Annotated in this window: 391 protein-coding genes, 15 tRNA genes, 3 rRNA genes, 1 other RNA gene and 7 pseudogenes (2 of these 417 running past the window's edge); 186 read left to right on the top strand and 231 right to left on the bottom strand. The window is 47.9% G+C overall.

Annotated features, from left to right (window positions below; all coding sequences use genetic code 11):
- Positions 1-548, bottom strand: the start of a protein-coding gene (locus ACFPK9_RS04625; RefSeq protein WP_377093561.1) for an MFS transporter. It extends 961 nt beyond the left edge of the window; only the first 548 of its 1,509 coding nucleotides appear in the window; it begins with the start codon at positions 546-548; the stop codon falls past the left edge of the window.
- A gap of 250 nt (positions 549-798) precedes the next feature.
- Between ACFPK9_RS04625 and hrpB the strand changes: the two genes are divergently transcribed.
- Positions 799-3,339, top strand: a complete 2,541-nt coding sequence (hrpB, locus tag ACFPK9_RS04620; protein ID WP_377093560.1) for an ATP-dependent helicase HrpB — start codon at positions 799-801, stop codon at positions 3,337-3,339.
- Between the two features lie 13 nt (positions 3,340-3,352).
- Here the strand turns inward: hrpB and ACFPK9_RS04615 are convergent, their stop codons facing one another.
- The 5 genes from ACFPK9_RS04615 to ACFPK9_RS04595 form a co-directional block, all read right to left on the bottom strand.
- Positions 3,353-3,574: a hypothetical protein gene (locus tag ACFPK9_RS04615; protein ID WP_377093558.1), complete on the bottom strand. Its 222-nt coding sequence runs from the start codon at positions 3,572-3,574 to the stop codon at positions 3,353-3,355.
- Between the two features lie 208 nt (positions 3,575-3,782).
- A complete protein-coding gene (locus tag ACFPK9_RS04610; protein WP_377093557.1) occupies positions 3,783-4,133 on the bottom strand; it encodes a hypothetical protein in 351 nt (116 codons plus the stop codon).
- A 91-nt stretch (positions 4,134-4,224) separates the two neighbouring features.
- Positions 4,225-4,890: a L,D-transpeptidase gene (locus ACFPK9_RS04605; protein ID WP_377093556.1), complete on the bottom strand. Its 666-nt coding sequence runs from the start codon at positions 4,888-4,890 to the stop codon at positions 4,225-4,227.
- 71 nt (positions 4,891-4,961) lie between these two features.
- Positions 4,962-5,558: a guanylate kinase gene (gene gmk / locus ACFPK9_RS04600; RefSeq protein ID WP_377093554.1), complete on the bottom strand. Its 597-nt coding sequence runs from the start codon at positions 5,556-5,558 to the stop codon at positions 4,962-4,964.
- A 53-nt stretch (positions 5,559-5,611) separates the two neighbouring features.
- Entirely contained in the window at positions 5,612-6,397 is a 786-nt protein-coding gene (locus ACFPK9_RS04595) for a DUF3108 domain-containing protein (RefSeq protein WP_377093552.1), read from the bottom strand.
- A gap of 200 nt (positions 6,398-6,597) precedes the next feature.
- On the opposite strand from ACFPK9_RS04595, the gene ACFPK9_RS04590 reads away from it, so the two are divergent.
- Positions 6,598-7,212: a TetR/AcrR family transcriptional regulator gene (locus tag ACFPK9_RS04590; protein ID WP_377093550.1), complete on the top strand. Its 615-nt coding sequence runs from the start codon at positions 6,598-6,600 to the stop codon at positions 7,210-7,212.
- A gap of 367 nt (positions 7,213-7,579) precedes the next feature.
- On the opposite strand, the gene ACFPK9_RS04585 is transcribed toward ACFPK9_RS04590, so the two are convergent.
- Both ACFPK9_RS04585 and ACFPK9_RS04580 read right to left on the bottom strand, forming a co-directional pair.
- Complete coding sequence (locus ACFPK9_RS04585; RefSeq protein ID WP_377093548.1) at positions 7,580-9,133, bottom strand: glucose-6-phosphate isomerase; 1,554 nt, start codon at positions 9,131-9,133, stop codon at positions 7,580-7,582.
- A gap of 14 nt (positions 9,134-9,147) precedes the next feature.
- Complete coding sequence (locus ACFPK9_RS04580) at positions 9,148-9,666, bottom strand: adenine phosphoribosyltransferase (RefSeq protein WP_377093546.1); 519 nt, start codon at positions 9,664-9,666, stop codon at positions 9,148-9,150.
- A 176-nt stretch (positions 9,667-9,842) separates the two neighbouring features.
- Here ACFPK9_RS04580 and ccsA point away from each other — a divergent pair, with 176 nt between their 5' ends.
- From ccsA to cobA, 4 genes are read left to right on the top strand one after another with little or no spacing between them, the layout of a single operon-like run.
- Positions 9,843-10,607 (top strand): cytochrome c biogenesis protein CcsA, encoded by a 765-nt coding sequence (ccsA, locus tag ACFPK9_RS04575; RefSeq protein WP_377093544.1) that lies wholly within the window; start codon positions 9,843-9,845, stop codon positions 10,605-10,607.
- Between the two features lie 4 nt (positions 10,608-10,611).
- Positions 10,612-11,637 (top strand): glutamyl-tRNA reductase, encoded by a 1,026-nt coding sequence (hemA, locus tag ACFPK9_RS04570; RefSeq protein ID WP_377093542.1) that lies wholly within the window; start codon positions 10,612-10,614, stop codon positions 11,635-11,637.
- Positions 11,621-12,568, top strand: coding sequence for a hydroxymethylbilane synthase (hemC, locus tag ACFPK9_RS04565; protein ID WP_377093540.1), 948 nt, complete (start codon positions 11,621-11,623; stop codon positions 12,566-12,568). Before hemA ends, hemC begins: the two co-directional genes overlap by 17 nt.
- On the top strand, positions 12,565-14,079 hold the full coding sequence (gene cobA, locus ACFPK9_RS04560; protein ID WP_377093538.1) for a uroporphyrinogen-III C-methyltransferase: 1,515 nt from the start codon (positions 12,565-12,567) through the stop codon (positions 14,077-14,079). Before hemC ends, cobA begins: the two co-directional genes overlap by 4 nt.
- Positions 14,080-14,152: 73 nt before the next feature.
- Here cobA and ACFPK9_RS04555 read toward each other — a convergent pair whose 3' ends face one another.
- Positions 14,153-15,379: a saccharopine dehydrogenase family protein gene (locus tag ACFPK9_RS04555; protein WP_377093536.1), complete on the bottom strand. Its 1,227-nt coding sequence runs from the start codon at positions 15,377-15,379 to the stop codon at positions 14,153-14,155.
- A 174-nt stretch (positions 15,380-15,553) separates the two neighbouring features.
- On the opposite strand from ACFPK9_RS04555, the gene ACFPK9_RS04550 reads away from it, so the two are divergent.
- From ACFPK9_RS04550 to ACFPK9_RS04530, 5 genes are all read left to right on the top strand, one after another.
- Positions 15,554-16,957, top strand: coding sequence for a tetratricopeptide repeat protein (locus ACFPK9_RS04550; RefSeq protein ID WP_377093535.1), 1,404 nt, complete (start codon positions 15,554-15,556; stop codon positions 16,955-16,957).
- A gap of 180 nt (positions 16,958-17,137) precedes the next feature.
- The gene (gene infA, locus ACFPK9_RS04545; protein ID WP_377096546.1) at positions 17,138-17,452 is read left to right on the top strand and encodes a translation initiation factor IF-1; all 315 of its coding nucleotides are present in this window, start codon (positions 17,138-17,140) and stop codon (positions 17,450-17,452) included.
- Between the two features lie 35 nt (positions 17,453-17,487).
- Positions 17,488-17,847, top strand: a complete 360-nt coding sequence (locus ACFPK9_RS04540) for an arsenate reductase family protein (RefSeq protein WP_377093533.1) — start codon at positions 17,488-17,490, stop codon at positions 17,845-17,847.
- A 46-nt stretch (positions 17,848-17,893) separates the two neighbouring features.
- Positions 17,894-19,735 (top strand): SLC13 family permease, encoded by a 1,842-nt coding sequence (locus ACFPK9_RS04535; protein WP_377093531.1) that lies wholly within the window; start codon positions 17,894-17,896, stop codon positions 19,733-19,735.
- Between the two features lie 265 nt (positions 19,736-20,000).
- Positions 20,001-21,353, top strand: coding sequence for an IS5 family transposase (locus ACFPK9_RS04530; RefSeq protein ID WP_377096543.1), 1,353 nt, complete (start codon positions 20,001-20,003; stop codon positions 21,351-21,353).
- Between the two features lie 23 nt (positions 21,354-21,376).
- On the opposite strand, the gene ppk1 is transcribed toward ACFPK9_RS04530, so the two are convergent.
- Positions 21,377-23,485, bottom strand: coding sequence for a polyphosphate kinase 1 (gene ppk1, locus ACFPK9_RS04525; protein ID WP_377093530.1), 2,109 nt, complete (start codon positions 23,483-23,485; stop codon positions 21,377-21,379).
- Positions 23,486-23,490: 5 nt separating this feature from the next.
- Complete coding sequence (locus ACFPK9_RS04520; RefSeq protein WP_377093529.1) at positions 23,491-25,053, bottom strand: Ppx/GppA phosphatase family protein; 1,563 nt, start codon at positions 25,051-25,053, stop codon at positions 23,491-23,493.
- A gap of 172 nt (positions 25,054-25,225) precedes the next feature.
- Here ACFPK9_RS04520 and ACFPK9_RS04515 point away from each other — a divergent pair, with 172 nt between their 5' ends.
- The 8 genes from ACFPK9_RS04515 to ACFPK9_RS04480 all read left to right on the top strand — a co-directional run bounded on the left by ACFPK9_RS04515 (position 25,226) and on the right by ACFPK9_RS04480 (position 32,941).
- Positions 25,226-25,645 carry a secondary thiamine-phosphate synthase enzyme YjbQ gene (locus ACFPK9_RS04515; protein WP_377093528.1) on the top strand — a complete coding sequence of 140 codons (420 nt, stop codon included), beginning with the start codon at positions 25,226-25,228 and terminating at the stop codon, positions 25,643-25,645.
- A 7-nt stretch (positions 25,646-25,652) separates the two neighbouring features.
- A complete protein-coding gene (locus ACFPK9_RS04510; protein WP_377093526.1) occupies positions 25,653-26,411 on the top strand; it encodes an RluA family pseudouridine synthase in 759 nt (252 codons plus the stop codon).
- A gap of 28 nt (positions 26,412-26,439) precedes the next feature.
- Complete coding sequence (locus ACFPK9_RS04505) at positions 26,440-27,198, top strand: Nif3-like dinuclear metal center hexameric protein (RefSeq protein ID WP_377093525.1); 759 nt, start codon at positions 26,440-26,442, stop codon at positions 27,196-27,198.
- Positions 27,199-27,399: 201 nt separating this feature from the next.
- Complete coding sequence (locus tag ACFPK9_RS04500; RefSeq protein WP_377093523.1) at positions 27,400-28,047, top strand: hypothetical protein; 648 nt, start codon at positions 27,400-27,402, stop codon at positions 28,045-28,047.
- Between the two features lie 31 nt (positions 28,048-28,078).
- The gene (locus tag ACFPK9_RS04495) at positions 28,079-29,275 is read left to right on the top strand and encodes an outer membrane beta-barrel protein (protein WP_377093522.1); all 1,197 of its coding nucleotides are present in this window, start codon (positions 28,079-28,081) and stop codon (positions 29,273-29,275) included.
- A gap of 133 nt (positions 29,276-29,408) precedes the next feature.
- Complete coding sequence (locus ACFPK9_RS04490; protein ID WP_377093520.1) at positions 29,409-31,550, top strand: GumC family protein; 2,142 nt, start codon at positions 29,409-29,411, stop codon at positions 31,548-31,550.
- A 26-nt stretch (positions 31,551-31,576) separates the two neighbouring features.
- Positions 31,577-32,164: a polysaccharide biosynthesis/export family protein gene (locus tag ACFPK9_RS04485; protein ID WP_377093518.1), complete on the top strand. Its 588-nt coding sequence runs from the start codon at positions 31,577-31,579 to the stop codon at positions 32,162-32,164.
- A 99-nt stretch (positions 32,165-32,263) separates the two neighbouring features.
- Entirely contained in the window at positions 32,264-32,941 is a 678-nt protein-coding gene (locus tag ACFPK9_RS04480) for a PDZ domain-containing protein (protein WP_377093517.1), read from the top strand.
- 8 nt (positions 32,942-32,949) lie between these two features.
- Here the strand turns inward: ACFPK9_RS04480 and ACFPK9_RS04475 are convergent, their stop codons facing one another.
- Positions 32,950-34,197: an OmpP1/FadL family transporter gene (locus tag ACFPK9_RS04475; protein WP_377093515.1), complete on the bottom strand. Its 1,248-nt coding sequence runs from the start codon at positions 34,195-34,197 to the stop codon at positions 32,950-32,952.
- Between the two features lie 128 nt (positions 34,198-34,325).
- Between ACFPK9_RS04475 and ACFPK9_RS04470 the strand changes: the two genes are divergently transcribed.
- On the top strand, positions 34,326-35,168 hold the full coding sequence (locus tag ACFPK9_RS04470; protein ID WP_377093514.1) for an ion transporter: 843 nt from the start codon (positions 34,326-34,328) through the stop codon (positions 35,166-35,168).
- 4 nt (positions 35,169-35,172) lie between these two features.
- Here the strand turns inward: ACFPK9_RS04470 and ACFPK9_RS04465 are convergent, their stop codons facing one another.
- Genes ACFPK9_RS04465 through argC form a run of 3 tightly spaced genes read right to left on the bottom strand, consistent with a single transcriptional unit; the run spans position 35,173 to position 38,050 of the window.
- Positions 35,173-35,676, bottom strand: coding sequence for a LysM peptidoglycan-binding domain-containing protein (locus tag ACFPK9_RS04465; RefSeq protein WP_377093513.1), 504 nt, complete (start codon positions 35,674-35,676; stop codon positions 35,173-35,175).
- A gap of 43 nt (positions 35,677-35,719) precedes the next feature.
- Positions 35,720-36,982: a bifunctional glutamate N-acetyltransferase/amino-acid acetyltransferase ArgJ gene (gene argJ / locus ACFPK9_RS04460; protein WP_377093512.1), complete on the bottom strand. Its 1,263-nt coding sequence runs from the start codon at positions 36,980-36,982 to the stop codon at positions 35,720-35,722.
- 24 nt (positions 36,983-37,006) lie between these two features.
- Positions 37,007-38,050 (bottom strand): N-acetyl-gamma-glutamyl-phosphate reductase, encoded by a 1,044-nt coding sequence (argC, locus tag ACFPK9_RS04455; protein ID WP_377093510.1) that lies wholly within the window; start codon positions 38,048-38,050, stop codon positions 37,007-37,009.
- 67 nt (positions 38,051-38,117) lie between these two features.
- Between argC and ACFPK9_RS04450 the strand changes: the two genes are divergently transcribed.
- The 4 genes from ACFPK9_RS04450 (at position 38,118) to ACFPK9_RS04435 (ending at position 43,462) form a co-directional block, all read left to right on the top strand.
- Positions 38,118-38,194: transfer RNA gene (locus ACFPK9_RS04450), tRNA-Pro, on the top strand.
- Between the two features lie 256 nt (positions 38,195-38,450).
- Positions 38,451-39,188: a glutaredoxin family protein gene (locus ACFPK9_RS04445; RefSeq protein ID WP_377093509.1), complete on the top strand. Its 738-nt coding sequence runs from the start codon at positions 38,451-38,453 to the stop codon at positions 39,186-39,188.
- Between the two features lie 281 nt (positions 39,189-39,469).
- Positions 39,470-43,003 (top strand): bifunctional proline dehydrogenase/L-glutamate gamma-semialdehyde dehydrogenase, encoded by a 3,534-nt coding sequence (locus tag ACFPK9_RS04440; RefSeq protein WP_377093507.1) that lies wholly within the window; start codon positions 39,470-39,472, stop codon positions 43,001-43,003.
- A gap of 231 nt (positions 43,004-43,234) precedes the next feature.
- Positions 43,235-43,462: a hypothetical protein gene (locus ACFPK9_RS04435; RefSeq protein WP_377093506.1), complete on the top strand. Its 228-nt coding sequence runs from the start codon at positions 43,235-43,237 to the stop codon at positions 43,460-43,462.
- Positions 43,463-43,538: 76 nt separating this feature from the next.
- On the opposite strand, the gene thiD is transcribed toward ACFPK9_RS04435, so the two are convergent.
- The 6 genes from thiD to ACFPK9_RS04405 form a co-directional block, all read right to left on the bottom strand.
- Positions 43,539-44,354, bottom strand: coding sequence for a bifunctional hydroxymethylpyrimidine kinase/phosphomethylpyrimidine kinase (thiD, locus tag ACFPK9_RS04430; protein WP_377093505.1), 816 nt, complete (start codon positions 44,352-44,354; stop codon positions 43,539-43,541).
- Complete coding sequence (locus ACFPK9_RS04425; RefSeq protein ID WP_377093503.1) at positions 44,347-45,045, bottom strand: alpha/beta fold hydrolase; 699 nt, start codon at positions 45,043-45,045, stop codon at positions 44,347-44,349. Before ACFPK9_RS04425 ends, thiD begins: the two co-directional genes overlap by 8 nt.
- A gap of 110 nt (positions 45,046-45,155) precedes the next feature.
- On the bottom strand, positions 45,156-46,127 hold the full coding sequence (locus ACFPK9_RS04420) for an ABC transporter ATP-binding protein (protein WP_377093502.1): 972 nt from the start codon (positions 46,125-46,127) through the stop codon (positions 45,156-45,158).
- Between the two features lie 176 nt (positions 46,128-46,303).
- Positions 46,304-47,782 (bottom strand): arylsulfatase, encoded by a 1,479-nt coding sequence (locus ACFPK9_RS04415; protein WP_377093501.1) that lies wholly within the window; start codon positions 47,780-47,782, stop codon positions 46,304-46,306.
- A 112-nt stretch (positions 47,783-47,894) separates the two neighbouring features.
- Positions 47,895-49,238, bottom strand: a complete 1,344-nt coding sequence (locus ACFPK9_RS04410) for a sulfatase family protein (protein WP_377093499.1) — start codon at positions 49,236-49,238, stop codon at positions 47,895-47,897.
- Between the two features lie 436 nt (positions 49,239-49,674).
- A tRNA-Lys gene (locus ACFPK9_RS04405) sits at positions 49,675-49,747 on the bottom strand.
- A gap of 324 nt (positions 49,748-50,071) precedes the next feature.
- On the opposite strand from ACFPK9_RS04405, the gene nusA reads away from it, so the two are divergent.
- The 12 genes from nusA to ACFPK9_RS04345 all read left to right on the top strand — a co-directional run bounded on the left by nusA (position 50,072) and on the right by ACFPK9_RS04345 (position 57,756).
- Positions 50,072-51,337, top strand: a complete 1,266-nt coding sequence (gene nusA / locus ACFPK9_RS04400) for a transcription termination factor NusA (protein ID WP_377093498.1) — start codon at positions 50,072-50,074, stop codon at positions 51,335-51,337.
- Positions 51,338-51,406: 69 nt separating this feature from the next.
- On the top strand, positions 51,407-53,521 hold the full coding sequence (gene infB / locus ACFPK9_RS04395; RefSeq protein ID WP_377093497.1) for a translation initiation factor IF-2: 2,115 nt from the start codon (positions 51,407-51,409) through the stop codon (positions 53,519-53,521).
- 111 nt (positions 53,522-53,632) lie between these two features.
- Positions 53,633-53,998 (top strand): 30S ribosome-binding factor RbfA, encoded by a 366-nt coding sequence (gene rbfA / locus ACFPK9_RS04390; RefSeq protein ID WP_377093496.1) that lies wholly within the window; start codon positions 53,633-53,635, stop codon positions 53,996-53,998.
- 101 nt (positions 53,999-54,099) lie between these two features.
- Positions 54,100-54,498 (top strand): DUF3592 domain-containing protein, encoded by a 399-nt coding sequence (locus tag ACFPK9_RS04385; protein WP_465269272.1) that lies wholly within the window; start codon positions 54,100-54,102, stop codon positions 54,496-54,498.
- Positions 54,499-54,552: 54 nt separating this feature from the next.
- Positions 54,553-54,783: an AbrB/MazE/SpoVT family DNA-binding domain-containing protein gene (locus ACFPK9_RS04380; protein WP_377093493.1), complete on the top strand. Its 231-nt coding sequence runs from the start codon at positions 54,553-54,555 to the stop codon at positions 54,781-54,783.
- Positions 54,784-55,173 carry a type II toxin-antitoxin system death-on-curing family toxin gene (locus ACFPK9_RS04375; RefSeq protein ID WP_377093492.1) on the top strand — a complete coding sequence of 130 codons (390 nt, stop codon included), beginning with the start codon at positions 54,784-54,786 and terminating at the stop codon, positions 55,171-55,173.
- A complete protein-coding gene (locus tag ACFPK9_RS04370; RefSeq protein WP_377093491.1) occupies positions 55,170-55,802 on the top strand; it encodes a phosphatase PAP2 family protein in 633 nt (210 codons plus the stop codon). Before ACFPK9_RS04375 ends, ACFPK9_RS04370 begins: the two co-directional genes overlap by 4 nt.
- 21 nt (positions 55,803-55,823) lie before the next feature.
- A complete protein-coding gene (locus tag ACFPK9_RS04365) occupies positions 55,824-56,570 on the top strand; it encodes a pyridoxine 5'-phosphate synthase (protein ID WP_377093489.1) in 747 nt (248 codons plus the stop codon).
- 3 nt (positions 56,571-56,573) lie between these two features.
- Complete coding sequence (gene acpS, locus ACFPK9_RS04360) at positions 56,574-56,960, top strand: holo-ACP synthase (RefSeq protein WP_377093487.1); 387 nt, start codon at positions 56,574-56,576, stop codon at positions 56,958-56,960.
- A gap of 95 nt (positions 56,961-57,055) precedes the next feature.
- Positions 57,056-57,130, top strand: a tRNA-Asn gene (locus ACFPK9_RS04355).
- Positions 57,131-57,237: 107 nt separating this feature from the next.
- Positions 57,238-57,603 carry a SpoIIAA family protein gene (locus ACFPK9_RS04350; RefSeq protein ID WP_377093486.1) on the top strand — a complete coding sequence of 122 codons (366 nt, stop codon included), beginning with the start codon at positions 57,238-57,240 and terminating at the stop codon, positions 57,601-57,603.
- A 78-nt stretch (positions 57,604-57,681) separates the two neighbouring features.
- Positions 57,682-57,756 (top strand) — tRNA-Asn (locus tag ACFPK9_RS04345).
- Positions 57,757-57,842: 86 nt separating this feature from the next.
- Here the strand turns inward: ACFPK9_RS04345 and ACFPK9_RS04340 are convergent.
- Positions 57,843-58,283, bottom strand: coding sequence for an RrF2 family transcriptional regulator (locus ACFPK9_RS04340; protein WP_377093484.1), 441 nt, complete (start codon positions 58,281-58,283; stop codon positions 57,843-57,845).
- A 71-nt stretch (positions 58,284-58,354) separates the two neighbouring features.
- Between ACFPK9_RS04340 and hmpA the strand changes: the two genes are divergently transcribed.
- Both hmpA and ACFPK9_RS04330 read left to right on the top strand, forming a co-directional pair.
- Positions 58,355-59,566, top strand: coding sequence for an NO-inducible flavohemoprotein (gene hmpA, locus ACFPK9_RS04335; RefSeq protein WP_377093483.1), 1,212 nt, complete (start codon positions 58,355-58,357; stop codon positions 59,564-59,566).
- 171 nt (positions 59,567-59,737) lie between these two features.
- A complete protein-coding gene (locus ACFPK9_RS04330; RefSeq protein ID WP_377093481.1) occupies positions 59,738-60,118 on the top strand; it encodes a hypothetical protein in 381 nt (126 codons plus the stop codon).
- A gap of 4 nt (positions 60,119-60,122) precedes the next feature.
- On the opposite strand, the gene ACFPK9_RS04325 is transcribed toward ACFPK9_RS04330, so the two are convergent.
- The 7 genes from ACFPK9_RS04325 to ACFPK9_RS04295 all read right to left on the bottom strand — a co-directional run bounded on the left by ACFPK9_RS04325 (position 60,123) and on the right by ACFPK9_RS04295 (position 68,810).
- Positions 60,123-60,395, bottom strand: a complete 273-nt coding sequence (locus ACFPK9_RS04325) for a Precorrin-3B methylase (protein WP_377093480.1) — start codon at positions 60,393-60,395, stop codon at positions 60,123-60,125.
- A gap of 89 nt (positions 60,396-60,484) precedes the next feature.
- On the bottom strand, positions 60,485-61,615 hold the full coding sequence (locus ACFPK9_RS04320; protein WP_377093479.1) for a TlpA family protein disulfide reductase: 1,131 nt from the start codon (positions 61,613-61,615) through the stop codon (positions 60,485-60,487).
- A gap of 67 nt (positions 61,616-61,682) precedes the next feature.
- Complete coding sequence (yihA, locus tag ACFPK9_RS04315) at positions 61,683-62,285, bottom strand: ribosome biogenesis GTP-binding protein YihA/YsxC (RefSeq protein ID WP_377093477.1); 603 nt, start codon at positions 62,283-62,285, stop codon at positions 61,683-61,685.
- A 135-nt stretch (positions 62,286-62,420) separates the two neighbouring features.
- Positions 62,421-63,842 (bottom strand): PepSY-associated TM helix domain-containing protein, encoded by a 1,422-nt coding sequence (locus tag ACFPK9_RS04310; protein WP_377093476.1) that lies wholly within the window; start codon positions 63,840-63,842, stop codon positions 62,421-62,423.
- Between the two features lie 72 nt (positions 63,843-63,914).
- The gene (locus ACFPK9_RS04305; protein ID WP_377093475.1) at positions 63,915-65,942 is read right to left on the bottom strand and encodes a TonB-dependent receptor family protein; all 2,028 of its coding nucleotides are present in this window, start codon (positions 65,940-65,942) and stop codon (positions 63,915-63,917) included.
- A 120-nt stretch (positions 65,943-66,062) separates the two neighbouring features.
- A complete protein-coding gene (locus ACFPK9_RS04300) occupies positions 66,063-68,114 on the bottom strand; it encodes a TonB-dependent receptor family protein (protein WP_377093474.1) in 2,052 nt (683 codons plus the stop codon).
- Between the two features lie 261 nt (positions 68,115-68,375).
- Complete coding sequence (locus ACFPK9_RS04295) at positions 68,376-68,810, bottom strand: hypothetical protein (RefSeq protein WP_377093473.1); 435 nt, start codon at positions 68,808-68,810, stop codon at positions 68,376-68,378.
- A 109-nt stretch (positions 68,811-68,919) separates the two neighbouring features.
- On the opposite strand from ACFPK9_RS04295, the gene xseA reads away from it, so the two are divergent.
- Positions 68,920-70,257 (top strand): exodeoxyribonuclease VII large subunit, encoded by a 1,338-nt coding sequence (gene xseA / locus ACFPK9_RS04290; RefSeq protein ID WP_377093472.1) that lies wholly within the window; start codon positions 68,920-68,922, stop codon positions 70,255-70,257.
- Between the two features lie 342 nt (positions 70,258-70,599).
- Complete coding sequence (locus tag ACFPK9_RS04285) at positions 70,600-72,132, top strand: PhoH family protein (RefSeq protein WP_377093471.1); 1,533 nt, start codon at positions 70,600-70,602, stop codon at positions 72,130-72,132.
- Here ACFPK9_RS04285 and ACFPK9_RS04280 read toward each other — a convergent pair whose 3' ends face one another.
- The 6 genes from ACFPK9_RS04280 to tsaD all read right to left on the bottom strand — a co-directional run bounded on the left by ACFPK9_RS04280 (position 72,133) and on the right by tsaD (position 77,580).
- On the bottom strand, positions 72,133-72,927 hold the full coding sequence (locus ACFPK9_RS04280; RefSeq protein WP_377093470.1) for a TatD family hydrolase: 795 nt from the start codon (positions 72,925-72,927) through the stop codon (positions 72,133-72,135).
- Positions 72,924-73,967: a tRNA 2-selenouridine(34) synthase MnmH gene (gene mnmH / locus ACFPK9_RS04275; protein ID WP_377093468.1), complete on the bottom strand. Its 1,044-nt coding sequence runs from the start codon at positions 73,965-73,967 to the stop codon at positions 72,924-72,926. Before mnmH ends, ACFPK9_RS04280 begins: the two co-directional genes overlap by 4 nt.
- 108 nt (positions 73,968-74,075) lie before the next feature.
- Positions 74,076-74,270 carry a hypothetical protein gene (locus ACFPK9_RS04270; RefSeq protein WP_377093467.1) on the bottom strand — a complete coding sequence of 65 codons (195 nt, stop codon included), beginning with the start codon at positions 74,268-74,270 and terminating at the stop codon, positions 74,076-74,078.
- Between the two features lie 50 nt (positions 74,271-74,320).
- Complete coding sequence (locus ACFPK9_RS04265; RefSeq protein WP_377093466.1) at positions 74,321-75,211, bottom strand: TonB-dependent receptor; 891 nt, start codon at positions 75,209-75,211, stop codon at positions 74,321-74,323.
- A gap of 23 nt (positions 75,212-75,234) precedes the next feature.
- Positions 75,235-76,446 carry an OmpA family protein gene (locus ACFPK9_RS04260; protein ID WP_377093465.1) on the bottom strand — a complete coding sequence of 404 codons (1,212 nt, stop codon included), beginning with the start codon at positions 76,444-76,446 and terminating at the stop codon, positions 75,235-75,237.
- 78 nt (positions 76,447-76,524) lie between these two features.
- Entirely contained in the window at positions 76,525-77,580 is a 1,056-nt protein-coding gene (gene tsaD, locus ACFPK9_RS04255; RefSeq protein ID WP_377093464.1) for a tRNA (adenosine(37)-N6)-threonylcarbamoyltransferase complex transferase subunit TsaD, read from the bottom strand.
- A gap of 279 nt (positions 77,581-77,859) precedes the next feature.
- On the opposite strand from tsaD, the gene ACFPK9_RS04250 reads away from it, so the two are divergent.
- From ACFPK9_RS04250 to ACFPK9_RS04205, 10 genes are all read left to right on the top strand, one after another.
- Positions 77,860-77,936, top strand: a tRNA-Asp gene (locus ACFPK9_RS04250).
- 32 nt (positions 77,937-77,968) lie between these two features.
- Positions 77,969-78,045 (top strand) — tRNA-Asp (locus tag ACFPK9_RS04245).
- A gap of 145 nt (positions 78,046-78,190) precedes the next feature.
- Complete coding sequence (locus tag ACFPK9_RS04240) at positions 78,191-80,266, top strand: TonB-dependent siderophore receptor (RefSeq protein ID WP_377093462.1); 2,076 nt, start codon at positions 78,191-78,193, stop codon at positions 80,264-80,266.
- A gap of 98 nt (positions 80,267-80,364) precedes the next feature.
- A complete protein-coding gene (locus tag ACFPK9_RS04235; protein WP_377093460.1) occupies positions 80,365-81,456 on the top strand; it encodes a PepSY-associated TM helix domain-containing protein in 1,092 nt (363 codons plus the stop codon).
- Between the two features lie 165 nt (positions 81,457-81,621).
- Complete coding sequence (locus ACFPK9_RS04230; RefSeq protein ID WP_377093459.1) at positions 81,622-82,485, top strand: hypothetical protein; 864 nt, start codon at positions 81,622-81,624, stop codon at positions 82,483-82,485.
- Between the two features lie 398 nt (positions 82,486-82,883).
- The gene (locus ACFPK9_RS04225) at positions 82,884-83,729 is read left to right on the top strand and encodes an SMP-30/gluconolactonase/LRE family protein (protein WP_377093458.1); all 846 of its coding nucleotides are present in this window, start codon (positions 82,884-82,886) and stop codon (positions 83,727-83,729) included.
- Positions 83,730-83,794: 65 nt separating this feature from the next.
- Positions 83,795-84,583 carry a thiazole synthase gene (locus ACFPK9_RS04220; protein ID WP_377093456.1) on the top strand — a complete coding sequence of 263 codons (789 nt, stop codon included), beginning with the start codon at positions 83,795-83,797 and terminating at the stop codon, positions 84,581-84,583.
- Between the two features lie 87 nt (positions 84,584-84,670).
- Positions 84,671-85,462, top strand: coding sequence for a hypothetical protein (locus ACFPK9_RS04215; protein WP_377093455.1), 792 nt, complete (start codon positions 84,671-84,673; stop codon positions 85,460-85,462).
- A gap of 105 nt (positions 85,463-85,567) precedes the next feature.
- Positions 85,568-86,428 carry an alpha/beta hydrolase gene (locus tag ACFPK9_RS04210; protein ID WP_377093454.1) on the top strand — a complete coding sequence of 287 codons (861 nt, stop codon included), beginning with the start codon at positions 85,568-85,570 and terminating at the stop codon, positions 86,426-86,428.
- Positions 86,429-86,593: 165 nt separating this feature from the next.
- On the top strand, positions 86,594-87,088 hold the full coding sequence (locus ACFPK9_RS04205; RefSeq protein WP_377093452.1) for a YlbF/YmcA family competence regulator: 495 nt from the start codon (positions 86,594-86,596) through the stop codon (positions 87,086-87,088).
- 89 nt (positions 87,089-87,177) lie between these two features.
- Here ACFPK9_RS04205 and ACFPK9_RS04200 read toward each other — a convergent pair whose 3' ends face one another.
- The 3 genes from ACFPK9_RS04200 to ACFPK9_RS04190 are packed head-to-tail and all read right to left on the bottom strand — an operon-like array spanning position 87,178 to position 89,097.
- Positions 87,178-87,708, bottom strand: a complete 531-nt coding sequence (locus ACFPK9_RS04200; RefSeq protein ID WP_377093451.1) for a hypothetical protein — start codon at positions 87,706-87,708, stop codon at positions 87,178-87,180.
- A 13-nt stretch (positions 87,709-87,721) separates the two neighbouring features.
- Positions 87,722-88,525: a tRNA threonylcarbamoyladenosine dehydratase gene (locus tag ACFPK9_RS04195; RefSeq protein ID WP_377093450.1), complete on the bottom strand. Its 804-nt coding sequence runs from the start codon at positions 88,523-88,525 to the stop codon at positions 87,722-87,724.
- Positions 88,526-88,566: 41 nt separating this feature from the next.
- Positions 88,567-89,097 (bottom strand): NUDIX hydrolase, encoded by a 531-nt coding sequence (locus ACFPK9_RS04190; protein ID WP_377093448.1) that lies wholly within the window; start codon positions 89,095-89,097, stop codon positions 88,567-88,569.
- 150 nt (positions 89,098-89,247) lie between these two features.
- Between ACFPK9_RS04190 and ACFPK9_RS04185 the strand changes: the two genes are divergently transcribed.
- Both ACFPK9_RS04185 and ACFPK9_RS04180 read left to right on the top strand, forming a co-directional pair.
- Positions 89,248-91,338 (top strand): leucine-rich repeat domain-containing protein, encoded by a 2,091-nt coding sequence (locus tag ACFPK9_RS04185; protein WP_377093446.1) that lies wholly within the window; start codon positions 89,248-89,250, stop codon positions 91,336-91,338.
- A 1-nt stretch (position 91,339) separates the two neighbouring features.
- Positions 91,340-91,558 (top strand): annotated as a pseudogene (locus ACFPK9_RS04180) (transposase); the annotation flags it as partial.
- A gap of 44 nt (positions 91,559-91,602) precedes the next feature.
- Here the strand turns inward: ACFPK9_RS04180 and ACFPK9_RS04175 are convergent.
- Positions 91,603-92,331 (bottom strand): L,D-transpeptidase family protein, encoded by a 729-nt coding sequence (locus ACFPK9_RS04175; protein ID WP_377093445.1) that lies wholly within the window; start codon positions 92,329-92,331, stop codon positions 91,603-91,605.
- Between the two features lie 100 nt (positions 92,332-92,431).
- Here ACFPK9_RS04175 and trpB point away from each other — a divergent pair, with 100 nt between their 5' ends.
- Complete coding sequence (gene trpB, locus ACFPK9_RS04170; RefSeq protein ID WP_377093443.1) at positions 92,432-93,625, top strand: tryptophan synthase subunit beta; 1,194 nt, start codon at positions 92,432-92,434, stop codon at positions 93,623-93,625.
- 56 nt (positions 93,626-93,681) lie between these two features.
- Here trpB and ACFPK9_RS04165 read toward each other — a convergent pair whose 3' ends face one another.
- From ACFPK9_RS04165 to ACFPK9_RS04105, 13 genes are all read right to left on the bottom strand, one after another.
- The gene (locus ACFPK9_RS04165) at positions 93,682-95,070 is read right to left on the bottom strand and encodes an aldehyde dehydrogenase family protein (protein WP_377093441.1); all 1,389 of its coding nucleotides are present in this window, start codon (positions 95,068-95,070) and stop codon (positions 93,682-93,684) included.
- Between the two features lie 73 nt (positions 95,071-95,143).
- On the bottom strand, positions 95,144-96,706 hold the full coding sequence (locus ACFPK9_RS04160) for an AMP-binding protein (RefSeq protein ID WP_377093440.1): 1,563 nt from the start codon (positions 96,704-96,706) through the stop codon (positions 95,144-95,146).
- Between the two features lie 8 nt (positions 96,707-96,714).
- Positions 96,715-97,656: a hypothetical protein gene (locus ACFPK9_RS04155; RefSeq protein WP_377093438.1), complete on the bottom strand. Its 942-nt coding sequence runs from the start codon at positions 97,654-97,656 to the stop codon at positions 96,715-96,717.
- Positions 97,653-98,960 carry a diacylglycerol/polyprenol kinase family protein gene (locus ACFPK9_RS04150; RefSeq protein WP_377093436.1) on the bottom strand — a complete coding sequence of 436 codons (1,308 nt, stop codon included), beginning with the start codon at positions 98,958-98,960 and terminating at the stop codon, positions 97,653-97,655. Before ACFPK9_RS04150 ends, ACFPK9_RS04155 begins: the two co-directional genes overlap by 4 nt.
- Before the next feature lies 1 nt (position 98,961).
- Complete coding sequence (locus ACFPK9_RS04145) at positions 98,962-100,059, bottom strand: BtaA family protein (RefSeq protein ID WP_377093434.1); 1,098 nt, start codon at positions 100,057-100,059, stop codon at positions 98,962-98,964.
- On the bottom strand, positions 100,049-102,559 hold the full coding sequence (locus tag ACFPK9_RS04140; protein WP_377093433.1) for a PEP/pyruvate-binding domain-containing protein: 2,511 nt from the start codon (positions 102,557-102,559) through the stop codon (positions 100,049-100,051). Before ACFPK9_RS04140 ends, ACFPK9_RS04145 begins: the two co-directional genes overlap by 11 nt.
- Complete coding sequence (locus ACFPK9_RS04135) at positions 102,556-103,440, bottom strand: UbiA family prenyltransferase (RefSeq protein ID WP_377093432.1); 885 nt, start codon at positions 103,438-103,440, stop codon at positions 102,556-102,558. Before ACFPK9_RS04135 ends, ACFPK9_RS04140 begins: the two co-directional genes overlap by 4 nt.
- A 73-nt stretch (positions 103,441-103,513) precedes the next feature.
- The gene (locus tag ACFPK9_RS04130) at positions 103,514-104,770 is read right to left on the bottom strand and encodes a hydroxymethylglutaryl-CoA reductase (RefSeq protein ID WP_377093430.1); all 1,257 of its coding nucleotides are present in this window, start codon (positions 104,768-104,770) and stop codon (positions 103,514-103,516) included.
- Between the two features lie 111 nt (positions 104,771-104,881).
- Positions 104,882-106,657 (bottom strand): arylsulfatase, encoded by a 1,776-nt coding sequence (locus ACFPK9_RS04125; RefSeq protein WP_377093429.1) that lies wholly within the window; start codon positions 106,655-106,657, stop codon positions 104,882-104,884.
- 143 nt (positions 106,658-106,800) lie between these two features.
- A complete protein-coding gene (locus ACFPK9_RS04120; protein ID WP_377093427.1) occupies positions 106,801-107,256 on the bottom strand; it encodes a RidA family protein in 456 nt (151 codons plus the stop codon).
- Positions 107,257-107,281: 25 nt separating this feature from the next.
- Positions 107,282-108,895 (bottom strand): CTP synthase, encoded by a 1,614-nt coding sequence (locus tag ACFPK9_RS04115; protein ID WP_377093425.1) that lies wholly within the window; start codon positions 108,893-108,895, stop codon positions 107,282-107,284.
- Between the two features lie 26 nt (positions 108,896-108,921).
- Complete coding sequence (gene kdsB, locus ACFPK9_RS04110; RefSeq protein WP_377093423.1) at positions 108,922-109,674, bottom strand: 3-deoxy-manno-octulosonate cytidylyltransferase; 753 nt, start codon at positions 109,672-109,674, stop codon at positions 108,922-108,924.
- A 116-nt stretch (positions 109,675-109,790) separates the two neighbouring features.
- On the bottom strand, positions 109,791-110,033 hold the full coding sequence (locus ACFPK9_RS04105; RefSeq protein ID WP_377093421.1) for a hypothetical protein: 243 nt from the start codon (positions 110,031-110,033) through the stop codon (positions 109,791-109,793).
- Positions 110,034-110,117: 84 nt separating this feature from the next.
- Between ACFPK9_RS04105 and ACFPK9_RS04100 the strand changes: the two genes are divergently transcribed.
- From ACFPK9_RS04100 to ACFPK9_RS04085, 4 genes are all read left to right on the top strand, one after another.
- Positions 110,118-111,713: a sodium:solute symporter family transporter gene (locus ACFPK9_RS04100; RefSeq protein ID WP_377093419.1), complete on the top strand. Its 1,596-nt coding sequence runs from the start codon at positions 110,118-110,120 to the stop codon at positions 111,711-111,713.
- A gap of 420 nt (positions 111,714-112,133) precedes the next feature.
- On the top strand, positions 112,134-113,558 hold the full coding sequence (dnaA, locus tag ACFPK9_RS04095) for a chromosomal replication initiator protein DnaA (RefSeq protein ID WP_377093417.1): 1,425 nt from the start codon (positions 112,134-112,136) through the stop codon (positions 113,556-113,558).
- A 253-nt stretch (positions 113,559-113,811) separates the two neighbouring features.
- The gene (gene dnaN / locus ACFPK9_RS04090) at positions 113,812-114,909 is read left to right on the top strand and encodes a DNA polymerase III subunit beta (RefSeq protein ID WP_377093415.1); all 1,098 of its coding nucleotides are present in this window, start codon (positions 113,812-113,814) and stop codon (positions 114,907-114,909) included.
- Between the two features lie 81 nt (positions 114,910-114,990).
- Positions 114,991-115,455, top strand: coding sequence for a SixA phosphatase family protein (locus ACFPK9_RS04085; protein ID WP_377093413.1), 465 nt, complete (start codon positions 114,991-114,993; stop codon positions 115,453-115,455).
- On the opposite strand, the gene ACFPK9_RS04080 is transcribed toward ACFPK9_RS04085, so the two are convergent.
- Together ACFPK9_RS04080 and ACFPK9_RS04075 are read right to left on the bottom strand one after the other, a co-directional pair.
- Positions 115,452-117,116 carry a transglycosylase domain-containing protein gene (locus ACFPK9_RS04080; RefSeq protein ID WP_377093412.1) on the bottom strand — a complete coding sequence of 555 codons (1,665 nt, stop codon included), beginning with the start codon at positions 117,114-117,116 and terminating at the stop codon, positions 115,452-115,454. The genes ACFPK9_RS04085 and ACFPK9_RS04080 overlap by 4 nt on opposite strands.
- A gap of 21 nt (positions 117,117-117,137) precedes the next feature.
- On the bottom strand, positions 117,138-119,381 hold the full coding sequence (locus tag ACFPK9_RS04075; RefSeq protein ID WP_377093410.1) for a transglycosylase domain-containing protein: 2,244 nt from the start codon (positions 119,379-119,381) through the stop codon (positions 117,138-117,140).
- 130 nt (positions 119,382-119,511) lie between these two features.
- Here ACFPK9_RS04075 and ACFPK9_RS04070 point away from each other — a divergent pair, with 130 nt between their 5' ends.
- Together ACFPK9_RS04070 and ACFPK9_RS04065 are read left to right on the top strand one after the other, a co-directional pair.
- Positions 119,512-120,513 (top strand): S1C family serine protease, encoded by a 1,002-nt coding sequence (locus ACFPK9_RS04070; protein ID WP_377093409.1) that lies wholly within the window; start codon positions 119,512-119,514, stop codon positions 120,511-120,513.
- A 22-nt stretch (positions 120,514-120,535) separates the two neighbouring features.
- Positions 120,536-121,723 (top strand): PDZ domain-containing protein, encoded by a 1,188-nt coding sequence (locus ACFPK9_RS04065; RefSeq protein ID WP_377093408.1) that lies wholly within the window; start codon positions 120,536-120,538, stop codon positions 121,721-121,723.
- On the opposite strand, the gene ACFPK9_RS04060 is transcribed toward ACFPK9_RS04065, so the two are convergent.
- Positions 121,724-122,395, bottom strand: a complete 672-nt coding sequence (locus ACFPK9_RS04060; RefSeq protein ID WP_377093406.1) for a metallophosphoesterase family protein — start codon at positions 122,393-122,395, stop codon at positions 121,724-121,726.
- 141 nt (positions 122,396-122,536) lie between these two features.
- Between ACFPK9_RS04060 and ACFPK9_RS04055 the strand changes: the two genes are divergently transcribed.
- Positions 122,537-122,977 (top strand): rhodanese-like domain-containing protein, encoded by a 441-nt coding sequence (locus ACFPK9_RS04055; RefSeq protein WP_377093405.1) that lies wholly within the window; start codon positions 122,537-122,539, stop codon positions 122,975-122,977.
- A gap of 98 nt (positions 122,978-123,075) precedes the next feature.
- Here the strand turns inward: ACFPK9_RS04055 and ACFPK9_RS04050 are convergent, their stop codons facing one another.
- Positions 123,076-123,822 (bottom strand): NYN domain-containing protein, encoded by a 747-nt coding sequence (locus tag ACFPK9_RS04050; RefSeq protein WP_377093404.1) that lies wholly within the window; start codon positions 123,820-123,822, stop codon positions 123,076-123,078.
- 131 nt (positions 123,823-123,953) lie between these two features.
- Between ACFPK9_RS04050 and ACFPK9_RS04045 the strand changes: the two genes are divergently transcribed.
- Together ACFPK9_RS04045 and ACFPK9_RS04040 are read left to right on the top strand one after the other, a co-directional pair.
- Positions 123,954-124,235, top strand: a complete 282-nt coding sequence (locus ACFPK9_RS04045; RefSeq protein WP_377093403.1) for a hypothetical protein — start codon at positions 123,954-123,956, stop codon at positions 124,233-124,235.
- Positions 124,236-124,481: 246 nt separating this feature from the next.
- Positions 124,482-124,763, top strand: coding sequence for a DUF6172 family protein (locus tag ACFPK9_RS04040; protein ID WP_377093402.1), 282 nt, complete (start codon positions 124,482-124,484; stop codon positions 124,761-124,763).
- A gap of 256 nt (positions 124,764-125,019) precedes the next feature.
- Here ACFPK9_RS04040 and rlmN read toward each other — a convergent pair whose 3' ends face one another.
- From rlmN to ACFPK9_RS04010, 6 genes are all read right to left on the bottom strand, one after another.
- Positions 125,020-126,105: a dual-specificity RNA methyltransferase RlmN gene (gene rlmN / locus ACFPK9_RS04035; RefSeq protein WP_377093401.1), complete on the bottom strand. Its 1,086-nt coding sequence runs from the start codon at positions 126,103-126,105 to the stop codon at positions 125,020-125,022.
- Between the two features lie 170 nt (positions 126,106-126,275).
- Entirely contained in the window at positions 126,276-126,956 is a 681-nt protein-coding gene (locus tag ACFPK9_RS04030; RefSeq protein ID WP_377093399.1) for a 2OG-Fe(II) oxygenase, read from the bottom strand.
- Positions 126,957-127,311: 355 nt separating this feature from the next.
- The gene (locus ACFPK9_RS04025) at positions 127,312-128,007 is read right to left on the bottom strand and encodes a nuclease-related domain-containing protein (RefSeq protein ID WP_377093397.1); all 696 of its coding nucleotides are present in this window, start codon (positions 128,005-128,007) and stop codon (positions 127,312-127,314) included.
- Positions 128,008-128,013: 6 nt separating this feature from the next.
- The gene (locus ACFPK9_RS04020) at positions 128,014-128,487 is read right to left on the bottom strand and encodes a DNA/RNA helicase domain-containing protein (protein ID WP_377093395.1); all 474 of its coding nucleotides are present in this window, start codon (positions 128,485-128,487) and stop codon (positions 128,014-128,016) included.
- Between the two features lie 29 nt (positions 128,488-128,516).
- A complete protein-coding gene (locus ACFPK9_RS04015) occupies positions 128,517-129,980 on the bottom strand; it encodes a DNA/RNA helicase domain-containing protein (RefSeq protein WP_377093393.1) in 1,464 nt (487 codons plus the stop codon).
- Positions 129,973-130,209, bottom strand: coding sequence for a helix-turn-helix domain-containing protein (locus ACFPK9_RS04010; RefSeq protein ID WP_377093392.1), 237 nt, complete (start codon positions 130,207-130,209; stop codon positions 129,973-129,975). The genes ACFPK9_RS04015 and ACFPK9_RS04010 overlap by 8 nt, the downstream gene beginning before the upstream one ends.
- A 102-nt stretch (positions 130,210-130,311) precedes the next feature.
- Here ACFPK9_RS04010 and ACFPK9_RS04005 point away from each other — a divergent pair, with 102 nt between their 5' ends.
- The gene (locus ACFPK9_RS04005; RefSeq protein WP_377093391.1) at positions 130,312-130,791 is read left to right on the top strand and encodes a hypothetical protein; all 480 of its coding nucleotides are present in this window, start codon (positions 130,312-130,314) and stop codon (positions 130,789-130,791) included.
- A gap of 270 nt (positions 130,792-131,061) precedes the next feature.
- Here the strand turns inward: ACFPK9_RS04005 and ACFPK9_RS04000 are convergent, their stop codons facing one another.
- Complete coding sequence (locus tag ACFPK9_RS04000) at positions 131,062-131,562, bottom strand: methylated-DNA--[protein]-cysteine S-methyltransferase (protein WP_377093389.1); 501 nt, start codon at positions 131,560-131,562, stop codon at positions 131,062-131,064.
- 356 nt (positions 131,563-131,918) lie between these two features.
- Positions 131,919-134,789 carry an aconitate hydratase gene (gene acnA / locus ACFPK9_RS03995; RefSeq protein ID WP_377093388.1) on the bottom strand — a complete coding sequence of 957 codons (2,871 nt, stop codon included), beginning with the start codon at positions 134,787-134,789 and terminating at the stop codon, positions 131,919-131,921.
- A 248-nt stretch (positions 134,790-135,037) separates the two neighbouring features.
- Here acnA and ACFPK9_RS03990 point away from each other — a divergent pair, with 248 nt between their 5' ends.
- The 10 genes from ACFPK9_RS03990 (at position 135,038) to ACFPK9_RS03945 (ending at position 143,608) form a co-directional block, all read left to right on the top strand.
- On the top strand, positions 135,038-137,809 hold the full coding sequence (locus tag ACFPK9_RS03990) for a bifunctional aconitate hydratase 2/2-methylisocitrate dehydratase (RefSeq protein ID WP_377093387.1): 2,772 nt from the start codon (positions 135,038-135,040) through the stop codon (positions 137,807-137,809).
- Positions 137,810-138,134: 325 nt separating this feature from the next.
- Positions 138,135-138,656 carry a GbsR/MarR family transcriptional regulator gene (locus ACFPK9_RS03985; RefSeq protein ID WP_377093385.1) on the top strand — a complete coding sequence of 174 codons (522 nt, stop codon included), beginning with the start codon at positions 138,135-138,137 and terminating at the stop codon, positions 138,654-138,656.
- Between the two features lie 73 nt (positions 138,657-138,729).
- Positions 138,730-139,110, top strand: coding sequence for a hypothetical protein (locus tag ACFPK9_RS03980; RefSeq protein WP_377093384.1), 381 nt, complete (start codon positions 138,730-138,732; stop codon positions 139,108-139,110).
- Between the two features lie 47 nt (positions 139,111-139,157).
- Positions 139,158-139,646, top strand: a complete 489-nt coding sequence (locus ACFPK9_RS03975) for a thiol-disulfide oxidoreductase DCC family protein (protein ID WP_377093382.1) — start codon at positions 139,158-139,160, stop codon at positions 139,644-139,646.
- A complete protein-coding gene (locus tag ACFPK9_RS03970; protein WP_377093381.1) occupies positions 139,639-140,055 on the top strand; it encodes a hypothetical protein in 417 nt (138 codons plus the stop codon). The genes ACFPK9_RS03975 and ACFPK9_RS03970 overlap by 8 nt, the downstream gene beginning before the upstream one ends.
- Positions 140,052-140,939 carry a wax synthase family protein gene (locus tag ACFPK9_RS03965; RefSeq protein WP_377093380.1) on the top strand — a complete coding sequence of 296 codons (888 nt, stop codon included), beginning with the start codon at positions 140,052-140,054 and terminating at the stop codon, positions 140,937-140,939. Before ACFPK9_RS03970 ends, ACFPK9_RS03965 begins: the two co-directional genes overlap by 4 nt.
- Before the next feature lie 12 nt (positions 140,940-140,951).
- Positions 140,952-141,869 carry a TIGR01777 family oxidoreductase gene (locus ACFPK9_RS03960; protein ID WP_377093379.1) on the top strand — a complete coding sequence of 306 codons (918 nt, stop codon included), beginning with the start codon at positions 140,952-140,954 and terminating at the stop codon, positions 141,867-141,869.
- Positions 141,870-142,011: 142 nt separating this feature from the next.
- Entirely contained in the window at positions 142,012-142,287 is a 276-nt protein-coding gene (locus ACFPK9_RS03955) for a hypothetical protein (protein ID WP_377093378.1), read from the top strand.
- On the top strand, positions 142,280-142,753 hold the full coding sequence (locus ACFPK9_RS03950; protein WP_377093376.1) for an SRPBCC family protein: 474 nt from the start codon (positions 142,280-142,282) through the stop codon (positions 142,751-142,753). Before ACFPK9_RS03955 ends, ACFPK9_RS03950 begins: the two co-directional genes overlap by 8 nt.
- Before the next feature lie 198 nt (positions 142,754-142,951).
- Positions 142,952-143,608, top strand: coding sequence for a methyltransferase domain-containing protein (locus ACFPK9_RS03945; RefSeq protein WP_377093375.1), 657 nt, complete (start codon positions 142,952-142,954; stop codon positions 143,606-143,608).
- 16 nt (positions 143,609-143,624) lie between these two features.
- On the opposite strand, the gene ACFPK9_RS03940 is transcribed toward ACFPK9_RS03945, so the two are convergent.
- Positions 143,625-144,725: a permease gene (locus tag ACFPK9_RS03940; protein WP_377093373.1), complete on the bottom strand. Its 1,101-nt coding sequence runs from the start codon at positions 144,723-144,725 to the stop codon at positions 143,625-143,627.
- Between the two features lie 220 nt (positions 144,726-144,945).
- Entirely contained in the window at positions 144,946-146,418 is a 1,473-nt protein-coding gene (gene lysS / locus ACFPK9_RS03935) for a lysine--tRNA ligase (RefSeq protein WP_377093372.1), read from the bottom strand.
- Positions 146,419-146,632: 214 nt separating this feature from the next.
- On the opposite strand from lysS, the gene ACFPK9_RS03930 reads away from it, so the two are divergent.
- The 6 genes from ACFPK9_RS03930 (at position 146,633) to ACFPK9_RS03905 (ending at position 159,131) form a co-directional block, all read left to right on the top strand.
- The gene (locus tag ACFPK9_RS03930; protein WP_377093371.1) at positions 146,633-147,967 is read left to right on the top strand and encodes a dipeptidase; all 1,335 of its coding nucleotides are present in this window, start codon (positions 146,633-146,635) and stop codon (positions 147,965-147,967) included.
- Positions 147,968-148,210: 243 nt separating this feature from the next.
- Positions 148,211-152,773, top strand: coding sequence for an Ig-like domain-containing protein (locus ACFPK9_RS03925; RefSeq protein ID WP_377093369.1), 4,563 nt, complete (start codon positions 148,211-148,213; stop codon positions 152,771-152,773).
- Between the two features lie 17 nt (positions 152,774-152,790).
- Entirely contained in the window at positions 152,791-154,956 is a 2,166-nt protein-coding gene (locus tag ACFPK9_RS03920) for a right-handed parallel beta-helix repeat-containing protein (RefSeq protein ID WP_377093367.1), read from the top strand.
- Positions 154,957-154,987: 31 nt separating this feature from the next.
- Entirely contained in the window at positions 154,988-155,809 is an 822-nt protein-coding gene (locus tag ACFPK9_RS03915) for a 3-keto-disaccharide hydrolase (RefSeq protein WP_377093366.1), read from the top strand.
- A gap of 45 nt (positions 155,810-155,854) precedes the next feature.
- Positions 155,855-157,123: an alpha/beta hydrolase family protein gene (locus ACFPK9_RS03910; RefSeq protein WP_377093365.1), complete on the top strand. Its 1,269-nt coding sequence runs from the start codon at positions 155,855-155,857 to the stop codon at positions 157,121-157,123.
- Between the two features lie 925 nt (positions 157,124-158,048).
- A complete protein-coding gene (locus ACFPK9_RS03905; protein ID WP_377093364.1) occupies positions 158,049-159,131 on the top strand; it encodes an IS630 family transposase in 1,083 nt (360 codons plus the stop codon).
- Positions 159,132-159,655: 524 nt separating this feature from the next.
- Here the strand turns inward: ACFPK9_RS03905 and ssrA are convergent.
- Positions 159,656-160,014, bottom strand: a transfer-messenger RNA (tmRNA) gene (ssrA, locus tag ACFPK9_RS03900).
- A gap of 191 nt (positions 160,015-160,205) precedes the next feature.
- Here ssrA and ACFPK9_RS03895 point away from each other — a divergent pair.
- Positions 160,206-161,015 (top strand): 3-keto-disaccharide hydrolase, encoded by an 810-nt coding sequence (locus tag ACFPK9_RS03895; RefSeq protein ID WP_377093363.1) that lies wholly within the window; start codon positions 160,206-160,208, stop codon positions 161,013-161,015.
- Between the two features lie 14 nt (positions 161,016-161,029).
- Here the strand turns inward: ACFPK9_RS03895 and purT are convergent, their stop codons facing one another.
- A complete protein-coding gene (gene purT, locus ACFPK9_RS03890; RefSeq protein ID WP_377096540.1) occupies positions 161,030-162,211 on the bottom strand; it encodes a formate-dependent phosphoribosylglycinamide formyltransferase in 1,182 nt (393 codons plus the stop codon).
- 150 nt (positions 162,212-162,361) lie between these two features.
- Here purT and ACFPK9_RS03885 point away from each other — a divergent pair, with 150 nt between their 5' ends.
- The gene (locus ACFPK9_RS03885; RefSeq protein ID WP_377093361.1) at positions 162,362-163,417 is read left to right on the top strand and encodes a hypothetical protein; all 1,056 of its coding nucleotides are present in this window, start codon (positions 162,362-162,364) and stop codon (positions 163,415-163,417) included.
- Between the two features lie 60 nt (positions 163,418-163,477).
- On the opposite strand, the gene ACFPK9_RS03880 is transcribed toward ACFPK9_RS03885, so the two are convergent.
- Positions 163,478-163,951, bottom strand: coding sequence for a Minf_1886 family protein (locus ACFPK9_RS03880; protein WP_377093360.1), 474 nt, complete (start codon positions 163,949-163,951; stop codon positions 163,478-163,480).
- A gap of 494 nt (positions 163,952-164,445) precedes the next feature.
- On the opposite strand from ACFPK9_RS03880, the gene ACFPK9_RS03875 reads away from it, so the two are divergent.
- The 5 genes from ACFPK9_RS03875 (at position 164,446) to ACFPK9_RS03855 (ending at position 170,882) form a co-directional block, all read left to right on the top strand.
- On the top strand, positions 164,446-165,516 hold the full coding sequence (locus ACFPK9_RS03875; protein WP_377093359.1) for a 6-phosphofructokinase: 1,071 nt from the start codon (positions 164,446-164,448) through the stop codon (positions 165,514-165,516).
- A 261-nt stretch (positions 165,517-165,777) separates the two neighbouring features.
- The gene (locus tag ACFPK9_RS03870; RefSeq protein ID WP_377093357.1) at positions 165,778-167,463 is read left to right on the top strand and encodes a 30S ribosomal protein S1; all 1,686 of its coding nucleotides are present in this window, start codon (positions 165,778-165,780) and stop codon (positions 167,461-167,463) included.
- Positions 167,464-167,598: 135 nt separating this feature from the next.
- On the top strand, positions 167,599-168,552 hold the full coding sequence (gene tilS / locus ACFPK9_RS03865; RefSeq protein WP_377093356.1) for a tRNA lysidine(34) synthetase TilS: 954 nt from the start codon (positions 167,599-167,601) through the stop codon (positions 168,550-168,552).
- Positions 168,553-168,644: 92 nt separating this feature from the next.
- Complete coding sequence (locus ACFPK9_RS03860; RefSeq protein ID WP_377093355.1) at positions 168,645-169,355, top strand: YebC/PmpR family DNA-binding transcriptional regulator; 711 nt, start codon at positions 168,645-168,647, stop codon at positions 169,353-169,355.
- Positions 169,356-169,541: 186 nt separating this feature from the next.
- Entirely contained in the window at positions 169,542-170,882 is a 1,341-nt protein-coding gene (locus ACFPK9_RS03855; RefSeq protein ID WP_377093354.1) for an AI-2E family transporter, read from the top strand.
- A 56-nt stretch (positions 170,883-170,938) separates the two neighbouring features.
- On the opposite strand, the gene ACFPK9_RS03850 is transcribed toward ACFPK9_RS03855, so the two are convergent.
- A complete protein-coding gene (locus tag ACFPK9_RS03850) occupies positions 170,939-171,619 on the bottom strand; it encodes a phospholipase D-like domain-containing protein (protein WP_377093353.1) in 681 nt (226 codons plus the stop codon).
- A gap of 37 nt (positions 171,620-171,656) precedes the next feature.
- Entirely contained in the window at positions 171,657-173,453 is a 1,797-nt protein-coding gene (gene lepA, locus ACFPK9_RS03845; RefSeq protein WP_377093352.1) for a translation elongation factor 4, read from the bottom strand.
- Positions 173,454-173,647: 194 nt separating this feature from the next.
- Between lepA and ACFPK9_RS03840 the strand changes: the two genes are divergently transcribed.
- Positions 173,648-174,265: a hypothetical protein gene (locus ACFPK9_RS03840; RefSeq protein ID WP_377093351.1), complete on the top strand. Its 618-nt coding sequence runs from the start codon at positions 173,648-173,650 to the stop codon at positions 174,263-174,265.
- A 79-nt stretch (positions 174,266-174,344) separates the two neighbouring features.
- Here ACFPK9_RS03840 and ACFPK9_RS03835 read toward each other — a convergent pair whose 3' ends face one another.
- The gene (locus ACFPK9_RS03835) at positions 174,345-175,232 is read right to left on the bottom strand and encodes a phosphatidylserine decarboxylase (protein ID WP_377093349.1); all 888 of its coding nucleotides are present in this window, start codon (positions 175,230-175,232) and stop codon (positions 174,345-174,347) included.
- Here ACFPK9_RS03835 and ACFPK9_RS03830 point away from each other — a divergent pair.
- The 3 genes from ACFPK9_RS03830 to ACFPK9_RS03820 are packed head-to-tail and all read left to right on the top strand — an operon-like array spanning position 175,222 to position 179,072.
- Positions 175,222-175,881, top strand: coding sequence for a hypothetical protein (locus ACFPK9_RS03830; RefSeq protein ID WP_377093347.1), 660 nt, complete (start codon positions 175,222-175,224; stop codon positions 175,879-175,881). The genes ACFPK9_RS03835 and ACFPK9_RS03830 overlap by 11 nt on opposite strands.
- Positions 175,882-175,885: 4 nt before the next feature.
- Positions 175,886-177,091, top strand: a complete 1,206-nt coding sequence (locus tag ACFPK9_RS03825) for a cytochrome c biogenesis ResB family protein (protein ID WP_377093346.1) — start codon at positions 175,886-175,888, stop codon at positions 177,089-177,091.
- Positions 177,078-179,072 carry a cytochrome c biogenesis protein gene (locus ACFPK9_RS03820; RefSeq protein ID WP_377093345.1) on the top strand — a complete coding sequence of 665 codons (1,995 nt, stop codon included), beginning with the start codon at positions 177,078-177,080 and terminating at the stop codon, positions 179,070-179,072. Before ACFPK9_RS03825 ends, ACFPK9_RS03820 begins: the two co-directional genes overlap by 14 nt.
- A gap of 225 nt (positions 179,073-179,297) precedes the next feature.
- Here ACFPK9_RS03820 and ACFPK9_RS03815 read toward each other — a convergent pair whose 3' ends face one another.
- From ACFPK9_RS03815 to ACFPK9_RS03805, 3 genes are read right to left on the bottom strand one after another with little or no spacing between them, the layout of a single operon-like run.
- Positions 179,298-180,659, bottom strand: coding sequence for a DUF2851 family protein (locus tag ACFPK9_RS03815; protein ID WP_377093343.1), 1,362 nt, complete (start codon positions 180,657-180,659; stop codon positions 179,298-179,300).
- A 24-nt stretch (positions 180,660-180,683) separates the two neighbouring features.
- Positions 180,684-182,261 carry a TIGR03790 family protein gene (locus ACFPK9_RS03810; RefSeq protein ID WP_377093341.1) on the bottom strand — a complete coding sequence of 526 codons (1,578 nt, stop codon included), beginning with the start codon at positions 182,259-182,261 and terminating at the stop codon, positions 180,684-180,686.
- Between the two features lie 14 nt (positions 182,262-182,275).
- Positions 182,276-183,046, bottom strand: a complete 771-nt coding sequence (locus ACFPK9_RS03805; protein ID WP_377093340.1) for an MBL fold metallo-hydrolase — start codon at positions 183,044-183,046, stop codon at positions 182,276-182,278.
- A 113-nt stretch (positions 183,047-183,159) separates the two neighbouring features.
- On the opposite strand from ACFPK9_RS03805, the gene recN reads away from it, so the two are divergent.
- A complete protein-coding gene (gene recN, locus ACFPK9_RS03800) occupies positions 183,160-184,803 on the top strand; it encodes a DNA repair protein RecN (RefSeq protein ID WP_377093338.1) in 1,644 nt (547 codons plus the stop codon).
- A 34-nt stretch (positions 184,804-184,837) separates the two neighbouring features.
- Here recN and ACFPK9_RS03795 read toward each other — a convergent pair whose 3' ends face one another.
- The 8 genes from ACFPK9_RS03795 to ACFPK9_RS03760 all read right to left on the bottom strand — a co-directional run bounded on the left by ACFPK9_RS03795 (position 184,838) and on the right by ACFPK9_RS03760 (position 192,842).
- The gene (locus tag ACFPK9_RS03795; protein WP_377093337.1) at positions 184,838-185,104 is read right to left on the bottom strand and encodes a DUF167 domain-containing protein; all 267 of its coding nucleotides are present in this window, start codon (positions 185,102-185,104) and stop codon (positions 184,838-184,840) included.
- Positions 185,105-185,243: 139 nt separating this feature from the next.
- On the bottom strand, positions 185,244-185,810 hold the full coding sequence (locus ACFPK9_RS03790) for a hypothetical protein (RefSeq protein WP_377093336.1): 567 nt from the start codon (positions 185,808-185,810) through the stop codon (positions 185,244-185,246).
- Between the two features lie 62 nt (positions 185,811-185,872).
- Complete coding sequence (gatB, locus tag ACFPK9_RS03785; RefSeq protein ID WP_377093335.1) at positions 185,873-187,336, bottom strand: Asp-tRNA(Asn)/Glu-tRNA(Gln) amidotransferase subunit GatB; 1,464 nt, start codon at positions 187,334-187,336, stop codon at positions 185,873-185,875.
- A gap of 66 nt (positions 187,337-187,402) precedes the next feature.
- Complete coding sequence (locus tag ACFPK9_RS03780) at positions 187,403-188,209, bottom strand: hypothetical protein (protein WP_377093334.1); 807 nt, start codon at positions 188,207-188,209, stop codon at positions 187,403-187,405.
- Positions 188,210-188,379: 170 nt separating this feature from the next.
- Complete coding sequence (gene aroC, locus ACFPK9_RS03775) at positions 188,380-189,468, bottom strand: chorismate synthase (protein ID WP_377093332.1); 1,089 nt, start codon at positions 189,466-189,468, stop codon at positions 188,380-188,382.
- 62 nt (positions 189,469-189,530) lie between these two features.
- On the bottom strand, positions 189,531-191,354 hold the full coding sequence (locus ACFPK9_RS03770; protein ID WP_377093331.1) for a serine/threonine-protein kinase: 1,824 nt from the start codon (positions 191,352-191,354) through the stop codon (positions 189,531-189,533).
- Positions 191,355-191,356: 2 nt separating this feature from the next.
- Complete coding sequence (locus ACFPK9_RS03765) at positions 191,357-191,944, bottom strand: RNA polymerase sigma factor (protein ID WP_377093330.1); 588 nt, start codon at positions 191,942-191,944, stop codon at positions 191,357-191,359.
- A gap of 100 nt (positions 191,945-192,044) precedes the next feature.
- Positions 192,045-192,842: a 3-keto-disaccharide hydrolase gene (locus tag ACFPK9_RS03760; protein WP_377093328.1), complete on the bottom strand. Its 798-nt coding sequence runs from the start codon at positions 192,840-192,842 to the stop codon at positions 192,045-192,047.
- Between the two features lie 257 nt (positions 192,843-193,099).
- Here ACFPK9_RS03760 and ACFPK9_RS03755 point away from each other — a divergent pair, with 257 nt between their 5' ends.
- Together ACFPK9_RS03755 and fabG are read left to right on the top strand one after the other, a co-directional pair.
- Entirely contained in the window at positions 193,100-195,103 is a 2,004-nt protein-coding gene (locus ACFPK9_RS03755) for a glycosyltransferase (protein WP_377093326.1), read from the top strand.
- 60 nt (positions 195,104-195,163) lie between these two features.
- Positions 195,164-195,910, top strand: a complete 747-nt coding sequence (gene fabG / locus ACFPK9_RS03750; RefSeq protein ID WP_377093324.1) for a 3-oxoacyl-[acyl-carrier-protein] reductase — start codon at positions 195,164-195,166, stop codon at positions 195,908-195,910.
- Between the two features lie 37 nt (positions 195,911-195,947).
- On the opposite strand, the gene ACFPK9_RS03745 is transcribed toward fabG, so the two are convergent.
- From ACFPK9_RS03745 to ACFPK9_RS03720, 6 genes are all read right to left on the bottom strand, one after another.
- Positions 195,948-197,300 carry an IS5 family transposase gene (locus ACFPK9_RS03745; protein WP_377096537.1) on the bottom strand — a complete coding sequence of 451 codons (1,353 nt, stop codon included), beginning with the start codon at positions 197,298-197,300 and terminating at the stop codon, positions 195,948-195,950.
- A gap of 168 nt (positions 197,301-197,468) precedes the next feature.
- Positions 197,469-199,274, bottom strand: coding sequence for a PhnE/PtxC family ABC transporter permease (locus ACFPK9_RS03740; RefSeq protein WP_377093323.1), 1,806 nt, complete (start codon positions 199,272-199,274; stop codon positions 197,469-197,471).
- Complete coding sequence (locus ACFPK9_RS03735) at positions 199,267-200,013, bottom strand: phosphonate ABC transporter ATP-binding protein (RefSeq protein ID WP_377093321.1); 747 nt, start codon at positions 200,011-200,013, stop codon at positions 199,267-199,269. Before ACFPK9_RS03735 ends, ACFPK9_RS03740 begins: the two co-directional genes overlap by 8 nt.
- A 53-nt stretch (positions 200,014-200,066) precedes the next feature.
- Positions 200,067-200,969: a putative selenate ABC transporter substrate-binding protein gene (locus tag ACFPK9_RS03730; RefSeq protein WP_377093320.1), complete on the bottom strand. Its 903-nt coding sequence runs from the start codon at positions 200,967-200,969 to the stop codon at positions 200,067-200,069.
- Between the two features lie 190 nt (positions 200,970-201,159).
- Entirely contained in the window at positions 201,160-201,591 is a 432-nt protein-coding gene (locus ACFPK9_RS03725; RefSeq protein WP_377093319.1) for an exosortase system-associated protein, TIGR04073 family, read from the bottom strand.
- Between the two features lie 91 nt (positions 201,592-201,682).
- Positions 201,683-203,923 (bottom strand): serine/threonine protein kinase, encoded by a 2,241-nt coding sequence (locus tag ACFPK9_RS03720; protein ID WP_377093318.1) that lies wholly within the window; start codon positions 203,921-203,923, stop codon positions 201,683-201,685.
- Positions 203,924-204,343: 420 nt separating this feature from the next.
- Here ACFPK9_RS03720 and ACFPK9_RS03715 point away from each other — a divergent pair.
- The 6 genes and pseudogenes from ACFPK9_RS03715 to ACFPK9_RS03690 form a co-directional block, all read left to right on the top strand.
- Positions 204,344-205,024 (top strand): annotated as a pseudogene (locus ACFPK9_RS03715) (IS5 family transposase); the annotation flags it as partial.
- Between the two features lie 190 nt (positions 205,025-205,214).
- Complete coding sequence (locus tag ACFPK9_RS03710; RefSeq protein WP_377092544.1) at positions 205,215-206,273, top strand: IS4 family transposase; 1,059 nt, start codon at positions 205,215-205,217, stop codon at positions 206,271-206,273.
- A gap of 134 nt (positions 206,274-206,407) precedes the next feature.
- Positions 206,408-206,484: transfer RNA gene (locus ACFPK9_RS03705), tRNA-Pro, on the top strand.
- 280 nt (positions 206,485-206,764) lie between these two features.
- On the top strand, positions 206,765-207,601 hold the full coding sequence (locus tag ACFPK9_RS03700; RefSeq protein ID WP_377093316.1) for a 50S ribosomal protein L11 methyltransferase: 837 nt from the start codon (positions 206,765-206,767) through the stop codon (positions 207,599-207,601).
- A 250-nt stretch (positions 207,602-207,851) separates the two neighbouring features.
- Complete coding sequence (locus ACFPK9_RS03695; protein ID WP_377093315.1) at positions 207,852-209,018, top strand: pyridoxal phosphate-dependent aminotransferase; 1,167 nt, start codon at positions 207,852-207,854, stop codon at positions 209,016-209,018.
- Between the two features lie 100 nt (positions 209,019-209,118).
- Entirely contained in the window at positions 209,119-210,042 is a 924-nt protein-coding gene (locus tag ACFPK9_RS03690) for a ThuA domain-containing protein (RefSeq protein WP_377093314.1), read from the top strand.
- Here the strand turns inward: ACFPK9_RS03690 and queG are convergent.
- A complete protein-coding gene (queG, locus tag ACFPK9_RS03685; protein WP_377093313.1) occupies positions 210,039-211,100 on the bottom strand; it encodes a tRNA epoxyqueuosine(34) reductase QueG in 1,062 nt (353 codons plus the stop codon). The genes ACFPK9_RS03690 and queG overlap by 4 nt on opposite strands.
- A gap of 149 nt (positions 211,101-211,249) precedes the next feature.
- On the opposite strand from queG, the gene ACFPK9_RS03680 reads away from it, so the two are divergent.
- A tRNA-Tyr gene (locus ACFPK9_RS03680) sits at positions 211,250-211,335 on the top strand.
- Between the two features lie 123 nt (positions 211,336-211,458).
- On the opposite strand, the pseudogene ACFPK9_RS03675 reads toward ACFPK9_RS03680, so the two are convergent.
- Together ACFPK9_RS03675 and ACFPK9_RS03670 are read right to left on the bottom strand one after the other, a co-directional pair.
- A pseudogene (locus ACFPK9_RS03675) lies at positions 211,459-211,778 on the bottom strand (transposase).
- A 66-nt stretch (positions 211,779-211,844) separates the two neighbouring features.
- Entirely contained in the window at positions 211,845-212,210 is a 366-nt protein-coding gene (locus ACFPK9_RS03670; protein WP_377093312.1) for a transposase, read from the bottom strand.
- Positions 212,211-212,398: 188 nt separating this feature from the next.
- Between ACFPK9_RS03670 and ACFPK9_RS03665 the strand changes: the two genes are divergently transcribed.
- A tRNA-Pro gene (locus ACFPK9_RS03665) sits at positions 212,399-212,475 on the top strand.
- A 506-nt stretch (positions 212,476-212,981) separates the two neighbouring features.
- Here ACFPK9_RS03665 and gatA read toward each other — a convergent pair.
- The 10 genes from gatA to ACFPK9_RS03615 form a co-directional block, all read right to left on the bottom strand.
- The gene (gene gatA, locus ACFPK9_RS03660) at positions 212,982-214,403 is read right to left on the bottom strand and encodes an Asp-tRNA(Asn)/Glu-tRNA(Gln) amidotransferase subunit GatA (RefSeq protein WP_377093311.1); all 1,422 of its coding nucleotides are present in this window, start codon (positions 214,401-214,403) and stop codon (positions 212,982-212,984) included.
- Positions 214,404-214,459: 56 nt separating this feature from the next.
- Positions 214,460-214,747: an Asp-tRNA(Asn)/Glu-tRNA(Gln) amidotransferase subunit GatC gene (gene gatC, locus ACFPK9_RS03655; protein WP_377093310.1), complete on the bottom strand. Its 288-nt coding sequence runs from the start codon at positions 214,745-214,747 to the stop codon at positions 214,460-214,462.
- Between the two features lie 117 nt (positions 214,748-214,864).
- A complete protein-coding gene (locus ACFPK9_RS03650; RefSeq protein WP_377093309.1) occupies positions 214,865-216,016 on the bottom strand; it encodes a prenyltransferase/squalene oxidase repeat-containing protein in 1,152 nt (383 codons plus the stop codon).
- A gap of 5 nt (positions 216,017-216,021) precedes the next feature.
- Positions 216,022-216,717 (bottom strand): YdjY domain-containing protein, encoded by a 696-nt coding sequence (locus ACFPK9_RS03645; protein ID WP_377093307.1) that lies wholly within the window; start codon positions 216,715-216,717, stop codon positions 216,022-216,024.
- A 41-nt stretch (positions 216,718-216,758) separates the two neighbouring features.
- A complete protein-coding gene (locus ACFPK9_RS03640; protein ID WP_377093305.1) occupies positions 216,759-217,220 on the bottom strand; it encodes a low molecular weight protein-tyrosine-phosphatase in 462 nt (153 codons plus the stop codon).
- Positions 217,221-217,290: 70 nt separating this feature from the next.
- Positions 217,291-222,213: a ThuA domain-containing protein gene (locus ACFPK9_RS03635; protein WP_377093303.1), complete on the bottom strand. Its 4,923-nt coding sequence runs from the start codon at positions 222,211-222,213 to the stop codon at positions 217,291-217,293.
- 63 nt (positions 222,214-222,276) lie between these two features.
- On the bottom strand, positions 222,277-222,930 hold the full coding sequence (locus ACFPK9_RS03630) for a CHRD domain-containing protein (protein ID WP_377093302.1): 654 nt from the start codon (positions 222,928-222,930) through the stop codon (positions 222,277-222,279).
- A gap of 227 nt (positions 222,931-223,157) precedes the next feature.
- The gene (locus tag ACFPK9_RS03625) at positions 223,158-223,820 is read right to left on the bottom strand and encodes an HAD family hydrolase (RefSeq protein WP_377093300.1); all 663 of its coding nucleotides are present in this window, start codon (positions 223,818-223,820) and stop codon (positions 223,158-223,160) included.
- A 54-nt stretch (positions 223,821-223,874) separates the two neighbouring features.
- Positions 223,875-224,426 (bottom strand): hypothetical protein, encoded by a 552-nt coding sequence (locus tag ACFPK9_RS03620; protein ID WP_377093298.1) that lies wholly within the window; start codon positions 224,424-224,426, stop codon positions 223,875-223,877.
- Positions 224,427-224,442: 16 nt separating this feature from the next.
- A complete protein-coding gene (locus tag ACFPK9_RS03615) occupies positions 224,443-225,690 on the bottom strand; it encodes a class I SAM-dependent RNA methyltransferase (RefSeq protein WP_377093297.1) in 1,248 nt (415 codons plus the stop codon).
- Positions 225,691-225,739: 49 nt separating this feature from the next.
- On the opposite strand from ACFPK9_RS03615, the gene ACFPK9_RS03610 reads away from it, so the two are divergent.
- The gene (locus ACFPK9_RS03610) at positions 225,740-226,108 is read left to right on the top strand and encodes a hypothetical protein (RefSeq protein WP_377093295.1); all 369 of its coding nucleotides are present in this window, start codon (positions 225,740-225,742) and stop codon (positions 226,106-226,108) included.
- Between the two features lie 11 nt (positions 226,109-226,119).
- On the opposite strand, the gene ACFPK9_RS03605 is transcribed toward ACFPK9_RS03610, so the two are convergent.
- Together ACFPK9_RS03605 and ACFPK9_RS03600 are read right to left on the bottom strand one after the other, a co-directional pair.
- A complete protein-coding gene (locus ACFPK9_RS03605) occupies positions 226,120-226,470 on the bottom strand; it encodes a hypothetical protein (RefSeq protein WP_377093294.1) in 351 nt (116 codons plus the stop codon).
- A 16-nt stretch (positions 226,471-226,486) separates the two neighbouring features.
- The gene (locus ACFPK9_RS03600) at positions 226,487-227,371 is read right to left on the bottom strand and encodes an alpha/beta fold hydrolase (protein ID WP_377093293.1); all 885 of its coding nucleotides are present in this window, start codon (positions 227,369-227,371) and stop codon (positions 226,487-226,489) included.
- A gap of 103 nt (positions 227,372-227,474) precedes the next feature.
- Between ACFPK9_RS03600 and ACFPK9_RS03595 the strand changes: the two genes are divergently transcribed.
- On the top strand, positions 227,475-229,151 hold the full coding sequence (locus ACFPK9_RS03595) for a glutamine--tRNA ligase/YqeY domain fusion protein (protein WP_377093292.1): 1,677 nt from the start codon (positions 227,475-227,477) through the stop codon (positions 229,149-229,151).
- Between the two features lie 99 nt (positions 229,152-229,250).
- Positions 229,251-229,607: a SpoIIAA family protein gene (locus ACFPK9_RS03590; RefSeq protein WP_377093291.1), complete on the top strand. Its 357-nt coding sequence runs from the start codon at positions 229,251-229,253 to the stop codon at positions 229,605-229,607.
- Here ACFPK9_RS03590 and ACFPK9_RS03585 read toward each other — a convergent pair.
- On the bottom strand, positions 229,604-230,179 hold the full coding sequence (locus ACFPK9_RS03585; protein WP_377093290.1) for a hypothetical protein: 576 nt from the start codon (positions 230,177-230,179) through the stop codon (positions 229,604-229,606). The genes ACFPK9_RS03590 and ACFPK9_RS03585 overlap by 4 nt on opposite strands.
- A gap of 80 nt (positions 230,180-230,259) precedes the next feature.
- Positions 230,260-231,087, bottom strand: a complete 828-nt coding sequence (locus ACFPK9_RS03580; protein ID WP_377093289.1) for a hypothetical protein — start codon at positions 231,085-231,087, stop codon at positions 230,260-230,262.
- 72 nt (positions 231,088-231,159) lie between these two features.
- On the opposite strand from ACFPK9_RS03580, the gene ACFPK9_RS03575 reads away from it, so the two are divergent.
- Positions 231,160-231,519 carry a DUF3147 family protein gene (locus ACFPK9_RS03575; protein ID WP_377093288.1) on the top strand — a complete coding sequence of 120 codons (360 nt, stop codon included), beginning with the start codon at positions 231,160-231,162 and terminating at the stop codon, positions 231,517-231,519.
- Positions 231,520-231,658: 139 nt separating this feature from the next.
- Here ACFPK9_RS03575 and ACFPK9_RS03570 read toward each other — a convergent pair whose 3' ends face one another.
- The 11 genes from ACFPK9_RS03570 to ACFPK9_RS03520 all read right to left on the bottom strand — a co-directional run bounded on the left by ACFPK9_RS03570 (position 231,659) and on the right by ACFPK9_RS03520 (position 242,524).
- Complete coding sequence (locus ACFPK9_RS03570) at positions 231,659-232,951, bottom strand: type II toxin-antitoxin system HipA family toxin (protein ID WP_377093286.1); 1,293 nt, start codon at positions 232,949-232,951, stop codon at positions 231,659-231,661.
- Positions 232,952-232,964: 13 nt separating this feature from the next.
- A complete protein-coding gene (locus ACFPK9_RS03565) occupies positions 232,965-233,306 on the bottom strand; it encodes a helix-turn-helix domain-containing protein (protein ID WP_377093285.1) in 342 nt (113 codons plus the stop codon).
- Positions 233,307-233,727: 421 nt separating this feature from the next.
- A complete protein-coding gene (locus ACFPK9_RS03560) occupies positions 233,728-234,465 on the bottom strand; it encodes a dienelactone hydrolase family protein (RefSeq protein WP_377093283.1) in 738 nt (245 codons plus the stop codon).
- Between the two features lie 23 nt (positions 234,466-234,488).
- Positions 234,489-235,637 carry a carboxynorspermidine decarboxylase gene (gene nspC, locus ACFPK9_RS03555; RefSeq protein WP_377093282.1) on the bottom strand — a complete coding sequence of 383 codons (1,149 nt, stop codon included), beginning with the start codon at positions 235,635-235,637 and terminating at the stop codon, positions 234,489-234,491.
- 61 nt (positions 235,638-235,698) lie between these two features.
- On the bottom strand, positions 235,699-237,654 hold the full coding sequence (gene acs / locus ACFPK9_RS03550; RefSeq protein WP_377093280.1) for an acetate--CoA ligase: 1,956 nt from the start codon (positions 237,652-237,654) through the stop codon (positions 235,699-235,701).
- A gap of 188 nt (positions 237,655-237,842) precedes the next feature.
- On the bottom strand, positions 237,843-238,685 hold the full coding sequence (locus tag ACFPK9_RS03545) for a pseudouridine synthase (protein WP_377093279.1): 843 nt from the start codon (positions 238,683-238,685) through the stop codon (positions 237,843-237,845).
- Between the two features lie 212 nt (positions 238,686-238,897).
- A complete protein-coding gene (locus ACFPK9_RS03540) occupies positions 238,898-239,053 on the bottom strand; it encodes a small basic protein (protein ID WP_377093278.1) in 156 nt (51 codons plus the stop codon).
- A 109-nt stretch (positions 239,054-239,162) separates the two neighbouring features.
- Positions 239,163-240,110, bottom strand: coding sequence for a UbiA family prenyltransferase (locus ACFPK9_RS03535; RefSeq protein ID WP_377093276.1), 948 nt, complete (start codon positions 240,108-240,110; stop codon positions 239,163-239,165).
- A 72-nt stretch (positions 240,111-240,182) separates the two neighbouring features.
- Positions 240,183-241,355: a metabolite traffic protein EboE gene (eboE, locus tag ACFPK9_RS03530; protein ID WP_377093275.1), complete on the bottom strand. Its 1,173-nt coding sequence runs from the start codon at positions 241,353-241,355 to the stop codon at positions 240,183-240,185.
- A 71-nt stretch (positions 241,356-241,426) separates the two neighbouring features.
- A complete protein-coding gene (locus ACFPK9_RS03525) occupies positions 241,427-242,227 on the bottom strand; it encodes a TatD family hydrolase (protein ID WP_377093273.1) in 801 nt (266 codons plus the stop codon).
- 15 nt (positions 242,228-242,242) lie between these two features.
- Positions 242,243-242,524: a hypothetical protein gene (locus ACFPK9_RS03520; RefSeq protein WP_377093271.1), complete on the bottom strand. Its 282-nt coding sequence runs from the start codon at positions 242,522-242,524 to the stop codon at positions 242,243-242,245.
- 145 nt (positions 242,525-242,669) lie between these two features.
- Between ACFPK9_RS03520 and ACFPK9_RS03515 the strand changes: the two genes are divergently transcribed.
- Complete coding sequence (locus ACFPK9_RS03515) at positions 242,670-242,999, top strand: hypothetical protein (protein ID WP_377093270.1); 330 nt, start codon at positions 242,670-242,672, stop codon at positions 242,997-242,999.
- A 6-nt stretch (positions 243,000-243,005) separates the two neighbouring features.
- Complete coding sequence (locus ACFPK9_RS03510) at positions 243,006-244,043, top strand: NAD(P)/FAD-dependent oxidoreductase (RefSeq protein WP_377093269.1); 1,038 nt, start codon at positions 243,006-243,008, stop codon at positions 244,041-244,043.
- Here the strand turns inward: ACFPK9_RS03510 and ACFPK9_RS03505 are convergent.
- The 7 genes from ACFPK9_RS03505 to ACFPK9_RS03475 form a co-directional block, all read right to left on the bottom strand.
- Positions 244,040-246,409, bottom strand: coding sequence for a BatD family protein (locus ACFPK9_RS03505; RefSeq protein WP_377093268.1), 2,370 nt, complete (start codon positions 246,407-246,409; stop codon positions 244,040-244,042). The genes ACFPK9_RS03510 and ACFPK9_RS03505 overlap by 4 nt on opposite strands.
- Before the next feature lie 4 nt (positions 246,410-246,413).
- A complete protein-coding gene (locus tag ACFPK9_RS03500; protein WP_377093267.1) occupies positions 246,414-248,687 on the bottom strand; it encodes a VWA domain-containing protein in 2,274 nt (757 codons plus the stop codon).
- Positions 248,688-248,691: 4 nt separating this feature from the next.
- Positions 248,692-249,627 (bottom strand): VWA domain-containing protein, encoded by a 936-nt coding sequence (locus ACFPK9_RS03495; protein ID WP_377093265.1) that lies wholly within the window; start codon positions 249,625-249,627, stop codon positions 248,692-248,694.
- Between the two features lie 83 nt (positions 249,628-249,710).
- Entirely contained in the window at positions 249,711-250,214 is a 504-nt protein-coding gene (locus ACFPK9_RS03490; RefSeq protein WP_377093264.1) for a hypothetical protein, read from the bottom strand.
- Positions 250,215-250,223: 9 nt separating this feature from the next.
- Positions 250,224-251,129, bottom strand: a complete 906-nt coding sequence (locus tag ACFPK9_RS03485; protein WP_377093263.1) for a DUF58 domain-containing protein — start codon at positions 251,127-251,129, stop codon at positions 250,224-250,226.
- Positions 251,130-251,170: 41 nt separating this feature from the next.
- A complete protein-coding gene (locus tag ACFPK9_RS03480; RefSeq protein WP_377093262.1) occupies positions 251,171-252,223 on the bottom strand; it encodes an Mrp/NBP35 family ATP-binding protein in 1,053 nt (350 codons plus the stop codon).
- 92 nt (positions 252,224-252,315) lie between these two features.
- Positions 252,316-253,911 carry a S8 family peptidase gene (locus tag ACFPK9_RS03475; RefSeq protein ID WP_377093260.1) on the bottom strand — a complete coding sequence of 532 codons (1,596 nt, stop codon included), beginning with the start codon at positions 253,909-253,911 and terminating at the stop codon, positions 252,316-252,318.
- Positions 253,912-254,509: 598 nt separating this feature from the next.
- Here ACFPK9_RS03475 and ACFPK9_RS03470 point away from each other — a divergent pair.
- From ACFPK9_RS03470 to ACFPK9_RS03400, 15 genes are all read left to right on the top strand, one after another.
- Positions 254,510-256,040 (top strand): 16S ribosomal RNA (locus ACFPK9_RS03470).
- 221 nt (positions 256,041-256,261) lie between these two features.
- Positions 256,262-256,337 (top strand) — tRNA-Ala (locus ACFPK9_RS03465).
- Between the two features lie 13 nt (positions 256,338-256,350).
- Positions 256,351-256,427: transfer RNA gene (locus tag ACFPK9_RS03460), tRNA-Ile, on the top strand.
- Between the two features lie 374 nt (positions 256,428-256,801).
- Positions 256,802-259,599, top strand: a 23S ribosomal RNA gene (locus ACFPK9_RS03455).
- Positions 259,600-259,889: 290 nt separating this feature from the next.
- Positions 259,890-260,005: ribosomal RNA gene (gene rrf / locus ACFPK9_RS03450) — 5S ribosomal RNA — on the top strand.
- Together the 16S, 23S and 5S rRNA genes with 2 tRNA genes alongside form the textbook arrangement of a ribosomal RNA operon.
- 411 nt (positions 260,006-260,416) lie before the next feature.
- Positions 260,417-262,261 (top strand): sulfatase, encoded by a 1,845-nt coding sequence (locus tag ACFPK9_RS03445; protein WP_377093259.1) that lies wholly within the window; start codon positions 260,417-260,419, stop codon positions 262,259-262,261.
- A gap of 219 nt (positions 262,262-262,480) precedes the next feature.
- Positions 262,481-263,662, top strand: coding sequence for a 3-dehydroquinate synthase (locus tag ACFPK9_RS03440; RefSeq protein ID WP_377093258.1), 1,182 nt, complete (start codon positions 262,481-262,483; stop codon positions 263,660-263,662).
- 67 nt (positions 263,663-263,729) lie between these two features.
- On the top strand, positions 263,730-265,106 hold the full coding sequence (locus ACFPK9_RS03435) for an alkaline phosphatase family protein (protein WP_377093256.1): 1,377 nt from the start codon (positions 263,730-263,732) through the stop codon (positions 265,104-265,106).
- Positions 265,107-265,188: 82 nt separating this feature from the next.
- Complete coding sequence (locus tag ACFPK9_RS03430; RefSeq protein ID WP_377093255.1) at positions 265,189-266,469, top strand: OmpA family protein; 1,281 nt, start codon at positions 265,189-265,191, stop codon at positions 266,467-266,469.
- 61 nt (positions 266,470-266,530) lie between these two features.
- Entirely contained in the window at positions 266,531-267,016 is a 486-nt protein-coding gene (locus tag ACFPK9_RS03425; protein WP_377093254.1) for a UvrB/UvrC motif-containing protein, read from the top strand.
- 4 nt (positions 267,017-267,020) lie between these two features.
- Positions 267,021-268,157, top strand: coding sequence for a protein arginine kinase (locus ACFPK9_RS03420; protein ID WP_377093253.1), 1,137 nt, complete (start codon positions 267,021-267,023; stop codon positions 268,155-268,157).
- The gene (locus ACFPK9_RS03415; protein WP_377093252.1) at positions 268,150-270,669 is read left to right on the top strand and encodes an ATP-dependent Clp protease ATP-binding subunit; all 2,520 of its coding nucleotides are present in this window, start codon (positions 268,150-268,152) and stop codon (positions 270,667-270,669) included. Before ACFPK9_RS03420 ends, ACFPK9_RS03415 begins: the two co-directional genes overlap by 8 nt.
- Positions 270,670-270,940: 271 nt before the next feature.
- On the top strand, positions 270,941-272,455 hold the full coding sequence (locus ACFPK9_RS03410) for a sulfatase family protein (protein WP_377093250.1): 1,515 nt from the start codon (positions 270,941-270,943) through the stop codon (positions 272,453-272,455).
- 331 nt (positions 272,456-272,786) lie between these two features.
- Positions 272,787-273,488 carry a PEP-CTERM sorting domain-containing protein gene (locus ACFPK9_RS03405; RefSeq protein ID WP_377093248.1) on the top strand — a complete coding sequence of 234 codons (702 nt, stop codon included), beginning with the start codon at positions 272,787-272,789 and terminating at the stop codon, positions 273,486-273,488.
- 107 nt (positions 273,489-273,595) lie between these two features.
- A complete protein-coding gene (locus tag ACFPK9_RS03400; RefSeq protein WP_377093246.1) occupies positions 273,596-274,378 on the top strand; it encodes a histidine phosphatase family protein in 783 nt (260 codons plus the stop codon).
- Positions 274,379-274,601: 223 nt separating this feature from the next.
- Here the strand turns inward: ACFPK9_RS03400 and ACFPK9_RS16135 are convergent.
- The 4 genes and pseudogenes from ACFPK9_RS16135 to ACFPK9_RS03385 form a co-directional block, all read right to left on the bottom strand.
- Positions 274,602-274,757, bottom strand: a pseudogene (locus ACFPK9_RS16135) (hypothetical protein); the annotation flags it as partial.
- A 209-nt stretch (positions 274,758-274,966) separates the two neighbouring features.
- Positions 274,967-275,431 carry a hypothetical protein gene (locus ACFPK9_RS03395; RefSeq protein WP_377093245.1) on the bottom strand — a complete coding sequence of 155 codons (465 nt, stop codon included), beginning with the start codon at positions 275,429-275,431 and terminating at the stop codon, positions 274,967-274,969.
- Positions 275,432-275,582: 151 nt separating this feature from the next.
- Positions 275,583-277,553 (bottom strand): fumarate reductase/succinate dehydrogenase flavoprotein subunit, encoded by a 1,971-nt coding sequence (locus tag ACFPK9_RS03390; protein WP_377093243.1) that lies wholly within the window; start codon positions 277,551-277,553, stop codon positions 275,583-275,585.
- A gap of 38 nt (positions 277,554-277,591) precedes the next feature.
- Positions 277,592-278,275: a succinate dehydrogenase cytochrome b subunit gene (locus tag ACFPK9_RS03385; RefSeq protein ID WP_377093242.1), complete on the bottom strand. Its 684-nt coding sequence runs from the start codon at positions 278,273-278,275 to the stop codon at positions 277,592-277,594.
- 188 nt (positions 278,276-278,463) lie between these two features.
- Between ACFPK9_RS03385 and ACFPK9_RS03380 the strand changes: the two genes are divergently transcribed.
- Together ACFPK9_RS03380 and ACFPK9_RS03375 are read left to right on the top strand one after the other, a co-directional pair.
- Positions 278,464-278,871 carry a hypothetical protein gene (locus ACFPK9_RS03380; protein WP_377093241.1) on the top strand — a complete coding sequence of 136 codons (408 nt, stop codon included), beginning with the start codon at positions 278,464-278,466 and terminating at the stop codon, positions 278,869-278,871.
- 170 nt (positions 278,872-279,041) lie between these two features.
- Complete coding sequence (locus ACFPK9_RS03375; protein ID WP_377093239.1) at positions 279,042-280,943, top strand: protein kinase domain-containing protein; 1,902 nt, start codon at positions 279,042-279,044, stop codon at positions 280,941-280,943.
- A gap of 16 nt (positions 280,944-280,959) precedes the next feature.
- Here ACFPK9_RS03375 and ACFPK9_RS03370 read toward each other — a convergent pair whose 3' ends face one another.
- From ACFPK9_RS03370 to ACFPK9_RS03240, 27 genes are all read right to left on the bottom strand, one after another.
- Positions 280,960-282,387, bottom strand: coding sequence for an NADH-quinone oxidoreductase subunit N (locus ACFPK9_RS03370; protein WP_377093238.1), 1,428 nt, complete (start codon positions 282,385-282,387; stop codon positions 280,960-280,962).
- Between the two features lie 34 nt (positions 282,388-282,421).
- Complete coding sequence (locus tag ACFPK9_RS03365; protein WP_377093237.1) at positions 282,422-283,873, bottom strand: complex I subunit 4 family protein; 1,452 nt, start codon at positions 283,871-283,873, stop codon at positions 282,422-282,424.
- Positions 283,874-283,888: 15 nt separating this feature from the next.
- Positions 283,889-285,703: an NADH-quinone oxidoreductase subunit L gene (nuoL, locus tag ACFPK9_RS03360; protein ID WP_377093236.1), complete on the bottom strand. Its 1,815-nt coding sequence runs from the start codon at positions 285,701-285,703 to the stop codon at positions 283,889-283,891.
- A 7-nt stretch (positions 285,704-285,710) separates the two neighbouring features.
- The gene (gene nuoK, locus ACFPK9_RS03355; protein ID WP_377093234.1) at positions 285,711-286,034 is read right to left on the bottom strand and encodes an NADH-quinone oxidoreductase subunit NuoK; all 324 of its coding nucleotides are present in this window, start codon (positions 286,032-286,034) and stop codon (positions 285,711-285,713) included.
- Between the two features lie 6 nt (positions 286,035-286,040).
- Positions 286,041-286,637 (bottom strand): NADH-quinone oxidoreductase subunit J family protein, encoded by a 597-nt coding sequence (locus ACFPK9_RS03350; protein ID WP_377093232.1) that lies wholly within the window; start codon positions 286,635-286,637, stop codon positions 286,041-286,043.
- A gap of 8 nt (positions 286,638-286,645) precedes the next feature.
- Entirely contained in the window at positions 286,646-287,215 is a 570-nt protein-coding gene (locus ACFPK9_RS03345; protein ID WP_377093231.1) for a NuoI/complex I 23 kDa subunit family protein, read from the bottom strand.
- A gap of 36 nt (positions 287,216-287,251) precedes the next feature.
- Entirely contained in the window at positions 287,252-288,505 is a 1,254-nt protein-coding gene (locus ACFPK9_RS03340; RefSeq protein WP_377093229.1) for a complex I subunit 1/NuoH family protein, read from the bottom strand.
- Between the two features lie 15 nt (positions 288,506-288,520).
- On the bottom strand, positions 288,521-290,266 hold the full coding sequence (locus tag ACFPK9_RS03335; RefSeq protein ID WP_377093227.1) for an NADH-quinone oxidoreductase subunit G: 1,746 nt from the start codon (positions 290,264-290,266) through the stop codon (positions 288,521-288,523).
- Between the two features lie 28 nt (positions 290,267-290,294).
- Positions 290,295-291,689, bottom strand: coding sequence for an NADH-quinone oxidoreductase subunit NuoF (nuoF, locus tag ACFPK9_RS03330; RefSeq protein WP_377093225.1), 1,395 nt, complete (start codon positions 291,687-291,689; stop codon positions 290,295-290,297).
- Positions 291,690-291,733: 44 nt separating this feature from the next.
- Positions 291,734-292,300, bottom strand: a complete 567-nt coding sequence (locus ACFPK9_RS03325) for an NADH-quinone oxidoreductase subunit NuoE family protein (protein WP_377093224.1) — start codon at positions 292,298-292,300, stop codon at positions 291,734-291,736.
- 29 nt (positions 292,301-292,329) lie between these two features.
- Positions 292,330-293,592, bottom strand: coding sequence for an NADH dehydrogenase (quinone) subunit D (gene nuoD / locus ACFPK9_RS03320; RefSeq protein WP_377093223.1), 1,263 nt, complete (start codon positions 293,590-293,592; stop codon positions 292,330-292,332).
- 233 nt (positions 293,593-293,825) lie between these two features.
- Entirely contained in the window at positions 293,826-294,125 is a 300-nt protein-coding gene (locus ACFPK9_RS03315; RefSeq protein WP_377093222.1) for a hypothetical protein, read from the bottom strand.
- Positions 294,126-294,331: 206 nt separating this feature from the next.
- Positions 294,332-294,916: a ribosome hibernation-promoting factor, HPF/YfiA family gene (hpf, locus tag ACFPK9_RS03310; protein ID WP_377093221.1), complete on the bottom strand. Its 585-nt coding sequence runs from the start codon at positions 294,914-294,916 to the stop codon at positions 294,332-294,334.
- A gap of 75 nt (positions 294,917-294,991) precedes the next feature.
- Positions 294,992-295,795, bottom strand: a complete 804-nt coding sequence (gene lptB, locus ACFPK9_RS03305; RefSeq protein ID WP_377093219.1) for an LPS export ABC transporter ATP-binding protein — start codon at positions 295,793-295,795, stop codon at positions 294,992-294,994.
- Between the two features lie 20 nt (positions 295,796-295,815).
- The gene (locus tag ACFPK9_RS03300; protein ID WP_377093218.1) at positions 295,816-297,039 is read right to left on the bottom strand and encodes an LptA/OstA family protein; all 1,224 of its coding nucleotides are present in this window, start codon (positions 297,037-297,039) and stop codon (positions 295,816-295,818) included.
- A 42-nt stretch (positions 297,040-297,081) separates the two neighbouring features.
- Positions 297,082-297,861, bottom strand: coding sequence for a 3-deoxy-8-phosphooctulonate synthase (kdsA, locus tag ACFPK9_RS03295; RefSeq protein ID WP_377093217.1), 780 nt, complete (start codon positions 297,859-297,861; stop codon positions 297,082-297,084).
- Between the two features lie 45 nt (positions 297,862-297,906).
- The gene (locus ACFPK9_RS03290; protein ID WP_377093215.1) at positions 297,907-298,173 is read right to left on the bottom strand and encodes a DUF1844 domain-containing protein; all 267 of its coding nucleotides are present in this window, start codon (positions 298,171-298,173) and stop codon (positions 297,907-297,909) included.
- 102 nt (positions 298,174-298,275) lie between these two features.
- Complete coding sequence (locus ACFPK9_RS03285) at positions 298,276-298,602, bottom strand: DUF3817 domain-containing protein (protein ID WP_377093214.1); 327 nt, start codon at positions 298,600-298,602, stop codon at positions 298,276-298,278.
- Positions 298,603-298,611: 9 nt separating this feature from the next.
- Positions 298,612-299,361, bottom strand: a complete 750-nt coding sequence (locus tag ACFPK9_RS03280) for an inositol monophosphatase family protein (RefSeq protein ID WP_377093213.1) — start codon at positions 299,359-299,361, stop codon at positions 298,612-298,614.
- A 22-nt stretch (positions 299,362-299,383) separates the two neighbouring features.
- On the bottom strand, positions 299,384-300,961 hold the full coding sequence (metG, locus tag ACFPK9_RS03275) for a methionine--tRNA ligase (RefSeq protein ID WP_377093212.1): 1,578 nt from the start codon (positions 300,959-300,961) through the stop codon (positions 299,384-299,386).
- A 46-nt stretch (positions 300,962-301,007) separates the two neighbouring features.
- Positions 301,008-301,349: a tetratricopeptide repeat protein gene (locus ACFPK9_RS03270; RefSeq protein ID WP_377093210.1), complete on the bottom strand. Its 342-nt coding sequence runs from the start codon at positions 301,347-301,349 to the stop codon at positions 301,008-301,010.
- A 72-nt stretch (positions 301,350-301,421) separates the two neighbouring features.
- Entirely contained in the window at positions 301,422-303,167 is a 1,746-nt protein-coding gene (locus ACFPK9_RS03265) for a SurA N-terminal domain-containing protein (RefSeq protein ID WP_377093208.1), read from the bottom strand.
- A gap of 50 nt (positions 303,168-303,217) precedes the next feature.
- Entirely contained in the window at positions 303,218-304,462 is a 1,245-nt protein-coding gene (rsmB, locus tag ACFPK9_RS03260) for a 16S rRNA (cytosine(967)-C(5))-methyltransferase RsmB (protein ID WP_377093207.1), read from the bottom strand.
- A gap of 31 nt (positions 304,463-304,493) precedes the next feature.
- On the bottom strand, positions 304,494-304,694 hold the full coding sequence (gene thiS, locus ACFPK9_RS03255) for a sulfur carrier protein ThiS (RefSeq protein ID WP_377093205.1): 201 nt from the start codon (positions 304,692-304,694) through the stop codon (positions 304,494-304,496).
- Positions 304,695-304,704: 10 nt separating this feature from the next.
- Positions 304,705-305,838 (bottom strand): 2-iminoacetate synthase ThiH, encoded by a 1,134-nt coding sequence (gene thiH / locus ACFPK9_RS03250; protein ID WP_377093204.1) that lies wholly within the window; start codon positions 305,836-305,838, stop codon positions 304,705-304,707.
- Between the two features lie 44 nt (positions 305,839-305,882).
- Positions 305,883-306,671 carry an indole-3-glycerol phosphate synthase TrpC gene (gene trpC / locus ACFPK9_RS03245; RefSeq protein ID WP_377093202.1) on the bottom strand — a complete coding sequence of 263 codons (789 nt, stop codon included), beginning with the start codon at positions 306,669-306,671 and terminating at the stop codon, positions 305,883-305,885.
- A gap of 112 nt (positions 306,672-306,783) precedes the next feature.
- Complete coding sequence (locus tag ACFPK9_RS03240) at positions 306,784-308,037, bottom strand: M48 family metallopeptidase (RefSeq protein WP_377093201.1); 1,254 nt, start codon at positions 308,035-308,037, stop codon at positions 306,784-306,786.
- A gap of 73 nt (positions 308,038-308,110) precedes the next feature.
- Here ACFPK9_RS03240 and ACFPK9_RS03235 point away from each other — a divergent pair, with 73 nt between their 5' ends.
- Complete coding sequence (locus ACFPK9_RS03235) at positions 308,111-308,779, top strand: hypothetical protein (RefSeq protein WP_377093200.1); 669 nt, start codon at positions 308,111-308,113, stop codon at positions 308,777-308,779.
- On the opposite strand, the gene ACFPK9_RS03230 is transcribed toward ACFPK9_RS03235, so the two are convergent.
- The gene (locus tag ACFPK9_RS03230) at positions 308,776-309,189 is read right to left on the bottom strand and encodes an RrF2 family transcriptional regulator (RefSeq protein ID WP_377093199.1); all 414 of its coding nucleotides are present in this window, start codon (positions 309,187-309,189) and stop codon (positions 308,776-308,778) included. The two genes, ACFPK9_RS03235 and ACFPK9_RS03230, sit on opposite strands and share 4 nt — an antisense overlap.
- A 20-nt stretch (positions 309,190-309,209) precedes the next feature.
- Here ACFPK9_RS03230 and cysE point away from each other — a divergent pair, with 20 nt between their 5' ends.
- The gene (gene cysE / locus ACFPK9_RS03225) at positions 309,210-310,043 is read left to right on the top strand and encodes a serine O-acetyltransferase (protein WP_377093198.1); all 834 of its coding nucleotides are present in this window, start codon (positions 309,210-309,212) and stop codon (positions 310,041-310,043) included.
- Positions 310,044-310,085: 42 nt separating this feature from the next.
- Here cysE and gluQRS read toward each other — a convergent pair whose 3' ends face one another.
- The 4 genes from gluQRS to ACFPK9_RS03205 all read right to left on the bottom strand — a co-directional run bounded on the left by gluQRS (position 310,086) and on the right by ACFPK9_RS03205 (position 314,328).
- The gene (gene gluQRS, locus ACFPK9_RS03220; protein ID WP_377093197.1) at positions 310,086-310,940 is read right to left on the bottom strand and encodes a tRNA glutamyl-Q(34) synthetase GluQRS; all 855 of its coding nucleotides are present in this window, start codon (positions 310,938-310,940) and stop codon (positions 310,086-310,088) included.
- Positions 310,941-311,015: 75 nt separating this feature from the next.
- Positions 311,016-312,740 carry a transcription termination factor Rho gene (gene rho / locus ACFPK9_RS03215; RefSeq protein WP_377093195.1) on the bottom strand — a complete coding sequence of 575 codons (1,725 nt, stop codon included), beginning with the start codon at positions 312,738-312,740 and terminating at the stop codon, positions 311,016-311,018.
- A gap of 386 nt (positions 312,741-313,126) precedes the next feature.
- Positions 313,127-313,801 carry a L,D-transpeptidase gene (locus ACFPK9_RS03210; RefSeq protein WP_377093194.1) on the bottom strand — a complete coding sequence of 225 codons (675 nt, stop codon included), beginning with the start codon at positions 313,799-313,801 and terminating at the stop codon, positions 313,127-313,129.
- 83 nt (positions 313,802-313,884) lie between these two features.
- Complete coding sequence (locus ACFPK9_RS03205) at positions 313,885-314,328, bottom strand: hypothetical protein (protein ID WP_377093192.1); 444 nt, start codon at positions 314,326-314,328, stop codon at positions 313,885-313,887.
- A 216-nt stretch (positions 314,329-314,544) separates the two neighbouring features.
- Between ACFPK9_RS03205 and ACFPK9_RS03200 the strand changes: the two genes are divergently transcribed.
- The gene (locus ACFPK9_RS03200) at positions 314,545-315,126 is read left to right on the top strand and encodes a hypothetical protein (RefSeq protein WP_377093191.1); all 582 of its coding nucleotides are present in this window, start codon (positions 314,545-314,547) and stop codon (positions 315,124-315,126) included.
- Between the two features lie 13 nt (positions 315,127-315,139).
- On the opposite strand, the gene ACFPK9_RS03195 is transcribed toward ACFPK9_RS03200, so the two are convergent.
- Positions 315,140-315,637 carry a GNAT family N-acetyltransferase gene (locus ACFPK9_RS03195; protein WP_377093190.1) on the bottom strand — a complete coding sequence of 166 codons (498 nt, stop codon included), beginning with the start codon at positions 315,635-315,637 and terminating at the stop codon, positions 315,140-315,142.
- Between the two features lie 194 nt (positions 315,638-315,831).
- Here ACFPK9_RS03195 and rpmH point away from each other — a divergent pair, with 194 nt between their 5' ends.
- The 6 genes from rpmH to ACFPK9_RS03165 all read left to right on the top strand — a co-directional run bounded on the left by rpmH (position 315,832) and on the right by ACFPK9_RS03165 (position 321,575).
- Entirely contained in the window at positions 315,832-316,014 is a 183-nt protein-coding gene (gene rpmH / locus ACFPK9_RS03190; RefSeq protein ID WP_377093189.1) for a 50S ribosomal protein L34, read from the top strand.
- 73 nt (positions 316,015-316,087) lie between these two features.
- Positions 316,088-316,441, top strand: a complete 354-nt coding sequence (gene rnpA / locus ACFPK9_RS03185; protein WP_377093188.1) for a ribonuclease P protein component — start codon at positions 316,088-316,090, stop codon at positions 316,439-316,441.
- Complete coding sequence (gene yidD, locus ACFPK9_RS03180; protein ID WP_377093187.1) at positions 316,393-316,689, top strand: membrane protein insertion efficiency factor YidD; 297 nt, start codon at positions 316,393-316,395, stop codon at positions 316,687-316,689. The genes rnpA and yidD overlap by 49 nt, the downstream gene beginning before the upstream one ends.
- Positions 316,690-316,713: 24 nt before the next feature.
- Positions 316,714-318,588 carry a membrane protein insertase YidC gene (gene yidC, locus ACFPK9_RS03175; RefSeq protein WP_377093186.1) on the top strand — a complete coding sequence of 625 codons (1,875 nt, stop codon included), beginning with the start codon at positions 316,714-316,716 and terminating at the stop codon, positions 318,586-318,588.
- A gap of 175 nt (positions 318,589-318,763) precedes the next feature.
- Positions 318,764-319,834 (top strand): vWA domain-containing protein, encoded by a 1,071-nt coding sequence (locus ACFPK9_RS03170; RefSeq protein ID WP_377093185.1) that lies wholly within the window; start codon positions 318,764-318,766, stop codon positions 319,832-319,834.
- A 268-nt stretch (positions 319,835-320,102) separates the two neighbouring features.
- Positions 320,103-321,575 carry an alkaline phosphatase D family protein gene (locus tag ACFPK9_RS03165; protein ID WP_377093183.1) on the top strand — a complete coding sequence of 491 codons (1,473 nt, stop codon included), beginning with the start codon at positions 320,103-320,105 and terminating at the stop codon, positions 321,573-321,575.
- Between the two features lie 130 nt (positions 321,576-321,705).
- Here ACFPK9_RS03165 and ACFPK9_RS03160 read toward each other — a convergent pair whose 3' ends face one another.
- Positions 321,706-325,455: a phosphoribosylformylglycinamidine synthase gene (locus tag ACFPK9_RS03160; protein WP_377093182.1), complete on the bottom strand. Its 3,750-nt coding sequence runs from the start codon at positions 325,453-325,455 to the stop codon at positions 321,706-321,708.
- A gap of 180 nt (positions 325,456-325,635) precedes the next feature.
- Between ACFPK9_RS03160 and ACFPK9_RS03155 the strand changes: the two genes are divergently transcribed.
- Positions 325,636-326,070 (top strand): hypothetical protein, encoded by a 435-nt coding sequence (locus ACFPK9_RS03155; protein WP_377093181.1) that lies wholly within the window; start codon positions 325,636-325,638, stop codon positions 326,068-326,070.
- A gap of 9 nt (positions 326,071-326,079) precedes the next feature.
- Here the strand turns inward: ACFPK9_RS03155 and ACFPK9_RS03150 are convergent, their stop codons facing one another.
- The 4 genes from ACFPK9_RS03150 to ACFPK9_RS03135 form a co-directional block, all read right to left on the bottom strand.
- Positions 326,080-326,724, bottom strand: a complete 645-nt coding sequence (locus ACFPK9_RS03150; RefSeq protein WP_377093180.1) for a hypothetical protein — start codon at positions 326,722-326,724, stop codon at positions 326,080-326,082.
- A gap of 80 nt (positions 326,725-326,804) precedes the next feature.
- A complete protein-coding gene (locus ACFPK9_RS03145; RefSeq protein ID WP_377093179.1) occupies positions 326,805-327,518 on the bottom strand; it encodes a Bax inhibitor-1/YccA family protein in 714 nt (237 codons plus the stop codon).
- 138 nt (positions 327,519-327,656) lie between these two features.
- Entirely contained in the window at positions 327,657-328,637 is a 981-nt protein-coding gene (locus ACFPK9_RS03140; protein ID WP_377093177.1) for an N-acetylmuramoyl-L-alanine amidase family protein, read from the bottom strand.
- Between the two features lie 84 nt (positions 328,638-328,721).
- Positions 328,722-332,516: a DUF3857 domain-containing protein gene (locus ACFPK9_RS03135; protein ID WP_377093176.1), complete on the bottom strand. Its 3,795-nt coding sequence runs from the start codon at positions 332,514-332,516 to the stop codon at positions 328,722-328,724.
- 346 nt (positions 332,517-332,862) lie between these two features.
- Here ACFPK9_RS03135 and ACFPK9_RS03130 point away from each other — a divergent pair, with 346 nt between their 5' ends.
- From ACFPK9_RS03130 to ACFPK9_RS03120, 3 genes are read left to right on the top strand one after another with little or no spacing between them, the layout of a single operon-like run.
- Positions 332,863-333,522 carry a sigma-70 family RNA polymerase sigma factor gene (locus tag ACFPK9_RS03130; RefSeq protein WP_377093174.1) on the top strand — a complete coding sequence of 220 codons (660 nt, stop codon included), beginning with the start codon at positions 332,863-332,865 and terminating at the stop codon, positions 333,520-333,522.
- Positions 333,512-336,097 (top strand): SUMF1/EgtB/PvdO family nonheme iron enzyme, encoded by a 2,586-nt coding sequence (locus ACFPK9_RS03125; RefSeq protein ID WP_377093172.1) that lies wholly within the window; start codon positions 333,512-333,514, stop codon positions 336,095-336,097. Before ACFPK9_RS03130 ends, ACFPK9_RS03125 begins: the two co-directional genes overlap by 11 nt.
- 5 nt (positions 336,098-336,102) lie before the next feature.
- Positions 336,103-336,510, top strand: coding sequence for an OsmC family protein (locus ACFPK9_RS03120; RefSeq protein ID WP_377093171.1), 408 nt, complete (start codon positions 336,103-336,105; stop codon positions 336,508-336,510).
- Between the two features lie 4 nt (positions 336,511-336,514).
- On the opposite strand, the gene ACFPK9_RS03115 is transcribed toward ACFPK9_RS03120, so the two are convergent.
- From ACFPK9_RS03115 to ACFPK9_RS03105, 3 genes are all read right to left on the bottom strand, one after another.
- Positions 336,515-338,671: a protein-disulfide reductase DsbD family protein gene (locus ACFPK9_RS03115; RefSeq protein WP_377093169.1), complete on the bottom strand. Its 2,157-nt coding sequence runs from the start codon at positions 338,669-338,671 to the stop codon at positions 336,515-336,517.
- A 152-nt stretch (positions 338,672-338,823) separates the two neighbouring features.
- Positions 338,824-339,060 (bottom strand): glycine zipper domain-containing protein, encoded by a 237-nt coding sequence (locus ACFPK9_RS03110; RefSeq protein WP_377093168.1) that lies wholly within the window; start codon positions 339,058-339,060, stop codon positions 338,824-338,826.
- 43 nt (positions 339,061-339,103) lie between these two features.
- On the bottom strand, positions 339,104-340,138 hold the full coding sequence (locus tag ACFPK9_RS03105) for a quinone-dependent dihydroorotate dehydrogenase (RefSeq protein WP_377096534.1): 1,035 nt from the start codon (positions 340,136-340,138) through the stop codon (positions 339,104-339,106).
- Between the two features lie 140 nt (positions 340,139-340,278).
- Here ACFPK9_RS03105 and ACFPK9_RS03100 point away from each other — a divergent pair, with 140 nt between their 5' ends.
- From ACFPK9_RS03100 to ACFPK9_RS03085, 4 genes are all read left to right on the top strand, one after another.
- A complete protein-coding gene (locus tag ACFPK9_RS03100) occupies positions 340,279-342,945 on the top strand; it encodes a valine--tRNA ligase (protein WP_377093167.1) in 2,667 nt (888 codons plus the stop codon).
- A gap of 125 nt (positions 342,946-343,070) precedes the next feature.
- The gene (locus ACFPK9_RS03095; protein ID WP_377093166.1) at positions 343,071-344,054 is read left to right on the top strand and encodes a hypothetical protein; all 984 of its coding nucleotides are present in this window, start codon (positions 343,071-343,073) and stop codon (positions 344,052-344,054) included.
- Positions 344,055-344,168: 114 nt separating this feature from the next.
- Positions 344,169-344,774, top strand: a complete 606-nt coding sequence (locus ACFPK9_RS03090) for a hypothetical protein (RefSeq protein WP_377093164.1) — start codon at positions 344,169-344,171, stop codon at positions 344,772-344,774.
- Positions 344,771-346,135 carry a hypothetical protein gene (locus ACFPK9_RS03085; RefSeq protein WP_377093163.1) on the top strand — a complete coding sequence of 455 codons (1,365 nt, stop codon included), beginning with the start codon at positions 344,771-344,773 and terminating at the stop codon, positions 346,133-346,135. Before ACFPK9_RS03090 ends, ACFPK9_RS03085 begins: the two co-directional genes overlap by 4 nt.
- 25 nt (positions 346,136-346,160) lie before the next feature.
- Here the strand turns inward: ACFPK9_RS03085 and ppk2 are convergent, their stop codons facing one another.
- Together ppk2 and ACFPK9_RS03075 are read right to left on the bottom strand one after the other, a co-directional pair.
- Positions 346,161-346,958 carry a polyphosphate kinase 2 gene (gene ppk2, locus ACFPK9_RS03080; protein ID WP_377093162.1) on the bottom strand — a complete coding sequence of 266 codons (798 nt, stop codon included), beginning with the start codon at positions 346,956-346,958 and terminating at the stop codon, positions 346,161-346,163.
- Positions 346,959-347,024: 66 nt separating this feature from the next.
- Positions 347,025-348,191, bottom strand: coding sequence for a KamA family radical SAM protein (locus ACFPK9_RS03075; protein ID WP_377093161.1), 1,167 nt, complete (start codon positions 348,189-348,191; stop codon positions 347,025-347,027).
- Positions 348,192-348,387: 196 nt separating this feature from the next.
- On the opposite strand from ACFPK9_RS03075, the gene ACFPK9_RS03070 reads away from it, so the two are divergent.
- Entirely contained in the window at positions 348,388-348,990 is a 603-nt protein-coding gene (locus ACFPK9_RS03070) for a helix-turn-helix transcriptional regulator (RefSeq protein WP_377093160.1), read from the top strand.
- Here ACFPK9_RS03070 and ACFPK9_RS03065 read toward each other — a convergent pair.
- The 5 genes from ACFPK9_RS03065 to coaD all read right to left on the bottom strand — a co-directional run bounded on the left by ACFPK9_RS03065 (position 348,987) and on the right by coaD (position 354,156).
- A complete protein-coding gene (locus ACFPK9_RS03065) occupies positions 348,987-349,814 on the bottom strand; it encodes a phytoene/squalene synthase family protein (protein WP_377093158.1) in 828 nt (275 codons plus the stop codon). The genes ACFPK9_RS03070 and ACFPK9_RS03065 overlap by 4 nt on opposite strands.
- A gap of 97 nt (positions 349,815-349,911) precedes the next feature.
- Positions 349,912-351,117 carry a signal peptidase I gene (gene lepB, locus ACFPK9_RS03060; RefSeq protein ID WP_377093157.1) on the bottom strand — a complete coding sequence of 402 codons (1,206 nt, stop codon included), beginning with the start codon at positions 351,115-351,117 and terminating at the stop codon, positions 349,912-349,914.
- Positions 351,118-351,184: 67 nt separating this feature from the next.
- Positions 351,185-352,603, bottom strand: a complete 1,419-nt coding sequence (locus tag ACFPK9_RS03055) for an efflux transporter outer membrane subunit (protein WP_377093155.1) — start codon at positions 352,601-352,603, stop codon at positions 351,185-351,187.
- Positions 352,603-353,586 carry an AAA family ATPase gene (locus ACFPK9_RS03050; RefSeq protein ID WP_377093154.1) on the bottom strand — a complete coding sequence of 328 codons (984 nt, stop codon included), beginning with the start codon at positions 353,584-353,586 and terminating at the stop codon, positions 352,603-352,605. Before ACFPK9_RS03050 ends, ACFPK9_RS03055 begins: the two co-directional genes overlap by 1 nt.
- Positions 353,587-353,664: 78 nt before the next feature.
- Positions 353,665-354,156: a pantetheine-phosphate adenylyltransferase gene (coaD, locus tag ACFPK9_RS03045; protein WP_377093153.1), complete on the bottom strand. Its 492-nt coding sequence runs from the start codon at positions 354,154-354,156 to the stop codon at positions 353,665-353,667.
- 100 nt (positions 354,157-354,256) lie between these two features.
- Here coaD and ACFPK9_RS03040 point away from each other — a divergent pair, with 100 nt between their 5' ends.
- Positions 354,257-354,646, top strand: coding sequence for an ApaG domain-containing protein (locus tag ACFPK9_RS03040; protein WP_377093152.1), 390 nt, complete (start codon positions 354,257-354,259; stop codon positions 354,644-354,646).
- A gap of 4 nt (positions 354,647-354,650) precedes the next feature.
- Here ACFPK9_RS03040 and ACFPK9_RS03035 read toward each other — a convergent pair whose 3' ends face one another.
- The 6 genes from ACFPK9_RS03035 to mutM all read right to left on the bottom strand — a co-directional run bounded on the left by ACFPK9_RS03035 (position 354,651) and on the right by mutM (position 360,251).
- A complete protein-coding gene (locus ACFPK9_RS03035) occupies positions 354,651-355,874 on the bottom strand; it encodes a M16 family metallopeptidase (RefSeq protein WP_377093151.1) in 1,224 nt (407 codons plus the stop codon).
- A gap of 50 nt (positions 355,875-355,924) precedes the next feature.
- Positions 355,925-356,584, bottom strand: a complete 660-nt coding sequence (gene ispD, locus ACFPK9_RS03030) for a 2-C-methyl-D-erythritol 4-phosphate cytidylyltransferase (RefSeq protein ID WP_377093150.1) — start codon at positions 356,582-356,584, stop codon at positions 355,925-355,927.
- 23 nt (positions 356,585-356,607) lie between these two features.
- Positions 356,608-357,054 (bottom strand): GatB/YqeY domain-containing protein, encoded by a 447-nt coding sequence (locus ACFPK9_RS03025; protein ID WP_377093148.1) that lies wholly within the window; start codon positions 357,052-357,054, stop codon positions 356,608-356,610.
- 54 nt (positions 357,055-357,108) lie between these two features.
- Positions 357,109-358,635 (bottom strand): hypothetical protein, encoded by a 1,527-nt coding sequence (locus tag ACFPK9_RS03020; RefSeq protein WP_377093146.1) that lies wholly within the window; start codon positions 358,633-358,635, stop codon positions 357,109-357,111.
- A 149-nt stretch (positions 358,636-358,784) separates the two neighbouring features.
- Positions 358,785-359,252, bottom strand: coding sequence for a 50S ribosomal protein L9 (gene rplI, locus ACFPK9_RS03015; protein ID WP_377093145.1), 468 nt, complete (start codon positions 359,250-359,252; stop codon positions 358,785-358,787).
- 183 nt (positions 359,253-359,435) lie between these two features.
- Entirely contained in the window at positions 359,436-360,251 is an 816-nt protein-coding gene (gene mutM, locus ACFPK9_RS03010; protein WP_377093143.1) for a bifunctional DNA-formamidopyrimidine glycosylase/DNA-(apurinic or apyrimidinic site) lyase, read from the bottom strand.
- Positions 360,252-360,525: 274 nt separating this feature from the next.
- On the opposite strand from mutM, the gene ACFPK9_RS03005 reads away from it, so the two are divergent.
- Positions 360,526-361,233 (top strand): PEP-CTERM sorting domain-containing protein, encoded by a 708-nt coding sequence (locus tag ACFPK9_RS03005; RefSeq protein ID WP_377093141.1) that lies wholly within the window; start codon positions 360,526-360,528, stop codon positions 361,231-361,233.
- Positions 361,234-361,618: 385 nt separating this feature from the next.
- Positions 361,619-363,817 (top strand): hypothetical protein, encoded by a 2,199-nt coding sequence (locus tag ACFPK9_RS03000; protein WP_377093140.1) that lies wholly within the window; start codon positions 361,619-361,621, stop codon positions 363,815-363,817.
- 452 nt (positions 363,818-364,269) lie between these two features.
- Here ACFPK9_RS03000 and ffh read toward each other — a convergent pair whose 3' ends face one another.
- From ffh to ACFPK9_RS02985, 3 genes are all read right to left on the bottom strand, one after another.
- A complete protein-coding gene (gene ffh, locus ACFPK9_RS02995) occupies positions 364,270-365,709 on the bottom strand; it encodes a signal recognition particle protein (RefSeq protein ID WP_377093139.1) in 1,440 nt (479 codons plus the stop codon).
- Positions 365,710-365,779: 70 nt separating this feature from the next.
- The gene (locus ACFPK9_RS02990; protein WP_377093137.1) at positions 365,780-367,012 is read right to left on the bottom strand and encodes a polysaccharide deacetylase family protein; all 1,233 of its coding nucleotides are present in this window, start codon (positions 367,010-367,012) and stop codon (positions 365,780-365,782) included.
- A 60-nt stretch (positions 367,013-367,072) separates the two neighbouring features.
- Positions 367,073-367,492, bottom strand: coding sequence for a hypothetical protein (locus ACFPK9_RS02985; RefSeq protein ID WP_377093136.1), 420 nt, complete (start codon positions 367,490-367,492; stop codon positions 367,073-367,075).
- 39 nt (positions 367,493-367,531) lie between these two features.
- On the opposite strand from ACFPK9_RS02985, the gene ACFPK9_RS02980 reads away from it, so the two are divergent.
- On the top strand, positions 367,532-368,794 hold the full coding sequence (locus ACFPK9_RS02980) for an FtsW/RodA/SpoVE family cell cycle protein (RefSeq protein WP_377093134.1): 1,263 nt from the start codon (positions 367,532-367,534) through the stop codon (positions 368,792-368,794).
- Between the two features lie 62 nt (positions 368,795-368,856).
- Positions 368,857-369,552: a pseudouridine synthase gene (locus tag ACFPK9_RS02975; RefSeq protein ID WP_377093133.1), complete on the top strand. Its 696-nt coding sequence runs from the start codon at positions 368,857-368,859 to the stop codon at positions 369,550-369,552.
- A 71-nt stretch (positions 369,553-369,623) separates the two neighbouring features.
- Here ACFPK9_RS02975 and argF read toward each other — a convergent pair whose 3' ends face one another.
- Both argF and hemW read right to left on the bottom strand, forming a co-directional pair.
- Positions 369,624-370,520, bottom strand: a complete 897-nt coding sequence (gene argF / locus ACFPK9_RS02970) for an ornithine carbamoyltransferase (protein WP_377093132.1) — start codon at positions 370,518-370,520, stop codon at positions 369,624-369,626.
- 143 nt (positions 370,521-370,663) lie between these two features.
- Complete coding sequence (gene hemW / locus ACFPK9_RS02965; RefSeq protein ID WP_377093131.1) at positions 370,664-371,761, bottom strand: radical SAM family heme chaperone HemW; 1,098 nt, start codon at positions 371,759-371,761, stop codon at positions 370,664-370,666.
- 113 nt (positions 371,762-371,874) lie between these two features.
- Between hemW and ACFPK9_RS02960 the strand changes: the two genes are divergently transcribed.
- From ACFPK9_RS02960 to ACFPK9_RS02950, 3 genes are all read left to right on the top strand, one after another.
- Positions 371,875-372,792, top strand: coding sequence for a phytoene/squalene synthase family protein (locus ACFPK9_RS02960; protein WP_377093129.1), 918 nt, complete (start codon positions 371,875-371,877; stop codon positions 372,790-372,792).
- 129 nt (positions 372,793-372,921) lie between these two features.
- A complete protein-coding gene (gene gnd, locus ACFPK9_RS02955) occupies positions 372,922-374,355 on the top strand; it encodes a decarboxylating NADP(+)-dependent phosphogluconate dehydrogenase (RefSeq protein WP_377093128.1) in 1,434 nt (477 codons plus the stop codon).
- 112 nt (positions 374,356-374,467) lie between these two features.
- The gene (locus ACFPK9_RS02950; protein WP_377093126.1) at positions 374,468-375,142 is read left to right on the top strand and encodes a SprT-like domain-containing protein; all 675 of its coding nucleotides are present in this window, start codon (positions 374,468-374,470) and stop codon (positions 375,140-375,142) included.
- Positions 375,143-375,288: 146 nt separating this feature from the next.
- Here ACFPK9_RS02950 and rpoD read toward each other — a convergent pair whose 3' ends face one another.
- From rpoD to ACFPK9_RS02905, 9 genes are all read right to left on the bottom strand, one after another.
- Positions 375,289-377,202 carry an RNA polymerase sigma factor RpoD gene (rpoD, locus tag ACFPK9_RS02945; protein WP_377093125.1) on the bottom strand — a complete coding sequence of 638 codons (1,914 nt, stop codon included), beginning with the start codon at positions 377,200-377,202 and terminating at the stop codon, positions 375,289-375,291.
- Between the two features lie 255 nt (positions 377,203-377,457).
- Positions 377,458-378,732, bottom strand: coding sequence for a UDP-N-acetylglucosamine 1-carboxyvinyltransferase (murA, locus tag ACFPK9_RS02940; protein WP_377093124.1), 1,275 nt, complete (start codon positions 378,730-378,732; stop codon positions 377,458-377,460).
- Positions 378,733-378,756: 24 nt separating this feature from the next.
- Positions 378,757-379,608: a peptide chain release factor N(5)-glutamine methyltransferase gene (prmC, locus tag ACFPK9_RS02935; protein ID WP_377093122.1), complete on the bottom strand. Its 852-nt coding sequence runs from the start codon at positions 379,606-379,608 to the stop codon at positions 378,757-378,759.
- 22 nt (positions 379,609-379,630) lie between these two features.
- On the bottom strand, positions 379,631-380,707 hold the full coding sequence (gene prfA / locus ACFPK9_RS02930; protein ID WP_377093120.1) for a peptide chain release factor 1: 1,077 nt from the start codon (positions 380,705-380,707) through the stop codon (positions 379,631-379,633).
- Positions 380,708-380,913: 206 nt separating this feature from the next.
- Entirely contained in the window at positions 380,914-381,477 is a 564-nt protein-coding gene (locus ACFPK9_RS02925; protein WP_377093119.1) for a hypothetical protein, read from the bottom strand.
- 39 nt (positions 381,478-381,516) lie between these two features.
- A complete protein-coding gene (locus ACFPK9_RS02920) occupies positions 381,517-383,067 on the bottom strand; it encodes a DUF1501 domain-containing protein (RefSeq protein ID WP_377093118.1) in 1,551 nt (516 codons plus the stop codon).
- Positions 383,068-383,075: 8 nt separating this feature from the next.
- The gene (locus tag ACFPK9_RS02915) at positions 383,076-388,622 is read right to left on the bottom strand and encodes a DUF1800 family protein (RefSeq protein WP_377093116.1); all 5,547 of its coding nucleotides are present in this window, start codon (positions 388,620-388,622) and stop codon (positions 383,076-383,078) included.
- Between the two features lie 149 nt (positions 388,623-388,771).
- Entirely contained in the window at positions 388,772-389,347 is a 576-nt protein-coding gene (locus tag ACFPK9_RS02910) for a hypothetical protein (protein WP_377093115.1), read from the bottom strand.
- Positions 389,348-389,433: 86 nt separating this feature from the next.
- Positions 389,434-390,324 (bottom strand): LysR family transcriptional regulator, encoded by an 891-nt coding sequence (locus ACFPK9_RS02905; protein WP_377093113.1) that lies wholly within the window; start codon positions 390,322-390,324, stop codon positions 389,434-389,436.
- Positions 390,325-390,415: 91 nt separating this feature from the next.
- Here ACFPK9_RS02905 and ACFPK9_RS02900 point away from each other — a divergent pair, with 91 nt between their 5' ends.
- From ACFPK9_RS02900 to ACFPK9_RS02890, 3 genes are all read left to right on the top strand, one after another.
- The gene (locus ACFPK9_RS02900; RefSeq protein WP_377093112.1) at positions 390,416-391,441 is read left to right on the top strand and encodes a DUF1852 domain-containing protein; all 1,026 of its coding nucleotides are present in this window, start codon (positions 390,416-390,418) and stop codon (positions 391,439-391,441) included.
- 23 nt (positions 391,442-391,464) lie between these two features.
- Positions 391,465-392,505, top strand: a complete 1,041-nt coding sequence (locus ACFPK9_RS02895; RefSeq protein ID WP_377093111.1) for a methionine synthase — start codon at positions 391,465-391,467, stop codon at positions 392,503-392,505.
- A gap of 260 nt (positions 392,506-392,765) precedes the next feature.
- Positions 392,766-393,596, top strand: a complete 831-nt coding sequence (locus ACFPK9_RS02890) for a sulfite exporter TauE/SafE family protein (RefSeq protein WP_377093109.1) — start codon at positions 392,766-392,768, stop codon at positions 393,594-393,596.
- Positions 393,597-393,790: 194 nt separating this feature from the next.
- On the opposite strand, the gene gapS4b is transcribed toward ACFPK9_RS02890, so the two are convergent.
- From gapS4b to ACFPK9_RS02875, 3 genes and pseudogenes are all read right to left on the bottom strand, one after another.
- A complete protein-coding gene (gapS4b, locus tag ACFPK9_RS02885) occupies positions 393,791-394,906 on the bottom strand; it encodes a GapS4b family protein (RefSeq protein WP_377093108.1) in 1,116 nt (371 codons plus the stop codon).
- A gap of 251 nt (positions 394,907-395,157) precedes the next feature.
- A pseudogene (locus ACFPK9_RS02880) lies at positions 395,158-395,838 on the bottom strand (IS5 family transposase); the annotation flags it as partial.
- A 132-nt stretch (positions 395,839-395,970) separates the two neighbouring features.
- Positions 395,971-396,678, bottom strand: a complete 708-nt coding sequence (locus ACFPK9_RS02875; RefSeq protein WP_377093107.1) for a PD-(D/E)XK nuclease domain-containing protein — start codon at positions 396,676-396,678, stop codon at positions 395,971-395,973.
- A gap of 532 nt (positions 396,679-397,210) precedes the next feature.
- On the opposite strand from ACFPK9_RS02875, the gene ACFPK9_RS02870 reads away from it, so the two are divergent.
- Positions 397,211-397,615, top strand: a complete 405-nt coding sequence (locus tag ACFPK9_RS02870) for a hypothetical protein (protein ID WP_377093106.1) — start codon at positions 397,211-397,213, stop codon at positions 397,613-397,615.
- Positions 397,616-397,619: 4 nt separating this feature from the next.
- Positions 397,620-397,793, top strand: coding sequence for a hypothetical protein (locus tag ACFPK9_RS02865; RefSeq protein WP_377093104.1), 174 nt, complete (start codon positions 397,620-397,622; stop codon positions 397,791-397,793).
- Between the two features lie 102 nt (positions 397,794-397,895).
- Here the strand turns inward: ACFPK9_RS02865 and ACFPK9_RS02860 are convergent, their stop codons facing one another.
- The 3 genes from ACFPK9_RS02860 to ACFPK9_RS02850 form a co-directional block, all read right to left on the bottom strand.
- Complete coding sequence (locus tag ACFPK9_RS02860; RefSeq protein WP_377093102.1) at positions 397,896-398,285, bottom strand: VOC family protein; 390 nt, start codon at positions 398,283-398,285, stop codon at positions 397,896-397,898.
- A gap of 97 nt (positions 398,286-398,382) precedes the next feature.
- Complete coding sequence (locus ACFPK9_RS02855) at positions 398,383-399,330, bottom strand: helix-turn-helix transcriptional regulator (protein ID WP_377093101.1); 948 nt, start codon at positions 399,328-399,330, stop codon at positions 398,383-398,385.
- A gap of 703 nt (positions 399,331-400,033) precedes the next feature.
- Positions 400,034-401,098 (bottom strand): IS110 family RNA-guided transposase, encoded by a 1,065-nt coding sequence (locus ACFPK9_RS02850; RefSeq protein WP_377093099.1) that lies wholly within the window; start codon positions 401,096-401,098, stop codon positions 400,034-400,036.
- A 126-nt stretch (positions 401,099-401,224) separates the two neighbouring features.
- Between ACFPK9_RS02850 and ACFPK9_RS02845 the strand changes: the two genes are divergently transcribed.
- The 7 genes and pseudogenes from ACFPK9_RS02845 to ACFPK9_RS02815 form a co-directional block, all read left to right on the top strand.
- Positions 401,225-402,193: a Fic family protein gene (locus tag ACFPK9_RS02845; RefSeq protein ID WP_377093097.1), complete on the top strand. Its 969-nt coding sequence runs from the start codon at positions 401,225-401,227 to the stop codon at positions 402,191-402,193.
- 316 nt (positions 402,194-402,509) lie between these two features.
- Positions 402,510-403,712, top strand: a complete 1,203-nt coding sequence (locus ACFPK9_RS02840) for a rep family protein (RefSeq protein ID WP_377093095.1) — start codon at positions 402,510-402,512, stop codon at positions 403,710-403,712.
- A gap of 95 nt (positions 403,713-403,807) precedes the next feature.
- The gene (locus ACFPK9_RS02835; protein ID WP_377093094.1) at positions 403,808-404,839 is read left to right on the top strand and encodes a DUF262 domain-containing protein; all 1,032 of its coding nucleotides are present in this window, start codon (positions 403,808-403,810) and stop codon (positions 404,837-404,839) included.
- On the top strand, positions 404,836-405,537 hold the full coding sequence (locus tag ACFPK9_RS02830; RefSeq protein WP_377093092.1) for an MAE_28990/MAE_18760 family HEPN-like nuclease: 702 nt from the start codon (positions 404,836-404,838) through the stop codon (positions 405,535-405,537). The genes ACFPK9_RS02835 and ACFPK9_RS02830 overlap by 4 nt, the downstream gene beginning before the upstream one ends.
- A gap of 455 nt (positions 405,538-405,992) precedes the next feature.
- Positions 405,993-406,526: a hypothetical protein gene (locus tag ACFPK9_RS02825; RefSeq protein ID WP_377093091.1), complete on the top strand. Its 534-nt coding sequence runs from the start codon at positions 405,993-405,995 to the stop codon at positions 406,524-406,526.
- A complete protein-coding gene (locus ACFPK9_RS02820; RefSeq protein ID WP_377093089.1) occupies positions 406,519-406,701 on the top strand; it encodes an excisionase family DNA-binding protein in 183 nt (60 codons plus the stop codon). Before ACFPK9_RS02825 ends, ACFPK9_RS02820 begins: the two co-directional genes overlap by 8 nt.
- Positions 406,702-407,727, top strand: a pseudogene (locus ACFPK9_RS02815) (tyrosine-type recombinase/integrase); the annotation flags it as partial.
- A 233-nt stretch (positions 407,728-407,960) separates the two neighbouring features.
- On the opposite strand, the gene ACFPK9_RS02810 reads toward ACFPK9_RS02815, so the two are convergent.
- Positions 407,961-408,034: transfer RNA gene (locus tag ACFPK9_RS02810), tRNA-Gln, on the bottom strand.
- Positions 408,035-408,345: 311 nt separating this feature from the next.
- Positions 408,346-409,410 (bottom strand): 3-deoxy-7-phosphoheptulonate synthase, encoded by a 1,065-nt coding sequence (locus ACFPK9_RS02805; protein WP_377093088.1) that lies wholly within the window; start codon positions 409,408-409,410, stop codon positions 408,346-408,348.
- 53 nt (positions 409,411-409,463) lie between these two features.
- On the opposite strand from ACFPK9_RS02805, the gene ACFPK9_RS02800 reads away from it, so the two are divergent.
- Positions 409,464-410,195: a lipoate--protein ligase family protein gene (locus ACFPK9_RS02800; RefSeq protein ID WP_377093087.1), complete on the top strand. Its 732-nt coding sequence runs from the start codon at positions 409,464-409,466 to the stop codon at positions 410,193-410,195.
- On the opposite strand, the gene ACFPK9_RS02795 is transcribed toward ACFPK9_RS02800, so the two are convergent.
- The 5 genes from ACFPK9_RS02795 to ACFPK9_RS02775 form a co-directional block, all read right to left on the bottom strand.
- Positions 410,192-411,238 carry an FHA domain-containing protein gene (locus ACFPK9_RS02795; protein WP_377093086.1) on the bottom strand — a complete coding sequence of 349 codons (1,047 nt, stop codon included), beginning with the start codon at positions 411,236-411,238 and terminating at the stop codon, positions 410,192-410,194. The genes ACFPK9_RS02800 and ACFPK9_RS02795 overlap by 4 nt on opposite strands.
- A 744-nt stretch (positions 411,239-411,982) precedes the next feature.
- Positions 411,983-413,047 carry an IS110 family RNA-guided transposase gene (locus ACFPK9_RS02790; RefSeq protein WP_377092807.1) on the bottom strand — a complete coding sequence of 355 codons (1,065 nt, stop codon included), beginning with the start codon at positions 413,045-413,047 and terminating at the stop codon, positions 411,983-411,985.
- 78 nt (positions 413,048-413,125) lie between these two features.
- Entirely contained in the window at positions 413,126-414,493 is a 1,368-nt protein-coding gene (locus ACFPK9_RS02785; protein ID WP_377093084.1) for a DUF1552 domain-containing protein, read from the bottom strand.
- 19 nt (positions 414,494-414,512) lie between these two features.
- Positions 414,513-416,993 carry a DUF1592 domain-containing protein gene (locus tag ACFPK9_RS02780; RefSeq protein WP_377093083.1) on the bottom strand — a complete coding sequence of 827 codons (2,481 nt, stop codon included), beginning with the start codon at positions 416,991-416,993 and terminating at the stop codon, positions 414,513-414,515.
- A gap of 224 nt (positions 416,994-417,217) precedes the next feature.
- Entirely contained in the window at positions 417,218-417,724 is a 507-nt protein-coding gene (locus ACFPK9_RS02775; protein ID WP_377093082.1) for a hypothetical protein, read from the bottom strand.
- 54 nt (positions 417,725-417,778) lie between these two features.
- On the opposite strand from ACFPK9_RS02775, the gene ACFPK9_RS02770 reads away from it, so the two are divergent.
- Complete coding sequence (locus ACFPK9_RS02770) at positions 417,779-419,917, top strand: transglutaminase-like domain-containing protein (protein WP_377093080.1); 2,139 nt, start codon at positions 417,779-417,781, stop codon at positions 419,915-419,917.
- Here the strand turns inward: ACFPK9_RS02770 and ACFPK9_RS02765 are convergent.
- Both ACFPK9_RS02765 and ACFPK9_RS02760 read right to left on the bottom strand, forming a co-directional pair.
- The gene (locus tag ACFPK9_RS02765; RefSeq protein ID WP_377093079.1) at positions 419,892-420,632 is read right to left on the bottom strand and encodes a class I SAM-dependent methyltransferase; all 741 of its coding nucleotides are present in this window, start codon (positions 420,630-420,632) and stop codon (positions 419,892-419,894) included. The genes ACFPK9_RS02770 and ACFPK9_RS02765 overlap by 26 nt on opposite strands.
- On the bottom strand, positions 420,632-422,482 hold the full coding sequence (locus ACFPK9_RS02760; RefSeq protein WP_377093078.1) for a cation:proton antiporter: 1,851 nt from the start codon (positions 422,480-422,482) through the stop codon (positions 420,632-420,634). The genes ACFPK9_RS02765 and ACFPK9_RS02760 overlap by 1 nt, the downstream gene beginning before the upstream one ends.
- A 280-nt stretch (positions 422,483-422,762) precedes the next feature.
- Between ACFPK9_RS02760 and ACFPK9_RS02755 the strand changes: the two genes are divergently transcribed.
- The 6 genes from ACFPK9_RS02755 to ACFPK9_RS02730 all read left to right on the top strand — a co-directional run bounded on the left by ACFPK9_RS02755 (position 422,763) and on the right by ACFPK9_RS02730 (position 429,522).
- The gene (locus tag ACFPK9_RS02755; protein ID WP_377093077.1) at positions 422,763-424,418 is read left to right on the top strand and encodes a GspE/PulE family protein; all 1,656 of its coding nucleotides are present in this window, start codon (positions 422,763-422,765) and stop codon (positions 424,416-424,418) included.
- Between the two features lie 34 nt (positions 424,419-424,452).
- Positions 424,453-426,123, top strand: coding sequence for a GspE/PulE family protein (locus ACFPK9_RS02750; protein ID WP_377093076.1), 1,671 nt, complete (start codon positions 424,453-424,455; stop codon positions 426,121-426,123).
- A gap of 89 nt (positions 426,124-426,212) precedes the next feature.
- On the top strand, positions 426,213-427,508 hold the full coding sequence (locus ACFPK9_RS02745) for a type II secretion system F family protein (protein ID WP_377093075.1): 1,296 nt from the start codon (positions 426,213-426,215) through the stop codon (positions 427,506-427,508).
- Between the two features lie 72 nt (positions 427,509-427,580).
- Positions 427,581-428,153, top strand: coding sequence for a prepilin-type N-terminal cleavage/methylation domain-containing protein (locus ACFPK9_RS02740; protein ID WP_377093074.1), 573 nt, complete (start codon positions 427,581-427,583; stop codon positions 428,151-428,153).
- A 274-nt stretch (positions 428,154-428,427) separates the two neighbouring features.
- Positions 428,428-429,201 (top strand): hypothetical protein, encoded by a 774-nt coding sequence (locus tag ACFPK9_RS02735; protein WP_377093072.1) that lies wholly within the window; start codon positions 428,428-428,430, stop codon positions 429,199-429,201.
- A 226-nt stretch (positions 429,202-429,427) separates the two neighbouring features.
- Positions 429,428-429,522, top strand: a tRNA-Sec gene (locus ACFPK9_RS02730).
- 19 nt (positions 429,523-429,541) lie between these two features.
- Here ACFPK9_RS02730 and ACFPK9_RS02725 read toward each other — a convergent pair.
- Both ACFPK9_RS02725 and selD read right to left on the bottom strand, forming a co-directional pair.
- Positions 429,542-429,784, bottom strand: coding sequence for a YkvA family protein (locus ACFPK9_RS02725; RefSeq protein WP_377093071.1), 243 nt, complete (start codon positions 429,782-429,784; stop codon positions 429,542-429,544).
- A 26-nt stretch (positions 429,785-429,810) separates the two neighbouring features.
- Positions 429,811-430,809, bottom strand: a pseudogene (gene selD, locus ACFPK9_RS02720) (selenide, water dikinase SelD); the annotation flags it as partial.
- A gap of 176 nt (positions 430,810-430,985) precedes the next feature.
- Between selD and ACFPK9_RS02715 the strand changes: the two are divergent.
- From ACFPK9_RS02715 to ACFPK9_RS02680, 8 genes are all read left to right on the top strand, one after another.
- Positions 430,986-431,852, top strand: coding sequence for a hypothetical protein (locus ACFPK9_RS02715; protein WP_377093070.1), 867 nt, complete (start codon positions 430,986-430,988; stop codon positions 431,850-431,852).
- A 76-nt stretch (positions 431,853-431,928) separates the two neighbouring features.
- Entirely contained in the window at positions 431,929-432,165 is a 237-nt protein-coding gene (acpP, locus tag ACFPK9_RS02710; RefSeq protein ID WP_377090132.1) for an acyl carrier protein, read from the top strand.
- Positions 432,166-432,323: 158 nt separating this feature from the next.
- Complete coding sequence (locus ACFPK9_RS02705) at positions 432,324-432,851, top strand: hypothetical protein (protein ID WP_377093069.1); 528 nt, start codon at positions 432,324-432,326, stop codon at positions 432,849-432,851.
- Between the two features lie 18 nt (positions 432,852-432,869).
- Positions 432,870-433,769 (top strand): LysM peptidoglycan-binding domain-containing protein, encoded by a 900-nt coding sequence (locus ACFPK9_RS02700; protein ID WP_377093068.1) that lies wholly within the window; start codon positions 432,870-432,872, stop codon positions 433,767-433,769.
- A 42-nt stretch (positions 433,770-433,811) separates the two neighbouring features.
- Entirely contained in the window at positions 433,812-434,771 is a 960-nt protein-coding gene (locus ACFPK9_RS02695; RefSeq protein WP_377093066.1) for an acetyl-CoA carboxylase carboxyltransferase subunit alpha, read from the top strand.
- A gap of 148 nt (positions 434,772-434,919) precedes the next feature.
- On the top strand, positions 434,920-435,801 hold the full coding sequence (locus ACFPK9_RS02690; RefSeq protein WP_377093065.1) for an HAD family hydrolase: 882 nt from the start codon (positions 434,920-434,922) through the stop codon (positions 435,799-435,801).
- A 16-nt stretch (positions 435,802-435,817) separates the two neighbouring features.
- Positions 435,818-437,218 carry a UDP-N-acetylmuramate:L-alanyl-gamma-D-glutamyl-meso-diaminopimelate ligase gene (gene mpl, locus ACFPK9_RS02685; protein WP_377093064.1) on the top strand — a complete coding sequence of 467 codons (1,401 nt, stop codon included), beginning with the start codon at positions 435,818-435,820 and terminating at the stop codon, positions 437,216-437,218.
- A gap of 4 nt (positions 437,219-437,222) precedes the next feature.
- On the top strand, positions 437,223-438,107 hold the full coding sequence (locus ACFPK9_RS02680) for a tyrosine recombinase (RefSeq protein ID WP_377093063.1): 885 nt from the start codon (positions 437,223-437,225) through the stop codon (positions 438,105-438,107).
- 69 nt (positions 438,108-438,176) lie between these two features.
- Here ACFPK9_RS02680 and ACFPK9_RS02675 read toward each other — a convergent pair whose 3' ends face one another.
- Positions 438,177-439,250, bottom strand: a complete 1,074-nt coding sequence (locus ACFPK9_RS02675; RefSeq protein WP_377093061.1) for a mannose-1-phosphate guanylyltransferase — start codon at positions 439,248-439,250, stop codon at positions 438,177-438,179.
- Positions 439,251-439,343: 93 nt separating this feature from the next.
- Between ACFPK9_RS02675 and ACFPK9_RS02670 the strand changes: the two genes are divergently transcribed.
- From ACFPK9_RS02670 to ACFPK9_RS02655, 4 genes are all read left to right on the top strand, one after another.
- The gene (locus ACFPK9_RS02670) at positions 439,344-439,655 is read left to right on the top strand and encodes a hypothetical protein (protein ID WP_377093060.1); all 312 of its coding nucleotides are present in this window, start codon (positions 439,344-439,346) and stop codon (positions 439,653-439,655) included.
- 304 nt (positions 439,656-439,959) lie between these two features.
- A complete protein-coding gene (locus ACFPK9_RS02665; RefSeq protein ID WP_377093058.1) occupies positions 439,960-440,532 on the top strand; it encodes an SH3 domain-containing protein in 573 nt (190 codons plus the stop codon).
- Positions 440,533-440,611: 79 nt separating this feature from the next.
- The gene (locus ACFPK9_RS02660; protein WP_377093057.1) at positions 440,612-441,910 is read left to right on the top strand and encodes a valine--pyruvate transaminase; all 1,299 of its coding nucleotides are present in this window, start codon (positions 440,612-440,614) and stop codon (positions 441,908-441,910) included.
- A 66-nt stretch (positions 441,911-441,976) separates the two neighbouring features.
- Positions 441,977-443,317 carry a MipA/OmpV family protein gene (locus tag ACFPK9_RS02655; RefSeq protein ID WP_377093055.1) on the top strand — a complete coding sequence of 447 codons (1,341 nt, stop codon included), beginning with the start codon at positions 441,977-441,979 and terminating at the stop codon, positions 443,315-443,317.
- Here the strand turns inward: ACFPK9_RS02655 and ACFPK9_RS02650 are convergent.
- The 7 genes from ACFPK9_RS02650 to ACFPK9_RS02620 form a co-directional block, all read right to left on the bottom strand.
- A complete protein-coding gene (locus ACFPK9_RS02650; RefSeq protein ID WP_377093054.1) occupies positions 443,314-444,120 on the bottom strand; it encodes a hypothetical protein in 807 nt (268 codons plus the stop codon). The genes ACFPK9_RS02655 and ACFPK9_RS02650 overlap by 4 nt on opposite strands.
- A 259-nt stretch (positions 444,121-444,379) precedes the next feature.
- Positions 444,380-445,381 (bottom strand): beta-ketoacyl-ACP synthase III, encoded by a 1,002-nt coding sequence (locus ACFPK9_RS02645; RefSeq protein ID WP_377093053.1) that lies wholly within the window; start codon positions 445,379-445,381, stop codon positions 444,380-444,382.
- A gap of 77 nt (positions 445,382-445,458) precedes the next feature.
- Positions 445,459-446,469: an NAD(P)H-dependent glycerol-3-phosphate dehydrogenase gene (locus ACFPK9_RS02640; protein ID WP_377093052.1), complete on the bottom strand. Its 1,011-nt coding sequence runs from the start codon at positions 446,467-446,469 to the stop codon at positions 445,459-445,461.
- 2 nt (positions 446,470-446,471) lie between these two features.
- Entirely contained in the window at positions 446,472-447,176 is a 705-nt protein-coding gene (plsY, locus tag ACFPK9_RS02635) for a glycerol-3-phosphate 1-O-acyltransferase PlsY (protein WP_377093050.1), read from the bottom strand.
- 200 nt (positions 447,177-447,376) lie between these two features.
- A complete protein-coding gene (locus ACFPK9_RS02630; RefSeq protein WP_377093048.1) occupies positions 447,377-449,074 on the bottom strand; it encodes a sulfite reductase subunit alpha in 1,698 nt (565 codons plus the stop codon).
- 15 nt (positions 449,075-449,089) lie between these two features.
- Complete coding sequence (locus ACFPK9_RS02625; protein WP_377093046.1) at positions 449,090-450,808, bottom strand: NirA family protein; 1,719 nt, start codon at positions 450,806-450,808, stop codon at positions 449,090-449,092.
- Positions 450,809-450,980: 172 nt separating this feature from the next.
- On the bottom strand, positions 450,981-451,616 hold the full coding sequence (locus ACFPK9_RS02620; RefSeq protein WP_377093045.1) for a peptidylprolyl isomerase: 636 nt from the start codon (positions 451,614-451,616) through the stop codon (positions 450,981-450,983).
- A gap of 44 nt (positions 451,617-451,660) precedes the next feature.
- Between ACFPK9_RS02620 and dinB the strand changes: the two genes are divergently transcribed.
- The gene (gene dinB / locus ACFPK9_RS02615; protein WP_465269267.1) at positions 451,661-452,716 is read left to right on the top strand and encodes a DNA polymerase IV; all 1,056 of its coding nucleotides are present in this window, start codon (positions 451,661-451,663) and stop codon (positions 452,714-452,716) included.
- 22 nt (positions 452,717-452,738) lie between these two features.
- Here the strand turns inward: dinB and ACFPK9_RS02610 are convergent, their stop codons facing one another.
- Positions 452,739-453,257: a hypothetical protein gene (locus ACFPK9_RS02610; protein ID WP_377093043.1), complete on the bottom strand. Its 519-nt coding sequence runs from the start codon at positions 453,255-453,257 to the stop codon at positions 452,739-452,741.
- A gap of 105 nt (positions 453,258-453,362) precedes the next feature.
- On the opposite strand from ACFPK9_RS02610, the gene ACFPK9_RS02605 reads away from it, so the two are divergent.
- Positions 453,363-453,824: an RNA pyrophosphohydrolase gene (locus tag ACFPK9_RS02605; protein WP_377093041.1), complete on the top strand. Its 462-nt coding sequence runs from the start codon at positions 453,363-453,365 to the stop codon at positions 453,822-453,824.
- On the opposite strand, the gene ACFPK9_RS02600 is transcribed toward ACFPK9_RS02605, so the two are convergent.
- The 9 genes from ACFPK9_RS02600 to ACFPK9_RS02560 all read right to left on the bottom strand — a co-directional run bounded on the left by ACFPK9_RS02600 (position 453,821) and on the right by ACFPK9_RS02560 (position 460,081).
- Positions 453,821-454,642: an alpha/beta hydrolase gene (locus tag ACFPK9_RS02600; protein WP_377093040.1), complete on the bottom strand. Its 822-nt coding sequence runs from the start codon at positions 454,640-454,642 to the stop codon at positions 453,821-453,823. The two genes, ACFPK9_RS02605 and ACFPK9_RS02600, sit on opposite strands and share 4 nt — an antisense overlap.
- A 6-nt stretch (positions 454,643-454,648) precedes the next feature.
- Positions 454,649-455,521, bottom strand: a complete 873-nt coding sequence (locus ACFPK9_RS02595; RefSeq protein ID WP_377093039.1) for a sugar phosphate isomerase/epimerase family protein — start codon at positions 455,519-455,521, stop codon at positions 454,649-454,651.
- A gap of 71 nt (positions 455,522-455,592) precedes the next feature.
- Positions 455,593-456,258, bottom strand: coding sequence for a 16S rRNA (cytidine(1402)-2'-O)-methyltransferase (rsmI, locus tag ACFPK9_RS02590; RefSeq protein ID WP_377093038.1), 666 nt, complete (start codon positions 456,256-456,258; stop codon positions 455,593-455,595).
- A 2-nt stretch (positions 456,259-456,260) separates the two neighbouring features.
- Entirely contained in the window at positions 456,261-456,767 is a 507-nt protein-coding gene (gene lptE / locus ACFPK9_RS02585) for an LPS assembly lipoprotein LptE (RefSeq protein ID WP_377093036.1), read from the bottom strand.
- Between the two features lie 4 nt (positions 456,768-456,771).
- Positions 456,772-457,719, bottom strand: a complete 948-nt coding sequence (locus ACFPK9_RS02580; protein ID WP_377093034.1) for a tetratricopeptide repeat protein — start codon at positions 457,717-457,719, stop codon at positions 456,772-456,774.
- 130 nt (positions 457,720-457,849) lie between these two features.
- Positions 457,850-457,925 (bottom strand) — tRNA-Phe (locus ACFPK9_RS02575).
- A 19-nt stretch (positions 457,926-457,944) separates the two neighbouring features.
- Positions 457,945-458,020, bottom strand: a tRNA-Phe gene (locus ACFPK9_RS02570).
- 127 nt (positions 458,021-458,147) lie between these two features.
- Positions 458,148-459,134, bottom strand: coding sequence for a M28 family peptidase (locus ACFPK9_RS02565; protein ID WP_377093033.1), 987 nt, complete (start codon positions 459,132-459,134; stop codon positions 458,148-458,150).
- 17 nt (positions 459,135-459,151) lie between these two features.
- A complete protein-coding gene (locus ACFPK9_RS02560) occupies positions 459,152-460,081 on the bottom strand; it encodes a ParB/RepB/Spo0J family partition protein (RefSeq protein WP_377093032.1) in 930 nt (309 codons plus the stop codon).
- Positions 460,082-460,239: 158 nt separating this feature from the next.
- Here ACFPK9_RS02560 and ACFPK9_RS02555 point away from each other — a divergent pair, with 158 nt between their 5' ends.
- A complete protein-coding gene (locus ACFPK9_RS02555) occupies positions 460,240-460,854 on the top strand; it encodes a hypothetical protein (protein WP_377093031.1) in 615 nt (204 codons plus the stop codon).
- Positions 460,855-460,869: 15 nt separating this feature from the next.
- Positions 460,870-461,373, top strand: the 5' portion of a protein-coding gene (locus tag ACFPK9_RS02550; RefSeq protein WP_377093029.1) for an SET domain-containing protein. Its footprint extends 78 nt past the window's final position; 504 of the gene's 582 nt are visible here — the first part of the coding sequence; the start codon lies at positions 460,870-460,872; its stop codon lies beyond the right edge, outside the window.

The following is a 461,373-nucleotide window of genomic DNA, read 5'->3' as shown; positions in this document are numbered from 1 at the left end:
TTGATGAACATGATGCCGTAAGCGAGCACAGGAACAAGAATCCAAAGTGCATTGAGCTGCCACGAGATATCTTTACAGAGAATCATGACAGTACCACCAGCAACGAGACCAGCAGGCCAAGAGGCGTGGAGGATGTTAAGCATTTTTGATTTTTGGGTGGTGTAGAGAGTCGCACAGACTGGGTTAATCACTGCTTCAATGATACCATGACCGAGGCCAGCACAGAGAGCTGCCCAGTATAGTTCTGTTGGAGACTTAGCTAGGCAAGTGAGAACAGCTGAAGTTGCTTGGAAGAAGAACGCAAGATACATGGAGCGTTTGTAACCAACGAAGTCAACAACAAGGCTGAAGAGGATCATCATTACGGCAATTGGCCATAGTGATGCACCGAAGATGCGGCCCATTTCACCACCCGTAAGGTTGAATTCTGTTCCCCAGTCACCAAGTACCATTACTCGGTAAGCGAAGCCGACACCCGCTGCCATGAGCGAAAGGAAGCAGGCCCAGAAAAGTTGTTTTTTCTGAGCATCTGATAGTTGTTGTTCCATAGTATATTCTAATAGTAGTGTTGTTCGAACGAAGGAATGACATGGGTCATTTAATCGAGCGTATGAAGCTCATAGATGTTTCCGTACGAGCTGTCGAGCAATAGTTAAGTATTGTTAGTCATAACAGAAACGTCGATGAGAGTGTGCCAGCACTATAAGGTAGCGAGGTTGGAGATCTTTCAGAAAAATGTAAAGTTGTTGGGCAAATTTACTGAGTGCGATTATGTAAGCAGCAAGAACGGAGTGCGGAATGAGAGATTTACCAGTTTACCAAGTTGAAAAAAAGTTAGTGGAAAGCGTTCACGCGCGGGAAGCTGCGCGCATTTTACTTAAGGCGCCTACGGGGTCGGGGAAATCGACAGCTGTTCCGCAAATGATTTTAGACGAGGTGAAGGGACTTATTGTAGTGGTGCAGCCGAGGAGAATTGCAGCTAGGATGTTAGCGCGTCGAGTTGCACAGATGCGTGGAGGTAAAGTCGGTGGTGAGGTAGGGCACGTGGTGCGCTTCGACAGACAGATGGGGACGGAGACGCGGATTGTTTACGTGACTGATGGGGTGTTAGAGTCGTGGTTAGAGCGCGGGCAGATGGATGGAGTGGGTGCTGTGGTGTTTGATGAATTCCATGAACGTCGGCTAGCAAGTGATCTGTCACTGGCACTGTGTCTCCAATTACAGGAGCAAAAGATGAAGGATCTCAAGGTGGTGGTGATGTCTGCGACACTGGAGATGGGGGGCTTGTATGAATATTTAGGTGAGCAATGTGTACAGATCGAAGCGAGTGGTCGGAGTTATCCTGTGGAGGTGGCCTATCAAGCGTTGCCTGTACAGAGCCGTGGAGCAAAGAGGGAGGTTGCATTGTGGGAGCGTTGCGCTGCTGCTGCGAAAGATGTGCTAGCGCAGCAGAGCGAGGGACATTTACTCATTTTTCTGCCAGGGGTGTATGAGATCCGTCGGACAGTGGAGTTGTTAGAAAGTGCTTCATGGACGAGAGGGTTTCTGGTGTGTCCCTTATATAGTGCGTTATCACCCGAGGCGCAGGATTTGGCGGTGTCAGGGGCTGCCGAGAAACGCAGGATTATTGTTTCTACCAATGTCGCGGAAACCTCGCTGACGATTGATGGAGTGCGCGGTGTGATCGACACTGGTTTGGCCCGCATTTCCCAGTACGACCCCTTGCGGGCGATTGACACCTTGATGGTGAAAAAGATTTCTAGAGCTGCAGCTGAACAACGGGCTGGGCGAGCAGGGAGGACAGGGCCGGGTTATTGTCTAAGATTATGGAGTGAGGCTGATCACGCGAGAAGGCTAACATATGAGTTACCGGAAGTGCACCGCGCAGATCTCACCGAGACTATGCTTCAACTCAAGAAGCGTGGTTGTCTGGATGTGCGGAAATTTCCTTGGCTAGAGTGTCCGCGTGATCCATTGATCGAGCATGCTGAAGAGTTGTTAGGGGAATTGGCTGCGATCGATAGCAATGGCGAGCTGACAGAAATGGGAGAGCGGATGGGTGTGCTGCAAATGCACCCGCGCTATTCGAGGTTGTTGTTAGCAGCGCAGGAGGAAGGTTGCTTGGCCGAGGCGGTGTTTATTGCGGCGAGTGTGCAGGGTGAAGGAGTGTTTTTACGCAAAGGTGAAGGGAGAAAGCATTTTTCTTATGATGATGACTTGACTGACTTCGCTAGCGAATGGCGGGGTTTTCAGTCGGCTCAGCAAATGCAGTTTGACCCAAGGAGGTGTTCAGCGATTGGGGTGTTGGCGAGAGGAGCTCGAGAAGTGGAGAAATCGGTGGTTCAGGTGAAGAAGCTTTGCGAGCGACAGGGGATGCCGCTCGAGAAGGTTGATTTTGATAGCAATGCTGAAGCGGTGAGTCGTGCGATGCTTGCGGCGTTTAGCGATCAACTGGCAGTGAGAGTAGGTAAAGGGAACTTTGCTTGTCGCTTAGTAGGCGGGCGCAAGGGGGTGTTAGATGAGCTCAGTGTTGTCAAAAAAGCTGAGGTATTTATCGCAACTGAGTTGACTGAGGTTGGGGCGAAAGAAGTGAAGCTTTACTTGAACCGATGCGTTCAGGTACGAGTGGAAGAGATTCAGAAAATGTTTCCCGAGTCGTTTTCTGACGGTGAGAGCGCATATTATGATGAAACGATTCGGCGGGTAGTGAATCGTAAGGAAACTCGTTTTCGAGATCTCGTTTTAGCAAGCAAAGACAGCGGGACTCCTGACGCGGCAATGGCAGCGCAGCTATTGGCTGAGCGGGTGGCCAATGGTGAGTTGAAGTTAAAGAAGTGGGATCAGGTAGTTGAGCAATGGATCGCGCGTTTACTTTGCTTGAGGGAGTGGATGCCTGAGTTGGAATTACCGGGTTTTGATGAAGAAGATCGAGCAATCGCTTTTGAGCAAATCTGTGAAGGTGCTTTTGGCTATAAAGATATTAAAGACCGCGAAGTGATGCCAGCGCTCGCAAGTTGGCTTTCAGCCGGTCAGAAAGCAGCGCTGGATCACTATGCTCCAACTCGTATTAAGTTAGAGAATGGCAGGGAGGTGAAAGTGAAATATGAGATTGGGAAACAGCCAACGATCGCACTTCAGGTACAAAGACTGTTTGGGGTTAGGGAGACACCTACGATTGCGGAGGGTAAGGTGAAGTTGTTAGTTCAGGTGTGTGCTCCGAACCAGCGTCCGTGGCAAATGACTCAAGACCTCTCGAATTTCTGGGAATCGGGATTTGAGCAAATGCGGAAAGATTTGGCGGGGCGCTATCCGAAGCACAAGTGGGAGTTGGATCGATAGAGGTATTAGTGAACTATCTAGATTTATTGGGGAGAAAGCTGCCTGCGTTGTAGTCGCGGGCTGCCTGCGCGCAGGCGTTAAGGGCATTGTTGGGGTTGTTTGAATTTTCGATGCATATTTTTTCCCCATAAAGATGTAATCCTTCAGCTTTGAATAAGTTTTTTGCTGTTTCGGTGACTTTGAATCTCCAGCCATGAACAAGATCAGTGATAGAATAATCAGGGGCAGTTTGCATTGATGTGTTTTTGTTAGTTAAAGTTTAGGGGGGTAAACTGGAATTAGCATTGAGCGTGCCAAAGTGTTTTTTGAAATCACTTTTTCATGTGAGTTTTGTGTATGAATCTAAGTGTTTAATAGGGGTGAATGACATTCATTTATGGCTTGAAGTAGACACAAAAAAACGCGCTCAAGTGAGCGCGTCCGAGGGAGGGTGATGTGGCATACTATTTTTTACCGTACTTACGGAGCCTTCGGGGTATCTGGGTGAGTTGTTTCCGTTGGTATTCTTTTTCAGCGACAAGGAATTTTGGGTAGAGCTCTTTTTCGATCCAGTCGAAGCCAGCTTGTAAGCCGTCGGCTGCGTAGATGCGTCCGATTTGTGCTTCCACAGATGTTGGGTTGCCAGCGCATCGCAGAAAATCGTTAGAAGTAAAACGGACAAACATTTCGCCATCCATTTTGCCGAATTCACGGAGGATCCATTCACGGACGTAGAGGGCGAGAACTGCATCACCGGTCCACGCTTCGGCGCGTTCTTTTGCGATTGCTGGATCTTGTTTCTTTGGTGCTGCCATGGTTGCTGGGCTTATTTCGTGGGAGACGAGACGTTGCTTAGGGGCAATCTAGGTGCGTGTAAATACTTGGAAGGGAAGATCAGAAAGAAGATTAGCGGACGACAACTGGAGTTCCTTTATCGACTTTCGAATATACTGTGGAGACAGCTTTGTAGTAGGTTCGGATGCAACCATGAGATGCTGGGTAGCGTGGGACGCGACCTTGGTGCATACCAACACCTGTCCAAGTGATACGCATCCAATACGGCATAGATGCTCCTACAAATTTCCCGCCTTCTGGAATAGTATCAGAAGTAGAGTCGGCGTCACTGTTTACGACATTTCCTTCAGCATCGTAGATTTTCCCGTAGAGGTTTGAACGTTTCCCATCACGCTTTTTTTCAAGGATAGTGAAGCTTCCGCTTGGTGTTGGGAATGCACCTTTACCGGTGGAGACGGGGTAGTCCATGGCGACTTTTCCGTTGTTAAGGAGAAGTCCACGCTGTAGGTCGCGGTCAATGATGACCTCTGAATTACTCGGAGATGTGGCAGCTAGGAGAGCTTCGTCACGGTAGATCGAATAGGTTTTTGGATAGTTAGCGCTGGCTTTGAAGTGTGCATAGGTTCCCGGAGGGTAAGGATTTACGTGGACAGCTTCATAGGCACCCGTTTGATTTGGGTTAGCTTTTGGCGGACCACTGGCGCAGTTTGCAAAAAAGAGAGAGCAGAGGGCTAGGCTCACGAGGCGCATCGCGCGCAGATTCAATTGAGGATTCATAGTGTAGGCTGACGGATTGTCACATAATAAAGATCTAGTTGTCAAAGATCAAGATTGGATAGGAGAGAACTCTAGAGATGGCGGTTGATGCGGAGACGCTCGCCAAGTAGGAGAGATTTGAAGTGGGTGTAGTCTTCCTCGTGAGTGCGAGAGAGTAGGCGGAAGGTGTATTTTGGCCAGTGCTCCATTTCTTCTAGGGAGTTTTTCATGCGTGTCGCGATGACTTCAGTACTGTCTGTACCGCGTCCAGAGAGGCGCTTATGGAGTTCTTCCTTGCTGGGCGGCATGATGAAGATGTCAACGAGGGCGTTTTTCACAGTGGGGTTCGTGGTGTCTCTGACTTGAGCTGCGCCTTGGACATCGATGTCTAACACAACATCGGTTCCTTGTTCTAGCTTGTTGATAACTTCGGAGGTGAGGGTGCCGTAGAAATTGCCGTGAACTTCGGCGAATTCGAGGAACTCACCGTTGGCTATTTTTTCTTTAAATTCGGGGATGCTGAGAAAGAAGTAGTCTTTTCCGTGGGTTTCACCTGGTCGTGGCTGGCGGGTGGTGCAGGAAATGGCGTAGCTCGCTTCTCCTTCTTCGGAGAGCCTACGGCAGAGAGTTGTTTTGCCTGACCCTGATGGGCCAGAAACTAAAAATAGAATGCCAGATCGCTGAGACATGAGTTGAGATCAATAGATGTGGAAGAAATCTGCAAGTGCGGATTGTGACTAAATTACAAAGGAGTTTGTTTCACGAGCGTGGCACGGACGTCGCCGATGAAGACTTTAGAGCGTAGTTCGATGGGGATACGCTGGCTATCATCGCTGATCCACATGGTGGCTTTTTTGAGTTTTTTGTAGTCTTTGAGCTTCGCTGTTTTTTTATCAATTTTGCGAATTTGGATATCGAGTTTGATGCAGTCGCGATCGAGGTGTTTTTCACGTCCTAAAACTTTTATGGAGATAAGGTATGGACTGGCGAATGGATGGCAACAGAGCTGTTCGGTGTCGCCATTGTGAAGGGGTTGTTTGCGAATGGCGAGCATGGCAGTTATGGGGTCGTGTACGGCTCGCGCGGCGAAGTTGTGATCCTTGATGTGGACTTGTTGGTCTTTGGTTTCGACAGTTTTTGAATAGTGGTGGATCCCAGGAGGTTTGTAGGAGTTTTTAGTATCGATAGTCTCTTTCCGGTCTTTTTCATTGGCGACGAAAATGAGGGGGCGGTGCGTGTGTAGCTGAGCAAATGAGGTGAATGTGAAGGTATATGGGAAGAGGGCGTAGGCGGCACCAGTGGAGCGGCCGTAACTATGCGTGAGGAATACATCGGGGTAACGCCGGTCGTGCTTGCCAAGTTCCAAGGTGAGCTTTCCAGAGTTGATCGCTCCATTCCAGCTGAGAATGTAATCGAGTTTTGTGGGGGGGAAGGGGGTGTGTTTACCGGACGAATAAGGCAAGATCGATTCGGCCCATCCACCGTAGACAGAAATCATAGAGAGAAGGACGAGGAAGACAATTTTCATGATTTCAATTGGGTGTAAATGGCTCGGATGAGTTAGCAGAAAAAATGGAGTGCCACGAGTTTTGATTTGAGTTGGGAGGTGGAGAAAGTCTTCGCAATGTAGTGGAAGACAAGAGCTCTCTAACATTTTCGATAAATATTGTTAAGCGTTTGTTTATGGGTTGCAAAAGTAGGGTATTGTCTTAGTCTGCTTTAAGACAAATGAGTACAAGAGATCAAATTCTAGCAGCTGCTTGGAAACTTTTCAGTGAGAGAGGTTTTGAAGACGTTTCGGTTCGCGATGTGACTAATGAAGCTGGGGTGAATCTGGCTTCTGTGAGTTATCATTTTGGTAGTAAAGATGGACTGATTCAAGAGGTTGTTAAGAAGGTTCTCAATCCAGCGAACCAGCATCGTATGGATTTGTTAGAAGCTGCGATTGCTGAAGCGGGTGGTACTGAGAATCTCACACTTCAAAGTATTTTGGAAAGTTATGCGCGACCTATCATGTTCCCAGAGGAGCATGGGAGCAATCAGGATATCTTGGCTCGCTTGGCAGCGCGTTATATGATTGAGCGTGATTATGATGTGCCCAATTCTGTTTTGGCTCTCTATACTGAGGTCTTTCAGAAGTATGTGACCATAATTTCGACGAAGGTGACGCACTTGACGCCGCAAGAGATTCTTCAGCGCTTACTCTTTTCGATCGGAGCGGCTCTGCAATATGAAACATTTGCTTCGTTAGCGAGGAAGACGGTGGGCGAGACAGGTCCTGTGGATAAAGATAAAGATTTTGACGAGTTTGTGAAGTTTGTGCTCTCTGGCTTTTCAGCCTAGCGAGTGTGACAGTTTAGCATGTAAAGGCACTCTTGAGGGGTGTCTTTTTTTGTGTAGTCATTAATGGGTTAGAAGGTGGAAAATAGCCGTAACTCAGGGAGAGCTACGGCTATAAAGGAACTGGGTGTTATTGTTAAAATGGAACCCAGTATTGGTCTAAAGATAGTTTAGTCCGTGTGGGTAAATTACTCCACCATACGACAGTGTTGTCTTTGACGTTGAAATTGGCTGGTTAGATACGTTTGTAAAAAGCCTTGAGGCTCATTTAGAACTTAGCCGTGTTGGTAAAGAGTTAATTCCTCCTTCACCGCCTTGCTATGATCAAAATGAGCTCTCACCGTGCAGTAAATTAATTTTTCAAGACGGCCTAGATCTTGAATTTATCTTCGGCTGGAGTCGCGCCTTCGCTCTGTGTTGCTTCGCCATTTGCAGCGAGGTGTACGAGTGCGTGATAGACGTCTTCAGGGTTGTTGTCTGTGGCTTCAGCGATATCGCCAGCAGTTTTATCCCATCCAGTGAGAGCCCCGCGCACTTGATTGAGTAGTTCGAGGAAGGTTGTTGCGGCTTTTTTACCCGCCTCAACGCCTGGTTGGTGGTAGGCGTTGATGTTGACGAGTGATGCGTAGAATGAGACTGCGCGTTCGTAGAGGGCGATGATCATGCCGACAGTGAATGGGGTCACTTCATTGATGGAGATAGTGATGGAGTTACGACCGGATTCGTAAAGCGCTTTACGCGTTCCACGGAGGAAGCCTTGGAGGTAGTCGGCAGTGGTGATGGACGGATCGACTTCGATGCTTTCACCGTCGCGACCTTTGCGGACTTCGATGAAGGTCGCGAAGAAGTTTTTGACACCATCGCGGAGTTGTTGGACGTAGGCGTGTTGGTCGGTAGATCCTTTGTTGCCATAGACTGCGATACCTTGGTTGACGACGTTACCGTCGAGGTCGTGCTCTTTACCAAGAGACTCCATGACGAGCTGTTGGAGGTATTTTGAGAAGAGGCCGAGTGAATCTTTGTATGGGAGAATGACCATGTCTTTTTCCCCTTTGCCATTTCCGGCTGCATACCAACCGAGTGCGAGTCTGAGAGCAGCGTTGTCAGCAAGGTTCTGAGAGCGAGTCTTTTTATCCATGGCGGCGGCGCCAGCTAGGAAGGAATCGATATCAATGCCTTGGAGGGCAGCAGGAACGAGGCCGACAGTGGACATCACGGAGGTGCGGCCGCCGACCCAATCTTCCATTGGGAAGGTAGTGAGCCAGTTGTGTTCTGTGGCGTAATTGAAGAGTTTGGAGCCTTCTCCAGTGATAGCGACGGCGTGTTTGGCGAAGTCGAGTTTCTCGGATTCGAAAAATTCCTGAGCTTCGAGCATGCCATTGCGAGTTTCAGGAGTGCCCCCTGATTTGGAAACTACGAGGACAAGGGTTTTATTGAGTCCGCCGCCGATGGCACGAAGTGTGCGGTCGAGTCCAGTGGGGTCGGTGTTGTCAAAGAAGTAGGTGTCGAGTTTAGAATCTTCACCGAGGGCGTCGTAAATGAATTGAGGTCCGAGTGCTGAGCCGCCAATGCCGACGATGAGAAGGTTTTCAAAGCGACCGCCGTTTGGAGGAGCGATTTCTCCGGTAAGCACTTTTTCTGAAAATTCTTTAAGCGCTGCGAGAGGCTCGGTGATTTGCGACTTGATCGTGTCATTGGGAGCGAGGTTGGCGTCGCGTAGCCAGTAGTGACCAACCATGCGTCCTTCATCTGGGTTTGCAACTTCACCAGCTTCGAGTGCGACCATGTCTTTGATGGCGCGATCGACCTTAGGCTCCATCTCTTTGAGGAAATCATTTGTGAGATCCATGAGGGAGAGGTCGAGGGTGAATCCGAGGTCGGAATAGCGTGTAAGATTGGAGTTGTAAGATTGCCAGTTAGACATGGTTGTTCGTTTTTCTAATAGTTAAGAATGGAATGAATGTTATCGCAGTCGATGTTTTTTCGACCGTCGAGAAAGTCGAGTTCGACGAGGAAGATCACGCAGGAGACTTCGGCGCCGAGTTCTTTTAGGAGTTTTACAGTAGCACTGGCAGTTCCGCCAGTGGCAAGTAAGTCATCAATGACCATGACGCGGTCGCCTGGGGAGACTGCGTCTTGATGGATTTCGAGGATGTTCTCACCATATTCTAAAGCGTAGGAGATGGAATTTGTTTTCCAAGGAAGTTTTCCTTGCTTTCTGACAGGAACGAAGCCTGCATTTTTCGCGAGTGCAACGGATGGTCCGAAAAGGAAACCGCGAGCATCGATGCCGACAACTTTATCGATAGCGAAGTCGCTGGCGGATTCAGTCATTTTATCGATACTGAGCTGGAGAAGTACTGGGTCAGCTAAGACGGGAGTGATGTCCTTAAAAAGGATGCCCGGCTTCGGAAAGTCGGGTACGTCTCTAATGGCATCTCTCAGTCGCTGGGGCATGGCTTGATCAAAAAGCACTCTAGCAAAAATGCACGCAAAATTTCAGATAGTCCTATAGCTTTTCGCAAAATTAGCGCATTAGCGGAGAAAAGTGAAGGATTGCGTAGTGAGGAGATAGAGAAGTTCTACTTGAATCAATGGGCGTGCTATAGCATGGGTGGGGGGTGACGCCTTCCATGATTTATTTATTAATAGCCGCTATCCTAGCTGGGATGGCGGGGTATTTGGGTATGCGTTCGGTGCAACATGGCCGGCGGAGCAGCTGGACAGTGGTGTGGATGCTGTTGTCTTTTGTTGCCCAATGTGCGGTTTTAGGAGTGCGTGGAGAGCTGCGCGGGCAATGTCCATTGGGCGATATCGGTGAGATTCTGGTTTTTTTGGCGTGGTCGATGACGATATTTTATTTGTTGATTGGGTCGACGTATCGATTGTCCTTGTTAGGGGTGTTTTCGGCGCCGGTGGTGAGTTTGATGCTCTTTATAGCGGCGATTCCTGGAATGATGGAAGTGAGTCCTGAGAAGGCATTTGATGTGGAACCTTGGCATGAAACACATGCGGCCCTTTCGGTATTAGCGTATGGAGCACTTGGTTTAGCTGCGATTGCCGGGGTGATGTTTATGGTGTTGAATAACAAGTTGAAGCATCACGAGATGAAGTCTGGCTTGTTCATGAAATTGCCGCCATTGAGTTCGATTACTGCATCGATGGTACGTTTGACTGGTGTCGGGACTTTGGTTTTAAGTGGTGGAGTGTTTTGTGGATTGTTAATGCCCGATAAGACATCGGGTGGTTGGGCGCATTTGTGGGCTGCGGTGGCTGTCTGGTTTAGCTATACGCTTCTCTTGACAATTTGGCAGGTGCGAGGGATGACCCCGGTTCGGATGGCGATGAGCGTAGTGACGCTGTTTGCCGTATCACTCGTAGTATTCGCAGTTCTCTAGAAGCATGAATTTACTTTGTCTGGGGTTGAATCATCAGACCGCGCCTGTTGACGTGCGCGAGCGTTTCGCCGTGTCTGCGGAGCGGTTAGGTGAGGCGAGCAAGGAGCTGACGGCGAGAGATGGTGTGAGTGAAGTGGTAGTGCTTTCTACCTGCAATCGCATGGAAGTCTATGCCGTGGCTGAAGAGGTCGATTCAGCGGAAGAAAGCATTAAGGAATATTTAGCTGGTGGCACTGTTTTTACGGAAGATGACTCTAAGCATTTTTATAAAAAGGTTGAAGATGACGCCGCTCGTCATTTGTGCCGAGTCGTGAGTGGTTTGGACTCGATGGTGCTGGGGGAGACGGAGATTTTTGGTCAGGTGAAGCAGGCTTATAGCAAAGCTTTACATGCGGCGGCGACAGGCGGTGTCCTCAATAAGCTTTTTCAAAAGTCGTTTACAGTAGGGAAAAAGGTGAGGACTCAGACGACGATCCAAGGAGGGCAGACTTCTGTGGGGAGTGTGGCGGTGGATCTCGCGGAGAAAATTTTTGGTCACCTTAAGTATAGTGAGGTTATGGTGATCGGAGCGGGCGAGATGAGTTATATCACGGCGCAACGGATGATGGAGCGTGGCGCGAAGAAAATTTACGTAGTGAACCGTTCGCTAGCGAATGCCCAAAAACTTGCTGAAGAGATGGGCGGAGAAGCAGTGGCGTTCGATGATTGGGAACGCGTGCTGGCTAAGGTGGATGTAGTGGTGTCATCGACAGGTGCATCAGAGCCAGTGGTCTTGCCTGCGCATGTGGAAAACGTGCGTGCAAAGCGCAAATACCGACCATTATTTATGATCGACATTGCGATGCCGCGAGACATTGATCCTGATGTAGGGAAAATAGAAGAAGTCTATCTTTACGATCTCGATACACTTCAGGAGCAAGCGGAAGAAAATCGAAGTAAACGTCAGGAGCAGGTCCGAGTTTGCGAACAAATTATCGAGGAAGAAGTCGAAAAACTTTCTATCAATCAAAGAAATGAGTACACCCAATAAACTGGTAGTAGGCACCCGCGGCAGTGCGCTTGCCTTAGTGCAGGCTGAAATGACTGAAGGTCTGCTGCGTGAAGCTTTCCCTGAAGCTGAAATTATCCGGAAGGTTATCACAACCACTGGCGATAGACGCACAGATGTGTCACTGGCAGATGTGGCGAAGGAGGAGGGGGTGTTTGATAAAGGAGTTTTTATCAAAGAGCTTGAGGTGGCACTAGAGCAGGGAGAGATCGATATCGCAGTGCACAGTCTGAAGGATGTTCCGACGGTGTTAGAGGATCAATTTGAAATTGTTTCTGTGCTAGAGCGCGCGCCGGTATCGGACATTTTGATCACGAAGGGTGAAGGTGGGCTGGATGCGCTTCCGCAAGGAGCGAAGGTCGCTAGCTCTTCATGTCGACGTCAGAAGATGTTACGTCATTTGCGTCCAGATGTAGAAATGGTGGATATTCGAGGCAATGTCCCAACACGTTTGCGCAAGCTTGCTGAAGATCCAGAACTAGATGGTATTTTGCTTGCGGAAGCTGGCCTTGTGAGACTTGGCTATAATGCAACGGGCGAGATGTCTACCGAAGCTGGGCCAGTTTATGGTGCTACGTTGGATGCTGAGACATTTTTACCAGCGGCAGGTCAAGGTGCGGTGGCAATTGAAATTCGTAAGGGTGATAGTAAAGCTGCTGAATTTGCAAAGGCGATTAATCACGCTCCAACGATGACTCGGATTCAAGCGGAGCGCGAGTTTTTGCGCTTGCTTGATGGTGGCTGCCATACTCCCGTGGGTGTTTCTACGCAGTTCTTCGGAGATTCCCTTTTGATGGAAGGCATTGTTTTCCCAGAAGGTGAGGCGATTGGTGATCCGTTAGAGGCAGAAGTTTCAGGTCCAGCATCTGAACCATTGAAAGTGGCTGGGAATCTGTTTAGATCTTTATCATGAAAGCTGGTGTTTGTTATCTCGTCGGAGCAGGTCCGGGAGATATTGGCCTTGTGACTCTCAAGGCGAAAGAGTGCATCGAGAAGGCTGATGTGTTAGTTTATGATGCCTTGATCGCCGATGAATTCTTGCGCTGGTCGAAAGCTGACTGCGAGTTGATTTATGTGGGGAAGCGTGCGGATAATCATGCGCTCTCTCAACAAGAGACTAATGAGCTCTTAGTAGAGAAAGCGATGGAGGGAAAAGTGGTTGTGCGTCTTAAAGGAGGCGATCCGACGATTTTTGGGCGCGGTGGTGAAGAAGCAAAGCGGCTCGCTGATGCGGGGGTGCGTTTTGAGATTGTTCCAGGGATTTCCTCGGCGATCGCGGGACCTGCCTACGCGGGGATTCCGGTGACACATCGTGAGCATTGTTCTCAGTTAACTTTATTTACTGGGCATGAAGATCCGACGAAGGGTGAGAGCCGTTTGGATTACGAGCAGCTGGCCCAAAGCGGTGGAACTAAGGTTTTTCTGATGGGAGTGCAGAGGCTGAGGCTTATTTGTGACGAATTTTTAAAGTTCGGGGCTGAGCCAGAGACGCCGATAGCTCTTGTGAGATGGGCGACAACAGGAAATCAGAAGACGATTCAGGGCACACTCAGCACGATTGCTGACATTGTAGAAGAACAAAATTTTAAAGCGCCAGCAGTGGCGATCATTGGAGACGTTGTGAAACAAAGAGAAGATATTAATTGGTTCGAAGGCCGTCCGTTACACGGAAAAAAGATTGTGGTGACACGTACGCGTTCGCAGGCGAGTGAGTTGAATAAGCAACTGACAGAACTCGGCGCTGAGGTGTTAGAGATTCCAACGATTAAGATCGAGCATCCTGACGATAAGCAGGAGTTCGTGGAAGGAGTGGGCCAAGTGCACACTTACGATTGGCTTGTGTTTAGTAGTCCAAATGGTGTGGAACGATTCTTCGACGCCTTTTTCAGTGTGTACGATGATGCTCGCAGCATTGGTGGTGTGAAGATAGCGGCGGTCGGGCCAGGTACTGCGAAGAAGGTGAATGACTACCGATTAGCGGTGGATCTGATTCCAGACACTTTTGTGGCAGAAGGCTTAGTGAAAGCGTTTGCTGATAATGAGCACATCGAAAACCAAACGATTCTGTGGGTGCGTGGTGCTGAAGCGCGCGATACGATTCAGACTGGATTGTCTGCGCTTGGTGCGATTGTTGACGAATGTATCGCCTACAAGACGGTTCCTGAATTTGAAGACCCGAATGGTGCGAAAGGTCGTTTTGAGCAAGAGGGTGCTGATGTTGTGACATTTGTGAGCTCATCGGCTGCGAAGCATTTCTTTGCGCTCAACATGCCATTCCCTGACACATGTAAAGTGGCGTCGATTGGGCCTGTAACGAGTGCGACTCTTGAAGTGATTGGTAAGAAGCCAGATGTTCAGGCCGAAAAACACAATATTGAAGGCCTGGTCGAGGCGGTGGTTAAGTTGTGTTCGGACTCTGAATAGGACGCTATTTTTTGATCTGAAAAAAGGGACGGCCGAGTGATCAGCCGTCCCTTTGTATTGGAAATGTAAAGTCTTAGATGACGCTGAGGTTTTTTGCCTGCTCGGTAGTGAGTTCGACAAGTTTCCACGGGAGGCCGTATTTGTTGAGGTCTTCCATGAATGGATCTGGATCATTTTGTTCCATGTTCCAGACGCCAGCTTCGGTAGTCCATTTTCCTTCTAACATGAGCTTTGCGCCAATCATGGCAGGGACGCCGGTGGTGTAGGAAACTCCTTGGGAACCAACTTCCGCGAAGCATTCTTCGTGGTCGCAAATGTTATAGATATAGATCGCTTTTTCTTCTCCGTCTTTGATTCCACGAATGATGCAACCGATGCAGGTTCTGCCGGTGGTTGTTTTTCCGAGGTCGCCTGGATCGGGGAGAACGGCTTTGAGGAACTGGAGAGGAATTACTTTCTGGCCATTATATTCGACTTCATCAATGCGGGTCATGCCAATGTTTTGAAGGACTTCGAGGTGCTTGATGTAGTTTTCTGAGAAGGACATCCAGAATTGTGCTTTCTTGATGGTAGGAATGTGTTTGGTGAGCGATTCCATTTCCTCGTGGTACATGCGGTAAATGGAGTAGCTACCGACTCCTTCTGGGCAGTCAAATTTTTGGCTGACGGACATGGCTTCGGTTTCGCGAAATGCTCCATCTTCCCAGTGGCGGCAGGGGGCGGTGACTTCACGGATGTTGATTTCCGGGTTGAAGTTGGTCGCGAATGCTTGGCCGTGATCGCCGCCATTGACGTCGACGATATCGAGGTAGTGGATTTCATCAAAATGATGTTTGAGAGCCCAAGCGGTGAAGACATTAGTGACACCAGGGTCAAAGCCAGAACCGAGTAGTGCTTTGAGACCAGCGCTCTTAAATTTGTCTTGGTAGGCCCATTGCCAGTGGTATTCGAACTTGGCCTCATTGGGCGGTTCGTAGTTGGCTGTATCTAGGTAGTGAATTCCAGCTTCTAGGCAGGCATCCATCAGAGGCAGGTCTTGGTAGGGGAGGGCTACGTTGATGAGCAGCGAAGGTTTGAGCTGTTTGAGGAGAGCGACTGTGGCTGCCACGTCATCAGCGTCAATGGCAGCGGTCTTGATTTGAACGCCGTAGCGTTGCTTTACTGATTCGGCAATGGCATCGCATTTACTTTTAGTTCGTGAGGCCAAGGTGATGTCTGTGAAGGTTTGGGAAAGCTCAGCACATTTGTGAGCCACAACGGAACCGACGCCGCCGGCGCCGATGATGAGTATTTTTGCCATAGTGTTAGAAATAGTCTTGAGCCTTTTTTAGTCTAAAAATGTAAAATGTCAGAGATTTTCTTAGTTAAATTTTAGCGTTAGCTTGCCATAAGAGATGATTTGGTCATGATACCGCCAATCTATCCCCTAGCCGACGCTAGTTAGATCTACATTTAACCCAAATTACCTACATTAATGAGCAGTCAATTCGTAGAAATCACGGAGGCAGATTTGCCACAAAACCTAAAAGTTCTCTGGTTAAAAGCACTCTCTGCAGAGGAGCTACAAAACTATTCTTACGCCATTAGTTTGGCGAACGCAGTCTTAAAGGAAGAACCAGGTTTTCTAAAAGGGCGGAGGCTGGCGCGAAAGTGTGCAGCTAAAATGACCGCAGGCCAGAAAAAGAAAGTGAGTGCTTTGACTGGCTTGCTATCTGGTGGCGTGAATACGATGAAGCTTTCGAATGCAGCGAAGAAAGATCCTGCTGCAGCATTGATTCTTATTGAGAAAGAGTTAGAAAAAAATCCTTATGATGCGGGAGTCAATGAGGTTTTATTCGAGACAGCTCTGATGATGGGAATGTCAGAGACTGCAGCATTTGCCCTTGAGACGGTGCGTGAAGGCGCTCCAGAAAATACGAAGATGTTGCATAAACTCGCTGAGTATTATGTAGGTATTGATCGTCCAGATTTGGCGACTGAGGTTTACAATGACATCGTTAAGCAAGCGCCTGGAGACATTAATGCAGTTAAAGGGGCGAAAGATTGTTCCGCGAAAGCTTCCATGAAGAAGCAACGTTGGGGTGAAGGCGCAAGCATGGATGAGCTGAAGAAGGATGCTGCTGGAGCTAAAAAATTGGAAGAAGCTGATCGTGCAGCGATGACTCGCGACCAGATGAAAGAAAAGTTGGCTGGTTTGATTGGCCAATACGAGCAGGACCAAAATGATCTCAATGTGGTTAAGCAAATTGCAAAACTGTACGAAGATTTAGAAAAGTGGGAGTCAGCGCATGCATTCTATGACTGGGCGTTTCAGATCAGCAATGGTGATGCGGCCTTGAGGAAAAAGTCTGAGCAACTTGGTGATAGAGTTGCGAAGGAGAAACTTGCAGCACTAGAAGCTCAGCTTGAGACTGATCCTAACAATGAAGAATTACGAGCTCAGCTTGATGAGGCGCGGAAGGCGCATGCTATGAGTACTGTGGCTGAGGCTTCAAAACGTGTTGAGCAAAACCCGACAGATCCGCAACTGCGTTTTGAGTTAGGTTCCGCTCTGTATAATGCTGGCAATTATAGTGATGCGATTCCGCATCTTCAGCAAGCGACGCGCAATCCGCATATTCGAACTAAAGTATTACTGACTTTGGCTCGTGCCTTTGATGGTAAAGGAATGCATGACTTGGCGATCAAGCAGCTCGCAGATGCTTTGGCTGATTTACAGGGGATGGATGATACCAAGAAAGAAGTTCTTTATGAAAAAGGGCTGATCCATTCAAAAATGGGCGTCAAAGAAGATGCGCTTGCTTGTTTTAAGGAAATTTACGAAGTGGATTATGGCTACAGAGATGTTGCTCAACGAGTTGAGTCGTCCTACAGTTAGGGTTCACTGAATACTTTTAAAACCTCACTCAGGAGCTGGGTGAGGTTTTTTTTGACTAAAATTTCGCAGATTGAAGCAAATAAGTATTGCGAAGATGCTATAAATAATGAAGATGCGCGCCCGAGCGACAGTTTCGTCTAAAGAGATGTCGCGCAAAAATCATTAAGCAACAAAGGAGACATTATCGCAGGAAAACCAAGAAGAGGTGGCGGACGCCGCCGCCCGAACAGGAACTCAAAAGGTGCTGGTCGTCGTTTCAAAAAGAAACCAGAAGATGATCGCGAAGATAAGGCTGTAGAGATCGAAGGCACTATCAAGACTGTACTTGCGGGAACTATGTTCAAGGTGGAACTCCCTGGTGGACATGAAGTCTTGGCGCACATTTCTGGAAAGATGCGCAAGCGCTTCATTCGCCTTGTGGTCGGTGACCGCGTGCGGATGGAAATGTCTCCTTACGATACGACTAAAGCGCGTATCACATTCCGAATTGGGTAATTCCAGTTCGGAGTACAGATTTTGCGGAAAACCCCATGACGCGTTATTACAGCTATAAAGGCTGCGGAACTTGCCGTAAGGCAATGAAGTGGCTCAACGAGCATTCAATCGAGGTGAAGGAGATTCCTATTCGGGAGATTCCACCTAGTGTTGAGGAGTTTCGATTGGCGTTGGCGCAAGGCTATGCCTTAAAGGCTTTATTTAATAGTTCCGGTGGAGATTACCGTGAGCTAGGAATGAAAGACAAACTCCTGATGATGTCTGAGGATGAGGCTCTGGAGCTTCTTCAGTCTAGAGGGAATTTGGTGAAGCGACCATTTGTCGTAGCTGAGCAAGGAGTCTTAGTTGGCTTTAAGCAGGCTGAGTGGGAAGCATTCTTCAGCGTTGCTTCTTGAGTTTCTCGTAGGAGAAATGTGTTGGATCTGATAGCGTAAGAGCTCGATGGATTTTTTTGAAAATTGGCAGCAAGTGTATCTCACGGTCTTAATGGTCGTGGTATTCTTGGCATTTGTCAAAGAATGGCTTCCTGCTGAATTGGTAGCCATTGGGGGGCTCTTAGCCTGCGTTTTTTCAGGGGTACTTTCTGTGACCCCTGGAGCTGAGAATAATGCACTAGCAGTGTTTGCGCATCCAGCTCCTATTACGGTGGCTTGTATGTTCATTCTGAGTGCGGCTTTAGATCGTACTGGGGTGATTGAGTCACTAGGTGGCTGGTTTGAAAATGTGGCTGCTAGCAGTCCTCTAAGAATGTTGGTGGTGATGATGGTGTTAGTGGGCTGTTTATCTGGCTTTGTGAATAACACACCAGTGGTGGTAGTGTTCATGCCGATTGTTCTCGGTATTTGTCGACGAAAGAATTACATGGCCTCGCGTTTTCTTATTCCGCTGTCTTATGCGGCGGTTGCGGGTGGAACGGTGACTATTATTGGTACATCGACGAATTTGGTGGCAGCAGGTATTGCCAATAAGGTGATGGAGCCGTTCACGATGTTCGAAATTACTCCGTTAGGGGTCGCTTTCGTGGTGGTTACTTTCTTGTATATGGTGACGATTGGGAGGAAGTTATTACCTGATCGTACTACGCTGGCGGCATTAATTGATAATGAGACGAGTAGGGAATTTATCACCCATGCTTTCGTAAAGGATGAATCACCTTTAGCAGGTAAGTTTTTTCCAGACACTGAGTTAGCTGGAGTACGGAAAGCTCGAGTCATTGAGGTGCGGCGCAATGGGCATCGCTTAAGAGAGCCCTTATCGAAATTATGTTTCGAAGCTGGAGACGAGATTGTTTTTAAAGGGAGTATTGAGGCTTTAATGGGAATCCGGGAGAATTCAGATGTGGACGTACGGGGTGAGGAGGCGCTTGGTTTGGAAGATATTAGAACTGAGTCAGCTGTATTGATGGAGGGTATTCTGGGACCAGAGTCTTCATTGATTGGTAAGAACTTGAAGGAGCTGAATTTCCGGCAACGTTTTGGTGTATTGATATTAGCTGTGCATCGGAAAGGGCAGAATCTCCGCGAACGTTTTGAGGACGAGCGCTTGGTATTTGGTGATACTTTATTGGTGCAAGGTCCGGCTGAGAAGATGCGTCAGTTGTTTCAGCAGAAAGATTTTATTAACTTGTCTGAGCCGAAGCATCGGGTGAATCGAGTGCAAAAAGCTCCCTACGTGCTTATTGCATTGGCTGCTTTTATCTTGCTTGGAGCACTTGGTGGCAATTTTGGTATTCCGAATTTGCCGACGGTATTGATCGCTCTAGCTTGTGCCTTTGGGGTATTAGTGACGCGCTGCCTTGACCCGAGCGAGGCCTTTCAGGCGATTGAGTGGAAAGTGGTGTTTATGATTTGTGGGATGCTCGGATTGGGCATGGCGATGTCTCAGAGTGGGCTTGCAGAGAATACGGCGAAAGCAGTGGTAGGCATGGTAGATGGGTTAAGTTTTGTTGATGCTGGGCTGAAGCCTTTCATCATGTTGGCAGCATTTTATCTTCTCTCCAATGTACTGACTGAGATGATTTCTAACAATGCTGTAGCAGCGCTTTTGACTCCCTTGGCCATCTTTGTAGGGATTCAGATGGGTGTAGACGCTCGGCCGTTTGTAGTGGCAGTGATGTTTGGTGCATCTGCGAGTTTTTCGACACCGATTGGGTATCAGACTAATACATTTGTATACGGGGCTGGTGGCTATAAATTTGGAGACTTTTTTAAAGTAGGCTTCCCTCTTAATATCATTCTTTGGTTGGTGGCTAGTATGTTGATTCCAGTAATTTGGCCATTTTAGAGAGATCATTTTATGAAGCTCAAGATCTAAAGGGAATGGTTTTGAAGGTTTCGCGATTGAACTCTACCTGGGGGCTTACGATGCACAAAAAAACAGCTAGGTTTGTGGCCTAGCTGTTCAATGGAAAGTTGGAGCTTGTGTTACTTTGTCCCCCGTTAAAATCATTCAATCCTAAGCGTGCTCTTATCCAGCACGCTTTTTTCTTTAAATGATCTACAAGAAATCGCCTTCTCAGCGCGTAAACCTTGTAGATTTTTCTAACAGTATGCGCCCACCAAAGCATTCCAATCAACCTGAAACCGCCCACCTGTTCCAACCTCTGCTCATCGATATTCTTGACCCGTCCCACGAGCTCGTCGTCTTAGCAGCGAAAATCGACTGGGACTGGCTCGACGGACAACTCTGCGAATTGTACTCGACCACGGGGCGCGCCGCCATTCCCACCCGACTCATGGTTGGCCTGCATCTACTCAAACATGCCAAGGCTCTTTCCGACGAAGAAGTCTGCCGACAGTGGAAAGAGAATCCCTACTTCCAACTCTTTTGTGGTGAAAAATATTTCCAGCACCGCTTCCCGATCGAGCGCAGCTCCATGACCCATTGGCGCAAACGCATCGGTGATAAGAAACTCGAAACCCTCATCAGTGAACTGCTACGAGTTGCGCATCAAACAGGAGCCCTGGACATTGAAAGCCTGAGCAAGGTCATCGTCGACACCACCGTCCAGCCCAAGAACGTCACTCATCCCACCGATGCCAAGCTCGCTTTGCGCGGACTCACAGAGCTTGTCAAAATGGCAAAACTCCACGGCATCAAACTGCGCCAATCTTACGCGAAGGAGGCCAAGCGACTCGCCATCATGGCTGGTCGCTACGCCCATGCCAAACAGTTCAAACGCATGCGTAAGACTCTCAAAAAACTCAAGGGACGTCTTGGCCGCGTGGAGCGCGACATCGCCCGCAAAATCAATGGCAACGCGGGCCTTGAAGAGACCTTTCGCCTACCATTTTACAAAGCCTTCCTCATCCGCACGCAGAAGCCGCGCGACAAGGTGAAGATCTACAGCTGGCACGCCCCGGAGGTTGAATGCATCGCCAAAGGCAAGGCGCACAAACCCTACGAATTTGGCATCAAAGTTTCGGTGATCACACCGATGGAACGCTCTGCAGGCGGGCTGTTCGTCCTGCACAGCGAAGCCATCGAAGGCCGGCCTTACGACGGCCATACCCTTAATCGGGTCATTCAGGCAACCCGAGCCATCAGCGGCATCAAACCCGAACGCATCTACGTGGATAAAGGCTATGTCGGTCACGACTACCCAGACAAGCGCGCAGTTTTTCGCAGCGGACAAATCCGTGGCGTGACCCCCGAGATCAAAAGAGAGCTTCGGCGACGCTCCGCGGTCGAACCAGTCATCGGACACATGAAAACCGACGGTCACCTAGGACGCAATTACCTCCACGGCAAGGATGGAGATAAGATCAATGCAGTTCTGTGTGGCGCAGGCCACAATATGCGCCTTCTGCTCAAGTGGTTCGCCACTTTTTTGCTCAAAATCCTCAGTACAATCTTTTCGCAAAAAAGCTCCGGCCACAGACCGGAGCTTCAATGCGCTTGAAAAATGCTATTTTTAACGTGGGACTACTTTGGAGTGTGCGGCTCGAAAGTCGTTGTGCGCTGGTATGCTTTGGCTTTTGATGCTTTGGCGGCTTTCTTTTGTAAGTCTTCTTGCATACGGAAACTTGGCTTGTCGTCTTGAATGATGCGCTCTGAGCTGCCGTCTGGAAGAATACGGTGGGCTTGCTGGTTATCCTTGAATGCCGCTTCGAGAATCTCGTTAAGCTGCTGTTTGATTTTTTGATCAACTACAGGGACCATGAGTTCCACGCGTTTTTCTAAGTTGCGAGTCATCCAGTCTGCGGATGAAATAAACAGGAGTTCTTCACCTCCTTGGTGGAATTGGAAGACTCGGGCGTGTTCCAGATAGTAATCAATGACGGAGACGACTTCGATGTTCTTGGCTTCCTTGCGTGGGCCTGTTTTAAGGCAGCAAATACCACGGATGTTAAGTCGGATTTTCACTCCAGCTTTCGAGGCTTTATATAGAGCATCGATAATATCTTTGTCTTGGAGTGAGTTGACTTTTGCGGTGATGGCAGCCTTTTCTCCTGATTTCGCTCTGGAAGCTTCGCTTGCAATGAGCTCTAGCAGGCGCTTTTTCATGTGCGTAGGTGCAGGAAATAGACGTTTTGTGTTGAGCAGTTTTGATCTTCCTGTGACTGCATTGAAAATGAGTGAGGCATCAGCGCCAAAGTCATTTCTTGCTGTTAGGATGGAAGCGTCTGTATAGAGACGTGCAGTTGACTCGTTATAGTTGCCGGTGCCGTAGTGGCAGTAGCGTTTGATTCTCCCTGCTTCCTTGCGGATGACGAGGGTGATCTTAGCATGCGTTTTTAGGCCTTTTACTCCGTAGACGATCTGTACGCCAGCGCGTTGGAGTTCTTCGGCACGGTGGAGGTTCCTCGCTTCGTCAAAGCGTGCTTTGATTTCGACGAGGACTGTGACTTGCTTGCCATTTTCTGCAGCGCGGATAAGGGCATCGATTACGCGCGAGTGCTTGGCCGTGCGATAGAGGACTTGCTTAATTGCTAGTACGTCTGGGTCGCTAGCTGCTTCTTCGATGAGGCGGATGACAGGATCGAAGCTGTGGTAAGGGTGATAGAGGAGGATGTCCTTTTTCGCAATTTCTTCAAAAATAGAGTTTTGGTAGTCGATGTCGGCTGAGGATTGCGGTTCCCACGATGGGGCTTTCAGGTCATCAAAACCAGAGATGAAGGCGATCTGCATGAAGTCATTGAGGCAGAGAGGTCCGTCTAGTCGGTAGATCTGTTCAGGTGCGGCTTTTGTGATTTCTCTGACTGCATTTTCTAACAACCTAGACCCTCCGCTACGTAATTCAACTCGGACAGTATTGCTAGTTTTTCGAGCTGAAAGAACTTCTTCCATTTCACCAGCTAAGTCGATGGCGTCTTCCTCTTGGACGGCAATGTCGCCATTTCTGGTGATTCTGAAAACGCTGTGTGAATGAACGTTTTCGCCAGGGAATAACTGATTAGCATACTGTGCGATTGCGTCTTCGATAGGGATGATGTAATGCTCGCCGTGGTCTTCGACTTGAATAAAGCGCTCGATGCCTTCGGTAACTGGAATGAAGACTACACGTTTTGATTTATTTTTAGATTGGATTGCACAAGCGACAATGAGGGTCATCGCAGGAAGGGTCAGAGAAGGGCTGTGGTCATCAGCTTCGTCTTCTTTCGGGTCAAAACTTAGTGGCGTGAGTAAGGGGAAGACTGCTTCTTGAAATCTATTTTGTACAAGATTTTCGATGTGGGGAGGAAGCTTCTTTGGGTTAGAGATGTTGATGTGGTTTTCCTTGAGGAGGGGGAGGAGTTCAGAATTATAGAGCGCGTATTGTTCTTTAATTTGGAGAGCAATTCTTTTTCGAATGGCGCCTAGTTGCTGTGTGGGGGTGAGGCCGGCGATATCTTTTTTTCTGGAACCAGTGCTACGAAGAAGTGTGAGCCCGCCGACGCGAACTTGGAAGAATTCGTCCATGTTAGAAGCTGAAATAGCGAGGAACTTCAAGCGCTCCAGTAGAGCTTTCTCCTGGCGCTGAGCTTCACTGAGGACGCGCTGGTTGAACTCGATCCATGAGAGTTCACGATTTATGTATGAGGAGGATGGCATGATTATTAGCTAAGTTTGTCTTCTACTAGGTTGATTTGGAGGCCGAAGATGTTCTCAAAAAGATCTCCTTTACTGCGCATGGCGAGTCGCTCGGTGTGGGCGTCTGCAACTTGTTGGAGGTAGATATGGAGCCTGCGGCGGCTAGTTCGGATTTCTATCGATTTTACTTTATCAGAATGTGATCTATCGAGGGCGTCTGCGATTCGAAGGAATGAGGCGAGTTTAGAGACGCGCATTCGATTAGTAGTATCGAGATCCTTATAGATGGAGTGAGAGGGTTTGGGTACTGAGTTCCTGTGGTAACGAGTGATGAGAGCTATCAATTCGACATCAGCTCTTGGCAGACCGAAGATCTCGCTATTGAGGATGATGTATTGAGAGTGTTTGTGGTGTGCTCGGTTATTGATGAAGCCTCCGACTTCATGAAGAATAGCAGCAATGTGGAGCAAGAGAGCATCGTGCTGGCTGAGTCTGTGGAGTTCGCCAAGTTGTTCGAAGATAGCGAGAGAAAGCTTGGCAACTTGTCTGGCGTGACCCATGTGGACTTGATATTTTTCTGCAATTTTCTCGGCAGAGCGCACGACTTCATCAATAAAATCACCTGAGAGAGAGGGGATGATATTGAGGTCGTGAAGCAGTCCTTCTTCATAATCACTTTCAGGGATGTGGAGGCGCTTGGGACTAAAGGCTTCGCTTACGGCTAAATTAATCTCGAGTGCGGGGAGGATGGCCTCAGCGGTTTGGTAGTCGACTTGGAAACTACGGACAATCTCATCGACACTCATTTGGGAAGCGTCATCACAGAGTGATTTAAGAGAGGCGATCGAGCTTGATTTATCCTTGTAATGCTTGATATGAGGGCGAAGAAACTGGATTTCATAGCCGATGAGGACGATGTGCTCGATGTCTTCTGAGCGGAATTCGTCGATTAGGGAATCGAGCGGTCCTTGGATTTGAGAGCGGACCGACTTACGGTAATTGTTAGGGCGGCCAGCCGGGAAAGACATTTTTTCGCCTGTTCGATGCACGCCCAATCGATAGCTGCTGTAGGAGGTGATTTTTCCGTCTTTGAGAAGGATGACACGCGTGTTCCCTGGGCCAACGTGGAGTACTAAAGTAGTACGCGATTTCATCGATGGCGTGTCGCTGAGTCGGCGTCGGGTTTTGAGATAAATGAGGCGTGTCATTTCGCCGTCATCTAGAATTTCGACGTCGAGATCACAGCCGATATGGATACGATTGAGCACGACCTCAATGTTAGTGGCTTCTGAGAGGATGTTAGTGGCGACGACCCGGATTTTATTGATTGCCGAAGCAGGAATGAACTCGGTGAGTGTTTTTTTGTATCCTTGTAGGATGTTGACACACCTTTCAATAGTTGAACGGGTGATTTTGCCACGGCTAAAGACATCGTGGGCAATGGGAGCTGACTGCTCGAGGTAGTCGATTTGTTCTGAGCTTCCGTCTTGGTGTGCGATGAAGATGAGAAGTGAAATGGAACTTGCTCCTAGGTGGATAGTGGCACTTACGTTTGATGTTACTGGGCGTGTAAGTGTGTCTGAACTCATGCTTGAGAATATGCGATTGTTAGTGTGTTGGTGCAATCCATAATGTTGTTTTTCAATGTGACGAAATTGTTGTTTTTACCCTTATTTCTCACTAATTAATGAACTGATAATGAGTTGAATTGTAGATTGATGGAGGATAAGCATGTTCTGCAATAAAGAGATGTAAGTGACGATGGCGGTATATCAGAAAGAGTTAGAGTTCGAAACGAGAGGAAAGGGGACGTATGAAATTTCTCATGAGGTGGAAGCCTTAGTGCGTGAGTCGGGGCTTCTGGTGGGCACGGTGACTGTGTTTGTAAAGCACACGAGTGCGAGCTTAGTGTTGATGGAGAATGCTGACCCGAGCGCTCGCAGAGATCTCGAAATGTATTTTGACCACCTAGTTCCAGAGGATACGGATTATTTTATTCACACTTATGAAGGACCTGACGATATGCCCTCGCATATTCGCATGGCTTTGACAAGAAGTAGCGAAGTGATTCCGATACAAGAAGGGCAGATGATGTTAGGTACGTGGCAGGGGATATTTCTGTTTGAGCATCGTCGAGCTTCTCACAGGAGGCGTGTTGTGGTCACGATAATAGGAGAATGATAAGTGGATGGGCGAAGGGCCGATAGATCTGAATGCCTCGTTTGAGGTTGTTGACGAGTCTGAGCAATGGATTGTAGTGAATAAATCCGCCCCTCTCGTGGTGCATCCGACAAGTGGTAAAAGTGAAGCGACGCTGCTTGGTGGAGTAGAAGAGTTGTTGCGATATGAGCTAGTGAATGGCGCGCGGCTGTCTATTATTAATCGGTTAGACAGGGAAACGAGTGGGGTAGTGTTGATTGCTAAGGCGAAATCGGCAGCTCGTTTATTTGGTCGTGCCATGGAGCGTCGACAGATTCAGAAAGAATATTTGGCAATTGTCCACGGGTGGCCAGAGTGGCATGAGCATGAGTTGAATGCTCCCATTATTCGCAAAGGTGAGGTAGAGGAGTCTCTGATCTGGGTGAAGCAGATGGTCCACGAGGAGGGAAGAGAATGTGTGACTGTTTGTAGAGTGGTGCGAAAATTTGAAAAGAACGGGCAAGCATTTTCATTGATGAGAATCTTTCCTAAGACTGGACGAATGCATCAAATTCGCGTGCACTTAGCTTATTTAGGCTTCCCTATCGTCGGTGATAAAATTTATGGTGATGATGAAAGCTGTTATTTAGAATTTATCGAAGGAGGGTGGTCAGAGCGTCTACGCAGTCAACTATTACTCGGAAGACACGCGCTACATGCAGAGCGAATGGTGGTAAGTACCGAGCAGGGAGTGTTAGATTGGAGAGCTCCATTGGCCGGGGATCTCAGGTGTTTTTTAGAGTGTTGAATGGCGGTGCTCGTGTTAGTGTTTTCTCATGGCTGATCTGAAAGAAATTGTTAGTTTTCTAGAGAAAGAATTAGATACAGAGAATATCCCTGATTATTCAGTGGCGAATAATGGACTTCAATTAGCGAACAAGGGCGAGGTAACGAAGGTGGTGTCCGCTGTAGACGCTTCCTTACCCGTGATTCGAAAAGCGATTAATGCTGGTGCTGACCTTTTGATCGTGCATCACGGTTTATTCTGGCAAGGTACTCAAAATATTGTAGGTGCTCAGTACGAAAAATTAAGCGAAGCAATTCACGCTGATTTGGCAATTTATAGCAGCCATATTCCTTTGGATGTTCATTCTGTTTATGGAAATAATGCGCTTTTAGCGAAAGCTATAGGGATGGATAAGACTGAGGAGTACCACTCGTGGAAAGGGATTTTGTTGGGCTTAAAGCAAGAAATGGATCTTGAATTTGAGCCTTTCATTCATGCGGTGGAGAGTGCTGTGGGCGAGTCCATTCATTTTTGCCGTGGACGAATTGAACCCAGCGTCGGAACCGTGGGGGTTATCACCGGTGGTGCTGGGTCTGAAATAGCTGCAATGGCAAAGCAGGGAATTGATACATTTGTTACTGGGGAGGGGCCACACTGGAGTTACTCACTTGCTGAAGAGTTAGGAGTTAATCTGATTTATGCTGGTCACTATGCCACAGAGACCTTTGGAGTGAAGGTTTTGGCTGAAATTATTTCCGAGAAGTTTAATGTCTCAGCTGAGTTTGTAGATCACCCTACTGGTTTATAGGGATCGCGTCTTTATGCATCGGAAATGATGTGCGGCTGCTTCGCCCTTAAGTTCCTTAAAAAGAGCTTGCAAACAAGGGTTTAAATTTCGTAGTGTATCCTACGAGTCACTTGATAGTTAGTTGTATGTATCTTGCTTGGGAACTGCATGCGCTATGGCTAACTAATATTCTGTTACTCTAACCCCCCATCCCCCCCGACCATGAAAACCAAAGCAAAGTATGCACTTAGCTGTGCACTATTGATGACCTCTACTATATCCATATTCGCAAATGATGAACAAACGAGCCCAGTAAGCATTGACTGCTCTGAGGTGAATTCTACGCTTGTGGAGTCGCTAAAAGCCTCTCCACATAAAGTTTTAGAGCTTGTGGCAGAATTTGTTGCTCAGCATGAATCATGTGCTGGAGAGATTGTGAAGATCGCGATTCAAACCATGGTGGCAGATAAAGAGCTTGTTGCGCAAATTGTCGAAACTGCTATTTCGGCGGCACCAAAACAAATTGGTGAAGTTGCAATGTTTGCTATAGCCACGGCGCCCATCGCGAATTCTGAGATTATGGCAGTGATTCGAAAATATAATGCAGAACATGGAACTGCTCAGGCTCTTGGATATGATCCAAGTCTAGTAGATCCCAAGAGCAGTGACTTGACATTGATCGACCCAAAAGCGGGGATTGATGCACCTGCTCAGTCACAGGGAATTAACCCTTTGGATTTTCCAGGTGGACAGACTCAATTTTTTGTAGATCCTAAGTCTGGAGCTGCAGCACCAGGTGTCGGAGCACCGGGAACTCCTGTTCCTTTGTTTGTGGTTAACGATAACACAGCACCGCCCGTAACCCAATAGGGCATAAAAATTACTCAAAATAACATACTACATGAAACTAATAAAAACTGGAGCAGCACTCGCTCTAACAGCTGGGACGCTATCAGCGCAGGGGGTATTTGAAGTATCACCCAATGATGGTGTTACTGAGTCCATACCATTGGAATTTTCAGTGTTTGCCAACGTAGGTTGGGATGACAATGTGACGCCTACTACGATTTATGAAGGTGATGAGTCGATGTATACCAACTTTGGGGTTGGAGCTAATTACGTGAATATCACTCCACAAACTACGGTTGATGTGAACCTAAAGTTGGGGATGATTTATTACTTTGATGCTCCTGAGGATCCGAGCGCGGACGACACGTATTACTCTGTTCGATTACCGTTTAGCATCGTCCACCGCGTGAGTGAGCGTCTTCGTTTTGCGACACGCAACTATGTTTTCTATGGTCTTGAGCCAGACTACAATTACGGAGCTGTTAATGACCGTTCGAATGAGGAATACTTCTATATCTCAACTGATAACTCCATTGGTTATAAATGGACTGAGAGATTAGGTACCTATACTGGTTTCCAGTGGAATACTCTTGATTATGATGGTGACGATTCGAGAAATGATCGTGATAATTTTGTGCTCTATAATCAGTTCCGTTATGTCATCAGCCAGCAAACCATTGGTACACTGGATTATCGTTACCGAATGACTGATGTGACTGATGGGCGTGATTCCGATAACCAAAAGTTACTTTTGGGTGTGGAGCACCGCTTTAGTGAAACAGCTGTATTGATCGCTCGTGCCGGTGTTCAATATCGTGAGGTTGATGGCCGCGACAGCCAGACTGATCCAACATTTGAATTGGAATATCGTAATGCTGTAAATGAATCATTCCGCGTTCGTGCAAGTGCCGCTTACGAAATCAATGATTATGGGACATCTCTGTTTGGTGGTGCGTCATTTGAAAATAATCAAGTACTTCGCTTCAACCTTGCAGGTGATTACTATGTTTCACCCGATCTTTATCTCACTGGTGGTGTGAACTACATTAACAACGATTACTACGGTGGTGGTGTGCCTGAGGATACTGTGGATGTATTCAATATGTACATTGGTGCAACTTATGAGATCACACACAACCTCAGTGGTAACATTAATTATAATTTCACCACATCTAATGATGACACAGGTGCGTTGAATCGTGATTACGACCGCAACCGTGTTCAAGGTGGTTTAACCTATACATTCTAATAGGCTTATAACTATTTATAGCTAATTATTTTAAAAGCCTTCTTTGCAATGCTTGCAAAGGGGGCTTTTTTCTTTGATCTACCCAGATCAAGTGTGTAGTCCTATCTACTCAATTTGACGTTGAATTTCTACGATGCAAAAAAACTCTTCACTGAATACATCTGACGCAGCTCTGCACGCTGTCGATTATTGGCAAATTTTAAAGAATCGATACGGGATCATTCTGCTGACGTTCATTTTGGTTGTCCTTACGGCTGCTGTCATAACTTACGTCATGCCTAAGAAGTATGAGGCTACCACAGTGATTCAGGTAAATCCCCTAGGATCTAAAAACCAAGTGATGGGCAATACATCCTCACCTTTAATGACTCGTCAGTTTTTTGGAACCCAATTTAAGATTATTGAGTCCGAGGAGAATTTGAAGCGTGCGGCAGAACGCTGTCAATTACCTGAAAAAATGGGAGTCACGATTGATGAAGCTGCGCTTGTATTGAAGAACGGTTTGAGTACGCGCCAGGAGCGTGGGACTGACATGATTGAGATTGCGTTACGCATGACTAAAGAGAACCGTGAGTACGTTAAACCACTTACTGAGGCGATTGCTGTGGCCTACAGTGAGTTGCGTACCAATCAAGAGGTGAAGCGCCGTGAGCAAACTCGATACGAATTAGAGAAAAAGATTCAGAAGCAAGAGGATATTGTTGAAGACTATCGCAATCGTCTACTCCAATTCTCCACGGAGACTGGGATCATTTATTTTGATCGTAACAATAGCGGCGGAACGACCGATACGGTGCGACGTGGGCTTGTTGTTCAAGAGCAACTGTATGATGAAGCGATCAAAGAACGTGATGAGTTGGAGCTTCAAGTGAAGAACATCATTGGTCTAGATGACGACTCTCTCATTTCTCACGTGGCTGGTTTGAATCGCCCGGAGAGTGCAATCGTGCAAAGAACTTGGGAGCAATACTTGGAAGAAAAACGTGAACGCTCTGGGATGCTCGCACAGGGGCTGGGTGAGAACCACCCTCAGATTAAGTTGCTGGATGCGCGAATTAAAATCCTCCGTGAAGATTTAGATACGAAGGTTGTCAAGATCCGTTCCTTACTTAAAACTCTTTTAAATGAGGCTCAGGCGAAAGTGGAGCGACTTAAAGAGTCTTCTGAAAGTTCGCAAGACGAAGCTCGTGCAACGGCTGCGGACTATACCAAGTTCCAGACTTATGTAAAAGAGTACGAGGATGAACTCGATGCTCTGAAGACAATGAAGACTGGTGAAGTGATTGAGAATCTTCAAGAGGGGCTTTCGATTGATCCGATTGCTTTTTACGATTATCCAGAAGAACCAGAAGTGGCAGATTACGTGTCACCGAATTGGATCTTGAATATGGCGCTCGGGAGTGTGGCTGGTCTGATTTTTGGTGTGGGTATAGCGTTCGCACTTGAGCTGATGGACACCTCCGTAAAATCGCTTGAAGATGTGGAGCGCTACTTAGAAGTGCCTGTGCTGGCAGTGATTCCGAAAGATGTCGCTGTTCTCCACAAGCAGAGTACTTCTAGTCCCGATGCAGAAGCGTATAGAATCTTACGGACGAATATTGAATTCAATCGCAAGAACCCTGATGACAATGCAATCACAGTCGTTTCAGGTGGAGCTGGTGAAGGTAAGTCGACAACTTTGGTGAACTTGGCGTATATCTGTGCGCAGGGTGGTTATTCTACATTAATGATCGATGCTGACCTTCGTCGACCTCGCTTGCATACGATGTTTGATATCGCGAACTCGGTGGGGCTTACGAATTATTTGACTACTGACTTACAATTGGAGGATGTAATTTTACAGACTTCAACTGAGAACCTCTACTTTATGCCGTCTGGAATTCTTCCGGCCGATGCTGCTGGTATTTTGAATTCACGCCGCATGTCTGAGTTGATCCAGGACGTGAAAGGACGTTTCGATCTCGTATTAATTGATTCACCGCCGATCCTCGGAGTGAGTGATGCTTCAGTGCTCGCGAGTGAAGTGGATCTTACCATGATTGTGGTACAACACCGCAAATTACCTCGTAACATGCTGATGCGTGTGAAGCAGGCGGTAGAAAATGTGGGAGGAACCGTACTCGGTGTGGTGCTTAACAACGTCGATGTGCGCAGCGATAGTCAATATCAGTACTACACTAGCTATTACACCTATTACTCCCCAAGCGAGCAAGCTGCGGCAACAAAGGGGCAATCAGGTGATGCAAAACCTTCTGATTCAGAGGGACTTTACTAAATTTAAAACTGTTGTTATCTTATATTATGAAAAAATTCTTTATACTCTTCTGTCTGTTGTTTGGACTGAGTCAGGTCATGTTATCAGCAGGCTACGTCACTACTGGTGAAAAAGTAACGATCACTATCAAGGGCGTGCCTCAAACTGAGCAAGCCGCCATTAACGGCGAATATGTCGTTAGCGACGGAGGCTTATTGTACATGCCGATGCTGAGTAACGGAATTAAAGCGTCAGGTAGTTCCAGTTCAAGCGTAGCTCGGCGTATAGAGGCAGCGTATAAAAGTGCTAAAATATACGCTAATCCTCGGATTACGATCATCACAGTCAAAGATGAGATTGCGCTTGAGAAGACGATGAAGAAGAACAATGAGTTCGTCACCGTCGCTGGGCATGTGAAACGCCCTGGTCCTGTGCAGTACAACCAAGGGATGTCGATTTACGACGCTGTTGCTACAGCGGGTGATGCCACTGCTTTCGGTGCGATGAATCGTGTGCAATTACTTCGAAATGGTAAACGGAGTTTATACAATTTAAAAAAGGATTCTCACCGTACTTATAAAGTAAAGCCGGGTGATACGATTACTGTGCCCGAGAAAAACTTCTTGGGCCAATAAGTCTCGAGGAATTTTAACCTGTGAATTTAGTAAGGCCTATTCTGATTGCAGAATGGGTCTTTTTATTCCATTTGTAAGTTAGTGAATAGGTATCACAAAATGAAGGTAGCCTTGTGCGCAATGATGGCATGCACACAGCTGTTTTGTGTTGCCGCTGAGCAAAAGCAATTAATTGAACAATTGGGGGCGGAAAGCTTTGAAGTGCGTCAGCGTGCTTACGACGAACTCAAAGCTTGGGCGCTCAACAACGAGAAGCATTCTATGTCACTTCTCTATGACGCTTTGCAGCAGCCATTGACTCCTGAAGTGAATATGCGGCTCGATCAAATATTGCGAGAGATTGTGCTAGTTGAGCAGTTTGGGAGACCCCAAGGTTTTATCGGAATCGAGCTAGGTTCTTTGCTCATCGCGATCGATGGCGAACAAGTCCCTGCCGTGATGGTGAATCGAGTCATTCCAGAGTCAGCAGCAGCGAAAGAGGGATTGAAGGCTGGCGATATTATTTCTTCGTTAGAGGGCAAGAGAATGACGGAGCATGAATTGCGCAATGCCCGAATGACTGCAGAAGCTATGTTTATTAGCCGTGTCGGCAAAAAGTTCAAAGGGGATCAACTGCGCTTGGGAATATTCAGAGACGGTAAAGAGCAGGAAATGGTACTCACTCTTGGCGAGCGGCCAGATTACTTACCAAGCTCTAATCCTCAACCAAGTGAAGAGATGAAAGAGGAGTATTTTGAAAAATGGCTTAGGGAGCAAAAATCTGCGAAGGCCGAATAAAAAACGGCTCAGAAGCTTCCATTAATTGATAGACCAATAATGTGAACATTGCCGCTCACTTCGCCACGGAAAGTTCCAGTGGAGTCAGTTTCTTGGATATCTACTGTGTCGGCAAGAATGAAACTATAGCCAAAGTCTGCAGAATAGCTTGAGTCAATTTGATAGCTAGCTCCGGCACTGAGCCAATACCGATCTGAGTCTGGAATTCTGAGAGTTCTAAACTCCTTGCTTCTAATCGGGCTCTCATCGAAGGCTAATCCTGCGCGCAGAGTCCATTTATCATCATAGGAGTAGGTAGACCCGAGCGCTATACGAAAGGTGTCTTTCCAATTTTCTCGCTTGGCGAAGTCTTGAGCGGCCGATTGAATAGTGAGTTCTTCAAAGACGCTCCAGTTCGTCCAGGTTATGCTGCTGAGAATCGTCCATTGATCGTTTATTTGATGATGTCCACTGAGTTCGATAGACTGTGGAAGTTCTTGTTCTACCAATGCCTCGATCTGGCTTGTTGAGATTGGGAGCACGTCTGTTGTGAGGTGACCATCGAGTGCTAAGTCGACCTTGGAGTAGTAGGCTAGGCCGAAGCGTGTTGACGTATTGATTTGATAGAGCGTTCCAAGGTTGAAGCCATAGGTCCAGCAGTCGCCTTCAACATCGACAATACTTGCGCCGGCAGCAGGGGAGACTGAGCTCATAGATGTACTGAGTCTTCCTTCGGCAAAAATGGCATCAAAGCCAGCACCGAGACTCCATTGTTCATTGAGTCTATATGCTATTTTTGGGCTGATGTAGTAAGTGACGATTTCACTCAGATTCGCTTGGCTAGTTGCTAAAAAATCATCTGAGTAATCTGTACTTAAGCCGAAACGAGAATGAAGGGCCAGCCCAAGCGCGAGGTCATCAGAGAGTTTGTTAGAAAAGTAGGCGTAGGGAATCAGCGCTGCTTGCGCCGCTTTATTGTCAGAAGTATGAAGTTCTTTACTTGAGCCTGTTGGAATGAATGTCCCTGAAATGTCGATGTTGGGAGCGATGTATGATAAGCCCGCTGAAGCACTCCACTTATCTAAAAGTAACATGCTGGCTGCATTTGTGGCTATTGATGATGCGTCTTCCGCAATGGAAGCTTCCCCTGCGAATGCTCTGCCAAGGCCTGATGTTGAGCGCTCTTGAAGCTGAAATCCGGCTGAGAGGCAGAGGCTACTAGTTGAAGCGAATGAGCTTAAAAATATCAGTGAACTGCGCTGTGGGGTATTGAGCATCTCGATAAATATAGCAATCAAACGTATGTTGGGTCAAGGATCATTCTAGTTCATCTATTCCATAATAGAAGAGTTTTACACGGGAAGTGTGTTGACAGTGAGATTGTTAGACGTGGATACTTAGATAGATGTTAACTGAGGATAAGAATCAAACAGAGAGCTTAAGAGAGCGATTACGTCTTATTATTTTTGAGGCAGAAACTCCTAGAGGGAAGGCGTTTGATGTCGTACTCCTCTGGTGTATAGGGCTCAGCATTTTGGTGGTAATGCTAGAGACTGTAAAGGGGCTGGATGCTGAATATTCTAGGATACTACTAATCTTGGAGTGGATTTTTACTGGGATTTTTACGATCGAATATCTCTTAAGGATTTGGTGTAGCAGGAAGCCTTTAAAATATATAACTAGTTTTTATGGGGTAGTTGATTTACTGTCCTGTTTGCCGGCATATGTGGTTTTGTTCTTTGGTGCATCTTCCGCATTTGGAGTAGTTCGTGCTCTGCGCTTGTTGCGGATGTTCCGCGTTCTTAAGATGGTTAATCACGTCAAAGGTGCAGAAGTGATTCTTCACGGTTTGGTGCGATCTAAGGAGAAAATCACGGTGTTCTTTTTTGCGATCCTTTTATTGGCGGTCATAGCAGGCACCTTAATGTACTATATTGAAGGGAGGCAGCCTGATACGAGTTTTACGAGTATTCCGAAGAGCGTCTATTATGCTATAGTGTCTATTACCACGGTCGGATATGGCGATATGGTGGCGCAGACAGAACTAGGGCGCTTCATTACTACTTTAATGATACTGACGGGTTACGCAGTGATTGCTGTGCCGACGGGGATAGTAACAAGTGAAATGATTCGGATGCAAGAGACTGATAAGACCTCTGATGCTTGCCCCAGTTGTGGCGTTCATGGGCATTTACCTGACGCGAAATTTTGTCGTCGCTGCGGTAGTAGTATGGATGAGAGGCGATAAAGACCTATCGTGGAATCACTAGTCGTTGGCCGAGTCCAATAGTGGTGCCGCGGAGGTTATTGGCCCGTTGGATCGAGCTCACAGAGGTGCCGTATTTTCTGGAAAGGCCGTAGAGTGTGTCACCTCGTTTAACTGTGTGGCTGAGTGGTGGTTTGGTCTTAGGCTTTACAGTGACAGAGGGAGTCTTCTTAGGGGGAGGCGGAGTGTTAGATATGGGAGCTGAGGTGGGAGGAGGAGTTGGAGTCGTAGCAGCGTATTGCTGCGGTTTTTGAGCTGGCGGGTTTGATTTTTGCTTACTCCGAGAAATGTATTTTCTTTTTGGTGGGTTATCTGCCCAATTATCAATGTAATTACCGTTGCTATCAAATGGGCCAAAGTTTGGTTGATAGCCTGCAGTTTCATAAACTTCGATGGTGCCACCAGGTTGATGGCCACAGCTACTGAGGAATAAGCTCAGAGTCGCTGTACTGGAGCATAAAATAAGAGCTAGTGGATTGAAACTTGGCATAAAAGTAAATACGGATAGATTTTCTTAGGTCTATCTCAGAGGCTTATTGTTTCGTAAGTCCATCTTTTCGGGCTTGTTTCCAATAGGCGTATTCTGATCTGTTAAAGTCGATGTACTCTGGTGAGATGTCGCTAGTGTAGACTTCGTATTCAGCATCTCCAAGATGGAGGTCGATAGTGATCGTGAATTTATCCTTAGCTACTGTTTTACGAAGTTCGTCCATGGGAGTTTGCGCCTCTAGTCCACCAATGCAAGCTGGCTTAGAACCGATGTGGATGTCGATGAGTTCTTCTCGGATCATAGCACGTGAATAACCAATAGCGTGGATGATACGTCCCCAGTTAGGGTCATTGCCATTCCATGAACTTTTTACGAGAGCTGAGTTCGCCACGGCTTCAGCAACTTTTTTAGCATCGTTGTAGGTGCGAGCTCCATTGACTTTGACAGTGACAAATTTAGTCACTCGCTCGCCATCTTTGACGAGAGATTTCGCCATTTCGAGCATGATGAATTCGAGGCTTTCTCTAAATAAACGATAGCTTTTCGAGTTCCGCTGAATGCGCGGCATACCGCTTTCTCCGTTGGCAAGAACTACAACGGAGTCGTTGGTGCTCATGTCTCCGTCGATGGTGATACGGTTAAAAGAATGCTCTACGGCTTCGTGAACAGCTTTGTCGAGATTGGTGCGGCCAATGTTTGCATCTGTGGTTATGAAACAGAGCATGGTCGCCATGCTGGGGCAGATCATTCCAGCGCCCTTTGCGCAGGCTCCGATTTTGACCTTGTGTCCATCGAGCTCCATAGAAATGGCGATTTCCTTGTGTCGAGTGTCACTGGTCATGATAGCTTTCGCCACGTCCGTCCCCTTTTTGCGATCGAGCCCTTCGACGAGCGATGGGAATTGAGGTTCAATGCGCATCATCGGCATTGGTAAACCAATGACGCCGGTGGAACAAACCGCGACTTGTCCTTGGCGCAGACCTAGGGACCTTGCGACAGTCTTCGCAGATTTGCGAGCATCTTGGATTCCTGTGACTCCGGTACAAGCATTGGCGTTGCCGCTGTTAGCGATGATGGCTTGTACGTCGCGGTCTCTGAGATGTGCTTGTGAGACTCGCACGGGTGCAGCTTTGACTCGGTTCGTTGTAAATGTGCCTGCAGCAACACAAGGAGCTTCGCTGTATATGAGAGCGAGATCCAGTCGTTCGACATCTGGAGATTTGATGCCAGCCGAGACAGCATTGGCTAGAAAGCCTTTGGGTGCGCATACACCACCAGAGATTTTACGGAAAGGAGTCGCCGACATAGTGTTAGTAAGAGTTACAGGAAATTAGACGTTTTGAAGACCAGACTGAGGAGCCAAGCCTGCAATCAGATTGAAACTCTGAATTGCTTGGCCGGCAGCGCCTTTGCCTAAATTATCTTCAGAACTGAAGAGTAGAACTCTTCCTGTACGTTCGTCAACCGCCCAACCAATATCAATGAAATTTGTCCGAGTGACATTCTTCGTGTCAGCTGCGTTTCCTTTACCTAAAAGGCGCACAAATGTTTGAGAGTTGTAGGCTTCATGTAAAGCCTGAGTAACTTCGGAGGGGGAGCCTTTGAGCATGGCACTAGTCGTAGTGCAAATTCCGTTGTGAGCTGGTACGAGATGAGGGGTGAAAGACATCGTAACCTTCTCTCCAGCTGCAATGCTAAGCTCTTGCTCAATCTCGGAGAGATGACGATGTTTGGGTACACTGTAGGCTCTGACGCTTTCATTTGCCTCACAATAAGAGAATAGCGTGTTGCTGGTTTTTCCTGCACCACTAACACCACTCATGGAACAGGTGACGATAGATTGTGGGTCGATTAAGCCTTTTTCTAACAATGGTACTAGCGGTAGAATAATGCTGGTAGGATAACAACCAGGGGAGGCGACGAGGCGCGCATCTGCGATCTCTTTAGATCTGCCCTGAAGTTCTGGCATTCCGTAGACAGCTTCTGTGAGAAGTTCCGTCGCAGGGTGCGGTGTACCATAAAATTCTTCGTAGACAGCTGGATCGTTAAGACGGAAGTCTGCTGAGAGGTCGATGACTTTCAAACCTAATTCTAACAATGCGCTTGCATATTCAGCTGCGACGCCGTGTGGCAGTGCAAGAAAAGCGATTTCGGCACCACTCTCTTTGATTGTTTGTGCGTCTGGCGCGGTGAATTGGAGATCGCTGCCGGGCATTTGCGCGAAGCGTGGGAAGATCGCGTCTAATGCTTGTCCAGCATACTGACGTGAGGTGACACAGTTGAGCTCGGCATAAGGATGCATTAACAAAAGTCTCAGTAGCTCCATCCCTGTGTAACCACTTGCTCCTACCACTGCTGTCTTGATCTTCTGCATGCAACGAAAATGCAGGAAATTTCTAGCTTGCCAACCCCGAATTGCTACTTATCTTCTCGAGCGTGTTCGGGACTTAGCGCAGCTTGGTAGCGCGCCTCGCTGGGGGTGAGGAGGTCGCAGGTTCGAATCCTGTAGTCCCGACCATTTGCTTTCCTAATTTGAGTGGTGTGAGCTTTGCTACGATTAACATCTTTGTTAAGACTTTCAGCAGGTTGATCAGCTCCATATTCTATGATTTATTCTTTCTATGTAAGGTGATTTGAGAAAGTTTTTTTGATCGAGTGGTTCTTGATTCGGCTTCTCTTGTTTGTGGGTGCTTTGTTTGTTAATAGTGTAGGTAGATGTCTTTTTATACGCATTGTAAGGAATGCATTGTGCTGATGAGGAGAGATTAAATGTTATGGATAAGAAAGCTACAATCTATCGGATGGTTACTCCTGATCACCTTTGCCCGTGGGGGATAAAGGGATTAGATTTGTTAAAGCGCCATGGTTTTGAGGTCGAGGACCATCACTTGTCATCTGAAGCTGAGAACGAGGCTTATAAAAAGGAGCATGAATATGATGAAACACCGCAGGTGTTTGTGAATGGCGAGCATTTGGGCGGGTATGATGACCTGAGGAACCATCTAGGTTTGGGACCCGATCCAAAGGAAGGTGAGACTTATCAGCCAGTGATGGCGGTGTTCGCGGTGACAAGTTTGATGGCTATAGCGACGTTATTGTCGGTGGAAAATGGATTTTTTGTTGTGCGTTTTGTTGAGCTGTTTATTGCTTTTAGCATGTGTGTGTTAGGCATGCTGAAGTTGCAGGATTTGTTGTCCTTCGCGACTGGGTTTGTACAGTATGATCTGTTTGCTCAACGTTATGTTCCTTATTCGTACGTTTACCCATTTGTAGAAGCTGGGGCAGGGGTGTGTATGATTATGGGCATTGCTGTGTGGGTGGTGGCTCCCATCACGTTGTTAGTGAGTACGATTGGGGCTATTTCTGTCTTCAAGGCAGTGTATGTTGAAAAGCGGAGCTTGAGTTGTGCGTGTGTCGGTGGAGGGAGCAGCGTGCCGCTAGGTTTTATTTCCTTAACTGAAAACCTAATGATGATGGCAATGGCTATTTGGATGGTGATAAAGCACCTTTGATAGATTATGTTAGTCTGTATGGACAAAATTGCTTCATCGCACGACAGGATTGTATTTGATGTGAGATTAGCGGCCTAAATAGGTTGATAAAAAGATTAGAGGCGCATTTCAATTTTAGCCTCGTTGGCAAAGGAGTTATTGATGTCTATCAACTACTCCTTCACCGCCTTTGTATAATTGAAATGAGTTCTCATAGTACAGCAAATCAATCTGTCTACAGGATCTAGAAAAGTTTGAAGACTATGTTGGGCATTTTTACAAAGCTGTACTAGTGTGGTGGTATGGCTAAGTTTGAATCATTTATTGATGCATCGAAATTAAAGGGAGCAAGTAATGGGGAGTTAGCTCAGCAGGCGGTGACGCTGGCAGAGCGGATTCTCAAGAAAGCTAACGATCAACAAAAACTTAGCGAAAGATATCAGGCGTGGAAGATGTCTCGGATGATGGAGGATCCCGCGGGCAAGGCCTTGACCTTGGCAATGGCGGATCAAGTATTTCGACCGGTCAATAATACACGTTCGGCAGATCAATTTCGTTATCTGGTGAAAGAATACGGTGTGCCACATTACCTGCCAGTGCATGAACGAGTGGCTATGGAAGTGGGGGCGATGGCTTCAGCTATTGCACCTGAGATTGTGATGCCTGCTGTGACTCAGAAAATGCGCTCCGAGAGTGATCAGGTAATCTTGCCAAGCGAGGATTCTCAGCTGAAACCTCATTTAGCGAAACGCAAACGGCAGGGTACGCGGATGAATATCAATCAGCTGGGGGAAGCCATTTTGGGAGAAGGTGAGGCGGAACATAGAATGCAGCAGGTGATTGACCGTTTGGAGAGTCCTGACTGCGAATACGTGTCAGTGAAGGTTTCTTCGATTTTTTCACAAATCAACTTAGTGGCTTATGAGCAGTCGTTAGAACTGATCAAGGAAAGGATTAGGAGACTTTATCGATGTGCCAAGGAGAATAGTTACGTGACTAAAGCGGGAGAGAGGCACCCGAAGTTTGTGAATCTCGACATGGAGGAGTATAGGGATTTACGACTTACCTGTGACGCGTTCATGGAAGTGTTAGATGAAGATGAATTTCTCGAGCACAGGGCAGGTATTGTATTACAAGCGTATCTGCCTGATTCTTTTAAGCATCAAATTGAGCTGACGGAGTGGGCTCAAGAGCGCGCAGCTAAAGGCGGAGTTCCCATTAAAATCCGTATTGTGAAGGGAGCAAACTTGGCGATGGAGACTGTGGAAGCGAGTCTTCACGATTGGCCACAGGCTCCGTATACGACAAAGTTGGAAGTAGATGCGAACTTCAAACGGATGGTGCATTATGGTTGTCTCCCAGCCCATGCAAAACATGTTCATCTAGGGGTCGCTTCTCATAACCTGTTTGAGATCTCATATGCTTTACTTGCCCGTGCCCGCGAAGGTGTGGAGGAATTCGTCGAGTTAGAGATGTTAGAAGGTATGGCAAACCATCAGGCGCGAGCTGTGCAAGAGGTTGCTGGTGGGCTTTTAAGATATGCGCCAGTGGTGAAAAAGGAAGATTTCCACACTGCCATTTCCTATCTTGTTAGGCGATTAGATGAGAATACGCATGAAGAGAATTTCCTACATGATATTTTCGGTATGAAACCCGGCTGTCCGAAGTGGGATAAGCAGAAGAAGATGTTTTTTGATGCTTGTGAGATTGTCGATGCGATAAAGGATTCACCGAATCGTGTGCAGGATCGAGCGAGTGAAAAGTTGGAAGTGGACTACTCGAAACCGTTTGAAAATGCACCGGATACTGACTGGAGCTTACGGAAAAATGCGTTTTGGATTATCCAAAAAATCGAGCAAGAAAAGTCTCAAGAGATAGAGCAAATTCCGCTGCAGGTGGGAGGAGATTTGATTTTGACTGAAGATCTTGGTCAAGGTGTTGATCCGTCTAAAAATATGCCATTGTATCAATATTCATTAGCGAATCTTGAGCTCGTAGAAAAAGCTCTGGATGTGGCTGAAGCTGCGCAGTCGGGCTGGGCAGCTAGAACGATTGAAGAGCGTGCTCGAGTTTTAAAGGATGTGGCTGTCGAGATTGAGAGGAAGCGTGGTGAATCGATCGCGGTGATGGTGAGAGAGGCTGGAAAAGCGGTGGTAGAGGCTGATGCTGAAGTGAGTGAAGCAATTGATTTTGCGAATTACTATGCCGAGAGCCTTAGTTGGGAGGGGATGTTAGATGGTGTGGAGTATACCCCGCTAGGAGTTGTGGTGATTACACCTCCTTGGAATTTTCCTTTTGCGATCCCTTGTGGAGGGGTTTTAGCGGCTTTGATGGCAGGCAATACGGTTATCATGAAACCGGCGCCGGAGTCGGTGTATACTGCATGGGTGATGACGCAGCAGCTATGGGATGCCGGGGTGCCGCGTGATACTCTGCAGTTTGTTCCTTGTCCTGATAATGAAGTAGGGCGCAGTTTGGTGGCGAGTAAACGAGTGGGGGCGGTGGTATTGACAGGGGCGTTTGAGACTGGAATCATGTTTCAGAGTTGGAAACCTGATATGCGTCTGTTTGCTGAAACCTCAGGGAAGAATTCATTGATCATTACAAATGCTGCAGATCCTGATCAGGCCATTAAGGATCTCGTGAAAGGATCTTTTGGGCATGCTGGGCAAAAATGTTCGGCATCTTCGTTAGCCATTTTGGAAGCTGATGTTTATGATAATGCCGCATTTATGAGACAGTTGAAAGATGCTGTGGAAAGTCTCGCGGTGGGACAATCTTGGGACCTTTCTTCAGTGATGACTCCATTGATGGTAGAGCCTGAGAGTAATCTAGAGCGAGCACTAACTACGTTGGATGAAGGCGAAGAATGGCTGATAGAACCTAAAATGCTAGAAGGCAATCCTAGGCTTTGGTCGCCTGGGGTGAAGCTCGGGGTAAAGAAGGGGAGTTGGTATCACAAGGCAGAATGTTTCGGCCCAGTGCTGGGGGTGATGCGCGCGGAGAATGTGGAGGAAGCGATGCGGATTCAGAACGATTCGGACTTTGGGTTGACTGGTGGCATTCATACGCTCGATGATCGAGAAGTTGCCGTGTGGCGCGAACAGGTGGAAGTGGGCAATGCCTATATTAATCGGCCTATCACTGGTGCCATCGTGCGCCGTCAACCTTTTGGTGGCTGGAAGAAGTCCTGTTTTGGTCCTGGAGCTAAAGCCGGTGGGCCGAATTATGTTTCGATTTTTGCCAGTTGGAAGCAAGTCGATGCTCCGAAGTATCAAGCTAAACCTAGTGATGAAGTCGCTGCATTGTTAGAGCATTTTAAACGGGAATTTGGGCAGGGAGCTAGGCTGGAAGCTGCAGCTGGAAGTCAGGCGTATTGGATGGCCAAAGAATTTGGAATCGAGCATGACCCTTCCCAATTACATGGAGAGACAAACCATTTCCGCTATGTGCCATTGAATAAGCTATTGTTGCGAGCAGATGGAATGGAAATCTCGGATTTAGCTGTTGCTCTACTTGCAGCAAAAACAGCTGGGGTGGAAGTGGAGGTGTCTTCTGAAAAAGAGTTAGAGATAGCTGATCTTCCTGTAAAAGTGGAGTCTGAATTGTCATTGGCAAAGCGCTTGTTGATGAGTGCTGGCAAGTATTCTTGTATGAGGGCATTAAACCCAAGTGAGAGCATACGTAGAGCAACGAATGAGGTGTGTCTTCAGTTGATTGATTGGGAGGTGCTTAGTAATGGACGCCTAGAGTTACTCCACTATTTTCGTGAGCAATCGATTTCAGAATGCACGCATCGATACGGAAACACGATTCCCAAACCACATAGTTTTTAATCCACTTTAGTAAACTGTTTGGTTGCTAGACTAGGTATTTAGACGAACTTGGTTCACCAGGCTGTTCTATGGGTGCTTTTTATTGGATGAAAGTGCCTTATGAGCAGCTTTTTCAGTTCTGCAATGTTTTGAAAAAAGGCTTGTTATCTCATGTCGCTTCTCTAGAAGGAGGGCAGATGTCCACAGGGTAGACATGTTAGAGGCATAAATTAACCTGTAGAAACCAAATCAATGTTACTGAAGAATACTAAGTTGGCCCTTCGTGTAAACGACGGGAACCTCAATCACCATTTATGGAATAATCGTGGAGTTTGGTGGTGTCACCTCACTGTTCACAAATCCGACGCCACTGCTGAGCGTCTTCGTTTTTCTCTGAAAACTCGCGATGTGGAAGAAGCGCGCAAACGCAGAGATAATATATTCAATGATATTTCTAAGCACTACTCGATTGCAGCGTAGTACTTAGATAGTTTTTTTATTTCGAAACCCGCATTACCTCGCCTCGAGTTTTGCGGGTTTTTCTTTGTTTAGAATTCTAGAGTTTTAGCGAACCTGGGCTGAGTTGATTGAGTGCTTGAACTTGTTCTCCATCGGGTGAACTGAATTTGAAAGATTCTGAAATAGCGGAGTGCACCCAGTACTTGGATGTTTGGATCGCTTCTGGAATAGAAAGGCCGCGGCCGATGTTTGCAGTGATAGCTGCAGAAAGGGTGCAACCAGTGCCGTGAGTGCTGTCAATTTCTATGGTAGGTGCGCTAAAGTGGTGAATTTCACCCTCGTGCCAGAGCACATCGAGTCGCTCATTTCCGACGGGTAAATGGCCTCCTTTGATAAGACAGGATGTGTTGTAAATCGTGCCAATTTCTTGGGCGGCTGCGTCCATTTGATCAACTTGCTCAATATCTTGTCCGAGCAGAACAGATGCTTCTGCTAGGTTTGGCGTGACGAGTTGGGAAATGGGGAGCAGGCGGCTGACGTAGGATTCTACGGCATCGTCTTTTAAAAGGTGTGCTCCAGATGAGGCAACCATGACGGGGTCGACAATCACCGGGATGGGTTGCTGTTGGAGTAACTCAGTGATGGCAACGATGTGCTGTTTGGAGTAGAGCATGCCTGTTTTGATTGCCTTGATCTGGTAGGTTTCTAGCAATATACGTATTTGATCTTGGAGGACTGCCGGCGGGATGGGGTGGATTGAGATTACTTCATTAGGAGTTTCTGCTACCACGCAAGTGACTGCGGTGAGACCGTGGGTTCCGAAATAGGAAAATGCTTTGAGGTCGGCCTGGATTCCAGCTCCTGAAGAGCAATCGGATCCAGCGATAGAGAGGACAACGGGTGGTTTATGCATAATGAGCGATCTGTTGTGTCGAAAATTCTTTAATCAATATAGCACATTCTCTGGGGTGAGTTTGCAGTATGAGGTGAGGAGCATCTAGCCAATGTGTGGTGGCATGTTCGTATTGCATACGCAACTGATTTTGCGCTTCCCAGTGAATCATTGTGTCATTTTGGGCCTGAAGAATTTGGATCGGTAGATTTTCAAGTTTTGGGCATTGATTTTCTTCCAGACTTAAAATGGCGCGGATGCGTTGGCTAAGAATTTTCGCAGGAATGGAGCGGACAGTATTCCTGAGTTCTTCTACCTCTTGCTCGCTAGCTTCTTCACCAATGAGAAAATGGCGCAATGCTCCTTTAGTAGGACGAAGGAGCATGAGCGGGCGGAGTGGGAGTAGCGCGAGACTTGGATTTGTGGGCGAGGCGCAAAAGCTTGCTGCTAGAGTGAGTGCACGGACGGAGTGTGATTGTAGTTCGGCGATTCGAAGAGCGAGCGGACCAGAGAAGCTTTCAGCAACAAGTGATCTCGGGATAGTCCAATCAATATTCTTTGAGGTCCAATCGAGCAGGGAGTCGTAGGATTGTGAAATGTCAGTTGGGTAATTGATAAGCTCAATGGGAACATCACCTAAAGCTTCTACGAGAGGGGTAAATAGAGCTGAGGTGCCGTGCAGGCCTGGAAAAAATGTGTAGGTAAGCTGCATGTTCGCTAAGTGGTACGTAGAAGAAATCGACTAGATTACACTTTGCCAGAAAATATAAGGTGCTGGCAAGTACTTCAGTTTGATAGGGCATTCTACTGCGCCTTGCCGATTTAGGCGAGGCAGCCGGGGCAGTTTTGCACCCAATGATCTGGAGCACGTTCGATCAGTTTCGGAGGGTGATCGGTAACACAGAGTTTAGGGTTTCCGAGTGTGTTACGCTCATGGAAAGTACAGCCATTTGGTGGAGCTGTTAGGAGTGGCGGAAGTCCTGGGATCGTATAGAGACGTTCACCTTTGGTGTGTGTGGCGGGGATTGATTTGAGCAATGCACGAGTGTATGCGTGCATTGGATTTTTAAAAAGTTCGCGTGTGCTAGAGCTTTCTACAAGGCGACCAGAGTACATGACATTGACGTTATCACAAACTTGAGAAACGACGCCTAGGTCGTGAGTTACGAGAATGACTGCGGTGCCTAACTTCTCTTGGCGGTCTTTGATGAGGTCGAGGACTTGCTTTTGGACGGTGACGTCGAGGGCTGTGGTCGGCTCGTCACAGATTAAGAGATCAGGGCGTGTGATCAGAGCCATAGCGATCATGACGCGTTGGCGCATCCCTCCTGAAAACTCGTGCGGGTAGGCGTTAATCCGTTTTTCAGGTTCAGGAATTCCAACTTCTGCTAGGGCGTCGATCGCTTTAGTGAGAGCGGCTTTGCCTTTGATGCCCTCGTGGATTTCCAACGGCTCGGTGAGCTGAGTGCGAATGCTTAAGAACGGATTGAGCGATGTCATGGGATCTTGGAAGATCATTGAAATGCGCTTGCCGCGGATGGCTCTCAGTTGTTTTTGCGAAGCTTGAAGTAGGTCGATCTCGTTGTTGAAGATCGCGGTGCCTGAATGAATTTTTCCTGGAGGCTGAGGGATGAGGCCAAGCAATGAATAGCAAGAGACTGATTTTCCTGATCCAGATTCGCCCACGATTCCCAGCGTTTCGCCTTTTTCCACAGAGAAGGAAACGTCCTCTACCGCGTGGACTATACCATTGCGTGTGTGAAACCGAGTGGAGAGGTTCGAAACTTTTAGCATGCTGCTAGTAGTAGCGCGTAGCACCTGCTCTCTAGCAAGTCGAAAGTGTATGAAATACCCTCAGGATGTATACAAAAATGGCCATCCATGACTGGACGACCATTGTGATAGATGAGTTCTTTTATTGAGTTTTCACTCATGGAAAGAAGAACTTTTCGGTCTGTTGAGAAGAAAACTTAGAATGCTTTTGGTTCCCAGAGTGGAGGTTCGCCGTTTTCTTTGAGTTGCTTCACTTGGAGTCTTTGGAGGTAGTAGTTTCCTTTTTTAGGTGTCTCTAGGCCCTCATTGATTGCGAGGGGGGCTTGGACGGCTTTCCACCAAGCTTCGTATTTTTTCTGCAGTTCTTTGACGACTTCTGGGTTCTGAGCTGCGAGGTCGTTTTCTTGCATTAGATCATTGGTGATGTCGTAGAGGAACTTGTTGTGAACTAGGCGCCATTTTTGGGTACGAACTGCACAAGCATATTTCGCTTGTTCTTTGGTGAGACCTTTACTGCCCCAGCGTCCTTTGTTGAAGAAGAGCGTACGGTTAGGCCAAGCCTTGGACCCATCATCAGGGTTTTCGAGAAGAGGTAGGAGCGAACGGCCACCCGGTGGGAGTTTACTTTCAGGGATTGCTGCACCAGTGAGTGCGCAGAATGTTTTATAGATGTCTAGGTCAGCAGCGAGTGCAGGGATGTCGGAGCCTTCCTTTGTTTTTCCTTTCAAATACCAGAAGGAAGGAACGCGGGTACCACCTTCCCAGAGGGAGTTCTTGGTGCCTTTCATATTAGCGTTGAAAGGTGTGCGACGTTCGCCATTGATTTTGTAACTGCCCATGGACATGCCATTGTCTGTCATGAATATGACGAGGGTGTTTTCAAGCTGGTTCCACTCTTCGAGCTTTTGCATTAAGAGTCCGAAGTTTGTGTCGATATTTTCGATCATGCCGTAACGAGCAGCCGCTTTACCGTCCATGCCCATGTCTTTAAAGCGTTTGATATTTTCTTCCGGGGCATAGAATGGTCCGTGAGGGGCGTTGAGAGCTATGTATGAAAAGTAAGGCTGCTTGGCCTCGATTTGCTCTTTCATCCAGCCGAGAGCGGCTTGGAAAAAGACGTCGGTGCAGAAGCCTTTGGTTTTTACTACGGTGTCGTTGTGGAGGATAAGATTGTCGAAGTATTTGGCATTTGCGTTACCCATAAGGTCACCGAACTGCTCTTGGCCGAGGCCTCCTGCGCCGTGTATGAAGACTTCGTCAAAGCCTCGGTTGTTAGGGATGTATTCTTCACCTTCATCGCCGAGGTGCCATTTACCGAAAATGCCATTTTTGTAGCCCGCTGTTTGGAGTGCTTGTGGCATGGTGACGACGTCAAGGGCAAGGCGTTCGCGTGACAGGATAGTGTGTGAGACGCCAACGGCAAAAGGTTCACGACCACTCATGATGGCGGCGCGGGTGGGGGTACAAGTGGGATTGACTTGGAAGTATGTGAAACGGGACGACTTTTCATAAAAGGCGTCGATGTTGGGTGTTTTTAAGATAGGGTTGCCCATGCAGGATAGGTCGCCCATGCCTTGGTCGTCAGTAAGGACAAATACTATGTTGGGTCTTGATTTTTCGAGTGAAGCGGCCTGTAGGCCAATGGTTAGAGAGAGGAGGATGCTAAGTATTTTCATGTGATTGGGTATAGTGTGGTGATGTGGATGGTTCAAGTGTTGCTCAGGAAACTCGTGGAAAGAGTGTAAGCTGGTGATGCTACTCTTGAGAATCAGATTCGATTATGAAGGTTTAGCGAAGTTCTGAAAAAACGTCACCTGTTGGTTCTTTTGGAAGTGTTTTTTTCCAGTCTTTGATGCTTTGAAGTAGTTTGGCTGCAACTTCTGGTTGGTCTTTTGATAGGTCATTTTCTTCTTTGAAGTCTTTAGCAATATCGTAAAGCTGGATTTCGCTTAAGTCTTTTGTTGCTAGAAGCTTCCACTGACCTTGGACAGTTGCCCAGTTTTCTTTCTTCATACCAATACCCTCCCAGAAAATGGGCTTTTCGCGAGATGGCATTTTTTCACCCTTAAGAACTTTTATAATATTCACACCGTCAGGTTTGAAACCTTCGGGTAAGGGTGCTTCAGCTAGTGCACAGAATGTCGGAAGTAAGTCGACTGCGGTGATGAGTGACTCGGAGTCTATGTTGCCAGCTGGGATTTGTTTTGGCCATCGAGCCAGAAACGGAACGCCAATGCCGCCTTCTTTAAGGCTGCGCTTACGGCCGTCTCTGCCACCTGTGGTTCCGACTGATGCAGCTGTGCCCCAGCCAGCTCCTGTAGCTGGATCATATTTCAGTTGAGCTGTTCCTTTGTCTCTTCCGCCACCAGCGGGACCATTGTCCGAACTAAAAATCACGAGTGTATTTTCAGTAAGTTGAAGATGATCGAGAGTGTCGAGAATTTCTCCCACACGGTCATCTGCGTGTGATAGAACTGAAGCGTAAATCTGGTGGTTTCTTTCTAGATCACGGAATCTCCATTCATATTTAGGGATAGTGTGAAAAGGAGTGTGGGGTTCATGCATCCATACATTAATGAAGAAGGGCTTTTTCATTTTAGCACTTTCTTTGATGAACTTACAGGCTCTTGCTGAGTCTTGATACCAGGGCATTTGTTCGCCAGAGCAGTTGAAGGCGCCGTAGTCATCATAACCGTATTCTCCAGGACTAGGAGAATCTGTTATCATTTCATTGGAAAGGTGCCATTTACCGTAATGGGCAGTACGGTAGCCTGCCTGCTGCAGGATTTCAGCCAAGTATGGAGCATCTAGGCTCAGCCAATCAGGCATTCCACGTTCTTGATTACTTTTTGGAGTGGCGAAATGTGCAGGAATATTATTTCTAGATGGAAATTGGCCGGTCATGACGGCGGCACGACTTGGTGAACAAACACCACTTGCCACTGTGAACCGATGAAAGTCTGTGCCCTCCTTAGCCAAGCGGTCAATATTGGGCGTTTTAATATAGGGGTGGCCATGGCAGCTCAGGTCTCCCCAGCCCCAGTCATCGGTGAAAATAAATACAATGTTCGGCCTAGTTTCAGCCAATACTGCTGAGACCAACATAAAGAGTATAGCGATCGTTTTTTTCATAGCTAGAGTAGGAATTAATTGCGATGATTCTACGGCTGGTTGATTGGTATGCCAAGAGTTCAGCATATACGCTAACATTATGTTGAACTTACAGAATCCCCCATTTTTTTGCGGGTAGTTCGGCAACTTATACGCTGATAGAATATGGAATAGAGATAAAGTTGTCGTGAGTAAGCTGTTTCTCCTCGTCTTTGTTGTAAGAATAGAAAAAATCTTCTAAATTATCTAGGTGATTGAGTATCAACTACTTTAGGAGGTTCGCGGACTGGGGGTGGCTATTGCCTCTGCGGGGTGAGCTTGCTGGTTGATTGAAACGCATGGTTCGTTTCATTCACTATGGTTGCAGTCGAATTGCGTTTTGATCAAAGTCTAAATTTTAGGGCACAAAAAAGCCTCAAGGCTGGTTTGGCGCTTGAGGCGATTTTTACTATAAAAGTACGCAGACTGGGATTCGAACCCAGGACCAATTGGTTAAAAGCCAACTGCTCTACCAACTGAGCTATCTGCGCGTTTGTTGGTTAATTGTGGTGCTCCTTGCGGTGCGGGCAGAGAGGTAGTGGCTAGAGCGAAGGATGACAAGAATGTTTTTTAGCTTTTTTGATTTTTTTGAAAATGACTGTAAATCTGAATTTCCTAATTGAATAAAGCAGAGAGATTCACGTGAAAAATGGGCGCTAGTGAGAGCTGAGATTAGTCTTGCATGTAAGATCGGCTCTGCTAAGTAGAGCGCATACAACTCTGGCCGGAAGGAAGGGGTGGGTGTCTAGCCCACTCTTTTTTGTATCAGGATATCTTCTGTGATCGGCCGCTAAATCAGATACAATTTACTAACCATGACAAACGATATCGTCGCTCTCATTGACTATTATGAGAAGGAAAAAGGCATCGACCGTGATAAGGTTCTTGCTGCGCTTCAGTACGCATTTCTCTCAGCCTACCGCAAGATGGTGCCTGGTTCCGACAACATTGAGGAGCTTCGTGCAGCTATTGATACGAAAAAGGGTGACGCGACGATTTTTGCGACTCTCCAAGTGGTCGAAGATGGTGAGCAGATGGATCAGTGGAACGAAGTTGTTGTTTCTACAGCACGTAAGATTAAGTCTGACGTAGAAGCTGGTGGCCAAGTTGAGCTCAACGTGACTCCTAAGAATTTCGGTCGGATTGCGGTGCAGACTGCAAAGCAAACAATGATGCAGCGTCTTCGTCAGGCCGAGAAAGAAATGATCTATGACGAGTTCAAGGATCGAGCAGGCGACATCGTCAGCGGAACTGTGCGTCGTTTTGAGAAGAGCGATGTGTGGATTGATCTTGGTAAGTTCGAAGGTAAGATGTCTTCCCGTGAGCGTGTTTCTACTGAGGAATACAACATAGGTGATCGTATTCGAGCTTATGTAGTAGCTGTTGAAAATGAGCAACGCGGACCTGAGATTATTCTCTCCCGTAGCCATCCGAATTTTGTCCGTCGCCTCTTCGAAGCTGAAGTGAGCGAGATTTCCGATCGCACTGTTGAACTCCGTGGTATTGCTCGTGAAGCGGGTTATCGTACTAAGGTTGCTGTTTCTAGTGCTGACGAAAACGTGGATCCTGTGGGAGCCTGTGTAGGCCTCCGTGGAGCACGTGTAAAAAACATCGTACGTGAACTCAATAATGAGAAGGTAGACATCATTCGCTGGAGTGATGACCCTGAAGAGTTCGTGCACGAGGCGCTTAAGCCTGCGACACTTCGTTCAGTTTCTCTGGATGAAGAGAAAAAAGTGGTAAACGTTACCGTCGATGAAGAAGAGCTATCTAAAGCGATTGGTCGTCGTGGCCAAAATGCACGACTCACTTCCCGTCTGTTGGGATGGGATGTGCAGGTGCGCAAGGACGAGAGCCAACAAGAGCAATTTGAAGCACGTATCTCCGATGCTTCTCACAGCATTGCTGACCAACTAGGTATCGATGACGAGACCGCAGATAAACTGTTCCGCGCTGGCGGAGCGACTCTGGAGCTTGTGACTCAAATGCCTGCAGAATACATTGCACAGGCGCTTGAAGTGACCGATGAAAAGGCTCAAGAAATTCTCAAAAAAGCAGAAGCAGCACAAGCAAGTGCCTAATCCAGCCCAGAGCAGCGCAGCATAAAGGCGAGCGACTGCCAATTAAACTAAACACCGAAAGAACAGCTAATGGCTGATCAGAAAGATAATAAAAACGAAAAGAAGAAAGTTCTCGACCTACTCGACGATAGTAAGCCGAAGAAGCCATCCCGCCGCGAACGTCAGCGTGATGAAGCTTCTAAAGTAAAAACTCTCGACGATAAAAAGGCTGAGGCTCTCGACATCTTTGACGAAGGTGGCAAGAAGAAGACCTCTGTGGTTACGAAGGGTAAGGGAAACGCAAAGCTTCCAAGCATTTCTAAGCTCAATGAGCCCAAAGAAGATGTTGAATTAGTTAAGACTGAGGCTCCTGTAGAGGAAGCTGATGTCCCGACTGTAGAAGCTGCTTCTGTGGACGGTGAAAAAATTATTCATCTCAAACCTCCAATCGTGGTGAGTGAACTCGCTGATGCGATGGATCTCAAGCCATTCCAATTGATGGCTGATCTCATCAAACTTCAGGTATTTGTTGCGCCACACCAGGCAATCGAACCAGAAGTAGCCGAAAAGCTCTGTGATCAACACGGTTTCAAATTCGAGCGCGAAAAGCGTGAGAAGGGTGGCGGAGTTCACAAAGTAGAAGAAGTTTTCGAAGAACCAGAACCAGAAGAAGACATCCCAGAGGATCAGCTCGAATTACGAGCACCGATCATCACATTCATGGGACATGTCGATCATGGTAAGACTTCATTGCTCGACTACGTGCGTAATTCACGTGTAGCAGCGGGTGAAGCTGGTGGGATTACTCAGCATATTGGAGCATACCGTGTGAATGATGACCAAGGTCGTCCGATCACTTTGCTTGATACTCCGGGTCACGCCATTTTCTCAAAAATGCGTGCTCGCGGTGCTGATATCACTGACATTGTTGTGCTCGTGGTTGCTGCGGATGATGGCATCATGCCTCAGACAAAAGAGGCTATCGATCACGCAAAAGCGGCGGAGAAAACCATCATTGTTGCAGTTAACAAATGTGACGTTGCTGGAGCTGATCCAACACGCGTACGTACCCAGCTAATGGAGCACGGCCTCACGCCAGTTGACTTCGGCGGCGACATCGAATGTGTAGACGTTTCCGCAAAAACTGGTGACGGTATGGAAGATCTTCTCGAACTTCTTGCTCTTCAAGCTGAGGTTCTGGAACTCACCGCGAATCCAAAAGCGAATGGTCGCGCATCTGTGATCGAAGCTCGAGTCCAAGCGGGTAAAGGCCCAACAGCGACTGTGATTGTCGAGAGTGGAACACTCAAGGTGGGAATGCCGTTCATTTGTGGCCCATTCAGTGGTAAGATCAAATCGATGCTCGATGACAATGGCAAGCCACTCAAAGAAGCTGGGCCAGCAATGCCTGTAGAAGTACTTGGTTTTGCTGAACTACCAAACGTAGGTGATCAAGTCGTTGAAATGGAATCTGAGCGTGCGGCGAAGAAACTCTCCGCTGAGCGTCAGGGTGAAAAGCGTAGTGAACGTCTCGGTGGTGCTCAGAAGAGCCGCCTCGACGACTTTATGGCCATTTCAAAAGGTGGCCCACAGAAGGCTCGCCTCCAGCTCATCCTTAAAACTGATGTGCAAGGTTCTGTCGGAGCGATCACTGGTGCAATCGGTGAGATTGAATCCGACAAAGTGGAAGCTCGCTTCATTCACTCAGCAGCTGGTTCCATCACTGAATCTGACATCCTCCTCGCGAGTTCTGCAAATGCAGTCGTGATTGGGTTCAACACCAAGGTGGAAGGTAAAGCTGTCCAAGCAGCCAAGCGCGAAGGTGTGGAGATCAAACTCTACTCCATCGTCTATGAATTAATCGACACTGTACGTGATGCAATGCTCGGTCTTCTTGAACCTGAAACACGTGAGACCATCATCGGTCATGCAGAAGTGAAGCAGGTATTCAAGGTGAACAAAGGCAAGGCAGCTGGCTGTATCATCAAGGACGGTAAGGTCACTCGTGTGGCGCACGCTCGTGTGCTTCGCGGAGGAACACCAGTCTTCGATGGTAAGATGTCGACACTGCGTCGCTTCCAAGACGAAGTTAAAGAAGTCAAGCAAGGTATCGAATGTGGTATCAAACTTGGTGACTTCAACGATTACGAGGAGGGAGACCTTATTCAATGTTACAACTTGGAAAAAGTCGCCCAAACACTCTAAGCTAATTTTAATCAGCCTCGGGTTTCGGCCCGGGGCTTTTTTAGCATCGAGAATTCAGAATTGAGGATCGGCCGATCTCCAATTTTTTAATGATCACTTTAAAATAAAGAAATGTCTCAACGACTCGATAAAATAAACGAACTCTTAAAGCGCGAAATTAGCAGCTTTGTACAGAAAGAATTCGAATTCAAGAATGCACTGGTAACTATCAGTGATGTTCAAATCACCGATGACCTGCGCGAAGGGAAAGTCTTCGTAAGTGTGCTCGGTGGTAATACGGATAGTGTCCTTGAGAAGCTGACGCAGCAGAAGGGAGCTATCCAAAGATTCATCAACAAGCGCACGAACTTACGCTGTACTCCAGTGCTGATGTTCCGTGAAGACACGTCTGCGGAACGCGGTGTTGATATGGTGAATTTACTCGATGAGGTGGCACAGCTTCCGACAGCTCCTCCTGAAGAGGAAGATGAAAAGTAAATTAAGATTTTTCTATGGGGAGATCTAGTAAGGCAGGAGCCGTTTACCTTTTTGGGATTGGGCTATTTTTGTTTTTTCTAGGAGCTGGCTTTTGTTGGCTCATGGCGAAAAGTTTTCGCAATGCTAGTGACACGCGTCAGTGGGTGGAGACTTCTTGTCTGATTATTCGTTCTGAGCTCGGCAAGCGTGCTGATGTAAACATTGCTCCAGAATATCGTTGGGAAGTGTCTTATAAGTATCAGTACGAGGGGGGTGACTATGTGAGTGATCTGTATAAGCCTCGTGGCCAGAAGTGGCAGAAATCGATAGAGAAGGTGAAGAAGTTGATTGCTGAGTATCCGCTTGATACTCGTGCCGTCTGCTACGTGAATCCTGACGAGCCTAGTATCGCGATTTTGGAGCATGATACCAAGGCTGCAGGTTATTCTATTTGGTTTCCCGCGATTTTCTCAGTGGGTGGTATTGGGATGATGGTCGGGGCTGTGCGTGGTGGTAAATGACTGGTGTAAAGTGATTTATTGACAAATTGATCTATGTAATACATTGTTTTACACATGGTCAAAACGATTAAGAAAATAGGCAACTCCAAGGGTATTATTTTCGATGCCGCCTTGCTTGATTTGGCTGGTCTTAAAGAAGGGGATAAGCTGAATGTAACAGTGCATGAGGGCGGTACAATTACCCTTGTGCCAGATGTAGAGACAATTTCATCTGAAGATGCTGGTAAAGCGGCAGAAGAAATAATTGCTGCCAATTCTGAGTTATTTAGAAGGCTTTCTCTCTAAATGTTGAAGCATTTAACAACTTCAGCTGTTCTAGCTATTCACGAAAAAGTTATAGAAGCTAATGGGAGTGGCTCTTGCCTTTGGCATAAGGCTTTATTGGAAAGTGCGGTTGCAGCTCCTCAAGCTACCTTTGGGGGTGAACCGGTTATTGCTGATCCCGTTGAGACAGCTGCTGCGTATTTATTTTACCTTCGCAAAAACCATCCATTTGTTGATGGGAACAAGAGGACCGCTTTGGCGAGTTGTTTGGTGTTCTTGAATAGGAATGAACTACTTGAAGTTTCTACATTAGATGTGGATAAGTGGGAGGCTTTTGTCCTAGAGGTAGCAGCTTCCAAAATGGATCGCGGTCAAGTGACTATCGTGTTACGTGAGCTATTAAAATCATGAACAAATCTCTCAAAGACCTGCTGCGGCGCGTGTATTCTGGGATCGTTTTAGTGATCTGGATCATGGCGCCTTATTTGCTGCTGCAGCGCTTTGCGATTCGCGAAATCTACTGGCTGGAGCCTACGGGGTTTGACCAGTCGATCCCTGTGAATTTTCACGGGCTGTGGTTTTATTACACGTATTATCTTCTACTGGCAGTCGTGGCCTTGAGTGTGAGGAAGACTGTTTATTTACGCTTTGTGCTGAGTGTCGGGTGGGCGGTGTTAGTAGCACATATGGTGTATTTATTTTTCCCGAATGGGGTTTCTCGGGAGGAAATCCCTTTGGAGAAAGCGCCACTTTTTTACGAATTTATTTTGTTTTACGATGAGCCGCGGAATGCATTTCCGTCGCTTCACGCGGCCTTGGCGGTGATTGCCGGGCTAGCTGCTAGTCGTTGTTGCAGGTATCATCCGCTGGCGCGTGTGTTGATCTGGTTTTGGGTGCTGGGGATTTTCTGGTCGACGATTGCTTTGCGCCAGCATGTGACTGTGGACTTGGTCGGTGGAACGGTGGTAGCCGTGGGAGCTTGGTTGTTTGTGGGCTGGTTTCATCGCGATGAAATCGAGCAAATGCGTGACAAATCGTGAGCTCTGAGGCATACCGATGGCATGAGCTTACTTCTCGGAGTTAACATTGATCACGTTGCGACTTTGCGCCAGGCGCGCTACGCACTCCTTCCTGATTCCCCGAATGCTGAACCATCACCAGTTGGAGTGGTCGAGGACGCAAAAGCCGGTGGAGCTGATTCGATCACTATTCACGTGCGCGTCGACCGTCGTCACATGCAGGACGCCGATGCCTTTGCAGTGAAAGAGCAATGCGATCTTCCTTTGAATCTAGAAATGGGCAACACGGCTGAGATACTGGAACTCGCTCTGAAGATTCAACCTGATTTCGTTTGTCTTGTCCCTGAGACGCGTGAGGAAGTGACTACTGAAGGGGGGCTCGATGTCGCAGGATTGTTTGATAAGCTCAAACCGACTGTCGAGGCCTTACAGGCGGCAGGGGTCAAGATTAGCATGTTTATCGACCCGGATGTGGAGCAAGTGGAAGCGTCTGCGCGAATTGGAGCTGAGATGGTTGAGCTGCACACTGGTTGCTTTGCCAATGCTTTTGATGAGCAACGAAAAAAAGAAATTGATCGTCTGACAAAAGCTGCGGTGAAAGGTAAGGAGCTTGGTGTGCAGGTCAATGCTGGTCACGGCATCAACTACACCAACATCGTTGATCTCTACGATGTGCCGCATTTTGTAGAATTTAATATCGGTCACTCGATTGTAGCTCGTTCCGTAAAAGTCGGATTTCAGCAAGCTGTCGCTGAAATGGTTGAGCTGATGAAAGGCTATCGCGGCTAGAAGATGCATATTTTTGGCATAGGCATTGATGTGGTCGAGATCGAACGCATCGAGGAATCGATCGAGAAGTTTGGTGACAAGTTTCTTGATCGAATCTTTACGCCTGCCGAGCGCGAGTATTGCGATGCCCAAAAGAGTCCTCATGTGAACTATGCGGCACGTTTTGCAGTTAAAGAAGCGGTGGCGAAATCCTTTGGAACAGGGATCGGCAAAGAGCTTTCTTGGCTAGATATGACTATTGTGCGAGCTGCAAGTGGAGAGCCGAGTGTGGAACTGAGTGGCGCGGGAAGAAATTTCGCTGAGAAGAATCATATCGCTCAGGTGAAGATAAGCCTCACACATGCAAAGCTCTACGCAGCGGCAAATGCGGTGGCATTGGCAGTCTCCTAAAAAAAGTCGAAAAAGCATCTAGTTTTTTCTTGCACCAAACTTGGGAATCATGCAGTTTCCCGCCGTCGCAAGTCGCAAGGCTTCTGACAAAATGTTCCGGCATAGCTCAGCGGTAGAGCGGGTGACTGTTAATCACTAGGTCCTTGGTTCGATCCCAAGTGCCGGAGCCATTTAATAAGCCTCAGTTGTGAAAGCAACTGGGGCTTTCCTCTTTCTAAGAGAAAGCGAATTGATAAAAAAGCATCGTTCTATGCACTGAGAGTGGTATGTTAGGCGAATGATTACTCTCACGAAGATTAATGATAAGCGTCTGAATTTGGAGGTGACGGGGACACTGGTTCCTGAGGATATGTCGAGGGCATTGGAGGATTTTGAAGCAAAGACGAAGGGTATGAAAGATGGAGTTTTGTTGTACCAATTACATGATTTTGAAATGCCGTGTTCAGCGACAATGGCGGTTAAACTTGCCGATCTTCCACGTTGGTTTCAATTGATGCATTCGATCAAAAAAGTGGCATTGATTGCAGATAAACTCTGGATTCGGAGGATGGCTGAGTTTGAGAGCTTGTTACTTCCTGGTATCACGATCAAAAGTTTTGAAGCGAATAAGGGTGCAGCAGCAGAAGCGTGGCTCGCTGAATAAAATTAATAATTACTGCATTCTTTTTCTTGCATCCTGCGGCGACTTCGTGCAATTTCCCGCCCGTCGCAAGACACAAGTTCCGGCATAGCTCAGCGGTAGAGCGGGTGACTGTTAATCACTAGGTCCTTGGTTCGATCCCAAGTGCCGGAGCCATTTAATAAGCCTCATTTCCCATAAGGATATGAGGCTTTCCTTTTTTACTTTGTTGTGTGCTGCCTGCTGTTGTTCGAGAGATTGTATTATTTTTCGAAGATCTTATTGAGTGAGGCGGCGAGCTGAGGCTGAGCGGCAATGTCGTAAAGGCTGTGTTGGTCGAGGACTTGGTAGAATGCGCTACGCGCTTGGGCGAAAATTCCTTTGAGAGTGCAGGCGGGTAGGATGATGCAGGGGCCGGCTAGACCATTCTTGCAATCGATGAGTGTAGGGGAAGGTTCGCTGACGCGGAGAATGTCGCCAAGGCTGATGTCTTTTGGGTCTTTTGCTAGTGTGATCCCTCCACCTCGGCCGCGTTGGCCATCTAGGATGCCGTGTTTGATGTAGAGTTTACTAATTTTTGCGAGATGGTTGTGAGAGAGCTGGTAGGCGTCTGCGATCTCCTTCACGGTCACCAATCGGTCTGGATGGGTGGTCACGTATATCAACATGCGGTAGGCAAAGTCAGAGCTGGCAGTGAGTTTCATAATAGAGGTTTTATAAATACCCCTTTTCAGTGTTGACGTAAAGAGGTGTAAAATTTACCTCTTTTGTCAATATGAGTACATTATGTGAAAAAACGATAGAAACGGTGAAGGCCTCGGTTCCTTTTTTAAGTGAGAATGCCTTGAAGTTGACCTGCCATTTTTATCAGCGGATGTTTAAGGAAAACCCAGAGGTGAAAGTGTTTTTTAATCCTGCGCACCAAGTGTCTGGGAGTCAGCAGGCGGCATTGGCTGGGGCGGTGTGTTCTTTTGCAGAGAATATCGAGACGCCTGAGAAATTAGCTGCGGCGGTAGAATTGATAGGCAACAAGCATGCATCATTGGGTGTGAAGGCTGAGCATTATCCAGTGGTGGGGAAACATTTGTTAGGAGCGATTGATGATTTGTTGGATCCAGCACCTCCAGAGATTCTTGAGGCATGGGGTGAGGCGTATGGATTTTTGGCAGATGTCTTGATTGGCCGTGAGAAAGAACTTTATAAGGAAATGGCATGGGAGGGCTTTAAGGAATTTGAAGTGGCTCAGATTGTGGAAGAATCTGAAGTGATTCGTTCCTTTTATTTGAAAGCAGCGGATGGAGCTGAAGCGCCTGCTTCTAAACCTGGTCAGTATGTAACGCTGCGATTACCTGATGGAAATGGATCGACAACGATGCGTAATTATTCCTTGTCGAGCCACGGCTGCAGTGAGCTACTACGGATCAGTGTGAAGCGTGAATCTCCACAGCATGCCGACCAACCGCAGGGCTATGCGTCGAATTATTTGCATGACAGCGTGAAAGCGGGAGATCGCTTGGAGCTCGGAGCTCCGTGTGGTGAATTTTACTTGGATGTAGAAGCGCATGAAAAATCAGGAATTCCAGTCTTACTCTTGTCCGGAGGTGTTGGAGTGACACCGATGTTAGCGATGCTACAGGCCTCTGCGGGTAGAACGTTTCCAGTGACGTTTGTGCAAGGCGCAATGAATGCAGCTCAGCATGCTTTTAGTGAGGAGGTAGCGAAGCTGGCAGATGCTAATGCCAATGTGATCAAACATGTACGCTATTCAGCGCCTGCGGAAGGCGATATGCCGGACAGCGAGGGTCTGTTTGATGAAGCGTTTCTGAGCGAGTTTATCACAACTGAGACAGAGGTGTATTTCTGTGGACCTAAACCGATGATGGCGCATGTGTTAGGAGCTTTGGAGTCTATGGGTCATCCACAAGAGAAGGTGCATTATGAGTTTTTTGGCCCAGCCGAAGAACTGAAAAAGTGTCCGATGCACTGAGTTGGTCTGATCCGGTGATTTCTTGATTGGGGGGGGAGGTATTTAGTCACTACTGGGGCTTTCTTTTTATAGGGAGCCACAGTAGTTTTGTGAATGCTGCATTGTCGTCATTGTGGATTTCCACTGGAGAATCAGAGTGCTTGTCCGAAATGTCAGACAAGCCGTGAGGATATGGGACGGAATGCGCTGTATGAGGTGGATGTGGCGCATTCAGGTGAGACTTGGGATGTGGCTAAACAGAAGATTGCTCAGGCGCTCGATCAGGCCGTGTATGGGCATTTTAAGGGGCTGAAAGTGATTCACGGTTATGGATCGGTTTCAGGTCAATCGGTGATCGCGCCCCGGGCGATTTCGCTGATGAGGCATTTGGCTGAAGAATACGGCGGAAGATTTGCCAAAGATCAAAAGAATCCGGGTGCGAGCCTGATTTGGCTGAACAAAGCTGGCGGAACTGGAATGGTCGATGAGAAACCGTTTTATAGTGCGGTGAGTAAGAAGGCGCAAGCGGGGGACAATTGGTTTGATCAGGCGCTGAAACGCAATCAGGAATAAGAAGTTATTTAGGCGGCTGACCTTTTGGTTTGGTACGGTGGGAGCCGAAGTATTTTTCGCTGCGGTAGCGGAGCCAAACTCGGAGGACTTGAGGGACTTGTTCTCTTTGTTCTTTGGTGAGTGTTTGATAGAGCTCGAGTGCTCTGGAGCGTTCACGACGGCAGGCTTTGTTGTTGTGGGCGTCCCATTGGGTGCGTGCTAGGCGGATGCGTCGGTTGACCTCTTTGACGAGCGCGTTTCCGACGAGTGGTTTGTTGAGTTTTTTCTTAGCGGGCACAGACTGAGTGTACCTGAGTCTTGTAATGAAAAAAGCTCTCAATGCGCGCGGGCAGAGAGAGCTTTAAAAATGATTTAGCAGCTTGGAGGCTATTGGCCTTGCAAAAGCTCTTGGAGACTAGGAAATTTGTCCTCGGCGAGAGATTTTTCGATCGCTGGCAGGATCTGATCGATTTGTGTTTTGAACTGTTGGTTTGAGACTTTCTCGGCGAGTTCTTTTGTCTGAGCAATGGTTTGTTTTGCGCTGGCGGAATCACCAGAGAGGAACTGCAAACGTGCTTTTGCGATGGTGGCTGGAATTTGCTGCTCTGTTTGCCCTTCGATCGCAGGCATTTTCTTGAGTGCTAGGGTGGCGTATTCCTTGGAACCATCACCAGCAGGCATGTTGAGAGCAGCTTCTTTGTCGATGGCGCTGGCGTCAATCGGGCTTTCGGCATTGTCAGAAGTAGTGGCGCGAAGTTCAGAGAGTTTTTTCCAATCAGCTTTTTGGATGACAGCAGTCAACATGAGCTGCACCTTTGTAGGATCACTATCTTCAAGACTTTCGGCGACTTCAATGATGCCGTCCCAATCTTTAGATTGGAACAATGGTGCTAACTTTTCGCGTAGCGCATTTTGAGCCGCTTCTTTTCCCGCAGCTTCCTGGGCAAACTTTTCGGCGTCGAAATCATCGCTTAACATGGATTCAATAGTGGAGTCGTTAAGTGATCCTGGATGGCCTTTAAAGATGATTTTACCGTCTTTAATCAGGAGGGCGTGTGGAATGGACTGGATACCAGCAGGGATTAACCAATTGGTCTCGAACTTGCTTCCTTTGCCACCGGAGAAGGCAACGCGGTAGGACATGTTGTCGCCTTGTGATTTTACAAATTCTTTGACTGTATCTATTTTGTCTTCGAAGACGTTCATGCCGACAATTTCTAGGCCCTTACTTTGGTACTTCTGATGCCAGTCGTTGACATGTGGAATGATTTGAATACATGGACCACACCAAGTTGCCCAGAGTTCGAGCATGTAGACTTTGCCTTTTTCGTCGAGTGATTTGATTGGTTCACCTTGGATCCAAGTGATGCCTTCGAGAGCTGGAGCGGTGGAACCGACCCCGAGTTTTTTGAGTTCAGCGGTAGCTTCTTGAGCTTGGACAGGCGTGAGTGTGAGGGCGGATGTGGTTAGTGTAGTGACTACGATTGCTCGTAGTAAATTTTTTGGAGTAAATGTCATTTAGTTGTTAGTCTATTGTTAAAAGTCAGAGTTCGGAAGGATAGAATTATTCCATAAAGCTTGAGGTCTACCCTTGGGCATCGATCGCAGCTTGAATGAAAGTGAGGATGTCTTTTCGCCCTAGGCCGTTGTCAGCGGAGGTGATGATGGTGCGCGGGAGGCCTTCGCAAAATTCCCCCATGGCGAGGTGGTAGGCTTCTGCATGACGGTTGACGGCGCCCATTTTCATTTTGTCTGACTTGGTGAATGCGAGCACGAAGGGGATGCCAGCTTCCATTAACCATTGGGAAAATTGGAGATCGAGTTTTTGAGGCGTATGGCGTGAGTCAATGAGTTGGAAGACGCACACGAGGTTTTCACGGTTGAGTAAATAGTCGGAGACGAACTCGTTGAACTTGTCTTTCTTTTTGCCAGAGACTTTGGCGTAACCGTAGCCAGGAAGATCAACGAGGTGCCACTTGTTGTTGATTCTAAAGAAATTGATCATCTGTGTGCGGCCGGGAGTTTTAGACACGTCGGCAAGTGGCTTGCGCTGGTTAGTGATGGCGTTAATGAGTGAAGATTTCCCCACATTGGATCGGCCGATGAATGCGAATTCTGGGAGTTCTGGCGCCGGGCATGAATCTAGATCAGGGGCGCTGATGTCAAAATGGGCTGTATGAATTTGCATGTGCCGAGATTGGCAAGTTCTGCTTTGGGATGATAGTTTAATTTGCCTGCTGACAATGAAAAAGCTCACTCAGCGGTGCCAAGTGAGCTGGGGATATGAATTGATATTGCTCAGTCGAGGAGTATGGGAGGGAGTTTATGATTTGCGACGTTTACGCAAGAGGATGAGTCCGAGGATTGAGACAAGTGCGATGGAAGCCGCTGCGATGGCGGTGACATAGTCACGTAGTTCCTTGCTGATTGGGTCGAGGAAGTGGAACTTGTGGAGGTTGATGAAACTGATCGTTTCGACAAGGTCGCTCGGCTTGGTACGCATGGCCATGTGGGCATTGATGGTGTCGACAGTATAGTGCCAGTAGGCTTGTTGGTCGAAGCGGACGCGAACGACAGGGAGTCGTTTGAAGATGAATCCATAATCGCGCTGGAAGCTGGTGATGGGTTCCACTTTTGAAACGTGCTCTGGACTGTAGCCTGAGAATTCGCAGGCGAGCTGGGTGGCAAAGATGGTTTCGCCATTTTCGAGTGGGCTTAGATTTTTTGCTGAGAGGTAAATATTAGCTCCGCGATTTTTACGATCCATTAGCGCGAGTCGATAATGAGCTTGATCACCGATCATAGCTAGGCTGATGGCGTGGACTGGCTGTTTGACTTCGGACAGGATTTCTCGTGGGCTGTGGACGAGTTGGTCGAGAGGCACAGAGTGCTCGCTGATCCATTGGCTGGAGTCGTCATAGTCATATTTAGCGGCGACGTGGTAGATGCCACTGATGCTGAACATGAGGAAGAAGAGTGCACTGCCGGCGCCAAGAATTCGGTGAAACTTGCGACTGGGTTTGAGAGTTCTCTTTTTGCCGCCTTTTCGTTTCACGCGGAAGGTGACGAGGTTGACGATGCCAGTGATTGCCATTGTTAGACTGAGAAGGCTCATGATGAGCACGACGCTGATACGCAACATACTGTCTCTGTTGCCAAGAAATGACCAAGTGTGTCCCCATGAGAAGAGCTTGGCAAATAGACGTTTGAATGGGGAATCAAAGGTCGCGAGTTTGCCTGTGCGCAGGTCGACCACGACTTCCATGCCGTCAGCTCGGTCGAGCTTGACTCGCTGGACGGGAAGTAAGCGGTTAATATAGCTGTAGTTTGCTCCAAATTCGGTGATTTCGGAAATAGAAATGAGCGGAGAGTCTGGGTCGTCTAGGTAAGCACGGGCGAGTTGCTCGGCATATTTTTCTGCTGCATTTGCGAGTGGTTCCCCTGTTTGTGCATCGTAGAACACAAGTGACCCATTGGCGAGGGCACCTCGGTATACAGGAGTGTTGTCAATGCTGATGAGGTTAAGCTGGTGGACGTTTTCTAATTTTTCGGATAGCGCTTCAGCTGGGCTCAAGATTGCTGGGTCACTCGGGACGGGTTTGGGGACTAAAAAGAAGTTGGCGATGCTCGGACGCAGCCAGTTTGCCATGATCGGGTGCAGTACCCCTGTGACAGCCCAAAGGATGACCGGGATGGCGATCCAAGGCGCGAGCCGCTTGTGCAGGTGAAAGAATTTCTTTTTCATAGGAATGAAGAGTGGCCCATCACTGATAGATGTTAGTGATAGGCCACAAGGTTATGATTTTTTATAGATTGCCTACCACTTGAGAGTCGCTCCTAGGTAAGCAGCACGGCCGTCACCAGGGCTTAGATATGCATCAGAACTAGGGTTCACTGTGACGCTGGAAACGTAAGCTTCATCGAAGATGTTATCGACACCACCGTAGAGGGTGAGGTGTTGATTTACGTTCAATTCGAGTGACCATTTCCAGATGTTGTAGCCATCGGACTCGATGGTGTTTTTGTTGTCGGCAACGATTCCACTCGGTAGCCAATCGACTGTGATCGCGGTGTTCCATTTTGCATCTGGAGCGGTGAGTTGGAGAGTACCAGCGTAGACGTGCTTGGCGACAACGGGGATTTCATTGCCATCGTATTGGCCCCCATCGAAGCTGAAGTCATTGAGCTGATAGCTCTGGACGAAGTCGAGTTGGTAGTCTGAGTTCCAGTTAAACGCATCGTTGAGATCGAGCGCGAGGTAGGCCTCTAAGCCAGCGTGGATGGTATCTTCGTTGGTTGTCTGGTAGACGTCTGGCGCGACTTCGACGTCGATGAATTCATCATTCACTTGGCTGTAGTATGCGCTGATTTGGCCAGAAGCAAAACCATGCTGGAAGCGAGAGCCCGCTTCGATGCTTTGTGCTGTTTGCGGTGAAACTTCTGCTACGACTTCTGAGAAGGGAGCTGCTTCGAAGCTTTGACTGAGGTTGATGAAAAGTTGGTTAGACTCATTGAGATCCTTGAGGTAACCGACTCTCCAAACTGCGTCGCCTTGGTTTTCATCGAAATCGGTTTGGTTGTCATTTTCAGGTTCGACGCGGCGTTTACGTTTCGCTTCCACATATCCTGCACCTAGGAAAATGTGATCAGTTTCGGTGAACTGTGTTTCATTTTCGAGGTAGAGATTAAAGTTTGCGGCGACGTCATCTCGAGCATTGCTGCCCACTGGAGCTCCAGGGAAGGGGACGAAGCCACTGTAGCCGCCGACTTCGTTGCGTCCGTAGTTATAGGTGACATTACTGCGGAGGATTTGTTTGGTGGAAGCGAGTTGCCATTCATTTTCAGATTGGAAACCGATGCCAACTTCGTCGGTGTCGTAGTCGACGAGGTTATTGAATGCGCCTACGCCGATACCCGTGAGGTGGTCGAAGTCGAGGTATTGGTAGTAGGTGTAGAAGGCGTAGTTTGCTTTATCTGTGCCCCAAGTGGTACGTTGGGACAGCTTGATAGTGGAGAGGTCTCGGTCGGTGCGAGGGTCTTGGCCTGGCGCGGACTGGGTGGGGTCGTCGTGGAATTCATCTTCGGTGAGCGAGCCAGCTAGTTGTGCGTCTGAGTCACTGTAGAGGAAGTAGAAGCGAGTTTGGGCTTGGTCGCTCCAGAGGTAACCGAGGTTGGCTGTGAAGTGGTGGCTGTGCCAGTTTTGCATATCGCGATAGCCATCAGATTCTTGGTAGCTGTAGCTTGAGAAGAAGTCCCAATTGCCTTGTTCGACGCCGTATTGGACGGAACAGCGGAAGGTCTCGAAGCTGCCGTATTCGAGTGTCATTTCAGCACCGGGATCACTGACGCCATTTTTCTGGACGATGTTGATGGCTCCACCGAGTTGGCTACCACCGTAGAGAAGGCCATTGGCGCCTGGGTAGACGTTGATGTGGTCAATGCTGAGTGGGTTAATGACACGGAAATAGAAGGAGCCGTCGGCATCGTTTGCTGGTATTCCGTCCACTAGGAGAGAGACCCCTCGGCTGCCGTAGCGCCGCTGGAGACCTGAACCACGGACGGAGAGTCTGGAATCGACTGAGGTGCCCGAGGACTGGGCGTAGACTTGAGGGTTAAACTCAAAGAGGTCTTGGGGTTTGATGACGCGTCCAGTGAGGTCATCTATTTGAACAATACTGCCAGTTCCTGGTAGGTGGCGGATTTGTTCTTCTGTGAGGGCGATGCTGTCGAGAAGGTCGGGAGACTGTGCGGTGATGGTGGTAGTTTCTAAGTTTTCGTTAGAATCTGCTAGCAGAAGTGAAGGTGTGAGGCTTACAAACAAGAAGCCAGCTTTTGTAAATTTCATAAAAAAGGTAGTGAAAATAGGGCTGAAAAATTCAGCCAATTAATTCCATTGTTAGATGGATGAATTGAATTGGTGAGACGGGTGACTAGTCACCTGTACTAGGAATATTGAGTAGATTGTTTACCAGCTGTAGGTCGCGCCGATATATGCAGCGCGTCCGCTGCCTGGGCTAATGTAGGCAGGGTCTGTGGCAGAATTTTGAGCTGTTATGACTGTGGCGGCGTAGTCTTCGTCGAAGAGGTTATCGACGCCTGCGTAGACAGTGAGCTTATCTGTGAAGCTATACTCTCCGTATAAGTCGAAGATAGCGTAGCCATCAGCAGCGAGTTTGTTGTCATTACTAGCGTAGATGTCGTTTGGTATCCAATCGACTGATAGGGATGTCCTCCAGTTTTGATCTTGCCCAGCGAGAGTAAGCATGGAGGAAATAACATTTTCAGGGACTGTTGGCATGTGATTACCATCGGCAGGGCCCTCATTGAAGGTGAAGTCATTGAGCTGGTATGCGAGATCCCAGGTGATGGCTTGTTGGAGGTTGAGGCCGAATGCTTGTCTGACGTCAACTTGCGCAGCGAACTCAATACCTTGGTGTATGGTGTCAGCATTGGTAAGCTTATCGTATACACCACTTCCTGGGACGGATTCTTCGTAGATGAATTCATCTTGGATATCTGCTAGATAGAATGTGAGTTCACCTTGAAACCATTTGTGGCCAAAGCGGGATCCGATTTCATAGGTCGTTGCCAGCTGAGGATTTGAGATTCCATCAGCAGTGACTTCACTGAAGGGTGCAGCTTCGAATGAGCGACTAATATTCGCGTAGACTTGTGTTCTTTCAGATTGTTCAAAGAGATAGCCTGCACGCCAAGTAACACCATTTTGCGTATCTTGGTATGGATTTGGCACTGGTGTGGTATCATTGGCGCGGAATTCGCTTTCTCGATAGGAATCCGCATAGCCCACACCGTAGATGATGCTGTGTGCATCGTAGAGCATGGTTTGGTTTTCAAGGTAAAGGTTGACGTTGCGAGCGGTTTCTAGTCGATCATTGACGATGCCGGCAAAGCCATTGCTCCCGCTGATCTCACTTTCTCCGTAGACGAAATCAAGATTGGTGCGAACAATGTGGTCGAGCCCGAAGAGGGTGTAGTTCTCGTGACCACGGAGGTTGACCGAAAATTGGTCTGAATCGAAATCTGAATGGTTATCGATGCTTGGGAATCCTGGGAAGATGGAGCCAGCGAGTACGTTCAAGTGGTCGAAATCTACATATTGGTAGTTTGCGGAAAAGTTCCATCGGCCATTTTGCGTTAACCAGCTGGTATTTTGACCAAATCGGTAGGTGGATACATCGTAATCTTCAGCTCCGAATTTGACTTGCTGTCTTGGATCATCTTCAAACTGTTGTTTCGTGAGTGGGCCTGATAAATCTGCATCAGTGTCATTGAAGTTAAAGTAGAATCGCGTTTGTGCGATGTCTGACCATGTGTAGCCGAGGTTAGCGGAGATGTAGTGAGCTTGGTTTCCTGAATGAGGGATATAGCCATCGGTTTCGTTGTAGCTGTAGCTGGCGAACCAATCCCAATCACCTTCAGAACCTCCGTATTGGAGAGCTGCGGAGTAGGAGTCAAACGAGCCGTATTGAAGGGTGAGGTTTGTTCCTGGGGCGGAGATGCCGGTTTTTTGAATCACGTCGATCGCTCCACCGAGCTGCGCTCCGCCATAGGGAAGGCCATTTGCTCCGCGGTAGACCTCGATGTAGTCAATGCTGAGTGGATCGACCAAACGGAAATCGAACGAGCCATCTGCATTGTTGGCAGGCATTCCATTGATCAACATGGAAATGCCTCGAGCGCCGTAGACACGTTGTAGGCCTGAACCTCGGATAGAGATTCTGGAGTCGTGGGTGTTCACAGAGCTTCGCGCGTAGACACCTGGCTCAAATTGAAAGATTTCTTCGTAATTTACAAAGGGGTCGGTCCAGTTTTCGGAGGTTACTATTGAGGCTCCACCTGGTGTGAGGGAGATCCGTCGAATTGCCTCTTCCTTATTGGATACAATATTTTGAGAAGTGGCGGTGATAGTTGTTGTTTCTAGAGTTTCGTTAGAATCTGCTAGGAGTAATGAAGGTGTGAGGCTTATGCAGAGTAAGCCAGCTGTCATGGATTTCATGAGTATAATAATGAATTAATTGTGTGTGAACCATCACTTGTTGTGGATGGAGATCACGATGAGTTAAGGTGCTCAGACTTAGGTGCACTGGTGTGCGTGGATTAGAGCATGGTGCCGATGTTTCGATTGAGACACGGCTGTTAGAATGCTTGAGAATGAATCTTTATTAGATTCTTACTCAAACATGAGTAGGTATGGAGGTACACGTCACAAGACGCACTTCTGTTAGAGTGCGTGTGAGAAAGCCTCAGACTACATAATTTAACTCAATTGCTGTGGAGGGGGAGTATCTGGATGATGCCCGAAGGAACGCTGGGCGAGATCATCGGTGAGGGATGGGAAAGCCGATTTTGGCTTAGAGAAAAGTTTGAGTGGTGCGATTGCTAGTGCAATGACTGGTTGCTTTTCTTTGACTTGCTCTTTTGGGGCCGGAGCTTCGGGTGCTGGTTGCTGCTCTGCCTCGCGTTTGGCGGCGGCAATTTCACACATCGAACAGGCGTGTTTACCGTCAAAGGTGTTTTCGACAGCTTGGCTGACTGATCCAGTTTTTGCGAGTTGTGTAGGAAGCATAGTTGCCCAGCCTAGTACCTGGATGACGACAGAGCCGACACCTAGGGAAAGAATCAATAAGACGATCATCAGCACGCGTAATTGGCTGATGATAAGTCGTTTTAGAGTTTGATTCTTGATGAACACAGCGGGTGAAGAAAAGATAAGCAGCTGCTAAATAGGTGGATGTGAGAAAAGCGTCAAGCGAATCAGAGAGTATTCTTGAAACTGCGGAACATGTGACAATGATAGTGGCATGCCCGATGCCAAAACGATCAGCGTAACTCGCCTAGTTAGAAAAATGCGTAATCTGTTAGAGATTGAGTTAGGTGAAGTGTGGGTTGAGGGTGAAGTTTCAAACATGCGGCGTCAGGCAAGCGGGCATTTGTATTTTACCTTGAAGGATGATGGAGCACAGATGAGCTGTGTGATGTTTCGAGGGAATGCGAGCCGAGCAAAAGTTCAGCCAGATAATGGCATGCAAGTGAAGCTTTTTGGGGAAGTTTCCGTGTATGAAGCGCGTGGTTCAGTGCAATTGATTGTGCGGCAAGTAGAATCAGCTGGTGAGGGGGAACTACAGGCAAAGTTTGAGGCTTTAAAGAAGAAGCTCGATGCTGAAGGCCTTTTTTCTAATGAGTTGAAGAAGCCGATTCCGAGTTTTCCTAGAAAGGTGGGATTGATCACATCTGGGACAGGTGCGGCGCTGCAGGATATGCTGAATGTACTAGGACGTCGCGCTCCTTGGGTGCAGCCTGTGTTGTATCCAGTGCAAGTTCAGGGAGTAGGTGCTGAGCAAGGAATAGCACATGCAATTGATCAATGGAGCCAGTGGCAGGAAAATAATTTGCCGGAGGTGGATGTGTTGATTGTGGGGCGTGGTGGTGGCTCGTTAGAAGATTTGTGGAACTTCAATGAAGAGGTGGTGGCACGTGCTATAGCGGCGTGTAGTATTCCTGTGGTCTCGGCGGTCGGTCATGAAATTGATTTTACGATTGCGGATTTTGTGGCGGATATGCGTGCACCGACTCCTAGTGCTGCTGCTGAATTAGTGGTTCCCGACGGTGAAGATTTATTAAGGAAACTGCAGCGTTACGGGGCGGGCATGTCGCGGGTTGTGGAGAGTGAAGTGCGGCGTTATGAAACTCAGCTGAGTGGGATGAGGCGTGGAGCCTTGTCGATGTCGGTGGAGCGTGTTTTGCGCGAACCGATGTTACGCTTACTGCAGGCTGGGAAAGATATCGACGACGCGATGGTTCAGCAATTGACCGAGCGAGTGCAGAAATTGCAGTTGATGAAACAACGCTATGCTACACTGCACCCTGAAAATCTCATTGATGGAAGGCTAGAGAAGGTGGCGCATAAGAAGCAGCTTTTAAATAATGTGATGGCTAACAAACTAGAGCGTATTGAGAGACAGCTGCAGAGACAGAAATCGTTGCTACGAGCTTTAGGGCCAGACAGTGCGTTTGAGCGAGGTTTTTCAGTCAGTATGACGAAGAATGGCGAGTTAGTGCGCTCAGCAGATCAGTTAGCGAAAGGAGAGGTCTTGGTGACGAAACTACGCGACGGCGAGATCGAGTCTGAAGTCTGTTAGATCTTGCTGAACTAAAGCGGGAAGAAGCGTTTTAGGAATGCGCAATGATCAGTTTTGCAGAAAATTAAGCATGCTGGCAATGCGAAATATTTTTTTTGGTGGGGCAAAAACGAGGTAGGCTAGGTGGGTTGTAGCAATGGCGGCTTGAAATTTTTTGTGCGTCGATTGGGCGGCAAGAAACGTGTTTACATCTGGGCTTCTGAGGGCAATAGTTTAGGTAACTTGATAAAGTTTTTCCATGAATCACATAATGTTGTGGTTGTGCGGGACCTCAGTAGGTGGAGGATCTCGTTGAAGCGTAACCGCCTACACCAAACCCAAAGTGTAACAACGAATTAAATCATGAGTTCAACCACCCCATCTTCCACGGTCAGTAAGAAAGGCGCTAGAGTCACAAAAGCTAAAAAAGCATCAGTAAAGGGGACAACGAAGCGTTTACAAGAGTTTGGGATAAAGGCTCCGAATCAGACTGCGAAGAATTTTGTGTTGGATACGAATGTGCTGCTTCACGATCCAGGCTGCTTGGGCCGGTTTGCGGATAACCATGTGTGCATCCCATCAGATGTGCTTTCAGAGCTAGATAAGTTCAAAAACGAACAATCGGAACGAGGTGCGAATGCGCGCAGAGTGCACCGTAGATTGACTGAGATTTTTGGGACATCGATGGAGGTGACTCAGGGGGTAGAAACCGAAGGTGGCGGGACTGTGAGAATGGTCATTTACGATCCTTCATTTTGTATGGAAAATTCAGAAATGCTGGCTCAGTTTTTGCGAGTATTTCCTGATAAGGAGCTTGTAGACCACCGTATTCTTGCGGCGACAGTATTATTGTCTGAGCACAACAGTTCGCCCGTGGTGTTGGTGACTAAGGATCTCAACATGCAGCTGAAAGCTCGTGCTGTGAATATCAACTGCCAAGATTACTTGAATGATAAAGTAGATGCGAGTGAGGTGTCTAATTACGACATGCGTTGTGTCGAAGTGGATGCTGCTGAGCTTCAGCGTTTCGCTAGTGCGGGACATTTAGAGATTGAGCATGAACGTCGTGTGGATGTGGTGTTGAACCAGTACGTTTTATTGCAGGCTGGTGAGAAACAAACGATGCCAGCGAGGTTGGATGCTGAGGGTGTGTTTGTGAGGTTACAAATTCCAGAAGTACTACGCATCCCAGATGGGCACCATTTGAAACCGCTTAACTTAGGACAGAAATGCTTGATCGATGCTTTGCTAAATCCAGATATTTCCTTGGTTACTTGTTATGGTCAGGCTGGTACAGGGAAAACATTAGTCGCAGTGGCAGCGGGATTAAGTGAAATGTTTAATCGAGAGTACAATGGAGTGACTATTTCGCGTCCCGTAGTGGCTATGGGAGACTCGATAGGTTTTTTGCCAGGTGATTTAGAAGATAAGATGCGCCCCTGGTTACAGCCAATTTATGATGCGCTTGAGTTACTCATGTCCCCACCAGCGAATCCTCATCAAGGCCCGCGTAGGAAGCAAGCGAAGAAGGAGGCTGCGAATAAGCAAACGACTTCATCTAAACCATGGGAGGCGTTGGTCGAGCAGGGAATGATCGAGATCGAGGCCTTGTGCTATATTCGCGGGCGTTCTATTCCCAATCGTTTCTTTGTGTTAGATGAAGCTCAGCAGCTTACTCCACTTGAGGCTAAAACGATTGTTACGCGGATGTCGCGTGGTTCGAAGCTGATTATGGTGGGTGACCCAGCGCAGATTGATAATCCCTATGTGGATAGTCGCAGTAATGGATTAGTCTACACTCGCAACCGCCTGAAAGGTCAGCCATTCACGGCTCATGTATCACTTTCTAGAGGTGAGCGCAGTCCTCTCGCAGAAGCCGGCGCTCAGCTTATGTAATTATTCAGTAAGAAAGAAGCGGGTGAAATTCGCTTCGAGTTGATTGCTGAGTTCAGCGAAATCCATAGCTAATAGTGAAGCCAGCCCCCTCGCAGTAGCCACAAGGTTAGCGGGGTGGTTGGTCTTCTCTGTTAGTGGGTGGGTGATCCATTGTTCTGGTGCGCACATGTCTGGTGCGTCGGTTTCGATTAAGATCCGGTCTAGTGGAATGTAACGGAAAGCTTCTTGGACATTTTGCTTACGCTGTTGGAGAAAATAGCCAGAGAAGGAAAAGTAGGCGCCGAGTTTGACTAGTTGTCGGGCTGTTTCTTTCGACCCGCCGTAACCATGGAGCATGAAGCCTCGTTGTGGGATTTTATGAGAATTTAGCGAGTCTAGCAATGGAGCCCAAGCTTTTAGTACATGTATGGAAATGGGGCGATTGTAGCGTTCTGCAAGTCCTAATTGAAAATGAAACGCATCGCATTGAGCGTTGATGTTAGGATTGTGCATCCATTTATCGAGTCCACATTCGCCAATACATGCTTTTGGATTTTCATTGATGAGCTGAGTTAGTTGTTCTTTCCATGCATTCAGGTGGAATGGGGTTTTCCACGGATGGAGTCCGTAGCTGGGAATGATGAGCTGGGGATAGGTTTCGCTTAGTTCCGTGACTGCGTTCCAGTCCTCCGGCGAAGTTCCGTTGACGACGAGGGCGTTGATGCTCTGTGCTTTTACTTCGGCGATGATGCCTGTTAGATCATGAGTGAGTCGAGGATCTTGTAGGTGGAGGTGGGCATCTTGATAGGAGGTCATAATTCGAGTGCGATGATTTCTTTTGCAGCTTTTTGGTAGGAGTCGGTACTGAATTCTGGAATCTGAATGTTCGCTTGAGGAGAGGAATAGATCGATTTTTCATCACCTGGCTGGCGATAGCTGAGATCGTAATGGTCTTGTAAAATTGAGGTGAGAAAGCTGTCCCAGTCGTGTTGTTGGAGTTGTTGGTGCCATGCATCAACCAGTTTGTTGCCTCGTAGCCTGCGGAGAACATTAAGTAATTCTGTGAGTGATGCTGGGTCTTTGCAGAAGTGTGGGTATTCATCACGTAGAAGCTTCGTGCGCTCGTGCAATGGAAGTTCAATTTCGATGACGTGGGACTCGCTGAGCTTTTTCCAGAGTGAAGGTGGACAGTGGATGTTGCCGATTTTATTACTCTCGGCTTCCGTGTAGATTGGCTTGTTAGGGGTGAAATTATTGAGTGTGTGCCAGAGTGAACTCTCGAAGAATTTTTGGCTTGGCTGTTGTCCCTCGTGTGGAGTTCCAAGGAGAGAGCCTTTGTGGTTTGCTAGACCTTCGAGGTCCAGAACTTGGGCACCTTGCTGGGCTAAGGTGTGGAGTAGGAGGGTCTTTCCAACACCGGTTAGACCTGAGAGAACGACGAGTTTGCGGTTAAGGTTTGTGAGCTGGTTTTCGGTGTCTGCGATCATCCATTTTCGGAATGCGCGATAGCCACCGTTGAGTACTTGGGCTTTCCAGCCAATGGAGGCGAGAATGTGAGTTAATGAGCGGGAACGCATCCCTCCTCTCCAACAGTATAGTAGAGGGATGTATCCGTGATCTTTTTTTGAAAAGTGCTGAGCTAAATGTGTGGCAGCGTTGGCAGAGACTAGAGCGGCTCCTAGCTTGCGTGCCTCGAAGGGAGATTGTTTATAGAGTGTGCCAACTGTGACCCGTTCTTCGTCGCTCAGCACTGGGAGGTTGAGGGCGCCAGGAATGTGGTCGATGGCAAATTCGGCTGGTGTGCGTACGTCGATGATCTCAGAAAAGGTAGAGAGATCAGTGGGGAGGGTGGCCATTTCGAAGTAATGCACAGTACAGTTTGATTAGAAGTGGTATTGGAAGATAAAAAAAGCGCCGAGGAATCCAAGGCGCTTTCATGATAAAAAAGTGAGAGGCAATGTAAATTAACGGATGCCCATGGCCTCTTCATTTTGTTGAATTTGTTCTCTCGTTTTTTCAGGTGATTGCCAAGGTGTCCCGGAAACGGTTTTTTCGTAAATTACGTTACCACTAGAGTCTGTAACCTTTTGTTCCATGCAAGAGTTTAGGCCTAAGAAGGCGCCGCTGATGAGGAGTAATTGGAGGCTAGTTAGTTTCATAGTACCTATTTTAGTGGATCGGTAGCAAATTTGCTAGATTGAAATGGAGTTTAGAAGCTGTAGCCCAAGTTAATACCAACAAATGGGGACGGGTCGTAATCTTTGCGGGAAATACGGTCGCCGTTAGAATCGTCTAGCACGAGATCATTGGCGAAGCCGACACCGGCGATGAAGGAGGTTTGTAGATGCTCCGTAGCTTGCCAGGTGAGAATCCCGAATACGGGAATGCTATTATCTTCACCGATGCCTTGCTTTGCTGAACTACTCGAGTCATCGAGACGGAAACGAATACGTTCACTGCGAGCACCAAAGGTAAAGCGAAGGTGTTCTTGGATGTCCCATCTGACGGCAAGCCCAGGGCCGAGTGATGCTCCAACCACGGGGCCAGTAGTGATGCTCCATTGTTCGGCAAATTGCCAATCGATGAGAAGGATTGGGAAGATGCTGGCGCTATCTTCGATTTGGCCTACATAGCCGATACCCGGGCCAATAGTTAGAGTGTCACTAAATTTGTAGGATGCTCCTGCTAGAGCACTCCCTGTGAGGGTGTCACTGAAATTGGCACCACTCTCTCCTGAGGTTCGAATGCTAGGGAGAGCAAAGAGTTCCCAGTTATCTGCGAATCCCCAGCGGATAAATGCTCCAAGGTTACCGATATGCACATCGTTCCACGGATTCAATCCGGTGAAGCTACCGCTGCCAGAAAAATCATAGGAATGGAGTTGATAAGATGCAGTAAGAGCGAGGAAGAGATCGTCGTTATTACTATAAAGCGGGGCTCCACCAGAGGCGTGGAAAAAATGTTTAGAAATTTCGCCACCAGCATCGACGTCTGCGGGCAGGTCATAGATGTAGCCGGTTTGCAGAGGAGCTATTTCGAGCGCGCTGGCTGCGGAGCAAAGAGTGAGGCCGAGCGTGCAGCTAAGTGTGATTGATTTCATATATGTGGGTTTTGTGAGGCTGCTTATTTACGCAACTCCCAGATCTCGCAGATTTGGTTTTCGAGTGGTTGGTTAGTCGCAAAGCGGTCGGTTTGACCGAGGTAGACAGCACGCGTTCCAGTTCCACCTTTAAGGTGTTTAACGATAGAAGCGATGGTGACCGAACGTTTAGCTGAGAGGATTTTGTTGTTGTCTGCGTTGCCTGTTTTGGACGCGTAACCAACGACGAGGAAGAAGGAATCTTTCTTAGCGGTAGTGATTGTGTCTTTAATGCTAGAAAGGACATTCCAGCTGACGTCAGATGAACCCGTTTTGAAACGTACAGAGCGGATCATGTGAGCATTGTGCTCCATGCTAATTTTCATATAAGCGGCTTCAAGTTGATCAGGAGTGAGGCCTTCGAGCTTTTCGAGGTCAGCGTAAAGTCGCGCGGCTTCAGGACGGAGCTCTTCCGCAGATTTTGCATAGAGGCTGTCGTAGTCGTTATCGGCACGCAGCTTTTGGAGCTCGAGGCGGAGTTGCTCATTTTCAGGGATGAGCTCGTTTATTTGAGCTCGGAGGCTTTCAGCTTCTGTCGAGCTGAGTGCGTTAGCTGCTTGAGCTTCGAGCTCGGCGATGCGCTTGTTAAGCTGCTCGTTCGTTAGCATTGTTTCATTGAGGGACGCGCGGAACTGGTCGACGGTATCGGAGTTAGGGCGCTTATTGAGTTCTTCAATTTGTTTGTCGCGTTGAGCGATTTGGAGTTTGAGGGATTCAACTTCTTCGCGAAGAATCGAGATATTAGCTTGTTGGCCTTCGAGAGCGATGAGCTGTGACCGCATTTTCGCAGCTTCGTTGTTAGTGTTATCGAAAGTGCGCTTGAGAGCGGCGAGGTCGGCCTTAGCTTTCATCAAAGCACTTTCTTTAGAACTGAGAGCTTGTTGGATATTTTCGACGTTATCGCGCAGGGACATGGCGTCTTTGCTGATGCGCTGGCTGAGTTCGTTGATAGAACTTGTGTCAGCGGGGATTGCGATCCCTTGAGCTTTCAGTTCGAGCTCTTTGGCTTCGATACTTTTGCGAAGAGCGAGGAGGCGTTCTTGGTCGGAGCTAGAGCTCACAGGAGAACCGCTGTTGCCTTTCTGCATGTTGAAAAACATCATCAGGGCAATGACGCCGAGCATGGCGATTACGATTACGATGAGAACATTTTGGTTGTTCGCTGGAGCAGACGACTTTGTTGGGTTTTCACTCATGAATAATGGCAGATAATTAGGTGTGGCTAGTGTGTAGGGAAATATCGAAGAGGTGGCAAGGCTAGGTTTGACGGGCGCCTATTTCCTCAGAATGAGGGTGTTGAGTGGGAGATTGGGGTCGATATCGCAGGAAAGGTCTGAGTATTGATTTCTGAGAAATTTGTGAAGGCCAACGTAGGCGATCATCGCGGCATTGTCGGTGCTGAGGTGTTTGCTACAGATTTCGAGTTGCATGCTATGGCGATTGCAGGCATCGGCCATGGCATCGCGCAGTGCTCCATTGCAGGATACGCCACCGGACATGGTAATACGGTCGGCGCTGACAGATTGGGCGCTGCGGATGGTTTTCTTGACGAGGACTTCGATGACAGCGGCTTGGAAGCTGGCGCAAATATCGGGAAGTTGTTCAGCTTTGGCTTGGCCGGTTTCAGGGTTAAGTTCTGAAATGGTATAGAGTACGGCGGTTTTTAGACCAGAGAATGAGAAGTCGAGGTTGCCTCGTTTGAGCATGGAACGGGGGAAGGCATAGGCTTCCGGGTTTCCACCGCGTGCTGTTTTTTCAATTTCAGGACCACCAGGGTAGGGGAGTCCGAGCATTTTGGCGACTTTGTCGTAAGCTTCGCCGGCAGCATCGTCCATGCTTTTGCCGAGTAAGATGTATTCGCCAAACTGTTTGGTGTGGAGAATCATAGTGTGACCGCCTGAGACGACGAGGGAGATGTTTGGCTGAATACCTGTTTTTCCTGCGATAAATGGGGAGAGCAGGTGGCCTTCCATGTGATTGATCGAGAGGAAGGGCTTTTTGCTGGCGACAGCCATGGCTTTGGCCGCGGTGTGGCCAACGAGGAGAGATGAGGCTAGGCCTGGGCCAGCGGTGGCGGCAAAGGCGTCAATTTGATTGAATTGGAGACCCGCATTTTTGAGAGCTGAATCGATCAATGGGCGCAGAGCTAAGGAATGGTTGCGCGATGCGAGCTCGGGCACGACACCTCCGTATTGGCGATGGATGTCGATTTGTGAAGAAATTTCGGAGCTGAGAATATCTACTTGGTTGAGATCTCCACGGAGAATGGCAACTGCGGTTTCATCGCAGCTTGATTCGATGGCGAGGATGGTTGCTGAGGTAGCTGGCACGTTCCGAGTAATTGCCGATTGGTACTTTCTTGCAAGTGGATTTAGTGAAGGGATGAGAAAAATGCTTGTTTGGAAGGTATTTGTTAATGTGTGAGGAGAATGTCTACAGGGTGATTATGAATAATAGGTCAACATCCTAGTGTGTTGATAGTAAGAGCGCTAAGTTATTAGTAGATTGTGTACTTTTAATAATCTGTGTTTTTTAGGAAAAAAGGTCTTGCACCGATCGGCGAATTGGGTAGGTTCCTGCCCGCCGCAAGGCACGCACCGAAAGGAAATGGAGCGGTAGCTCAATTGGTTAGAGCACCGGCCTGTCACGCCGGAGGTTGCGGGTTCGATTCCCGTCCGCTTCGCCATTTCCTTTCAATGCAACACATATCGACTGAGTGGAGCGGTAGCTCAATTGGTTAGAGCACCGGCCTGTCACGCCGGAGGTTGCGGGTTCGATTCCCGTCCGCTTCGCCACTCGTTGATAAAAAAAGCACATCTTAACTGGTGTGCTTTTTTTGTTGGTGGGAGGGAGTTAAATCACAATAAGGCAAGCTGTCGCTAAAACATGGCAAGCTGTCGATAGCGTGAACTCTCTGGTCATTCTATGACCGGCTCATACATGAGACACATTTACCTACCCATCGCCATGATCGCTGTCTGTCAGACAGCTCTAGCTGAAGAATCAGCCCAGACAGGGCAGGTCGACACCAATGCTCAGGATCTGACAACAACTACATTCACTGCTGAATCGTCAAAAGTTTCCCCAGATGTCAGCGCAAATTCTAAGCTCTTAGCATCACCTTACGAGACGCCACGTGCTATTGATATTATCACTAAGGAACAATTTACGGAACGCGGTGCTCAGTCTATCCAAGACGCCATCGGCTACACCTCGGGTGTTCTTGCTGGGCCGTTTGGCTTTGATTCTAGATTGGATTCCGCTCGTGTTCGGGGTCTAAGCCCGCTGTCTTTCCACGATGGGTTTCAGCAGCATTTTGGTTATTACAATAACACGCGTGCAGACATTTATATGCTAGAGCAAGTTGAGGTAATCAAGGGACCGGCTTCGGTTCTTTATGGTCGCGGAGCCGTCGGTGGTATTATCAATTCCGTGTCTAAGCTACCTAATGCATCTGAGCATAAGGAGGTCAACCTGCAGTATGGTACATACGATCGTCGTCAGATTGGTGTGGATTTCACTGGCGCATTGAACGAGGAGGGCACGCTTCTTTATCGTTTAGTCGGTTTGTATCGTCGTTCTGGTACGCAAGTGGATTGGGTTCGTGATGACGCAGCCATTTTTATGCCGTCGATTACTTGGCAACCAAGCGACGACACGTCCCTGACATTTTTAATGAATTTCCAGGATAACGATGGTGGTCAAACGTTGCAATTCTTGCCGAATGAAGGGACTCTCTTACCAGGCAAAGACATCGGCTCCGAGACATTCATCGGTGAACCAGGTTGGGATCGCTATGACACGAACCAGAATGCCTACAGCGTGATGTTTGATCATCGCTTTAACGACACCTTCTCTCTTAGCGCCAATGCGCGTTACATGGATTCTAAATCAAAGTACTATTCTCATTGGGTAGCTTATGGTCCATCGCCAACCATCCAGCCGGATGGCACTGTGGGGCGTACCCTATATGCGAGCCACGCGAAGTCGGAAACCTGGTCTGCTAATACGACATTGCACGGGAATTTCGAGTATGGTGCTGTGCAGCACAAAATGCGTTTTGGAGCTGATTTTGTGGACAACACCTTGGATAATGACACCGCTTATGGTTTGGGAACTACGATTGCCACTGGTGGAGCGATTAATATTTACAACCCAGTTTACGGCAACCTCAGCGCTTACGGTCCGTTAACGGACAACCCTGAGACATCACAGCAGCAAGTTGGGATCTTTTTACACAACCATTTCACCTTCGATAAGTGGATCGTTTCCTTGGGCGCACGTCACGATGATCTGAAAAGCGATGATGGTTCTATGACTACGAAAGAGAATGAGTGGACATTTGATGCTGGGCTGATGTACCAGTTTGATAATGGTATCGCGCCATATTATTCGTACGCAGAATCCTTCGAGCCACTCGGTTTTGACACCACGTCTAATCAGCAGCTTAAGCCTAAATATGGCGAGCAGCATGAGGTGGGGGTGAAATATAGACCTGCATTTGCCGACGCTTTGTTCACAGCTTCTGTGTTTGACATTAAGGAGAAGAACCGTCCAGTCGGTTCAGGGCCAACTCTCACGCAGAGTGGTGAAGTAAGCATCCAGGGTGCCGAGTTAGAGCTCAAAACGCGCTACGATGATTTCTACTTTCAGACTGCATACACATATCTAGATACTGCGGATGAGTCACTTCCAGGTGAACCACGTCTCGCGACAGTTCCAGAGAATCAAGCATCAGCATGGGTGACTTATGATCCAGCTGCAGGGAAACTCGAAGATTTCCGTACGGGTTTCGGTGTGCGCTACGTCGGTAAAAACTGGGATGGAAGCGATAGTCTCCACGCGGATGATTATACTCTTTTCGACGCAATGATTGGTTATACGTGGGGAGATGTCGATATCCAGCTTAACATCAATAACTTGTTCGATAAGGAATTTGTTGCTACGACTCAGGGTGGGCGCTCATACTACGGTGCACGACGTACTGTAAATCTCTCGGCATCTTATAATTTTTAATCAGTCTAGCTGCACAAGCTCTACTTCATAAAACCTCGCTCGCGATAACACGGGCGAGGTTTTATAGCTCTCTAGTCTCAATATTTACCAGACAGACCATGAAGGTTAAAACCATTTGGAAAATTCACTCCGTCCTCGGACTGCTCGCGGGCATCCCTCTACTGCTCATAGCGATCACAGGCTCTATCCTTGTATTTAAAACAGAGATCGACGCTCTGTGGGACCCTGCGAAGAATAAGCTCGAGGTGCCAGCCTCAGCGGAACGTCTATCCTACGACGAACTCACCACGATCGCCAGAGAATCTTATTCAGATCAGATCGTTGCGGGTTGGGCTCTCCCTAGAGCTTACGACTGCTCAGATTATATTTTTCTAATGGATCCTCACGACGAGGAGCACTGGACGGTGGGGAGGATAGATCCTTACTCAGGCGATGTGCTTAGTGCGTCTACCGAGTTTGATGCGAGCTTTACGGGCTGGATTTTAGAGTTTCACTACACTTTTTTGGCGGGGCACACTGGGCTCATTGTTGTTGGTGTTGTCGGTGTTATCCTTTGTTTGTTAGGAGTCAGTGGGTTCTTCATCTATCGCAAGTTTTGGAAGAGCTTTTTTAAAATGAAATGGAAGACCTCGTTGCGATTGTTCTCGGGGAATCTCCACAAGCGTATTGGCATCGTAACCACGCCATTTTTTCTAGTTTTAGGTTTCACCGGTGCATTCTGGAACTTCCAGCACATCGTTGGTCACCTAAATGAGGAGAACGAGGAAGAGCATGCGCATTTGGAGAGAACACCAGTGTTAGAGGTTTCACTCGACGAGATGATCAACAAGAGCAAAGAAGAGATCGAAGGATTTCAGGAAATGTATATTTCACTGCCGCATCATCCAGGGAATGACCCAATCTATTTTTATGGATATTCGGAGACTCGTTCACCGATACATTCTGACTATTCTTGTGTGACTGTATTTGATTCTCAGACTGGCGAGTTACAGAGCGCGACAGATATTCGAGATTCGGCGATCCATCTTCAAGCATATGATGCATTTCGCCCGTTACACTATGGAAATTTCGGGGGTATACCAATCAAGGTATTATGGTGTATACTTGGACTATCACCTGCCATTCTTGCACTGTCTGGTACCTATATAGGCATCAGTCGACTAAGGCAGAAGAAATCAAAAAAGGGTTAGTCGGACGATTACTAACTTCTTGCCAAGTGATTGATGATTGGTTAATAGCGTAAATACTCACTTCGGACACGAGCCTCCAAAGGCAAGAAACGACTCATTCCCCCCAGGCATTTTTGATGCTTGGGGTTTTTATTTTTAGAGTGAGGTCAGTAGGAAGCACACACAATGAAAACATTTCTTCAACATTTAAAAACCGGTAGATTGACTCCGCATGAGGGGAGTCTCTATGCGCATGCGCCGTGGTTGTGGATGACGATTCTGCAGCTAGCCACTTGTTTGGTGTTTGCGACACAAGGTTGGCTTTTGTTACGCGGAGAGGTGCATTGTTGTTCTCAGCTTTTTGCTGTGGATTCAACTGAAGCGTGGGTGACTTCATTATTTCCGTACATGGAGCAAGCGCTTGGTTATGGATTATTGGGGGGGGCGTTTTTGACTCTGCTGGTTAGGATTCCTTACTTCGCGGTATTGCGGTGGGTTTTGTTGTTTATTTGTATGGTGTCGCTCGGGGTAATTGCCGCGCAAATGATGGGTGGTGTTAAGAATACGCTGTTAGAGTATGTGGGGATGATTTTGATTCCTTTGATGCTGTTTTGGATGCTTAGCGTTCCTCGTGCGTTGAAACAGCTTGGTTGGGTGTTTTGTGCTGTGCTCGCGACCGCATTATGTCTGAACGGAGTTTGGCTGTTAGAAGCATCGTCAACAAATGGGCAGGTGCTAACAGCAGAAAATGGACTTGGCATAGTGAGCCTCGCACTTGGTGTGGCTCTGATGGTGCCCTTTGTTAGGAGGACAGCATTGTATGGGATTTTATTGATTTACGCCGTGAAGGTTTACCTATCTTTCAATGTCGGGGACGGTGAGATGTTTCTCATCTCTCTCTTAAGCTTGGCTACTCAAGGGGTGTTGTCCTTGTTGCTTTTGATGCTCTTACAGACCTGGAACCCTAATGGTCGTATGACTTTGAGGATGATGGAAATTAGCTCGCAGACACGCAGAATTCTTTCGAGAGCTCCTATTCTTCACAAGTAATAGGAACTATCCTTTTACTTTTTGACACATGATTAGCGAGATTAGAAATAGCACTCCGTTAAAAATAGCAAAGGCGCAGAGCAGATAGAAAGTGTTCATCTCGGCGTTGCGAATGGAGTGTATTTGTTCCATGAAGAAGGCATTGTCGCGAGCTGCATGGGGAATGTCTGGCTGCGGGGCGATAGTGTAATAACGAAGCCCTGCTAGGCTTGCACCGAGTATAGTAAAATAAGCAGAAAATCGACGAATTCTGATCCAAGGAGATGGCTTGGGGGAACGTGGCTTTCTGAAGAACATGACGGGCATGAGTTTAGGCATATAAGCGTTTCTAACAATAGCAAAGGTTGGGATAGTGATCCCTCTGGACAAAATTAGTGAGCCGACTTATTGCTAACGGCATGACGATTGAACCAATTGGAAAGTACCGTTCGACATGGGGCGAGGGCCCGATCTGGTGGCAGGGTAAATTGATTTATGTTGATATCGAGCAACACAAGGTGATCAGCTTTGATCCTGAGAGTGGTGAGGAAAAGCAATTTCCGGTAGGTGAGCGTGTGGGAACTGTGGTACCACGCGAGACTGGCGGTTATGTGATCGCTGGTGACAATGGTCTGTATTTTATGAATGAAGTAGGCGAGTTGACAGCCATCGCTGATCCAGAGCCGGACAAAGAAAATAATCGCTTCAATGATGGGAAGTGTTCACCCGATGGGCATTTTTTTGCAGGTACCATTTCTCTTGTGAAAAAGGAAGGTGACGCGCGTCTTTATAAGCTCGATAAAAATGGCGAGCTAACTGAGGCATTTGGGCCAGTAACGAACTCGAATGGGCTCGCGTGGTCGCTCGATGGTAGCAAGCTTTACTACATCGATACACCGCGGCGCGAAATCCTCAGCTTCGACTATGCTGATGGTAAAATTTCTAACATGCAGAGTGCTGCTGACACGGGGCACATTGATTCATCGCCAGACGGGATGACTATCGATGCAGAGGGGAATCTCTGGGTGGCCTTCTGTCACGGAGCGTGTGTTGCGTGTTTCAATCCAGAAACTGGTGAAGAAGTTCGTCGAGTGGAAATTCCGTGTCTGGAAACGACTGCTTGTGCTTTTGGTGGCGAGAATCTCGATGAGCTTTACATTACTACTGGAGTACATAAGACGGAGAAAGAAGAACACGCTGGGATGCTTTTTCGCGTGACTGGACTTGGGGTAAAAGGTGTTCCAGCCTTCGCTTTCCAGGGCTAGCCTTTGAAAATATTTATCAATTGGCAATTGCGGCTCGCGTGGTTGCCAATTAGTTTTCAGCCGCCATGAAGAACCAGTCATTAGTTATTGCAGATCGCAGCTTTGAATCACGTCTCATGACAGGAACCGGAAAGTTCCCGTCGAATGAGTCGATGCGTGATGCGTTAGAGGCTTCAGGCTGCCAGATCGTGACAGTGGCGTTGCGCCGTGCGGATCTTTCTGGTGGAAATGATCCATACGCGAACATTCTAGAATACATTGATCCTGAGAAGTATTTGCTTTTGCCAAATACCAGTGGGGCCATGGATGCTGAGGAAGCGGTGCGTTTGGCGCGTCTAGCTGCGGCAGCGGGCTTGCCAAAATGGGTGAAACTCGAGATTCATCCAGACCCGACTTATTTACTTCCCGATCCAATCGAGACTCTGAAGGCGGCTGAGGTACTGGTAAAAGAAGGATTCACCGTTTTGCCTTACATCAATGCTGATCCAGTTCTCGCTAAGCGATTACAAGAAGTGGGGACCGCCGCGGTGATGCCGTTAGGAGCGCCGATAGGTTCTAATAAGGGCGTGGTGACGCGCGATCAGATTCGCATCATTGTCGAGCAGGCAACGGTGCCGGTGGTGGTCGATGCAGGTCTCGGTGCACCATCGCATGCAGCTGAAGCGATGGAGCTAGGGGCAGATGCCGTGTTGGTGAATACGGCCATCGCAATCGCCAGTGATCCTGTGCGTATGGGCTTAGCATTCAAGGTTGCAGTAGAAGCTGGCCGTGCTGCCTATGAAATGGGAATTCCTGAGGTGATTGAGGGAGCTTCTGCAACATCACCACTTACAGGATTCTTGGAAGGTGTTTAGCCTAGTTTAGTTGTACTCTTAATGGGAGGGAGTAGGTGTGCGATTTTGTGCGATTGCATTCTGTATTACAGGATGATAAGTAAGGCTATGAAAAAGTTTATTCTACCCACGGCACTAGCACTCTATTCCGTTCTTCAGGCAAGCGCGTCCTCTTTTGGTGATACTGCTAGCAAGACTGGATTTGTTGGCTATCTCTATGATCTGAAAGCAGATGAGAAGGGCGAACCTACGGATGTAGTGGAGAGTGGTAGTAGTCTAACGGGGTTTTACGATGCCTTTGGTAGCCTGATTCGAAAGAAGTTTTCTGATAAGGCTTTGAGCAAATATGCATCGGCTGATGAGGCCAACAGCTTAAAGTATTTTATCGTACCGCACACAAAGGCTGAAGAGGCTCCCGCTGAATTTGGTTCACCCTACATTAAGCCGAATCAAATCATTATGGTGTACAAGGGTGTCATTGAGGAAGCACCTAAGGAAGAATTTCGATTTGCTGGAGTTTTCGACGATGCCATGTGCGTCTTAGTGAATGGCAAATTGGTATTTTATGTTTCACGCCATGAGGATGAACTGCGCTACAAGCCAGACGAAGTGAGTAACCGTCGTAAAAAAGACGGTGTGAGCTATGTGGGGTACGGCGAATATCTTGAACTGGAAAAAGGAGATGAAGTTACTTTGGTAGCGGCAGAAGTTCCAGGCGGAGGAATGTCTGGCAAGTTGCTGGTACAGTTAAAGGACTACGAGTATAAAAAAGACTCTCACGAGGATCCAATTTTACATCCATTCGTGTGTGCTGAACTGGATGCTGAAGATGAATCTGTGCTCAAGTCAAGCGGGGTCACAATGACTGGTATTCCTCAGTTCAAGTTCAAGGTAGAGTAGCCTTAAGAAACTTTGTAACATCATTTGTATTATAGCGTATTCTGAGAAGAAGATGCTTAATCACGTTGATATCCATGCCAGAAGCCATGAACTGAACACGATTCTATGAGAGCCGAGTTGCTAGTTTCTATTCTGTTGAGCCTCGTTATTTATTCAATGGGGAGAGCTCAGGAGCATGAGGTAATAGATTTGTGGCCAAGCGAGGTTCCAGGACAAAGTGAATCTAAGGCTCCCGTTGTTTTTTCTGAGGATACGCGAGGGAACGTCACGCGTATTGCGAAAGTGACAAAGCCCGTCCTCGTCGTGTACGAACCCGCCTCAGCGCTGAAGAACGGGGCGGCGGTGATTATCTGTCCGGGCGGGGGTTATAACATTTTAGCCATAGATCTGGAGGGCTATGAAGTCGCAGAATGGTTGAGCGGGTTAGGCTACACCGCTTTTGTTCTGCAGTATCGTGTGCCTCAGAATAGAGCTGGAGCTCTGCAGGACGCGCAACGTGCAATCAGATATGTCAGAGGAATCAGCGAAGAGCGCGGCATTGATCCTAACAAGGTCGGGATTTTGGGGTTTTCTGCTGGGGGAAGTTTGAGTGCACGAGCGAGTACGCGATACTTGGAAGATAGTTATGCCGCAGTTGATGCTTTGGATAAGCTCTCCGCTAGACCTGACTTCACGGCCTTAATTTATCCGGCATATCTCGATCAAGGGCCTGATCGTAGCCTGAGCCCTGAGCTCAGGCTCAGCGATGAGACAGCTCCAATGTTTCTGTTTGTGGCTGCGGATGACAGATTCGCCAATAGCTGCCTGGTGATGAGCTCTGCTTTACAATTGCAGAAAGTGCCGTTTGAATTACACGTGTTAGCGCATGGAGGGCATGGATTTGGAATGAGGTCGGGGAATCATGCCGCGGAAACTTGGCCGAAGTTGTGTGAAGAATGGCTGAATGTGACTGTATTGAAAAAATGACACTAAATGAAGAGTGAATACTTACTGCTGCGATACTCTATATGCGTCGAATAGTGAGCTCTTGATGTAGCTGACTAAGTATCTGTTATATATCAAGTTAAGGTGAGAAGTCAGATCTCGCTCATGACTCTTAGTCTGAGAAATACAGCGTTAAAAATACTGAGTTTGAAATTTCCTAAAACCCGCTATTGCCAAGTGAGTGATGCGGGTTTATCGATGCGCATGAGCTTAATTGCAGACGATTCCGCCCTCATGGCAACTACGAAGTCCCTCTGTGAGACAATTGTGTCCCAAGAGGAATTCAAATCACTTCACAATAGCGTGGAGTCTTTTCTTTCTAATGATGAAGCACGCCTCCAGTACCAAAATGTACATGAAATGGGCGATGCACTTAACAATAAGCAACGCTCTGGTGTAGAGCTCAGCGATGCTGAAATTACTGAATTTGAACAAGCGCGCGAGCAGCTTCTGCAGAACAGCACTGTGACAAACTTCATGGACGCTCAGAACGAGCTTCAGATGGTTCAGAAGGCTATCGGCCAGTATGTCGGGATGACTCTTGAGCTTGGTCGCGTGCCAACTAAAGAAGACTTTGCAGCTGCAGGTAACGACGGTGGCGGCTGCTGCGGTGGTGGCGGCGGCGGTGGCTGCGGCTGCTAAAATACCTCTCGCAGCGATGCGAGAGTACTAGAATCTTTAAGGCTTCCGATACTGTCAATGTGTCGGGAGCCTTTTTGTTTTCAACCTTTTTAAAAGAGAGCGCCGTAGCGTTGTTGCAGCTGGGCTTGCCATTTTTCGAGAAAGGCAAGGTTGCGTGCGGTTTGCGATAATTGTTCGCTTGGAATCTGTGTAGCGAAACTGGTGGTGATGGTTGCTTGTTTTTGCTCGATTTGTGCAATCAAGTCACTGAGCTTATCTTGCAGCTCCATCGATTCGCTTTCGAGTAGGGCCTTGGCGAGGGCGCTAGCGGCAGCAGATTTCTTACGAATGAAGAGGTCAGCTTCTTGAACTAGACTGCCTACTTGCATGAAAAGGTCCATGAGGTCGTTACTCACCGCTCCGCGAGAGTCGAACTTAATTCCTTTGATTTCCATGAATGCTTTGAGCCGTTTGGCGGGAGACTGGAGAGTGGCGTAATCTTGATTGATCTTTTCAAATGTAGCTTTATCGCCACCGCTGTCGGGGTGTTTCTCAGCTGCTAGATTCTGATAGAGCAGTTTCAGCTGATCGGGATCGATTGTTAGACTAGGATCGATTGAGAATGTTTCGAAGGCGTTCATTAAATGGAAAAAGTTAAATAAGCTTCGCGAGAGCGCGCTCGGCGGCGAAGAGCCCAACTGTAGCTGTCATGTGGGTGATGGAGCCGTAGCCGCTGGCGCAGTTGAGTCGCATGTCGCGGCCGTCGGCGTCTTTTGGTTTTTCAGTAGAGACTGAACCATCGCATTGAGGATACATTGCTTGTTCCGTAGAAAAAATGGCTTCTATGCCAAACTTTTTAGGCTTGTTCTTTTTCTTTGAATCGCCTTTCGGAAAACCGTATTGGCTACGGAGTTTGGTGCGCACTTGGGCGAGTAGGGCATCGTTAGTGACGCGTGTTAGATCGTCGATTTGAATTTTCGATGGATCGCGTAAACCACCAGCTCCGCCACAGCAAATGACGGGAAGTTGGCGCTTGTTACACTCGGCGAGCAGGTGGGTTTTTTCTTTTACGCGATCGATGGCATCGACTACGACGTTAAAATCATTGTCAAAAAATACATCAGCCGAGCGCTCGCTATAGAAGCCATGGGTGTTGTTGATTTCACAATCGGGGTTGATCGCCTTGATGCGCGCTTCCATGGCATCGGTTTTCTGTTGGCCAATATTGCCGTCCATGGCGTGGAGTTGGCGATTAATGTTGGTCACGCAAATTTCATCGAGATCAAGCAGGGTGATTTGACCTACACCAGAGCGGGCAAGTGCCTCGACTGTCCAAGAGCCAACACCACCAATACCGACGACGGCGACGTGAGCGTTGGTAAACTTTTCGAGGGCATCCACTCCGTAGAGGCGTGCGATGCCACCAAAGCGGGCGATAGTATTTTCTGAGAGATTCATGGTGCGTGCTAGACGGTGCTGACCAAATGAAATGAATGCGTTTAAAGCAAGCCGAGTTCTTGCGCCTTGTAGAGACTAGCGTGGATCTTGAAGTCGATGTCGTAGCCTTCACTGTGTTTTTGAGCGAGAAAATGATCTAGTTCTGAGCTGGGCACAACATGCACCGTGATATTCTCACCCTCTACACCTCCACCTGCGTGTACCTTGTTCAGATCAGTGGCGGCAAACATATGGGTGATTTCTGGAGTCATTCCCGCGGATGTAGGGCTAGCGATGAGTTCCGTGATCTTGCCTGCACAATAACCTGTTTCTTCGAGCAGTTCACGTGCGGCACATTCAGCGAGTGTTTCACCAGTGTATTCTGGTTCGTCACCAACCAACCCAGCCGGTATTTCAATTACTCGGCTCTGAGTAGGAATCCGAAATTGTTCGACCAGCACCACTTCTCCTGTATCGGTGATTGGGAGAATCGTCACACAGGCAGATGCATTCGGACGTAGCGCATATTCCCAATGGCCATTTTTATAGAGTCCTAAGTAGGTTCCTTCGTAGAGAACTTCGATCTCACTCATGGCTTTATTCAATCGATGAATCATGGGGGGGTAAACCCTTTTTGGGTTATTACGATATTTTGTACAATGTAGGAACGGTTAAGATAGAATTTGTGGATAAAAAATACTTGTTTCAGAGCTCTTAAACTGATGATTTCAAATTGTATTTTTATGACAGTTTTAGGTTTTAGTATGTTCTTTCGGATGGTGTTTTGCGCTGTTTTTATTTACCCAATATTAGCGGTTAGTGCGGAATTTGGTGGTTTTTCATATTCGATTGAAAATGAAATGGTTACGATAACTGGATTCAATCGAGATGTTGAGGGTGAAATTGTTGTGCCCAGTACTATTGAGGGGAAATCTGTTACTATTATTGGTGATAATGCGTTCGAGAATTGTACTGGGGTAACTAAAATAACTCTTTCTGAAGGCGTTCAATGGATTAAAAATGGTGCTTTTAGAACATGTGTTTCAGTTAACCAAATATTGCTTCCTTCTACCATAGAAAGAATAGATGATTACGCCTTTGAACATTGCTCAAGTATAAGCAGTGTTACATTACCTATGTCTGTATCTTCCATTGGAGTTGGTGTGTTTCGAGGGTGCAGTTCTTTGCTGAATATATATGTAAATGATCTGAATGCATATTTCATTAGTGTCGATGGAGTATTGTATGACATGAATAGAACAGTGTTATTGCAGTACCCTAACGGCCGGGTTGGATCGTATTCTATAATTGAAGGTGTCGAATTGATTAACAGCTCGGCTTTTGAAAGGAGTAACCTTCTTACTGAGGTTATTTTACCACAGAGTATCAAAGAAATTGCATCATATGCGTTTCATAATTGTAGGTTTACGAAAATTGTTATTCCTGATGGTGTAGTATCAATAGGTGATCATGCTTTTGCATTTTGTATTTATTTGTCTGATGTGACCTTTCCTGAAAAACTAATAACTATAGGAGATGATGCATTTCGTAGTTGCTACGATCTTACTGATGTATTGCTTTCTAATGAAGTAGAGAGTATTGGTTCGTTTGCATTTAGCAGCTGCTCAAGTTTGAAAGAGGTGAATTTCCCAGACTCACTCGCTTCCATAGGCTCATACGCTTTTATGGGGTGTAAAAAAATTGAAGTAATTACTCTTCCAGAAAGTCTCTCCAGAATTGAAGCGTATACCTTTTCACTATGTGAAAATATGGTCGAATGCTACCTGCCTGATAGTATAGAGTATATTGGTTGGAGTGCCTTTCAGTCATGTAAAAGTTTAGTGAGCATAGTTGTGCCAGAGGGGATAGAGGAATTACCGTTTAGTGCATTCAGAGGATGTTCAACTCTCAGTTCAATTGTATTGCCTGATTCACTTAGGAGTTTAGGGGGATCGGTTTTTTCAGGGTGCAGCTCTTTAGTTGAGATAGTTTTTCCGTCTTCGTTAGAAAATATTGGTAGTAAGTGTTTTTTCAATACAGGTATAACTGAAGTACACCTTCCATCTACTATTAGCTCCATATCTAGTGAGGCATTCAGAGGTTGTGTGAACCTGACACGTGTAAAGCTTCCGGATGCTTTGACAGAACTAAACCAACGGTTGTTTATGGATTGTAGTAATCTTATAGAAGTTATTCTACCCACTCAGTTAAGATATATTCAACGAAATGTCTTTACTGGGTGCTCTAGTTTACGTGAAGTGATTATTCCAGATGGAGTTGTGAAGGTTGACAGTGGGGCTTTTGAAGATTGTGTTAGTTTAGTTTTAACTACTTTTTTGGGAGATGCTCCTAGTGTTTTCCATGCCACGGTATTTGATAATACTTCACCTTTACATATGATAAGGTATTTGGATACGGCGTCTGGGTTCACTACTTCGACATGGAATAGTAGGGTGACTGAGTTCATCGATACTGAATTGTATCCGCATGCTAAGTGGCTATTATCTTCTAACATCCCATATAATACTGACCTAGGAATTGACTATAATGGAGATGGTGTGAGCCTTTTTATGGCATACGCTTTGAATTTAAACCCTAATAAGAGATTAGAAAAAGCATTACCGAGTGCTCGTATTGTTAATGAGAAGCTTTATCTCACGTATTATGCTGGCCGTGAAGGTGTTGTGTATCAAGTTGAAACTAGTGCAGATCTATTAAATTGGGACACAGCTGGGGTGACGACTTCACTCCCTAATAATGAAGGTTTCTGCGAGGCTACTGTAGATATCAAGGGGGCAGCGTCATTTATGCGTTTAGTCGTTGCTGGGGAATAGGAAGTTATCTGGTGCTAGTTTTGAAACTCAAATCATCGAACGTTATCGTCGTCGCGAAAGCAGCGTCGAGGAAAGCCTTGTAGAAATGTATTTAGCAGGCGTAAGTGTGTGTCGAGTCGAGGACATCACTGAAGCCCTTTGGGGCGAGAGAGTGAGTCCTTCAAGTATTAGCCGATCCAATGAGAAAATATACGAGAAAATAGAAGAATGGTTCACTCGCTTTAGTGCTCTATGAGCGTGCAGTTGAGGTGTTAGGAGTGGGAGTTAGGGTAACTTCCACTCGGCTCTAAATTTCATGTATTCGGCTTGAGGAAGAAGGAGGTAGAGTGGGTTCTTGCTCGGGTCGATTTTGCTGATGAGTTCGCGTAGTTGAGGTTCAGGCAAAGTGGTACAGCCGGCTGTTGCTGACTTGCCGCCATTGCGCCAGATGTGGAAGAAAATGGCAGAGCCTGCGCCAGGTTTGGCCGGGCGGCTTTGATAGGCAGTGTTGTGACCGATGTAGAGTTTGAGAGTGTGCGGGTAGTCGTTTTGACGCATTTGTGCTTTCTTTTCCCATTCACTAGAAGGTTCGTGGTCGAGGCGCAGATGACGATTGTACATTGGTGAGCTGGAATCCTCGACCCACAGGTCGCGTGTGGTGACTTGGTGATAGGGAAGACTGCGGTGTTTTTTGATACTTTTGTGTACGCCATAGGCTCCGCCGATCTGGAAAACGCCTGCGGGAGCGCGTCCGTCTCCTTCTTTTTTGAGGTGCGGAGAGCTAGTGAATGGATGGAGCCCACGCCCCCATGCAAGACCATTGCGGCCAAGTCGACCAGTCACTGGCTGAGTAGCAGCTTTCCAGCCATCGCGCGTGCGTTCGTAGAGTGTGACGCTGACGTAGGAAGAGTCCCATGACTTGGCAGTACCTACGATGAGCTGATTACAGCTCTTGGGGATTTCCCATCCGTAGAGTGTGACGGCACTAAGTAATAGATAGAGGAGAGCTTTCATTGTGTTACCTTGCTCTGTGAGTATTATGGCGTCAAGAAGTGTGCTGAAACTTGTGTGTTGAGAGTTGAATAATTGAGGTAACTGGCGTAGGTAGCAAGCAATGAGCGCGCAATTACCAGATGCCAGTGGCCACTTCGGTACCTACGGGGGAATGTTTGTTCCTGAGACACTGATGGCACCACTGCAAGACCTTGCTGCGGAATACGAGAAGGCGAAGGCTGATCCGTCATTCCAGGAAGAACTTGATTATCTTTTACGCCAGTACTGTGGGCGTCCTACTCCCTTGTACTACGCAGAGCGCTGGACCGAGCTTCTTGGTGGAGCAAAAGTGTATCTCAAACGCGAAGACTTACTGCATACCGGTGCGCACAAAATCAATAATGCGATTGGCCAAATTTTATTGGCGAAACGCATCGGAAAAAAGCGTATCATCGCTGAGACTGGAGCTGGTCAGCATGGTGTGGCAACAGCCACTGTCTGTGCGCGATTCGGTATGGAATGTATCGTCTACATGGGCGCTGTCGATATGGAGCGCCAGGCGCTCAATGTTGCTCGGATGCGTTTGTTAGGTGCTGAGGTGCGTTCCGTTACGAACGGTCAAGCAACTCTCAAGGATGCAGTCAACGAGGCGATGCGTGACTGGGTAGCGACCGTTGACCACACGCATTACATTTTAGGCTCGGCTCTTGGTTCCCATCCTTTTCCAATGATGGTGCGTGATTTCCACCGAGTGATCGGACTCGAGGCGCGTGAGCAGATTCTCGAACAAGAAGGACGTCTTCCTGATCTTTGCATTGCCTGTGTAGGTGGCGGCTCCAATGCGATTGGTCTTTTCCATCCATTTATTGACGATGAAAAGGTCGAGCTGATGGGTGTGGAAGCTGGTGGTGATGGAATCATCAAGGAACGTCACGCAGCTCGATTCCAAGGTGGTAAGCTCGGAGTTCTTCAGGGAACCAAGACATGGTTACTGGCGGATGAAGATGGGCAAATTGAGCTGACACACTCGGTGAGTGCAGGTCTCGACTACGCAGCTATTGGCCCAGAACACGCTTACCTCAAGGATATTGGTCGTGCCGATTATACTTATGCCACAGATGATGAAGCTCTCGCAGCATTTAAGGAACTAGCGTCAGCAGAAGGTATCATTCCAGCGCTTGAGAGTTCACATGCGATGGCTTACGTGAGCAAGATTGCGCCGACGATGGGCAAAGACAAAATCATCATAGCGAACCTTTCTGGGCGTGGTGATAAAGATGTCGAACAAGCGGCGAAGTTTTTGCTTAAAGACTAAGCTAAGCTGATTTAAACTTTTCAATCCACTGTAGTTTCGCAACCACAGTGGATTTTTTATTGGGCGTAATTGATGACGATCATTTTTTCTTCTGTCATGTCGTGGATGGTTTGTTGGATTCCACCGAGACCGAGGCCTGAGTTTTTTCGGCCACCAAAAGGCATCCAATCGACACGGAATGCGGTGTGGTCGTTGATCATTACTGCTGTGGAGTCGAGCTGCGTGGCGGCTTGCATTGCCTGATCTATGTCTTGGGTGAAGATGGACGACTGGAATGCGAACTCTAGGGAGTTTGATTCGGCGATTGCCTCTTTGAGAGTTTCATAGCCGTAGAGGCAGAGCACGGGACCGAAGATTTCTTCGGTACTGACTTTGCTCTTTTTATTAGGTGAAAGTAGGATGGTTGGTGCGTAGGTGGTTTCGCTCAGGATTTTTCCACCACAGAGAAGGCTGGCGCCTTGTTCGACAGCCTCTTCGATCCATTCGTGAATGCGGCCAACTTCTGTTGAAGAGATCAGCGGTCCGACATCGGTGTCTTTGTGGAGCGGGTCACCAACGGAGAGTTTTTTTGCAGCTTCTTTCAAGAGCTCAGCGACTTTATAGAGGATGCTTTGTTGGACGTAGACACGCTGGACTGAGACGCAGACTTGGCCTGCGTGGTAGAAGCCGCCCTTTGTTAGCGCGGGGATGACTTTGTCGAGGTTGGCATCGGCTTCTATAATGGCTGGGGCGACCCCTCCGTGTTCGAGTGCGCAGCGGGTGCCGGCAGCAAGCTTGCTGCGGAGCGCCCAACCAACATTGGCAGAGCCAATAAAGGTGAGGAAATTGACGCGTGGATCGGTAGCGAATTTTTCTGCGACTGCAGCTTTGCAGATGGCGACGTGGCACCATTCTGAAGGGAGGCCTGCGTCGATGAGAATATCTCTGAATGCCAAGCAAGAGAGAGGTGTCGAGCTGGCAGGTTTGACGATCACTGGGCAGCCAGCGGCAATGGCTGTGGCGACTTGGTGGACAACGAGGTTGAGAGGATGGTTGAAAGCTGAAATCGCAAATACGACACCGATGGGCTCGCGCGAACTGTGGGCGATACGGTGGTCGGATGCTGGGGTGTGTCCCATTGGAACGGGGGCGCTGGTGAGAGTTTTGATAGCTTCTGCGGAGAGCTTTATGCCTTCGATTGCGCGGTTGACTTCGACAAGTGAATCGGTGAGCGGTTTGCCGCCTTCTTTCGCAGCTTTTTGGGCAAGTGAGTTGCGGTGTTCTTCAACTAAATCTGCAGCCTTTGTTAGAATGGCATGACGTTCCCACGCGGGTAACCATTTACTTCGGTCATCAGCGAGCTGACGTGCAGTACTGAGAGCAGATTCCAGCTCTGCTTCATTCTGGAGAGGAAGCTCAGCCATGCGTTCTTGTTGGTAGGCGGAGTAGACTTTGAGGGTGGACATGATCGAATGTGGGTGTGTATGCGAACGTAATTTAGATGTTAGTGAGATTAGCATCAGTAGCTGATACGTCCCATCATAAATGTGTGAGATCCTTGTCAGGGATATCTGCAATGACGCTTTCTAGAGCTGGATAATCGATTTTTGCATTATGTCGCTTATCTACGGGGATTTTATTTAGCTGAAGGAGCTGTTCTACGCCAAATAGTGATAAGGTAGAAAGTAAGGATTTTTGGTGATTTTCATTTAGCTGCCCTTGATAGGTGAGTGTGATCTTACCGTTCTTTTTCACTAGGGCACAGCGTTCAATACGTGGATCAAACATGGCGGAACATTCGATGCCGAAAGGATAGATTGTACTTCCTTGCGACTGAAACGCTGCTTTGCATCGCCCTTGAAGCCAGATGGTTTGATCATTTTGAATACAGGCTGCATCACCAGTTCTGTGCCAAATTTCACCATCTACAGAAAACTTTGTTTCCGAGTTTAATTCATTATTGAGATAGCTTTTGAGCACATGTTCTCCAGAGACAACGAGTTCACCGGTCTCGCCCACTTTGCACTCCATCATTTCGAACTTCTTGTAGGTAAGAGGCGGGATGGAATGTCCAGTGGAGTCTTTGATGATTTTTAATCGAGTTCCTCTTGAAGGTTTTCCTACTAATAAACCTCGACCATTCTGCATGGTATGTCGTTGTGCTGCACTTGTTTCTGACCACACTTGGTGGCTGATAGGTTCTGCTTCTGTTGAACCATAGACTATGGTGATAGTGGATTCTGGAAGCTCGCTTTGCAGTTCTGCCAAGAAGTGAGGAAAAACAGGAGCACCACCAGTGTATAGCTGCTTGAAGGCTGGTAGCTTCTGTTGTTTGAGCAAGGATTGAAAAAATGCAGGTGAGGCTGAGCAGCGCGTGATTGAGTGTTTTCGTACTTGTTGATTAATGGCATCGGCGTCGACGGACCCGGGTTTGGCTAGGTTTGTGTTAGCTATAACCGAGGTGAGTCCTGATGCGAGGTTTGCAATGGCAAATACCGGGAGTGTGATGAGGTCAGTTTCAGATTCTCTCAAATTCAATGATTCGGCTAGCTCGGTATGTTGGGCTAAAAGGAATCCATGAGATCTGCATGCTACCTTCGGCCTTCCCGTACTTCCACTAGTGAAGGTGATGAGTGCGGGATGGTTTTGTTCGACCAGCTTTGGTAAAAACTTCTTGTTAGGTCTAGGGTGCCAAACCTTAGTGAAAGGGAGAAGACGGTTATTACAAAAATGTAAAGGGATTGATCTGATTGGAGCATGTGTAATGCGTAGTAATTGGGCCTTTGCAATTCCAATACATGCATGAGCTGGCGTGTTTTCTAGATTGAGTTTGATCGAATTTTTGTCAGCGGAAGGGTCTAGGAGAATGACCGTCAAGCCTGCGTGGAGAATGGACAAAAATGCGATGTAAAGGTCTATGCTTACAGGGATAAGAATAAGGACACGGTCACCTTGTTTTAGCCCATTAGATTGTAGAATCTGAGATCCAGAGCAGACTTTCTGATAGAGAGTATCATAGCTAATGTTAGTTTGACTGTCTATGAGGGCTGTACGTGATGGATGAAGTTCAGCTCTTTCTCTCAGTTTTTCTACCAAATTCATTAAGCTTGTTATTTCAAGGTTTTTGACATCAGGGCATAACGCCTAAATTTAGTAGCTTGGAAGCGTTCACTGATGCGTGTCGCTTCATTGTCTTCATGTTGAAGAGCATGAATGGCTTCTGTGTAACCCTTATTTTTAGCTATGGAATGTGCTTGGCTTACCAATAAATGGCCAATACCAGCTAATGCTTTGTCGGGCTTACTTGCTAGAGTTTTCAAAATGATGGCAGGTTGTTTTCCATATTGGCGTGCCGCATGATCAGGTATGCAAAAAAGGTAGGCTACTAGTTCATTATCTCGCTCGGCTAAGAGTACCAGCGCTGGGTCAACGAGCTTCTTAGATTCTAGATACTTCGAAAGAAAAACTTCTTCTTTGATTGGTGTGTAGAGGAAGTTTTGTTGGAAGCTTTCGAGACTCAATTTGAAGATGCTTTTGAGGTCTGATTCGAAACTGTCCATATTCAGCGGGCGAATGGAGATCCCTTTCTTTTGGATTCTCTTGAGGAGAGGGCTATGGTCTGCTTGTGGTTTTGTTAGATCAACGCGGTGTGAGCAATAGCTGGCGATGGTTTTAAATCCGGATTGTTCAAAAGCATTGTAATAAAACTGAGGCTCCATTGGTTCCATCAGAAAGGGGGGGCTCTCATCAGTCTCGATGATGAGTCTATGTTTTAACCATGTGTTCCCATTCATTGGTCCAATCAACATCGTGATTTGGTGGTTCTTATGCAGCCAATCAATACAGTCAGTGAGGAAGGATGTCGGATTCGAACTTTTGTCTAAATAGCAGTTACCTAGAGTAGCTACTGTTTCTCCTTCGATAGCAGGGATGTTTTTAAGCCAAAGAGCAGCACTGTTTAGTCCTGATTCTATGACATAGGAAGCTCCTTGTAGAAATGCCTGTTGAGATTCCTTTGAGAGATTATTAGAGTTTGGATTCAGAATGTTCATGAGAGAATAAAGAAAAGAGGTGTGCTGGCTGTTAGGAGTAATAGACAGAATTTAAGCCAATAAAGAGGGTCTTGGTCGTTGTTACTCGCTTTCCACGAGTAATAGAGCCTACTGAAAAGTGGAGTGAGCATCAGAGAAACAGCAATAGGCTGTGAGGGTAGTTTTTCTATTGGGTAGACTAACAGGATAGGTAACATCACTAATAGACTAAGTAGACCTCCTTTGAGGAGGGACGCTGTGGGCGCGTTGAGAAATTTTTGAGTGCCAGCATGTAACATTGAGATGGCAATCGACAAGCTTAGGATGAAGCCGAGTTGAGCCGAGGACGGGTCATAGATGTTTCGAATTCCTAGTGTGAGCCAGAGCAAGGTGGGAATAGCGATTGCTATGATGATACTTAGAGAATGAGTGGCAACTAAGGTGCTGCACATTTTATACTGTAACAAAATATGGTGGGTTAAGACTAGGAGGCAGGCCAGAAGGCATGGAATTCCTCCAAGTGTGGTAGCTGCAAAAGCATAAAGTAATACAGTCAGAATTGCACCACCATCGAATGTATGTAGCTTCTTCGTGTATAGAAGCACAGTAAGGATCGCGAGTAGGAGAATAATTCTGAAGACCAGCATTTCTCCTGCAAGGTTCTGATAGGAATCGAGGAGCAGAAATGAGCCAACGGGAATGAGAAGGTTATCAATTCCATTACCAGATGCTCCTTCCACAGCTGTAGTAAAGAGACCCACCGCACAAGCTAAGACAATAACTGAAGTGAACGGTAGATGCTCAAAAAGGAGTAGAGGTATAGAAATACAGAGTACTGAGGTCAGAAAAAAAGCGATGGAACCTTCGACCGTTTTGTTACCTGCAATGGTCGTGTAATGCTTTTTGCCGAATTTTGAACCAGCTATAGCTCCAACGGTGTCAGCTAATGTAAGTAACAATAGGGAAATAACGTAGAGAGTCCATTTTCCATTAGCTAGAGTAAAGATCCAGGCTACAGCTAAAGGGAAAATAAGCTCTCCTAGGGAAAGCCTATCAACTGAAAAAATCGAGGTTCCGAGTGTGTTTTTGAGTTTAGAAAATTTAATGTAAACAAGTGAGATGACAGCGAGTATAGCCAAGATAACTACTGGTGTCGTCTCATCAAATAATAAGGGGAAGAGCATGCAGAGCAGTCCCATACCTGCGTGAACTGATTTTCTCCCAACCTCAGCGCTCACTTTTCTTTTGGACACAGCAACACTAGCGATCAACATAACCGTTGCGAGAGCTGCGATCACTAGAAAAATGTAGAGTAGGTCTAACATGTTAGCTTGTCACTTTTTCTACGATAAACTTGGAGTAGAAGAATGCTTTGTCTTTCAGGTGGAGATCGATTGAAAGATCAGTCAGCGGTGTGATTGAATTAGCTAGACTTGCAGGTCGAGACCTTGGTGCGAGCATGTTCCAGTATGCAAGACGCGCCCCTAGATTACTCTTCTTTATAATTTGTTCAAGAAGCGCCTCTGTGTTTTCAAGAGACATGTATTCAAATATGTCACTGAGGTTATATGCGTCATATTTATCAGTACTTTCATCAAGCACGGCTTCGAGTGGTTTTTCTAGGATTGTGACTCGTTCTATATTGCTGGAGATAGCGTCAAAATTTTCAGCTCTTAATGCCATCGGGAGAGCATTTCCGTAACGGCCTAGCAGGATCCAGTTTAAGTAGGGGTTGGAGTTTGGCTCAAGCTCGATCAAGGCATGCATTGTTCGACTGAGTATTTTGTCGGCGACAGAGCCCTCGACATATTTAAAGAACTCAGGGTCACGACCTAGCTTACCCATTGTGAAGCGTGAAAAAAAGCATTTGAAGAGCAGACGCCATCTCCATGTGTTCCAACTTTTCTCATAAAACACCTCACGTTCAGAGTGACTACGCGCAGACAGAAGGTCTTTAACTTTTTTCTCGCCATGTACAAGTGGGAGGACTTTTTCTCTGAAGAGTTTGAAATAGTTTTCAAATTTACCGATGCGTCCGAATCCTTCCGATATGTGTTGGCTATAATGCTGCCAATAGTTTTGAGCAGCGTCAGGTAACAAAGGTTTGCAGCGCTCATACAAAGCTATTCTTTCATGTGGCTTTCCAGTTTCACCTAGCAAGGTGAGGAACTCAGAATGATTAAGTTCTTTGTATGCTGCGATTCTAAGCTGAATGCATGCAATTTGGGCTGGATTCATTTCAGCTATAGTGACTGATGAGGCTCCTGCAGCTAGTAGGGAAAATGAATTGTCACCTGCGGATCCAATGCTGAGACAGTCACGTCCTTTTGGCTCAAGAGCCGTCACTAAGATGTCGGCATCTTCCCAGCAATTGGCATAACGAATTTTATTAAAGTTAGCTCGATGTTGAATTTCAGATTTCATCGGTAATTGTTCTTACTATTCCTGTGCTACCGTCCATTTCGACGAGATCCCCAGTTTTGAGTTTTTTCGTGACTTCAGGTATCGAGACAACACAAGGGAGTTGAAGCTCTCTGGCAACAATGGCTGAGTGAGATAGTAGTGACCCACGTTCTACTAACAGCCCACTAGCTGCGGGGAATAAAACTACCCAGCCTGGGTCGGTTTGTTGAGCGACTAGAATTTCACCCTCTTGGAGGGTTGCGTTTCTAGGGTCATGAATCACTCGCACACGCCCCTTGATAACGCCTGGACAAGCTCCTGTGCCATTTAGGTCGTTACTAGTGCCAGTGCTAGGAACTGTGGGGACGGTCTGTACTAGAGGTGTGTTGGCATTTAAATTCCCCTTTGTCTGAAAGCGGTCAGGCGGAGTAGTGAAGTTCTTGGCCTCATGCTTTCTTTTTTCTACGAGCTTTTTGAGGTTGTGGTTATTTTCCGTGTCTTGAGCCGCTTTGAGAGATTCTAACAAAGTTAAATGGAATATATCATCAGGAGAATCTATCCAGCCTTTGGAGGAAAAATGCCGACCCATGGCAACAATGATTTTACGGACTCTGCCGAATAGACGCGTGCGTTCAAATCTGAGGTTTTCTCTATTGCAGACAAGTTGCCGCGTATATTTAAGTACCCAATTGAAGACTTTTCTCTTGAGACCTTTGAGGGGGACTTCAGGCGGAGAGATCGATGCGGTTGGTTTGTATGCTCCACTGCGTATTCTATTAGCCATTCCTGCAATACTCGAAACCAGAGAAGTTGGATCATCAGACACACTGGGAGATTCAAGTTTGAGCTCCTCCAAGCAACGGTCTCCAAACTTTTCTAGATATTCTAAATACTTATTTTTTAGAATTGGGTCTTGAGTGAGTTGATTGACTTTATCTTGAGTGTTCAGATCACTAGAATTGAGTAGCGCACAGAGCTCGTCATCTGCGGCTACTTGCTTTGCCATCTCAGTGATTCGACGTGGAGGTTCTGCGCTGATAATGTCTCCCGCATCGATCAAAAACTTGTTTCTGATAGACTCGTTTCCTAACCATTTTTTACAGAGTGATCCCAAAACTCCATAAAAGATCATTGCGAAGAAATCGTTGATGAGAGGGGCATCCCATTTCTTAAGGAGTTGGGATTCTAGTTCTTGGTAGTGGTTTGAAAGAGCCGGGAGGTTCATTTTTGAAATCTCATTTCTCTTGAGATCTAAAGCAGAATGAAGGCGTTGATAGAAATTGTCTATTTGTTGATTGAGACTATTAAAATTTCGAAACAAACCGATACATGTCCCGAGCAAGGCAAACGTGTCAGAAGCTTTTGAAACTCGAGTTTGTTCTAGAATATCATTCACTATGTCATCAGGCATAGGTTCTTTCACTCCCATCATCTGCTCCATAAAATCACGATTGAGAGAGAAGCCAGGAAATAGAGCGAGAACATGGTACCAGCTATTTAAATTATAAAAAACATGTCCGTGTATATGACCCAACATGTTTTTGAAAATAGCGTCACTTGCTAAAATCTTAGTTTCAGGCACGGACAATACTCTACAGAATTCACGATAGACATTTTCGTAGGCCCTTTCAGCAAAGGAGAAAGTCATAGTAGAGGTAAGGCCTGAGTAGCTTTCCGCAATATTGCTGTTATCCCATATAGTGGTCGGATCAGAACTCAAACAGCTGTGTTTGAGGTTAGTAATGGGTCGGCTCTGTAATAAATAGAGAGTTCCGTTTTCGTATGCCCATTCGATATCTTGCGGTGAGCCAAAATGGTCAGCGCAACATTTTGCTAGATCTCTGACTTCTAGACGTTGATGTTCTGTTAAGCTTGGTGCTAAGACTCGTTCTTCAGGCGTAGGTATTGACTGTACCCCCTCTAAGGAATGCTTGCAGTGGACATGTTGAGTGTCTTTACGTGCAATTTTCTCTTCAATGAGATTGCCTTGAGTATCGATTGTCCATGAATCCGCGTCCGCTTCACCTGATACGAGAGCACTTCCAGTACCCCATACGGAGGCAATGACTGTGTGGTCGAGGTACCCAGTCACAGGGTTAGCACTAAAGGCCACACCGCTTACTTCTGGTGTTAGCATTCGCTGAATGATTACACTGGGAGTTGTTGGCTCAGTGTGCTCTGTATTTTCGGTGTAGGAAGCTACACGTGTACTTGCTGCGCTTTTTTCGACGTCATGAATTCGATCAACTAACTGACCTTCGGTGACATAGAGGTAAGATTCGAATAAACCAGCAAAGGAGTGGTCTGCACCATCTTCATGCGTTGCAGATGAGCGGACAGCGAATAGTTCGGTATCGAGAGCTTGAGCCTCTTCTTTGATAGATCCAACTGAAGAGCTTTTTGAGTCTGCGATGACAAACCATTCTGGAATATTTAGTCCAGTTTCAGCTAATTTCGAAAGGGCGAGAGCTTTACCACCCAATAGATGTTGATGCTCTTTTGTATTTGGGAAAATGATCATTGTACGAAAAAGGGAATGACTCCGAGAATGAGGTAAAGGCACATAGTCCAAATCCCAGAGAGTGTTTCAAAAGTCTTTTGTGTGGTGCGACTCGAACGCACGGTTAGAACTAAAGCGATTATTATTAAGGGAGTGAGTACACAGATAACTTGAGTGGACCATCGGATGTAGTGAGCGGCAGCTGTTGCAAAAAGTCCTGTAGTACAGAGGCAGCCAAACCAGATCCAAGCTGCTTTTGATAGTCCCCAAAGCTTGCTGTATGTGGGAACGCCTTCTTCCTCGCAATCTGGCAGTCTCAATTTCCGGCCAATTTCTATTACGATTCCGTTAAAGAAACTAGCAATAAGGAACAAAGAGAGCGCCGCAAGAGGCTTTTCACCCATAGGCATCCATTGGCATGCTGTAGCGTAGAGGTCTACTAGTGGCATGATAAGCATATGCGTCCAGAGGTAGGTTATTGGGCGCGATTTTAGCCAGTCTCGGACAAAGAACTCTGCACTCATTAAGGCGAGATAGGCCCAGGCAATGAGAAGAATGACTACCAAGGTGGGGAAAAAGTAGAGTGCCAGCAGTAGCTGAATCCCTGCGCTCAGTACAAAAACGATGCCTAGTTCTTTCAGGCTAACAAGGCCGCGTGGAACAGGTCGATAGGGTCTATATTGTGCGTCTTCCTTGGCATCTTTAAATTCATCTGCGATTCGTAGTTGGAGGAAAAAAAATAAACAGGTGACGAAAGCAATACAGATGGAAAATAGTTCAACAGGTGTGTTCGTAATTAATGCTGAATAACAAACCGCACAGGCACTAAAAGCTAAGACGAGAGGGCCGTGTTGGAAGATTGGAAAGCGCTCTTTTTGGTAGATCCACCATTTCATAGACATGGGTATAACCTACACCTTCGCATTCTCATAATGGATATAAATTAAACAATCATCAATTAAATCGATGTTTTTTTTATCGTGCTAACTTGTGATGAGCCCGAGTGAATGTATTCGTAGCAAGGGCGGCAATGATGGAGAGCTCTCCAGCAAGTAGGAGAGAGGCGCAAACTTCGGCGAGAGCTTCAGCATTGCCTGAGCCGTATAGCCCCATTAACTCTAGAGCGGCTTTTTGGCTTGGTAGGCCGGTGCCGCCCCCCACGGTTCCAACCATAATACTAGGGATTGTAACTGCAGCATACAAATTTCCTGTTTTGGTGATTTCAAATCGAGTGACTCCCATAGCTGATTCGGCTACGCAAGCCGCATCTTGGCCAGTGGCGATGTAAAGAGCTGCTAGGCCATTTGCAAAGTGCCCTTGAACACCCATTGTTCCACTGAGCACTCCACCAATCGCAGAAACTCGCCAATAGTCTACGAGCTGAGTAGGGGTGGCGTTGAGGTATTTTTTGATTAAGGGTGCTGGTATTTCTACTTCTGCTGAGACTTTTTTACCTCGAACAGAGGTGTATGACTGAGCGCTAGCCTTCTTGTCTCCTGATAGATTTCCTTCCACATAGATTTGTTCAATTGTTCCGGGGTAGTTCTCAGCAATGTAATCACATATGTGCTGGGTGCATATAGTGACCATATTTTGTCCAGAGGCATCACCCGTAGTGAATTCGAAATCAAGATAGACGTGATTCCCTTCAAGTGTAGTTCCGACATCTACTAGTTTGCCGTGTTGAGTTGTAGAAGCGGTGATTTGTTGGAAATTCTCAAAGTGCTCCATAGCCCACGCTACAAAGCGTCCAGAGCCCCGCATAGATTCAAATACAAATGCAGGAGACCGGTTGAGGGCTTGATAGAGGAGCATGGCGGAAGTTCCACCAGCTGCTGTTATGAGGCTAGCGCCTCTATGATAACTAGCGACCAGCGCTGCTTCGCTAGTGGCTAGAGGAATAGGGTAGTCACCCTGGGCAAAGAGGCCATTAACCCTTAGAGGTCCTGCAACACCTAGCGGGATCTTAGTAGTTCCTATGAAGTTCTCAATGTTTCCCTGAAATGTTTCAACTTTCGATTGGCTCCATGTGTCATAGATCTCTTCCGAGGGAGTTTTATCGAGTGATCGCCACATGCGATGCGTACGGGCATCTGTAATTTTTGTGTTAGGGAGGTAGGGGACGTGTGGTGAAGTGGTGTCAGGTGTGAGTTTCTCTGCGAGCTCATCAATTGAATACTGGCTGAATAGGTCATCTAGATGGCGGCTTGTGAGCGAACGTTTACCTGGCATATTAAGAAAACTAGAGAGTGGCTAACTTAGGTCAAGCTACATGCTGTTAGGTTAGAAATAAAAAGAGGGCCCAGCGGTAATGCTGAGCCCTTTTTGAGTGAAAGTATTTATTTACTTAGTAAAAGTGCAGTAGGGTACTCCTACTTGCTTGCCGTCAGCTAGAATGAAGTAAGCGGAGATCTTTTGTTTCCCTTTAGCGAGTTCGGCTTCGAGGGAGACTGAGACGTCTTTTGTGGTGACTGGCTTTCTGCCGATTTCTTTGCCGTCGACTTCAATGACTACTTCCTTGATATCGAGAGCTTGGCCAGGGTAGGCACAATATGGTTTGCCAACTCCTGGGCGGTCAGGTTGTGCAGGGAGTGAGGAGGTGATTGGTGCCTTTGCCTGTGGATCCCAACGGAAGCAGGCGAGATTGTATTTACCTGGAGTTTCAACTTCCACTGCCCAGAAACCTTCGAAGTCTTTAGTCACAAATTTCTTGAGACCACGGATGTGAGATTGGTTCCAAGGTGGGAGATTTTTCTGAATCCAATCGTGACCGTTGAGTGTGACGACTTTGGCTTTGTCGCTACCGAGAATGAACTCAGCAGTTTCTGCATAGGTTGGCTCGAGTTCGTTCCACCACTCATCGTAGTAGCTACGCAGAAGTTCTAATTTTTCAGGATGCTTCTTCGCGAGGTTGTTTTGCTGAGCTGGGTCTTCTACGATGTTGTAGAGTTCTTCGCCGTTCACGAGACGCCAGTCTTGGATCATGACTGAGCTTTTTCTCCATTTGATAGGATCAACAACACGTTGAGAGTCGGTGATCACATAGCGGTTTTTCCAGCCATCAGTTTTACCTTCGAGAAGTGAAGTAATGCTTACACCGTCGAATTCGACAGAACTATCTTTTTCAACTCCACACAGTTCAAGGAGTGTCGGAGCAAGGTCTACGACGTGGGTGAGAGTCTTGATCTCACGCTTTGAAGTCATACCTTTTGCTGGGTAGTGGAGCATGAAAGGAACACGGTGGCCTCCGTCATACGGGCTGTCTTTTTTGCCCTGCATTCCTGCATTGTAAGCTTCTGATCCATGAGCTGAACCATTGTCTGTCATGTAGATGAAGATGGTGTTTTCGTAGATGCCGAGCTCCTTGAGGAACTTGCGGGTCTCGCCGACATTGTCATCGATGTTGGTGATCATGCCGTAGAAGGCTGCGAGGTCATCTGGCTGATCTTTGTACTGGTCGAGGTATTCTTGTGGAGCCAGGAGTGGAAGGTGAGGAGCATTACTTGCAATATAAGCAAAGAATGGCTTTTTCTCTTCGACACATTGCTTGATGAATTTGTGGCTTTCGTCAAAGAAGACGTCGGTACAGAAACCATCGACCTTAGTGAGCTTGCCGTTGTGGCGGTAGTGGCCAGTGAAGTAGTCGTTGTTCCATGCATCTGGAGTTTGGCCAACGCCGCCAGCACCGTGGTAGAATGTGTAGCTGAAACCTTTGTCTTCCGGGCGGAATGGGTAGGAATCGCCCAAGTGCCATTTACCGAAAATGCCAGTTTCGTAGCCAGCCTTATTGAGCATGGACGCGAGTGTGACTTCGTTTTTGCGGAGAAGTGAACGGCCGTTGATGGTGTGCCAAACACCTGTGCGGTTCGCCCAGTGGCCAGTCATGAGAGCGGCACGTGTTGGGGAACATGTAGGGAAGACGTGGAAGTCTTGGAGGTTCACGGACTCGCTAGAGAGCTGATCGATGTTTGGAGTTTTAACGTATGGGTTGCCATGACAGGCAAGGTCACCGTAGCCTTGATCGTCTGTCATTACTAGGACGATGTTCGGTTTTTCAGCAGCTGTAGCTACGGTCGCGCTGAGCAGGCCGAAGAACAGATTTAGAATGGTTTTTTTCATATTATTTGGATCGTATAATGTGCTGACTCAGTATTTAGAGTGCAGGGCTTCTATCGTATTTCATCTGAGAATACAAGAGGCTAGAAGGTGTTCACCTTGCTAGCCTCTGAGTTGAGAAAGTTAGGAAATGTTAGTGGAGACTATTAGTCCTCGATTTCTACCACCATATTGATTTCAACGGAGACGTTGAGCGGAAGGGCAGCTACACCGCAAGCGGTGCGGGAGTGCATTCCTTTCTCTCCAAAAATTTCAACGAGAAGGTCAGAGCAACCGTTGATGACTGCCGGATGTCCGTAGAAGTCGAGGTCGGAGTTGACGAAGCCGTTGACGGTGACGATTTGTTTTACTTTATCGAGCGAGCCAATGGCGTCTTTGACCACTGCCAGACGGTTGAGAGTGACGAGACGAGCTGCTTCTTGAGCAGTTTCGATGGTAGTCTCTGTTGGGACCTTACCTTGGTACTTTTCTTCTACTGGTGGGATGCCGCCAGCAAGAAAGAGGAGGTTGCCACTGCGAGTGTAATTGAGGTAGGAGCCAGCTGGGGCTGGTACTTCAGGAAGGGTGTAGCCAAGTTCGGCGATGCGTTCTTCGATTTTCATGGTCAGAAGGTTCAGTGATGATGACTTATTTGTTCTTTTGAAGAGCTGCTGCTACAAAGCCTGCAAAGAGTGGATGCGGCTTGTTAGGCTTGGATTGGAACTCTGGGTGGAACTGAGCACCGATGTAGAATGGGTGTTTTGGTACTTCGACGATTTCAACGAGCCCTTGGTCAGCAGAAACTGAGCTGATTTTTAAGCCGGCTTTTTCGATTTGCTCGCGGTAAGCTGGGTTAAACTCGTAACGGTGACGGTGACGTTCGGTGATGAGTTCGTCTTGGTAAAGTTCGTACGCTTTGGTGTCTTTATAGACGATGGAATCTGATGACCCGAGACGCATACTTGCACCCATGGTGACGACACCTTCTTGTTCTTCCTGAAGGGAAATGACAGGGTGTGGTGTGTTTTTATCGAACTCTGTGGAAGTTGCTCCTTCGAGTTCGCAGACATTACGAGCGAATTCGATGGTAGCGATTTGCATACCGAGACAGATACCAAAGTATGGTACTCCATTTTCACGTGCAAATTGTGCGGCGCGGATTTTCCCCTCGGTTCCGCGGTCGCCAAAGCCACCGGGGATGAGGATGCCGTCGACATCTTTAAGTTGTGTTGCTGGGCCTTCTTCTTCGATTTCTTCAGCATCGACACGTACAACGTTGACGCGAGTGTCGTGGGCAGCACCAGCGTGTACGAGGGATTCGTAAATGGATTTATAGGCGTCCTGAAGTTCGATGTATTTACCTACTACAGCGATGGTGACTTCGTGAGTCGGGTTGATCACTCGGTCGACGAAAATGCGCCATTTTTCGAGGTCTGGTGTTTCGGACTCGAGGCCTAAGCGGTCGCTAACAAGGCGGTCTAACTTGTCACGACGAAGATCGAGTGGGCACTCATAGATGGTGTGGTTCACATCGCGGAATGCCACCACATTTTTCGCCTCGACGTTACAGAACATGGCGATTTTTGCGCGATTGTCTTCGTCGAGATCGTGTTCGGTGCGGCAGACAATGATGTCTGGGACGATTCCGATTTCGCGGAGTTTTGCTACGGATTGCTGAGTAGGCTTTGTTTTTATTTCACCGGCAGCTGCAATGTATGGCAGGAGAGTGACGTGGATGAAGCAGACGTTGTCGCGGCCGACTTCTAGGGAGAATTGGCGGAGAGCTTCGAGGAAGAGGTGACCTTCGATGTCGCCAGTGGTTCCACCGATTTCAGTGATGATGACATCGGCGTCGCTTTTAAGAGTCACTTCGCGGATGCGGTCCTTGATGATATCTGTGCAATGTGGGATAAACTGCACTGTTTTTCCGAGGTACTTTCCAGCGCGCTCGTTTTTGATGACATTTTCAAATACCTGACCAGAAGTGATGTTGTTGAGGCTAGAGCATTCGCAGTTTGTGAATCGCTCGTAGTGACCGAGGTCGAGATCAGTCTCAGCACCATCTGCTAGAACATAGACTTCTCCATGTTGGTATGGTGACATGGTGCCGGGATCGACATTGAGGTAAGGGTCGAATTTCTGAATAAGAACATCGAGTCCGCGGTGTTCGAGGAGAGTACCAAGAGACGCAGCTGCGAGCCCTTTGCCGAGTGAGGAAACAACGCCACCGGTGACGAAGATGTATTTAGTAGGATGTGCCATTGTGACAGGATATGTGTGAGTAGTTGTTAAAGAGTTGAGGAGAGGAGGCGTTCGAGCTCCTCTGCTTGTTCGAGGGTGTCGACGCCGCCAGAGGTGTCATCCGTGATAATCACTTTGATACGAGCGTTATTTTCGAGAGCTCGGAGTTGTTCTAACGATTCCGCGACTTCGAGGGGAGTGGGTTCCCATTGAATAAATTGTTGGAGGAAATCTTTGCGGTAGGCGTAGATACCCTTGTGGCGATAGCAAGTGAGGTTTGGACTTTCGCTGCGTTGGAATGGGAGTGGGGAACGCGAAAAGTAAAGGGCTTCCCCGTTGCGCTTGAGAACGCATTTTACGACGTTCGGGTCCTGCATCAGTATGTCGTCATCGATTGCGTTGGCTGCGGTGGCCATTTCTAATTGATCATCGGCGACGAGTGTCGCTGCGAGTTCGTCGATGAGAGCAGGTTCGATGAGAGGTTCATCGCCTTGGATATTGATGAGATGGGTAGCTTCTGGAACCGCTTGGGCTGCCTCGGCAATGCGATCAGTGCCGGTGGAGTGATCGGATGAGGTCATGGTGACTTGGGCGCCGAATGAACGACATGCGTCAGCAATGCGTTCGTCATCAGTAGCGACGATGATGCTATCCAGGTTTGAGCACTCTTGGCAGCGTTCCCAGACGTGTTGCACAAGCGGTTTTCCCGCAATGAGATGCAATGGTTTTCCCGGGAAGCGGGTAGAGGCCCAACGCGCTGGAATGATCCCTAAAACGTAATGGTTAGAATGGGTGTCCACAGTATGAGCTGCGGCAGATTATGTCTGCAGGATGGGGCAGGCAAGGTTCTTTTGTTACGAAATCGTGAATGAAAATTTAGGGAGGAAAAAATGGGAGGTGGAGTTGAACGAGGGGATTAATAAAGTTGTTCAGATTTTAGGAAATCGAGAGCTTTTGAGAGACTTTGCTGTTGAAGGAAGTGGTGGAGCTGAGCTGGGATGTTGCCTCTGTGTTGTTGATGCCACGAGGTGATCTGTTCACTGACTGATTGCAACTGGTGGAGCTGTTCTGATGGATTGGTCTCGCGCAATTCTTGATTGGCAATGACGTCGAGTCGGGTTTGGAGGAGCTCAGCGAGTTTGGAGAAATCTGGATTCATAGAGAGGAGAGATGTGGGGTAATATTTAAGTAAGGTAAAGTAATTCGTATCGACTTTGTAGGACGAATTGTTAGCTTGCGAGTTATGAATGAAATTGCGGATAATTTCACTAGGGTCGACTGGGTTGTGGTATTTGGATATATGCTTTTGACGACATGGATCGGGCATATGATGCGTGGGCAGCAGGCTACGATCAAAGACTTTTTCTTGGGAGGAAAGTCTTTGCCTTGGATGGCGGTGAGCGGGTCGATTATTGCGACTGAGATATCGGCGCTGACGTTTATTGGCGTTCCTGGGATGGTGTATGCGCTCCAGGGGGACTGGACGTATTTGCAGTGGGGGATCGGTTCGATCGTTGCTAGGATCATTGTTGGGTATTATTTGGTGCCCATTTATTATGAGCGGGAAATTTTTAGTCCTTATGATTTCATGGGGCACCGGCTTGGCGAGGGAGTGAAGAAGCTGGTGACAGTTTTGTTCTCGTTAGGTTCCATTCTGGGGCAAAGTGTACGGGTGTTAGTGACTGCTATTATTCTGAAGACTGTGACTGGCTTAGACATGACGACGTGCATCCTCATCATTGGAGCGTTTGCGGTCGGCTGGACCTTAATGGGGGGGATGCGGACGGTGATCTGGACGGATGTCATGCAGTTTGGAGTTTTCATTATAGGAGGAGTGATCTCGTTTCTATGGCTGTGGTCAGCTGTGGGATGGGGGAATGTGATCGATATAAACCGCTCGGTGTTTGTGGAGGGTGTGGCGATCGATAAGATGCGAGTGTTAGATTTTGCGACTGATCCAGCAGTGAGTTTTACTTTCTGGGTCGCGATCATTGCGATGCCGTTTCAAAATGTGGCTGCCTTTGGGACTGACCAATTGAATGCTCAGAGGATTTTTTGTTGTGGTTCGGCTGGGGATGCGAAGAAGGCTATTGTGTGGAGTAGTGTGTCGCAGCTGATTACACTGTTAATGTTGGCTGTGGGTTCTGGGTTGTTTGCGTGGTACACGGTGAATGAACCAACGGCAGCTGAGTCTGCTTTGTTCTTGGAGGATGCGAGTAATGTGTTCCCTGTGTGGATTGTGTCCGAACTGCCAACTGGCTTAAAAGGGCTGATTGTAGCGGGAGCATTTGCGGCTGCAGTGTCTAGTTTGGATTCGATTCTAGCGGCTCTCTCGCAGACTTCACTGTCGGCATTTTATGGTCAAAAGTATATGGAGGATCATGGCCACGACCGGCGTATGGTGACTAAGTCCCGTGGAATCGTCTTTGTATGGGCCATCTTGCTGTCTGGAATGTCCATCATGCTAAGTTGGAATTATTATTCTGATGAGGGTGACCGCAGTTTGATAGGCTTGGCATTTAGAATGGTGAGCTACACCTATGGTCCAGTTTTAGCTATTTTATTGTTAGCTCTCTTTTCGAAGAAGGTTCCATGGTCGTTTCAGGGGATTCTACTTGGTACGATTCTCTCTGTGGCTCTGAGCGCATATATGCAGGATGACATTTACAATTTATTCGGCGCTCTAGGTTTTGATGAGCTAGCAACGATTAAGGAGAATAGACCAAAATGGAGTTTTGCGTGGTTTTATCCTATCACGACTATTTTGACTTTCGGGACTGCTTGTTTGGTCGGCTGGATACTGCCAAGAGAGGATGCGTATGATATGCGTAACGAGTAGCTGTTAGGTTAGCAGAATAAACTGATTCATTGTTAAAGGGTAGTGTGACAATACTGCCCTTTTTTTGAAAAAATAGATAGTGATGTTGTCTGTTTTTATACAAAATTTATTCTGTTAGGATGTGTTCAAAACCTCTCTATCTCTTGATCTATGGGGGATTGGTAGTGATTTCAACGACTTGTGAACAGCTGTTAAAAAATACTTTGGAGAAGTTTACTATCGGTAGCGTCAAGCCTCTAAAAAAAAATAGCCGTGGAACCCTTGTGGAAACTCTAAAAACTTTTTTCAGGCCCTGATAAATTTTAAAAAAGTTTCCAAGAAAGCTCCAAAGGTCTGTAGAACTCTCGCCACTCGCTCCACAAGGACGGTGTGAGAGCGAAAAAGCCAGGATCAATAACTACAAGAGCGGAAGCTACACAAATGCACGAACTATCAGCCCAAGTAACCCATCATGATGCATCAGGATCAGCAAATTATTCAGGAGATGAAAAGATCTGGAACGCAGTTTCAAGCCACCTCCAAGATTTACTAAGTGCCGACGCGTACCAGCGTTGGTTTGATGGCGCTGAGTGTGCCGAGATTTCTCAGAACGAAATTAGCATCGCTGTACCGAGCGATATTCACCAAGTCTGGATTGAGACAAACTTTATGCCAGAGCTTCAGGCGGCAGTTTCTAAAGTATTAGATGCTTCAGTCGTCGCCAAGGTGATGGTAGCAGGATCAGAGGAGTTCACTGAGGTGAATGACTCTGCTGAAGACTCCTCAGAAACTAGAGCTGTACTCCCAGCTGCTGAGCAGATGAGCTTAGATAAGAAACTGAAGAACGTGGGGCTAAATCCATTATTTAACTTTAAGCGTTTCGTGGTCGGACAGAACAGTGAGTTTGCGCATGCAGCATGTACGGCTGTGGCGTCAGGTTCAGGAGTTTCCTATAACCCCTTGTTCATTCATGGCGGCTCAGGACTGGGTAAGACACATTTGATGCAAGCGGTGGGCAACCGTATGATCGCTGACAATCCAGAGGCGAAGGTAGTTTATCTAACGAGTGAGAAGTTCACCAATGAATTTATTAATTCGGTTAAGAAGGGGGATCTCGATAAGTTCCGCCGCAAGTACCGTAAGGCTGACGTGTTGCTAATAGATGACATTCAGTTCCTTGCTGGGAAAGAACGTTCACAAGAGGAGTTCTTCCATACATTTAATACACTGCTAGATCTTCAGAGTCAGATTGTACTTACGAGTGATCGCCCGGCCTGTGAGATTAAGAAGTTTGAGCCGCGTTTGATTTCTCGTTTCGAAAGTGGTTTGACTGTGGAGATGCAATCACCGCGGATGGAGACACGAGTGGCGATTCTTCAGAAGAAGATGGAAGATTGGGACGTGAAACTCTCAGATGAGGTGATTCGCTTTTTGGCAGAACGTATCCGTAGTAACGTGCGTCGTCTCGAAGGTGCACTTGTTCGCTTGGCGACCTATGCGTCACTGGGTGGGTCTTCAATCACTGTTGAACGAGCTGAAACTCTACTGCGAGATATCCTCCGCGAAGAAGGAGCCAAGCAAGTGAGCATCGACGCGATTCAGAAAATTGTTTCTGAGCATTTCGATGTCCGTCTCGCTGATATGAGTAGCCGACGTCGCCCTGCCAACATTGCTTTTGCTAGACAAGTAGCGATGTATCTTAGCCGTAAGATGACTCAGTCGTCACTGATGGAGATTGGCGATGCCTTTGGTGGTCGTGACCATGGAACTGTGATTCACGCAGTGAAAAAAGTGGAAAGCCGTATGGGCAAAGAGTCGATGGTAAGAGATACTGTCGATTTGTTAGACGCCATGCTTCAGCGCTAAGATCATCTTTAAGAAAGTATCTGATAGATTAGGCTCCCGGAAATGGGGGCCTTTTTTATTGTTAGCAACTCAAAGTTAAAATGGCTGCAACGAGGCATACCATATATTGTGCCTTTGTGTACAAAAGTAGCCATATAGAGCAAAAGTGGTAGCTGGCCCTAAAGAAGGCTTGCGTTTGTGGGGGGAAAGTTCAATTTAATCCCGAACATCACCGCTTCTGGTAACAGAAATTACTAACAACGGCCTTATTCTTATGAAGTTTACCATCTCCAAGCAATCCTTTCTCGATGCACTGCAACAGGTGCAGCATGTAGTAAGTAACCGCACCACACTTCCGATCCTATCTAACGTGCTTATTGAAGCAGTTGGCAGCGAGCTGAAACTTACCACTACTGATCTCGATGTTGGGGTGAGTGGTTCGGTGATGGCCGATGTGGAAAAAGAGGGAGCGACGACTCTTCCAGCGAAACGTTTAGTGAGTATTATCCGTGAGCTTCCAGCTGAGAATGTGGAAATTTCCGTCGATAGTAAAAATTATGCGAGCATAAAGTCTGGTCCATCCTTCTTCAAAATAATTGGTCTTGGTGAAGATGAGTTTCCGCCACTTCCCAAATTTGAAGATGCTAAGGAATACAAGATGTCGCAAGAGCTGCTGTTAGACTCATTGAAGAAGACTTCTTATGCTATTTCTACTGATGAAACTCGCTATGTGCTCAATGGTATTTTCACATCCTTTAAAGAAGGGAAAGTGACTTTGGTTGCGACTGATGGCCGCCGTCTAGCAATGGTTGAAAATGATCTCGAGTTTCCTGCGAGTAATGAAGCTGATGTCATTATTCCATCAAAGGCTGTACAAGAGCTACAGCGTCTCCTCACAGATAAGGGCGATGTGATTATTCGTCTTAGCGATAGTCAAGTTGCTTTTGAAATCAACGGTAGCTTGCTCGTTTCTAAATTGATTGAAGGTAACTATCCGAACTACCGTCAGGTGATTCCTAACAATACTTCTGAGCGCATTCAGGTAAGCCGTGAGGCATTCCTCGAAACAGTTCGCCGTGTGTCACTTCTCGCATCAGACAAGTCTAACTCGGTGAAGCTAGCCTTCGGAGCTAACAGCATTGATGTGATGGCTAACTCTCAAGATATTGGTGAAGCGAGTGAAAAAATTGATGTGACTTACGGTGGTGCTGAATTTGCAATTGCTTTCAATCCTGACTTCCTCATGGCGCCTCTGAAGAATCTGGACACTGATGAAATCTACCTCGACTTGATTGATGAAATGAGCCCAGGCGTGATTCGTATCGAAGGCTCTTTTCTCTATGTGATCATGCCTATGCGTGTGACGAACTAGAGCGTTTAAAAGAATTTTATGAATGCCGGCTGTGAAGTGTTCATGGTCGGCATTTTTTGTGTTTAATGTTATGTAGAGTGAATGAAACTTTATGTGATTCGGCACGCGCAAGCAGAGGATTTCGGAGATGTGAAATGGGGTGATACGCGACCTTTAACGGCGAAAGGCTGGAAGCAGGCTACAGCGATTGGTGATTATTTTAAGAAGAGTACGGGGAGACCTGAGTTAGTTCTAACAAGTCCTGTATTGCGCGCAGAGCAAACAGCTCAGCAACTGTGTGAAACTGGAGAGTTAGAAAGTCCGCACATAGTGGAGTGGTTGCGCTGTGGTATGCGTCCTGAACAGGCTGTGAGCGAACTTAAAGCATACGAGAGCTTTGAGCGCGTAGTGATAGTTGGGCACAATCCAGACCTTTATTTTCTGCTGCAGCATCTCTTAGTCGAGGGTGATGCACCGAGGCATGTCAAAAAGGCCAGTGTTACGGTATTAGAGAATCTAAAGTTAACGAATTCTCGAGCACAGTTAGAAGAAGTTTTGCACTTTTAGTTCACCCATGAATGCGTAATTTTGCGCATTTTTCTGATGAGCTCTGAGCTGTTAGGCACTGGTTCTGGCTGGTCATAGCCGAGCCAAAGTACAGCTGTTAGGTCACCAGATTTAGCCATTGACCAGAGTGCTCTGCCGCCGAAAGCAGTGGTGCTGTGGCTGGTGATACCTTGGAAATTGTTGAGGAGGTCGAGTGTTGCCTTTGCTGAGCCAGGTTGAATTGCAGGTTTTGGTGAGGGGGTGTTTTTAAAGATGCTTTCGCCTTGGCGGTTTTTGATTTCCTGAATGTAGTAGGTGTGTGGACGTTTCCCTTCGTTAGCGAGAGTGGCATAGGCTGTGGCGAGTTCAAGAGGGGTACAAGTGGCGCTGCCATAGAAAATTTCTTCGCTGTTAAATGGTCCTTTAAAGCCGAAGCGTTTGGCGATGCCAACCATGTCGTTTGGGTCGAGTTGTTTCCCAGTTTGAGCGGGTTGACCTTTGATGGGAGGTTTGGAGCGTTCGAGAGCAGCAGCGTAAATAAAGGGGGTAAAAGCGTTACCGAGGTCGATCTTGCTATCGAGCGCGCGATTAAAGGGGCTGTGTGTGTATGACTTTCCTCCAATAATGCAATGAATGGCGCCTGTCGCGTGGTTGAGAATGACACAAGCAACTTGAAGTTCTTGGTCACCATTTTCTGACAAAAGCTGGTCGATGTCTTGTTGAGCTGTTTCGATGGATTGTTGGCTCAGTGTTGTTTGGATAGTCAGTGCTCCTTCACGGACGTCTTTTTCAGCGAGAATTTCTTGGAGGTGTCGATCCAGGGCTTTCATAGCGTATGGATTACATCGCACTGTGTCGGCGCTTTCTGAGTCGGATTGATGGAGTGTAAGTGGTGTGTCTTCTATTTGCTTCGCTTCGGCTGGGCTGAGCCGGCCGATATCGACCATGCGATCGAGCACTTGATCACGTTGTTCCTGAGCCGCTGGTAGATTGCGGAGTGGTGAAAAAATGTGTGGACCGCGGATGATACCAACAAGTGTGGCAGATTCAGAGATATTGAGATCTTTCGTGGGTTTGGAAAAATATTTTTGTGAAGCCTGCTCGACCCCGTAACAGCCTGAACCGAAGTAAATGCGGTTCAAGTAGAAGGCCATGATTTGTTCTTTGTTGTAGTGTTGCTCAATTCGAAGAGTGAGAGCGATTTCTAATAATTTCCTATCGATTGATTTGGCTCGGATATCGTAGGTGTTACGTGCGAGCTGCATGCTCAAGGTTGAGGCTCCTTGGGTAAAGGACATGTCTTTGATATTCCTCAGAGTTGCTCGGATCAGCCCTTTAAAGTCGACACCACAGTGGGTTTGAAAATTCGTGTCTTCACGGGCAATAAGCGCGTCGATCAAGTGCGGGGGCAGGTCGTCTTGGGTGATGCAGTCTTGGAACTTTGCGTTAGTGAGCTGTAGTTGGAGCCCACTGGTATCTAGCAGCACGTTTTGCTGCTGTTGCTCGGCGACTTTGTCCAAATTGAACTGTTGGGCGCGGTAGCCGTAATAACCAGCGATGAGGAGAAAAATAATGAGGCCGAGAATGAAGAGGCGGATGGCAACGCGAACACATAGCTGCAGCCACTCGGGCATCCAACTCGTCATTGGTGATTTTGAATTCTGCTCGGATTTCCAGTTCATGGGGAGAGATTGCTCAGTTATTTAACGAGCAGGAACGGCCCGAGGTGGGGCAGCTTCATCTATCACTTGTGCTCGCACGGGGTGATTGTCACAAGTATGCTTAGGAATCAAGTCACTTGGTACTTCTGCTGTGTATGCAGTGCGTTGCTGTTCACAGCCATTCGTTGCTACTTGGGAGGTATAGCGGCACAGGCGCATTTTTTTGAACGGGAAATTTGGCTCGAGAGAGTGGGTTGGGTATTGGCTGCGATTGGCTGATTTCATGACATCTGCCCAGATGGGCAGTGCTAGGGTGGAGCCGTAACCACGATGGACAGTTGGTTTGTTATCGTCCATGCCTACCCAGACTGCGCAGGTTAGGCTACTGGTGTAGCCAGCGAACCAGGCATCGCGATAGTTGTCAGTGGTTCCTGTCTTGCCTCCACAGGGAGCATCGAAACCGTGGCTGCTTCGCAAGGACGCCGCGGTTCCTCGTTTGGTTACTTCTTCGAGGGTGTCAGATACGAGCCAAGCTGAGCCAGTCTTGGCAGCTTGGTAGGGCATGGCTCCTGATCCGGGGTAGACGACATTGCCGTCGGCATCGGTGATCTGGGCGATGATGAATGGTCGGTAGATGACTCCACCGTTAGGAAAGGCGCTGTAGGCTTGAGCTACTTGTTGCGGGGTGGCTTCGAAGGCGCCGAGGTAAGTGGCTGGCGTTTTGGGGATTTCTTGTTCGAAGCCTACTTTTCTAGCAGTTTCTAACACGTTTTCAATTTTTGCGTAATCACCGATGCGGACCGAAGCTGTATTACGGGAGCGAGCGAGGGCTTCACGCACCGTCATCATGTTTTCGTAGGTTCGGTCAGAGTTCGCTGGTGACCAGTTACCATAGGCTCCTTTGATCTCTCCGGGGCGAATTCTGCTATCGCGTACCCAAGCGCCAGGTTGCATGCCTTTATCAAAGGCAGTCATGTAGACGAAAGGTTTGAAGATGGAACCGATTTGGCGGCGACCGTAGAGTGCTCGGTTGAATTTAGATTCATCGGCATTACGTCCGCCGACAATGGCCCTGATAGCGCCACTTTTATTTTCTATACACACGACTGCACCTTGTATGTAGTTGGGCGCTTTGCGTTTTTTGGCAGGGATTTGCAGGAATTGGTTGCGGGTTTGATGATTAAATCCTGATCGCGACTCTACTGCTTTGAGTCGTTTTTCTACCGATTCTTCAGCGGCCTTTTGGAGCGCTGGGTCGATGGTTGTAATGACGTGTAGTCCGCCCATTTCGATATTGTGCTTTTCGAGAATGACTTCGAGGTCGCGTCGGATGGCATCCATAGCGTAGGAGTCGTGGATGATGCGTCGTCCGTTTGGCCTGATGTGAAGTTCTTCCTTTTTTGCCTCCTCTGCTTGTGCCTGCGTAATGAAGTCGTAGTGGACCATGCGGCTGAGAGTGACATCGCGTTGGTTGAGTGCTGCTTCGAAATCGACGAAAGGTGAGAAGGTGTTAGGGCCACGAATGATTCCAGCAAGCAGTGCTGACTCTGAGAGTGTGAGTTGTGAAGCGGGCTTTTCGAAGTAGGTCCTGGAGGCAGCCTCGATTCCTCGAATTGAGTGACCCCAGAAAATGCGGTTCATGTAATTCTCGAGAATTTCGTCTTTGGAGTAGCGATTTTCGATACGTACCGCCAAGGCCATTTCCAGAAGTTTGCCATCGATTGATTTCCCATCGTAGCTGAATGAGTTATCTGCGAGCTGCATGGTGATGGTGGAGGCGCCTTCTTTTTTTCCACGGGTTATAAATCTTGAAAATGCGCGGACGAGTCCACGCGGATCGATAGCACCATGTTTGTAGAAACGAGCGTCTTCACGGGCGATGAGAGCTTGTTTAAAGGAAGGTGCTATTTGATTAAATTTGAGCATTAATCGGTTGTCGCCGTGGACGGTGCCGATCTCGGTTTCGCCATCGTTTGCATAGACGATGGAGCGGGCAGGCATTTCGGTGATTTTATCTAAATCGTAGGTGGATGCGCGCAGCCAGTAAAAGCTGGCAGCTGCTACAAAAAGTGCGAATCCAATGGTAAAGCAAGTCGCAACAGAGCGTGCACACCAGTTCCAGAATGGGTGCCATTTTTGAGTCGCTAGGTCGACAATGGTGACTGGCCAGAAAAGCAGGCGAAAGAAGGTGCTTCGCTGGCTACGACGCTTGCGGTTCTGCGTTTTTTTTGCGGCGCGTTTTTTCGTAGTTTTGCGCTTTGCTGATTTTTTCTTTTTGGCTGCCATAGTGGTGCGGGAGGTGGTCGCTGAGGACAACCTGTGAGATGGATACGCTAAAAATCATGCGAGTCCTACTGAAAATTCATTTTCCCAATGAAAAAAATGGACGTATGGTGGCGCTATATATTTGAGCAAAATGAGAGTATTTTCAAAATGGACGATGATTATCGCAGGGATGGCTACGCTTGGAACTAGTCATGTGCAAGCGCAGTCTATAGCGCCGATGGTTGAGAGCATCGGAGACATCAAGGCGCTGCAGGTACAAGTTTATGACGTCGTGTCGAAAACGCAGCCCGCGACTGTTGCATTGACTTCAGATCGAACTGGAGCATGGGGGAGTGGTGTAGTGGTCAATGAGAAAGGCTTAATTCTTACAGCCGCTCATGTGAGCCAAGGTGCAGAAACGATGGTGGTTATTTTTCCAGATGGGAAAGAGACCGTGGCTAAAGTGTTAGGTTCGAACCGAACGAAGGATACAGGCATGCTGCAGATCATCGAAGATGGGAGTTTTCCATTTGTAGAATTAGGAGATTCGGACAAACTAGTCGTTGGCGATTTCCTAGTTGCTATGGGACACGCTGGGGGACACGATCCGTTACGCAAGCCGCCAGTGCGCTTTGGTCGAATGGTTTCACGCAATGTCGGTGGGTATTTTACGAGTGATTGTACATTAATCGCCGGGGATTCAGGTGGACCCATTTTCGATCTCAAAGGAGAATTGGTAGGCATTAATTCATCGATTGGTTGGGATAATAAGGCCAATAATCACGCTGGAATCAGTGCATTGAGAGCGGATTGGGATCGCTTGTTAGAAGGTGAAACGTGGGGCAGTCTCACATCTAATCCATTTGCGAATAGCGACTCTCCTATTCTAGGGGTAGAGATTACTCGAGCAAGGATTGGAGGCGTGTTAGTGGGCTCAGTGGTACCTAATAGTCCTGCGCATGAAGCAGGGGTAAAGAGGGGGGACGTCATCACTGCGGTTAATGATATCGCGGTCAAAGATGGCACACAGTTAGTGTTAGAATTGCATCGCTTTAGACCTGGGCAGGAAGTGAAGTTAACGCTCATACGCAGTGGGGCAGAGATGGAAGTAGTAGCGACATTGATGCGCTTGGCAGATTTAAACCAACAATAAAAGATTGAGACCTAAGAGAAGTATGAAACGTGGATTGATTTCTTTAGCTGTATTGGCTTTGAGTTTTATGGGCGCTCAAGCGCAAAATCGTGATTTGGCGAAGGTGGGTTTACCATTCGTCCGTGAGAGTGATACGCGTATCTTGATTGATCAGGCGGATGCCTTTTTTAAAGCGATCGCACCTTTATCCAAGAGTGCGGGACAGCATGCCGTCAATGTGTACAGCTCAGGCCGGATGGTTGCAAGAGGTACAGTGACTGAGATGGGAGTGGTCACAAAATGGAGTGAGCTCGTTTCGAAAGGGAGCAATATCTGGGTGGTGGGATACGATGGTATCCAGCGCGAAGCTTACGTGAAGTCCGTGTATTTAGAATACGATTTAGCGTTGCTTGATTACGGTGATGGGCTGCCAGCTGTAGATTTTGAGAAAATTTCTGATGATAAAGTCGGTGAATTTGTTTTTGCGGTAGGGCCAGCGAAGGAGGCTCATGGTTTTGGGGTCGTGAGTGTGGCTCCGCGTAGTTTACGTGAAACTGACAAGGCTTACTTGGGCGTCCGGATGGATTTTAATCCAGTGCAAGGAGGAGGTGTTCGGTTAGAGTCAGTGGAGCGCGGAGCACCTGCAGCTCAAGCGGGGTTGTTAGGTGGCGACATAATCAAAACGGTAAATGGCACTGAAGTGGATGGAATCTACGAATTAGGAAATGTGCTGCAGCAAATGAAGCCTGGTGAGCTTGCTAAGCTTGAAATTAAGCGTGCTGAGAAGGATTACGAGACGGAGGTAGTTCTGGGTGCGCGGCGTGATGAAATGAAGCAATTTTCTCCAGAGCGGATGAAGCAGATGGAGCGAATGGGCGGTAGTGTGAACGAGGTCGCCGAGGGGTTTCCTGAAGTTCTGCAAAGCGATATGCAAGTAAGGGCGATTGATGCAGGTGGGCCGGTGTTTGACATTGACGGAAATTTCGTTGGTGTAGTGGTCGCTAGAGCTAGCCGTATCAAGACGTATATTATCCCTCCATCTCAACTGTTTGAGCAGCTTAAAAAGCAGCCAGATATGACAGCGGGAGTCAATAAACTGGAGAGAAAGCGTCAGCAATTACAAAGGCAAGCGCAACTAGGACGTGCGGCTGATACTGAGGAGGTGCAGCGCTTACGAGCGATTATCGAGCAAGCTCAAGAGAGGATTTTAGAACTAGAGCAAGCAGAGTGATTATTCTGAGTGAATGTCTTCGATGGAGAAGCTTTTGCGTTCTCCATGGGCATTCACTTGGTAGAATTTTTTTGATTCGCTATCGTAGGCGGTGAGGTATCCGCCATCGAAGACATTTGTATCGATGCAGAGGGTGTTGTTGTGCAGTCTCGGGCTGCCATCTATTTGTCGTGTGTGACCACACACGACGAGTTTGCCAGAATGATGCGCTTTGGCCGTGTGGAAACGCAGGTTCATGAGGGTTTCAGCTTTTTGTTGGACCATAGGGAGTGAGGGGATAAGGCCTCCATGGACGCAGATAAGATCTTCGGTTTCGTAGAAAAATGGTGAATTTTCGAGGAATTCCCAATGGCTGCGAGGCACATTTTCTAGATCATCTTGATAGGATGCTAAAGTGGCTCGTCCTCCAAGTTCGGGTTTGAGCCAAAATTTATAGAGAGCTGGGTCAGCTTGGACATTTTCTAAATAAGCATCGTGGTTGCCTTTTAGGTGGACCAGCTCGTGTGAGTTTTTAAGCTGAATGAGGAAATCGAGAACTCCCTTCGAGTTTTCACCGCGATCAATGTAGTCGCCAAGTGTGACGATGGTTTGCTCAGCACTTGGTTGGGCGAAGTCGAGCAGGTTTTTAAGTTGGAAGAGGCAGCCGTGGATGTCACCAATAATGAGAGCCATGTCCTAGTCTTGATGAGCTTGGCAATGATTGAAAGGACAGATTGGTGAATATATTTAATACAGGAACCCAATGTGGAAAAATCTATGAATAAACTTTCTGCGACTTGCAGAATTCTAGAATGGCTGTTAGGTTATCCCGCTATGAAAACAAAAACACTATTAGTAACAGCACTAGCATTCAGCATCCCAACATCTTTTGTGTTGGCCGAAGCATCCAGTTCTATGGAGAAACCTGCCAAAACAGAGAAAAAGGGAGACAAGAAAAAGTTTGAAGACGTAACAGTTGACGAACTGAAAGCTGCAGTGGACGCAGGAACTGTCACAGTGATTGACGCGAACGGAGCGAAATCCTATGAATCTGGTCATGTACCAGGCGCTCTAGAATACGGAGCGATCAAGGATGACTTGGCCGCTTCCCTTCCTAAAGACAAGGACGCCTTGATTGTGGCATACTGTGGTAGCCCTAAATGTGGCGCATGGAAGAAAGCTGCAGTAGCGGCTAAAAAGCTTGGTTACACCAACGTGAAGCACATGAGTGCTGGTATCAAAGGTTGGAAAGACGCAGGCCAAGAGACTGAATAATCCAACAAACTGAAACGGTAATTTAAGCGACTTTCCAGTGTGTCAAGATGACTGCTGGAACAGTCGCTTTTTTCGTGATGCCTATATCACCCTCTTAGTTATTTCGCAGTTTTAGCGACTTTCTTAGCTGCTTTTTTCTTATTGGGTTTAATGCGAATGCGGAATTGATTCTCACTGTGCTTCGTTTCGATTTTTGGAATGGCTTTTGCGAGATCAGAGAGTTTGGCGTGTCCCCAGCTGCGGGAGTCGAAGTCGGGTGCGACGTTGTTGATGTGCTGTCCTACGCCACCGAGCGAGGCCCAGCCGGAGTCGTCGCTAGTGGCATCGATGGCTGCTTTAAAATAGTTAAATAGCTTTGAATCGGTGACGGGTTTGGCTGAAGAGTTGGAGCTTTCGTCGGCTTGTAAGAGTTCGAGATAGATGAACTTGTCGCAGGTTTCGACGAATGGTTTTGGCGTTTTTTTCTGACCGAAGCCGTAAACTGTGAGTGATTGTTCGCGGATGCGTGCAGCCAGCGGGGTGAAATCAGAATCGCTTGAGACGAGACAGAACCCGTCGAAGCGGCCAGTGTACATCAGATCCATGGCATTGATGATCATGGCGATGTCCGTGGCATTTTTGCCAGTAGTGTAGGCGAATTGTTGGATCGGCTGAATCGAGTGGTCGAGCAGAGAGTCTTTCCAGCCGCTGAGTTGGTTGCTGCTCCAGTCGCCATAAATGCGGCGCACGCTTGCGGTGCCAAATTTAGCGATCTCTTCCATGATGAAGGGAATGGATTTGGGCGGCGTGTTGTCCGCATCGATTAAAACAGCGAGGCGCGGGGTGTGGTCAAAACTTTGAGACATTGGCACGTTATTAAGAAAAATGAGGGGTTTTGTCGAAGATATTTACTTTGCTTAAATGTTAGCTGGCACTTTATAGAACCAGGTAGTGTTGTCGCTTGACCCTAACGATCTGACAGATAGTTTGAACTTGTATGAAAACCCATTTAATTGCTGCAGGTGTCGTATCTTTTTTTATTCCAACATCATCATTGTTCGCAGATGCTATAAAAATCCCAAAGACTCCAGATGTATCTAAAATCGCAGACAATCAGGTCGATAAAGCTCAGAAAAAAGCTGAAAAGAAGGCTGATGAACATATCGATAAAGCTGAGAAAAAAGTGAAAGACGAAGTTGAAGAAAAGGCTGGAGATACAGGCAAAAAAGTGAAGAAAGGTAAGAAAACTGCAGACGCTATTCAAGCGATCACAAAATAGTGAAATCTGAGTGGCTATTGGCCATTCGAACTTACCAGAAATGAAGCATACGGCTTGCTTGTATAGAAGATATACAGCAGGTCGTTTTTTGTGAGGAAGTTGGTGGATAAGTGAACTACAAGCGCATCATCGTGAACTTTGTTTTGCATATCTGAAAATTGCGTGTAGAGCTGCGCGACGGCGATACACATTGGGTCTCATGATTGTTCTGAGCGGGTGGGAGGTTGCCCTAACGAATAAACGATTATGAAAAAAATATTTACTCTCATTGATGAGAAAAAGAAGCCAGCACGTATGGTCGAAGCTGCAAAAAGTACCATCAATAAGTACATCAAGCGTGAGCGGAACAAGAAGTTGCCAGAAGGCTTCGACTATGTGGACTTTGACTGCAAATTTGGCTATGAAGCTGATGAAGCGAGCGAGATCCACCTCTCTAAGCTTTTTAAAGCGATCGATGGAGCGGAGCAGGATGAAGTGGAGTCCTTCTATGTAGAGGTGCTCCCAGTTGGCCGAGTACGCGGTAAGTAGCTCGCGGCCGATGGAGGCGTGAGAGAGGTGTTTTTGGTTTGCGGAGTGTCGAAGGTCAAAAGGTCGCATGTCCTAGGATGCATCGCGTGGTCGCGATGAACAGAGGGCGAAACCACCAGATTTTGCTGATAGGACTTTGGACTTTTCGACTTGAGACAGTTGGGTGGCTTGCGAAGACCTTCTTCTGTACGCGCGAAGTGTCTAAGGTCTGAAAGGTCGAATGTCTTAGCATGCATCGCGTGGTCGCGATGGGGCGCTAGTTTGCGGCCTGCACTTCTGCGGCTGCTTTTTTCATCTCTTTGAGACGGAGCTGGCCGCAGGCTGCGTCGATGTCGTGGCCTTTTTCGAGGCGCATGGTGGTCATGACGCCTCCTTGCTTTACTTTGTCGCGGAAGCGCTTGCAGTGTTCGTCTGATGGACGTTCCCACTCGAGACCTTCAACGGTGTTGTAGGGGATGAGGTTAACGAAACCACCGAGGTTTTTCGCTTTTTCGGCTAGAATTTTTGCCTGTTCGAGCTCGTCGTTGATTCCCTTGATGAGAATGTATTCAAGGGTGATGCGTTGGTTGTTTTTACTGGCGAAGTAGTGGAGGGCATCGAAGAGTTCATCGACCTGCCATTTCGAGTTCACTGGCATGATTTTGTCGCGGACTTCGTTGGTAGCACCGTGGAGTGAGATGGCGAGTGAGACTTGGTTTTCACGCTCAGCGAGCTTGCGGATCATCGGGACGAGACCTGAGGTGGAGACGGTGACTGAGCGTGGAGCGAGATGGAGCCCCCAGTGGCCAGTGATGATGTCGAGTGCTGGGTTGAGGTTTTTGAAATTGGCGAGGGGTTCGCCCATGCCCATGAAAACGACATTGGTGATGTGTTTACCTGAGTGCTCGCGAATGGCGACGAGCTGGCTGATGATTTCAGCAGTGGTGAGATTGCGGGTGAGTCCATCGAGCCCAGAGGCACAGAATTTACAGCCATACGCGCAGCCGACTTGAGAAGAAACACAGACGGTCATGCGCTCAGAGCGCGTTCCATCTTCGAGCGGAGTAGCGGGGATGAGGACGGACTCGATGTAGCGCCCATCACAGAGCTGGAAAAGGTACTTCCGCGTGGTGTCTTCCGAGCCTTGGACTTTGACAATCTGTGGGAGGTCGATGTTGAAGTGTTCAGTGAGGAGGTCTCGGTAGCGCTCGGTGATAGAATGGATTTTTGAAAAATCGCGCACATCATTTCGGTACACTGCTTCCATGACTTCCTTAGCATGAAAGGCGGAACCTCCGTGCTCTGTGAAAAATTCTGTAAGTTCGTCTCGAGTGATTCCGAGGATGTTTTGTTTCGCGCTCACGTGCTTGTGGTGGCAGGGATTGTAGAAAAAATCACGCCTTTTTTCAGCCAAGCAGTTTTCTGTATACGGCTCAGAGTTGTGTACGCATCGCAAAAACGGTGAAAGGAAGACCGCACGCAGGAGTGCGGCCTTAGCATGTATTTTGTATAGAGTCGCGTGTGGGAAAATTTTTAATGAACTGTGATGAGGGGATTATCTTCGCGGCCTCGGAGCCAGCCAGTAAGGCTCATGCGCGGACGCGCAGCGGGGAGCACTTCGTGCCAAAAGTCAGCACTGCGGAAGATGATGATAGATCCTGCGTGGGGGAGAAAATCGATGGAGGGACCACGAATGCCTTTTTGGAGGTCAGTGTAGAGTCTGAGCTGGCCACCATCGTTGTCAGACCAATCGGGATTGAGGTAGGCGATGATGGTGACTTGGCGAGTAGGGCTAATGCGGTGTTGGTCGAGGTGTGGTTTGTAGAATCCCCCTTCGGGGTAGCGAGCTAGGTGGCCTTCGTAGGATTCAAGGGGGAGAAAGAGCGCGCGTCTGAGGTGCTGGCTGATTGTCTCCATCAGAGCGAGCCAATCAACGACGACAGGGGACGGGTCTTGGGGTTCAAGCCAGAAGATGGAGTCCGAGCGGATCTCTGAGCGGACTTCGAGGGCGAGTCCTTTACCGATGCCGGCGCGTGTGAGTGCATCGGCTCTCTCCTTTTCTTCAAGTAGTTCGGTGAGGTTCTGAATGAAGGATGGCTGGATGGCGTCCTCGAGGTAGAGATAACCGGGATCAATAAGCGCAGTGGCAATTTGATCAAGTGGATTATCGAAGTTGAATGCGCAGTCAGTAGATGCGCGAAAGATATCCTTCATATATTTTATTACAGGCTCGGGATATGGAAGGGTTCCGAGTTGATTTGCAAGTTCAATGTGTGAGGATTGGAAAGGTTTGAGGAGTGTTGCTTTTTCGGATGATCAGAGATAATCGTGCCAGCCTGTGATTGCGGTGACCTAGGGTGAGAGTTTGCTCATGAGTGAGCCTGCTCGGTCAAGGTGTGAGTTTTTCGTGGGTTGTGGGAGGGACGGTTTTCCGCAACTGTCCGGTTGATTGCGGGTCTTGGTAGTGAAAAGCTATGATTGAGTGTCGGAGGTCGCTTTTGTGGAGTATGGTGACTCTGGTCTAGGAAAGAGGATCGCGACCACGCGTGATGTGGAGAGGTCTTAGGCCTTAGATAGACCTCAACCCTCTCGCAGCTTTTCGTTGTTTGAGCTGTTTAACGTGCTGTTTAGCCGCTTGGGGTTTGTTTGTGACAGTTTGCTTGAGAATCTCTAGGCAATGGGTGAGTTCAGATTCTGTGAGTAGTTCCTTCTGATGCCCTTTGATGAAGGAGGGAAGACCGTGGGTGAGGACGTTTTCAGGTAATTTCGTTTTGAGGGTGCAGTCGCCAACGAAGTAAACGAGGTTATGGAAGACTGATTTTTCGAGCTGGAGGAAGTGGATGAGGGCGTTGATGTGCAGGGCGTTTTGGTGGAGTGGGTTTTGGTGGAGTGGATTTTGAAATTTGTGCTTCTTTTTGTAGATTTGTTGCGTCCACGTGCGTTGCTTTTCACTACCGAAGATCCAGCCTTGGTAGTTCTTGGTTTCGATGACAAAGAGTCCGAAGCGTGAGACGACGAGGTGGTCGATGTGGGTCGTTCCCTTGCCATCGGGGCGGGGAAGGTAGAAGTCGTGGAAAAGGTGGTAGTCTGTGGCTGGCAGCCGCTTGAGGGCTCGGTTGACTAATTGTTCGCCGAACCAGCCTTTGACACTGGGAAGGCGGAAGATTTTGAGCGCGATTATGATGAGAAGAATCCACCAATATTTCGAGAGGAAGGTGGTGAATAGAGTCGTGATGTCGATGGCGGAGAGTGTGGGAGGGAGCATATTAAATTATAAGTTGAGATCTCTGAGACCGCATGACTTGAGGTAGTTGTATGTACCCTCATAGAAATTGGGGTTTCTCGTTACGTCAGTCTCACAACCCTCAGGCACGAAGATGACCATTCCTTGGCGGGCTCTTGTTAGTAGCACCCGATAGGCGTTTCTGAGATAGAGTCGTTCTTCGAGTTTATTCACTCGCTGCCAGCTACTACCTTTAAACTTATGATGCTCCCATTCGTTATCGATATGCCGGAGGTCACCATCCCAGCAGACAACTGCCCAGTCAATTTCTAGTCCTTGGATATCAAACTGACTCGCAGCCAATTCTAGGAAATTGCTAGAACGTATGTCATGGTCAGGTCCTAGAAACCATTTGTCAGGTTCCACAGAAACTTTCATTTGAATGCCATGTGGTACGAGACGTTTGGCTCCGGCTGAGGCGACTAGGCCGATACGTTCACTACCACGTTTCATCTGAGTCACCCATTTCTTAGCCGCAACTATATCTCTTGTTATATATATATCGGGTAGTTGTCTTGTAATTGAGCAATGAGCGATTGAGCGCTTTTGGTATCGTTAGAAATGACTCTGTTGATGAATAGTGAGAGGCTCTCCGCTCGGAAAGAGCGCATCGATACTGATAGATGTAATGAAGTGTTTGCTTCTGAGTTGTTAGGAAGAAGTGTAGTCAGTGAGTTTGAATGTGTGTACTCTGGAGTATCTAGTTCAGGCGAATAGTGAGTCTGCCAATCGGACTCGAGACCTGAAACTGCGGCGAGCCACTCGGGGAGACCAGCCTCCCCATCATTAATTTCCTGTCCGCCGCCAATTAAGGCAACTACGACACACCATTCTTCATGGCGATCCATCACATCTAGTAGGAACTTAGGCTCTGATTGGTCAAAGTCTTCAACTCCCTTTTTCGCCTTCATAAATTTGGCAGCTTTCTCTTTAGTCCAAGCTCGTTGGGCTTCATCGAAAATTACCACTTTTTCAATAGGTGCGTCAGGCCTAGTAAGATGGTCATCTCTGAAATGGTGAATATTCTGGATGAATGCAGATGTTTCGCGTCGAGCAGTTGAGAGGTGTACGCCAGTTCTCGACTTTTTATCTTGAGCGAGTGCTGTTTGAAGCACCTCTACAAGTGGTCCGTTTCCTGAAAGAAATACAGCATGCTCATTCGCATGATGCTGTTGTCTTGAAGTCGCCAAATTAAGACCTGCGAGAGTTTTACCAGCTCCAGGGACACCGGTGACAAAACAGATTGCTTTTCGCTTATATTTTTTTGAATCGGCTATGACTTTATCGATGAAACTTGATGTGGCGGCTAAGTTGGTAGCTTCAGCATCATTTCGCGAAATATCATCTACTCGATGCTCACGGTAGAGTACTTGAGCTGCTTCAATAATGGTAGGTGTGGGCTTGTATTTCGCATTTATCCAGGTTGAGGGGTGGATAATGTTAGGCGGGCTTGGCTCAGCACATACGGCTTCAATGAGCTCTTTAAGCCCACTTGAGTTTATGCAGAGGCAATCTGCGATTTTGTCTTCTGAATAGTTGAGAAGAATTTCGTCAGAGTGGCTGGACTCAGTGGCAACGAGCACAGGAATGAGACGCGCTTCATGACTGGCACCATGGAAGTTCTTGAGATCTAGAGCGTAATCGATAGTCTGAATTTTGTCCTGATTGTTATACTTAGATGAACCACATTTGAACTCTAAGATGATGATGTGGTTGTTGATAAGTAGGACGCAATCGCAGCGTTTACCCATGCGGGGAATCGTATATTCGAAAAGAATATGTCCCTGTGACACGGAGGTTAAACTTGTCTGTAGATTAGTTATCTGATGTTGCCATGCAGTTCTTTGTTCAAGTGTTAGTTCGAACGTATTTGCCGCAGCTAACTCTCCTAAAATGGCATCCTCTGAACTCGATAGGAACTCATCGATTGAGGCAGAGTAATAGAACCTATTCACAACCTAATAGAGTGAGGGGAGAAACCTTCAAGGCTTTTGCAATGGCGACTACTTCGAAGTCTGAGACTCGGCGTTTTTGCGTTTCAATTTTGGCGATAGCAACACGGTCGAGTTCTACGCCTTGGCGTTGTACTTTCGCGGCTAAAGCTTCTTGAGTTATTTCGGGAGATTGCTGAGCTCTCAACCTTGCGATGATAGAACCGCAAAGGTTTTTTGACGCACTATTCATGTTCTAATTTAGAACATAAATACCAGTTGTGATTGTTCCAAAATAGAACAAATGATACTTATAGTCCGTGGACGTTAGCTGGGTCTTAGATAGACTGGAGTGATGTCTAAAATAGCCGCTAATTTAGAGCTGAAGCTAGAAGAGCTTGATTTGATGAGTGAACTCTTGCAGGAACGAATCGAAGAGTGGGAAAGAGCGCTTCGTGAGGTGGGTAGAGGTGAGGCATCGCTTAATGAATTGATCGATTGCGATTCTGAAGTGGACGCTGAATATCAATTAGAGGTTTATCGCCAACTGGAGAACAGGCTAGGGACTCTTCAACAAGTGAACAGACGTAATACTGTTGAATTCATTGACGAAACGTCGTTGTATCGCCCTGAGCAAAGTGTTGAGTTGCTACGCGTGAGAGATAAATATGGAGTTGATAGTATCGTCGATGCCTTAGAAAGTAGGCATGGTGTCTATTTTCTCTACACCGATCTCGAGTCCTTGGTAGATAGTTTTGTGCAAGGTAAAGATTCAGTGTTGCGCTTTGAGTGTCGTAAGGAGTTAGAGCTCTTTCTTAATTATTGGAAGGTGTAGGTATTCCGAATTTGAGGAATGTGTTAGGCAGTTGGAATTGTGTCACGTGGGGTGTTTTTAAATGAAATCATTCCTTTTTGAGGTGCGTCTCGGTTGAGTGGAGAATCAGGGGGAGGGACGGAGCTTTGCGAGAAAGAAGAGTTTTAATGGCTTTGAAGGTGCGTGCTCAGCTGGACTGTTTGGAAAACCATCCCTGCCTGGGATGAGGTGATGCGTAGGCCTTAGAGTGATTGAGGAGAATTGGTGGTTGGGCTGAGGGAGCGTGAGGTTTTAGGATAGTTCTAGGGGGCTGGAGTGGTGTTTGTTTTCTAGTCGGAGGAGGAATTCTTTGTTGGTGGTTCCTCCGGCGTAGCCAGTGAGGGAGCCATTTTTTCCGATGATGCGGTGGCAGGGGATGAAGATGGAGAGTGGATTACGCCCATTGGCTGCGCCGATGGCTCGGACGGCTTTGGGATTATTAAGTTCTTGTGCGATGTCGCTGTAGCTGGCGGTTTGGCCGTAGGGGATTTCGAGCAGGGCGTTCCAGACGCGGAGTTGGAATGGAGTACCAGTAGGGGTGAGTGGGGTGTGGAAGTGGGTGAGTGTGCCGTCGAAGTAGGATTGGAGTTCGCGGGTAGCTAGTTTGAGGATGGGGTGGTTAGCATTTTTCTGCCACTGCGGGTCGGTGTGGGCTTGTTGGTTGGCGTGGTCGACGGCGACGAGTCCTGTTTCATGCGCTCGAAGACGTAGGGTGCCGATGGGGCTTTGGTAGTGGGTGTATTCGATGTGCATGCGTTTGGCTTTTTGGGATGGGGGGCGCTGGGGGATGAAGGTCTGGAGGTAGTTTTTGCGGAGTCTGGTGACTCCGAGGTAGAAAAGTGGATCGTGACCAGGCGATGTGGAGTGGCTGTGGACCTTAGGCTTTCGACACGTGGTTCCGATGGAAGTTCGAGTTGATGGGGTTTATGGAAGGGATGATGGATGCGTTTTTTGTTCCGTGTTCAGCTGGACGGTATGGAAGGCCGTCCCTATCCTGTTGCGAGGATGAGCGTCCGAGATGTTTAGGCGGTGGGTTTTGCCTCAGCACTGTCAGCTGGACGATTAGGGGAATCGTCCAGTCGTTTTGTGAGAGCCTTCGTATGGGGGGATTAGGATTTGGCGTTGTCGAGGATTTGGTTGAGGACGTAGGGGAGAATGCCGCCGTTGAGGTAGTAGTCGGCTTCGGCGGGGGTGTCGATGCGGACGATGAGTGGGATCTCGAAGGTGTCGCCTGAGGCTGGGGTGACGACGAGGGTGGCATCTTGTGCAGGTTTGAGAGGGCCGGCTAGACCAGTGATGCTGAAGGTGGCGTCGGCGAGTTTGACTATTTTATCGTAGTCGGCTTTGTCCTTAAAGTTAAGTGGCAGCACGCCCATGCCGATGAGGTTGGAGCGATGGATGCGCTCAAAGGATTTGGTGATGACGGCGGAGACGCCGAGGAGGCGGGTGCCTTTGGCGGCCCAGTCGCGGGAGGATCCCATGCCGTAGTCTTCACCACCGATGACGATGAGGTCTGTACCGTCTGCTTTGTAGGCTTGGGCGGCATCGTAAATGAAGGCAGGTTTGCCATCGCCTAATGCTGCGATTTCTTTATCTGGGGCAGGGACATCAGAGGGGCCGAAGTACTGGGTGTAGCCGCCTTCGGTGCCGTCGCACATGAGGTTTTTGATGCGTACATTGGCGAAGGTGCCACGGGTCATTACTCGATCATTGCCGCGGCGTGAGCCGAAGGAGTTGAACGATGCTTTTTCGACGCCGTGTGCGAGCAGGTATTGTCCTGCTGGCGATGAGGGAACAATGGATCCTGCTGGCGAGATGTGGTCGGTGGTGACGGAGTCGGCAAAGATGCCGAGCGGGCGAGCATTGACGATGTCCACGGCTTCGGTCGCTGGAGTGCGGGAGAAGCCATCGAAGAATGGCGGGTTCTGGATGTAGGTCGAGTCATCTTGCCAAGAATAGATGTCGCCAGTGTCGGATTCGATTTCGACCCAGTTTTGGTTAGCGGTGTCGAGGTTGCTGTAGAGGGTGTTGAAGACTTCAGGAACGAGTGCAGAGTCGATGACAGCCTTGAGGTCGTCGATGCTTGGCCAGATGTCTTTGAGATAGACGTGGTCGCCATTTTTGTCAGTACCGATGGGATCGTTGGTGAGGTCTAGGTCGACGCGGCCCGCGAGTGCGTAGGCGACGACGAGTGGTGGCGACATGAGGAAGTTGGCGCGGATGGATCCGTGGACGCGGGCTTCGAAGTTGCGGTTGCCCGAGAGGACAGACGCGCAGACGAGGTCGCCTTTAGCGATGCCTTCTTCGATCGCTGGGTGGAGCGGGCCGGAGTTACCGATACAGGTGGTGCAGCCGTAGCCGACGGTTTGGAAGCCGAGTTTATCGAGTTCGGGTTGGAAGCCAGTTTTATTGAGATAGTCGGTGACGACGCGTGAACCTGGTCCGAGTGAGGTTTTGACGTAGGGGGCGATTTTGAGGCCGAGTTCGTTGGCTTTTTTTGCGACGAGCCCCGCAGCGAGCATGACGCTCGGGTTAGAGGTGTTGGTGCAGGAAGTGATGGCGGCGATGAGCACCGAGCCGTGCTTGAGTTGAGTGTCGATGGGTTCAAATGCTTCTGAGGCATCTACCTCTTCCGGAGCGGGGCGGTTGTTGGTCATTTCCGCTTTGTCGCGCTCGGCACCAGGAGTAGGGTTGTCTAGTAAGGAGCCGATGGCGACACCTGCTGGCTCTGGCATATTGATATCGATGGTGGTAGCGCGCGAGTCTGAACTACGGCCGAAACCACCTGCTGCGGTGGTGGCGGTGAAGAGTTCTTCGAATTTCACTCCAAGTTTAGGAACGTCGATACGGTCTTGAGGGCGTTTGGGGCCCGAGACGGCGGGGACGATGGTGGAGAGGTCGAGGCTGAGGTCGTCGGTGTAATCGATGTCACCTTTGTCTGGAATGCCCCACATTTCTTGTGCTTTGAAGTAGTTTTCGACGGTGTCGCAGACTTCTTCTGGGCGGCCAGTGCCACGCAGGTAGGCTATAGATTCTTCATCGACTGGGAAGAAGCCCATGGTGGCGCCGTATTCGGGTGCCATGTTGGCGATGGTGGCGCGGTCGGGGAGTGAGAGTGCTTCAGCGCCGGGACCGTAGAATTCGACGAACTTGCCAACGACGCCGTGGGCGCGGAGGATTTCGGTGATACGGAGTGTGAGGTCAGTGGCGGTGACGCCTTCGTTGAGTTTTCCATGAAGGTAGACGCCGACGACTTCTGGAACGAGGAAGGTAACGGGCTGGCCGAGCATGCCAGCTTCGGCTTCGATGCCTCCAACTCCCCAGCCAACGACGCCAAGGCCATTGATCATTGTAGTGTGTGAGTCGGTGCCGACGAGCGTGTCGAAATAGTGAGTTCCTTCATTTTCGAGTACTCCTTTAGCGAGGTACTCGAGATTGACTTGGTGGACGATGCCGATGCCTGGTGGGACGACGCTGAAGGTATCGAAGGCTTGTTGGCCCCATTTGAGGAATTGGTAGCGCTCTTTGTTGCGGATAAATTCGATTTGCAGGTTGCGGTTGAGCGCCTGCTGGGAGCCAGCGAAGTCGACTTGGACGGAGTGGTCGATAACCAGATCGACGGGGACAAGTGGTTCAACGAGAGCTGGGTCAGCGCCTGCATCGGCTGCAGCATTGCGCATGGCGGCAAGGTCGACGACAAGAGGGACGCCGGTGAAATCCTGAAGGACAACGCGACCTACGGTGAAGGGAACTTCGTAAGAGCCGGGAGATGGAGCGTTCCAGTTGGCGAGGTTTTTGACGTCTTCTTCGGTGACTTTACGTCCGTCGCAGTTACGCAGGACGGATTCGAGGACGATACGGATGGAGACTGGGAGGCGCGAAATGTTAGGGAAGCCTTGTTCAGCGAGAGCTGGGAGGGAGTGGAAGTGGCCTTCGGCTCCGGAGCCTGTAATGAATGATCTGAGAGTGTCTAGTGCCATGGTATTTTTATTAGGTTTCTATCAGATTAGCTGAGAAAGGATGAGAACACAAATATCCATTGGGGGTTTCTTGGGTGGAAGGTGGAAGGCGAGTCTGCGGCGAATGCTAAATCGTCAATGTTGAGTCTTAGTTGGCTGGAATATGGTATTTTTTTCTGGGTGGTATGAATGGATCTAATTTGTGGGCTGGTGAGAGCTTAAAATTTTCTTGAGTTTTGCTTGCATCGGTAGAGAGTTGCCGCGAATTCATGAGCTTGTATTTAGACTACTTAAACGAAATCGAGGATCGCAAGGACCAAGGGTTGCATCCTAAACCAATTGACAGCGCTGAGCTGTTAAGTGAGATCATAGCACAAATTAAAGATACGGAGAACGAACACAGAAAGGATTCACTCCATTTCTTTATTTATAACACTTTACCAGGGACAACCAGCGCTGCTGGAGAGAAGGCCCAATTTTTAAAAGACATCATCCTCGGCGTTTCCGCAGTGGAGGAGATCACTCCGGAGTTCGCATTTGAGCTGCTCGCTCACATGAAGGGTGGGCCATCGATCGGAGTGCTTCTAGACCTAGCGCTCGATAATGATGTATTAGTCGCGAAGCAGGCTGCTGAGGTTTTGAAGACTCAGGTGTTCTTGTACGAGGCGGATATGGAGCGCATTGAAGCAGCTTATAAGGCTGGCAATGAGATTGCAAAAGATCTTCTCGAGAGCTATGCGAAGGCTGAGTTCTTTACTAAGCTTCCTGATGTGCCTGAAGAGATTAAAGTGGTCACTTACATCGCTGGTGAGGGTGATATTTCTACAGATTTACTTTCTCCTGGTGGTGAGGCGCACTCACGTTCTGACCGTGAACTTCACGGTAAGTGCATGATTACTCCAGAAGCACAGGCTGAAATTTCTCAGCTCCAGGCTGACAATCCCGGCGCACGCGTTATGTTGATCGCTGAGAAGGGAACCATGGGAGTGGGCTCATCCCGTATGTCAGGCATTAACAACGTGGCACTGTGGGCCGGCCATCAGGCGAGCCCGTACATTCCATTTGTAAACATTGCTCCAGTAGTAGCTGGTACTAATGGTATTTCGCCAATCTTCCTTACTACTGTCGGTGTTACTGGCGGTATCGGTATCGATCTCAAGAACTGGGTGAGAAAGACAGATGCCGATGGCAATGTCATTCGGGACGAAGAAGGTGAGCCAGTGCTAGAAGAAGCTTATTCTGTAGCGACTGGAACTGTTCTTACAATCAATACTGTTAAGAAGAAGCTTTATAACGGCGACAAAGAGCTGGTGGACGTTTCCTCTGCATTTACTCCACAAAAAATGGAGTTCATGAAGGCTGGCGGTTCTTATGCGATCGTTTTCGGTAAGAAGCTTCAAACCTTTGCCGCTCAGACACTCGGTACAGAAATGCCAGTGGTTTACGCTCCGTCTAAGGAGACTTCGAAGCCAGGACAAGGGCTCACGGCTGTTGAGAAAATTTTCAATCGCAATGCTGTTGGCGTAGCGAGTACTGATCCACTTCATGCAGGTTCCGACGTGCGTGTGGAAGTTAATGTGGTCGGTTCTCAAGATACGACTGGTCTGATGACCTCTCAAGAACTTGAGGCAATGGCTGCTACTGTGATTTCTCCGATCGTTGACGCTGCCTACCAATCTGGTTGCCACACGGCTTCTGTTTGGGACAAGAAGGCTCAGGCGAACATTCCGAAGTTGATGAGTTTCATGCATAAGTTTGGCCTCATCACTGCGCGCGACCCTAAGGGTAAATATCACGCGATGACTGACGTGATTCATAAGGTGCTCAACGACCTCACTGTGGACGACTGGGACATCATCATCGGTGGTGACTCTCATACCCGTATGTCAAAAGGTGTAGCTTTCGGTGCCGACTCTGGAACTGTGGCGCTTGCGCTTGCAACTGGTGAAGCCACCATGCCAATTCCTGAGTCTGTGAAGGTGACCTTCAAAGGTGAAATGCAGAAGCACATGGATTTCCGTGATGTAGTGCACGCAACTCAGCTACAGATGTTGCAGCAGTTTGGTGGTGACAATGTGTTCCAAGGTCGAATTATCGAGGTACACATCGGCACGCTGCTCGCTGATCAGGCATTTACATTTACTGACTGGACTGCAGAGATGAAGGCGAAAGCATCCATCTGTATTTCTCAAGACGAGACACTCATTGAGTCACTTGAAATCGCAAAGAGCCGTATTCAGATCATGATCGATAAGGGTATGGACAATGATCTTAAAGTGCTCCAGGGCCTCATCGACAAGGCGAATAAACGCATTGAGCAGATCAAGTCTGGTGAAAAACCACCACTTGCTCCTGATACTGACGCGAAGTACTTTGCTGAGTTGGTTGTTGATCTCGATGTGATCAATCAGCCAATGATTGCTGATCCAGATGTAAATAACGAAGATGTCTCTAAGCGCTACACGCACGACACGATTCGCGATCTTGATTTCTACGGTGGTGAGAAGCACGTGGATCTCGGTTTCGTAGGTTCTTGTATGGTGCACAAAGGTGACATGAAGATCCTTGCTCAGATGCTTAAGAATCTGGAAGCGCAGCAAGGTGATGTGAAGTTCAATGCGCCACTCGTGGTCGCAGCACCGACGTATAACATCATTGATGAGCTGAAGGCTGAAGGTGACTGGGACATTCTCCAGAAGTATTCAGGTTTCGAATTCGACGACGATGCACCAAAGAGCACAGCGCGTACTGAGTACGAGAACATGATGTATCTCGAGCGTCCAGGTTGTAACCTCTGCATGGGTAATCAGGAGAAGGCTGAAAAGGGGGACACCGTGATGGCAACATCTACACGTCTCTTCCAAGGCCGCGTGGTGGCTGACTCTGACCGTAAGAAGGGTGAATCACTGCTCGGTTCTACACCGCTGGTAGTTCTCTCCGCGATTCTTGGGCGCATTCCAACAATCGAGGAATACAAGGCGGCTGTTGAGGGAATCAACCTCACAAGCTTTGCTCCACCAGTAGCTGAGCTTACTGCTTAAGTTTAGCTATAGATTCAATTTAGAGTGCGGTTCGGAAACGGGCCGCACTTTTTTGTTTTATGGGGGAGAGGGGGTAGCATCGAAAGATGCTAAAATTTCGGAAAACGCATGAATGATGATGAGGTTTTAGTAGCAATGGCTTTCAGTTAGAAAACATCACGACCACGCGATGCTGGTATGACCTTGGACTTTAGACACACCGTATCCCATTGCGGTGCTCGGATCTTCATAGTGTTGTAGCTTTTCTAATTGTAGTTTCAGTAATTATTGAAAATAAAAATCTTTACATTCAGTGCTGTTTTCACTAATTACTGAAAGTATAAACATGAGTGAGCAATTCAAAGAATCAAAGGATGCGTTTATTGCGCAGTGGGGAGCACTGGGGAGCAGTTGGGGAATTAGCCGGACAATGGCTCAGGTGCATGCTTTGTTGATGGTGAGCCCTGAACCAATGAGCACCGACGAGGTGATGGAGGAGTTAGTGATTAGCCGTGGCAATGCACATACAAATCTGAAGGAGCTGGTTGGCTGGGGATTGATTCGGATCGTTGTAAAAAAGGGAGAGCGAAAGGAGTTCTTCGAAGCGGAAAAGGATGTGTGGAAGATGTTCACGCTTGTGCTGAAAGAACGCCAGCGCCGTGAGATCGATCCAGCACTCACTTTGCTACAAGAATGTGCGGAGAATACTGAGGATGATAAGACTGCTGAAGGGATGGCATTTCACAATCAAATGAAAGAGCTCGAAGAGTTCGCCCAGCTGGCCAGTAATGCTGGTGATAAGATTAGCCGATTGAAATACGGGCCGGCTCTTAAGCTAGCAGCGAAGCTATTAGGAGTGAGCAAGTAAGAATTTCAGAATAGAGGGAATATTTAGAAAATCTAGTTAGGCATGGAGTCTAGCTGTAACAGAAAGAAATAAAATGAATGAACAAATAGCTGTGTATTTTGTCTACATTATCGCCTGTATCGGGTTGACGGTGTGGGTGGCGAATACACTACATCAAAATGGTAGGGTGTTTCTGATAGAAGCATTTCGTGGTGACGAGGAGCGCGCTGACGCTGTGAATCATCTACTCAAAGTAGGGTTTTATCTTATCAACGTAGGCTTCTTTTTGCTGTTTCTTAAGACAGGAGAAAGACCAGAGGGTTTCGTAGGTGCGATCGAATACTGTGCGACTAAGCTTGGTTTCGTAACACTTGTGCTCGGTGGTATGCATTTCTTCAACATGTATAATTTTGATAAAATGCGCAAGAAGGGTAGAGCTCCGCATATCACTCAGCTTGCTGCTGCGGGTAAATAGCGCTTTTTATTTGAGTGTAACTTTCAATATTTACTGAAAATTCGGAAATGAAATTAGATGAAGAGGTAGAATGGGTGGAAGTCTACTATGATGGAAAGTGCGGTATGTGCTGCACTTTTCATGAATGGATCAATGCTCAAGAGCGCGCGAATGAGATTCGGTTCTTTCCTTATCAGGGCGTGGAAGCACAGCAGCATTTCCCTGAGCTCCATAGCTTAGACCCGGCTCGCGAGATGGTAGTACGTACTGCCAATGGTGGTATCTACCGAGCTGCGGAAGCTTGGGTCTGGTGTCTCTGGAGCTGTGTGAAGTACCGTGGCCTGGCTGAGAAGTTCAGCCATCCACGGCTACTTCCTCAGGTGCAGAAGCTGTGCCATCTGTTAGCTGCAAATCGGATCACACTGAGCAAGGTGTTCTTCCGTGGAAAGATGAAGCAGGTGACAGAGCAACTGCACCAGATGCCAGGGATCGACTGTGCTGAGGGCTGTGCGCTCCCGCAGACAATAGATAATGAAAGGGAACAGAAGGATGTTTGATCTGAAATTGTTCGTGCAGCTCGCAGGTGCAGCGCAGTTAGTTTTGGTGGCGGGGAGTGTGTTCATTCCTCGCTGCCTCAACTGGAAGGCTGATATGCCCCAGAGCAATACCTTGCTGAAGCAACTGTTCTGGACCTACGCAGTTTACATATTGGGCTGCCACTTCTTCTTTGGCTTAGTGAGTGTGATCGCTGCAGATGCTTTGATCGATGGTGGGCAGTTGGCAAGCTTGCTAAGTGGTCTGATGTGGTGCTGGTGGCTTGGCCGCCTTTGTCTACAGTTCTTCTGCTTTGATCGGAGCTGTATTCCGAAAACCCGTTTTAATGGGGTAGCCGAGGCTCTGTTAGTGATGCTCTTTATTTACCTCACAGTTGTGTACGGGTGGGTGTTCTGGAGGAATTTGTTATGATTGTTGTGGCACTGCTCTTGCTTCAGCTGATCGCTGCAAAGTGTGTGTTTGATCGTGTGGTCTTGCCACGCGTGGTGGTCTGGTGCATTCCTCTGTTGTGTTACGCTGGGGCACATTTTCAGTTGCTCAATACTCCTGCATTTTTGAGGATGGTGGCCTTGTGCTGTGTATTGATGGCTGGGATGAAATGGGTGGTGTATGCAGAGTGGCGGCGCACGGGTGGAGAAATTCTAAGCTGGAGCAGGTGGGGCTGCTTCGCATGCTTATGGTTTGGGATGGACCCTGCGCCTTGGACGCGTGTGCGTAGTCAGAAGCAATGGAGAAATGATTGCTTCTGGGGTGCGGGGTGTTTGTTCGTGGGTGTGCTAAGTGTTGCGCTACTTGCGTATTTCGATTGCACGCAGTTGCAGCTGCTATTTGTCACGATGAGTGTTGGGTTTCACTATGGAGCGCTGAGGCTGTTAGTGGCCTTTTGGAAGCAACAAGGCTATGGAGTACGCGCCTTGTTTAGAAATCCATTGGAGATGCGTGGTTTTGCTGATTTCTGGAGCAGACGCTGGAACTTAGCGTATTCACAGATGATGGCGCGGGCCGTACTAAGGCCGCTGCGTGCTGTGTGTGGTAGGCGCGGGGCCCAGTTTGGAGTGTTTGCCATTTCAGGAGTGCTGCATGAACTCGCAATCACGGTACCTGTGCAAGCTGGTTATGGAATGCCTACCTTGTTCTTCCTCTTGCAGGGAGTGGCAACAAGTCTAGAGAAGCAAGGAGGTCTGTGGATGGCTGTGCTGTGTGGAGTGAGTTTGGTGGTGGGCTTGCCCTTGCTCTTCCCTGAGACATTTGTGGAGGAGGTCATTTTACCCGCCCGTAACGTTCTTAAATTTTAATCAGTGAAAAACATGAAAACGATAGTGATAGTAGCAGCGAATGGATTTTTAGGCAGAGTGCTTTCTAGGTATTTTCTGCAACAAGGCTGGAATGTGGTGGGGATAGCACGCGAACCTTACGACCTGATCGATGGAGTGGATTTTGTCTATTGGGATGGAAAGCAGCTTGGTGAGTGGGCGGAGGCGCTGGAGTGGGTGGATGTGTTGGTGAATCTAGCGGGCCGTTCTGTGAACTGTCGCTACGGGGAGAGGAATAAGAAGGCGATTATGGACTCACGGGTGGGAACAACTCATCTGTTAGGAGAGGCAGTAAGAGGATGTAAAAATCCACCAAAGGTGTGGATCAATAGCAGCACGGCGACGATTTATCGACATGCAGAAGATCGTCCCCAAGGTGATGCTGACGGGGAAATCGGAACTGGGTTTTCTGTGGAAGTGGCTAAGGCCTGGGAAAAGGCCTTCATGCAACAAAATGTCGAGGGTGTGCGGCAAGTAGCGCTGCGCACTGCGATAGTTATCAGTGAGGAGGCAGAGACGGTCTGGACGGTGCTTCAAGGTTTAGCCCGGTACAACTTAGGCGGTAAGATGGGTAAGGGGACGCAGCGTGTGAGCTGGATCACGGATAATGACTTTGCGCGTGCTGTGGAATGGATCGCCCTGAAAGACAGTGCTAGCGGAACCTACAACGTGGCAGCTCCCCACCCCGTTACGAATACTGCCTTTATGCGACTGGTGCGAGAGAGTGTGGGTAAGCGTTTCGGTATTGCATCAAATCGGTGGATGTTAGAACTAGGTGCGTTTGTTAGACGCACAGAGATCGAGTTGATTTTAAAAAGCCGATGGGTGATCCCGACGAGGTTGTTAGAAGAAGGTTTTACCTTTGAGTATCCAACAATTGAGCAATGGATGGGAGGGGCTGATGGTCACTGATAAAGAGCTGGGCCTAACAAAGTCAGCAGCAGCTTGGCTGAGGAGCTTGCCAAGGGTTTTGATTCCGCCCGCATTGTTGACTGGGATATTCCTACTCTTGGTTAGTTGGCATATGGCTCTCTTCGCTGTTGTATACAGTGTAATGGTTCATTCTGCTTGCTACCTCATTATTGGAATGCCGTTGTTCCTATGTAAATGGGGTGATAGATATTCTAAACTGTGGAAGCTCCCTGATGCTCTTGTTTATGGTTTTTTATTTGGGGCGAGTGTCCCATGCGCCATCGCTATAATAAATGGAGACTTTACTTCAGGAGGGTACGTAGGAGTAATTTTCTATACTGGGATGTACGGCTTGTATACTGCATGGGCAGTGTTGAATGTGCGAAAGAAATTGTTGAAGGAGGAGATTGATGCCTGAGATCTATGTCAGGACAGAGATAGATGCGCCTATTCGAAGAGTGTTCGATTTGGCACGTAGTGTCGATCTACACATTGCCACAAACGATCGTTCTCATGAACGTGTGGTTGAAGGGAGGAGGAGTGGACTCATTGAATTAGGTGATCAACTTACTTGGGAGGCTCGACATCTAGGGATTAGGCAGAGACTGACAGTAAAAGTTACAGCTCTAGATAAGCATTCCTTCTTTTTCGATGACGTGATGATACAGGGAGCCTTTGCTATGATGCAGCACCGCCACGTTTTACGTAAAGTGGCAAAGGGAGTCGTGATGGAGGACTTTTTCTATTTTAAGGCACCTTATGGGGTGATCGGAAGACTTGTTGAAATATGTTTCTTAGAGAAGTACATGCGTCATTTCCTAGAGCGCAAAGCCAACGAGCTGAAGCGAGTGGCTGAGACTGACGATTGGAAAGCGTACATTTAAGTTGTCTTTGTAATAGAGGAAATACTCCGTTGCTCTCTGATCGAGTTAGATTAAACTGAAGTTATGCAAGATCCATGGAGTGATCCCGACCAGTTAGGCTGTGAGACGATAGAGGTAATGGCTGATCGATTGGAGGCAAGATGAACAAATGTGCATTTTTCTGGAATGATAGTGCGCTACACAGAGGAGATTGCACAAATGCAGCCAAGTAGTGTGTTAGAGGTCGGTTGTGGAACAGGGGTGGTTCTACGACGCATGAAGGATGTATTGCCCGAGACTGTTCGTCTGGCTGGGGCTGATGTGAGTGAATGTTTGTTAGAGAAGGCTCGTGAGAAAGACCCTTCCATAGAGTGGAAGAAGGTGGAGGCTGAACGGCTTTCATTTGCTAATGCTAGTTTTGACATCGTTGTGATGCATACTTTACTCAGCCATGTTGATGATCCGGTGGCTTTGTTGGCGGAGGCTAAACGTGTTTTGGTGCCAGGTGGAACCATCGTGGTGTTTGATGCTGATCACGCTGGAACCACTTATGGATTGGCTGATGCAGGAGAACGTCGGCGGATTGATCATCTCTTGAGTTCAGCGATAGCTGTGCAGGCGGATGTGTGCAGCCAGCTACCTCGCTATGCTGCTCAGGCCGGACTCTCGATTCAAAGTCATAGTGCTGAGGTTATTTCTGAATGTGGGAGAGGTGATTATTGGCTTTCTAGCGTGAAAGCATTTTTAGCGATGTTTCCTAAAGTTCCTATATTGTCTGAAGAAGATGCTGCGTATTGTGGGAATGAGATGTTACGGTCTCATGAGGAAGGAACGTTTTTTGCATCGGGAACTTTTTATACGTACTTTCTTCAATAGAAGGCTGATGGCTTCACTATTGACTCCATAGGTTTAAAATGATCGCGATCACGATGACTTGGGGGAGTGAGAGGAGGGGGAGGATGAAGGTGGTTTTCCAGCTTTTGGTCGTTTCGCGGAGCGCCATGATTTCGGTGTAATCGGTGGCGGCACCAGCCATGAGGAAGGCAAAGCCATTGCCGGGAGCATTGGCGCGGGTGACGAGGTCGGCAGCGATGGGGCTGGAGCCTTCTGAACAGACTTCGATGATGGTGGCGGCGAGCAGCGTCATTCCGACTCCAAGGATGCTGGGGCCAAACCATTGATTAAAAATAGAGGGGTCGACGAAAGCGCGGATACCAGCCGCAAGGACTGTGCCGAAGAGGATCCAGCGGATGATCGAGGTGGAGCCGCGCAGGCCTTCGCTGAGGGTGCTCTTGGCGTAGGCTGCGTCGAATTTTGTGTTGCGGATCGCTTGTTTGGCATCGCGCCAGAAGTGAAAATTTTCTGGGATGGGGGTGTCATGAGGATTGGCTGGAAGTTTGCCGTGTTTGACAAGTTGGTCGGTGATGTAGCCAGTGGTGACGGCAATGAGTCCAGAGAGGAGAACGAATGCGAGTGTCCATTTGAAACCAATGAGTCCGACTAGGATGAGGGTGAGGGAAAGTGAGTTCCATGGGCTGGCGATGAGGAAGGCGAGTGTCTGGCCGAGGCTAGCCCCGCGTTCGTAGAGTTTCATGGCGACGAGCAGGATGCCGTGATTACAGAGGTCTAAGAGCAGGCCCGCTCCAGTGGCGCGAAGGATGCCATTCATGGTGCCGCCTTTGCCAAGGATGCTCTGGATGTAGGCGCGGGGAATATTTCCTAACATGCCAACAGCGACGATACCGAGGGCGAGGCCCCACCACATTTTTAGAAGGAGTTCGTAGGTGCTGTGGGCGAAGGTGTGGAGGGACGGCGGGAGAGAATTGGAAAAGAAGAGATGGGCAATGACTGAGAGACCGCAGGCGACGAGCGAGCCCCAGAGTAGCCAGTCGGTTTTTCCTTTGCCGCCACAGCACGAGCCATCGTTCTTAGATTTTTTTGGGGAAGTACTGCAGCAGGAAGTTTTGGGAGGTTTACGGAAATCTTTTTGCATCAGATCCAGCGTGTCAGAAGACTTTGTGTGTTGAGGATCTGGTTTGTTGCCGCAGCAGCTCATGCCCTACGCTAGACGCGATTGTAGATGAGGAAAGGGGAAATTCCTTGAGGAAACAAAAAATCCTCACGGCGACTTGCGCGGTGAGGATTTTTGAAGTGATTATATTCAACTAGGCAGCGTGCTCGGCGAGCCCTGCCTATGCTAAGCGAAGAAGTGGCTATTTCTTCTTTAGCTGTGGGAAGAGGACGACGTCGCGGATGGTGGGGGCGCCGGTGAGCATCATGATGAGACGGTCGATACCGATGCCGATGCCGCCTGCTGGAGGCATGCCTGATTCCATGGTTTCTACGAAGTCGTGGTCGATGTTCTGCGTTTCACCACCAGCTTGTTCAGCGAAGCGCTGCTTCTGGAGGATGGGGTCGTTGAGCTCGGAGTAACCAGGAGAGATTTCCTGGCCGTTGATGATGAGTTCGTAGACGTCGATGACATCTGGATTCTCAGGGTTGATCTTTGCGAGCGGGATGAGTTCCTTGGCAACGTGGGTGACAAAGCAGGGGTCGAAGCTGTGCTCTTCAACGAGTTTTTCGAAAACCTGCTGGGTGATTTCGTAGTCTTCCATGTTGTCGGAGATTTCGACGCCGAGCTCTTTGCACTTCGCACGGTGTTGTTCTTCGCTGAGCTCGAACCAGTCATCGCCAGCGACTTCTTTAATGAGGTCGTGGTAAGGTGCACGCTTCCATGGGCGCTCGAGGTTGATAGTGCGAACGACTTCGCCTTCTTCGTTTTTGTGTTCGATCTGAAGTCCACCACAGAATTTTTCAGCGAGGTGGCAGGTCATTTCTTCGACGAGGTCGGCCATTTGTTCGAAGTCTGAGAATGCCCAGTACGCTTCGAGCATGGTGAACTCTGGGTTGTGACGACGGGAGATCCCTTCGTTACGGAAGTTGCGGTTGAGTTCGAAAATTTTCGTGAAGCCACCGCAGAGGAGGCGTTTGAGGTGGAGCTCAGGCGCGATGCGCATGGTGAGTGGCATATCGAGCGCATTGTGATGCGTTTCGAAAGGCTTGGCTGCGGCACCGCCGGCAACGTCGTGGAGCATTGGAGTTTCTACTTCGAGGAAGCCACGCTCGTGGAGGAAGTGACGGATTTCAGCCACCATCTGAGAACGTTTCACAAAGAGCTCGGCGCTGGCTTGGTTCGACATGAGGTCGAGGTGGCGCTTGCGGTACTTGGTTTCGCGATCGCTGACGCCGTGCCATTTGTCTGGCATTGGGCGGAGCGCTTTGGAAAGAACGGTGAGCTTGGAGACATTGACTGATGGTTCGCCTTTGCCGGTCGTGAAGGTTTCACCCTCGACACCGATCCAGTCGCCCATGTCCATGAGCTTCCATGCGGCCCACTCGGTTTCGCTGAGGCCTTTTTTGTTGAGGTAGATTTGGATGCGGCCGTGGACATCGCCGACGGAGGCGAAGACGGATTTGCCCATGTCGCGGATGGCGAGGAGGCGTCCAGCAATAGTCACCTGTTTACCGTCCTCGAAGTTTGCCTTGAGTTCACCCGGAGTGGTAGTGACATCAAATTTACCGCCGAATGGGTCGATACCCAATTCGCGGAGTTTTTCGAGTTTCTCGGTGCGAACTGCGATGAGTTCGGCTTCGGTCGATTGTGGCTGCGTGTTCTGCTCGCTCATAGAGCGCGGAGGTTACGGGGGAAAAACGGATTTGCAATCCGCATTTGCGAGAAAATGGGCGAGGGGATTGTTATCTTGTGAGAGGGTGTCATTTTCTTCGTCAATGTGTTGGTCGCTGTGGGTTGTGGAGCGGGTGTGTCGTTGGGTTGAGAAAAGGAGTTAGAAATGTGTCTTTTCAGTTGCGGGATGGCGATGGCAGTAGCATGAATGGGGTATGCAATCTCAGCTCGATGATCTTTTTTCATTTTTACGTTTTCCAAGTATTTCAACTGACTCAAAGCATGCAGGGGATGTGCTAGCGTGTGGCCAATGGCTGCAGGAAAAACTCACGGGCATGGGCTTAGAGGCAAAGCTGCATGAGACTCCGGGGCATCCTGTGGTGGTGGCGAAGAACGCGCATCAGGAGGGACGCAAGACGGTATTGATCTATGGGCATTACGACGTGCAGCCAGTGGATCCGCTCGAGCTCTGGGATACGCCGCCATTTGAGCCAGTGCTGAAGGATGGCAGAATCTGGGCACGCGGTGCGACGGACAATAAAGGGCAAATGATGGCACATGTGCTTGGGGTGGAGAAAACCTTGAAGGAACATGGCGAGTTGCCAGTGAATTTGATTTTCCTGTTTGAAGGTGAGGAAGAGATCGGGAGCCCGAGCTTAGTACCATTTATTGAAGCGAATAAGGAAATGTTAGCGTGCGATGTGATTGCTGTTTCTGACACGGGAATGGTGGCGCGTGGTGTGCCGACTATGGGCTACGGCTTACGGGGGATCACTTGTTGTGAGGTGACGGTGCGTGGACCGAAAGGCGATTTGCATTCGGGGATTTACGGTGGTGCTGTGGCGAATCCTGCGACTGCTGTGGCGCGATTAGTGGCGAGTCTGCACGATGACGAAGGCAATATTGCGATTGAAGGATTTTACGATGATGTGAAACCGCTGGAGAACTGGGAGCGCGAAATGTGGGCTCAGGTGCCAGGGATGAGTGATCAGGATATGATGGAGCAGACGGGGGCGCCGGCAGTGTTTGGTGAGCCTGGTTATAGCTCCGCTGAGCGTTTGTGGGCGCGGCCCACTGCCGAGGTGAATGGTATCGGAGGCGGGTATCAGGGTGAGGGGTCGAAGACCGTGTTGCCTGCGCAGGCGATGGTCAAATTTTCATTCCGTTTGGTGCCTGACCAAGATCCGAAAGATATTTCTAAGAAGGTGCAGGCGCATCTCGAGAAGCACGCTCCCGCTGGGGTGAGGGTGGAAGTGGAAGTCGGGCACGATGGCAAACCCTATTATAGCGATCCGCACAGTGCTTTTGGGAAGGCAGGGCAGATTGCTCTTGAGAAGGCGTTTGGTAAGCAGCCAGTGTTGATTCGTGAAGGGGGAAGTATTCCTATTATTAAGGATATGCAGGACATACTTGGGGCAGACTCTTTGCTACTTGGTCTCGCGCTGCCGGATTGTCAAATTCACGCGCCGAATGAGAATTTCTGGGTAGAGAATTTTGAAGGAGGCATCGCGATGAATGCGATCTTACTCCAAGAGTTAGCTAAGGTGTAGTCGATTGGAAGAAGGTAGTTGTGTTGCAGATCAGTTGGTTATGTAAATATAACGTGTTTACGTAATGTTCAACGGAGGTCGGTTTTGCTATACCGCATGTTCTCTGTCACCTTGATGTAGGAATGTCTTAGTGCATTCTCGATCGAATGAGTGATGTTGAATCTGCGTAGCCTAGGAAACTGAAGTTTCTTAGGCTGCTGAGTTTCCGCATGGTGAGCGACTTCAACTATACTTCCATTTCCTATGAGATACGAGAACACCTATATACCTTATTCCTTTATACCTCGATCAGCATGGGTGGTCAGGGACTTGTTTGTTACTTTTGTGTTGTGCTTGTTTACCATTGCGCTGGCGCTGCCGACTTTGGCTCAAGATAAGTCGAATAGTATTTTATTGGTGCATGCAGGGCAGTTAAACACAGACAATGGAGGGTTTCCTAACGATGGCGATGAGACGTATTTTAGTTACTGGAATTATACCGATGGAGGTATCCAGTATGCGGCAGAATATTTGAAGGGGATGTTGAATTTGACCGAAGATTACGCGGAGCTGGAAGTTGACTTCTATCGGGCAACCCAAGCCAACTCGCTCGCGGATGTTTACTACGACCCGCAGTTTTCCTCTGTTAGGGACATGATTGGAGATGGGTATAAATACGTGATTTTTTTCGATTCGGAACAAGCCTACGCTTATCCAGAGGTGATGTATGAGGCCTGTACCCAGCTTTCTAAATTAGTACTAAAGAGCGGGGGGACACCTATGTTGATGATGTACCGCTCGGACCATGTTGATACAACGACTCTCGGTGAGTATTGCTATCGTGCAGCCAATGGAGCGGGTATCGAAGTGATTCCAGCAAGCTACGCTTATGACCAAGAGGGCGTGCAAGGGCGACACTATGCTTCGGGGTATACGACTCAAGCGATGATTAATGCCAGTGCGATTCTTAGAACGATCACGGGTGTGAGAGCCGAGACTCTCAATTACTATCCGACTTTTGAACACGCAGGTATTACTTCTCCTGCTGATAATTTGTCAGCAGCAGACATCAGTAGGCTCACAGCGCTCGGAGCTGACATGGTCGATACGCATAAAACGACTGAGCATTATTCCACGAGTTATGAAAATGATGGGGCGGTGGTTTACCGTAAGAAGGCTCTTTCGAGTGAACTGTTCGAGAATACCATACGCTATTATTACAAAGGAACGAGTACTCACGATTTCACCTTCAGCAGGTTGAATACCCTGATCTCAGGCGCTTCCTATACGCCGGCTGGCACAAAGTGGGGGAAAATTACTTATAATGAGCGGTTTTGGACATCATCGGATACCTCTTTGCGTACTTCTGCCCTCAATAGTGAAGCAAATGCTAACAAAGGGCTGTTTCTTTATGCATCTGGCAGCACGCCGGGGACGCTCGCTCAAGATCTCATTGATCAAAGTCAGCCGAATCTTACACCACTCGTTTTTGACTGGATCAAAGATTTCAATAGCTCCTCAGGCACCGCTTCTACTGTAGCAGCATTGAATGGTGAAGATTGTGCGAACCTGTGGTCGCATTATCATTTTAGAGGTTGGAAGACCATTCCGTTGACCATTGGCATGGGGCGGCTCAATGAAGCGATTCCAAATTTCAGCGCAGCGGATGATGCGCTGCATGCATCGGATCCGCTGGTGTATATGAATGCGTCGATGATGGTGGCATCGGCGACAGCGAGAAAATTACCAATCACAACGACCTTACCGATAAGGAGAGGGAGCTGGACACAGAGTCAACTAGAGCTCGCTGTTGAGATGGGACATGACATCATTAAAGAGCTTGCCTACATGTCTGAGACATCGGCCTTTGTGCCAGATAGTGACTTGTCGATTGATACAGCATCACTGCCAGATTGTCCGCCTTCAGGAAGCTATAGCCACCAGTTAGTCGCATCGGGTGGAACCGGTGGGTACCACTGGGAAGTGTTGCCAGACACTACTTTGCCTACAGGCTTGAGCTTGTCGGTGAACGGCTTGCTCTACGGCACTCTGACGGAGGAAGGTGTATGGAATGTGGCATTCAAGGTGACCGATAGTGTGGGTGCTTTCCGTAAGGTAGGGATGAAGCTTACGAGTAGCGCATCCGCAGAAGCGGCTGATTTCACAGTGCTTCTTAGTAGCTATGACCCAGCGACGATTACATTGCCGGGGGATGATTCAGGTGGACTGACCTACGCGTTCACGCATCCGTCGAATGGGGTTCTAAGTGGGACTGCTCCAGATCTGAGCTACACTCCCAATGCGGGGATTACTGAAGATAGCTTCACTTACACGATGACTTCTGGTGGGGTGACATCGGAGGTGAAGACGGTATTGGTGAAGATGGCATTGCCTGACGGGCAAGGCGTGGGAGCGCCAGTCGCTTATTCTTCAAGTACCGTTGTGAATGAAAGAAACACTGTGGCTATCCCTCTAACGGGGCTTGATAGTGAGGGAGATGCTTTGATCGCTCGCATTATTTCACAGCCTGCGAATGGCAACATTGTGTCCATAAGTGATAATGTGGTGATCTATGAACCGAACTGGGGCTATTATGGAGCTGATAGTTTTACCTTTAAGCTGAATGATGGGTTACTGGATAGTGCTACGGCCACGATTTCGATTAGAGTGAATGCTGTGCCAGTTGCAGTTTCTTATGATGATGAAACGTTGAAAGACGAGCCAGTGGCTTTCTCTCTGAGTGCAACGGATCGCGATGGCGAGAGCTTGAGCTATTTGATCGTCACACAGCCCGAGCATGGGCAATTGAGCGGCACATTACCGAATGTGGTTTACACTCCCGATTTAGGATTCCAAGGGACGGATAGCTTTAGCTATGTCGCCAATGATGGAACGACGGATAGTGAGGTCGCGACAGTGTCGATCAAGGTGTACACAGTTCCAGACATCGTAAGTGCTGTTGCTGGGACGGGCTATCACTTGGAGGGATCTGAGGTGACAGGATTTCGTTCGACTGGCGTGAGTAAGAGCATGGATGTCGATGGTGATGATGCTTACGGTTCTGCAGGATACTTCTTTTATGGCAATGGAGTGGATAAAACGAGTAATTCAAATGGTATGCCTTCATGGGTGACGCTGGTGGATGAACATGAAACCGTGGCGGTCAACGCCGCCTATGCAGATTTTGATAATCCGACTGAACCAATCGCCGAAGTGGTAGCGGACTGGACGGTGACTAGTTTTTCAAATGAGAGGAATGACACCGCTGGTGCATGGGCTGAACTATTGAGCTTCACTGTCGATGCGACAGTGCCGAGGTCTTTCCGCCTGGGCGTGTTGGCTGGGAATGAGGGGAATACCGACGGTCGCTGGGATCCTGCAGCCTTCCGTATTAGTTCGAATGGTGCAGTTGCTTCTGTCAGTGGATTAGGGACGGATTTGGGGATGGTGTTTTTTGATATCACCTTGTCAGAAGGCTTCGTAGGGACTTTTACCATCGAAGGACAAACGCGTGATGCGGCGGTAGTTAGAGGGCCTGCGTTGGCTGGTGTTGTGATTGATATCACACCCGAGAGAAATACTGCGCCAGTCGTTGAATCATTTGAGCTCAAAGTGCCGTACGATACAGCTACTGCGCTGAGCCTTGTTGGATTCGATGTCGATAACGACACACTGAGCTATACCATTGTCACGCCGCCAGCACACGGTAGCTTGAGTGGCAGTGGAGCCAATCTGATCTATACCCCCAATGCTGGTTATCAAGGAACCGATAGCTTTAGCTATCTTGCCAATGACGGGGTGGATGACAGCAGCATAGCCACGGTGTCGATCGATGTGGTGAAAAGCCTTAGGTATAGCTTCGAATCTCCGGGAAATATCTCAGGGGCAGGGAGCACGCTGGTCTATACTGCACCAGATTCCAACACTTTAGGGACTGGAGTGTCGGTGAGTGCGCTTGAGCTGTCAGATGGAGACAATGCGAGCACGCACTATGGGCGGATTCGAAATATTGGTGGAGATTCGGTGGAAGCGGCTGTAGGTGACCGAGCAGAGGCGAATACGATCGAGTTCACGCTCACGATAGCTGATGATGTGATTGTGGATCTGACACACCTCAGCTTTGATACCTCTTATTTCACCTCTGCCACTGGCACGAGTGTGATGGACTGGACTTTCGAAACTGTGGTTGGAGCAACAAGTGGTAATGTCACCACTGGTGGGTTTTCACATGATGGAGAAGACGATTATCAGAGTCCCGAATCGGCCTCAGGAGCAATTGCATTGAATGGCTTGTCTGGGCTGAATGATACGAGTGTGACTTTCCGTTGGACTTTGAATGGTGATAAGAATCACAATTTCGGCATACGCACTATGGGCTTGGACAATATTGTCCTCACTGGTTACAGCGAGGAGGCATCGAGCTATGGTCTCTGGCTGGCTCACTACGGCTTGTCAGGTGACGCTGCTTCAGCTACTGCTGATTCTGAAAATGGAGGGGCTGGCGATGGCTATTCGAACCTTCTAGAGTTTGCCTTGGGGATGGATCCAACCCAGTACGATGCAGGCTCAAGGGAAGCTGCTTATACGGAAGAAGAGGGGGGGGATGCTTACTTTGTTTACGAGTACGACCGTCGCACGGACTATCAAGCACTAGGGTTGAACTACGCTGTGGTTGTGACTGAAGATTTGAAGGCTGCGTCAGGTGAAACTCCTTACGACGTGCTCGTCGGTTCCGCTGTTGGCGGTTTTGAAACAGTGAAGACGCGCTTTCCGATTGATGTGGATGCTAAATTTATTCATCTCGAGGTAGAGCAGACTTCTGAATAAACTATTCTACTAAGACGATGAAAGTGCTGAGTTTATTGTCACTGATGTTGTGTGGGCTTGCTTCTGCAGCAACGTATTATGTGTCACCAGACGGGGAAGATACGCACACAGGTGCTTCTGAAAAGGAAGCGATCAAGACGGTTCAGGTCGCCGTCGATAGGATGCATGCTGGAGATACTCTCGTCCTTCTGGACGGAGTCTACACAGGCACTCTAACAATGAAGTCTGAGATTACCCTCAAGGCAAAGAACCCAAGGAAAGTGATTTTCTCAGGTGCCGAGCCATTGACGGGAGAGTTTCAGAGGCATGAGGGGAACATTTTCAAAATGGCGATCGGCTTTGATCCAAAGCAGGTGTTCTACAAGAACGTGCCAATGACTTGGGCGCGTTGGCCAAATATGCAATGGGCTGAGAACTGGGATGCGAGCAAGAAGTGGGTGAAATCTGCGAACGATTCTGGTCCAGGAAAACTCACTTGTGAAGCGTTTGCTGACATGAAGGGTTTAGACCTCGTTGGAGGTTATTGCTTCCTGCGTTATTCGAAAGGGAACAGTTGCTACAGCCGTCCTATCAAATCATTCGATGGTGAGACCTTGGTGTGGGATGATAGCGACTTCTATTCGGTGTTTTTCACTAGTGAGGACGGAAGGCGTGGATCTCCAGCGGCGATTAGTAAGGGGAAATCGAAGCCGAATGTGAGGGCTAAATTTTTCTTAGCAGGAGCCTTGGATTTGCTCGATAGCGAAGGTGAGTGGTTTGCCAAAGATGGCACATTGTATTTTTACGCTCCATCTGGAGTGAAGCCGAATCCATCTGATGTGTTAGTGAAGACCGCTGACTATTCGATTTTAAATGATGATGCGCTGAAAGATGTGCGCATTTCAGGGATTGACTTCTTTGCGACCTCTGTAAAGTTGGAGAATTCTAAGAATCAGAAAATTATTTTTGATGACGCGCGTTTTACTTATATTGGCGCAGAGCTTTTGTTTCTGAATAATCCAGTGGGGATACGCAATGCCAAACCGATCTATGTCGAGGGGACGATGATCGGATTCAACCAATGTCTGTTTGCGGGTGGACAGAATTCCGGATTGAAACTGAATGGCTCAGATTTGATTGTGCAAAATTCAGTTTTCGCAGAGAATAACCGACACGCAAACTTCCAGAGTGTTGCTCTTGATATTGATGCCAAGGGGACTTTCAAGGTCACACAGAATACCTTTTTTAACAATTGCTCAGATGCGATTAGACTTGGGTTTTTTGATGAGGCTGACACGCGTGGCCGAGAGCCTGATATTTCATATAACAACATCTGTAATGCGGGCATTTTTAATAGTGATGTTTCAGGGGTGTACATGCCTAACTTGTCTCAGCACTGGACCTCATTTCATCACAATTGGGTGCACAATGTGAAAGGGAATGGAGTCCGCTTAGATCAAGCTGGTGAGAAACTCACAGTGCATCATAATGTGTTTTGGTCATCGAAGCGTGGAATGAATATCGAAGGATTTGGTAACTTCAATATCTACAACAATACCTCTGTAATGAACCATGAACCTTGCATGCTGACGCGCAATGTCGTTTCTAAACGCAAGGGGACTGGAGATGCGGTCGTGAGTAATGATACGAGCTTTCCGCCGATTGAAGACTGGAATGTACTCAACAATCTTGTAAGCAAGTTCGTTGATAGAATCGGCCCGAGTGAGGATGGCCCCTACACTCAGTCAAAGAATGAAGGCAAACTTCACCCAGAGCGGGCAAAAAATAAATCTCTAGCAGTAGTAGATAGAGGAGCACTTCAGGCGAATCTGACTGGATTTAAAAATAGCATTTTCAAAAATGGAAACTTAGACGGACTCGATCTGGTGCCTGTGGATAAAGTGGTGCAGAATGGTGCAACATCGACTGCTAAGTTAGAAGCCCAACATGTCAAAGGGCTTGATAGTTTCAGAGGTGCTTACGACTATAACAGCGAGGCTTGGTCGACCGGGAGTGACTGGATGCCTGATGGAATTACAGTGCCGACAACGATGGCGCAGTCAGAAAGGTTCGCCAAAGAGTTCAAGGGAAAGTCATATGTACCGAACAGTACGATAGGAACCTTGCCCAGAGGTCTACTGAGCACTGAGCGTTTCCGTGCTGAGGAAATCACTGAGGTGCCTAGTAGGAAAAAGAAGAAATAATAAGAGCGTAAACCCGACTGTTAGATACGAAATGATGAAAGCCATACTATGCATAGTATTTGCACTGACGGTCGAAGAATGTTTGTCTGAAATGACTACGGATCAAAAAAGCGAGGAGGGTTTTGTCTCGCTCTTCAATGGTAAAAACCTAGACGGTTGGAATCTTAAAATCCGCAGTGGTGATGAGGAAATGGCTCAAAAAGTTTTTTCTGTAGAAAATGGGGTAGTGCGTGTTTTCGGGGAGGCATTTCCTAAAAAATATAAAGTTGATACCGGTGAGAATGACACGCATGGGATGATGTACACGGAGAAGGAATACTCACGCTACATTTTCCAATTTGAATACAAGTGGGGGACACGCATCGCGAATAACTTTGGACGGTGGCAGTATGATGCCGGTTGTTATTACCATGTGAGTGACGACAAGATCTGGCCAATTGGGATCGAATACCAAGTGCGTTATGACCATATTCAGAAGCGTAATCATACTGGGGATCTCATTCGCCCGAATGGCGTAGAGTATCAATGGATCTGCAATGCTGAGGGCAGCGCTTTTCTCCATCCATCAAAAGGAGGCAAGCCTGCGAAAGGTAAGGGCTGGGAGCACGCAGGGGAGCCGATCGGAAATTTTCAGGCACTCAATGGCGAATGGAATCGCTGTGAGATTATTGTGATGGGAGAGCAATACACGATCCATAAACTTAATGGTGAGGTGGTGAATATCGCTGTCGACTTGAACCCGAGTGAAGGCCTTATCGGTCTTCAAGCCGAGACATCTGAAATATTCTATCGAAATATCCGTATCAAAGAGCTTGATAGATTTGTGCCAATGGAGACATTTCTAAATCTCTAATAGAAAGAACGATGTATCGACGCGATAATCTAACACGTTAGGAAAATGCAAATTAAAAGATTTCTCACACGCAGCTCTATTCTCACCGGTTTCCTCATTGGTAGTTTATGCTCTTCCTTACTCTATGCTCAGGCTGAGTTGCCAGATGCGAATAAGCCTTTGATGGAGCAACTCGACGGAAAAGTCCTCGAGGTGCCACAGGTGTATCCGCATCCCTCCTATGACGTAGGGGAGGTGAAAGGCATTTTCTATGATTGTATCGATTACCAAGGGAAACCGACTCGTAGTTTTGCGTATCTTGGAATACCTAAAAGTGACAAGCCAGTTCCGGCTATGGTGCTGGTGCACGGTGGGGGAGGTACTGCTTTTCACAAGTGGGTGAAGATTTGGAACGACCGCGGCTATGCGGCGATCGCCATGGATCTAGAGGGTCACATTCCCAAGGTTGTTGAGACTGGTGGAGGGCGATTGAGCCACCCTCACAGTGGGCCTTCACGTGTCGGGCGTTTTAACGATGCAGAAAAACCTATCAAAGAACAATGGATGTATCATGCGGTGTCTGATATTATGATTGCCCATACATTGTTGGCATCGCTTCCAGAAGTGGATGCAGATAAGGTAGGTGTGACTGGAATTTCCTGGGGTGGTATTTTGAGCAGTTTGGTTTCTGGAGTAGATACGCGCTTCAAGTGTGCAATGCCAGTTTACGGCTGTGGCTACCTTTATGAATCGCATGGGCACTTTCAAAGTGTCAGCGGCGATGCGCAAAAATTCTGGGATCCTGCACGCCATTTTGCAGAGGGCAAGGTGCCAACACTATGGGTCAATAGTGACATTGATGGCCATTTCTCAGTAAATTGTACCTCGCGGAGCTACCAGCTCACGAGCGATCACGCGTATCTCAGTATTCATCCGGGCATGGCACACGGCCATGGTGCTGGCTGGGACCCTAGACGAGTGCCTGAGATTTACTTTTTTGCTGACTACTATCTCAAAGGGAACGAAGCTGCAGCACTGACTAAGATCACTCAACAACCGAGCGGCAGAGCGATGGAGTTGGCGTACGAATCAGTGAAGCAGATCGAAAGTGCGATGGTCTATTATCTAGACGAGCCAATCATTTATCGCAAACCAGCTGATACCCCGAAAGCGAAGCACTCGCGACCAGGCCCGTGGAAGCAACTAGAGGCGGAGGTAAATGCTGAGAAGCATAGTGTTAGTGCCACCCTTCCAGAGAGCGCGATGACCTATTACGTGAACTTGAAAGACGCGGCTGGCCGTATCAGTTCGAGCGTTGTTGTGGAGGTGGAGTAGTATTACTTCCAGAGCTTATGCCGTTGGATTAGTACCATCCATTCATTGACCTAGGCGGAGAGCGAGTAGCTCCGCTTCAATTGTGAAAGCCTTCTATTGCTCGTTATCGACGGCGACCAGTTCGTTGAGGGCAGCCGTATTGTTAACCTTGATTGTTTTAAGTAGATAGAAAAGCCACCCGCTGTGCTTACGGATGGCTTAAGAATCTAGCTTTTCAGCTCGCTAGTTAAGCTTTTGGTTCTTCATCGATCGGAACCCAAAAGACGAAGCATTTACCGCGAGGGTAGATGCGCCTCCCTGTTTTAGGGCAAGTCTTCCATCGACGGAAGACCTTCCTGAAACCAGGCCGATCATCTGGGAATAGATTCAGCTGTTGAGCCATTTCTAACCTCCTTGTTTGATTTTAATTGACCGGGAAGAAGCGAACTGTAAACATACTCGGGCACATAAAGCGTGTTTACAATCCACCGACTTCTTCCTATTGCGGCTGTTTTAGTCGTTCGAAAAGTCCTAAAACATGTTTAGATCACCGTCAGCGCTCGAACGCTGGCGGTTTTCTTTTTAACCCTTGCGGGATGTTTAAACTATGCGGGGATTCTTGAACTTCGTCAAAGTCATTCTCAGTACCACCTCTTCTATGTGGTATACATAAATTATTCACAACGCCATATATTGTAGGTTGATCCAAGTTAATCAGTTCTTCTAAATGTTTAAAAATGTTTCAAGTTGCTTATTATAAAGTAGTTAGGTTAATGTTGCGGGGTTAATTTAAATTGTCTCAATTGTCACCACTTGGGCCTCAAAAAAAATTGATTTGTTAGAGAGTAAAAGAATCTTCATTTTTTTGTAAGATGTTGAATCTAAGTATATTATACCATTTAAATAGTTACCTTGTCGGATTTTAAGAAATATGCCATTTTGAGGAATGGGAAGGACACGCAAGAAGATCGACATGTTAGGGGAATCTCCCAAGCTTCTCGAAAGACTGAAAAATCAAAAGCCTGGTTGGCAACGTGAGCGGATGATAGCTCTAAAATTAGTTTTAGCTGGTGAGTCGACTCAATCTACAGCTGATACACTCGGACGCAGTCAAGCGACCGTCCAAGTATGGATCAACAAGTTCAGAGCGGGAGGTCTGGAAGGTTTACTCGATAAGCGCAAGGGCAACGGTCCTCAGAGCAGATTGACTCCAGAAATGGAAGCTGCCATGATCGAAGAACTCAAGAAAGGGCGCTGGCGAACAGGGCGTGATGCCTGGAACTGGCTAAAAGAGAACTTCGACATTGGGGATTTAAAGGAAGCAACAATCTATAAATATCTGGGAAAGTGCGAAGGGCGGCTCAAAGCGACCCGCCCGTATAACCCCAAAAAAGATCAAGCCGCTGAAGATAAGTTTCGAGTTACTCTTGCCGATAAAATGGAGGCGCTAAACATTGATCCAGCTAAGAATGTGAGACTTTGGGTTTACGATGAAATGCGCTACGGTCTTCATCCATTAACTCGAAAAATGTGGTGCCTAAAAGGTGTGAGGGCGGTCGCTCCCTCTCGCCGCCGATATCTAAACGGTTATCTTTATGGAGCTCTCGAAGTCGGAGGATCTTCGAGCAGCGAATTCCTCTTCACGCCAACTCTTAACAAACAATGGGATAGCTGCTTCTTACAACAAATTAGTAACTCAAGTCCAGATGACGTCCATGTCGTCATTGGTGACGGGGCAGGCTTTCATCACCGCGATGCAGACAGCGAACTGCCTCCAAACGTTAAAATCATCACCCTTCCAGCTTACTGTCCTGAACTTAATCCAGCGGAAAAACTATGGGACATCATAAAAGATGGGATTTGCAATATTGACTGGCCGGACCTCAGAGCCTTGGAGGACACGATCACCGAAAGAATCCAACCCTACTGGGAGGATAGCAATCGCGTCGTTAGCTTAATTGGTAAAGGTTACCTACTCTCTGAACTAAACGCTACAGCCAGCGAATCATTCCGACGATATAACTATTAAATTGGTATTAGTCAGGCGCTGCCGCTCGAAAGTTAGATGTTTTATGGTTAAAAATTTATGTGGGAACAGTATGTAGACATGATTTAGCCTTTATTCAAAAACGTCATGTAGAAGCCTGTGTTAAACTCTCGCGCTTAAAGTAGATGACCTACTACGTGAACTTGAAAGATGAGGTCGGGTGCACCAGTTCAAGTGCTGTTGTGGAGGTGGAGTAGCGCCAGGCCGAGTTTTTGTGTCAGCGCATAAGCCTGCCGTGGTGTGCGCTTTGAGCTTTTAGCTGGCAGGGACGACTGTCCTCAGTCGTCAGGCTGAGCAGTTATCTTCGGAGCCATAGTATTGGGAGGTTTTCGTGAAGTGGTTTGATGGCTGTGTTTGTGCTTTGAAGGTGAGATGAGCTGTCAACCCAGCCGGACGACTGAGGACAGTCATCCCTGCCTAGAATGTGGGTGAGTTGAGCGTTTGAGCTGTAAACAAATCAGCCTTCGTCAAAGCTCTGGCTTGTGGGCCGGAGCCTTGGCGAAGGCTGGTGGAGGCGATGGGAGTTGAACCCATGTCCTAAATGCCTTTTAGGCAAGCGTCTACATGTTTAGCTGTCAGAATTTATTTAGGAAAGAGCTTGTCCGTCAGCCACTGTCTCAATCCGATTTTCCTGTTAAGTTTCGCTTGTTTGACCCGGAAACCCGATCTTGAAGCTAGCCATCATTAGTAGTCGCGGCGGCCCTTAGATGACGTGTGGGCGGCGGCGTTGCTGTCAATTAAGCAGCAAGTGCGAGCTCGTTAGAGTCTGCAATTATTTGTTTTGAACGGCTTTTAAAGAGGCCAGCCGATCAACCTCTACATGCAGCAAGTCCTTCCAACATCCAGTCGAAACCAAAACGCCCCCACGTTGTTAAACGCGGTTTAAGCCATCGTTTCTACGGATTGCCGAAGCAGTCGCAGTAAGGAGTAAGTCGCACAGGAAGGGCGGATTTGCAACTGAAAAAATGGATCAGATCGCGCAGTGTTGTGGTGCGCAATAGGTGGAACGGTCTATTCGTTGTGGTGTCGGACAAGAAGATTGGGTAGTGAGCTGTTATGAAAATTATTTCAATCATTTCTTCTGTTGCGGTCTGTTTCACCTCCCCTCTGTTTGCCGAAGAAGGTTTTGTGGCATTGTTTGATGGTGAGACATTAGAGGGGTGGAGTTCGGCTCGTAGTACGGGTGAAGGAGATTTCGGGCCCTTTTCTGTGAATAAGGAAGAAAAGGCGATCCATGTCTATGCTGAGAGCGAGGCTAACTCTAAAGAAAAGACGGATGTACTCAATACGGACAAAGCCTACAGCCATTATATTTTGAAGTTAGAGTACAAGTGGGGTGAGAAACGCTTTGCCCCACGTACGGATTGGGATCGGGATGCAGGCTTGCTGTTTCATGTGCACGGTGATTTGACAAAGGTATGGCCGCTTTCTTTGGAAATGCAGATCGGTGAATCACCCGGTGACAAGCCGAATGGGAAGAGAGCTGAGGGGCGTTTCCACACGGGTGATCTCTTTGTCTTAGGGAAAGATTTACGTACTGACACGCCAGTCACTGATAAATATGAGGACCCTAGGCAGGTATACTACGATGAAAGTAGCGAGAAGGTGACAGGGAAGTCCGTGCTTGCTCGCAAAGGTACAGAGAAGCCAAAGGGAGAATGGAATGAAATGGAGATTCAAGTCCATGGTAGCGAGAAAGCCGTTTTCATTCTTAATGGTGAAGTCGTGTTGAAGACCTACAATCTTACTCAAAAAAATGAAGACGGAGATACTGTGCCCTTGGAAGAAGGGCACATTGGTTTCCAAGCTGAATGGGCGGAGGTCTTTTACCGCAATATTCGTATCAAGGAACTGCCGAGACAATAACAGCGGAGAGGGGGCTAGAGAGAGATCTCTAATTTATCGGCGGCCCGCTCGGCTTTGGCTCGAGCGGCGTCTACACTTTCATCTCGAGCGAGAATGACAGCCATGCGGCGGTGTCCATTGACCTCTTGTTTGCCGAAGAGGCGGAGATCAGTGCCGGCTTCTGCGAGGACGTTTTCGAGGTTGCTGAACTGAACGTTGCTCGAGGTGCCTTCGACAACGATAGCGTGGGAGGCGGATGGTCCGCGGAAACTAATTTCAGGAATAGGCAATCCGAGGATGGCGCGGGCGTGGAGAGCGAACTCTGAGAGGTCTTGAGAAATTAGGGTAACCATACCAGTGTCGTGAGGGCGTGGGGAAACTTCGGAGAAGATGACTTCATCGCCTTTGACGAAAAATTCGACACCGAAAAGCCCGTAGCCGCCGAGAGCGGTAGTGACTTTTTCAGCCATTTCTTGAGCGGACTGGAGAGCTGCAGCGCTCATTGCTTGAGGTTGCCAGGACTGGCGGTAGTCGCCATCGACTTGCTGGTGGCCGATTGGTTCGAGGAATGAGGTGCCACCGATGTGACGGACGGTGAGTAGAGTGATTTCGTAATCGAAGTCGACAAAGCCTTCGATAATGACTTTACCTTCGCCAGCGCGGCCGCCTTCTTGGGCGTAGATCCAGGCAGCTTCGATGTCGGATTCTTGTTTGATCGTGCTTTGTCCGTGGCCAGAGGAACTCATGATTGGCTTACAGACGCATGGGATACCGATGGCTTGCACGGCGGCGAGAAATTCTTCTTTGGTGCCAGCGAATTGGTAATTTGAGGTGGTGAGTCCGAGTTCTTCAGCAGCGAGGCGGCGGATGCCTTCGCGGTTCATGGTGAGTTGAGTGGCCTTGGCTGTCGGGACGACATGGAATCCTTCTGACTCTAGTTCTGCGAGGGTGTCGGTGGCGATGGCTTCGACTTCTGGGACGATGTAGTGTGGTTTTTCGAGTTCGATCACGCGGCGCAGCTCTGGGCCATCGAGCATGGAAAAGGTATAACTGCGATGAGCAACCTGCATGGCCGGGGAGTTTTCTTTACTGTCACAGGCGATGACTTCGACGCCGAGGCGCTGGAGTTCGATAACGACTTCTTTGCCTAATTCACCTGAGCCACAGAGTAAAACTTTGACTGCCGATTGTGTGAGTGGTGTCCCGATGTTTGCCATGTAGGGATGCTGCATAGTTTGTTTTTAAATTACAATAATTGTTCAAACAATGTGCGCATTTCTGTCTGCTGAAATTTACTTTTGTTAGCATCGAGGGATAAAACTTTACAGGATGTGTAGGAATTTTATGTTTACGTCCGTTAAATTACTATGATCAAAAAAATCGCAACGATGGCACTGTGTGCCACATCTACTTTGTCTGCCCAAATCGTGTATGAAGGTGGAACTGGTGCTGGAGAAGGAAAGCATCTCGTTTTTATCGCATCTGACCACGAATATCGCGCTGAAGAGACGCTTCCAGCGCTCGCTCGCATCATGGCGAAACATCACGGCTTCAAGTGTACCGTTCTTTTCGGGACTGATGAAGAAGGCTTCATCAAGCCAGGTGAATCAAACATCGAAGGTCTAGAAGCTCTCGAAACAGCCGATGGCGCTATCTTTTTTATTCGCTTTCTTGATCTGCCAGACGAGCAGATGAAGTACATTGCTAATTACTTAGACAAGGGAGGCCCGATTGTTGGTCTTCGTACATCTTCTCACGGTTTCAAAATTCCAGAAGGAAAAGCGTATTCTCATTTTGATTTTAAGTCGAAGGCGGAAGGTTTTGAAGGTGGTTTCGGCCAGACTTATTTAGGAAATACGTGGGAAGGTCACTACGGGAGGAACCATGTACAGGGAACGCGCATTCAGATTATTCCTGAGAAGAAGGAGCATGTGATTCTGAGAGGTGTGGAAGATAATGCTTTCTGTCATGCTGGTGGTTATGAAGCTGTGGTGCGCGAGAGAATGGAGCCGTTGACTAATTCTCAACCATTGACTTCAATGGAACCAGACGGTGAAGCTGATCCTAAAATGCCGCCTATGGCTTCTACTTGGACATTCAGCTATGCTGGTAAAGACGGTAAGATGAACCGTGCATTCCACTCCACTCAAGGTGCATCTCAAGATATTCTTGATGACAACTACCGTCGTATGATCGTGAACGGCATTTTCTGGTCAGTTGGTCTTGAAGATTCAATCAAAGCTGATGGCGATGTGAGCTTCGTGGGGCCTTACAAGCCGACAACTTTCTTTACTGGTGGCGGTGTACAAGGTGTGAAGCCTGCAGACCTTGCGAGTTACGACTCATTGATCGGTTCTGAAACTCCGATTGAGCGTCCTAAGAGAAAAGCAAAGGCTAAGAAAAAGCCTGCTGCACAGAAATAGAATTTAGAGCGTAAATTCGCTTGTTATTTCAGCCGATGGAGTTTGGTCTCCGTCGGCTTTTTAGTTTCTAGAACTAGCGGTAGATTTCGGCAGATAGGGGGCGACGAAGACTTCGTGGAAATCGAAAACCTCACTGAAGTCTTCGCGGCGGTCGCTGTCTTGTTTACCAAACATACCTTCATCAATGAGAAGAAAGACCATGTCGCCGACGTGGTTGCAGTTTTCGATTCCCCATTCAGATAGCAGAGTTGCAGCCATTGGACCGTATTCTTTTAATGCTAAATCCCGAAAGCCAAAAAGCAGCTCCTTGGCTGTTACATGATGAGACATGTCAGGGTCATGTTTGGTGTGCTCAGTGACGGTGAAATCGAGTGCTTGCTTGAGAAAGCCATAGGCATCAGGCGCGAAGCGTGAGTCACGCTTGAGGATATTTCGTAGGGCTTGGTCAAAATGCATCGATTGCATAAATGGGAGACTGACGAATAGCGAATCTGCTGACAAGAGAAAGCCGAACAAATACAGAAGAATGTCCATTGTGAATAAGTTTGGAATAGTTTCCACAGCGTTGTGAATAACTTGGGAATGGACTCTTAAAAAGTCGATAAAAGGCCTAAACTTAAGGAGGCTATAGGGCGATGATTTAAATCGATGGATTTGTTAGGAATCACCGATTGTACTGTGTTTGAAGAGACTTGTGTATATGTTTGCTAATTCGCCTTAGGTTTTAAGTTGTTGTTTTAATTATCTTGAAACCAATGTGTTGCGTAGTTGTTCGTGCTTGTTGAATATCTGTTCGCAGCTTATTCACAAGAATGATTTATATTGTTAGGATGAATCAGATTCCTCTTTTTTTATTCTAAAGGGTAGATGGCTTAAGAGAAATGTTGAGTTTGGGAATGTGTTGTGAATAACTTGGTGAAAAGTCCTCAAAAGTACTGAAAAATAGCGAGTTTAGAGGTGTTTTTAGGAAGTTGTGATGAGCTTCATATTTTTTTTGCACAGTGGGGTGGGTTTGCTATGGTGCGCGCATGCGCATCGGAATTCTGAATAGCGGAGGAGACTGTCCAGGCCTCAACGCAGTGATCCACGGGGTGGTGGGAGCTGCCTCTAAATTAGGCTGGGAAGTGGTAGGATTCCGCGACGGGTTTGAAGGGTTGTTACCTGATGGTGAGCATGTTCTTTTGAATCCTGCAGACACTGTGGGTATTATGAAATTAGGCGGGACTATTTTGGGGACGACTAACAAAACTGCTTTTGCAACAAAGGTGGGCACGAGCAATCTTAAAGAGGTTGCGGGGCGTGTGATTGAGATGACTAAGCAGACATTGGCGAGCTTACGGGTGGAAGCATTGATTGTGGTCGGTGGCGATGGCTCGCTGGGTACGGCGTTGCATTTATTTCGAGCTGGAGTGCCAGTGATAGGGGTGCCGAAAACAATTGATAATGACTTACAAGCGACGGCGATGACCTTCGGGTTTGATAGCGCTGTGTCTTGTGTGGTAGATGCGCTGGATAGGCTGCATACCACTGCGGTGAGTCACAAGCGCGTGATGGTCGTTGAGGTGATGGGTCGCTCGGCTGGATGGATTGCGCTGTGGGGCGGGATCGCTGGTGGGGCAAATGTGATTTTGATCCCAGAGATTGAATTTAGTTTAGAAAAGGTTGCGGAGTGTGTTCTCGAGAGAGAAAAGAATGGTAATCACAGTACTATGATTGTTGTGGCGGAAGGTTGTAAAATGCCAGATGGTGAACAGGTTACGAGGGAGGATGGTGGCTATGGGCCAAGGTTCGGGGGGATTGGCGAAGTGCTTGCTAAACGGATTGGCGACATGACGGGCAAAGAGATGCGAGCGTGCACGCTGGGGCATCTGCAGCGTGGTGGTGAACCGACCAGTCTGGACCGTATTTTAGGGGCTCGTTTTGGGGTGAAAGCGGTGGAGCTGGTTCGAGAAGAGAATTTTGGGCGCATGGTGAGTTATCAAGCCTACCATGTTGATTCGGTACCGATCGAAGCGGCGGTGCATAAGCTGCGTTCTGTGGATGCCGAGGGCGAGGTCGTGAAGACTGCTCGAGCGGTTGGGATTAGTCTTGGAGATTGATATTAAAGTTGAGATGAAGTGACTGAATTTTGCTCAAATTAAATAAATGGGCAAAAATCGTCAAAAAAAGAGCCTTTTTGGGCAAGTATTGCGTTTATTCTGCTTGCTATAGCGCGAGGTATTTCTATTTTCCCCATCCCTCCTCGTGAGGGCACTGATCATCATCATCCGGCGAGTCGGTTGTTGGAGCCCCGGTTCCGACTCGTTTTTCTGGGGCAAAATTGGACGATGATGAATCAAATAACATAAACAAAACAAAAAATGAGCATTAATGCTGAACTCTCGGACCTTATTGATTCTAAGTTCCGTGAATTTAAAGAAGGTACCATCGTTAACGGTACTATCATCGATATCCGTCCACAAGTTGTTCTCGTGGACATCGGCTACAAGTCCGAAGGCGCTATCCCATCTGCTGAATTCGAAGACGAAGAAATCGAAGTAGGTGATGGTGTAGAAGTTCTCCTCATGAAGCTTGAGGATGACAACGGCATGGTCGTACTCTCCAAAGAAAAGGCTGCACACAAGCAGAACTGGGAGAAGATCGTCAAAGTTTACGAAGACGGTGGTCTTGTCAAAGGCAAGGTCAAGAGCGTGGTCAAAGGTGGCCTCATGGTTAACGTTGGCGTGGAAGCATTCCTTCCTGGTTCACAAGTCGACATCATCCCACCAAAAGATCTTTCTGAGTACGTTGGTAAGATTTTCGAATTCAAGATCGTTAAGGTGAACGACGAGCGTAAGAACATCGTTCTTTCCCGCCGTGAAGTTATCGAAGCTGAGCGTGCAGAAATGCGCCAGCAGTTCCTTCAGACAGTTACTATCGGTGACAAGGTTGAAGGTCTCGTTAAGAACATCACTGACTTCGGTGCATTCGTTGACCTCCAAGGTATGGACGGTCTACTTCACATCACAGACATGAGCTGGGGACGCATTTCCCACCCATCTGAGATGCTTCACATCGGTCAGTCACTCGAAGTACAGATCCTCGACGTTGATCGTGAGAAGGAGCGTGTTTCCCTCGGTATCAAGCAAATGCAAGATAACCCATGGGCAGACATCGAAGCTAAGTACCCAATCAGCCAGAATGTTAAAGGTAAGGTTACTAAACTTCTTCCATACGGTGCATTCATCGAACTTGAGCGCGGCGTAGAAGGTCTTGTGCACGTTTCTGAACTCTCTTGGGTCAAGCGTATCACACGTCCATCCGATGTTCTCGAAATCGGTCAAGAAATCGAGGCAGTTGTTCTCGGTATCTCTATCGAAGAGCAAAAGATTTCCCTCGGTGTACGTCAGCTCGACGAGAACCCATGGGATGCTATCGAAGCACGTTACCCAATCGGTCAGCGCATCACAGGCGCTGTGCGTAACCTCACTACTTACGGTGCATTCGTAGGTCTTGAAGAAGGTATCGACGGCATGATCCACGTATCCGACCTTTCATGGACACGTAAGATCAATCACCCATCTGAAGTTCTCAAGAAGGGCGACGAAGTGGAAGCTGTGGTTCTTTCCATCGACAAGGAAAACCAGCGTGTTTCCCTCGGTGTCAAGCAAGCTGAAAACGATCCATGGTCCGACATTGACGACAAGTTCAAGGTTGGTGATCTAGTTAAAGGCCAAGTTGCTAAGATCGCATCCTTCGGTGCATTTGTTAACCTTCAAGACGACATTGACGGCCTCATCCACATCTCTCAGCTTTCTGAAGATCACGTTGAGCGCGTCAAGGACGTACTTAAAGTTGGTGACGACGTCGAAGCACGCGTTATCAAGGTGGACAAAGTCGAGCGTCGTATCGGTCTTTCCATCAAGGCAGTTGAGTACTCCGAAGACGAACTCAAGAAAGAGTCCCAGTCCTTCGAGACACTCAAGCCTTCCAGTGAAATGGTTGGTCTCGAGCAGGCATTCAACCTCGCCTCTTCCGGCGAAGAGTGGAGCCCATCCGAAGACTAATTCTTTCTCCGAAGAATCAATCACAAAGCGTTCTGGGGTTGCCCAGAGCGCTTTTTTTGTTTTCAGCAGCAGCTGTAGTTGGCAGTTTCCCGTCAGTGGCCATTCCACTGCTCTCTAAAATTCTTTTAATCATCCGTGATCGATTTACTACAAGACCAGCTAGCGCATATTGATGCTGACCAGACTTGGTTAGTTGGAGTCTCTGGTGGGAGGGATTCGGTGTGTTTGTTAGATCTACTTGTGAGAGCTGGTTTTAGCAATTTAGTGGTGGTTCATGTGAACCATCAATTGAGGGGGGAAGAATCTGCGGGGGATGCCAAATTTGTGGAACAGTTGGCGAGACACCATGGTGTAGATTTCTATTCTGAGTCTGTCGATGTACAGCAGCTAGCGAGTATTCAGCAGAAAGGGTTAGAGCTCGCAGCGCGAGAGACGCGTCACGAGGTTTTCGCCCAGGCGATGGCGAAGTATGACGCGGCAGGTGTGTTGTTAGGGCATCATGCTGACGATCAGGCGGAGACTGTGCTTTACAACCTTTTGAGAGGATCAAATGGCTTGAAGGGGATGCGTTTTGAAAATGCTGTGAAAGTGTCTGGAATCTCACTGATGTTCTTGCGTCCAATGTTAACCATTCGTAGATCAGACATTGACGCTTATGTGAATGAACATGGTTTGGCTTATCGAGAAGACGCGAGCAATGCCGAGGGGTTTACAGCGCGCAATAGACTACGTAAGGAAGTGATGCCATTGCTTACTGACATTATGAAGCGTGAGGTAGTTCCGCAGATTAATACCGCTGCTGAATCTAGCATGGAGCAGGCTGACTTTTTTACTAATGAAGTGTCGCTAGAGAGTTTTCTCGATCCACAGGGCAGGGTGTTTTTACCAGCACTGAGCGAGGCTCACATCGCTCTTCAACAATCGATATTGTTTCAGTATTTGAAGGTTCAGGGAGTGCCTGAATTGAGCCGTTCGGTCGTGATGAGTGGGTTAGAAATCTGTGACTCCAGCGCTCCTGCGAAGGTCAATTTACCAGGTGGGAATTGGTTGCGTAGGAAAGAGCAGCGGCTATTTGTGCAGAGAGCTTAGATTTCTCTGGCTTATACGCTTGAAATCTAGGGCTGAAACCGCCAGCAATGGCTTACACAATTTTATCCATTTTAATTAATATCTAAAACACCATGGGACGCGCATTTGAATACCGTAGAGCATCGAAGGAAAAACGTTGGGACAAGATGTCTAAACTTTTCCCTAAATTAGGCAAGGCTATCACTGTGGCTGCGAAAGAGGGTGGTGAAGATCCTGAAGTGAATGCCAAGCTTCGTGCTGCGATTGCGACAGCGAGAGCGGAGAACATGCCTAAGGATAACATCGATAAAGCGATCGCTCGCGCGACGGCGAAAGATGCAGTTGCCTACACTGAAATCAACTACGAGGGCAAAGGTCCTCACGGAGTATTGATCTGGGTGGAGTGTGCGACGGATAACAATACCCGAACATTTTCTAACATCCGTACGATTTTTAATAAGAGTGGTGGTGGATTGCTCCCGACTGGCGGGCTCGAGTTCATGTTTGATCGTAAGTCGGTCGTGCAATTCAAAAAACCAGAGGACAAGGATCTTGAGGAAATTGAGTTAGAGCTGATTGATCACGGTCTTGAAGAACTTGAGGATCACGGTGAGGATGTAGTAGTTTACGGTGAGTTTACTAGCTTCGGTGCGTTATCAAAAGCGGTTGAAGAAATGGGACTGGAGATCACTAAGGCGGCTCCTGAACGCATTGCAACGAATTCAGCGGAATTCACAGAAGAGCAACTTACTGAGATCGAAGAAATGCTTGATAAGCTCGAGGATGATGAAGATGTACAGAACGTTTTCACTAATATTGCCTAGCTTTTAGAGCCGCAGAGAAATGTTACAAAACACTCACCATGCGGTGGGTGTTTTTGTTTTGGGGTTGGTACGGATTACGCTGTAGACTTTTTTTGATAGAGGATGAATGTATCGATTGTTGTTTGCGTCAATTTAGCGTAGGCTTTGCAATCTAGGACAGAACGGAAGTCGCCCTACAGTTAGAGAATGAATCAAGTACCCAAAAAAACAGGCGTCCAAGCAGCGAAGATCCTCGTTGTGTTAGCGAGTCTTGTGCTTGTCATTGCTGGGGCGAAAGCATCCGCTGGCTTTGTTGTCCCTATCTTGTTAGCTTTTTTTATTGCGACAGTTTCTTTTCCGATTACCAACTGGCTTCGGGAGCATAGAGTTCCTCGCACTCTCGCGGTGTTCATCACTGTGCTGGTCGATTTTGCATTTCTCGCCGGTGTGATACTGGTGGGTATCATGCTCGTAAGTGAGCTGCAGTCGAAATGGGAGTCGAAATATTACGGCATTACCAAAGAGCGGGTTGAGCAAGCGGCTGATGCGACTTCTGATTTTATGGACCAATGGGGGATGTTAACCCAAGGTTCGAAAGAGGAAAATGCATCTGGAGCTGAGAATGCTAACAAACCTACAGCTGAAATTGTTAGCGAAGATGTGGAATTAGAAATTGGTGAAAACGCAGTACTCGAGGAACCCGTTCCAACTCCAAATGTAAGTGCTCGTAAGGGAATCGAAATTCTCACCAATGAGCTCTTGCAGTATCTTTCAGTGAATAAAGTATTACAGCTGGGAACTGATTTTTTAAGTAAGCTGGTTTCATTTCTAGGCACAACCTTCGTGGTGATGTTCTTGACTGTCTTTATGCTGAGCGAGGCTCGGATGTTTGGGCGTCGCTTTAATGCAATCTGCGAGGCGAGAGGACCGAACCTTCAGCGTTTGTTGAGCGCGACCAAAGACATTCAGCGCTATCTCGGGATCAAGACATTGATTTCTCTAATGACTGGCTTTCTAGCTGGGATTCTTTGTTGGGCTTTAGATCTGGAGTTCCCATTGTTGTGGGGGATTTTGGCTTTTGCCTTGAACTATATTCCTGCTGTCGGCTCGGTGATCGCGGGGATTCCTCCAGTTCTATTTTCTTTGCTCGTGTATGGGGATTGGAAGCATGCCTTGATTGTAGCGAGTGGTTATTTAGTGATCAATGGGGTGTTAGGAAACTTTTTGGAACCAACTTTGTTAGGTAGACGTTTTGGTATTTCAACTCTTGTGGTCGTTGTTTCAGTCCTGTTTTGGGGCTGGATTTGGGGACCAATTGGAATGCTGTTGGCTGTACCACTCACCATGTTGGTGAAAGTAGCTTTGGACAATAGTGCTGATTTCCGCTGGATCGCCGTGGCTATTAGTAAGGAAGACAAAAAGGGAATCGCAGGGTCGGAAACTCAGATTCTGAAGGATGCGGTAATTCAGTCCGCTGAGGCAGAAGAAAAGCGTCAGAAAATTTCTGAAGACACTACGAAGTTGAGCCACATGTTCCCCAAGTCTTAAACGACAGAGCTTGCTGAGATTTACTAAACTACGGGTTCTGATAGTGGCTCGATCACTCAGGCGAATGAGTTCCAGAGTTTTAAGAACTCGTTCTGAAATTGCTTCACCAGTGGTTTGTGATTGGTCACGGTGATATTCTCGTTGTTCTCAGTGGATGCGGAACGCGTCCAATTGTAGCTACCATTGAGGAGTTTGTTATCATCGGCTATGGCAAACTTGTGATGCATGTGGGCATCGGTTCTATCGGCTCGACAATGAATGTCATTTGCTAACAAGTAATCGAAGTCGGAGCCGAGGTCTTCGGATTTATCATTGTCGGAAATGATGCGAATTTTCACCCCGCGTGCGTGGGCTTCGATGATCTTTTCGACTATGCGATTGTCGGTAATGGTGAATACGCAGATGTCGAGCGAGTGCTGAGCTTCACGGATGAATGTTTGGATGCGATGCAGGCAGTCTTCACCCGGGGAGAAATAGGCGGAAGATTTGACTTCAGCTTCATTCGAATAGAGTAATTTGATGACCGACTGGAGCCAGTCCATAGCGGCCATTTCTCCAATTTCACCGATCGATTTGGTACAGAGTCGGAAGGCGAGTTGGCGCACCTTCGCTTGTTCGGAGACGTTGCCTTGGATCTCAGCAAGAAGGATTTTGAGCTCCTTGCGCTCAGAGCGAGAAATGGAAAAGTCCTCGAGAGAATCTGCGAGGACTTGTTCGATGTGGTGAACTTTGTTCACAGGGTTGAGGTATGAGGTTTTACGATTGAAGAAAAGTTTAGTCGTTCTTGAGAACTCTGATGAAGGCGTCTTGTGGGATGTTAACTTTACCGATGGCTTTCATCTTAGCTTTCCCTTTTTTCTGCTTCTCGAGGAGTTTACGCTTACGTGAGATGTCACCACCGTAACACTTGGCTGTTACGTTTTTGCGCATTGCTGAAATGGATTCACGGGCAATGATTTTTCCCCCGATCGCAGCTTGAATAGCTACTACGAAAAGTTGCTGAGGAATCACTGTTTTGAGTCTTTCACAGAGCTTGCGGCCGTAACCTTCTGCTTTATCACGGTGAACGATAGTCGCGAAAGCATCCACTGGCTCGCCAGCAATCATGATGTCCATTTTGACCATTTTCGCAGCGCGGTAGCCATCGTGTTCATAATCCATCGAGCCATAACCACGGGTCATGGATTTGAGGCGATCGTTGAAGTCGACGAGAATTTCGGCAAGTGGCATGCGGCAAGTGAGCATGACGCGCAGGTCATCGATAGTTTCGGTGTTCTCCATGTCACCACGCTTCTCCATGATGAGTTTCATGAGGTCGCCGATGTAGTCACCAGGAGTCATGATGTAGACACGCACCATTGGTTCGCGGATTTCCTGAATCTGTTGAGCCTCGGGAAGCATGCATGGGTTGTCGACGATGACTTCTTCACCATTGGTTTGGGTGACCTCATAAATTACCGATGGGTAAGTGGAGATGATGTCCATGTTGAACTCACGGCGGAGTCGCTCTTGGATAATTTCCATGTGGAGGAGTCCGAGGAATCCACAGCGGAATCCGAAACCAAGTGCGGCTGAGGATTCGGACATGAAGGAGAATGCTGCATCGTTGATCTGAAGTTTGGCAACGGCTACTTTGAGAGATTCATAGTCGGAGCTATCCACGGGGTAGATACCTGAGAATACCATTGGTTGGATTTCCTTAAAGCCAGGGAGTGGCTCTGGGCACGGCTGAACCGAAGTTGTCATGGTGTCACCAATCTTAACATCGTGTGCCGATTTCATATTGGCGATCACGTAGCCTACATCGCCTGCAACGAGTTCATCGCGCTTAGTCATGGCTGGAGTGAAGACTCCGACTTCTTTGATCTCGTAGGTATTTGGTGTGTGGAAGAATTTGATGCGTGTGCCGCGTTTCATGCTGCCAGACATGACGCGCACGTAGGAAACGACTCCGCGGAAGTTGTCGTAGATGGAGTCAAAAACGGAGGCTCTGAGGTGATCATCTTTTGGCTGCTCCGGAGCTGGAATGCGTTCGACGATCGCTTCGAGAATGTCTTCAATGCCAATACCAGCCTTAGCAGATGCAGGGATCGCATCTTCTGCTGGGATACAGATAATGTCCTCGAGCTGTTTATGAACCTTAGGTAGGTCTGCTGATGGCAAATCAATCTTATTGATGACGGGAACGATGGTGAGTTCTTGGTCGTTGGCAAGATGGAGGTTTGCTAGCGTTTGAGCTTCGACGCCTTGAGCTGCATCGACGATGAGAATGGCGCCTTCGCAGGCTGCGAGTGAACGGGAAACCTCATAGGAGAAATCGACGTGACCAGGGGTGTCTAGCAGGTTGAGCTGATAAGTTTTACCATCCTTCGCCTTGTAGTACATGCTCACTGGGTGCGACTTAATGGTGATGCCGCGTTCGCGTTCGAGATCCATGGCATCGAGTAACTGATCTTGCTGTTGGCGTTCGGTGATGGTCTTGGTGAATTCCAAGAGGCGATCAGAGAGCGTGGTTTTGCCGTGGTCGATGTGTGCGATGATCGAAAAGTTGCGTGTGAGCTCGATAGACATGGTGGATGTTCTCAGAGGTGAATGGAATGAACGCTAGTATGCCAGCGAGTTCCAGATTTCTTCGTGGACGAAAGAGAAGCCAAGTTCGTGTGATTTTACAGCAAAAAGTGAGAAAAACGAAAGCTTCGTAGAGGTTTTTCAAGCGTCGAAGCTCATAGGCTTGTCGGTGTGGGGAAGAATGCTACAAATGCTTTGTGAATTTTGGAGCTCAATTGTCGGTTGTTGTAGGCTGTGCGGCACTTTGGTCCTGTACGCCTGCGCAGCGGTTTTATCAGCCACAGACAGCAGTTCCGAGAAAGCCGTGGTCTGGTACTTCAGGGAAATGGGGTGGATATAGCGAGAGGCAGTTAAATAATGGGCGGGTGGAGATTTTGTTTACAGGCTATAATGAGCCTTCGCTGAGTAGTTGTGCGTTTTTTTGTAAAGTGCGTGCTGCTGAGCGGAGCATGCTTGATGGCTATGTTTATTTTTATGGGGCTGAGCCCAGTGTGACTCAGACTATCCAAGAAAGTAATTTTCCGGCTAAAGTAATTCCAGGTCGCTATGAAGATGTGCCAACTGTGGAGTGGGTGAAGGGGCCAAATGGAGAAGCTGAGCCAATTAACGTGTTCAGACCGGTTTGGGTTCCTCCGCAGACGATTCCTGCTCATACGGAAATTAACACGGTGAATCAGGCTAAGATGACGATTAACTACCGTGGTTCAGGTAAAAAGTATGATGCTTCAGCAATTTTAAAAAGTGCAGCTGGTGGATCGCAGAAGATGGGCAAGGTGCATTTGGAGCCGGCTGTGGAAGCTAAGTTGGATTTTTGACTGGGTTTTTGGCCACTCAAAGTGTCGAAAGTCTAAAGGTCGCAGGTCGGATTGCATGGCGTGGTCGCGATGATTGTTTTTAGACAGAAGTGCCCATCACGTCACCCATTTTTGCGTAGAGTTCTTGTTGTTGGGAGCTGTGGGTGAGGAGGTCGTCGGCGAGTTGGACTTTGCCTTCTTGAAAAATGGTGATGGTGGAGGAGCCGCCGAAGGCGAAATAGCCTTTCTCATCGCCTTTAGATACCGGAGAATGGGCTTGGTAGGTTTGATGGATGGAGCCTACGCAGGTAGCGCCGATTTCTAAAATGAGAACGCGGCCCAAGTTTGGTGTTTCTAGAATGGTGCAGGTGCGCTTGTTCTGCCACATGTAGGAAAGGTTTTGGCGGAGAGCGATGGGTGAGACTGAGAATAGCGGGCCATTGATGAGGCGGGCTTCTGTTGGGGTGCCATCGCATGGAAAATGGAAGCGGTGGTAGTCTACTGGGCAGAGACGCGAGAGCACAAGGCTGCCATTTTTAAATTGATCGTAGAGTCGGTCGTGGTTGATCAGAGCGCGCAGATCCCATTGCTGTCCTTTAATAAAGACGCCTGAGACCTTTTCTGCGTTTTGAAATCCGAGATGGCGGCCATCGGCTGGGAAGACGAGGTCACTGTCGGCGATGGGGCGGGCTTCGGGTTTGAGTTTACGGTAGAAAAAATCGTTGAAGTGCTGGTAGCTGTCTGGGCTGTCGAGGAACTCATCGGCATTCATTTGGTATTGCTCGATGAAAGGGGCTATCTTTTCCTTGGTTTTGGGAGAGTCCATGCGCTGGCCATACCATTTGGAAAAGAATGGACGTTTGACGAAGCTGTGGAGGGCTATTTTTCCGAGAGGATTAGCGTATGCCCATTTTAGGAAAGATTCTCCATAGACCTGTTCGGTTTCGGTGCTATTGGTGTAGCGATTTAAGAAAGTAATGGGTTCCACGGCGCGTAGTGTGGGGCAGAGTTTAAGAATTGCAATGCAAGAACAAGAGCAGAGAAGTGATAGTGAGAATGGCCGATTGCCCTTGCATGTCGGTCATTCACACAGTATCGCCAAACCAGTCATGAAGATCCGTAATATAGCCGTGGGGATGTCCTCGCTCCTTGTATTTTCCTCCTGTCAGGAAAGTACGCAACCTATTGAGGTTGCTGAGACTCGGGAGATCTCAAATTATGATGATGAGGGCAACATTGGTGGGGTCATGCCTGCTGATTGGCGTCGTGTGCCGAGTACGAAGTTTCGTGATTACAACTGTAAATTTGGTGAGGATGGCGAGGTATATTTATCGATTGCCAGTGGGGGGATAAAAGAAAATGCGCAGCGTTGGTTGAAGCAATTTGGAGATGATAAAGAAATCGTGGTGGGCGAGCTGGAAACTTTTGAGACCTTCGATGAAGAAGGTGTAGTGATTGAAGCAGAGGGTAAATTCGAAGGAATGCGCGGAATTGCTAAAGAAGATGCTGCTTTATTAGGTTTGATGGTTCAGACCCGTGGCAATTTGATTACTGTGAAAATGGTGGCAAGTGCCGAAGAGGTGAAAGCGCAGCGCGAAAATTTCTTCGCCTTCTGTGAAAGTTTAAAATGGAAATAAGCTGATGGCTAAAAAATCAACCAATCCACTCGCTCGAGTGTTCGCTTTTCTGGGCGGCTTTCATGTAGCCATTGTCTGCATGGCCTTGCTGCTGGTTTTAACATGGCTGTCGACGCTTGAACAGACGGGTCCCGGTGGACTCTACTGGACCTTGCGCAAGTACTTCAGCTTCGATGCATTTTTTGTGCGACCTACTTTGAATGGTCATGATCTACCTATTTTCTTACCTGGGGGGTATTGGGTTTGTGCGGTATTTACCTTAAACCTCATCATCGGTGGAGTGCTGCGCATACGTAAGGGCTGGAAACATGCTCCTGTGCTAGTTTCTCATTTTAGTATGGTAATGCTAATGGTGGGTGGAGCGATGACCTACCACCAATCACGTGAAGCATACATGGAGCTAGAAATCGGTGATACAGGCAATACAGCCTATAGTCTCACTGAACTCTCGATTGAGGTGGCGGAAATTAAAGATGGGGAAAAACAAAATCCTACTGTGTTAAATTCGGATGTCTTGGCTGGAGTTCGCGGTCAAGTGGGCAAGAGCAGAGAAATCTTATTGCCCCATATGCCCTTCGATCTGGTAGTCAGTGATTACTTAATTCATGCGAAACTCTACCCAGTGCAGGGTTCGGTGCCAGATGAGGCGATGGTGATCGATGGCTACTACGCGATGGCTGAGACACCTACTGGATTTGAGGAAAAAAACCTTTCGGCTTGCGTGGTCACTATCAAGGAAAAGCAGGGTGGTGAACAAACTCAATTATTACTTTACGAGGGGGTGGGACACGATGTGACTGCAACCATTGATGGGAAAGTTTATGGCTTCCGACTTCACGGAGAAATCTGGCCACAGCCATTTGAAATCCGCCTCGATGACTCACGTGGTGAAAAGCATCCGGGGACAGGGTTGGCGATGACTTACGAAAGTGACGTAACAGCACTCGATCAAAATGGAGATGACGCAATTAAGTTTAAAATCGAGATGAATAAGCCGCTACGATACAAGGGGCTTACATATTATCAAACGACTTGGGACGTGCGCGATGGTGTCACGTACTCAGGGTTTACCATTAAGACAAACCCATCAGACCAATGGCCTAAATATGCCATTTATGTCTGTGGTGTCGCACTCTTCGTGCATTTCATTATCAAACTTTTCGGATTCGTTTCCGCAAGCATAGCAAGGAGCAAAAATGAGCAAAAGTAAGTTAGGGCGTTGGATAGGTTTTTTCTTTGCCTTGTTGGTGGTCGTCGGACTGTTAATGAATACGGTAAAGGATTCGATCGTTAAAGGCCCGCCAAATGTGGTGGAAGGGTACGAGCCTTGGGATGAGGAACTCGTTGAAGAATTTGCTTCGCTCCCGGTGCAAGACGGTGGGCGCGTGAAACCGATGTCGACCTGGGCTGGCTTTGAGCTTTTAGCGATTAACGGTAAGCGCAAGGTGCGTTTTGAAACTGACGGTGACAAGGTGAAGCTGACGCCAACGGAGTGGATGTTAGACGCGATGTTCCGCGAGGGGGTGGCCAATGAAATGGCTGTGTTTCAAGTGGAGGATGCCAATGTACTGGATTTGATCGGTGTCGATCATTCAAACAAAAAGCGTCGTGACCGCTATAGTTTCAAGGATCTTCAGCCTTATCTCGCTGAATTCGATCGCGTTCGCACAGATCTTGTTAAGAAAAAGCAGGATGAGATCGAGCTCGATCTTATTGAAGAACAGTTTCTAGGCTTAGATACGAACATCAGAAGTTACATCGAGCTAACATCACACTTCTCTCCGGTGCGCTCTCGTATGGCGGATAAAGATAGCTCGCTGACAGATGAATTGCAGAAATTTTCTTCTTGGGTAAAGCGCTGGCGTCAATTGGCTCCACTTTTTGCAAGTAGTGCTCAGCAATCTCCAGATGGAGCTGACGGCTTAAAGGCGGTTGCTACTAATATCGCCATTCGTGTGGGAGACTCTGTGTATTCAGAAATCGCGATGATGCCATCTCTGGATAAAGAAAACCCAACATGGCCGAAGCGGAATAACTGGCTGATGGAGTATATGCAGTTTAAGGCTGACGCGGATGAGGATCAGTTAGAGTACCTCACCGAAATGGAGAGTTTGGCATTGGCTTATGAAGAGGGTGGTCAAAAGGGCTTGCTGGAGGCGGTCAAGGCCTACAAAACCAAAGTTTATGATCTGATGGAGGAACGTGGTGAAGGCGCCACTCTAGAAGGAGAAATGGCGTATTACCGCATGGATTATTTCTATCGTTCACTAACTCCATTTGTACTTGGATTTTTAGTGGTGTCCTTTGGTTGGATTTCTCCAGCGACTCGCTGGGGGCGCGTGTGTAATCGCATTGGCTGGGTACTTTTGATTATCGGAACACTACTCGTTGTTGCTGGGATCACTCATAGAAGTATCTTAATGGGACGTCCACCAGTGGGGAATTTGTACGACACGATTCCGTTTATCACCGCCATCGCGATTATTGTGTTAGGATTTATCGAATGGGTGACTAAGCGCGGCGTCTGTTTGGGCTTAGCCTTCTTCCTCGCAGCTCTCGGAATGTTCCTCGCGATGTGGTATGAGGAGTCTAAAGGTGTCGACCCGATGAATCCGTTGATCGCGGTGTTACGTTCAAACTTCTGGCTAGCGACGCATGTAACTACGATCACCATTGGTTATGCTGGAGGTTTGCTTACAGCAGGTTTGTCTCACGTGTACATCTTCGCTCGCATTTTCAATATTGATGAAGGTGACAAGTCGTTTCGCCGATTCATGACTCGTATCGTTTACGGCGGTGTCTGTTTTACGCTGTTCTTCAGTTTGGTAGGAACCATCCTCGGCGGTGTGTGGGCGAACGATTCTTGGGGGCGCTTTTGGGGATGGGATCCGAAAGAGAATGGAGCGCTTATTATTGTGCTGTGGACTCTGATTATTCTCCACGCTCGTATGGCAGGCTATATCAAGGAGTGGGGGATTCACATCTGCGCAGTCTTTGGTTCGATCCTAGTGACCTTCTCGTGGTGGCATGTGAACTTCCTCAGCGTCGGTCTCCACAACTACGGCTTTACTGCTGGTGATGGACTAAAAGCAATCTGGTCGTTCTACGCGCTAGAGGTTCTAGTCATCGTGCTAGGTATCAGTTTCGCTTGGTACGAGAATGCTAAGAAGAAGCAGCTCAAGTCTGCATAGGCTAACATAGCTAGATGAGTTACACCTACGGAGTTGACCGTAGGTGTATCCATGTTCTTGACTTAGCACATTTGTATACTGTCTAGCGGAGCTTGGACTGGTCTTTTATATGGGCTACTAGAGCTTGAAGAAACAGATCAGTGGATGTGGGGGATCTAGAAGGGTAGAGTTGATCTTCTAGAGATTAAGCGTGATGGCTGAATGGTTTGGAAGAAATGGATTCAGCTAAGTCAATTGTTGAAGCTGTTCTGGAAATGGGCAGTTCGTACAATCGCTGAGGTCTTCGAGGCAGAAATCGTGATAAATTTGGAGTAGTGCTTGGTGTTTCCAAGCGTGGCGGAGCCACTTCTTTTTATCATCGCGTTGGCCGAAGAGGCGGGTGCTGGCGCGGTTGACAGATTCGCTGACAGCTGGTGCTGGGTAGTTGAGGTATTGGTTCCACGCTCGCTCATCACCTTCTGCAATGCGTAGTGGGAGGATGTGGTTGATGAGGAGGTCGCGGATGCGGTCTTTGCCAATGAGGGAGAGTTTTTTTTCACTTCGTTTGGAAGTGAGGGTGTAGTGGTGTGACCAGAACGGGTTTTCGAGTTGCTTGAGCCAGTCGAGAAGGTGGTTGGTTTGTGAACTGAATTTGCGGAATGTAGGCCAGTGCTGGGCGACGCATGAGAGGGCTGCGAGTCGGCGCTGTGGGTGGTTGATGGGGCGGATTCCTGAGCGAGTCCATTGGATGGAGCGTTCGGGGCTGAGTTCGTGTTGTTGGCGGTGTTGCCACCAGGTTTGCCACAGTTCTTCTAACCATTGTTGAGAATCCTTTGGAGCATTTTTGTGGATCTCTGGATGGAGAAAACCAGCGGTTCCGAAAAGGAGTGCGGAGCTTAGAGAGGTGTGTTGTTTTAGGTAATGAATGGGAAGTCGCTGAGCGAGTTGACTCATAGCGCTTTTGTTTGGACGATAGCCAAGAGTTTCTGCGAGCGCGATCCAGAGTGTTTGGTCTGTGCCGTGAGCTTCTTGGATCTTGAGGAGACGTTTAGCTTTGAGCTGACAACGATGCTTGGCCGCATTTTTCAGCAATGATTCGAGGGCGGGTTCTGAGAGATTTTTGAGTGGTTGGTAGCAACGACCGATGTGAGCTGTGGCTGAGGCATGGCGCGGGTACTGTAGGACTTCGCTAATGATTTCAGTGGGGATGACCACTTTCGGCACATTTTGGTGATTTTCTGTGCGTGAAAATTGACGGGGGACGGAGTCTTGAAAAACGACATGGAGGATGACCTCATTGAATGCTGGATTCGAGTCGTGGCCGTGGGTGATCCAATCACTGGCGTGAGTGTCTAGTTCAATAGGGCCGGAGAGGATTTCACCATTAATTTCTATGGAACAATGAAGGAAGTCTGGACCAGCGGAGCGGTTCCAGAAACCGAACTGTTTGATGGTCACCGCTTGTTGATCCGTGGTGGTGAATTCGCGGCCAAATTGGCCATTGAACCACAGTGCTTGCAGGCTAAGTTCATCTGGAAGGTCTGTTGGAGCCTCTTCAGTCAGGTACGGTGGGAAAGTGTTTTGTATGAGTTGGGAGTAGCTCTGCATAGGGATTAGGAGAAAGGAGTGAGGCTACTTATCTGCGCTGTCTTGGCGTGGTTGGGCGGCAGGTGGTGGTGGTGGGTTGAGGATGGTTAACATGGCTGAGGCTGCTTTGGTGGCAGGAGCTGAATCGTTTTCAGCAAGGATGGCTTCGAGCGCATCGATGGCTTGTGCCTTTTGCTTTTCGCCGCGGAAGAGGTTTGCAAGATGCAAGGTGACCCGTACTTTGTCGCTGATATCCGTGTATTTGCTCAAGGCTGGATAGAAGTAGGAAAGGGCTCCTTTAGTATCGTTTTGTGAAAGCTTCCACAGGCCGATCACTTCGTAGAAGCGTGCATCATTTTTTTGGATGGCTGCTGACTGGAGGCGTCTTTCAATTTTTTCATCGTCATTTTTCCAAGCACGGAATGCGAGGCTCATGGCACGGTATGCTTTGTCTTCTTCTACAACTTCTCCTGAGCTACTGATGTGCTTGAAGGGGCGATAAAGCGGGTCGCCGACAGAGACATTCATCCATGAAAAGGTAGGAAGTGACATGGTGGCGGCTTCGATGAAGGTGTAGCCGTTCATGAGTCTCTCGTTGAGGATGTCAAAATGATGAGTGAGTGCAAGGTAGGGCTCGTAGACATTGCCGATGGTAGCGGCTGCGCCTGCATTGAGAATAGGGCCAACCCAATGGGTGTCGGGGTTGCGTAGGTTACTTGCACTGGCTGAATGGAGGTGCATGGCGACGGCCCCGCGTTTGAAGCGAAATTCAGGGTCGAGCAAGGGGCCGTTTTTATGACTGGTGTACCACCCGTAGTAGAGCGCGGCGTCGCGCATCGGGTAGTTGGTGAGGTAGGTTTGCTTGTTACGGTCAATAACGGTGGGGATGCCTTTTTGCCAGTTGAGCTTGTAGATGTTTTCTATCCAATCATCGCCTTCCTTGTAGTTCGCTCCTTTGAGCGCCATATCTAGATAACACATTCCCCAAAGACCTTGTTTTTCGGTGGCGATGGCATCGTCGATGAGGCGCTTGGCTAGCTCGGGCGAAGGGCCATCGATCCGTCCAACCATGACATAGGGAAGGTTTTTGGGGTCGTCTGAGAAGTTTTTTTCTTGTTTGAAGTAGGGGTTCGGAACCGCGCCTCTGAGAGGAAGGTTTTGTATGCCGAATGTATTGAGCTCGCTGTCGACAGAGGCTTTATTAGAACGCTCGATGGTGTGGAGCTTGTCGCTTTCCTCTTTTGGGATGGCGACTTGTTGGATACCAAATGGAATACCGTAGACGCAAACGAGGAGGCGAATTTTGTTATCGGTCGGGATGACGAAGCCGTCAGTGGTCTTTTGGAGTTTCCACCAGCGATTGTGCGTGAAGTGGCGGCGGAGCGGGCCTTCGATGGTTTTTTTGTATTGCTCGCGTGAGATGTGAGCTGCATTCGACGTGTCGAGCCCAACGAGGTTAGATAGCGGTATGTTGCGTTGTTTGGCGTAGTAGAAGGCGAGTTCAGAGGACTCCTTCATGTTGCTATTGTAGAGAATAGCGATGGAGCTGGGCTCGATACTGGGTTTGGCATTAAGCCAAGTCACGCTGAAGAGAAATAGAATAAAGATGTTTAGGAATTTCATGAACGACGGATGGGTTAGTCTAACTGAAGTGTGTCGTAGGCGAAACGAATATTTTCAGGGAGTTTCGCTTCTTCTGCTCGATAGTCTGTTTCGTGTGAGATGTGGGTGAGCCAGGTTTGCTTTGGCTGGATGCGGTTAGATATTTCGACCGCTTCTGGCAGCGAGAGGTGTGTCGGGTGGGGAGCTGGGCGGAGAGCATCGATGATGAAGTGGTCGAGGCCTTCTAACAGAGCGAAGGTTGGCTCGGGGATTTCTTTCGCATCGGGAATGTAAGCGATGCTGGGTTGGCCATCTTGGTCAAAGCGGAAACCGATCGTTTCGACTGAGGCGTGCATGACTGGTAGTGGAGTTACTTTTGTATTTCCAAGGAAGAATGGGCCACCGACTGGGCGAGCTTTAGGTTTGATGTAGCCTTTGTGAGTATTGCTCGGAGAAAAGGCCCATGAGAAAATACGAGCAAGTTCATCGAGACAGGCCTTGCTCGAGTACATGGGGAGTGGTTCTTCTCGTCCCCAACAGAAGGCGCGCAATTCGTCAAAGCCGGTGATGTGGTCGAGGTGACAGTGGGTGTAGAGTACTGCGTCGACCTTGATTAGATCGTGTCGGAGCGCTTGTTGGCGGAGGTCTGGGCCGGAATCAACAAGGATAGAGTGGGTGTCTGTTTGGAGGTGGACAGAGGCGCGCATGCGCTGGTTTTTAGGATCGCTGGAACGACAGCTAGCGCAGTTGCAGCCGATGACAGGAATGCCTACAGAGGTGGAAGTGCCGAGAAAGGTGAGAGTCATTTTCAATACAATCGAGCTTAGGCGGCAGGAGTGCTTTTTGAAAAGGGTGATTTCTCGGAGATGTGCAGTTGCTAAGTGATTTTTAGCGGTCTAGTCTGCGTCATCTTCACACTATGTTAACACATATCTCTATTAAAAATCTCGCATTGGTTGATCAATTGAGCTGGCAGCTAGGTAAGGGGCTTATTGGAGTAACTGGTGAAACGGGGGCAGGTAAATCCGTAATCGTGGGGGCATTAAAGTTAGTGTTAGGCGAGCGTGCGACCAAGGGGATGATTCGTACTGGTGAGAGTTCTTGCACGGTGGAGGCAGTTTTTGAGTTAGAGAATGTGGCGCTGATCAATGCTATTCTGGAAGATGCAGGGATCGATCCATGTGATGATAAGCAGCTCATCGTGCGCCGTGTCATGGGGCAAAATTCTAACAAGCAGTGGGTGAACAATAGTTCCGCGACTTTGTCCGTTTTAAAGAATCTTGGTGATCATTTAGTGGACCTGCATGGTCCTCACGATCATCAATCGCTTCTTTCAGTGGAACGTCAGCTTGCGATGTTAGATGCCTACGCAGTGGCTCAAAAAGAAAGAGCAGCGTATCGAGAGGTGTATCGCGAGTGGCGTGAGAAAGTTTTCGAGCTTGAGAGTTTGCAGAAAAGCGAGCAGGCGAACGAGCAGGAGATCGATTTATTGAGATACCAAGTGGAGGAAATCGAGGCGGCAGATATTCGACCAGAGGAAGAAGCTGAAATAGAAGAGCGCTATAAGCGGGCGTCGAATAGTACGCGTTTGGTTGCGTGTTCGGGTCAGATTGCTGGAATCTTAGGTCACGAGGTTAATGAACGGTTAGGGGAAGTGCAAAAGCTTGCGCGCGAGCTGGAGCAGATCGATCCGGCATCGGTCGAGCTATTAGGAGGTTTAGACTCGGCGCTTGTTGAATTGCAGGAGCTTGAACGCAGCATGGCGGATTACAGTGAATCACTGGATATCGATTCTGCTGAAGCATCTGCTTTAGAAGATAGAATCAACACCTTTGAAACTTTAAAACGCAAGTACGGACCGACGCTCGAGGATGTGTTAGAGCATCATGTGAAGGCGAGTGAGCGCTTGGATACGATTGAAAACAGGGGTGATAAGATTGGCGCATTGCAGCAAGAAGTGGAGCAGCTTCGTGAGAGGCTTCAAGTGACAGGCGCGAAGTTGGGAGCGAAGCGAAAGAAGTTTGCTCCTAAGTTAGCGAAAGAGATTGCGCATCACATTAAAGAACTTGGCTTCAAGCAGGCATCGTTTGAACTCTCGATTGTGCCGAATGGTGAAGCAGGGGCGAATGGCTTAGAAGGAGTCGATTTTCAGTTTGGGCCGAATCCTGGTGAGCCTCTTAAGCCCTTGCGTCAGGTGGCGTCGAGTGGTGAGATTTCACGGGTGATGCTGGCGGTGAAGAGTGCTCTAGCAGATCAAGATGCGACACCGCTGATGGTGTTTGATGAAATCGATGCCAATGTCGGTGGAGAGATCGCGCGTGCCGTGGGGGAGAAAATGGCAGTGTTAGGTGAGAAGCACCAAGTGATTTCGATCACTCATTTCCCACAAGTTGCGGCGGTAGCGGCGGAACATTTCGTGGTTGAAAAATTAGTTGAAGGAGGACGGACGCGTTCGACTCTGATAGCTGTTAAAGGCGAGCAACGGATCGACGAACTAGTGCGGATGCTCGGCGGAGGCGATGGCGAGAAAGCGAGAGCGATGGCAGAAAGTCTTCTTGCTTGAGGGCACTTCTAGTACGAGAAGGTGTGAGAGAATTTTATTGGGTAGGCAATTTGTTTAGGATGTCGGTCATGGAATGCTCCTTGATTTCCACTGTTTTTCGCTGAGAGAGAGTTCCTGCAATAATTTCGATTTGACCAGCTGGTATTCCAAGTTCTTTGGATAAGAGTTTGACTACCACCTTATTCGCTTTTCCTTTCTCTGGCGCGGCTTGAACCTTCACCTTGAGGGCTTGTTCTAGCCAGCCAACGATTTCGTTGCGCGTAGAACCAGGAATGACTTTAAGTTGTATACGACACGCCATTAGTTGGATAAGTGTTTTTGCGCTATTGCACGGATTTGTGCCACTTTGTTCTATGGGGTAAGATGGAACTAGATCTAAAATAGGTGTGTTGTTCGTCGCTCAGAGAGGTGTTGAGGTCGCTGATTGGAAGCTTGCGAGCTTAAGCGTCTTCTTCTACAAGTTTAGGTTCGATGGGGGCATGTGCTAATGCTGAGAATGACGTGGAGCCTTGTTGGGCATCTGAAGATTCGCGGATGCGGATAGTCCAGCGGTAAGTGTCTTGGTCTTTGTAACCTAAATAATTGGCTAGGTCAGGAAGTCCTTGGGAACACTTGATGGTAGTTGTGTTAGTGCCGTTGTCGAATTTTCCTTGCTGGAAATTGAGTGTGTGAGGGTCGCCTACGACGGTTTGGTCGAGGTCGTTGAGGCTTTTATTTTTACAAAAGAGAGCGCGGAGTGAGCCTGAGGTACTGTCGGAGGCGAGGGTGATTGTGACGTATGGGAAGATCGTTCTTGTGGTGGGGTCTTCCTTCCAGTGGGTTTCAATCTTTTCGATACTCGCGAATTCTCCTTTCACAGGAAGGTTGTCAGCGTAACTGGGTTCGCGGGTGACCTCATAAGACTTGTAGAAGTAGCTGACGAAAAATGCAGCAATCGCAACAAGAAGAAGGACAGCCACAACGATCGAAAGTTTCTCAAGCAGGCTGTTAGGAGTTTTTTTTGCCATAGGAGTTATGAGGATAGAGAAAAAAGGCGCGCCTTGCGAGCACGCCTTTTTACATGGTGAAATTAGAGTCCGAGTTTTGAGCGGACGAGGTCGGTTGCCATTTTCGGGTTCGCTTTTCCTTTGGAGGCTTTCATGACTTGGCCAGTGAACCAGTTGGCAGCTTTGGCGTTACCGCCTTTGACTTCTGCTACTTTCTCTGGGTTCGCGGCGATGAGTTCATCGACGATACCTTCGATCTCGGAGTTGTCTGCTGGTTCGAAGCCTAGAGCTTTTGCGACCTCAGCGGCTTTTTTCTCTGGCTCGTCCCAGAGAACGCTGAAGACTTCTTTTGCCTGATTGTTAGAAATGGTTCCGGCTTCGATGAGAGCGACGAGCTCACCGAGTGATTCGGGCTTGAGTGGGTTGTCATCGATAGTGAGGAAGGTTTCGTTGAGCTTGCCGAGAACGGTGTTGATGATCCAGTTGGCGATTTTTTTACCAAACTTAGAACCTTTAGCTGCAGCTTCGAAGTAGTTTGCGAGGACTTGGTTACTGGTGAGGACTCCGGCATCGTATTCAGAAACCCCGTAGTCGGCGACAAAGCGGTCGCGTTTCTCGTGAGGAAGCTCGGGTACGTGAGGTCTCATTTTTTCTACGAGCTCCACAGTATTGACTGGAAGAAGGTCTGGCTCTGGGAAGTAGCGATAATCGTGAGAGTCTTCCTTAATGCGCATGACGGATGTTTGGCCGGTGTTCGGATCCCAACGTAGTGTTGCTTGCACCTGTTCAATACCCATATCGAGCTCTTCGATCTGACGGTCTATTTCGTAATAAATGGAAGAACGGACAGCTGAAATTGAGTTAAGGTTTTTGATCTCGAGTTTGGTGCCGAGTTCGTCGGTGCCTTTCTTGCGCACGGAGATGTTTACGTCGCAACGCATTTGGCCCTTTTCCATATCGGCGTCAGAGATTTTACCGTATTGGAGTATCTGCTGGAGTGACTTGAGGTAGGCGTAGGCTTCTTCTGCGCAATCAATGTCTGGCTCGGTGACGATCTCCATGAGAGGAGTTCCGGCGCGGTTGTAGTCGATGGTAGAAGCGTTAGAAAGGTGAGTTGACTTGGCCACATCTTCTTCGAGGTGGATGCGGTTCATTTTGACGACTTTGCCTGGGTTCGGGATATTTTTCTGAGCGTCTTTGTGGTAAGCGAGGTCGTAGAGTGGGACGCCGCCGCCAGCGCAGAGGGGAAGGTCGAATTGGGTGAGCTGATAGTTCTTCGGCATGTCCGGGTAGAAGTAGTTCTTTCGGTCCCACTTGGACACTTCAGGAGTGGTGCAGTTGAGCAGCATGCCGGCGAGGATGGTTTGTTCGATGGCGTGTTTGTTGAGAACTGGGAGAGCCCCTGGGAGACCAAGGCAGACCGGGCAGACGTTGGTGTTAGGCTCGTGGCCGTATCCTGCGCGGCAGGAACAGAACATTTTACTCTCTGCGGTGATTTGGCAGTGAACTTCGAGGCCGATGGTTGCGATGTAGTCTTCTCTTGGCATGACTGGAAATGGTATGTTGGAAAATGGAATGAGGTGGGTGAGCACCTTCGTGATGTTGGAGATGGTCTAGCGGAGCTTGAGCGCATGTTCAATATCGATCTGAGCGATTGCATCATTCATAGCAGGATCTTTGAGTAAAGCGATGAAATCAGGGTGGGTGGCTACAGCAGCAGTGTCACCACTCTCGATACTTTGTTTGATTTCAGGAGAATGGAGGAAGGCTTTGAGCTTGGGTGATTGGAGGGTTAGAGCTATGGCTGGGTCTTGGCTGAGTTGCTGGATTTTTTCAGGGGCAGCGACTTGCATGATGACGAGCTTGGAGAGGTTTTGGCTGGCGGCGTTATTGAACGAAAGGAGGGAGGTGACTTGCTTGCTGACGGGGGAGTGCAAGATATCGTGTTTGAGTTTGGCGAGGTTGGGGAGTTCTTGGGGGGCTGCTTCAGTAGCTTGAGCGATCCAGTAGTCGATTTCTGCGCGGGTGCCCTTATCGACAAGTTTATTTAAACAGAGCAGGCAGATGGCGAATCCCATGGCAAAGCCAGTGATTAGCCCTGTTAGTCCAGAGGATTTTGAGCGTTGTTCCTCATTTTCGAAAGGGTTAGCAAAGAAGTCGGTGACTGTTTTAAGCAGGATAAAAGTGAGTATGGCGGCGGCGAGAGCACAGGCGTATTCACCGTGTTTAGGCATGCTAGGCCATTCTGTGAGTAGTGCAGGATAGCCAAAGGTATAACCGGCCCAAGCAGCTGCGAGTGTGCCAATGAGGCAGAGGAAACCGTACAGGAGTTTGAGAGCGCCCTTGGCAAAACCAAAAGCCGCGAAGGCGATGATCACCAGAAGGATCACGCCTGAGACTCCGATTTCACCAAAATTCATTAAGTTTGATGAAATATGAGTCTGCTTTCCGAGTCGATGTTAAAGAATGGGAAAGTGGTTTGAAATTAGGAATCCTAGGTGATTACCAGACGTGGCTGAGGCTGAGCGCGAGGCTTTTTTATCGAACCGAGTTTATGACTGCGTTTGAGTCCTAATGTAGATAGATGTAACTAGACGGTACCAGTCTGCGCGCGCTGGCGCAGGATGTGGTCTACTAGAGTGAGGTAGGCCATGGCTTCGACCATTGGTACGGCGCGTGGAAGGACGCAAGCATCGTGGCGGCCGCGGCCTTTGAGTTCTGTTTCTTTGTGATCGGTATCGACTGTTGGCTGCTCAGTCATGATGGTGGCAGTCGGTTTGAATGCGACGCGGAAGATGATGTTTTCTCCGTTAGAAATGCCGCCTTGTACACCGCCAGAGTTATTGGTCTTGGTGCGAACTTTCTTACCTTCCATGTAGAAGTGGTCGTTGTGCTCTGCACCAGTGAGCTGAGTTCCTTCGAAGCCTGAGCCTATTTCAAAGCCTTTAGTGGCGGGTATGGACATCATTGCTTTAGCGAGTTCCGCTTCAAGTTTGTCAAATACTGGAGCACCGAGTCCTGCTGGACAGTTACGAATGACACATTCAACAACACCGCCGACAGAATTACCTTGTCCACGCACTTCTTTGATCAGATCGATCATTGGCTCGACCATTTTAGGGTCTCCAGTACGCACGATGTTCGATTCGACATCATCAAATTGGACGGTGTTCGGGTCGACTTCAGCTTGGAGATGTTTGATAGATTTTACGTAAGCGATGACTTCGATACCTGGGCAGATAGAGTCGATGACCTTTTTTGCGACAGCTGCAGCTGCGACTCGACCGATTGTTTCGCGAGCAGATGCGCGCCCACCGCCATGCCATGCGCGAATGCCGTACTTGGCGTCATAGGTGTAGTCCGCGTGAGATGGACGGTACTTGTCCTTCATTTCGGTGTACGAAGATGGGCGTTGGTCCTTGTTGCGAACGAGTATACCAATAGGGGAACCGAGGGTTTTACCTTCGAAGACGCCGGAGAGAATTTCACAGACATCACCTTCTTTTCGAGGAGTCACGATGTCAGACTGGCCTGGACGGCGACGGTCTAGTTCTTTTTGGATTTCTTCCTGAGTGATTTCAAGAAGTGGGGGGCAGCCGTCGATATTGACTCCGACGCCGACGCCGTGAGATTCACCCCAAGTAGAAATTTTGAAAATTTGGCCAAGTGTGCTGGACATGCGGGCTTCCTATATGGGTTTGGCGGGAACTGCAAGTGTAAGAAAACTGAAAGGTTGGAGAGCTATTTGGCTGGTAGAGCTCTGTGGTAGTTGACCTTGAAGTCCTTCGGCATGTTGGCGCTGTAGCTGTGGCGGCGATTTAAGGGAGTGTCGTCAATAGTGATTTCCTTTAGCGGAAGTAGGCTCAGGAGATTATATTCGTATTTACGCTGTTGGTTCCAAATGAGTTGGAGCGTGGTTTTGAGGTTCCCATTGTTGCTGAGATCGAGCGTTTTGAGTTTTGGGTCGTATTCAAAGTAGATTGATTTCCTTTTGTTAATTTTCTTGAGTACATGGGCCAAAACTTCGGAAAAATCCCTAGGAGAGAGGTTTTGGGAGCACTGATCTAGGAAGTAAATAGGGAGGTTCGAGAAGCTTTCACTGATGGAGTTATAGATTTCAATACAGTCTGAGACATCCAAGGGTGTTTGTTTATCTGCATACTTTAGAGATAGCCGGTGAATAGCTTGATGTTTCTTTTGCGTACTGTCTTTGGAATATTTTGCGGCGATGTCAAATTTCTGGAGCGCGAAGGCCGAGAAGGCAACTCGCATGCGAGTAAGGTCGGTAGGCTTTTTTTGGTGTGAAGCGAGAGCTGTTTGGAGTGCTTTTTGGAACTGGAAGGCTCGCAAGTTTAAAAGATTCCCATCGATGAGGAGATCAGCTAGTTCACTATTTGCTTGATTGAGGGCTTGTTGTTCTTGGCGGTAGTCTTCGAGTGCAGTTTGTGCAATCGACTTGGCTTCTTCGGCTTGCAGCCTTTGCTGTTCAACTTCTGTGAGTGCCGCTTGCGTTTTATTTTTTTCACGCGTAATTTCCGAGATGTAGAAGCAGGTGAAGCCAATAAGCAGGGCTAGTAGAGTCGCAACGATGAGTGAGGGAGTCTTATTGCGACGAATGAATAGTTTAAGCTGGGTGAGGAAGGAGGATGACTCAGCCTCCAGTGCATATCCGCTTTGGAAATTTTCAATCTCAGTTTTTAGTTCTATCGCTGAGTTGTATCTATTTGAGGTTTTTTTATCGAGCGCTTTCTCTAGGACTGTGATGAGGCGGGTGGGTATCGATGGGTGATTTAATGGCTTTAGATTATTCGCTTGAGTGTTTTTTAGGAGATCATCTGGTGTGTCTCCTAGAAGTGGGCTTGAGCCTGTGAGCAGGAAATAGAGAAGAGCGCCGAGGCCAAATATATCGGCGGCGGGGTGTTTCTGATAATCTGGCTGCGTTTGCTCTGGAGCCATGTAGCCCGGTGAGCCTTTGATAAATCCGTGAGTGGTTTGAGCACGGTTGAGGTCTGCTATAGAATGTTCTGAAATGCTGCTAGAAATTCCCCAGTCACAGAGTTTGATTTGTTTGTATTCCCCGACATTTACATTCTGAGGTTTAAGGTCGAGGTGAAGAATGTCGTTGGCGTGGGCGTAGGCGACGGCATCGCAAAGCTGTCTGAAAATGTCGAGACGCTCAAATAGTGAAAGTGTGGGGTAGTCCTTGAGATAGGTTTCTAGATCTCGTCCAGACAGGAACTCCATGGTGAACCACGGTTTGCCATCGGTAATTCCGATGTCGTAAATTCTAATGATGTTAGAGTGTTCTAACAATGAAGTGGTTTGAACTTCACGGACGAAGTCGACGGCTTGTTCAAGGGTGAAGATGTCGTCCTTAATTTGCGCGAGAGCTACCGAACGAGAGCAATGCGTATCGTAGACCTTGTAGACATTTTTGATCGCACCTTCCGCGATAAATTCTTTGTCTATGTAGCGAGTTTCGCTAAGTAGGTCGATAGGGGTATCTACATCATCATAGAAGTCGATGAATTCGCGGGAAAGCTCGTCTGACTCGTCTGATTGCATCCTTATTCTAAATCTTGGCGCAAACGTGCGACTTCAATGATGAGGCGTTCTTTAATTCTGCTAACGACTCGATTGACTGTATTGCGTTTAATGTTGAAGCGCTCAGCGAGTTCATCGCTAGGAGTTCCTTTGAGGGATTCTCGGAAGATCTCGATATTTTTTTCGGCGAACTTTCCGCGTAGTGCGGTCATGGCCTGGAGAGTGATGAATGCTTTCCACTCCTCTTGCATGAGTTTCTCTAACTCAGGTGAGATTTCTTTGTTTGATTGATCGTCGCTTGTGAAGTAGAGCTCGACTCGTTCTTGTTGTTTGTGTTGTGAGGAAAGGTGATTGAATGCGGTGTTTCGAATCATAAGCCAGAGCCAGGAGCGGAATTTTCCTTTTTGAGAGTTGTAATCAAATGCAGGTAATTTCTGCCAAAGTTTGAGCAAGACATCTTGTTTGAGGTCGTTGATGTCGTGTTTTGGGATGCCTACTTTTGCGAGGACTACAGCGATGTAGCTGGCGTAAGTTTGGGTGAACGTTTCCCACGCTTGTTCATCTTTTTGATCTTGAAGACGCTGGATCAATGTGTGTCTGGTGGCATCCATAGCTAAGATTTAAATCAGTAAACACATGATGGGCAGACAAAAATAGCTCAGGCGTCAAGGCCGCTGAGCTATTTGAATGATTGTGCGTACTTTGAAAGCTTTACTGGGTGGCAGCGCCGCGTTTCGCTGGGCGTTTCTTTTTCTTTTTACCAGTGCTCATGTCTGGATCTCCCCATTTAGTGGAGCCTTCTGTTGCTGCAAGTTCTTTAATTTTCAGATCTTTGAAATGCACTAGGAATTTGCCACCTTTGTGAGCTTGCAGGGCGAGGATTCCATTGGCTGGAATTTTTGCATCAGGTTCTGTGTAATCGTGGGCGAGGATGCCGTTGATCCATGTTTTTATATTTTTGCCGTCGCAGATGATTTTGTAGGAATTCCAGCCATCGAACTGCTTGACGCTTTCTTTGAGTGATTCTTGATTTTGTGCTGTGACAAGTGCACCTCTGCGGTGTTCATCCCAAATATTTCCCCAGTATCCTAGTCCACCGTTGATTTGTTGTTTCGGGTGGGTCGGGCCGGCATCGATCTGATACCCTGTGACGTGCTTTCCTGCGTGGTGGCTACGCACCTGAACGCCAGAGTTTTTGAGAAGGTCATTTGGCGGGCCACCGTCGACGAGTTTGATTTTGAAGGTGAGTTCGAAGTTCTCATATTGTTTCTCAGAGACGAGCCAAGTATTGAATGGAACATTCTTTTTAAGACTACCACCAGTGATCGTTCCATCATGGACCGACCACCATGGTTTGTCTGCTTTTGTGAGTACCCAGCCATCGAGGGTTTCTCCATCGAAGAGAGATATGGCGTCTTCAGATGGGCTCATGTCCACGAGTTTGGATTCTGCGGCGAGGCACAAGGCTGCGGAGCCGATGAAGGCGGCGAAAATTGATTTCAGTTTCATAGTTCGTTTTTCGTCCAAGTTTAAGAGAACGTATACTATGGAGCCTATACCAAAATAATGGTGGCTAATTTACAGAATGTGTTTTTTTTGTATCCAATGGTGGATGGATCGGCGCGTGTGTTGGTGAAGACAAGTTTAGATGATTACCAAGAGCTTATCAGTTTATCTGGGGATGGAGTGTGTCGAAATAGTTTCAGCAGGGGGCTAGGCGAGGATGGCTGAATGAGTATAAGCGGAAGAGATTTAACCTTGAGCTAATGAGAATTGAATTTGTAAGCGACACTTTTCCTCCTGATATAAACGGTGTTGCGATGACACTTGGACGACTTACGCAATGTTTGAAAGAGCGCGGTCACTACGTTCATGTGATTCACACTGGAGAGCAATGTGAATCAGGACAGACAGTGAAACAAGCTGTGAGTCTCCCTGGCTATAAAGAAGTTCGAGTTGGTTTACCAAGTCCCATTAAACTGCGTAAACGCTGGAAGCGTAAGCGTCCTGATGCAATTTATGTGGCAACTGAAAGCCCGCTTGGGGTTTCGGCGATCAAGGCGGCGAAGGAAATGGGGATTCCTGTGGCGGCGGGATTTCACACAAATTTCCATCAGTATTTTAGTAAGTATAAAATTGCTAATATGGAGAAGCCAGCCATGAGCTATCTCAAGAATGTCCATGCTAAGGCGCATATGACGATGGCTCCATCGCAAGATGCTGTGAAGATGTTAGAGAAGGAAGGGTTCTCCAATGTGAAGTTGTTAGGCCGAGGGGTTGATGTAAACTTGTTCAATCCAGATAAGCGCAGTGCAGAGCTACGTGCTGAATGGGGAGCGAAAGGTGATTCGCCGGTTGTTATTATTGTGGGGCGTCTTGCTGCAGAGAAGAACCTCGATTTTGCCATGCAGCTGGTGGCAGAAATGAGCTTGGTTGAACCGAAGTTACAGGTTGTTGTAGTGGGCGATGGACCAATGCGCGAGGTGATGGAAGCGAAGCACGAAGGTGTGCACTTTGTCGGAGTGAAACAGGGGGAGGAACTTGCACGTTGCTATGCATCGGCAGATATTTTGCTTTTCCCATCCGAGACAGAAACTTTTGGCAATGTGCTGTTAGAAGGTATGGCGAGTGGTTTGGTGACGGTGAGTTATAATTATGCGGCGTCATCACTTTACATAGAACATGGAGAGAATGGTTTGCATGCGGCTTTTGGAGATGCCGAAGAGTTTCAGGAGTTGGCTGTTCAGTCTTTGAGTGTAGTTGGTGATGGGAGGATTGCAAAGAAGGCTATCGATTCGATTAAAGGGCAGAGTTGGGAAAAAGTGACCTCTGATTTTGAGAGGCACCTTGAGGAGATGATTTTGACTCAGCCTGTGACTCAGCGTCGTGTTAATAAACGCTGCCAGCTGAAGCTTCGGAGTTTGTTTATTTCCGACGTCCATCTTGGAACCTCGGATAGTAAGGCTAGAGAGGTGGTCGAGGTGCTTAAGGCGGTAAAGTGTGAACGCATTTATCTGAACGGAGATATTATTGACGGCTGGGCTCTGAGTCGTGGATCGAAGTGGAAAAAGTCGCATACTAAGGTGTTGCGATGCCTTCTCAAAAAGATGGAGAAAGAGGGAACGGAAGTGATTTATATACGTGGAAATCACGATGACTTCTTGGAGAAGATTTTACCTTTTGAAATAGGTGGTATCAAAATTGTCAAAGAGTGCGTCCACGAAGCTGTTGGAGGTGAACGCTACCTGGTTGTGCACGGTGATGGATTTGACAGCGTTTCGACGAATCACAAGTGGGTCGCGAATGTGGGGGCTGTCGGTTACGACTTCTTACTCCGAGTGAATCGTTTTTATAACTACTATCGTAGATGGAGAGGTAAGGATTATTTTTCTTTGAGCAAAGCGGTGAAAGCGAAGGTGAAGTCTGCTGTGAGTTTTGTGGATAGTTACGAAGAAAAGCTACAGGAGCTGGCGGTGTTACGGCAATGCCATGGGATCATTTGTGGTCACATTCACACTCCTGCGGATAAAATGATAGGTGACAGGCATTACCTTAACAGCGGGGACTGGGTAGAGACCTTGAGTTGTATTTTTGAACACAGTGATGGCAAGTTCGAGGTTGTGCATTATGACGACCTTCTTGGTAGGCTTGAGATCGAGCCTCGGGAGAACAGTGAAGCTACTGACGAGCTTGAGGAGCATCCATTTACCGCATTTTCAGAGAACTCTGATTTAGCGCAAGCTGCGGCAAAACAGGCTCTAGCTCACTAGAGTGAGCCGGGCGCTGCACTTCTGGCTTGGCAGTCTACTATATCCATGGGAAAGAAAGGCATGGCACGCTTTCAAGATAAAGTAGTAGTAGTGACCGGCGCAGGCCGTGGTATTGGTAAAGCGATCGCTCGCGCGTTTGCATCGGAAGGAGCAAAGGTAGCAGTGATCAGCCGGAGTGAGGGAAGTTGCCAAGGTGCAGCGGACGCGATCAACGAAGAATTTCCTGAATCGGCAAAAGCTTATGCAGTAGATGTAGCTGACTACGATGCTGTACAGGCTCTAGGCAAACAGATCATTGCTGACTTCGGTGGGATTAATGTTCTGGTTAACAATGCAGGCGTAACGCGTGATGGACTGCTGATGCGAATGAAGGATTCCGATTGGGATACAGTGCTCGACACAAATCTCAAGGGAGCGTTCAACACGGTGAAGGCATTTCAACGTAATCTGATGAAGGCGCAAGATCCGCGTATCATCAACCTAGCTTCTGTGATTGGTCTTATTGGAAATGCTGGACAAGCAAACTACGCAGCATCTAAGGCTGGCTTGATTGGATTCACTAAGTCAGTAGCCAAGGAACTTTCAGGTCGTAAGGTTTGCTGTAATGCGATTGCTCCAGGTTTCATTACAACTGATATGACCGATGAATTAGATGAGAAGCTCCGTGAAGGGATTCTCGCAAATATTCCGCTTAAAGAATTTGGTGAGACCGAAGATATTGCTAACCTAACACTCTTCCTCGCGAGCCCAGAAGCTCGTTACATCACTGGTCAAGTAGTTGCCTGTGACGGAGGAATGACGATGTAAGTAATTGTTATTAGTCCCACGTTAAAAATAGCATTTTTCAAGCGCATTGAAGCTCCGGTCTGTGGCTGGAGCTTTTTTGCGGAAAGATTGTACTGAGGATTTTGAGCAAAAAAGTGGCGAACCACTTGAGCAGAAGGCGCATATTGTGGCCTGCGCCACACAGAACTGCATTGATCTTATCTCCATCCTTGCCGTGGAGGTAATTGCGTCCTAGGTGACCGTCGGTTTTCATGTGTCCGATGACTGGTTCGACCGCGGAGCGTCGCCGAAGCTCTCTTTTGATCTCGGGGGTCACGCCACGGATTTGTCCGCTGCGAAAAACTGCGCGCTTGTCTGGGTAGTCGTGACCGACATAGCCTTTATCCACGTAGATGCGTTCGGGTTTGATGCCGCTGATGGCTCGGGTTGCCTGAATGACCCGATTAAGGGTATGGCCGTCGTAAGGCCGGCCTTCGATGGCTTCGCTGTGCAGGACGAACAGCCCGCCTGCAGAGCGTTCCATCGGTGTGATCACCGAAACTTTGATGCCAAATTCGTAGGGTTTGTGCGCCTTGCCTTTGGCGATGCATTCAACCTCCGGGGCGTGCCAGCTGTAGATCTTCACCTTGTCGCGCGGCTTCTGCGTGCGGATGAGGAAGGCTTTGTAAAATGGTAGGCGAAAGGTCTCTTCAAGGCCCGCGTTGCCATTGATTTTGCGGGCGATGTCGCGCTCCACGCGGCCAAGACGTCCCTTGAGTTTTTTGAGAGTCTTACGCATGCGTTTGAACTGTTTGGCATGGGCGTAGCGACCAGCCATGATGGCGAGTCGCTTGGCCTCCTTCGCGTAAGATTGGCGCAGTTTGATGCCGTGGAGTTTTGCCATTTTGACAAGCTCTGTGAGTCCGCGCAAAGCGAGCTTGGCATCGGTGGGATGAGTGACGTTCTTGGGCTGGACGGTGGTGTCGACGATGACCTTGCTCAGGCTTTCAATGTCCAGGGCTCCTGTTTGATGCGCAACTCGTAGCAGTTCACTGATGAGGGTTTCGAGTTTCTTATCACCGATGCGTTTGCGCCAATGGGTCATGGAGCTGCGCTCGATCGGGAAGCGGTGCTGGAAATATTTTTCACCACAAAAGAGTTGGAAGTAGGGATTCTCTTTCCACTGTCGACAGACTTCTTCGTCAGAGAGAGCCTTGGCATGTTTGAGTAGATGCAGGCCAACCATGAGTCGGGTGGGAATGGCGGCGCGCCCCGTGGTCGAGTACAATTCGCAGAGTTGTCCGTCGAGCCAGTCCCAGTCGATTTTCGCTGCTAAGACGACGAGCTCGTGGGTCGGGTCAAGAATATCGATGAGCAGAGGTTGGAACAGGTGGGCGGTTTCAGGTTGATTGGAATGCTTTGGTGGGCGCATACTGTTAGAAAAATCTAGAAGGTTTACGCGCTGAGAAGGCGATTTCTTGTAGATCATTTAAAGAAAAAAGCGTGCTGGATAAGAGCACGCTTAGGATTGAATGATTTTAACGGGGGACTTATTAGAACAATTTATACTCCAACTTGGCGCAGGCTGGGTTGGAGTTTTTTATGCTTTCTTAAGTTGTGCTCTGAGGGTGACTGAGAGGATGTCGCTGAGGAAAATCACAATGGTTCCTAAGAGAATGAAGAACAGCATGCTGTCGTAGCGGAGAAATGCAGCTTCTTGGCTGATGTAATAACCGAGTGAGCTGAGGCTGAGCATGCCGAGGATGGTGGACTCGCGCACGCAGGTTTCCCATCGATAAAAGATGAAAAGGATTTGTCTGTTGAAGCTAGTGGGGAGAATGCCACAGAGGTAGGACTGCATCCGAGAGCCGCCGCGGACGATGATTTGTTTGGCGGGGCGCTCATCGTGGTTTTCACTGACTTCAGCCCAGAGCCGTCCGAGGATTCCAAAGTTATGAATGGCGAGTGCGAAGATCAGTGGCCATGCGTGTGCGCCGAGTATGCCGATGAGTAGGAAGGCGAGAATGTATTCTGGAATAGAGCGGGCGATGAGGAAAAGAAGCCGCATGGTGAAGCCCCAGGCATTCCACATGAGTGTGATAGCGGGGTTGGTTAGTGCTTTTTTGATACCGAATGGAATACTTGTAGAGATGTTCCGGCTCGCCCATGGGACGAGGGTGTAGCCAAATATTGCAGCGAGCAGGAGTGCTGTGGTAGCAATGATGAGGGTGTTTTTGAGTGCAAGAGCACCGCTGGAACTCCACAGGTTTTCTAGCCACGGAAGAGCGTCGGGCCATTGGCCTGTAGCTTGGACTGGGGATGGAATAAGCTGGGTGAGAAAGTCCTGTGTGCGGTCCCAGCGACTAAGGTGAGAATGGTATTGGTCGAGGTTAGCTCCGCAAAACCAAGAGAGGATTACAGCAATAGCCAAGGCTGAGAAAATGTAGGGAAGGCTCTTCCATTTCGGTCGTGCGCGCTTGAGTGAGGAAATCGTTAGGTTTTCTACTGCGGTATTTGAAATGGGAGCACGTTGGATACGTTTTCTTACGTAGGAGCCGAGAATGTCGAAGAGCATGACTGTGAAAACGAGTAGGTAGAGTTCAGTCCAGACTTCATTGTAATAGGTATTTTCGTAGGATTGGTAGATGCTGAGTCCGATGGTTTCAATGCCGATGAATCCGAGCACCGCTGAGGAGCGGATAGCGCATTCTAAGCGGTACATGGTGTAGGTGACGAGATCGGGGAGAGCCTGTGGGAGGCGTGCTCCAAAAAATGCTTGGAGGCTGTTGCCACCTGTGAGTCGGATCTGTTTGCTGTTAGAATCATCTTGTTCATCGATGAGTTCTGAGAAGACTTTTGCCAATGTTCCGGTGAATGGCAGCGCGAGGGCGATACAGGCAGTAATGGGGGAGTCCCCGAGAAATGCGAGGAAGAGTAGAACCCAGATCAGCTCATGGATCGAGCGCATGAAGGTGATGAGTGCTCTGATGTTAGTTTTCAGTACGAATAGAAAACCTCTAACAAGGGGAATGAGGTAGGAACGTGAACGTTGACGTTTGAGTGGCCACCACGCGCTTGAGCAAAAGAATCCAAGAGTGAGTCCTGCGGGGACTGCGATGGACATGGCTATAAAGGCATAGCGCAGTGTGGTAAGTATGCCTTCGAGGATCCTATGAAGGAAAGGAGGTGTATCAGCTGGCAAGCTGGGGTTTTGGTCGCTGAGAGCGGGTTGAAATGCTGCTGATAGAAAATGTTTAGCAGCTGAGATTGGGTCGGCGCTCGGTGGGAGTTTGATGAAATCTAGTCCCAGTTGAGCGAGGCAATAAAGAAATAGAATCAGAGTGCTGAGCAGAATCGCACGTCTCCAAGACCATAGCGGTTGGCGTATGGAGTGGGATCTAGTCATTGTCTAATGAATAGAGCTGCTTGAAATCCTGTTCTGTGAAGGCTTCTGATTTGCCGTCGAATAGGATTTTCCCATTACGCATACCAACAATCCTAGGGAAGAAGCGTTTTGCATATTCCAGGTTGTGCAGTGAGCAAAGTAAGGTGACTTTGTTTTTTTCTGCGAGAGAGGTGAGGCACTGCAGAAGCGAATGAGCGCGTGATGGGTCGACAGCTGATACTGGTTCATCTGCTAGGATGACTGAGGCTTGCTGATAGAGTGCACGTGCGATGGCGACGCGTTGTTGCTGGCCGCCCGACAGTGAATCGGTGCGATGAAATAATTTTTCTGGAATTCCAACTTCCTTGAGGATCGAGAGGATTTTTTCTAATTCGATTTTTGGGGTGAGAAGTTGGTGGCGTAGTGTTTGCCAGGTGCTGCGAGTTCCGACTTTTCCTAGAAGAACGTTCTGACTAACTTTAATATTAGGAACCAGAGCAAGGTCTTGAGGTATATAGGCTATTGCACATCGGAGTTGCTGAAGCTGCTTGCTGCTGAGTTGGGAGGTTTCTGAATTTTCTAATATGACTGAGCCAGAATCTAGTAGATATTCGCTGGCAATCGTTTTGAGTAGCGAGCTTTTTCCTGATCCAGATGGGCCAATGAGAGCCACTTTTTCACCTTTATTGATTTGAAGGTCGCAGCCTAGGAGCACGTGTGTGCTGCCGAAACTGAGGTGGGCATTGGTGAGCTGAATCATCGAGACAAAAAAACCAAGGGACAGAGTAGCCCCTTGGTTGTATTAGAAAGAAATTACTTCTTAAAGTCGACTTTTTCCATGACGGAAGCGATGCCGTCAAATGTGGAATTCTCGACAGCTACGAGCTTTTCACGGCCGAGGGCAGCAAGTGCGGCATCGTCATCACATTCAATGAGTGCTGTTTGGAGTTTATCGATGAAGCCTTCGCCGAACTGTTCGTCGAGAATTGGGTGAGCAGTCATGTTGTAATCTGCATAAGTGGGAGTTTCCCAGATTACGACACATTTTGCTTCATCGATAGCACCGCTCGCAATGCCCTTTTCGTAGGTTTTAAAGTTGAGAGCGCCGACTTGGAATGTGCCAGCATTGACGAGTTCTGCAGTTTTGTCATGTGATCCTGAGAATCCGAATTCTTGAGTGAAGAATTCCTGTGGAGTCTGGCCTGATGACTCCATGATGAAATGGGTTGGCATGATACAGCCCGAGGTGGAGTTCTGAGAGCCGTAGGTGAATTTAAGGTCTTTGATCGCTATCGGGAATTCTTCGCTACGCGTGAGGCCTGTGGATGTGTTTGCGATGAAGTATGATTTAAAAGCGAGGTCAGCTTCACCTGCAACAATCGCTTTAGCGCCTTCTACTTGTTGGCGAGCTTGGACACCTGTGACTCCGCCAAACCATGCTAGTTGGATGTCACCGCCTGCAAACTTTTGAACTGAAGCTCCGTAGTTAGGGGATGCTACAAATTCAACTTGAATGCCGAGTTCCTTAGCGAGGTAGTCAGCGACTGGTTGAAAGCGTGCGTCTTGGGCAGTGGTGTCTTCATCTGGTATTGCTGAAAAACGTAATACCGCATTCGGTGACATGGCTGCATCTGTTTCTTCAGTAGATTTGTTGCAGGAGCTGAGAAGTGTGAGCGCTGCGCCACCGAGGAGGGCGCTTGAAATGATTGTTTTCATAGAGTTAGTTGGATCTGTTAGTTCAAGTCGTACATTGATGATATTATAAGATTCTCAGTCTGACTCCTTTATTATCGGAGTCTAGCAGAAATTAGAGGCGGTTTAGTTACAAAGTATTCCTAGAAAGGCATAAAAAAACGCCCAGCTGGAAGGCTGAGCGTTTTTTGAAAAGTTGGTGATCGATATGACCTTAGTAGCTCTGGCTACGTGAGTGGTTGAAGTATGTCTCGAAACCAAGCTCAGGTGGGAACTCAGAAAGACCTTCATGGACGTTCATTTCGATGCGGTTGTCTTGTCCACACTTCATGTATGGCTGTTTGAATGTTCCGTGGAATGTTGGGCAGCGGAAAGTGAAGAGTTCATAGAAGCCATAACCGATACGGGAAAATGCGCGGCTTGTTCCATCGACTACGCCGTAGGAGTAACCAGCTTTACGTCCGTATTGGTCGCTCTTGCGAACGATTTGCTCAGGAATTTCAACAACTCCGTAGAGGATGTTAGAAATTGCACGGCCGAGTTTGCGGCCAGATGTGTAGTTGGAGCCTGGAGGTGCGTGGAAATCTGCATGAGCGCAGGTCACGGACAGGAGAACAGCAGTTGCGGAAAGTAGGATTTTTCTCATGTTGTTTGTATAGTGGACTGAGATTGAGTGGGATGACAATCGTAAAAATTATAAAATCACAGATAAGTTAATAAGTTTGGTTGGAGTGTGTCTATTTTTTGAGCTTTTTGAGACCACGCCCTGCCAGATCTCTAATGCGTTTCGAGTGGCTGGAGTCTAGGTAACTGTTGAGAATGATCACAGACCATGCTTGGTTTGCGCGTACGGCTTCGGTGATAATCCTGCTTTTCTGTGAATCAGTGTTAGCGTAGCCTGATAGAGTGACCCAGTAACTTTCAATTTCGTTAGGGTCATGTAAACGGTCTGCGCTGATTAACTCGGTTGCAGATTTCAGAATGCGTTCTTTCACGCTGGAGTTGTCTTCTTCTTCATAGGCGTCGATGAGAATATTAAAGGGCTCATCGTTTGGCCAATCGGCAAATGCCGTAGCTGCAGCAATACGTTCTTGGGATTGTTGGCTCTTAAGATTGCTGGTGAGCTTGTTAAGAGCTGCATCGCTACCAGTGGTTCCGAGCAGACGGATCATGGTGAGCTTGTAATTACTATCAAGACTCGCGTCGAACGCACCAATAAGCTGATCTGCTAGAGTATTCTTGCGGCGACTGTTTGAAATAATCTTTTTCAGAGCGCGCTCGGCAGCTTGGTTGATAGTGGAATCAGTGGTTTCGGAGAGAATGTTGATAAAGGTTCCGAAGTCAGATTCTGAAGCGTTTTTACTAGCAGCTTCGAGAGCGAATCGGGCTGATGGTTCATCTGGATTATCGACAGCGAACTGAAGAAGCTCTTTCATAGCTTCTGGTTCGCCACGTTTGCCGATACAAATGACGAGGTTTTGTTTGTCTTCGCCAGTGAGGGTATTTGCACGGAGGAGTTCGAGTAGGATGGCGTCTGGCGAGTAATTGCCAACAGCTTTCGCTAGATAGAGTCGTCTGAATATTGCGTTACGATTCTTGATGTCACTCTCAGAGAGTGAATCGACTAAGAGTTGGAATTGTTTCTCGGTAGTAGGGAGATCCTTAGCTGTGAGATCGCTGACTTGTCCGACGAGGTCGTTGAATTCTTCAGCTTCCTTGCCAGAGGAACTTTGAACTACAAGGACGGCAACGAGGATAGCAACTGCGCCTGATAGGCCGCCGATAAGCATCTTCTTCTGCGAGCCGCTCAATCCTTGCGATGTTGGAGGTGCCGCTGGAGCGTCTTGTGTATTTTCAATTTCCTCTTCTGGAGTAGTTTGGGGTGCTGTATTTGTAGGGGCAGTGCTGACATTCGCATTGGGGGTTACTTGTGGTCTAGCAGGTTGGACTGCAGTGCTTCCGGTAACTGCTGATGCTGGGCGAACTGGTTGAGAAGATGTGAGTGTTTTATTTCCGCCTGGAGGTGAAATGCTCTGAGGTGAAGTTTTTGAGTCGACGGCACTAGCAGGCTTGTTGGCTTGTGCTGATGTGGCTGGAATGATGAGTTGTGGACCAGTGCGGAGTGAGGCTGCAGCTCCGCCTTGGGTAGCAGCAGCTTCGTCGGCAAGGTATTTTTCTAGAGCAACGCGCGCAGATTCTGGGCGGTCATTCATGTCGCGAGCGATATGCCACATAACCCAGTCACAGACCCATTGTGGAAGATCGGGGCGAAGTTCGTGGAGTGGCTGCACGGAGTTCTGCAAGTGGCTGGCCATTACTTGTGGAGCACTATCACCATTGAACGGGTAGGTGCCTGCTAGTGAATAATAATACATGGCCCCGAGTGAGTACATGTCTGTACGGCGGTCGAGCGGTGTGCGTTCGAATTGCTCGGGAGCCATGAAGAAAATTGAACCGAATACGGCATCACCGTGATCGATAGTCTGCAGTGAGGGTTTCGCTGAAAATTTAGCGAGACCAAAATCTACGAGTTTGACTTGGAATCTGCCAGAAGGGAGCCAACAGACCATGACGTTTGACGGTTTAAGATCACGGTGGACAAGGTCGAGGTCCTGTGCCGCAATCATTGCTTCTTGAGACTGGATGGCGACTTCACGGAAATCATCATAAGTGAGAGTTCCGCGTTCGACCATCTCATCGAGGGTCTTTCCGTTGATGAGCTCCATGACAACGTATGGGCCTTCTTTGTCCATACCTGCATCGTACACAGTACAGATGTGCGGGTGCTGCACTGAGGAGAGCGCGGTTGCCTCTTTAAGTAAGTTGCGAGTGGCTACATCTGAGTCTTCATAGCCTTCATCGGCTAAAACTCGTTTGATGGCAACTTCGCGGCGCAGTTGGGTGTCATATGCGCGGTACACGGCACCGACGCCGCCTTGACCAATTTTCCCTCTTATTTCGTAACGTTCGTCAGACATGATTGTGTGCAGATCACTTGGATACTTTAGTAAATCTCATGCCAAGGCAATGCAGAAATCCTGCATAATAAGAAAATCTTAAAAGTTAGATTTAATTGATGAAACACCTTGAGCTTGGTTGAGTGGATTCAACTTGTTGTGGAGGAACTAATTTGAGAGGAGTAGAGAATGGAATTTGGTGAAATTCAATGCCCAAGTTGTTTTGAATACTTTGAAATTGCACTTCCTGATAAATATCGAGAAGAGGAGGTTGCATTAGGCCGTGTGGACAAATTGATTAATCGTTGATTTATCAATGAAATCCGGCATTCTGCCGCTGGAAAATGAATAAATTTGCGACAGCGATGCCGGACGTGCTCAAAGAGCACCTAAAAAAATTAACTTAAATCTCAGCAGAGAAAATCTAACAGTTCAGGAAAAGGCAGAAAACCTGCTAATTTTGACCGAACTCTGAACGGAATCTGGTGGATTCTGGTAACAGGAGCCCAGTGGAATCAGCTTCCTGAGCGCTACGGAAAGTGGAATAGTGTCTATCGATTTCATCTGCGTTGGTCTAAAAAAGGAGTCTTCAAGGAGTTACTAGAGGCCACAGCTAAACTCAAAAACGAGGATCAATTCAAAATCATTGATGGGTCTCACATTAAAGTTCACCAAGATGCTTGCTATCAATGTGACACCTCTAAAGATCAATGCTTTGGGAAAACAAAGGGTGGTCGAAACAGTAAGCTACATGCGATGACAAATAGTAATGGAAAGTTGCTAGATCTAATCCTTCGTCCAGGCAATGAAGCTGAAATAAAAACAGCTGAAGAGCTATTAGGTGAACTTGCCGACTGTATTGTACTTGCTGACAAAGGTTACGATTCAGATGCCTTGAGAGAGCATATTGAAAAGCTCGGAGGCGTGGCACTCATACCAGGGCGAAAAAATCGAAAGAAGAAGCCTTTTTATATCAAAGAAGTCGGTAAAAGGCGTCATGTAGTAGAGAACTACTTTGCTAGAATTAAGCGCTATAGAAGAATAGGCACTCGCTACGATAGATTGAGCGAGACTTTCGTATCCTTCATATGTCTTGCATCCATAATGGATTGGATTAGATAGTCAATTTGTCCACACGGCCTAGACTATGATTGTGAAGTTTGTTGTCGTCCGATGTTAGTGATTGTGAATGAATATGGTGTAAGAGCACAATCTTTAGATGATGTGTAGGTTATTTCACACTACACGACAAAAAATCACAACTGCTTGTTAGATAAAACCTTGACTACAAGTGCCATGCCGCAAAATAGGCATGTCTTTACACATTTCTATACTAACAACTCTGAGACAGCAGGTTGGAGGGAATCTTTCACGTCTCAAGTGTCTCGCTGACATTATTTTTGCGATCACAAAGTCTCGATCTGTCAATTTGGTGAAGCTGGCCACGGATAGCCAAATGGAGTGCTCACAAAGTAGTCGTTACCGTCGGTTCCAAAGGTTCTTTGCCACATGGGAACTGCCCATGCTCGCTATCACGCAACTCATTTTGGGAAAAATCCCTAAACCTAAGGATGGCTATATTTTGAGTATTGATCGAACCAATTGGCAGTTCGGTAAAACTCACATCAACATCCTAACTATCGGAGTGATTGTGGGAAAAATAGCTGTTCCTCTCGTTTGGCAAACCTTACCACAGACTTCCAAACGAGGGAACTCCAACACAAAGCTACGCATTGGGCTAATGAGTAAACTTCTCGAAGTTCTGCCTGCCAAGGACATTTACTTCATTGCTATGGATCGCGAATTCCACGGGAAGAGGTGGCTTGCTTGGTTAGACAAGAAGGAAGTTACTTTTGTGTTGCGAATCAAAGCAAATACCATTGTTGGTGATCTACTCGCTATGGAGTGTAAACGCTCGCGGGTAGAACGCCAAAGTATCTGGGGAATGAATCTCTATTTTGGTAAAAAAGAAGTTCGAACACAACGTACCCAAACGCTTTACGTCGTGAGTAACCGTTTCAAAAGTAAGAAAGCTCTGAACGCCTATCAGCGTCGCTGGGGTATTGAAGTACTCTTTGGTCACTTCAAAAAGAAAGGGCTCAACATAGAAGACACTCATCTAAGGGAAGCAAAAAGAGTCGACACACTAGTAGCCGTGGTCACCCTAAGCTTCTTCTTCTGTTTTAGTTGGGGAGTCATTTTGAAGCATAACAAAACCCTGCCTGCTTATATAAAACGCAAGAGTTACTTCAGGGCTGGCCTCGAGCATGTGATTGAAATGCTCAATCACCCCAAACGCTTAGAGCAACTGTGGAATCAGTTTTTAGGATGGATTGATAATGGAGCTTTTCCCAAAAAAATTGTCGTGTAGTGTGAGGTTATTTAAGAGAATTCATTTTTTTGTAAAAGAGAGCTTGTAATCTTAAAGCGATTGATGCAGTTTCCCGCCGCACCGCGAAAGCAACCAAGATTTCAGCAGTTTACTGCGAGGTGCAATACTTCGATCGGGGAGTAGCTCAGCTTGGTAGAGCGCCGGCTTTGGGAGCCGGATGTCGCAGGTTCGAATCCTGTCTCCCCGACCATTTAAAAAAGACCGCCTTACTTTAGAGTTTGGCGGTCTTTTTTATGTGGAGAAAGAGATGAGAACTCAGTTCGACTGCGTGGCGTACATCATTCTTGAATACTTCAGAATGCGGCGGGCATTTTGCCAATAGCAGATCTGTTACGGAGCAGTGATGCTATTGTCTTCTCGACCATTTTGAAATTGAGTAGGTAGCTTATAGCTTAATGGCGCTATTATGTGTTTGTGATTCGATCTGCTATGTTCTTGCTTCGCTGCTGTTAGTGATCTAGAGATTGGCTATGTGGCATTGGTCCAAATTATCATCTGTGAAGTGGCTCGACGCTTGGGAAGAACGTTTTTACGGGAACCCTAACAGCGTGATTAACGAGATCAAAGGGGGAAAGTCGATTCGTGTGGAGGTTTACTGTGAAACGCAGAAAGAAGCGGAAGCGATTCAGGAGCAATTTGGTGGATCGGTTCGTTCGGTGAAAGATCAGAACTGGGCGGCTATCTCTGAGGTGGCGCGTCCGCCATTGAAGATTCGCGATGCGTTGTTAATTACTGGAAGCCGTGAAGCGAAGGCAGTGAAGGCGCTGCAGGATGAATATCCTGATAGAACTGTGGTCCGAGTGCCTGCTGAGATGGCATTTGGTACCGGTGATCACGCTACGACTTCTACGTGTTTGCGTCAGATTGTAGACATTTCTCGTGAGCGCAGAGGCGCCGATTGGCAAATGTTAGATCTAGGCTGTGGGACTGCTGTATTGGCAATAGCCGCTCGTTTATTGGGAGCGAGTACTTGTGAAGCGCATGATTTTGATCCGCAGGCGGTGCGAGTGTCCAAGCAGAACCTTGTCTTAAATAAAGTGAATGGAATTAAGGTTCTCGAACAGGATGTGTTGCAATGGAATCCTCCTCAGCAGTGGGATGTAGTGGTAGCTAACTTATTTTCTACGATTTTGCAGCAAGCTTTTGGGGTGATCGCGAAAGCGCTGAAAGAAGATGGAGATCTTGTTGTCTCAGGTATTCTGTATGAGCAATGGGAAGAAACAAAGGCTGCTGCAGAAGCCGAAGGGATACAAATTTCTAAAGTGATCCGAAAGGGTAAATGGGTCAGTGCTCGCGGACATAAATAGAGCCCACAGAGAGTGTGTTGTTTTAAAATAGCTACTCGGAGTGGGGGAGATTGGATGATTTACCGGGTTTCCGTTCAGCCATTTTCTGATGAAGAGTAAGCTCTAGTAAAGAATTCGTGAGCAAGACTGGCATTTCTCTTGCATGAAAAGTGGGATGCTTTAATAAATGCCTCGACTCCAGAGGGGGAGTGGTTTCCGACAAAGATTGACTTCGCCTCTCGGGCGCGAACATTTTAATACATCGTCAATCATGGAAAGCATATCATCACGCGTAACTCAGGTCACCCCATCGCTGACTCTTAGCATCACTAACCAAGCTAAGGCAATGAAGGCAAAGGGTGAAGAAGTCTACGGACTTGCCGGCGGAGAGCCAGATCTCGACACACCTGACTTCATTAAAGAAGCTGCTATTAAAGCGATTCAGGATGGTAAAACCAAGTACACGCCAGCAGCGGGTATTCCAGAATTGCGCGAAGCAATTTCTAAGAAGCTTAAGAAGGAAAATGGCTTGGACTACGAAGCGAGTCAAGTAGTAGTGAATAGCGGCGCTAAGCACTCTTGCATGAATGCGATCATGGCCGTGGTCGAGGAAGGTGACGAAGTGATTATTCCTGCACCTTACTGGGTGTCTTACCCAGAGATGGTTCGTCTAGCAGGTGGTGTTCCAGTAATCGTAGAGACTAAGGAAGAGAATGGCTGGAAGCTTACTCCTGATGAGTTTGAAGAGAATATGACTGGTCTCACAAAGATGATCATCATCAACTCTCCAGGTAACCCAACTGGTGCTGTCTACACTGCTGAGGAGCTTAAGGCGCTCGGTGAAGTGGCATTGTTAGAAGATATCACTATCCTTTCCGATGAGATCTACGAGCACCTTATCTACAATGAGGCGAAGCACGTTTCTATCGCTTCCCTTTCTAAGGAACTCTACGATCTCACTATCACTGTTGGTGGTTTTTCTAAGGCCTACTCCATGACTGGATGGCGTCTTGGTTGGATTGCAGCGCCTGCTGAAATGGCGCAAGCAATTAGCAAGATTCAAGGCCATACAACATCGAACGCATGTACTTTTGCACAGTATGGCGGTTTGGCTGCTCTCGAGCAGGATAGCACTTTTGTCGAAGACCTTCGTGCTGAATACGATGTTCGCCGTCAATTCATGCTCGCTCGCCTCAAAGCGATTCCAAATGTGAGTGTAGTTGAGCCAGAGGGTGCGTTCTACTTCTTCGTCAATTGTGAACAGCTTGGTATGAAGTCTGTGAATCTTTGTGATAAACTTCTCAATCGCTACCGCGTGGCGGCAGTGCCAGGTATCGCGTTTGGTAACGACAACTGCATTCGTATTTCCTATTGTACGACTCTCGATGTTCTTAACGAAGGCATTACACGTTTCGAAGAATTCTGTCGCGCGCATTAATTCATAGAACGATATCATTTCGCAAAATGGCACACAGGGTTCGTCCTGTGTGCCATTTTTTGTTAGTAGCTAGATGAGGAATGTAGTAGTAATTCGAGTCATGAAATCACGCACACTTCCGTTGTTAGTTGCTCTCACAGGGTTAGGGGTCGCAGTAGGTATTGCTGCCAATAAAAGAGGGAAGCAGCAGCAGGTCTCTGCTGAAAATTTGGCGAAGGTCGAAGCATCTATTCCGAAGAAGGTGACTAAGCCTGAGCAAAAACGAAAGCTTTTAGTATTTAGTGTGACGAACGGCTATCGTCATAAATCGATTGATCTTGGAAAGCAGGCATTGGTGATGATGGGTGAGAAAACTGGTGCCTACGAGGCGGTAGTCAGCGATGATTTGAGTAATTTTGAAAAAGATAAAATTTCTGAGTTTGACGCTATTTGTTTCAACAACACGACGAGTGAGGTGTTTCGACCGCACAGAGTGAAGTTCAAGTTGCTCGATGCAGAGCAGAAGAAAGAAGTCTTAGAAAAGGAAAAAGAGCTACAGCAGAACTTAGCTGACTTCATTAAGAATGGTGGTGGATTTATCGGTATTCACGCAGCTACAGATACCTTTTATGAATGGCCCGAGTACGGCGAAATCATTGGTGGGTATTTTAATGGTCATCCATGGAGGAGTTCGACGGATGTGACTATTAAGGTTGATGATTCAGCGAAGGGTAATCCGATTCTCGCAGCAATGTCCGATGGTGAGCCATTGAATTTTAAAGAAGAAATCTATCAGCACAAGGAGCCTTATGATTCTTCAAAGGTAAATATGTTACTTCGTTTGGATACAGAGAACACCACGATGGAGGTGAAAGGGATCAAGCGTAAGGATAACGATTTTGGTGTGAGCTGGACGAGAGAATATGGCGAAGGCCGTGTGTTCTATTGTTCACTCGGGCACAATGACCATATTTTCTGGAATCCGAAAGTTCTGTCCATTTACTTGAATGGAATCCAGTGGGCGATGGGAGATTTGGGGAATTAGGAATTAGAAACCTGATAACGGAGTTTAATTTGTTGAATGGCCCACTCCGCGTGTTCTGCGATGAGTGGGTCATTTTCTTTTACGAGAGTATCTAGGAGTGACAGATCTTCACTTGTTCCTGTATTTCCAAGAGCGACGCATACGTTGCGGATGAAGCGGTTGTGTTTGATCCGCTTGATGGGGGACTTGGCGAATGTCTTGCGGAAGGTGTCGACGTCCATTTTGGCGAAGTCGCGTAGTGAATATTGAAAAATTTCTTTACGAGCGTGGAGTTTGGTTTCCTGGCTGAGTTTTGCGAAACGATTCCACGGACAGACTTCGAGACAGACATCGCAGCCGTAGATGCGGTCGCCCATGAGTGGACGAAGTTCTTCTGGGATGCTGGTACCGTGTTCGATGGTGAGATAGGAGATACAGCGGCGTGCGTCCATTTCACGTGGGCCAGTGATGGCATTTGTCGGACAATGGTCGATGCAGCGGGTGCATTTGCCGCAATGGTCACCAAAGGGGGAGTCAGCTTTGAGATCTAGAGTGGTAATGAGTTCGCAAAGAAAGAACCAGGTGCCGAATTCTTTGTGGATTTGGACAGTAGATTTCCCATTCCAGCCGAGGCCTGCATCATTGGCAAAATCGCGTTCGAGCACGGGGCCGGTATCGACATAGTAGCGTTGGCGGCCACCCATGTCCGAGAGGGCTATGTCGAGGTCGCGCAATTTATCTTCGATGATGTCATGGTAGTCATCATTCCAAGCGTAGCGGGCGATTTTATAGTCGTCTGAGTCAGCTTGATTTCCTGGGTAATAGTTGAGAGCCAGGGTGACAATGGAGCGAGCACCCTCTAAAACTTCACCAGGATGGACTCTTTTGTGTTTATTTTTTTCAAGCCAAGCCATTTCTCCAGCACAACCTTGCTCGACCCATTCTAGGTATCGATCAGCGTGAGAAGCGCGTTTGACCGTAGCAATTCTACAGTCCGAAAACCCTAAGCGTTTGGCTATGAACTGGATGTTGCGTTTTTGAATCTCTGGCGTGAATTCCATTGTTGGATGCAGTTTCATGGTGAAATGTGAGTGGCGCAATAGCAGATAAAAATAATTGTAAAAAAGTAACGTTTTTAACTTGCAGATCGTCGGGAACCGTCTTAGAAATCCCCCGCCTCGCAAGGGGTGCTAACCGCAGAATCGCAAGATTCGAAATTTTCTACGATGGGTAGATGGCCGAGTGGTTAAAGGCGGCAGACTGTAAATCTGCTCACGTAAGTGTACGAAGGTTCGAATCCTTCTCTGCCCACCATTTTCTAGGAAGTTACATTGGGAGGTGTAACTTTTTTATGAGGGAAAACCCTGTAGCTCTTTTTGAGCTACAGGGTTTATTCTTGGGTCTACACCAAAGTTTGGGGAGAGGCATGTTTTTAGTTTATTGTGTTGGTTCGCCACATTGAGCGATCACGCGTAATCTGTAGTTTTTGAAGTTTTTGAAGTTTCTAAATCCGTATGCTCGTCGTTGGATGAGTGTCATTTTCTATGAAAGCCTTCTGTGATTCCATTGTTCTTGGTGAACCTCCACATGCAGCCAATAGCTTCCAACCATGCTTGAAGTGTCTTCGCTAAGGTTTCCATGGGTTTGCTATGTGAGTACTTGAGTTTGCGGATGTGGCCGACAAGTACTCGGGCTAGCTTTCTGTATTGCTGTTTATTGCGTTCCTTTTGATTCATGAGTCTTCTGATTTGGTGCATGTGTTTATGGATGAGTTTGAGGGCTGGATAGGTCGATACAGACGACGCGCACCTTGTCTCTGCCTTTTACTGGGTGAAGTATGTTTCGAGTTCAGAGTTGCTGCGCCCCTCCACCACATCAAAGATTTTGTGGTTCTTCAGGTCGCAGAGCGTGGTGCTGAAGCGCTTAGCTTTGTGCAAGGTGGGTTCATCGATGCCAAGAACCTGAGGACAGCACTCTGAGAGGCGTTCTTTGGCTTTGAGGACTGTGAACTGCGCGTAAATCCTACTTATGGTAGCCTGTCCCAGGCCTTTAGTTTTGGCTAATGTTTTAGAACACAAGCCTTGATCATGAAACTTGTAAATGGAGCGTCGCAGCGGCTCGAGTTGAAACTGCAGCTTTACCTGAATGGTGGAGGTATGATTATGTTGGACTTGAAGGGGGGGAATCATTCAGACCCATATTTAGCTTATTAAGCATAGGGGGCATGCCTCATATCCCCAACCTTTGATGAAGAGCCAAGTTTTTGAGAAATCTTCAAAACAGAGCTTGCATTTGGTGGGCGCATTGTGCAATTTCCCGCCGCACCGCGAGAGCAACCAAGATTTCAGCAGTTTACTGCGAGGTGCAATACTTCGATCGGGGAGTAGCTCAGCTTGGTAGAGCGCCGGCTTTGGGAGCCGGATGTCGCAGGTTCGAATCCTGTCTCCCCGACCATTTACAATCGACCGCCTTACTTTCGAGTTTGGCGGTCTTTTTTATTTGGAGACAGATGAGAACGCGGTTCGACTGCGTGGAGAGAGATAAACTTGAGGGGGGTGTTCGCAAATGGAGCTTCAGCATGTGATGGGAGCCAGAGCTATTTTTTGAAAAATACGAGAAAATGAGATTATACCATTCTCCCGGCTATATTGTCGGAATGGATGATTTTGATATGAACGCTAGTCAGCGGAGCTGATTACAATAAAGAGCGGCATTACTTCGGCTTCATTTCTGCGTTTTTCCTCAGTCATGTAGCCTGCTACAATCCTTCGTCATGCCTTGAGATGAAGGCCAAATTAACACCGCTATTCCGACAATCTATCCACTCAAATGGTATTAGCGGCATCTGAAAAGCGTTGCCATTTTTATGTGCAAAATCTGGGTATCTTCACAGAAAACGAAAAGCTCCAACTTTTGAGTTGGAGCTTTTGGCAGCGTGATAAAGCTATTTTATGGAAGCTTTAGAGCTTCTCTACGGTCTTTGCGACTTTAAGAATGGTGGATTCGCCGAGGTCTGGGCCGAGGATTTGTAGGCCGACTGGGAGTTTATTTCCGTTGTCTGAGTCGACAGTGCCTGCTGGGACTGAGATTCCTGGAATGCCGGCGAGGTTCGCGGCGATGGTACAGATGTCTGCAAGGTAATCTTGCAGTGGGTCGTCAGCATTTTCACCGTGTTTCGGAGCTGCTGTAGGAGCTACTGGTGAGAGTATGGCATCGACTGTTTCAAAGGCGTCTGTGAAGTCCTTGCGGATGAGCGTGCGGACTTTTTGCGCTTTTGTGTAATAGGCGTCGTAGTAACCAGAAGAGAGCACGTAAGTGCCGAGGATAATGCGGCGTTTTACTTCTGCACCGAAACCTTGTGCGCGTGATTTACGGTAGAGGTCGATGAGGTTTTCTGGGTTTTCAGCGCGATTCCCGTAGCGTATACCATCGAAACGAGAAAGGTTCGAGGATGCTTCTGCTGGGGCGATGATGTAGTAGGTCGCAACGGCGTACTCGGTGTGAGGGAGTGAAACGGGAACTAGCTCAGCACCAGCGGCTTCGAGCTTGGTAGCTGTTTCATCGAAAATCGCTTTGACTGCTGGATCGATGGCGTCGCTGAAATATTCTTTCGGAATACCGAGTTTCATGCCTGCCACACCTGAATCGATGTCGGCGGTGAAATCTGTATTTTCGCCATCAATCGAAGTCGAGTCAGCCGAATCATATCCGGTGATAGCATTGAGTAGGAGAGCGGCGTCATCGACAGATTTGGTCATTGGTCCGATCTGATCGAGTGATGAGGCGAAAGCAACCAGGCCGTAGCGCGAAACACGTCCGTAGGAAGGTTTGAGTCCAACTACGCCACAATGTGATGCTGGCTGACGAATCGACCCGCCAGTGTCGGAGCCAAGCGCAGCAATAGCTGTGTCAGCAGCAACGACGGCAGCTGAACCACCGGAGGAACCACCAGGTACGCGACTGAGGTCGACTGGGTTGTTGGTTTGCTTGAGAGCTGAGTTGTCACAAGTGGAACCCATGGCAAACTCATCAAGGTTGGTGCGACCAAATGGAATGGCGCCGGCTTCGCGGAGTTTGGTGATGACTGTGGCGTCGTAAGGTGAGGTGAAGGCGCCGTCGAGGAACTTAGATGCACAGGTGAGTGGTTGACCTTTGACGTTGATGTTGTCTTTGATCGCGATTGGGATGCCACCTAGTGGTAGGCTGAGATCCGCATTTTTTGCTTCTTCACGCGCGGCATCGAAGTCGTAAGAAAGGTAGCCGCCGATGGCTTCATCCTTTTCTTTGATGGCAGTTTCGAGTGCATCGATGATGTCGACGGGTGTGATTTCACCTGCGGTAAGTTTGGCGCGCAGGGAAGTGATAGATTCTGTGGAAAGCATTGTAAAAGTTTTCAGTTGGTAGTGTGCAGTTGGCAGACCAATAAGCTGAGATAGAACTACTCGATGACTTTAGGGACGCGGAGTTGGTCATTTGCTGTGTCAGGAGCATTGTCGAGGAATGCATCGCGTTCGAGGCCTGGTTTAGCTACGTCTTCTCGGATGCGGTCGAACACTGGTGAGGCGTGAGCAGTAGGCTCGATGCCTTCTACGTCGAGCTCGGAGAGCTTGTCGATATACCCAAGAATTTCGTCGAGTTGTTTGCCGAAGGTTTCAGCCTCTTCAGTAGTGAGCTCGACACGTGCTAGATTAGCCACGTAGTTGACGTCGATGTGTTCAGTTGCCATGGCGGGAAGATGCGCAAGGAGGGCAGTTTGATCAAGATCGAAGTCATGGGATAAAAAAGAAAAATCCTAGAGAGCTGATGTAGTCTCTAGGATTTTGAAAGAGTGCTTAGCTGGTGGTTAAGACTGTGGGATTTCAGGAATCGAGAAATAAATTTGCTCGAGTGTGAGTACCGCATAGGCGGTGACGAGTTCCGCTTCATTTTCCCACCAACGGGAGTTTTCGTTTACCCATGAACCGTCTGGCTTTTGGCTACTGAGAAGTTTTGTCGCGAGCTCATTGCGCCAATCGTGTTTGATACCGTCTTCGGTAACGATGGTGTCGACACCCGCTGCGGTAAGGGCCTTTGCCATTACTTGGTAATAGTAGTATAGCCCTTGTTCTCCGAGACCTGGGTTTTCGGCGATTGTGTAGTTGTTGTCGAGCCAATGTTTCACTGCTTCTACGCGAGGATCAGTTTGTTTGAGGTCAGCGTAGATTAGGGAAAGTAGACCAGCGTAGGACATAGAGCCGTAGCCGCGGAGAGTTTCACGACCATCTTTTTCGACTTGAGTTCCTGCCTTTGAATTACCGGGGAAGTAAACGAATGAACCGTCGTTAGAAATGCCGGGTTGATCATTCGTGCTTTCGAGGTTTTGACAACGCGAGATGAAGTCGACCGCCGCGTCCCAGTTGAGGGTGGGTTGGCGTGTTGCTGAATCTTTAGCGGTGGCTTCGGTGAGTTTGAGCGCTTCGATTGCGAGGTAGGTGTTCGACATGTCGGAATGTGGGTAGCTGCCGCCATAGCCGATACCACCATCGTTGACATTGTCTGTTTCTCCTTTGAAGTCCCAGTCCTGCTGGAGGTTGATGAGGAATTTACGGCCTTTGAGAATGGCGTTTTGGTGGGCTGGGTCGCCAGAAGCGGCGAGAGCCATAAGGCCACATGAGGTATTGTAGGTTGCGAGGCCTTTGACGTAGATACCCCCGTCCTTGTGTTGGGTGCCGAGTAGCCACTGGTAGCCTTTTTTGATGTGAGTAGCCTCTGCTTCTTCACTATTTGGTGAGCGTCTGGCCGCAGTAAGGGCGAGGGCTGTGTAAGCTGGAGTTTTCTCATCTTTCCAAAACCCCTGAGGGGCTTGAGTCGTTTTTAAGAACTGGTTCCCTTTAGAGATGGCGTGTTCCATTTCGTGTTTGAGGGAGAGGTAGGGCGCATTTGGGTTTTCGGCTGCTTGAGTGAGAGTGAAGGAGCTTGTTATGGCGCTTGCTGTTAGCAGGGTGACTAATTTCATGGTTGTTAGTTAGGTTTGTTAGTCTGTGTGAGAGTGATGGTGACAGGGGTGCTGAGTGGGGGCAAAAGTTTTTTGTTAGGGAGCCAGATCGTATCGTCTTCTCGACCTTCACCAGAGTAGTTGATAAGGGCTGTCCGGTCAGTGTAAACGGCGATGATATCACCGGTGAGAGAGGCTTGGAGTTTGCCTTTGTTGAGCATAGATCCTGAGTAAATCCAGGGAGCGTTGGGCATATGCGAGGCTGTGGATTCGACATTAATGAGTTGGTGGGGGTGGTAGTGATATTGTTTACCATCTAATTCCCAATAAACGGAGATACTGAGACGGGAGAGCCTTTTAGTTTGCTCATCTTTTGCTTTAAAATAGACGCCCGTCGCTTCGTGGTTTTCGTCGAGAATTTGAATCAATTCTTTGGATTCTTTATATCCGAGAAGTTTCATGGCTATGTTCAGTTCTAGAGCATCGACTTCTGTAATGAAGACGGACTCGTGGACTTTACCTTGAGCTGTGACGAGCAGATATTCGACAAGGACTTCGGTTTGTTCGACTTCAGCCGGGAAGGTGATGGTGCGTTTTGCGCTATCAATTTCGATGGCTCCAAGTCGGTAACGCGTTTCATCAATTTGCACCACCTCAGGTACTTTCTGGACATCAGCAAAGAGTCCGAGGTTGAGAAGGGTGAAGAAAAAGACCGTGCGCATTAACTACAATAATGTGGCGGAAACTTGGTGGCGCAAGTTGATTATTGTGAATATGTCTCAATAATGGCGCTGCAGCCATCTTCGAGGAGGTCTACGACGAGCTCGAAACCGTCTTGGCCTCCGTAGTAAGGATCTGGGACTTCGGTCTCGGAGTGTTGGCGACAGAAGCTGGTGAATTTTTTGATCTTATCGGCGTACAGTTTTTGAGGATCTAGTTTGCTGACATTGGAAAAGTTCTCGTCGTCCATAGTGAGGATGAGGTCGAAGTCTTCTAGGTCATGGGCTTGGATTTGGCGTGCCTTTCCAGTGACTTCTATACTTCGCGACTGGAGAGTTTTCGTCATGCGCGGATCCGGGCCTTTGCCAGTGTGCCAAGCTTCTGTTCCAGCAGAATCGATCTCCCATTGATCTGCGATGTCGGCTTGTTGAACGGTATGGCGAAAAATGTTTTCACCAGCGGGGGAACGACAGATATTTCCGAGACAGACGAAGAGAATTTTCATAGGGGCATTTCAGGAGATGTTGCCCCTATGGGTCAAGTGGCATTCTATCAATCTAACTGTCTATATGCTATTATTCACTTAGCTCAGTCAGTTCGACTCGCAATCTGAAGAAGCAATTATCTTCCGTAAATCCAGCAGCAGTGGCAGCGGTCTCGAGATTTGTGAAGGATACGCGTTCCATGCCGTTGACTTGCGTAGTGACACTTTGTGAAGTGGTAATGGCTTTCCAAGTGTTGGAGTTTAAGGAATCTGAGGCTTCGACGATGTAGAGAATGTCAGGAAGGTTTGATGGACGTTCGAAGGTGAAACTGAAGTCGTCTCCACTGATGCTTAAGTACGGTTGACGGTTGCTATTATGAGTATCGTCATCTCCGCCAAGAGCATACTCTAGCAAGCTTGAGAGTCCGTCCTCGTCGAGGTCTGAAGCTGCGCTAGTTAATAAACCTGAGTCTCGTAGATAACTAGCAAATGAGGGGTCTGGTAGTTCTTCGGAGTTTCCAACAATTTGGAAAATACCGATCGCATTGACGGTGGGGTTATTGACTCCACGATCCTGGAAATCGATGTTGAGAGTGCTGTCGCTGACGGTAACTTCTTCAGACAAATAGTCGAAAGCTACATTTTTTCCAGCTTGCTCGAAGAGATCGAGATCATTTGAAAAGAGATCACTGCCTCCTTCGATCTGGACATTGAAGAGTCTTTGGTCAGTAGTAGTTGCGTAACTTTCTGCGAAGCGCAGTAGTACCTGGTATCTGCCATTTGGAACATCTATTGCATAGCTCAAATCACTAGTGCCTGAAGTGTAGCGTTCGCTGAGATAGAGAAGATCGTCACTCGTGTTGGCAATTTCGAGTTCTCGGCTGGCGGTTCTACTGCTGGAGAACGTGAAGCCTGAAGGTTCTTTCCAAACAGTAAGAGCAAAGCCATTGAAGCCCCCTGTGGTGGTGCCTCCAGAGCCCCAATTGACGATGATAGAATTTTGATTTGCAACTTTGTCAAAGGTAAACTGGACGGAGGTCGAGGAGGAGTCTTCGTAGTCAGTCGTCTGAGTTCCTACTACTGAGCCATTGTAGACAACTTGAAAGGTGACATCGGAGTCGTCAGTGTCACCCACGCCCCAGAGGGTGAGTTTGATTTCGTCGCCATCCTCAATAGCATCGAGACCGTTAATGGTAAGTTGGCTATCTGAAGTTGATCCAAATGCGTCTCCATCGTAGATATATGAATCGACAATAGCATTTCCCACATAGTTGCCTTTGTTGGTCGTGTATCTTCCTGCTCCCCCAGTGTTAGAGACGCTTAGTCCTGAGAGGCCCTCAGCTGTCACAGCTTGATTGGAGGGGTTGGCTGATGTGATGATGTTAACTGGGGCACTAGCAGATACTCCAGAATCAGCTGCAGCGAAATCGGAAGCTACAGCGGCAGCAGCCGATGAAGTGTTTCTTGCAAAATTTACTAATAGAGTAGCATTAGATTGAGCAGTGTCAGTCACGTATAGATTGCCTTCAGAGTCAGTATAACTCGGGCCAGCGGCATTGATGCCCAAGTAGAACAGGGGCTCAGCAGTGACGAAATTTAAGACAGTAAATTGCGTGTTATCTTCGATCCTGTCTCCTGCAAGATCTTCAATGTTAGACAAGGTTAAGTTGTAATAATGATTTTCTTCTGCACCATCGAGAGTCAGAATAACTGATTCTTGATCAGAGCTAGGAGTTGCCTGTGTCACAGTAACGCTATCACCAAATGTATAGTTGGAAAGCATTGCGAGAGTGGCATAGTCCATTTCCTGATCAAATGTGATTTGAACTTGGTTTGTAGCGATGAAGTTGATGGATTCAACTGAGGGTCTTCCCGCAATCACGGTAGCTCCTGTACCACGGAAGTTGATCCAATTCAGTTTTATCAAGTCACTTGCTGAAGGGTTCACAAAGATAAAATAGATTTCTTGGCCGCCGGGAGTCACACCATTGAGAGCTCCTGTGTAATCGAGATAAGTGCTGCCGTCTCCAGCTGGGACGGATATTTCACCGATGAGGTTTCCTGTTGGCGAGCCTTCACGCACTTCTACTGTACAGCCGCTGTCAGAAGCCGCACGGAGACGAATGGCCTCAATGCCGTTCAGATTACGATCTGAAAAATAGATGTAATCTCCATCGTCAATGTCCACGATGTCTACTTCTCCTCCTAATGAATCATCAGTCAGGGCTATGGAGACACCGGATTGACCATTAAAAACTTGGGCCATAGTTATTTTGGGATACATCCCAGCCCTTGCTATTCCTGTGAGCGATTCAGTGCCCGTAGCACCTGCATCTGTGTAGATTGCATCAAAGATAATACTCAAGTCATCGTCAAAACCATGGCTGTCATCTCTGGCAATTAAGATTTCTCCACTCAGCTGGTTATATTGACCGAAATTATGCAGGTGATCAACGTGGCCGAGCGAAGTTTCAAACAAAACATCAGCATCGGTAATCTGTCCAGCAGCACTCGTACCGTCTTCTGGGTCTTCCACAGTAAATTCGAAGTTTACTGTATCACCCCAGTCGAAGAAAGAGTAGGCCGTGGGCTCAAGCATTGTAAGAACTGGGCGGTTATTGCCAACGTTGATAGTGATAGTAGAACGGGAGAAGAGGCCGTCGGCATCGGTTACTGTCAAAATCGCGTTGTAAACGCCAGCTTGCGTATAAGTATAGCTTGGATTTTCATCCGTGGAATCGATTACTTGATCACCGTCAAAGTCCCAAGCAAAAGTAAGCTCGGTATTGTCGGGGTCCGAACTCTCACTCGAGTTGAAATTGACAGTCAATGGAAGAGCTCCCTCTGTGACGTCAGTGCTGGCGACTGCAATAGGTGTGGATTGCTCTCGAGTATATTGTACCTTAATCAGTTTTGTGTTTGATGAAGTGCCCGAGCTCCAGCTGCTTCCCCATTCAATGACGTACATGGCTCCATCAGGGCCGAACTGCATATCAATAGGGCGACTGAATGTGATGTTTGGCGCAAAACGGGTAATTTCATGGATTGAGCCATCAGGTTTGGTTTTTACTTCCAAAATGAGGTTGCGCATGAATTCCATGATGAAGAGGCTTCCGTCATAGTATTGAGGGAAATTATAACCTGGCTGATGCGCGTAAACCTGGCCAGCCATAGCAGAGCGATTAATATCACCAAGTTCTGAAAATTGTTCCAGAGTGTCTTCTGACTTATCGGTATACCAAATCCATGCTGGTTCTGGCTCAGTCAGCAATGTCGGGTCACCAGCTTCCGCTAGACTTCCTGCGAAGCCACTTGAATTAGCGAAATAGTCCGCCAAGTCGGCTTGCATTGTAGCCACTGTCCAAGGGTCTCCATTGCCGTCATAGTAAGCTTTACTGTCAGCAATATAGTATGGCCATCCATACCAACCAGCCTCTTTCACTTGGTTAAACTCATCGTGTCCTAGAGGGCCTCCATACGCTCCACTGTTTATGTTATTGGCATCAGGTCCGACATCACCGAAGTAAAGCCAGTCGGTATAGGGATCGATACAGAAGCGGAAGTTATTTCGACAGCCCATCACATAGATCTCAGGACGGGCGAGTGGGGTGCCAACAGAAAAGAGGTTTCCTTCAGGGATGGTGTAATTTGGATGTGCGACAGGACCTCCACCGACATTTGGGGTGATGCGCAAGATTTTCCCTCTAAAGTCATTGGTATTGGGAGAACCTTTTCGTGAATCTAAGCCTATGTTGTCTTCATTGCGCGGGCTCCAATTATAAGCATCGGTGTTATCTCCAACGCTGATGTAGAGATTACCATTAGTGTCGAAACGCAAGCAACCGCCGATGTGATGGCCATTGTTGTTAGTCTCAGTGGGGCGATTTAAGTAGACTTGTATGATGACGACTTCGCTGGTGAGGTCGAGGTCACCATTGGCGTCTAGGGTGAAGCGGGAAACTCTGTTATAGATTTCGCTGCCAGGGTTAGGAGACCAGTTGATGTAAAGATTGTTGGTTGTGGAAAAATCAGGGGCGAGGGCGATGCCTAGAACCCCGAATTCACCTCCAGTATAGGCATCGAGAGTTCCGATGGTAGAAGTAATGCCAGTACTTTGGTCATGCACTTTGACTGCTCCAAAGCGTTCGACGAGGAACACACGACCGTCTTCTGCAACGTCTATAGCCATCGGGCGTGAGACCTGATCATCAAGAATCACCTTTTCATAATTTGAATCAACAGTGGCGCCACTGTCTCCACCGAGCTCACCGGCAGCCCACTCAATGGCATTACTCATGAGGCCAAGCATGATTTCATTGCTAAAGATCTCTTCGGGGTGGCCATTTGCTAGGTATGCAGATCTGCCGCCATCAAACTCTTGGCACCAAGCGATCGGGTGATCGTCTCCATGGCCTCCACCAGTGTAGGTTTCTTCATCTACGACAGCGAGGACATGGGCATTGCCACGGGGGCTTGCTACGAAGTCGTACCATTCGTCAGTAACGACCCATTCTAAGACGCGCTCGTTGGTGGAGCTATCGATGACGTTGGTGATTGGGTGAACCTGGTCCAAGAATTTGACAGTTGCTTCATGAGTACCCGGAGGATGGCTTTGGAATGTCGCTCCCACCATATCGACATACCATTCCCAATCCGCTTCGGTATCAGTGGCAGCATGGACGCCGACGAAGCCTTTTCCTGATTGGTACCAGCTTTGGAAAATCGTTTGTTGGGTGTCTGTAAGGACATCGCCCGTGGTACTCATGAAAACGACTACATGGGTGTTTGGGAGAGCGTCGATGAGGGTTTGGGCATCATCAGTGATGGTGACTCCGAAGTCATGATCGACGCCGAGAGCGGCAATGGCATTAGCTCCTTCATCTCGAGAGGCGTGGCTGTAACCAGCTGCTTTTGTGAAAACTACGACTTCAAAGCCATGGCCAAAAACTAGAGACATGGAGGTAAAGAGAGCTGCCACAAAGGTGAGAAATGGCTTATGGTGCTGGACGTTCATTTTTTTTTGAGCTGTAATTTGTTAGGTGACTTCGGAGTAACTGGTATACATTTAAAATGCCTGTTAGCGTTTTCGTGTGCGATTGAAGAGCAAGACGCTGAAGCCAAAGAGGGTGAAACAGGCCGAACTGGGTTCAGGAACTGCTATTATCTGCCCACGAAGTTCACCTTGGCGGTAAGCGAAGGTGTGGACCTGAACGTAGAGTTCTCCGTTTTGCAGTGCTGTTATTGCATCGGAGAGGGCGACGCTATCACCCATTTCGCGGACACCATCCGCTCCAAAGTTTTCATCGCTGTCATCCCATATGCCGCTGAGGTTGTTTAGGGAAACTGTAAGTTCAGCATCATCTTCGCGAGGTACTCCGTAAATATTCAGAGCGTGAATGCTGTTAGTGCCAGTAGCGCCAAAATGAATGTGTACGGCTCTGACTAGCTCGTCGGGGCCTGTTGAGCTAGCTCTAGGTATTGTCGTGTCGAAGTAGAGTCCTGCGTTGAGGCTAATTGTATAGCTAAGCTTTGGGCCGTTCGCTCCACCTGTAGTGAGGGTGAAATACGCGGTGCCACTGGCAGTGCTGGCGCTCGGGTCATCCGCAGGGCTTTCTGGCACGACTGCTCCAGGTGTGAGACCTGCTTGAAACTGGAGGACAGCACCATGCGAGAAAGTCACAAACATCGCCATGGTAAGGAGCACACTATACCAGGGTGCTCGGGATTTCATGACCGATGGTCTTGAGTGATTCGTTAGGGTTTGCATGAATTCTTCTTATTTTCCGTGAAAAAGAGTCACTTCAAATAATAGGAATACATATGTGAATCAACAACTATCCATATAACGCAGCACTATATGCGCAAATTGTGATGTTTGGTGGTGAGTGAGTTATATTATTTTGCCAATCTAATCGCTCAAAATTAGCTTTATAAAGTACTACCGGCAATGAGTCGGATTTATGATGACAGGAGCCAGTTTTTTACGGCTTCGACATTTTCGAATTCGGGAATCCAAGCGAGTTCTTCAGGTAGGTCGCTGGTGAACTCACATCGTAGTCTGACTGGATGGGCGCCGGAGTCGATTGCTGCGTATTGGTTGTAGATCCTGTCATCGACTAGGATGGTCTCAGCTGGGTCGAGTTGATACTTTTCGTAACATTCTTTGAGACGATCGATTTTAGCGGTGTCGTGCATGAAGGCTCCATGTTGGACGCATTCAATTATTAGGAAATCGGTGACAGGAGCGAGAATGTCATTGAGGTAGGCAGTTTTCGCTTCGACGTCAAAAGTGGCAGACATTGTGAATTGCCTATAGCCGCGCTCGTTAAGTTCTTTGAGGACTTCAATGACATTGGGATAGAGTGGGCGATTTCTAAAGTATGACTGGTCCGCACAAAAATCTTTATCCATTTCGGTACCTAGTTCTGGATGTGTTTTCAGTTCCAATGCTCCGTATTCAGGAATGATCGGCAACACTTCAGGAAGTTGCTCCCACTTGAGATCTTTGTATTGATCGCGATAGTTAGGGTGGTTTGTTAGGAAGTGATAGTAAGCGAAATTGAGGTCGGCTAAGACTCCGTCGACGTCCCAGAAAATGTTTTTAATCTTAGTGTTGTCCATTGCTTAATGAAGATGCTTGAGGGTTGGGTTTGTGTAGTTGAAGTACACTCAGTGTTACTGAGGTGGAAGTGGCGGTGGTGTGCTGGGGCTTTTGATTAACATCCCCCAGATGACTAGACCAATGCCAGGGATAAAGGTGAAAAAAGTAACGATGAAGAGTGTGAGGAAATGCTTTAGGAAGCTATTTTCAGACATGCTCAAGATCCGTTTTTCGTTGTCACTAGAAACTAGGATATTGATTGTTTGGGGAGAATCGAGCGTGATGCTGCCAATACTTACCTTTGAATAATTGCCAGTGGAGGAGCTGGAACTCATATCGGATGTTAGCGGGATAGGATTTTCCGATTCGTCAGAAATAGAGATGCGCGTTCCGTTTGGGAGCAGTTCTTCATTTCTGATGATTTCACCTTGGTGCAGTGTTTCGTAGTGATGCCACAAGGTGTATTTGCCAGCTTTAGGCGCACTAAAGGTAGCCGACCCAGGAACCTCAAAAATGACTTCGTTAGGGTCTTTCTTAAAAAGCTTTATGAACTGAATGGCATCACTGATGAAGCCTCCTAGAATTAGGAGAATACCCATTGTGATGAGGAATTTTTTCAGGTTCATGCGCTATGGTAGCAGATTATCCCTTTTTGAGTACAGCGACGCATTCGAGGTGGCGAGTTTGAGGAAAGAGGTCGAAGGGTTGGACTTCTTCTAACACATAACCGGCTTTAATGAACTCCTGAAGATCGCGCATTTGGGTGGAAGGGTTACACGAGACGTAAACGCAGCGGGAAGGGCCGAAGGCGAAGAGCTGTGAGAGGAATTCTTCATTGCAGCCTTTGCGCGGTGGATCGATGACGACAGCAGTTTCGTCGGCAGGGAAGTCAATGTCGGCGAAAATGGCTTCTGCGCTTGCGGCCTTGAAGGTGGCGTTTTCGATATTGTTTTGGCGTGCATTGGCGCGAGCCCAATCGGCAGCTGTTTCGGAGACTTCGACACCAGCTACTTTGTCAAATGAGGAAGCCAGTGCGAGCGCGAAGAGGCCGGAACCACAATAGGCATCGACGAGGTACTTCGCGTTATGCATGGAAGCGTGCTTGGCTACGTACTCGGTGAAGGCTGGAAGGATAAATGGGTTGTTCTGGAAGAAGTCGCCCGCGAGGAAGTTGAATGCGAGGTCGCTGACGTGTTCAGTGGCGATGGAGCGGTGGTTGGTTTCGACTTGGCCTTCGGTGACGCGCATCAGCATGGTGACACCTTTTTTGAATTGCTTGGCATTAAGCTGAGCCTCCTTGCGGAGATGCGGAAGGGCATCGTTGATTTCCTCCATAGCGATTGGGCACTGGGGAACGTCGAGGATAGAGTTGCGGCGGCCGTTGCGGAGGAATCCGATGGCTTCGATCTTGCCATTTTTTGGCTTGTTGAAATGTGGCGTGAGCTTGGAGCGATAGTTCCACTGGCGCGGCGATGGGATGGCTGGCTTGACCTCGTGGTTGATGTTTGCCATGTGTTTGAGCAATTCGCCGACTTGCTGGGTTTTCCACTCGAGCTGGGTTTGGTATTCGAGATGTTGGTATTGGCAGCCACCGCATTCGCCGAAGAGTGGGCACTTGGGGTCGATTCGGTGAGGTGAGGGTTCGATGACTTCGACTAAATCGCCTTGCGAGCAATTGTTGTCATTGCGGAAAATGCGCGCACGGACTTTATCACCGGGGAGGGAAAAGGGGACGAAGACGACCCATTTGCTCAGTTCGCTTGGATCTTCTTGTGAAGGGATGTCTACTTTAGCGATGCCCACACCGAGATTGGAGAGCGACTCGATATTGAGTTCTATTTCCTGATGGTACTCGAATGGGAATGGGACAAATTTCTTGTGTGGGCGCATGGTGGAAAATGATTTTGTTGGAAGAGGAAATGGTGTAACTTGGTGAGGAATGAAAGTTTTAATTTCATGCATTACTCTGGGCCTCGTTATTTTTTCTCAAGCGAAGGAGGAAGAATGGTATAATGCTGATGGAAAGCTTGTGAGAGTGCTTCCTGCATCCGTGACCAAAGAGGAATGGAAGCCACATTGGCAACGGAAGCCTGAATATTTTTTAGAGAGATTTACTTGGGACACGCGTCGTCCTTATGTGAGATCGGCCCAGCCTTATCATTCCAGTCCGTACCATTATAACAGTTACGGTTGGGCATCGGGCTATCATTATGCGCCCTACCGTTTGTATGGTTATTGCAGACCGAGTTACGGGATCCGCGGCTATTATTCAAGCTCGGGGAACTGGGGGATTCGGATTGGCAACTGAGCTTTTAGAAATTAACGGCTAGGGACGGTGAGTCCTCCGGAGCTGTCGCTGCGAGGAGTAGCGGAAGAGGTTTCTTTGAGGTCTTCTTGCGCAGGGAGCCCGAGGACATCCGGTTGCATGAATGGGCTGCTCGGTGGTGATTGATGCGACGAATGGACGCGTTTCACTGGAGGTGTCGCTGGTGCATTACTATAGCTAGGTGCTGGCGCCGGTGAAGCTTGATCTGGGGCCACGGGGGCTTGCACAAGTTGTGGTTGAGCTGCTGCCTGCCCGTGGGAATCGTAATAGACTGGCTCGTTGAGAGCGTCACAGCTCACGAGGGAACCAATGAGGGGGATGAGGATGAGTAGGCGCAGATTCATAGCTGAGAAAAGATTGCTAGAATCGAGCTGGCTGGCAATAGGAAAGTTCCAGCCAGTCGGCAATCAATTGGAAAATCTTAGAAGCTTGAGTATCGTAGAGTAGTAGATGATAGGCATCGGGAAAGTAGTGCGAGGCAGGTTTGGCGGAGTCTGGAGCGTGTTTTATGAAGGTCTCAACGTCACGAGGGCTGGTAAAAAAGTCTTTTCCACCGTAGATGATGAGACTAGGCGTTGTGAGTTGTTGCAGGGACTGGGAAGCGGATTGGATATAGCCGACAATTGCTGAGAGTGATCTGAGGGTGAAGCTACTGACGTGCCACGGATTTGTCTGCGATTGAGCGAGGTGGTTATCAGATGCCTGAGTGACTTTGACTGTTTGGTCGCCTATCAAGCGCTGCATGGGGATGCGTACAGTCGGCGAAATACGTGCTATGGTGTGAGCTATAGTGAGCTTTAATGAAGAAATGTGATGTTCTAAACTTACAACGGGTGAAAGCAGAACGAGGCCGTCACAAGGGAATTTTTTTTGAAAGTATGCACAGGTGTGGAGGGCAATGAGTGCCCCGAGTGACTCGCCACAGCAGATTATTTTACTCTGTGGGTGTTGGAGTTTGAGTCTGAGTACAAGGGATTGAAGGTCGCGTATCCAGTAATCGGGATTGTCAATGTCGCCGATTCGAGAGGGGACAGGGTCGAGGCCCATACCGCGTAGATTGTAGGCGTAGACACAGAGAGTTTCTAGTTGAGAAGTGAGTTGGGTGGCGAGGCCTGTGAAGTCGTTAGATGCACCACAAAACCCGTGGATGCCGATGAGAATCATTTTAGGCTTCTGCGCATTTCCCCATTGAGAGAGAGCAAAGGGAGTGGTGTCAAAGCTAGTGAATGAGGTGGGCGCTGCCATTTGTTAGGAGAGAACTTTAGAGGGGATTAAAAAAAGAGCAAAGAAGAAGCGTGAATAGGAGTTGCAAGGGCGATGAATTTGCAGCATGAAGCGGGCAGCAATTATGAGTAATTCTGAAGATAAGAAAGACTTTATCCGCGAGATTATCGCGGAAGATCTCTCCAGTGGAAAACATGCGGCAATTATCACGCGCTTTCCACCGGAGCCAAATGGATACTTGCACATCGGCCATGCCAAGGCGATCTGCATCAACTTCGGAATTGCTCAAGAGAATCAAGCTCAAGGGAGTCGCTGCCATCTCCGCTTCGACGATACGAACCCTATCAAAGAAGATGTGGAGTACGTCGAGAGCATCAAGAAAGATGTCGAGTGGTTAGGTTTTGATTGGGGCGAGAACTTGTTCTTTGCTTCGGATTATTTTGACTATCTGTACGACTGTGCGGTGAGCCTGATCAAAGAAGGGAAAGCCTACGTAGACCTACAGACTGTGGAGGAAATGCGTGAGGCTCGTGGCAATGTGAATACGCCGGGGACGGATTCTCCATATCGTGATACCACTCCTGAGGAGAACCTCAGTTTGTTTGAGAAAATGCGCGATGGTGGTTTCGAAGCTGGTGGTGCTGTGCTGCGTGCAAAGATCGATATGGCGTCGCCTAACATGAACATGCGCGACCCTGCGATTTACCGTGTGCTCAATGTCGACCATCACAACACGGGAGATAAGTGGAAAATTTATCCGATGTACGATTTCGCGCATCCGCTTGAAGATGCAAAGGAAAAGGTCACGCATTCGCTTTGCTCGCTAGAATTTGAAGACCACAGACCACTTTACGATTGGGTAGTTGCGAATTGCCCTACGCCTTCGACTCCACGTCAGATCGAATTTTCAAGACTCAACCTTACTTACACGGTGATGAGTAAGCGCAAGTTGTTGCAGCTTGTGGAAGAAGGTATCGTGAGTGGCTGGAACGATCCGCGCTTGCCGACACTTTCAGGAATGCGCCGCCGTGGCTATACGCCAGAAGCGATCCGTAATTTTATTAAGAAAGTCGGTGTGACCAAGTTCAACGCGACGACTGATGTGGCTTTATTAGAATTTGAGTTACGCGCGCATCTTAACAAAATTGCACAGCGTCGGATGGCGGTGTTAGATCCTCTCAAGGTGGTGATTGATAACTGGGCAGAAGGCTCTGTGGAAGAAATGGAATGTCAGAACAATCCTGAAGATCCTGAAGCAGGGACTCGCAAGGTTGCGCTCGGTAAGGAAGTGTACATTGAGCGCGATGACTTCATGGAAGATCCACCGAAGAAGTATTTCCGTCTCGGGCCTGGTCGTGCAGTGCGTCTTCGCGGTGGGTACATTCTCCAATATGTGAGCCATGAGAAAGACGAAGCGGGCAATGTAATCGCTGTGCACGTGGAATTTTTACCCGGAACTGTTGGGCAAAGCCCTCCAGAAGGAGTGAAGTGTAAAGCGGCGATCCATTGGGTCAGTGCTGAGCACGCTGTCGATGCTGAGATTCGTCTCTACGATCGTTTATTCACGGCTGAAAGCCCTGATGCCGAAGAAGGTGGATTTATGAGCTGCTTCAATGAGGAAAGTCTCGAACTCAAATCTGGGGCGAAACTTGAACCAAGTCTCGGTGAGGCACCAGCTGGTAGCGTTTTCCAATTTGAGCGCGTGGGTTACTTCTGTGCGGACAGTGAGGAACACATTTCTGGTGAGAAGGCAGTCTTCAATCGCACTGTGGGACTCCGCGATTCCTGGGCGAAAAAGTAGTTCTAGAAAGTATTTTTTTTAAATTTAAAAACCTCATGGGCTCAGCGCTCATGAGGTTTTTTCTTAGCGTATCGAAGCATAGATGTTAGGTTTTGAGCTATGCTTACTTATAAAATATTTGAAGATCGCGGTTTGGTAGAGGTCGAACCTAAGTCTAAACTAACAGCAGCAGATTTTAAGGTGCTTACGGAGAGTGTGGATGACTACTTAGAGAAACACCTTCGGCTCCACGGCTTGATCATTTACACCCAATTTTTTCCTGGTTGGGAGGATTGGGATGCGTTCATGAAGCACTTATGCTTCGTCAAAAATCATCACGAGGAAATTGAAAAAGTCGCTCTAGTGACAGATGCAAAAATCGGAACTCTTGGAGAGAGCTTGGGCAAACATTTCATCTCAGCTGAGATAAAGCATTTTGCCTATAAAGACTACGAGCGAGCGCTGATGTGGTTTTAGTACCAGAGAATAGTGCAGGCGAGGACAGCTACGCCGTAAGCGAGACCTCCGAGCACGAGAGCTTTGAAGCGGCCAGCAGATGCAGTTGCCCAGTTAATGGCATCGCGCATTACGTAGGGCATTCCGACGAAAAAGAGACCAGCGGTTAACATGCCGTATGCGAAGAGTGGAATGAGAACTTTGCCTGTCGCTGGCTCTTGGAAAGCAGCGGCTAACAATGGAGCTGCGGCCATAAGGCAGACGACACCGAGTCCACGGACTGCGAGAAATTCTCGAACGTGGGTAATCATGAGGAATGCCACCACTGGAACAGCGGCTAACAGAATGTTCTTGGAGCCATTGAATTCACCAAGATCCATGGCGATAGGTGAATCGAATGGGACGACGAGAAGCCAGAACCAGAGCATGCCTGTAGCCATAAGAATAGTGCCAGCCATGCCATTGCGTGGGAACTTTTTGAGAAACTCTATGGCATTGTCTGTTTTTACTAACATCCAGAGGTGAGAAAGGATCAGCCAAGCGGCGACAATGTAGCCTGCGACATTGAGTGGGATGGTCTCGTATGGGTGCATTAATTCGTTTTACGTGATTAGATGTTACCTTTTAGGTGAACGCCGCGGAACTATTATGCGGAAAAGTCTAAACGTAAAACCTAAAACGCTTTCGCATAGGTTTCGCATCGGTTATGCCATCCTGCACGCCAACGGCTCTCGCCGCGATCTGCTGGCGCGTTGGCAATTCGCTGGTCGAGTGTGCGCTTTGCGCTGTTGGCAAAAGCGCGTGCTGAGTCTTGTCCACCTGAACTTGCTCTCATGTTAGAGAGAACTTGGAGAAGTCCCCACCCTTGACCATTGTAGCGCTCGCGGGGATTGATGCCTTCGCCCTTAAAATTAACGTAGTCAATAAGAGCGTAGGTGCCATTGGTAGTGGTAGCGACTAGATTGTAGTTTGTCTGGATGCGTTGGCGGTCGGCCGCGGGAGCAGCTTGGAGCATCTTAGGGAGTGCTGCTTGGGATTTTTTGATAATAAATTCCGTTTGTAAGGTGACATTGTTCGCGAGGAATTTTCTCAGACTGGTGAGTTCAGGGCCACGGAAGGCTGCTTGAAATTCAGTTTTATTGTTCCACGGGCAATCAGGGGTGATGAGCACCCATTGTGGGATATCTCTGCTCCCAGAAGCTCGAGCGAATTCGATGAAATCTGGGAAGGATTCTGTCCAACGGCCGTTGAAGCCTTTGGGGTACCAAATAAAGTGGCCGATGCCCATGGAGGGGAATTCTTCGCCTTGGTTCCAAGTGGTGAGTCCGTCGACTGTGCCTCCACATTCGTTTTGCCAAATTTTCTTACCAATTTTTGTTTTCTCTGCTTGGCTGAGATTTGAGGTACTTGTCGTTTTGACAAGAACGGGGCTAGTTGCTTGAGTGTGTGTGCAGGAACAGATGGAGAGAATAGTTAGGCTGAGCAAGCTGAAGAATTTCATAGAGAAAAATAAGATCTCAGTCTTTCTAACTGATACCATCGATAATTCAACATCCATCATCCGACATTTATTATGCCCATTTTTCTTAAATACTTAATCACTGCGGGACTCGTAGTGCTCATTTCTGAAATTGCCAAACGCAGCGATAAGGTGGGAGCGCTGATCGCTTCGTTACCATTGGTGACGACTTTGGCAATGATCTGGATGTTTGTGGAACTCAAAGGCCAAACTCAGGTCGATAAGATCGGCAACCATGCGTGGTATACCTTTTGGTATGTGTTACCGACACTTCCGATGTTCCTAGTGATTCCTTGGATGTTAAAGAAGGGAATTCATTTTGGCTGGACGATGGGGGCATACTGCGTGGGAACGATTATTCTCTTCGTCTTGTTACATCTAGTGATGAAGAAGTTTGGCGTGCCCTTGATGTGAGAGCTTGTTTGGACCGCGAAGGTTCGAAAACGGGGCAAGCAGGATGTTTGCACCACGAATTTTTTTAATCTAACGAATGGGCCTGGAGAGAAAACACCACTGAGCTTTTATTGTGAAGCTCGTTTTAACATCGTCGATGTCAGTGGATTTTGAGGCGATGGGTTTTGGCGATTTCGGTGGTCCAGTGTTGATTAATTTCGGCTTGGTCGGCGAAGTGCTGCCATTGGTTGACGGTGTCGGTGACTTCGCTGAGGATGGTTTTGGCACGGCCGCGTTTGAGACCGACGGTTTTGCCGCAGGTAATGAAGTCTTCGAGGGTGAAGTCGTTGCGTTTGCCGTTGAGAGTCATTTGATGGCTATAGGTCCATTGGCCGTCGGGATTGTAGCTGTAGGTGATATCGAAGGCTGGTGAGAGCGACCATTTACCCGTTTTATCCATTAAGAAGGCGATATTTTTGACGTGGTCGTCTTGGTTACGGGCGACGATATTGAAGGTCATGCGGCGGAACTGTTGTTCGATGCTGTCCATGCCGAGGCCAAGCTGGCGAATGGCTAGGAATGCTTGTTCGTAGGAATAGGCTCCGGCGAGGTTAAAGTCGTAGTGGGCTAGGGCGCAGAGGCTTTGCATGTGAAGTTTTTTTCCATCGGCGGTGCGGTCGAATCGCTGGGTCATGAAGTGGCGGCGGCCGTTTTCTTCAAGTAGTCGGCAGGGCATCATGTCGATACCAGCCTGAGTGGCCATCAGATGGTAGGCGTATTCGAGTGCGCTGTAGCCCTGTGGGTCGTCCAGTTCTTTGTCTTTGTTCGAGTTAACTCCATCGAATTTGAGCAACCAGTGTTCGAAGCCGTTGGCGGTGTCGGCTTGGCCTGAGCGGACTTCGTGGCTGGTGGGATTCCAAGCGATAACAGCTTTGGCACGTGCGCCGCCAGCGGAGGTGCCGACGCGGAGGATGTCGGTGAGGGCGGAGGCATCGTCTTCTCCGAAGTGGGTGTGAAGTTGATTGCGGTGGCTGAGGACACTGCTGGCAAGTTCAACAAGATGGGAGATTTCGAGGGTTTCAGTTTTGCTTGGCGTGGTATTGGTGGATGGTTCGAACTCGAGGGCACCCATGCCGCGGGTGCCAGTGTAGCAGAGACGTTCGATGGCATTGAGGCTCTGTGCGGGGCGGCCTTGAGTGGCTAGCCAGGCATCGATGAGGGCGTTGCCGAATTTGTCCGGTAAGGAATCAGCTAGTAGGCCAGGCAACCCGTGGAAAGTTTGGTGGTTGAGGTTAGGAAATGCATATATTTCGGGTGATAACGGCATGCGTAGTGGCGAGACCTCAATACCGCTGTGGGTGAAGGAGCTATCGTATTCGAATCGGCAGACATGCTGGTCGTCGAGACTGGCTGCGCCGATGGTACGGCCCCAGAGTGTGATTTGTGCGAGCATGGCTTGTTAGGGGCTAGTCGTTCCAAGTCCAAGTCTCATCGATTGTTTTGCCTGCTTTGGGGCTCGCTCGGTAACGCATTTTTTTCTCTTGGAGTAATTGCTGCATGGGGCTGTGGTTTTGATCTGGGATGAGATCCAGCAGGGGATTAAGAAGATCGAGCACACGTAGGATAGCGACGAAGGTGGTGAGCTGGACGGTTTCACCTTTTTCGAATCGTTCGAGTGTGCGCTTGCCAATGCCTGCTTCTTTGGCGAGCTGGGCTTGGGTGAGGTTTTTACGAATCCGCAACTGCTCGACGCGGGTTCCCAGCTCGCGAAGTAGAGATTCGTTGGTGAGCGTGTTTTTATTCGTCATTATTGGCGACTTGTTTGATATATTCTCATTAAGTCGTAATTAGTGGCGAAATGCAATAAGTTATATTTGGTTTTATAGTTAAGTCGTCATTAGTTGCGACTAGGTTATGTTTTTCGTGTTTATATCGCAATGTATTACGACATGGGTTTGGTGGGGTGTTTAAGGTACAGATTAAACAGAAGTACGCAGAGATTAACTGTGAAAGAGAGCGAAAGAGGTGTATGGGTTAGACTTCCAAAGTACCTGGATTGATAGTGAGCGTTGGGGGGCATGTGTGTTTGTTATTCCTCAACGCTTATAGTGTTGTTGTACGTTGGTGGATTTGGGTCCAATGTAGAGACTGTGGCTCAACCATTTGGCTTGGAGATTGAAGCGCCTGCTACTCATTACGATTCGAGTTGGATTTGTGGCTCAAGGGGGCTTACCTCAAAGTGCGGTGGAAGAGGTCTAGGGTGAGGCGGTGGCAGAGGGTGGCTAATTCGGGGTCGTAGCGTTCGCCTTCGTCGCGCATGAAGGCGTGTTGGCCGTTGAATTCGTGCCAGGTGAAGTTGGCTTCGACATCGTTGAGCGTGCTGTAGAGAAGTTTACGTCCATCGAGGGGGACGTGTGGGTCTTGTCGGCCCCAAACGAACATGAGTTCGCCTGAGATGCTGGCGAGTTGTTTGATGGTTTGGGGTTTAGTTCCTGCGGGCATGGTGGAGGAATGGATGTCTGTGGCGTAGAGGCAGGCTGCGGCTTGGACACGTGGATTGAGTGCGGAGCGGCAGGCGAGGTGGCCGCCGAGGCAGACGCCAAAGCTTCCAAGGCTGCCGTTGCAGAATTTTTGTTGGTCTAGCCAGCTGACGATGGCTTCAATATCGGTGTCGTGATCAGTGAGTGGCTTGGTGAATTTGTCTTTATTACCTTTGTCTTTACCCGCATCGTCGTAGGCGAGCACGGTGCCGATGGGGTTGAGTTCGTGAAAGACTTCGGGGACGATTACGACGTAGCCATGGCCAGCGAGATAGGCTGCGGTGCGTGCGATGGGTGTAGTGATCTGGAAGATTTCCGAATAGAAAATGACGGTTGGAAAAGCGCCTTCGAGTGTGGGCCGCACTACGCTGCAGCGCATGGTTCCAGTGGCAGTGGAGAGATCGACGAAAGATTGGGTGACGGTCATGATGAAATGTAATTGTTAGTTGGTTAGGCGAGGCGGTTGCGGAAGTCGTCGTAGCTGAACTCTCGGATTGTTTCGATGGTGCCGTCTTGGTGTTTGAGGGCGATGGCTGGGTGGGGAACGCCGTTGAAGGTGGTGGTTTTAACCATGGTATAATGCGCCATATCATCGAATGTCAGAATGTCCCCGATGTTGAGTTTTTTAGAGAATGCGTAGTCGCCAATGACATCGCCGGCTAAGCAGCTTGGGCCGCCGAGTCGGTAGAGGTGAGGTCCTTGTTCGCTTGCGAGTTGTCCATCTGGGCCAAAGACGTCTGGGCGGTAAGGCATTTCTAAAACATCGGGCATGTGGCAAGTGGCGGAGACATCGAGAATGGCTATTTGTTGCCCTGCATTCTCGACAATATCGACGACTGAGGCTTCGAGGACACCTGTGTGGATGGCGATTGCTTCTCCGGGTTCGAGCCAGATCTGTTTTAAATTATAGCGCTCACGGGTTTGTTGGATAAGTCGGATAAGACGATCGCGATCGTAATCGGGTTTAGTGATCCAATGACCTCCGCCCATATTGAGCCATGTGATCTCTGGCTTGCGGAGCAGCTCGCCAAATTTGTTATCGAGTGCTTCGAGAGTGGTTTCTAGATCGTTCGAATTTTGTTCACAGAGGGTGTGAAAATGGAAACCCGTGATGCCAGTGAGGTTGACGTTGTGGAGGGATTCAGCTGTGGCACCGAGACGTGAACCAGCGGCGCAGGGGTCGTAGATAGGGGTGTCGCCTGTGGAGTGTTCTGGGTTGAGGCGAATGCCGCATTGGAGTTCTCCTGATTGGAAACGCGGGTGAGTGGTGACCATTTCGCGAAAGCGGTTCCATTGGCTTGCTGAGTTGAAGTCGAGGTGGTCTGAGATTTCTAGCAGTTCTGAGATTTCGGCTTCTTTGTAAGCGGGGGAATATGTGAGAGTGTGCTTGGCCATTTCCTCGTGGGAGAGGAGTGCTTCCCAAAGTCCACTGGCGCAGCAGCCATCTAGGTACTTTGCGATGAGTGGGAAGGTTTTCCAGAGGGAGTAGCCTTTGAGAGCGAGGACAATTTTGCAGTTGGCCTGCTGTTTTACCTCGGTAAGGATTTTAAGATTATTGCGCAGAGCTGCGAGGTCGATGACGTAGCGTGGAGTGGCCATTATGTTAAATAAAAAAAGCGGAGACCGTGATGGCCTCCGCTTGGAAGAATAGTAGAAGGTTTTAGCCTTTCAAGGACTTCTCGAGAGCATCGATCACTTTCGAGTCTTCGAGGGTGGTAACGTTGCCAGTGACTTTTCCTGTGTTGACGAGTTCCTTGAGTAGACGGCGCATGATTTTGCCTGAGCGGGTCTTAGGCAGACCAGCAGGGGCGAAGTGGATGGCGTCAGGTTTCGCGATGGCTCCGATGACTTTACCAATGTGGTTTCGTAGCTCGGTTTTGAGTTCATCAGTTTCTTTATAATCGCCCTTGAGCGTGACGAAGCAGACGATTGATTCTCCTTTGATTTCGTGTGGCTTGCCGATGACTGCAGCCTCGGCGACGGCTGGGTGAGCAACGAGAGCTGATTCAATTTCCGCTGTGCCGAGTCGGTGGCCCGAGACATTAAGAACGTCGTCGAGTCGGCCGATGATATAGACGTTGCCTTTTTTATCTTTTTTAGCGCCATCGCCGGCAGTGTACATGCCATCGTAATCGCTCCAGTAGGTGTCTTTGTAGCGTTTTTTGTCGCCGTAGATAGTGCGGAGCATAGACGGCCATGGCTTGCGGATAACGAGGCGGCCTGGTTGGTCGGGCTTACATTCGTTTCCTTCTTCATCGAGGATAGCGGCATCGACCCCAAAGAATGGAAGTGTGGCGGTGCCGGGTTTAATTGGTGTGCAACCAGGCAGTGGTGAGATCATGATGGCGCCAGTTTCTGTCTGCCACCAAGTGTCGACGATTGGGCAGCGGCCGCCGCCAATTTTATTATAGTACCATGCCCATGCTGCAGGGTTGATCGGTTCTCCTACAGTTCCTAACAGACGAAGAGAAGAGAGGTCGTATTTATCGACAAATTCGTCTCCCGCTTTGATAAATGCACGGATGGCTGTAGGTGCTGTGTAGAAAATGGTGACTCCGTATTCTTCGATGATGCTCCAGAAGCGTCCCCAGTCTGGGTAGTTCGGGCCGCCCTCGTACATAATCTGTGTGACGCCATTGAGAAGTGGGCCGTAGGTGATGTAGGAGTGGCCGGTGATCCAGCCAACATCAGCGGTGCACCAATAGACGTCATCTTCTTGCATGTCGAAGATGTATTTACAGGTGGTATAGGTGCCGACCATGTAGCCACCAGAGGTGTGGAGAATTCCTTTTGGTTTACCAGTAGATCCTGATGTGTAGAGAATGAAGAGTGGGTGCTCGGCGCTGAAGCCTTTTGGTGTGTGCTTAGCGGGGACTTTTGCGGTTTGTTTGTGCCACCAGAAGTCGCGGCCTTTTTTCATTTTCACGTCATTTTCACAACGCTTGAGGACGATGACGGATTTGACGTCTTTGTTGCCTTTGAGGGCTTCGTCCATGTTGTCTTTGAGCGGGACAACACTGCCTCTGCGCCATGAACCATCAGCGGTGATGACAGCGACAGCTTTGGAGTCTTCGAGTCGATCTTTGATAGACTCGGAGGAGAAACCACCAAAGACGATGGAGTGGACGGCACCGATACGCGCGCAGGCGAGCATAGCGATAGTGGCCTCTGGAACCATCGGCATGTAAATGAGTACGCAGTCTTTGGGTTTGACGCCTTGATTGGTGAGCACATTGGCCATGCGACAGACTTCGCGCTGGAGTTGTTGGTAGGTGAGGATGCGTTTATCGCCAGGCTCACCTTCCCAAATGATAGCAGCCTTGTTTCCGCGCCCTTCTTCGACGTGACGGTCAACGGCATTTTCACAGACGTTGAGTTTACCACCTTTGAACCACTCGGCGTAGGGAGCTTCCCAATTGAGGACCTTGTCCCATTTTTTTTGCCATTTAAGCTCCTTGGCTTCGCGCGCCCAGAAGAGGTGTGGCTTCTCGATAGACTCTGCGTGCATGCGTTTGTACTGCGCCATGCTGGAAACTCGGGCATATTTTGAGAATGCTTTGGAGGGTTTAATTTCCGTGTTTTCATCGATTTCGACGAAGGATGCTTTTTTGCTCATAAAATAGTGTGGGAAAGATTCTATACTAGTGAAGGGAAACTAGCAGTTGAAGAAAGCGCATGACAATAAGGAAGTGTATAAAATGCAGGGCTTTGCTAGGGTGATATTTTTATCAGCTGGAATAAGAAAAGCTCACCTAGTGACAGATGAGCTTTGATGAGTGGCAGGGGGGTGAAATTTGTTAGATCCTATCGACGTTTTTTGTATGACTTGCTAGAACGTTGGGTCGTTTTTGGGGATCTCCTTCTAGCTGTCTTTTTCTTGGCGGTTTTGGAAGCGCTTTTGACATCTGCTCGGGTGCGGTAGGCGCGATCAGGTTTAGGGTTACGCTGAAGGAGTTCGAGATCATGAGAGTCGAGTTCACTGTAGCGGCCGGGCTCGAGACCTCCGCCAGTAACGAGACCGATGCGGATACGGGTCAATTTTACAACATTGAGATGAGCCGCTTTACACATCATACGGATTTGGCGCTTGAGTCCAGTTTCCAAGATGATTAGGAAACGGCGTGGTGAGAGGCGTTTGACTGCTTTCGCGTGAGCCTTGGCTTCGCCTGTCCAGATGCCTTTGAGGAATTGGTCGAGAACGTCGTTGCTGAATGCTTGGTTGACAGTGACGAGGTACTCTTTCTCAATTTTCTTTTTGGGATGAGAGAGTTCTTGGGCGAGGTCGCCATCGTTAGTCATCACGAGTAGGCCTTCTGAGTCACGGTCAAGGCGGCCAACGTGGTTGAGGTGACGCATGTTTGGCGGGAGAAGCTCGTAAATGGTTTCGCGCTCCAGTTCATCGTCTTTTGTGCAAACGAGTCCTCTTGGTTTGTTCAAAAGGATGGTGGTGGTTTCACGTGGGAGAACTCTGGAGTTCCCGATTTTTACGAAGTCGTCTTCGGTGACGAGAGTAGATAGGTCAGTGCAGATCTTGCCATTGACGATGATATCGCCTTTTTTGATAAGTTCATCGCATTTGCGACGAGATCCTACGCCACAGGAAGCGAGATATTTGTTGAGGCGAATGCCTTGTTCGGGGTCGGTCATGATGTGAATGTTGTTGTCGCGGTAGGCGCGAGAGTTATGGGTGAATTAGCGGTTGTTTTTGCCGCAGGTGATTCGTAGGAATCAGAAATTGGCGATGCTAGTGATGTATCATAGATTGCACAGATATCACGAATGATTTGACGCAAGAGCTAGAGACAAGAAAACCCGCAAGGCAGAGCCCAGCGGGTTAGAAAGAATTCTAGGTGGACAAATTACTTAGTCACCTTGGTCTTAGGAAGGCCGATTGGGGACTGGCCCTCTTCCCATTTGCCGGATTCCTTAAGAGCTTTAACGCGCTCGAAACGCTTCATTACAGAACGTTTACCAGCTGCGCTGCCTTTTGCTTTGAGACTTGAATGCTTTGACATAATAAAAAGTTTTCTTGGTTGGTGGGGGCGCAAGCTAGGGGCAAGTTTCCTAGATTGCAAGTAGCAATTTGCGATAAGTTGCCAGTTTTTAGGGTTTAGTCGCTAGTTGTTAAGTAGCTGGTGCCCATTTTTGGAGTGTGAGGGAGAAAATGAAGAGGATGAGGCACACGAGTAGCCACTGCCAACCGAAGAAGCTGGCGAAGCAGGCGTCTAGTAAACAGAAGCCAGCGAGGGACATGGAGACGAACTGGCCCTTGTTGGTGTTGATTTTACCGAAGGCGGTGACCATCCAAATCCAGTAGAGGATAATTGCGGTACCTTCTGGAGCTGTGAAGCTGAGTTGGTCGTAGATGACTACTTCTGAGATCTTTGTGGTGAAAGGAAGAAGGAGCATGACAGCGATGAGTAATTTCCGCCAAGTGATCGGGCTAGGAGAGGATTCACTGCGAGCTACGCTGGCGAAACAAACGGTGAAGAGTCCTACGGCTATTGCAAAAATGGCTGTAGGCAATGTGAGTGCGCAGTAGCTGACAGGTGCTGCGGCGACGGAGGCTGCAAAGAGAATGAGAAATAGTCGACACGCTCCAATCAGTGGGAGTCCAATCCAAGGAGAGCGCTTATGCCACAGCGAGTAGGCTACAATCGCGCCAGCTAAGATGAGGGTGGTGATAAGTGGGTAGAGGTGGAATTCGCTGGTTGAGAAATAAAGGAAGGCTGAGGGGAGTGAGATGCCAATGCTGAGAAGTGTGGATGCCCAAGTGTATACGGATTTCCTTGTGAGAATCCCCATAGGAATGGGGCGGTCTGGCTTGTGGGCGAGATCGAATTCGACATCGACAGCATCGCCTAGTAAGCAGCCACCGACGTAGAGGAAGGATGCGGCAATGCAGGTGGTGATAAAAAGCGGGAGGGAAAGAGTCGTATCCGTGAGGTCGTGAAAATAGAGTATTGCTAGCTGAATCAGTAAAAATGCGACTAGCACATTACACCATACGGTTGGCAGATTTGAGATGCGGCCAGTGGCGAGAATGGCGGAGAGCTTGGATTGTTGAGGCATTCGTGAGATCTTATAGTAGCTGTTAGAGAGCTTTGTGTACTTAGAAAAGAGGCCGGAAGCATCTTCTTTGTATTACCAATTTTTAAGAGTCCAGAGGTACTCTTGAGTGAGTTGCTCGTCGATCGGAAGTTGGAGTTCATTAGGGAGGACACCCCAGGTGTAGGTCTCCATTTCGAGATGCAGGCAGGTCTCTGGTTTCTTCTTGAGATAAGCTAATGCATCTTCCGCGTGATCGCGAGTGGATCCGAGTGGTGGAGCGGGGGCGTCGTAGAGTGGGATGTGGAAGTGGATGCGTGCTTGGGCGGGAGACTTGAGTGTTGGGTGTTGAGTGTTGAGTTGCTCAAGTGCTTCTGGGAGGTCTTTGATTCGGGTGATGTTGCCGTCTGATTCCTTAATGATGACTTGGTGAAGATAGGTAGGTTCGTCAAATGCGCTGATAGCGTCGATCGCTTGGCTGCTAGTGGCGTCGATCGAAAGTGCGTTTGAGAGGTGGATTTTTGAAATGCGGATATTCGCTTCGGCGAATTGATCGAGTGAGTTAGCACAATCTTCGAATTCGAGGGCGAAGTGGCAGGTGTCGTAATTTAGGCCGATGTGTTTGTTAATAATCGACGAGTCGAGGTCTCTTAGGGAAGCCCACTGGCGGAAGCGTTCAAAGAAAGCAAGGGTTTCTTCAGTGTTTTCAAAATGGCCAAGTGGCTCTGGTTCTAAACCGAGGTGGAGGTCTTTATCGTATTGTTCAGCGAGCAGGGCGATGTGTTCAGCGCAGGCGTAGAGTTTATTAAAAATGGTTTCTTCATCGGCTTCGAATTCTTTGAACGATCCAGGAAGAGTGGAGACAGAACCTCCACATTCGGCTGGGGCGAGCTCGGCGATGATATTAAACAGATTCAGTGTGTAACTGAGGCGTTCGTTTGTAGACCAATCTGGTTGGTAGACTTTTTCTTTCACTCGGGTGCCGTGGAATGCGCCGTAGGGAAAGCCATTGATTGTGTATACGTAGGCGTTTTCTTCTTCTAACCAAGCTTTGAAATTGTCGAGATTGTCGTTTTCTAACAATTCTGAGGCGGCAACGGCGGAGAGGCGCATACCGAGAGCGAAGGCTTCCTTAGTTCCTTTAACTTTTTCAATATTATTACGCACTTGCATGGTATGTTTCTTGAGAACGTCCCAAGTTTCTTGCCAAGTTTCAGCTGGGTGGATGTTGGTGCAGTAGGAGAGGTGGATATTGTTAGAAAGGTGCATAAAGGTACGTTTTACGTGTTAGGTATTGTGTTTTACCTAAAAGACAAAGGAGGTGAGTTAGGAAAGTTATCCTAATCGATGTTAAAGTTCGGACACTGTTGGAGGAAAGACTTCGGATTGCCGTAGACTACACGCTCGATAGTTTCCTTATTGTAGTGGCGTTTCCCCATTTCTAAGGCCGTTTTTACAACTGCGAGTGGATCGGAGTGTCCCCAGTCACATGCAGAGTTCATCCAAATATTTTCCATGCCGAAGTTTTCGAGGATGTCGATCGCTCGAGCGGGGGTGCATTTTGACTCAGGATAGAGTGTCATACCTGCCCAGAAACCATTATCGAGGACGAGGCCTGCAGTGTGTTCTTCGACGTGATCGATGACGACTCGGCTGTGGTCGAGGTTGGCATTTTTGAGCGCATCGATGATGAGTTTGGTTCCCTTGAGTTTGTCTTCGAGGTGAGGTGTGTGGATGAGGATGGGCTGGTCGAATTTTTTGGCGATTTCGACGTGCTCTTCAAAGATGGCGAGTTCGCTCTTGGTGTTTTTGTTGAGACCAATTTCTCCGATGCCAAGGACGGTGGGTTTGTCGATGAAGTCGGGGATGATGGAAAGTACTTCGCGCGCAAAGCCAGCATCTTCGGATTCCTTTGGGTTAATGCAGAGCCAGCAGAAGTGTGGGATGCCGTATTTTGCAGCACGTGCTGGTTCGTACTCGGTGAGTTGGCGGAAGTAATCGTAGAATCCTTGAACGGAAGCGCGGTCATAGCCTGCCCAGAATGCTGGTTCGCAAATGGCTTCACAGCCAGCCATAGCCATTTTCTGATAGTCATCCGTGGTTCGGCTGACCATGTGTCCGTGTGGTTCGATGTATTTCATAGAAAAGTGAGAGATTTATTTGTCAGTTGTTTCTGTACTGGGGGCGCCGAAGGCTCCTTGGATAGTGGCGGCTGGGATGGGAGTTTCGCTTTGGTCGGAGAGGGCGAGAAGTACAGCTTCAGCACGGCTTTTGTCTCCTGGCTCGAGAAGAGCTTTGATGGCTTTTTGAAATCCTTCTACGCGGAAATCTTCTTCACCATCGTGGCGATCGAGACGGTCGAGGTAGGCCGCGATTTCGATGAGGTCACGCCGAGCGGGCATGAAGTAGAGGTCGAGGATATCTTTCTTTGTCGGCATAGAGTTATTCTAATGCTGAGTTCTACGAAATGCACGGAAGAATTCTATCTGAATGGCTGGAGGAATATTGGATTTCGTGACTGAGTAAGTGGTGCTGCATCACTCTAGGCTTTTCAATTGTGAGGTGAGCGGCTAGGTGATGGGCATGGAAGAAAGAGATTTAGGAACGCAACCACTTGATGCAATGATGGATGCGTGGGGAATGAGTAATAATGAAATGGTGGATGTGTCTACTGAGCAGCTCACTCACAAGCAAATTCAGCGTGCACGCAAGGGGCGCCGGTTGACATTAAAAATGATGCAGAAGGTGAATCGCGCCTTTAATGTGACTATTTGGTACAAGCTCAATGACGAGCAAAAAGAGGCGTACTTTGAGTACATGCACAAGCACCTTTTCAATTATGCTAAGGGCTACGATCCTGATTTCGTCGACCCGAATGAAGCGATTCGTCAGCAAGTTGTGGCTGGTGAGTAATCTTCGATGACGCAGGTCGATTACATCATCGTCGGTCAAGGTTTGGCGGGGTCGGCACTGGCTATGGCTCTGCTTAAACGGGGGAAGTCGTTGCTGGTGATTGATAGAAATGATCCCGATGCGGCGACTCGGGTGGCGGCTGGACTGGTGACCACTCTTGCGGGGAAGGGGATGAATCCGGCTTGGCGCCAGGCAGTATATTTACCAGAGGCTTTGTGCTACTACAGAGCTCTGGAAGGCGAGGCTGGCTGTCAGCTTTTTTATCCACACCCCGTGTTACGGCTTTTTTCTAATGAAAAGGAAGCTGCGAAGTTTGAGCGAAAGAAGGAAACGGTAGCCGAGTGGGTTGCTGAGGAAAAGGCTGAGATTAGTCAGGAGCAAGTTCACGGAAGTTTTGGCGGCTTTGAAATGGCGCAGGGAGGGAGGCTCGATACGCGCAAGTATTTAGCGGTGGTGCGAGCGAAACTGGAACGAGAGTCACGATTTATTGAAGCTAATTTTGATGAAAATGATCTAGTGTATGAAGAGAGAAAAGTGATTTGGAAAGATTACTCGGCGCAGCGCGTGATTTTATGTCAGGGCTACGCTGGACTGAAAACTGGAGCGTTTTCTTATGTGCCGCATCGCAGTGCTAAGGGGGAAATGCTCACAGTAAAAGTTGGGCAGTTAGATTCTGATAGAATTCTTAATCGAAATGGTTGGCTAGTTCCACTAGGTAATAATGAATGGCGGGCAGGAGCTACGTACGAGTGGGATGATTTGAGGTCAGAGCAGACAATTGAAGGGCGAGAAGCTGTTGAGAAAAAGGTGAGAGATCTCACTCCATTAGCTTTTAAAACGGTAGAGCATGAAGTGGGTGTTCGGCCTATTATTCATCGTAGTCAGCCGGTGATTGGTTTTCACCCAGAGAACGAAGCCTTAGGTTTTTTCAACGGCCTTGGATCGAAAGGGGTGATAACCGCTCCAAGTGTGGCTGAGCATTTTGCTGCAGTGTTAGAAGGAGAGGTTGAGCTGGATCCCGAGCTTGCGCTTAGTCGGCTTTAGCGGTGGATTGCTTCGACTGTGTCATTTGGCACCCAGCCTCTGACATCGTTTTCGAGTGCCACGTATGACCATTCGCCTCGTTCGGCAATGATGCGGCAAGGGGAAGCTGGTGTGGCTTTTATAAGTGTTTTTTTCTCAAGTTCTTTTCCACTGAGTTTGATCGGTTCGGTGAGGACGGGGGAGAACTGAGTGAGTATTGCTGCTTCGCCTTCGTTCGCTGCATTGCGCTGAGGGTGAACAAACCAGATGTAGAAACTTGCTGCTGCGATGCACGGCGCGATGACGGTAGCACTAAGTAAAGTAGCAAATTTACCAGCTTTCACTCGGAGTACTTTGAGCGCTAAGATGGAGAGCAGGGTGATCCAGAGGAAAGCAAAGGTAATTTGGAGGAAGAATGAGACGCTGAATTTACTCGCCCAGAGTTCTATTCCACTGAGTTTTGGAGCAAGAATGCTGCCTTGCATTTTCTGCGTGAATTCTAGGTTTCTGGTGGCTTCGGGGTGACGAGGTTCGATAGAAAGTGCGCGTTCGAAGTGGAGGGCTGCTTTGCCTGGTTGATTGAGACGATAATAACAATTTCCTACATTGTATTCTAGATCTGCGGAATTCGGGTGTTCTGCTAGTTGTTTTTGATAAGAAGCTAGGGCTGCTTTGTAGTCTCCTTGGAGCCACTGCTCAAAACTGTCAGCAGCGTCGGAGCTAGCTGAGATTGTTAGAGTGAAACAGAGGGCTAGGAGTATGAATTTTTTGAGGGTGTCTAAGATGTCTTTCCGTTGGTCTTCGGTAGGCCCCTGCGCTGATTCGGGTTGGTAGCATTGGTTGTCGCGTTGCTTGAGAATAGCGTCGATTTCAGCAGGTCGATCCTCTCTATACCATCGTTCGATGAAGGAGCCTGCGTCTTTTAAAAACTCCTTGTTGTGAGCATTTTCTAACTTTTTGAAGGCTTCTAGTCGTATTGATTTTTCAGTGTTTTGAAGCGAGAGAGCGTTAGATCTTTTCTTCAGGGCTACAATCAAAAGCCATGTTAGGAGAGAGGCTGGGATGACTTGCCAAATCGACACAGGAATAGTGGATGTAGCCGTTTTGGGGATAGAGCCGAGGTCGATTTCAGAGAGTGGGCTAAGGATGTCGTTCATTTCTGCAGCTGGCACATCTGCGGCTGTGATGATGGCGTTTCCACTGGTTGTTGGAACTGTTACTGAAAGGGGACCGGTTTCTGTGGTTTCGATGTAGAATTTTTTTGTAGCAGGATTGAAATGGGAGAAGGTGAAACGCGGGAAGGCATCGGCTCCACGCTGAGGTTGTAGGATGTAGTTGAACTCGGCGGTGCCATTAAGCGATTTTCTTTCGTCGCCTTGTTCAACGCGAGAGACATCGATTATTTTCCAAGTAGCGGTGTCCTCGAGAATGGGGGCTGTGATTTGCGAAAGATTTCCTGAACCTGTGACGCTTACGCTGGCGGTGATAGATTCGTTGAGGCTGATCGACTCCTTAGTTGGGTGTCTGGCTATAATGCTGAAGTCTCCTACTGCTCCATTGAATTCGGCTGGTGGAGTTTCGGGGTAGTCGATGACTTGAAACTCGGTAGCGTCGTAGGGAAGTGGAAGTTCTACAGATTTGCGCATGAAGCCCCATTGTGAACGGACGGTGGCGGGAGAGATGATGAGGTCGGTTTCAATGGGGCCGAAGCTCGCTTTGCCTGGTTTGAGAGCGGAGAGGACAGTGGTGTAAGTGGCTGCAAGATATTGGGCGCCATCAATGACAACGTTACCAATGTTGTTGGACTCCGAAGGTGGGTCGAAGCGCCACGCAGTGCAGTTGGTTGCATCTTCAGGTTGTGGGAGTCCCCAGCGCTGAGGGTTGCTGTTGCTTGGTAGATAGACTTTGTATTCGAGGACTGTGGCTTCGCCAGCGTAGAGGGTGGTTTTGGCTGGAAATAGTTTGGAGTAACAAATGATGTCATTGTCGCGGTAGGGAGCTCGGACTCGGTCTAACACGTCTTGCTCGTGCACTGTGATGGTGACTTCGAGACTCTGGGCGGATTTCCCTTGGTGGGGCAGTACGAGTGAGGGGATGGTGTAGGTGCCGGGATTTTTAGCGCTGATAATGTAGCGATAGGTGAAGTAGCGTTCGCCGTTGATATTTTGATAATTATGGGTGCGGAAGGTGATGGGAAGGCCGTCGATCGCAATTTCTTCTGGGGGCGATTTGTCAGGTCGTGTGTCGCGATAGGTGATGTCAAAAGCAGCGAGTTCACCGACGATGAGGTTCGTACTAGTGATGCTAGTGATCACTGGTGAGTTCGCTGAACTTTGTGCAAAACAGCTGATTGTTAGGATGAAAAGAATAGAAATGATGTGTCTCATGAAATTACCAATCGATTTCAGGGTTGTTGCCTTGCCAGAGTCTACGTTGCTCGGTGTTTGGTCTTTGTTGGAGATCGGCGTGTCTTTCTAACATTTCACGCGCTTCTTGTTCTGTTAGAGTATAACCGTGTTGATTTTGTTCAGAGGAATGCTGCTGTTGGCTAGCTTGACCACCTTGTGACTGGCCGCCGTTCTGTTGTTGGTCACCGTCCTGTTGTTGGTCACCGTCCTGTTGTTGGTCACCGTCCTGTTGTTGGTCACCGTCCTGTTGTTGGTCACCGTCCTGTTGTTGGTCACCGTCCTGTTGTTGGTCACCGTCCTGTTGTTGGTCACCGTCCTGTTGTTGGTCACCGTCCTGTTGTTGGTCACCGTCCTGTTGCTGATCGCCGTCCTGTTGCTGATCGCCGTCCTGTTGCTGATCGCCGTCCTGTTGTTGGTCACCGTCCTGTTGTTGGTCACCGTCCTGTTGTTGGTCACCGTCCTGTTGCTGGTCACCGTCCTGTTGCTGATCGCCGTCCTGTTGCTGATCGCCGTCCTGTTGCTGATCGCCGTCTTGTTGCTGGTCGCCGTCTTGTTGTTGGTCGCCGTCCTGTTGCTGATCTCCGTCTTGTTGTTGATCTCCGTCTTGTTGTTGGTCGCCGTCCTGTTGCTGATCTCCGTCTTGTTGTTGGTCCTCCTGTTGTTGAAGTTCTTTGCGGAGCTCTTGAATGGCTTTGATATGTTGTTCAGTGAGCGATTTGTTTTGTCTGAAAGCGTCAGAAGTTTGGAGAGCAAGTGCGTTGTTGTAAGTGGAGAGTGCTCCGTTGAAACTTTCTTCGAAGCGATCTAAATCTTCAATTTTCCACTGGCTTTTAGATTCCCCAGATGGTTGAATTTTACTGCGTAAATAGTCTTTGAGAGGAGTGTCTTCTATTCCTTCGAATTTAGACCATTGATTTTGATAGACCGTATTTGCTAGATTGAAATATGCAGTGGCTTGGGTCCCTGGATCTTGTGACAGGATGGCTGTACTAAAGTGATCACCAGCTTTATCATATTGGCTTTGTCGGTAGTAGGCTTGGCCGAGAGCTAAGGAGAGTTTTGCTTTAGCTTCTCCTGTACTGGCAGCTTGGGCGCGTGAGAGTAGGTTGATAGCGCGTTCGTAGTCTTTTGCAGCAAGCGCTTGGAAACCATTTTTAATGTCAGATGGTTTGTTGAAGTATTTATAACTTTGTTGGCCGAGCCATGATTCGGCTGAGGCTTGTTCGGGAAAGCTGATAAATGTGAGAAGTAGTAGCGCTGTGATGGGTGAACGATTTTTCCAGCGTGTATTCACAAGTGCAGAAGCGAAGGCTAGTACCACTGCTGGGATCAAAAACCAATAGTAGCGCTCATGTGGGACGATTTGTTCTCTACCTTCTTGCTCGAAGTCTTCCATTTCTTCAATGGTAGCTGTGATGACAGCTTCTGGGCGATTTAGTACTGGGGTGTAGGCTCCTGAAGTTTCTAGAGCAAGTTTACGCAGGAGGTCTTCGTGGAGTCTGGTGTGAACGACTTCGCCTTCGCGATTGCGGTGTTTTCCTTCAGCGGCATCTTTGGATGGGATCACTCCTCCAGTACTGGTGCCGACGCCGACTGTGATGATTTGAACGCCCGCTTCCTTCGCAGCAGCAATTGGTTCATCGATTCCACTGTCGTGCTCTTCACCATCGCTGAAGACGAGGAGTGCGTTTGCGCGATTTCCAGATTTTTTTAAGGTGTCGACTCCGGTGGTAATCGCTGCAGCTAAATTCGAACCATCAATTGGCACGCTGTTGGTGTCGAGCTGAGAAATAGTGTCGTGGACCGCGATGTGATCAATGGTTAGTGGGGCGATGACTTTACTGCTTCCAGCGAAGGCAAGGACTCCAATTTTGTCATTTGGGAAGCGATCAAGCATCTGTAGTGCAAGAGCTTTTGAAGCTGTTAGGCGATCTGGAGAGACGTCCTGGCAGAGCATTGATTTTGAAATGTCAATCGCGACGAGGATGTTGCGGCTAGTCACCTTAGCGACTGTTGTGGTTTCTCCTTGGTAAGGTCTTGCAAGAGCGAGGAGTGTCAAAGCAAAAGCTGTTAGGGCGAGGCCAAGGCTTAACCAATGATCGGTGAGTGATCTAGTCAGGACGAGTTTGCTCTGCAGACGTGGGGCCACCATCTGTTTCCATGCTCGGTCGCGTGATGTGCGCACCTTGATGGCTATCAAGCCGATAACAGGAATGAGCAATAGGCCGTAGAGCCAATATGGAGAAAGAAATTCCAATGTACTATTCAGGTGCTGGTGGTTGGTATAATGTGAGAACTAAGAGGCTGCTTAATAGGCTGAGGGCAGCGGCGAAGGTGAAGTAGTGATGGTAGTCAGCGTAGGTTGTGATGACTTGTTTGGTGCGTTCGGTTTTTTCTAACTCGTCAATGACTGTAAATGCTTCAACGAGCTGTTCTGTTGTTTTTGCTCGGAAGTATTGAGCATTAGTGATTTTGGCAATTTTTTCCAAGGTCTCCGTGTCAAATTCTTGGGCTGGAGCGGCTTGGCGATGAAGGCGTCCGCCTGTGGTGCCAATGGCGACTGTATAGACTTTTATGCCTAACTGGTTTGCAGCTTCTGCAGCTTGAAGTGGAGAAATGTTTCCTGAATTGTTAGAGCCGTCTGTGATGAGGACGATGATGCGAGATTTTGTATCTTTGCGTTTATCAAGACGGATCGCAGAGGCTGAAACGGCTGAGCCTATGGCTGTGCCTTGGGTGAGTTCATCGTTTGGCCTCACATCATCGATTTTTTCTAACAGCCATTGATGTTCGAGTGTGATGGGGGATTCTTGGTAGGGCTGTCCAGCAAATGGGATGAGACCGATGCGATCGTTCGGGCGGTGTTTTATGAATTCTTTTACTACTTCACGAGCCATCAAGTCTCGCTGAACTCTGCGGCCATCGAGGTTGAAGTCTGCGATTTCCATCGAATAGGAAATATCCATCGCGATGATGATATCGATTCCGCTGGCCTTGCGTTCTTCATAACTGTTTTTCTTTTGCGGTCGGGCAAGACTGATCGCTGCAAAAATGATGAATAGGGAGAGGAGTGCAAATGAAGCTCTTCCAGCTAGATTGTTAGGACGAGAACCGAGAGTAGATAGAGTGCTGAGGCTCGAGAAGATAATACTGCTGCCTGAGCCTTTGCGCTTTTTGAGCAGTGATAAAGGAATCAAGAGCAATAGTAGTAGAAACCACCATGGCTGGGCAAAAGAATAGTCTTGGAAGAAGGTAGATATAGTATTGATTGTTAGGTTATTTAACCACTAGTGAGTGGGCGAGGAATAGTAGAGTCAATTCCTTTAAGTAGTTCGGCTGCTTTCGTGGCATAGCTTTCTAGAGCCGCAGGATGATTGTGGCTCGGAGCGTATTTATGCTGGGAAAGGCCAGTGAGATATTGGCGTAATTTTTCAGCGGCTTGTTCAGGGAGGGCTTCTATGTGATGAGAGCGTTCGTGGAATTCTTCATCTGTCTCGAACAGTGCTCTATCTTCGAATTGCATTTGTAGGTATTCTCTCACAATAACTGATAGGTCGGTAGCGAGCCGGTTACTGTCTGTAGATTTGAGTTCGAGAGCTTGAATTTTCTGGAGAGCTAACTCTAGGTTGCTTGTCGTTTGAGCATTACTCTTGCGCGATTTTTTTAGGATGAAAATGAGAAGGAGAATGACAGCAAGTGCTGCGAGGGAGAGCAAGACCCATTGCCACCACACTAGAAGTGGTACCTTTTCAGATGTCTCAATGATATCGTGAAATTCTGGCATATTCTTCTGTTAGGCGTGTCTGCTAGAGCGAGTTTTAAAGAGTTGGTGAAGAAGAGGCAAGTAATCTGCGTCAGTAGCTGCATTCACATGATCGATTTTATATTTCGTGAATGTTTTTTGCAGTGCCTCTAGTCTTCTAATTGTGAGTTTTTCGTAGGCCATTCTCACATTGGAATTTGCGGTGTTGACGATGCTTTGTTCACCGGTTTCTGGATCGGTTAGATTCACCTTACCAACGTTAGGAAGGTTTTCTTCGAAAGGATCGAATACGCGCAGAGCGATGGTTTCGTGCTTTTGGCTCAGAGCGCCGAGCTTTTTATGGAAATCGTTATCAATGAAGTCTGAAATGAAAAAGATCAGAGATTTTTGTTTGAGAGTCTTGTTGATGAAGTCACAGGCACCAGCGAGGTTTGTTTGTTTATTCTCTGGTGTGGTGGCTAAGATTTCTCGGATCATACGCAGGGTATGCTTGCTACCTTTAGCTGGTGGAAGGTAAAGAATGGGTTCTTTTGCAAAGAGAAGTAGACCTACTTTGTCACCGTTGTGGCGCGCAGAAAATGCTAATACAGCGGCGATTTCAGCAGCGATTTCACGTTTGGAATAGTGTTTGCTACCGTAATCAAATGAACCAGAGATGTCGACAGCGATAAGGACACTCAGTTCGCGTTCTTCTCTGAAGGTGCGAATGAACGGGGCGTTCATTCGTGCTGTGACATTCCAGTCGATGAAGCGGATTTCATCGCCGTGTTGGTATTCTCTGAAATCTTCAAAGTCTAGGCCTTGCCCCTTGAACGAGGCATGATATTCGCCTGAAAATGATTCCCGTGAAAGCCTCCTTGCCTTGACTTCAAGGTGATGGACTTTTCGCATGATTTCCTCGATTGAGGACTCGTCTTCTGTTGTTACTTTCGCCACGCTGGATTGGATTTTATTTTGACGCTAGCGGAAGGGGGGCTTCATCGATGTACACGCGCCATGACTTTTTCTGCTGTGTCCTTGAAAGCGGCGCTGACTGAAGATTCTGTCTCTGAAAGTGTGGCAACAGGGGTGCCATCGTCGGCACATTGACGGGTTGTGATGTCGATTGGAATTTGGCCGAGCAGAGGCACTTTGAGGCGTTCTGCTTCTTTGACGCCACCACCGTCGCCGAAGAGGTGGTATTTAGTACCGTGTTCACACTCGAACCATGACATGTTTTCGACGACGCCGAGAATGTCGACATTGACCTTTGCGAACATGGATACCGCTTTTCGAGCATCGATGAGAGCTACTTCTTGTGGAGTTGTGACAATGACTGCGCCGCTCAAGGCGACAGTTTGTACAATGGTAAGTTGGATGTCGCCAGTGCCGGGTGGAAGATCGAGGATGAGGTAGTCAAGCTCTCCCCATTCTACTTGGCGAAGAAATTGTTGGGTGTAGCGGGTTGCGAGTGGGCCACGCACGATGACAGGTGAGTTATCGTCTAATAAGAATCCCATGGACATTAGTTTGATGCCATGTGCTTCGATTGGGATAATTTCATCGCGCTCGTTTGCGTATGGCTGCTGGTTGGTGCCAAACATTTGTGCTGTTGATGGGCCGTAGAGGTCACAATCGCAGAGGCCGACTTTTGCTCCAGTTTTTGCGAGAGCGATAGCGAGGTTACTTGAGACTGTTGATTTACCCACACCACCTTTGCCTGAGGCTACAGCGATGATGTTCTTCACACCAGGGATTGAGGTTTTTCCTTGGGCAGGGGCATCTTCGCCACCTGTTTGTTGGGCGTCTGGATTTTTGACATCTACATTGACGCGTGTGGTTCCGATACCTTCGATTTTATTCAGCTCTTCTTGGCAATCTTTAAAAATTGTCTCTGGAACTTTTGGGTCTTTCGTTTGAACTCCGATGGTTACTTCCACGTCCACACCTTTGATGGTGATTTCCTTAATAAGTCCGAAGGCGACGATGTCACGGGAAAATCCTGGGTATTTGACTTTGGCGAGTGCGCTTTTGATAGTTTCTTCAGTCATGATGCGATTGATGGCAAGAAGCTAGAGCCTAACATGCTTGCGAGCAAGAGTGGATTCTATGCGCTTGGGATAGCCTCTTAACTTATTTGCTGTCAGTCTGAAAAGTGATTTTCTTTTCGATTGTTGAGCGGGTCGACATCTGTGCTGGAGGTATTGACTGAAGAATAGACACTGAGTGTTTGGTTCTGAATGAGGGGAGGAGCGGGTATCGTGTAGGAGTATGTTTGGCCAGGGCTCAGGCTATTGATGCTTATTTGAGTGGTTCCAGCTGGGGTCACGATTTGCGCGGGGGAGTTGAAGAGATTAGAGGTCCCTTGGTTTTGGAAAATGATGGTGATTTCGTTATCTCCTGCGTCGTTTGTGATGAGTAGTTGGCTGGTGACGGCGATGTCGTTTATGTTTGGGGTGTTCCTTTCAATTACGCGCCCTATATCTAGGGTGCCTTTGCCGTATTGCGGGTCATCGCCTACAGGGCCAGCTTCGTTGACGTAATTAAATAAGAGTTCGGTTGCTTGCTGAGCTGTATATCCTTCATTGTTGGACATTGTGGCTGCAATTGCTCCGCTGACGAATGGAGCGCTAGCTGATGTGCCAGAAAATGCGGTGAGTAGGTCTTCGCCCCACGCTGCATTGACTTGGTAGCCAGGTGCGGTGATCTGTAAGTTGGGACTGCTATTGGAAAAGTCGAGATGATCGCCATTTGCTTCGATGGCTCCGACAGAGATGACGCCATCGTATGCTGCAGGGTAGACGGCTTGAGATAGGCCTTCGTTTCCTGATGAGGCAACGATGACGGCTCCTAAGTCTTGGGCATAGCGAACGGCTTCAGCTACGACCGAGCTATTTCCTTCAGAACCCATGGAAATATTGATGATTTGCGCTCCTGCATCAGCAGCTTGAAGTATTCCCTGAGCAAGAGTGAAAGAATCCGAAGATCCAAATGCGTCAGTTACTCTTATAGAGAGAATTTCTGCGCTGGGAGCAACTCCGGGTGTGAGTGGGTGTTTCCCTGCAATAATCGATGCGACGGCGGTTCCGTGACTTAGTTGTTCTGATTCATCGCTGAGCTCAGTTAAGGCAATTTGTTGAACGCCGTCTTGTAGAGAAAGGTGATTGTTCACTCCGGAGTCAATCACAGCAACGGTGACTCCTTCTCCCCAGTTTGAGTTGTCTTCATTAATGCCAATTGCTTGGAGTGCTGTATTGCCAAATGCAGTGGCGCCATCCTGAGCGCTCACATCAGGTGGGGTAGGGGTGAAGACTGGATAGTTAGGTGCGATGTCCGCGTTCTCAATATCGTTTAATTGTGAGAAGTTTCCGAATGATATTCTTGCCGCGAGGAGTCGATCTGAGCTTCCTAGGAGCTTCAGTCCTTTATTAGTTAGTTGTGTTAGAAAATGGTGATAAGCTTCGGGATCTTTGAAGTGAAGAATAGCTTCTTTGTCGTGTGTCGCTATTTTGGGGTTTGAGGTCGTATACTTATTAGCTTGTTGTGTGGCTGCTTTAGTGTGGTGGGAGATTTTGGGGAGGGGCAGGTTTTTACTTGGAGTGCTTTGGTTGCTTTGTGAACTGGTTTGGGGGGGTGACTTTCTATCATTGGGAAAAAGTGCTGAGTAGGTGACATAGAGCATGCCGCAAACAGCAAGTACGCTGAAAGTTCCTAGTGAAATGGAGCGTTGGTTCTTCATTCTTCTTGAGTGAAAGTAGCGAATGCAGGGAAAGTTGCACATTCTCTTTTTAATTTGAGGCTGAATCGAGTGATCTATTCAGTATTTTTACATTTTGGGGACGTAGTTTTCTATTGTTTTGGAAGTGACGGTTTTTTTTTGATGTGAAAATGTGAGGTGCAAGTAATTGTGCTATCAATGCCTTGCGGAGAGGGAGTGGGAGAAAGTTTAAAAAAAGATGCGAAAAGAGCTTGCGCGGAGTCATGGAATATGTAGATTGCGCCCCGCCTCACCCACTAAGGGGAGCGCAGCAAGGAATTAACTAAGTTGATTTGAAACACGGTTTCACAAGTTAAGTAGTTCCTGCTGAACGAGATCTTTTACACATTACATGGCTTGGTTAAAATGCAGAGTTCGCTCTGGAAGGTTTAACTAAGTGGAAGAGGAAAGACTGAATTGTGCGCTGCGGTAGATGAAAATCTGACGCAGGCAAGATTGGAGATCTTAAACGGGTTTTCAATCGCACTTGTCAATTTAGTATTTATTTTTAAACGCAAATATATACGCCAACCGTTTTAAAGTGAGTGTCGCAAGACACTCCATCGAAAGATGTAAAAAATATACGGAGAGTTTGATTCTGGCTCAGAATGAACGCTGGCGGCGTGGATAAGACATGCAAGTCGAACGAAGAGAGATTTAGTTTACTAATGATCTCTTAGTGGCGGACGGGTTAGTAACGCGTGAGCAACTTGCCTCAAAGAGGGGGATAGTCCTGGGAAACTGGGTTTAATACCGCATGTGCTCTTCGGAGTAAAGCTGGCCTTCGGGCTAGTGCTTTGAGATAGGCTCGCGTCCTATCAGCTAGTTGGTGAGGTAAAGGCTCACCAAGGCGACGACGGGTAGTTGGTCTGAGAGGACGATCAGCAACACTGGAACTGAGACACGGTCCAGACACCTACGGGTGGCAGCAGTCGAGAATCATTCACAATGGGGGCAACCCTGATGGTGCAACGCCGCGTGGAGGATGAAGGCCCTAGGGTCGTAAACTCCTGTCATAGCAGAGTAAGGCATATTAGTTAATAGCTAGTATGTTTGATAGTATGCTAAGAGGAAGGGACGGCTAACTTCGTGCCAGCAGCCGCGGTAATACGAAGGTCCCGAGCGTTATTCGGAATCACTGGGCGTAAAGGGAGCGTAGGCTGCGCGGTAAGTCAGATGTGAAATCTCAAGGCTCAACCTTGAAACTGCATCCGATACTGCCGCGCTAGAGTAATGGAGGGGTAAGTGGAATTCTCAGTGTAGCAGTGAAATGCGTAGATATTGAGAGGAAGACCAACGGCGAAGGCAGCTTACTGGACATTTACTGACGCTGAGGCTCGAAGGCTAGGGTAGCGAAAGGGATTAGATACCCCTGTAGTCCTAGCAGTAAACGATGTGCGCTTGGTGTAGGTGGGTTCGACCCCATCTGTGCCGGAGCTAACGCGTTAAGCGCACCGCCTGGGGAGTACGGTCGCAAGACTAAAACTCAAAGAAATTGACGGGGACCCGCACAAGCGGTGGAGTATGTGGCTTAATTCGATGCAACGCGAAGAACCTTACCTAGGCTTGACATGTATTGCTAAGCAGTTGAAAGGCTGTGACCCTTCGGGGACCTTACACAGGTGCTGCATGGCCGTCGTCAGCTCGTGTCGTGAGATGTTCGGTTAAGTCCGGCAACGAGCGCAACCCCTGTGGTTAGTTACTAACATTAAGTTGAGAACTCTAGCCAGACTGCCCAGATCAACTGGGAGGAAGGTGGGGATGACGTCAGGTCAGTATGGCCCTTACGCCTAGGGCTGCACACGTACTACAATGCCCAGTACAATGAGAACCGAGACCGCGAGGTGGAGGAAATCTACAAAACTGGGCTCAGTTCGGATTGGAGGCTGCAACTCGCCTCCATGAAGTTGGAATCGCTAGTAATGGCACATCAGCTACGGTGCCGTGAATACGTTCCCGGGTCTTGTACACACCGCCCGTCACATCATGGAAGCCGATCGCACCCGAAGTGTCTGCGCCAACATTGGCAGGGCCCTAAGGTGTAGTTGGTAACTGGGATGAAGTCGTAACAAGGTAGCCGTAGGGGAACCTGCGGCTGGATCACCTCCTTTCTATGGAGCAAATGCCGGAAGGCATAGGTCGAAGGCTAAAGATTAGGATGAACTTAATCAATTGCCTGCAGTTAAGAAATGATCTGCACGTTACAATTAAGCGTCCGCAAAGTCAGCAATGACAATGCGAACCGCAGCATACAATTCAGTTTTTTCTCTTCACAACGAAGGAAACAAAATATTTAAGAGTGAAATTTGGAAAGAAATTCTAAATTCGATCTGGGGGTTTAGCTCAGTTGGTAGAGCGTCTGCTTTGCAAGCAGAATGTCATCGGTTCGACTCCGGTAACCTCCACCATTTTCACAATTTTGGGCCTGTAGCTCAGTTGGTTAGAGCACACGCTTGATAAGCGTGGGGTCACAGGTTCAAGTCCTGTCTGGCCCACCATTTTTCTTGTAAAATGCCTGCGGGTGACCGTAGGGGAATGCAAGCTATTCTTCCTAAATTTCACTCTTAAAGTGAGTCTTTCTTCAAATCCATGAGAATGTGGAAAAGCATCGCTGACTGACAGCGTTCTTTGACATCTGTATAGAGAAACACAATTTATTCTAAAGAATAGATTGAAAGTTTTTCCTAACTGCAAAAATGCAATTAATCACAAATGAGAAAGCTTTTTGCGAGTTGGGATACTCTAAAAATATAAACTTCCAAAAATAAGTTAACGCTTATTTTTAGTAGAATATGGCAAATTTAGACAGAAAGTCCGGAGTGGGTAAGCAACACTTCAAAGAGGACGCTGTCGACTTGATTTAAAGATAAGGAATCAAGCTAGAAAGGGCACATAGTGGATGCCTTGGTGCTAACAGGCGATGAAGGACGTGATAAGCTGCGATAAGCCTCGGTCAGGTGCAAGTAACCATTGACCCGGGGATTTCCGAATGGGGTAACCTAATGTTATTAATATGACATTGTTCCTTACTGAATACATAGGTAAGGATACGCGATACCTGCTGAATTGAAACATCTTAGTAAGCAGAGGAAAAGAAATCAAAATGAGATTCCGTAAGTAGTGGCGAGCGAACGCGGAAGAGCCTAACCATTAGTTGACCAGTGAAGATAGATGAAGGAATTGGAAAGTTCCGGCACAGAGCGTGAAACCCGCGTAATCGAAATCTAATCTGGCTAGGTGAAAGTAGCACACCACACGTGAAACGGTGTGTGAAGATGGGGGGACCACCCTCCAAGGCTAAATACTCGTTAGCGACCGATAGTGAACCAGTACCGTGAGGGAAAGGTGAAAAGAACCCCTGTGAGGGGAGTGAAATAGAACCTGAAACCATGTGCCTACAAGGTGTAGGAGCTCTTCGGAGTGACTGCGTGCCTTTTGCTTAATGAGTCTGCGAGTTAGTATATGTGGCAAGCTTAAGATCTTCTGGATCGGAGGCGTAGGGAAACCAAGTCCTAATAGGGCGTCAATGAGTTGCATGTGCTAGACCCGAAACGGAGGTGACCTACCCATGGCCAGGTTGAAGCTTAGGTGATACTAAGTGGAGGACCGAACCGGTGAATGTTGAAAAATTCTCGGATGAGCTGTGGGTCGGAGTGAAAGGCTAATCAAACCCCGTGATAGCTGGTTCTCCTCGAAATGCATTTAGGTGCAGCGTTGCGTGTTGATGAGTGGGGGTAGAGCACTGAAAGGGCTAGGGGGCATACCCGCCTACCAACCCCTATCAAACTCCGAATACCATTCAATAGAGCGCAGCAGTGAGACAGTGGGGGATAAGCTTCATTGTCGAAAGGGAAACAGCCCAGATCAGCAGCTAAGGTGCCTAAACTATACTAAGTGGAAAGGAGGTGGGATTTCATAGACAGTGAGGATGTTGGCTTAGAAGCAGCCACCATTTAAAAAGTGCGTAATAGCTTACTCATCGAGAGATCCTGCGCCGAAAATGATTGGCGATAAGTATAGTACCGAAGCTCTGGATGTCGGGTTCCTACGGGGACCCGGCGTGGTAGAGGAGCATTCTATAGAGGTTGAAGGGGAATGGCGACTGAACCTGGACACTATAGAAGAGAGTATGCAGACATGAGTAACGATAAGAGCGGTGAGATCCCGCTCCGCCGTAAACCCGAGGTTTCCTGGGCAATGCTAGTCATCCCAGGGTTAGTCGGGACCTAAGCCGAGGCCGAAGGGCGTAGGCGATGGAAAGCAGGTTAATATTCCTGCACGTGCAAAGGGAAGGGGACGCATGATAGAAAGTAACTAGGTTATTGAATTCCGAGATGAGACTACGGTCGATTCGCATTACTGGACGTTGTGCCAAGAAAAGCCAACCCGATTAAACGCACCCCGTACCGCAAACCGACACAGGTGGGTGGGTAGAGTATACCAAGGCGCAAGAGTGAAACCTAGTCAAGGAACTCGGCAAAATGGCTCCGTAACTTCGGGATAAGGAGTGCCCCCTGTTAAAGGGGGGCCGCAGTGAAATGGCCCAACCGACTGTTTAGCAAAAACACAGCATTGTGCTAAGACGAAAGTCGACGTATACGATGTGACACGTGACCAATGCCAAAAGATTACGATGAGATGTTAGCCCTTGAGGCGAAGCTTCGAGTCCAAGTCCTGGTGAATGTCGGCCGTAACTATAACGGTCCTAAGGTAGCGAAATTCCTTGTCGGGTAAGTTCCGACCTGCACGAATCGTGCAACGAGTTGGGCGCTGTCTCGACTAGGTGCTCAGTGAAATTGTAACGCCGGTGAAGATGCCGGCTACCCGCAGAAGGACGGAAAGACCCTATGGACCTTAACTGTAAGCTGTTAGTGTTCATTTAATCTTAATGCTCAGCATAAGTGGGAGACGTTGAAATGGTGTTTTAGGATATCATGGAGTCATCAGTGAGATACCACCCTTTAATTTTGAATGTTCTAACCTCGAGCCTTGAATCAGGCCGGGGGACCCTGGCAGCCGGTCAGTTTTACTGGGGCGGTATCCTCCTAAAGAGTAACGGAGGAGCGCGAAGGTTGGCTCAGCACAGTTGGCAACTGTGTGTTGAGTGCAAAGGCATAAGCCAGCCTAACTGTGAGACTAACAAGTCGAGCAGATACGAAAGTAGGCCTTAGTGATCCGGCGGTAGAAAGTGGAATTGCCGTCGCTCAACGGATAAAAGGTACCCTAGGGATAACAGGCTGATCGCGCCCAAGAGTTCATATCGACGGCGCGGTTTGGCACCTCGATGTCGGCTCGTCGCATCCTGGGGCTGGAGAAGGTCCCAAGGGTTGGGCTGTTCGCCCATTAAAGCGGCACGCGAGCTGGGTTCAGAACGTCGCGAGACAGTTCGGTCCTCTATCCTCTGTGGGCGTAGGAAAATTGTGGGGTTCAAACTCTAGTACGAGAGGACCGAGTTTGACGCACCTCTGGTGTACCTGTTGTTCTGTCAAGAGCATCGCAGGGTAGCTAAGTGCGGTCGAGATAAGCGCTGAAAGCATCTAAGCGCCAAGCTTCTCCCGAGATTAATTTTCCCTGAAGGATCGTGGAAGACCACCACGTTGATAGGTTGGGGGTGTAAGTGCAGCAATGTATTTAGCTCACCAATACTAATCATCCGTTCGGCTTGATTCCTTAAGCTTTAAATTTGCTTAACAAATCAAGAGTATTCAAAACACGCAAAAAGCTGTGATCAACGCATTACAGGCAGTTAAAGACTTTATGTCTTCTCTATACAGTTGTCAGAGAGCGCTTCCTATGAAGCAGCTCTTTTAAATAACCAAGTAGACAATCTACACACAACCAAAGCTAATAAGCTAAGGCCGGTAGAGGTCGTGCTACACTTAAGAAATTTGCCGCAGGCAAGTGACTCAGTCTGAAAACTGAACACAGCAAGCTGACAAACTTAAGGGAGCAGCCCGACCTCTGGTGACCATAGCAAAGTGGAACCACCCGGTCCCGTTCCGAACCCGGAAGTGAAACACTTTAGCGCCGATGGTAGTTGGGCGATAGGCCCTGTGAGAGTAGGTCGTCGCCAGGTTATATGACCCGCATTTAGCTAACGCTAAGTGCGGGTCTTTTTTGTGGTTGGATACAGTGGATGCCGTCGCATGTTATTGAGCAAAGTCTGGTGACTTTGGGGACGTTACCGACGAGCTCTAACGAGTTAGCGCATGGCGACAGAGTTTTTTGTGCGCTAGGGTGCTGCGTGTTGAATGAGAGCGTTGATGGGGGAAAGGTAAAGCTGTATTTTTATGTTCTAAGATAATCAATAAAAAGTAGCCGAGTAAATACGGTACAGGTTTAGCATGATACTCCAGCTGTCGAGAATAGGGCGAGAGGATAGAGGTGTTTTTGTATTGCAGGTATCCCAAATTATAGGGATAGACAATTGTCAGTTAAGGGGTGTTTTATATTTGCTTGCATATACAGATGACGCGAAAAAAATATTATGTTTAAAAAAGGAATATTATTAGGAGCCACTTGGCTAGTAGGAATGGTAATGGCAGGCGCGGCAACGAAGCCGAATGTGATCATTTTTTATGTGGATGATTTGGGCTGGCAGGATGTTGAGAAGTTAAATGATTTAGGTGATCCTTGTCCTTATGAAACGCCTAATTTGATCAAATTAGCTGAGCGCGGAATGAACTTTTCGCAGGGTTATGCTCCTGCGCCAACCTGTGCGCCGTCTAGGGCTGCTATTTTGAGTGGTCAACATCCTGCCCAGACGCGTTATACGCATGTGACGGCGGCTAGTATACCCAAACAGAGTAAAGATAAAGAATTCCAGGAACCTTTTTTAGGAGCGTATTTCGATCTCGGTCATCTTACTTTAGCTGATGCTTTAAGTGATAATGGCTACAAGACTGGGCATTATGGAAAATGGCATGCAGGTTTGAACGCATCAGCCTATGGTTTTGAGTCTGTAAATCAGACTCGCGGGGTTCATCGCGGTATGGATGATCGGACGAAGGATTTTGCGACGGAAAATGATCGGCAATATCCGTTGAGTAAAGAGAAGTATCCACCTGTGTCTGAAGATTTTCCAGAAGGAATTTCTTATCCTTATGATGAGCTGACAGCAGAGGCTATCAAGTTTATGGATGAGAATAAGGATGAGCCCTTTTTTCTTAATATGTGCCATTGGATGGTGCACTGGCCTATGCTCACTCGGAATGGCGAGTTATTAGAATATTATTGTAATAAGCTGGGGCAACCCTTTCCGCCTAAGCCTGGAGCTATGACTCTACCTGGACAGCAAAATCCGTATTTCGCAGCAATGGTGACTACTGTAGATTGGAGTCTTGGACGTGTGATGGATTTCTTAGAGAAGACTGACGATCCGAGGAATCCTGGTAAGAAGTTGGTTGAGACAACGTATATCTTTTTCAGCTCTGACAATGGTGGGGCTGAAATTAAAGGGCGCGAGATCCTCTCAGATAACTATCCATTGAAGGGGGGGAAAAAGCGAACTGATGAAGGAGGAGTGCGTGTACCATTAGTTGTGACTGGCCCAGGTATTCCTGCTGGGGCTGAGGTGAGTACGATGGTGAATCAGTTAGACTTTTTCCCAACGATTATGACGCTGACCGATTCTTCTATTTCGAAAGAAGCTGCGGCGAAATTGAGTGGGCTTGATATAAGCTCAGTATTGGAGGGCAAGAGTACGAAGGTGGTAGATTCTGCGGGACAGACACGTGAAAGTTTGTTTTGGCATTTCCCTCATAACTCACAGCGTGCAGCTATTAGAAAAGGCGACTTTAAGCTCTATCGTCATTTTCAGACTGGAGAGTACTCGTTGTATCGTTTGTATAGAAATGGAGAGCTTGTCGACCTTGAGGAACAGGAGGACCTTAGCGGTAACCCAGAATTCGCAAGCGTACTGGAGGAGCTTAAGCAGGAACTTAATCAAAATTTAGTTAAAACGAATGCTGAACTGCCTCATAGAAATCCGAATTTTAAAGGCGCAAAGTTAGCTGGTGCGGAGCTTGAGAAAATTACATTTGGTGACAATGAGGCGAAGTTACAAATGGATTCTCAGAAGCCAAAAGCTGTTGAGGCCTATATTCTTTATTATCAAAATGAAGGTGTAGATGCGAAGCATGGCAAAAAGGAAAAAGATTATAATGCTGAAGGAGATCCTAAGATTAGCTATCAGGTGAAAATTCCTGCGCGCATTGATGCGGAAGGATATAAGGTGTCAGCACCAGTCCCGAGTGAGGTAGGGCGTGTGCGTTTTATCGTGATCGACGAAAATAACTATTGTCATTATTCTGAGATTTTCACGAGATCATAGCCAAGCGGAATGAGTAAATTTCAATGGGGGTGAGTTGTAAAAAACTTACCAACATTGAAATTTTGACCGATGAAGGTGCTATGGCCGTTCGAGTTGAATTCAGAAGATTGCAAGCTATGTATGGAGTAAACGAAGGTTTGAATTGTCATAAAACGTCAAAAAAGTGCTAAGATTCGGTGGCGTATTAGCGTTTCTTGTATTAGCTAATTGCTACACCTTATGACTGAGCACGATTATACCATTTCGCTGAACTACCAGCATCGCATACGTTTCACTCGAAATGCCTTCGATGAGGGGAACCGTATGCTTGCTCGTTTATTGCAGACGAATGGTCGTGCGAAGGTGTTGATTTTTTTGGAGGATTCCGTGGCTGAGGCATTTCCTAAGCTGGAGAATGAGATGCACGAGTATTTCGCGAGTACTCCAGGTCTGGAGCTAAAGCGTATTCAGGTGGCTCCTGGTGCTGAGATTTGTAAACGCGATGAGAAGGTGTTAAATTCTGTCTGGGATGCGGTGAATGAGGAAAAGATTGATCGTCATTCGTACATTTTTGCCATTGGTGGTGGTGCATTCCTTGATGTGGTTGGCTTCGGCGCGGCTACGTCGCATAGAGGTGTGCGTCTAGTACGTTTCCCAACGACCACGCTGTCGCAGGATGATTCGGGTGTGGGGGTGAAGAATGGTATCAATGCTTTTGGGAAGAAAAACTGGTTAGGTTCTTTTGCTGTACCCTATGCAGTGGTGAATGATTTTGCCTTTTTACACACACAGCCAGAGGATGTGCGTCGTGATGGTTTGGTGGAGGCTGTGAAGGTTGCGCTGGTTCGCGATGGAGCATTTTTTGATTGGTTAGAAGACAATGTGCAGTTGTTAGCTAAGCTGAAACCACATGCTTTAGAAGAGGCTGTGGAGAGGTCTGCGATTTTACATGCTGAACATATTGCTCAGGGTGGTGATCCTTTTGAACTCGGTTCGAGTCGTCCTTTAGATTATGGCCATTGGGCTGCACATAAGTTGGAGCAATTGACTGACTTTGCGCTGACGCATGCTCAGGCGGTGAGTATTGGCGTGGCTTTGGATACTTTATATTCGTGGAGAACAGGAAGGCTTTCTGAAAATGATGCGAAGCGTGTGCTAGCATTGTTAGATGGATTAGAGCTACCGCTTTATCACGAAGGTTTTGATCTCAAGCATGACAACGGACGTAGAATGGTCTTTGATGGCTTGGAGGAATTTCGGGAACATTTAGGTGGTGAGCTGACAGTTCTGCTCTTACGTGATGTAGGTAAGGGCGAGGATGTACATCATATGGATGAATCTTTGTTAGAATACTGTATGCAGATGTTGAAAGATTACAGTACGGCGAAGACTGCGGAGGAGCGTGCTAAGGTGTTTGCCTAAATTCTAAGCGATTCAAGGAACTGGGTTTGACCTTTAAAGTCGAGTGCAGGTGTCTTAGAAAATGTGTATGAAGCGTGTAGTAGCTCTCAATGTTGTTGGTCTGACGAAGTCTGTGCTTGGAGCGCATACTCCGAGGATCAATGCGTTTCTGGGTGAAGGCCAGATGAGCAGTTTTAAGCCGGCTTTTCCGGCAGTGACATGTACAGCTCAGTCGAGCTATGTGACAGGCAAGAGCGAAGGAGATCACGGGATTGTTGCGAATGGCTGGTACGATCGTGAAGCTGCCGAAGTGAAGTTCTGGAAACAGAGTAATCACATTGTTCAGGGGGAGAAAATTTGGGACAAGCTCCGTCGTGAAGTGCCGGGTTTCACCTGCGCGAAATTATTTTGGTGGTACAATATGTATGCGACTGCGGATTGGACGATTACGCCACGTCCTATGTATCCAGCGGATGGTCGAAAAGTTTTTGACGTGTATACGCAACCGATGGGGATGCGTGAGGAGATTAAAGCAGATCTCGGTGACTTTCCATTTCCTACTTTTTGGGGGCCAAATGCTGGCATTCCCAGCTCGGAGTGGATTGCATCTTCGGCGAAATGGGTGGAGCAAAAACATGCGCCGACATTGAGTTTAGTGTATTTGCCACATCTTGATTACGGCTTACAGAAATACGGTCCTGTTGCTGAGGAAATGGGGGCGGAGATTGAGAAGATTGATACAGTGGTTGGTGACTTAATTGATTTTTTTGAAGGGCGAGATGTGGATGTGGTTTTATTGTCTGAGTACGGGATTTCCAAAGTGGATCAGCCAGTTCATTTAAACCGTATTTTTAGAGAGAAGGGGTGGATTACCATCAAGGACGAGCTGGGGACTGAGATGTTAGACTGTGGGGCGTCGAAGGTATTTGCTGTGGCTGATCATCAAGTGGCTCACATTTATGTGAATGACCAAAGCATTCGTGAGGAAGTACTCGCGGTTCTTAAGGCTGTCGACGGGGTAGAAGAAGTACGCAATGCAGAGGAGAGCTTCGGTTCAGAGTTTTCAGATAAAGGTGTGGAACGCTCTGGTGATTTCATTGCTGTGAGCAAGGAGAATGCGTGGTTTACTTATTATTACTGGATGGATGATGCGTTGGCGCCAGATTTCGCACGTTGTGTGGATATCCACCGCAAGCCTGGATATGACCCTGTGGAGCTCTTTTTGGATCCGCAAATTAGCAATCCTAAGTTAAAGATTGGGAAATTCTTATTGAAGAAGAAACTAGGTTTTCGAGGACTACTGGATGTGATTCCACTCGATGCGAGCTTAGTGAAAGGATCACATGGTCGCGACAATGTGTGTGAAGAAGAGCAGCCAATTTTTGCAACACGCGGTTCTCATGGCGAGATTCACAATGCTGAAGAGGTCTTCGATAAGATCTGTGAATGTGTGAAAGGTAGCTAGTGCGATAGATCGGTTGTGAACTGGGCGTAATCTGAAGAGTTGAACTAAAGTATAGATGCTTTAGGTTGCACGCACAGCAAGTATGGCGAATCGAGGATATAGTTGGAAAAACGTCAGACAGGGGTCGACCTTTAGTCTGCCAAAAACCGAGCATATGGGGCGCTTGGTGACGGTGGCTATTGTCCTAGCTTTGCTTGCGCATGTGGTGGTGATTTTTGGACTAAAAAATATGTCTATCAGTTTTGCTGCGATTGCGAATGTTCTAGAAATAGAGACTGAGCCAATCGTCGTTCGTGAGGTAGAGTTTCGCGAATCTTTGCCTGAGGCGAAACATGAAGAGCTCGCAGAGCCACCAGAGGTAGCGGGTGATCTTTTAGATGAAATCGAAATCCTTGAGGAGTTACCTCAGGATGTAGAGATTGATATGTCACCTGATGTGAAAGATGTGGCATTTGATATCGAAATGGAAGTTCCAGCGATGAAGGGGGAGGCATTAGCTGAGAGCCTTGAGCCGATCGAGGGGCCGGATTTCTCTGAAGATATTCCCGATATTGGACGCACTGATGCTATGATCCAGCCAGCTGCTGCTGGTCAGGTGGTGATTGACCCAGGTGAACAACAAGTGGATGCTTTTGATCCAGATAAATTTAATGAGGAACTTGAGAGGAAGGGGGCCAATGGATTGGCTGACGAAGGTGCTTTAGATAGTTATACGGCTTTGTCAGCGATGGCTCAGATGTCGGGTAATGCTTTGCAGAATACGAAAGGGATGATTGGTTCGGATCTTCTATTTGAATTCAATAAGGCGGAGTTGCGTGAGAGTGCCCGTAATAGTTTGCTCAAAGTTGCTTTGTTGATCGATAAGAATCCTAATCTGAATTGTTGGATTGAAGGCCATACGGATACGATCGGGGGAGATGTGCCGAATGGTGAACTTTCGCTTCAGCGTGCTAAGGCGGTTAAGAATTGGTTGGTGGAGTCGATGAGGATCGACCCTGAGCGCTTGATCGTGATCGGCTACGGAAAGCGTCAACCCATTGTTGAAAGTGGTGATAAAGATGCACAAGCGATGAACCGCCGAGTCGTGATTAAAATGCGTCAAGGTGAACCCGAGGCGAGTTCGGAGATGTTTTTGGAAAGTCGACCTGCGAAGCAATTACCGTCTGAGTCATTGGAAGAGAAGGAAACGCCGAAACCCATTTTAGTAAAGCCGCAGGGGCCGCCGATTATTCCCACAGCGGAAAAGGTGGAGGAGGCTCCAGTTCGTGCCGTGATTGAGGAAGAAAATCGCAGAGCATTGATTGAGGAGGAAACGAGTCGGGCCGTGCCTGTTCAGCCTGGGCGAGCAGTACCTGCGGAGTAAGACAGAAAAAATCTATTTTAAAACTGGGACTTTTACGAACTCGTCCTAGGCTGGAGTTGAGATGAAGTGCGAGCTTTGCAATAACGAGGCAACGGTGTTTTACACACAAGCAGTTCAGGGAGGACAGAAGAAGATCTGCCTTTGTGAAAGCTGTGCAGAGGAACGTGGTTTGACCGACCCAGGCGCATTTTCAATGGTCGATATTCTTATGGACGAGATTCCCCAACAAGCACAGCAGTCGGCTGTAGCAGAAGTGGCAGAACAGTGCTCACACTGTGGATTTACAATTGAAGATTACCGAAAGGTGGGACGCTTAGGCTGCAGTCAATGTTACACAGCATTTCGAGGTGAAATTGTGCCAGTGTTAGCGAAAATGCATCAAGGCGTGAAACATCAAGGCAAGGTTCCATCTGGAATGGCTGAATCTATCGAAGCTCGTCAGAAACTGGAGAACTTAAAGGAAGAGCTCCAGCAGGCCATCGATGATGAAAAATTTGAAGAGGCTGCGAAGATTAGAGATAGCATTAAAAAACTAGAATTAGAATAAGGTTATGATGCGATTTGCAACATTGATGAAGCATCCAGCTGACTGGATGACAGGTAAGAATGCCAATAACGAAGTGGTGATTACCAGTCGTATTCGCTTGGCGCGCAATCTTAATGACCTTTCTTTTCCTGGTTGGGCTACTAAGGCTCAGCGCATTGAACTTTTGGAACTTATGCGACCTAAAGTAGAAGCTCTAAAGGTCATGAAAAACGGCTTTTCGCATGAACTTTCAGAGCTAGAAGCGATTCAAAAACAAGTACTCGTTGAGCGCCATTTAATCAGTCGTGAACAAGCTGCTCGAGGGCAGGGAAGTGCTGCAGTGGTGGATCGAGGTCAGCGCTTGTCCTTAATGATCAATGAAGAAGATCACTTGAGGATGCAGTCGATTCGTGCAGGTCTCGATCTGAGAGGTGCCCACAAATTACTAGGGAAAGTGGATGATGAACTCGAACAGGAGCTAGAGTTCGCTTTCGATTCTGAGCTCGGTTACCTTACTGCTTGTCCAACGAATCTGGGAACAGGAATGCGGGCATCGGCAATGTTACATCTGCCTGCATTAGTTTTGACTGAACAAATAGGTCAAGTGCTACAGGCTGTGAATAAAATTGGTTTGGCTGTGCGTGGTATTTTTGGCGAGGGAACTGAGTCGCTCGGACACCTTTTTCAAATTTCCAATCAATCGACATTGGGTGAGAGTGAGGAGGATATTATTTCGCGTCTTGAACGTGTAGTAAACCAGATCCAGACCCATGAAACAAATGCGCGTCTAAAGATGCTTGAAGATGAGCCAAATCAGCTTTCAGACAAGATTGGCCGTGCTTATGGGATGTTGAGCTATGCGACAATGTTCGATTCTAAAGAAGCATTTGCACATATCTCGCTATTGCGAATGGGCGCAGCTATGGGCTATTTTTCTGATGGAGTTATGCAGATTTGCGATTCTATGATGATGGATATTCAGCCTGCACACTTACAGTTACATGCTGGTACTGAACTAGATCCAAACCAACGGGATCAGATTCGAGCAGAAATCTTACGCGGCAGGTTGCAATCACTCGATGCCCCTGCTACATCTATTAGTAATGATCACTCAGCTGGTGGGGAGGACTCTACTGGCAATTTAAATTTCGAGAATGAATAATTTTACCCCAAGAGCACAACAAGTCCTTGCCCTCGCGCGCAAGGAAGCAGATCGGTTTAACCACAACTATGTCGGCACGGAGCACGTATTACTCGGGCTTATCAAGCTTGGACAAGGCGTTGCAGTCAATGTGCTGGAGCGAATGGGCTTGGAATTAGATGCCGTACGTCAGGAAGTAGAGAAGCAAGTGGGCTCCGGTCCCGAGCAAAATGTTTCGAGTCAGATCCCCTATACACCAAGAGTTAAAAAAGTGCTTAATCTCGCCAATAAGGAAGCGAAGCAACTTAGCCATTCCTATGTAGGAACTGAGCATTTGCTTCTTGGACTTCTCCGCGAAGGTGAAGGTGTGGCTGCACGTGTGCTTCAGAGTCTCGATGTAGATATTCAGCGCACCCGTCAGGAGGTTCTTGCGGAGATCGATCCAAATTTTAATCCCGATGACGACGATGAGGAAATCTTCGAAGTTTTCGAGGAAGGGGAAGAAGAATCAAATGAAGGTAATACTGAAGGTGGGAAAACCAAAACGCCAGCCTTGAAGGCCTTTGGGCAGGACTTGACGAAAAAAGCGGAAGAAGGTGACCTCGATCCGGTGATTGGTCGGGAAGAGGAAATCGAGAGAGTGATTCAGATTCTCTGCCGCCGTACCAAGAATAACCCAGTTCTCGTAGGTGAGGCTGGTGTTGGTAAGACTGCAATAGTCGAAGGTCTCGCCCAAGAGATTGTTTCTGGAAATGTTCCGGAACTACTTCGCGATAAGCGTGTGGTCACTCTTGATTTAGCTCTCATGGTTGCAGGTACCAAGTACCGCGGTCAGTTTGAGGAGCGCATCAAGGCTGTGATGGATGAAATCAAGAAAGTGAAGAATGTGATTCTCTTTATTGACGAGATACACACGATTGTGGGAGCTGGTTCAGCAGAAGGAGCAATGGATGCTTCTAACATTATTAAACCAGCATTGAGTCGTTCTGAACTTCAAGTAGTCGGTGCTACTACTTTGAATGAATATCGTAAGTTTATTGAAAAAGACAGTGCGCTCGAACGTCGTTTTCAGCAGGTCAAAGTCGATGAGCCATCCATAGATGATGCGATTCAAATTCTCAAAGGACTGCGTTCAAAGTATGAAACTCATCATAAAGCAAAGTATTCTGATGAGGCTCTTGAATCTGCAGTGAAGCTTTCATCTCGCTATTTAACTGGTCGTTTTCTTCCAGACAAGGCGATCGATGTGTTAGATGAGGCTGGTTCTCGTGCTCGCATCGGTCAGATGACACGTCCGCCAGAAGTCAAAGAGCTTGAGCAGAAGATTGTCGAAATTAACAAAGACAAAGTCGAAGCAATTAATGATCAAGATTTTGAAAAAGCTGCAGCTCTTCGTGATGAAGAGAAACAAGCGAAAGAGACTCTTGAAACCACACTTTCTCAATGGAAGTCTGATAGTGAAGAAAATATCGTTCCTGTCGGAGATGAGGAAATCATGGGAGTTCTTTCGAAATGGACTGGAGTACCTCTTCAGCGTATGGAGCAAAAGGAAGCAGATCGACTCCTAAAAATGGAAGAACAGCTTGGAGGTCGTGTGATCGGCCAAGAATCAGCAGTTAAAGCTATTTCAAAAGCATTACGCCGTTCACGTGCAGATCTGAAAGATCCTCGCCGTCCGATTGGCTCGTTCCTTTTCTTAGGACCTACAGGTGTGGGTAAAACTTACCTTGCTCGTAATCTTGCTGATTTCATGTTCGGTGATCCAGATTCACTTATTCAGATTGATATGTCTGAATACATGGAAAAATTTGCGACGAGCCGATTGATCGGCTCGCCCCCAGGCTATGTCGGCCATGACGAAGGTGGCCAGCTCACTGAAGCGGTGCGCCGTCGTCCGTATTCAGTGATTCTTTTTGATGAGGTTGAGAAGGCTCACCCTGATGTGATGAATTTACTTCTTCAAATTCTCGAAGAAGGCACGGTGACAGACAGTCTTGGTCGTAAAATCGATTTCCGTAATACAATCATCATTCTCACCTCTAATGCTGGAGCCTCTACTGTCAAGAAGCAGACAGCTTTAGGCTTCGGTGCGATGAGTGAAGATGAGGCTGATTTTGAAGGTATGAAATCGAAGATCATGGAAGCTTCTAAGCAGTTCTTTAGACCCGAATTTCTCAATCGTCTCGATGAACTTGTAGTATTCCACATGCTTGAGAAGAAGGATCTCGATGTGATTGTAGATCTAGAGTGTAAGAAACTCTTTGAGCGACTTGCTGATCGCGGTATCAAGATCAAGCTTGAGAAGAGTGCTCGAAACCTTCTTACCGAAAAGGGCTACGATCCGAATTACGGTGCACGTCCGATGCGCCGTGCAGTGGAGCGCTACCTCGAAGATCCTCTTGCTGAGGCGTTGCTTCGCGGTGATGTCAAAGAGGGGGATACAGTCAAGGTGACTTGTAAGAGAGGTGCAGAACAGCTCGACTTTAAGCCAGTGAAGGCAAAACCACAATCGGACGAAGCTGCGAAAGCGTAAGCTAAGAGAAGTTCGATTAGAAATTTAAAGCCTCAGAGTGTGATACTCTGAGGCTTTTTGATGATGAGACGTAGTCTGCGGTGTTGGCCGAGAAGGCGTCGAGATGAGCGTCTTAGAAATGCATTTAGTTTATAAGTACTAGAGCATGTTCTACTCTTTTTCTGAAACATTTGGCAGTGTTTACTTGTACTTAGAATGATCTATGCAATTGCCACAATTTCTATCTTGCCAAACGTTTTCTCGCTCAGCTTTTGTAACCTTGTTTTCGCTCGTGAGTATTGGCCTCAGTCGAGCTGAGTCGAAACCCAATATCATTGTCATCTACACGGACGACCAGGGTTACGGCGATGTGAGCGCGCTAAATCCAGATGCGAAATTTAAGACTCCGAACTTAGATCGCTTAGTGCATGAGGGGATCGCTTTTACTAATGGTCACAGTCCAGATTCGGTATGTACGCCGTCGCGTTATGGCTTGCTGACGGGGCGTTACCCATGGCGCACGGAGCGCAAGAGCGGTGTGCTCGGAGCCGAGGCGAAGTGTATGATCGCTGATGGGCGCATGACCTTAGCTTCGTTGCTCAAAGAGCATGGGTATCACACGGGGATGGTAGGCAAGTGGCACTTGGGAATGGATTTTCCAGGTACGCCGAAGGATAGAGACTGGACGCAACCGGTGAAGGATATGCCTTTGGACAAAGGGTTTGATTATTTCTATGGAGTGCCGGCGTCACTTAATTTTGGAGTGCTGGCATGGTTTGAAGGTCGCTACGCGAAGGTGCCGCCGACCCTGTATACCAATAAGAAAAAGAACCCGCTGTATCTCGATTACCGGATCATGCCCCCGTACGAAACGGAGCCGGGAAAATCGACAGACCCGACGCGCATCGTTAAAACGAATTTCGAGGTCGCCGAGGATTTCATCGATAACCAGTGTTTGACGCGCTTTACCGATAAGGCAATTGAATGGATGGCGACAAAGTCTGACGATGCGAAGTCGGGTAAGCCATTTTTCCTTTATCTTCCCTATACGTCTCCGCATTATCCGGTCTGTCCCTTACCTGAATTTCAGGGACAGGGTGAGGCGGGTGCTTACGGCGAGTTTGTGATCGAAACCGATTTTCATGTCGGGCGTATTATGGAATTTCTGGAGGCTGAGGGGCTCGATGAAAATACTTTGATTGTGTACACCAGCGACAATGGTCCTGAGAAGTCGTGGCCTTCACGTCTTAAAGAAACTGGCCACGATAGTCGCGGTGGTTTCCGGATGGGGAAACGCTCGGTGTATGAAGGTGGGCATCGTGTTCCGTTTTTGGTGCGTTGGCCTGCTGGTATTGCTGAGCCGGGGCGCGCATGGAATGGAGTGGTTGGTCAAACTGACTTGTTGGCAACATTTTCCGACTTGATTGGGCAGCAATTGCCAGACAGTGCGGGGGAAGATAGTCAGAGCTTCGCGGCAGTGTTGCGCGATCCGAAAACTGAGTATGAGCGCTTGCCGTTGATAAATCGCAGTAATGAATCTGGTGATGGGCGCTATGCGATCACGGATGGGAATTGGAAGCTCATTTTACCGAAAGGAAAGTTTAAGCCAGAGTTGTACGACTTAGCCGCCGATCCAGCGGAAACGAAGAACTTAGCTGAGCAGCAGCCTGAAAAGGTGCAGCAGCTACAGAAGAGTATAACTGATATTGTGGTCAAAGGTCGGACGACTCCTGGGGCCACACAGCCCAATGATACAGGCTATTGGAAGGAGCTAAGCTGGATGAGCATAGCAGATTTCGAGAAGTGATTTTCCAGTTAGACGATTTTTTCTGAATATCCTATGCTCGCCCAGCAGCTCCTCTTGCGCGTTTACTTTGGGTCAGTTTGAGGGATCAGAGAAAGAGTTCAGTCTGTTTAGAGGGGTGTATGGATACAAAATTTCGCCTCTCAAAAAAAGGAGTCTGTGTGGAGTTTGAGGAGAGCGTTTCATGCCCTTAGGTTTATTGACCCCCAGAAAATAGGGGGGTGGCGGGAGTCCTGCGATGTGTCATAGTGTCGTACCGATCCCCCCCATAAGAGAACGGGGGCCTATATCTTCAACTAGAAGATCTTATGGGACGACCCAACAACACAAACATATGAAATCTATTAAAACTCTCCTCACAGCAAGTACTGTGCTCGCGCTAGCGGGCACTCAAGCGAATGCGGCACTTATTAGCATTCTAGATTTGGCACCTGATGCTACCTCGAAAAATGGTTTCACTATCACTTCGGCAACATCGGGCACTACAGTTACGCTTAGCTTCACTCAAACTGGTGATCTCGATGGCGGTACGCTCGACGATACATTGGCGTTTGATCTAGTGTACACAGCCTATACCGGTTCAACCTACTCAGGAGGCGATGTGACTCTCGGGACGGCATCGACACCAAACATGAATAATGTCAATTGGCATAATAACACGTTCGCAGGTGGTGACACTCTGGCTCTTGAAGTGACAAATGTTAATTACACCGATGGAGAAGGTGGGGATCATCAAGCAATTTTTAATGGCTTTCTAGATATTAGACCAACGCATTATTCTAGCGCAATTGTTGGGGATGTTGATTACTATCTCAGTTTAGTTGGTGCGACTACTATCACAGGTGATCCAACATTCGGTGCTGACCTCTCAGCGAATGGTGATAATGCGTCACTTTATTTTACAGCCTCTGATGGTCCGGTGCGTCTGAGAAATTTAGATCTACAGTTTGAAACTGTAGCAGTGCCTGAGCCAAGCAGTGTAGCGCTTCTTGGATTAGGTTTCGGGGCTTTGGCTTTACGCCGTCGCCGCAGTTAGCAGCTTCAATGATCTAACAACTTTCTTCATTATGTTCCCCAGTCGGTATTCGTATTGGCTGGGGAATTATATTTTTGATAAAACGTAGAATATAATCGATTATATAGATGAATCTAAAAGCTATTCTGACTCTAGTCTTCTTTTCTGTATTTGCGAATATGGCAAACGCGGGCCTTAAAATTTATTATATTCGCCACGCGGAAGGTGGGCACAATGTTAAAAAAGCATGGGAAGAGAAAGGTGTTCCCGAATCTGAATGGCCGGCTTATGTGGGAGACCCAAATGTGTTCACTCCAAAGGGACTCAGCCAAGTGGCAAGCGCTACGGAGAAGTTGAAGCAGTATCACTTCGACTTCGTGGCGACGAGCAATGCGTGGAGAGCGCATAATACGATTGCACCCTATCTGCTAGAGACGAATCAAAAGGCGGAAGTTTGGCCTGAATTGAGAGAGGGTAAAGGGATGCTCACGATTCTCTCCGATGACCTTCCCGAAGTGAAGGAAGAGATACTCAACAAAGGAGAGGCGATTGAACTGACAAAGGGTGAAGAGGCTTATCTCGTGATTCGACCAGGAGCAGAGAATGATTATAAAAAGTATCCTAAAGGAAGTACGGAGGATGAGCAGGTTGCCTACATGAAGCATGTTTCTCTGCATGCGATTAAAATGATCGAAGAGCGCTTTGGAGGAACCGATAAGTCCATTTTGCTCGCAGGACATAATAGTTCCGGAGTCTCTCTCATGAAGTTGTTTCTGAAAAAGGCACCGACAGGGGCCGCTGCAAGAAGAGGCATCAGCAATACTGGGATTTGGATGGTCGAGCAGCAGGAAGATGGTTCTTACACTTTAAAAATCTACAATGACGAGCCCTATCAGGAAGAGTCGAAATAGGTCGTGAGTTTGATCATAAACGATTTACAAACGCTGGTTGCGTTTGGAATCTAACACATTAGAGAAAGAGGAGCATGACACTGGAACCGAGGACAAGGCGTCCCTTGAGTTTTTGTGAGTATTGCGCATACGTTTGAGCCAATGGGTCATAGAGCTGCACTCAATCGGTAAGCGGTGATGGAAATATTTTTCACCAAAATAGAGTTGGAAGTAGGGATACTCTTTACGCTGCCGGTAGACTTCTTCGTCGGAGTTTGAGTAAATGCAGGTCAATCATGAGGCAGGTGGCAATAACGGTGCGCCCAGTGGTCGAGTACAATTCGCTGAGCTCTCCGTCGAGCCGTTTCCAGTCGATTTTCGCTGCTAAGACGACGAACTTGTGTGGTTCGGGTCAGAGCAGAGGTTGTTACAGGTGGGCAGTTTTAGATTGATTGGAATGCTTTGGTGGGCAAATGCTGTTAGGGAAATCTGTAAGGTTTAGGCGTTGAGAGGGCGATGTCTTGTAAATTATTTAAAGAAAAAAGCGCGCTGGATAAGAGCACGCTTAGGATTAAATGATTTTAACAAGAGGGAGACTTTTTATATGTATTAAGCTCCTGATATCCAACGGCTATGCGTCCCGTCTTTGGCTAAAATCCAAGTAACTGCATAAGCGAAGCTGGCATCTGCTCCGTGGAAAGTGAAAATGATGTATTGTCTATCTTCTGTTAGTTTTACAAACGGGTAATTGCCGGGTTCGGGAAACTCGGGTTCAGAGTAGGGGAAAAGATTGAGGTTAAAGCAGTCGGCCCAAAGGTTCTTTGGGATTGTCATTTTTTTACCATCCCATGTTAACTGAAATTTAGTAAGTTCTCTTGTTGGTAGGACTCCTTCAGTTCCCCATGGACGCATTCCGTCGATCTGTGAGACTGGATTACCATTTTGTTTAAGGTATGTATGGTTTTCCTTAGTGAAGTTTTCTTCAGTGATTATTATATCGATAGTATTATCTTGGCTTTTCCAGTGAAATGTAACTGGAGGGTTTAGGTCTTTAGCTGAGCTTATGGAGCACATAACAATGAGTGTTATGCAAAATTGATGTATAAATGGCATAAGCTTAGGATTCATTGTGTTCAGGAATTATGTCAATTGTAGACTTCGAGATAAAAAAATCCCGCACCGAATGAACGGAGCGGGATGGTGTAAATGATTTGCAATATGATTCTTACTGGTAAGAACGTACAGATGGCTTCACGAACTGGAAGTTGAGGTCTTCTTTATGAAGTTCTGGTTTCTCGCCGAATCCTTTGTATTCCCAAGCGGAGACGTAGGAGAACTTGTCATCGTGACGGAGCGCTTCACCGGCTTGAGTCATGCCGCTTTGTACTTCTGGAGAATCTTCGGTGAATTGGTGCTCACCACGGAAATGACCGCCACAGGATTCTTCACGGTTGAGAGCATCGTAACAGAAGAGTTCAGCGAATTCGAAGTAGTCAGCGAGACGTGCTGCTTTTTCAAGCTCTTGGTTCATTTCGTCAGTGTCACCCGGAATGCGGACGTTTTTGTAGAATTCGTCGCGGATTTGCGGAATACGCTCAAGTGCGTGTTCGAGACCTTCTTTGCGTCGTTCCATGCCACAGTAGTCCCACATGACATTACCGAGTTCACGGTGGAAGGAGTCTACTGAGCGCTCACCCTTGATGTTCATGAGTTGCTCGATACGGTCTTCGACTTCTTTTTTCGCTTCTGCGAATTCTGGACGGTCGGTGGTGACGGAGCCGGGTTTTTGAGTCGCGAGATAGTTGGCGATAGTTGTCGGAAGTACGAAGTATCCATCAGCGAGGCCTTGCATCAGTGCAGATGCACCAAGGCGGTTGGCGCCGTGGTCAGAGAAGTTTGCTTCACCAAGGACGTGTAGGCCAGGAAGGTTGGACATGAGGTTGTAGTCAACCCAGAGGCCACCCATGGTGTAGTGCACAGCAGGGAAAATCTGCATTGGTTGCTTGTACGGGTCCTGACCAGCGATCTTCTCGTACATTTGGAAGAGGTTGCCGTAGCGAGCACGTACAGTGTCTTCGCCGAGGCGCGCGATAGCGTCTTTGAAGTCGAGAAATACACCAAGTCCTGTCGGAGCTACGCCGCGGCCTTCGTCACAGACTTCTTTACCTGCACGGGATGCAATATCGCGTGGGCATAGGTTACCAAATGATGGGTATTTACGCTCTAGGAAGTAATCGCGATCATCTTCAGGGATGTCGCTGGCTTGCTTCTTGCCTTCGCGGATTGCTTTAGCGTCTTCGATAGTCTTAGGCACCCAGATACGTCCATCGTTACGGAGAGACTCAGACATAAGTGTGAGCTTGGACTGGTACTCGCCACTAACTGGAATACATGTTGGGTGGATTTGAGTGTAACAAGGGTTGGCGAAGTATGCGCCTTTTTTGTGTGCCTTGTATGCAGCCATGACGTTACAGCCCATGGCATTTGTAGAGAGGAAGAATACGTTGCCGTAACCACCAGTAGCGAGACAGACTGCGTCTGCTGCGTGAGTTGTGATTTCGCCAGTAGTCATGTCGCGCACCACGATGCCTTTCGCGTGGCCGTCGACCATCACGAGCTCCATCATTTCAGTGCGTGGGAACATTTCAACACCGCCTTTGGCTATTTCTTTTGAGAGCGCTTGGTAGCAACCGATGAGCAGCTGCTGACCAGTTTGACCACGTGCGTAGAAGGTACGTGATACCTGTGCACCACCGAAGGAACGGTTGTCGAGGAGGCCGCCGTATTCTCGAGCGAATGGTACACCTTGTGCGGTTGCTTGGTCGATGATGTTTGAGGAAACTTCTGCGAGACGATAGACGTTTGCTTCACGGGAACGGAAGTCACCACCTTTGAGGGTGTCGTAGAAAAGACGATAGACTGAGTCGCCGTCGTTTCGGTAATTTTTAGCAGCATTGATACCACCTTGTGCTGCAATCGAGTGCGCGCGACGTGGGGAATCTTGGTAGCAGAAGCATTTTACGTTGTAACCGAGTTCAGAAAGGGTGGCTGCAGCTGCACCGCCAGCAAGACCGGAACCCACCATGATAACGGTAAATTTACGCTTGTTCGCTGGGTTGATGAGCTTGGAGTCCATCTTGTGCTTTGACCACTTTTGCTCAAGCGGACCATCAGGAATATTTGCGTCGAGTGACATAATCTTAAAATGTGTGAGAGTTGAGGTGCGTTGAGAAATTATTTAATGAATCCGCAGAGAATTGCGACCGGGATGGAAACGAAGCCAACCCAAATGACAATAGTGTAGATTTTTGCGATGGCATCGATGAGACCAGCATTTTTCTGAGTACGAAGACCGAGTGTTTGAAAAATGGAGGAGAAGCCGTGGCTGAGGTGACTGCAGAGAAGGGAGATAGCGATGATGTAGAAGACGCTCACTAGGATGTTTTGGAAACCAACTATAACCATTTGGTATTGGTTGCCAGCGTCGGCGAGTGCTGCGAGGTCGCTATCGACACGTACAGTATAGTGAAGAATGTGAAAAACTACGAAGGCAAGAATAGTAAGACCTGACCAAATCATCATGCGAGATGATTTAGATGCCTGTACTGTGGCGTCGCATTGATAGCGGGAAACTTTCGCTGTGCGGTTTGCTTTAGTGAGCTGAATGGTCGCTACAACGTGTAACACTAGGGAAGTAAGGAGCACAATGCGGGCAATCCAGACACCAGCTCCGTGGAGCATGTGGTGAAGGAAATAGGCGTATTCATTGAACGCTTCAGCACCTACGTACATTAGAAGGTTACCGCTGAGGTGGCCAGCGAGGAAGCCGACGAGGACGAGACCAGTGATGGCCACTACGAATTTCTTGCCGATGGAGGAGCTCCAAAAACGGCATAGTGAACAGGATGTTGCGCTCATTGTATTAGTGTCTGTGTGAGAGAACTTCGCGCGTGATAGGGATAAATTGAGAATTATTCAAGACGTGCTTGTGAAAAAAACACAAGTAGTGATGAGTGGGACTCATGATTCTGCAGAATGATACTCACGATAGGTTGATGGCAAATTTTACGTGAAGTTTTCTAGATCATATGTTAGGTTAAAAATATATGAAAACCCAAATTAAGTCTGTCGCTGATGAGTTACGTGAAGATTTAGAGAGCTGCCCGGATTTACGGGCGCAGCAATTGATAGATCTTGATGAAGCAATCTCAGAACTCAATGTGAAATTTGAACAAAAATTAGACCCTAATCAGATGGAGGATTGGGCTGTTCTAAGAGAGAAAATTGATGAGCTTAGAAGATTCGCGCAGTTGACTAAAATGCGCTTACTCTATGGAGATGAAGACTTGCGCTCGAAATTAGATACCATGCATCCAACTGAACAAGGTGATGAGGCTAAAGCAGCTCTTGAGGTAGAACGTGACGCCCATCGGGTAAAAGGTGTTTCAGATATCTTTAAAGCTCTTTTAATGTGGAAAGATGCACCAGAGGAAAGAATTAAGAAAGATAGTTAACAAGCTATACCTTCATAAGCTTATGGCAATTAGCTGTTAGTGTTAGCTAACAGCTTTTTTATTCCTTTTTATTTCAAACAATCGTCTCCTCAAAGTCTGCTTAAACCTTGATTTTATAAGCTTCTGCGCTATATCTGCAAGTAGTTCTCCCCCCTCAAAGGCACACACATATGACACGGGAACGTTACACGATTTCAAAATCACTCGGCTCTGGGGGATTTGGTTCAGTCTACAAGGCTCACGATACAATGCTGCACAGAAATGTAGCATTGAAACGTTTGGATAAAGGAGGGGCTGAGGATGCATTACGTGAGCAATTATTGAGGGAAGCACGCGTACTAGCTTCGATGCAACACCCCAATATTGTATCGATTTATGATATAACGAGTCATGAAGAGTACGATGAGATCGTTATGGAGCTACTTCATGGGGTTAGTCTTGATGTACTGATGAAGCGGCATTTGCTTCAGCCGAATGACTTTAAGAATGTAGCGATTCAAATCTTACAAGCACTTGCGGCATCTCACAATGCTGGGGTTCTTCACTGTGATATGAAGCCTGAAAATATCATGCTTTGTATGTCTTCCGAAGATCACTATGAAGTGAAGGTGTATGACTTTGGAATGTCCCACCCGGTAGAAGAGCAAGAGTCCGTGGGGAAGGGGAAACTGATGGGGTCGATATATGTGATGGCACCAGAATTGTTTAGTGGTGAGCAGCCATCTCCACAGAGCGACCTTTATGCGCTAGGATGTGTTTTTTATTATCTGCTGACAGGAGACTATCCATTTCAAGGGGACAATGCTGTACAGATAATGGCTTCTCACATTAAGGGGGAATACAAGCCTTTGCAGGAGGTTCGGCATGATCTCTCTGATGAATTTTGCTTGTGGCTTGATAAATTATTACAACCTAAAAAGAAGAATCGTGCTGAGAGCTGTAAGTCCTTAATGTACGAACTACGTGATATTGAGACTCCAATTAAAGAAAAGGAGTTCACTTTATCTACAAGTCTAGAGTTAGAACAAAATAACAGTAGACTGATTAGGCCGATAACAACTGATTCATTAGCTCAGAGTTCAGAGAGAGTGTCGGGTGGCAATACGACTATTTTCATGAGCAATAGCTTTAGCTATTCAGCTCAAGTGGCAGAAAAATCAGTATTCTCAAAGCCTGAAGAAACTGAAAAACAACCTGTGCCTGTGATTGGGGAGTTAGGAGAAGAGGTTGAGCTACCCAAAGATGCAGAGTGGTATTTCACGATTGGAGATAAGGTGAAAGGGCCTGTGAGTTTGGTCCAGCTTACGAAGTTATGTGTAGAGGGTAAAGTGTTAGAGGAAACTCTCATATGGCATGCGATGATCGGTGATTGGGTGGCAGCTTCAAATTGTGCGGAGACTAAAGTGGGTTTCCAAGAAAAAGAAAGATTAGAGAGAGAGGCTCAGGCTAAGATAGAAGCAGAGCAAGCTTTGCGAGAAGAGCGTATAAAGGAAGAGCTTGAGGAACAGATTAGAGCCAGCTACGCTTGGTTTGGTGCTGAGGTGATGATTATTTTTCTAGCGGGAATCATAGTTCTAATCTTTGGGCTAATCTATACTGAGGTGTGGCATATAGCTCTAACTGCATACATGCTGGTTTTATTTATTGTTGGCTTTGTGGGTGTTCGTCTCTACCAAATGCGGTCTAGTATGAAATGGCTGGGTTTTGGAGTGTTGGTGCCTTTTGTCTCAGATGCCGTCTACGCAATTAGCAAACCAAATACTCGCTCGACTTTATGTACTTTAATGGTTTTTGCTGGAGGAATCGGTTTATGTCTTATGGGCTTCGGAGCACACAAACAATCAGAGATTGCTAATCAATTAGTTTATTCAGTTCCTATAAAGCAGCATCTAGCAGAAGTGCTGGAGCAGGAAGAAACCCTATCCCCTGTGGTAGTTGAACCAGTTGAGGTCATTCTCGAAAAAGAGGAAAAGGTAGAACCTTCTGAAAAGAAAATACAGCCGAAAGCTCCAACTAGCCTTCGAGCTCTCTCTTCTGAAGCTAAAGATATAAGGTCTCTTCGTGACCTTTAAGCGAGAGTCCCATTGATTAGGAAATCCAGCAGAATATTGGCGCTGGATAGATTCCGAAGATGATCAGAGCAATGGTGAGGAGCGCGATTGCACATTTGGAAATGAGAGGAATGCGAATCGTTTCAGCATTCGTCGCGTCATTCCAGTAGATTGCACGGATAATCTTGAAGTAATAATAGAAGCCGCATGCTGCGCCGATAAATGCGATGACTACTGTTACCCAGTGAACAGTGGCGATGTTGGAAACTGCGGTTTCAAACATGAAGAATTTGCCAACAAAGCCTGCGGTGAGTGGAACCCCAGCCATCGCAGCCATAATAATGGTGAGTGCTACCGCGAGTAGTGGATTTCGCTTGCCCAACCCATCGAGGGCTGAGATTTCGTCTGAATCTTCTGAGTTTCGAACGATGCTAAGTATGAAGAAGGCTGCGAAAGTCATGATGAGATAAGTCGCGAGGTAGAACAGCACGTAATCGAATGCGCTCGTTGATATGCCAATCAGGATAAATCCCGCGTGAGCGATTGATGAATAGGCGAGGAGACGTTTGAAATTCGTCTGAGCGAGGGCCGCTAAATTCCCATAGAGGAGGGTTGCGGCTGCGAGTATCACAAGTACCGTCGCTACGGAACTGCGTGTCACCTCAGCTTCTAAGAAGGGACGTAAGATGGTGATCGCTACGCCAAAGCCTGCCGCTTTTGAAGCAACGGAAAGGTAGGCTGTGATAGGAGTTGGCGCACCTTGATAGACGTCGGGAATCCAAAGTTGCATAGGAGCTGCGCCTACTTTGAATGCGAGAGCAATAATCACAAGAGCAAGGCCGAAGAGTAGAGCTGTCGATGATTGTATGTCAGTAAAGCGGGTGATGTCGGTGGTGCCCAGAGCGCCATAGATCCATGCGATTCCATATACGAGAAAACCAGTAGAGAGGGCTCCCAGAATCAGATATTTCACCCCTGCTTCAAGCGAGCCGACGTTACGACGCATGAAAGCAACCATGACATAGAAGGAAATGGTAACAAGTTCGAGTGCTACGAAAATTGAGACGAGGTCAGTCGCGGAGGCCATCCACATGAGTCCAGTGCAGGCAAAAATGGGAAGGCAGTAAAATTCTCCGGCATTGGAGTCTGAAGCGTCTGGGCTTGTGAATTTATTGAGCACTTTCTCAAAGTCGTAACTCATCAAGAGAACTGCGATAGTACTAACGAGCGCAAAGCCTTTGAAAAAGAGAGCGTGACCATCGTTAGAGTAAAAGCGGCTCATCCAACTTGGAATGTCATAGCTACAAGAACAACAGGCGCCAACGATGAGAGCTAGGAACGCGATACTCAAGCCTGCTGCGCCAATAAGTGCGAGAGTCGACTTTTTCTTAGGTGAAGCAAAAGCTTCCCACATTAAGAGAATGAGACCAAATCCTGCGATGAAGAATTCTAGATAGGCGAACATGATGAAGTAAGTGAGCTCTTGTTAGGATGAGCAGTTAGTAAGGAAGAAGGTTGAGTAAAAGGTTCGGATAAATACCGACAATGAGCAGGGTGATAGCCAAAAGGGCTGCGGGGATCTTTTCCATCATGGTGATGTCGGAAGTTGATACGCATTTGGCTTCGAGGGGACCGTGGAAGGTTTGGCGAAATGCGCGAAGTCCATAAACAGCACTGATAACAACTCCCCAGATGGCGATGATGGCAGCGATTTGCACAGAACCGAGTTCTTGCGTAGAATCCCACCCTGCAAAAGCTGAAATAAAGACCATGATTTCACCGGCGAAGTTGGCAAGTCCAGGCAGGCCAATGGAGGCCATGATAGCGAGGCCAAAAAGGAAGCAGAGTTTCGGTGCCGTTTTACCAAGCCCCCCTAATTTATTCAGTTCAAGTGTGCCTGTTTTTGATTCGATTCGGTCGGCGAGAGCGAAGGAAAGTGCAATGGAAATACCATGGGCGAACATTAACAGCCCAGCTGCTCGGACAGCGAGAGAATTAGTTCCTCCAGGTGTGTAAATATCGGGGTCTGTTCCGATAGCTGCAGCGATTGCTAGGAAAATGTAGCCCATGTGCATGACTGAAGAATTTCCTAACATCGTATCGAGACGCTTTTGGTTAATGGTTATGAAACCTACCCAAAGGATATTGAAAAGTAGAAGTACAATGAGTAATGGGAGCCAGTGGCGCATGCCGTCCGGTGCTACCTGAAGTCCCACTTGGATAAGGCCGTAAAGTCCAAACTTTTTAAGAACACCAGCGTGGAGCATCGCGACTGGAGCTGGAGCAGAAGCGTAGGCTGGTGCTGCCCATGAATGGAAAGGGAAGAGTGAGACCAGTGTGCCAAAGCCAATGATGAGTAAGAGGGCAATGGCATTTTGATGTTCCGCTGCCGCTCCAAGATTATTCATGTCATAGGTGTCGAGCTGAGAAGCAGCGAGTAAGAGACCTGCGAGCAGAACAATTGATCCAAAGGCTAGGTAGATAGTTGTCTTCCAAGCGATTTCTTTTCGCTCATTTCCACCGCGACCGAGGATGCCAATCATCAGGAATGTTGGAATCAGAGCGAGTTCGTGGAAAGCGTAGAAAAAGAATAAATTGGTAGAGAGGAATGCCCCAATTGCTCCGGCACTAATAAATAAAATGCTAGAGAACCAGAGTTTGTCTCTTCCTTCTGGAGCATAGCCACTGAGGCTAGCGGCGAAGGTGACGATTACGGAAAGAAGTAGCATAACGGCACTCAAGCCATTGAGTCCAAAGCTGAGAGCAATTTCTGGCTGATGGAGAACAGTTAGAGCAACTGATTCACCACCATGCGACAGCGAGAAGGCGGAATATGCACCTAACAGTAGATTGAGCGCTGAAGCGACAATAGTTGTTTGGCGAGCGGGACTACCGAGAAGAACCGCAATGGCTGCGATGAGCGGGATGAGAACAATGATAGCGAGAAGCATAGTAGGAAATGGTTCTTAGAGGAAAACTGTGAGATAGATGACGAGGATCACACCGACACTTAAGAGCAAAGCGTAGTTCTGGAGATTGCCAGACTGCATACGGTAGCGGAAATAATCTCCGATGCCTTGAGCAATCCGCGTGAGGCCGCCTACAAGCATTCCGTTGATGAAAAATTCATCGAGAAAGTGTACTACTGAAGCGAGGACGTCTTGGAATACTTTGACGAGTTTGGCATAGAATTCGTCGATGTAGAATTTGTTCCGAAAGACTAGCATGAGACCATTTGAAGCCAGTGGATCTTGAGTTTTTCCTTTGTAGAAAAGTAGAGCACCTACGAGTCCGAGAACAAATGCCCCAATTGAGAGCCAAGTGATTGGGTCATCGAAATGAATACTGGTGTGCGGGTGGAAATCATCGAGAGCAGGGATGAGATTTCCTAACCATGGAGAAGCGAGAGCCATTAAAGCTAACAGAATCAATGGTAGTGCCATTACTAGAGGTACCTCTTTTGCATGTTCAGCGTATTTATCTTTAGCTTCTCCAAAGAAGGCGATGAAGAGCAGACGGAACATGTAGAATGTAGTTAATACTGCCACTATGAGAGTAATGCTTAAAAGCACGACACTTTTACCAGATGCGGCGTGGAGGATAGCTTCTTTGGAGAAAAATCCTGAACTCATGGGTACAGCTGTGAGGCAGAGTGTTCCGATGACAAAAGTGATGCCAGTGATAGGCATTTTCTTAAACAGTCCACCCATTTTCCAGATGTTTTGTTCATGATGGCAGGCGTAGATGACAGCGCCTGATCCTAGGAATAGCAGGGCTTTAAACCACGCGTGGGTATAGAGGTGGAACATGCCAGCATTTGGGTCAACTAAACCGACAGCCATGACCATATAACCAAGTTGGGAAAGGGTGGAGTAGGCGAGAATCTTTTTGATGTCGTCCTGTTGCGTTGCCATTAGAGCGGCAGCCAGTGAAGTAAGGCCGCCAATCCAAGCGATGGTCATCGCTGAGCATTCGGGGATAACTTCGAAGCCGATCGAGAAAAAGAATCTCGCCATCATGTAGACCCCAGCTGCAACCATGGTAGCGGCGTGAATGAGTGCGGACACAGGAGTCGGCCCTTCCATGGCATCGGGAAGCCAGACGTGGAGTGGAAGTTGGGCAGATTTACCGATAGCACCACAGAACACGAGTAAGACTGCCGCGGCTAAAAATGGAGTGCTAGCAGTAAGTGGGGACTGCTGCATGTCTTGGAATGTAAAAGTTCCAGTAATTCCCCAGATCATGAGGATACCGATAAGGAAGCCGAAGTCGCCTACGCGGTTAGAGAGGAAAGCTTTTTTTGAAGCATCAGCAGCACTGTCTTTCTGAAACCAATGACCGATGAGGAGATAAGAGGATAAACCCACGAGCTCCCAGAAGATGAACATCATCACGAAATTGTTCGCGAGTACGATACCTGTCATTGAAAACATGAACAGTGATAAGTTCCCAAAGTAGCGAGCCTTGGAGTCATCATCTTTCATATAGCCCAGTGAAAAGAGGTGCACGAGGAAACCAATCCCAGTGACGACAATCATCATGCCTTTAGAAAGCTGATCAAATTGGAAACCAATATCGATATTGAAGCTGCCAGCATTGATCCAATTGAAAGAAATAGCACTGACTTCGGTGTTCAGTAGTGAAACTGAAACGGCGAGAGTGATGGAGGTGGAGATCGTACCTATGAGGGCTGCAATAGTCGCTAACTTTTGTTTGAGAACAAAATGAATGAGCACCGCAGAGAATAACGGTAGGATGAGAAGTAAGAGTGATTGGTTCATCAATTTGTTAATTCTTTAAACTACGTAATTCGTCAGTGTTGACAGTTTGTCTTGCTCGGTAGAGGGCGACAATGATGGCGAGGCCAACAGCGACTTCGGCTGCGGCGACAGTGATGATGAAGAAAACTAACATCTGACCGTCATAATCAGGAATACCGCCTTGAAGGTCTGCTCTCGAAAACGCGACGAGTGTGAGAGACGCCGCTGCGAGCATGAGTTCGAGGCACATGAAAATGACGATGATATTGCGTCGAATGATCACTCCCGCTAAACCTATTGAAAATAACAGGCCCGATGCGAAGAGGTATTCTGTGAGAGATGCTGTTGGCATAGAAAGTTAGGATTTAGCTTTGAGCTTTTTAGAGAGAGACACACATCCGACCGTGGCTACTAACAGAAGGAGTCCGATGATTTGTAGCGGGAAGTTGTATTCAGTAAAGAGCTTGTGGCCGACTAGTTTTACATCTGGTAGTGTGCGCTCTGCAGGGTTTTTAGCTGCTAGAGCTTGACGGATTCCGCTATCCTTGGGGATCGAGGCATCGAGAGTTTGTTCACTTTGGGCGAGGCTTTCTGCTGTGATTGGGGTGAAGTCTCCGAGTTCACTCGTTTGAAAAACGGCAACGAGCTGGAGTACTAACAAGGTTGGAATGATGATACCTGCAGCTAAAGCGGGAGTTTGGATTTCTCTACCTTCCTCTTTTTTTAGGTCGAGAAGCATGATGATGAAAAGGAAAAGCACCATCACGGCTCCGGCATAAACGAGAATTTGGAGAATGCCGACGAAGTAGGCGTTAAGACCGACGAATAAGGCGGCAAGGCCTATGAATGAACTTATCATCGCGAGTGCAGATGAAACTGGGTTTTTGAGAGCGACCACTCCAATGCCGCCAGCGACCATGATCGCCGCAAAGATGTAAAATAAGACTGAAGGCATATTATTGACTACTTAAGTTCATTCCATTTGTTCACAAGACCGATGCGTTTGCCGCCAATCTCGTAAAGTTTCTTTTTATTGTGCACCATTTCATCACGAGAAGTGCCAGTGATGGCGTAATCTTTACGGAGGTAAATCGCTTGTTCTGGGCAAACTTCTTCACACATTCCGCAATAGATGCAGCGAATCATATCGATATCGAATTCTTTAGGACGTTTTTCTACTTTGGCCCATGGATCATCGCCAGGGATTTCGCCTGGAGTTATCTTGATCGCTTTTGGTGGGCAAATAAATTCACAAAGTTGGCAAGAAACGCAACGCTCACGATCCTGTTCATCGGTCACTAAAGCTGGAGCTCCACGATAATGTTCCGGGAGTTGGTCATCCCATTTCTGCTCTGGGTACTGCATGGTGATACCCAAGCCAGAGGACTTGAGTGAATCACCACCTCGCGACTTTCCTGTCAGTGACTTGAAAGCGTGTTTCAGCGTCACCATTGCTCCCTTAGCGAGGGCAAAGAGGTAGAGCTTTTCACTCGTGTCGAGTTCGGGGCGTTTGAGTTTTTTGACTTCAGCCATTTTTTAAAAGTTAGAAATTAGAATGTAGAAGTTAGCTTAGCCTGCTTGCTTTTTATCGAGTGACTTGGCGATGAGAAATATCAAGATAGAGAAAACAATGACTCCAATCGAGAGGGCTGCTATTCCAAGGTATTCACCTCTATTAGCCATTGATGGGGCTGCCATGATGACTGCAACGATAAGGATATTGATGAGTGCGAGTTCGAAGAAGACTACCCAGCCGAGTTTCATGAGTTGGTCGTAGCGGAAACGTGGAACGGTCCAACGCACGAGGATGAAAAAAAGAATGAAGGCAACGACCTTTGTAAGGAAGGCTCCGAGATGGATGAGGCCGACCCAGTCGCCAAAGGTATTGAAGGCCCATGCATCCAGTCCAAAGCCGAGTGACCAGCCACCGAAGAAGAGGGTGACGATGAGTGCTGATCCGACGATCATTGCTGCATATTCTCCAAGGAAGAAGAGCGCGAATTTCATGGAAGAATATTCTGTGTGGTAACCACCAACAAGCTCGGTTTCACATTCAGGAAGGTCGAAGGGCATACGGTTGGTTTCAGCAAAGATTGAGACCGTAAAGATGAAGAAAGATAGGAAGAGGGGTAGTAATAAGAGTACGCCAAGTGGACCGCCAAATTCATAGAGTCCGAATTGGAAACCATCGTCAAAGGTGATTGGGCAAAGGAGCCAGCCGTGTGCTGCTTGCCATTCGACAATTTTAGTGAGGTTGAGTTCACCGAAGATCATGAGAACTGGAATGACGGAAAGGCCGAGGGCGATTTCGTAGGAAATCATTTGAGCACAGGAACGAACGCCACCGAAGAATGAGTATTTATTATTGGAAGCCCAGCCAGCGAAAGTGATGCCGTAAACGGAAAGAGAGGCAATGGCGAAAATAAAGAGAGGCCCAACAGAAACGTCGGCAATCACTAGCTTTTCACCAAATAGAGTAGAACCGAAGGGGATGACTCCTAAAGTAAGAAGTGCCGGAACCATGGTCAGTGCCGGAGCGATCCAGAAGAAAAACTTATTTACATGAGAGGGAGTAAAATCTTCTTTGAGAATGAACTTGAGACCATCTGCAAGAGGTTGCAGCAAGCCTTGAAGTGGGATGTCTTTCTTTCCACCAAATAGAGTGAGCGGGATGCCAGTTCTGTTTGGCCCCACACGGTCTTGGATAATTGCTGAAAAACGCCGTTCAGCGTAAACCGAATACGCAATGATCGGAAGGGTGAGCACAAAGGTGAACCCAATGATCTTAGCGAGGGTGATGAGGGTGAGTGTAAGAAAGTCCATTTATTTAAAGAAGATTTACCCGACGATTTCGCGGTTTTCGATGCGTTGTTTTTCTTTTTCTAGTAGAGGAATTGAGGCGCCTGTTTCAATGAGGGGAATGCCAAGGTCACCGATTTTGGATAAAGTGACATCCTCGAATGCTAGGATTGCTTGAGAGAGCACTTTGATAATGTCTTCCAAGATATACATATCGTTTTTCTCTCCTGTATAACTGAGGATGAGATCACGAATGATTTCCCAGTCATCCATCGCGTTGCCAGGAGCTTGAACTGCTTGATTGAGTCGCTGGAGGCGTCCAGTGATATTGATCATAGTCCCACGTTTTTCAGCAAATGATGAGGAAGGAAGTACAATGTCACTGGCGAAAGCAGTGGGGTTAGCTTTGATGTTAGAGCTGATAATGAGTTCAGCGGCAGCAAGTTCGTCGTGGCTGAAGCCAGCATCGCCGAATAAGTCCTCTTGCAGCGCAATCACAGCTTTGATCGCCCCTCCACGAAGAGCCTGTTTGATGGAGCTTAGTTTTGAGGATGGATCTTCTTGATCGAAGATGAGTTTAGCTCCGTTGGTGTTTGGATTTCTATCCGCAGATATGAGTTTACCATCAGATTCACCTTTACGCGCGACAACAGTAAGATTGTCAGTTCCTAACACATCGGCTAATGTTTTTGTTAGGAACAGCTCTTCGTTCGTCATGCGAGCAGAGGCGATGATCGCAATCTCTGAGGCTTCAAATTGTTTGAGAGCTTCTGTAGCGGCTTCTATGGCTGTTGGCCAGGTCGTGAGTTCGTGTGAGCCTTCAGCCTTAATCATAGGGTCAGTAAGTCGGTCGTCACCTTGAACTGAATGGAAAGAGAGTCGATGCGAGTCTGGCATCCACTCAGAGTTAACGTCATTGTTGAGACGCGGAGTGACGCGGTAGATTTCGTTGCCTCGAGTCCAGATAGTGGTGTTACATCCAGTGGCGCAATTGACGTCGATTGATTTGGTCTCTTTGAGGAACCAGACGCGCATTTGGAAGCGGAAATCTTTTGAAGTGAGGGCTCCAACAGGGCAGAGATCGATCGTGTTCATGCCATAGTTAGAATCTAACTTACGGTCAGGGTGGCAGGTGAGCGTGGTATGGGTTCCGCGCTCAGTGAAGCCAAGTACAGCATCGTCTGCAACTTCATCCATGAAGCGAATACAGCGCGAGCACATGATGCAGCGCTCGTCATCGAGGTTGACGCGTGGGCCAATGTCTACATTTTTTGGCTTCTTGACTTTGTCTTCGACGAAGCGGGATTGACCACGGCCGTGTTCTACTGAAAACTCTTGAAGTGTGCACTCACCAGCTTGGTCACAGATCGGGCAATCTAGAGGGTGATTGATCAGAAGAAATTCCATGACTCCTTCACGTGTTTTCTCAACTAGCTCTCCCTGAGTGCGAATACCCATGTTTTCTGCGACAGTGTTCGCACAGGCGATGACAGGACGAGGTATCCAACCGATGTCTTGGTAGCCTTGTTCATTATATTCTGGAGCTTGCCCAGGTGCGAGACGTGGGGGCATTCCCATTTGAACGAGACACATGCGGCAGTTACCCGGAGAAGACAGTTTTGGGTGATAGCAGTAATGTGGGACTTGCGCTTCAGCCATTTTACAGGCTTCGATCATGCGTGTTCCTTTAGGCACTTGGATCCAATGTCCGTCGATCTGGACATTTACGAGGCCTTTTCCGGCAGCGATGTCTTTTGGAAGTGGTATGGTGTCAGTTTCTGACATAGTCGTTATCGGTTATAATTACTGCCGTTTACTTACTTAAAAACATCTCACGCTGGAGCTGCTCCTTGCTGAGGTGTTCGTTTTCCTCAGATGTCTCAGCGGTGAGTTCGTCTCGGAATTTGGCGATGATGGCTTCGACTGGCCACGAGGATGCTTCTCCGAAGGCGCAGACGGTTTTTCCATCGATCTGGTAGGCAACGTCTTCGAGGGTTTGAATGTCTTCAGGTGCTGCTTGGCCGTTGACGATACGGTCAGAGATTTTTTTCATCCAGCCGTTACCTTCTCGGCACGGAGTGCACTGTCCACAGGACTCATGAGCGTAGAAATGGTTGATGTTATTGAGTACCCACGACATTTTTCGTGAATCATCTAACACAATAACACCACCTGAACCTGCCATGGAGCCGCAAGCTGCAAGTGTGTCGAAATCCATTTGGATGTCCCAGAAGGAAATTTCTTTTGCATCGTCGCCTTTACCTATTTTGAAGGTTTCATCACAGCGTAGAATCTTCGAAGAGGAACCACCGGGGATTACCGCTTTGAAACTTTTTCCATTCTTTGGTCCTCCGCAAATGTCGTTAAGTAATTCGCCCATGGTGAGCTTACCGACTTGTACTTCGTAGTAACCAGGTTTTTTTACATCGCCAGAAACACAGAGAATGCGTGTGCCAGTGTTGCGTTCGACTCCGAGTTTGGCGTATTCGTCACCACCCATTTCGAGGATGTGTTTTACATGGCAGAGCGATTCTACATTGTTGACGATAGTCGGAGCCATGTAGAGGCCGAGAGCTGCGGGGAAGTAAGGGGGCTTGATACGCGGGTAGGGGCGCTTTCCTTCTAAGGACTCGATGAGGCCAGTTTCTTCGCCGCAGATGTATGCTGCTGCTCCGCGGTGTACCCAGATCTCTAGGTCGAAACCTGTATCAAGAATATTTTTGCCAACAAAACCTTTGGCGCGAGCTTCTTCGATAGCTTTCTCCATGGTGAGGGCAGCTTCCGGAAATTCCTCACGCATGTAGAGGTAGGCTGTGTGGGCGCCGACAGCGAAGGCCGAAATGACCATGCCTTCGATAAGTTGATGCGGGTCTTGGTGAACGATGTAGCGGTCTTTGAAGGTGCCAGGTTCTGATTCATCGCAGTTACAGATGAGGTAGACTGGTTTGGTGTTGTTAGGTGGGATGAAGCCCCACTTTACTCCTGTTGGGAAACCTGCACCGCCACGACCGCGAAGCCCTGATTTTTTGACTTCGTCAGTAATGGAGGCTGGCTCCATTTTTACTGCTTTTTTCAGCTGCTCGTAGCCACCATCAGCCATATAGGTTTCGATGGATGTGTCCCAGCCCTCACGGTCGATATTTTTGAAGATGAGTCGATGCTCAGCTGGATGCGGCTCTTTGCCTGGAAGATATTTAATGTCTGACATGGTGTGGTGCAGAGAAAAGTAGGTCAGTGGGAGTTGCTCGTCTATTAAGCAGGATATTGATCAATCAAAGCTTGGGCTTGGTCTGGCGAGACATTGTCGTGGAAGTCGTCATTCACTAGACAAGCTGGCGCTGAGCCACAGGAAGCTAGACATTCGGCAAATTCTACAGAGTAGTTGCCACAGGGCGAAACTACTATTGGGTGATGGTGGGAAAGCTGAGATCGATCGATGTTAGTGATTTCACAAATTTTATCCATTAGTTCGTGTGAACCTGCCATGGCGCAAGAAAGAGTGCGGCAAATGCGGTAATGGAATTTACCCGGTGCGCTCTGACGGAAGCCTGGGTAGAAAGTGACTACCGAGAGGACTTTGATCGGTTCGATCTCTAACTTCTTAGACACCCAACTAATAGCTTCTTTAGAAATGAAGCCAAAATGATGCTGCACAATGTGGAGTAGAGGAAGGACGGCAGAAAGCTTGCTCACAGGGTAATGAGTAATACGCTCGTCAGCGAGGGCTTCGATTTCAGAAGTAGCTTCGAATGGTGGGAAGTGTTTCTCACCTGGAGATGGTGCGGAGGCTACAGCCTTCTCTAAAGTGTCTTGGGACATGGATGAATCAATTTGAAATTTGTAGTATTCTAACGGTCACATTCGCCCATCACGAAATCGAGTGAGCCAAGGATTGCTGGAACATCGGAGACCATTGTTCCTTTTAGGAGCTCGGAGCAGATAGAGAGGTTTATGAAGGACGGGGAGCGAATTTTGAGGCGGTGCGGCACGCCTCCACCTTTGGAGTGAATGTAAAAACCGAGTTCGCCTTTCGGGTTTTCGTGACCAAAATAGACTTCGCCTTCAGGAGCATCGATGCCCTGAGTGGTGACAATAAAGTGGTGGATTAATTCTTCCATGGACATCAGTACGCGTTCCTTATCGGGAAGAGTGCTCTTGGGGTCGACGATGTTGACTGGACCATCAGGAAGAGTGTCGAGTACTTGACGGATAATGCGAATCGATTGACGCATCTCTTCCATACGTATCTGGTAGCGCGCGTAGCAATCACCTTCATCAGCAACTGGAACATCGAAATCGTATTTTTCGTATCCGAGATAGGGATTATCTTTACGAAGGTCGCGAGGGACTCCGGAGGCGCGTAGATTTGGTCCTGTGAGGCCGTACGAAATAGCGTCTTCTTGAGAGATGACTCCAACGTCACACATCCGCTTCATGAAGATTTTATTCTTATCTAACAATGTGGAAATTTCATCGATTTGTTCCTCGCATTCATCGAGGAATGTACGAACTCGAGCTTCAAACCCGTCGGGAAGGTCGCGGAGTTGTCCTCCGACGCGAGTGTACGAAGTGGTAAATCTTGCTCCTGTGAGTTGTTCGCAAAGGTTGTAAATCTTTTCGCGTTCGTTGAAGGTATAGAGGAAAACGGTCATTGCGCCTACGTCCATAGCGCAAACACCTACGCCTAACATGTGCGCAGAGATACGAGCGAGTTCACATGCGAGCACACGGACAGCTTGACCACGAGGGGGGAGTTCCCAGCCCATGAGTTTCTCTACAGCACACGCATACGCTACATTGTTAGCAAGTGGAGCTAGGTAGTCGAGTCGATCAGTATAGGGGATGAACTGATTGTACTGCATGTTTTCAGCAATTTTTTCATCACCGCGATGAAGAAAGCCGACGTCAGGAGTGGCTTTGGTAATGACTTCACCATCGAGCTCAAGGATGAGACGCAGCACACCATGTGTGGCAGGGTGAGATGGACCCATGTTGAGGACCATTTTTTCACCCATGATGTCGTCGGCTTCCGCATGGTAGTCGGCGACAGCTGTGGCTGTTTTGCTTGCGTTGTCTGGAGCTTCGTAGGTTGTGGTTTTTGATGAAGTCATGTGAAGTGGGTATCGCCAACCACTACAAAGGAGAAAAATAGTCGCTCTATCAAGGAAGATTGTGAAAAAATTCACAAGCTCATGATTAGAGTCATCATTATGAGCAGGGAATAAATTTCTTCCACCGTCTTCTGGGTGGATGAGTTATGTGAATTTTTGGGAAGTGGAGATAAAAAAAGAGCCTGCTGTGAGGCTCTTGGGGAAATCCAGTAAGAACTTAGTGATTCATGCATTTAAGCAAGATCTTGTTCGGCTTTGGTCCAGTCTAGCTCTGGGGTGCCGGGTTTACCTTTTTTGAGGCGTTCCATGTAGTTGAAATAAGCGGCTTGCTGGAGCTCGTCGTAGGTGGGAGCTTGCTTCGGGGTAAGATCTAACTCCTGTTCTGCGGCTTTAGCTTTCTTGCTCGCTTTTTTCGCAGATTTTTTAGTGGTTTTCTTAGGAGCTACTTTTTTACTCGCTTTTGTCGCAGTTTTTTTAGCTGCTTTCTTTGCTGTCTTTTTGACAGTCGCTTTTTTTGCAGTTTTCTTGGCCATAGAGGGTGATTGGTTGTTGCTGATACTCGTGAGAGCTCTATCAGATTAAGAGCAAGCAAAGTGCCAAATAGTATATTTGCAATCAATTATTTGTGAATGATCTGACATAGATTGGGAATTGGTATTGCGAATCGATTTAAAGCAATAAAAAGCCCAGATCGCTGTTGTGATCTGGGCTTACTTTTGTCGCTTAAATTATACAGATATTAGGGTTCGATGATCGCGTAATCGCCATCACTGCGGCGATAGACAATTTGCAGAACATCGCGCCTCGCGTTGGTATAGACGACGAATGGTTTATCAGAAAGTTCGAGTTCCATGATAGCCTCTTCTTTGAAGAGCCTTTTGAGCTTTTGATGTTCTCTGTGAATGATCATCGGCTCAGGATCAGTTTCAGACTCCTCAGGGTGTGTATCTAACACGTCTTGAGCGTAGACTCGCTCGTCGAGGTGCCTGATCGTCTCTTCAGGATTTGATCTGTATTTCTTGAGTAAGCGTGTCTTGTGCTTACGCATGCGTCTGGCAATCTTAGAGATAGTCTCATCGATGGCCGCATACATGTCGGGTCCTTCTGTAGACGCGTCGATCGTGATGTGATTCGCACAGAACAGAATGATTTCTGCCTTATGTCGGTTCTTTTTCACATCGAGTACCGCGCGAGCTTCAATGATGCGCGGATAATCGAGATGCAGGGTGCCAATTTTCTTCTTAACGAAGTCGCGGATGGCATCCGTAATGGTTTCGTGACGTACTACGATATTGATCGGTGGGTCAACGTTTGCTGTTTGCATCTTTGTTTTTGTCCTTTCGTTTGGGTTTGGGTTAAAAGTTGTTAGAAAGGTTGGGGTGAAGATTATCTCTCTTTGTTAGAGCGAGAAGTCATCACCGAGATAATGTTTGCGAGCGAGTGGGTCGTTCGCAATTTGGTCGGCAGAGCCTTCGATGATGGCTTTACCATCGTCCATCACATAGGCGTGATCGACGATTTTGAGAGTTTCGCGTACGTGGTGATCAGTGATGAGGATGGAGAGGCCATCTTTATCTCTGAGTTCACGTACAATGGTGTGGATAGCTTCCACGGCTTTAGGGTCCACGCCAGCGAAGGGTTCATCTAGCATGAGGAGTTTGGGGCTGCTACAGAGGCAGCGAGCGATTGTGAGGCGGCGTTTTTCACCTCCAGAAAGGGTGAGTGCGATCGAGTCGCGTAGCTTCGTGATGCGAAAGCGTTCCATTAATTGCTCAGCTTTTTCTTTACGCTGCTTTTTGTTGAGGTCTTTGCGGGTTTCCAGAACGGCGATGAGATTGTCTTGGACGCTAAGTTTTCTGAAAATAGATTCTTCTTGTGGGAGGTAGCCCATACCGATGCGTGCGCGTTTGTGCATGGGGAGAGTGGTGATGTTTTTGCCTCTGAATGAAACGATGCCAGCATTAGGTGGGACGAGTCCTGCAATCATGTAAAATGTGGTGGTTTTGCCGGCACCGTTAGGACCGAGAAGTCCGACAATTTCGCCATCGGCGACATTCATGCTGACTCCGTCTACGACAGCGCGACCACCGTACAATTTTTTGAGTTCTTGCGCGCAAAGTAAGAGCTGTTTACCAGTTCGTTTACTGAGCGAATTACACTCTGCTGAAGGGGTGTTAGGAGCTGTTATTGTTGCGCTTGGCATTTTAGTTTTTGCGAATGCTACTACTGTTTTTGTAGTTCATTGAGGTCTGCCTGAATCTCATGTTTGCCGACGATTCGGACACTCATGTTAGGCAGTATTTTAATATACCCAGAATCTGAGAGAATGCGAGCTATTTGCGAGCCTTGTTGAACAGTTGGTCGACCACCTTTTAAAATGATGATGCCAGTGTCTCCATCATAGGTTGCTATTTCTGAATTGGTTGTAATTATTTTCCCGGAGCTATCTTTGGCTTTAATAATGACGTTTCCTGTAGCGATAGCTTGGTCGACGCCTTCAAATTTATCGAGTCCACCTTCTGAAGTTTCGGTCGCTGCAGGGGTCTCGACTTTTTTGAGGAAAATTTTAAGTTCATCACTACAGGTGAGGTGGACTTGTGGATGTGTGACGACGACGTTATTTTGGTAGACAGCGGTGCCAGTAGTGGCATCGAAATACATGCCCTTCTCCGAAACTACCGAGACAGGGACTTGATTTTCACGTTTTGTTAAAGGTTTAGCAGTTTCGGTGGGGGTTATTTGCTCATCAACAATGGGAAATGTTTTGTCTTTTAGGGCTGTTTTTTGTTGCTCTGCGGTTTGAATCTTTAACTGGGAAGATGCTTCATCCTTAGCCGTGTTTTGATCCACCTGTGCCACCTGCTCGGTTGAGGGTCTGGCAAGTGTATCAATATTTTGGAGTTCTTCTGCTGTAAGTAGGGCTGGGATAGAGCTCCCAATGACTGCGATTTTTTGGCTCGCGCTACTTAACGTGTTTTTTTGCTTTTTTGGGCCAATAGGGCTCATTTGAGTCTTGGAAGAACGCATCTTAGTATTTCGTTTAGGATAGAATAAGGTTTGAGTTTTTCCTAGCAAAAATCCTGATCGCTTTTTCCAATCGAGGATGACTCCTTGAGCTGCAATATCAAATATTTCGCCTGAGAGCTCAATATTTTGAGTAGAATGAAGGATTTCATGACCTTCGTAGTATGTGCCGGCGTTGAAATGAGCACTGAGTTGTTCCTCACCGTGCTCAAAGAGTTCTAGATGAACATGGGTTCCTTTAAGTTTGTTGTCAGCGAGAGTGTCAATTTGTTGCGCTGTGAGGATCGAGGTCTTGCGGTAGTTTTCATCAAACTGAGGAATTCTCACTTTGTGCAAGCTGCTGCCAACGGGGAGGGCCTGACGGATGGCCTCTGAGGGTGACTTTTTTTGCGCAAGCAGGCATGGCGTGATAGATAACGCCATGCCTGTTGTTAGGAGTAAAAGCCGCATAGTATCAGGAGGGCCTTAGCCATGTGCTGCGTCATGCACAGCGATGAGACGTTTGAGAACAGCTTCGATCTCAGAGAGTGGAATTTGGTTAGGGCCGTCTGATAGAGCTTCGGCTGGGTTGGAATGAACTTCCATGAAGACTCCGTCTACCCCTGTTGCTACAGCTGCGCGGGCGAGGACTGGAGCTAAAACTCCATCACCACCAGTAGATCCACCGAGACCACCTGGGCGTTGGACTGAGTGAGTGGCATCGAAAATCACGCGGATACCTTCTTCTTTCATCCAGTAGAGTGATCGCATATCAGCGACGAGATTATTGTACCCAAAGGAAACTCCACGTTCGGTGAGGTAGAAGTCGTCACAGCCGAAGCCTTGCATTTTTTTCGCAATATTGACGGTGTCCCAAGGAGCGAGAAATTGGCCTTTTTTGACGTTCACAGTGCGGCCAGTCTTAGCACAAGCTTCTAACAAGTCAGTTTGACGGCAGAGGAAGGCTGGAATTTGGAGTAGGTCGATAGATTCTGCTGCGATGGCAGCGTCTTCAGGTGTATGAATGTCAGTAGTGACTGGCACTCCGAGTTCTTTTGAAATCTCTCCAAGAATACGGGTTCCTTCGTGGACGCCCGGGCCACGGAAGGCGTCACCAGAGGTGCGGTTCGCTTTGTCGTAGGATGCTTTGAAGTACCACTGGATACCGAGGCGGTCGGCGATTTCTTTGAGCGAGCGTGCCATGTCCCAAGCGAATTCTTCGCTTTCGAGGCCACAGGGTCCGAGGATGTAAAATGGTTGTTTCATGGTGTTAGATAAAGAATTTAGAAGACAGTAGTCAGGTGTGATGGATTAACCGAGGTCTTCGGCGTTTTTGTAGAGAGCTCGGATATTGGTGAGTGCTTTATTGAGTAACTCGACTTCTTCACCGGAGAGGTTACCTTTCGATTTTTCGGTGAGCATTTCGAGGGAATCGAGAACTGATTTGGCGGCTTTGAGGTTGATGCTTTTTTCGCCAGTTGACGGATTTGGGAGTTGTCCAAGAAAGAGGCCCGCATTTTGGGCTTGGAGTAGGACGAAGTCGTAAAAGCGAACGTCAATGTTGGGTGTGTTAGACATGATTAAAGTCAATGGTATCGAGCGGCAAACTAGAAGTTGGTCAGCTCAAAAAGCTAGTGAGGAAAACAGGGTACAGTATTTGGGGGGAGTTGCTACTTTTAATTAAGCCTCTTTTTTAGAATTTTGGACTCTCTCTTGTTCACGTTTGAGCCAGCCTTCGATGAAGAATGGAACGATGGGTATCAGTGAGGTGAGGAAAATTAATCCCGCTCGCTTGACTGACCATTTAGCGGTCTCCATTGCCTGATAGAGACAGAAGCAGTAGATGCAGAAGAGGATGCCGTGGATCATGCCGGGGATGCGAATCGCTTCTTCGTCTCCGAGCATGCGTTTGAGATAGATCGAGCAGAAAAGCAGGTAGATGTAAGAGAGGGCTTCGAGGATACTAATGAGCCGGAAGCGGCCGATGCTGTGATTTAAAAATTGCATGGTGTGATTTTAGAGAATTTCTTCGATGGGGATTTTTCCGTTGGTGGCGATGATGCTGAGAACGTCAGGTTCTCCTTCGACTGGAGTGAGTTCGGTTTTACCGCCAGCAGCTTCGAGTAAGAGCTGGCCAGCTGCGATGTCCCAGAGTGAGATGCGCGACTCGACATAGGCGTCGAGTCGGCCAGTTGCGATGTATGCCATGCCGAGTGCTGCGGAGCCCATCATGCGCATTTTACGAGCGCGGAGTGAGGCGCGTTTGAAGCGTTGATGTCCTTTCTCCATCGCTTCCTCGGTCTTTCCGTAACCGAAGAAAAGGATAGATTCTTCAATCGTGGTACGCGGTGAAACTGAAATTTCTTTGCCATTAAGAAAAGCCGGGCCTCCTTTTTCAACGCTCCAGAGTTCATTAAGAGATGGATCGAGGATGACACCTATAACGAGTTCTTCTTTATGACGAAGGGCAATAGAAATGCAGAAGTGTGGGATGCCGTAGAAGTAGTTCACAGTGCCGTCGATTGGGTCGACGATCCATTGGTAGTCTGATTCTTGGTTGCCAGCGAGGCCTTCTTCACCGTAGATGGCGTGATCAGGAAACTGTTCTAACAAGATGCTTGTAATTAGATCTTGTGACTCACGATCGAGAGCAAGCTTAATGTCGTGGTGCTTAGCTTCGTCGACATTAAGCTCCTTGCCGAAGTGTTCCATGAGGAGCTCTCCAGCTGCTTGAGCGGCTTTAATTGCAGTTTCTAGGAATGTCATCACTTTGAGGGTTGAAGGGAGTTTACTCAGGTTTTTCTAACTGAATACGAGGGAAGACTGGTTTCGGTTTAGCCACTTCGTGTCCAAGGGGGATGAGTCCCCAATGGAGTTGGTCGAGAGCGGTTTCGCTCAGTTTTTCAGCCTTGAGCTGTGTCTGGATGCGTTCGCAAGCACCTGGAATCACAGGCTTAAGCAGGACGGAAGCTATGGCGACAACTTCGACAATGTGTGCGAGGATGGCGTTGACTTGGTCTTGGTTAGCTGGGTCCTTTGCGAGTTTGAATGGTTCGTGAAGGTCGATGAGGGCATTGGCACTGCTGATGAATTTAATGACTCCATCGAGGGCGAAAGAGACATTATGTTTGTCCATGTGCTGAATGTAAGACTCTACGGTTCCTGGGAGTGAGTCTCTCAAAGCTTTGAGTGATTCATGATCGTATTCAAATTCCTGAGTGACTCCTCCACAATAGCGTTTGGTCATGTTGAGTGCGCGGTTACAGAGGTTGCCGAGATTGTTGGCGAGCTCTGTATTGAAGAGCATGACGAGACGTTCGTGGTCGTAATCGGAATCACGGCCAGTGTGGATATCGCGCACGAGGTAGTAGCGCATCGCGTCTTGGCCGAATTGTTCGACGAGTTCCACAGGGTCGATGACATTGCCGAGAGATTTGGACATTTTTTCAGAGCCGTCACCAGATTTGATATTCCACCAGCCGTGGACGAGGAGTGTGGGCATTTGCTCATCGCTGAAGCCCATTGCTTTAAGCATACACGGCCAGTAAATAGAGTGTGAGGGGACGAGGATGTCTTTACCGATGATGTGCAAGTTTGCTGGCCAGAGTTCCTCAAAATTGGGGAGGTCACTGCCTTCCGCTTTGTTGTAACCAGCAAAGGAGATGTAGTTGATGAGGGCATCGAACCAAACGTAGGTGACGAATTCTGGATCGAATGGCAGTTCGATTCCCCAACGGAGGCGCTCTTTCGGGCGTGAGATACATAGGTCTGTGTCTTCTGCGCGCTCGATTGCATTGAGAACATCGGCCTTGCGGAAGGATGGAATGACAAATGACTCGTTAGATTCTACAAAGCCGCGGAGCCACTCCACGTGATCACTGAGCTTGAAATAGTAGTTTTCCTCGTCGCGTTCTTCGACTTGTCCCCATTCAGGACCAAATTCACCATCTTCGTTACGTTCTTTTTCAGTGAGGAATTGTTCCTGACGAATCGAGTAAAAGCCTTTGTATTGCTTCTTGTAGATTTGGCCACTGTCGAAGAGTGTCTGAAGGATTTGCTGAACGCAGTCTTTGTGGAGCGGGTTGGTGGTCTCAGCCCAGCCATCGTACTCTACACCTAACTTCTCCCATGCATTGGTGAAATTCTTGGTAGTGCGTTTGACGTAGGTGTTTGGGTTGACGCCTTCTTTTTCGGCAGTTTGTTGCACTTTCTGACCATACTGGTCGACACCTGTGAGGAGGTAGGAATCCTCGCCTTTTTGTTTGTGGTAGCGGTTGAGGACATCGGCTAATACTTTTTCATAGGCGTGGCCGATGTGCGGTGAGCCGTTAGTGTAGTCGATGGCAGTAGTGATGTAGTAGGACATTTCAGATGTGAAATTTGAGATTTATAAAATTAAAAAGGTGGGTCGCTTAGTCGCGGGTTTTGTCGACTTTGCCGCCGATGCCGAGGATGGTGGCGTTTTGTTTTGCGTGTTCAGCTTCAGCAATTTGTCCGTCTTGGACATACATTTGCGAGAGGGCAGTCCAGGCTAGGAGGTCATTGGGCTGGAGCATTGTGGCTTGGATACCACAGCCGATGGCTTCTTTGATTTCACCAGTTTTCATGAGAGCCATTCCGAGAGCTTGCCATCCATCAAAAAATTCTGGGTCGAGCTCGACGCATTTGCGGTAGCCAACGATGGCTGATTCGAAGTCGCCGATGGCGAGGTCGCCGTTAGCGTCATCGAAAAGGTCTTGGAGTGATTCTGACATGGGTGGTGTTCGCAAGTCAGCCCGCTGGAGTGGCGGGCTGAGTAAAGTTAGAGATTGTTAGGTTGTGTTGGTTTATTGCACAAGTGGTTGCTTGATCTCTGCGTCGTCTTTGAGACTGCTAAGCCAAGCGTTGAAGGCTACGTATTGCAATTGGGTCGATGTGTTATCGATGAGTTGTTGCTCTTTAATCGCATCTTCTGGGCTTGTTTCGTAGCTGCGGGAATCGACGTAGACGATCGATGTGGTGTCGCCAGCTTCTGAGAGTTGCTTAGCAATTGATTTTGGAGCGGTCACCGCAGCAATGCGGAAGAGGTCTTCAGCATTGCTTATATCTGCAGGAGGAGCCGCTGCAGTGAAGGGGGCTAGCGTAGAGGAGTTGAAGCCTTTTTCTTGTGCGGCTTCGTTGAAACTCTTGCCACTTTCTAAGAGTTCGGCGATTTCAGTTTGTGCTTTGATCGCTGCATCGTGCATCGCTTGACGCGCGCGTTCGTCGATGAGGTCTGCTTTGGCGAGGTCTTTTGCTGCTTCGAAGTCTTTTACTTTTGGTTCAATGCGTTCATCGATACGGACTGCGAGGTTGCCATCGCGACCCACGGAGAAGGTGTGCATGTTGTAGTTGATGTCTTCCGCATTGTAGTTTTTAGGATCGAAGAGGAAGCTAGAGAGCTGTGTTCCTGGCTGGTAGTGTTTCAATGTGAGGTTATTGATCTCAGCTGGTGTATTTTCGATATTGAACGCTTCTGTAGTGACGATGGTGAAATCTTCGCCAGCTTGCTCTTTTGCTGCTGCTGCAGCTTCATCGAATTTGAGGCCATCGGAGTCTGCTGTGACATCTACGAATTCAGAGAAAAGTTTGGTGAGGATCTTTGTGTGGTTCTTACGTTGCTCTTCCCAGTCGGCAAGCTTCTCTTGGTATTCGAGGCTTTGTTTGCTGACTTCGTTAGGGTCAGCATCTGGAGCAGGGGTTGGGCGCTGAGGTTGATCTGAGTCGTCGAGGAGTGTGAGGACGTAGGTGATTTTGAGTTGAACGTCAGTCTTGTACTTGTCTTTGTGGGTTTCCCAGTAGGATTTGATTTCTTCGTCACTTGGTTTGACCGCTTTAGCGAAGTCAGCGAGTTCGAAGTTGACGGTGCTGAGGCCGACGGTTTGAGCTTCTGATTTCATTTGAGCGATAGTTTGCTCGGTGGAGGGAACAATGCCGCCTCCGATGAGTTCGCGAGCTTTGGTAAAAACGATGTATTCACCGATGAGTTCTTGGAAGTCGCTTTCTTTGAAACCGAGGTTGGCTAGAGAGTCGACGTAATTTGTGTACATTGCTGGGTCGAAAGCTCCGTCACGGCCTTGGAACATGTTTTCTTTGATGTACTTGGAAGCGACTTCAGTTGAACTGTAGAGTCCGAGCTCTTGAGCCTTTAGCTTGAGAAGAATGCGGTTGGTGACGAAATCGAGGTTATTCTGTGTTTCGCTAGCGGAAGTGCCCATGAGACTGCCAACAAATTCACGGAGTTTGATGAAGTCGTTGAAATTCTGCATTTGAACCAGACGCTGGACTGCTGCGACTGTGTTTTCACCTTGTTTAGCGAAGTCATTGCGATCGAGCGCGACACCCTCAACATTCATGAATTCATTACCAACACCTCCACCAGAACCACCTGGCTTCATTGTGATAATGAGACCTGCAGCGAGCAGGATGAGGACTACGACCATAAGGCCGGTATATTTACGCATGTTTTCGATCATGATCTGTGGCGTTTTATCAGTTAGATTGCGCTGTGTTTCTGTGTGCACAGTCAGCCGCAAGGGGTTGTAGGGGCTCATCTCTCAAGCTTCAACTGCGAAATGAGCTTTTCGTGTGAGTTTTCTGGAGATTAGCTTTTTTTGACTAACAGGGCCGCGTAGGCGCCGTCGGTTTTGTGGCTCGCGGGGTGGATGATTTCTTCCGCTGCGAGTTCGAGCTCTGGGTGGGATTGGAGAAAGTTTTGGATGAGTTCAGAGTTCTCTTCCTTGTCGATGGAGCAGGTCGAGTAGACGAGACGGCCGCCGGCCTTAATGCATTTAGCTGCATTGCCGAGAATGGATTTTTGTAGTGAAGCTACTTCCGAAATGCTTTCGGGTGTCATGCGCCAGCGGGCATCGACGCGTTTCCGGAGAACTCCTGTGTTTGAGCATGGAACGTCGAGCAGGATAGCGTCGAAGGAATTGTGCCATTTTTCCGGTGCGGTATGGCTCCAGTCGAAAGCTTCCGTTTCCGCAATTTCGATACCGAGACGGCCGAGATTGCGCAGAAGACGCGGGAGGCGTTTGGCGTTAGAATCGGTGCAGAGGAGAGAGCCTTTGTTCTCCATGAGTGCTGCAATCTGAGTGGACTTTCCACCAGGAGCCGCGCAGGCGTCTAACACATGTTCTCCAGCTTTAGGAGAGAGTATGTTGACCGCATGCATGGTTGCTGGGTCTTGGATGTAGATGAGACCTTCATCGATCCATTCGCGTGGTGGTAGGCCGTTAGAGCTATAAAACTCTGGGTGGTCTGCGAGTGGTGTAGCTTTTTCTGAGTTAGTGACGCGCTCGAGAGTTTCCGGTTTGAGAGGGTTGATTCGGAACGTGGTTTGGGAGGGTTGTTGGTTCCATTGGAGCAATTGGAGTGTTGCTTGTTCGCCGTATTGTTCTGTCCATCGGTCAACAAGCCACTCAGGGTGTGAATAGCGAATGGGTAATGGTAGTTCTTCTACCATGGCTTGGAGTTCCTCGCGTTCGCGGATGGTGCGGCGGAGTAGGGCGTTGATTAAGCCACGGATGCCTTTGCGTGCTGAGTTGACGGTTTCATTGACTGCCGCGTGATCAGGGAGGCCCATGATGAGAAGCTGGAAGAGACCGACGCGGAGGTGGCAGCGGACTTGGAGATCGATCTCGCCTTCACGCAATTGTCCGATCCAGAAATCGAGCAGGCTTTTGTTGCGAATGCAGCCAATGATGAGAGCGTTGAGAAGGTTGCGGTCTTCTCGGGAAAGGTTGAATGCGCGTGCTGCATTATCGACAAGGCTTTCGGCGTAGATGTGGCCTTCTTCCCATTCTTCAAGAGCTTCGGAGGCGATGCGGCGGACGTTAGTGGTCACAAGTGGTAAATTAAGAATTAAAAATGAGGAGTTAGCCTCCAGCTGCAATGGTGATTATTTCGATCGAGTCACCAGAAGAAAGTTGTGTAGTCATATAGTCGCGAGGGAAAATAGCGATTTTATTATGTTCAACGACCACAGGTTTGTCACCAAGTCCAAGGTCACTGAGTAACCCTTGAATCGTTGTTTCATTGGGAAGAGGGTGTTCGTTGCCATTTACTTTTATTGACATAAAGGGAATGTTATTTGGTGAGGATGGCTTCGTCCCAATCTTTCCAAACTGCTTCGTATCCTTTTATTTGGAGCATGGAGGCGATTTGAGACGGAGAGCGTTTATCGTCGATGGTGAACTGCTCGGTGGCTTTTTGGCAGGGTTTGCGTTCTTCGATTTCCACGCGGCGACCTTTGACTGTGAGATGGAGGTCGTCGTGACCTGCGCCGGTGTAACCGCCTGGTTCAGTCTGTGAACCTGCCGACATGTGAGTGATGCCGAGTGGTACCATGGCATCGCGTAGGTTTGCTGGCTCGCGGGTGGAAAGGACGATATTTACTTGCGGGAAGCAGATGCGGAAAGCTGTAGTGAGCTGGACGAAAGTGCGATCGTCTAAAAAGAGATCTGGATTTGGGGAGTATTGGTAGTTACCGGCGTAGGGACGCATGCGTGGGAAGGCGACGCTGAAGCTCGCTTTCCAACAATGTTTATAAAGGTATTCGAGGTGAGCGGCGAGCGCGAGAGCTTCTTGACGCCATGGGGCGAGACCGAAGAGGGCGCCGATACCAATACGGCGGAAACCACCAGCGTAGGCGCGTTCAGGGCACTCGAGGCGCCAATTGAAATTTTTCTTAGGTCCTGCAGTGTGGAGTTTTGCATAGACCTCACGAACGTAACTTTCCTGATAGACGATGAGGCCTTCTCCGCCGTGGTTGACGATTTCGGCGTATTGGTGGTCTTCCATTGGGCCGACTTCGATGGCGACTGTCGGGATGAAAGATTTAATCGCGTCGATGCATTGTTGGAGGTAGCCGTCGGAGACAAATTTGGGGTGTTCGCCAGCGACTAAGAGAATGTTGCGGAAGCCGAGCGAGTGGAGGTGGCGTGCTTCGGTGACGACTTGCTCCACTGTGAGCGTGGTGCGGAGAATGGGGTTGTCTCTGGAGAAACCACAGTAGGAACAGTTGTTGACGCACTCGTTAGAAACGTAAAGTGGCGCGAATAAGCGCATGGTTTTGCCGAAGTGGCGACGTGTAAGCTTCTGAGCTTCTGCTGCCATTGCTTCGAGCTGCTCATTGCATGTTGGGGCAATGAGTCGTTCAAATTTCCTAAGGAGAGGAGATTTGTTTTCTGGAAGTTGGTTGAATGTGTCGACGAAAGACAAGGTGCTAGCGGTATGTGGTGGAGAGGCAATATAACCTCGATAAATTATGCTTCAATCACATCGTTGTCATTGGAGGCAACGAGATTGAGATAGGACTGGATACCTTCGGCTGGATTGTTGGCGCGCATGAGAGATTCACCTACGAGAATGCCATTGGCTCCGGCGTTGAGAACGCGTTGGCCATCAGCTGGAGTCTTAATGCCTGACTCGGAAATGAGTATGACATTTTCAGGGACTTCATCGACTAGCTGCTCGGTGGTAGCGAGGTCGGTGGTGAAAGTTTTGAGGTTGCGGTTGTTGATGCCTATGAGGTCGGCTCCGAGGTCGAGTGCACGTTCCATTTCTGGGAGGTTGTGGACTTCGACGAGGACATCGAGTTGGAAGGTGCGAGCGATGTCGTAGAGTTTTTTGAGTTCTTCGTCAGTAAGGCCGGCAACGATGAGCAAAATGGCGTCTGCTCCTGAAATGACGGCTTCATAGATTTGTACTTCGTGCACCATGAAGTCCTTACGCAGGCAAGGGATTGGGGACTCTTGGGCGATCTTAGCGAGGTAGGAAAGGTGGCCTTTGAAATATTTTTCGTCAGTGAGAATGGACATGCAGGAAGCTCCGCCGTCGATGTACATGCGGGCTTGGCGCACTGGGTCAAAGTTGGGATCGATAATGCCTGCAGATGGTGAAGCTTTTTTGACTTCGGCAATCACACTGAGCTGGTCTGGGCCGCGATCGAGAGCGCTGCGAAAACCTCGGAATTCATTGCGTTCGAGAGCAGCAGCTTTAAGCTTCTGCATACGCGGGATCACGGCTTCGATTTCCTGCCGTTTGTAGTTCATGATTTCGGTCAATTTGTCCACGCGCGGGACGATAGGGGGGAGTGACCGAGATTGGAAATTTTATTTTTAAGAAATTGAATGGTGGGGGGAACCGAGGCTCTAGGCTATGCCGCTAGATTTTGAGTTTTCTCAGTGCTTCGATGCGTTTGAGCATTGGAGGATGCGAGTAGTCTAGGAAGACTGGGAGCGGGTGCGGTGTGAGATTCACTAGATTGTCGGCGGAGAGTTGCTTGAGGGAATCGATCAAATGGTCTGGTGTGCCCTGCGCATTGGCGGCGTAGGCATCGGCCTCGAACTCGTGTTTGCGGCTAGTGATGTTAGAGAGTAAGCTGAGGATGCGATTGACTGGTGAAAAGAGAATGAAGAAGAAAATGAGGCCAGCGTAGACTGAGACCTTTTCAACGTAAAATGCTTCGAACAGTGATTGAGCTACTGGATTTGCAGGATCGGTGACGACGCCGATGAGGTAGAAAAGGACGGCGCCCTGAACGATGCCAACCACCATGCGCTGGATGATGTGTTTGCATTTGAAGTGTCCGATTTCGTGAGCGAGTACACCGACGAGACCTTTTACGGTATGTTTTTCAATGAGGGTGTCGAAGAGGGCGATTTTTTTATTTTTGCCGAAACCAGTGAAGAAGGCGTTTGATTTTGTAGAGCGTTTCGAGCCGTCCATGATGTGAATTTCGGTGAGTGGGAATTCACATTTTTTGGCGACCGCGTTGATTTCGTCTTTGAGCTCACCGTCTTCCATTGGTTCAAATTTGTTGAAGAGTGGAAGGAGGTAAGTGGGGGCGAGGTAGGTGAGAAGGAGTTGAATGATGGTGAATGCGAGCCAGGCCCAGATCCAGGCATTTTCAATGGATTGGAAGATCCAGAGAATGAGCGCGAGGATGGGAGCTCCGATGATGGCCATGAGGATGAGTCCTTTAAACTGGTCGATAATGAAGGTTTTGGCTGTGGTTTTGTTGAAGCCGAATTTTTCTTCAATGACGAAGGTCGAATAAATCTGGAATGGGATGCCGATGAGTGTTTGACCTAAGAAAAGAATTCCCATGAAGCAGAGGCCAGTGAAGATTAGGTTAAAACCGAATCCTCTAACAAGTGTGTCTAACCATCCGAAACCACCGGCCAGCCAGAAGGTGAGGGTGAGTAGTAGGTTGAAGGTTGATTGGAAAATGTCAAATTTCGAGGTGACGCGGGTGTAGGCTTGGGATTGGGCGTACTTTTCTTCGGTGAAAATGCCTTTAAACTCTTTGGGTAGTTTGGGGTCGAGAGCCTTGAGGTTAAGTAGAGTGGAAATGAGGTCGAGGTTCCACAGTACGATGAGTGAAATGATGATGAATATCCCTAGGCCGTTAGTCATGGGGTGAATAGAAGCTATGGAGCGTAGCAATCAAGTCTCAATTCAGCTATTGGCAGTTTCGTGAGATTTGTTAATGAATAGAGCTATGAAATGGATTGGGATTTTACTATGCGCCTTGTTGGTAAATTGTGCATCTAACACGGAGGGTGAAAAAGAGGAGGTGAAAGCTGTGGAGCCTGAGTCATCTTGGAAAAAATCGCCAGTGGCTTGGGTGAATGGAGCTGAGGTTTATTCTGAGGTTGAGCCGCTGTACGGCAAAGGTGCGATTGAGAAGTCGAAATTAGTGTACCGTGCAGGAACTGCGAATTTCGATGGGCCATTTAACTGGAAGTTTGTGGCGGAAGGTGATCCCTCCGTGCATAGAAATCTAAGGGTGGATGCGGTGCAGATCACTACAGAGAAAACGAGCCGGAAGGTGAATGTGCCTCAGCTTATGCTAGGGGGGAAGCGTCCATTTGCTTACGAGGAAATTAAGAAGAAGCGCGGCTTTAGTTTTAAGAAGGAGAAGATCGAAGATGAGATGCAGCCGCGGTGGATGGCGGAGGTTGAAATTCCGACGACTTTGCAAGTGTATCCGAAGGCGGACGGCAAAGTGGTGGTAGCTGCAAAGATCAGTGTTGAAACTGAGAAGGGGATGGTTTCTGAGTGGGTCAACTTCGCATTGTTACCCAATGCCAACACGTCGGGAAGTTTTACTTTTCGCCAGACCATGGTCGAGTACGACGGTATTCCGATCGATTAGATGTAGAACATAGGTCCGTCATCAGATTCCACTAGCGAACTGAGCTTTGTTTTTGTCAGTGATTCGGTGAGTGCGGCACTGGTGAGTTGCCAAGTTTTTCTGACGGCTGCGCCGGATTCGCCTTCGCTGGTGGTGGTGTCTTCAAGCAGTGTGGGCTCGACTGCCAAGACGATGTCATAAAGAGATATATCTTCAGCCTTGCCAGATAGTAAATATCCTCCAAGTTTACCGCGCTTGCTGGTAACGAGCCCTGATCTCCTGAGATCGTTGAGGATTTGCACAAGAAAGTTTGCGGACACCGATTCGCGCTTTGCAACTTCATCGAGTCGGGTAATGGTCTTGCCGTCAGCATGCTTTGCGAGTTGCGTCATCGCGCGGCACGCGTATTCTAACTTCTGGGAAACTCTCACGCACCAATCAAGATCATATCATGCCCGAAAATTCTAGCTCTAATCCTAATAATCTTTGCAAGAGTACTCATGTTTCAGTCGATGAGGCATGGATCTTATTAAGAGAGCAAGCACAGTTCGTGGCTGATGGCGAGCCGCAGCTGAAATCACTAATCTTCGATACTATCTTAAATCGAGGGAATTTAGGGCAAGCTTTGGCTGCACGTATGTCGCGTAAACTTGCTAGAGAGGATATGACTCGTGAAGAATTAGAGCCTATCTTGAGTAAGGTGTTTGAGTCTCAGGATGAAATCGTTAGAAGTGTGGCGAATGACATGATGGCAATTGTGGATCGGGATGCAGCATGTGATTCTCCGCTTGAGCCTTTTCTCTTTTTTAAAGGTTTCATGGCAATGATTACCTATCGTGTGGCACATCATTTTTGGAAAGCTGATAGGAAGAGCTTGGCGCTGTATTTTCAGAGTATTTGTAGTGAGGTTTTCTCAGTTGATATTCATCCAGCGGCACAGATCGGTTGCGGAATTATGTTAGATCACGGCACAAGTGTGGTGATCGGAGAGACCGCGATTGTTGAAGATAATGTTTCTTTGCTTCATGAGGTGACTTTAGGTGGAACAGGTAAGACCTCAGGCAATCGGCATCCAATTGTCAGAACTGGCGTTTTGATTGGAGCGGGAGCGAAGATCTTAGGTCGCGTCGAAATTGGCAAATGTGCCAAGGTTGGAGCGGGTAGTGTGGTTCTTAATGACGTGCCAGCACATGTTACTGTGGCTGGTGTTCCTGCTAAGGTTCGAGGTAAATCGAATAATCCTGCGATTGATATGAATCAGCGCTTTGAGTGTGGACAGATATAGATGTGTCTAGGTTTAGACTAGGTAATTTAGAATTCTAGCCGGCTAGCTCAAATGAGCTTGGCAGAGGTTAATCAGTTCTAAAGCTGTTCGGCCTTGATTTCTAAGTTCACGGATTGAGAGAGCAGCATCGCGTTTGGCGAGCCGTTCACCATGAGAATCACAGACGAGATCATGGTGGTGGTAGCGAGGTTCCGGGAATCTTAGCAAGTATTGGAGAATCCTGTGTAGGTGTGTGGATTCCAGTAAGTCTTTGCCGCGAGTGATGTCAGTAATATTCTGATAGGCATCATCCACTACTACGGCAATGTGGTAGGAGGTGCCAATGTCTTTGCGAGCGAGAACTAGGTCACCTAAGAGGTGTGGATTGACTGAGATAGTGCCACGCATGCTGTCGTAAAAAGTAAGTTCTCCTGTGAGTTGGAGAGCTTTACTCGCATCTAAGCGCCATGCGGGAACTTTGTGGTCTTTGAGTTTTTGTTGAATCTGATTGGTGTTGAGCTGTTTGCATGTTCCTGGGTAGAGTGGCCCATCGGGTCCGTGTGGTGCACGTGTGAGGTTGTTTAGTTCACGTTCTATATCTTTACGCGTGCAAAAGCATGGGTAAACGACGCCCAGTTGTTTGAGTTTTTCTAAGGCGTTTGCGTATTGCTCAAAGCGAGTGGTTTGACGCAGAGGCGTTTCCTCCCATTCAATACCTGCAAAGTGTAAATCTTCTTCTGTTGCGTCATAAAAATGGTCACGCACGCGTGTAGTATCGATGTCTTCGAAGCGTAGAAGAAAGCGGCCGCCATGTTTCACTGCGAGGTCGCGAGCAAACAGGGCGGCATAAAGATGGCCGAGGTGCAGGTAGCCAGTAGGCGAAGGGGCGAATCGCGTACTGACTGGTTGATTTCTCATTTTTTAGAAAGAATGAACAGGATCTAGAACTTAGTTAGACTTACTGTTGTCATCTTCTGTTTGGCTCTATCAGTGTTATCCTTTGATTTCTAATAACATTTGAGCGTTGTTGTGGAAGCGTTTAAGGAAGAATATGAGACGTTCCATGGCTTCGTGAGGGCGTGCTCCTGAGAGACCTCTACGGATGAGGTGGATCTTGTGAAGCATGTGCTCGGGAAGCAGAAGTTCTTCGCGTCGTGTGCCTGATTTGAAAATGTCGACAGCTGGATAGATGTATTGTTCTGCTATGCGGCGATCGAGAACGAGTTCCATATTGCCAGTGCCTTTAAATTCTTGGAAGATTGCTTCGTCTGCACGTGAGTTGGTGTGGACGAGTGCAGTTGCGACGATGGTGAGAGAGCCAGCTGAGCGTGTGTTGCGTGCTGCTGCAAATAGGCGGCGTGGCATTTCTAGAGCGCCTGAGACGATGCCGCCCGATTGGACACCACGGCCTTTGCCTATCTTGCTGCCGCCTAAGACGTTGTTGTAGGCGCGGGCTAGACGGGTGATGGAGTCCATCATGAGGAAAACGTGTTCACCTGCTTCGACGAGTCGTTTTGCGCGTTCGATGCAGAGTTCTGCGACGCGGCAATGGTTTTTCGCGCCAGAGTCATTGGAGCTGGCGTAAATTTCTGCTCCTGGAAGGCTCATTTTAAATTCGGTGACTTCTTCTGGGCGTTCATCTACGAGCAAGACCATGAGGTGCATTTCCTCACTGTATTTCTCTCGTACAGCTTCAGCCATGTGTAGCATCATGGTGGTTTTTCCTGAACGAGGTGGAGAAACGATGAGTCCACGTTGGCCGCGACCGATTGGAGACATGATGTCTAGCACGCGGGTGGTGAAGCGTTCAGATTCGGTTTCGAAAGGAATGCGCTTGTCTGGATTGACGGCTTTGAGTTCGTCAAAGTGTGGAAGCTTGCGGGCTTCGTCGGCTGGTTTGCCGTTGACGGTTTTAAGTTCTGAGAGTTGGAGACCGCGAGGGCCATGCATTGCGATGCCTTCAATCCAGACACCAACGCGAAGACCATTGACTCTGACGATGTCAGGAGAGATGAAGACGTCGTTGTTGGATTGTTCGAGGTCTGATGAGAGCTCGCGAAGGAAGCCGAAGCCTTTGGGGCTCAGTTCCAAGATGCCACTAACGGCTTCTGGTGGGCCTTTAAGTTCAACAGGTTTGGATTCTTGTTGTTCTTTTTTGGGGCCGCGACGGTTGTTGTTATTGCGACGATTGTTTTTGCCACCACGGCGGTTATCGCGGTTGTTATTGTCTCGGCGATTATCGCGATTGTTGTTGTCTCGGTTTTGGACGCGGCCACCACCTTCGACTCGGCCATTGCGTGATTTACGTTGATTGTTTCTACGCGGCTTTTCGGATGTTTGCCGATCTTGTTCCTTTTGAGGGGGGGCTGCTGCTGTTTTTTCTTCCATGTCAGCTGTGTTAGAAGAGGGTACTTCTTTGGCTGCAGGAGCTGGTTCAACAGTTTTTTGAGCTGGAGCTGGTTCTGAATCAGTGATTTTAGCAGGAGCTTCTGTTTGGCTCGTAGAATCAGGTGCAGATTTTTTGGCTGCCTTTTTTGCGCTAGCCTTCTTTGCTGTTTTTTTTACAGTAGTCTTCTTCGCTGCTTTTTTTGCGGTAGCTTTTTTAGCAGTTTTCTTCGTCGCCTTTTTGGCTGTTTTTTTAGCTGCTTTCTTGGCTGCCTTTTTTGCAGGTGCCTTGATTTCTGCGCTTTCTTCTGTTTGAGAAGCTTCTTCGCTCATATTGGATCAGTAGGTGAAAAGTAGTGTGTGCTACCGCTGTGGATAGGCATTGTTAGAAAAACAATGTGTGTAGGAACCCTGTGTGTAGGTGTAGGGGTGCTGTATTTAAAACAATAGAAAATACTGTCAGTTAGGATTGTGTCACGTGGGTGTGCCTTCGCACCAATAAGGACATTCAAAGTGGGTTTCCCATGGGGTTATGGGGGGAGTTACAAAATAACTCGTTAAAGAACATCCCGAAGATACAACTTCGTTGTCGTGACGACATAGGGATCTTGTACGCAAGTGAGAGGCTTGGCAAATACTTTTTTATGAGTGGTAGGGAGATGGGGGGAAATAAAAATGCCCGCAGAGTCTGTCTGCGGGCATTCGATGTGAAAGAAAGTTTAGTTAAATGTCGGCGTTTTGTGACGCTTGTATACTTTGTTAGTGACCATGTAACTGACTGGGAAGTCTGGGAGTGGTGTGGCGTCTGGAGGGCGTGGGACGTTACGGCCGATGGTTTTGTCTTCAGGTTGGCTGTACGCGATGTTGAGTGGCGTGCCTTCTTTGATGAGAGCAAAGAATTTTGGCGCAACATTGTGGTGCATACGGATACAACCATGGGTGCACGGGCGGTCTTTCATCCAGCCAGTGTGGAAACCATAGCCGGATTTAAATTCAGACCAGTATGGCATTGGAGTACCGATGAATTTTGAACCTGCAGGTTTATTGCGGAGGTATCCGCCACTATAGCGGCCGCCACCGAGATCAAAGTAACCATGTGTGGCTGCGCGGCGGTATTCTTGTTTGCTGTAGATTGTGTAATTTCCTTTTGGGGTAGGAGTTGAACTGGTGCCGACGGAGACGGGCATAACGAGGAGAGGCTTGTTACCTTCCATTACGTAGCACATCTGTGCATTGGTTGAGACTTTAACTCTTACATTACTGGGGTTGGTAGGCTTAGTAGCCGGGAGGTCGTATTTGTCGTAAGCGCCGAGGTCGCCGGAGCCAGTCGTGGCGCATGATGAAAATGCGAAGGCGCTGGCAACTGCTATGAGTGAGGTGAATAACAATTTCATGTAGGTGTACTTTAAGGAGTTCTTGGGCTGGAGCGCAAGCAGCAAACTAGCAGATTTGTAGTGGCAATGTTGTCACTCGTACTTTAGCGGACGTCTTCCCAACCGTAGACTTTGTTATTGCGAAATTCGACAATGGCTTCGAGCTCACGAGTGTAATCTGGGAACGCGCTGAATCCTGCGCCGTAACCATAGTAGCCTCGTGGGCCGTAGCGGCCATAGCCTGGGTAGTAACCGCCAACATAGTCAGGGGTCAGGCGAGTGTAGTACCAGCGTTCATAGTGTTTGCCATTTTTCAAACCTTTAGCGGATCTAGAGGGCCCACCGAAGGCTAAGAATACAGCTTCTTTGCTCATACCTTGCGCGATTTTTTTAGAATTTACGCGTTGTTTGTCATCCGCGTTCAGGCGGGAGTACATTTCAGGGTTCTTGTCAATGCGTCGCTGGATGGCATCGGTGGCGCAGCTTGAGAGGAAAAGGCAGGGGATCCCGAGGAGTAAAAATGTTAGAATAGCTTGTTTATTTTTCATGTTTTGATGTTAGCAGGCTGTAGAAGCTGTTGCAACTAGAGTCTCTCTGTGGCATTTGCTTATCAAGGAATAGTTTCACTATGGGATTGAGGGTTTCTGGAAGTGTCTTCTGTGTGTGGGCGGCGGTGATGGGAATCATTTGGAGAAGCTTGAGGTAGTGAGAGCGGGGGGATTGTGTTCTTGATTTCGCCTAGGACCTTGGGTACACCCAGACGCATGCAGTATTGGCTTTCAGTTTCTTATGTCTTGATGACTTCTTTTTGTGTAGTTGCTTGCGCAAGTAAAAGAACGGTGACAGTTGAAAAAGCAGAGTCGAATGAGATCGATAAATACATGTCAGATGTTTCTTATCAGATCAAAGAGGATGGGTCTGTGCAGACTAATAGCAATAAGCGGAGTAGTTTTGAGCACAAGGCGAACTATGGAAATATTCGTCAGCAATCAGGTTCTAATTATTATACGGAAAGCTATAGTAAGAAGGGATGGAGCCAGAACAAGGAGTATGATGCTGGGTCTTACTATAATGGTGGTGATGGTAGTAAATACCAAAAGACGCCTCACTTCGCAGAGCAGCAATCGAGAGTACAAGGGGAAGTAGCGAATGCCGCTGGTCAGGGCTATGAGAGTGGTCAGTTCTATGGTGGGTCGCAAACCGTGAGCCGTGGGACCCAGCAGTCAAAGCAGATCAATGCAGCTACTCAAGTGGAGCAAGATTCGTTTGTCTCGCCACCGATCAAGGGAAAGGGTGAAGCGCAGCAGATGAGTGTGGATGAAACGAACTGGATGCTTGGACGATAGAACTGTGTTCTATTTAGCTGAGATTGAGTCGCATCGGAATCATTCCTGAATATTTAAATCCTTGGTTCTGGAAGAACTTTTGGGATGCTTGACTGAATTTGTCGGTGAGGAGGGTGATTCGCAAGAAGTTCTTGGTTTTAGCGAATTTGACGACGTGTTCGAAAAGAATGGCACCATAGCCGTGACCTCGATGAGTGGGGTGGATGATGAAGTCTTCTAATAAGAGGACCATCCCTCCTTCTGCTGTGGAAATAGTGAAGAGGAGGTTTACGACGCCGATGATTTGATGATCGTTTCGTAGGACGAAGATGCGCCCACGGTTGGGTTGTTCTAGGATGAGCTGGATTCCTCGTTCCTGGGTGGCGCGGTCCGGTGTGAAATCACTTTGTTCGTCGAGCAATTCCATGACGAGTTCGGTGATTTGATTAAGATCCTCAATAGTGGCTGTTTCTACTTTTGGCACATCGCCGCCTAAGAGGTGTTGCTTGGTTTCGCTGGACTCACTCATCATTTTGATGCGGAAGAGTAGCAGGCTGTGCGGGGAATCGCTACGAAAAACAAAAATCCGAGAAAAAAATGTGAAGGAAAACGAATGACGTATTGACAAGCGTCCCGAAATACTTAGTTTGCCCGCCCATCCATCTACCTCAACTCAGTGGAGGTGGAGGGAGAATCAATTTCTAACTTCCAACTAGGAATATCATCATGAGCAAAAGAACTTATCAACCATCTAAGCGCGTACGTAAGCGTCAGCACGGTTTCCGCGCACGCATGGCTACTAAAGCAGGCCGCGACTGTATCCGTCGTCGTCGTCAAAAGGGCCGCAAGCGTCTCCTTCCTAAAGGTGCTGAGCTTCACTTCAAGCGTCACACCAAGCAACACACCTAGTATAGCATGATCCTTGGAAGTAGGCGGTTTGCGTCTACTTCTAGTCACTATATATCAGGTGAATTAGCGCCCCATGCGCCTACCTAGAAAGTTCTCAATGAATCACCGAGTAGAATTTGCTCGTGTGAGAGAGCGAGGGGAGTCGCGTCCGGGGCGCTATCTTGTTGTCAGCGCCTTGCCAGCTGATGAGCTTAAGCACACTAAACTCGGATTGATCACCACGAAGAAGGTGGGGAAAGCCCATCAACGTAATTACTTACGTCGCGTATTTCGTTCGATTATTCAGAAACATGGTGAGTTGCTGAGGGAAGATTGTTACATTGTAACGATTGCTCGTTGGCGAGCCACTGAGGCGAGCTACGAGGAACTTGAAAAGGAATGGCTCAAGCTTGCGCGAAAGTTAGGGTTGATCAAACCTGTAGAGTAGAGATGCGACCAGTAGTCACATTGATCCAACTCGCAATAAGAGGATATCAGAAATTTCTGAATCCTATTTTAAGGGCAGTGAGCGGCCCGTATGGAGGGTGTCGATTTTCACCTTCTTGCTCGCATTATTTTTATGAGGCGGTAGATACCCATGGAGCGCTGCGCGGCAGTTGGCTAGGGATTCACCGCCTTTGTCGTTGTCACCCGTGGGGCGGTTGTGGGCATGACCCAGTTCCACCCAAAAAATAAATTTCTAGATATACATATAAAACTATGATGGATCGTAAAGCATGGATCATTCTCGTTCTCTGTGGATTAGGCCTAGTGGCCAATTTTTACTACACGAGTCAGAATGCTGACCAGTTAGAAAAGCAGCAAGGACAAGAGCTTGTTGAGCAATCAGAGCAGGATCCAGAGCCTGAGTTGATTACTGATAAGCCGCAGTTGCCAGCTAAAGCAGAGGAACAGACACATACACTCATTGGAAAAGATGGAGATAAGGTCGATGTGATTTACACCTTCACGAGTTTTGGTGGTGGTGTGAAAACTGCTGAGTTTCCTGAGCAGAAGACGATTTACGGTGATGGGCACATTAAGCTTAATCAGCTTTCTCACTATCCAGTAGGAGCTCTTGCTGATGACTACAATAAAATCGACGGCAGTAGCTATGCAATGACTGCCAAGTCAGAGAATTCTGTGACTTTCGAGGGGGAAATTGGTAATGGTATCAAGGTTAAGAAACTCTGGACATTAGTTCCCGGCGATGAAGCTAAGGGCTATCGTTTACAGTTAGATCTGAGTTTTAAAAATGTGAGTGGTGAGCCAGTTAATCTTTCTGACTACGGCGTGTACACAGGAACAGCTGCTCCTCTGCACGGTAAAGAAATGCAGGATAAGGCGGGCTGGTTCTACTACCACGACGGTGAATTTGAATTTGACCAGCACAAGCCATTTGCTGGTGGTTGGTTTAGCTCAGCACGACCAGTTGAAGTGATTTTACCTTCATCGTTAGAATATGCGGGTGTGAACAATCAGTTCTTCACAACTTTCTTCATGCCGAAAGGTTTTCAAGTGAGTTCAGTATGGGCGACAGGTAAGGAGCGTGACATCCAGGAGGATGAGAAAATGCTCAAGCGTTGGGTTTTCACAATGGGACTCAATTTCCCAGACCAACTACTTCAAGCGAATAGTGAGCAAAACTATTCACTTGAAGTTTACATGGGACCGAAGAGCCGTGACATCGTCACCGCGGTTGGGCCGCATACGGACGCGATTATGAACTACGGCTGGTTTTCTCCGTTTGCGAATTTCATGAGTTGGTCACTGAATATCATCCATGACTGGTTCGGTGATGCGAGCTGGGCGTGGGGTGTTTCGGTAATTCTTCTGACAGTATTTATCCGTATTCTTATTTGGCCGCTGCACAATAAGTCAACCCGCACGATGAAGCGGATGGGCAAGCTTCAGCCAATCATGAAAGAAATGCGCGAGAAGTATGCGGACAACCCGCAGAAACTCAACCAGGAGACTATGAAGCTGTATAAGACCTATGGGGTGAACCCGATGGGAGGCTGTTTGCCAATGCTTATTCAGATTCCTATCTTCTTCGGTGTCTTCAAGATGTTGGGCTCAGCTGTCGAGATGCGTGGAGCGAGTTTCTTATGGGTGGATGACCTGTCACGTCCTGACACGGTTTGGGATATTTTCGGAGTGCCGATCAATGTACTGCCAATAATCATGGCTATTACAATGGTGTTCCAAATGCGTTTGACCCCGCAGTCTGGAGATAAATTACAGCGTCGTATCTTCATGTTGATGCCGCTGATGTTCTTCTTCTTCTGTTATAACTACGCTGCCGCTCTCGCGCTTTATTGGTCGACTCAAAACGTGGTGTCCATCATTCAGACGCTACTTATGAAAAACCTTCCTGAGCCAGAGCTTCAGGAAAAAGGTGAGCAGACCGATGATGGTAAGCCACGTAAAAAGAGTCTGTTTGAGAAAATGGCTGAAAAATTGGAAGAGGTGCAGCGACAACAAGAAATCGCATCGGGTAAACAACCTGGCGGGCCTAAGCAGCCGACGGCTCCATTTGATCAAATGAAGCAGGCGAAAAAGCCGAAAAAGCGCAATCCTAAGACTGGAGGCTAGGCGCGATCTCTATTTTATTCTTTTAAAAGCCTGTGGTGTTCTCGCCACAGGCTTTTTCGTTTAAGTAGTGGAAAGAGAACGTGACCCCAAAAAATAGGGGGGTAAAAATGATGAATTGCGTATGGACAGGAGGTAGAATAATGGCAAGACTAGTAGAAACCTACTGATCCACACCATGAGTATTCACGCACAAATTTCAGAAGAAGCTAAAGCTGCGCTTGCTGCGCAGAAGAGAGTTTCGAGTATATCATCCATCGTTATTGCGATTCTTGCCTGCTTTTTGCTAGGTTTAATTCTTTTTGTAATAGCGATGACTGTGGAGGTGAAGAATCCTCCGCAAATTATTTCTTATAACCCTTCGATTGAAGAGACTCAAACTATTGATAAACCAGAGGTGACGAATGAAGTAGTGAAGCCACCTTCAGCTCCTAGTATGTCAATGGCTCGTGTGATTGCTTCTAGCTCGTCCGCGAATGTTTCGGTACCAAACCCAGTTTCTGATGTGGAGGCACCAAGTCTCGACTTTAGTGCGGGAGATGATTTCGGTGAAGGTTTTGACGGAGCAGGCTGGGGCGAAGGCGCTGGAGCGGCAGCGGCATCTTTCTTTGGACAAAAAGTGGAAGCTCAGCGTATCGCTTACGTTATTGACTATTCGATGTCAATGAAGGGGAAGGGTCGCGATGAGCTGATGCGTAAAGAGCTTACTAAAGCGATCAAGGAATTGCCATCTAGTATGGATTATCAAATGATTTATTTTGCGGGTCCAGCGTGGGTAGCAGGTGAGAAGCTTGATGTGAAAAGTCGTAAGGCTGGTGTTATTACTGCTGATGGTGGAAGAAAGTATGACTACGGTCCAGGTGAAGATGACTGGAGATCACGTTCCGCAATGAAACGTGCTCAATGGCTTAAAGCGAGCAGTGATAATGTTGCTAACTCTCTCAAACACGTAAAAAACACTCCTTTGATCTTCGGTACAGCATGGGAAGTACCTCTTGAAATGGCATTATCTATGGAGCCTGCACCAGATGTAATTTATTTCATGACTGACGGTGTCGGAGGTGACGTAAATAAGGTTGCTAATGAGATGAGTGCAAAAGCGAAGGAGCTGGGAACTAAGATTAATACCATCGCGATGATGGAGCCATCGGCTCAAGGAGCGCTCACTATTCTAGCGAAAAATACTGGCGGTGCATTCACTATTGTTGAAGCTGACGGTAAGCGAAAGCAGGTCATTAAAGGTAAATAAGGAGACCTTAACTTATTTAAAGAGAAAGCTCTTGGTGTTCTTGCCATGAGCTTTTTTTATTTAAGGGCTATCGAGAAAAGAAGGTTTGGATTCTACAAGACTTTTCTATGGGGGAATCTGTTGTTCGAAGGATTAGGTTTCGCTGGGATGATTCAATTCTTCAAAGCTATTATGCTGAGCTGTGACGTAATCAGAAAAGAGCTTAGTCGTGTTAAGGAAAGTGTATTAGTTTGCTGCGTGAGCTGTAAGTGGACTTAATACAGATGCTATGTGTATTTTTTCTAAAACTGCAGACACCGTTCAAAATACTGCTAGAATTTCAGCAGCGTTTTTTTTGCTTGGTCTAAGCTTTTCTTCAGCAGATGAGAGTAATCCTAAATTCGTGAGTCTTAAAGAAGCACACGATGGAAGACTAGCTATTGATCTTAAAATTTTAAATCAGTTCAATGAGCAACCAGCTGAAACGATAGCTTTCTATACAGAGGCTAGAGATGCCATTTTAGGTGGAGAAACACATCACCATTTACCCGCTGTATGTGAGAAATTTGGAATAAAAACTATCGGAAAGGCAATGTTAGGTAGGCTGACAAGTGAAAGCGTGACTGTTAGAATACAAACTCCTCAAAAGGCTGAACTTAGTGTCATTGTAAAAAACGCGGAAGGAGAGAAAACATACTCCAGTTCACGTCCTAAAACCATTTCATTTATTAAATGTGATAAGCTGAGCCCAAACACTGATTACACATATAGTGTTATTTCTGCAGAAAAAGAAGTACTCGCTGAGGGTTCATTTACTACTCCACCTACTGCAGGCTCAAGTAAACCTTATAAAATCGCAGTTGGAGCTGACTTTCATAAAATTGGTTTGCATCGGCCAGAGCTGCTCGAGCTAGTAGAGAAGCGCGATAATCTTGCAATGATGTTGCTGGGGGATCTCTCTGTGGATGGTCGACGCACGGTTCCACTGAGGAATATTGATAATCTCTTGCGCGATGTCTCTCCAGTTTGGCAACAGTTTTCAGCAAATGTACCGACTTACGCTTCTTGGGATGATCATGATTTTTACGGAGATGACACAGGAGGTCTCTACTATAGGAAACCTGAAAACGCCATTCCTGTTGAACAAATGCGTGAAAATTGGAAGAAGATGTGGAATAATCCTGAATCGAACCTTTCTCGGAAAGGGATCTACTTTCAGACTGTTATTGGCGACACGCAAATTATCATGTTAGATACTAGATCATGTCGCGTGAATGAGGCGCGTGGGAAACTGCATTCATTTTTGGGTGAAGAACAAACGGACTGGCTGAAAAAAACACTGAAGGAATCGACTTCACCATTTATTCTTCTCAGCGGGGGAACCATGTGGACGGACTATATTTCTAACGGAAAAGATAGCTGGGGAACTTGGGATAAAGAAGGGCGAGAAGAGCTCTATAAAGTTCTAGATACGCTACAAAATAAGAAGGTACTGCTTTTCTCAGGAGATAGACACGGTGCGCACGCCTTTAGGATTGAACGGCCCAATGGGAAAGAGTACATAGAGTTTGGTGTTGGAACCTTAGGTGGTGTACCAGGCGGGGGGAAAGCATCTGATCTAAGCAAGCAGCTTTTTGCTTATCCAGGAAATGGCACATGGGCATTCAGTGAATTGGAATTCGGTTTTAGCGAGAACACACCTCATGTCACTTTTAGACTGATCGACACGGAAGAGACTATTTTAGAAGAAATAAAACTCTGAAGCTTGGTGTGGAATCAGGTTTTTCGGCTAGCTGTTTCTGCAGAGTTTGTTCAAAGCTGGTATAAAAAACAGCGACTCGGGTTCGAGTCGCTGTTTGCGTTGAAAGAGTTGAGGATTTCCGAGTCCTATTTTAAGCAAAGTATTGGATACCTGCTTTGAAGAGTGGTTGGTGTTTATCGCCAGGGATGTTCTTGGCAACATCTGTACCGCGGCGCTCAGTGTGGCCCATTTTACCGAGCACACGACCACATGGGGAAGTGATTCCTTCGATGGCGTAGAGCGAGCCGTTCGGATTGTAGCGGATATCCATGGATGGATTACCTTCTAGGTCAGTGTACTGAGTTGCGATCTGACCGTTGGCAGCGAGTTGCTTGATCTCTTCTTCAGTGGCGTAAAACTTGCCTTCGCCGTGTGAGAAAGGCACATTGTGCAAGTCGCCGACTTCGGTATTCGCCAACCATGGAGACATGTTTGAAGCGATGCGCGTGGTGGCGTAGCAAGCGATGTGGCGGCCGATGTCGTTGAAGGTGAGCGTTGGTGCACCAGGTTGCGGGTCGCGGATTTCACCGTATGGGACAAGGCCTGTTTTGATGAGTGCTTGGAAGCCATTACAGATGCCGAGGACGAGGCCGTCGCGGTTCTTGATGAGGTCCATTACCGCATCGCGAACTACAGGGTTACGAAGGACCGTGGCAATAAACTTACCTGAACCGTCTGGCTCGTCACCGGCTGAGAAGCCGCCGGGCAGCATTAGAATCTGTGATTTGTTGATTTGTTTCGCGAGAGCTGCGAGTGATTCTTCTACGTGTGCAGGGCTAAGGTTACGGAAGACTTCGATGTGAGCATCGCCGCCAGCTTCGTTGAACATTTTGGCTGAATCGTATTCAGAGTTGGTGCCAGGGAAGCAAGGAATGATGACCTTTGGCTTTGCCGTAGAAGCGAGATTGGCTGATCGACTGTTCGAAGTTTCGCTGTTGAATGAGAAGGTTTCTAGTTCGTTGTGTGCAACTTCTGTATTGGATGGGTAGGTTGATTCGAGTGAGCCTGTCCATGCGGAGAGGAGTTCTTCAATATCAAGAGTTTCACCATTTACAATGAGAGTTGGCGCTTCGACAGTTTGACCTATCTTCTGCGCATTCAGTGCGGATGGAACTTCAGAGCCAGCTTTTACTTCGATGAGGAAGTTGAAGTAGCCTTCACTGAATAGCGTGTCTTCTGCGAGTTCGATTTCAGCACCAAGTTTGTTACCGAAGCTCATCTTGGATAAACCAACAGCAACGCCGCCTTCTGCGAGACTGTGCATAGCGTTTACTTTACCTTCTACATTGATTGCGTAGAGAAGGTCAGCAATTTCCTTGAGCTTTTCAAAGTCGGGAAGCAGGTTTTCATCGCGCGGTGTAGTGACGAGATAGAGGTCGCTGCCAGCTTCTTTGAACTCGGGTGAGAGTGCGAGAGTGGTTTTTCCGGGTGCAACGGCGAATGAAACCAGTGTCGGAGGGACGTCGATGTCATTGAAGGAGCCAGACATTGAGTCTTTCCCGCCGATCGCTCCGAGGCGTAGTTCATTTTGAGCTGTGAATGCTCCGAGCAAAGCTGCGAATGGTTTACCCCAGCGCGCTGGATTGGTGCCGAGCTTTTCAAAGTATTCTTGAAGAGTGAGGCGCACATCGGAGAGGTGACCGCCTGCAGAAACAATACGACAGACAGATTCAGTCACCGCATAGAGCGCACCGTGGTATGGTGACCAAGTGGCAATGTTCGGGTTGAAGCCCCATGACATGAACGAGCAGGTTGTGGTGTTCCCTGAAATGAGAGGGATTTTTGCAACCATGGCATCAGATGGTGTGAGCTGGTGCTTGCCGCCGAATGGGTGAAGTACAGTGCCAGCACCGACTGAGCTGTCGAACTGTTCACCGAGACCTTTTTGACCACAGGAATTGAGATCGGAGAGGGCAGTGGTGAATTTTTCTTTGAGACTAGATGCTGCAGCTACGGAAGCGATTGGTTTGCCGAGTGGAGTTTCTTCCGTCGGAGCTTTGACTTCGACATTGGCGTCGAGAGTGACGCCGTTTGTGTCGAGGAATGCGCGGGAGAAATCGACAATCGTTTTGCCGCGCCAGTTGATGACGAGTCGGCCGGAGTCTGTGACGTCAGCAACCTTAACGCATTCGAGGTTTTCCTTATCACATTCAGCGAGGAAGTAATCAATAGTGGATGGATCGACGCAGATTGCCATGCGTTCTTGTGATTCAGAAATAGCTAGCTCGGTTCCGTCGAGCCCGTCGTATTTCTTGAGAACTTTATCGAGGTCGATTTCGAGTGATGGTGCGATTTCACCGATGGCAACAGAGACACCACCAGCACCGAAGTCGTTACAGATTTTGATTTTCTTGGCGAGTTCTGGATTGCGGAAAAGGCGTTGGACCTTGCGCTCGGTAGGAGCATTTCCTTTTTGGACTTCAGCAGAATTGTCGAGTGCTGTGTCGGTGTGTTCTTTTGAGGAACCTGTGGCGCCACCTACGCCATCGCGGCCTGTGCGTCCGCCGATGAGAAGGATGACATCACCATTTGCGGGAGTGCCGCGGAAGACATTTTCCTTAGGAGCTGCAGCAACAACTGCGCCGATTTCCATACGCTTTGCGACATAGTTCGGGTGGTAGACTTCGGCAACTTGACCGGTTGCGAGCCCGATTTGGTTGCCGTACGAGGAATAACCATCCGCAGCTCCTTTACAAATTTTGCGCTGTGGAAGCTTGCCTGGCATGGTGTCGGAAAATGGAGTACGCGGGTCCGCAGCACCAGTCACACGCATCGCTTGGTAGACGTAGGAACGTCCAGAGAGTGGGTCGCGGATACAGCCGCCGAGACAGGTCGCCGCACCACCGAAAGGTTCAATTTCTGTCGGATGGTTGTGAGTCTCGTTTTTGAACATGAGTAACCATTCTTGTTCTTCGCCGTCGACATCGACAGGGATGACGATAGAAGCTGCATTGATTTCTTCAGAAACTTCGACATTGTCGAGCTCACCAGTTTTGCGGAGCTCTTTCATGCCCATAAGGGCGATGTCCATGAGGCACTCTGGGCGAGAATGGATTTTTTCGCCGTAGACATCTTCGCGAGTTTCTTGGTAGCGGACATAGGCCTGCTTGACGTACTCGGTGCCGTCTTCGAAAGCGACTTCGTTGAGTCGTGTGGCGAAGGTTGTGTGGCGGCAGTGATCTGACCAATAGGTGTCGAGCATCTTGATTTCAGTGATACTCGGGTTCCGATGTTCTTCATCGCGAAAATAGCGCTGAGTGAAGATGAAGTCCTGAGCGCTCATGGCGAGGCCGAGTTCGTTGCGCTTGATGGTGAGTTCCTCGTCGGTTGCATCGCAGAACCACTCGAGGATTTCGACATCTGCAGGAGTGGTAACTTCTTGGACGAGTGATTCAGGCTGTTCCATGGAGGCTTCGCGAGAATCAACTGCATTGATCACGTAGTCTTTGATGGCGGAAAGTTGAGCATCGGAAATCGCACCTTTAAGGACGATGACTCGTGCGGAGATGACGATGGGAGCTTCTTTCTCGGTGAGGATGGTCACACATTGTGCTGCTGAATCGGCGCGTTGGTCGAACTGGCCTGGAAGGTATTCGACAGCAAAGGCTACTTCGTCGTCAGCAAGGCTGAGCTCGGAGCTTGAGGTTTCGACCTGTGGCTCGGAGAGGATCAGTTGGCTAGCTTTGGCGAAATCGTCATCGCTGAGACCGTCGATGTCGTAACGTTGGATGACGCGGACAGCTTCGAGATTAGTAAGGTTCAGATTTTCTCTGAGGTCGTGGAGTAACTCTTTGGCTGGTGAGTTAAACTCGGTCTGTTTTTCGACAAAAACGCGATGCATTGTGATGGGTGATTGTTAGTTCGAGAAAGTGGAGATTGTGTCACTTGGGGTTAGGGGAAGGAGTGACTTTGGGCAAGTGGGATTTGTGACTATTTGGAGATAGAGGACTGCTCTCTGGAGCTAGCTGATGGGGTGAAAAACGGGTTGTGGCATTTGTTAGAATTTAGTAATGCTTAGAGTATGCGTTGTTTCTTGCTAATTTTCAGCTTGCTGCTGAGTGGTGTCGGTCTGGCTGAGGAACAGGAAAAATCGGTATATGCCTTGAACAAGGAAGCTCTGGAGCGTGCTGTTAAAATCTATTTAGCGTATGAGGCTCGGCATGATGTGGAGCCGAATGTGGGGGCAGATCTCCAGCTGCCAGACAAGGCAAAGTTTCGAATGAAGAAAGGTGCTGAGTTTGACGAATGGATTTACCCGATTGCGTTAGGTTTGGAGATTAAGATCGAAGAAGAACAGCGGCGGATTGTGATTATGGCTCCGCGAGCGTGTTATGGTTGGTATTTGATTGGTACTGATGATTTGACTGTGAAAGGGTACCGAGGGGCGCAGATTCAGAAAATTTTTGACGCTTTGGATGCGCGTCGGGCGAAATTGGCAGAGAGCCCTTTAGATTAAAGATGGGACTCATGCGTTGGCTTTCGCGAAGAGGATAGAGCCTGATGCGACGATGAGGTGGAACATGCCGAAGGCGACACACATGAAAAAGTTTGCGAGATGGATAGGGTGCATGCTGCCGAAACTACTGTAGGCGACAATAGAATAAGAGAGTCCGAGTGAGAGCATGAGTATGCCTAGGAAGCGTGCAGATTTGGTGCAGTAGATGCGAATCGCGAGCAGAGCGACACCGTAGCTGGAGATCCAAATGGAGGCTGTGAATGGGAGATTTCGAATGTCGTGAAAGCCAACGATCATGCCAAAAACGAAGCCAGAAATGAGGGCGGGTGCGAGGCTACGGAAGATGTGCCGGAGCTGGGGTGTGTCGAGTTTGTGTTGGTCTTTTTTTGCCTGTTTGGAGGAAAGGAAAATACTGAGGAGCAAGGGAGTGATCGCTGCGATGAGCCAAGAGAAAACCCAAAAGCCGGTGGTGATCGGGTAGCTATTGATTGGTGTTTCGATGCCAGTTGTGATGGTGAGGCTAATTCCCCAAGTGAGTGAGACGATTCCTATGAGCAGCATGGTGGGGATGAGAATGGCTCGGTGCTGGGGAGCACGGAGCATGAGCTTCTGGATAATTTCGACGTGCTCGGGAAGTGAGTTGTTAGCTGCCATAGTGTTTCTGCTAGATACGAAAAAAGCGTTTCGGAGGAAAGCCCGAAACGCTTTGTTGATAGTAATCTCAGGGTGCGAAATTAGTCACGGCCTGATAGTGAGAGAAGAATCTGCAGCACGTACCAGAAGAGGAGGGCGACAGATGCGAAGAGGCCGAGAGAGGCTGCAACGTATTGGTTGGTTCCGTAGTGGTGGATGATGTTGCTGGTGTCGCGAAGGATTGCGACGCTAGCAAAGATGGCCATCGCAGCGCTGAATATGATACCGAGATTAAAGCCGAAGATCATGGAAGCAAAGATGAGGCCAAGGGCGATAAAGCCACCGATCATCAAGAAGCTGTTGAGGAAGGAGAAGTCCTTTTTAGTAATGAAGGCGACCGCAGTAATGCCGAGGAAGAGGGCGACTGTGATGATGCCTGCTTGACCGATGACGACAGTACTTCCGGTCATTCCTACGGCTAAATAGAGGATCGGAATAAAGATGATAGCTTCAGCGACAACGTAGAGCGCTAGGCCTGCGTATTGCATGCCGAGAGAGGTGCTGCTAGTTGCCCATTTTGAGGCAATCCATGAGACACCCATGAAGACGATGAGTACAAGCCACCAATTTCCCATCATTGGAGCGACGAGGTTGAGCATGGCTTGTGACTGCAGGAAGAAGTATTCGAGTAGAGCGAATACAGCTATGGCTCCGCCGAGGTGGGCGTAGGTTTTTCGGATAAACGCTGAGCGTGCATCGACTGGTTGTGCAGCCACGGTATATGGTGACGCATATGGATTAGATGATTCGATCATAATTATGGATGAATGTTTCTAGAAAGTTAGCAAGCTTTACCTAGACTGCAAGTGTTCTAGGGTGTTTTTGAGCTCTTAATGTTAGGCGCTACTCAGTTAGAGAGTTTACCGTTAGACGAGCTTATGAGAGAGTTAAAACTAGCGTGACGAGAGAGCGCGGTGGTAGCGGATAATACCTTCGGCGATTCCCATGGCGACACTGTGTTGGTAACTACCAGAGTGAATGATCCGGGCTTCTGTGGGATGACTCATAAAGCCTCCTTCAACAAGGACTGCAGGATGGCGCACGCTGGTGAGTACGCTGTAGCGAGCGCGTTTGATGCCGCGGTCGGGAATACTTGCGGAGCGTGTGCGCTCGAGTGTGCGTCCGTGAATAGCGGTGGCGAGTGCGATATTGGCAGAGTCTTGGTGGTTGCCTTGGCGCATGTTGTAGTCCGAGCTTTTGACACTACGGCCGTAGTGGGCGACGCCGACGGGTGAGAGTGTGAATGTCTCAATACCACGTGCTTGTCTACGTCCACCAGCATTGAAGTGAATTGAAATAAAGATTGCGTCTTTGTAGCGATTGGCGAAGTTAACGCGTTGCTGGAGTGAGAGATAGCGGTCGCTATCGCGAGTCATGATGACGTTGTAACCTTGGCGTTGGAGGATATCGCGTACGAGTCGGGCTACTTTGAGGTTATAATAAGATTCGGTTCCGTATTGGTTGACAGCTCCAGCGTCTTTACCGCCGTGGCCGGGATCGAGGATGACGGTGCGGAAGCTCCCACCTTTACTTATGTATGTGGGGCGCAGAACTGGATCGATGAGTTTTGAAAGATCAATGCGAGAGACAAGAAGCCGGCCAGAGTGCTCGACAACGGGATAACTGAGGATGAATTTCACACTATTCATCAAGCATTCTTGGCTATTTGCCGAGATCTTCATTTTCACGGACGCATTCTCAAGAATCGCCGTTTTCCCTGAGCGAATAAGTTTGCTGAAGTTGTAGAAACTTTTGATACTGCCGGCTGTGACGTACTGATGTCCACGCACGTTGACGACTTCCCAAGCCATGGCTGGCTGGGCTATCAATCCAAAGAGAATAATGATTAAGAATGTACGGAAATTCTTGAACATAAATGATCAATCGTTGCGAAATAGGTGGTAGGCTGGATGCAAAGTAGAGAGAGTTCAGGAAGGTGGCAAACTCAAAATTTTATGTTAGTTACTTGGCGGTGGACTTGTTTTCTGCTGGGTAATTGGAATCTTTGGAATGAGATTAGAGAGCTCCTTTCGGAATGTGTCATAGTCTGAGGCTGGAGCATGGAAACTTTTACGAACACTGGAGTAATGAGATGATGAAGGATTACTATTGAATGAGCTCAGTGTGAATGAACTACTAAAGTGGCTGTCGAGTAGTTGACTCGGGCGATTTGTAGTGGAATGGATCTTCACAGGAATAAGGTTAAAAAGAGGGTTTATCCGTTCATTAGCTTGTGACCACTCGAAGTAGAAATTTTCCCAAGGTACAGGAATGAAGGTATTTAGAGAGCTCGTAGGATAGCGGTATTGGATAGTGAGGTTGAGGTCTTTATAGTTATCATTAAGACCTGCATCGAATTTGACTGATTCAATACGAATGCTCGGATAGAAATCACTGAACCAGCGGTGCAGAGTTTCTTTTTTTCTGCGTTTGCTTTGACCTTGGAACCTACTGCGCAAGTATGCGGCAGCGAAATGTTTAGATGTCAGTGTCTCTTCGATGACTATGGAGTTTTTTTCTTCGCGCACTTCGCGAATAATTTGGTACACGTTGATGCTTGCGGGTGTACTCTTAACAGCAACAAGCTTTGTCGGAGTATTAGAAATAGGCAGAATGTAGTTGTTGAGCAGATTACTTGGAGGTGATGCAAGTAGGTTCAGATGTTCATGTGTGGGATCTAGAACAGGGTTGTCGTTCAACTCTGGACAATAGAGCACGATATGATTGAACTGATTTTCATCCGGTAATTCAGGACATATCTCAGTGTCGGTATTCGCTAGGGCTAGAGATGGAGAGAGCCCGATACGCTTAAGCATGTGCCAAAGTAGAAGGCTCATATCTTTGCAGTCACCTTCTTTTCCCTTGAAGGTTTTGATGGCCGGTTTTGGCATGCGCCCACGAGGGCCGAATTCAATGGCCCGGTAATTACACTGTGCTTGTACCCATTGTATACAAGCGGTGACCTGTTCTTTTTTATCTGAATGTAGAGATAGGATGTTATCTATCGCTTCATTGAGGTGCTTGTCTTCCTCAAAGCGCTCTTTAATATATTGATAGTACTCGTTGGAGATATCACTCCATGAGCGACTATTTGAGCCAATGTATATAAATGGGAAGAGTTCTTCTGAGTTGGGCATATAGTCCTCTGAATGATAGACTTTAGGATGAGAAACCCAGAAGTGTTCGGCATTTTGTGAAGAGCTATGCTTTACTCCATTTTTGATGATTTTGTGGAAATGAGAGTCTCCACTATTAATAGTGATAGCATTAATACGTTGAGGGTAAGAGGACGTCAAATAGAGTTGTTTGAAGGGGAAGTGGTCTTTTTCTGAAGAGAATGTACGTTTGGATAGAACTAATTCTATAGTAGAACCGATTTCTATGCCCACGTTTGGAATAGTTAGTTCCTTTGCTGTGTCTTCCATGTTAGATTCTTCATCGCTTATGAAGTATTCAGACACTTTACCCTTATGGGCTATAGATCCATCGGCAGCATATACTGTATGTGTATTTACAAAAATTTCTTCGTAGCTTGGATCAAAGTTGAAATGCCAGTTCTTGAAATGCTCGACACCTGAACTTGAGGTTACTTTTACTGTATAATAGTATGTGGTGGTGAGTGTCCCGTTCTTATTGAAGTCGAATGCTTTAATTGCTTTTATATAGTGTGCTGGATGGTTCGCTTCATCTGGATGAGCTATTTTTGCATTCACACGAATCCGCTGAAGTAGCTCATTTTCAACTTCGACGGGGGTAATCTGTGATCTCAGTGAACTGTGGTCACCTAGTCCCAATCGCGCAGAAGCGATGCTATACATTTCTTGTACATTACTATCTTCTGGGTATTTTTGATTGAGAGTTGAGAGCAAGTTGTATGCCTCGAGATGGGAGCCCTTTGATCGTAGAATTCTTGCCTCAGTAAGCTGTGGCGCAATAGCATTGGGCGTAAGCTTTTGCAGCTTTTTTACCCATTGCATAGCTAGTTCGTATTGTTCTTGTTCCTCATGTACTTCGATGAGTAGTTCAATCGCTGGCTCATTTTTAGGAGATTCATTGATGAGCAGTGTAAGGATCTCAATGGCTTCTAGGTATTCTTTATTTGAGCGAAGCATAGATGCCATCCATCGTTTCATTTTCGGTGAGGGATATAGCTTAGTGTATCGTCTCATGAAGTCGGCACCTCTTTGGTGCTCATGCGCATCGAGCAAGGCGTTAAGAAAATCCAGAAGGTCGTCGTCGTCTTGATATTTCGACAGGAATAAGTCCTCATAGATCTTGAAAGCCTTTTCGGTCTGGTTTAGCTGCACGAGAATGTAAGCTTTGAGAGCGCGGACTTCGAGATTACTGGGGGAGGTTTTTATTACAGTGTTCGCTGTTGATAGTGCGCTTGAATATCTGTCAGAGGCTGTAAAGCTTCGAATCCAATTAGCGCCGTACACTGAGTCTTTGGGAACCAGTCGATGAGCTTCAGCAAAGCATTTTTCGGCTTCATGGTAATGCTGCACCTTATATGCGTAGAGGCCGATTTGGTTAATATTGTGTGCGATCTGCTTATTGGTCTCCGAGGATAGTTCTTTGGTCAGGTCTGCAGAAGTCCAATTGAAGTGAGTCCAGAAGCTATCAGCAGGGGGTATTTTTTTAGGTGAGAGAGCCCATGCAGAATGCACACAAATTTTTCCCTGATGCTGGGAGATGTCTACCCTACAATACCAAAGCTCATCATTACTAGTGTATGTAAAGCTGTACTGCTTCACTGTATTCTGAGAGATGATTTTTTGCCCGAGGTATTCTAGTGATGCATGGTTTGGAGGGATTTTTTCAATATTGAGACAACCGTATATGATAGTTTCATCCGATAAATTGAGCCCTTCAACATCAGCTAAGAATACTACGCCGCCATCATTGTCATCACCTTGATAGCCAGCGCTCGCATTCGGGTAGTCATCGTCAAGAGTGAGATAGGGTGAAGCATTTAATTTTGATAATTGAATCGAAATGCCAAGTTCTGGTAATTGAATGTCTTGGTGTTTAGTTGGCGGACTGGATGATTGCTCAATTCGGTTCTCAGGATCGAGTATTGTGAAACAGTCTAAGATCATTTTGTTTTTTTCATGCAGTTTCTTTTCCTCTGCATGTGTAGACCATAGGAGGATTTGGTAGGCTCGACCATTTGAGATCAGGCTGTTGGGGCGATAAGTGATTTTATTGTTATTTAAATTCACTTTGCATGTGCTCGAATAAATAGTTCCAGCTGGGTGGGGGATTTCATGGGGGGCAGAGAGTTTAAAATTAGTGGAGTTAGCTTCGATGTTAGAGATGACTAGATCATTTAGTTGAGAACCGTCTTTAAAAATTTGATGGGGGTCTTCCTCCACTGTGATAACGCAATAGACGTTGCTGTGTTTAAAGCGGATCGCGAAGCACGCACCTTCTGGGACAAAGCTTTCCGGCATAGGGAGCGTGGAGTTTTTAGGCAAAGAAATCGTGAAGTTCTCTCGCTCGAAAGTGAAATTTGTTTGGAGAGCAGGTTCCTCCTTCTTAAACATTTTAAGAAAGAGTTGACTTAGTTTTGGTGGTGAATGCTTAGCTGAATTTAGCTTTTTTACATCTGTAGACTTGGCTGGAGTAGGGGAAGACTTTGCTGCTGATGAGAGGTTTTCTAGTTTCTGATGGAGTAACTTGATATCGTGCTCTTTTTGAACGAGCAGTTCGGTAGCTTTTTTATGGGCGATTTGTAGCTCATTGATGTTCACCTGATAGGGGTTTGACGGTATTGTGGTGACTTTCTGAGCTGGATCGGTGTTTGTTTTCTGTTGTGTGAAAATTAGCGTAAGAAGGGTCCCTAATAACATAAAACTACAGTTTTTAGCTATTGTGGGCATTTTTAGGCATAGAGCTAAAAAAATGAGAAAGAGTAAAATAAAGGCAATGAGAGCAATAGACATAGGGTACCGTGAACTTGTGTGATTTTTTATAGCGTCAATAGTGCCAATGCAATCGAGGAATTTATTTAGGCTTTATTGACAGTTGCGGTTCAAAGCCTACGTTTTAAAGAACGATAGCAGACAAGCTAAAATTGATATGCTATCAAACGAGCAGATGGATAATACGGACGAGGACAAAGAGCGTGATGACGCATTGAAACAAAGCTTCGCAAAAACTCGCAAGAGCTTGATTGCGCGTCTTGATAACTGGGAAGATCAGCGGACTTGGGACGAATTTTACCAGACGTATTGGAGGCTCATCTATTCTGTTGCCATCAAGAGTGGTTTGCGCTCGGAGGAGGCATTCGACTGTGTGCAAGAGACAATTTTATCTATCGCGAAGCAGTCTAAGAAAAAGCTCTACGACCCAAAGCAAGGGTCGTTTAAATCATGGTTGATGAATATGACGCGTTGGCGGATCAATGATCAGTTTCGTAAACGCAAGAAGGACACTGCGATGTCTGGAGGTGCGGGAGATGATGATCGGAAGACTGCGATTATTGATCGGGTCGAGGATCCCAATGGGGAGGTGTTAGATCGCTTATGGGAGGTCGAGTGGAAGAAAAATATAGCGGATGCGGCCTTGGCTCGGGTGAAGAGTCAAGTGTCTCCTAAGCAATATCAGATCTTTGATTATTATGTGATCAAGCAGTGGGACGCGAAAAAAGTGCAAGATCATCTCGGCGTGAGTATGGCTCAAGTGTATTTGGCAAAGCATCGCGTCGGGGCTGTGTTAAAGAAAGAGCTGGCAAAGCTCGATGACGATGACGAGTAAGCCCATATTAGAAGTTCACATTCCAGATCATGAGGTTCTGCGCAAGATTGGCGGAGGAGCTTATGGAGAGGTGTGGCTAGCACGAGGGGTGACTGGAGCTTGGCGCGCTGTAAAAGTAGTCTGGCGAGAAGATTTTGATGATGAGCGTGGGTTCGAGCGTGAATTTGAAGGGATTCTGAAATATGAACCCATATCGAGGGATCATCCTGGCTTGGTAAATATTTTACACGTTGGTCGCAGTAAGGAGGGCCAATCACAGTTCTATTACTATGTGATGGAGCTTGGGGATGATTTTCATACAGGAGTGGAAATTAATCCGGTGGAGTACGAAGCGCGAACCTTGCGGTCAGACTTAGTGACTGCAGGTGGTGAGCCTTTAGATATAGATTTTTGTCTCGATGTCGCTTTTCGACTATCTGATGCATTAGCGTACTTGCACGAGCGCGATTTAGCACACCGCGATGTGAAACCCTCTAATGTCATTTTTGTTGGGGGGAAAGCGAAACTTGCTGATATTGGTTTGGTCGCGGTGAGAGATCAACGGACTTTTGTAGGGACGGAGGGATTTGTTCCACCAGAAGGTCCTGGGTCCTCGCAAGCTGATTTATACAGTTTAGGGAAGGTACTCTACGAGATGGTGACGGGGAAGGATCGTCTTCAATTCCCTGAGCTGCCTGATGAATTGCCGCAAGGGTCAAAGCGTAAGTTGTGGCTCGAGATGAATCAGGTGATATGTGATATCTGTGAGCCGAAACAGGCAAAGAGAACGATAACTACTGCACCTGAGTTGGCTGAAACATTTCAACGCCTGCAGCAAGGTAAGAAAGTTCGCAAAAAGCGGGGAAAGATTTTTGCTAAAGGCATTGCAGCGTGCTTGGTAGTGGCAGCACTTGCTGGGGGAGTGCAGTTTTTGCTGTCGGTGCAAAAGAAAAAAAATGCGGCAAGGCTGGCGATCGAGGTAGTGGAGTCGGTGGAGGCTGTTGAGAATTCTAACAGGCCAGAGAACGAGATTTGTTCGCTAAAAGTAGTTACTTATCCTCCTTATGCGAAAGTGTACGAAAATGGGGTATTATTGGAGGAGGGCACGCCAACGGATTTTCGCGATTTTGAACCTGGAGAAGTGGTGACTTATCGCTTTGAGTTAGATGGTTACAAGACTCTGGAGAAGAACTACACTGTGCCAGATGCTAAGATTAGAGTGATTGAAGAAACTCTGAGTGTATATCGCCCGCCGGTGCAAAATCTAATTTGGACTGACCCCTTAGGGGAAAATTATTCACCACGTGATGGATATCACATTTCAGGTTTTGTGCGGCGTTCCGCATTTGAACAATTTAAGCGGATGAGCAAAACATCTCCACCTCATCAATATACGCCTTTTAGTGAGAGCGGTGAGAGTATTCAAATTGTTCTGACCAATGAAGCTACGGCTGAGAGTTACGCTGAATGGCTCGAACGTTTGGCGCGTAGGAAAGGCTTGTTAGGCGAGCACCAGATGATGACTCACGAGTTAGATCCTGATCTACTTGCGGCGAATTATACTGGGAGTGGAAATTCTGAGGAGAAGTTGCCGATGCGTATGATTGTGAAGGATATTCCTTATTCGACGGTTGCTTTAACGAGTGAACCAGAGGGGGCGCGCGTATATGTGAATAAGCGCTGGGTGGGATCGACTCCCATCGAGTTGAAGCGTATCCGGCCGGGGATGATTCAGGTGGAGCTGCGCGCGGAAGGCTACAAGAAGTTTCAAAAGACATACAAAGTCGGGGAAGGCGGGAAGCGTGAATTGTTTGCTGAACTAAAACCAAATGATGGACTTATTTTTGGTGAGCAATGGAAGAATAGTTTGGGAATGCCGCTGGTCCCTATCCGTGAAGGGTTCATGGCTGCAGCGTGGGAGACACGGGTAGATGATTACGCCGTTTTCTTGAAAGAGACTGGGCATAAGCCACCAAGAGGTGCGGGCTACAGTCAGGCTGGGGACCATCCAGTTGTAGGGGTGAACCTTGGGGATGCTGAGGCATTTTGTGCGTGGTTGACCAAACGGGAATTAGCGGATGAACGCATCAGCGAGGGACATCGTTATAAGATTCCTTCAGATCTCGAATGGAGTGAGCTCGCGGGTTTATTTGAAGATCCAGAGGCGTCGCCATCAGATCGGGATTTAGAGGCTCAAAACACGCCTGATTTAGCGGAAGCTTATTTCTGGGATGGAGATTTCCCGCCTGTGGATGTGGTGGCGAACTTGGCTGATGAGTCTGCTGCGCTTGCAGTGGGTGTTTCCAAAAGCCGTACGATTGATGGCTATGAAGATGGTTACGAAAAGACGGCACCGGTAGGGAGTTTCCAAGCAAACCAAGACGGATTATATGATCTCTGTGGAAATGTATATGAGTGGGTGTCGACTCCGTACAATGAAGGTCAAGACTTGGCTGTGGTTCGAGGTGGTAGCTGGGCGAGCTTTTCAAAGAGTCATTTGCGTGTTTGGTCGAGGTTTCTCATTTCCAAGTCACTGCGTGCGAACCAATTTGGATTTCGAGTCATATTGGTCGATGAGTCACAGAAAACGGAATAAGAACTATGGTTGAAATTACTACTACCTATGAAGGGCAGCTGCGCTGCAAATCGACTCACGGGCCATCTGGTCAAACATTAGAGACAGATGCACCTGTAGATAATCATGGCAAAGGGGAAAGCTTTTCTCCAACTGACCTCGTTGCGACGGCCTTGGGGAATTGTATGCTTACAATCATTGGTATAGTAGCGCAAGGGCGTGACATCCCAATGGATGGACTCAAGGTGACAGTGCAGAAGGAAATGTCAGCAGATTTGCCACGTCGAATCATAAAGTTATCTGTTAGAATTGAAATTCCTATTGAGGAAGATTCTCCGTTGAAAGATATTTTTATTAATGCGGCGATGACCTGCCCTGTACATAAAAGCCTACACCCAGACATCGAGATCCCGATTGAATGGGTGTGGCAGTAGGGCGCTACTTATCAAGACGGCTGCCGATGAAGTCGGTAAGGTAATCGGGGGTGAGGACTTCGCGCGTGACGTGTGGGTTCTCGTCGTTTGGCGCGTAGAGAACGTTTACTGGTATGGCGGAGCGATCTAATGCGTGAATAGCCTGAGTGGCCTGTGGGTTCTTTTTCGTCATGTCCGCTTTGAGGGTGACGATACCATTGTCATGGAAGAATTTACGGGTGGCAGCGGTGTAGGCTGCGGCTTTATTGGTTTGGCAGGTGAGACACCATTTGGCTGTGAAGTCGACAAAGACAGGAGTGCCAGCGGCGCGTAGTTCAGCTTCTAACTCAGGAGTCCATTTCTGCCAGTCGAGTTCAGGAACTGCAGCTTCTGCGGCAGCAACTTCTGGGTCTTCGGCTTTTGGTGGCATAGCCATCCAGAATCCTGCAAGTAAGGTAAGCAGAGCGAGCACTTTAGCAGTGAGCTGAGTTTGTTTCTTTTTCGCCGGCGTATTCCAGCGACCGTAGATCCATGCGGAAAGGGCGATGAGTGTAGCACCTAACATGATAGCGAGTCCCTTTTGACCGACATCGCCAATCTGACCGTTATAGATCCAGATGAGGTATCCGACGGTAGCGAAAAGGAGAAAGGACATACCTTGTTTGAAGGATTCCATCCAAGCGCCAGGACGCGGGAGTTTATTGACCAAACTCGGGAAGAAGGAAAGGGTGATGTAGGGGAGTGCGAGGCCTATACCCATCATTAGCAATGCGAGGAAAAAGAGTGGACCCTCGAAATTCCATGCGGCGCCGATTGCTGGCCCGAGGAATGGAGCTGAACAAGGAGTGGCGATGACGACTGCGAGAACTCCTGAGAAGAAGGAGCCTGACACCCCTTCTTTTTGGGTGAGCTTGCCGCCGACGCTGGTGGCGCGAGCGCCAATTTCGAAGAGACCAGCCATGCTGAGAGCGAGTAGGAGCATGACGATCATGAGGATGAAGACGACCCATGGTTCTTGCAGCTGCGCACCCAAGGTTGTGGTAGCTTTCAGTGGGTAGAGAGCAGCGGCTAGAGCTAAGAAACTGAGTAAGACTCCAGCGGTAAACGCGAGTCCGTGGAGTTTGATTTTTGCGGAATCTTCGCCGGCTTGTTGGACGAAGCCCATGATTTTGAGGCCGATCACCGGGAACACGCAGGGCATGAGGTTGAGAATGAGACCACCAAGAAGAAGTGAGCCGAGGACGACTGGAACGCCCATGTCGGAGCCAGGTTCATCAAGTTGTTTGACGGGTTGTGATTCAGCGGAGACCGTTGGAGTAGTAGCGCTGGAAATTTCACCAAAGGGGACATCGATCCAGAATGCTTTGTGCTCCGAGCCTTTGAATGTATTAGGAGAATAGAGAATACCGCGTAGGTTCTCTAGTTCCGGGCCGGCTTCGCCGCCTAGTTTATTGCCTTGGTTTCTTTTGCCTTTGAAGTGGGTTGTGCCGTCAATGTGTTCTTTATGGCGCGGGCTTTGGAGGTCGATTTGTTTGTCGTATTCGAAGAAGAGAGTTCCTTTTGGGAGGTCTCCCGTGATCGCTAAAGTGATCCATTCGTCGTTTTCTTGAGCAGAAACTTGGAGGTTGACTGGGAGTTCTTTGCTAGGAAAGTGCTCGAGTTTGTATTGTCCGACTTTGTTGTATTCTGCATTTTTTACCGAAGTGTCGGCAATGGTGAGGGAAAAGGTGAGTTCTTTGCCATTGGGAGGGAGACAGCTGGAGTCGTCGCAGACTTGCCAGGAGCTATCTGCGACGAGTTCGACAGGACCGTCCGGGGCATTTTCGGGAACGGTGATGGAGGTGAGGAAGTAGTTTGTACCTTCGTAGCCGTAGACTTGCGCACCAGCAAATGAGAATTCGTGTGGCGCTGGGAATTGAAGGTCACCTGCAGACCAAGATTGTGGGAGTTTCCATTCGACTTCGGGAATAATGGAATGGCCGATGCCGTCGTTAATGAAGTAGGAATGCCAGCCTTTGTCATGGGTGAGTTCGAGAGCAATTGTAAATGTTTGTCCTGGGGTGACGGAGGTGAATTCAGGGATAATTGCGGCTTGAGTTTTTGGCTTTCCAAACTGTGCGAGTAGTTGGGATTGGAGCCCGAGAGCGAGCGAAAGGAGTGCGATGAGCAATGGCTTAGTCATAAAATAATGATGGTTTCTGCAAGCAATGACGTTCGCTTGTTGGTCATAGGAGGCATTAGGAGGGGGAAGTTATTCCCTAGGAATTTTTTCTGAGGAAATGAAAAAGGCATCTCGAGGTGAGATGCCTTTTGAAAAATAGAGGAACGGAGGGACTAGCGGTATTGCTTGTCCTTTTCGTTACCAACGGCGTAGCCACCTGCGCCACCTACTGCGGCTCCGATAGCTGCACCTTCAGCAGTGCTGCCGGATTGGTGACCAATAATGCCGCCTGCTAGAGCTCCGAGAGCTGCGCCTGTTGCTGCGTTAGATTGAGCGTGATTTTGTGGCTGGCAGCTGGTGAATGCTGCGGCGGAAGCGATGGCTGCGGATATAGTGATTAATTTTCTCATGGTTTATATTTATTGCTGAGGTTTTTAGCATTCTAACAATGAATTAGCAGGCTGCAAGTTTATTGAGGATAGAATGGATGAGTGGTGGGCCGTGGTAGATGAAGCCGGTGTAGAGCTGGATGAGTTTAGCTCCGGCATCGAGTTTTTCGATTGCGTCGTCTGCTGTCATGATGCCTCCGACGCCGATGATTGGAATTTGTTCACCGAGATGGGAGTAGAAGGCTTGGATGACTTCGGTCGATTTCTGCGTGACTGGTTTGCCGGAGAGTCCACCAGCTTGTTGTGCGTAGGGTTTGCCGATGACAGGGTCGCGGCTGATGGTGGTGTTGGTAGCGATTAGGCCGTCGAGTCCACCTTCGAGAAAGACTTTAGAAAGTTCAGCAATTTGGGCTTCACCCATGTCGGGAGCTACTTTGAGGGCGATAGGCATGTGGATGCCAGTTTGTTCAATGAGTTGAGCTTGCTCCTGCTTTAGAGCATCGAGCAGGCGAGCGGTGTCATCGGCCGCTTGAAGGTCGCGGAGTCCTGGTGTGTTAGGTGATGAGATGTTGACGGTGACGTAGTCTGCAATGCCCCAGCAGCCTCGGAGTGCCGCAATATAATCGTCGACGGCTTGTTCATTGGGAGTGACTTTGTTTTTGCCAATATTGAAGCCCACGATGCCACGGAAGGTTTTGGCTGAGCGTACATTTTCGACTCCTTGTTCGATACCAACGTTATTGAATCCCATGCGATTGATGATGGCTTCTTCTTCGATGATGCGGAATAGGCGCGGCTTAGGGTTTCCGGGTTGTGGCTTTGGAGTGATAGTGCCGATTTCAACGGAGCCAAATCCTAGGCGCCCTAGTGCATCGATGGTAGAGCCTTCTTTATCAAGACCGGCAGCGAGGCCGACAGGGTTGGGGAAGGTGAGGCCCATGCATTCCACGGGTTGTGCTTTGGGTAATTTTCCTGCGACAAGTTTGAGAATTCCGGAGGATTCGGATTTACGGAGGAGATCGAGGGAAAGGTGGTGCGCATCTTCGGCATCGAGTTTGAAGAGGAGGTCTCGCACGAAATTATATTGGCCGCTGGTCATTAACTGGCTATTAGCGAGAGTAGACAAGTTGGTCAATAGTCATTGGAGGCATAGCTAGCTTGCATGGTGGACCCTTTTTATTGTTTAGTTGAGCTTTCCACACTCTTGACCCAGTGCACTTGACCCGCTATGCAGCTGGCATGTCCGAGCTTCCGAAAGCGTACGAACCACAAGAGGTTGAAAAGAACTGGTACCAACAATGGTTGGATAACAAATGTTTCCATGCAGATCCTGCGTCTAACAAGGATGCGTATTCGATTGTGATTCCACCACCCAATGTCACTGGAATCCTTCACCTCGGGCACGTCTTGAACAATTCGATTCAAGATATTTTAGCGCGCCGTGCTCGTCAGCAAGGGAAAGAAGTTCTCTGGCTTCCGGGGACTGATCACGCAGGTATTGCAACTCAAACAAAGGTTGAGAAGCAAGTGCGCGAAGAAGAAGGAACGACTCGTCGCGAACTCGGCCGTGAAGAATTTCTTAAGCGTGTTTGGACTTGGAAGGAGAAGCACGGTGGAATCATTATCAATCAGCTGAAGCGTCTCGGTTGTTCCTGTGACTGGGATCGCGAGCGGTTCACGATGGATGAAGATTACTCGCAGCAGGTTTCTCAAGTTTTTGTTGATCTCTTCAATGAAGGTCTGATTTATCGTGGCAAGCGCATGGTGAACTGGTGTCCAGTTTCCTTGACGGCTCTTTCCGATGAGGAGGTGATCATGAAACCTAAAAAGTCGAAGCTCTATTTCATGAAGTATGAGTTAGTCGATGAGCCTGGAAAGTTCTTAGAAATTTCCACGACACGCCCAGAGACTTTGATGGGTGATATCGCAGTTGCGGTGAATCCAGAAGATGAACGCTTTAAGCATTTGGTAGGTAAAAAGGTTCGCCGGCCATTCCCGGAGGCTGAGATCCCAGTGATCGCAGATGATCACGTGGATGTAGAGTTTGGTACTGGGTGTTTAAAAATCACACCAGCACACGACAAAGCAGATTTTGAAATTGGTGAACGCCATAATCTTGAGATTATTGATGTGCTTCACCCAGATGGCCGCGTGAATTGCCCGGATGTTCCTGAGCTCGATGGTCTGGATCGGTTTGAAGCACGCCGCAAAGCCGCTGCAATGCTCGAGGAGCGCGGTCTTTTAATTAAGGTCGAAGAATATGAAAACAATGTAGGTTACTCTGAGCGTGCGGATGTGGTGATTGAACCTCGCATTTCGATGCAGTGGTTTTTGAAATACCCAGCAATAGAGGAAGCAACCGATGCGGTGGCGAACGGTGAGATTACTTTCCGTCCTGAGCGCTGGCAGAAGACCTATGCGCACTGGATGGGGAACCTGCAAGATTGGTGTATTAGTCGTCAACTTTGGTGGGGACACCAGATTCCTGTATGGTATCGGAAAGAGAAAGCATTTGAGCTTCGCGAAAAGGAGAGCCTAGATATCGCTGATTTGGAGTCGGGTGATATTTATGTGGGTACAGACGCGCCAGCAGAAGGCGAGTGGGAGCGTGACGAGGATGTGATGGACACTTGGTTCAGCTCATGGCTCTGGCCGTTTGCTACAATGAACGACGAGGTTCGTTCGAAGTTTTACCCTACGACAGACCTCGTGACTGGGCCTGATATTATTTTCTTCTGGGTCGCTCGTATGATCATGGCTGGTTACCGTTTCGAAGGAAAGCTGCCGTTTAAGAATGTATTTTTCACATCGATCATCCGTGATCTACAAGGCCGTAAGATGAGTAAATCATTGGGCAATTCCCCAGATCCGATTGATCTGATGGATAAGTACGGTGCTGATGGATTACGCTTTGGCTTGATGCGGATTGCTCCAGTTGGGGCGGACGTGAAGTTCGATGAATCTCAGGTGGAGGAAGGTCGTAACTTCGCGAATAAAATCTACAATGCTTGTCGTTTCCGCCAAATGCAGGAAAGCGACGGTAGTGAGTTAGAAATCTCTGCTGACCTGCCGAGTTACTCGATTGATATTTTAGCGAAGCTCGACAAGCTTGGAGCAGATTTAGAGGTGGCGTATGGCAAGTACCGTTTCAACGACTTGACCCAACACCTTTACGAATTTTTCTGGACTGAGTACTGTGATAAATTCCTCGAAGCTGCGAAGTTTGATTTCCGCTCTGGCGATGAAACGGCGAAGCAGCAAACTCTGGGAGTGATCGATTTAGTAATGAGTCGTTACCTTGCATATTTACATCCATTCATGCCACATATCACCGAGGAGCTCAGTTCCAAGATGGGGTATCTAGCTGAAGGTGAGTTCTTGATGAATAAGATGGTAGACACGACTCCTGTTCTATCTGCGCTTCCTGATGATGTAATTCAGAAGGGGCAAGAAATTGCGAATGCCTTGTATGAAACAGCTGGAAAGCTGAGGAACCTAAAGTCAGAGTACAACTTAGCAGCCAGTAAGGATGTGAAGTTTGTAGGTAAGCCGGTTGCTAATTGGGTTGCGGCTGAGTGTGATACATTGGCTACTTTAGTAGGGGCTAAGCAAATCGATCTCCAAGCTGAATACGACGCACCTCAAGGTACGCCTGCAGCGGTCACAGGCTTCGGTGAAATGTATATGCCACTCGAAGGTTTGATCGATATGGATGCTGAAAAAGCGCGTCTCGACAAGGAGATTGAAAAGGTCGGGAAAGAGGTGGAGAAAGCTGGCAAAAAGCTGAGTAATCCAAACTTTGTCGATCGTGCTAAAGCTGAAGTCGTCGCGAAAGAACGCGAACGTCTAGCTGAGTGGGAAGGTAAGCTGGCACAACTTCAAGAGATGCGTGCAGCTCTCGCTTAAAATTATTAAGGGAAATTAAGTTTTTCTAATGGTGGCCACTTTCATGCTTGTCGTGCAAGTGGCCTCTTCGTATCCATACCTACTGTCGTTTGTCACTATTGTCTAAATTAAAGTATCAGCACTTCATGGATATAAATGGAATTACAACTTCGCAAATCGAACTGTTAGAGGCTGCGGGCTATCTGGATGTGAGTGCATTTCAATCTGTCAGTGCTGAGGAGATGCATCATGAGCTAAAGCGAGCGAATGGGATGTTAGCGATTGTTGAACGTGTTCCTGAGCTAGAAGTCATTGAGTCGTGGCGGCGGCAGGTGGTCGGCGGCGGGGATGAGTCTGTGAAGGCTAAGCAAGTGGAGGCCGTAACGAGTAGTGAGGAGAGAGAAGGAATTTCGCGAGATGTGGAAGGGACTGAACTCCCAGTAGCTCAACCTCTTTCCAGGAAGTTTATTGCACGGCATCAGATTGCTGTAGAGCAATTACCTCGGCTAGTGGATACGCGTCCGGCTAGTGATCTTAAAAATAAGGCCGAACTTCCGAATCATACGCCACCATTAGTGGAAAGAACATCGAATTTTCAAAAAGAGGAGATCGAAAAGGAGAAGCTTCGTTCGATAGATGAAGCTCGTAGAGAGAAGATTTCGGTGAGTGCGCTACCAAAGAAGAATGGCGAGATAGACCGGACGAAAGTTGTAAAACCTGAAACGAATGAGGGAGTGAACCCGAATTCGCGAAACTATGTACGTGGTGTGTTACATAATGATCAGATTGGTACGAGCTTTGGAGCATATGCATTCGTGTCTACTATCCTGCTGGTTATTCTTTCGTTAGCCCCAATAGTGTACATCGTTTTGAATCCGCAATCATACATGTTTGGCTTGCTTACTCCAGCACTGTGGATAGTTGCTATTTCGCTCTATCTGAGCTCTGCGAGAAAGACGACCTGCCCGGTGTGCCGTCAGCGTCAATTTGTTCCTAAATCCTGTCTTAAGCACAATAAAGCGCATCACATTCGCGGTCTTGGTCACATGTTGCCGACAGCGATACACTTGATCTGTTTTCGGTGGTTTCGTTGCGTGTTTTGTGGGACATCGATTCGAGTGAAAGAGTAAAATCGTTCCCTTGCCAAGCGGCGAGGATTTCACTAGCGTTCGCTCATGTATCGACGCGGGTTTTCAGTACTTCAGACTATCATAGGGATATTGATAGTTCTTTCGCTAGTGAGTATGGCTACGCATACGGTTCTCTCGTGGATACCGCGGAATTTACAGTCCGTTGATTCAGCTCAAGTGTCTGAGGAAACGCAGTTTGTTGATCTGAAGGAGCGCCTTAGGAAAGCGGTGGAAGAGAGTTATCCTGTGGAAATCACAGAGGCTGAATTGAATCAATACATTGAAGAGAAACTGACATTGACACAGTCTCCTATAGTTGATGATTTTGTACAAATAAATGGCGTGTATGTCGACCTTTTGCCTAACCTGATAGAGATAACAATCGAGCGCACTTTTGATTATCCAAGTAATGTAGAAGATGATGGATCGAAGAAGCTAGGCTTCTTACCCTTTACTCAAACCGTTACTATGCAATTGAAAGTACATTCGGAACTCGATTCGGATGGAGCGGTGAAGACTATGGTCGAGTTCCCTGGAGGTTCCTTTGGGCGTGCTCCAGCTCCTGGGATGTTGGTCATTTTGGTGAAACCGAGCTATGATGTATTGGCCGATTTTTTTGCGGAGGAGCTTGATTTAGGATACCGACAGATGACTTATGTGACGGTTGAAGATGGAGTGATTAAGTTAGACCCACGACCGTTAGGTTCTGAACAGCCATGAAAAAGCGTTCTACCGTTTTTATCTACATTGTAGGAATGCTCTGCTGCTTTCAGGGGATTTTGTTCGCGCAGTCTAGAGCTCAGGTTGTGGGTGAAGATCTTACTCCCGGAGTTCAAAGAAATACCTCTGAAATTAAATCTCGAAAGATTGTGGTAAAAGGGGAGAACACACAAATGCGCATGGCCGTGTCCTCGATTGCTAATGAAATTGCTGAGAGTTTAAGGGGGCTGTTAGGTGAAGAGGATGATTTCCAAGATGGCCGTACTATCTATATCGAACTGTCGAGTTCTTCAGGCAGCCTAAAAGTTCGTCCACGCGTGAAGCCATTTGAGCGTTCAGATTTATTTATTGAACTTTTGGTAAACACGCGTACGCAAGTCGATCGCGATGTGTTGGCGCATGGAGTCATTGAAGTATTGCTGTACCGACGTGGTTTAGCTGAAGTAAATTCGCTGGAAGATGATCAGATGATTTCAGTGCCGACTTGGCTGAGTATCGGCTTGTTAGAAGCTTCTAAATGGAAAGAAGACTCATCAAAACGGCAGGTTTATGAGCATTTATTGAAACGTCCTGATTTATTTACATTAGACCAGACACTTAGTGCATCTGGCATGGAAGTGCGAAATTTCGACTCGACGAATAATACCTTTTTCAAAGCTTCATCATGCGCCTTGGTGCTCTCAATGTTGAATCAGGATAATGGCAAGGAAGGGATGCGCGAGTTTATCGATGACGTAGCATTATTCGAAGGCGACATCTCTGAACTTATTCGTAGACATTTCCCCTTGGTGAATACTGGAGCAAACGGAATCCATAAAATGTGGAGTTTGCAGATAGCATCAATGGCTGCACCGAAAATGACAGAGAGTCTCACAATGCAGGAAAGTGATGAGAAGCTGACAGAGTTATTGCGTTTTACGATTTCTGATGAAGAGGGAAATTCGAAGTTAGTGCCCATCTCTGATTATGCATTACTTACTGGTTTAACTACCAAGCAGAAGGTGCTGGCGGTGGACGCAATGCGACAAGGGGTGATCCAGTTAAGTAATCGATGTCATCCGATCTATCGTCCATTGTTGCTGGAGTACATTTCGATCTCGGGGAGTATCGTTGCCGGTGAAAACGATGACATTGAAGAACGCTTGAATGCGTTGGCGGTTCAGCGGCAAAATATTCTCGTCGCAGATGAGCGATGTCGCGATTATTTAGATTGGTACCAGATCACGCGTGCCCACAGCGTTACTGGTGATTTTTCTGGCTACATGAGATTGAAAGAGCGTCTAGCAATGGAAAGAGAGCAATCAAAAGATGAGAGCATCGATACTTATCTAGACAAGGTTCAGACGATTATGGAGCACTAGTCTTTGCTAGTGCTTAAGCAAAGAGTTAGAATCGCTCCGGGATCCAATTTCTATTTTTAATCGCAGCGTCCACATCGTAGGCATCTTCTTGATCGGGTTCAGGTAGAACAATCGTTTCTTGTTTGATCTTTTGATAAGGGATCGAATTTAAGAGGTGTGAGATACAGTTGAGTCTGGCTTTCTTTTTGTTATTAGAATTTACCAGATGCCAAGGAGCCCAGTGGGTGTCGGTGGCGGCGAGCATTTGGTCGCGTGCGCGGGAATAGGCATACCATGAGCGCCTGGACTCCAAGTCCATAGGGCTGAGTTTCCAGCGGCGGCTGGGATCATGGATGCGTTTAAGGAAGCGTTTTTCTTGTTTCTCGTTACTGACATTAAGCCAATATTTGATGAGAATGACACCTTGATCGACTAAGCTACGTTCAAAATCTGGAACGGTGCGTAAGAAGTCAGAATGTTCTTTCGCTGTGCAGAAGCCCATGACTTTTTCGACTCCAGCACGATTATACCAACTGCGATCGAAGAGGACAACTTCTCCGGCAGCGGGGAGATGAGCGATGTAGCGTTGGAGATAGATTTGTGACTTTTCTCTATCATTGGGAGCAGGGAGGGCAACGGTACGAAATACGCGTGGGCTTACGCGTTCGGTGATGCGTTTGATGACTCCGCCTTTCCCAGCGGCATCGCGTCCTTCAAAAATGATGACTACGCGTAAACCTTGGGTAACCACCCAGTGCTGTAGGTGGACGAGTTCAGTTTGAAGCGTTTTGAGGGTTTCGTTGTACTGTGATTTTGACAGCTTTTTATTGTTAGATTTCGACATTTTGATAGCTTGTAAGAGAGGTAGCTTACAATAGCATGTCGAAGAGGGGAATGTAGAAGTGTCGTGTTATTCGAGAAAAGCGGGCGCACTATTCGGTTCAGGGTAGAGAAATTCTTTCCCTTCGTAGTTTCGCAGAACAACTTGATTGTCGGTATGTTGCACGACGTAGTTAGGATTTACAGGGATCTTACCGCCGCCACCAGGGCCGTCGATGACGTATTGGGGGATGGCGTATCCTGATGTGTGTCCGCGAAGGCCTTCGATAATTTCAAGTCCCTTGCTGACTGAAGTACGGAGATGAGAGGAGCCTTCGATTAGGTCACATTGGTAGAGGTAGTATGGCTTCACGCGACACATGAGTAGTTTATGTACGAGTGCGCGCTGGGTGATGACATCGTCATTCACGCCTTTGAGTAATACAGATTGGTTACCGAGCGGGATACCAGCTTCGGCGAGTCGAATGAGCCCTTGTTGAACTTCTGTGGTGAGCTCTTTGGGGTGATTGCTGTGAATAGAAATGAAAAGTGGATGGTGTTTTTTAAGCATTTCACAGAGCTCAGGTGTGATGCGCTGAGGTAAGAAAACTGGGATGCGTGAGCCAATTCGAACAAATTGAATGTGAGGTATTTGACGTAGGCGAGTGAGGATTCTGTCGAGTTTAGCGTCAGTGAAAAGTAGTGGGTCACCGCCAGAGAGTAGCACGTCTCTAACAGATGGTGTATTTTCTAAATATTCAAAGGCTGCTTCATACTGTGTCTCTAGCTGTTGTTCTCCGACGCCAGAGACGACTCGAGAGCGGGTGCAGTAACGGCAGTAAGAAGCGCAGCGGTCAGTGACAAGAAAGAGAACGCGATCGGGGTAACGGTGGACGAGACCTGGAACTGGCATGTGGGAGTCCTCGCCACAGGGGTCTGCCAGCTCGGTTGGATCTTCCCAAGTTTCTTCGATGCGGGGAATAATTTGCCGACGGATAGGGCAGTTAGGGTCATCTTTATCCACAAGGTTCATGAAGTGTGGAGTGATAGACATGGCTAACTTATTTCCTGAGAGAAGAATGCCGGAACGTTCTTCGCGAGTGAGGTCGATTTTACTCTCAAGTTCTTCGAGAGAATTAATACGCTTGCGTAGCTGCCATTTGTGATCGTTCCATTTTTCCATTGCTTCGTCTGGCCAATAGCCAGGAGCGTGGGATTGGAATTTCATCGCTTGATCATATTCGTCTGAGCTGCTCATCTGTCTGACAACTGTAAGGACAAATATAGAGATGTCAAAAGGGGGATGGTTCTTTTATTTAAGAGAAGCTAAGTGAACCTTTCATAGCTTTAGGCGATCTTTTTGGTTGGTATTTTTAATAGGAGAAAGCAAGTTCGGCTCAGTTATGTTTTCAGAAGCGTTTCGAGATCTCACCAAACCCCATGTCCTCAACATCATGGAAGCCTTGAAAAAATCTCAAGGCATGACGGTGACAGAGCTTTCGAAAGCGGTGGAGCTTAGCTATATGGGCGCTAAACAGCATTGTGAGAAGTTAGAAGCGCTGGGTTTTTTGAAGACTTGGAGAGTCCCGCGCAAGGCTGCCGGGCGTCCAGAAAAGCTTTATATTCTTACTGAGAAATGCTCGAGCTTGTTTCCTCAAGCGGGTGTTGATCTATCATTGAATGTGATGGAGGGGGTTAAGCGTTTTTTTGGCGATTCTGCGCCAGAGAAAATCCTGTTTCATCACTATGAACAACAAAAAAGGAAATGGGCCGCGCACGTGAGTCGTGGGAAGTCGATGGTAGAAAAGGCCACTCGTTTAGTGGAGCTGCGCGAGAAATCGGGAGTTTTTTGCCAATGCCATTATACGCGCGATGGAGGCTTTAGAATTGAAGAATACCATCATCCAATGCAGGAGATTTTTGATAAATATCCTTCAGCGATCCTCCAAGAAGTGAGGATGATGGAGCAGCTGTTAGGGACGCGTGTTGAGCGCAAGGTCCAGCCTTTAGAAAAAGGTGGGGAACTGGTGGTGTACCGAATAGGAGTGCTGGGTTAGAAGCCTAACTGTGTTCCGGTCAGGTAGTAGAGTTTTTTCCACTTGGATAGTGAATAGCGCTGGTCGAAAACTTTAAAGTCGTCGGCACGCATTTTTTGTAGAATGCCGTGATAGATTCGGCGCATTCCTTCTGCGGCACGGAGTGCTTTTTTGTCGCATTCAGGAACGTTGGCGATGGCTTCCTGGTAGTAGTTTTCAGCGCGCTCAGCGATGTAGTGCATCATGTTGATGAAGCGTCCATCGTAGACACGGCCGATGAGGTCGCGCTCGGTGTATTGGAAGCGGGCCATATCATTTTCAGGGAGGTAGATACGCACGCGATCGTCAAGGTCTTCGCCGACATCGCGCAGTATGTTAGTGAGCTGGAGAGCGTGGCCGAGAGCGACAGCGTATTTTTCAGACTGTGGGCTGGTGCAGCCAAAAATTTTGATTGAGATGAGGCCGACAATACTTGCAACTCGATAGGTGTATTGCTTTAGGTCTTCCCAGTTGCCGAATCTGCGATGTGGGTCGAGATCTGATTCGCAACCTTCAATGAGCTCGAGGAAGAGCTGATTGTCGATACCGTAACGGTCACGCAGTTTGAGAGTTTCTTTTTGAAGCGGGTCTTCAGGTTTGCCGTGGGGGTGAAAGCACTGGGTCCATGAATCTAGACCAGCACGCTTCTGTTCCATGGGAATGTCAGGCTCATCTGCGAGGTCATCAATGACACGGCAAAAGGCGTAAAATGTGATCATGTCTTCACGTCTTTCTTGTGGGAGACAAAGAAAAGCGAAGGCGAGGTTCGATTTAGAGCTCTTTGTGATCTCTGCGGCTTCTGACATTTTAGAAAGAACCTCAAACCGCTAGGCGATTTGAGGAATGATAAAGTTCGGTGTGGAAAGGTATGTACGTGAGCGGAGCCTGTTCGTGCGTCTCTGGCTAATCGATAAAGCCCCAGTGGCCTGAGCCAAATGGCCAGAGGGTAAAGGCGGCAGGGCCAACGAGGTTAAATTCTTTTACAGTTCCCCACATGCGAGAGTCCGACGAGTTCGGTGAGTTGTCGCCCATCGCCCAGTATTCCGATTTCCCTGATGATGGTTTATCTTTCATGAGAAGTGGACGTCCCTGAGGGAGGCGATAGCCTGAGATGTAGCCAGAGTAGCCATCTTGTTTGGATTCTACTTTGAGCACTCCGGGAGCTTTCATTTTTTCCCCATTGAGGTGAAGGATGGCATCGCGGTGGATAGCTTGGTTTTGATTGTCGATATCAGGGGTGCCGCCGATGAGTTCGACTTTGTCACCCGGGGTAGCGATGAGGCGTTTGATGTAGTGGGAACCGTAGCCTGGTTGGTTTCGGATTTGTTTGATCTCGCGAGTATCGAAAACGAAAGTTTCACCAGCTTTAGGAGCGCGGAAGTGGTAGGAGAATTTGTCGACGAGAACAAGGTCTCCAGAGTTCATGTAGCCTTCAGCTATCTTGTAGTCTTTCGGGAAGCGAACATAGGGAAGGGCTTCAGCGCCGATGGGAGCTCCAAAGTCTTGGCGTATTTTTTCGAAGTTTATACTTTCGAGGAAGGAAGATTCTGAGCCAGGAACGCTTTCAACTCGGCCACTTTCGAAGGTGATGTAGCAACGGCTGAAAAAGTGCATCCATTGGCCTTGTTTGATATTCACGATTCGGTCGCCATCTTGCTCAGCGGTGACGCTGTAATAGCTACGTCCGTAGAGAGCTTCTTGGAGCATTCTAACAGGAAATGATGGCCAATTTTCTTTTGGCTCAACGTAGCCGATGAGGCCATTGAGCGATGGGCGCATGGAGCCTGTGGGGATGCGGAAAGGTTGAAGGTAGTATGCTCTGAGTCCGAGGGCGATAACGATGGCCACGAAAAGAACTTCTACGTTTTCTGCAAGAGCGTCGGGAGCTTTATAACGGGGGAGCGCCTGTTCACAGCATGCTTGAAGTTGGTTGCCCGCCTCTTTTGCTTCTTCTTTTGATCCAGATTTCCATGCTTTCTGTAGGTCAGCGCGGCGAGATTCGATTTCCTCGATACGGTCTTGCTCTAGCAGGTCGCGTTTATAGTGGATAAACTTTTTCGAACCTTTATAGAGGTGCTTGGCCTCTTTTTTCCATTTGGGCGTGAACATAATGCGGTGCGAGGAGATTGGCAGTAAGAGCTGGGATGAAAAGAATTTTCTTCAGCTCAGGTAAAATCTAACTTTTAGGCTCGGGGGTGTAGAAATCACCACCGAGAGCTAGGTGGAGATCGATCCGGTTCTGCAGGCGTCGATTTTTGAGTGAAATGAGCTGAGCGCGCGAGTTATTAGCACGGCGTTGGGCTTCTAGGATTTCGAGGATTCCTGAGGAATCAAGCCCTTCTGAGTAATCGAGTTCGGAGGATTTGACGGCGAGTTGGGCTTGGCGCACTTCGACGAGAAGGAATTTTTCTTGTTCTGCCAATGATTTGTCAGCGGCTAGGGCATTTTCGACTTCTCGAAATGCGGTGAGGGCCTGGTCACTAAAGTCGTAGATTGCGGCTTTATTGCGATCGAGTGCTGCTCGAACATTGGCTTGAAGTTCGCCCCCGCGGTAGATGCTCTGGGTGAGAGATGCTGCGACATTTGAGGCTAAGAAGTTAGGGTCAAAAATGTTGCCAACTTGGGCGTTGTTGGTACTGAGTGAGCCGCTTAGATTGATACTGGGTAGTAAGTTTTTTTGTGCGGCATCCGCTTGTTTGGCTGATTGATAGATGCGTAATTGAGCTGCAGCGAGATCTGGGCGTCTGATCAGAAGTTCTGAGGGGATACTGGCTGGTGGGTTTTCATTGAAATCTGGTAGCTCAGCTGCGGCGATGATAGAAGCAGAAGGGTATCTTCCGAGTAGTTGTTCGAGTTGGCGCGATGCTTCATCTCGATCTTGCGTTCTACTTTTTAGCGTGCGTTGTGCTGAGGCGACGTTGTTACGGCTGAATTGGACGTCAATGGCCCGAGTGCCGGGGACGCCTGCTTTGTAGTTGCGCTCTACGATTGCGTTATTTTTGTTGAAGCTTTCGAGGATGTTTTTAGCGAGGTCGACTTGGTTTTGGGCGGTGACGAGGTTACACCAAGCTTTCGCAGTGTTGGCCGCGAGGGAAAGTCGTGCGCCTCTGTACTGCTGAACATCGGCTTGATAGGCCGAGAGAGATGAATCGCGGAGATCGCGGAGGCGGCCCCAGAGATCTGGCTCCCAGGATGCGTTTAAGCGCAGGTTATAATTTTCGGCAGAGGTGCTAGCCGAGTCTCCATTTTCAAAACGTGAATGTGAGGTTCCAGTGTTGGCGCCGACAGTGGGGAGCATGGCGGCTTGTGCGCTGATAGTTCCTTCTTTGGCGGCGCGGAGCCTGGCAGCGGCGGCGTTGATGTTGGGGTTGTTGTTGAGAGCTTCGTTGACCAGCTTGTTCATGGCTGGCGAGTTGAAGTCATTGAGCCAACCGCTAGATATTTTTTTATTTTGCCCTTTTGAAGCTTCTTTCCAGCTGCTGGGAGTTTGTACTGTGACGGAGCTCTGGCTGTGCGTTTTTACGAGCTGCGAACAGGCTGCAAGACTGATGCAGGCTGCGATAGGTAAGAGGAATTTTACTGCGCGTTGAGTCATTAAGGGACGATGGTTTTCTGAAGAATGCGTTCTACAATGACGTCTGTGCTGATGTCTTCTGCTTCCGCTTCGTAACTAGGAAGGATGCGATGGCGGAGAACGTCTGGAGCAAGATCTTTGACGTCTTGAGGTGTGACGAAAGCACGCCCTTGGGTAAAGGCTCGGGCCTTGGTTGCCAAAGCGAGATTGATAGTAGCACGTGGTGAGGCGCCGGCACGGATCAGCGGAGTTAGAGCGGGATCGATGTTGCTCGGGTTCCGAGTATTGTGGACGAGCTCGACGATGTATTCGCGTACTGCTGGATCGATGTAGATTTGGTTCACCAGCTTGCGGCACTTGGAAACGGTTTCGGTGTTCACCACTGGCTTAGTCTCGGAAATCTTTCCTGAGGTAGCCATACGGTCGAGAATGGTGAGTTCTTCTTGTTTTGATGGGTAATCGACGGTGACTTTGACGAGGAATCGGTCGAGCTGAGCTTCTGGAAGGGTGTAGGTTCCTTCTTGGTCGATTGGGTTCTGAGTTGCTAGAACGAGGAATGGGTCGGGGAGTGGGTATGTGGTGTCGCCAATGGTGACTTGGCGTTCTTGCATGGCTTCGAGAAGAGCTGATTGCACTTTCGCAGGCGCACGGTTGATCTCATCTGCGAGAATCAGGTTGGAGAAAATGGGGCCAAGTTTGGCGGAAAACTCTCCGTTTTCAGGGCTGTAAATCATGGTGCCGAGAAGGTCGGCGGGCAAGAGGTCAGGCGTGAACTGAAGGCGGGCGAAATCGGCTTCCATACAACCGGCAAGCGACTTGATAGCGAGAGTTTTTGCGAGGCCAGGCACACCTTCTAGAAGGATGTGACCATTGGTGAGGAGGCCAATGATGAGACGATCGACAAGTGATGATTGGCCGACGAGAACGCGGCCCATTTCTAGTTTAAGGCTTTCGACCCATTGGTAGTGGGATTCAACTTCTGCTGAGAGTGCTTCGTGATCCATTAAGTTTTTGTTTACGTTGGTGTTTTTAGAAAATTTCAGAATTACTTTAATAAGAGCGAATGAGATTGCGCAATTTGTCTATTGGTCAGTTTGCTTGATGAGTCGCTGCATGACTGGGTCAGGGACGTAGCGCTGGATGATGGATTCCCAGCCGTCCGGGCCAGTGAGGCCTTTTATCATGCTCGATGAGAGTTCGGCGATATCGCGCGGAGGCATGAGGATAGTGGTAGTGATGTCTGGAGCCATGTCGCCATTGATGTGGCGCATGACACGTTCGTACTCGTAGTCACCAGGGGAGCGGATGCCACGGAGTATGTATTGTGCATTCACTTCTTTGGCGTAGTCTACGAGGTAGCGATTGTCAAAATAGCTAACTGTGAGGCGCTCGCAGCTGGGGAGAGATTGCTTGAGCATTTCCATGCGGTCTTCGACGGAGAAGGTATAGGTTTTCGATGGGTTCGAGCCAATGGCGACGTAGAGGTGATCGAATAGTTCGAGACCTTGTTGGATCATCCAAAGGTGGCCATTGGTTGGTGGATCGAAAGAGCCAGCGTAAACTGCGGTGCGCATTTCTTCTATTTAGCGAATGAAATGCATTTGTCATGGGTTTTTGTTCAGAACCGAGTGAATAGCTTGATGATTGCTAGATGGCGTAAAATATGTCTAACATGTGGCTGTGCAACCTCAGTTTTTACAGATTCCAGGAGTCCGGGTGATGGTGGACAATGTGATGTATGTTCCCAATCTCAATGCACCACCTGAGAAGCCCTACGCATTTGTCTATTTTATCACGGTGGAGAATGAATCGACTGAGCAGATTCAAATTCGTGGGCGCAAATGGATCGTGCGTGAGGCCGATGGTGAATGTACGGTGGTCGAAGGCGAAGGAGTGGTAGGTGAAATGCCAATTATCCAGCCTGGAGAGAATTTTACCTACAATAGTTATCACGTCATTGCGCAGCGAGCTGAGGCTGCGGGCGCCTTATTCGGCAAGACTGATGGGGGAGTTCTTTTTTGCGCGAGGCTGCCTCAGTTTCAGATGGAGTTGCCAGAAAGTTAGTGGATCAAGCGAGTTGGAAGTCGTCGATCAGGGCTTGCATGCCTTTTTCTCGATGAGGTCCAATGCTGGAGATTGCGAGGTTCTCTAACTGAAATGTTTTTTTAGCGAGTGCGTGGCATTGTTCTAGCGTGACAGAGTCTTGGATTTCACGTGCTTTGTCGGGGTCGACAATGGAGCCGAAGGAGGTGAGCGAGTCGCCGAGCCAGCTCATTTGCGCTTGAGGAGTTTCTAGGCCGATACGGGCCTGGCCGGATGCGAAGCGTTTCGCTTGGGCTAGTTCATCTGCGTTAAAGCCATTTTTTATCACTTCTTGCAGGACTTCTTGAATGGCTTTGAAGCTTTCTCTGAGTCTATCACTATCTAACGCCGCGTGGATTTCAAAGGTGCCAGTGTCTTCGTAGAGACTGAAATCGCTAGAGATGTGGTAGCACAGGCCGCGCTTTTCGCGGAGTTCTTGGAAGAGGCGAGAACTCATGGTTTCACCTAACAGCAAGCTCAGCATGCGTAAGACGTGGCGCTCTTCTGAGTGGCGACCAGAAGTATGAAATGCTAGCGCGAGGTGTGATTGCTCATTGTTGCGGCGGTCGTGAATAAAAGGTACAGAACCAGCGCTGGGTGTGTGTAGGTACTGTTTGAAAGGGAGTTTTGCTTGTGAGCTTTTGGGGAGCAAGGTGTCGGCTAAGGCGACGACCGCTTCGTGAGAGATGTTTCCTGCGACTGCTAGTGTGAGGCCTTCACAGTTATAGCATTGTTGGGTGAATGCTTTGAGAGATTCAGCATTGATACCGAGGATGGAGGCTTCGGAGCCAGTGATTGGTCTGCCGAGTGGGTGATCAGGCCAGAGAGCAAGGGAGAGAAGGTCGTGAAGATGATCGCTTGGGTTCTCTTGGTACATCACGATTTCTTCTGCGATGACTTCGCGTTCGCGTTCGACTTCTTCAAAGGGAAAGGTTGAGTTCCAGAGCATGTCGCTCATGATCTCTAGAAAGTGGGGAAAGAGTTCCGCTGGGCCACGGGTTTCGAGACAGGTTTGGTCCTCAGTGGTGTAGGCATTAATGGCGCCACCAGATCCTTCAATTTCGATGGCAATATCGAGGGCGTTGCGAGTTGTTGTACCTTTAAAAATCATGTGCTCAGCGAAATGAGCTGAGCCGTTGATCGCAGCTTCTTCGAAGCGACTGCCGATAGGAATAAAGAATCCGGCTGAGACACTTTCTACGTGTTGCATTTCGCAAGTTGCAATGTGAAAGCCGCGGAGATTCGTGAGCTGGTAGGACATTAGTGGCTGAGGAGAAGTTCTGCGAGTGCGAGGTCTTCGGGGAAGGTGATTTTCAGGTTGGGAGTAGGATTTGGTACGAGGTAGGTTTTGATGCCAATGAGTTGGAGTGCGGAGACTTCGTCGGTGACGAGGGTGTTGGTTTCTTCGACATTTCGGTAGGCTTTTAATAAAAGTTGTTTATCAAAAATCTGTGGGGTCTCCATGAGCCAGAGGTTCTCGCGGTCGACCGCTTCTGAAATGTATTGATTTGCATCTGCGCGCTTCACAGTTTCTGTCACTCGGCGTGCGGAAGTAGCTGCTTTATATTCTTCAGCTGCGTCGAGTGTTGCTCGAATTTGCGTTTGGGAAATGAGGGGGCGAGCCCCGTCATGGACAGCGACAAAGCTTGATCCTTGATCGAGGGTAGCAAGTCCGTTTGCGACGGAGTTGTGTCGATCAGATCCACCATCAACTCGCTTGATTAGTGTTCCATTTTCTAAAAGATCGAGCTGGTTAAAGCGTTCTTCTGGGCAGACCAAGATTACTTCAGCCACATCAGGAGACTGAAGAAAGGCGTTGGTGGTGTGTTCTAGTACTGGATCTCCAGCAAGCGGAGCCATGAGTTTATCAAAGCCCATGCGTCTGCTCGAACCTGCAGCGACGATGATGGCGGACAGCATTTTAAAGAGATAGAGCTAGAGGCTTAGGAAAGTGCCTTCATTACAGCTTGCGAGAGAGTTTTACCATCGGCGCGACCTTCGGTTTTTTTCTGCAGTACGCCCATGACTTGGCCCATTTGAGCGCGTGAAGTGGCACCGGTTTCAGCAATTGCTTCAGCGACAGCGGTAGCGATATCGTCGTCGCTCATAGCTGCAGGAAGATATTTCTCGAGAACTGCAATTTCTGCGAGTTCGTTGTCGGCGAGTTCAGGGCGGTTTGCTGAGTTAAATTGTTCGACGGAGTCTTGGCGTTGCTTGATTTGCTTGCGAATGATTCCCATGACTGCGGCGTCATCGAGAACTGCATCGGCACCACCTTGTTCTATAGCGGCATTTTTGATGGCAGTCTTGAGGGCGCGGATGGTGGAGAGGGCGATTTTGTCCTTGGACTTCATCGCGTCTTTCATGTCAGCAGTAAGTTGATCGTTCATACTCATGACTGCAATGTGCCGCTCGTTGCTAGGAAGAGCAAGGATAGATGCGCGCTAGGGAGTGAAATAACGAAGACGGTAGAAGACTTGGTCGCCGAGGCTCGTATTTGGATCGTTGTAGTCGAGAGTTCCGGTGACGGTCGAAGTGAGTGTGCTTACTTCTTGCCAAGTAGTTTGATCAATGTTGCGTTCGAGAATGTAGGAGTGCTCAGGAGCCAAGTTGGAGAAGCTTATTTGATTGAGCGTTTCTGTCTTGGTTAGCGTACTGTGAGCGTTGTTTGTTTCAACTTCGGTACGCCAAGCCAAGGCATAAAATGTACTTAGATTTGTGTCATTACTTTTATTTACGACGAGGGTATATGTACCTGGTTGCAGACCTGTCTGCCAAACATGCTCCAAGTTATTGACCGGACTGTCCGAGTTGAAAATGACGTTGTCGGAAGAGTCTTTGAGAGTGAGAGAATAATCTGTTAATGTACTGTAATTCCCGTAGCTTGCATTTCTGTTCCAGCTCAGGTTAGCACAAATTTTAGCAGAACTTGCATAGCTGGGAATGGTAATGGTGTATTCTTGAGCCTGGTTGAGGATGCTGGCGTAATCCCAACCTCTGAGGCCTACAGCACCAGTACTAGACTCGGATTCATTGAGTATGCGTAAACTGCTTAAAATGTCAGCTTCACCTGCTCCAAAAGTATCATCGATTGGTTCGCTAGAGGAGTTCTCCCAATCTGTGAGTTTCTCTTTATTAGTACCAGCTAATATGCAGGATTTCAGAACTACTGGAAGTTTAGCATTTAAGCTAGAATGAGTATTAGCGTGCTCTCGTAAGAATATTGCCATTGAGGCGATGGCTGCTGTAGATGCGCTTGTAGTTCCTAAAGGGGAGACGAGTTCGGGCTTCTGGCGATCTGCTCCCTCATATCCGCTGGGAATTGAGCCGTATGAGTGATTGCCGTCACTTCGACCTACTGAGAGATTATTGTAATTGTGGCATAGAAGTTCGGATTGTAAACTTTGAGCCCCGTTCTTAATTCCAACTATATGGAGTACTGAGGAATCGATTGTAGTTTGATCAAGCATCGCAGAGATAAAGCGCGTGTTGTTTACGCTTCCCGAGCTTCCAATCCATGCGTGGCTCATTACTGATTCTGACCATCCGCTGGTGGGAGTAGAAAAGAGTTTTGAAAATGCAAAATTACCAGCCTCGTAAACGTTTGCGTGTCCAATGCTAGGCATGAAACTCGTAGTGTTCCCAAAAAAATAGGAGGCAGTCCCATTAGCGTGGCTAGAATAGATATCCATGGGGATGTTCGAAACATCGGTGATAGATTCATCACTGAATTGGCTATAGGAGGGGTCAGGAGCGTAACCGTAATCGTAAACACCTGACCCTGGGTATGTTTCTTTTCTAGTTTGGGCTTCAGAAATGCCTACAGTAAGAGCTGTGCTGGTCGGTAGTGTTACTGAATTTAGAGTAGCCCATTCTTGCAGCTCTTCCCAACTAATATCATCTCGCCAGTCAGCATATGCTATGTTTGAGCAAACCAATGGAAGGGCACTAAAGAATAGGTAGTTTCTCATATGTAATATACAAATTGTAGATTAACCTATTTATATGATGGAAAAACTGAGATGGAAGTATTTTCTTCGTGTAGGTCTGTTCCTAACAATAAAAAAGGCCCAACCTTATTTAGGTTGAACCTTTTAGAAATTATGATTTGAAGAAAAAATTAAGCTTCTTCAGTAGATGGTGTGTTAACTACTACCGTAAGAGTTGCAGTGGTGTCACCAGCAAGCTTAACATCAATCTTAGTTGTGCCAGCAGATTTGATAGGGCCGTCAAGCTTGAGAGCTTTACGGTCAAGTGTGATACCTGCTTCTTCGAGCTTCTTCTGAATGTCGAGAGTAGTAACAGAACCGAATGCTTTGCCGCCTTCACCTACTTCGAGTTCGAAGGAGATCTTAGCTTTCTTGATTTTAGCAGCGATTTCTTGTGCTTCAGCGAGCTCTGCAGCTTCACGTTCAGCGCGTGCTTTCTTGAGATCTTCAGTGTTCTGGAGATTTTCCTCAGTAGCTTCAAATGCTTTGCCTTGTGGAATGAGGAAGTTACGTGCGTAACCAGCCTTTACTTTTACAACGTCGGCTTCAGCGCCGAGATTGTCGATCTTTGTACGGAGAATAACTTCTGTTGTAGCCATGGGAAAATGTTTCGTTCAGATTTGGGGTGCGAGTGATTAGGCGGTTTGTAATGAAGAGTCAAGCGGGTTTTTAGATCAAAAGCATCTTTATCACCTTCGCTGTGTTGCTTGGCGCCAAGTATTGTGTTGTTTGCTAGCTTCGTTGCGTCTGGGGTAGAATGGGTTATTAAGATTTCTTAAGTTTTAGCTCTGACATTTGGGGCAATAGAATGTGGAACGCTGGCCGAGGACGATGCGTTTGATCGAAGTGTCGCATTTTCGGCAGTTCTGACCTTCGCGGTCGTAGACTTCGAGTTGTTGTTTGAAGTAGCCAGGTTGGCCATCGCTGTGGAGGAAGTCTTTTAGAGTCGTTCCGCCTTGTTCAATCGAGCGAGCGAGAACGAAGCGGATGGCATCGTAAAGTTTGGTGAGGCGCGCTTTGCTGATTTTATTTGCGGAGCGTTTGGGGTGGGTGCCGGCAATGAAGAGTGATTCGCAGGCGTAGATGTTGCCGACGCCAACGACGATGGCATTGTCCATGATGTGGAGTTTGATTGCTCGGTCGCGTTTGGCACAGGTTTGGATGAAGTGAGGGAGAGTGAACGCGTCGCTCAGAGGCTCGGGCCCTAATTTGGAAAATAGTGGGTGGTCGTCAACAGCGTTCTCCACCCATAGAGCGCAGCCAAAACGGCGTGGATCGTGGAGGCGCATTTCTAAGCCATTACTTAAATGAAAAATGAGGTGATCGTGTTTGCGAAGTTCTTCAGCAGGATCTGAAATGCGGAGGCTTCCTGACATGCCAAGGTGCAGCAGGAGATGGTTACCTGACGCAAGTTCAATTAAAATGTATTTGGCTCTGCGTTTAATGGATACCACTTCAGTGTCTCGTAGTGCATAGATTTCATCTGATACCGGCCAACGAAGTTGTCCGTTTCGTACATCGATACGCTTGATTGTCTGACCATCGATATGGGGGCGAATACCTCGGCATGTTGTTTCGACTTCGGGTAATTCCGGCATAAAGTTACGATTTCAAGAGAATACACAACTGGCAAGTATTAGGCATGATAAATTGCTTTAGTTTATCGGGGGAAGTCGCATTTTTCTACCATTCTTTAACACGGATTTCTTTTTGGGAAGGTATCTTGAGATTACCTCCCCCAGAAATATGGGGGTTTAGCATTTAGCTACAAGTAGATAGGTTTTCAATGCTGAGATATCACGGATGTGGATCTTAGTGAGAGTTTATTTCCCCCTTTGGGACAAAGGCTCACTTAACACAAAATCGAACTCTATGAAAACAACTATTATATTAATGTCAGCACTCGCTATGACTTCTATGCATGCTGCTGTGCTACAGAACTTAACTCTATACGACGGAGATCAGATGGCTGGTTCGGCGCCCTTTACGGTGAGTACTGTAGCTGACGGTAATGATCTTCTTTATACGATCACTGGAACAGGAGATCTTGATGGACTTGGCTTAGTAGACGACACATTTACTGCCGTATTGCGCCTCTCCGCTGTCTCAGGAAGCGATTATGGAGTGACCGTTACTGACGAACTCACACTCGGTGTTACTGATGTAACGAATCTAGATCCAGCTGCAGTCAACAGAATTGGTAAGGCACAGGCAGATACAGAAACCTTTATTTTCAGTATCGACAGCACTACCTATACGCGTGGTGAAGGTTATACTAACGATGTTACCTTTAATGGCTTTGATGAGATTACAACCTATGGCTCTGAAACTGGCCAGCAGGGTTACACTGGGACAGGCGCATCAGCAGTGGCTTGGAGTGGGGCCAGAGGGACGAACATTGACTTAGGTGGTGTGCAAACTGCCTACCTCACGAATATTGGTGGTGCGGGCACACAAACGTACCGTCTCCTTGATTTCTCATTTGATCTAGACAATAGCACAGTGGCGGTTCCGGAGCCTAGTTCAATGGCCCTCCTTGGTTTTGGTGCAATTACTCTCATTGCCCGGAGACGCCGATAGAAATGTATTGATTCTTTCATAGTCAAGGGAGGCTCTTGGCGATGGCGTTTTAACCGCTGTCTTAGGGTCTCCCTTTTATATGTCTCGCAAAAATCTACGAATGCTAACCGATAGAGGTTCATAGCTTCTTGCGGGTGCTGCTCGATCAACACTATTCAATGTTCTAAAGGTTTTAATAAAAGACTCCAGAGTTCTTGTAGCATGGAATACAATGGGATCCGTTATTTGGATGATGCATTTGCAGGTGTGTCTTGTCTGAAGAGTAACGTATTCTAGATTAGTCTGCGGTACGTCTCTGCTCAAAATTTATTTGATTCATTTTGAAATGAGTTGGGAATTTAGAATTGCTATGGTCTAGCAGATTTTCTTAGCCTGCGCATAGACTATGAAATCACCATATTACTTCGTACTTCCATTAGTCGCTAGTGCGGCATTTCTTCCATCCTGTAAAAAATCGAACGACCATGTTGACGGAGATGTTGTCGGGCAGGCAGTAGAGGTTCTGGAAGAGAAGGTTCACGAAGAAGAGAAGGTGGATCATTTGAAGAAGCTAGCTGAGAAAGCTGGTTTTGCCGTCAACTTACCGAAAGATACATCAGCATTTTGGACATTATACGATGGAGCAGGGCTTCTAGAGAAGCTCCGTAATTCCAGTGTTGGGAAGTATCTCAATACATTGGCTGAGCAAGATGGTGAGAGTTTAGACGATTTGTTTGAAGACCCAGACTTTGCGAAGTTTATGGAGGTTGCTGGTGAGGAATTATTTTTTGCTGTGGGTACGGGAGCTCCAGATCAGACTGGGCATTTACTAGAGGTGTCAGCGCTCTCGAATTATCATCAAATGCGTTCGATGGTGGAATTGTTAGGAGCTTCGCTAGGGGAAGGTAATGAGGAAAGCTATGACATCGACACGAACTACATTGATGAATGGCTGAAAGATCCGAGAATGCTGGAGCTGTTTGAGCAATTCTCAATGCCGCCAATGTATTTTGGGTTTAAGCTGAGCGATGAGGAGAAGCGTAAGGCTTACCTAAATCAGATCAAGTCGAGTGCTCAGATGTTGGTAGAGATGCAGTCTGAAGGTGAAGTGGTTTTTGAGACTGTGGAGTCTGAAGTATACAGTGGCTTAGCTGTCCGCGGTGAGAAGTTTGCCGAAATGCTAAAGGGAGAAGAAGGTGCTGAGATGCGTGCGACCCTAAGTGAGGATGCTTACACTTCATTTATAAAGTCAGCAGAGGAGAAGGATGTGGTGGCATTGATAGCTGAGAAGGGAGACTATCTCGTCTTTTTCATCGGTTCGGCTGAGGAAGAATTTAAATTTGCTGAGTCAGCTGAGGAATCGGTGCTCGCGCACGACGAGATGGCATCGGTCCAACAGTATAGCGATAAGGATTTGATTAGTTTGATTTTCATGGAGGAGGCTCTGGGTGAGTCGTTTATTGATAATCAATCCGGGATGCAAGATATGGCATTGGGGGTTCTTGATGGTTTAAAAGAGACTGATGCCTTTGGTGATACGCGCGTGTTAGAGGGATTATTGGCTGATCTGATTGATCGCGAAAAGGCTTATTATGAAACCTATGAAGCTGGGCTTTCGACGATGGCTGTCTTTCATGAGGAAGGAATTAAGGCGGAAAGTTTTTACACAGGAAATTATCCAGAACTCGATCTCGAGGCGAAACGTAAGCTCTCTAAAGTAGGTGATGGCGATGGTGTTCTCTTCTCTGCGAACTGGGTGAATAATCCTGCCCAAGCGGAATTGGCGCTGGAGTATGTGGATTCGCTAGGAAGTACAGTTTACCAGATGGTGAAGCAGCTGAGTGGCTTAAATTTTGAGGAAAGTGATCTGACCGAGTACACAGCGAGCTTCAGTATGGTCGATGGAATGTTTAAGAACGATTTGATGCAGTTGTGGAGTGCTCTTCGCGATGACTTGAATGATGGATTGGGAGCTGAATCCGCAGTTGTTATCGATATTAACGGAGAGTTGCCAACAGCACCTATGATTCCTGAAGATGTGTTGAAAAACGGAAAACTGCCGCGTATGAGCTATCTTAGCACGGTCAAAGACCGCAGCAAGTTGGCGGCGAGTTGGGAGAAAATCAATAGCACTGCGGAGCGTCTTCTGAAGCAGGCTGGAGTAATGACTGGGACGCCGATTCCGATGCAGCGTCCGTTCAAGAGCGAGTCTAACGGACTCACCTCATGGACATTCCAGATCCCGTTTGCGCATCAGAATTGTACTCCGAGTGTTTCGGTAAGTGATGATCTTTTTATTATGGGGTCGTCATCAGATTTTGCGAATCAATTGGCTGCACAGTTTTCCAAGGAGGAAGAAGGTGAAGCGATGGCGGAGTTTGCATTTCACTTTGATCCACTGCGTGAACTTAGTTCAAACTGGTTAGAGTTGGTTGCTAAGCATGGTGCTGATTTTATGGATGAAACTGAGTATGCGAATTTCCAAGAAGCTCAGCCTGTTCTCGAAGGCCTTATTGAAGCATCTGAGTCAATAGAGTCACTTTCACTCCAGACAAAGCAAGTGGATGGAGGTGTTCAAAGCTCGTTCCACTTTAAGTTGCGATAGTCGTTTTACTGAAGTCTGTTAGCCTCCTCTGCGGGGGAGGTGAATAGACAGAGCTGTGCTCTAAAGTAGAAATGTCGAAAGGATCATCTGTGCTAAGTCTGGTGACTTTGAAGAAAGCGGGGAATCGCGATCGCGCGGATGTTGGATGGTGTTTATTGCGCCAGTGGCGGGTTTTCGTCAAAAAAAAAAGAGCCGCGTGGAAGCGACTCTTAGTAGATGTGTGATTTCTGCTAGATGGAGAAGTTATACCATTCTCCCGGCTATATTGTCGGAATGGATGATTTTGATATGAACGCTAGTCAGCGGAGCTGATTGCAATAAAGAGCGGCATTACTTCGTCTTCATTTCTGCGTTTTTCCTCAGTCATGTAGCCTGCTACAATCCTTCGTCATGCCTTGAGATGAAGGCCAAATTAACACCGTCATTTCGACAATCTATCCACTCAAATGGTATTAGAAGGGGAATCCACCTTTTTTACCGCCGCCTAGCTTTTTGCTGAGGTCGCCGAGTTTGGAGAGATCGAGGTCGTTTCCGCCTCCGGCACCGCCGAGCATGTCATTCATGCCTTCCATGCCACCCATTTGTTTCATCATTTGCTTCATTTTGCCTTTGGAGCGCATCATTTTACGCATTTCTCCAAACTGTTTGAGCAGGCGGTTAACTTCGAGCACTGAAGTTCCGGAGCCCATAGCGATACGCTTACGGCGTGTGCCTTTGATGATTTCTGGGCGCTCACGTTCCTTAGGAGTCATGGAAAGAACAATTGCTTCCATGTGCTTCATTTTGTCTGTGTTCAGAGCATCTGAAGGAAGCTGTTTTTTGAGCTTCTTCATACCTGGAAGCATGTTGAGCAAGCCATCGAGAGGTCCTAGTGAGCGGATCATTTTCATCTGGCTGAGGAAGTCATTGAAGTCGAACTTGCCGGATTGCATGCGCTCGGCAGCTTTCATGGCTTCTTTTTCGTCGATCTTGTCGGCGACGTGTTCAACCATGGAGACGACGTCACCCATGTCGAGGATACGGCCGGCCATACGCTCTGGGTGGAACTCGGTGAAGTCTTCGATCTTTTCACCTTCACCCGCATATTTGATAGGTTTGCCTGTGATGGTCCGCATCGAGAGTGCGGCACCACCTCGGGCGTCACCGTCGAGTTTGGTTAGAACGATACCTGTGATGCCGACTGCTTCGTCGAAGTGGTTAGCTACAGAGACTGCTTGCTGACCAGTTGCGGCGTCGGCGACGAGGAGAGTTTCTTTCGGCGCGAGAAAGTTGTGAAGTTCCTTGAGTTCGCCAATGAGTTTTTCATCGATTTCTTGGCGACCAGCGGTATCGAAAATCATCAAGGTGCCGTTTTGTCCTTCTGCCCATTTGAGAGAGTCTTTAGCGACTTTGACGAGATCCGTTTCGGAGGCGTCAGGGGTGTAGACTGGGACGTCGATTTGTTTGGCGAGTGTAGCGAGCTGGTCGATCGCAGCGGGGCGATAGAGGTCACAGGCTACGAGAAGTGGGCGACGGCCTTCTTTTTTGAGGCGGGCAGCGAGTTTGGCTGAGGTTGTAGTTTTACCAGCACCATTGAGGCCGACCATCATAATGCGCGCTGGCGGTGTGAGGTCGAGTGGTTCGTTATCACCACCGAGGAGAGCTGTGAGCTCGTCGTGGAAAATTTTAACGATAAGCTCACTAGGCTTGACCGACTTCATTACCTTTTCGCCGAGTGCTTGTTCCTTGACGTTGGCGATGAATTTTTTGGCAACAGTGAAGTCTACATCAGCTTCGAGGAGAGCGAGGCGAACTTCGCGTAGAGCATCGCTAATATTCTTTTCTGAAATTTTCCCCTGACCGCGGAGGTTTTTAAATGCGCTGTCGAGTGAGTCTGAGAGTGAGTTGAACATGGTGGTCGGAACTTAGAGTTATGAGTTCTAAGGCGTGTTAGGTGTTATATTTAGAGTGTGATGAAATTTGTTAGTTCGAGCTATTTGGAAGTTCGAATTGAGTTTTTGGCTCAGGTAGTGATGGGGCGGTGGTTGGAAGATAGGCGGCCTGTCGGTTGAGGACAAAGGTCCAGCTCATTGGCTTTTCGTAGCTTTCTGCGTCCAGCAATTTCCAACTAACGGTGATGTCGCAGGTAGGTTTGCGCAGACGTCGGTTGACTTTCCAAGAGAATTTTTTGCTTTCAGGCTGATATGTGTGAGGGACTTTGCCGAAGCCTGATACGCGCATGACGACAGATTCGGGGTCGAGTTGCTCGACGGTACTGAGGTCGATAGAAATTTCGGGAAGGCGTTCGTCAATGGTAGCTCCAGCTGGCGGGGTGACTGGATAAGGAGTGGATTGGATTTTTGCACCGAGACTGGCCGCGCTGGTTGCAGTAGCGGGAAAGCTAGTGGCATTTTCGAAAATCGAATCGTGGGTTCCTAATATGATGTAACGCGGGAGGGTGAGATTAGATGATTTTTTTGAGACCTTGCCTGGAATGACGGTAAAGAGGAGGTCGTAGCCAGCTGTAGTTGCGACTTCGAACATTTCAGGCGTGTGGAATCCGCCGGGATAAGCATAGGTGGTGATATCGATCTTGAATGTTTTATCGAGGTAGGCCTTGGACTGGGTAAATTCGGTGGTGAGGAAATCATGGTAGGCATCGCCGCCTTGCTCGATGTATTTCTTGATGGTGGACGGGTAGGGGTGGCTAACGGAGTGGGAGCCGATGCTCGCTCCGTTTTCCATCATTTCTTTAATCAGAGCTTCGTTGAGGGCGAGTTTTTTAGGGCCTACAAAATCTTGGTAGAGGAAGAGGGTGAAAGGGTAGCCGAATTCTTTAAGGACGGGATACGCTTCGTGGTAAACGCTCTTCCAGCCATCGTCGATGGTGATTAAGACGCTACGTTCGGGAAGTTTGAGGGTTCCATTTTTCCATGCGAGAAATTCTCCGAGGCTGATGACTTTAAGCTCTAAGTCCTTGAGTGCTTGCATTTGAGAGCGAAAAGTATCTGTGGGGAGACACATTTCGGTTGCTTGCTTTGTGCTGGAGAAATCGTGGTAGCCGAGAACTGAGACGAGGGAGTGGTCTTCTGCTGTATTGATTTTGACTGGTTCTTGGGTGGCGTCAGCGACCGCTTTTTTGCTCTCGTCTAACTGTGCCTGGGAAAGGCTAGAGAAGAGGAAGATGAGTAGCAGAGTGCAAAAAGTTTGAGTCATGATTGGTAGAACGGCTAATGTAACTTTGTGGAGGTGTTTGTAAACGGGGAAGTGTGTTGATTACACCGCCCAAAAGGCTATGAGCATCACAAGTAGGGAGATCAGTAAGCCTAGGCTGAAACACCAAAGGCGGAGGGGCTGAGAGTTCTGGAGTCGCCAGATTGCAGAGGCATAAAGTTCGGTAAGGGGCCCGAGAAAAAAACAAAGGTTGGCCATGATGGCGAAGGGAAGAACAGCTGAAAGCATGTTGGCTGCTGAGCCTCCCCATTTTTGTGAGGCATGAAAGAGCACGCCGAGACCTGGGAGCAGGAGGCAAATATTATAAATGAGTCGGAGCTTTTCCCAGGCGAAAACTATTTTGCGTAAGCGTACCGAGCTATCGTTTGCTTGAGTGTTGGTGGCATCGACTTGGGTTTGAGAATTTGGCGACGCATAAGGGTTTTCCTCCATTTCTGGAGTATAGGAAACGGGGCTTGCCATGCAAGTGGGGGAGTCTATCGTGCGTAAGATTTTGGGACGATGACGCCACTCTTGAGGAAATTTTTGGGACTAAACTGGGTTCTCTTGCTGACAATGCTGGGGCTTATTATTTTCAGTACCTATGTGGTGGAAAGTGCGGCGAGGCATTTGCCGCAAGGTGGGGAATATTATTCTAGTAGGACACAGCTGTGGGCCATCATTGGAGCTGTCGTGTATTTTGTGACGGCTCTGGTGGATTACCGCTGGATTAAGTATTTGGCTCTGCCAATGTACGTGGCGGGTATTGCTTTAATGGGGGCTTCAATGGTGATAGGCAATGAGGTGCACCAACTCAGTTTTGGTGGCGTGAATTTTCAGCCAGCCCAATTCATGGTAGTTGCTGGGTTCATTGCTATGGCCGCTGTGTTACAATGGATGCCAAGGTTGCATCCTTTATTGGGTCTGCCGATCGTGAAGGTCGGGGTGATTGGGGTGATGTCGATTGTACCTTTTGCTATGGTAGCAAAGATGGGAGATATGGGGTCTGCGCTCGTTTGGCTTCCAGTGGTTGGGGTCATTATGCTGACGGGTGGGGTGCCGTTTCGTTATTTGATCTTTATGGTTTTGACTGGATTGGCTCTGATTCCACCCTTGTTTTTCATTGTGTTACCGACGCAGTCTGAGCGTGGCACAGCGCGGATTGAGTTGTATCTCGACATGAAAAATGGTCGTGAGGTTGATATTCAAGGGGATGCGTATGCGCCTCATTACATCGGCATGGCTGTTGGTAAGGCTGGCTGGAAAGGGGTCGGGCACATGGCCGATGTGAACAAGGGCTCACTGCATGATAAAAAATACATTCCATGGAAGACGGCGCATAACGATTTTATTTTTGCGGTGATTGGTGAGGAGCATGGATTCCGAGGGAGTCTCTTATTAGTAACTGCGTATGTTGTGCTGCTGGTGCAGATGTTGTTCATTTCCTACTACAGTCGTGATCTGTCGGGACAGGTGATGGTGTGTTCGGTGGTGGCTTTGTTCTTTGCTCACATTTTTGAGAACATCGGGATGCATATCCATTTGATGCCCATCACAGGAATTCCACTGCCATTGGTTTCGTATTCGGGGACCTTTTTAGTGATGTGTATGTTCATGCTGGGCCTGGTGCAAAGTGTTTGGGTGCATCGGAATGACATTTTACCCGAAGATCAGACCAAGCCCGTGAAACTCTCTCGCCGTGGCCGTCAGCAGGAAATTGGGAAACGTCGTGGAGAAGGGCGCACGAATCCGAATGAGGCGACTCAGCGGGGTGAGGCTATTTAGAGAATATTGAGTTTTCGATGTTGAGTGTTGAATTGTAGGTGGGGCAACGTAGTTTTCTCGCCATGCGCCTTGATAAATTTATTGCCACACATTCTGAAGCCTCTCGAACTTTGGCCAAAGCTGCCATCAAGAGTGGCCGTGCCAAAGTGAATGGTGTGGTGGTGAAGGATCAGGGCTTCAAGGTGAAGCCTGAGGATGAAATTTTCGTCAATGGTCGTCTTATTGCTGAGTCTGGCGAGGTGTACATTGCACTTTACAAACCTGAAGGTGTGCTTTCATCGACAGGTGATGAAGAAGAGGATGACACAGTCATTGATCTTGTGGATGGCTTTACGCACAAGGAGCTTCATGTGGCTGGACGCTTGGATAAGGATACGACAGGTCTGGTGCTGCTCACTAGCGATGGTAAATGGAGTCATCGAGTGACTTCTCCAAAGTTTGAATGTGAAAAGGTCTACCGAGTGAGTTTAGCTGATCCAATTGATCAAGAGATCGTGGAGATTTTCGCGAAGGGCTTGATGTTGCGAGGCGAGTTGAAAGAGACACTTCCAGCGAAGCTTGAGTTGTTAGGTGAACGCGAAGGACGTCTCACCATTACCGAAGGCAAGTACCACCAAGTGAAGCGCATGTTTGGTGCGGTAGGAAACAAGGTGGTTGAGCTTGAGCGTGAGAAAATTGGGTGCGTGACTCTCAGGGACCTTGAACCAGGTGAGTTTTATGAACTTGATCCAGAAGAAGTGGAGAGTTTCTGGAAGTAAGGCGCTTTTGAATACAAAAATGCCCTGCTAGGTTTGGCTAACAGGGCATAAAAAATAAGTATTTTCTCGGCTTACATCGCGATGGCAGCGAGTACTGCTTTCTGTGCGTGAAGTCGGTTTTCTGCTTGTTGGAAGATGGTGTCTGAGTGGAGCTCTAACACTTCTTCGGTGATTTCTTTTTCGCGATATGCTGGGAGACAGTGGAGCACGATGTGGTTTTCCGCGGCTGCTGAGAGGAGTTCAGCATTGACTTGATAGTCGCCGAAGAGCGCTTCTTTTTCCGCTTGGTCTTCTTGTCCCATGGAGAGCCAGACGTCAGTGTTCACGACGTCGGCACCTTTGACAGCTTCTTGCGGGTCGGTAGTGAAACTGACGTTCGGGGCGTTCACTTTGTCGATAAATGCCTTTGGGGGGAGGCAGGCTTCAGGAGCTGCTACCACGAGTTCGAATCCGAGATACTTAGCCGCCCAGATCCACGAGCGTGACATGTTGTTATCGCCATCGCCAATAAAGACGCACTTCTTGCCTTCCCAAGTGCCGAGCTTTTCTTTGACTGTGAGTAGGTCGGCGAGAATTTGGCAAGGGTGCTCAGCATCGGTGAGCGCGTTGATAGTCGGGATGTTTCCAAATTCGGAAAAGTCGATCACATCTTGTTGGTCGAATGTGCGGATAATGCAGCCGTGGATCATTCTCCCGAGTACGCGGGCTGTGTCCTTGATTGGTTCTCCTCGGCCGAGTTGGATGTCGTTTGAGGAAAGGAACATGATGGAGCCACCAAGTTCGCGAACTCCGACTTCAAATGAGACGCGCGTGCGTGTGGAAGATTTTGTGAAGATCATCGCCCACGTTTGGCCAGCTAGTGGTCTGACGGTGTGGTTGCCTCGTTCCGCTTTGAGTTGGACAGCGGAGTCGATGAGAGCGTTGAGCTGAATGGAGTCGAGTTCTTCTATGGAAAGTAAATGTTTCATGTCGGCAAATGCGAGAAAGGAGGTAGGGAAGCACAGCAATAATGGGCTGTCGACCTATAAATGTGCAGAAGCGTGACAATAGTTTCACGAGAGTTATCAGATCTTGAGAGTGATAGCTTTTGGCTGAATGTAGAGCGGTTCGGTTAGACGATATGTTCGACGATGGAATCGACGAGAAGCATGCCTTTTTCGGTAAGAATCATGCGTCCGTTTTGAATGCTGGCCATGTGTTCATCGATTACGGATTGGGCGCGTTGGCGTTCTTCTAGTGTGAGGATGCTAAGATCGAGACCGTCAATGGTGCGGAGTTCGAGGGCGATGCGTTCGAGGTGGAGGGCCTCGGCATCGAGTTCTTCGATTTCTGTTTTAGCGTGGCCGACGTGACTGATCTGTTTAATGTAGTTGGCGGTGTCTGGAAGGTTCTTCCAGCGAGTTGTGCCAATAGTGGAGACTGCGGAGGGACCTAGTCCGAGGTAGTTAGCGCCGCTCCAGTAGGAGGCATTGTGGGTGGAACGGGTACCTCGTTTGGCGTAGTTGGAGGTTTCGTAATGTTCGAAGTCTGCAGCAGTGAGGGTTTCGTGAGCCGCTGTGAAGAATTTGGCATTGGTTTCGGGATCGTCAATGTATTCACCAGCGGTGAGCTTATCGATGAATGCGGTGTCTTCTTCGTAGGTGAGATTATAGGCAGAAATATGATCTGGTTGGAGGCTCACTGCGGTATCGAGTGTGTCTTGCCAGCTTTCTAACGATTGACCGGGGATAGAGAACATAAGGTCGATGTTGACCTGCGGAATGCCGGCTTCGCGCAGGATTGGGACAGCCTCCATAGCTTCCACTCGGTTATGTTCACGTCCGAGCGTTTTTAGCACAGTATTATCAAAAGATTGAATCCCAAGGGAAATACGGGAGATGCCTAGCTGTTTGAAGAGTTGTGCCTTCTTGAGCTCGAAGGTAGCAGGATTGGCTTCGAAAGTGAGTTCTTTGATTTCTGAAAAATCGAAGGTGTCATGGAGGCCATCGAATAAAAGTCGGAGATGGGTGGGGGAAAGCATGGAGGGAGTACCGCCGCCACAGTAGAGTGTGGTGAGTTTATTTTTACCAGTTTGTTGGACATGATGCTTGGCTTCTAACAAAATAGCGTCGATAAACGCACGCATGTCGGTATTGCCCGGTGTGTGCTTGTAAAATGAGCAATAGGGGCAAATGCGGTGGCAGAATGGAATATGGAGATAGAGCTGCAAAGGTGTTGGGAAAGTGTGTGGTGATTTGCGGATTTTTTAGCTACGCATAGATGGCGACTCTATTGTTACAGATTTCTATTTTATCTCTGTGGTAGATGACTTAGAGAAGAGGCGTGCAGGATAAGAGTGAGTTAGGAAAAAAGGTGCTGAAGGACGTGTCGCGTTCTTTTTACCTGAGTATTCGTCTTTTGCCGAGATTGATGCGTGAACCGATCAGTGTTGGCTATCTTCTGGCACGTGCTTCTGACACGATTGCTGACACGGCGCAAGTCCCAGCTAAGCTCCGTGAGGCATGTTTGATGAAATTTACTCCAGCACTCAGAGACAAGAAGGAGCGCGAGGCCTTGTTGGAAATGATTTCTACCAGCTTTGTTAGTTATCAAACGAATAGTAAGGAAAAGCGTTTACTTGAAAGGCTGGGAGATGTGTACCTTTGGTATGATATGACGCGGTCCTGGGCGTGGGAAGCGATTGCAGTAGTGCTTGAGCATATTTGTGCGGGTCAGATGCATGATATACGGCATTTTGGAATGAAGAAAAGACACAAGATCGGTTCAGCTCAGGAGCTGGAACTCTATTGTTATCAAGTAGCGGGTTGCGTGGGTGAGTTCTGGACTGAGGTGGGTTTTCAAGCGTATCATCGTTTCTCCGCAAAGGAACAAACGGAGATGAATGAATTGGGGCGTCGTTACGGAATGGGGCTACAATTGGTTAACATTTTACGAGATATTCCTGAGGATTACGAGAATGGACGCTGTTATCTGCCGGTGTTAGATCATACCGACAAGGAGGAAATTATGCGCAACTCTGAGGAATGGCGCAAAAAAGCACGGGAATACGTAGCATCGGGTTTTGAGTATTCCGCATCGCTGAAACAAAAACGTGCGCGAGTGGCGACGGTGTTGCCAGCGATGTTGGCGGAGAAGACTCTCGATCTACTGGATCACGCCGATTGGGAAATCCTAGAGAAAAGGGTGAAGGTCGATCGCAAAACGGTGCGTTCGTGTGTGTGGCAGGCGCTGAAATTTTGACATTTTTCTTGGTAAAAGACTAGAGTCTTAAAATGTGACAAGAAGTGTCGCAATTATTACACAAGTTCCTGTTGCACTCGCTAGGGATCTGCGAATAATGCCGATCCAAATTTTCACCACTAAAAATTTATGAGTAAAAGTGACTTCGGCCTAATTGGCCTAGCAGTAATGGGACAGAACCTCGTTCTCAACGTTGAGAGCCGCGGCTTCCAAGTTTCTGTCTACAACCGTACCACCTCAGTAACAGATGAGTTCATCGCAGCAAACCCAGGCAAGAAGCTTGTGGGAGCGCACACACTTGAAGAGTTTGTTGATAGCCTCGCATCTCCACGTAAGATTCAAATTATGGTGAAAGCTGGTGGTCCAGTGGACGCAGTGATAGATTCTCTCGTTCCTCTTCTCGATGAAGGTGACATCATCATTGATGGTGGTAACACTCTCTACACAGACACAGAGCGCCGTGAGAAGGCTCTCTCTGAAAAAGGTCTCCGTTTCATCGGTGCTGGTGTTTCCGGTGGTGAAGAAGGTGCGCTTAAAGGCCCATCTATCATGCCTGGTGGCCCAACAAGCACATGGTCCGTAATGAAGCCAATCTTTGAGTCTATCTCAGCAAAAGTTGATGGGACTCCTTGTGTGACACACATCGGCGAAGGTGGCGCAGGTCACTTCGTGAAAATGGTGCACAACGGTATCGAGTACGGCGACATGCAGCTTATCTGTGAGGCGTATAACATTTTCAAAGCAGCAGGCTTCTCTAACGAAGAGCTCGCTGAGATCTTTGCAGAATGGAATGAAGGCGACCTTGAGTCCTACCTCATCGAAATCACAGCAAACATCTTCAAGCAAAAGGATGCTGAGACTGGCAAAGACATCGTTGACCTCATCGTCGATAAGGCTGGCCAAAAAGGAACTGGTCGCTGGACAGTAATGGGCTCAGTGGAACAAGCTGTTCCATTCTCCACCATCGCAGGTTCTGTTGAAGCGCGTATCCTTTCTTCCATGCGCGATCAGCGTAAAGTTGCTTCTGGCATCCTTCAGGGACCAGATAACTGGAATTTCGAACTCAAGGGAATGAGCAAAGAAGAGCTCGTTTCTAAAGTGCGCAACGCACTATACGCATCTAAGATCGTTTCTTACGCTCAAGGTCTCGACCTTATCGCTAAGGTTGGTCGCGAGAAAAACTGGGGCCTCGACCTCGGTGCGATCGCTCGTATCTGGCGCGGTGGTTGCATCATCCGTGCACGTTTCCTCAACCGCATCACTGAAGCGTATGAAGAAACACCTGATCTTACGAACCTCATGCTCGCACCATTCTTCACAGAGATTCTTAACTCTGGTCAGCAAGATTGGCGTGAAGTGGTGGCACTCGCTGCGACTAACGGTATCCCAGTTCCATCCTTCGGTGGTTCACTTTCTTACTACGATGCTTACCGTGCGGAGCGCGTTCCTGCGAACCTTCTCCAGGCACAGCGTGACTTCTTTGGAGCGCACACATACGAGCGTCTCGACAAGCCAGAAGGCGAGTTCTTCCATACAGAAGATTGGCCTGAGCTTATCGACTAATTTCGCTTGAGCGAAATTTAGGAACTTAAGTTTTACTAATGGCGGAGCCTCTTGTTAGGCTTCGCCATTTTTTGTATCGCACAATACATGAAATACGCTAGAAGCTTTGAGTATGGAGCAGGTGACGAGTGCCGAGTATGCAGTGTTTCAAAAGGCGTATAACTTTTTTAATACGGAGCTGTTTGGAGGAGAGCTTCCTGGGGTGTTAATTACCTTGCAACGTAAGTCGCACAATGTGGGGATGTATCGGCAAGGTAGCTTTAAGGATCGAAAGAACCAAGCTGAGGTGGACGAAATAGCGATTAACCCTGACGCATATGTAAATTTGCCTGATATGGAGATTTGGCAAGCGCTGGTGCATGAAATGTGTCACCAGTGGCAGTTTCATTTTGGAAAGCCTTCGCGTAAAAGTTACCACAATAAAGAGTGGGCAAACAAGATGCTTGAGGTGGGGTTAATACCCTCGTCTACCGGGAAGCCTGGTGGAAGCAAAGTCGGTCAAACGATGTACGACTATGTCGATGAAGCGGGAAAATTCATCCAGTGCACGCGTGAACTACGCAAGTTAGGCATAGTGGTGCAGCTAGAATCGAGCAGTACGGAAGGGCTGGTGAGTCGTAGTGCTGAGGCGCTTGAGCAGGAAGCAAGGCTGCGCCAAGCGGGAGTGAAGAAAAATCGCTCGAACAGGGTGAAGTATTCTTGTCCGAGCTGTTTCATGAATGTTTGGGGGAAACCAGATTTACATATTGTATGTGGGGGCTGTCAGCAGAGGTTGGAATCTGTTTGAACTACTAAATACTGAGGCAGCTGGAAGGGGGAAGAGTTGGGCTGCATCTAAGATGTGTGAGATTTTCAGGTGAGCTTTATTGGATTCCAATAAAAAAGCACTTCGATTGCTCGAAGCGCTTTGGAAAGGGTGAGTCTGGTTTTGACTTACATGTTTGGAAGTTCGATGAAGCCTTCCAGTTTGCGGATACGGGTTGGGTGACGCATCTTACGAAGCGCTTTCGCTTCGATCTGACGGATACGCTCACGAGTCACCTGGAACTGACGGCCAACTTCTTCAAGAGTACGGCTGTAGCCGTCTTTGAGTCCGAAGCGTTGTTCGAGCACTTCACGCTCACGCTCGGTGAGAGTGTCGAGAACATCGATGATCTTCTCCTTGAGCATGGCAAAGCCAGCTTCTTCCATCGGGTTTTCTGCTGCTTTATCTTCGATGAAGTCACCGAAGGAGGTGTCATCAGAGTCGCCAACAGGAGCCTGAAGTGAGATTGGCTGTTGTGCCATTTTTAGAACGGCACGCACACGCTCTACAGGAAGGTGAATTTCTTCCGCGATTTCGTCTGGAGTGGGTTCACGACCGTATTCTTGTACGAGCTGCTTCTGCACGCGCATGAGCTTGTTGATCGTTTCGATCATGTGCACTGGAATACGGATAGTACGGGCTTGGTCCGCGATTGAGCGGGTGATCGCCTGACGGATCCACCATGTTGCGTAAGTAGAGAACTTGTAACCGCGACGGTATTCAAATTTCTCAACAGCCTTCATGAGGCCCATGTTACCTTCTTGAATAAGGTCGAGGAAGGAGAGTCCACGGTTGGTGTACTTCTTAGCGATAGAGATAACGAGACGAAGGTTGGCTTCGACCATTTCTGTTTTCGCCTTATATGCCATTTTCATCCAGTGGCGGAGATCCTTGTTGTTCTGGGTAAAGCCTTCGGTGTTAAACCATGCGTGCTGCTGAGCTTCACGGATTTTGGTTTCGAATTCTTTTTCGTCAGGGTGCGCTTGCAGCTTGCGTGTGTATTTCCAGAATGTCTTCTGGTAGTCTTCTACAACCTCGCAGAAATCTTCAACGACTTTCTGTTTGTAATAGAATCGCTGATAGAGCTTGGTGATGATCGCAAGTTGTTTTTCGAGTTCAGCTTCTAGCTTGGTTACGCCGCGAGGATTCTTGGCGTTGAGCTTACGGAAAATGCTATCAGTTTCTTCGTGGCACTGACGGAGTTGATCGCAGAGCTTAGGAAGTGTCTTCATGTAGCGCTCGCGGGATTCGATTTTTTTATCGAGAATTACGCGGTCGAAACGCTCTTTACCACGCATGAGCTTGTCAGCGAGTTCGAGGTAGGAGTCTGCTACGAAACCAAACTTGTGAAGGTATTTTTGAACTGTGAGTTCTGCATCTTCAATACGCTTGGAGATTTCCACTTCTTGCTCACGGGTGAGAAGGGGAACCTGACCCATTTGCTTGAGGTACATGCGAACTGGATCGTCGAGAATGTCGAGTTTCTGTTCGGTTTTTGGTTCGTCATCGGAGTCGCCTTCGCGCTTTTTGTCGCGGTAACGGTCAACTTCTGAGGCATCGATGATGTCGAATTCCATGGAGCGCAGGCGCTCGAGAATGGCTTCTACGTCAGCTGGTTCAACGAGGTCATTAGGGAGGATCTCATTAATATCATCGTATGTGAGGTACTCTTGCTCTTTAGCGAGTTTAATGAGTTCACGTACTTTTTCCTGGATTTCAGGAGTGTCGATACGGTTCTTAGGAGTCTTCTTGGCACGCTTTGCTTTAACTTCAGCTTCAGCATCGAGAAGTGCTTGTAGCTTAGACTTTGGCTTCGCCTCATCTTTTTTGCTAGTGGCTTTCTTAGGAGCCGCTTTTTTAGCAGTGGTCTTCTTGACCGAAGTTTTCTTAGCCGCAGTCTTTTTGGCGGCGGTTTTCTTCGCTGCTGTTTTTGTTGCTGCTGTCTTCTTCGCCGCAGTTTTTTTAGCTGCAGTCTTTTTAGCTGCAGTTTTTTTAGCTGCTGCTTTGGTTGCGGTTGTCTTCGCTACTTTCTTAGATGCCATAGTTAGCTATTGGTGAGCTGGATGGAGTGACATGTGCACAAGTCACCCGTAGAGATTTGTCAACACGCTTGTGCGCGAGACGAGGTACGAAACTTCCTTCACCTATAGTGATTCGTCAAGGCATTTCGTTCGTCCAGATCAGAGGGATTTATGGGATGGCTCGAAGCCGTCTTCTCTTACTCCTAACGAGAGTTGATCTTGTTTGTTGTAGCGTGTTTACAGTCAACTCTCTACGCGACTTGGTTTCGCGCGTAACTATTCACGGACCCTTTCAAGCTGGGCTCCTAGTGTGAGAAGTTTTTCATCGATATGTTCGTAGCCACGATCGATGTGGTAGAGGCGGTTGATCTCGGTGGATCCTTCTGCAGTGAGGGCGGAGAGAACGAGAGCGGCAGAGGCGCGAAGGTCGGATGCCATCACTGGGGCTGCGGAAAGTTTGTCAACGCCTTCGATGACTGCAGTGCCATTGTCGACCTTGATGTCGGCACCCATGCGGGACATTTCAGCACAGTGCATGAAGCGTTGTGGGAAGATAGTGTCCTTGATCACTGAAATTCCTTTGGTCACAGCGAAGAGTGAAGAGAACTGCGCCTGCATGTCGGTTGGGAAACCAGGGTGAGGGGCTGTGACGATCTTTGCGCCTTGTGGGTGCTTGCCAGGAATAATAGTTACTGAAGATCCAGCGTCGTTAAATTTGACGTGGTGTCCGGCTTCAATGAGTTTTTCGGTGACGGGAACGAGATGTTCCTTACATACGCGATGGAGCGTGATGCCTTCTTTACCTGCGGCCATTGCGCCAGCAACCATGAAAGTGCCAGCTTCGATGCGATCGGGGATGATGGTGTGTTCGGTGCCGTGAAGTTTTTCGACTCCTTCGATGACAATCTTGCTGGAGCCAGCGCCTGTGATTTTAGCGCCCATGCTGATGAGGAAGTTGGCGAGGTCGACGACTTCGGGTTCCGCGGCGGCAGATTCGATGATGGTGGTGCCTTTTGCAAGCACTGCTGCCATCATAAGGTTATCGGTGCCGAGGACTGTTGGGCCATTTTTGCCTCGCAGATCGACTTCCGCGCCATGGAGACCATTTGGAGTGGTCATGTCCATGTTGCCGCCGGCCATGTCGATTTCAGTGCCAATGGCTTTGAGTCCTTTGAGGTGGAGATCTACTGGGCGGTCGCCGATAACACAGCCTCCGGGAAGAGATACGCGGGCTTTTCCAAGGCGTGCTAGGAGTGGCCCCATGACGCAGATGGAGGCACGCATTTTGCGGACGAGTTCGTAGGGGGCTTCGTGGGTGATGTTCTTAGCGTTGACGCGGACTGTACCACTGGAACGTTCGACTTCTGCTCCGAGCGCGGAAAGGATCTGGATCATGTAGTTCGTGTCCGAGACGTCTGGCACGCGGCGGATGATAACATCTTCTTCAGTGAGAAGAGCGGCTGCTAGAATAGGAAGTGAGGCATTCTTAGCGCCTGAGATGTTTACCGAGCCGCTAAGTTTGTGGCCGCCGTGTACGATGAGTTTATCCATTTCTGAGTAAAGTTTGAGAGCTTGTTAGATGGTTTTCCAACGTGCTGTTGGGAAACGATAGATGCCAGAGATGTCTGGCAGGGTGTTGATGTCAGTGAATCCCGCAGCTGCTAGAAGTTGTTCTACTTCCTGATGTTGGTGGATGCCAATTTCGAGTGCGACACAGCCACCATCTTCGAGATGCGAAGGGCATTTCTGAATGAATTCGCGGATGATGTCCAGCCCGTCTTCTCCTGAGAAGAGAGCAAGGTCGGGATCGTACTCCAGTTCGGCAGCAAGACTAGCTCGGTCGCGTTCGGGAACATAGGGGAGGTTGGCTACGATGAGATCGTAGCGTTGGTCTTGAATTTCGCTGAAAAGGTTGGTGCGTACGCTGGTGGTGTTTTCGACGCCGAGAGCAGTGGTGTTTTTGGCGGCAAGTTCGAGGGCGTCAGCGGAAGTATCCGCTAGAGTGACCTGAGTTTGAGCGCCGTATTCGAGTGCAAGGGTGAGTCCGATCACACCTGAGCCAGTACCCATATCGAGTACTTTTTTAGGTGCTGACGGCTGTAGTTGCTTGAGAACGATTTCGCAAAGTTCTTCGGTTTCTGGGCGAGGGATGAGTGCTCGTGAGTCGGTGTAAAAATCGCGCAGATAGAATTCGACAGTTCCGAGGATGTGCTGGAGAGGTTCGCGCTGGCCACGGCGTTTGAGCATTTCGCGCAGCGGAGCTAAAGCTTCATCCGTGAGTGGCTCGTCGAAGCGGGTGTAGAGCTGGATTTTTGAGCATTCAAGTTGGTGGCAGAGCAGCAGCTGCATATTACGGCGTGCGTCTTCTACTCCTTTTTTCTCTAGCCACTGGGTGCCAGAGTCGAGTGTCTCAAGAATCGTTTTCAAAAAGCGTTAGAGCTAGTGGTGATTACTCGAGGCCCGCATCGGCGAGGCGGTGTTCCATTTCAGCTTTCATGAGGTTTTCTGTCAGTTCGTTGATTGCGCCTGACATGATACCTTCAATGTTGTGTGAAGTGTAGCCTATGCGGTGGTCGGTAACGCGTGACTGCGGGAAGTTGTAGGTGCGAATCTTTTCAGAGCGATCGCCTGAGCCGATCAGTGATTTGCGCTGAGCTGAATATTTTTCAGCTTCCTCGCGGACCTTGGCTTCGAAGAGTTTTGCGCGGAGAATCTGCATACCGAGTTCACGGTTTTGCGTCTGACTACGGCCGTCTTGACATCTGACTTGAAGGCCAGTTGGTAAGTGTGTGATTTGGACGCAGGAGTCAGTGGTGTTGACGTGCTGACCACCGGAGCCACCTGAACGAGTGGCTTGAATATTGAGGTCTTCTTTTTTGATTTCTAAATCTACTTCGTCGGCTTCTGGCAGGACGGCGACTGTACAGGTAGAAGTGTGGATGCGGCCCTGAGTTTCTGTCGCTGGTACGCGCTGGACGCGGTGGACGCCAGATTCGTATTTGAGGTAGCGAAATACTTCCTCGCCAGTGACTTTGAGAACGACTTCTTTGAATCCGCCGACTTCTGAAGGTGAGGATTCGAGGTGCTCAACTTTCCAGCCGCGGCTTTCGGAATGACGCTCGAGCATTCGCATGAGTTCGCCTGCGAAGAGCGATGCTTCATCACCGCCTGCTCCTGCGCGGATTTCGATGAGGGCATCTCGGTCTTCGGTCTCATCGCGCGGGAGGAGTGCGTATTGCACTTTTTCGGAAAGTTCCTCGATGGTGGCTTCGAGCTCTGGAATTTCCATCTCGGCGAGCTCGGCGATTTCTGGATCGTCTTCTTTGGCGAGTTCGCGGTTCTCGACGAGATTAGTACGCGCGTTCTCAAGAGTTTCCCACATTTCGAGAAGTTCTTTGAGACGACGGTGCTCACGCATAATCTCTGAGGCCTTTTTCTGATCAGAGAAAAGGTCAGGGTCGGTGATGAGTGTTTCTACTTCGGCGAAGCGTTCGCGTCGTTTCTCGATGAGAGAGGCGTAATCCATGGCGGGGAGAGTCTATTCAGATCTCTGGAGGTGCAAGTATTTTCTAGATGGAATGAGGAAAATAGACTGCAATACAGCAAATGAGTGAATCTAGTATTTGGGTAGCTTAAAATGGTGAGGGGCTATGGTGTTCTTCAGTGCTTCTATTGGCCATTTTAAATAGCTCAACTCAGAGTCTATTGCCTGCTGTTACGGTGTTGATGCTGCTATTTTTGTGTCGGCGTATCGGTAAAGATGTCATCCTCGGTCCAGAGTGTTTGGTCTGGGCCGGCTGAACGGATATCCATGTGTTGGCCTGAGAGGGCGTGAAAGAAATAGGGAGTTCCCCATTGGTCTATCAATTCGTTGCCGCGGAGGGCAGGGCTGTCGCTGGCGATGAAAACGATTTTTTTTGGGTTCTTGCCTAATAATTGTTCGGTAATTTCGAAGTTTTCTACGCCCACAGGGTTTTCTTTATAGGCGAAGCGATAATGTGTCAGCAGTTGTTGAATGACAGTTAGGGCATTTCTAGGCGATGGGTGACTGGCAAAGGAGCGACTAGTTTCGAGTGCTGGGGTGTACTGAACTTTTCCATCAGGTAGACGACTCAGACGCGAGTCATGTTCAGTAGAAGGAGTTGCTGCAGCTGAGCTTTGAGTCGTCAGAGGATGCACATGGTCTGATGCAGAGTGAGGGGCATCGCTGCTCTCGTTTGAATTTTTTATGCTGTCGACTGTGATGAGACTGACGACTAGCAGGAGGACTGTGAGGATTGTCCAAGTTTTTTTCATTTAGCAAATTTTCTAACGATCTAGCGGTGGACAGATTAGCTATAAGAATCCGAGGTTAGTTTCGGCAGAAAATGGGTCTTGGAAACGGTACAGGTTAGGAAAGATGGTGGCCATCTCTGAACTGCCATTCGGCACACCAAACCAGTTGGCTAACACTGATGAAAATTGGTCGACGGAGGTAGTGGGAATCCAGCGCCCGCGTGAGCCTCTCGGGACATCATCGATGCCGCCAATCGTGAGTTCTGGAAAACTACCATAGAGTTCACCGCCGTTGACTGCGCCTCCGAAGACGAATGTGTGGGAGCCCCATGCGTGATCTGTGCCTGCTGATTCGATGTCTGATCCATTTGGAGTCCATGTGCGGTTAAAATCTGATGCTTGGAAGGTGGTCACCTTGTCGTAGCTAAAGTTGGCGTCTTTTGCGTCGAGCTCTTTCATCGAGGCATTGAATGCGCCGATGGCTCGGTCAAGTTGCATGAGGAGGTCGGGAAGGTCATTGTTGATGTCTTGGTGGTTGTCGAAGCCGCCCAGATCGACAAAAAAGATTTGGCGATTATTGCCCAAGTACTCGCGGCCAGTGATCAGTCGGGCGATGGCTTTAAATTCCTCAGCGACGTTGCCATCCGCTTCATGGTTTGCGAATATCGTATCGAAATCGATACCAAGTGCCTGTTCGGCTTGGATGGCTTCAACGATAATGGCCTCGTTTTCGCGCGCACTGCGGACGACTTCGCTGTAGCCTTCTTCGAGAATGTGAGCGTGACTGTATTGCATAATACGCTCGAGGGCTTTGAGCCTTTCACCTGTGGCGTTTGACTTGTAGCTGCCATCAGTGTTGAGAGCATTACCGTAATTTGTGCCGAAGCTTGTGAGGCTGATCGCGCCAGTAGAGGTTACTGAGTACTGGGAGGTGTCCGCGCTGCCATTCATGAACTGATTGTTTCCTGCTGCTGTGATGAGCATGGAAGTTTGGCTTTGGAGGTTCCAAGTGTCGTTGTAGAGGTCGGCTACTCTAGCGCCCCAACCTGAGGTGTAGGGTTTGTCGGCAATGGAAGACATCCACTGCGTGACTTGGTCTGAGTGGGAAAAAAGCTGCTTTGGGAGGCTACTGGTACTGTATGAATTTTGGTGAGTAGGTTCTGCTAGGGTTCCCACATTACAGATGAAACTTGCTTCATTGCTGTTGAACATATTGGCTAGGTTCGTGAGGGAGGGATGCAGTCCGAAGTTTTCGCCGCTAGGGATGGAGATTGGCAGTGTGTTGTCGAGTCCGCTAGGATTGTAGATCGGGTGCACGATGCCGTTAGGGATAGCAACTGCTGCGCGATCCGCAGCATAGGATGCAGCCTGAGGGTTAGATCCTACAGGGATAAGGACATTATTCATGTCACAGCCACCGCGCAGAAATACGCAAACGAGAGCCTTGTAGTCATTTCCAACGAGCGTGGCGCCACCGAGACTGCTGGCTGAGGCTGAGTTGATCAATGAGAGCTGGGCAATGGTGTTGATGAGAGGGCCGATGCTCATCGCTCCACAAGTGCCAGCCTTGAGGAAGTCGCGACGTGAGAGATTTCCGAGATGTTTAGGCATATTCGTGATTATTTTTTAATTTGGTACTCGGGAGAGAAGGTGAGCAGGTAGAGCGCATCGGAAAGCTTGTTGAGTCTATCGGATTCATCATTGGATGTATCATAAGGATCTCCGTATGCGTTGGTGATCGCATCGATGATCAGCTCGCGTGGATTTTTCAGCCAGTCATCAAGTCCATGGATGTTTGGGTCATCGTCATCAGAGGGGTCGTATGGGTAGCGCATTTTGAAGAGACCATTGGTCAGGCGCAGGTCGAGTGCATCAAGAAGAGCTTCGTCGGCTAGTGACTCACTGCTGCGCCCGCGGGAGACTCTGCGGATTTGGCTGCGCGTGCCGTAGGAAGCACTCATGAGCGTCATGACATTAGCAGAGTTCGAAGCTAAGGTTTCGCGAATCATGAGCCCAGCTTTTGCCCAAGGATGGGTCTCGAGTAGGCTGTCGACACGTGCGATGATTTCTCCATCGCCGTCGAGCCATTGGTAGGCGAAGTGGAATTCGTCATTGCTGCTCCAGATGTCGTTTCCTGAGGCTTGAATTGTCATTGCGTCGGCAGCTGTCATGTTGGTTGAACCTGTGGCTGATACTGAACCGATGTCTTGGAACTGCCAGTCACTCACGCCTCCACTGAGAGTGATGTTACTGAATTGTGCGGTTGTATGTATTCCGTCGTCATGGCTGGTGACCGCGAGGCCGACGTAGGCTTCAGAAGCCATGGGCAGGACTTGGGTAGAAATGACATTCCAGTTAACGCCATCGACTGAATCACTAGTGATGAAGGTGTCGCCAATGCGCTGGAGGCGGAGCCAGTAGGGGGGCGAGACGCTGGAGCCGTTAATGGTTTCGGTGGAGCCGTCGGCAATAGTGGTGAGTGCGTCAGCGGGTTCAGTAGCTGGATAGAATGCGTCGGCTAATGCTTGTCTAGAGAGTTGTTGAGCATCATTATTGACAGCTTCAGCGACGCCACCAAAGGCAGCGATTTGGTTCGCGTCTGTACCACCTAATTCATCGCCAAATGGTCCGTATGTGGAGCGGATGATATCCTCGAAGTAGTTGATGTTTCGAATGATGTCTGGCTCGTTTGCCAATTGCATTTCTGGGGAGACGAGTTCGGCATTGTTGATGACACCGCTGGGAGAATAGTCGGGAAGGTAGTAGTTAAATACCGTGACTTGGCTGAAGGGGTTCATCTGTAAGCCTCGGCTGCCAGCAGAGGTTAATGCGCTTGGAGGCATGAATCTCACATTGCGGGTATGATTGTCGATCTGGTCGGATGGATAGCCGAAGGAGTCTAAATAGAGCTCTGGATTACTGAAGTCGCCAGGTGCCTCGTCGTATGGCGCCGCATTGGCTGGGTTGGTAATGGGTGTGTAGGTGTGAGCTTCCAATGAGCGCAGGAGTTGAAGGTAGCCCTCCAGCGGTGATTTTTTGAGACCGAAGGTGGTATCTTCAAGGTCGAGTTTGCGCGCTTCGGGATCGAGTAAAATGGCGCGGACGGTCAGTCCCAAATCGCCTTCGCTTTCTTTAAAGACAGAGGCCACGCGGTGCAGGTAGTCTTTGGAAGGGTTCGATGTCGTGAAGCGTTGGATAAGACGGCGCGAGATGAAAGCTGGAGTGCTGACGTGACTGTTGGTCATGTCATAATCAGGTTTTCCATCATCGGGTTTTCCTGCGAGCCAGTCGATGGCGGCTTCGATGTCAGCGATGCCTCGTTGTGTTGGGTCAATAATTGAAGTGTTATCGATGGTGGTTCCAGCGAAGGACTTGGGTCCGGGGCTGTGGTATTCACCGAACATCTTCATTGGGTAGAGGTAGGCTAGGCCTAGCACTCCAAAGGACCTTTGGTTGGCACCAAAATTAGTATTGTCTGCGCTGAATGGATTTCCGCCCCATCTGTCGAAGTAGCCATTGTGGCGGCTAAAACTTTGGCCTGTTAGGATTTTCGCAAACTCGCGGATGTCATCATTTGTGTAACAGGCTTTTGGGAGCCCTTCTGAACTGAGCTTGAGGCTTCCATCTGGCCAAGTTTCAAAAAGACCAATTGAGAAAAGCTGCATGTTTTCTCGGGCGAGGTTTTCATCGGGATAGGCATCATAAAATCCGTCGCCGTCAAAATCGATAGCTTTTTGGTTTTGCAGGCTTGAGAGCCATTTACCCATCACTGGGCTCCAATTGACGAAGCCGAGAACATCGCGGTAATGTTCAAAGGCGTATGTGTTAAGCATGTCTTGGTAGTTCGCACTGCCGTAGGGGGTGTCGCGGATGGAGGTAAGTGAGTCACTGACGACGACGATTTGCTGCAGAGCATAACCCATCTTTTGACGCAGTTGATCGTGGGCATTGATCATGAGTTGCCAATGTGCCTGTCTGCGCTGGACGTAGTTTGGTTCTGTGCGCAGGTTGTTGGTGCCCGCTAGGTTAAAGTCTGCACGATCGACTGGGTAGACGTCATCGAGGTACCAATGTTCAGGATTTTCATCGTCGCGGTTGATACTAGGCCAGCGGCTTGGCTTCACAGGGGTGGTTGACTCGCCAATACTTGGGTTGGATGTGCTGTCGAAGAGCTTAGCCAAGGTCATGAATTGGTAATGAGAGGCGAGAGTGTATTCAAGAAGGTAGGTCTGGTCGGTGTCGGCAATTTGGGTGTCGATCCAGTCGGCGAAGGCTTCATTTCTGTGGTAGTCAGGATCGTCTATACGTGCTTGTTCGATCACTTGGGTGAGCGCCTCTACCTCGGCGTCGGTTGCTCCGAATGTTGCTTGGTTGAGAAATCGACGGATTTCTGCTTCAAGTAATTGACCGGTCAGTTGCGGGTAGTCTGTTGAACCTGGCTGTGCTGCGGGTGTAGGAGCTGCGGGCTCGACGGAACTACCACCCGAGAGGCCTAGAAAAGACCAGATTTCACCGGCGGGGTTATCGACGGTATGGACGTTTAGGTAGAGAGGAGTTTCGTTGTTTTGAGCAAACAGCGAGTCGATGATGGTTTGTTTAGAGGCCGCCCCGCCCGCTGTGGGGACAGCTCCTGAAGATTCTCTAATGTCCCAAGGGTAACTGGTGAGAGGGCCATTCAGAGGGTCACTTTCGGCGTCGCCGGGTGTTTCGGTGATTTCGTAGATGATAGCGCCAGGATTTGGGCCGCTGCTTGACTTATGGAGGTGAGAGTCTTGTTGGGCAGATGTGAGCCCTGAAAATTCATTCCAGATTCGCAGCTCTGTGCGCGGGCCATTGAGTGTGGCGGTGAGATAGCCAGAGCCATTTGTGGTCACTGCTGCGGCACCATCTTGACTGAAAGTTCCCGTGAATATGGTGAGATTGTCCGGGTTGTCTGGAAGGTCGAAGAGCTGAATGGAAGCTCCGTTGAGTGTCTCAGAGGTGGTGTAGCTGTCATTGGCAGAGGGAACTACGGCGAGGTTCAGAGTCTCTGGGTATTCGTTGATTGAGTCATCGACGGCAACAACTGTGAGCACCTTTTCCATTTCACCAAAGGCAAAGCTCACAGAGTCAGTAATCGTTTTTCCATCTTGATCGACAAGGATATAATCTTCTGGTTCTGCAACTTCATCTCCCGCACTGCCAATGAGCGCACAGCAGGTGCCATCACAAACGGTCGCAACGCTGCCAGTGGTATCAAGTGCGGTGACACAAAGCTGAATTGTTAGGGGTGTCAGCGAGCCGGTACGCGTGATAGTAATTTCACCATCGTCTGGAATCGTGTTGGGGAAATTACTTTCAAAAGCAGCAGTGTCACTCGCTTGAAGTGCTATTTCAGGCTGATCCTGGGAATTATTTATCAGGTTAGTGAGTGTTTCATTATCAGCAATGCCATTGCTCGTTTCAGGATCGAAGAAGAGTAGGTTGTAATGGGTTCCGAGAAGGATTTCTTCCCAGTCTGGAATGCCATCACCATCTTGATCTGATTCCTCGACAGAGAGTTTAAAGAAATGGGAGGAGTCTTCATCGCCGTAGTCAAAATAGTTCGGAATGAGATAGCCTTTACCTGTGATTAATCCGCCAGTGAAGAGCCAGTCATCGAAGGCGATGTTAGGGGTGTTTGGATAAGGGATACGTAGACTGCTGAGAGCTTCGACCACACCAGGACCGTCACGGAAGGCTAGGCCGGTGGCTGAGCCAATAAGTTTGCCTTCGGGGTCACTGACATAAATATCAAAGGTATCTTCCAGTGTTGTGTGATTGCCAGTGGGGGTGTTGTAGTTGAAGCCATCGCTGGAGAGGGTCGCTACGATTTCGATCCGGTAACTCTTATCAAATTCGATCTCGATCTGTGTGTCGTTACCCGCGGCACCACCCGCCCGCACGACAGCAATAGTGCCTGCAGAATTATCTTCGATGTCGATGCGTGGTCCTTCTTGGCTATTGATTGAGCCATTTTGGAAGAAGAGATATGTGTCTTGAGCACCTGCGCTCATATTAAACAACCAAGTGGCGTAGAGGTGGTCATGACCACCAGAGCTGAAATTGAGTCGCTCCTCGGCATTTGTGCCCAGATCAGCATTGATGCGCTCGGCGTTTCCACTCAAGCCTGAGATATTATTTACAATGCCCGCACTATTCGCCCAGAGTTGACCAGTCTGGCCTGCGCTGTCGTAATCATGTTCTAAAAATACGGAGTCGTCTCTGGTTTCACTGAGGAATGGCACCTTGGCCAATGCGCTGCGATCGATGGCTTGAATGCCTTCGAGACCGGGGCCGCTCCATGCAATTTGGACGTGTTGGCCCGCGACGGTAGCAAGGTAGCGCAGGTCGAGGAGATAAGGTGAGTTAGCTGTGAGACTTAGTGTGGATGATCGTTGGGTGGGGTAGAGGTCCCACTGATTGGGCTCAATGTCTGATTGACTCTCTAGAATTTCGGCAATTTTTACAGGAACAGCATCCTCGCTTAGAGCATTGAAATACAATTCCGCTGGGCCACCAGAGGAAAGGTAAAGTGTGTAGTCGCCTGATTGAGGCGGGGTGATAAATGTCGTGAGTCGTCCGCCGTAGCCACTCGCTTGGAATCTGGGGGCTTCGATAGAGGTCGTGCTGATGCTTCCGTCGGGTGGGCTAGGGAACTCTGCTTGCGAATAGAGCTCATCGATCGATGAGCCTAATACGTCTGCCCAAAAGTCGATACGAATGGGGCTCAGGCTATAGGATAAACCGCTTGGCTTGATGAGTAGCGAGCGCTCATTACCATCACCGAACCAGCTATTGATCGATTGGAATTCACTGAGATTGTTGGAATGCGAAAGGGTGTAGGTCTTTCCCTTAACGGTTTGAAATGCGAGTTCTATTTCATCGGTGTTTTGGGCAACGATGAGAGGTTTGATGAAAGGGTGGTCACTGTTATCGAATGGGTCGGTGCCCGCGATGCACTCGTCGATATTTTTAAAACCATCGCCATCATCGTCTTCGAGTAATTCGAGCGAGTTGGCATTATACAATTGTTCCCATACATCACTGAGGCCATTGTCGTTGGTATCGACGGCTAGCGCGTTGCAGAAGAAGAGGATAAAAGTGCTGGGCAGCAGCGCCGGGAGAAAAGCTGAGGAGGAATGCACAGCACATCTTGTGATGTTACCGTTCATTTGTGGCGACGATAGCGTCTGCTTTAATTAGGCCAAGAATATTTTACTGTGGCGACGGATTTTGTTAATTCCTCAACAGGAATACTTTATTGAAATTTTGTATTCTTGTGGTGAAAAATGGCTCAGCTGGCCATCGCAAATAATTTAGGTCGCGTATGCTGAGCTTTCTTTTCAAGAAGTGCCTCGACCCATTGTGTAGCTAGGCTTGGGGGGAGCCAAGCGGGGCGTGATTTGACCTTTTTCCAATCTTGGTAGCATTGCTCGCGATATGGCTGGCCGAGGCGCTCTACGATCCATGCTTCGTATTCTAGCCACCACTTAAGCAGGGGTGTCATGGCGTCGAGTAAATCGGCAGGAGCGAGCGTTTCTAAGTCGTCGTCTGTCCATTGTCCGGCGATGAGTTTTTCTGCGGGAAGCCACTTATAAAAGCGGTTCTTTTTGCGAATGAAGACGGTCTTGGAGGACTTGGTATAGATCGCGGCGCATGAGCCGTAGAGTTCGATGGTGTGGTTTTCCGTTTCCAAGCTGTAGCAGCTGGTTCCCTTGAGTCCTTTTGATGGTGACTTGGTGAAACCATATTCGAGTAATTGATTACCAGCGGGGTGGATGACATCTTTACCCAGAAAGAACATCTGTTGGTAGAATCCGTCGGTACAATCCTTTAACAATAAACGTAATTTCTTTCTTTCCAGATCCATCTCTCTCCCTTGTTGTTTTCGATGGATATTGGTATGGCAGTAAAGTTGCTAATGCAACTTATTTGTAAAAACGTTAGAGAGCTGCATTAGGCAGATGTTTGAGCTTTTTCTAGGAAGGCTTGGATGTAATCCACGTTGGCATCTTCTTCTCGGACACCGAGGTGGATTTGTTTGTGCACGCCTTTTTTGCCGAGTTTGACGGGGAAGATTGCGTAGCGTTCGGCGTATTCGTTGACGAGCCAACGCGGTAGTGCTGTGACGCCACGTCCGCAGGCGACCATTTGAATCATGATTTCGGTGGTTTCGATGATTTTCTGGTGCTTGACGGTTCTTCCAACTGGAGTGAGGAAGTTAGAAAAAATGTCTAAACGATCTGAGCAGACCGGGTAGGTGAAGAGAGTTTCCTCGCTCAGTTCTTCGGGCTCCACATACGTATGGTTTTTTAGTGGGTGATTTTCGCTGACGACGAGGACTTGTTCGTAGTCAAATACTGGAATGAAGGTGAGCTCTGGTTTCCGCACGGGGTCAGGGGTGACGATGATATCAATTTCATGCGTAAGCAGGGCTTCGATTCCGGCAAATTGGAATTTCTGAATGACATCGAGGTCAACCGATGGCCAATCCTGTAGGTAGGTGTTGGTCATTTTTTGTAGCCATTGGTAGCAGGGGTGGCATTCCATCCCGATTTTCAAGACCCCGCGTTCGCCTTTGCTGAACTGAATGAGCTGGCTTTCGGTGCGTACGAATTGTGGGATCAGGCGGCGTGCTGTATTGAGTAGGTGTTGGCCCGCCTGAGTCGGGACGAGTTGTCTGCCTTTTCTCTGCCAGAGTTTTACTCCTAATTGGTCTTCGAGTTTGGACATACTATGACTGAGGGCAGATTGAGTGAGGTGCAGAGACTCTGCGGCAGCAGTCATGCTTCCTTCTTTCTCAACAGCGAGAATGATTTCGAGATGGATTCGTTCTAAATAGTTCATCGGTTACTCGGGATAATCCATGAATGTGCTTCATGGATAGATGATTAATGACCATTTTTTTTCATAGATCAACTCTGATACGGTCCAAATCATGCAAACGAAACAGATTGTATCGCCAAGAGCAGAATACCTAAAACCTAGGAGTGAGGGGTTCCACTATTCTATAAAGCGTATTCGCTTCGATGAAAATTATCAACCAGCCGATAGCACGCGGGTGACGACCAACTTTGCCAACTTGGCGCGCGGTGAGAGCCGTCAGGAGAATTTGAGGAATGCGCTGCGGATGGTGGATCGTCGTTTCAATGCGCTAGCACATTGGGATAACCCAAAAAGTGACCGCTACGCAGTGGAGCTCGAGATCATCTCAGTGGATGTCGATGTCGCTGGCAATGGCGAGACTTTCCCTTCGATTGAAATATTGAAGACCAAGATCTATGATCGCAAAAACGATCAGCAGCTCGATGGCATCGTGGGCAATAATTTTTCCTCCTACGTCCGCGACTATGATTTTAGTGTGCGGCTGCGGGAGCATAATAAGAATCAAAAGAAATTCAGCATCCCTGAGGACTTTGGAGACCTGCATGGTAAGCTGTTTAAAGATTTTCTGAAGTCTGCGACCTACCGCGAGAATTTCAGTAAGCCGCCAGTCATCTGCTTGAGTGTCTCTGATAACAAAATCTATCAGCGTACTGAAAATCAACACCCGGTGCTCGGGGTGGAATACAAGGCAAATGAATCTTCATTGACCGAGCAGTACTTTAAGAAAATGGGTTTTGAGGTGCGCTATTTTTTGCCACCTCACAGTGTGGCTCCATTGGCTTTTTACCATTTTGGAGACTTGCTCAGTGACTATACCAACCTCGAGTTGATCGGGACGATCAGTACGATGGAGACGTTTCAGAAGATCTATCGCCCAGAGATTTACAATGCCAATGCAGTGGCTGGAAATCTCTACCAACCGAATTTGAAGAACAGCGACCATTCACTGACACAAATCGTCTACGACCGAGAGGAACGCAGTCAGTTAGCGGTCAAGCAGGGCGTCTTCGCTGAAGAAAATTTCATCAAACCTTACCAGTCGATCTTGCAACAATGGTCAGCGAATTGCGCTGTGTAATGAATCGATACCACCAAGACATTATGAAACAATTATTACCTACATCCACTGCGGGGAGCTTACCGAAGCCATCATGGCTGGCAGAACCTGAGCAGCTCTGGTCACCCTGGAAGCTGCAAGGTCAGGAACTCATCGATGGAAAAACGGATGCGCTGCGCGTTTCGCTGCAGGAGCAAAGAAGGGCGGGCATCGATATAGTCAGTGACGGTGAGCAGACGCGTCAGCACTTCGTGACTACTTTTATTGAACACCTCGATGGGGTGGATTTCGAAAAGCGTGAGACGGTTAAAATTCGTGATCGCTATGAGGCAAGCGTGCCGACTGTGGTGGGTCCCGTTAGTCGTCCGCATTCGGTGTTTGTTAAAGATGCGAAATTCCTGCGCGAGCAGACTGATCAGCCGATCAAATGGGCCTTGCCGGGACCGATGACGATGGTCGACACGCTATATAATGCACATTACAAAAGTCGTGAAAAGCTGGCATGGGAGTTTGCGAAAATCCTCAACCAAGAAGCGAAAGAGTTAGAGGCAGCTGGGGTGGATATTATCCAATTTGATGAGCCTGCTTTTAATGTCTTTTTCGAAGAAGTGAATGCGTGGGGGATCGCTTGTTTGGAGCGCGCGATTGAGGGACTTCAATGTGAAACGGCGGTGCATATTTGTTATGGCTATGGCATTAAGGCGAATACTGACTGGAAGAAGACGCTCGGTTCAGAGTGGCGCCAATACGAGGAGGTATTTCCTAAGTTACAGCAATCTAATATCGATATCATTTCCTTAGAATGCCAGAATTCGCACGTGCCAATTGAGTTGATCGAGCTGATCCGTGGCAAGAAAGTGATGGTTGGAGCCATCGATGTGGCGAGTAACGAGATCGAGACTCCGGAAGAAGTCGCGGCCACTCTGCGAGAAGCGCTGAAGTATGTGGATGCCGATAAGCTTTATCCATGCACTAACTGTGGGATGGCTCCGCTTTCGCGTGAGCTAGCCAGAGGAAAGCTCAATGCCCTGAGTGCTGGCGCTGAGATTGTGCGGAAAGAACTCGTCGCCAAGCTAGATTGTTAGTTCCTGATTTTCACCCATGAGAAATTGCCTAAGGGGGAAGAGCGACTGCCGTAGCTGGGGGGCTATGGCAGTCGCATAGCTTAGGCTGTATGGACAAATCTTGAAGCTAGAGAGATTTGAGTTTGTTAGAATTACTCGTTATACCACGTTGGGAATGCGATTGGGTATTAGTTAGCTTGTTCGCGCCTTGTCAGTTTCTATAAGCTGGAGCACCATGACATCAACTGAGCAGCTTAAAGGATATTATTTAGAAAACGTTCATGGAGATCATTGAATTAATCACAGTCCACCTTTCAACTATTCTAGGACTGGCCGCCACTGGGGTTTTTGCGGGTGTGTTGGCTGGGCTGCTGGGAGTGGGCGGCGGCATTGTCATTGTGCCGGTGCTGTTCTTCCTTTTTCAGAGCTTTGGCGTATCTGCCGAGACTGCGATGGTGGTGGCGACTGCGACTTCATTGGCGACGATCGTGCCGACTTCGATCAGCTCGATTCGCTCGCACTGGCGCAAGGGGAATGTCGATTTCAGCCTGTTGAAGCGCTGGGCCGGATGGGTGTTCGCTGGCGTGTTAGTGGGGAGCTGGTTGGTGACGCGGGTGGATGGCAGCTGGTTGACGGTGTTGTTCGGCGTGATCGCTACCTTGTCGGCGCTGAATATGCTGTTCCGGACCGGCAAGTCGGCTTTGTTTGACGGGTTGCCGGGAAGGCTCGGTCAGGCACTGATGGGGAGCTCGGTGGGGTTCTTTAGTTCGATGGTCGGAATTGGTGGGGGAACGATCTCAGTGCCCTTGCTCACCCTTTATGCGTATCCGGCACACCGAGCTGTGGGCACTGCGGCAGCGATTGGTTTGATCATTTCCTTGCCGGCAGCGCTGACGATGTTGGTGTTCGGTTCTACTCCAGCGGATGCTCCTGCGGGGACTTATGGTTTAGTTAATGTACTCGGCTTCCTCTGCATCATGCCGCTCACCGTGCTCTGCGCGCCAGTGGGAGTCGCGATCGCTCACAAGTTAGATGCGGTGAAGTTGAAGCGCGTTTTCGCCGTGGTGCTGTTGATCACAGGCGTGCGGATGTTGCTGCAGGTGTTTCTGTGAGAAGGAAGAGAGTTTCAAATAAGCCATGAGAGGGGATTTTGAAGTGTGGCACTATTGATGGATCCTTACTTCTCAAGGGGTAGGCAACCTACGACTATTGTGATGAAGCGATAAGAGTCGGCTTGTGTATGAATATCATGACTCACGATCAATCTGAGCCATAAGAAAGAGATCAACCAAGATATGAGAATTTCCTATGTAGCTGTTTTCAATTTACTCTCGAATTCAGCTAGGGCAGCAAATTTTTTCTTTTCAAATCCTGCTAGAATAGATTTACGGGCTGCTGAAAGCTCAGGCTTTGAAACTTTGCCTTCAAAACCTATCAAAGACACCTCAACTTCCATATCTACGTTTTTTTCTGCTTTTAAAGGAGTTGGGAATTTCAAATTTATTCTACATACACCTTCCTCTAATCCTAAGATTACTTTATATTTTGCAGTCAAACTGTTCACTTTAATACACTGCATATAAGCACTTTTTGAAAAGAATTGAGTCCCATCAAGATGGTCACCATTAAGAGCCATTTTTTTTACATTTCCTTTTACCCAGTTAAAGTCTTTGGGCAGGTCGCCTGTGGCATCAACTATAAAGTCCACATCAATCAAGGCTTCAAAATCAACACCCTTAGATAAATTTGAACTTAAACATGCCAACATGAAGCGAATTCTTGTCTCGTTATCAGAAAACGAATCGAAGAATATGCGGTCAGCGACATTCTCTTTATCTATTTTTCCTAGCTCCAAGAGCTTCTTTTCGAATCGGCGTGCATACTTGCCTATAACAGAGCGTACCTCTTTTGATCCATATGACTCAGTCACATTTAACTGATTGTTATTGGAGTCTATAGACCACTCTACTTTCCCTTCATGTATCTGTTTGTTCTCAGTCCAATTAGATAGTAAATCAGATCTTTCAATCTCAACTTCTAATACCACTTTTTTACCGCAAGTTGAAATTTGAGGTGTAGGCATACCCAGTATTTTATAATTTGAAAACTCATCAGAGTGAACATCATTTTTAGAAATTTCTACATTTAAAATTTCTTCAATGGTCAATGAATTCGTAGAACGACGGTGAGAGTTCTGCTTTTCGCGATTTTCATTATCTCTAGCTAATGAGAACAGTTCTATGAATTCACTCGGGGATAATATAGCAGCACATATAAAAGGAACTGTATCTTGTTTTTCACCTCTACTAAAATACCCCTTTCTCTTAGCAAATTTATTTAAATCACTAGCACTAATGCATGGTTGTGTAAGAAACTGACGTAACTTATCTCCGTATGGAAGGAATCGGGGGCCAGAAGTCATTATATATTTAGGTTCTTAATTACAATATTTTCCATGAAGTCTGAATCATCAAATCTTATCTTCACTTCTGCGACTATCTCCTTGTGCTGCAATTCATTGTAATTGGGGAATGCAATAATACACCTCTGCGGCAAATCTTTCGAAATAGCAGCAGCTAGTCCTATCAGTAAAAGCAAGCTTGATGAAGATATAGGATCTGAGCAGGTGAAAATAAGGTGCTTCATGCCATCTAGGCCGTGTGGACAAATTGACTATCTAATCCAATCCATTATGGATGCAAGACATATGAAGGATACGAAAGTCTCGCTCAATCTATCGTAGCGAGTGCCTATTCTTCTATAGCGCTTAATTCTAGCAAAGTAGTTCTCTACTACATGACGCCTTTTACCGACTTCTTTGATATAAAAAGGCTTCTTCTTTCGATTTTTTCGCCCTGGTATGAGTGCCACGCCTCCGAGCTTTTCAATATGCTCTCTCAAGGCATCTGAATCGTAACCTTTGTCAGCAAGTACAATACAGTCGGCAAGTTCACCTAATAGCTCTTCAGCTGTTTTTATTTCAGCTTCATTGCCTGGACGAAGGATTAGATCTAGCAACTTTCCATTACTATTTGTCATCGCATGTAGCTTACTGTTTCGACCACCCTTTGTTTTCCCAAAGCATTGATCTTTAGAGGTGTCACATTGATAGCAAGCATCTTGGTGAACTTTAATGTGAGACCCATCAATGATTTTGAATTGATCCTCGTTTTTGAGTTTAGCTGTGGCCTCTAGTAACTCCTTGAAGACTCCTTTTTTAGACCAACGCAGATGAAATCGATAGACACTATTCCACTTTCCGTAGCGCTCAGGAAGCTGATTCCACTGGGCTCCTGTTACCAGAATCCACCAGATTCCGTTCAGAGTTCGGTCAAAATTAGCAGGTTTTCTGCCTTTTCCTGAACTGTTAGATTTTCTCTGCTGAGATTTAAGTTAATTTTTTTAGGTGCTCTTTGAGCACGTCCGGCATCGCTGTCGCAAATTTATTCATTTTCCAGCGGCAGAATGCCGGATTTCATTGATAAATCAACGATTAATCAATTTGTCCACACGGCCTAGACAAGTTGACTTAAAAGGTATCACATTTGATGCCAATAGAGCAGCTGGCATCACTGTTGACGAAGTGTTGAAATCAGCGGGGTCAAGACTGCTTGAATCATTAATGTTCACAAACTCTGTTTTAGAGTAATCAGTCTTGGCAAATTTGATACTATCTCTAATAAAATGAACTCTTCTGTTATCGAGTACATAAAATCCATCAAACTTGGAGTCAGAGAAAGATCTGGAGCTTGAAATTCCTTCTAGAACGGATTCTTTGGTAGAAAGATACTCAGAAATCCAAAAAAGAATACCCACATATTTTATGTTTTCTATTCTTGATTTTCCCTTTGAATAATTACTCGAAACACTACTTCTCTTATAGCAAGATAGAGCTTCTTGGATATCAGAGCTAAACTCATTAAATTTAGAGCTCAGATTTTTGACGTAAGGCTTAATTGTGTGCTTTACTGAGATCAAATGGTGAACAAAATCTTGAGGGTTTTCCCAAGATTGAGCAGGGAAAAGAATATCAACACCGTGTGTTTTCCTCGAATTGCCATCTTTATTAAGATGGTTTGAATCAGAACATGGGATTGAAAGGCCTTTTTTATTTGCGTTCCATCCAATTAAGTTAAAAAAGTCGCTGGCCAACTTTTCTCCATCTTCTCCGCTAGTTTTCGATTTTTCACCCACGAAACGACATCTAACAAACGAATAGCTCTGAGGTAAAGTGGGAAATAGACCTTTCCAGACCGCGATCTTTACGTGAGCTTATACTGCCATCGTAATAGTTCCGTTTTTGATCCTCCTCTTTGTTTTTGATCCTCCTCTTTTTGACTAAAATCGAAGATATCTACCAACCTCTTGCTGGATGAGGAGCGCAGCTCAAGAGGTAATCGTAGATGTGCCGAAGGCCGCTCCTAGCTTGCTTGGAGCGTTATGCCGATTAGCTCTTGAGAGAGCACCGCAAGAAGGCTACTTGAGTAAATGATTTACACCTGTTGAATTTTTATGTTGTTGCGTAGGATGAGTGGACGCTAGATTTTTTGTTAGAAATGGACGAAAAGAAGTTTCAAAATCACCGACTCATTTTGGCCTATCATGGTTGTGAGCGTTCAGTTGCGGACAAAGTACTGAATGAGGGTGAACACTTACAGCCAAGTGGAATAACTACGACTGGTTAGGGAAGGGGATTTACTTCTGGGAGCATGGACCGAATAGAGCCTTGGATTGGGCTAAGAAGAGTAGAAAGATTCAAGATTCTGCTGTGGTGGGAGCGGTGATCAATCTTGGGCATTGTTTTGATCTCTTTGATCAAGCTGCGATTCACAGTTTAACTGAGCTTTATCCTGTATTCTCAAATTTGTACAAATCTGCAGGTAAGGACTTACCGATGAATCAGCAAGGGTTTCAAGATGACCCCGATAACCTCAAGCGTCATTTAGATTGTACGATGATCAATTGGGCGATGGATTTTCTAGAACTCGAAGGAAAGCACTATGATAGTGTGCGCGGTTTGTTCCCAGAAGGGAGACCAGCTTTTGAGGGTTCTGGCATTATGGCTAAATCGCATATACAAATTGCGATTCGCAATACGGCTTGCATCGTTGGCTATTTTAGACCATCTTAGCCTCATGGAAGAAAAGCGTGAAATAACTCTTGAGGAAGCTGTAGAGGCTGTGAAGGAGCGCGCTCGTAACATGAGCATTGAGGAGCATATCGAGGTTTTTAAGAAAATCGGTATTCTCAATGAGAAGGGTGAAGAGAACCCTGGATTCGTCGGTCTTAGAGAATTGATCGCTAAGTAAGTTTTTTTCAGGATAAATGTGTTGAGAGCAGCCAAACGGTTGCTCTTTTTTGATGGTGGATGGAGGCTAGCTTCTCGGTGAAAAACTAGCCTCAGTAGTTTTCTACATTGGTTCGATGTAGGTGATGACGACGAAGCTGGCGCCTTCTGGGTCTTTGAGGTAGGCGATGCGGCCGACTTCTGGGCAGTCGAAGGCCTGCATGAGGACTTCACCACCGGCTTCGGTGCAGGCGCGGACGGCGGCATCGACATTGTCGACCGTGACGTAGACGCTCCACTGGATGGGGGATTTTTCACAGGTCATGGCACCTGCTACTTTTTCCCCTTCTTTATTGGTGAAGCAGGTGTAGGTGCCTGAGCCATCGGGCATGGGGTTTTGCTCGGAAGTCCAGCCGAAGACTTTGCTGTAGAAGTCGGCAGCGGCTTGTGGGTTATTGGTATTGAGTTCAGCCCATGAGGGGGCTCCGTGTTGGTTTCTGATATCTTTGCTCATAATCGATTCCGCTTTTCGTGGCGGCGAATCAGAGTTCAACACAGTGTTGTGACAACCCTATGTCAGTAGGCTTGAAAAAATGTTCGGGAAATTTTTCTCATGATGAGGGTGTGTGATGGGTAGCGAGTTCTTGTGCTCGCTGGACGAGGATTGTTTGGAGCGCAGGAGAGTTAATTACTTGGACAGCGGTGCCAAAGGAGAGAAGCCAGTTGGCAAGCCATTCGAGTTCACCAGTGACGAGTTCGACAATGACTGTGTCCGCCTGTTCACTGAGTGTGCGTATGCCAAAGCTCCACTCGCGCTGCGCGCGGTCGAGGGCCCAGCGTGAGAAGGCGACTTGGACGCATTGTTTAGGCTCATTGGCGATCCACGACTGGATGCAGTCGCTGATAGTTTGGTGGTCGCGGTATTCGTAGCTTTGCTCAGTGAGGGTGTAGCCGGTGACTCGATCGAGGCGGAAGTCTCTAAAGTCATTGCGCATTTTGCACCACGAGAGGAGGTGCCAGCGGTTTTGGTAGTGGACGAGTTCTAGTGGTTCGACAGGGCGGGATGTGGTGTTGCCCATTCTGTCTTGATAGTCTAGGAGGATGATTTTTCGTTCGACCATGGCTTGCTGGACACAAGCAATATCGATTTGATGGGGTGCTGAGTGAGAATCGTGCTGGAAGAAGGAGGTGCGCTGTTCGAGCTTTTCAAGCGATTCGAGTAATTCTTTTGGGAGGACGGCTTGAATTTTTAGTACGGCACTTTGCATGGAGGCGACGACGGAGGGGTCGGTGATTCCCTGAACCAGTACACTGGCGGTGGCGATGGCCATAGCTTCTTGCTGAGAGAACATGACGGGAGGCAGGTGGTAGCCGTGCATGAGGCTGTAGCCTCGGCCTACTTCAGCAATGACAGGCACGCCGGCTTCACCGAGGGCGGTGATATCGCGGTAGATGGTGCGGACGCTGACTTCAAAGTGCAGGGCAATGGCTTCTGCTGTGATCTGCCTCTTGCTCTGTAAGAGGAGAATGATGGCCACTAAGCGGTCAACTCGGTTCATGGTAACAAGGGGCGCATGGTGGTGGAAAGGTTAGTACTCCATTGATGTAGGCTTTGAAAATCTGGGGGGAGAGTTCATGAGGTTGAGCGCAGGATATTAGATAGAATTGCGCCGACGAAAAGTCTGATCGGCGGGGCTGACTGAGGAGTGTGCTTTATCTCTGAGAGTGGCTTGGTTGTCGTTCCTCTTCTCTGATTTCAAAAAGAGTGATAGTATCATGTGATTTTATGAGGTGAGTTTTTGTATCGATTAGTCAAATACAAATAGCACTCCAAATGAGACGAATAATTTTTATGGAGGCTTGAAGAGTTGCGCTCCGCGAAAGAAAAGTGGTCTCGGGCACTTTGTTGATAAATCAGCGTTTCTCTTCAGTCACGATGCTCGCATCGCTTCTTCATAGAGCCTTGATTTCCCAACAAATTGCACCGTCATTCGTCTTTTATGTGAAGAGAGGTCAACTGGTAAGTTGAAGTCCCTTTCTATTTGGTTTGTGATGAAGTGTGTTGAACAACGGAATCTGGCTTTTATACGCACTCTTATTGAAGCTCTACTTGGCTTACGGTGCAGGATTGGTTCCGTTTCGTTGTTTAAAGTTTCAGAACGCTGCTCTCTCATTTACACATTCATGCATGTTGACGATATGCCCGCAGTCGTTCTGGAAAATCGATTTGTGTTGTTCATTGAAACTTGTTTTCGATAGCTGTTAGGCTGTTTTTGCTTTTAATGCCACAAGTGGCTGATAATCGATCTGCTTTTGCCAGAGTGTAAGCATAACCACACTCAACTTGCGTGCTACAGCGACGATCGCTTTGCGTTTTGCGATTCGTCCACCACGCTCTGCGATTCGCATACCATGCCTCTTAAGGTCGCTATCAGGGCTGCTTTTGCGCATGATATACTGTGCACATTGAACCAGTAGTGTTCGCATCTGCCTGTTGCCCGCTTTACTTATGGAGAGCTGCTTATCGACATCTCCAGATTGGTCTCTTCGTGGAACGAGTCCTAAATAGGCAGCTACATCTCGTGAGTTTTTAAAACGAGATGCATCATCTATAGCCAGAACGAAGCTAACCGCTGATAGAGCTCCGACGCCAGGTATTTGCATCAAACGCTTTGCTTCAGGGTGCATTTCAAGCATTTCCTCTTTGAGGTAGCGATCGGATTCTTTGATTTGCTCAGTCATCGTTTCAATCACTACGAGTAGCGGTTCTACTAACTCAAGTTTAGTTGGATATGTGGCGAGTGCTTTTCTTGCATAGCCTGCAAAACTTGCTGAACTAGGGGACATCAGCCGTACCCCAAGGCTTTTAAGGCTAAACCTAACAGAGTTGATGAGATCAACACGTCGTTTTACCAAGGTGTCACGCATCGCGATACGTTGGCGGTTTTCGAGATTATCAACCGACCCGTGCTCTATAGGGTACAGCAAGCTTGTATCAACGCGCGCGATCTTGGCGAGCATTTGGGCATCTCGTTTATCACTTTTGCGTTCGTTGCAATAAATGGCGCGTAGTTTACGCGCATTGGCGACAATGACTCTATGACCTCGGTCTTTGAGATAGTTGCTAATCCATGGGCTGTGAGTTCCGACTTCCATAGCGATGAGTGCATTGGGGTAATTCGTGCAGAGTGTATCGAGTCCTGCGTAGCTATTAGGAATAGTTTTTTCGACAAGGGTATCTCCATTCTTGTCTAGTACACAGATTTGATGTTTTTTATCACTGAGGGCGACGCCGACTACTGTTGCTTGCTTTGTGTTATTTTCCATAATGCATGAGCTTACCAGCAACCATGGCGCGGCCTCACCTCTCTTCTCATCCTATCTCATTTGAATCGCGAAGTGGTATATAAAAATTAGTTTTGTAATGATAGTATCAAGTGATACTATTGCTCCGTGAATCCACCGTTTGTCATTACGCCAAAGATACTTTCTCAGGTAAGCCGGATTGAGCGTCTGATTGGGCGTGTAGAAAGCCATGATCAACCGAAACCTCAGCCGCAGCTGAGAAAGTCCAATCGGGTGAAGACCCTGCAGGGTAGTTTGGCTATTGAAGGAAACTCGTTAGATGTGGAACAGATCACAGCCGTATTGGATGGCAAGAGAGTCATCGCTCCCAAGAATGATATTTTGGAGGTCATCAATGCCAATGAGGTTTATGAACATCTGTCTTCTTTTGATCCGTATACACCGAATCATCTCCTGCAAGCTCATGGGATGATGATGAAAGAAATTCTTCCGAATGCTGGGAGCTGGAGAACGAGCAATGTGGGCATTTTAAAAGAGGGAGCGGTTTCTCATATAGCTCCACAGGCAGACCGCGTAGAATTTCTAGTGAACGATCTGTTTGATTTCCTGAAAAGTGATCACCACGCGCTGATTAAGGGGTGCGTCTTTCACTATGAGTTTGAGTTCATTCACCCTTTTCAAGATGGAAATGGTAGGATCGGACGTTTTTGGCATAGTCTTCTGTTATTTCACTACCATCCCATTTTCGAATATATCCCTGTGGAGTCGATCATCAAAGAGCACCAGCAAAATTATTACGATGTGTTAGAGGTTTGTGATAAGGCAGGAGAGTCGACAGCTTTCATAGAGTTTTCGCTGGATATGATTCTCAAAGCTCTGGAAGGCTTCTTGGATGTGTTTCGCCCCCAGAAAGTCACTGGGAATAGTCGCCTCGAACAAGCGAGAGAGCATTTACAATCAAAAGATTTTTCCAGAAGAGAATACATGGCTCTGCACAAAAGCATCTCAACCGCCACAGCGAGCAGAGATTTGAAATCAGGAATAGACCAAGGTCTGCTTCTGATCCAAGGGGAACGTGCTTTGAGTCGATATAGATTTAAAAAGTCGCTCAAATAAATCAAGGCCTGAGCCGGATAATCCCTTCGGGCTAGATTTCTTAAATACAAAAAAGCCGCTGAAGTGTATCAGCGGCTTTTTTATTGAAGTGGTAGGCCTACCAGGACTCGAACCTGCAAGGGTACATCCTGTGACGCTGATGGAATAAAGGATTCATCGTCTGCAGAAAGCGAGTGGACACATATATTGATACAGATTGCTGACGCTGGGAGTCCTGAATTGGCGTTTCTGGTCGAATCTTGGTCTTCGCTTAGTGAGGACACCAAGGCTGCAATTCTAGCGATTGTTCAAACCTCCATAGAGAGGAGGGGAGAGGGTGGAAGCTGATAAAATAAAAAGGCTTCCTGATGCGCCAACACCAGAAAGCCAACAATCTGAAACAGATTTAAGAGGTTTTCAGACTAATACTCACAATCACAGAAAACAAGTCTATACGCTCAAGCCACGTGAGGCGGGTGGATGTGGATGCGCTGCTAAGCGCGCCGCGCCGACCGTCTCACAGGCTGAGCGCGAATACCTTGAAATCTGCCGTCGTGAGTCAGGTGAAGAAGTCGATCTGGAGCAATATGAGAAGACTCAAGCGCAAAGGACTTTGCTTGAGGCTCAATCAAAATCCATTGGTGAGAAGTTAGAATCTGTGGGGGTGAAGTCCTTTGAAGACACAAAGCTTCACATCATTGGTCTGATTACTGGAATAGCAGAACCGATCACGTCTTATCGAAACATTGTTTTTCTTCCCTCTGTAGCTGCAAGAAAGCGGAGAAAGATGCTACTGCAGCTAGAGTATTTCATGTGGAAGAATAAGCATTGCCGCATGTGGGTGTTCACTACTGGGCAAAGGACTTCGATTGAAAATGTTCGTGAAGAGATAGGGGTTTTGCATCGTCGACTGTCGAGGTTGAATAATCAGTCCTTCATGAAAGCCGCGGGTGTTCAGATTGTCTTTCGTTCTACTGAACTCGGAAGCCTAGAGCGGATAGCAGGGGAAGCGACTTTTCACCTGCATGCTCACACGATCATCAAGCTGAGTCGTTACTTGCCGCCCGAGGATTGGAGTTATCTGCTTAAGCGTGTTAGAGGCTGGTGGAAGCATCATTTCAGTGACTCGAAAGAGATTCATTCAGCTAGAGAAGCGTGTAAGTACGTGGTGAAACCCTCTGATGTTGAAAGCCTTGAAGCGTTCGAACTAAAAGAGCTCTACGAGCAAATGTTCAGGCTTCATCTAGTGCAATGTCTTGGTGAATTGAAAGCCCAACGAAAAGAGTTCAAGGATGCTGACGTGATGCCAAGAAAACAAGGCGAGATATGGACAACAGTAGGGAACTGGAATGCGGGAAGAGGCAAGCCATCAACAAAGCCGAGTAATGGAAATTCATTAGTGTGTACACTTCCACCGGCTGCTTACGTGGATAGACTGAAAGAACCTGCTGCGATCGTAATGAATTACATGGGGAGAAAATTGCATAATGATCGTTTGAAGAGAGCACATGAGGCAGCACTGGATAAATTGCATCAATAAATCGATTAATTCTAGAGTGTCTGAAATGATTCGACATACTTCTCCATACATCTAACTTGAGGAAGTCAACTTGATTTACTTAAAGAAGCATAGGCATGATAAATATAGAAAATGCAGAATCTCAGATTATTGAGAAACAGAAGATTGTAGATTTCGACATCAAAGAGTTCACTATAGAACTTTTGATTTCCAAGTACCTCAAGGGCAAGGAAGATGGTGATAACGATATATTCATACCTGAGTATCAAAGAAATTTTGTTTGGGGAGAGTTGCGTCAGTCAAAATTTATTGAATCTGTAATATTAGGGCTTCCTATTCCATACATATTTACAGCCGATACCGATGGACGGTTAGAAATCGTCGATGGCTCACAGCGTTTGCGAACTCTTGTTGCTTTTTTTCAGGATAAATTAGTGTTGAAAGGTTTGGAGATCCTTACAGAACTTAATGGATTTACTTATCGGCAATTGACAAAGGGGCGTCAGCGTAAGCTAGAGAACTCTACTATTAGAATGATATCTCTATCGGATAAAAGTGATGAAGATGTTAGGTTTATGATGTTTGAGCGAATCAATACAGGTAGTGAATTACTCAAAGATATGGAAAAGCGAAAAGGGATTTTTGGTGGTAAGTTCATTGACTTTGTATACGGAGATTGCACCAAACACCCTTTATTTATTCGCAATACGAGGTTTACTGAGCGCCTCTCAATGAGGGGAGAACCACAAGAACTCGTAATTCGTTTCTTTGCATATTCAGAAAATTATGAAAATGTGAAGACGGGGGTGAACGATTTTCTAAATGAATTCGTGGAGTCTAAAAATAAAAAATTTGATAAGAAACTCATGTTTTCTGAGTTTGATCGCATGCTGGAGTTTGTAGATAAGCATATGCCGTTAGCCTTCACTAAGGGGAAAACTTCAAATAAAACGCCAAGAGTTAGATTCGATGCTATTGCTGTTGGTGTTAATCTCGCTTTACGGGAAAATCCTAAATTGAGCCCTGAAAATGTAGATTGGCTTAATAGCAAAAGATTCCTCGAATTAATTACAGGTGGGGGGCAGAATGCTCCTAAAGCTATCAAAGCCAGAATTGAGTATGTTTACAATTCCTTGTTGGGCTTATGATGAATACAGTCTCTGCAGACTTTGAGAAACGAGCCAAGGAAATAGAAATCTATTTTCGACATCTTGAAGCAATTGAAGAAAAGAATGGAAAGCTTTCGGTAGCAACCGCGAGAGGGAGAACTTTGAGGAAAGTCGATCCAGTTCTGGTGAAAGTTTTAAAGTCTAACCTTTTCCTTCTTTTATATAATCTGGTGGAATCTTCGGTGAGGCAGTCTCTAGTTGAAGTATTCGATGCGATCTCAGCAGAAAAAATGATGTATTCAGAGGCGAGTGATCATATAAAAAAACTCTGGATTCAAGAGGGGCATCAGAAGTTCAAAAATAATAGTGCAGAGCAAATTTTCAACTCTTTGACTAGTCTAGCGAATGATATAGTAGAAATCGAATTTGGTAATGGCGTTATTATGGGGGGGAATATTGATGGTCGAAAGATTCGCGATTTTTCGGAAACATATGGATTCTCTAGCACTGTGCATAAAAATGCAAAAAATGGTGTTAAGTTACATGAGGTAAAGAGACACAGGAATGATTTAGCGCATGGACTGGTTTCATTTTCTGAATGCGGTCGAAACTACACAGTGTCCGATTTACGCCAAACAAAGCACGAAGTTGTTTTATATCTAAGGGGCATATTACGTAATATATCCCGATATCTAGACAGTAAAGCGTTTCGAATAGATATTAGGGAAGAGAGTTGAATAGGCCTATTAATATCTCAATAAAACTATATGGGTATCTATGCTCGTTTATGGACAGATGGGGTATGCAGTCTTTTTTTTTCACTTAAAAGAGTTGCCCTATTTAAGTTCACACTACTACCGTAACTGTCCTCGTTTTTGAGTCTTCTATTTTTTGATTCAAATCGAAGATTTATACCTACCTCTTGGCTGGATGAGGAGCGCAGCTCAAGAGGTAATTGTATAAGTGCCGAAGGCCGCGACTAGCTTGCTAGGAGCGTTATGCCGATTAGATCTTGAGAGAGCACCACAAGTAAGCTGGTGCGTTTATTTCGCCTTTATTCATGTTTTGATTAGGGGCTTTTTTGTGTCTAGGTGTTTCATATTTTTGATTAATTGATTCATTATTGTTGCGCATATGTATATTTTTCGTGTATGTGTGTCTCATCAAGACGTTAATTGACGCTCTAACGATTATGAAAAAACTATCAGATATTGGAAATTCCCTCGTGAAACACGCACTTACAACCTCACTACCGGAAATTGGACAGACTACAGAACTAGTACCCTACATGCTAGTAGCTGCTAGAACGATGTCCGTTCGTGAAATTAGCGCTTACCTCGATAAGAACTATGGAGTGAGAATTAGCCCTTCTACGGTTTCTAGAGCTCTTAACAATAAGGAGACTCACTTTAAAAAGATTGCTGAGTACTTATCTGTAACAGGCGATCATATGGCGAGATTCTACACTCCAACAAAAGATTATCTCTTCCAATTTGAAGAGGAGTACATGCCAGCTGAAATGAGTCCGCTTGAGATGCTATATCGTGAAATAGCTGAGAAGGGAATGGGCGCTAAATCAGCAAACAGTCCAACAGTGTCTTACTACGAGAGAGATGGTGATGCAGTGTGCCGTATGATGGAGCTGTGGGATGAACTTCCTACTGAAGCTCAAAAAGAGATCAAGCCAATGATCTTCGCTGAAGAAGACGAATACATGAATGTGTAGAACTATGGATACCCGAAAATTAATTACCAAGAAAGAGGCGGCCTCTATTTTGAGTTCTTCGGTGCGAACTGTTGAAAGAATTATAGCGTCAGGAGCTATCGAAAAAATTAAGATTAGAGGGTCAGTGAAGTTAAAGTTGAGTCAAGTTTTACAAATAGTAGAAAAGGGGTGCTAAATGATCTTCAGCGTAGAGAAGAGAAAAAGAAGAATCAAAGGCAAGGTGGTTTTATCCTCTAGCTATTATCTTCGGTATCGATTTGATCCGATGCCAGCACCTAAGTGGGTGTCGCTGAAGACTAGTGATAAAACTGTAGCTGAGAGCAAAGGGCGTGAACTTTTCGAGTATGAGCAAAAAGTGTTAGCTGGTATGGTTCCTTCGCGTGTTGTGATAGAGCAACAAGCTCGTCCTCTTACTGAGCATGTTAAAGATTTTTGTGCCGAGCTGACTGCTATGAATCGGTCTAAAGCTTATGTGTACAACAGTGAGAAAGGGATGCTTAAGCTGTTCAAGAAAATGAACTGGGTTCGCCTTTCGGATGTTACTGCTGAAGGTTTTGAGAGGTGGAGAAGAGAGAGTAGCCATTTATCCTCTAAAACGCTGAATGACTATCTGTCTATCTTATCGGGGTTCATGTCATGGCACGTGAAGCATAAGCGAATCGCATTCAATCCAATGGACTCAGTTCAGAAGATGAAACCTGATGCCAAAAAAAGACGTGAGAGAAGGTCTCTTTCGTTGGTTGAATTAGAAGCTCTAACTCAAGTAGATGAATACAGAGGCTTAGTTTACTTCGTTGCAGCATATACTGGCATTAGGAGATCTGAGCTAGCTGAGTTGCAATGGAGAGATCTTGATCTTGAAGTTGGCTGCGTGCGTCTTCGTGCTGCGACCACCAAGAATGGAAAAGATGCAACTTTGGCTCTACATGCTTCAGTGGTAGATGCGCTGAAGGGCTATAAATTGCAGCAGAAGGGCTGCAAGTTGTCGGATACAGTGTTTGATGTGATTCCAAGCGTTCCAGTGCTTAAAGGCGATCTGAAGCGTTGTGGCATACCTTATGAAGACGAATTAGGGCGCTACGCTGACTTTCACGCACTTCGTCACACATTTTGTACGATGCTCGCGAGTAGCGGAGTGAGTCAGCGTGTGGCTCAGTCTCTGATGCGTCACAGTGATGCAAAGCTGACAGCTAACGTTTACACTGATGAAAATTTACTACCTCTGCAGGATGCTGTTGAAAAGCTTCCTGCTCCCTCTGGGAAATTGATACATATATTGACACAGATTTCTGACAAAGAGGGGCAAAACGAGTCGCATGGTGTCGCAAGTGACTCTGAAAATGTGAGAGGTCTAGACACGAAAAAGCCCTTGAAAAACAAGGGCTCAGTCGGTGTTAGTCACTCCCTGTCGCAATTGGACATTATGTTTGGAAGTGGTAGGCCTACCAGGACTCGAACCTGGAATGACGGAATCAAAATCCGGAGTGTTACCATTACACCATAGGCCTATCTGTTTGTGTTGCTCCTTAGCCTTGGTGGGCGTCGGGTGCGGGCGAATGATTACGCTCAGTGAGGAGTAGATGCAACAAAAAACTTAATAAAAGTGGGAGATTTTTTTGTCGCTTGGGAGCTTGAGGGAAAGCGTCTCGTGGTGAGGTGTTTTCTGAGTATTTATAAGGTGTTCAGGCTGTGGAGATTCTTCAAAAAGGATGTTTTGAAGTAGGGGTTCTGGTGGCTGGGAGAAAAATTTAGGTAAAAAAACAGCCGAGTGGGAAAATGACCTACTCGGCTGAGATAGTTATTTCTTGTTTGTTTAAAACTAGAGTGCGCGGCGTGCTTTTACAGCCTTGGCGAGTTGGTCGATGACTTCCTCGGTGGATTGCCAGCCGATGCATTGATCGGTGATGGACTGGCCGTAGGTGAGTTTGCTCGGGTCGTCGCCAAGTTTCTGGGCTCCTTCGATGAGGTGGGACTCGATCATGACGGAAGCGACGGCTTTGGAGCCATTGCTGATTTGTTCGCAAAGGTCAGCAACGACGGCTGGCTGATTGCGGTAATCCTTTTTCGAATTGCCGTGTGAGGCATCGACCATGAGTTGCTCAGGGAGTCCACGCTCAATCAGGCGCTTAGCGCAGGCGTCGACGTGTTCTTTCTCGTAGTTCGGTCCATCGGATGAGCCGCGCAGGATGATGTGGCCAGCATTGTTACCAGTGGTGGTGACGATGGCGGAGACGCCTTGCTTGGTGACGGAGAGGAAGTGGTGGGAGCCTTGGGCTGCCTGGATGGCATCGAGTGCGATCTGGATGGTGCCACGGGTACCATTTTTGAAACCGATCGGCATGGAGAGTCCGGATGCGAGTTCGCGGTGGACTTGTGATTCGGTGGTGCGAGCTCCGATGGCGCCCCAAGAGATGAGGTCTGCGACGTACTGCGGGGAGATGGCGTCTAGAAATTCTGTAGCTGCCGGCATGCCCATGGTGTTGAGCTCGAGTAGAAGCTCACGAGCGATGCGGAGACCGCGGTTGATATCGAATGAGCCATCGAGGTGCGGGTCATTGATAAGACCTTTCCAGCCGACGGTGGTACGTGGTTTTTCAAAGTAGACGCGCATAATGATGCAGAGGTCGTCCTTATATTGCTCAGCGAGTTCCTTGAGGCGCTCAGCGTATTCGATAGCGGCGCTAGGGTCGTGGATGGAGCATGGGCCGACGACTACGAGGACGCGGTCGTCATTGCCGAGAAGGATATCTTCGGCTTCCTTCCGCGCTTTTGTGACAGTCTGGGCTGCAGCGTCGGTGATAGGAAGGTAGTAGGACAGCACCGCCGGTGAAATGAGTGGTGAAATGGCTTTGATGCGTAAGTCGTCTGTTTCGGAATGGTTCACGGCGTGTGACTTTGAGCTGATAAGCTGAGGATTCAAGTCTTAGTTTGTGGCAGATGGCTGAATCTGAGTTGACCTATGGTATTGGTGCACATAGAGCTGTTGGGGTGCCACTTTTTTCTGACATCGATGTGATTTACGATTCGGTTGCACGGAGCGGGGAAGAGAACATGGCGGTGGATCAGCTTTTATTAGAGGGATTAGCTGAGCGGCCGATGTTGCGTTTTTATCAATGGAGTGAGCCGACGGTGAGTTTGGGGTATTTTGAGAAGTTGAGCGATGCGCAGAGGGCATTTGCTGCGGATGGATTGCACTATGTGCGGCGCTGGACGGGTGGTGGGATAGTGGATCACCGAGTAGATCAGACCTATAGTTTATTGATTCCGAAAGGGCATGTGGTGGAGCAGCTGCGCGGGAGTGCGAGTTATTTTGCCATTCACCGAGCACTGGCTGCTTCCTTGCAAGAGGTAGGGATCGCTTGCTCCATTGTGGAAGAGGATTTGGTGGGGGAGTCGCGAGCGTGTTTCGAGAAGCCTGTGGCGTTTGACATACTGGATGCAGGAGGCAAGAAGCTTGCGGGGGCGGGGCAGAGGCGTACCCGCGATGGGTTACTCCACCAAGGGAGTGTGCAAGGAGTGCAGGAGGTGAGGCAATGGCAGCAGAGCTTTAGAGGTGATCTGGCTGATCGCGAGCACAAAAAAGACATCGCCGCAGAGTTGCTAGACGATGTCTGTGAGTTAGTTGCCGAGCGCTATGGCTCAGAGAGCTGGTTGCTGAAACGCCCTTAGTTATTTCCGAATGGGTCGATGGTTCCTTTGAATGGGTCGAAGAGTTCTTCTTCTTTGACTTCTTTTTTAGGTTCAGCTGGCTTAGCTAGTTCTTCCTTTGGTGGGGCGGGAGCTTCGGTGGGAGCTTTAGGCGCCTCTGTCGGTGTGGAGGCTGGAGTAGTCGGTATGCTCGGTTGAGTTGGAGTGGCAGCAGGTGTCGTCGGAGCTGCCGGCTGAGCGGGAGGGGTTGTTGGAGGAGTCGTAGGAGCTGGGGCTGCAGGAGTTGTTGGTTGTGCCGGTGTGTTGTTAGGAGCTGGCACTGGTTGTGCCGGTGTTTCTGCAGGGGGAGTAGGTGCTGGAGTAGGAGCTACTGCTGGCGGGTTAGCTGGAACTGGAGTAGATGGGGCGACAGGTGGGGTGGCTGGAGTAGCCTGTGCTTTAGCGCGCTCTTCTCGTTCCAGTCGCTCAAGTCGTTCCGCGCGTGTTTCTCTTGGTTCTGGAGCTTTCGCTTCTTCAGCAGACTTGGCAGTCATGAAGGTGTTCAGGCCGTAGCCGAGACCGAGTGCGACGACTGCTACGATGATGATTATTCCGACGTTCGAGCTTTTCTTTTCTTCATGTTCGTCACCGTAATATTCTTCTACGATGGTTTCAGCTCTAGGCTGTTTGACTACTGGCTCATGTGGCAGTGGGGTGACTGGGGCGTCGGGGAGTTGTACCACTTGGTGGCTTTGAAATTCTTCATTGCTGAGTTCGGCAAGCTCTTCGTCTGAAAGGGTGTATTCCATTTCGATGTCACCGCCAATTTTGACGATTTCACCATCAAAGAGGTCGATGATTTTGTAGCGAGTGTCATCGAGTTTAATGCCGTTTGTCGAACCGAGGTCTTCAAGGATGAAGCCACCTTCTACTCGTTTCATCACACAGTGATTAGTAGAAGCGGAGCCAGCTTCGAGAATGATATTACAATCAGCACCACGTCCAAATGTGGTCTCTGTACGATCTAACTTAATGCGATACGGAAGTGGGGATTTCCCTGGTTCAGTAATGATAATTCTTGGCATGACGATTGTTGGCAGGTGCTAGATGAGTGTTCGCTCGCTGATTGAGCTGGTGTGGAATGAATACCACCGAATGAGAATACGGAAAAATTCTGTAGTAGTTACAGCTATTTTTAGTTTCTTTTAGCTTAAGGAGTCGAGCTGTAAAACTGTTAGGTTATGGCGAGATGCTTGCCAATATAAAAAGTTAGAAGGAGTAAGGAGGAGGGTGGTGGGGTACAAAAAAAGCCGCGACCGGGTGATCGCGGCTTAGAAGTTTGCTGTGTGGCTCTTGGTGGCTCAGGCTACCCACATGGTATTATACCAAATCGCACTCTAAAAAGAGACGAATGATTTTTTTGTGGCTTGAAGAGTTGCGCTCCGCGAAAGAAAAGTGGTCTCGGGCACTTTGTTGATAAATCAGCGTTTCTCTTCAGTCACGATGCTCGCATCGCTTCTTCATAGAGCCTTGATTTCCCAACAAATTGCACCGTCATTCGTCTTTTATGTGAAGAGAGGTCAACTGGTAAGTTGAAGTCCCTTTCTATTTGGTTTGTGATGAAGTGTGTTGAACAACGGAATCTGGCTTTTATACGCACTCTTATTGAAGCTCTACTTGGCTTACGGTGCAGGATTGGTTCCGTTTCGTTGTTTAAAGTTTCAGAACGCTGCTCTCTCATTTACACATTCATGCATGTTGACGATATGCCCGCAGTCGTTCTGGAAAATCGATTTGTGTTGTTCATTGAAACTTGTTTTCGATAGCTGTTAGGCTGTTTTTGCTTTTAATGCCACAAGTGGCTGATAATCGATCTGCTTTTGCCAGAGTGTAAGCATAACCACACTCAACTTGCGTGCTACAGCGACGATCGCTTTGCGTTTTGCGATTCGTCCACCACGCTCTGCGATTCGCATACCATGCCTCTTAAGGTCGCTATCAGGGCTGCTTTTGCGCATGATATACTGTGCACATTGAACCAGTAGTGTTCGCATCTGCCTGTTGCCCGCTTTACTTATGGAGAGCTGCTTATCGACATCTCCAGATTGGTCTCTTCGTGGAACGAGTCCTAAATAGGCAGCTACATCTCGTGAGTTTTTAAAACGAGATGCATCATCTATAGCCAGAACGAAGCTAACCGCTGATAGAGCTCCGACGCCAGGTATTTGCATCAAACGCTTTGCTTCAGGGTGCATTTCAAGCATTTCCTCTTTGAGGTAGCGATCGGATTCTTTGATTTGCTCAGTCATCGTTTCAATCACTACGAGTAGCGGTTCTACTAACTCAAGTTTAGTTGGATATGTGGCGAGTGCTTTTCTTGCATAGCCTGCAAAACTTGCTGAACTAGGGGACATCAGCCGTACCCCAAGGCTTTTAAGGCTAAACCTAACAGAGTTGATGAGATCAACACGTCGTTTTACCAAGGTGTCACGCATCGCGATACGTTGGCGGTTTTCGAGATTATCAACCGACCCGTGCTCTATAGGGTACAGCAAGCTTGTATCAACGCGCGCGATCTTGGCGAGCATTTGGGCATCTCGTTTATCACTTTTGCGTTCGTTGCAATAAATGGCGCGTAGTTTACGCGCATTGGCGACAATGACTCTATGACCTCGGTCTTTGAGATAGTTGCTAATCCATGGGCTGTGAGTTCCGACTTCCATAGCGATGAGTGCATTGGGGTAATTCGTGCAGAGTGTATCGAGTCCTGCGTAGCTATTAGGAATAGTTTTTTCGACAAGGGTATCTCCATTCTTGTCTAGTACACAGATTTGATGTTTTTTATCACTGAGGTCGACGCCGACTACTGTTGCTTGCTTTGTGTTATTTTCCATAATGCATGAGCTTACCAGCAACCATGGCGCGGCCTCACCTCTCTTCTCATCCTATCTCATTTGAATCGCGAAGTGGTATTAGATGCCTTGGAGGGTTCCGCCTTTACCTTTGATTTGGTCGTCGATGTTTAAGGTGTCTAGTACCGAGCGATGGAGTGTGCCGATCGGTGCGCCTGCACCGTTGATGTGTCTGTTAGTTTTAATTCTGCCACCTGCGTTACCACCAAGAATGATAGGAACGTTACCAGGGGAGTGATTTTGACCATTACTGATACTAGACCCCATCATGACGATGGAGTTTTCTAAGACGCTATTGCTGCCTTCTTTCATGGAATGCAGGCGTTCGAGGAAATAGGTATACTGGGAGACGTAGAAGGTGTTGATCAATGCCTGCTGTTGCAGTTTCTCAGGGTTGTTCCCATGGTGAGAAATCGAGTGATGACCACCTTCGACACCGTCTAGGAAGGACATATTTCGGCGATCGACACCGTGTCCTAACATTAGGGTGGATGCTCTGGTCGAGTTACTCCAGAAGGCGAGCGCCATAATATCCATCATCATTTCCGTGTATTCTGGGAAAGGGATTTTGGGAATTACTGATAGGTCGTCACCGCCGGAAGAGCGTTTCACTTTTTTCTCAGTATTCTGGATATCTGCGAGAATTTCTTCGGTGATTTTGAGCCCTTTGGGTTGGGTTTGACGCAGAATGCGATTTTCTACGTCGCGCACAGTGGTGAGATACTCGTCTAATTTTTGTTGGTCATCTCGGCCAAGTCGGTTTTGGAGTTGCTTGGCGTCATCGAGGACGGAGTCGATCACACTTTTTGTGGGGGTGAAGGATTTTTTACGGGTTCTAGACGGTTTGGAAGTGAGTCTGGCGTCTTCGAAGAGGCGCATGAAGGCGCGCATCGGGTTGACTTCCTGAGGCACTGGTGTGGTGGCATTTCTCCAGGAGACGCAGTTACCATAGACCCATGGTAGTCCACTGGGAGAGGTGCCACGGCGCGGGGTATGCATCGCCAATTCTAGCGTCGGGAGGGCTGTGCTGTCTTTTTCAGCGTAGCCGATAATCTGGTCGATGCTGGCATTGCCGATATTGACGTCAGCTGGGTTTTCGCCCTTTTTGGGTCTTTGGCCAGTGAGGAATGAAGAGGTGCCGCCAGCGTGACCGCCCATGGCATTTTTGAGGCCAGTGATGACGTTGACGTGTTGGGCATAGCTACCGAGTGGTTGGAGAATAGGCGGTAAGGTGTCGAGGGTGGAGCCTGTGGGAGTAAATTGTGCCGTATTCACACCATTTGGCATAAAAATAGCAGCATAACGAATGGGTTGACCTTCTGGGCCAACAGCGAGCGATTTGAGGGGCGTCGCTCCCATTGCTTCTAAGAATGGTAAGGCCATAGTAGCTCCAACACCGCGGAGCATATGACGTCTAGAAATTCGCATGGGTTTGATGTAATTCATATTAGTTTAGTGCTGTTGTTTTGGGTTCGTAGTCGTCACTACGGCGGTTTCGGAATGGATAGCTTTTTACGATTTCGATAAATGCAGTGTGGATTTTCGCATCATCGGCGATGACTTTTTCTGTGATTTTTTTAACGACTGGTCGGTCAAATGGGGTGAGGTCTCGGCCCAGCGCGTAGGAGAGCATTTTTTCGATCATGTTGCGGGCGAACTGCTCTTTGCGCTCTATCAGTATGTTTTTCAAATCCGATGGAGTGGTGAATTCTGTGCCGTCGGGAAGGGTGCCGCCGATGTCGACTGGTTCACCATTATTGTGTGTTCTGAAGCGGCCGATTGGGTCGAATGACTCTAAGCCGAAGCCGATTGGGTCGATTTCGGCATGACAGTTTTTACAGTTAGGGTCATTGCGGTGTTGGTCGAGAACTTCACGGAATGTCGAGCCTACGACCTCTCTGTCATCTTCAGGGAGCTGAGGGATGTTCATCGGCGCGTCTGGCAGGTTGACTCCTAACATGTCTTTTAGGACAAAGGCTCCACGGATGGAGGGGCTGGTTCTGAGAGAGAGAGAAGTGGCTGTTAAGACGCTGCCCATGCCGAGGACACCGCCGCGGTTTTTGTCGGATAATTCCACGCGGCGAAGTTCGTTCCCTGAGACTCCCGGGATTTTATAAAACTTGGCGAGCGTTTCATTGAGATAGGCGTAATTACTATCAAGGAACTGGTAGGCGCTGCCATTTTCTTTGATGAGCTCATTAAAGAACATCATCGATTCTTGATAGAGGAGGACGCGGAGCTGGAAGGTGAATTCTGGGAATTTCTCAACATCAGGGTTGGCGGTGGATCTGAGGAGTTCCCAGCCAAACCATTGGCCGCCGAAATGCATACCGAGTGCTTTGGCTTTTTCATCGAGCAGCATGCGTTTGACTTGGGCTTCTAGAACGTCTTCGTTTGAGAGTTCACCTTTGGACGCGAGTTGGAAGAGCTCGCGATCAGGCATGGAGGACCACAAGAAATAGGAGAGCTTGCTGGCGAGCTCGAAGTCATCGATAGGGTATGGTTGGTCTTGAGCCTCTGTTAGAGTTGATCTGTAAAGAAAGTTAGGCGAAATCAGCATGGCGTAGAGAGGCATTTTCATGGCCTCGTCAAAGCGTTTCGTCTTGGGGTATTCTTCTTTAAATAAGGAGACTAGGCGGGCGAGTTCTTGTTCGTTAGCCGGCTTACGGTAAATATAAGTGCTCCAATATTTGAGGATAGTCTGCGCTGCTTTTTCTAAGGGGAGCTTAGGGCTCGGGCCTGTGAAAAGGTAGCGTGAGCGAGTTTCAGAGTTCGCGTAGATGGTATCGACGATGGTGCTAGCAGATTTAAAATAGTTTTCGACCAGCAAAGGTGGGAGGTAGAGGGCGTCGGCATTGTTATCAAATCCTCCTTCGCCACCTCCATCTTCAGGGAAGTTATCGGCAGGTCGGATATTTAGTTTAAAGAGGTCGCGAATGGTGTAGTTGTACTCGTTTTTATTGAGTCGATGAATGGTAGTTTTGCCTGGGTCGGCACCCATTTCACCTGCGTCCCATTTGGCGGTGAGCTTATTTGACCATGCATGGATTCGCTCTATTTCATTTTCGGTGAGCTGGTCTTCATGGTCTGGTGGTGGCATTTGGCCGAGTTTGATGACTTGAGAAACGGTTTCCCAGAGTTCTGGGTGCATGGAAGCGGAGCTCTGTGTGAGATAGAGTTCAAAATTTACGTCTCCTTCTTCGGTTGTTTCATCATGGCACTCCATGCATTTGCGTTCGAGGATGGGGATGATGCCGCCCTCGTAGGTCATCTTTTTGAGATCGAATTCAGCCGCTTGTTTGAGCAGCTGGTAGTTACTCTCGATGAGGGGAAGTAGCTGTTCTGTATCCGCTGGGCGAGATGCACCTAGCTGGATATTCTCGGGCATTTCATCCAACTCAGGAAGTTCATTCCATTTTGCTTGATAGGATTTGAGCTTTTCCTGAAAGGATGTGGCTGAAGATTTGATCGTTTGCTCAGGAAATGTTTCTTCGATCTCGTCCTGCATAGCATCGAAGATGACCAGAGCTTGGCTGGGGCTAGCTGCGACTTGGAACGGTTCGGCGCCGGCAGGCAGGAGGTTGACGACTTCAATTTCTTGGGAAAGGGAATCAATCCAAGCTGGATTTTCGCCGGCGACAAAGACCAAGGGTCGCGTACGATTGATCACATCGATCATTTTTTCCGAAGGAGTCCATTCAGACGGGTTTTCATTAACGGGTAATAAATCAAAGACAGGGATTTTCCTGTCATCGATAATTTCGTCGACAATGGTACCAAGTCCGAAGTTAGTGACTACGATGGATACGGGGTCTAATTCAGGCGCGATTTCAGTTTCTGCTTTCTCGTTTTGTTTAGAGCAAGAAGATAAGAAGGTTAGACAAATTAGAGTGAGTGGTTTGAGTGGTTGCTTCCAGTTTATATTCATATGTAAGACGGCAAAGAATATGAGGAGGAACGAAGTTAATTACATAAATATCAATGTATCACAACGGAAAAGTATCTGTGGTCATTATTGCGCAATGGTACATATATTGCGTAATAAAAGGTTGTTGACTACGCGTGATAAGGGCGCTGAAGAGTGTGGCGTTTTTGCACGGCATAGGCCCAATCGTTTCTTGATGGGTCTAGGGTTAGAGAGAATGGCACTTTTTACTGCGGCATTTCAGGGGAATGACCGTGGTCTTTTTTCGTGAAAACTTTCACGAGGAAGCAGAAGTAGGAGAGTAGGCCGTAGCTGAGACCTAGAACGACTCCAACATCGAGCACGCCGCGCATCGGCATGGGGACGAGTCGCATGAGTAGAATCAAGCAAATGATTCCAGCTGTGAGGCTGATGGCGATGATTCGCGTTTTTTTAGTAGCATCGAAGTAACCCATGCAGAAGAGCGGTGCGAGGAGCAGGCGCTTTGGAGTGGAGTGCTGAAAGAGGTAGTGGGTGCGAGCTGCTGTGCGGGGTGAGAATTTTTTCTGAAAACCTCGGTAACCTTCCGCGATGAGCATGAATATGGAGAACGCGACCATGATGATCCAATGCATGGTGGTGAGTTCGTATGCTGGGGAAAAGGCGAGAGCGGCTTTTTCGTAGAGACGAATAATCGCGGTACCAATGAACGCCGTGACGCCAAGAATTCCCCAGATGGTTGCGATCCATTTCATGGCCATGCTAAGTAGTGGGAGATTGAGCTTTGGTCAAGGGGGGGATGTGGAGAAGTGAGAAGTGCACTCAATACAGAAGGTGTTGAGGTTTTATTTTGTCTGTGGCAGGTTTACTGGGTGCTCCGGTCTGATCCTAAAATTATTAAGCCACCTTGTTTGTTGACGGGTGGGGCGGTGTTGTTTTGGGGGGTGAGCACGGGGAACTATTTCGTGGCTTTGTTGTTAGCGTTTTTTTTGGAGGCGTACAGGGTGGTAAAAGTGCGGTGGGATTTTGATGAAAACGCGCATGTAAAGGCGTTTCAGTTTTCGATTTTATTGATGGCGCTGTGGGTGGCATTGAGCTGGATTGAGGATGAGGGGAGGATGGGGACACTGAATGTGATTCGCTGGTTGCCACTGATTGCGTTCCCGATTGAGTTTGTGCAGCGCTATGGGAAATTGGATAAAATGAACCTGAATGCTTTTTTCTATTTTAGTAGAAGGAGGATGGCGATCGATCGGAGTGAAGGGAAGGAGGTGCATCCGATTCAGGTGAACTCGGGTTATCCTTATCTGTTTGCTGTATTAGCGGCGGCTGGTAGCGAGAAGGAGAATGCGGATTATTACTGGTACGTTCTTTGTGGTTTTATGCTGCTGGCTCTTTTTTCAGTTCTTCGGCAGCGGGGTCTTAGCTGGGGCAAGGCGCTATGGTTGGTTCCTGCGGTGTTGCTGTTGTCGTGGGGGATGCAGCGGACGATGAGCACAACGTATGCGTGGGCTAAGGCTAGACTAGATTGGGGGATGTTGCGCAGCCCGAGTGCTGGATTTATGAACGATTGGCATTCGCATTTATCAGATCTTGGGGATGTGCACTTGAGTCCTAAAATAGAATGGCGTTTGTGGGCGGATGCACCTCCGAATTATTTAAAAGTGGCTAGCTTTAATAATTACAATGGGGGGCGTTGGGATTATGACTATAAGGCGGGTGGCTTTGAGCATCTGGATGAAGCTTACCTATCGAGTGAGCCGCAGATTGTGGCTGGGAAAACGGGGGTCGATGTGACGTATTTTCGTCCAGAAGATCGTGAACTAGTAAGGCAGGGTGATGCTCTTGAGGTTCAGATTCGCGGCACGGTGAAGCATAGTCAGTCGAGCGCAGTGGTGCCCACGGTGGGTGGATTTTATGCAATAACGGACATATTAGGGCCTGGTGTGTATGCAGAGGTGAGCCCTGTGGGAGCTCTGCGGCTGGTAAACAGAGATATGTTGATCGATTACACGCTGTGGTTCGATAAGTCATACAGCGAGTTAGAGGCTCCGCCGAATGAGCAAATTGATTTGGAGATTGCGGCTGATGAGCGTTTAGTGATTGAAGAGCTTGCGAATGAGTTAGATCTGCATAATGCGGAGAGTCCGGAGGAGGTAATCTCGAGGACAGTGTCGTATTTTATGAATAATTTCGAGTATGCGACTCGATTTAAGAATAAAGGGTACGATGGAGCGCGGACGAAGTTAGATTGGTTTCTGAACGAAGTAAAAAAGGGGCATTGTGAATATTATGCAACGGCTGCCACTTTGTTGCTGCGTGAGGCAGGGATTCCGGCGAGGTATTGTGTGGGTTACGCTGGAGTAGAGCGGGGGCGTGATTGTTGGAATGTTAGGGGGACGAACGCTCACGCGTGGACGAGTGCTTATGTGCATGGGAAGTGGGTGACTGTCGATGCGACACCATCTGACTGGCGTGGAGTGAGTGAAAGTGCTGAATTAGATTCGGTGGAATGGCTACGTGAGCAAATAAGTCTTATGCGAGAAGACTTTTTCATATGGAGGCAAGATCCAGCGAATACCGATAAGATGGTTTTCCGTGGAAGCTTGGTGGCGGGCTTACTTATCTTATGGATAGTCATTCGCTTGTGGCGGAATCGTTCGAAGTCGAGCGAGCAAGTCGCTTATGCAAAAAGCTGGGGCGGGGAGGTGATAAGAACTCCGTTGCTAGACTTAGAGAAAATAGCTAAAAAGCATGTAGGTGCGCGCAAACGTGGCGAACCATACGGCTTGTGGTTGGGTCAGCTGGCCCAGTTAGATGGAGTGGATGATGACTTAGTAGAGCGTGCTGTTCTTTACCATCAATCTATCAGATTTGATCAGGGAGCGGATCAGCAAGAGCTTAAAGAAATCGTAAAAGAACTTAAGAAGCAGTTGCGTAAACTGTGATGACACTGGCGTCTGTGTCGTGATTTCCTTTTTGAAAGTCCGCGTCGTACTCTTGATAGGTCCATCCAGAGGATTCTAACAAGTTGATAAGTTCTGGTAGGAAGTACCACTGCAGAGTCTGGCTTGAGAGGTGTGTTTGTTGTGCAAGTTCGTAGCGATGTTCTCGATAGAGAGTCTGATGGAGGCGATCAATTTGGTGCTTGGTGAAACAGCGTGCCGTTTGGCCCGAATCAAGCTGGGTTTCTTTATCCAAATACCATGTATCAATCTCTAATTCGTCTAATATTTCAGCCCAAGGAATGAAGAGCGTAAGGTAGAGTTTCGTCTGTTCTGAGCTAATGTCTCTGAGCTTTCTAAGCACTTGTCGGGCCGAGGCTCTAGAAAGAAGCTGTAGCGTGAATGCTGGGATGGCGAAAGATGAGTAGGTCTGTGTAGGCTGAAATTCTTCTATTGCACAATGATGGACTAGGGGTGAGACGTCCCGCTCTTTCGCATTTTTATGCAGTAGCTCAACCATATCGGAGGCGATTTCTACGCCTTCCACTTGATAGCCTTTTTCTAAAAGTGGAAGCATGAGTCTCCCTGAACCACAGCCGATTTCTAGGCTTGGTCCCGTTTGCTGCTGGAGGAAGTTTTCTAACAAATGAGATTCATCAGCATGGCTTTCGCTAGCCCAGAATAAATCATGCAGTGATGCTTCGAGTGACTGGTACATTAGCCTTCTACTGTGGGGTGAATAAATGCGTAGAGCGTGCATTCGTTGCCAGGTTCTTTCATGTCATCGAATGCTGGGATGAGGCCTCTGTCAGGTGTGTCGATAAAGAGTAGGATGGCTCCCGGGTGGGTCATTAAGAAATCTTGGTAGGTGAATTGCTCAGTGAGGGTCGTAGCTTTCACTTCCATTCCATCGGCACTCAGGCGGGAAAGAACCTTATGGTTCGGTCTGCCTTCAAAGATAATACGTCCTCTGATATGTGATGCGACAGCGGTAGTGTGATGGTTTTTATCATCTAATGGGGCAACTTGCCAAATGTCTGCGCTTTCGAAAATATGCATGAATTCGCTGGCCGCGAGGCTGTTGACTTCATCGTTGTGAGTGCCGGCGACGAGTTGGCCTAAGCCCGCAAAATCTAGTTCTTCAATGCTGTATTCAGAAAGAATGTTAGTGCGTTTCGCGGGGATGCCATCCATAGAGGCGGCCGCAATGTTAGAGTAATTGGTATCTAAAAGGAGCACATCGTGGCCATCGTCGAGCAATGCCTTGGCAACCTTTCTGATCCAGCCATCAGCCCCAGCAAAGAGAATTCCCCTAGGGTTTTTCGTGGCGATGCCGAGTTTGTTGGCTAAAGGTGAAGCTAATAGACCGTAGAATGTCACTGTTCCGACAATGACGATGAAAACGGTCGGCACCATGAGTTTGGCCTGATCAACCACTTCGACGGGGAATCCAGGGATTTGGTGTGCCGCATGTTCGAGTTCGAGTGCAAAAATGGCGGTGACCGCAGCAGCCACAATTCCACGAGGGGCGAGAGCTGCTAGGAAGGTTTTTTCATGGTTGTCGATTTGTTTCGAACCAATGTTCGCGATAAAGATGGATGCAGGCCTGACGATGACGATGAGGAAAACGAGCAGGATAAGTCCAGGTATGAGGGCGTCTTGTAAACTGCTCACTTCAACTCTTCCTGAGAGGACGATGAAGAGAATAGATATAATCAAGGTGCGGAGCGTTTCCTTGAACTCTAATACGTGTTTAACAGAGACAGATTTCTGATTGGCTAATGCGATCCCTAGTACAGTGACAGTTAATAAGCCTGCTTCTTTTTGCACTGCATTTGAAAGAGTAAATGCGATGGCTACAATGGAGAGCAAAAATACCGAGTGGAGGAAGTCGGGAATTAAGTGTTTGCTAAGAAGGAATTCAATGACCTTGGCTAGTAGGAACGCGAGTACGACGCCGACCAGAAGGGTAACTCCGAGCGAGTAAAGGATGGTGATTTGGGCCTTTTCGGCATCGCCTGCGAGTGCTGCTTGGAAGGCGAGCACTGCCATGATTGCACCAATTGGGTCGACGACGATTCCTTCCCATTTCACGACGGAGCTCATTTTTCGAGTCGGCTTAATATGTCGCAATAGGGGGGCGATGACAGTAGGGCCTGTGACGACTAGAATAGATCCTAGGATCGCAGCGACGCGCCAATTCCAATCTAGTACATAAATGCCGAAGACTGTGGTTAGAGCGAAGGAGACGGCTACTCCTATGGTGCAGAGTCGTAGGACTGGAGCAGCACTTACTTTCAGTTCGGAAAACTTCAGGGTCATTCCACCTTCAAAGAGGATGATCGCTACGCAGAGGCCCACAAGTGAGAGGATGATGGACTCACCTGACTCACCAGGGAGGAAGGTGTCGATATTCACTCCAAATACTTGTCCTGAGATAAACCCAAACAAGAGGAGGAGAAGAATAGAGGGTAGTTTGCAGCGCCAAGCTAGCCATTGAGCTAAAATGCCGAGGCCTAGTACGATGGTTGCATAGGTTCCAAAATTAATTGCGAAGATATCAGACATGGAATTTAAAGTGGGGATGGTCGCCCAAGCGACGATGAACTAGGATTGTGTGAGTGGCTACTGAAAAGGCTAACAGAATTCATGGTGATTATTAATATGTTGCATGGACTATGTGAATACAAAGCATGGAAATGTGAAGTATTGGTCAAGAAAACTGGTTTGATAACTTGACGTGGTAGGTGCTGTTGGACAGTGTGCTAACCGGTCAATTTACACCTTTACAGTGTAGCTTGGTCTAACACCCAAAAACCTTTCCCTTTACCCGATAGAATAGAAATCCGTGTATTCAAACGAAGATTACTTGATAGAACTGATTACTGAGGCAGGCCTTATTGGTCATGATGATATTGCGCAAGCGCGAACTCAGTTATCAGGAGCAGAGAGTATCATTGAGAAACTCATCAATGATAGAATTATTTCCGAGGAGCAAGTTGCGCAAGTCTGTGCACAGGCTTCCAGTATGGAATATGTTGATTTGTACAATGCTGCAGTAGATACCGAATTATTTGCAGCGGTTTCAGAGGATGTAGCCCGACGTTTTCATGTCGTGCCGGTTTCCTATGATGGGTACGCATTGACAGTGGCCTTAGCTGACCCTCTTAATTTTGAGGTGTTAGACACTCTGCCTCATGTGTTAGGTCATGAAATCAATCCAGTTTGTGGTGCCGCGAGTGCTATTTCTCAATTGATTGAGAGAGCATACGGAGGAGCAATCAGTGCTGATGATGATTTTACTATTTCGGAGGGCGAAGCTGATTCAAGTGATGCACCGATCATTAAGATGGTGCAGGATATTTTAAGTGAGTCCTTGCGTATGCGAGCAAGTGATATTCACATTGAGCCTTTGGAGGCGTCACTGCGTATTCGTTATCGGGTGGATGGGAAGCTTATCGAAGTGGCGAGTCATCCGAAGAAGTTGCTTCCAGCTATCATTGCTCGCTTAAAGGTGATGAGCGGAACTATGAGTATTGCTGAGAAGCGTTTACCTCAAGATGGGCGTATTCAGATCAAGGCTGGCAATAAAGATATCGATCTTCGTGTTTCTAGTGTACCGAGTAATCATGGTGAGAGTATCGTTATGCGTATTCTTGATAAATCGGCCTTGGTTCTTGGTTTGGGAGAATTAGGGTTTTTGTCGGATGACCAAGAGGATTTCCGACGCTACATCAAATTCCCTGATGGTATTATTTTGGTAACTGGTCCGACTGGTTCTGGTAAGACGACGACTCTCTACGCTTGTTTGAACTATATCAATAAGCCAGATCGTAAGATCATCACGGTAGAAGATCCGGTGGAATATGAAATGCCTGGTATCAATCAGGTTATGGTGAAGACGGATGTTGGAATGACTTTTGCAGCTGCGCTGAGAGCGATGCTACGTCAGGCTCCTAACGTCATCATGGTGGGTGAGATTCGTGATGCTGAGACTGCAAACATTGCAATCAACGCGTCACTCACAGGTCACTTAGTATTATCCACACTGCACACGAACGATGCCCCGAGTGCAGTTGCACGTTTGGCTGATATTGGCGTGAAGCGTTTCCTCGTAGCCTCAGCTGTTCGGGCTGTGATAGCTCAGCGTCTAGTACGTAAGCTTTGTCCTGTGTGTAAAGCTCCAGCAACGCTGGATGAGCGCGAACTGCGCTTGTTAGATATCGATCCTATGCAGGCTGCTAATAGCACGATTTTCGGACCACAGGGATGTGATCAGTGTCGGAATAATGGCTATAAAGGACGTATGGGAATCTTTGAAATTCTAGAGGTGGACGATGAAGTTCGTCATATGATTAATGAGAACCTCACATCTCCACAGTTGAGGAAACGAGCGAGAGAGCTAGGAATGCGCACCTTGAGAGAGGATGGGATTCGGAAGGTACAAGCGGGCTTAACCTCTGCTGCTGAAGTGATCGGCGTAACAATGTCCGATGTTGGTTAATGAGTGGAAAGAAATATAACAAATTTATAGAGAAATGGATAACCAACAAGTTTTAGAAATTTTCATGGGTCGTGGCATGGTAGACAAGTACCTAGCCCAAGACATTGAAGCGACGATGGAAGCCAGTGGGAAAACCATGGCTGAGACATTGGCTGACTTTGACGTGATTTCCTCGAAAGATGAAGTATGGCCAGTGATTGCGTCTGAGCTCAGTGCTGAGCTTATAGATCTTCAGAGTTTCGTTCCGTCGCCAGAGCTATTAGCTGAAATTCCGGCTGGGACAGCTCGCTTGCATGGAGCTCTACCAGTGGGAGTCGGTCCAGAGGGGTTGCATGTCGTTTTAAGTGACCCACTCAATGCTCAAACTGCGGAGGATCTTCGCTTTGCTCTAGGGAAAGAGGTGATCGTGGCAGTTGCTCCTGAATTTTTAATCGAAGAAAAAATCGACGAGTATTACGGCGGCGAAGGTAATTCTGCAGCAAGTTTACTCAATGAGTTAGATACTACACTGAATGCTGATGGGACTGAGGATGTCGCTTCAGAGGCGAATTCGGCTCCAATTATTCGGTACGTTGATTTGGTTTTATTCCAAGCGATTAAAGAGAAAGCTTCAGATATTCATTTCGAGCCATTTGATAATGATTTTAAAATTCGCTATCGTGTGGACGGAGGTTTGTTTGAAATGTCACCACCGCCAGCTCACTTAGCGAAGGCTGTGATTTCACGCGTAAAGGTGATGTCTAACATGAACATTGCTGAAACCCGTGTGCCGCAAGATGGACGTATTGTTAAGCAAATTGGCGAGCGTCAGGTGGACATGCGTGTGTCTACCTTGCCGACTCAACATGGTGAGAGTGTGGTACTTCGTGTGCTTGATCGCTCAAGTGTGAACCTTGATCTCGAGTCAGTTGGTTTGCCCGAACCAATCTACGAATATATCTCAGAGACAATTCTTAAGCCGAATGGAATTTTTGTGGTAACTGGGCCTACTGGTGCTGGTAAAACAACGACCTTGTATGCAGCTCTGCGTAAGATTAATACGATCGATGCGAAGTTGCTCACGGCTGAGGATCCGGTGGAATATGACATTGATGGAATTATTCAAGTCCCGGTGAATGAGTCGATTGGTTTAGATTTTGCGAGAATTTTACGAGCGTTCTTGCGTCAGGATCCCGACCGCATTCTGGTTGGTGAGATACGTGATAAGGAGACTGCTCAGATCGCTATTCAGGCGTCGTTAACGGGTCACTTAGTGTTGAGCACCTTACACACCAACGATGCTCCGGGTGCGGTGACTCGCCTAGTTGATATGGGAGTTGAGCCATTCTTGGTAGCAGCGTCTCTTGAAGGGGTTCTCGCCCAGCGTCTCGTGCGTACGATCTGTCCAGATTGCCGATCTCCTTATGATCCTAATGAGGCGATTCTTACACAATTGGGGGTTTCTCCATATGAACTAGGAGATAAAGAATTCTACACTGGACGTGGCTGCGATACTTGTGGCGGAAGTGGTTACAAGGGACGTCAAGGTCTCTTTGAATTGCTTGATATCACAGACCCCATTGGCGAGTTAATCACTGAGCGTGCTCCGACAGTGGTGCTTAAGCAAAAGGCTATTGAACTAGGTATGCGGACACTCCGTGAAGATGGTCTGTCTAACATCTACAGTGGTCGCACCACGATCGAAGAAGTTCTTAAGTATACTTAGTAATCTAGAAAGATCTGTTCTTTTGGCTTTTCATAGCCAGAGGAACTCGACACATTACCCAACACTATTTCAAAAAACACATACTACACATGGCAAAATTTCAATATACGGCTCTTGATGCCAAGGGCGAGCCTCAAACGGGAGTAATCGAGGCCGCTGGGCAAGCAGAGGCAGCGCAACAATTGAGAAACCAAGGGCTTTACCCGACTCAGGTGGAGGAAGCTGGAAAAGCGAAAGCGGCAGCGAAAAAGGTGAAAGCGCCTAAAGGGAAAGCCTCTTCTAAATCTGCAGGCAAGAAAAAGCCAGTGAAGTCGAAAGTCGGTGGCAAAGTGAAATCAAAAGTACTAATGATTTTCACGCGACAGCTAGCGACTTTGATCGATTCTGGGCTGCCATTGCTACGGAGTTTGACTGTTTTAGCTAAGCAGGAACCGAATCCAGTTTTGAAAGGCACCTTGAGTTCTCTTGCTGATTCAGTTCAAGGCGGTTCAACATTTTCTGAAAGTTTGGCCCAGCACCCGAAGATTTTTAATAAGCTTTATGTCAACATGGTGAAAGCTGGTGAGTTAGGTGGTGTACTTGAAGTCGTACTTACCCGTCTTGCTGAGTATCAAGAAAAAGCGGATAAGTTAAAGAGTAAGATCGTAGCGGCAATGGTCTATCCTTTGATCGTGATGTTCATTGCTGTCGGTATCTTGATTTTCTTGATGCTGGTGATCGTGCCTAAATTTAAGGAAATGTTCGAGGGACAACCCGGTGCTGAACTACCAGCGATCTCACGTATTGTGTTTGGTTTTTCTGATAACATGATGGCGGTAAGAGCTGGTTTACCAACTGCTGTGTGGGGAATCATTATCGCCGGACTTATCTTTATTGGCATTCAATCCTGGGGCAAAACAAAAGGTGGTCGTAAAGCGCTTGATACCATAAAGCTGAAGTTGCCACTTTTGGGTGACATTCAGCGCAAAAGTGCCATTGCTAGATTTAGTCGTACTTTAGGTACGCTTGTTACTTCCGGTGTTCCAATCCTACAGGCTTTAGGCATTACCCGTGAGACTGCAGGAAATGTCGTAGTGTCTGAGGCAATTGATAGGGTTCATGATGCGGTTAAAGAGGGTGAGTCTATCGTGACACCTCTACAAGCGTCTCCAGTATTTCCTCCAATGGTCATTTCGATGGTCGATGTGGGTGAGGAGACTGGCCAACTGCCTGATATGCTCTTGAAAATCGCAGACGTTTACGATGATGAGGTGGATAGTTCTGTAACAGCGCTTACGTCTATCATCGAACCTGTAATGATTGTATTCTTGGCTGGTATCGTGGGGTCCATCGTGTTTGCGATGTTCCTACCGCTGATCAAGATGATTCAATCAATGGGAGGCTAGAACTAGTTTTCCTCTAATATAGCATCCACGCTAATGATTTGGTGTGGATGTTTATTTATGATAATTTAGACTATGAAAATTTTAAAACAACAAGCGCGAGTAAGAGGCTTCTCGATGGTAGAAGTGCTAGCTGTGATGGTGATTCTAGCGATACTCGGGAGCATAGGCTTTGGTACTTATATGCTGGTGAACCGCAATGCGCGTGTGACTCAAGCTGAGTTAATGATTGAGAACTTGTCGACAAGTTTGGAGAATCGAGTCAATGAGCGCTTTACGGGCGACAGCTTGGACGCTTTAGAAGCTAGTGGTATCTTAGATGGAGACAGCCAGTATCCTAGCGGTGATGGAAGTGATGGTTCGAGTCAGAACTTATATGCATTTCTCTCAGGGGACTTTAAGGCTAATGGTAGTTATGATGCTGGTGAGATTGAACCAGCATTTCCTGAGATGGACCCTAATTATCAAGGGAAAGGGAAGTACCTCAATGATGACTTGGAAATCATCGACCCTTGGCGAACTCCGATCCGCTATAAATTTCATATCGATGGGGAAGATTTGAACAACAATGTCGAAGGAGGTTTTGATATTTGGTCAGCAGGTCCAGACCTAGAGTTTGATACTGAGGACGATATCAAGAATTGGTAGATTCCAAGAGATTATAGATCACTATGAAAGCACTCATTCTGTGAGTGCTTTTTTTTGTTTGAGTAGGCTAATAAGCTTTACAGATAGGCCTATATAGCGTTTCTCACTATCAGAAATTTTTGTTTAGAGCTCGCTAGGTGCGAGCGCGAAGATTTCGCAAATTCTATTAAGGTACTTAGGCTATCGAGCCTGCATTCTGCGCCTAGCTAAGTACCTTTCCTAGACCAACCATTTATTTCTAAGTCTGCGACAATCAGAGCTTGGAACATATAACATGAGCACAAAAAAGACTGCCACTAAGAAAGCGGCGCGTAAACGTAGTCCCAAAGCTGAAGTAGAAGCATCTCCAGAAGAGAGCAGCGCCGAAGTAGCGCCTAAGAAAAAAACAGCGCGTAAAGTAGTAAAGAGAAATCCAGAACCTGCACCTGTAGAAGCTTCACCAACTCCAGAAGTGTCTGAAAAGTCGGATCGTAAGGAGCCAGTCCAAGGCGTACGTGATGTTCGCACTCAGAAATCTGAGGAGCAACAAAACTCCGCGGAAGAGAGCTCCAATCAGAATGTTAAACCAAACGAGCCACAGAGCGAAGCTAGAGAATCCAATAAGGAGCCTAGAGCTGAAAACTCTACTCAAGAGAATAACGGCCAAAATAAAGGGCGTAACCGTCGTGGTCGTCGTAATCGCGATAAAGGTGAGCCGCAGCAACCACCACAACAACAGCAGGTTCAAGTCGATGGCAAAGAGCTGAGTAAAAAAGCGTGGAAAGTTTTCATCGGTGAAGTCAATGAAGAGGGGCTGGCCTTGATCGGTGATAAGGAAGGCCGTGATCTTGCGAAGCGCAGTTTCAGATTAGCTGAAATCTTCCTCGAAGAGCAAGGCCGCCGTACCGCAACTAAACAGCAAGTTCAGCCACGTCGCCAACGCCAGGATAAACCTAGTGAAGAAAAGAAGGAGACTGAAAAGCTAGAGCAAGCTGCTCAAAAGACCGAATCCAAGGTTCCAGAGGCTGATACTACACAAGAATCATCTGAACTTCAGGATAAAGATTAAACTGTTAGTACATTAAAATTTGATAAGGCGTAGCTCATCGGAGTTGCGCCTTTTTATTTGCGCGTCTAGTACGATGATGCCCGCTTAACATCTTGTGGTTTGCCTAACGGAAATTAAGATGATGGTGTTTTTGGAGCTTTAGCTGGAATAGAGCTGTGAATAGAAACTCTTAGTTGTGTGACTCGCATGCTGTGTTAGAGTCGCACAACTTCTTAGAATAAGCATTGGAGAGTGTTGCGTGCCTGGTGGTCGCCGCGGTCTTCAAAACCGTTGTAGGGCTGTTATGGTCCTGGCTTGGTTCGATTCCTTGCCTCTCCGCCAATGCTAGAACATGGGGGTGTCACTTCTGTTTGTTGTCAGTACTATAGCCGGTGGATTTATTTGATGGCTTTGATTTGCTGAGGAAGGGGAGGTTGATGCCTAGGTTTGAGAGGCAGTAGACTAGAAGTAGAGTGATGGAGGCTTCGTCGACATTTCCGAAGAAGGGGATGTTGTCAGGGATGATTTCTAGAAAGCCGGCGCTTGGGTTCAATAGGTAGATGATGCTGGCGAGTGTGCCGAGGACTGAGAGGAGTTTTTTCATGAAGTTTCAAAGTGTCATTAGGCGGCTTAGGTACAGTGAATACTGTGGTCTTGGCGGGCAATGATGGTACCTATTTCAGCGGCGCAGAGGCTGTTATGTTCTGCTAGAATGTCTAGCACGGCTTGTTTGTCAGCAGGGGAGACGGAGAGAAGAAGGCCGCCTGAGGTTTGGGCGTCTGCAAGGAGAAGTTTCTGAGCGCCGGTGACGGATGGCTCAAATTTCACGAAGGGTTCGACGTTTTCGAGATTTTTCATAGAGCCGCCTGGTACGAGACAACGGTCGATGAGTGAGTAGACTTCGTTGTTGATGACAGGGACGGCTTTGATGTTGAGAGTTGCTGTTAGCTTTGAGCCATCGGCAATTTCACGCAGGTGTCCGAGCAGTCCGAAGCCGGTGATGTCAGTGCAGGCATTGACGAGACCTTGTTCACCGAGGTCGGCGCCAGCGGTGTTTAAGGTGATCATGGCATCGATAGCTTGCTGATTGAGCTCGGGGCTGCAGGCGCCTTTTTTGTTAGCGGTGGCGATGATGCCGGTGCCGAGGGGTTTTGTAAGGATGAGGATGTCGCCGTCCTTTGCGTGCGCGTTAGCTAGGTAGCGATCGGGGTGGACGATGCCTGTGACTGAGAGCCCGTAGATGGGTTCTGGATTTTTAATGGTGTGGCCACCGACGAGCGCGCAGTTGGCGCGTTTGACTATTTCGGCTCCGCCGCGAAAGATTTCTGCGATTTCGTGGTTGCTGAGCTTGTCGGCAGGCATGCCGGCGATGGCCATGGCGGTGATTGGTCGGCCACCCATGGCGTAGACATCAGAAAGTGAGTTAGCGGCGGCGATTTGGCCGTAGAGGAAAGGGTCGTCTGCGATGGGGGTGAAGAAGTCGAGAGTCTGAACGAGGGCGCGCTGGTCGTCTAATTTGTACACGCCGGCATCGTCAGCGGTCGCAGAGCCGACAAGAAGGTTGGGGTCAGATATACTAGGAAGCTCGCTCAGAACCTGAGCGAGTGACGCTGGGTCGAGCTTAGAAGCTCAACCGCCGCAGGCAGCCATAGTAGTTAGACGAGTGATGGTATCCTTACTCATGATAGTGTATAGTTAGACAGTAATGGTAAAAGTTCCAGCGATATTGGTTGATTTTTTACACGGGGCTGATTGTGTATCTGCATTCAATCAAAAACTTCGTTTGAAGCACCAAACTCTCCTCGATGTCTGAAAACCCTGTAATTGTCTGTAAGCCTACTCAATGGATTAAAATCCGAGCGATACTCATTCTGTTGATGTTTGGCGTGTTCGCCTATTTATTTTATCACGATGGGACTGTCGGATACCGTGAGAAAAATGAACATTTTGTGTTCCACAAATTATTCACTAGCATCGCTCCTCAAGAGGCTGATAAATTCGAGGGAGCTGCGGAGTGGAATGAGTTCGCTAGTACGGCGAAGATACCGACATTGCCTGAGGAGGAATGCCCACTTCCTGCAGATTTTGATAGAGAGCAGACTTGGCCTGCGGTGTTGGCGAGTGCGGAAAGCTTTGAAAAGCTGAAGAATACATCGGATGGTGCGTCCTCGATCTGGCGTGCGTATACTGGAGAGAAGGGGTGGGACTTTGAGCCGTCAGAGAAAATTTACGACCAAGGGAAGCTGAATGAGCAATTCTATATGGCGGGGATTTGTGGAGTCTTGGTTTTGGTGGTGCTGTTTTTATTTTTACGGACATTGTCTCGGAAAATGATGGTGACAGAGACTGCGTACATTGCTCCGGGAGGGAAGAAGGTTCCCTACTCTGCGATGCGTAGAATCGATGCTCGGAAGTGGGATGTGAAGGGAATGGCTGTGATCGAGTATGAAGATGAATCGGGCGCGATGAAAAAGGTGAAGGTGGATGGAATGATCTATGGACAGTTCAAGGAAAAGGACGGTCAGCCGGCAGAACGGCTTTACGAATATATCATGGAGCGTTTTAAGGGGGAAGTGATTGAGTTTGAGAAGGCGGACGAGGAAAGCTCTGAGGAAGATAAAATGCCTGTTCTCGGGGAAGAGAAAAATTCTAAGGAAGCGACAAATTCGTGATTGCCAATTCCGCAGGTGCTAGGTATTCACAGAAATCAGTTAATTATAATTAACTAACCTAAAACAACCATTTACCATGTCTGATTCAATCGAACAAAAAGTAAAAGATATCGTCGTTGAGCAACTCAACGTAACTCCAGATCAGGTTAAAGCTGAGTCCAAGTTCATCGACGATCTTGGCGCTGATTCCCTTGACACAGTTGAGCTTGTTATGGCTTTCGAAGAAGAGTTTGGCATCGAAGTGCCTGACGAAGAGGCTGAGAAGCTTACAGCTGTGAGCGACGTTATCGCGTACATCGAGAAAGTTTCCTAATCACGCTCAGGCGAGAGCCTGAAATTGAGATTACTTTAGAGGGCGCCTCATGTATTGTGAGTGCGCTCTTTTTTTCATTTTTTGCAATCTTACTGAGTTCGGGTAGCTTGGTGTGGGAATTGCTAAATCACTACTAGTATCATTTAACGAGACACTTTATGAAGCCAGAGATCGACGCCATCCAATATGCTATGGAGCAAACGAAGGTTCTTCGCGAACCAGACCGCCGTATTGACACCTTTAATGCGACGCGTTTTCGTTTCACCATTATTAGCGAGTTGATGGATACGGTGGGTAAAGTGCGAGTTCGTAGAGGTGAAGTGGAGGCGCAGAAGCCGCAGATCATTAAGCCGGCCTCGTACAATTCTGTGGAGCTTGAGGGTTTTGACGAAAAGGCGCGCGAGTTACTTGATTGGATGAAAAAAAATGGGCAAGAGCCGGTTTTTTTCCAATACGGCTTTCAATTTAAGCGCACTCAAGTGCACGAGGAAATCATCAGTGACAACTTGGAAATGGTGAAAGAACGAGTTTTAGAAGAAGCGTATCGTGAGGACGATCCAATGATGGCGGTGGTCGAAGGTGTGGACGATGCTTGGGAGATTGGCTTGCTCAAGTTCACGATTGATATGATTGAAAAATCACAATCAATTAACCAATTTGATTTCAAACGTCGCGGCTTACTGTAAGGTCGCCTGCGTAAGCAGATGCGAGTATCCACCCTTATAAAATTTATAGCAGCAGTACTGGTGCTATCAGTGCTAGCTGGCACCCTAGTGATTGCCCGGAGAGCTTTTTTCTCCGACGCGGTCGAGCAAGCACCTGCGAATAAGCTTGAGGCTGTGATTCCGGCAAAGAATCACAGTAAAGAAGCGATTGAATCATTACTAGCGAAACTAGAGGTTGAGAGCATTCCGGATGTGACACCGGGGGAGCGCGCATTTGAAGCGGCGAGAGATCTTTTGGAAAAAGGGGATTATGTGGCGGCGGAGGAGAAGCTCAAGTATGTGAACACTTATTATCCGACAGCGGTATCAGCTCCGGAGGCGAGACGGATTCTGGGGGAGATGAATATGGATCGGCTGTTTAGCGGTAAAGAATTTGCTGAGTTGATTGATTACACGGTCAAAAGTGGGGATTCTTTTTATAAGATCGTGCGGGACCACAACACGAAGTTAGATCTGGTGATGTTCCTTAATGACATGCAGCGGACCGATCGATTACATCCTGGAGACAAGTTTAAGTTGATGGAGTTAGATTTTCGATTAGTGATCGATATGCGTCGGAATGTGGTGAGTTTGTGGGATGGCCCTCGTTACATTAAAGGGTACGAGATCAAGGCGGCTCATTTCCCTGAGGGGAAAGATGTGGCTAAGACAAGTGTGTTAGCTATTGAGGCTCAATCGGGGGAGAGGAAGGTGAAATTGCTCGATTCTGACTACAGAAGTGCGGAAAAAGTAGTGGTGATCAAGAGTCCTCAGGTAGAGATTCGACCTATGAAAGAGAAGGTTTCTGAGGATATCGAAGCACTTTATTTGGATAACTCGGACATGGAGGAAATTTCTCTGCTTTTAAGGACGGGGAATTCTGTAGAAATCCGATATTAGACTTTGCCTCCGCTAGGAAATCATACAAGGTAGCAAAAATTTATGAGCATCAAGCCGCTAGAATTTGAACAACCGATTGCTGAACTCGAGTCCGAGATTCAGAAACTAAAGGCGAAATCTGACTCGCAAGATATTGATATGAGCGAGCAGATTTCTTCGATGGAGCAGAAACTCCAGGAGACTAGGAATGAGATTTACAACAATCTTACTCCGTGGCAACGTGTACAGATCGCTAGACATACAAACCGTCCGTTTATGTTAGATTACGTGGTTCACGCGTTTGACGATTTTTGTGAACTTCACGGTGATCGCCATATCGGCGATGATCATTCTATGCCAGGTGGTTTTGCGATGATTGGCGACCAGCGAGTAGTCGTGATAGGGCACCAAAAAGGTCGTGACACTAAAGAAAACCTTTTACGCAACTTTGGTAGTGCGCATCCAGAAGGATATCGCAAGGCCTTGAGATTGATGAAGATAGCTGAGCGTTTTGGGCTACCGGTGGTCTGTATGATTGATACTCCGGGTGCTTTCCCTGGTATTGGAGCGGAAGAGCGCAACATTGCTGAAGCTATTGCATTCAATCTTCGTGAAATGTCGCTGCTGAAAGTGCCGATTATTGCCTGTGTGTTAGGTGAAGGAGGCTCTGGTGGTGCGCTGGGGATCGGTGTGGCTGATCGCGTTTTAATGATGGAGAATGCTTATTACTCGGTGATTTCACCTGAAGGTTGTGCCGCGATTCTCTGGAAGCACCGTAAGCATGCGCCTGAGGCCGCTGAAGCAATGAAGATTGCGGCGCCTGACCTTGCTGAACTCAACTTGATTGATGAGGTTGTGCAGGAGCCAAAAGGAGGTGCGCATCATGATCACGCGGCTGCGGCTGCGAATTTTAAAGAAGTGGTGATGAAGCATTTAAAAGAAGTGCAAGCTCTCAGCACTGAGGATATGTTAGAAGCTCGCTACCAAAAATTCCGCAAGTACGGAGAATGGCAGAGTGAATAAGGCGTCAGCCACATTGAACAGTAAATCAATTTGCCTACACGGCCTAGCAGTTAACGCTGTTAGGCTTTTTGTTTTATAACATCTATGTCGTTCGGCTCTATTTGATTGCCAGAGAGAGCGAGTTTCGAGTACTTATTTAGTAGAAAATATGGCTATACCCCAAAGCACCATAGCGCTTGTCTATGATTACGACCACACGCTAAGCCCAAGTTACATGCAGGACGATGTTTTGTTTCCTGAATTTGGGATTCGCCCTGAATCTTTCTGGAATCAATGTAATACTTTAGTGAAGGAGCAGAAGTGGGATGGAGAGCTAGCCTATTTGAAATGTTTATTGGATAACTTAGCGATGGATGGCGTGTCGAATGCGCGTTTGAGTGAGCTCGGTGCTAATTTAAGTTTTTTCCCGGGAGTGCCTGAGGTGTTTGAGGAGATCGAAGCTGTTTGCCTGAATGAGGCTCATCGCTCAGCAGGGATCAAGATTGAACATTACATTGTGTCCTCTGGTCTGAAGGCTTTGATGGATGGTAGTTCACTGGCTAAATATTTTAAGGAAATTTATGGCTGCGAATATGGTGAAGATGAACGTGGAGTGATTAGTTTTCCGAAGCGCGCCATTTCTCATACGACCAAGACTCAGTACCTTTTTAGAATTAATAAAGGCTTATTGCGACACGATGAAGATGTGAATGATCACATGCCTAAGGAGTTACGGCCTATTCCGTTTTCAAATATGGTTTATATCGGCGACGGGCCGACGGATGTGCCGTGTTTCACCGTGATGAAGCGCAATGGAGGACATTCGATTGCAGTTTACAATCCAGAGGATCAGTCACGGAAGAGCTTCCAAAAATGTTACCAATTGAGCACGCGCTCTGATCGGGTTCGCAATATAGCACCTGCAGATTATCGGGCGGGGAGCCATTTACGATTGATTTTGGAACAAATGGTGACAGAGATTGCGGATCGAATTCTTACAAACCGTAAGCAGGAAAAAGACAGCGGAACAATCGCTGCTCCAACATTTTAGAGGATAGATAGAGAATATGAGTGAGAAGAAAAATTTCCACTTCGTGGGAGTCTGTGGCACAGCGATGGGATCAGTGGCAGCAGCGATGAAAAATCGTGGTTACCGAGTGACGGGGTCAGATGAAAATGTGTATCCACCGATGTCGACATTTTTAGAATCGCAAGGAGTCGAGATCACTGCAGGTTTTACTGCTGGAAATATACCTGAAGATACGGATGTGATTGTTATAGGCAATGCGATTAGCCGTGGCAATGAGGAGGCTGAAGCAGCGCTCGATCGCAAGTTACTCTATGTTTCTTTGCCAGAAGTTCTGAAAGAGCATTTCCTACGTGGGAAGCGTAATTTAGTGATGACGGGAACGCATGGGAAGACGACGACTAGCTCGATTCTTACATGGTTGTTAGAATCTGCTGGGGCAAATCCGAGTCACATGATTGGTGGTATTCCGACTAATATGGGAGAGGGAGCGCGCTTTACTGATTCCGAATTTGTAGTGCTCGAGGGTGATGAATACGACACGGCATTTTTCGACAAGCGTTCGAAATTTCTTCATTATCTACCAGAAGTAGTGGTGGTGAATAATATCGAGTTTGATCACGCAGATATTTACGATTCTATCGAAGATATTAAACTTACTTTCCGTCGTTTGTTGAACATTGTTCCTCGCTCTGGCATGGCATTTATCAATGGGGATGATCCCAATTGTCTGGAGGTCGCTGATGGCGCTCCGTCTCCGATTACTAAGGTGGGCTTCGCAGATGATTGTGATGTGAAGATTGAGGGAGTTGAGTACGAGGGAGAGAACAGTAGTTTCACTCTGAATGGTGAGCGCTATACGATCCCAATGTCTGGTGAGTTTAATGTTCGCAATGCTGCGATGGCAGTTTGTTCGGCGTTATTTTCAGGATTTAGTGCAGATGAAATTCGCAAAGGGCTGTTAGGCTTTTTGGGGATTGCTCGTCGTCAGCAGCTACGCGGTGTAGAGCGTGGTGTGAAAGTGGTTGATGATTTTGCGCATCATCCGACGGCCATTAATTTGGCTGTAGATGCGTTGCGTCAGAAATACTCGCCGAAGGATCTCTGGGTGATTTTTGAGCCGCGTTCTAACACTACCCGAAGAAATATTTTTCAGAAGGAACTAGCGAGTGCTCTTGCTCGTGCTGACAAGGCGATTGTGGCTGGCGTGCCAGATGCAAGCAAAGTCGAGGAAGCTGACCGTTTATCGCCCCAGACACTGATTAATGATGTGAATGCGAGAGGTACCGATGGGTGGTTTTTTGAGACAGTAGATGAAATTGTTGAGCATGTGAGCGACAATGTAAAAGAGGGGGATGTGATTGCAGTATTAAGTAATGGTGGCTTTGGTGGTATTCATGACAAGATTCTAAATTCCCTTAAATTGTCAGTAAACGCCTAGCGGAATGCAGCAAGAAATTGAGAGCTTTATCATGTACCTCGCAGTCGAGCGGGGGCTCTCAGTATCTTATCAGAACTCAGTTAGACAAAGTTTAGAAAGTCTTAAATGCTGGAGTGAGGCTAAGCAGTTACCGCTTTCAGATATAGGGACTGAGGAGTTAGCGAGTTTCGTGCAGGTGCGTAAGGAGGAGGGATTAGCTTCTTCATCGCTGCGGATACTTGTGGTTCACTTAAAGGTTTTCTTTCGGTATTTAGCTTCGCGTTCGATTTTGGTACACGATCCAGCTGAGCCCTTGTTAGCTCCTAGGGTGGAATCTCACTTGCCGAATACTATGTCGTTAGAAGTTTTGACGCAGTTGATTGAATCCATTGATACGACTAAGAAGTTAGGAAAACGTGATAAGGCGATCCTTGAGCTTTTTTACGCATCGGGTCTGCGATTGTCAGAGATTTGCCAGCTGCATCTAGAAAATTATGATCAGCAAGAAGGGATGGTACGAGTGACAGGTAAGGGGGGCAAGACACGAATTGTGCCCGTTGGGATGGCGGCGCAAAAGGCTATCGAGCTGTATCTCGTTTCCGAGCGCAAGGAACTAGTGAAGCCGAGGACTTCCTCGCATATTTTTATTTCAGTGCGTGGTGGTGGGCTGAGCACCGACAGAATTCGTTCGATAGTGAAACAGCGTGCAGTAGCAGCGGGTATTGAGAGTAATTTGTACCCACACTTGTTGCGACATAGTTTTGCGACTCATTTGTTAGAGAATGGTGCTGACTTACGTGTGATTCAGGAGATGCTTGGGCATTCAGACATATCGACGACGCAGATCTACACTCACGTTGAACAGAAGCGGTTGAAAGAGATTCATCAGCAATTTCATCCTAGAGGATAAAGTGTATAAAAAACGGCCAGTTTGTTGCTGGCCGTTTAGAGAGGATAGGTGGATAGCAAATCTGAAGTTTTAGGTCAGTTCCTTCGGCAATTTTTTGACGAGTTTTTTGATGTCGTCTGCTTGGTGGCGGTTGGCAATGAGGATGGAGTCCCCAGTCTGTACGACGATGAGGTCGTCTACACCTAACAGCGCGACTTGAGTATTTTTAGATTCGGTGAAGACAATATTGTTAGAGCTGTCTAACTCTTCGAGTGGGCTGTTTGTTTTATTTTTGTTAGGAGCATCTGCTAGATATTTTGAGACAGAGATCCAGGAGCCTACGTCGTCCCAATCGAATGACGCTTCGATGTTTAGCACGTGCGCAGCTTTTTCCATAAGAGCGTAGTCGATGGAAATAGGAGCGAGTGTTTTAAATTTCTCGGAAACTGTGTTTGCTAGATCGTCACTAGCTTTGAGCTCTTCGATGAATTCGGCGAGTTGTGGGGTGTGAAGTTTGAGTTCCTTAATGACAGTCGGGATAGACCAAATAAACATGCCAGCATTCCAAGCGAAGTTGCCTTTATTGAGAAATTTTTCTGCGAGCTCAGGCGCAGGTTTTTCACGAAAGCAAGTGACTTCATGAGGGATATTTTTAATGCCAGCTGGGGCGAGTGGGCTAGGAGCACCGCGCTCTACGTAACCGTAGGAAGGGCATGCCCATGTTGGTTTAATTCCGACGGTGATGAGTGATTCAGTGTGCTGAGCGGTGGTGATGGCATCGCTTAGGACACTGTGGTAGCTCTCAATATCATTGATCAGTTGATCTGCAGGGAGTACGATCATAATCGCTTCTGGGTCTCTAGCAGCTATGAGGCCTACACCGAGAGCGACAGCTGGTGCGGTGTCGCGCTTGGCGGGTTCGGCAAAAATATTTTCAGCTGGCAGTTCGCTGGCAACATGGCGGACTTCATCGATCTGGAGTTCATTGGTGAGAATGAGGATATTTTCCTTAGGGATAAGTCCTTCTAGACGAGAGATGGTTTGATTCAGAAGAGTGGTGTCTCCTAGCAGGTTAAGAAGTTGTTTAGGTTTCTTGTCTCGGGAGAGTGGCCAGAAGCGAGTTCCGCTTCCTCCTGCTAGAATTAATGCGTATGTCTGAGGCATGGGGAGGAGGGTAGGCATGGCAAAGACCAATAAAAGTACTAATCATGTTCTTTGGGCTTTTTTTTTATCGTGAATTTGGGTTAGCATCAGTGCATGGATTACGGACATTGTGAAACTTCTAGAAAGTGGGCAGACAAATCTTGTGCGGCAGCTCCAGCACTGATTGGTGCGGCAGCTGGGATTTTCTTAGGAGATATGATGCATCGAGGTGCACGCCGTCCAGTAGCAGCATCGCTTTTTTGTTTGGGTGTGGCCGCTATTGCTCCAACAGTGGCAGATGTGGTGAAACGCAAAGTCGCCGGACCGAATACGCGTCGGGGAAATCGTAAAACCTTAGAAAGCATCAGAGATGGTGGTTTACCTACTGCTGAGGTAGATATGTATAGTGAAGAAATAGGGATTTAATCTATTCTTCTCATAGAAACTTGTTAAGCGCCGTGGTTTACAAAGACTTCGGCGCTTTTTTTATGGTGAGATAATGGGGGAGGATGTTTAACAAACCTAAATGGCTTGAATGTGGAGAATCTAGAGAAAGAAGAATGCGGGAGACTTTATTCAGCTTAGGGACGTTTAGATAGCTGATTCCTTTAAGCTAGGCGATAGGGGGGCGGTTGAAAGGTTCCTAGGAGAGTTGTTGAAAGTGATTCGCAGTGAATTTCTGTTAGAAATGATTGACTCGGATCTAGTCAAAGGGAGATACTCTAGAGTTATGAAAACTCTGAAAGCTTTTTGTTTGTTGGGTGGAGCTGCCGTATTGGGCAGTTGTAGTAGTACGGTTAGTAATTCAGATGATGCTATCGGGCAATCGAGCGAGGTTAATCCACTGGATCTGATGATTGATGTAAGGGCTGCTCGAACAGATCCGGCGGCGGAGCCGATGGGTTCTGGATTTATCGCTGGTGATACGGTGGAGGTAGCGGCTGTGAATACTCCATTATTTTCGAGTTATCCAAAATCCGGAGCGATACCATCTAAGTTGTTAGAATCTGGCACCGTTTTAGAAGTGATAGGGACGCAAGGGAGATACCTGCATGTTAGCTATGGTGATGCAGCTGGGTATGTACCAGATATGATGGTGGTGCCACAGGGGGTAATCGATTCAATGCCAGCTGGGGAAGTGGTCGTGAATGAAGAGATAGAAAATGTGGATTCTGCACCGGAAGAGTTAGATATAAATGAGGGAGTAGTGGTGAGTCAGGAGGAGTTGGAAGAGGTCGATGCTGGTGTAGCTGAGATGAGCGAGGATGTCACTAATTTGGTAGAGGAAGAGATCTCGGAGTAGGAGCTAAGATAGAAAGGTGGACACGAGCTAGTGGACTTTTCTGTTGGATAAAAGCATTTCTCCTCGTATATCGGCTGGCGTGAGTGAGGCTCACGCTGCAAGTGATATGACTGATTTTTCTATATTTGGAAGCAACCTTTGTGAAGGAAGTGGCATTGAAGAGTTGATGCATGATCTTGGGAATGCTCTCGCTAGTGGTGGGGACGATATCAAGATGTTAGGAGGAGGACAGCCGGGTAGCATTCCTGAAATGAATGCGATTTGGCGTCGCCGGATGGTAGAAGTGATGGAGATTCCTGGGGAATTTGAGGCGATGGTTGGGAATTATGATCCGCCGAAGGGAAATCCCAAATTTATCCAAGCATTAGCTCGGATGTTTTCTGAGAAGCTTGGCTGGGAGGTAACTGAAAAAAATATAGCGATAACCGCTGGTGGTCAGACTGCCTTCTTTTTTCTGTTCAATGCATTGGCAGGACGTACGAAAAGTGGGAGTCGGAAGAAAATTTTACTTCCGCTTGTGCCAGAATATATTGGTTATGCGAATCAATCAGTGGGGGATGATTTATTTAAAGCGGTACGGCCAAAAATCGAAAAGATAGGTGGGCATCAATTTAAATACAGAGTGGATTTTGATGCATTAGAGATCGATGAAAGCATTGCTGCGATTTGTGTATCTAGACCGACGAATCCTTCCGGGAATGTTTTGACTGATCATGAAATGGAGAAATTGTCTGAGCTCGCAGCAGCCAATGGAATCCCATTGATGATCGATAATGCCTACGGGGCACCATTTCCTAATATCTTTTTTGCCGATGCAAAACCACTTTGGAATGAGCATACGATTCTTACGATGAGTCTTTCGAAGATTGGGCTCCCGGGCACGCGTACTGGTATCATTGTAGCGCCGGAGCGGATTGCCGAGGCGGTGGCTTCGATGAATGCCATTGTAGGATTAGCCAATAGTAATATTGGGCAGTGTCTTATGGAGCCGCTGGTGCGGAGTGGAGAGGTGCTGGAGTTGAGCAATGAGGTGGTGAAACCATTTTATGTTGAGAAGTCACGACAGGCACAGGGATGGGTTCGTGAGTTTTTCGATGATAGTTTACCGTATCGAGTACACGTCTCGGAGGGAGCATTATTTTTGTGGATTTGGTTCGAGGGTATGCCGATTTCTTCGAAGGAGCTTTATGAGCGATTGAAAGCGCGTGGAGTATTAATCGTTTCTGGGAGTTATTTTTTCTTCGGGCTCAATGAGTCTGACTGGAAGCACCGTGATGAGTGTATCCGCGTGACATTTACGATGGATGAGGCTGTGGTGAGAGAAGGAATTCGAATTATTGGGGAAGAAGTTAAGAAGGTTTACTTGGCGAAAATGTGAAATGTTAGCAATTCGTTGAAAAACGGCCGTTGACTATTTGGCGCTGAAACTCTTAGGTCACGGCTCGTGAAAATCAGCGCCTACACACTTACATTTCTATCTGCCGCTCAGTTTCTCTGTGCAGGAGATAAAGAGCTCTCTACTGAGCAGTTAGACTCAAAAGTTCCAGTTGAGATTGAGACCGACCCGATTCCTGAATGGGGAGTTTTGATGGGGATGCGTTATGCACAGCTCCCATTTAAAGCCGATGACAAAGGGAATTATGACATTTTCCCTCTCTTTTACTATGAAGGGGATCACTTCTTTTTACGTGGTGACTATGGTGGTTTAAAACTTTGGGAAGGTGAGAAGCTCGGTTTGAATGCGATCGCGCGTTACCGTTTTTACGATATTCCAGAGGAGTATGATTCAGGAATTTCTGGGGGTGGTGCAGACATGGGTGTGCAGGCTTTTTGGAAGTTGGATGAAAACTCACAAATCCAAGTAGAAGCTCTCAGCGACCAGCACGGCAATGTTCAGGGACAAGTGCGTTGGGCTGGCGACTACCGCAAGGGGCTTTGGAGACTTTTCCCAGAGCTGGAACTTCGGGCAACTGGTTCTGATTATAACACGCGCTACTACGGCCTGGAGCAATATGATCTTGATGCAAGTCTGGAGGCTCGTGCTCGTTTGAAAGCTCGCCGTCGCGTTTGGAGTGATTTGTTTATTGAAGGCCGCCTCGAAGGTGGTTGGATCGGTAGCGAAGCTGGAGCAAGTCCATTGGTAGAAGACGATTTCGAGTGGGAAGCGTATGTAGGCTTAGGACTTTTCCAAGAAGAGAGAGACCACATGTCAGATCTCAAAGCTAAGCCATATTGGAGAATTTCGCAGGGATTCGGCACCGCTTCTGACTTCCAAGAAATTCCTTTAGGAAATTTTGAAACGGATGATGGGGCAGATGTGATGATGACGTCTATTTTTTATGGGCTTCCGCTTTCTGATACTTTGTTTGGAGCTCCGTGGCAGGTGTATCTGACTCCAGGTGTAGTTTACAATTACTCATCAGATGTGCAGGACAGTTCATTTGAATTCGTTCTCGCGTTTAAGGCTTACTACACATTTCCTACTCCGTGGAGACTACGACTCGGTCTCGCTGAAGGTATTTCTTATGCGGATTCTTTGACGTACTACGAATACAATGAACTTGAAGAAGATGGCGATGAGAGAAGCCAGTTGCTGAACTACCTCGATGTGAGCCTGGATCTAAATATTGGTGATGTGTTTAACAATGGAGATTTAGATGGCCTGTGGTTGGGTACAGGCATTCACCACCGTTCTGGCATTTATGGTACTTCCTCCGCATTTGGCGACCTATCAGGGGGGGTGAACTTCCTCTCAGTCTACTTGCAGTGGCACGGAGACTTTTAAAGTTCTGGCTCGTCGTTAGCTACGAGCATCAACGCTAATACGAGTTCGCTCTTTTGATGCGGCGAACCGATCTGAGTCTCGGGGCATTTCGCAACGAGGCTCGGGTTTTTTAGATAACCTTTGCCAGTGAGATTGCTGACATCGATTGCATAGAATTCTTTGTCAGGGACATTGACTGAGCCGCTGCAAATGCGAGCTCCCACTGGGTCGATGTATTTAAAAGTGAGAGTCTCTTCGGGTGGACTGTCATCGACTGCATAGAGGGTGACATAGTGGCTGGTCTGAATAGTCCAGCGGTGGCCACCAGAGGAAGAAGTACGTTTTTCAAAGCGTGTGAGGTAGAGCATAGGAGGGAAACCATTTGAGAGGGAACTGAGCATTTCAGTTTGTGTTCTTATTAGTAGTTGTTGGTAGCTTTCGTTAGGTTGAAGAAAGAGGCTGACGAGGTTGAGTTGTGGGAGTTTGGTAACTTTATGGAAGTCATTGCAGGCGTCTAGCAAGTCGCGTGGCTGAATACCGTGATTTTCATTCCATCGTCTTTGTAAATAGGCGTACTTGGAGAACTGAAAGGCGTGCTTTTTGGTGAGGTAATCAAATTGTTGTTGGTCTGAGCCAGTGAGGCTGCAGGTGATGGCTCGCCAGTTTTCTGAGCTAAAGCGGTAGGAGTTGATCCAGCTGACGGGACCACAGGCATTTTCGTGGATGGGAGTTTGGTCTACCGCGCTTGCTGAGCGGTGAGGCACGTAGACCATTTCTGCGCAGCAATAACTGGCCAGCAATGGGAGCATAAAAAATCTCAGCATAGACGGTACCATGCTGAGATTAGAGCGTGTTGGCAATAGAGGATTTATACCATTCTCCCGGCTATATTGTCGGAATGGATGATTTTGATGAGTTTGATATGACTAGTAAGTGGAGCTGATTACAATCAAGAGCGGCATTGCTTCGGCTTCATTTCTGCGTTTTTCCTCAGTCATGTAGCCTGCTACATTCCTTCGTCATGCCTTGAGATGAAGGCCAAATTAACATCGCCATTCCGACAATTTATCCACACAAATGGTATTACCACTCGATAGCGGAGGCGGCCCAAGTGAGACCAGCACCGAAGACGACGAGGACGATTTTATCGCCACGTTCAAATCGGCCAGAGCGGTGGGCTTCATCGAGCGCGATAGCTACGGCTGCTGCAGAAGTATTGCCGTATTTGTCGAGGTTGACGAAAACTTTTTCATTAGGCACTGCGAGGCGGTCGGCGATGGCATCGATGATGCGCAGGTTTGCCTGGTGGGGGATGACTAATTTGATGTCATCGGGAGTGAGGTTTGCACGTTCGATGACTTTTTCAGACGCCTTTTTCATGGCGTTGACAGCGAGCTTGAAAACTTCACGGCCAGACATTTGAAGTGCAGCGAGTTTCTCGGCTGCATTTTCAGGAGTTGTTGGGCAAGCTGAGCCTCCCCCTGGAATGTTGAGAATGCCTGTTTGAGCGCCGTCGGTGCCCATTTCGGTGGCTAGGATGCGACCTTCACCTTCTTGGGATCTGCGAAGTACTGCTGCGCCTGCACCGTCACCGAAGAGGACGCAGGTATTACGGTCTTCCCAGTTGACGAAGGAGGAAAGTTTTTCAGCGCCAATGATCAGAGCATTTTCGTAAGCGCCATCAGAAATCATGCGCTTCGCTATCTTCATGGCATAGAGGAAGCCTGAGCAAGCGGCTGAGATATCGAATGCTATTGCGCCGGTGGCGCCTAAGTTGTGTTGCACATAACACGCAGTTGCTGGCGTGATGGTGTCAGGAGAAATAGTAGCGACGATGATGAGCTGAAGGTCGGCAGCATTGATACCAGATTGCTCGAGTGCTTTTCTCGCAGCATTGGTTGCTAGGTGAGAAGTGAATTCATCGTCTGCAGCGATACGACGTTCTTTGATTCCTGTGCGGCTGGTGATCCATTCATCTGTAGTATCGACGAATTTTTCGAGATCGGCATTGGTCATGACCTTTTCCGGGACATAGCTGCCGGTGCCGGCAATCATTACAGGATATTGAGATGCATTTTCGCTCATCGCTATTGGTGATAGACGTGAAAATCAGCGGGGTCAACTGACTAATCTTGTGTAAATGAGAGTTAATATAGAGCTGTTTAGTCGACTTCAGGTTTTAAGTCGCGCGTAAGCAGTTCACCAAGAGCTTCTTTGGCGGGCTTTTCTTGGTAGAGGACTTGGTAGACGGCGTCGATGATGGGTGTTTCGATGTCGTGTTTTCGGGCTGCTTCGTAGATCGATTGAGTATTTGGAACTCCTTCGGCAACCATGCCCAAGCGCGCGGTAACTTCTTCTAGAGTTTCGCCGCTGCCGAGTGCGAGACCGACACGGTTGTTACGTGAGTGTGGAGAATAGCAAGTGACCATGAGGTCGCCGACGCCGGAGAGTCCAGTGAAGGTCTCTGGACGACCACCGAGAGCAATGCCGAGGCGGGTCATTTCGGCGAGTCCGCGAGTGACCATTGCGGCGATGGCATTGTCGCCTAGGCCGATTCCTGAGATGATGCCAGCTGCGATTGCGAAGACATTTTTGAGTGCTCCACCGAGTTCGATGCCGGCGACATCGTCGCTGGTGTAGGTGCGGAAGTAGGAAGTGGTAAATACTTGTTGTAGAGCTGCGGCGAGTGCTAAATGAGTTGAGCCAACGACTGCGCATGAAGCGAGGTGGGCGGAGACTTCTTCTGCGTGAGTCGGGCCGGAGTGCACAGCGATTGGGTTCTCGGGAAGGAGCTCTTCGATGATTTCGCTCATGCGACTTCCGGTTCCGCGTTCGATGCCCTTGGAACAAGAAACAATGGGAATGGAGGAAGGGATTCCTGTATCTGCGAGTTCTTGAGCGGCTTCGCGGGTAGCGGAAGTGGGTAGGACAAATAAAATGAGGCTAGCGTCTAGTGCGTCAGAGTAGTCGGTAGAGCCGACAATATTGTCAGGTAGGGTGACGAGTGGAAGGTAGTTCGCATTCGTATGCAGTCCGTTAATTTCCGCGCATTGATCTTCGCATCTGCCAACGAGGGTGACCTTGTTGAAATGCTCCGCCAGAACCATCGCAAGAGCGGTGCCCCACGATCCAGCTCCGAAAACAACAGCGTTTTGTGATTTTTCAAACTGCATAATTAAGATTTCTTTTTGGGAGTGAAACGGTTTTCGGTGCCGTTCAGAAGTTTCTGAATGTTAGAACGGTGTTTCCAAATGGCCATGGCTCCGATGAAGAGGGAAAAGAAGAAGAGCGGTTTATTCCAAGTGCCGTTGGCAATTTTCCCATGGTACCAAGAGCCCCAGAGAACGGTGAGTGGGAGAGCGGCGGAGGCGGTAATGCTGGCTACTGATACGTAGCGTGTGGTGAAGAAAAAGGCGCACCATACTAGAATCAGAATGGGGATGGCGAATGGGGCGAAGGCGCAGAAGACCCCAGCAGAAGTGGCGATGCCTTTACCGCCTTTAAAGCCAACCCAAGGTGAGTAGTTGTGGCCGAGGATGGCGCAGAGTCCGGTGATGAGCTGCAGTGTTTGAGCTGTGGCGCGTTGATCTTCAGGAAGAGTGGTGGCGAGGCCAGAGAGGGCATGGATAGTCATGCTCAGGCTCTGTCCGAAGTATTGGATGAGAGAAATGCCGATGAGAGCGGGGATGAGGCCTTTGATGAAATCGAGTACAAAGCAAGTGATGCCAAATTTTTTACCGACGACACGCAGCACATTGGTGGCGCCTATGTTGCCAGATCCGTGCTCACGGATGTTAATTCCTTGAGATTTAGCGATCAGTAGCCCGAAGGGGATGGAGCCGAGAAAAAAAGCGATTATGGGTGGTATCCAGATGGGCATACGGGCTGGAGTTTAGGAGAGCAAAAGCAAATGTCATGCGAAATTCTTCGAGATTTCAGTATTCAGGCATTTTTTTGTTAGTGGAGACTCAGGATGTTATTTAATTGGTTCGTTAGTGGGATGACTAGATAGAAAAAATGCGCCCTAAGTCGGAGATGACGCAAGGCGCAATGGATGAGTGGGGGAATTGTTTCGTCATATTAATAGACGTCGCGGCAGTAGCGTTTGTCGGCTTTCATTTGTTTGACGTATTCGGCTGCGGCTTCTGGAGTCATTTCGCCGTGGGTTTCGATGACGTGGAGGAGTGCTTCGTCGACATCTTTCGCCATGCGTGAGGCGTCACCGCAGACGTAGAAGTGGCCGTTGTTATTGATCCATTTCCAGAGTTCTTCACCATGTTCGATCATGCGGTCTTGGACGTAGACTTTGGTTTCTTGGTCGCGAGAGAATGCGGTGCATAGTTGGTGGAGATATCCGTCTTTTTGAAGTTGCGAGAGTTGGTCTTGGTAGAGGAAATCGATGGAGGCGTGTGGATTGCCGAAGAAGAGCCAGTTTTTGCCGTCGGCTTGGGTGGCTTCACGTTCTTCGAGGAAGGCGCGGAATGGAGCGATTCCTGTTCCCGGGCCAACCATGATCATGGGAGCAGAGGCGTCAGATGGTGGGCGGAAAGCTTTGTTGGCGTGGACGAAGACGCGTGGTTTAGCGAGTTCGTAGCGCTCTGAGAAATAGGTGGAACAGACACCTTTGCGTTTGCGGCCGAGCGAGTCATAAGTGACGGCGCCAACGGTGAGGTGGACTTCATCGGCATGTGCCTTTGGGCTGGATGCGATGGAGTAGAGGCGAGCGGCGAGCGGCTTGAGCATTTTTAGGAAGTCGTTCGCATTGGTGAAGTCGATCGGGTGTTCCTTGATAAGATCGATGATTTCGCGTCCCCAGAGGTAGTCATTTAGTGGCGCGCGGTCATCGGAAGAAACGAGAGCGACGAGTGACTCGCTAGCTGAGGATTCGGCCCATGCCTTGACGAGTGGTGGAGAAATATTTCTAATTTCGTAGTCTTCAGTCAGAGTTTGGCTGAGAGTTTTTCCTGAAATGTCAGTATCTGGGCTGAAGCCGAGTGCGGCGATGATGTCACTGACGAGCTCAGAGTCATTGATCGGGTAGACGCCGAGGGCATCGCCAGCTTCGTAAGTGATGTCGGAGTCTTTGAGTGAAATTTCTACGTGAGTGGTTTCACGCTGACTGTCTTCTCCATTCAGGTTGTAGGATTTTAAGATGTTCGCGGTGAAAGGGTTTTTCTTAGTGTAGCCAGTTTCTTCTTCATCGTCGTCAGAAGTAGCACTTGCGCTGCCGAGGATGGCAAGCAGGTCGTTGGACCATTGCGCGTAGTCGTCATCGAAATCGACATCCATGTCGACGCGTGGGATGAGTGGTTGAGCTCCGAGTTGGCTGAGGCGCAGGTCGAAGTCGATTCCGCATTTACAGAAGTCTGGGTAGGAAGAATCACCGAGCGAGAGCACGGAGTATTTAAGGTTTTCAAGTTTAGGAGCTTTGTCACTATGGACGAACTCATAGAACTGTTGTGCATTGTCTGGTGGCTCACCTTCTCCGTAGGTGGAGGTGATGATGATGAGGTGTTCAAGTTCGAGGAGTTTACTTTGATCGAGGTCAGCGAGGTTGATGATGCTTGGAGTGAGGCCGGATTTCTTGGCAAGTTTTGCGAATTTTTTGGCGAGAGTTTCTGAGGTTCCGGTTTGCGAGCCCCAAGCGATGGAGATAGGGAGTCCGTTTGTTGGGGCTTCGCCGGCGTAGGGGCTTAAGAGGGCGGAGAGGTAACCATTGAGCCACTCGCGTTGCTCGGGTGAGAATGGGGCGTCTTCTGGAAGAATGATATTTTTCATCGGTGTAAGAAAGAGTTAGGCTGCGATTTCGCGCTTAAAGAGTGAGCGGAGCTGATCGGTGTCGTGCCTGCGGGTGAAGTGGGCGAAGTCTTCGTTGTCTTGGCGTTTGGCTAAATAGGTTTTGAGCATTTGGACGACGAGGTCGGGGATTTCACTGAATGGGACGGCTTGGAAAACGTCTTGTGCGATGGCTCCATTGTCGTCGACACCACCACCGAGGACAATGTGGTAGCCTTCGACGCTTTTGCCATCGACTTTACATTGAGCGCCTTGGAGGCCGATGTCTCCGACGTAGTGTTGGGCGCAGCTGTGTGGGCAGCCAGTTAGGTGAATGTTGAGCGGGGTGTCGAGTTCGAGGTGTTGCTCGATGTACTCGGTGAGAATGCGCGAGTGTGCTTTAGTGTTGGCAGCGGCAAATTTACAACCGACATTACCGGTGCAGGCGACGAGACCTCCGGCGACATTGCTGGTGGTGTGATTGAAGCCAATGATTTTGAGCTGAGCGATGAAGGAGGGGATGTCTTCGTTGCGGATATCTGGGATGATGAGGTTTTGCCAAGCTGTGAGGCGCATGTTGCCAGAGCCGAATCTATTAGTGAGCGCTGCGAGTTGGTGCATTTGCTCAGGGAGCATGCGACCGACTGGAGTGACTACGCCGACGTAGCTCAGGCCTTGTTGCTTTTGTGGATGAATGCCGAAGTGTCCCTGACGGTTTTTCTTGGGCATTGGTTCACAATTTTCTAGCGGGACGAAGCGTAGGTCGAAAGCGAGTTTTTCCTGTACGTGCTCAAGGAATTTTCCGTGCCCCCAGTCATCGATGAGGTATTTCATTCTCGCGCGTTTGCGGTTGGATCGGTCGCCGTGTTCGAGGAATACGCGGAGGATAGCAGCTGCGACAGCGACCGCTTCATCGGGATGCACCAAGAGGCCACAATCGCTAGCGAGCTGCTTGTGACCTGTGATTCCGCAGAGTTGGACGCGGAAGTAGACGCCGGGTTCGACATCTGCAGCCGCGCCAGCACGGATGGCGTAGAAGCCGATGTCATTGGTGTCAGCGCAGGTAGAGACCTGACCGCCGCTATCGAAGCTGATATTAAACTTTCTCGGAAGGCCGTAGAGTTCTCGGTCGTTGAGAATGTAGTGGTGCATGGCCTTGGCGAGAGGCGCAACGTCGATAAGTTCTTGTGGGTCGAATCCTGAAGTGGGGGTGGCTGTGACATTGCGCACATTGTCTGCACCGGCACCACGTGAGGTGAGGCCGATGTCAGTGAGTTTTTGGAGGACGTTCACCACATTTTTCGGCATGATTTCTCGGATCTGCATGTTACCGCGAGTGGTGATGTCGGTGTAATTCCCGCCCCAGTCGGCGGCGATTTCAGCGAGTCCTTTAAATTGGAAAGAATTGAGGATACCACCAGGAATGCGGCAGCGAAGCATGAAGGAGTCTTGAGTGGGTTTGACATGGAACATGCCGTAGAACTTATAACGGAACATATCATCTTCATTCGGGAAGATGTTTTTTGCTGCATTGGTGAGCATGGTGTCCCAGCAATCAAGGCCGTGTTGCTTGTATTTGACGAGTTCCTCTTTGCTGAGCTCATCGATTGGAGTTCCGTAGACGGCTTCTTCTGGATCATTGGTGAACTGTCCTACCGCATTTTGGGCCAAGAATGGATAGGTTTCCTGAATCCTCGAAGCCAAGTACTCTTTTTGTTCTTGTGTGAATGCTGCCATCACCAGAGCCATTAGCACGTTTCATGCCCGTGTCATCTACGAGCTATTCATGGAGTTCAAGTGGTTGATGAATTTAATTAATGATTTAAATTTGGGCGGTGAGATAAAAAAATCACCATACTCACAAAATGGAGCATGGTGATTTTAAAAAGGAAGAAAGGACTGTTTAAACTTATTTTTTCACTGGGAAGCGCTCGTCGAGGATGGTGTTCCAGCCAGCGATGCGATCAGCTTGTGCTTTGAATAGTTCATCAGTGGAGTCGAGGATTTCAATGGAGATGATTTTGCTGCCGACACCATCGGTTTTCCAACCTGGACCAGAGAGTTTGCCGGTGATGCTGTTGACGACATCTTGACCTTTGGTGACTTCGCCGAAGACAGTGTGACGACGGTCGAGATGTGGGGTCGGTTTGTGGGTGATGAAAAACTGGGAGCCGTTGGTTCCTGGTCCAGCATTAGCCATGGAGAGGATACCTGGTTTACTGTGCTTGAGGCCACTGACGAATTCGTCTTCAAAACGGTAACCTGGGCCGCCGCGTCCAGTTTCGGTTGGGTCGCCACCTTGAACCATGAAGTTAGGGATCACGCGGTGGAATTTCACACCGTTGTAATAACCGCGCTTTGCGAGATTAAGAAAGTTCGCGGCAGTGACTGGAGTTTTCGAGGCGAAGATAGTGGCATCGATATCGCCCTTGTCAGTTTTGATGACGATGCGGATGTCTTTTTCAGGAGCTTTAGATTCCTGCTGGGCACATGCAGTAAAGAGGGAGACAGCTGTGGTTAGGAGTAAGAGTGCTATTTTTTTCATCGAGTGGACAAATAGCTTAGCCTGCGCTTTGCTGCAAGCACGCGATGCAGGAGGATGGAGCAAATCGGAAAATCATACATATCGACATGGATTGTTTCTATGCTGCGATTGAGCAACGTGATTATCCGGAGCTCCGCGGAAAAGCGATTGGAGTGGGAGGAAGTGGTCGAAGAGGAGTGCTTTGTACCGCGAGCTATGAGGCGAGAAAATATGGAGTGCGCTCGGCAATGCCAGGGTTTAAGGCGCTTGAGCTGTGCCCTCAGTTGATATTGGTGCCAGTAAGGTTTGAGGTGTATCGAGGTGTTGCAGCGCAGATTCGGGCTATTTTTGGAAGGTTTACTGAGAAGATCGAACCGCTTTCGTTAGATGAGGCCTATCTTGATGTGTCGCATTGGCAATCTGAGCCTGCGGCGATAGCGAGAGAGATACGGATGCAGATTTATGAGGAAACTGGGCTGACTGCCTCGGCGGGAATTGCACCGAATAAATTGATCGCAAAAGTGGCTAGTGATTTGGAAAAGCCGAATGGCCAGCATGTGGTGGAAGCAGAGCAAGTGGAGGAATTTATGCAGCAGCTTCCTGTGTCCAAGCTGTGGGGAGTGGGAAAGAAGATGCAGGAAAAGCTTGCACGTCACGGTATTTCGACCTGTGGGGATATGCAGAAGCTGGATAAGATCACGATGAGCCGGAGGTACGGCAGGTGGGGGATCGAGCTCTATGAACTTTGTCGAGGAATTGATCAGAGAGAGGTGAAAGTACATCGGGTGCGGAAATCGATTTCTAAGGAGACGACATTTGCGGAAGATGTAAGGGAGGGCTTGTCGCTGGTGCCTTCGATGAAAAGATTGTTAGGCGAGGTCGAGGAATCATATCAGGAGCGTTATTCTGATAGAGAGATTAAGAGTTTAGTCGTGAAGCTCAAATTTGCAGATTTTAGCAGGACGACAATTGAACGGGCAACGAAAGCAATCGATCCAAGTTTAGCCGAGTCGTTACTTTATGAGGGAGTCGAGCGTGGAGAGGGAAAGGCTGTGCGCTTGCTCGGGGTGGGGGTGCGGCTGGCTGATGAGGAAGATGAAAAGCAGTTAGAGATGTTCTAATCAGATACGAGGAGCTGGGTGGCTATTTGATCGTGATTTTCCGGCCACGATTGTCTTTCCATGATTTACTGAGGGATTTGTAGATTTCACTGAGGTCGGCTTTGTCGACGACTCGGAATTCGATGGTTTTGGCGTGGGTCGTGACGGGGTATTCTTTATGGACGGTGGTGTCAGCATCGATGCCGGCTTTATCTCCGACTTGGCCAGCGATTTCTCTAGCTCGGTTGGCGATATTTTTAGCTGTACTTGTGCCTCCCTCGCCGAGTGCTTCGAGCGCATAGAAGCGGGTGAGTGCTGCGCCCATTGTTTCGACATCGACTTCATGGACTACAGCGCCTTTAACGGTGTAGCTGTGCATGCTGATAGAGGAGATGCGGGAGAGTGCTACCATATAAGAACCACCAGGGAGTTCGGCTTCCCAGAAGCGAGGGGTCGATGTGCTGTCGGTGACATTTTGATTATTGTTATTATCTTGAGCGAAGAGTGAAGGTGCGCTGGCGATGAGAGAAGCGCAGCTGAGTAGAGCTAGTGACGTTTTCATGATGAAGGTGGTGTATAGAGTACTTCGAGTTTGGGCAACAAAGGTTACAGATTTCTTTAAAAATCATCGTTTACAAGTGGTGCATGATTTTAACAGAGTACCGCAATGCCAAAATACCGCCCAAACGTAGCAGCCATCATTCTTAATGCTGATGGAGAGATTTTAATCTGTGAGCGCAAAAACAATGCTCGCGCCTGGCAATTTCCGCAAGGCGGAGTGGATAAAGGTGAGAGCGCTGTGGAGGCATTACACCGTGAGGTGTGGGAGGAAGTTGGTTTAAAGTCAAAGCACTACGACATTGTGGATCAAAAAGGCGAGTATCGGTACCTTTATCCGGCAAAGGTTCGCGATAAGAAAAAGTACGATGGCCAGAGACAGACTTACTTTTTATGTAAGCTGCACCATGATGCTCCTGAGATCGAGATAGGGATTAACAACCCAGAGTTTAGTGATTTTGACTGGGTGAGACCCGAGGAGTTTGACGAAGACTGGCTCCCTGATTTCAAGTTAGAAGTGTATCGCCAAGTGATGCGCGACTTTTTTGCGATCGAGATCGTCCCTGCTTAGAGATCTTTTGAGAAATCAACGAAGAGTTGAATGTAGCTATCTATTTCCTGATAGGTAGTTCCAGCGATGTCATTGTGACCTTTGCCAGATAGGTCGTAAAAAATGGGTGTGCCTACATAAGCTTGAGCGAGCGCTTTACCATGTGTTTGAGGGATGACCTCGTCTTGGTCACCGTGAATGATCATTAGTGGCTCAGAAATTTGAGGCATGCGCTTAATATTAGGAAAGCGGTCGCGTGGGAAAATGGGGTATTTGAAGGCGACTCTGTAGACAGAAGTGAGTGGGGTGATGAGTGCGAGACCTGCTAGGTCTTTGTTTTCTGCGAGGTAGCAGGCTGGACCAGAGCCAACTGACTGACCCACCGCGATAATTTTATTTTGAGGGAGCTTGAGATGGTTGAGTGCGTAATGAAAGACTGAGTCAATCGAGTCGTAGACCGAGAGGTCACTACTTTCTCCGGTGCTGATTCCGTAACCTGGGTAGTCGTAGGCTAGGATGCCAAAGCCTTTTGAGTGGAATGCGTCGAGTAGTGGTCGCGCGTAGCCAAGGTCTTCGGCATTACCGTGGGACCAGAGCAGGGTGGGCATTTCCTTTTTTGCGGGCAGGTAGAGAACTGCGATTGTTACCTCGCTGTGAGTGAGGGGCAGAGTTGATATATTGGGTGATTTTTCGGAGTAGCTTGGTTCCGGGGGAACGAAAATAAAGTGGTCGCCGAATGCCACGGCTACCACCATTATGATGGTATAGACTGAGATGATTGATTTCGCGAGACGCTTCCAGCTGAGCTCGCCAAAGACGATTTTTTTCCAATTGGCCATGGCGGCTTAGAGTGTTTCAGAAAAAAGTTGCTTCCATTTTACAAGCATTTCACTGATTTGTTCCGGTTTACGCGTCGGGCTGAGTTCCCATGTGTGAGGCATTTCTGGTTTAAAGAATTTGAGAAGCTCTGGGAAGTCGATTTCGCCGGTGAGTGGGACTCGGTGGTCGCGCTCGGGGTGGTAGACATCGTGGATGTGACCGCCTAACAAGTAGGGTGCCATTTTCTCTAGCCATTCTTTGTGCTCTAACAAGTGGATGTTGTGTTTGAGTTGGACGTGGCCGAAATCGTGCCAGTAACCGACCCATGGATTGTCTTTGAAATGCTCTTGGAGAGCGATCATTTCGGTTTCGGTGGGCATGTCTTCGTAGCGACTGCGAGATTCGACGGCGAGTTTGACTCCAGCTTCAGCGGCTTTTTCGGCGATCTCTTCTAGGGCTTCGATGGCGCGAGTGTAGTATAGTTGGCCGACTTTTGCTCGTTTTTTGATAAAGCGTTCTTTGACTCGGGTGTAGCGTTTTTCTGAGTCTTTTTCGTCTTTTACCCAATTGGTGAGTTTATTGGTCCAGCGCTTAGGGTTCATGGGAACGGAGCCCATGTGTAGCACCATGTAATCGGCTTCGAATTGGTTGGCCATTTCGAGCGTTTTGTAAGTGAGTTCGAGTGCGCGTTTCCGATCGAAGGGGCGGTGAGAGGTGTACTCGTAGGCGTCGGGAGCGTCGATCATGACTTCCACCGGTGATGGGAAGTAGTTGTGGACGCCGACGCAGTTAAATTTACCTTTTTTGTATGCCTCCATGATGCCTGGAAGCTTGGTAATCATCATGCCGTGGCTTAGCTCAATATTTGAGAATCCGAGTTCGACGATTTCGTCGATCATTTCTTCACCGCACTGGTGTCTGGAATTGTTCCAGCATGTTGAGAAGCTAAGCATTCAAGGAAACTAACAACTTACGGCTTCGGCGCAAGAAGGATGACGATTTCGCCCTTAGGTTTGTGGGCCGAAAAGTGTTCAAAAAGTTCTTTAGATGAGCCTCTGTGGTAGGTCTCGAATTTTTTTGTGAGTTCACGGGCGACACAGACCTGGTGGTCGGGAATCTCATTGTTGAGAATTTCGAGTGTTGAGAGGAGGCGGTGTGGTGATTCGAAAAAGATCGAGGTGTGCTCAGACTCGGCTGCGGCGAGTAGGGATTTGGTGCGTTTGCCTTTTTTGACGGAGAGAAATCCGCCAAAGAAAAATGCGTGAATTGGGAATCCTGAGCCGACGAGGGCTGTGAGGACAGCGGACGGCCCAGGGAGGACGGTATAGTCCAAGTCATTTTCAATACAGGCCTGCATGAGGCGATAGCCTGGATCGGAAATAGCAGGCATGCCAGCGTCTGTGATGACAGCGATGTTGGTGCCCTGCTGAGCTTTTTCTACGAGCTCAGGAGTTTTTCTCGCCTCATTGTGATCGTGCAGGGCGATGACTGGTTTTGCCACGCCGAGATGCTCGAGTAAGGGGCGAGAATGGCGTGTGTCCTCGCAGGTGATCAGATCTGCTTCTTTGAGGACTTCGATGGCACGCAGGGTGATGTCACCGCGGTTGCCGATTGGGGTAGGGACGAATGAGACCATGGCTAGAATCCGCTAGAGATACTTTGCACGATCTTTTCAGCGGCATTTTTAGCAGCATCCGGGAAGGCGTTGTCTCGGGAGAGTTGTTGATTAGACTCGACGGTGAAGTAAGAAACACCAGTTTCATTTCCAGACATCAGCACGGTGTTTTGTGAATCGACTAGTTTCCAGTGTACGATGAGTCGCATGTACATTTCGGAGGCGCGGAGTGAATCGAATCGGTCGGATCGTCTTTCTCGATATTCGACAGTTTCGATGGTGCCATTGAGGGTGGCATCGGCAAGTGTGTCTGATGAGATTGTGTAGGATCCATCTCGGGTGATTTCATCTACGATGCTATTGGTGACGAGTGGAGCTAAGCGTTGTTCTTGGGTTTTATTTTTGAAGAGGGGAACTGAGACATTGTGCACGCCACTCAGCTTGCTAGGTTTGACATCTCCGAGTTGATACCCAGTACATGCAGTCAAGACGATGGTTAGGGCGGAAAGAAGTAGGGAACGAAGTAGCATCGATTTAGTTTTTTAGAGCACTAATTCTTTGTTGAGCACGGGTGTAAATTTCAGAACCAGGCTTTGTCTTAGAGATGACTTCGTTGTAGTAGAAGAGAGCTGCTTTGTCTTGATTCTTTTGCTCGTAAAATTCGGCAATGCTGAAGCTGCGGCTGATATCAGACTGGGCGATATTTTTGAGCTGTTGCTTGGCGAGTTTCGCTTGTTTTGAATTTGGGTAAAGTAGTGTGAGGTCGGTAAAGGTGGTTTCCGCTGTATCGAGGTTTCCGCGGTTGCGGTTACCGTCTTGCGATTGTTTCAAGAGGAGGTCTCCGACTCTATACATGGCTTCAGGAGCCAAGCTGTGTTTAGGGTATTTTACGTAGAGGTCTTCGTATGCTTGAATTGCTTTGTTGTAGTCTTCGTCGTTTTGCCACATTTCGCCGATTCTGAACTGGGCGATAGGAGCAGTTTTACCGTAAGGGGCATTATCCCTGACCTGAGTGAACATGGTTTCAACCTTTGAGCGGGCAATTTCAGATTTCAGACCGAGGAAGTTATTTTTAATTTTGCCTGTCGAGGCGGCATTGGCGACTTCGGCTTGGCGTTCGATAGCTTCAGAATATTTGGAATGATTGGTGTAGTGCTCGATGAAGAGTTGGTATTTTTCGAAAGAGTCGATGAGTTCACCAGTTTCATAGTAAATTTGAGCTTCGCGCAATCTGGAATCTGGCGCTTCTTTAGACATCGGGTAGTCCGAGGCAATTTTGTCGTAGAGTTTAGCGGCTTTTTTAGAGCGTCCTTGAGCTTCATAAGCACGTGCTTTTGAGTAGGACTGTGCGGTCTTGGCTGCGCTTTCTGCAGCGACTGAGCCAGTGGCAACTTGAACTTGATCGGTATTGTTACCGCATGAAATAAGGCCTCCTGAAATGATGGCAATAGAGGCAAAGGAAAGAGCTGCTGCTTTGTGCATAGGAGTAATCTAACGCTTATGCTTGAATTGCCAACTATGAATTTTTAGCGACAGTATCGTTGCCGGGAAGAAATGACGTAGGGGTATGAAGCAATTCACCCGATACCTGCTCTATCAGATATCGGGTGAATGGTGGCCCATCTCGGATTCGAACCAAGGACACACGGATTTTCAATCCGTTGCTCTACCAACTGAGCTAATGGGCCATAATAACGGTTTCACAGGTGGTGGCCCATCTCGGATTCGAACCAAGGACACACGGATTTTCAATCCGTTGCTCTACCAACTGAGCTAATGGGCCATCTGTGTTCCGCGTTGCGGTGCGCGTTGTGTAGGGGGGATTGGAGAGATTGACAATATAAAAGTGTTCGATTTCTTGCATTTCTTACTCCTGAAATGCAGGAGTCGTGTTGGCTAAAGCTGTTAGCTTAATGGGAAATTTGATCAGCCAGAATTTCTAGAGTGAGGTGAATGCTCATTTCTAGGCTTTTTGGGGAAATGAGATCGAGGTTGTCGCCCGATGTGTGCCACCATTTATTGGAAGAAAAGTCGCCAATGAGGTCGATGGTGGGGATGCGTGCGATTTCGTTCATTGGGACGTGGTCGTCTAGGAAGGAACCATTAGAGTGGGAAAAATGCTTTTCGAGTTTGAGCTTCTTTCTTGCTTGATCGTAACTTTTTTTGAGTCTTCTTGGGGTGTCCGCTGGGATTTTAATATCCAAGTTCTTGTGACCAATCATATCGAGCACGATGCCGAATTTTGGTTTCTGTTTGTAGGGGACAGATTGCTGGGCAACCGCTTTTTGAACTGTGCGGGAGTAGTACATGCTGCCATATAGGCCGTCTTTTCCATAGACCATGTTCTCGCCTACAGCTTCTTCTCCATCGAAGAAGACCAGTTCTAGTTCACGTGCAACTTCAGGATGCTTGGTTTGGAAATACTGGGCGAGGGCGATGTTAGTGGCGACGCAGGAGGCTGCATCATCGGCTCCTAGGAAATTAGGAAGTATCTTGCTATCGATATGGGCGCCGATGACGGCTTTTGGAGGTCGGCTCCACACTGTATTATTTCCGTCGGGTGAGTAACGGGCAATGATGTTGGAAAAGGTCATGGGGCCTTTTGGGGTTTTAGCAGTGAATTTTTGTTCAATGCTGATCCATCCCGCTTGCTTGAGTTGCTCGATCACGTAGCGCTTGCTGCGTGTGAGACCTACGGATTCAGGTTGGCGGTGGCCGAAGCTAAGGATTTTTTCCGTGTGCTTATAGGCGCTGCTGGCGATGGATTGTGCCGCAGATTGGTCTCCTAGGCTAAGCGCTGGCTGGGGGGACGAGCTGGCTGGGCTTGGGCCTTTTTTATCGCAGGAAGTGAGCCCAGCTGTGAGAAGTAAAAAGCCGAGGAATAGTGAGGATTTCATGAACGACACTCACTTTTTTAGATTTCGCCGATAGAGACTCCGAGGAGTTCTAGTATGCGGTTGAGGTCGGCATTGCCCGTGTATTCAATTTCGATACGTCCCTTTTTGCCAGTGTGGTGAAGGTTAACCTTTGTTCCGAAATCTTTAGCGAGCTGACCTTCGACTTTAGTGATGATTTTGAGATCAGCCTCTGAGACGGCAGGTTTGCTCGGTTTCGTGTCTTCCTTTGGATTATTGAACTCTTGAGCGAGCTTTTCAGCGGCGCGGACGGTGAGCTTTTTGGCAATAATGAGATCTGCAATCTCGAGTTGTGCTTGCGGGTCTTTGATTGCAAGAATGGCTTTTGCGTGGCCCACAGAAATGAGCGTGTCAGCAAGAAAGTTTTGGATGACCTCTGGTAGATCTAGAAGGCGCATCGCATTGGCAACACTGGCGCGGGATTTACCGACGCGTTGGGCGATCTTGTCCTGTTTTAGGCCGAATTCTTTAGAGAGACGGACATAGCCGGCTGCTTCTTCGATCGGGTTTAGGTCCTCGCGCTGGAGGTTCTCGATGAGTGCCATTTCGAGCACGTCACGATCGATGACCTCACGAATGATGACCGGCACGTCTTTGAGATTGAGTCGTTTAGATGCTCGCCAGCGGCGCTCGCCAGCAATGAGCTCAAGTTTTTTACCGATCTTGCGGACAATGAGTGGCTGGATGATGCCGTGTTGCTTGATTGAATCCATCAAGTCATCAAGCATACTATCCGTAAATTGTTTACGTGGCTGGAGGGGGGAAGGGACGATGGACTCTATATCAACCATGCGGACATCACCTTCGTGGGTGCCTGGTTCTGAGTCTTTCTTCGTCTTCGGAGGAGCGGATTTCTGAGCAATCGGGGATGGCGATTCCTGTTTATTGATCAGCGCTCCGAGTCCTTTACCTAGTGCCTTTTTTGCCATGGGCTGGCAGCATAGATAAAGTGTGAGTAGGATTGCAAAGCTGTTTTTGAAAAATCGGCAATTAGCTACACGCTTTAGAAATCTAAATAAAATAGGGAGTTCTGGGCACCTGGGCTTGACGAATGGCCTGTAAGATTGGATCACTATGGGCGAAATCTATGATTAAACGCATTCTCTTTCTACTGACATGTTTGGCCTCTTCTTTATCTGCTCAAGAGGTGACTGGGGGTGAAGTGGCACTCGAGCTGCAAGCGAAACAGACGGTGAAAGCGGCGGTGCAGTCCTTGGGGAATGAAGTATTGAAGTCCAATTTTAGTTATGCCGTCGAACACATGTACCCGCGTTGGAGGGAGCGTCAGGCGAAGCGTTTAGGAAGTGAGCAAAAGATGTTAGAAGCATTTAATAATGCTGGTGCGCAAATGCAGGAGATGGGAATCACGATCGATTCTTTTGAAGCTTTGGAGCCGCAAAAGGCATACCATGTGCATCCGAAAATGAAGGATGGGGTGAAACAGATTACTACTTCAGCGGATTTACATTACGAAGTTTTAGTGTTTGTCCCCACTCGGATGAAAATGAGTTTCATGCTAGAAGGTCAACCTAAGCGTAGTTTCATGCGCGAAAGCTTTCAAGTGGCGGTGGCGCGTGAAGGCAGTGAGCAATGGACATTTATTGATGGTGCGACGATTCGGGTTGTGGATTTAAGAAGTTTATTTCCCTTGCTTCCAAAGAACCTGGAACTTCCAGAGAAGCGCGACATCGAAGTTAAATAATTTATTTGAGATCTCATGTCTAAAGGTAAGAAGCAAACGAAGCGATATGATCATCTCACTGAGATGGCGCGGTTAACTCGCTTAATGAAGGAAATGTATGAGCGTGGGCAGAGTGAAGTTTGTGAAGTTCGCAATTCTGAAATTCATGGACGAGGCGTTTATGCGACGCAAGATATTGAGAATGAAACCCAAATTATTGAGTACATAGGGGAATATATCGACAAGGACGAGAGTGAGAAGCGTGCTTGGGATCAGGCTGCTGTTGCTGAAGAAACTGGGGATGCCGCTGTTTATATTTTCACGCTGGATAAGAAATGGGACATTGATGGAAATGTACCGTGGAATGATGCGCGTTTGATTAACCATTCTTGTGATCCGAATTGTGAAGCGTGGATCGAGGAAGATCAGATCTTTATTTATGCACTTCGCGATATTAAAAAGGGGGAAGAGCTGACTTTTGACTATGGGTTCGATATAGAATGTTATGAAGATCATCCGTGTCGTTGCGGTAGTGAAAAC

Origin of the sequence: Rubritalea spongiae, from assembly GCF_042652385.1 — a bacterium.
Taxonomy (GTDB): domain Bacteria; phylum Verrucomicrobiota; class Verrucomicrobiia; order Verrucomicrobiales; family Akkermansiaceae; genus Rubritalea; species Rubritalea spongiae.
This window is presented reverse-complemented; position numbering and strand designations above follow the sequence as displayed.

Bases quoted from the DNA above. Each gene is read 5' to 3' on its own strand.
- ACFPK9_RS03290 (WP_377093215.1), bottom strand. From the start codon at position 298,173: ATGTCTAACACACCCAACATTGACGTTCGCTTTTACGACTTCGTCCTA.
- ACFPK9_RS04200 (WP_377093451.1), bottom strand. From the start codon at position 87,708: ATGAACGCCTTCGAAACATTCTCAATCGATCCTAGTCTAACAATCGAT.
- ACFPK9_RS03610 (WP_377093295.1), top strand. From the start codon at position 225,740: ATGAAAGTTTTAATTTCATGCATTACTCTGGGCCTCGTTATTTTTTCT.
- ACFPK9_RS03430 (WP_377093255.1), top strand. From the start codon at position 265,189: ATGGCGAATCGAGGATATAGTTGGAAAAACGTCAGACAGGGGTCGACC.
- ACFPK9_RS03125 (WP_377093172.1), top strand. From the start codon at position 333,512: ATGACGAGTAAGCCCATATTAGAAGTTCACATTCCAGATCATGAGGTT.
- ACFPK9_RS04075 (WP_377093410.1), bottom strand. From the start codon at position 119,381: ATGGCAGCCAAAAAGAAAAAATCAGCAAAGCGCAAAACTACGAAAAAA.
- ACFPK9_RS04415 (WP_377093501.1), bottom strand. From the start codon at position 47,782: ATGAAAATACTTAGCATCCTCCTCTCTCTAACCATTGGCCTACAGGCC.
- ACFPK9_RS04520 (WP_377093529.1), bottom strand. From the start codon at position 25,053: ATGAGTTCAGACACACTTACACGCCCAGTAACATCAAACGTAAGTGCC.
- ACFPK9_RS02850 (WP_377093099.1), bottom strand. From the start codon at position 401,098: ATGGAAAATAACACAAAGCAAGCAACAGTAGTCGGCGTCGCCCTCAGT.
- ACFPK9_RS04280 (WP_377093470.1), bottom strand. From the start codon at position 72,927: ATGACCTCCTATCAAGATGCCCACCTCCACCTACAAGATCCTCGACTC.
- ACFPK9_RS02610 (WP_377093043.1), bottom strand. From the start codon at position 453,257: ATGAAAACGTCACTAGCTCTACTCAGCTGCGCTTCTCTCATCGCCAGC.
- ACFPK9_RS04165 (WP_377093441.1), bottom strand. From the start codon at position 95,070: ATGTCCACCCTCAAAGTCTACTCCGCCTACCAACAAGAACGCATGGCT.
- ACFPK9_RS03165 (WP_377093183.1), top strand. From the start codon at position 320,103: ATGTGTATTTTTTCTAAAACTGCAGACACCGTTCAAAATACTGCTAGA.
- ACFPK9_RS04125 (WP_377093429.1), bottom strand. From the start codon at position 106,657: ATGAAAAAAACCATTCTAAATCTGTTCTTCGGCCTGCTCAGCGCGACC.
- ACFPK9_RS03205 (WP_377093192.1), bottom strand. From the start codon at position 314,328: ATGAAAAATAAACAAGCTATTCTAACATTTTTACTCCTCGGGATCCCC.
- ACFPK9_RS03575 (WP_377093288.1), top strand. From the start codon at position 231,160: ATGCCCATTTTTCTTAAATACTTAATCACTGCGGGACTCGTAGTGCTC.
- ACFPK9_RS04085 (WP_377093413.1), top strand. From the start codon at position 114,991: ATGAAACTTTATGTGATTCGGCACGCGCAAGCAGAGGATTTCGGAGAT.
- ACFPK9_RS04330 (WP_377093481.1), top strand. From the start codon at position 59,738: ATGGGACGGAATGCGCTGTATGAGGTGGATGTGGCGCATTCAGGTGAG.
- ACFPK9_RS03730 (WP_377093320.1), bottom strand. From the start codon at position 200,969: ATGAAAACAATCATTTCAAGCGCCCTCCTCGGTGGCGCAGCGCTCACA.
- recN (WP_377093338.1), top strand. From the start codon at position 183,160: ATGTTAACACATATCTCTATTAAAAATCTCGCATTGGTTGATCAATTG.
- ACFPK9_RS03855 (WP_377093354.1), top strand. From the start codon at position 169,542: ATGAATCAAGTACCCAAAAAAACAGGCGTCCAAGCAGCGAAGATCCTC.
- ACFPK9_RS04210 (WP_377093454.1), top strand. From the start codon at position 85,568: ATGAGAGCCGAGTTGCTAGTTTCTATTCTGTTGAGCCTCGTTATTTAT.
- cysE (WP_377093198.1), top strand. From the start codon at position 309,210: ATGCCCGAAAATTCTAGCTCTAATCCTAATAATCTTTGCAAGAGTACT.
- ACFPK9_RS03280 (WP_377093213.1), bottom strand. From the start codon at position 299,361: ATGACATTCCTAGAAACTGCAATTAAAGCCGCTCAAGCAGCTGGAGAG.
- ACFPK9_RS03145 (WP_377093179.1), bottom strand. From the start codon at position 327,518: ATGATCGAATCATCTAATCCATATGCGTCACCATATACCGTGGCTGCA.
- ACFPK9_RS03795 (WP_377093337.1), bottom strand. From the start codon at position 185,104: ATGGCGTGTCGTATACAACTTAAAGTCATTCCTGGTTCTACGCGCAAC.
- ACFPK9_RS03445 (WP_377093259.1), top strand. From the start codon at position 260,417: ATGTTTAAAAAAGGAATATTATTAGGAGCCACTTGGCTAGTAGGAATG.
- ACFPK9_RS03115 (WP_377093169.1), bottom strand. From the start codon at position 338,671: ATGACTAAGCCATTGCTCATCGCACTCCTTTCGCTCGCTCTCGGGCTC.
- ACFPK9_RS03370 (WP_377093238.1), bottom strand. From the start codon at position 282,387: ATGTTCGCCTATCTAGAATTCTTCATCGCAGGATTTGGTCTCATTCTC.
- ACFPK9_RS02985 (WP_377093136.1), bottom strand. From the start codon at position 367,492: ATGGCAAGCCCCGTTTCCTATACTCCAGAAATGGAGGAAAACCCTTAT.
- ACFPK9_RS03490 (WP_377093264.1), bottom strand. From the start codon at position 250,214: ATGCCAGAATTTCACGATATCATTGAGACATCTGAAAAGGTACCACTT.
- rpmH (WP_377093189.1), top strand. From the start codon at position 315,832: ATGAGCAAAAGAACTTATCAACCATCTAAGCGCGTACGTAAGCGTCAG.
- acpP (WP_377090132.1), top strand. From the start codon at position 431,929: ATGTCTGATTCAATCGAACAAAAAGTAAAAGATATCGTCGTTGAGCAA.
- ACFPK9_RS04060 (WP_377093406.1), bottom strand. From the start codon at position 122,395: ATGGCTCTCATTATTGGTGACATCCACGGCTGCCTCTTCCAACTTAAA.
- ACFPK9_RS04380 (WP_377093493.1), top strand. From the start codon at position 54,553: ATGGTCAAAACGATTAAGAAAATAGGCAACTCCAAGGGTATTATTTTC.
- ACFPK9_RS04130 (WP_377093430.1), bottom strand. From the start codon at position 104,770: ATGCCAGGTAAACGTTCGCTCACAAGCCGCCATCTAGATGACCTATTC.
- rho (WP_377093195.1), bottom strand. From the start codon at position 312,740: ATGAGCGAAGAAGCTTCTCAAACAGAAGAAAGCGCAGAAATCAAGGCA.
- ACFPK9_RS04495 (WP_377093522.1), top strand. From the start codon at position 28,079: ATGAAACTAATAAAAACTGGAGCAGCACTCGCTCTAACAGCTGGGACG.
- ACFPK9_RS03105 (WP_377096534.1), bottom strand. From the start codon at position 340,138: ATGACCAGCGGCCAATATAATTTCGTGCGAGACCTCCTCTTCAAACTC.
- thiD (WP_377093505.1), bottom strand. From the start codon at position 44,354: ATGCATAAACCACCCGTTGTCCTCTCTATCGCTGGATCCGATTGCTCT.
- ACFPK9_RS03110 (WP_377093168.1), bottom strand. From the start codon at position 339,060: ATGAGAAAATTAATCACTATATCCGCAGCCATCGCTTCCGCCGCAGCA.
- lepA (WP_377093352.1), bottom strand. From the start codon at position 173,453: ATGTCTATCGAGCTCACACGCAACTTTTCGATCATCGCACACATCGAC.
- hemC (WP_377093540.1), top strand. From the start codon at position 11,621: ATGAGTACACCCAATAAACTGGTAGTAGGCACCCGCGGCAGTGCGCTT.
- ACFPK9_RS03050 (WP_377093154.1), bottom strand. From the start codon at position 353,586: ATGGATCACGAAGCACTCTCAGCAGAAGTTGAATCCCACTACCAATGG.
- ACFPK9_RS04230 (WP_377093459.1), top strand. From the start codon at position 81,622: ATGAAAACATTTCTTCAACATTTAAAAACCGGTAGATTGACTCCGCAT.
- ACFPK9_RS03285 (WP_377093214.1), bottom strand. From the start codon at position 298,602: ATGCAATTTTTAAATCACAGCATCGGCCGCTTCCGGCTCATTAGTATC.
- ACFPK9_RS03540 (WP_377093278.1), bottom strand. From the start codon at position 239,053: ATGTCAAAGCATTCAAGTCTCAAAGCAAAAGGCAGCGCAGCTGGTAAA.
- ACFPK9_RS03545 (WP_377093279.1), bottom strand. From the start codon at position 238,685: ATGACCGACCCCGAACAAGGCATTCGCCTCAACAAATATCTCGCTTCC.
- ACFPK9_RS03095 (WP_377093166.1), top strand. From the start codon at position 343,071: ATGGATATAAATGGAATTACAACTTCGCAAATCGAACTGTTAGAGGCT.
- ACFPK9_RS04140 (WP_377093433.1), bottom strand. From the start codon at position 102,559: ATGATCATTTTCCCAAATACAAAAGAGCATCAACATCTATTGGGTGGT.
- plsY (WP_377093050.1), bottom strand. From the start codon at position 447,176: ATGCCCATCTGGATACCACCCATAATCGCTTTTTTTCTCGGCTCCATC.
- ACFPK9_RS03805 (WP_377093340.1), bottom strand. From the start codon at position 183,046: ATGACTCTCACCTTTCTCGGCACTTCCACCTCTGTAGGCATTCCTGTC.
- ACFPK9_RS04270 (WP_377093467.1), bottom strand. From the start codon at position 74,270: ATGAAACTAACTAGCCTCCAATTACTCCTCATCAGCGGCGCCTTCTTA.
- ACFPK9_RS02990 (WP_377093137.1), bottom strand. From the start codon at position 367,012: ATGACTCAAACTTTTTGCACTCTGCTACTCATCTTCCTCTTCTCTAGC.
- ACFPK9_RS03920 (WP_377093367.1), top strand. From the start codon at position 152,791: ATGAAAGTGCTGAGTTTATTGTCACTGATGTTGTGTGGGCTTGCTTCT.
- cobA (WP_377093538.1), top strand. From the start codon at position 12,565: ATGAAAGCTGGTGTTTGTTATCTCGTCGGAGCAGGTCCGGGAGATATT.
- ACFPK9_RS04530 (WP_377096543.1), top strand. From the start codon at position 20,001: ATGCGCCCACCAAAGCATTCCAATCAACCTGAAACCGCCCACCTGTTC.
- ACFPK9_RS03515 (WP_377093270.1), top strand. From the start codon at position 242,670: ATGGAAGAAAGAGATTTAGGAACGCAACCACTTGATGCAATGATGGAT.
- ACFPK9_RS02980 (WP_377093134.1), top strand. From the start codon at position 367,532: ATGACGCCACTCTTGAGGAAATTTTTGGGACTAAACTGGGTTCTCTTG.
- ACFPK9_RS03335 (WP_377093227.1), bottom strand. From the start codon at position 290,266: ATGTCAGAAACTGACACCATACCACTTCCAAAAGACATCGCTGCCGGA.
- ACFPK9_RS04100 (WP_377093419.1), top strand. From the start codon at position 110,118: ATGAATGAAATTGCGGATAATTTCACTAGGGTCGACTGGGTTGTGGTA.
- gmk (WP_377093554.1), bottom strand. From the start codon at position 5,558: ATGTCTCAGCGATCTGGCATTCTATTTTTAGTTTCTGGCCCATCAGGG.
- ACFPK9_RS03150 (WP_377093180.1), bottom strand. From the start codon at position 326,724: ATGGCAGCTAACAACTCACTTCCCGAGCACGTCGAAATTATCCAGAAG.
- ACFPK9_RS04420 (WP_377093502.1), bottom strand. From the start codon at position 46,127: ATGCTAAAAGTTTCGAACCTCTCCACTCGGTTTCACACACGCAATGGT.
- ACFPK9_RS02620 (WP_377093045.1), bottom strand. From the start codon at position 451,616: ATGAAAAAAATAGCACTCTTACTCCTAACCACAGCTGTCTCCCTCTTT.
- ACFPK9_RS04055 (WP_377093405.1), top strand. From the start codon at position 122,537: ATGAAAACAAAAACACTATTAGTAACAGCACTAGCATTCAGCATCCCA.
- ACFPK9_RS04475 (WP_377093515.1), bottom strand. From the start codon at position 34,197: ATGCTCAATACCCCACAGCGCAGTTCACTGATATTTTTAAGCTCATTC.
- ccsA (WP_377093544.1), top strand. From the start codon at position 9,843: ATGATTTATTTATTAATAGCCGCTATCCTAGCTGGGATGGCGGGGTAT.
- nuoD (WP_377093223.1), bottom strand. From the start codon at position 293,592: ATGACTTCATCAAAAACCACAACCTACGAAGCTCCAGACAACGCAAGC.
- ACFPK9_RS03420 (WP_377093253.1), top strand. From the start codon at position 267,021: ATGATGCGATTTGCAACATTGATGAAGCATCCAGCTGACTGGATGACA.
- ACFPK9_RS03970 (WP_377093381.1), top strand. From the start codon at position 139,639: ATGTTTGATCTGAAATTGTTCGTGCAGCTCGCAGGTGCAGCGCAGTTA.
- ACFPK9_RS03200 (WP_377093191.1), top strand. From the start codon at position 314,545: ATGCAGTATTGGCTTTCAGTTTCTTATGTCTTGATGACTTCTTTTTGT.
- lepB (WP_377093157.1), bottom strand. From the start codon at position 351,117: ATGTTCACGCCCAAATGGAAAAAAGAGGCCAAGCACCTCTATAAAGGT.
- ACFPK9_RS04510 (WP_377093526.1), top strand. From the start codon at position 25,653: ATGGGCGAAGGGCCGATAGATCTGAATGCCTCGTTTGAGGTTGTTGAC.
- ACFPK9_RS03525 (WP_377093273.1), bottom strand. From the start codon at position 242,227: ATGAAATACATCGAACCACACGGACACATGGTCAGCCGAACCACGGAT.
- gatC (WP_377093310.1), bottom strand. From the start codon at position 214,747: ATGGCAACTGAACACATCGACGTCAACTACGTGGCTAATCTAGCACGT.
- nspC (WP_377093282.1), bottom strand. From the start codon at position 235,637: ATGGCCACTCCACGCTACGTCATCGACCTCGCAGCTCTGCGCAATAAT.
- ACFPK9_RS02950 (WP_377093126.1), top strand. From the start codon at position 374,468: ATGGAGCAGGTGACGAGTGCCGAGTATGCAGTGTTTCAAAAGGCGTAT.
- murA (WP_377093124.1), bottom strand. From the start codon at position 378,732: ATGGATAAACTCATCGTACACGGCGGCCACAAACTTAGCGGCTCGGTA.
- ACFPK9_RS03940 (WP_377093373.1), bottom strand. From the start codon at position 144,725: ATGCAAAAAGATTTCCGTAAACCTCCCAAAACTTCCTGCTGCAGTACT.
- ACFPK9_RS02670 (WP_377093060.1), top strand. From the start codon at position 439,344: ATGGATTACGGACATTGTGAAACTTCTAGAAAGTGGGCAGACAAATCT.
- ACFPK9_RS02765 (WP_377093079.1), bottom strand. From the start codon at position 420,632: ATGTACCAGTCACTCGAAGCATCACTGCATGATTTATTCTGGGCTAGC.
- rpoD (WP_377093125.1), bottom strand. From the start codon at position 377,202: ATGGCATCTAAGAAAGTAGCGAAGACAACCGCAACCAAAGCAGCAGCT.
- ACFPK9_RS03210 (WP_377093194.1), bottom strand. From the start codon at position 313,801: ATGAAATTGTTATTCACCTCACTCATAGCAGTTGCCAGCGCCTTCGCA.
- ACFPK9_RS03925 (WP_377093369.1), top strand. From the start codon at position 148,211: ATGAGATACGAGAACACCTATATACCTTATTCCTTTATACCTCGATCA.
- ACFPK9_RS02760 (WP_377093078.1), bottom strand. From the start codon at position 422,482: ATGTCTGATATCTTCGCAATTAATTTTGGAACCTATGCAACCATCGTA.
- ACFPK9_RS03820 (WP_377093345.1), top strand. From the start codon at position 177,078: ATGAGCAAAAGTAAGTTAGGGCGTTGGATAGGTTTTTTCTTTGCCTTG.
- ACFPK9_RS02905 (WP_377093113.1), bottom strand. From the start codon at position 390,324: ATGAACTATTTAGAACGAATCCATCTCGAAATCATTCTCGCTGTTGAG.
- ACFPK9_RS04285 (WP_377093471.1), top strand. From the start codon at position 70,600: ATGAGTTCAACCACCCCATCTTCCACGGTCAGTAAGAAAGGCGCTAGA.
- ACFPK9_RS04050 (WP_377093404.1), bottom strand. From the start codon at position 123,822: ATGTCTCAAAGTTTTGACCACACCCCGCGCCTCGCTGTTTTAATCGAT.
- ACFPK9_RS03740 (WP_377093323.1), bottom strand. From the start codon at position 199,274: ATGACTAGATCCCACTCCATACGCCAACCGCTATGGTCTTGGAGACGT.
- ACFPK9_RS03120 (WP_377093171.1), top strand. From the start codon at position 336,103: ATGGTTGAAATTACTACTACCTATGAAGGGCAGCTGCGCTGCAAATCG.
- ACFPK9_RS03945 (WP_377093375.1), top strand. From the start codon at position 142,952: ATGCAGCCAAGTAGTGTGTTAGAGGTCGGTTGTGGAACAGGGGTGGTT.
- ACFPK9_RS02790 (WP_377092807.1), bottom strand. From the start codon at position 413,047: ATGGAAAATAACACAAAGCAAGCAACAGTAGTCGGCGTCGACCTCAGT.
- lysS (WP_377093372.1), bottom strand. From the start codon at position 146,418: ATGAGCGAGCAGAACACGCAGCCACAATCGACCGAAGCCGAACTCATC.
- ACFPK9_RS03375 (WP_377093239.1), top strand. From the start codon at position 279,042: ATGACACGGGAACGTTACACGATTTCAAAATCACTCGGCTCTGGGGGA.
- ACFPK9_RS02890 (WP_377093109.1), top strand. From the start codon at position 392,766: ATGGAGATCATTGAATTAATCACAGTCCACCTTTCAACTATTCTAGGA.
- ACFPK9_RS03090 (WP_377093164.1), top strand. From the start codon at position 344,169: ATGGCTACGCATACGGTTCTCTCGTGGATACCGCGGAATTTACAGTCC.
- ACFPK9_RS03535 (WP_377093276.1), bottom strand. From the start codon at position 240,110: ATGCCTCAACAATCCAAGCTCTCCGCCATTCTCGCCACTGGCCGCATC.
- ACFPK9_RS03560 (WP_377093283.1), bottom strand. From the start codon at position 234,465: ATGACCGTCACCCAATCTTTCGTCGATCTCTCCACTGCCACTGGAACC.
- ACFPK9_RS03075 (WP_377093161.1), bottom strand. From the start codon at position 348,191: ATGAGCAGCTCAGACGAATATGATCAAGCGATGAAATTCCAATCCCAC.
- ACFPK9_RS03950 (WP_377093376.1), top strand. From the start codon at position 142,280: ATGCCTGAGATCTATGTCAGGACAGAGATAGATGCGCCTATTCGAAGA.
- ACFPK9_RS03055 (WP_377093155.1), bottom strand. From the start codon at position 352,603: ATGACTCAACGCGCAGTAAAATTCCTCTTACCTATCGCAGCCTGCATC.
- nuoF (WP_377093225.1), bottom strand. From the start codon at position 291,689: ATGTCAGACATTAAATATCTTCCAGGCAAAGAGCCGCATCCAGCTGAG.
- ACFPK9_RS03395 (WP_377093245.1), bottom strand. From the start codon at position 275,431: ATGTGCTCCATAAGCTCAGCTAAAGACCTAAACCCTCCAGTTACATTT.
- nuoL (WP_377093236.1), bottom strand. From the start codon at position 285,703: ATGAACCAATCACTCTTACTTCTCATCCTACCGTTATTCTCTGCGGTG.
- ACFPK9_RS03085 (WP_377093163.1), top strand. From the start codon at position 344,771: ATGAAAAAGCGTTCTACCGTTTTTATCTACATTGTAGGAATGCTCTGC.
- ACFPK9_RS04005 (WP_377093391.1), top strand. From the start codon at position 130,312: ATGTCTAAAATAGCCGCTAATTTAGAGCTGAAGCTAGAAGAGCTTGAT.
- ACFPK9_RS04540 (WP_377093533.1), top strand. From the start codon at position 17,488: ATGACGCGTTATTACAGCTATAAAGGCTGCGGAACTTGCCGTAAGGCA.
- ACFPK9_RS04435 (WP_377093506.1), top strand. From the start codon at position 43,235: ATGTTACTGAAGAATACTAAGTTGGCCCTTCGTGTAAACGACGGGAAC.
- ACFPK9_RS03895 (WP_377093363.1), top strand. From the start codon at position 160,206: ATGAAAATTATTTCAATCATTTCTTCTGTTGCGGTCTGTTTCACCTCC.
- argF (WP_377093132.1), bottom strand. From the start codon at position 370,520: ATGAAACATTTACTTTCCATAGAAGAACTCGACTCCATTCAGCTCAAC.
- ACFPK9_RS03385 (WP_377093242.1), bottom strand. From the start codon at position 278,275: ATGAGCGCAACATCCTGTTCACTATGCCGTTTTTGGAGCTCCTCCATC.
- ACFPK9_RS03005 (WP_377093141.1), top strand. From the start codon at position 360,526: ATGAAAACAACTATTATATTAATGTCAGCACTCGCTATGACTTCTATG.
- ACFPK9_RS03000 (WP_377093140.1), top strand. From the start codon at position 361,619: ATGAAATCACCATATTACTTCGTACTTCCATTAGTCGCTAGTGCGGCA.
- ACFPK9_RS03980 (WP_377093384.1), top strand. From the start codon at position 138,730: ATGAATGAACAAATAGCTGTGTATTTTGTCTACATTATCGCCTGTATC.
- ACFPK9_RS04155 (WP_377093438.1), bottom strand. From the start codon at position 97,656: ATGAACATTCTGAATCCAAACTCTAATAATCTCTCAAAGGAATCTCAA.
- ACFPK9_RS04240 (WP_377093462.1), top strand. From the start codon at position 78,191: ATGAGACACATTTACCTACCCATCGCCATGATCGCTGTCTGTCAGACA.
- ACFPK9_RS03435 (WP_377093256.1), top strand. From the start codon at position 263,730: ATGAAGCGTGTAGTAGCTCTCAATGTTGTTGGTCTGACGAAGTCTGTG.
- ACFPK9_RS03240 (WP_377093201.1), bottom strand. From the start codon at position 308,037: ATGACTAACGGCCTAGGGATATTCATCATCATTTCACTCATCGTACTG.
- ACFPK9_RS03640 (WP_377093305.1), bottom strand. From the start codon at position 217,220: ATGAAAATTCTCTTCGTCTGTCTCGGAAATATCTGTCGTTCCCCCGCT.
- ACFPK9_RS04515 (WP_377093528.1), top strand. From the start codon at position 25,226: ATGGCGGTATATCAGAAAGAGTTAGAGTTCGAAACGAGAGGAAAGGGG.
- ppk2 (WP_377093162.1), bottom strand. From the start codon at position 346,958: ATGTCGAAATCTAACAATAAAAAGCTGTCAAAATCACAGTACAACGAA.
- mnmH (WP_377093468.1), bottom strand. From the start codon at position 73,967: ATGGCCACCCTCCCCACTGATCTCTCTACCTTTTCTGAGATCATCGAC.
- ACFPK9_RS02690 (WP_377093065.1), top strand. From the start codon at position 434,920: ATGGCTATACCCCAAAGCACCATAGCGCTTGTCTATGATTACGACCAC.
- ACFPK9_RS02735 (WP_377093072.1), top strand. From the start codon at position 428,428: ATGAGCACAAAAAAGACTGCCACTAAGAAAGCGGCGCGTAAACGTAGT.
- ACFPK9_RS03975 (WP_377093382.1), top strand. From the start codon at position 139,158: ATGAAATTAGATGAAGAGGTAGAATGGGTGGAAGTCTACTATGATGGA.
- rsmI (WP_377093038.1), bottom strand. From the start codon at position 456,258: ATGGTCTCATTCGTCCCTACCCCAATCGGCAACCGCGGTGACATCACC.
- ACFPK9_RS03315 (WP_377093222.1), bottom strand. From the start codon at position 294,125: ATGGCCAAGAAAACTGCAAAAAAAGCGACTGTCAAAAAGACAGCAAAG.
- ACFPK9_RS02580 (WP_377093034.1), bottom strand. From the start codon at position 457,719: ATGCACAAAGCAGCAGCTCTTTCCTTTGCCTCTATTGCCATCATTTCA.
- ACFPK9_RS02800 (WP_377093087.1), top strand. From the start codon at position 409,464: ATGGCTGAATCTGAGTTGACCTATGGTATTGGTGCACATAGAGCTGTT.
- rplI (WP_377093145.1), bottom strand. From the start codon at position 359,252: ATGGCTACAACAGAAGTTATTCTCCGTACAAAGATCGACAATCTCGGC.
- ACFPK9_RS04300 (WP_377093474.1), bottom strand. From the start codon at position 68,114: ATGAAATCCATGACAGCTGGCTTACTCTGCATAAGCCTCACACCTTCA.
- metG (WP_377093212.1), bottom strand. From the start codon at position 300,961: ATGTCCTACTACATCACTACTGCCATCGACTACACTAACGGCTCACCG.
- argC (WP_377093510.1), bottom strand. From the start codon at position 38,050: ATGCAGAAGATCAAGACAGCAGTGGTAGGAGCAAGTGGTTACACAGGG.
- ACFPK9_RS02595 (WP_377093039.1), bottom strand. From the start codon at position 455,521: ATGATCGACGAAATCGTCGAACTCGGATTCTCAAATATTGAGCTAAGC.
- ACFPK9_RS04585 (WP_377093548.1), bottom strand. From the start codon at position 9,133: ATGTCTAACTGGCAATCTTACAACTCCAATCTTACACGCTATTCCGAC.
- ACFPK9_RS03345 (WP_377093231.1), bottom strand. From the start codon at position 287,215: ATGGCTGAAGTCAAAAAACTCAAACGCCCCGAACTCGACACGAGTGAA.
- ACFPK9_RS03155 (WP_377093181.1), top strand. From the start codon at position 325,636: ATGCGTTGTTTCTTGCTAATTTTCAGCTTGCTGCTGAGTGGTGTCGGT.
- ACFPK9_RS02680 (WP_377093063.1), top strand. From the start codon at position 437,223: ATGCAGCAAGAAATTGAGAGCTTTATCATGTACCTCGCAGTCGAGCGG.
- ACFPK9_RS04410 (WP_377093499.1), bottom strand. From the start codon at position 49,238: ATGAAAAAAACGATCGCTATACTCTTTATGTTGGTCTCAGCAGTATTG.
- ACFPK9_RS04105 (WP_377093421.1), bottom strand. From the start codon at position 110,033: ATGAATCCAGATTTCTCCAAACTCGCTGAGCTCCTCCAAACCCGACTC.
- ACFPK9_RS03405 (WP_377093248.1), top strand. From the start codon at position 272,787: ATGAAATCTATTAAAACTCTCCTCACAGCAAGTACTGTGCTCGCGCTA.
- ACFPK9_RS02725 (WP_377093071.1), bottom strand. From the start codon at position 429,784: ATGAAAAAACTCCTCTCAGTCCTCGGCACACTCGCCAGCATCATCTAC.
- ACFPK9_RS03915 (WP_377093366.1), top strand. From the start codon at position 154,988: ATGATGAAAGCCATACTATGCATAGTATTTGCACTGACGGTCGAAGAA.
- ACFPK9_RS04615 (WP_377093558.1), bottom strand. From the start codon at position 3,574: ATGCAAACTGCCCCTGATTATTCTATCACTGATCTTGTTCATGGCTGG.
- ACFPK9_RS02775 (WP_377093082.1), bottom strand. From the start codon at position 417,724: ATGAAATGGATCGCAACCATCTGGGGAATTCTTGGCGTCACGGCGTTC.
- ACFPK9_RS04185 (WP_377093446.1), top strand. From the start codon at position 89,248: ATGACAGTTTTAGGTTTTAGTATGTTCTTTCGGATGGTGTTTTGCGCT.
- dnaA (WP_377093417.1), top strand. From the start codon at position 112,134: ATGCACGAACTATCAGCCCAAGTAACCCATCATGATGCATCAGGATCA.
- coaD (WP_377093153.1), bottom strand. From the start codon at position 354,156: ATGCGCACCGCAGTTTACGCTGGCTCTTTCGATCCACCAACCAATGGC.
- ACFPK9_RS03955 (WP_377093378.1), top strand. From the start codon at position 142,012: ATGGTTCATTCTGCTTGCTACCTCATTATTGGAATGCCGTTGTTCCTA.
- ACFPK9_RS04425 (WP_377093503.1), bottom strand. From the start codon at position 45,045: ATGCAGCTTACCTACACATTTTTTCCAGGCCTGCACGGCACCTCAGCT.
- ACFPK9_RS04220 (WP_377093456.1), top strand. From the start codon at position 83,795: ATGAAGAACCAGTCATTAGTTATTGCAGATCGCAGCTTTGAATCACGT.
- aroC (WP_377093332.1), bottom strand. From the start codon at position 189,468: ATGTCCAGCACACTTGGCCAAATTTTCAAAATTTCTACTTGGGGTGAA.
- ACFPK9_RS02865 (WP_377093104.1), top strand. From the start codon at position 397,620: ATGGAAGAAAAGCGTGAAATAACTCTTGAGGAAGCTGTAGAGGCTGTG.
- ACFPK9_RS03025 (WP_377093148.1), bottom strand. From the start codon at position 357,054: ATGAACGATCAACTTACTGCTGACATGAAAGACGCGATGAAGTCCAAG.
- ACFPK9_RS03695 (WP_377093315.1), top strand. From the start codon at position 207,852: ATGGAAAGCATATCATCACGCGTAACTCAGGTCACCCCATCGCTGACT.
- ACFPK9_RS03265 (WP_377093208.1), bottom strand. From the start codon at position 303,167: ATGAGCCCCTACAACCCCTTGCGGCTGACTGTGCACACAGAAACACAG.
- ACFPK9_RS03270 (WP_377093210.1), bottom strand. From the start codon at position 301,349: ATGTCAGAATCACTCCAAGACCTTTTCGATGACGCTAACGGCGACCTC.
- ACFPK9_RS04370 (WP_377093491.1), top strand. From the start codon at position 55,170: ATGAACAAATCTCTCAAAGACCTGCTGCGGCGCGTGTATTCTGGGATC.
- ACFPK9_RS03755 (WP_377093326.1), top strand. From the start codon at position 193,100: ATGAGAATTGAATTTGTAAGCGACACTTTTCCTCCTGATATAAACGGT.
- ACFPK9_RS04480 (WP_377093517.1), top strand. From the start codon at position 32,264: ATGAAGGTAGCCTTGTGCGCAATGATGGCATGCACACAGCTGTTTTGT.
- ACFPK9_RS04150 (WP_377093436.1), bottom strand. From the start codon at position 98,960: ATGTTAGACCTACTCTACATTTTTCTAGTGATCGCAGCTCTCGCAACG.
- rbfA (WP_377093496.1), top strand. From the start codon at position 53,633: ATGTCTCAACGACTCGATAAAATAAACGAACTCTTAAAGCGCGAAATT.
- queG (WP_377093313.1), bottom strand. From the start codon at position 211,100: ATGAAACTGCATCCAACAATGGAATTCACGCCAGAGATTCAAAAACGC.
- ACFPK9_RS03390 (WP_377093243.1), bottom strand. From the start codon at position 277,553: ATGTCACTCGACGCAAATATTCCTGATGGTCCGCTTGAGCAAAAGTGG.
- ACFPK9_RS04465 (WP_377093513.1), bottom strand. From the start codon at position 35,676: ATGCCAAGTTTCAATCCACTAGCTCTTATTTTATGCTCCAGTACAGCG.
- ACFPK9_RS03520 (WP_377093271.1), bottom strand. From the start codon at position 242,524: ATGCCGACAAAGAAAGATATCCTCGACCTCTACTTCATGCCCGCTCGG.
- ACFPK9_RS03605 (WP_377093294.1), bottom strand. From the start codon at position 226,470: ATGAATCTGCGCCTACTCATCCTCATCCCCCTCATTGGTTCCCTCGTG.
- ACFPK9_RS03725 (WP_377093319.1), bottom strand. From the start codon at position 201,591: ATGAGAAAAATCCTACTTTCCGCAACTGCTGTTCTCCTGTCCGTGACC.
- ACFPK9_RS03505 (WP_377093268.1), bottom strand. From the start codon at position 246,409: ATGAGACACATCATTTCTATTCTTTTCATCCTAACAATCAGCTGTTTT.
- ACFPK9_RS04445 (WP_377093509.1), top strand. From the start codon at position 38,451: ATGGATAAGAAAGCTACAATCTATCGGATGGTTACTCCTGATCACCTT.
- ACFPK9_RS03020 (WP_377093146.1), bottom strand. From the start codon at position 358,635: ATGAGAAACTACCTATTCTTTAGTGCCCTTCCATTGGTTTGCTCAAAC.
- ACFPK9_RS02700 (WP_377093068.1), top strand. From the start codon at position 432,870: ATGCGAGTATCCACCCTTATAAAATTTATAGCAGCAGTACTGGTGCTA.
- ACFPK9_RS03735 (WP_377093321.1), bottom strand. From the start codon at position 200,013: ATGATTCAGCTCACCAATGCCCACCTCAGTTTCGGCAGCACACACGTG.
- thiS (WP_377093205.1), bottom strand. From the start codon at position 304,694: ATGTCAATAAAAGTAAATGGCAACGAACACCCTCTTCCCAATGAAACA.
- ACFPK9_RS04065 (WP_377093408.1), top strand. From the start codon at position 120,536: ATGAAACGTGGATTGATTTCTTTAGCTGTATTGGCTTTGAGTTTTATG.
- ACFPK9_RS02830 (WP_377093092.1), top strand. From the start codon at position 404,836: ATGATGAATACAGTCTCTGCAGACTTTGAGAAACGAGCCAAGGAAATA.
- ACFPK9_RS03930 (WP_377093371.1), top strand. From the start codon at position 146,633: ATGCAATCTCAGCTCGATGATCTTTTTTCATTTTTACGTTTTCCAAGT.
- ACFPK9_RS02925 (WP_377093119.1), bottom strand. From the start codon at position 381,477: ATGAAAAAAACTTGGACAATCCTCACAGTCCTCCTGCTAGTCGTCAGT.
- ACFPK9_RS03475 (WP_377093260.1), bottom strand. From the start codon at position 253,911: ATGAAGAACCAACGCTCCATTTCACTAGGAACTTTCAGCGTACTTGCT.
- yidC (WP_377093186.1), top strand. From the start codon at position 316,714: ATGATGGATCGTAAAGCATGGATCATTCTCGTTCTCTGTGGATTAGGC.
- ACFPK9_RS03645 (WP_377093307.1), bottom strand. From the start codon at position 216,717: ATGCGCACGGTCTTTTTCTTCACCCTTCTCAACCTCGGACTCTTTGCT.
- ACFPK9_RS02555 (WP_377093031.1), top strand. From the start codon at position 460,240: ATGATTAAACGCATTCTCTTTCTACTGACATGTTTGGCCTCTTCTTTA.
- ACFPK9_RS04260 (WP_377093465.1), bottom strand. From the start codon at position 76,446: ATGAGTGAAAACCCAACAAAGTCGTCTGCTCCAGCGAACAACCAAAAT.
- yihA (WP_377093477.1), bottom strand. From the start codon at position 62,285: ATGCAAATTCATACAGCCCATTTTGACATCAGCGCCCCTGATCTAGAT.
- ACFPK9_RS03905 (WP_377093364.1), top strand. From the start codon at position 158,049: ATGGGAAGGACACGCAAGAAGATCGACATGTTAGGGGAATCTCCCAAG.
- ACFPK9_RS02860 (WP_377093102.1), bottom strand. From the start codon at position 398,285: ATGAGCAAAGATATCAGAAACCAACACGGAGCCCCCTCATGGGCTGAA.
- ACFPK9_RS03630 (WP_377093302.1), bottom strand. From the start codon at position 222,930: ATGAAATCCCGAGCACCCTGGTATAGTGTGCTCCTTACCATGGCGATG.
- ACFPK9_RS02565 (WP_377093033.1), bottom strand. From the start codon at position 459,134: ATGAAATCCTCACTATTCCTCGGCTTTTTACTTCTCACAGCTGGGCTC.
- ACFPK9_RS03300 (WP_377093218.1), bottom strand. From the start codon at position 297,039: ATGGCGTTATCTATCACGCCATGCCTGCTTGCGCAAAAAAAGTCACCC.
- ACFPK9_RS03830 (WP_377093347.1), top strand. From the start codon at position 175,222: ATGGGTTCCACGGCGCGTAGTGTGGGGCAGAGTTTAAGAATTGCAATG.
- ACFPK9_RS02825 (WP_377093091.1), top strand. From the start codon at position 405,993: ATGAAAAAACTATCAGATATTGGAAATTCCCTCGTGAAACACGCACTT.
- gatA (WP_377093311.1), bottom strand. From the start codon at position 214,403: ATGCTTTCCACAGAATCTATCACTTCCCTGCGCGCCAAACTTACCGCA.
- ACFPK9_RS02640 (WP_377093052.1), bottom strand. From the start codon at position 446,469: ATGCAGTTTGAAAAATCACAAAACGCTGTTGTTTTCGGAGCTGGATCG.
- ACFPK9_RS04485 (WP_377093518.1), top strand. From the start codon at position 31,577: ATGAAAAAATTCTTTATACTCTTCTGTCTGTTGTTTGGACTGAGTCAG.
- argJ (WP_377093512.1), bottom strand. From the start codon at position 36,982: ATGTCGGCGACTCCTTTCCGTAAAATCTCTGGTGGTGTATGCGCACCC.
- ACFPK9_RS04305 (WP_377093475.1), bottom strand. From the start codon at position 65,942: ATGAAATTTACAAAAGCTGGCTTCTTGTTTGTAAGCCTCACACCTTCA.
- ACFPK9_RS03880 (WP_377093360.1), bottom strand. From the start codon at position 163,951: ATGGACATTCTTCTGTATTTGTTCGGCTTTCTCTTGTCAGCAGATTCG.
- ACFPK9_RS03790 (WP_377093336.1), bottom strand. From the start codon at position 185,810: ATGGCAAAAAAAACTCCTAACAGCCTGCTTGAGAAACTTTCGATCGTT.
- ACFPK9_RS02745 (WP_377093075.1), top strand. From the start codon at position 426,213: ATGGCAAAATTTCAATATACGGCTCTTGATGCCAAGGGCGAGCCTCAA.
- fabG (WP_377093324.1), top strand. From the start codon at position 195,164: ATGGCACGCTTTCAAGATAAAGTAGTAGTAGTGACCGGCGCAGGCCGT.
- ACFPK9_RS03425 (WP_377093254.1), top strand. From the start codon at position 266,531: ATGAAGTGCGAGCTTTGCAATAACGAGGCAACGGTGTTTTACACACAA.
- ACFPK9_RS03910 (WP_377093365.1), top strand. From the start codon at position 155,855: ATGCAAATTAAAAGATTTCTCACACGCAGCTCTATTCTCACCGGTTTC.
- ACFPK9_RS03235 (WP_377093200.1), top strand. From the start codon at position 308,111: ATGAATAGAGCTATGAAATGGATTGGGATTTTACTATGCGCCTTGTTG.
- ACFPK9_RS02645 (WP_377093053.1), bottom strand. From the start codon at position 445,381: ATGAGCGAAAATGCATCTCAATATCCTGTAATGATTGCCGGCACCGGC.
- acs (WP_377093280.1), bottom strand. From the start codon at position 237,654: ATGAGCAAAAAAGCATCCTTCGTCGAAATCGATGAAAACACGGAAATT.
- ACFPK9_RS03035 (WP_377093151.1), bottom strand. From the start codon at position 355,874: ATGCAACACGTAGAAAGTGTCTCAGCCGGATTCTTTATTCCTATCGGC.
- ACFPK9_RS03340 (WP_377093229.1), bottom strand. From the start codon at position 288,505: ATGGACTTTCTTACACTCACCCTCATCACCCTCGCTAAGATCATTGGG.
- hpf (WP_377093221.1), bottom strand. From the start codon at position 294,916: ATGCAAACAGCAAACGTTGACCCACCGATCAATATCGTAGTACGTCAC.
- ACFPK9_RS03365 (WP_377093237.1), bottom strand. From the start codon at position 283,873: ATGCTTCTCGCTATCATTGTTCTCATCCCGCTCATCGCAGCCATTGCG.
- ACFPK9_RS03580 (WP_377093289.1), bottom strand. From the start codon at position 231,087: ATGAAATTCTTCAGCTTGCTCAGCCTAACTATTCTCTCCATCTGTTCC.
- ACFPK9_RS02920 (WP_377093118.1), bottom strand. From the start codon at position 383,067: ATGCCTAAACATCTCGGAAATCTCTCACGTCGCGACTTCCTCAAGGCT.
- lptE (WP_377093036.1), bottom strand. From the start codon at position 456,767: ATGCTACTTCGTTCCCTACTTCTTTCCGCCCTAACCATCGTCTTGACT.
- ACFPK9_RS02910 (WP_377093115.1), bottom strand. From the start codon at position 389,347: ATGGATCTGGAAAGAAAGAAATTACGTTTATTGTTAAAGGATTGTACC.
- dnaN (WP_377093415.1), top strand. From the start codon at position 113,812: ATGAAGTTTACCATCTCCAAGCAATCCTTTCTCGATGCACTGCAACAG.
- ACFPK9_RS02750 (WP_377093076.1), top strand. From the start codon at position 424,453: ATGGATAACCAACAAGTTTTAGAAATTTTCATGGGTCGTGGCATGGTA.
- ACFPK9_RS02630 (WP_377093048.1), bottom strand. From the start codon at position 449,074: ATGAAAAATATCATTCTTCCAGAAGACGCCCCATTCTCACCCGAGCAA.
- ACFPK9_RS03380 (WP_377093241.1), top strand. From the start codon at position 278,464: ATGAAAACCCAAATTAAGTCTGTCGCTGATGAGTTACGTGAAGATTTA.
- xseA (WP_377093472.1), top strand. From the start codon at position 68,920: ATGCCCGATGCCAAAACGATCAGCGTAACTCGCCTAGTTAGAAAAATG.
- ACFPK9_RS02785 (WP_377093084.1), bottom strand. From the start codon at position 414,493: ATGCGAATTTCTAGACGTCATATGCTCCGCGGTGTTGGAGCTACTATG.
- ACFPK9_RS03350 (WP_377093232.1), bottom strand. From the start codon at position 286,637: ATGCCTTCAGTCTTATTTTACATCTTTGCGGCGATCATGGTCGCTGGC.
- ACFPK9_RS03510 (WP_377093269.1), top strand. From the start codon at position 243,006: ATGACGCAGGTCGATTACATCATCGTCGGTCAAGGTTTGGCGGGGTCG.
- ACFPK9_RS04045 (WP_377093403.1), top strand. From the start codon at position 123,954: ATGAAAACCCATTTAATTGCTGCAGGTGTCGTATCTTTTTTTATTCCA.
- ACFPK9_RS03765 (WP_377093330.1), bottom strand. From the start codon at position 191,944: ATGGATGCCACCAGACACACATTGATCCAGCGTCTTCAAGATCAAAAA.
- gapS4b (WP_377093108.1), bottom strand. From the start codon at position 394,906: ATGACTTCTGGCCCCCGATTCCTTCCATACGGAGATAAGTTACGTCAG.
- ACFPK9_RS03700 (WP_377093316.1), top strand. From the start codon at position 206,765: ATGTGGCATTGGTCCAAATTATCATCTGTGAAGTGGCTCGACGCTTGG.
- ACFPK9_RS04265 (WP_377093466.1), bottom strand. From the start codon at position 75,211: ATGAAATCAATCACACTTAGCTGCACGCTCGGCCTCACTCTTTGCTCC.
- ACFPK9_RS03960 (WP_377093379.1), top strand. From the start codon at position 140,952: ATGAAAACGATAGTGATAGTAGCAGCGAATGGATTTTTAGGCAGAGTG.
- ACFPK9_RS03595 (WP_377093292.1), top strand. From the start codon at position 227,475: ATGAGTAATTCTGAAGATAAGAAAGACTTTATCCGCGAGATTATCGCG.
- ACFPK9_RS03825 (WP_377093346.1), top strand. From the start codon at position 175,886: ATGGCTAAAAAATCAACCAATCCACTCGCTCGAGTGTTCGCTTTTCTG.
- ACFPK9_RS04030 (WP_377093399.1), bottom strand. From the start codon at position 126,956: ATGAAGGATATCTTTCGCGCATCTACTGACTGCGCATTCAACTTCGAT.
- ACFPK9_RS04555 (WP_377093536.1), bottom strand. From the start codon at position 15,379: ATGGCAAAAATACTCATCATCGGCGCCGGCGGCGTCGGTTCCGTTGTG.
- ACFPK9_RS02855 (WP_377093101.1), bottom strand. From the start codon at position 399,330: ATGAACCGAGTTGACCGCTTAGTGGCCATCATTCTCCTCTTACAGAGC.
- yidD (WP_377093187.1), top strand. From the start codon at position 316,393: ATGGCTCAAGCTTGCGCGAAAGTTAGGGTTGATCAAACCTGTAGAGTA.
- ACFPK9_RS03065 (WP_377093158.1), bottom strand. From the start codon at position 349,814: ATGTCAGAAGCCGCAGAGATCACAAAGAGCTCTAAATCGAACCTCGCC.
- ACFPK9_RS02560 (WP_377093032.1), bottom strand. From the start codon at position 460,081: ATGGCAAAAAAGGCACTAGGTAAAGGACTCGGAGCGCTGATCAATAAA.
- gnd (WP_377093128.1), top strand. From the start codon at position 372,922: ATGAGTAAAAGTGACTTCGGCCTAATTGGCCTAGCAGTAATGGGACAG.
- ACFPK9_RS02665 (WP_377093058.1), top strand. From the start codon at position 439,960: ATGAAAACTCTGAAAGCTTTTTGTTTGTTGGGTGGAGCTGCCGTATTG.
- ACFPK9_RS02780 (WP_377093083.1), bottom strand. From the start codon at position 416,993: ATGAATATAAACTGGAAGCAACCACTCAAACCACTCACTCTAATTTGT.
- rnpA (WP_377093188.1), top strand. From the start codon at position 316,088: ATGCGCCTACCTAGAAAGTTCTCAATGAATCACCGAGTAGAATTTGCT.
- ACFPK9_RS03440 (WP_377093258.1), top strand. From the start codon at position 262,481: ATGACTGAGCACGATTATACCATTTCGCTGAACTACCAGCATCGCATA.
- ACFPK9_RS03170 (WP_377093185.1), top strand. From the start codon at position 318,764: ATGAGTATTCACGCACAAATTTCAGAAGAAGCTAAAGCTGCGCTTGCT.
- ACFPK9_RS04120 (WP_377093427.1), bottom strand. From the start codon at position 107,256: ATGAAAATCGAAGAACGCATCGCCGAACTTGGCTACACCCTTCCTGAA.
- ACFPK9_RS03325 (WP_377093224.1), bottom strand. From the start codon at position 292,300: ATGTCCCAAGACACTTTAGAGAAGGCTGTAGCCTCCGCACCATCTCCA.
- acpS (WP_377093487.1), top strand. From the start codon at position 56,574: ATGCATATTTTTGGCATAGGCATTGATGTGGTCGAGATCGAACGCATC.
- ACFPK9_RS04470 (WP_377093514.1), top strand. From the start codon at position 34,326: ATGTTAACTGAGGATAAGAATCAAACAGAGAGCTTAAGAGAGCGATTA.
- ACFPK9_RS03985 (WP_377093385.1), top strand. From the start codon at position 138,135: ATGAGTGAGCAATTCAAAGAATCAAAGGATGCGTTTATTGCGCAGTGG.
- ACFPK9_RS04070 (WP_377093409.1), top strand. From the start codon at position 119,512: ATGAGAGTATTTTCAAAATGGACGATGATTATCGCAGGGATGGCTACG.
- gluQRS (WP_377093197.1), bottom strand. From the start codon at position 310,940: ATGAGAAATCAACCAGTCAGTACGCGATTCGCCCCTTCGCCTACTGGC.
- mpl (WP_377093064.1), top strand. From the start codon at position 435,818: ATGAGTGAGAAGAAAAATTTCCACTTCGTGGGAGTCTGTGGCACAGCG.
- ACFPK9_RS03140 (WP_377093177.1), bottom strand. From the start codon at position 328,637: ATGTTCAAGAATTTCCGTACATTCTTAATCATTATTCTCTTTGGATTG.
- ACFPK9_RS04235 (WP_377093460.1), top strand. From the start codon at position 80,365: ATGAAGGTTAAAACCATTTGGAAAATTCACTCCGTCCTCGGACTGCTC.
- ACFPK9_RS03745 (WP_377096537.1), bottom strand. From the start codon at position 197,300: ATGCGCCCACCAAAGCATTCCAATCAACCTGAAACCGCCCACCTGTTC.
- nuoK (WP_377093234.1), bottom strand. From the start codon at position 286,034: ATGCCAACAGCATCTCTCACAGAATACCTCTTCGCATCGGGCCTGTTA.
- ACFPK9_RS02625 (WP_377093046.1), bottom strand. From the start codon at position 450,808: ATGGCAGCATTCACACAAGAACAAAAAGAGTACTTGGCTTCGAGGATT.
- ACFPK9_RS02695 (WP_377093066.1), top strand. From the start codon at position 433,812: ATGAGCATCAAGCCGCTAGAATTTGAACAACCGATTGCTGAACTCGAG.
- ACFPK9_RS04610 (WP_377093557.1), bottom strand. From the start codon at position 4,133: ATGGCAGCACCAAAGAAACAAGATCCAGCAATCGCAAAAGAACGCGCC.
- ACFPK9_RS02740 (WP_377093074.1), top strand. From the start codon at position 427,581: ATGAAAATTTTAAAACAACAAGCGCGAGTAAGAGGCTTCTCGATGGTA.
- ACFPK9_RS03770 (WP_377093331.1), bottom strand. From the start codon at position 191,354: ATGCAATCAGACGAGTCAGACGAGCTTTCCCGCGAATTCATCGACTTC.
- ACFPK9_RS02895 (WP_377093111.1), top strand. From the start codon at position 391,465: ATGAAACAATTATTACCTACATCCACTGCGGGGAGCTTACCGAAGCCA.
- ACFPK9_RS04535 (WP_377093531.1), top strand. From the start codon at position 17,894: ATGGATTTTTTTGAAAATTGGCAGCAAGTGTATCTCACGGTCTTAATG.
- ACFPK9_RS04375 (WP_377093492.1), top strand. From the start codon at position 54,784: ATGTTGAAGCATTTAACAACTTCAGCTGTTCTAGCTATTCACGAAAAA.
- ACFPK9_RS03160 (WP_377093182.1), bottom strand. From the start codon at position 325,455: ATGCATCGCGTTTTTGTCGAAAAACAGACCGAGTTTAACTCACCAGCC.
- ACFPK9_RS03615 (WP_377093297.1), bottom strand. From the start codon at position 225,690: ATGCGCCCACACAAGAAATTTGTCCCATTCCCATTCGAGTACCATCAG.
- ACFPK9_RS04175 (WP_377093445.1), bottom strand. From the start codon at position 92,331: ATGAAAGCTCTCCTCTATCTATTACTTAGTGCCGTCACACTCTACGGA.
- hrpB (WP_377093560.1), top strand. From the start codon at position 799: ATGAGAGATTTACCAGTTTACCAAGTTGAAAAAAAGTTAGTGGAAAGC.
- purT (WP_377096540.1), bottom strand. From the start codon at position 162,211: ATGGCAAACATCGGGACACCACTCACACAATCGGCAGTCAAAGTTTTA.
- ACFPK9_RS03100 (WP_377093167.1), top strand. From the start codon at position 340,279: ATGTCCGAGCTTCCGAAAGCGTACGAACCACAAGAGGTTGAAAAGAAC.
- ACFPK9_RS02705 (WP_377093069.1), top strand. From the start codon at position 432,324: ATGAAGCCAGAGATCGACGCCATCCAATATGCTATGGAGCAAACGAAG.
- ACFPK9_RS02650 (WP_377093054.1), bottom strand. From the start codon at position 444,120: ATGCTGAGATTTTTTATGCTCCCATTGCTGGCCAGTTATTGCTGCGCA.
- hemA (WP_377093542.1), top strand. From the start codon at position 10,612: ATGAATTTACTTTGTCTGGGGTTGAATCATCAGACCGCGCCTGTTGAC.
- eboE (WP_377093275.1), bottom strand. From the start codon at position 241,355: ATGCACCTTTCTAACAATATCCACCTCTCCTACTGCACCAACATCCAC.
- ACFPK9_RS04595 (WP_377093552.1), bottom strand. From the start codon at position 6,397: ATGAAAATTGTCTTCCTCGTCCTTCTCTCTATGATTTCTGTCTACGGT.
- ACFPK9_RS03860 (WP_377093355.1), top strand. From the start codon at position 168,645: ATGGGACGCGCATTTGAATACCGTAGAGCATCGAAGGAAAAACGTTGG.
- ACFPK9_RS04590 (WP_377093550.1), top strand. From the start codon at position 6,598: ATGAGTACAAGAGATCAAATTCTAGCAGCTGCTTGGAAACTTTTCAGT.
- ACFPK9_RS04580 (WP_377093546.1), bottom strand. From the start codon at position 9,666: ATGCCCCAGCGACTGAGAGATGCCATTAGAGACGTACCCGACTTTCCG.
- ACFPK9_RS04340 (WP_377093484.1), bottom strand. From the start codon at position 58,283: ATGAAACTCACTGCCAGCTCTGACTTTGCCTACCGCATGTTGATATAC.
- ACFPK9_RS03710 (WP_377092544.1), top strand. From the start codon at position 205,215: ATGTCTTTACACATTTCTATACTAACAACTCTGAGACAGCAGGTTGGA.
- ACFPK9_RS03720 (WP_377093318.1), bottom strand. From the start codon at position 203,923: ATGTCTGACGAACGTTACGAAATAAGAGGGAAAATTGGTCAAGGCGGC.
- ACFPK9_RS04490 (WP_377093520.1), top strand. From the start codon at position 29,409: ATGCAAAAAAACTCTTCACTGAATACATCTGACGCAGCTCTGCACGCT.
- ACFPK9_RS04115 (WP_377093425.1), bottom strand. From the start codon at position 108,895: ATGGCACATCCTACTAAATACATCTTCGTCACCGGTGGCGTTGTTTCC.
- ACFPK9_RS03415 (WP_377093252.1), top strand. From the start codon at position 268,150: ATGAATAATTTTACCCCAAGAGCACAACAAGTCCTTGCCCTCGCGCGC.
- ACFPK9_RS03195 (WP_377093190.1), bottom strand. From the start codon at position 315,637: ATGATGAGTGAGTCCAGCGAAACCAAGCAACACCTCTTAGGCGGCGAT.
- ACFPK9_RS02600 (WP_377093040.1), bottom strand. From the start codon at position 454,642: ATGGCCAATTGGAAAAAAATCGTCTTTGGCGAGCTCAGCTGGAAGCGT.
- ACFPK9_RS04195 (WP_377093450.1), bottom strand. From the start codon at position 88,525: ATGAATCTCTCAGAAAATACTATCGCCCGCTTTGGTGGCATCGCACGC.
- ACFPK9_RS03650 (WP_377093309.1), bottom strand. From the start codon at position 216,016: ATGAAATTAGTCACCCTGCTAACAGCAAGCGCCATAACAAGCTCCTTC.
- ACFPK9_RS04605 (WP_377093556.1), bottom strand. From the start codon at position 4,890: ATGAATCCTCAATTGAATCTGCGCGCGATGCGCCTCGTGAGCCTAGCC.
- ACFPK9_RS04320 (WP_377093479.1), bottom strand. From the start codon at position 61,615: ATGACATTTACTCCAAAAAATTTACTACGAGCAATCGTAGTCACTACA.
- ACFPK9_RS03670 (WP_377093312.1), bottom strand. From the start codon at position 212,210: ATGATTCCCCCCCTTCAAGTCCAACATAATCATACCTCCACCATTCAG.
- prfA (WP_377093120.1), bottom strand. From the start codon at position 380,707: ATGGATTACGCCTCTCTCATCGAGAAACGACGCGAACGCTTCGCCGAA.
- ACFPK9_RS03585 (WP_377093290.1), bottom strand. From the start codon at position 230,179: ATGCACCCATACGAGACCATCCCACTCAATGTCGCAGGCTACATTGTC.
- ACFPK9_RS04135 (WP_377093432.1), bottom strand. From the start codon at position 103,440: ATGTCTATGAAATGGTGGATCTACCAAAAAGAGCGCTTTCCAATCTTC.
- ACFPK9_RS04550 (WP_377093535.1), top strand. From the start codon at position 15,554: ATGAGCAGTCAATTCGTAGAAATCACGGAGGCAGATTTGCCACAAAAC.
- ffh (WP_377093139.1), bottom strand. From the start codon at position 365,709: ATGTTCAACTCACTCTCAGACTCACTCGACAGCGCATTTAAAAACCTC.
- ACFPK9_RS03600 (WP_377093293.1), bottom strand. From the start codon at position 227,371: ATGGCAGCGCCCACCTCATTCACTAGCTTTGACACCACTCCCTTTGCT.
- dinB (WP_465269267.1), top strand. From the start codon at position 451,661: ATGCAGGAGGATGGAGCAAATCGGAAAATCATACATATCGACATGGAT.
- ACFPK9_RS02820 (WP_377093089.1), top strand. From the start codon at position 406,519: ATGTGTAGAACTATGGATACCCGAAAATTAATTACCAAGAAAGAGGCG.
- mutM (WP_377093143.1), bottom strand. From the start codon at position 360,251: ATGCCGGAATTACCCGAAGTCGAAACAACATGCCGAGGTATTCGCCCC.
- ACFPK9_RS04025 (WP_377093397.1), bottom strand. From the start codon at position 128,007: ATGCTCCCTCCCACACTCTCCGCCATCGACATCACGACTCTATTCACC.
- ACFPK9_RS04145 (WP_377093434.1), bottom strand. From the start codon at position 100,059: ATGAAATCTGAAATTCAACATCGAGCTAACTTTAATAAAATTCGTTAT.
- ispD (WP_377093150.1), bottom strand. From the start codon at position 356,584: ATGCTGTCCGCCATCATCGTCGCTGCAGGTTCGAGCAGACGCATGGGC.
- ACFPK9_RS04000 (WP_377093389.1), bottom strand. From the start codon at position 131,562: ATGCACATCGAATACACCCACTACCAAAGCCCCATCGGCACCCTACGT.
- hmpA (WP_377093483.1), top strand. From the start codon at position 58,355: ATGAGTACATTATGTGAAAAAACGATAGAAACGGTGAAGGCCTCGGTT.
- ACFPK9_RS03625 (WP_377093300.1), bottom strand. From the start codon at position 223,820: ATGGACAACACTAAGATTAAAAACATTTTCTGGGACGTCGACGGAGTC.
- ACFPK9_RS03130 (WP_377093174.1), top strand. From the start codon at position 332,863: ATGGATAATACGGACGAGGACAAAGAGCGTGATGACGCATTGAAACAA.
- ACFPK9_RS03885 (WP_377093361.1), top strand. From the start codon at position 162,362: ATGATCAAAAAAATCGCAACGATGGCACTGTGTGCCACATCTACTTTG.
- ACFPK9_RS02975 (WP_377093133.1), top strand. From the start codon at position 368,857: ATGCGCCTTGATAAATTTATTGCCACACATTCTGAAGCCTCTCGAACT.
- ACFPK9_RS03620 (WP_377093298.1), bottom strand. From the start codon at position 224,426: ATGAACCTGAAAAAATTCCTCATCACAATGGGTATTCTCCTAATTCTA.
- ACFPK9_RS03070 (WP_377093160.1), top strand. From the start codon at position 348,388: ATGGAAGCCTTGAAAAAATCTCAAGGCATGACGGTGACAGAGCTTTCG.
- ACFPK9_RS03990 (WP_377093387.1), top strand. From the start codon at position 135,038: ATGAGCTTGTATTTAGACTACTTAAACGAAATCGAGGATCGCAAGGAC.
- ACFPK9_RS03780 (WP_377093334.1), bottom strand. From the start codon at position 188,209: ATGAATTTTGGTGAAATCGGAGTCTCAGGCGTGATCCTTCTGGTGATC.
- ACFPK9_RS03590 (WP_377093291.1), top strand. From the start codon at position 229,251: ATGCTTACTTATAAAATATTTGAAGATCGCGGTTTGGTAGAGGTCGAA.
- ACFPK9_RS03480 (WP_377093262.1), bottom strand. From the start codon at position 252,223: ATGACTGAAGAAACTATCAAAAGCGCACTCGCCAAAGTCAAATACCCA.
- ACFPK9_RS04350 (WP_377093486.1), top strand. From the start codon at position 57,238: ATGATTACTCTCACGAAGATTAATGATAAGCGTCTGAATTTGGAGGTG.
- trpC (WP_377093202.1), bottom strand. From the start codon at position 306,671: ATGAACTACAAACGGCAGGAAATCGAAGCCGTGATCCCGCGTATGCAG.
- ACFPK9_RS04440 (WP_377093507.1), top strand. From the start codon at position 39,470: ATGGCTAAGTTTGAATCATTTATTGATGCATCGAAATTAAAGGGAGCA.
- kdsA (WP_377093217.1), bottom strand. From the start codon at position 297,861: ATGAAACAACCATTTTACATCCTCGGACCCTGTGGCCTCGAAAGCGAA.
- ACFPK9_RS03875 (WP_377093359.1), top strand. From the start codon at position 164,446: ATGCGCATCGGAATTCTGAATAGCGGAGGAGACTGTCCAGGCCTCAAC.
- ACFPK9_RS04385 (WP_465269272.1), top strand. From the start codon at position 54,100: ATGGCGAAAAGTTTTCGCAATGCTAGTGACACGCGTCAGTGGGTGGAG.
- ACFPK9_RS03635 (WP_377093303.1), bottom strand. From the start codon at position 222,213: ATGAACGTCCAGCACCATAAGCCATTTCTCACCTTTGTGGCAGCTCTC.
- ACFPK9_RS04505 (WP_377093525.1), top strand. From the start codon at position 26,440: ATGGCTGATCTGAAAGAAATTGTTAGTTTTCTAGAGAAAGAATTAGAT.
- ACFPK9_RS03570 (WP_377093286.1), bottom strand. From the start codon at position 232,951: ATGCTCGCACAAATCACACTCTGGGGCCGTACCATCGGCGCAGCCAGT.
- ACFPK9_RS02900 (WP_377093112.1), top strand. From the start codon at position 390,416: ATGCAAACGAAACAGATTGTATCGCCAAGAGCAGAATACCTAAAACCT.
- ACFPK9_RS04225 (WP_377093458.1), top strand. From the start codon at position 82,884: ATGACGATTGAACCAATTGGAAAGTACCGTTCGACATGGGGCGAGGGC.
- ACFPK9_RS02715 (WP_377093070.1), top strand. From the start codon at position 430,986: ATGTCTGAAAACCCTGTAATTGTCTGTAAGCCTACTCAATGGATTAAA.
- nusA (WP_377093498.1), top strand. From the start codon at position 50,072: ATGACAAACGATATCGTCGCTCTCATTGACTATTATGAGAAGGAAAAA.
- ACFPK9_RS04365 (WP_377093489.1), top strand. From the start codon at position 55,824: ATGAGCTTACTTCTCGGAGTTAACATTGATCACGTTGCGACTTTGCGC.
- ACFPK9_RS04010 (WP_377093392.1), bottom strand. From the start codon at position 130,209: ATGAATAGTGCGTCAAAAAACCTTTGCGGTTCTATCATCGCAAGGTTG.
- ACFPK9_RS02835 (WP_377093094.1), top strand. From the start codon at position 403,808: ATGATAAATATAGAAAATGCAGAATCTCAGATTATTGAGAAACAGAAG.
- ACFPK9_RS04080 (WP_377093412.1), bottom strand. From the start codon at position 117,116: ATGAACTGGAAATCCGAGCAGAATTCAAAATCACCAATGACGAGTTGG.
- ACFPK9_RS03810 (WP_377093341.1), bottom strand. From the start codon at position 182,261: ATGAAATTCCTAAACATCTTTATTCTATTTCTCTTCAGCGTGACTTGG.
- ACFPK9_RS03690 (WP_377093314.1), top strand. From the start codon at position 209,119: ATGAAATCACGCACACTTCCGTTGTTAGTTGCTCTCACAGGGTTAGGG.
- ACFPK9_RS03760 (WP_377093328.1), bottom strand. From the start codon at position 192,842: ATGAAACTGAAATCAATTTTCGCCGCCTTCATCGGCTCCGCAGCCTTG.
- trpB (WP_377093443.1), top strand. From the start codon at position 92,432: ATGAGCGCGCAATTACCAGATGCCAGTGGCCACTTCGGTACCTACGGG.
- gatB (WP_377093335.1), bottom strand. From the start codon at position 187,336: ATGCCAAGAGAAGACTACATCGCAACCATCGGCCTCGAAGTTCACTGC.
- ACFPK9_RS02675 (WP_377093061.1), bottom strand. From the start codon at position 439,250: ATGCCTCAGACATACGCATTAATTCTAGCAGGAGGAAGCGGAACTCGC.
- ACFPK9_RS04190 (WP_377093448.1), bottom strand. From the start codon at position 89,097: ATGAGTGAGATCGAAGTTCTCTACGAAGGAACCTACTTAGGACTCTAT.
- ACFPK9_RS04215 (WP_377093455.1), top strand. From the start codon at position 84,671: ATGAAAAAGTTTATTCTACCCACGGCACTAGCACTCTATTCCGTTCTT.
- ACFPK9_RS03870 (WP_377093357.1), top strand. From the start codon at position 165,778: ATGAGCATTAATGCTGAACTCTCGGACCTTATTGATTCTAAGTTCCGT.
- ACFPK9_RS03965 (WP_377093380.1), top strand. From the start codon at position 140,052: ATGATTGTTGTGGCACTGCTCTTGCTTCAGCTGATCGCTGCAAAGTGT.
- ACFPK9_RS03565 (WP_377093285.1), bottom strand. From the start codon at position 233,306: ATGACGAATAAAAACACGCTCACCAACGAATCTCTACTTCGCGAGCTG.
- lptB (WP_377093219.1), bottom strand. From the start codon at position 295,795: ATGCCAAGCGCAACAATAACAGCTCCTAACACCCCTTCAGCAGAGTGT.
- ACFPK9_RS04160 (WP_377093440.1), bottom strand. From the start codon at position 96,706: ATGAATTTGGTAGAAAAACTGAGAGAAAGAGCTGAACTTCATCCATCA.
- ACFPK9_RS04500 (WP_377093523.1), top strand. From the start codon at position 27,400: ATGAAAACCAAAGCAAAGTATGCACTTAGCTGTGCACTATTGATGACC.
- infB (WP_377093497.1), top strand. From the start codon at position 51,407: ATGGCTGATCAGAAAGATAATAAAAACGAAAAGAAGAAAGTTCTCGAC.
- ACFPK9_RS03400 (WP_377093246.1), top strand. From the start codon at position 273,596: ATGAATCTAAAAGCTATTCTGACTCTAGTCTTCTTTTCTGTATTTGCG.
- ACFPK9_RS04310 (WP_377093476.1), bottom strand. From the start codon at position 63,842: ATGAAAAAGAAATTCTTTCACCTGCACAAGCGGCTCGCGCCTTGGATC.
- ppk1 (WP_377093530.1), bottom strand. From the start codon at position 23,485: ATGCCATCCTCCTCATACATAAATCGTGAACTCTCATGGATCGAGTTC.
- ACFPK9_RS02605 (WP_377093041.1), top strand. From the start codon at position 453,363: ATGCCAAAATACCGCCCAAACGTAGCAGCCATCATTCTTAATGCTGAT.
- acnA (WP_377093388.1), bottom strand. From the start codon at position 134,789: ATGGCACTAGACACTCTCAGATCATTCATTACAGGCTCCGGAGCCGAA.
- ACFPK9_RS02795 (WP_377093086.1), bottom strand. From the start codon at position 411,238: ATGCCAAGAATTATCATTACTGAACCAGGGAAATCCCCACTTCCGTAT.
- ACFPK9_RS04040 (WP_377093402.1), top strand. From the start codon at position 124,482: ATGAAAAAAATATTTACTCTCATTGATGAGAAAAAGAAGCCAGCACGT.
- ACFPK9_RS03815 (WP_377093343.1), bottom strand. From the start codon at position 180,659: ATGCAGAGCTACTCCCAACTCATACAAAACACTTTCCCACCGTACCTG.